Here is a 389,565-nt window from a genome sequence, read left to right as displayed (position 1 = left end):
ATCTTCAATGGTCTCGTGTGCCATTGCTAATTCTTGTTCAAGCATAAAAAAATCCCCATCAACGTTGTTGATGGGGATTATCTGCTAACTGCAAGATCGTTCAAGTCTTCTTAAACGATCGGCATTACACTAAATAGTGAGCCTTTTGATATCTGTTTAACGTAAAACCTCGGTCGAACGGTGCTTACGTTTCAAAGTAATAACTTTAGAAGAATTCAATCGAGTTACGGCCGCTTTTGTCGTCACGTGTTGGCTTCGGCGTATCCGCTTTCTTTTTCGTTTTGTTTTCTTTCTTCTTTTCTTTTTTCTCTTTCTTTGGTTCAGCCGTTGCGCTTAGCATTTCTGCTTTGCTTTTCTTAGATTCTTTCTTCTTAGAATCCTTTTTAGACTGACCTTTCTTCGCCTTGTTCTCTTTTTTAGGCGCTTCTTTCTTTTTCGGCTTTTCTGATTCTTCTTGTACTGGCTGATCACACACCACTACATAGTATTCTTGGTTGAATTCAAAGAAATCGCCATCGTACATTTTACGACGCTTACGCGTTTCTAGCTCACCATTTACCGCTACGTAGCCTTCAGAGATGATGTGCTTAGCTTCACCGCCACCACTCACTAGGTTAGCAATTTTAAACACTTTGTAGAGCTCGATTGGCTGTGATGAAACATCAATACCAATTGCTTCAATTTCAATCTCTTCGCCTTCTTCGCCCAGCTCTTGGCCTTCGTAATCAGCGTCTTCGTAATGTTCTTGGTCCATGGTGACCTCTACCTAAATATGTACTTCTGAAATATTGGGCGCAGTGTAATCTTAAAACAACTAAATGACCATGTTGAATTTATAGCTCAAGCCGAGGAAACGACAAGGCAAAACATGCACCATCCAAGTAACTTTCACCAACAGTGACATGTGCTTGGTGACGGTCACACACCTGTTTAACAATAGCTAACCCTAAACCATGGCCCGTTTTCCCCTTGTTCCTCGCTGCATTAGCGCTGTAAAAAGGATCAAACAAAAAAGGCCAATGCTCCGCTTCAACGCCTTTGCCGTCATCATGAACCTCAATAACAAATTCATTGTCGGTATACCATAACTCAATAACGATCTTAGTATCAGCAAACTTAAACGCATTCCTTACGATGTTATCCACCGCCCGATTGAATAATTTTAGATCGACATAAAAAGAGGCTGGAATTTTTAATGGCACCTTAATGAGATCGAGGGTTGTCTCTTTCTCCCAGATACTAAAACGTTCGTTTAGCCATTCATTAGCATCAATAGGTTGCTTAAGTAACTCAAAACCTCCCCTTTCCAAGCGGGCGTAATACAACAACTCATCGACCATGTCTTCCATTTCTTCGGTATCCGCAAGAATACGAGCTATAGCCTTAGACTGCTGCTTCGTTGGCGCCAAATCACTCAACAACTCAGCTTGCCATTGAATCCGGAATATAGGGGTTCTTAACTCATGTGCTACCGCGTTAGTCAAAGATTTATTACTATTGATTAAATCTCTTATCTTGTCTGCCATGACATTAAAGCTGCGGTTCAACGTCCCCAATTTTATGCTGTTCTTCTCAGATGCTCGCTCTAATAGTTCACCATGAGAAAAAGCCACTGTCGCCATTTCAAGGTTGTTTAATCGGCGCTTTATTCTCCAAACTAAAAACAGGCCACTAAACGCAAAACCAGTTATGGCAAAAACCCAAATAAGCCGGTTTTCAAACTTGATTTGCTTCCTCAGATAAGAATCTTTGTTCTTAGATAACTCATATAACTCATCACTTCCAACCAACCTCAACCAAAGGAAGTATTCGTCATGGTAGTAGACATTTCGGCCTTGTTGCTGAAACGCTTTTCTCACTAATTCTGGAGCGTTATCAAATGGGATGATTCGCAGGTTTTGCCGAGTCTTATTTGCAAAATTTTTTAATAGATTCTGCGTTTCAAGCAAACCTTTTTCGCGGTAAACCACATCAATCAATTCTTGATAAGCTTCTGCTTCATGATCTCGTAATATGTATTCGTAGTCAGTGCTTAACTTGTAAACAATAAAAGCATAGGAATATATACTCACTAAGAAGATGACAGTCAGTCCCACTAGATATTCAAAATAGATACGTCGCATGTTATTTATCAGCTACCGTTACCAACGTTCTGGTACGAACAAGTAGCCTTTGCCTCTTACAGTGATGATCTTTTTAGGTGGGACAGTTATGTCGTTAAGCTTTTTACGTAAGATTACGATTTTGTTATCGATAAAACGATCAATGCCATCGTAATCTACCCCTCTCAATTCTTGAGTAAGAAAATTACGTGATAGCACTTGCTCCGGAGAAGAAGCTAATAACCAAAGCAATTCAAATTCACTCTCCGCTATCGATATGTCTTGTCCAATATGCGTACAAACTTTGGTAACACGATTTAAACTTAACTTACCAAAAACCAACTCATTCTTACTCACTTCAGAACTTACAGAACTTACAGAACTTTCAGGGATACGACGTAAAAGCATCCTCACTCTCGCCAGTAACACTCTTTGACGAATGGGTTTACTAATAAAGTCATCGGCGCCAGTTTCTAAAGCGGCTACATGATCGAAATCATCATCGCTCGCCGTAAGAATCAGTATTTTTCCATTAAACTGACTTCGCACTTGTCGGCAAATAGTCAGTCCATCAACTTCTGGCAACATGAGATCAAGTAGAACAATATCGGGCTGAATAGTTAAAATTTGCTCACACGCTAATGCTCCATCAGAAATAGTGACGACTTCAAAAGATTGGCTTTCAAAGTACTCCTGTAACATCTCTCTTAAGATGGGGTCGTCTTCTACGATCACGAGTTTCGGGTTGGTCATAAATCCTTTTCACCATGCCTTCTGCTAACTTGCGAACTGCTTATTTATCTAAAAATTCAGCACATTCTTTTACATAGCTTCTATTTATAAAAATAACAAAAGTATCTATATAACATATAAATAAAAGGTAATGCAGCTAAAAATAGACCAAAAGCTCTTAATTTTATACTCAAAAAAACCGGCCACCTTAACAAGGTAACCGGTTCTATTTATAAGTTTATTTGAACATTCGTTATTTAATCATCATAAATAGGGAGCTGCTCAAATGCACGGCGGAATGATACGTACTCATTTGAACTCCACAGACGAAGCTCCTCTGGGTCGTAGTCATACACTTCTTTGTGAGATGCATTGAGAGAGCTTGTATTATTCTCAGTAATTTGGTCACCAAAGATCTGCGCCACGTTAAACATATTCTCTAACTCATCGCCTTCAAACTTGCCAATCGCACTGTTTTGTGCCGTTTGTAGGCGAGCTAAAGAGTTACACTTACGCTTCATATGATCTTCATCTGACTCACCATCCACTTTGAAACGCAGACACTTGTCGCCCTCTTCTTCATACTCTTCAAACATACGGTCAAACATAGTCCAACGCGCAAATCCAGTAGTGTCTCGAAGTGCAACCAACGCATCCTTATCACCGATTGCAATAATACGGGCTTCATTGCGATCACGTGTATTTCTAAACACTGACAGAGCATTACGAACACGGTAAGGCAGGCCATTTAGCTTCTCGACTCGAGCCTTTTGATCTTCTTGGTACAGAGCACGTGACGCCACAGCATTGGCGAGCGTATTACGCGAGTTCAAAGAGTAGTTCACGCCTTTCCATGTAAACTTGACGCCATCAGGGTCAGCAGAACTGCTGTTTGCCAAGTTGATATGGATTGAGTCGCTTAAACCCCTCACCGAGTCACTTAAACCATACTCATTTGCACGGTTGTATTTGTTCAGGTTTGCTAGAAGCGTGCCAAAGTAAGGGACTGTTGTATCTTGCGGTGAACCTTCCGTCCAGTATTCAAACGCCTCTTGTCCGCCCATTACAAAGTAACGTTTCATCGGCCATAAGTATGACGGTACAGCTTCGATTGTTTTCGCTAGGCTTGGTTGGTAACGCAAAACCGTTTCAACGTAGTCTCCATTACCATCGACGAAGATCGCTTGACGTGCTTCTGGTCGGCCTGCTAAATCAGACAAATGTGTATATAGCTTCGTTATCTTATCCGATAGGTCAATCAGTGCTAAGCTTGAGTTCTCTGTTGAAATATACGGAGAATCACGACGCACCAACATTTGTGCTGCTAGCAATTTGTCAGGCCACACACCAAGCAAGTCCATGGAGTTAGAGGCTGTTTGATACGGGTTGTTCGCCTTCAAGCTAGCCCAGATATGACCGTCACGAGTCTCCGAACGCATAACAACTTCGTTGCTTTGACCTTTCAACGTTTGAACAAGCTCTTCATCAAAACAGCTCGTTGGAACATCCCGATTTGACGACATACCAGTTTGGTATGTTAACCATAGGTCAGAAAGCGTTGCGAAACGATAACGGTTTGGCACCCCATCAACACCACTTAGCTCTTCCAACTCACATACTTTGTCGGGTGCCGTTAACACGTCAAGGAAGAAGTCTGCAGCCATATTTGCGGCGTTGTAAGTGTCACAAATTGGACGAAGGCCTGCCGACATATTATCAAGTGGTACTGGATTACCACGCCAATCTAGACAGTTATTCTCTGCGATTTCTTCAAAGACTTGTCCTTTATTATTGGTTGTGTCTGCACCGATGTAACGCGCAAATACAAAATCAATTTCACCGACGTTTTCAACAATGTCACGAATTTTCTGGAACTCATTCATACGCATCCAGAAGTACTCATACTGCTTGTACTGCGTAAACCAATCACGACCGTTTCTTCGGTTTGCCGTTTCGTAGCTATCGTAGTAGCGTTGGATACGGAACTCTGTGATTTCAGTGAGAGACGTACCTTCATCAAAGCGAGCACAGTTTAAGCTTGTGTAGGTATGTTCATCGGTACAGAAACGGTAACTCGCAAGTTCTGGGATATCATCTATACCCGCATTAGCGCGAAGGTGTGCAATCACGCCAGTAGGGTAAGCATTGTAATTCTCTGTCAACTCGCGGTCGTACTTAGAAAGAGAGTAAGTTTTACGGAGTTGAGCACCTGTTTTGTCATTAACTGAATCACCAACAAATTCATTGGTTTCTATTTCACGAGCATAAGCAAATTTAAGTGCAGCTTTATCATATTTACCGAACACAAGTAACTCATCAAAAATTGAGGCACCATAGTCCATTATTGAACTGTAAGCAGCGGGTTTTGCTTGGTGACCCAATGTGCTGCGTGCTAACTCTTCTTCTGTGTAAAAATGCGCTTTGTCTGTCGAACCCATGAAGTTATGACGTAAACCTAAGTTGTGGCCTAATTCATGAATCAAAGTCGACTTAAACATATGCTTAGATATCGCTTCACTTGCGAGTTTCTGCTGGTCAAGATCGAGGGCGTTCCACGTTTTCATGGTGTTCTGCTCGTCGTCAGCAAAGAAACCACCATTGGTATAGTCAATACCTGTGATCAAACCTTTAGCTTTGGTACTCAGCCACATTGCATCTTCGCTATAAACATTCTGCTCAGAGAAACGCTTAAGCATATCTTGACGCTTGTAGAAAGTTTGAAGTACCAAATCCTTGTTGTTCACATCAAACTGATGATCAAGGTCAGCCTTTGGAGTTTCATTGACAAATTTTCCATGTCCTACAAACGCCATTTCACCTTCTGTTACAGCAGGAACAAATTGATCTGGCCCACGATCGCTCGCGACCATGTCTGTAAAGGCATCAATGTCAGTTCGAGGCTCAGCAACCGGTGCTGAGCCACCATCTCCAGCATCAACATTCTGTATTTCTTCAGCAACAGGTTCTAGTTTCGAAATTTCCTGACGGTTGTAACGCAATGCTAAATCATCCCAGTAGCGACGAGTCGTGGTACGAATCACACCAAGGTATTGATTGACGTGTGCGTGAATGATCTCACCCGTAAGTGGGTTAGTTGCGGAAGGCCCGTAACCCAACAAACCATTGTCTACAGGGTCTGCAATAAGATTAAACACGTTATAACGAAGGTCACCAGATTGAATACCCGCTTTCGCATCAGTATTTACAATTTTAATTGGCGGCACACCAGTACCTTCAAGTGACTCATTCACCTCTTTCATGGTATCAATCGTCAATTGACGATACGCTTCATTGCCTTCGTCGAAATAGCTGTCACTTAGATAGTAATCAATCGACTCTAGGCTCGGGTTGAAACGGTTGATGTAAGCAAAGCGTGACCCTTGTACATCGCTCTCACCTGTGTGTGTTTTCTTGGCTTTGCTGTCGTTAAAGAAGCCATAGTAAGCACTGTCTTGCCCCTGATAATAAACTGGTTCGTAGTTTGAGCTCGCTAGTTTATCTAGTTTGACTAGCGAATAGAAAAAACGTGTCTTAAATGACAAATTATCCAAATTACCAAATTGGTCAAATTGATACCTGTCTTCTGGATCGGCTGTAAATGTACGTTCAATTTCGACGTTAATTACACCTTCTTCCGGGTTGTACTCATATGAGATAACACGTGGGTCAGCACTCTCAGTTACGTTACTCGCTGTATACCAAGTGCTGAGCGTATCTTTCGATAGCGATTTGATATTTTCGTAGTCAGGGATAAAGTGCGTCGCGTTAGTCCACTCAACGTTTTCATCACTATTGATCTCTTCTTTGTTCGTGCACTCACCATAACCATTTTCGGCACAGCGATACTGACGGAATTCGCCAGGAATTTTCAATACTGGCACCCGGTTGATGTCAGAACCCCAACGACTTGGCTCCAGTGAATCTACTTTATCGCGATCCAATGCTTCAACATAGATACCGTTAGTTTTGTCAAAGCGCAGTTTAACTAGCTTTGGATCGCCTTGGAAAAAGCCACGCTGAGTCATAGCATAGCGAGGAGCTTCACCAGTCGACGGCATGTACATCCAAAGTGATTCCGTATCTAAAGATTGAACAGAAATCTCTTCGGTTGGTTTTTCATAGGTGTCATAGGCACGATCTTCGGCCCCACACCCGCTGAGGATTGCGGCAATACTTGCTGCGATAATTGCGTGTTTAAACATAATTTACCTATATTTATAATTATATTACATTTTTATTTCTAACTATCTAATTTCAATGCGAACGGAGCAATATTAGAATTGATAGTTAATCACTGCGTAATAAGTTGTTTTCTTTAAATCGACTAAATCATTAAGAGGATTTGAACCTCTTTCTGGGTTGTAATAACTAATGCCATTAGTCAATCCAGCAGAAATAGAAATACTCTTAGTTATTTGGTAACCCACCTCTCCCCCATGTAATAGAGTTGGATCAAACGTGTTCCCGCTATAATCCCATGACTGTCTAGGCATTACGAAAATGTTAAAATAGAAGTCTTCTGCAAAAACATAATCAAGAGAAAATTGGCTACTCAATTGGTATTCAATAAGCTGATTACCACCGGCTGTTTTATATTCGTGAAAGTTTTTTCTAAGTAATAACGTATTACTCAATGAAAGCCCTTCAATCCAATTATCGAATGGAGCACTCCACCTGACTTTCAACCTAGTTCCTAACGTTAGATCGTTCCTCCTTGACCATTTAGACGTTGGCAATATTACTCTCACCTCACCACTCAGTGATGAACCATCAGTTGGTTTGAATAGTCCATTGCGCCCCCATGAGATGGACGTATCATTCCAGAACTGTCCCCTAGTCCCATATTCATCACCGTCGGACAAGTGGTAACCTGACGCAACAACTTGGAGTCGAGATTTGTCTGAAAACGAATATCGGACAACGCCAGTTGCAGAAGCCGAACGGTTTGCTAAAGACGCACTGTCTTCATATCCGTTTCGAGAATAGTCAGCACTAATGTATCCAGACCAAGGGTTTTCATTGTTTTTGGACTCCCACTCATCTTGCAAATTATTTGCTAGGGCGAGCGAAGGCGCCACCAGCATGAACGCTGGCAACATAAGTAGTTTATTCATATTTTCCTTCTTGTATTACACTTCCGTATTATATCTACATTTTCTTTTTCCAGCTTTAAGCCTGTTTAGCTAACCTCGTTGTTTTTATTTTATTCCTTTGAGATGGATGCGTTATTGGAATCGACGCCAATAGAGTTTTTGTATATTCTTCTTTTGGGTTTTTATAAACGTCTTCCACACTTCCAAACTCAATTATTTTACCTTTTTTCATTACGACCACATTATCTGAAATGTGCTTAACGACAGAGAGATCATGTGAAATAAAAATAATGGAAAGGTTCATCTCTTTTTGTATTTTTAGTAATAAGTTCAATATCTGTGCTTGCACAGAAACATCTAATGCCGATACTGACTCATCGCAAATCAATAACTTTGGCTTTAATGCTATTGCTCTTGCTATGCCTATACGCTGCCTTTGCCCTCCAGAAAACTCGTGCGGATAACGGGTTACGGCGGAGTGAGGTAATCCGATCTTATCGAGTAGCTCTAAAACCCATTGCTTTCGGTCTTTCTTTGAACCAATCCCATGAATAATAAAAGGTTCTTCAAGTATGCCGCCTACTGTATGCCTCTGATTCAATGATTCTAGAGGATCCTGAAATACAATCTGCATATCTCGACGAAGTGGACGCATTCTTTTTGTACTGTAATGGGTGATGTCTTCGCCTTCGAAAAAGATCTTCCCAGCGGATGGCTCATACAGTTTGAGTAATGTTCTACCAAGCGTACTTTTTCCACAGCCAGACTCTCCAACCAGACCTAACGTCTCACCTTGCTTCACTGAGAATGAAACACCGTCAACAGCCTTGATTACATAACCTTTCTTAAATAGGGTCTTACCTGATAGAAAATGCTGTTTTAGCCCTTCAATTCTAATGACTTCTGACATAATCAATTCCCCTTGTATTCTGGGAATTCATTCAAATCAATTGGGTTGATTTGAATGGTTTGTTTCGGCTCGACATTGAGATCTGGAATTAAGCTCAAGAGTCTTTTTGTATACGGATGTTGTGGGTGATCGAAAAGTTCGAAAATTTCTGCATGCTCAACAATACGTCCGTCATACATCACAGCGACTTCATCGCAAATTTCCGCAACAACACCTAGATCATGAGTGATAAAGATCACTGCCATCCCGGTCTCTTCTTGAAGCTCTCTTATCAGTTCCAAAATTGATGCTTGAACCGTTACATCTAATGCAGTCGTCGGCTCATCGCATATCAAGATGTCAGGCTTACATGCAAGAGCTATTGCAATCATTACCCTTTGTCGCATCCCTCCTGACAGGCTATGAGGGTATTCTTTAAAACGTAGTTTCGGCATTGGAATTTCAACTTTTTCAAGCAAACCAATTGCGTACTCTATCTTTTCAGACTTAGACATCTGGCTATGGTGTAAATCCAGAACCTCGACAATCTGCTTGCCAATTGTCTGAACAGGGTTCAAGGCAGTCATAGGGTCTTGGAAAATGATTGAGATACGGTTCCCACGCATCTTATGCATCTCATGTTCAGGTACCTCTGTAAGGTCTGTATCACGATAAATTATTTTTCCAGCCGTGACCTTTCCATAAGGCTTAGGAAGTAGTCCCATAATAGACATGGAAGTTACGCTCTTCCCACTGCCCGATTCCCCAACCAAACCGAGTGTTTGGCCTGATTTCACGTCAAAGGACACACCTTTCAGTATCTTGACAATGCCTTCATCAGTACTGAACTCTGCTTCTAAGTCACGAACTTTTAGTACAATATTTTGGTTCATTCCACGGTCATCCTTAGAGCTTATATCTGTCATCAATGATGGTGATGGGTGGATATGCTTTACCTTCTTTAGAAGCCAACTGAGTTTCTTCTTTTAGGTCTGTATCAATCCAGAAATTACTGGTATCTAAAATATTAAACATGGCGCCAGTCTTCTTCGTCATTGGGTTCTTTGGGAACTTAATCCAACGCCAGTAGGCATCTCGTGTATAAGGCACCATATAGCCAGGCACAATGACATACGCATCTTTTATTTTTCTTTGGATGTTCTGAGATAGCTGCTGTTTCCTTTCCATATCAAACTCAGAAATAAACGCCTCAATTTTCTGATCTAGCTCTGGTGAACTGAAATTTGTATGATTATTAGTTTGAGGACGGTTGGCATTTGTCGAGTGAAAGTACTCTTTGTAAGCTGGTATCTCCCCTCCGCCCATATTAAGAAAAGCAAGCTGGTGTTTTTTCTCGAGAATAAATTTGAATGCAGCAGAACCATCAACAAGGTTTAAGTTGAGCTCTAGACCAGCTAACTTCGCTTGCTCTTTTAGATAGGCAACTCTTGGTGTCCAAATGTTGTAGCCATATGTAATTTTGAAACTCAAACGAACCCCACTGGCGTTCATACGAATACCATCAGAACCGATACTATCGAAACCTGCAGATTCGAAATAACCAATCGCAAGTTCAGGTCTAAACGGTGGAGCCTCTACACCCTCTAAATCGTATTTACCGTGTCCAAATCCCATAGCATGAGGTTTTCTGGAGTAATCGCCTCGCAACACGTTTTTGATCATGCCATCAAAGTCAGTAGCGTAAGTAATGCCTTTTCGAACATTAATGTTGTTCAGCAGTGGCATGGATGTATTTATCCATAAACCGCCAGCGCCTTGTGGCCTTTGATTGAAGCCCCAGAATTTTTGGATAAAACCATGGCTAAAAGGTTCTGAGCTGGTTTTCTCATGCCACAGTTGAGGCTGTACCATCGCAAACGTGTCTAACTTTCCCTTTTCAAAGTGCTTACGTGCAATATCACTATCACGAATTACCTTGATGCGAAGTTTTTCCACGTTAAATCGGTTTTTATAGTATTTATTGCCGTAACCCCACCAGTTATCACCAACATGTGAAAACGTAATGCTGCGGCCTTTATTTACTTTCGATATGTAATAAGGCGACGTTGTAGGCTCTGACTTGAAGTTATATTTACGAACAAAATTATCATCCATGCCATCCTTATTCCCATCGTTAATATCAACAAAATGATGCTTGGGACGAGGCTGCACTCCGTGACTCGGCATATTGATAAGAGCCATAAGTTCATCGTTACTTTTAGGCTCGGCCATCGTAATACTGATCGTATGGTCATCGAATTTTTCAACGGCCTTGATGCTGTTGCGGAAAAAGTCGTTATACCAAGGATCAATAATGTCTTTCGAACGGTAATACGTCAGCATAAATAGATAGTCGTCAGCCGTTACGCTCTCTCCGTCAGACCATTTCGCATCAGGATTCAGTTTGAAATAAACTGTCTTGTGATCATCCCCAAATGCCCATTCATTCGCCAGTTGAGGGATCCAGCGGTCTGTATTTGGATGTCGTTGCGACAATTTAGGTGTGCCATCCATTAAATAGAAACGAATGCCGGAGTTCGCGTCAGGGCCAACTGAACGCAGTGTTTGTGGAAAGCTAGGCATATAACTGCGTAGTGTGCCTCCGCGCTTAGCTTCATCAGACGCAAATACTGGATCAACCCAGTTACTATGCCATTCCAAATTGTCTGGTGTTTGCTGTGCTTGAGCTAGAAAACTCAACAACAAAGCGAATAGTCCATATCTGTACATCATCACTTCCTAGTGCTTATCTATAAACTGTGTATTTTTTTGGATCAAAGGCTGTTCTTATCGCTTCACCAATGAATGTAACCATAACCAACACACCGACTATTGCGGTCACAACAGAACCAACAATCCATGGGGAATCTAAGTTTGACTTACCTTGCTGAAGAAGCTCCCCCCAGCTAGGGGTAGGTGGAATAAGACCTAAACCTAAATAATCCAATGCGGTAAGAGCTGTAATGTTTGCAGCAATAGTGAAAGGTGCCAAAGTAACGATCATTACCATTGTGTTGGGTAAAATATGGTGAAAGATGATCCTTGCTGTTGATGCTCCTAAAGCCTTTGCTGCTAAGACATACTCTCGGGCCGATTCTCTGTAGGTCATCGTCCGCATATACCAAGTAATACCCATCCACCCAAAAGTCACATTAATCAATACGAAAAGCATAAACGTTGGTTGCGCTATCGAAACCAAAATCATGATCACGTAAAGGAACGGAACCATAGACCAAGTCTCAATGATTCTTTGAACAATCAGATCAAACTTGCCACCAAAGAAACCCATTGCACAGCCCACTGTTACACCAATGCTGTATGCAATGATCATTGTTATCAGAGCAAATCCCATTGCAGTTCTGAATCCGTAAACCAGTCTGGCTAAAATGTCCCGGCCGATCACATCTGTTCCCAAATAGTGTTTTGAGTATGCACTTGGAGCATGTGGTGGATATTCGCCGGAGAAGTCTTGTTCATAAGGATTCCAAGGCACTAAAGGTAGAATCGCAAAGTCGCCATTGTTTTTATCTTTAAGCGCTAATTGAAGCAGTCGATAGTTTGCCTCTCCCGAAGACTCCAAACCAAATGTCTTACCTGAGTAAACATCAGATACAATGGGAAAGTAATATTCCCCCTGATAACGCACCACCAAAGCCTTACTGTTGATCAACGCTTCAGCAAAAAGAGACAGTAACAACATTACAGATAGAATTATCAGCGACCAGTATCCACGCTTTATTTGTTTGAATCGCTTGATCTGCTTTAGCGTCAACGGATTTAATTTAATCATCATCAAGCTCCAAACTTCACTCTAGGATCAACCAATGCAACGCAGACATCAGACAAGATATTGCCAAGCAGCAATATGCAAGCGTTGATTGCGACAATACCCATAACCACGGGGTAATCTCTTTCTACAATTGATTCATAACCAAGCAGGCCTATACCATTGATATCGAAAATGACCTCAATTAAGAAAGAGCCCGTCATAAAGAAAAGAAGAGAGTTGCCAAAGTGGCTAGCGATTGGAATTAAACTATTGCGCAGTGCGTGTTTACGAATCGCCTCTCTGAAAGGCAAACCTTTAGCGATAGCGGTGCGAATGTAATCTGACGATAAGTTTTCCATCAAATTATTCTTCATGGTCATGGTTAACGTCGCAAAGTCACCTATCAGGTAACAAAGCAAAGGTAAGACCGCATGCCACAAAATATCAGTAATTTGCTCTGAGAAAGTATTGAAGTCGTCGAAGTCATCATCAACAAAGCCCCCCATTGGGAACCACTCTAGGTGATAACTGAAAAACGTAATAAGAAGCACGCCGACTACATATCCCGGTAAGGCATAGCCGACAAAAATCATGATTGATGAAACAGAATCAAAAACGCTGCCGTGCTTCATCGCCTTAAAATAACCAAGAGGAATCGAGATAAAATAACTAATGAAAAAGGTAACACCACCATACATAACAGAGACTGGCAGGCGCTCAAAAATCATGTCACTGACAGGTTCGTAGTAGCGTGTCGACTCGCCTAGATCAAAATGAACAAGTCGAACTAACCATTCGAGATACGCTTCCGTTACCGGTTTATCTAATCCATAAAATTTATTTAGATCAGCAAGCTGATCTTCAGACAGAGCTGAGTTTTGGCCAACGAGACTAGACGCGCCACCACCGTCCCCTTGAGGCTGCATATTTGCAAGCATCCTCTCAACAGGGCCCCCAGGGACAAATCGCGTAATCGCGAATATCAAAATCGTAATACCAAGAAACGTAGGTACAACTAAAGAAAAACGTTTCAGTAAATATGCAATCATTCTAACTAGCCAAATTCCATTTAAAGCAATATTTCATCAATTTAATCAATAAAATAAAGTAGTCAAATGGTTACATTTACCTACATTAGCTTACAATTCCATTTAATTTCAACCAGTTCAATTTAAAAACTTTACCCTTTAAAATCATAACCTTAAATTAGATATCAATAATAATTTGGAATTAGAAGGTATCGTTAATATTTGTTTGTAACTTAGAAAGTGAACCGCTTAGACAATTCAAACATGTTTGTAAGCTGCATTGATATGGTGACAAATCGAAATCAAATGCAAAAAATCGCCACTGTGAAACAGAAGCGATTTATTGGTCTAATGAGAGAGGAGCTAATCTATGAGTAATGTACTTAGCTACACACCACCAACATTGGAAAGGCTCACAAGTTGCTTGGTGTAGTCATGCTGCGGATTACCAAACAGAATCTCAGTGTCACCCTTCTCTATTACCTCGCCTGCTTTCATCACAATGGTGTAATGACATAAGGATTTCACGACATTCAAATCATGACTGATAAACAAGTAGGTCAGCCCATATTTTTCTTGAAGTGACTTCAGTAAATCCAGTACTTGAGCTTGGACGGTTCTGTCTAATGACGATGTTGGTTCGTCTAGCAGGATAAACTCTGGTTTAAGGATCAAAGCACGAGCAATCGCAATACGCTGCCTTTGTCCGCCAGAAAATTCGTTGGGGTAACGGTGGCGAGTTTCTGGGTCTAAGTCGACCTCTTTCATTACGTCACAGATGCGTTGGTCGAGTTCAGTGTCATCCAATTTCTGATGAACCAATAAACCCTCACCAATCACCTGAGCAACCGACATTCGAGGGTTCAACGCAGAAAATGGGTCTTGAAATACAACTTGCATACGGCTTCGAAACGGAAGCATCTGTTGGCGGTTTAAGCCTTGGATTTGTTCATCAGCGTAGGTAATTGAACCTTCACTTTGCACCAATTTGAGTATCGCCATACCGGTTGTCGATTTACCAGAGCCGCTTTCGCCAACTAAACCGATTGAGTGCCCTTTCTTCAAAGTGAACTCCATGTCTGTTACGGCTTTGACATGAGAAATGGTTCGCTTGAATAAACCGCCCGTAATCGGGAACCAAACACGAAGTTGATTAACATCGAGCAGAGGTTCACTTTCCGGAGAAACTGGAACGGGCAACCCTTTCGGGTCAGAGTTGATAAGCTTTTGCGTATAAGGGTGAGCTGGCGCATTAAATAGTGTTTGGCAGTCGTTACTTTCAACCAAGCGACCATCTTTCATTACCGCTACTCTGTCAGCAATTTTACGAACAATACTCAAGTCATGGGTGATAAAAAGCATCGCCATACCCAGCTCTTGTTGCAGGTCTTTCAACAAATCCAAAATCTGCGCTTGTACCGATACATCCAAAGCCGTAGTGGGCTCATCGGCAATAAGTAACTCTGGCTCGTTAATCAGTGCCATCGCAATCATCACGCGCTGACGCTCTCCACCTGATAGCTCGTGCGGGTACGCTGATATCTTCTGCTCTGGGTAACGAATACCCACCTTTGAAAGCCACTCTATCGCCAAGGCTTGAGCTTTATTGGTTCGCATACCACGGTGAATAGAGAGAGTTTCAACCAGCTGCTTACCAACTCGGTGAAGTGGGTTAAGCGAAACCATGGGCTCTTGGAAGATCATACCAATGCGGCCACCACGAATCCCACGTAATTGTCTTTCAGAACAACTCAGAATATCGGTGCCAGAGAAGTTAATCTTACCGTTTAAGTAGTGCGACGAGCCTTTAGGCAAAAGTTTTAGAATCGAGTTAGCTGTAACCGATTTACCGGAGCCACTCTCGCCCACCAGCGCGAGCGTTTCACCTTTGTATATTTCTAAAGAGACATCTTGTGTCACTTGTTCTATCGAATCTTTTCGTCCAAAACCGACAGACAATTTATCAATTGTCAGAACTGGAGATGCATTAGCAGCCTCAGCTGTTGACCCTGAAGTAGGAACTGTATTTGAAGTCATAACCTATCCTTACTTCTGTTGATGTGGGTCGAAGGCATCACGTACCGCTTCACCAACGAAGACAAGTAACGTAAGCATCAGTGAAAGCACGACGAAAGCAGAGATGCCAAGCCACGGCGCTTGCAAGTTCGCTTTACCTTGCGCCAACAGTTCACCTAACGAAGGCGAGCCCGCAGGCAAACCAAAGCCTAGGAAATCTAATGAGGTTAACGTGGTGACCGATCCAGAAAGAATGAACGGCATCATGGTTAACGAAGCAACCATCGCATTGGGCAACATATGACGAAGCATAATGCGTTTGTCGTCAACACCCATCGCTTGCGCGGCTCTTACGTAATCAAAGTTTCGACAGCGTAGGAATTCAGCTCGTACTATGCCGACTAAACTCATCCAGCTGAACAACACCATAATTCCGAGCAGCCACCAGAAGTTCGGCTCAATAAAGCTAGACAGAATGATCAGCAAGAATAGGGTCGGCATGCCAGACCAGACTTCAATGAAACGCTGTCCAAACAAGTCGACCCAACCACCGTAGTAACCTTGCGTTGCCCCGACTACGACACCGACCACACTCGATACAATCGTCAAAATAAAACCGAATAGAACCGAAATACGGAACCCATAAATGATACGAGCCAATACATCTCGCCCTTTATCATCGGTTCCTAACCAGTTCACTGAATCAGGCTCCGATGGCACTGCGCCGGAAATGTCGAAGTTTATCGTGTCGTAACTAAACGGAATGATTGGCCACACGATGTAACCGCTGTCTTCAATGAGTTCGATAACATACGGGTCTTTGTAATCCGCTTCGGTTTCAAACTCGCCGCCAAACTCCGTCTCAGCGTACTCATTGATAACAGGCACAAACCACTGATTATCATAAGAAACCAATAATGGCTTATCGTTGGCGATTATCTCAGCAAACAGGCTCAATCCAAACAAAATGGTAAATATCCAAAGGGAGATAAAACCACGCTTATTTGCTTTAAAACGTAACCAACGAGCTTCAGCTAAAGGGTTGTTAAACATTTATTATCAATACCTTTTTATTCGTTCGCCATTAACGCGCTTCAAAATCAATTCGAGGATCAACCCAGGTATAAGTCAGGTCGGAGATAATGCTCAGCACCAAGCCAAGCAAGGTCATGATATAGAGAGAGCTGAACACCACGGGATAATCTCGCTGAATGGTCGATTCAAAGCCAAGCAAACCAATACCTTCTAGTGAAAACATCACTTCAATCAACATAGAACCCGTGAAGAAAATACTAATAAATGCGCTAGGGAAACCGGCAATAATGATCAGCATAGCGTTACGGAAAACGTGCTTGTAGAGAATACTGCTCTCATCCAAACCTTTTGCTCGCGCCGTCACCACATATTGCTTATTGATTTCATCAAGGAAGGAGTTTTTGGTCAGCATGCTGAGTGTTGCAAAGCCACCGATGACCATAGCAAAAATAGGCAAAGCTAAGTGCCAGAAATAGTCGCCAATTTGCTGATACCAGTTGAGTTGGTCGAAGTTACTCGACACGAGCCCACGCAATGGGAACCAACTGAAGTAGTTACCACTCGCGAATAAAATAATCAGAATGATCGCAAATAAGAAGCCCGGAACGGCATAACCAACAATCACCACCGCACTCGACCAAATATCAAACCGAGAACCGTGATGTATCGCCTTCATGATGCCCAAGGGTATCGAGATCACGTAGATGATTAACGTACTCCATAACCCTAAGGAGATGGAAACAGGCAGTCGCTCGATGATCAAATCAATCACGTTGCCGCCCTTAAACAGGCTTTCACCAAAGTTAAAGGTCGCGTAATTTTTCAACATGTCGAAGTAGCGAACATGAATCGGCTTATCAAAACCAAACTGCTTTTTGATCTCTTCAACCACTTCAGGATCAAGCCCGCGCGAGCCTTTATAGCCACTGGCAGACGCTTGGTCACTTTCGCTTAAATCAACTTCTTGTCCACCACCAGAAAAACGCTCCATGATTCCAGAGTTATGCCCTTCTAACTGAGCAACGGCTTGTTCTACCGGACCTCCTGGGGCAATCTGGATGATGAAAAAGTTGATGGTGATGATCGCCCACAGCGTGGGGATCACCAACAATAAACGTCGAAATATATACGCGGCCATGCTAACTAACTCCTAGCGACGTTTTTCAGGAAGCAAAGCCGCCTTCTCTTCTGAAATCCACCATGTATCGATACCTAAATCGTATTTAGGCAATACATCTGGACGCTCAAACTTGTCCCACATTGCTACGCGATATTCACCGACGTGCCATTGCGGGATGTTGTAGAAATTCCACTGCAATACACGGTCAAGTGAACGACCTAACGTAAGCAGCTTTTCAGGATGCTGTTGGTTACGCGCAATTTCTTCTGTTAACGCGTCAACCACTGGATCGATAACACCTGCAGTATTGTAAGTAGAATCAATGTAGTTAGAGTTCCAAACGATCATTAAGTTCGGGCTAGGATAAGGGTTTGCGGAAAATGACGACGAAACCATGTCGAAGTCACGATCACGCAAGCGCTTGATGTACTGAGTGGTATCGATGGTACGGATCTTCATCTCGATACCCATGCGCTTGAGATTCTTTTGAACCGGCGTTGCGATTCGTTCCGTGGTTGGGCTGTAAATCAACAACTCAAATGACATCGTCTTACCGGTCTTTTCGTTGGTCATTACTTTGTCTTTCAGTACCCAACCCGCTTCTTTCAACAATTTGAACGCGGTGCGCATTTGGCTACGAATACGGCCGCTGCCATCGGTGACTGATGGCTGGAATTCTTCAGTAAAAACTCTCGGTGGAATTTGGTCTTTGTATTGAGACAACAACTCAACTTCAGCTTCGCTTGGTAAGCCTTTCGCTTCATAGTCAGTGTTTTGGAAGTAACTACGAGTCCGTTTGTACTGACCATAAAACATGTTCTTGTTCATCCACTCAAAGTCCATCGCGTACGTTAACGCTTCACGAACTTTAGGATCAGAGAACACAGGAGATTGAATATTGAAGACAAAACCTTGAGTCGTTTCAGGCTTCTCATGGTTGATCTCTTCTTTAATGATGTAGCCTTTATCGAAGTTTGCGCCCGTGTAAGAGTTGGCCCAGAACTTAGCCGAGTTCTCGGTTCGAAGATCGAACTCCCCTGCTTTAAACGCTTCCAGCATTACTGTGTCATCGCGATAGTAATCGTACTGCACTTGCTTGAAGTTATTGCGACCCACGTTGACTGGTAGGTCTGCTGCCCAGTAGTTTTCATCTAGGCCGTAGGTCACACTTTGGCCTGATTTGTAGTTGATGATCTTATAGGGACCACTACCGACTGGTGGCTCACTTAAAGGTTCAGACAGCTTTCTGTCTTTCCAGAAATGTTTCGGCAATACACGAGTGCTTTGTGCAAAGCTGAACAGTTTTTCGCGGTTTGGATGGTTCATTTCAATACGAACAACCAAATCAGACACCGCTTTTACTGACTTAATCTCTTTGTAATACACACGATACTGAGGCACACCTTCGTTTGAAAACTTGTCAAAAGTGAAGGCAACATCGTGCGCGGTAATAGGTTCGCCATCTTGGAATTTAGCATTTGGGTTGATGTCGATTTCCATCCAAGTGAAATCACTGGCGTAGCGAACCTTTGAAGCAATCAATGGATAGTACGCATCAATCTCGTCGCTCGGAGAAAACATCAAGGTATCGTAAATCTCTCCGGTATAACTTGCAGCAACGCCGCGGGAACCGAATCGATTAAAGCTATCGTAGGTACCTATACTGCCATAGGTCACTTTGCCCTGCTTTGGCGCATCAGGATTAACGTAATCGAAGTGAGTGAAGTCGGCTGGATATTTTGCTTCACCAAAACCAACCAATTGTGTGGCTTCAATAACGGTGACAGCAGGAGTGGATTGGGTATCAGAAGCGTAAGTAACGGAGGATTGTAAAGCAATAAGCGGCAGCATAACTGCACAGGACTTTAAATTAGACCTGAAAAACTGAGTGCGCTGCGAGGCTTTGCGTCGAAAAACTGTTCCCATTTGACTCTCCCTTCAAATGTCATGAATTCGATATTCAAGTTGATTAATCGGCTTTGAATGCATGCCGTTAAATCAAGTATAGGTTCAAATCTAACATCATGTAATAACTAATAAAACCATCAGCACCCTAACTCTTACCGTTTATTTACAATTAACTCGTCACCACTCGAATTTATTTGATGACGCAAGCTAAAGCTGCGTCACAATAATCTCACTAACGTAACTGACAGAAGCGTCACTGACTTTGATTGGCTTAATTAATCAAACTTAACCCCCAAATAATCAACAAACTATACTTTACTGGAGTATCCTTTCTGCCTAGGTCTAAATGGAATGACACTTTGAATAAACCAAACCACATAACATTCGCAACGTTCAATCTTTTGAACTACCTCGAACCACCGAATGCTTACTATGATTTTGAGAACATCTACAGCTTCGATGAATGGCAGAAGAAACAGCACTGGATGGCTGAAACGATTCGTTCATTAGATTGTGATGTGATTGGCTTTCAAGAGATATTTAGCCCGCAGTCTTTAGAGCAGTTAATGAATCAACTTGGCTACCCTTACTTTGCTGTTGTCGATAGTGCACGCGTTGAGGATGACTACTTATATACCTCACCTGTCGTTTGTATCGCTTCCCGTTACCCGATTGAAAACGTGCAGCCTGTTACGCCAGATTCGAAGTTACTGAAAGCGTTCAACCTTAGTGACAACTTCTCATTCAACCGAACACCTGTTCATGCCACGATTACGTTACCTCATTTAGGTTCAACCGACTGTTATGTTGTGCATTTCAAATCGCAGCGTCCGACGGAGCCAAGAACTGAATCTGTCGATTCGGATAACGCTCAGCAAGGCGCAAAGCCACAAAGTGACACGCTCACTCGCTTCCACCAAGAACAACTTGGCTCTTGGTTATCGAGTGTTCAACGCGGCCTTGAAGCTCAGATGCTGCATCAATACATCACCAATCATCGCTACCAAACCAATCAGCCAGTCGTGTTGATGGGTGACTTTAATAAACCATTATTCCACGATGAGTTTAAAGGGCTGTTGAGTTACGCAATCAACCGAGACGAAAACAGCAAGCATTGGCTTTCCCACTTCCGCTTAAAAGACAGCTGGGATATTTATCATCAATTGCATGAACAAGACTTGCTTGAACAGCGTAAACCAACCCATTACTACGGCGCTTCTGGGTCTGTACTGGATTACATTTTGATGTCGAACGAATTCGATTGTCAGAACTCTTCAAGTTTGATGGAATTGTCTGATTACACAGTGGTCGATCATCACCTCATCAATCCAAGCTTCGAACACGATCAATTCAGTACGGACCATGCCATCGTTGCTGTAACCGCTCATATTCGTGAAGCTTAACTGCCCGATGCAGGTTCGCTTTAAAACAGGCGTCTTACCTAATCCGAACATGTAAAAACGCAAGCTGTAACAGACAGAAAAAAACCGCAGTCAAAAACTGCGGCTTTCCACTTTAGCCAAACGGGTTGAGCCAACCGACGCCCCATTTAGAACCGATTTACCGTTTAGCAAGGTGTTAAACTTAGAATGTGTACATTGCGCCTAAGTAAAAAGAGTCCAGAACAACGGTTTCTTCTGTCTTGTGTCCGTTGTCGTTATCTTCGATGTCAAAAGCATCGGCTTCGTACGCTAGGCGAAAGCTCAACGAAGACATTGTAGGTGGTGTATATTCAACACCAACACCCATACGGATGCCGTCTCCCGTATCATCAAAACCACTTTCTGAAGGGCGAGAGCCGTCTGCGAGCTTCATGTCTAGATCAATAGTCGATAAACCGATAGTACCAAACGGACGAACGCCATTATCAAACGTGTAACCAAGATTAGCCGTTACTGAAAAGATTTGAGGTGTCCAAGTGAAACCATCATTACGACCTGGTGATTTAGCTACAACATCACCAAAGTCCGTGTATTGCGCTTCAATCGCAACGATGCGATTAAATTTGTAACCGGCAATCAAACGATATGTGTTGTCTTCTGCTTCAAAGCTAACGGGTACATTTACAGAATCAAACATGCCACCGTCATCCACACCAGACGTACCGATTGCACCACCTAGGTAGAAACCGCTGTCCGCTGCTATTACGTTGTTTGCTGAAAATACTGACATCATTGCGATGCTTAGAAGAAATTTTTTGTTCATTACGGCTTGACCTTACTTAATGCAAATCAAGATTGTTACGCCTTCCTGTGCTTCACAATCTTGTTAGAGTTATCCGACACCCCGTCGAATTGGCAAGCAGGTTAATCTCACATAAAACAAAAAAATAAATAAAAATATAATCACTTTGTAATCTCATACAACACAATCAGTTATAGCTAAATAACCATTTGAATAATCGACAAATAAAATCCATCTATTTCTTAAAAAAACCTCCCATCAATTTTCAAACCATCCCATTTTTAGATTTTATTCGTGCAGACTTACGCATGCTTACTTTCAACAGTGACGTTATTTTGCATAATCCGCGCGCTTTATCTGCTATCCCAACCCACTCCTCCACAATGAATAATGAGAAAGATCGAAAAACAATGAATAACGAAATCCACTTTGGCGACCTAACTCTTAACGTAGATACTCGAAACATCACGAACAAACAGGGGAACAAGATCTATTTACGTCACCACTTGTTTTCCGTGCTTTGTCTACTGTCGAAAAGCGCCGGACAACCCATCCCTAGAAAAGACATCGTGAACGCATGTTGGGGAAACGAAACGGTGCCGACACAAGCACTAACCAATGTCATTTATTGCTTAAGGAATGTTTTTGTTCGCTTGAGAGCATCTAACATCAAAATTGTTACGATTCCTCGATATGGCTATACGTTGTTCGTCATACCCAATGCAAATGAAGCTGGATATGTAGCGATAGAAACACCCCTTAAAACCTCCCCTATAGAAGCTGTTCAAAATGTTCCGGTGAATAAACTTTAGCTCCCTTTGCCTTAAGTTAACGTTACGTTGCCTTACCTTCTTAATTGCCGATGAAAGTGATTGCGATCACCAAAAAACGCCTCATCGAAACGTTTCGATGATCGTTATCACACTCTAAAACAATCAAACGTGCAAATGATAAATCACACACTATTATCACTATCGAAACGTTTCGATGGCTTTTTCTTGAGTTGTTCTCAACCCATTAAACGTTATTTTTCGATAGGTCGTGATATGAAAAAAAGTACTCTAATAAACTCTGAACTCTCTTACCTAGTGGCGACTCTTGGCCACACAGATGAAATCACGATTTGTGACGCGGGCCTGCCGATTCCAGACCACGTAACTCGTATTGATCTTGCTTTAACTCACGGTGTTCCGAGCTTTCAGCAGACAGTAAAAACCATGCTGGATGAATCTCAAATTGAAGGCGTTGTAATCGCAGAAGAGTTTGCGAAAGTAAGCCCAGAGCACCACGCTGCGCTGATTGATTTGATCAAGACAGAAGAAGCGCGTTGCGGCAAACCGCTTTCGATTACTTACATCACTCATGAAGAATTCAAAGAGCGTACGCATGAAAGCCGCGCGGTTATTCGCACTGGTGAATGCACACCATACGCAAATGTTATTTTCCAAGCTGGCGTAACGTTTTAGCTTAAGCGAAACGCAACGACAGCTCAGTGTCATCACTGAACCAAAAACAATGCATATACAGAACAATCAAATACAACTGGCCCCGAGTAAAGGAACCGACATGACTCAAGCCATTTTAGAACTTAGCTCAATTGAGAAAGCCTTCCCTGGTGTGAAAGCACTGGATAAGGCAAGCCTCAACGTTTACCCAGGACGCGTAATGGCGTTAATGGGTGAAAACGGTGCAGGTAAATCCACGCTTATGAAAGTGCTTACGGGTATCTACCACTTGGACAGCGGCACTATCGCTTACCAAGGAAAACCGGCTGCATTTAAAGGACCGCGTGACTCTCAACAAGCAGGCATTAGTATCATTCACCAAGAACTGAACCTAATTCCTGAGTTAACCATCGCCGAGAACATCTTCTTAGGTCGTGAAATCACGGGCACCATGGGTCGCATCTTGTGGAACGAGATGTACCAAGAAGCCGACAAGCTACTTAAGCGCCTTAACGTGAAACACAGTTCAAAAACACCTTTAGGTCAGCTAAGCCTTGGTGAGCAACAAATGGTAGAGATCGCAAAAGCCCTATCGTTTGAATCTAAGGTCATCATCATGGATGAACCAACTGATGCGCTCACTGATACCGAAACTGAGTCGCTGTTTAAGGTAATTAACGAGCTACGTTCTGAAGGCTGCGGCATTGTTTACATCTCTCACCGCTTGAAAGAGATCTTTGAGATTTGTGACGACATCACCGTGCTGCGTGACGGTAAGTTCATTGGTCAGTGTGAAGTTAAAGACACCGACGAAGATGGCTTAATCGAAATGATGGTTGGCCGTAAGCTAGACGAACAATACCCACGTATCGGGCAGAACCACGGTGAAACCTGTCTTGAAGTGATTGGCCTAACTGGTTCTGGCGTCCATGACGTGAGCTTTACTCTGAAGCGCGGCGAAATCCTGGGTGTATCTGGTCTTATGGGTGCAGGCCGAACTGAACTGATGAAAGTGATTTACGGTGCCCTTCCAAGTGAGCGCGGCGTCATCAACCTAGAAAACAAAACCATTAACCCTGTAAGCCCGAAAGACGGCTTGGCCAATGGCATTGCTTACATCTCTGAAGACCGTAAAGGCGATGGCCTTGTGCTAGGACTTTCAGTGAAAGAAAACATGTCGTTATGTGCACTGGATCTGCTGACTAAGAAAGGTCAAATCCAACATAAAGATGAAGTGATTGCAGTCGATGACTTCATCAAGCTTTTCAACATCAAAACCCCGACTCGCGAACAAATAATTGGCAACCTATCTGGTGGTAACCAACAGAAAGTGGCTATCGCTAAAGGTTTGATGACCAAACCAAAAGTACTGATTCTCGATGAACCCACTCGTGGTGTCGATGTCGGTGCGAAGAAAGAGATTTACCAACTCATTAATAAATTTAAAGCCGACGGCATGAGCATCATTTTGGTCTCGTCTGAAATGCCAGAAGTGTTAGGAATGAGTGACCGCATCATGGTGATGCATGAAGGCCGTGTAAGCGGTGAATTTGATGCTAAAGAAGCAAACCAAGAATTATTACTGGCGTGTGCGGTCGGTAAAAAGATCAACGAGGACGCAGCATGAGTACTAAAACCATGAGCAAAACAACTGAAGATCCAAAGAAAAAACCGTTAATCAGCAAAGAGTGGCTGATTGATCAAAAGTCATTGATTGCTTTGATCTTCCTGATTGTTGTCGTTTCATTCTTAAACCCAAACTTTTTCACCGTCGATAACATCCTCAATATCCTGCGCCAAACTTCGATTAACGCCATTATCGCAGTAGGTATGACACTGGTTATCTTAACCGCGGGTATCGACTTGAGTGTTGGTTCTGTACTTGCGCTTTGTGGTGCTTTCGCAGCCAGCATGATTGGCATGGAAATCCCAGTGATGATCGCAGTGCCAACCGCTCTAGTAGCAGGCGCAGCATTGGGTGCGATCAGTGGCGTGATTATCGCCAAGGGTAAGGTTCAAGCCTTCATCGCAACGCTTGTAACAATGACTCTATTGCGCGGCGTAACCATGGTTTACACCGACGGTCGTCCTATCTTAACTGGCTTTACTGACACTGCAGACGCGTTTGCTTGGTTCGGTACAGGCTACGCAATGGGCATCCCAGTTCCAGTATGGATCATGGCCGTGGTATTCGCTGCAGTATGGTACCTACTTAACCACACACGCTTTGGTCGCTACGTTTACGCACTGGGTGGCAACGAATCAGCAACTCGCCTGTCTGGCATCGACGTAGACAAAGTAAAAATCGGCGTTTACGCAATCTGTGGTCTGTTAGCAGCGGTTGCAGGCATCATCGTGGCATCTCGTTTGTCATCAGCTCAACCTACCGCAGGTATGGGTTATGAATTAGACGCCATCGCAGCAGTAGTTCTTGGTGGCACAAGCTTAGCCGGCGGTCGTGGTCGCATCATGGGCACATTAATTGGTGCTCTGATTATCGGCTTCCTAAACAACGCCCTAAACCTATTAGACGTATCTTCTTACTACCAGATGATTGCAAAAGCAGTGGTTATTCTTCTGGCGGTATTGGTCGACAACAAAAACAAATAAAACCTATTCACACTCTAGGTTAATACAAGTAACACCCTAGTTTAATAAAAGTAACAGTTTGTTTTACCTTAAAATATTAGAATCTATAAATAATGTAACTACGAGCTAGGACTCACCTCCTAGCTCACCCTACACAAAGGACTTACACCATGAAAAAATTAGCGACTCTTATTTCTGCTGCTCTTCTTTCTACAACGGTATCTGTGTCTGCACAGGCGCAAGATACAATGGCAATCGTTCTGTCTACATTGAACAACCCATTCTTCGTAACCATGAAAGATGGCGCAGAAGCTAAAGCGGAAGAGCTAGGCTACAAGCTTATCGTTCTTGATTCTCAAAACGACCCAAGCAAAGAGCTTTCGAACATTGAAGATCTAACCATTCGTGGTGTTAAGGCAATCCTGATTAACCCTACAGATTCAGATGCAGTATCTAACGCAATTCGCATTGCTAACCGTTCAAACATCCCTGTACTAACGCTAGACCGTGGTGCAAGCCGTGGTGACGTAGTGAGCCACATTGCTTCTGATAACGTAATCGGCGGCGAAATGGCAGGCCACTTCATCATGGAAAAAGTGGGCGAAAAAGCGAAAGTAATCCAACTTGAAGGTATCGCTGGTACTTCTGCTGCTCGTGAACGTGGTGAAGGCTTCATGAACGCAGTAAACGGCAGCGACCTAGAGCTTTTAGCAAGCCAACCTGCTGATTTCGACCGTACTAAAGGCCTGAACGTAATGGAAAACTTGCTTGCTGCAAACCCAGACGTACAAGCAGTATTCGCTCAAAACGATGAAATGGCACTAGGTGCACTTCGCGCAGTTCAAGCTTCAGGTAAAGACGTAATGATCGTTGGCTTTGATGGTACTGAAGACGGCATCGCTGCTGTTAACCGTGGTCTACTTGGCGCAACGGTTGCACAACAACCTGACCTAATCGGTTCTTTAGGTGTTGAAATGGCAGACAAAGTACTGAAAGGCGAGACAGTAGACGAGTACGTACCAGTACCTCTAAAAATCATCGCTAAGTAAGCTTGTTTGTTACTAAGTAATTCGTTGAGCGCTAAGTAATTCAGTTTAGCGCTGAGATCTAATTAAGCAGGGAGTCCCCTATCTCCCTGCTCATTAGCTCACTAACTTGCTGACTCAAGAAAAAACAAAAAAACCGACAGTGCATCGCTGTTTCTCATAAGCCGTCTAACAAGGCGAGCAATTTACGTAATGAGAAAGACCCATGCATTTTCAAATACGATATATCATAAGGCTCGTATCATGACTCAACTGATTGTTTTAGGTAGCGTTAACGCTGACCACGTACTGCAAGTTCCTTCGTTCCCTCGTCCGGGTGAAACCTTGATTGGCGGTAACTATCAGGTCATCCCTGGCGGCAAAGGCGCAAACCAAGCGGTGGCCGCAGCGCGATTAAACGCAGACATTGGCTTTATCGCCTGTGTTGGTGACGACCCATTTGGGATCAATATTCGTCAAGACTTCGCCAAAGATGGCATCAACATCGACGGTGTGATCGTTGCAGAAAACACGCCTACTGGCATCGCGATGATCCAAGTCTCAGCAACAGGCGAAAACAGTATTTGTCTTTCTTCGGAAGCCAACAACAAGCTGACTTGCGATCAAATCGAACCGCATCTAGAGAAGATTCGCGGTGCTAAGTACCTGCTGACTCAGCTTGAAACGCCAATTGAAGGCATTGAATACGCAGCAAAAGTAGCAAAAGAGAGCGGCACGCAAGTGATTCTTAACCCGGCACCTGCTCGTCCATTACCGGATTCACTGCTTGCTTGTGTTGATGTGATCACACCCAACGAAACCGAAGCAGAAGTGCTGACGGGCATTACCGTGACGGACAACGCATCTGCTCATCAGGCAGCTTTGGCTCTGCATGCTAAAGGCATCGAAACGGTAATGATCACGCTAGGCGCGAAAGGCGTTTGGGTGAGTCATCGTGGTCAAGGTAATGAAGCTAGCGAAGGTGAATTAATCGCAGGCTTCCGCGTTGAAGCTACGGACACAACCGCTGCTGGTGATACTTTCAATGGCGCATTAGTCACAGGCTTGCTTGAAGACATGCCATTAGAACGCGCGATTAAGTTTGCTCACGCTGCCGCTGCCATTTCAGTGACTCGCTTTGGCGCTCAAACGTCGATTCCAAGCCGTGCTGAAACCGATGCGTTTTTGGCAGAGCAACTGTCTGCTTAGTTGATTTTGACTGTTAATCGGTAACAACAAATAACAAGCATAAGCCCCTGTATTCAGGCAGAATATCGCGCAACGTGGCAAGTTACTCCCACAAGGATTTTTTATGGCAACAATGAAAGACGTCGCTCGGCTAGCAAAGGTTTCTACTTCAACCGTCAGCCATGTGATCAACAAGTCACGTTTTGTCAGTGAAGAGATCGCTGAGCGTGTTAACAGTGCGGCTAAAGAACTCAACTACGCGCCGTCTGCATTGGCTCGCAGCTTGAAAATGAAGCAAACCAAAACCTTGGGCATGCTGGTTACCACCTCTACCAACCCATTCTTTGGTGAAGTAGTGAAAGGTGTTGAACGTCGTTGCTACGAAAAAGGCTACAACCTCATCCTATGCAACACCGAAGGCGATAGCGAACGCATGAAATCCTCTATCGATACCTTGCTGCAAAAGCGTGTCGATGGCTTGATGCTGATGTGTTCTACCCTTGAAGGTCAACATATCGATGTATTCGAGCGCTACCCAGAGTTGCCTGTCGTGGTAATGGACTGGGGTCCAATGCTGTTCGCAAGTGATAAAATCCAAGACAACTCGCATCAAGGTGGCTACATGGCAACCAAACACCTGATAGATAATGGTCACTCGGATATTGGCTGTATTACTGGCCCACTGCATCGCAACCAAGCCTCTTCTCGTTATCAAGGCTATAAACAAGCAATGGAAGAAGCGAATTTAGAGATCAACCCTAAGTGGATTGTTGAATCAAACTTCGAATGTGATGGTGGCTTTGATTCTTACCAAACATTAAAAGCTCGTGGTCAAATGCCTTCGGCCTTGTTCGTCAGTAACGACATGATGGCGATGGGTGTTATTCATGCGGCAGCTCAAGATGGCACATTGATTCCAAATGACCTGTCTATCATTGGCTACGATGACATCCACTTATCTAAGTACATGACACCCGCTTTAAGCACAATCCACCAGCCAAAGCACCGTTTAGGTAAAGCGGCGGTCGATACCCTGTTAAGCCGACTACAAACGCCAGACGCCTACCCGCAAGTCGTTGAACTAGAACCGACTCTTGTAGAGCGAAGCAGCGTAAAAGCGATTTAGGGCTCAACCCGCCCATGATACAGTTGAAAGCTAGCTTATTCGGGCTAGCTTTTTTGTCTTTGAAACATAATAACGCCGCTTAATCGCCCCTAAAATGCCGTTAATATGCGAAACTTACACGCTAAAATATGTATTTACACACTCAGCAACTATTTGCGCACTTGACGACTGATTATCATCTACACTAACAGTGAATAACAACGACATGGAGAGCGCTGTTTTATGATCGCAGGTTGGTTTGACAATATATCCCTACAGAAAAAGCTATTAGTCAGCTTTTTGATTCCTATCGCTTTGATGCTTATCGTGGCTTTTTCTGTCCATGAAAACACCCGAACGGTTGTAAAAGACAATAGTTGGGTTGTACACACACATAAAGCCATCGCTCGGGCTCAAGAACTTCTCAGCTTAACAGTCGACATAGAAACGGCTCAACGTGGTTACTTGATCACGGGTGATCCTGTTTTTTTAGAACCCTACCATTTAGCTCTTGATGTATGGCCTCAAAAACTCCAAACCCTTGCGAATCAAGTGAGTGATAACCCACCTCAAGAAGAACGCCTATATAGAATCGATGATATTCATAAAACATGGCTGAATCAGTCTGGAGAGAAAGAGATCAATCAACGCAGCCTTGTCAATAAAGGCGAAGCTGAAATACAAAGTGTCATCGACCTCACTCAGCAGCAAACCGGAAAAAAATTGATTGATGAGATCCGCCAAGAGATTGCTCAATTCATTGAAATTGAACAACAACTTATTATTCTCAGGGTCGAAAAATCGGAGAGCTCAGCCAATCAAACCAGCTACATATTAATCCTCGGAACACTGTTTTCCGTGTTCATATCACTCCTTGTTGCTACGTGGTCGTCCAAGCGAATTAAACGAAGATTACACACTCTACTTAAAGCAGCGAACCAAGTTGCCGCTGGCCATTTGAAACAAGGCGCTGCGACTCTCGAACTTGGTTCAAAGAACGACAGCCAAGACGAAGTGGCTCTCCTCACACAAAGCTTTCAAAAAATGACAACAAACCTCGTAAAAAATGACAGCGAAATGCGAGAGAAAAATCAGGAGTTAATCGAAGAAAGAACCAAAGCAGAAGCGGCGGTAAGGGCTAAGAGCGAGTTTCTGTCGACTATGAGCCACGAGATTCGAACGCCAATGAATGGAGTACTTGGTATCTCCCAGATCATTGCCAGCCAAACCCAAGAGCCGGAAACAAAAGAGAACATCGATCTCATTCTCGATTCTGGTCACCACTTGATGACGATACTCAACGATATTCTGGACTTCTCAAAAGTCGAAGAAAACAAGCTTGAGCTAGACGTAGCTCCCTTTAACTTTGTTCAAGTCATGCAGCCTGTATGCAGCGCTCTAAAACCCTTAGCCGATGAAAAAGGCATTCGCTTGTTGATCGAAAATAACATACCGAAAAACATCCAACTCGTCGGAGACTGTGCAAGGCTACGTCAAATCATGTTCAACTTGGGCGGCAATGCGACCAAATTCACCAAAGAAGGTCATGTGTCCATTCAAGCTGATCTCAATCGCCCCAACAACCAACTGATTCTCACGGTAACAGACACCGGGGTTGGTATCCCGAAAGATAAGCACGAGCAGGTATTCAATTCGTTCGAACAAGCCGACACTTCCACAACAAGGAAGTTTGGCGGAACAGGGCTTGGCCTCGCAATCGTCAAGAACCTAGTCAACCTCATGAATGGAGAAATCACATTAACCAGTGCTGTTGGGCTTGGTACAAAATTCCAAGTCTCTCTGCCTATCACATGGCAAGAAAGCAAAGCGAAAGACATCGCAACTCATGTAGTCGATGCAGAAACCCTCAGTTATGACTCGTTAAGTATCCTGTTGGTGGAAGATAACCGTATTAATGCCATTGTTGCACAAGGCTTCTGTGAAAAACTCGGCCATCATGTCGATCATGCAGAGAACGGAAAATTGGCGATTGAACGCCTCAAAACCACTCAATATGACCTTATCTTGATGGACAATCATATGCCTGAAATGAACGGGGTCGAAACAACGCATCACATCCGTGAAAAACTGAAACTCGATACCTTGATATTCGCTTACACGGCCGATGTATTCCGTGAAGCGCATGACAACTTTATTCAGGCGGGTGTCGACCATATTCTGACCAAGCCTCTGCAGCAAGAGAGTTTCTTCGATGCCCTACAACAGTTCTCGAGTCGATTACCGAAACAAACCGCAACCGAAGGTTCGAGTGAGAATGAAAATATTGTCGAACTTCATCGTAAGCCTATTGAAACGTTAAGGTTAACGGAAGAAGAGATCAGCCATTCAGAAGTGATACACATACTGAAAGACGATACGGAAGGGTTCAGCTTACTTATCGACTCAACCATTATTGAGTTCGAACAGTCGGTTGACCGCGTCATCGAATACTATTTGGCGAAAGAATTGGAGCCACTTTGTCGTACTCTGCACTCCATTAAAGGCATGTCGCTGAACTTAGGCCTTAACATGCTTTCTAAGCAGGCATTGGAGCTAGAAGTCGAAGCCAAAAATCAACAACTGCCGGATATTGAACGACTGCAAAAGCTGCTCAATCGTCTTATGGTCAATATCCATCAAGCGCAGCGGATGAAAAACGCCCATTCAGTCGAGCATCTGAACCAAATGAACGATCAAGCTTAAGAACGCTTCGTTCCCAAACTAAAACGCAAGGCTTAATCACCTTGCGTTTTTCGATCTTATGTCGCTCTAGTCTTTGTTCTAACGATTTAACGGTCTAACGGTTTAACAGGGCGGTTATTTGCTGGATCTCATCTTCGACATCAATACCATTGTATTGCGGCGCAATCGAGAGATCTTGAATACTCACAGTTTCTACAGATTGCTTGTCGTTAAGCTGAATCATTAACTCCCCTTTGGGTGAGTAGATTCTGCTTCCACCACAATAAGTCGCAGTAAACGCATCAACCACATCCTGTCCAACCCGATTACATGTCACGACATGACACCCCTCTTCTAAAGCTCTCGCTTGAGCAATAGCAAAGCTATGATGACCACCAAAATTCGCGGGATGGAGAATAACGTCGACCGACTGATACGCTCTCATGATCTCCGGGAACCAAATATCAAAGCAAATCGCAACACCAAACTTTAAGCCCTTGAGCTCAAATGTAAGGAGCTCACACCCACGTGAAAAATACTGTTTGTCGAATTTGGTTTGACTGACTTTTCTGTATTTATGAAGTAAACCTGAACCATCAACCACCACGGCGCTATTGTAATATTGGCCGCTATCTTTCTCTGCAATACCAGCAACAATCAAGGTGTGATGCTTCGCTGCCATCTGAGTTAATGAATCAATAGTAGTACTGTCGTTGCAGTCTTCAGCCAGTTCATGAATTTCTTCAGCATCGTTAAAAATATACCCAGTAGTGAACAATTCAGGCAACAGAGTGATATCCCCGATTGTCGATTCCGCTTGCAAAAGATCAGAGACCGACTCGATATTCTTTTGTTTGTTTTTGTATTCAACTTCAAGCTGAATAAAGGTGATACTGACATTATTCAAAATCGAATCCTTGCTAGGTAATACTTCAAACTGTAACGCTTCAAGCTTTAATACTTCAAACTAGAGACTAAGAACGACAGAGTAAGACAACTCCCTATCGCTTTCTTATTAGCACGCCAAAGGTTGAAGCAGGAGCACAGTCCTGTACGTATTTTAAACCTGCCTACGGCGCTAATTTAGGCTCTGGTAAAACCGGAGGCGTGCTGTCCATATAGGTTAAGAAATTCGCCCACACCTCATGCGTGCGCTGCTTGGTTAACCTTGTCTTGCAGGAAAGCGCCATAACCCCTCGAATAGAACCATCACGCCATTGGGTGTAAACAGAGTTACAATGAGCCGACATGTACGCCTGCCAGCTCTCCTGAGCCTTCTTAATTGACGCCACCAGCTCAGCATCATAAGCATTGTGCTCAAAGCTGGCTGCAAGGTATTTATCCAGTTCCGCTTGTGCAGATTCCAACTCAATTGCCGCACACTGATTGATCTCGATGGTATTCATCGCATTCTCGCAATCGATAGCATCATCGGATGCTGATGCTAGCAAAGGTAAACACGTTAATAACACGACCGTTAAAACCTTTTTCATTATTGTTCCCCTAATTCAAAAGCACGTGTATGCGCCCTATTAATGCCAAGTGTTACGAATCTTAACGACATGAGACGCCAATTGTTGATAACTGCGTTTAGGGTTATGACACAAGATGATGAAAGCATATAACCACAGAACAAGAAGCATGGAAAATAAACCTGACTGGAAACCATCTAGGTACAACTCAGGTAGCAAGTCGATTACCTTTTGATAGTTCGCTATTGAAATTGTTGTTTTATTGCTAATCAACTCATACGTTAAGCTTATTGGACCCACGAAAGTCCAAACTAAAAACCAAGATACCCCAGCGACAGGAACTAAGCTCAGTAAAGGCTTAAATTGCTTAACTGGAAAAATGAAATACAAAAGCATAGTCAAATATAGAACGGCTAAAAATAAGCTCCAAGCGTTAACGCTGACTCCAAAAATCCGATAACGCTCATCGACATACATGATTAACACTACCGCCCCCAATACACTAAGCGATAATAATTTTCCCATGTACCTCGTTTTAGAAAATCTAATCAGTACATAACCAATCACAAGAAGGAAACAAGAGATCCAGGCTAAAACCTCAACCTTAGTATCTAAAAAGACAGGTGTTGCTGTATTAGACAAAATAAGGATCGCGTAAGTAGGACCTATCAACAAATAGGCGATCAAAACACGCAGCAACATCCAAATCATATTTTTTATCATTACGCTCAAATCCACTCACTCGCATTATTTCAAAAATTACAGTTTTCAATTTGATGATAAAAAACCGGCAACAATCCGCTTCATCAAAAAACGCAAAAGTACTGAACAAAAAAACGACACACTCAACCTTGGAAGCATATCTAACGTTCTGATTTTTATAGTAAGACGATAAAATACTCTATTTCAATAAATAACACGTGCGCACATTCACACTATTTATGCATTGCCTTGCATCGCTATCATTAAATTTATAAATTAACTTGAATGCTCACCCAAACCGGTAACGCTTCTCCAACTATGGATATCAAGTACCAACATTTTGCCAAGACTTCGTTCTACTTTGCCATTTCTTTCTTTTTTTCTATGGCATTGCTTATCCCTTTTACACCGTCTCACTACCAGAATTTAACGGAAGACACATCGAGGCTTGTCGAAACAAGGCTTGAGAGCATTCAATCAAGGTTTGACCTTTTTCTATCAAGCATCACACCGGACCACACTTGCGACGCGATGGTTAGGCAACTTCGCCAAAACGTTTTTGATGCCGATTGGGTAAAAGAAGCGGCGGTATTCAATAAAGACGATCGTTTTTACTGCTCGACTACCGATGGCGAAGTCTCATTTCGCCTGTACAGCACCATCAGACAAAGACTCCATGACGCCCCGAACTTAACAACCTTGTCGTATTCAAATTCAGCGATCACTCAAGTGCAATCCATCATGCTGATTTTCTCTAACAAGGAAGAAGCGGGAGTGAGCCTGATGATCCCACCACATTTCATCTATGACATTGTAGAAACAAACCTGAGCAAGCACGGAATTCAGGCCAAAGTTGAGGTGATTAAAAAAGATATTCACCCTTCTGATACAGCACCGTCTATTGCCAAAGTACGAATACAATCGAACGCTTACCCGCTGACCATCACGTCATATATTGGCTATCAGTATTATTGGAACTTCCTGTTGAACTATTTATGGTTTGGCTTTCTGATGGCCGGAATCACCACCATTATTATCCTTTCCATCAAACATAAGAAGCAAAGCCAGCGTAGCTTAGAATACTCACTGTCTAGCGCACTCAAAAACAAACACTTACATGTTCACATGCAGCCTATCGTCAACCAAAACACAACTGAAATTGTAGGCTGCGAGTCGCTGCTCAGGTGGAATGACCCTATTGAAGGTAATGTATCCCCTGCTATTTTCATTCCGCTTGCTGAAAGCTTAGGGTTGATTGAGGAGCTCACCTACTTCGTGCTACGCAAAGTATTAGTGACGTTGAAAAGCAATCAAGACGTGTTCGAATCAAAATACATCAGCGTCAACATCAGCCGCAACGTTGTGTCCAACAGTAACTTTTCTAACAAGGTGATCAGCATCTTTAAAAGACACCCTGAGATTCTCAAACAGGTGGTTTTTGAAGTAACCGAAGATGGTGAATGTTCTGATGCCGACATGGTCAAAATCAGAGGCAACCTAACCAAACTATCGAATATGGGCGTAAGAGTCGCGATTGATGATTTTGGTACGGGCTATGCGGGCTTAGACTTTGTGAGACAATTCCCGTTCAGCATTCTCAAAATCGATCGCGTGTTTGTGAAAAACATTTCAGACGAATCAAGCCTTGGTATCCCTTTGCTGGAGTCCATGCTTCTGTTGTCCCGCACCTTAGGTATGCAAGTCATCGTCGAAGGGGTTGAGTACGAATCCCAAGTGAACATCTTGTCTAAACTGGGCGTCGACTATATCCAAGGCTTCTATTTTTATAAGCCGATGCCAATAAGCCTGACGATAAGTTTGCTCAGACAGCAACATATGGCTGCAGATAATGAAGACAAACTCTCATCCACCTCAACGCCAGAATGGGAACAAGTCTAAGCAGACTCATTGATGGCAGCCTGCCTCACAATATTTTTACTTCGAGTTAGGACACTCGAAGCGTTTCCAATGAACATAAGAGCGTAGTTCACGCCCCTAAAATATATGCGTGTTATCTAGATACCACGCATGTATCTGAGAGTGAGCGGTTTCTTTCAATGTTACGCTTCACTGTTTACTCATAATCAAAACATTGCTGTTTGAGCCAATGACCTAACGTTCTAATTTCAAACTGCTTGGCTCTCGAATTTTTGTAGACAAAGTACATATTGTCGCCAGTCGGTAAGTCGTGCATTGGGATACGAACCAAGTTTTGTTGAAGATCTTGGTCATTAAGAAAGTAGTCGTTCAGGAACGCGATACCTTGATGGTATTTCACGGCCTCAGCGGCCAGTACCATGTGGCTGAATTGGCTAATTTTCACATCCTTTGGCAGGCTGAAACCACCGAGTTCACACCACTTAGCCCAGTCTTTCGCCTCACCGCCTTCCTTGAAGATTGAATTTACTGAAAGTAACTGCTGATCCCATAGTGCCTCTGGCAAAGGTTTATCTTCGATTCTCTGCCACACCTTTTGGCTACAAAACGGATATAGCTGCTCTTTATATAAGAAGTCACTAACGTAGTTTTTCTTTGGCGGATTAGCCGTGATAAAGCAGTCGGCAACTTGATCCGAGAACTCTGGCTCATCGGCCACCATACTTAACGTTAAATCGATTTCTGGATGCTGTTGGCGTAAGTTTTCGAGCCGAGGCACCAACCATTTAACGGCCAAAGAACTGTACATTGCAATCCGAATTTTCCCACTTTCACCCTCGCGGATTTGGTAGCTGGCTTGCGCGATATTCTGCAATGAATGAGACACCTCTTCGTAGTAACGCTCTCCTATCGGGGTGAGCGATAAACGCCTTCCCTGACGCACAAACAAGGTTTCACCTAAGTATTCCTCCAGCAAGCGAACCTGATGACTCACTGCACTTTGAGTAACATGAAGCGCTATCGCCGCCTGAGAAAAGCTATTAAAACGAGCGACCGACTCGAAACATTGTATTGCTCTTAAAGGTGGTAATTTCATTATTAGTTAAGCTCATACTAAGTGAATTTTTATCATTATATATGAAACGATTTTATGCATTAAGATTACGCCATCACATTTCTTCATTTTATCTTTAACTCACACTGAACACGCGTCAGTCAATGATAGGAGCTTCATCATGCCTTCAATGTCTGTTGGAATGGCAATGAGTTTACTCATTGTCGGTAATCTAATTGCGGTTTTCTCTGATGCCTTAATTAAAACCTTGGGCGAAGACATTGCTGTGTTTCAATTTGTCTTCTTCAGACAGCTAACTGCCGTGTTAATCCTTCTGCCTTTTTGTTTTGGCGTGAGTAAAAAGAGCTTCACCGATGGGCTGAAATGGCATGCCTTGCGCGCGCATATATGGTTACTGGGTGCAATCTTTATGGTGTTTGCCATCAATGCCATGCCATTGGCCACCGCCAACGCTATTTTCTACGCCGCACCTTTGATGATGCTGCCGTTAGCCTTGGTATTTTTCAAAGAACAACTCAGCCGCTACTCAGTTGCTGCTGGAATATTTGGCTTTATGGGCGTTCTGGTCATCATTCGCCCGACAGAGATCGATTGGGCGGCCATTGCAGCGCTTATAGTAGCGCTAACCATTGCCAGTAATAACTTATTGATCCGCAAACTCCCGAAGCACCAAACCGTGGCACAAACCTTGTTGTTAACCAATTTAGCAGGCGTTCCGGCATCACTTGGACTCGCCATTTGGGAAGGCCGTGAATGGGATTGGTCACCACTCATCACTGCCGCTGGTTCAAGTGGCTTTATCCTCATCTACGCTGCGATATGTGTCGTCACTTACCGATCGGCAGAAAGCAATAAAATCGCCAGTGCTGAATACAGCGGCTTACTCGGTGCGGTGGGAGTTGGGTTGGTCTGGTTTGGTGAAATACCTGATATTGCAATGGCGATTGGCACTGCAATGATCATATTGCCGCTCATCTGGCTGGCTCGAAATGAAAAGAAGCAAAGATAGCGAAACGTATTGATACCAGGCTCTGAATACCAAGCGAAATGAGTAAAATATCACTTCAGACAAGAGCTTTAATTAATATGAACAATGTGAAGCCGTAACGGTAAAAGCTACGGCTTCACATCTTTGTCTCTTGGTCTCTTGGTCTCTTCGAGCAGAACTTAAAGATAAATAGAAAGCGAACAAAGGGATGAGTTAGTCCGCTAATTAGACTAGTTCGTCGCTTTTGAATCTGATGAATTGGCCGCTTTCGTCGCTTCTTCAGCGGTTTTCTTACCAAATACCGTATCCATCATAAAACCAATACGCTTAGATGCATCACCGAACTTGTTCGGGTTAGCCGTATATGGAACTTTAAACTCTACTTCACCTACTCTTTGCCCGTTCTGATAAGCATTGATCTCCGCTTGCTTTAAGAACAACGCTAAGTCCCAACCCCAATGGCCTGCATACTCCAATGTTAGCTTATCAAGATCGTGCTTCGACTTATCTGGTACAACGGTGTAGGTATAATCGTTATCTTGCAGCCACGCTTCCATGGTATTCAAGAACCCTTCACGTGTTTCAGCGTCTTTAACAATAACAACATCCACTTCAGTCTTAGGTTCTGGAATCGCGCTCCCTGTGTAACGAGGGGCTCCACAACCAGCCAAAATTAAAACCGAAAGCGATAATAGTAGGTATTTTTTCACGTTATATATCCATTAACAGTTAACTGCGTGAATGATACCACATCAAAAAAATGACATATTATATAAGCAAAGGTTAATCAGACATTCCTTGTTACATAAGGCACTAAAAAACAACGAAAGAAAATGTGAAGACGATGGGTCTCCTTGGAGGGACATTTAATTCATCGCATCGTTGAGTGCATAAAAGGAATATCATGGAAAAGAAACTTCAAACGAAATTGGCGACGAGCTTACTGCTGCTGAGAGTTGGCATTTTTATCGTCTTTTTGTTCTGGGGCTTAGATAAGATTCTGGTACCAGAGCACGCTACAAAGGTGCTGTCTGGTTTTTACGGCATCGACATCTCCAACAACGCAATAATGGCTATGGGTGTCGCACAGCTCGGCTTTTTAGGCGCGTTCGTTGTAGGCATGTGGAAGAAGTACACTTACGGCGCGATTTTAGTCCTGCACGCAGGTTCAACCTTCGCCTCTTTTGGAAAATACATGGACCCGTTCAATAACCTACTATTCTTCGCCTCTTGGCCAATGCTCGCAGCCTGTATCGCACTCTTCTTACTTCGTGACTACGACACTTATAGCGTTTCCAACTAACACAAAGGGCGCCTGTTGGCGCCCTGTTTGATTAGCTTTCAAGAAAACAATAGACCCAACACCGAAGAAATACCAAGTGTCGGTTTTGACTCATGAAGGCTTGTTATGTTCTTAACTTTACCGCAGTTCCGAAAGCCATGATTTCAGACGAGCCGTCCATTATTGCACTAGTAGAGAACCGAATGCCCACAATTGCGTCAGCACCTAAGTCAGTCGCTTCAGAAACTAAACGTTGAATAGCTGTATCCCTAGCCTCTGAAAGCATTTCCGTATAGCCTTTTAGTTCACCACCAACAAGGCTTTTAAAACCCGCCATAATGTCTCGACCAACATGTTTTGTTTGGACAACATTTCCAGTTACAACACCCAGAATCTCCTCAATCTCACGGTTTGGAACACTTTCTGTCGTAGTAAAAATCATAATTTTTCCTTTAGAAGATAATTAATGACATGGATTCCCCCCTACCGAGGATCTGCCACACTTATGTGGTGCTTATTAGCACCGAACACACCATGTCTACTTGAATTACTGATTAGGTTGTTAATATCGCGCGCTTAATGGCTTCAGCTAGCCCATCAGCGTTTTCCCACGCCATTGAATGTCCAGCATCAGAAACAACGCTGATCGCTATATCGTGGTTACTCAGCTCTTCTGTATCGCGGTCAGGTAAAGATTCGCTACCAAATATATAGGTTCTGTTTACGTTCAGAGAATACAACCTATCACGCCAACTCGGGAGCTGCCCTTCTATCAAGGACACGGCTTGCCTGTGCGTACCTATCGCTGAATTCACGGCTAAACTGGCAGCCCATTGAGTATTTTGGTCATCGATGCTGTGTTGCACTATCTGTGCGTGACCGTGATTCATATATTCAAGCTCGGTGAAGCTCGCAATCTTTTTGCTAAAGAACCCACCGCCAGAATCAAGGTTAGCCTCACTCAACACCAAGGCCTGTAGTTGTGGTTGAACTTTTTCAGCCAACACAACCGACACGGCGCCACCCATGCTGTGACCATAGATAACAAATTTATCCAAACCCAAAGATTGAATAAACGCCTCAAGATAAGCCGCGTGGCTACCGATGGAGTAATCGAAATCCAAAGGTTTATCACTAAACCCAGAACCTAATAAATCAACAAGAATGCGCCGATGAGGAAGTAACCAATCACTGGCCGCAACGGCCGGATAATCAAACGAGGAAGCACAACCAATACCGTGTATAAACACAATAGGCATTTCCGAACCGGGAAGATCATGATACCTGAGTATCGCGTTACTCCCCCTTTACCTTAAACTCTTTCATTTGTTCCTCTGAAACCAACTGAACACGCTAATAAACTTATGCATACTTCACATGCCAAGCGTATCGAATCGCTTGTTATAGATGTGCCAATTAAGCCACTGAAAACACAATACGTTCTTTGCTTTCATCATCTTTCAGCTCAAGTAAAATACGCCCTTCTCGAAAAATGACCGCAGCCACACCTACACGAACTTGATGATTCACTCTTTACTCCTTATGAATGCCTCATTGCCTAGCGCCTAATCGGGACGGTACGGCACTGCGGCCGTACCAACATTTCTAGCTTGACGCTTTACTTCAGGCTGGCTTGAATGATTAACAACTCAATGTCATTTTTTGATGTATTAGCCAAGCCATGGGTACCAAAACGTTTATTTACTATCATGTCTCCCGCAGTCACTTTTGTCTCGACACCTTCAATGATCATCGTGCCTTCACCTTTCAGAATAATATACATTTCTTCATCGTCTCCATGAGAGTGCTCCCCCATAGAACTTCCCGGTGGCATGACAACACGGATGGCAAAATCCCAAGCACCATCAAAGTCTTTACGTCTGAACGCACGATAGATGTCTATCGACCCCTCTCCATCATGACTGCTTTCATCTGTTTCTTTATCGCAAGTATAAAAATTACGTATCATAACTCTCTGTATCTCTCTGACTAGTTTCCGCTATTCTGTTAAACAATAAAACGCTACGGTAAGAAGTAGCACTGCATGGTTGAATGCCACGTGTTTAGAATCACTCTAAGCCGTTGTTAGCACTGTAATCCTGAGTCTTACAGGTTTACCTTTAGCGCGCCTGATGAATCCGCGATTAGGTTTGATGGTCGATTTGGCTAGTCTGGAAAACAATGAATGAGTTCACACTAAAGTCTTCGGTTTTTCTCCGAGGTGTTGAGTGAACCTTAACAGATAACCATCCGGATCTTGGAGAAGAAGCTCACGCTCCCCAGACAACTTTTCACCAATGTCATACCAAGTTTCTTTCATCTCACGAAACAGGGACACTTTGTGGGTTTGGAGACGTTTTACTAGAGGTTCTAAGTCACTTAATTCAATCTGAAAGTTCACACCTCGCCCCAAGGGAGCCTCAAGCTCACCAGTAATCCATCCTTCATCACTGATTTGCTCTAACATCATCTGCACATGCTCTTGTTCGAGATACACAAAATCAGGGGTTTCACGCCTTATGCGAATAGAAAAACCAAGTACATCAACATAAAAGGCAAGCGAGCGCTCAAAGTTGCTAACGGATAGTTCAGGAACCATCGGATTCCAATAATTTTCCATACTTACTTCCTTGTATTAAGGCTCTTGTTGACTCAGTTTTTTCAGAAAGCCTTGCTTAACCTCTGGCCACTCCGAGTCAATAATTGAATACACAACCGTATCTCTTACCGAGCCATCCTTTAAGATTTGATGATTACGCAAGATACCGTCGAGGTTTGCACCAAGCCCTTCAATCGCTCTTCGAGAGACGGCATTCCCAATATGAGTGCGAAACTCGACTGCAATGGCTTCATAGCGCTCAAATATTTGTTTTAGAAGAAGGTATTTACACTCTTTATTTATCAGTGTTCCCCTAGCCACATTTGAATACCAGGTATAACCAATCAAAGCACGTCTATTTGGTCTATCAACGCCATAGTAACGGGTAGTCCCTACTACTTGATTGGTGGTTTTAGCTCGCACGGCATAAGCTATATTACCTAGATGCATTTGAGCGATAGCATCAACAACGTATTGCTCCATTTTTTCTGGGCTCGGTACATTAGCGAACCATAGCTTCCAATGCTCTCCATCTTTCACGGCCTCGATTAATTCAGATACATGCCCCATAGTAAGAGGCTCAAGAGCAACATGCTCACCTTCAATCAGGCTCTGTTCTATCCACATAACTCTCAATTTTCCTTTTATCGCCAACGCGGTGTTAAGTGTTGTATAACGTTTGCCATTTCACCAAAATGCAAGGCGCAGAGCCATCAAGAGCTCGGTGAGAACCGATAACAGAACCAATAGCCCAACAGTGATCATAGTTTCCAATTCTATCGACACCCGACTCATGTAAGGTGCTCAAAACTAGATCTTGTTGCTCAGGCGTACAAAAAATCTCTAGTTTATACATCTAATTTAAACTCCTAAATGCCAAGTATTACGAATCATTTTAACTGCTTGTTATCGCGCTTATCCGTAGTTTTTCTTACACCAATTTTCCCAACTCTTCTCACCCAATTTTTTTCGTGCTTTGGCGATTCTGAACGCATTAACAAGCCCCATAAAGAAACCGAAAATAGCAGATGAAATAAGGTAAGTTTTCCAATGTTCGGGCTCTGAGTGCCAAGTAAACATCCACATCAAAGACCCCCAAATTACCGCCATCGATAATCCATACGTCAAGAATACTTTTTGAAGCGATTGAAACACCAGAGGCGTTTGAGACACGTTAGTATATTTTGACCAAATAAAGGCATTTGGCCTCGTTAGGTCTGCAGGGACACCCTTTTCAATAAGGTGCTGCTGAATGAATTTCGCCTTTTCCATCTTTACCTCACTATGCCTATGCCACTTGAATTCTATGACTATGCGACGATTTATCGAGAAGGGTTGTTCAGTGTTACCCACTAAAGGACTAACTAGATTCAATGTGTGTGGGCTGATTGATACACGTTGTTTTCTATCAACGATCCGGAAAACTCAAAAGTCAGTAAACCTATTCGACTAAAACCTAAATGTTCATAAAAGCCATTCGATTCATTTTCTACCCACGTGTACAGCCAGTATTTATTACCAAACTGATTCTCGATTCCATTCAAAAGCTTTCGACCTATCCCTTTACCTTTGAAAATGTTATCTACATAAAGTTTGTCTACTTCAAAGCCATTGCCAGACGTCTGGTAGTGCGATTCAAGGTTAACCATTACGTAGCCTTGAATAACCTCATTTTCTTCACTTACAAACACACGATATTTAGTGGTATTCAATATTTCAAAGAAGTAGGCTGCCGTGAAAGTAGACAAGGCATACTCAGCGTATTCAGTTTTGACCCCTTCTCTCGCATATGTGTCTAGCCAGACTTTAATGGACAATGCCGCTAATTTTACACAGTCGTCTTTTGTCGCTTCCCTGACCATTTCCTCTCCAAGCACAGCAGTTATTAAACTGAATAATTATGATTTTTATCACTAGAGCATTTCTGTCTAATAATTTAACCATCTCATACTTAGTTAAATAACTCATTTAATAACAGCATCTTACCAATATAACCGTATCATACATGACGAAAAGCAGAAGTATTCCGTATAGCTAAAATTGAATGAAGAAATTATGTGAATGTGTGTATTACTTATCATTTCCCTCATGTACTTCTTCATCCAAACAAAGATTGTTGGCCTAGATCTGTATGAGGCGTGATGGTTAGTAAATTATGGATGACGTGATCGTTGATATAATTTCTACCGGATTTGCAAAAAAAAAACCGACATGATTGTCGGCTTTTCGTTTGGATATAAGCTGTAAATAAAGTACTCAAAATGTTCCCGCTGAAGGTCACCTTTCCTGCTCCCTTTGAACTTCTAGCAGAGAAGCTAACCAACGCTTTGTAAAAACGCCCCAAAAGCTACGTTGAAGTGCAATGGTTTCTCAATGTGGGCATTGTGCGCACAATCGTTAATGATACACATAGAACTGTGCTCAATACCCTTCCACAATACTGATACCTGCTCATCCCATGGATAAGTTTTATCTGAGTCCGCCCATATAATTAATACTGGCATTCTGTATTTAGAGACATAGGGTTCACCATTCCAACTGTTCATTGCGATAAGTCCGTTTAGATAAGACTGAAACGAAACCTTGTCTGCAAGTTGTATCGATTGCTTGAGTACCTGAGGCGCTAATTCATTTTTAAACCAACTAGACACTGCCCTCTGTTTGCTGTCGCCATAGGTAAAAGAGGATGCATTCTTGATACTCTCTTGTAATGGTTCAAACCTACCAGGCAAGTCGCCTTTCGGTCCTGTTCCGTACAAGGTCAAACTGGCGACTTGTTCAGCCCATTTATGCCCAATCTGCTGGGCGACCATTCCTCCCATTGAGTGCCCTATTAGGTGAAAACACTTTATTCCAAGCAGTGCAAGTTGTGACATAACATCTTGAGCCATATCTTGAATCGTCTCAAAAGCTGTCTCATCAGAACGTTCACCAAAGCCTTTCAAACAAACAGGGACTACTTGCATGTTTTTCTCTAAAAAAGGTACTTGAGCACTCCAATATTCTGGGCCACTTAAAAATCCATGGATCATCACCAGTGGTACATTAACTTTCATTCACATTATCCCATAACATTTGGTAGCCACACGGCAAGCTGAGGAAAGATAACCATCAGTACAATCAAAAATATGAGAGCACCAATGAAAGGCAAGCAGCCTTTAATGACATCGACAATAGTCAGACGATCTTTCTCAATAGACTGAATAACATACAAATTCAGGCCAACAGGAGGAGTCAATACAGCGACTTCCATTGTTATTGTGTAAATGACACCGAACCAAATCAAATCAAAGCCTGAAGCTTGAATCAGAGGAAACAAGGTTGGCAGAGTTATGAATGTCATCGAAACAGGCTCTAAGAACATGCCTAAAATAATGTAGAACAAAATAATCAGTGCAAGCGTCGTGTATGGCGATAGTTCCAGAGAAGTAAACAAGCTAGTGAACTCTTGTGGCACTTGATAGTAAGTCATCACAAAACCAAAAAGCACACCAGAAGAAAGTAATAAGCCTAAATAACCCATCGTCTTCATGGTCGCTTTGATTGATTCAAAGAACCCTTTGAGATCCATTCCCCCAACAGTCATAGCAAGTAGCAAGGTAATCACACAAGAGACACCTGCCGCTTCAGTAGGGGTCGCGATTCCCGCATAGATGGAAACTGTAATAATAAGACCGATAACCATCACTGGAATTATCGCGCTCAATGCTAGCCCCCAAGGAATGCTTTCACTGTCATCAGCCCCTGGCACGGATCCTTTTTGTAAGACACTCCACCCTTTAATGATAAGAAAGAAAAAGGAAACCAAAATTAAGCCCGGTACAACGCCCGCAATAAATAGTTGTCCGATAGACTGATCGGTCACTATTCCGTAGAAAAGAAGAATCAAACTTGGCGGGAGCAGAACGCTGAGTGTTCCACCAGCAGCGAGCACCCCACTGGCGAGTTTTTTGTCGTAGCCAAGGTCTAACATTGCTGGAAGCGCGACGCCACCAATGGTCAATGAGCCAACCATACTCGATCCACATACAGCGCCAAAGCCAGCACAAGCACCAACACTCCCGTATGCAGCAGAACCTGTAATTGGCACCTTACTATGCATAAACCAATACAGATTGGGGCCTATGTTGGACCTGCCAATCAATTCCCCTAATAACACAAACAGCGGAACCGATAATAAAACGTAATCTACCCACACACCCCACATTTTAAGTTCGGCTGTAACAAGTGTTGTAGAAAAAGACTGAATTGAAAGAAGAAACGGAACGGATGCGCCCGCCAGTGCAAATGGGATTGGCAAACCCATCACAATGAATAAAATTAGTAGCCCCATCAAGCCGAGACCAACTTCATACCACTCAAGCATATATTATTCTCCAAGCTTTACTTGAGGCACAGAAGTCGTGCCACGAATTGACTCAAGTTTATGTATTATCGAGTCATAGAGTTTTAAAATAGAAACCAAAGATAAATTGAGTAATGAAACAAAAACTCCGGCCCAAAAATAATACTTAGGCCATAACAATATCTCTGAGGCAGCAAGCGACACATAGGACTTAGATAGCCCCTTAAAGGCAGCCAAAGCGAAAAAAACAGAGATAACCATCATCAGTGAGTTGTTCGCAATTTCCAGATAGTCTCTTTTCCCTTTAGAGAGTTGGTCGATAAAAATCGTTACCTTGGGAAAAGCATCTGCCTTAAGTGCGTATGAGAGGCCAACGAACGCTAATGGTACTAACATCAAAGCCGTTGCTTCTGTAACCATCCCATCAGGACTACCTATTACGTATCTCATGAATACGCCATAGGTAATCCAGAAAGCTTGGACAATAACGATTACACCACCGCAATACAGCAGTACATTCGTTGAAATATCCAATGCTTTTCTGAATTTACCTTCCATAGTTTCTGTCCCTAGATTGAGTTCGCAGCAAAGAGGTCTTTCATCTTAACTGAAAGCTCTGTTCCACAATCATTCTTCAGCTCGTTTTCCCAAGATGTGGAAATATCGGAAACTAACTTAAGCTTTTGCTCTGAGGTCAGTTCAAGAACCGTACCGCCTTCTTGTATAGCTTCTGCAATCCGCGCATCTACCCACTTTTCATATTGAGGTTTTAGCCAAGCTTCGGTCTCTTTAGCTGCCTCTAGTAGCGCTTGCTGGTCCGTTTCAGAAAGCGAGTCAAATCGCTCTTTATTCATCATGTACATGATGTTGCCGTAAAATATTCCAGCATCCACCATGTGTGGCATCACATTCCAAAGCTTCCCGGAGCTATAAGTTGCTACGCCCATGTTGATCCCATCAACAACACCGCGCTCCGCAGATTGAAATACTTCTTTAGGAGAAATAAAGACTGGCTTGCCGCCCCAACCTTCAATCATCTTGCTCACTAGTGGCCCAACAGAACGAACTAGCTTGCCGTTTAAGTTGGAAAATTCTTCAACAGAATTGACCTGCTCGTTGAACCACCACTCTTGGTCATAAGAGTAATTAGAGTTCATGAGAGGAACCAAGCCGTTCTGGTTAGCCTCCGGAGTAATGAGATCACGATATTGAGAATCCATGTCTAACTGCCCGCTCAAATCAACCGCTGACGGATATAATGAAGTGGTTCGATAACATGAAAGTCGATTATCAGCGCTGATCCAGCTGATATCTGCAACCCCGCCTTGTACAGCATCAACCCCTTCACTCCATCCGTGTAGCGTGGAGGATGGATAGATTCTGACTTTCAGATTTCCGTTGGATTTTGCTTCTGCTATTTCCGCAAATTTTTTAAACCCTTCATACCTAATGTCCGATTCATTCACATAGGTAGAAAGCCTAATTACTTCTTTGCTCATTGCATTGAAAGACAGTAATCCACCAATAATTAAGCTGGCTAGTTTGATTGATTTTTTCATGTAATCTCCATTTACAACATTTCATTAAATCTTCTTACTATCAGTATTCAGTACTAACAGTCACGGTTAATAGGTAAGGTATGATTGAAAAGTCTCACTCCTATCGATTACTCGTAATTAGGGAAGTCAAAGCTGTCACGATAGCCAAATAACGCTTGAGCGCCTCCGGTATGCACAAAGACAATGTTCTCGCCCTTCTTAAAGTGACCATTTCGAACGAGGTCGATAAGACCCGCGGCCCCTTTGCCCGAATACACTGGATCAAGCAAAATACCTTCAAAACGTGAGAACATGTTGATCGCTTCGATCGTTGAAGGTGCCGGAATCCCATAGCCTTCGCCAACATAGTCACAATTCGCCACTACATCTTCGCGTTTTACTGCGTCTGCCGCGCCCATGTGCTCAGCAGTACGTTGAGCCAATTTGAAGACATTGCCTTCTTGAGTTGGTTTATCAACGCGCACCCCGATACCAAGTACTGGAATTTGACTGTTGGTCATCGCAAAACCGGTGACCAGCCCTGCTTGAGTACCAGCACTCCCCGTAGCGTGTACTACGTGGTCAACCTTCAGGTTTCGGTCATTGCTTTGTTTTAAGATCTCTAATGCACAATCTACATATCCAAGAGCACCAATATGGTTCGAGCCACCGCCCGGTACGATGTAAGGCTTCTTGCCTTGAGCACGCAGTGTCGCTGCCACATCTTCCATCGCAGCGTTCATATCTGTACCGCCTGGGTACTTAGAGAGATGAGCATTGAATAGCTGGTCTAACATAACGTTGCCGTTAAACTTATAATCAGGGTCATGACTTGCCGTACGATCTTCTAGTAAGACGATGCAATCCATATTCAGCTTGGTCGCTATCGCCGCCGTTTGACGCGCATGGTTCGACTGTGTGGCCCCTTGAGTAATGATGGTATCAGCACCTTGTTCAACGGCATCAGCCATCAAAAATTCCAACTTTCTAGTTTTATTACCGCCACCAGCTAGGCCTGTACAATCATCTCTCTTGATCCAGATGTTTGGGCCTCCTAACGCTTCACTCAGATTTTTCATTAGCTCTAAGGGCGTATTCAAGTGGGCAAAATTTAAACGAGGATAACGCGATAAATGCATCTCTCTTCTCCAGTCAATGTTTAGTTAGTGGTTTGTTTAACACTGAATTACATTAGCTCGTGATATCGCTCGAAAGATAATGCTTTTTGCTAACAGGGGTGTTAACTTTTGTTTAACAAAAATATCGACATTCATAATTTTGGACAAGGATTCGCCACATGGATTTGAAGTGGATTGAGGACTTTTTACACCTTTCTCAATACGGAAGTTTTGCAAAAGCAGCCAAAGCAAGAAACATCACTCAACCTGCTTTTGGCCGAAGAATCAAGCTATTAGAAGAATGGGTAGGGACTGACCTTGTTAATAGGAACACTTACCCAGCGACATTCACTAAAGCGGGATTTCGGTTTCTAAAACATGCGAATGACCTCAAACAACAAATAGACTACGCTCGACTAGAAACGGTCAGGGAAGTTAACAATAATGAAACAAAAGTCACATTTCATACTCAGCACTCGCTGTCTGAATATGTCGTTAATAAGATGATTAATGAATACACCGACGCGTTTAAAACGGCCTTAGTTTATGTTAGCCCAAATAACTTACATGATTCAGTGCAAGCATTTATCGACAACCGATCTGATTTTCTTATCGGCTTATCTTTCAAGGGCAGTCGACTTTATGTACCTAATCCAGAAGTCGAATCTGTCACGATCGGGCATGAGTGCCTAATACCAGTTGTTGCCACTAAAAATGATGGTTTAGCCCTCTACAAAGACTGCAAAAACTCAAGCGTCCCTCTGCTCAGTTATCCATCGAATACTTTTTTCGCACAAGTATTAGAAAAACATGGCTCAATAGCTCAAAGCCTTTGTAGTTTTGATATCGTGTACGAAAACGCCGTCACACATTCTCTCAAATCAATGGCGCTATCGGGCCACGGGGTGGCGTGGTTGCCAGAAGGCTTTGTTCAAGAAGAGCTCGAGCAAGGTTTATTGGTGAGGTTTTCAGAAACCATTTCACCAATTAACGCTAAAATAAAACTCTACCGCTTCTCGACTGAAGAAATGACACCTGGAATGGGGAAGTTGTGGCACCACTTCAAAACGACTAACGTTGAAAACAAAAGGCAAAAGAAACTGGTTACTGACCTTGCAAAGCCAATAGATAGCTAACATAAACGCAGCTACTCCTTTCAAGGTAAGAAGATAAAAGATAAGCCGACAAATACGGCTTATCTTTTAACAGGGTCGCCTAACTGGCCAATGTACTCAAAAACTCGGCTTCGAACTCTTCATCGGCTTCTCTTGTTAGGCATTCCACCAGCCATTCGATGCTTTGATGGTCGAGCTTACTGTTCACCACGAAGGCTTGCTTTACGCCAGACTGACCCAGCTTCGCGGAGCCGTAGTTCTTGAATGATTTGTTGCCGTGGTAATGGAGTGATTTGATCGCCTCCGCGTTGGGTTCTGGTAAGGCATCGAGTGTGTTGGCCAGTTGAATCACCAGCTCCATTGGGTTCTTAGATGATGAGATGCGATACAGAAAACCGCCCTCCACTCTTTGGCGTACCCAATAATCAAAGCCACTGCAATCCATCACCTTGTCGCTGACCAGTGCCGCTTCACTGCGATAACCACATGGCTCTACGACAACAGGTGTGTGTTTGAATTCTGGCTGACCAGAGGCTGCATCGGTATGAGGCAAGATCAAGTCACACGGCTTGCTGTCTTTGGCGGTCGGTGCGTTCCAATGAATCGGCATGAAGACTTGTTCACGGCGCATCTCTTTGGTCACTACTAAGCGGGCTTGGCACTCCCCTTGTGCACTGCGCACTTTCACAACTGGATTAATAGTGGCGTGGTTGAAGGCATCTAGCCCAAACTCGTCTAAACCAAGCTCTGCAACCGTATCTGGGTGCATCGCAACAAAGGGTTCTGGTGTGTGTTCACCTAGACCTGCCGCCAAGCCAGTGCGGCTCATGGTGTGCCATTGGTCTCGGATTCGACCGGTGTTCATGATAAGTGGGAATTCAAGGCTGGTATCGGCAATCGGTTTGTCGTGCTCGACTGCAATAAACTGCGCTTTACCAGATTCGGTAAAGAACTCGCCAGTGGTGAACATGCGCTGCTCAATGATCTCTGGTTGATACTCTAATACTGGCCATTGCTGTGGAGTGAGTTCGCCATAGCCTTTCTCATCCAGTTGCGTGAGTCCAATTAAGCACAAGTCTCGCGCTTTGCCTGTTTCATTGTCGAGCGCGGTCATCTCGCAATACTCTTTGAAGATCTCGCCTTCGTGGCGGAACTCAAACTGATCGTTGAATCCCATTTTTTGTGCCACTTCTTTTAATATCCACCAATCGGGTTTGGCTTCCCCTGGGCTTGGTAATACGCGGCGTTGGCGTGAGATTCGGCGTTCAGAGTTGGTCACAGTACCCGACTTCTCACTCCACCCTTGCGCGGGCAGAACCACATCGGCCAAGCGAGTGGTTTCAGTGTCGGCAATGCAGTCCGACACCACCACAAACGGGCACTTCTCTAATGCGGTTTTGATCTTTTCACTGTCAGGCAGGCTCACAACTGGGTTCGTTGCCATGATCCACACCGCTTTGATTTTTCCCTCATTCATCGCATCAAACAGGTCGATCGCTTTTAATCCCGCATGAGTGGCTAGGTTATCGGTCTGCCAAAATTCACTCACCGTTTGGTGTGATCGCGGATCACCAAACTCAAAGTGCGCCGCTAAAGTATTGGCTAGGCCGCCCACCTCACGCCCGCCCATCGCGTTCGGCTGGCCCGTTACAGAAAATGGCCCCATGCCCGGTTTACCGATTTTCCCAGTAGCTAAATGGCAGTTAATAATGGCGTTTACCTTGTCGCACCCTTGTGTCGATTGGTTCACGCCTTGGGAGTAAATGGTCAGCACCTTCTCATTCGATGCAAACAAGCTGTAGAACTGTTTTAGCTGCTGCTCTGTTAACCCTGTTAGCTCAGGAACACTTTTGTCGCCCCAGCCGGATTCGGTATAACGATATTGAGTCGCAGATCGAATCGATTCAGTAAAGCCTTGAGTGTGGTTTTCTATGTAGTCTGCATCTAGCTTGTCGTTATCGTCGAGATAGCCCAATAAACCATTGAACAGCGCCACGTCTGAGCCGGATTCCAATGCCAAGTGAATGTCTGCGATTTCACAGGTGTCGGTATAACGCGGGTCGATGACGATGACTTTCAATGCAGGGTTGGCTTGTTTTGCGGCTCTTAACCTTTGGAAAAGTACCGGGTGACACCAAGCTAGATTTGAGCCAGTAATCACGACTAGATCGGCTTGCTCGAGATCTTCGTAGCAAACCGGTACTGTGTCTGCGCCAAATGCTCGCTTATGCCCGACCACGGTTGAAGCCATGCAAAGGCGAGAGTTACTGTCGATGTTGCCACTGCCGATGAAGCCTTTCATCAGTTTATTGGCAACATAATAGTCTTCGGTAAGCAGCTGACCAGAAACATAGAACGCAACCGAATCGGCCCCAAATTCTTCGATGGTTCGATTGAATTTGTCTGCGACCAACTGAGTGGCACGGTTCCAGTCCAGCTCTTGTTTTTGCTCATTCTGAATATGAGCAGGCTGTGTTAGGCGTCCTAAAGGCGTCACAGTATCACCGAGCGCAATCCCTTTAGTACATAGCTTTCCATAGTTTGATGGATGATCTTTATCACCACGCACTTCTAGTTTTCCTAACGATGTCGGTCTCGCTTCTATTCCACACCCTACACCACAATAAGCACAGGTTGATTTTATCCAGCCACTGTTTGAATCGGTCATCCGTTTCTCGCTCAATTATCCATAATTGTAATAATTCAAACCAAGCAAATAGCACGCCACTTAATACCAGCCGATCAAATTGAAATATTTAATATTAAAAACAATAACTTAACAAAAAATAAAATATCAATACTGAATAGATTTCAACTTAACCAAGATAGAAACTTAATTTTTGCACCATCTTGCAGAAAGTTGCACCACAAACGCTCATTTATATAAATCTAACAAAAATTTCACATACCACCTTAGGGGTAATTACGTGCTACCTTGTATTTATAAGTTACTGATAAATATGCATTAAATTTTATTTAGGCGAGCAACTCGCAATCTGGCACCCTCCTTGCTCCACTAGAAACCAAGACTTAGAAAAAACATTTTTGTTTTTCTTGATGATTATGAATTGAGTGGAATCTCAACCCGGTATTCATCTGCTAACGACTAGAAATTAGATGCTAGTGATGGTGACGCCGAGAATAAGGAATGGATTATGAGCAAGAAGAAAATCGTCGTTGTTGGTAACGGCATGGTTGGACACAAATTTATCGACAACATCCTGCAATCAGACAGTGATGAGTTTGATGTTATTACTTTCAGTGAAGAGCCAAGGTTGGCCTACGACCGTGTTCAGTTGACCGCTTACTTCAAGCGCGGAAATGCTGATGATTTAGCATTAACCAGCGAAGAGTATTACCAAAGCAATGGCGTCAATTACCTTCTCAACGCGAGAGTCGCTCAACTAGATACTGAAAATAAGTGCGTTGTGACTGAATCGGGACATACCGAGAGTTATGACACCTTGATTCTGGCGACCGGTTCATTCCCTTTTGTTCCCCCAATTCCCGGTAACGACCAAGAACACTGCCACGTTTATCGCACTATCGAAGATCTAGACGCCATTGAACTATCTAGCAAAGGCAGCAAATCTGGCGTAGTGATTGGTGGTGGCCTGCTTGGCTTAGAAGCCGCAAACGCAGTCAAAAACCTTGGCTTGGAAACCCATGTAGTGGAATTCGCACCTCGCCTTATGGCCGTTCAATTAGATGACGGTGGCGGTGCCCTACTGCGCAGAAAAATTGAAGACCTTGGCGTGCAAGTTCACACAGAGAAAGCAACCTCTGAGATAGTCGCGGGTGAGAACGCTCGCTACAGAATGAACTTTGCAGACGGCACCCATTTAGAAACCGATATGATCGTGTTCTCTGCGGGTATTCGCCCTCAAGATGCCCTAGCTCGCAGCTCTGATATCGCCATTGGTGAACGTGGCGGCATCGTGATTAATGATCACTGCCAAACTAACATCGACAACGTGTATGCGATTGGTGAGTGTGCGCTTTGGGACAACAAGATCTTCGGCTTAGTCGCCCCCGGTTACTCCATGGCGAAAGTCGCGGCTTCGCATATTGTCTCCGGCGGTACTGACGACGCTGCATTTACTGGCGCTGACATGAGTACCAAGCTCAAATTACTGGGTGTTGATGTGGCCAGTATTGGTGAAGTACACGGCAAGACGGAAGGCGCTCAGTCGTATACCTATAACGATGAAATTGAACAAGTTTATAAGCGCCTGATCATCTCGGCAGACGGCACAAAGATTGTCGGTGCAGTATTGGTCGGTGACGCCGAAGCTTACGGTTCGCTACTGCAAATCAAGCAAAATGACATGCCTCTTCCTGAAAACCCATCAGTGCTAATTTTACCTAACGTGGCCGATGATTCAGGTTCGGCAATGGGCGTTGAAGCTCTGCCTGATAGCGCAGTGATTTGTTCGTGTTTTGATGTGACCAAAGGTGACATTAAAGACGCGGTTTCTGCTGGCTGTACCACGATGGCTGCATTAAAAGAAACCACCAATGCTTCGACAGGTTGTGGCGGTTGTTCTGCCCTTGCTAAACAGGTTCTCGATAGCGAGCTAAGTAACCTAGGTGTGGAAGTCTCTAACGATATCTGTGAGCACTTTGCTTATTCTCGCCAAGAGCTAACTGACATCATCCGCGTCAACAAAATCAAGACCTTCGATGAGCTGTTAGATTCTCACGGAAACGGATTGGGCTGTACCGTGTGTAAACCGGCTGTCGGTTCGATTCTGGCTTCGTACTGGAACGATTACATCCTCGAAGACCAACATATCGAACTGCAAGATACCAATGACATCTACCTCGGCAACATGCAAAAAGACGGCACCTACTCTGTGGTTCCGCGTATTGCTGGCGGTGAAATCACACCCGATAAACTGATTGTGCTTGGTGAAGTCGCTAAAGAGTTCGACCTGTACACCAAGATCACTGGTGGTCAGCGTGTCGACTTGTTTGGCGCGCAACTTAACGAACTGCCAATCATCTGGAAAAAGCTAATCGATGCTGGTTTTGAAACGGGCCATGCTTACGGTAAGTCAGTACGTACCGTGAAATCGTGTGTCGGTAGCACTTGGTGTCGATACGGCGTCGACGACAGTGTTGGCTTAGCGATTCGACTAGAAAACCGCTACAAAGGCTTGCGTTCACCACACAAGATCAAGTTTGCGGTTTCTGGCTGTACTCGTGAATGTGCAGAAGCCCAATCAAAAGACTTTGGCATTATCGCAACCGACAAAGGTTGGAACCTCTATATCTGTGGTAACGGCGGTATGCGCCCTCGCCATGGTGACCTTTTCGCTACCGACCTTGATGAAACCACCCTGCTGCAATACATCGACCGCATTCTGATGTTCTACACACGTACCGCGGATCGCCTACAGCGTACATCGGTATGGATGGAAAACCTTGAAGGCGGCATCGAATACCTCAAACAAGTCGTGATTGAAGACAAGCTCAACGTTGCTGAAGAACTTGAAGCTGACATCGCTCTCAACATCGAAAAATACCAGTGTGAATGGAAAACCACCATCGAAAACCCTGAAAAGATGAAGCGTTTCCAGCACTACATCAACAGCGAAGAAATGGACACTAGCCTGTCATTCATCAAAGAACGAGAGCAGCGTTTTCCTAAGCCGAGCTTGAGCTCTTCTTCAGATTCACAACGAGATGAAATGCTAACCAAGGCTGACCAAATCGAAGTCACGGAAGTTTCGTAAGCCTAATGGATGGTGAGTGAATAAGTAACAACTAAACCCAATATCGATAGTCGACAGCGGCGCAGCCCAAGAAAACTGCTGTCGGCTATCACCCTAATTAAATTGATTATTAGTTTTATGTTTTGACTAGGAGAAAGTCATGGAAAATTGGACAACCGTATGCAACACCCGGGACTTAACCCCAAACGGCGGTATTTGCGCCAAAGTAGACGATAACCAAGTGGCTATTTTTTACTGCAAGCGCAGTGACACGCTTTATGGGCTCTCTAATTACGATCCTGTTGGTAAGGCGAATGTGATGTCACGTGGTATCATTGGTTCATTAAGCGGTGAGCCTTACGTAGCCTCACCCTTATACAAGCAGCATTACCACTTAGAAACTGGCGCGTGCCTTGAACAACCCGATCTCAAGCTCGTGAAATTTGAAGTTCGCAAGCAAGGAGAACAGGTTCAGGTTCTCGCACCGCTTGCTATCGCCAGTTAACTAAACGCCGACACCATCATGTAAACGCTTTATCAGCGTGAGCAATTTCGGCACAGGGTTTAGCCACATGAATGCGTTCGAATTTCGGAAGTAACGCACAAGCTAAAGCCGGGTAATTTTCCAGATTTAAAGGATTTAAACCATGGATAACACAAAATTTTCGCTGCTTTCATTTACGGGTAAGATGAAAACCTTACACCTAAGTTGGATGGCCTTTTTTATCACCTTTGTTGTGTGGTTCAACTTTGCCCCACTACTGCAAATGGTAAAAACGTCGCTTGGTCTTTCTACTGAAGAGATCAAAACACTGCTTATTCTCAACGTTGCATTGACCATTCCGGCGCGTGTCGCCATTGGTATGTTAACCGACCGATACGGCCCAAGATTGGTCTACTCTTCGCTACTCGCTGTCTGTTCTATCCCTTGTTTTATGTTTGCCATGGCAGACTCTTTCATTCAAGCGGCGATTGCTCGTTTCCTACTTGGCTTCATTGGCGCTGGCTTCGTTGTCGGTATTCGTCTTGTGTCTGAGTGGTTCCCACACAATGAACTGGGTACCGCAGAAGGTATTTATGGAGGTTGGGGTAACTTTGGTTCAGCTGCAGCGGCATTTACACTTCCAACTCTGGCTTTAGCATTTGGTGGTGAAGACGGCTGGCGTTATGCGGTCGGTATTACTGGCCTTATGAGCTTAGCGTTCTCGTTTGTGTTCTACAAAAACGTAACGGATACACCAAAAGGTTCTACTTACTTCAAACCAGCTCAAGTAACAGCGATGGAAGTGACATCAAAGGGTGACTTTTTCTTCCTACTTATTATGAAAATCCCAATGTATGCCGCTTTAGCGCTACTGACATGGAAGCTATCACCAACCAACATCAACATGTTATCTGACATGGCGGTTTACTCTGTGTATGCAGGTTTGGTTGCGCTTTACGTGTACGAAGTGTCGCAAGTTTGGAAAGTAAACAAGAACGTATTTAAAGAAGAAGTACCAGAGATTCACCAGTACAAATTCAAGCAAGTTGCAGTACTTAACGTATTGTACTTTGCGACATTTGGTTCTGAACTGGCTGTTGTTTCTATGCTGCCACTGTTCTTCTCTGAAACCTTTGAATTAACGCCGGTTCTTGCGGGTATGGTTGCATCGGCTTATGCCTTTATGAACCTAATGTCTCGCCCAGGTGGTGGTTGGATTTCAGACAAATTCGGTCGTAAACCAACACTGCTTATTCTAACGATTGGCCTTGCTGTGGGTTACTTTGCCATGGGTCAAGTAGACAGTACATGGCCAGTATGGCTAGCGGTTGTTGCTGCAATGGCGTGTTCTTTCTTCGTACAAGCCGGTGAAGGTGCGGTGTTTGCAACAGTACCTCTGATTAAACGTCGTATGACAGGTCAAATTGCAGGTATGACTGGTGCTTACGGTAACGTGGGTGCGGTGGTTTACCTAACTGTGCTTTCATTCGTAAGTTACCAAACCTTCTTCTTAGTGATTGCAGGAACAGCGGTACTAGGCTTCGTAACTCTGATGTTCATGGAAGAGCCTAACGGCCAAATTGCTGAAGTGAATGACGACGGCAGTGTCACGCTGATTAATGTTTCAAATTAGTCTCTGTACTAAGAAGCATTGATATTATTGAATCGGGAGAGGCACCTTAGCGGATACATCAACGCTAGGTGCTTCGTTCAAAGGCTCTACGTTCACTAGGGCTTTTGTTCTTCCTAGGGGGTTCTGTCAAGGAAGCGGGAAGAAGAGCAGTTAAGAAGAAGAAGAACAGTTATGACAATTTCATTCAGCCAAGGGCAAGTCGTCACGCCAGAATCCAATAACCAACTGACTTTGAAGTTTGGTGGTTATTCGAATAAAGGCATACGTGATGAAAACCAAGACGCCATCATTGTAAAGCACCCCAAAACTCGTACTGAGCAAGAGTTGAAAGGCAGTGTCGCCTGCATAGCAGACGGGGCAAGTTGCAGTGAACACGGCCAGAAAGCCAGTCACACCAGCGTGATGCAGTTTATCGACGACTATTACGCCACGCCAAATAGCTGGAGTATTCAGCGCTCAGCACAGAAAGTCTTAACATCCCTCAATTCTTGGCTCTTCAACACGTCTGTTTCTAACATTCATCCTGCACAACAAGTGAACCACAACGCCCTCGTTTCGACGTTCAGCAGCGTGATACTCAAATCGAACACCGCGCATATATTCCACGTTGGCGACAGTCGCATTTACTTACTAAGAGATGGAGAATTACGCCAACTGACACGCGACCACACCCGTAAAAATATGGGGCAGAAGCATTACTTAACACGCGCCTTAGGCATGGACAACCAACTCAACGTTGACTATCAAACCCTGCCAATCAAGAAGAATGACTGTTTTATCCTGACATCGGATGGCGTACACGAGTTTGTCTCCCCTAACACCTTCAAGGAACACATCGATAAACCTGGAGCGGATTTCGAATACGCTGCACAGACCATCTGTAACACTGCTTTAAGCCACAACAGTTCAGACAACGTAAGCTGCTTGATTGTGCAAGTTTGTCATCTACCTAAACCTTCGCTCATTGAATTCCATGAAAAGCTGGCTAAGCGTGCCATCCCACCCGCGTTAAAGCTCGGGCAAAGTATCGACAACTTTATGGTGCTTGAGGTGTTGTATGCAGGCTCTAGAAGCCATGTGTATCGTGTGATGCAGAAAGAGACACAAACCGAGTTCGTGCTGAAAGTCCCTTCCGTCCAATATCATGATAGCCCTTCGCAACTGAGAGCTTTCTTTAATGAACAATGGGCGGGGATCTTGCTAAACAATAAGAAAGTAATGAAGGTCTACCCTACGCCAGAGAACTCGCAATTCTTATATCAAATCTGCGAATGGGTAGAAGGCATCACGCTAAGACAATGGATGTACGACAATCCAAAACCGTCGCTCAATGAAGTACGCGACATACTAGAAAAAATCACACAAGGTATTCGAGTATTACAACGTGCAGATATGGTTCACCGAGATTTAAAGCCCGAGAACATTATGCTTCAACATGATGGTGAGATAAAAATCATCGACCTTGGCGCTGTATTAGTCAGAGGACTTGAAGAAGGAGAGCTCGCAGACAAAGACGACACTCCATTAGGTGCGGTCAATTACATTGCACCCGAGACCATCAAACATAACAGCGCGACCACCAGCTCTGATCTGTTCTCTATCGCTGTGATCGGCTATGAGATGCTAACCGGTGAATTGCCCTACTCTGAAATGACCGCACAATCGCTTAAGCAATCTCGCCACCATCAATGGGAATACCAACCCATCACACAGAAACGAGCGGACTTACCAAGCTGGGTGGATTTGGTGTTACAAAAAGCCTGTGCCGAATCACCAAGCGAACGTCATCAAGTGTTGGGGGATTTTGTGGCAGACCTTTACACACCAAACCAAAGCTTGGTGAAAAGCAAAGCCAAGCAACCTTTGATAAACCGAAACCCAATCCAGTTTTGGAAGGTGTTGGCTTTGTTGCTCGGCATTGTTGCTGCAGTAGAGTTGGGCTTATTGCTTAGTTAAAGTTGATTCTAAGTTCAAGCTAAGTGTCCAAGTTCGAGTTAACTCCAAGCTCAAGCTAAGTGTCCAAGCCTAACCTAGCTTGTGTAAACTAACTGGAATTAGCCTCGTTTTACTAAGCTTCTTGGCACTAATTCAATACCCGCTTGGTAACGCTTAGCGGAAGCATTTAACGCCAAGGCAAAAGCACTATCTGCGATGACTTCAAATTGTTGCGGCAGTGAATGGACTTTAAAAGGTAAGAAATCCAATAAACGGTTATCACCAAAGGTTGCCAGTTTTACTTGATTGATCAGCTCTGGCTTTTCAACCATCACATCCAACACACCCTCTAATAAGGTGTAAGACATAGTCACAATCGCATCAGGAATTGTGCCTTTGGCAATCCAACCCTCAAAAACCTCACGTCCAGATTCTCTATCAAAGTGCTCACCATAACCGACAACCATCGGCTTGTTGTCTGTGAGCCCTGTTTGTTGAGTATGCGCTTTGTTCGCCGCTTCAAAACCTAGCTGACGTTCACGCGAAATGTTCAGATCAGGTAACGCGCCGATTAAACCAACACTGTGAATGCTGTCATCGAGAATCGAATGCGTCAGTTCAAATGCGGCTTCGAAATCTTCACTGATCACGCAAGCAAAGTGCTCATCGTCTAACGGACGGTCAATCGCAATGACAGGTGTACCTGAATTTTGCAGTTTCAAGTAGTACTCGTTGGCGTCTGGCATTGAGCTCGCAACAAGCAAGGCATCGATACGACGACTCACCAAAGCTTCAGCGACTTTACGTTCAGTTTCAGCGTCATCATCAGAGCAACCAATCAAAATCTGATAGCCCACTTTACGGGAGTTCTGCTCTATCAGTTTTGCTAAACGCGCGTAACTGCTGTTTTCCAGATCAGGAATAATCAAACCAAATGAACGGCTATTACCAGCACGCAGCGACGAAGCAGCATGGTCTGGTCGGTAGTTATACTCTTCCACAACCGCCATGACTTTCTGCTGAGTCTTTTCACTGATTCTGTATTTCTGCGCCTTGCCGTTGATGACATAACTGGCCGTGGTTTTCGATACTCCAGCCAATTTAGCAATTTCATCAAGTGTCATATGGGTGACCTGTATTTTGTGCGTAGGATCATATAACCAATGATCTGATCCTCGGATTAGTTGAATTATATGCTGAATCGATTCAGTATAAAAGCTGAAAGGATTCAGCAAAATCTGAAAAGTGACTTCAATCATCCTTTTGAATGGATTGAGCGTCATTTGTTGTGATTCAACTTCTCGTTATTAACGAAACTGAAATTACGACACGCAGCAAAACTATTTTGAAAACCAAAATCGGCTTTGCTGAATTTTTTTACACTGAATGCTGAACCGATTCAGCTAAAGTAAAACAAAGAGCAAAGCAACGAGTAAAGTTCACTAATTCTTGCTCTAGACTGAATCGTAGCGATACACAAATTCTCAAGCGATACGCTAAAGAGGCACCATGCTTAAATTATCAAAATCTGACATCACTCTAGGCCAAACTGCCGAAGACAAATTCAAAGCTATCCAGAACATTGCTGGCGACCTAACCGCGAAAGGTTTAGTTGACTCTGGCTACGTTGAAGGAATGCTGAACCGTGAAAACCAGAACTCTACGTTCCTAGGTAACGGCATCGCGATTCCTCACGGCACCACTGACACTCGTGGCCTAGTGAAAGAGACAGGCGTTGCGGTACACCACTTCCCTGAAGGTATTGATTGGGCAGACGGCAACCGTGTTTACGTAGCAATTGGTATTGCAGCGAAATCTGACGAGCACTTAGGCATTCTTAAGCAGCTAACGAAAGTGCTAGCGGCAGACGGTGTTGAAGAGAAATTAAAGCAAGCGAAATCAGAAGACGAAATCATCGCCCTACTTAACGGCGAAGTTCAACTAGAAGCCGACCTAGACGCTTCTTTAGTTCAGCTACTGTTCCCTGCGAGCGACATGGTTCAAATGTCGGCAGTTGCAGGCGGCCTTCTTAAGAATACAGGTTGTACTGATAACGCATTCGTTGCCGACCTAGTAACGAAAACACCGACTCACCTAGGCCAAGGCCTTTGGTTGTTGGGCAGTGATAAAGGCGTAACTCGCACTGGCGTATCGTTCGTTTCAACAGCAAACCATTGTGAGTACGAAGGCACACCTGTTAAAGCACTTGTTGCATTCGCAGCTTGTAACAGCGCACACCAATCTATTCTGGCAAACCTAAGCAAGATGGTTTTCGAAGGTAAACAGCAACAACTGTTAACCGCTGATGCCGCACAAGTAATTGGCCTTCTAAAAGGTGAAGCGGTTTCTACAGCGTCTCAAGACGATGACAACTGCGCAGTATTCAAAATCAAAAACGCACACGGCCTACACGCTCGTCCGGGCGCAATGCTAGTCGCTGAAGCGAAGAAGTTTGAATCAACAATCCGCGTTTCAAACCTAGATGGCGACGGAAAAGAAGTGAACGCGAAGAGCTTGATGAAAGTAATCGCGCTTGGCGTTAAACACGGCCACCAGCTTCAGTTTGTTGCTGAAGGTGAAGACGCAGCACAAGCACTTGAATCGATTGGCAAAGCTATCGCTTCAGGCCTTGGTGAAGGTTAAGGAATCGATATGTCTGATAAACAAATCAAAGCCGTTACCGTTACGCTAAACCCAGCTCTAGACCTAACTGGCGCTATCGACGCACTTAATGTGGGTTCAGTGAGCCTAGTAAACAAAGGTTCTCTGCATGCTGCTGGCAAAGGCGTAAACGTAGCAAAAGTACTTTCAGAGCTTGGCGCGAAAGTGACCGTAACAGGTTTCCTTGGTCGCAATAACGAAGAAGCGTTCTGCCAACTGTTTGAGCAGATGGGCGCAACTGACCGCTTCATCCGTGTTGATGGCGCAACTCGCATTAACGTGAAATTGGTAGAAAATTCAGGCCAAGTAAGCGACATCAACTTCCCTGGTGTTCCTGTTGATGCTGACGCGATTAAAGCGTTTGAAGAAACCTTATTAGAGCTTGCTGAAACGCACGATTACTTCGTAATTGCAGGCAGCTTGCCACAAGGCATCTCTCCTGAGCTTTGCGCTTCTTGGGTTCAACGCTTACACGATTTAGGTAAGAAGGTGCTATTTGATAGCAGCCGTGACGCACTTAAAGCCGGTATCAATGCGCAACCTTGGTTAATAAAACCAAACGATGAAGAGCTGTCTCAGCTGTTCAACGCTGAACTGACAACACGTGACCAATGCCAACACGCAGGCCAAGCCCTAAGTGAAAAAGGTATTGAAAACATCGTGGTATCACTTGGCGCAGAAGGCGTGATGTGGCTAAACCAAGGCGAATGGCTACATGCTCAACCGCCGCGTATGCAAGTGGTAAGCACGGTAGGCGCAGGTGACACATTGGTTGCTGGCCTATGTTGGGGCCACATGCAACAGATGCCAAAACCAGAACTTATTAAATTCGCAACTGCCCTATCTGCTCTTGCAGTTTCACAGGTAGGCGTGGGCATCACCAGCCAACAAGAGCTGGATTCAGTACTACAAAATATCCAATTACAGTCGCTTAGTGCTCCAACTAGCCAGTTAGACACAAGCAAATAGGACAAAAGGTTTATTATGAATATTACCATTATCACAGCTTGCCCTAGTGGCGTAGCAAACAGCATCATCGCAGCAGGCTTGTTAGAGCAAGCAACAAAAGCACTGGGTTGGAACGCCGCTATTGAATGTCAATCAAGCGTGCTACCTGACTCAACCGTATCGCAAGACACTATCGACAGCAGCGACGTTGTGGTTATCGCAGCCAACACAAACGTTGATAAAGCGCGCTTTGTCGGCAAGAAAGTGTACCAAGCAGCTATCTCGGAATGCACTGCTGATGCAAAAACATTCCTAGAGAAAGCGGTAGCAGAAGCAACGGTACTAGATGCTTCTCAAGTTGAAAGCACTGTTGAAGTGACTGGCACCACTCCAAACTCTTCTACAACAGCAAGCACAGGCAGCAAAAAGATCGTAGCGATTACGGCTTGCCCAACTGGCGTTGCACATACCTTTATGGCCGCTGAAGCGCTTGAAGCAGAAGGCAAACGCCTAGGTCACCAAATTAAAGTGGAAACTCGCGGCTCCGTAGGTGCGAAGAACCAACTGACTGACCAAGAAATCGCAGATGCTGACCTTGTTATCATCGCAGCCGACATTGACGTTCCTCTGGATCGTTTTAACGGCAAAGCGCTATACAAAACAACAACAAGTCCTGCTTTGAAGAAAACAAAGCAAGAAATGGAAAAAGCGTTCGCAGAAGCTAAACCATACCAACACACAGCATCTTCTAATTCAGCGCCTGCTGACGAGAAGAAAGGCGTGTACAAGCACCTAATGACAGGTGTATCGCACATGCTTCCTGTGGTTGTTGCGGGTGGTTTGATCATCGCACTATCTTTCGTATTCGGTATCGAAGCGTTTAAAGAAGAAGGCACGTTAGCAGCAGCATTGATGACTATCGGTGGTGGTTCTGCATTCGCACTGATGATTCCTGTTCTTGCTGGTTTCATTGCATTCTCAATTGCTGACCGTCCGGGTCTGGCTCCAGGTCTAATCGGCGGTATGTTGGCTAGCTCAACGGGCGCTGGTTTCCTAGGTGGTATCGCAGCAGGTTTCATTGCCGGTTACGCAGCGAAATTCATTGCCGACAAGGTTCAACTTCCACAATCCATGGAAGCCCTCAAGCCAATCCTGATCATTCCGTTTATCGCGAGTTTGTTCACTGGTTTGGTGATGGTTTACATCGTCGGTGGCCCTGTTTCTGGCGTGATGAGCGCAATGACAACTTTCCTAAACAACATGGGAACGTCTAACGCGATTCTTCTGGGTGTGATTCTAGGCGCAATGATGTGTTTCGACCTTGGTGGCCCTGTAAACAAAGCCGCTTACACGTTTGGTGTTGGTCTACTAGCTTCGCAAACTTACGCACCAATGGCAGCAATCATGGCAGCAGGTATGGTTCCAGCTCTAGGTATGGGCCTTGCGACTTTCCTAGTGAAAGACAAGTTTGAAGCAGGCGAGCGTGAAGCAGGTAAAGCATCATTCGTTCTTGGCCTATGTTTCATCTCTGAAGGTGCAATCCCATTCGCAGCGAAAGATCCAATGCGTGTTATCCCAGCTTGTATGGCAGGTGGTGCACTAACTGGTGCTCTATCAATGATGTTTGGCGCACAGCTAATGGCTCCACACGGCGGCTTGTTCGTACTACTAATTCCTGGTGCTATCTCTCCAGTGCTTATGTACCTAGTGGCGATTGCAGCAGGTACGGCAGTAACAGGCTTTGGTTACGCAGCTCTTAAAAAGATGAGCAGCGATAAAGTAGAAGCAGAGGCTTAATCCCCCTACTCTGTTTAACGGCTAAACCCTTCGAACAGAAGCTCTTGATAACCGGTTTCTTGGTAAACGGTTCCTTGAAATAAAACAAAGGCTCCTCATTTGAGGAGCCTTTTTATTGGAATTAGCTAGCAAACTGAAACGCTCGGTCTGGTGTTACTTTTCTAATGTCGCTAAAACGGGCAACTGGAATGAAAACGTCACGCCTTCGACATCATCCGTGTCAATCTGACGAATCATCTCTACCAAATAACCTTGCACATCTAACTTCAAACCTTGTTGTTCAACCGCCTTAAACAGAGCTTCTAACGCTGTGCTGTACGCCACATCCGAAACCAGATAAACGTCGCTGCATAAGTAGTAGCCTTCAGGAATGGTCATATCGTAACGGTCTTTCGCGACTTGCCAATTTCCTATTTCAGCGTCGATGTCGTCCCATTTATTATTCATCTGTTTTATTGGTGTGGTGCCCATCAAGTGCGTCGACTTCTGACCATAGATTTCAAATACCGTGTCCCAATCAGGATCTTCCAGTTTAAGCTTTTGCATGCCGCGTTCTGGATACCAAACCAGCTCGATCGGCATAGATTTAACTAGCTCTTTCTCCATCGAAGACTGCACACCTGGATGCGCCAACTTCTGGATGAAGTCTGCCGTTTCCTTAGGCGTCGCGTTGTAGCCCATTTCTCGAATATGTTTTGCAGTAACACCAAGCTCGCGCTTAAGCGCCTTACCTAATGACTGTGACGATGAGTAGCCACAATACTGAGCAATTTCAATCACGCTCCACGGCTCATCATTGATCAAAAAACCCACCGCGATTTGTAATCGAACACGACTCAAGTACTGACCCGGAGTTTCGTTAAACAACTCAGTAAACTGACGATGAAAGTGGTATGGCGAAATCGCGCTCTCTGTTGCGATTTCTTCCCACGTACGACGCTCACCCCACTCTTCATGCATCAAGGTCAATGCATGCGTAAAGCGTTTTTGAAGGTGCTCTGGCAAAGATTCAATCAATGTAATCTCAGGCACCAGTTTAAAAGCTGGTTCTAAATGCAAAGCAGGTTTGTTGTCTTGCGTCATACAATCTTTGGTCTCAGGTACATTGGCTTTAGTCTTACTGTCAGCTAGCTTCACCGAACTGGACAGCTTTATTGAACTGGCTAGCTTGGCTTCACTATCGTCTTTGTCCTTTATAAAATCAATCACGAGCGATCCAAAGTGAGTTCTTCTAATGAATCTTTTTCGCCCGGTTCTTTTTCAATTAGATTTTCAACTAGCGGCGGTTTGCGACAAAACAAACCAAGCAGGACGGGAATCAAAATCAGAGTCACCGCAGTGGCAAACAACTCACCAAACACCAAAGATACTGCCGCTGGTTTCAAGTATTGCGCCTGTTCTGCAGTTTCACTCAATAATGGCAATAACCCACACACAGTGGTAATCGTGGTTAGGAAGATCGCTCTCAATCGGCTGGTACCCGCAATCACTAACGCTTGCTGTAACGGCACCCCTTGGCGGTATTCAGCGTTAAAACGAGTGATCAACACCAACGAGTCGTTAATCACGATGCCCGTCATGGCCATCATGCCGAACATCGAAAGAATGCTGATGGGTAAGTCCATCAAGTAGTGACCAAAAATCGCACCTGCAAAACCAAACGGGATCACTGCCATGATGATCATCGGCTGCCAGTAGGACTTCAAAGGCACCGCCAACAAAATGTAGATCATGATGAGCGTTAGTATCATCGCTGATTTGAAGCCGTTCGACACTTCCCCTATCTCTTCAAATTCGCCGCCTGCTTTTATCGTCACGCTTGGAAACTGTAAGTGCAGAGATTCAATCGTATCTTCGAGTTGCTCACGTGTTTTTTCTGGTGATTGCAGGTCTCGGTTCTGCTTCCAATACAGGTTGATCACTTGTTCTCGGTCACGGCGGTAAACCACTTGTGGCTCTTGCTCATGACGAAACTCAGCAATATCCCCCATCATCACACTTCCACCATTAGGTAACATGATAAGAGCCTGTTGTAGCTGAGCTAAGGTTCTGCGCTCCTCTCTCGGATATTGCAAAAGCACCTTGGTCTCTTGCCCATTTTCTAACAGGCGATGGACTTCTCTTTCGCCAAATGCTTCACCTGCTAGCTGAGCCAGTTTCGCTTGAGTTAACCCAAGCTGCTGACCATATTGATTCAACACTAAGCGCACTTGCGGTAAACCATCCTGACCATCGTCGTAAACATCCGATACGCCTTTCAACGAAGCCAAAGTGTCCGCGAGCTCCTCGCTAACTAGAGAAGCAAGCTCACGATCATTGGAAGAGATCGTTAAGAATGTTCCACCAGCAGGCTCCTCTGCCGCGCTGAACTTAACCGAATAAGCGCCTTCTATTTGGCCTGTGTTTTCTCTCCATCGCTTCAATAATAAATTACCCGGCAATGAGCTTAAGGATTCGTTGGTGAGCTCAGCTGTGACTTCAATTTCGCCATAGCCATCAGACCAAGCGAGTAGGTTCACAACAGGCTTTTCTTGTAATGGGTAATCGTCCATCAAGCCTTTTTCTACCTGTGTCATTGCTTGCTCAACTTGCAACAAAGCTTGGCGCTGTAAAGGCAGTGGTGCGCCATCTTCCAGCTCAATAACCGCGGTGATGTAACGCCCCGGAATTTCAGGAAACAATGCACTGCGAATCGCACCGTTAGACCACATGCCATAAGCCAGTGAGATAACCGCAACAAACCCAAGTAAGGACGCCACTTTGTAGCCAAGTGCAAACTCCAACACTGGCTTGTAGATGTTGAGATTAAACCACTGCAACCCGCCTTGAGCGGCATTCTGAACCTTGGCAAAAATACTGGTAGATGGCTTTTTCACGGAAAGCTGAGCCAAGTGTGACGGCAAGATAAATTTACTTTCGATAAGCGAGAATATCAGCGCAAAGATCACCACTGCTGAAAACCCTGCAAGTACTTTGGCTAGCTCGTTATTAATCCATAACATTGGAGAAAACGCAGCGATGGTTGTGAGTACACCAAACACGGTAGCCACTGATACTGAGTTAACGCCCTGCCAAGCGGCTGTCTTTCCATTTATATTGGAGGGGCCGTTTATATTTGAGAAACCATTGATATTAGAAGAATAGCCGACGTTCCCCGTCCGTTTTTCATGTATCGCTTCACCTACAACAACCGCATCATCCACCAGCACACCGAGTACCAAGATAAAGCCAAATAGAGTGATGTCGTTGATGCTGTAGTTGAACAACTGCATTGCAGCCAACGTTCCAGTCAGCGCAATTGGAATACCCATCGCGACCCAAAAGGCGAGCCTGATTTCCAGAAAGATCCCAAGTAGAACTACAACGATCAATAAGCCTTGCCATGCGTTCTCACTTAGACGAAAGAGTTGTTCTTCAATGTAAGGTGCCATGTCGGCCATGGTACTCAACTCAATATCCGACGGCAAAATCGCGCGCTGGGCATCAAGCGTTTCACTGATGGCTTCACTGACTTTGAGCAGGTTGTCGGTTTGGCTAGTGCTGACCAATAAGGCGATGGCGTTAGAGCCGTTGTTACGCACGATAGAACCACTGTATTGGTAACCACGACTTAACTTGGCGATATCACCCAACAGTATTTTTCCGTTGCTTCCTGAAATCACAACAAGCTGGTTCAACTTCTGTAGATCATCGGCGTATCCGTCACCACGAATCACCATTCGACCTTTGTCACTGATCAGCTCACCGCTACGAGTCTCAAGCGAACGCTGCTCAACGAGCTCTGCGAGATCTTCTAAGCTCAACCCCAACGCTTTCAGTTGGTCAGGATCTGGCTCGATAACCAATTGAGATGTGCGAGTTCCCCAGTTTGATACCTTCGAGATACGAGGGTTCTTCTTCAGCGCTTGTTCAAGTTGCTTGGCGATGGGTTGCAGTTCATCATCGGTTCTCGGCCCTGACACCACCACAAACGCAGCTAAGTTGGTAAATTCGTTACGCACCACTTGCGGCCTTTCTGCTTGCACGGGAAAGCCGTTGATGGCGTTTACTTGATTACGAATGTCGTCCAACAGCTTGTCTAAATCTGTACTGCTGGTTTTACGTACCACGACCCGAGACACGCCAGCACTCGATTGGCTGGTGATCTGTTTGATGCCAGCAATGCCACTGATCGACTCTTCGATTCGTTGAGTCACACTCTCATCAATTTGTTGTGCAGTACCGCCAGGATAAGCCACAGTAATACTGATTGAGGATGGTGCAATTTGTGGAAACGACTCGACACGTAACTGCCCAAACGCCAGCACACCACTGATAACGATCGCCATCATCAACAAATTGGCAGCGACTGGGTTATTAATGAACCATTTTGTCATCCAACTCATTGGTTTGATTCCTTAATCAGTGCTGAATCAGATTTGCCAGCGAGCATGGCTTCAGAATGGGCTTCATTGAATTTAGGCGTGACTTGTTTACCGATTAACATTGAAGAAAGCAGATATTGCACCACGCGACGAGCCTTATCACTGCGATCATTGAAGCGAATATCAAGCTCTTGGCTGCCTTGCCCTACAAGCGTCACCGACTCTTTTCGTAAACGATCTTCTGTGTCTAACGTCCACACATACCCGTCTCGCGTCATCGCGCTCAAAGGTACGCTCACGACGTCACCTTGTAGACCGAGGTTAACCACAGCTTGAACCTGCTGATTAGGGAAAAGCCTAGGCTTGTGTTGGTAAGGATTTTCAACCGATAACACCACTTGCCTTTGACGAGTCACCGAATCGACTTCCGGAGATACGTACCGCACCTTCGCCGGCCATTGATTCCCAGAACGACTCACGACACGAATACTTGGCTTAACCAAGGCAGCTTGTACTTGTTGCCAATGCATTTCAGAGATTGGAAGTTCGATATCAATCGAATCACTGGCGGCTAATTCAAAGGTCACTTGCCCAGCCTCTACCCACTCTCTTGGGCTAATGTGGCGCTTCATAACAACCGCATCAAAAGGCGCGGTGATCACTGACTCTTCCACTAGCTTCTTCGCACTGACATACGCCTGTTTGGCTTGTTGCAGGTTGGCTTTCGCTGCAAGCACTTGGGGTTCTCTGCGCGCAAAGGACGAACTTGTTTTTGGGTTAAGCATTTTTAGAGCGACGGTTTGTTCATGCTGAGCTTGCTTCAATTCCAATTCTGCTTGTTTCAATAAGCTCAACGCCTGAGCCAAGTTCGCATCAACTGCGCTAGTATCTAACCTTGCCAACACATCGCCTTTGTTAACCAAATTCCCCGGTTCAACGCTTTCATCTAGCCATTTTAATTGTGCGCTGCTGGACGCTTTCAACTGCACAGGCCAACGCGCAGCAGTTACACCTAATATCGTTAGCGTCGATTGATGCTGTGATGGTGTCACCTCTAACACTGAAACTGGGGCAAGGACGGCTTCTTTCTTCACTGGCTCGGTAGCTTCAGGTTCCAATTCATCAACAACAACCAACGCGATAAAGATGGCTGCGCAACCGACTAATACAGAAAGTGGCTTTTTAAATTTCATGAGGTATCTCCTTGGTAACCTGTTGAGTGGCGGTGTGATTAAGGCGCTGACTGATTTCAGTGAGACGAGAAAGGGTTTGTAATGTGATTGGTAGCATCACTGCGGTTTCAACAAACTCGAGTGAATAAGTGACGATAGAGAACACTTGACCCGCGGTCGGCTCGATAAGCTGACTCACCATCCATAAGTTGCCGATGACCGCGCTAAACAACACGATAAAAATCAGCCCATAGACAACAGCTTCGGTATCAGACAGCTTGATTTCACACTGTTTTAGGTGCTCAAAGTGCCAACGAAGTGCAGATAAGCGAACACCGCTCAGTAGTTTCACTTGCTGTTCAACTTGATCGTTAAATTGGCCATTGAGTCGTGTAAATGTTCGGTGGAATACGCCGTAAATAACCAGCATCGACAACCCTGCAAACAACATGCAAAGCGCCAACGAGAAGTGAAACGTTGAGAGGATAACCACCGTCGCGACAAGCTGAACTATCGCGGTCATCAAAGTAGGCAAATCATCTTCTAGAAAATCAACCAGCTCACGAGACATGGTTAGCCGAGCGTCTTTGGTCGAAATAGATAAACCGCGTAGGTTACGCTCAACAAGGTTTGCCAGTTTGACGCGAATAGCACCATACACACGGGTATCGTAAAAACGACGAACGACACTGATGATCACCAGTACAAAAAGAATCAGTGCCAACATCATCAAAGGCTGAAAGCTTTGGTTTAATACTCCGTCTATGGCGTAACCAATAAACAGCGGCAGCAGAATAAGCATCACGTTTTCAGCTAATACCATTAACCAAGTCGCAGCGACCTTTAATGGATTAAGCCGAATAATCGTCAGCAGAGAGATGGGATATTTGAATAGCATTATTGAGCCCATAAATGAATATGGCGCCAGTATTACCAATCCGACATGGAAAAAAGTGTCCCAGATTGCTGTATTATCAATTTAGGCAATCGACGGATTCGCTGTTGACCACTAAAAAGCGAGCTCGGTTACCTTTTGTTTACCTCGCCTCCTTTACTGTCCTTGATAAGAAAAATGAACAACAAGGAAAGAGCATGAAATTATTCGCTTCATTACTCACGACAGTCGGTATTACTGGTCTTGTCTGGGGGGTATTACATATTCAACCTGCGATTGCGGATGCATCGACGGAGCAGCCAATCAAAGAGGTATCAACGGTCAAGCCTTCAATAACTAAACCAATCAAGGCAAAGCCACTGGTCACTACAAACACGCAACCTATTGCTTCTCAAGCTACACAAACGACCTATCTACAAGGCTTAAGCAAAACCATTCCTTTAGGAGGCGTTCCAGAGTTATGGGTGGACTTCTACCAGAACCTCGAATCCGATGACGAAGAGATCGCACAACAACAAGTCATCGTAATCTATCAAGACATCAGCTTAGATTTCAGCGAAGCAACAATCACGATTGGCTTCCCGACTCAGGAATCAAGATTAAATAAAAACAAACCCTTAATTAAGATTCCAATCAAAGCCAAAGGCACCCTTCTACTAGGTAAAGGCGAACATACTGAACAGGAACTCGCACAAACTTGGGAAGGTATCGCGATTTTAAAAGAAGTAGATATGGTCATAGAACACCACCAACTCAATCAGCATGGGTTGCCAGATTCTAGCGAGTTATACGTCTATTATAAGAACAACCAGTAAAGGATTTAGTTATGGATTTCACTTTGGATAGCATTGGGAGCTTTCTCTCTCAAACATTCACAGAAACAAGCATCATCCTTACCGAGACTTGGGTCGATGACAACTTTCTACTGCTTGCTCTGGCTCTGTTTATCTTTGAGCTTATCCGCTATGCCTTTAAGAGAAAGCTCAGCTGGAATATGTTGGGAGACAGCGCGACCAACTTAGTCACCTTGTTCTTCCTATTGGTTACCGTTTTCTTTGTCGGGTTAGCTTATGTTGGTGCGTTTGTTTACGCCTACGAGAACTTCAGCCTAACTCAACTGCCAATATCCGGTTGGACAATTCTGGGGTGCTTGATCTTGGCCGATCTCGCGTACTACTGGGAACACAGATTCTTGCACAGCAACGGTTTAGCTTGGGGAACGCACTCTGTTCACCATAGCTCGCCTTACTTTAATATCTCAGTTGCTTACCGCTTTGGGCCTTTAGATTGGTTCTTCCCGTTCTTCTTTCATTTGCCTCTAATTCTGCTGGGTTTCAATCCGTTTGTGGTTCTGATGTGTGAAACCTTTGTTCAACTGTTTCAAACACTGCTGCACACTGAAACCGTTAAACGACTACCCCGCCCTGTTGAAGCGGTGTTTAATACGCCTTCACACCACAGAGTGCATCACGCGACCAACAAGCAGTATCTTGATAAGAACTATGCTGGCATCTTCATTATTTGGGACAAGATGTTCGGCACCTTCGCTAAAGAAGAGGAAGAAGTCAGATACGGCGTGTTCCCTAGAATCAACTCTGTGAACCCATTTAAGGTATATTTCCACGGCTACGTTAAACTGTGCCAACAGTTATGGCACGCGCCAAATTGGAACTACCGACTACAGCTTCTTATTCAGCCGCCTATCTGGGCTTGGAAAAGAGAACGAGAAACAAAGTAAGGACACTTATGAGTATTAACGCCCTGTTGATTGAAGACGACAGCGACTTGGCAGAAGCCATTGCAGACTATATGGAACTCGACGGTTTCGAATTCGATTTTGCTTACAATGGCAGCGCAGGTCTAAATCTCGCTTTAGAGGGGCGTTATGACATCATCTTAACGGACATCAACATGCCTAAAATGGATGGGTTTGATGTCTGCCAATCTCTTAGGAAGCAAGGCGTGACCACTCCAATTCTCATGCTAACGGCAAGAGACACGTTAGAAGACAAGATCGCGGGGTTCGAGGTGGGTTCGGATGACTATCTAGTGAAGCCGTTTGCGATGGAAGAACTCAAAGTACGGTTGATGGCACTAGTGCGCCGCGCTCAAGGCTCCGTGACGTCATTGTCTGTGGCAGACCTCAAACTGGACTTGGACAAGCACCAAGCTGTTAGAGACAGCAAGCTATTGAAACTCTCCCCTGTATGTTGGCGAATGCTCGTGATGTTAGTGCGAAACAGCCCTAACGTGGTGAGTAAAGCCAAGCTTGAAGAAGCATGGGAAGATGAAATGCCAAGTTCGGATAGTATGAAGGCGCACTTGTTTAAACTTCGACAAGTGGTTGATGCGCCCTTTGACTCAAAGCTAATTCACACGGTTCATGGTATTGGTGTTGTCTTGCATGAGGAGCCATCATGAAACGCGCGGACATGAATCGAGTCAGTATCAAGCGTGATATCTACCTCTACTTATTTGGCATCGTCGTATTACTCACAGCCATCTACAGCTTGATGGTTTCACAGAGCTATCACATTGGCCTTAATGAATCGGCAAAATATGGATTCTTGTATGAGTTGGAAGTGGCAGAGCAGCAATACATCGAAACAGGGCAACTGCCAGACTACCAAAACCCGACATTCCAAGCCTTTCTAAGTTATTCAGATCTCCCCACTAAGTTCCAACAAGCTTTTGATTGGAAAGCATTTGATAACGATGCAATTTATGAACACTACGAGCTTTCGTCGAACAGCGAGTCAGGTCAGTACCTCTACGCAGCCAAGCATTCGATATCAGGTAGCGACGAAGCGCTATACATCATTTCTGAATATGATGAAGCGATTTACTTGAATCTATTCGAGCTGAACCCTCCTGATTCCGTTAACCAAATAAACAATGCTTTTATCGCCATAGGTGCCCTTTTACTCTTGGTATTTTTGATCATTCGTCTTCTGATACATCGAGTCACCAAACCGATTATTACGCTATCAAAATGGTCTGAATCTATGGACGTGGACAAGACTGAAGGGCTGACTCAATTTCGCTATAAAGAGATCGATCAGTTAGCTTCGCAACTAGTTAAGAGCGTGCACGGTGAGCGTCAGGCCAATGAGCGTGAGAGCTTTTTCTTAAGAGCTGCGAGCCACGAACTAAGGACACCGATTGCCACTATTTCAGCCAGTGGCGATATGCTGGTTCGGTTGTCTGAAACTATCCCTAACAGTGGCCAACGAGCGGTAGCGCGAATCCAACGTTCGGCCACCAACATGAAAGCCTTGGTAACAACTCTGCTGTGGATGAGCCGCAATAACGAGATAGAAACCAACTATGAACAAATCAAGCTAGAACCTTTGATCGATAACATCATCGAAAGCCAACGTTACCTTCTCAAAAACAAAGAAGTAGAGATCCACACCAAGATCGACCAAGGTGAATACTCCCTTCCCCGTGAGTTAACAGAGGTTGTGCTCACCAACTTGGTCCGAAATGCATTCCAACACGGTGGTAGCGGAGATATCAGAATCACACTGACAGAACATCAGTTTGAGGTAACCAATCGTTTGGAAGATGAAAACCTAGCAAACGACTCTGAACAACAAACCTCTTTTGGTATCGGCCTAGAGCTCATTGATCGCGTTTGTCAGAACCAAGGTTGGCAGTTTACTCATCAAGTTCACAACAATGAGTTCATCGTCAAAGTCATGCTATAGCGATTTTCTAAATGGTTATTGGATGGTGACCAAAAGTTTACCCTTGCTTGGTTATGCTAGTCGCACAATCTAGTTAGGAGTTATTTTATGGGCACTTGGATTTTAGAAACACTGTTATGGGCAGTGGTAACGGTGGCGGTTTGTGTCGCGATTTGGGGGCTGTACTTACCTAATATATTGATCGCATTAGGTGTGTCGGTAGCGGTATCACTGTTACTGGGGAATAGCTGGAGAAGCTAGTTATTTAGGCAAGAAGACAATGAGCAAAACGAGGTGTGCACCGACACACCCGACAGCACCTAAATTACTAAGTTACTAAGTTACTAAGTACAAATATTAGGTACGTACTGTCGGGCGCGAATTAAATTAGCTACTCAGCGTTTCTTCAAAGACACCTAGCTCACGACCAAGCCATGTCGCGCGTACTGTGTGATCCAAAGTTTCTTCACCACCAGTTACCGGGTGAATCAACACCGACATATCACCGCGTTCTTGCTCAAGCCATTCAACAATACCCGATTCTTTGTTCGCAAAGTGAATCTCAAACATTGGCATCTTATGTGGGCCAACCAAACGCTGTATTAATGGGAAAGTCTCTAGCACATCTTTGCGTTCCGATAGAATTTTCTGACGCAGTGTTTCTGCCTGCTCTGCAAAGCGCAGAGGGAAATAGATATGACCGTGGTACATGGCACCATCCTTTAGAATTATGATGTCGCGATTTTATACCTAAACCGCCTTTAATAGCTAAATCTAAATATAATATGCCAGCGCTATCGGTTCTAAACAGAGAAAGCGCCATGGTCTTGTTAACGTCAGGTTCGTTGCCTCCAAGTTAAACCTTAGAGGCCTTTTCCTAACCACAAGCTCGTGTCGAACTATCGGTACAAGTGCTTCTAATCAACTTCATCACAATATTAAACATCACCCCCACCAAAAACAGCGTGATGACAATGCTGGCGCCACTTGGCAAATCGTAATAAGCCGACACCGCTAAGCCCGATAAAATACCGACAGTGCCAATCCCAATACTCGCGATAAAGAAGCGAACGCCTTTATACGCAGCTGCACATAACGCAGGTATCACCAGTAACGCAAACTCCAAATAGATCCCAGTCAGCTTTACGGTGATCGGCATCAATATAGCGAAGATAAGATAAAAACCACTACCCTGCATAAATTCAGGCTTTACGCTAATCAACACCAACATCGCGGTTGTGATTATTGCCAATGGCCAAACGTCATCCCAGGTAGACCACAACAGCTGCCCGTTGAGAATGCCTTGAATAAAATCGGCGCCATGAGGATCTTTGCTGACCAATAGAATCGCTAATGAAGCCGATACCACAAACAAACTTCCTATCATTGGTTCTAAGTGTTGTTTGTAACGCTTTTCCATTAACGCAATTAATCCGCATAGCAACAATGACATGATCCACGGGCCAATCATCTCTGCAAACCAAGAGCCGCTAAACTGTGCATATCGGCTCAACCAATAGTGACTCAAAGCGGCGCCAAGGGCAGCCACTTGCGCGACAGCGAGATCAATAAAGATGATCTGGCGCTTGAGGACTTGCTCCCCAAGCACAATGTTGCCGACTAATGCAATTAATCCACACAATACCGCAGGTGCCAACCAACCATATTCATTCAACATTATGATCTCGTTGATGTGTCTGGGTTAACGAGCGTTCTAAGCAATTCATCAATGACTTGATCGTACATTTGGTCAAGGCTCTGACCTTCTGCAACCGTCAATGGTAGCTGTATCGTAGGCTTGTTGATTTGCTGGTTAAGCCAATTAGCAGGACGTTGGTCTTGGTGTGATGAATACACAATCGCATCAAACGAAGCAGGATCCAACTTGGTCAATGACTGTAAATGTGACGTAGTCGGTGATATCCCAGGCTTAGGTTCTAAATCAGCAATTTGCGCCATATCTAACCAGTCAAAGAGGTAACGATATGTAGCATGATACCCGACCACTTTTTTACCTTGTAACGGCTCTGCTTTCGCTTCCCACTCTGCCAATTTATTACGCCAGTTGGCACGAAACTTCATTCCATTTCGCATGTAGATATGTGCATTGTCAGGATCAAGCAGTTGTAAACGCTTGGTGACCTCTCTCGATATAGGAATCATATATTCAGCAGCAAACTGAACATGTGGGTTTCCGTGAGCATGGATGTCTCCCATGCTTCGATCGACATGGTCATGGGTATCAAGCATACCTACCATATCGCTCGCGTATAACATGGTGGGCGCGCTATCTTGAACCGCAGGATTACCACTGCGTACTTGCAGCATTGGTAACCAGCCTACTTCTAATTCAGACCCTGAACACATTGCCATATCTGCTTGACGCATTTTGGCAATAAGTGATGGTCTTGCTTGAACATAGTGCGGGTCTTGCTTAGCCGTAGTCGCCGAATAGATGTTGGCATCAGGAGCGTGACTATGAACAAGTGCTTGCCATTCAGGCTCACAAACGAAAATATTCAACGCCATTGCAGGCGAAGATACCATTATAGATGAGGATACAATGGCAACACCCGTTGCCATTGTAAGTAGGAGTTTCCTAGAATGCATGAGCACCGTGCGCCCCAAAGGTCATCACATACTGAAGGGTAAATACGTTATCTGTCTCTTTACTTTGGTTTTCAACGCGAGAGTATTGCGCTCTAACTGTACCAAAATGAGATGAATCCCAAGCGATCATTGCATCTGCTTCTTTGTCGTTCATTGCAGTAAAGTGCATGTGGTCACCATGTGCGTGTCCATCATAGCTTTCTGCTTCACCGTAACGCAGGCCAGCAGACCAGCTTGGACTAAATCGGTAGACACCCGAGACATAGTAGCCTGCTAGTGTATCTGGTGATTCTGCGTCATTTTTGAATTTGTCATCGACGATGCCATCTAACAACATGTATTCAGCAGCAAGCGTGAAGTTTTGGTATTTGTAGTTACCGTTTGGAGCCCACTTCCATACAAAGTCAGCACCGTATAAGTTTAAGCCCGTTACCGCCGCTCCGTGGCTATGATCGTGGTCATGGTCATGCCCGTGATCATGCTCTCCAAACTCACGAACTTTACCGTTTTCATTTCGTAAGTAGCTCAAACCAAACTGCCAGCTTGATGACTCTGAAAAGTCGTCACCTAGCTTAAGAGTTGTAGTGTAAACACCAACGTCAGAGCCATCATCAACAGACGACATCTTACTACCACTTAGCGCTTCAACACCGAACTTCACATACAGATCTGTAGGAAGAACGATGTTTGCACGAACACCATCATCGTAATAATGAGAGCCTAAAAACGTACGGTAGGCGGCAGGACGCTCAACAAAGCTATCGGTATGCATATGTTGGTTATTTAGGTAGCCGAAATCAGACAAGAAACGACCACCTCGAATGCTTAAACCGTAAGGCATCGTCAGTGTTTCAATGAAAGCTTCTTCTAATAACAATTCCGTTTCATCATCATGAGTTTCAATTACCGTCGTTAACGACCCATAAAACTTATCATCAATATTCGCGGACATATTAAGTTCAGTATGACCTAGACCGAAACCTTCCTCTCTTTCAGAGTTATTGCGTTGTCCATCTTGATAATAACCATCAAGAACAACACCAATCTGAGGATTCGACAGCGTGTCGGCAAAAACAGGGGAAACGAGAATGCTACCAACCGCTAGAGAAACCAATTTTTCATTCACAACTTTTTCCTTTCTAAGATACATCACCAATTAATTTATTGTTATGTTATAACATTACAATAAATAGTTAATCGTTGAAATGTAACAAAGTATGAAATAACTCTAATAACAGGGCATTAAATAGGGTAAAAGTCATTAGTATTCAATCACATAAACAAAAACAGCAATTGACAAGTGAAAGTGAATAGTAACTGTATTTATCGAAAGACTGATATAAGGAAGGAATGATTCGATGGAACAAAAAACTAGAGTTTGAGTTAACGTTGGCCGCTAAAACAAACTCTAGAGATACTGGTGTCGACTATCGTTTTAAAATCACTACGGGCGTAGCTTTAAAACACGGTCAATGTCTTCTGCAGAATGGCGCTCTGGTACTTGCTCCCACTCTTCGCCAAATGAACGGTTAACCACTCGACCGCGCTGGAAACCTTCGCGCGCTTCTAGTTGCTTCGCCCAGCGAACTACGTTGGCGTAAGACTCAACTTGAAGGAATTCAGCGGCATCATATGTTTTACCTAGTACAAGGTTGCCATACCAAGGCCAAATCGCGATATCTGCGACACTAAGCTCTTCGCCTGCCACATACGTGTTATTCGCTAACTGTTTGTCTAATACATCTAGTTGACGCTTCACTTCCATCGCAAAACGGTTAATTGGGTATTCTTGCTTTTCATCGGCGTAAGCGTAGAAGTGACCAAAGCCACCACCTAGGAATGGTGCAGAGCCTTGCGCCCAGAACAACCAATTTAATGTTTGAGTGCGAGCAGTGCCCTCTTTCGGTAAAAAGTGACCAAACTTTTCGGCCAAGTGCATCAAGATGGATGCCGATTCAAAGACATTCACATCTTCGTCACCAGATTTATCAACAAGTGCTGGTATTTTCGAATTCGGGTTTACACCAACAAAGCCAGAAGAGAACTGATCCGCCTCACCGATGTTGATCAAGTACGCATCATATTCAGCTTCTTTAACACCCGCCGCTAACAACTCTTCCAGCAAGATGGTGACTTTTTGACCGTTAGGTGTGCCAAGGGAATACAATTGAAAAGCATGATCACCAACAAGAAGCTCTTTATCAAAGCGAGCGCCAGATTCAGGACTATTGATATTTGCCCACTTGTTACCACCATCAGTATCGTTAACCCAAACTTTTGGCGGTGTGTATTGTTCTGACATGATATTTCCTTATTAATATAGGGTAGCTTTAACTGATATTAGGTCACGCTCCCTTGGTTAAAACCCCTAAATACAATTTCTTTTCAAACTGTTAAGCATGGCTTATTCCAGAAAGACATAACCTGCTTTATGAGATAGCACACGTAAAAGATAAGTGCTCAATCAAACCTAAGCCCCATATCGGTTAGTACGACACGTGATTTAGTCACGACATTCCTACAGCTTCCAGAAAGCTGTGATAAAATCGGGAGATTACAATTGATAAGGATTTGGCAATGTCTTCAGATTACACAGGCTCGAGTGCAGCGTACGCTCGCCAAGAGAAAGGCTACCGCGAAAAAGCACTGAAACTGTACCCTTGGGTTTGTGGTAAATGTGCACGTGAATTTGTTTACTCAAACTTGAGAGAGCTTACCGTTCACCACGTGGATCACGACCATACAAACAACCCTGAAGATGGCAGCAACTGGGAACTACTGTGCTTGTACTGTCACGATCATGAGCACTCAAAATACACGGATCATGACCGTTACGGTGTTGATGCAAAAGCCCGTTTAGACGACCATCAATCAGCAACGCACAATCCCTTTGCCGATCTAGCGAAGTTGATGAAGAAGTAACACGCGTTAAGACCTGTATTTGCTAGATGATAGCGGCTAGATACTAGATAAATAACAAGAAACCCCAGTATGTCACCATACTGGGGTTTCTTTTATCTGCCTTATAGCTAGAGTTCACTCAAGTTAAGGCCAGATCAAAAAGAGCCTTCCGAAGAAAGCTCTTTTTAGAATTCTGTATTAGGTCTGCAATTATGCAGCCGCTTGCTTGCGAGAGTCTTCTACCTGCTTAGCGCGCTTTTTTAGCGTCAACTTATCGCGGTATGCAAACCAAACGTAAGACACAACCACTAAGAAGAACAGGTATGACAATGAGAAAATAAACGGCGATTGAATGATATCGTTCGAGATACCCCAAGAAACACCGACAACTGTCACTGCAATTTTCGCGAAAAAGCCACACATCAATAACATTAGAGCTAACTGTGGGAAACGCGTGCTACGGAAAGCTAACCAATAGCAACTACCCACTGCCAATGCAGCAATATAGAAGCCAAACAAGAAAGAGTGGATATGGTCAGCTGCCGCTACACCACCAGAAATTGACATCAATAGAATTAAAAACAGTTTCATAATACTCGCCTCGCCATAAGTTGGAAACGCATCCTTTCAAATTTGGAATCTCAGTTTGCGTACTATTTTCCCACTTTTTTTCAACAACACAACCCCTCCAATCGAACAAAATGTAAGCAAAGGTACCGCCAAAAATCAACCGTAACAACTGGTTAACATTTTGTTTTTAATAAAACTCCGTTACTCCTTGTCTCATATGGACAAAGCTCCACTTCGATTTATTTTGTTACACAAAATTAACCTTAGAAAATAATTAAAATAATTCGTAACTCTGTGATATCCGCACGGAATACGTGGCAATTCAGAAATACTTATCGAAGAACACCTTAAAAAATAGGCTCGCCACGCTAAAAAGAACAAAACGGAAAGGTATTAAATACAATTGCAAAACCAATAAAAAACAACTTTTTAACAAGTTTGAGTTTATTTACCAAAAATGGAAAAAGAGATTCCAATCACATTTTTATTGGTTATAATCCGCGCTCTTTTGCGCTGTCTGTTGATAAACGCAAACTAATTTTGAAGAAACAATCACAATAACCCGTCTTTAGTTAAGTGGCTCACCACTAACCAACGACAAAACTGAGAATAAAAATGAGCAAGATTGATAAAGCATCACGTATCCTGCTAGCAGGCTTCTGTATCAACCTTTGTCTTGGCATCCTGTATGCTTGGAGTGTATTTAACAAGGCGCTAGTCACCGAAGCTGGTTGGAGTGCTGCTGAAGCATCTGCACCTTACGCTATTGCAACTATCACATTCTCTGTTTGTCTTCTTGTTGCAGGCATCCTACAAGACCGTATGGGCCCACGTAAGATCCTTATTCTTGGTACAGCGCTTACTGGCCTAGGTATGATTGCTTCTGGTTTCGCTACGACTCCTATGATGCTAAACCTAACGTTTGGTGTGATGACAGGTGCTGGTATCGGCTTTGGCTACGCATGTCTTTCGCCATCAGCAATGAAATGGTTCCATTCTTCTAAGAAAGGTATGGTTAACGGTCTAATCGCTGCAGGTTTTGGTCTTGCTGCTATTTACCTAGCACCACTCACTTCTGCGCTAATCGACAGCATGGGTATCCAAACAAGCTTTATGATTCTTGGTGCCGGCGTACTTGCGATTGCAGTACCTCTAGCAGCAACAATCAACAACCCACCAGCGGATTACACGCCAGCTGAGCCTAAAGTAAAAGCAGGCCAAGCACCTAAAGCAGTTAAGAAGACTGAAGACCTAACGTGGAAAGTAATGCTGAAGACTCCTCAGTTCTACTCTCTATGGATCATGTACGCATTTGCTGCTTCTGTTGGTCTTATGATCATCGGTAACATCACTACGATTGCTAGCGTTCAAGCGAACCTACCAAACGCAGTTTACCTAGCGTCTATCCTTGCTGTGTTCAACTCAGGCGGCCGTGTTGCTGCGGGTATGCTTGCAGATAAAATCGGTGGCGTACGTACTCTACTTCTAGCGTTCATCCTTCAAGGCGCGAACATGGCTCTATTCGCTACGTTCAACTCTGAATTCACGCTAATCATTGGTACGGCTATCGCAGCTGTTGGTTACGGTACGCTTCTAGCAGTATTCCCAACATTGACTGCTGAGTTCTACGGCCTGAAAAACTACGGTACTAACTACGGCGTGCTTTACACGGCATGGGGTATCGGCGGCGCTATCGGTGCAGCGGTTGTTGGTTACTCAATGACAAACGGTGAAGGTTACGGCCTAGCTTACACAATCTCTGCAGCTATGATGGCAGTGTGTATTGTTCTTGCAATCGTCACTAAGCCAATCTCTGAAGCTAAAGTTTCTGAACTAAAAGCATCTCAAGCTTAATTATCAGAAAAGATTGAATTTGTTACTGAAGAGCTTAACCTTAGGGTTAGGCTCTTTTTGTATCAAGCGACGAACCCATTGACGATAGAAACCACTCCTCAGCTCTCCCCTACTTATTATCTCGACAACTTCAATCGACTGATTGAACACGCTCAAACGCTCTATACCGATCTTCTAAGTGACGATGAATGTCGTTGGTTGTCCGCATACAAACGTCTTTCCGTTTCAAGCCAATGCTTAATGGTTCGTTTGCTTTCTCGTAAAGGCCGTTGGTTTCGCAGCGATAAACTCAACTATGTTGAGATTTCTGATTTGAATACCGCACTACAAGAGCTAAGCACCTCAGGCTTTATTGCGTTAAGTCATCCTGCTAAGCAACATCACCTCATCATTAGTGAGGTCGAGATCGGGTTGCACTTACTCACCAAACCAGAGCTGTTGAATGCATTCCCTGCCTTTAAGAGCAACAAAACCGCGAAGAAAGATGAGCTGTTGTTACTGCTTGATCAGCAACCTTTTGATCAATTTCAAAACCTAAACTTCGACTGTATTTACATCGTCGAAGCTCAAGTTATCGATGTTTTGCTGTTACTCTTCTTTGCCAACACCTATCAAGACTTAAGCCAGTTCGTGTTAAGCGACCTTGGGCTCAATACCTTTGAGAACTACCCATTAAGCAAGCAGCGCCGCTTCTTCACTTCAAGAGATCAACTCAATCAATTGCTCCAGATGCGCGATATTCAACGCCAATATTCTGAGGGCGACCGTAAAGACCCAGAGTTTCTTGAACTCCTTTTACAATCGATACCCGCTGAATCGGAACACAGGAGCAGTGCCAGAAAACGATCGCGTTTGATCAATGATATTGCTCGCGATCTTGAAAGGCTTAACCTAAACGACCAAGCTGTCTTTTGGTTCAGGCAATCTACACTTCCACCCTGCAGAGAGCGACTTGCTCGCATCTACGACAAACAAGGTGAGCTTGACTTAATGTGTGACATTGTCACGCAAATCAAAGCTACTCCATCGGATGTGTCAGAATTGGAAGTCGCTATCAAACTTGAAGACAGGCTGTTACGGAAACAGGGGCACAAAGTTTCACGAACCATAAAACCGAGCTGCAAAGAGATAAAACTGGAATTAGACCTCAGCCAAACGCGAGTCGAGCTTGCGGTAAAGCAGCACTTTGAAAGCCAAGGATGGGATGTCTACTTTTCTGAGAACAGTTTTCTATGTGGCTTGTTCGGCTTGGCCTTTTGGGATGTCATTTTCGCAGATGTTGAAGGCGCGTTTATCAACCGTTACCAACATCGACCACTGGATCTGTACCATTCCGATTTTGTAGACAAGCGAGCCGAACAGGTTGAAGCCACGTTTCAAACTATATCCAAGCATGGGCTGAACCACTTACTCTATATTTACGACCAAAAACACGGCATCGCCAATCCATTTGTTCATTGGAACTACTTCCCCAGATCACTCGTCGAGCACAGTATGGAGGCTATTCCCAACGCCTTGATTGTTGATCTTTTCAAAGTGATATTGAGTGATTTAAAGCTATTTAGAACTGGGATGCCGGATTTGATTGCATTCAAGGACAAAGAGTTTCATTGGATTGAAGTCAAAGGCCCTGGCGATAAGCTGCAAGACAACCAATGGCGCTGGATCAAAGAGTTTGAGCGATTGTCTGTCCCTTTCTCTGTTTGTTACGTCAATCAGTAAGCCTTAAGTCGACACTCCAAATTCCAACCTCGGGTGAGTGACTCACCTCGATAAGTAGCTCAGTCCCATCAAGATCTTATCTATAAGATTGTTAGAACATGAGCATTTTCAATCATTTTCGATATAATTAGAGAAAATGCTTAATATATAAATACGTATGAATTTGAAAAAACTCTTCATTTTAGCTTTTGTTAGCGTCTTCTCAGGTTGTGCCGTCTACGCGGGTTTAAACTTCGACGAGCTGTTTGGTAAACAACAAGTTCGCGATCGCCAAGCGCCTATTCTGTCGGCTCAAGCACAGCACTTCATTGATGAAGTGAAGCCCATCATTGATAACCGATGTGTGGTTTGTCACGCTTGCTATGACGCACCTTGCCAGCTCAAAATGTCTTCGGTAGAAGGTATCGACCGAGGTGCGAGCAAGGCACTCGTTTATCAAGGCACCCGTTTAACCGCCTCAGCCCCTACTCGCTTGTTTGAAGATGCTTTAACCACACAAGAGTGGCGCGATGCGGATTTTCATCCAGTCCTCAACGAACGTATGCAGAACTCAACGGCTAACCTCGATGCTGGTCTTGTTTCTCGTATGTTGATCCAGAAAGAGAACCACCCACTTCCAGATCAAACCCAGCTTGAAGGTTTCGACTTTTCAACCGATCGCGACCAACAGTGCCCAACGATTGAAGAGTACGCCCAGTACGAGAGAGATTACCCAACTTGGGGGATGCCTTATGGGATGCCGAACTTAGATAAAACCGAATACGCGACTTTAATGAGTTGGTTGGAAAATGGCGCGTTAATGAACGACCACATTCCGCTGAATGATGCGGAGCAAGAGCTCGTTAATGTCTACGAAAGCTTTCTCAATAAGAGCGACAATAAAAGCCAGCTTTCAGCGCGTTACATCTATGAGCACCTGTTTCTATCGCATGTCTACTTCTCTGATTTGGCGCAACCAACACGTTTTTTCACTGTTGTTCGCTCTGCAACACCACTAGGTGAAGCGGTACAGCGCATCACGACTCGCCGCCCTTATGACGATCCAAAAGTAGACCGTGTTTACTATCGTCTGATTCCAGAGCAAGGCACCATCGTCGACAAAACGCACATGCCTTTCGCACTTAATAAAGAGCGTCTACAAAAGTGGAATACCTGGTTTGTCGACGTCAATTACGCAGTAAAACAACTTCCTAGTTACGACATCGATGTTTCTGCTAACCCAATGACATCATTTGAAGCGCTGCCAGTAAACTCGCGCTTCAACTTCATGTTAGATAACGCGCAAAACACCATCATGGCCTATATCAAAGGTCCGGTGTGTCGTGGTCAACTTGCCTTGAACGTAATTAACGACCGTTTTTGGGTTTTCTTCATCGACCCAGAGAAAGCCGATGTTCCGGAAATTAACGCCTTCTATGCGAGCCAAAAGAAGAACTTAAAGCTGCCTAGCGAGCTGAAAAGTAACACCGTACCTGTGACCAACTGGGTAAGATACGCGAAGCAACAAGCGCGATACCTAAACGCGAAATCAGACTTCACCAACCAATGGTTCGAGAGTGGCGTAAACCTAGACACTAGCATCATTTGGGATGGCGACGGCATCAACCCAAATGCTGCTCTCACCGTCTTTAGGCACTTCGATAGCGCCTCTGTTGTACAAGGGTTAGTTGGCACTCAACCTAAGACTGCGTGGATTCTTGATTATGCTCTTCTAGAGCGTATTCACTATCTTCTCGTTGCAGGCTTCGATGTTTACGGTAACTTTGGCCACCAACTGATTACACGCATGTTCATGGACTTCTTGCGTCTTGAAGGTGAGAGTAACTTCTTAACCCTTCTTCCTAAAGACGTTCGCCACATTGAACACTCTAGCTGGTACCAGAACCAAAGCGCACAACTGAGTGACTACTTGCAGCGAAACATTGCGCCTTTTGATCAGCCGACCAGCGTGGTTTACAAAACAGCCGATCCAAAGCGTGAACTGCTTAATATGATCAAAGATAAGCTCGCACCTGTTCTCGATAATCGCTTTGAGATTGTTGAAACAGGTTTTGGTAGAAAGAACGAAGCACTGCTTAACCAAGTGAATTTGATAAAGGGAGAAGGCCTGCGTCATGTGCCTCAATTAGTGATGATCATGATTGAAGGCAAAAACGGCGAAGAACAGCTGTTCACCATGATTCACAATAATGCGCACAGCAACATTTCAAGCTTGTTTAATGAAGAAGGTAACCGAGATTACGCCAATGATGACCTAACCCTCGTAAGAGGTGTTGTGGGAAGCTACCCTGCGGCTTACCTGTCATTAACCGAGAGCGAGATTCCTGCTCTGGTTAAAGCGCTGCAAAACTTAAACACAGAAGAGGAATACGTGGCGCTGCTAGACAAGTTTGCGGTACGACGCAGTTCTAGCGAGTTCTGGCCATTCAGTGATCGCGTGCATCGTTGGTATCAACAAGACCAACCGATCGAGTTTGGCTTGTTGGATTACAACCGCTTCGAGAACCGTTAGTTTTCACTCATAAAGCATAAAAGCAAAAATCCTCTGTCTTGGCAGAGGATTTTTTGTATATGGGAAAGTATCTTAAGTGCTATTGAGAAGCGACGAGTTCTCTAGATTGAATCCGATGTTTCCGGTTGGTGTAGCTCATCAAAAAACGCACGCGCGGCGGGAGAAAGGGAATCCACAGGTTGCTTCAACACCACATAAAACTGGCTCTTAAGGCTCCATTTCTCAGGCTGAAGCGGAATCAAAGCTTGGTCATAATGGCCACGGTCGATTAAGTGAGACGGTAAAAAACTCAGGTGTGTGCCCGCCAATGTTAAAATCACACCCGACTCGACATGCCAACCATCAAAAGGCTTTACGGAATCGTACTGCTCAATATTCAGTAATCGGAACATCTCGTCTTTGGCATAGCCGCCCATATTGATACGACAGCCATTCAATGAGAAATCCCTGTCCATGATCTTCTCGGCCAGATCTTTGCGCGCATACAGATAACTGTGCTCTTCAAACAGTGGGTATTTATGTTGAAACGCTGATTTTTGATGTGACCCTAGAACCACTATCATCATATCAATCTGATTCTTTGCTAGCTTCTCATTCAACTGGGTGAAATCACCGACATCAACACTCACCTCTACACTGTTACTGCGTTGGTAAAACGTCTCGATCGCTTTGGGAAGTGGGTTATAAGGCAAAGTGACGGTGTTATCCAAACATCCAATTCGCACATGCCCGGAGAGTTCTGTCTGTACACCTCGTAACTTGTAAGCGAAGTCGGTTAAGGTCGATTTTAATTGGTTCGCATATTTATACACTTGCTCACCTTCGTGAGTCAGCTTAAAACCCCTTCTTCCACGTTGGCATAATGTTAATTCCAAGCTTTTTTCCAAGGCAATAAGCTGATTACTCAGCACAGGTTGGCTAATCCCAGTGCTTGCGACGGCCTGATTGATGCCTCCTTGCTCAACAATTTCACAAAAAAGCTCTAATCTTCGCAGGTCTCTTTTATCTAACTTATTGTTTGAATTCACTTTGCCACTCACATTTGTTTTTTATTATGTTTACATCTGATTATATTCATTTATTAACAATAAATACATCAGTATGCTTTATTCACACTTATGGAATAACAATGCATGGATGGCACTATGGCGGCAGAAGCTTACGTGAATAAACCCGAAGCAACACACAGCCACAAAAAGATAGATGACTTCGAATTGGAACCTGTTCCCGAGAAGGCCAAACGATCTTGGTGGGTTATCAGCCTTATTTGGTTGGCTATCGGCATCGATATTTCGGGACTGTTTCTCGGCTCAATTCTAAGCAGCGGTATTGGTTTTGAAGACGCACTGCTTGCCACGTTTATTGGTTCAGGCTTATTGGCGATCATCGCGATGCTGTGTGCCAACATTGGCTTTCAAGCTGGTGTGTCTACCCCGCTGGTGAGCAGCGCGGTATTTGGCCGTAACGGTGGTAAGATTCTTGGTTTCATCAACGGCATCTCATTAGTTGGTTGGTTCGCATTTCAGGCTGACTTCTTCGCTTTCATCATGGTCGATGCACTGGCGAAATACGACATCATAATTTCACACCTCACCGCGCTTATTGGCGGCAGTGTGTTAATGATGATGACGGCTATCTATGGCGTTCGTGCTTTAGGCAAACTCAGTACCTATTCAGTGCCTTTGATGGTGACGCTGATTACCATCGGTTTGTTTATGGCCGCTGATTATCAAGGTGGCGCAGCACCCACCATTGAAGATCCTTTGACACTAGGCCAAGCCATCTCTTTTGTTATGTCTATCTGGATTCTTGCAGCGGTTGCCGCGCCTGATATTGCTCGCTACGCCAAAACACGTCGTGATGCGATTCTAGGAGCGGGTATCGGTTTCCTCGTCGGCAACAGTGCCATTATTCTTATCGCGTTGATCCTGACCAAAATGACAGGCACCGACGACCTAGTAGAAGTCTTCTTCACCCTAGGTTTAGGCATGGCGGCCATTATCGTACTGGTGTTCGCACAGTGGACCACCAACAGTAGCAACCTGACCTCTGGCGGCTTATGCATGTCGATGGTTCTACCGAAGATTCCGCGCCCTGTTCTGGTTGTGATCATGACCGTCGTCGGTATTGGCATTGCTCAGCTCGGCATGGTGAACAAATTTACTGATTTCTTAATGCTCCTCAGCGTAACCATTGCGCCTGCGGCAGGTGTCTACATCGTTCAATATTATGTTTTAGATTCGACAAAAATGAGCTTTGAGAACATCCAGCAAGTTCCAGCTTGGATGTTTAGAGGCTTGGCTTCTTGGGCATTTGGTACTGCATTCAGCGCTTGTACCGCGCCAGAGTTTTTCAACCTGTTTTCGTTCACCAGCATCTCGGCGTTAGACGGCATTCTTGCAGCTGGCGGTATTTACCTCGCCCTAATGAAGCTTTCTCCTTCAAGTGATAAGGAATAGTAGTTGTGATTATTACTGAACAAATGATTGATGATATCGCGCTTGGTGCGACGGTATTAGGTACTGGCGGCGGCGGCGACCCATACAGCGGTGCCTTGATGGCGAAAGTAGCCATTGCAACGGCAAAGCACCCTGTACGCATGATTCCTTTAGAAGACGTGCAAGACGATTGGATGACAGTGCCCTCTTCAATGATTGGCGCCCCAACCGTCGCAGTAGAGAAACTCAATTCGAAAGATCAAATGTTGATTGCTTTCGAAGCCATGGAAAAAGCGCTCGGCACTGAAGCAGCGGCAACGTTTCCTATCGAAGTGGGCGGTTTTAATTCGCTGATCCCAATCCTCGTTGCAGCGCAAAAGAACATCCCTGTGATCGATTGTGATGCGATGGGACGTGCGTTTCCTGAAGCTCAGATGGTGACCTTCTTTCTTGATGGTCTCCCTTCTGCACCAAACACATTGGCCGATGAGCGTGGTAATGTTGTCACGCTTTACCCAATTGACGGTATTTGGTCTGAAAAGTTTGCGAGACTAATTACCGAACAGATGGGCGGCTCTGCAGCAATGTGCGATTACCCAATGAACGGTAAGAACCTAAAACGCAGCGCACTGCCCGCAACACTGACCCAAGCGATGAAAATTGGTGAAGCGATTAGAATGGCGAACGACAACAATCAAAGTGGCACACAGGCCGTATTAGACATTGTCGGCGGTCATACCATCATCAGTGGCAAGATTGTTGATATTCAAAGAGAAACCGATGGCGGCTTCGCAACAGGCGGTGTCGTGATTGAAAAGCTGGCTCAGTTTGAAGATACCGGCGTCGATAACGTGTTTGTGCAGTTCCAAAACGAATTGCTTCTCGCGCACAAAGGCACAAGCCGCGCCGACATGAATCAAGATAACCTTTTGGCATCAACACCGGATCTTATTTCGATCTTGGATCATGAAACCGGCAAGCCAATCACAACCGAACAACTTCGTTACGGGCAGCGCATCGACCTAATTGCCTACCCTTGCGACCCTAAATGGCGCACTGACAAAGGCATCGAAGTCGCGGGCCCGGGTTACTTTGGCTACACAGTCGAGTATCAAACCATTGAACAATTAAAGTCTGCATTGAAGAGGTAATAGCATGACAAACATTACGCTTGATTACTGCCGCCTTGGTATTGACGTAGGTGGCACCAATACCGACGGTGTACTGCTCGACGCAGACTTGAATGTGATTGCCAAAGTAAAAACCGCAACCACACATGACATTTCAACCGGCATTGATAACGCGATTTCTGCGCTATTAAACCAAGCAAACATTGATGGCCAGCAAGTGAAACATGCGATGCTTGGGACGACTCAATGCACCAACGCAATCGTTGAACGAAAAGGCTTAGACAGAGTCGGCATGATTCGCTTAGCGCTTCCAAGTGGTGATAGCGTCCCTCCCCTTTGTGGTTGGAGTGAAGCGTGGCAAAACCTGCTTGGTGAACACTTCTACCAAGCGCACGGCGGCTATGAATACGACGGCCAGTTGATCGCCGACATTCAAGAATCTGAGATCCGCGAGCTTTGCCAGAAAATGAAAGGCCATGTGGATTCCATTGCTATCTGCGGTGTGTTCTCTCCCGTCAACGGCGACCAGGAGCTTCAAGCAGCAGAATGGATTCAACAAGAACTTCCGGGCGTGAACCTATCGTTATCCCATAAAGTGGGCAGCTTAGGGCTTTTAGAGCGTGAAAACGCGACTATCCTCAATGCGGCTCTGCAAGGTACAGCAAAACGATTCGTTGACGGCTTTTGCAGTGCACTCATCAATCATGAAATCCACACCACGCCTTATTTCGGTCAGAACGACGGTACACTGATGTCGCAGCAATTCGCATTGATGTACCCGATTCTCACCGTGGCTTGTGGGCCAACGAATTCGATTCGTGGAGCCAGTCATCTCACCAAGCTAAAAGACGCGATTGTGGTCGATGTGGGCGGTACTACGTCTGATATCGGCGTGCTGACTCACGGTTATCCAAGAGAATCGAGCCTCGCGGTAGAAATCGGCGAAGTAAGAACCAATTTCCGTATGCCTGATATTTTGGCGTTAGCCATTGGTGGTGGTACTAAGGTTCGCTTTGAACAAGAACGCATAGAGCTTGGCCCTGAAAGTGTTGGCCATACCTTAACGCAAACGGCGCGTAGCTTTGGCGGTGATGAACTTACGCTCACCGATATTGCACTCAAAACCGGTCAAATGCAGTGGCAAGCAGAACATCAACTGAGTGATGAGATTGGTGTTTCGGCCGAACAAGCAAGCAAGATTTACCAACAAATGGTAACGGATGTTGAAGAAGGCATCGATAAGATGAAGACCTCTGCAGCGAGTGTACCCGTAATCATGGTTGGTGGCGGCAGTGCCCTATTCCCAGATCATTTTGAAGGTGTAAGCCAAGTGGTTCGCCCTGAGCACTTTGAAGTAGCGAATGCGATTGGTGTTGCGTTGGGTGAAATATCTGGTCAATTCGATAAGATCGTACCGATCGATCCAGCATCACGTGAAGAAACCTTAAAGGGCTTGGAAGAACAATCAAAACAACTGGCGATTGAAGCTGGCGCATGCCGCGATAATGTCGCGATCATAGAACGCAGTGAGATTCCATTAAGCTACCTACAAGGCAATATGGTTCACGTTAAGATCAAAGCTGCAGGACATATCAAGATGATTTAAAACGAATCAACGAAAATTGTATTTAACCAAGTCCTATAACGAAAAAGCAGCCAATTCTTTCATACAAAATGAAGAAATTGGCTGCTTTTTATGTTGTTACTTTTGGTTTCTAGCTCGCGATACGTTTCTGTCACAACCTAAGGTTTGTTTTTATAACTGCTCTTGCAACGCCTTAAGCGACTCTTGAACCAACTTCGACAACTCGCTATCTTTGCCTCGGTATTCACTTAATGGATCGCTGCTCGCCTCTATCACTTGGCAAGCATTGAAAAGTTGCAACAAACCTAAACTGCCCGCGGAACCTTTCAGTTTATGAGCGAGAGATTTCACCTCACGTCCATTGTTCGAATCACTCGCCTCGACCATTTCGCTTAAAGTTACGCGGCTACTCTCTTCAAATAGTCCCACAATCTGCTTCATCTTTTCTAAGCCAAGAATGGACAAGTCACCTTTGATGACATTGGAATCAATCAATTTCACAGGAATCTCTCCTTCGTCTTCAGTTTGCGAAGCCTTGATGGCTAGATCAGAGACGACGCTCGCCATCTGAGATGAGTACAACTCGTTGCCTTTATTACGTTGAGGTTGGTTGTTTTGACTGCATATAGAATCGTTAGGATCAGGTTGTGGCAATAACAAAGCCTTGCCATCAAGCTGTGTCACAATGAGCTGAGAAAGTGCCTCTTTTTCTAGCGGCTTAGGCAAGAAGCCATCAAAGCCAGACGACAAGTAGCTTTCCACTTCCTCGTTAAACACGTGAGCCGATACTGCGATCATTGGTGGTACTTTGCGTGTTACGTTTTCTTCATGCTCATGCTCATGCTGAAGCGCATCGTCTTTGAGCTGTTGAATTAACTCGACGCCATCGCAGTCCGGTAAGTTAATATCCACCAGCGCAATATCAAACTCTTGCTCACTGAATATGACTCTCGCTTCTTGTCCGGTTGTCGCTATCACAACATCGTGGCCTAGGTTATTCAAAAAGCCTTCGGCAACAATACAGTTCACAGGGTTGTCTTCAATCAGAAGTACCTTCGCTCGGATACAAGCTTCAATGACCGTTGCTTTCGTTTCAATTTTCTCACCTACTTCAAGTGGCAGAGAGAACCAAAACTGACTGCCCTCGCCTTCTTCAGAATGAACACCAATATCCCCATTCATTGCCAACATGATGCTTTTACTGATCGCTAATCCAAGCCCTGTGCCACCGGTTTTGTTGCGGCCGCTATCGGTTTGGGTAAAGGCATCAAACAAACACGCCTGTTCACTTGCATCAATACCGACACCGGTATCTGACACTTCAAACATCACTCGATTTTCATCTTCGATATCTAAGCTGATAAAGATATCGACCGAACCACTTTCCGTAAACTTAATCGCGTTACCGACCAAATTATTCAATATTTGACTGATTCGCGTTACGTCACCACGCCAATAGCGTTGCACGTCACTTTCAATATGAAAATCAAAGTTAAGCTTCTTCTCAGCGGCGCGCCCTTCCATTAACTGATAAGTATCTTGAACCATCTGGTAAAGGTCGAAAGAAGCCGCGCGTATTTCTAGGTGTCCCGCTTCTATCTTTGAATAATCCAGTACGTCATTCAAAATCGCGAGTAGATTCTTACCACTGCGGTTAATGATGTCCGCATAGCCTGATTGCAGCGGGTCTAAGCCGGTATCTTTAAGCAATCGAGCCGTACCTAATACGCCATTCATAGGCGTTCGTATTTCATGGCTCATCGTCGCGAGGAAAGCAGACTTGGCACGGCTTGCTTGTTCTGCCGCATTGCGAGCTTTAGCGTGGTTACCCACCTCGACATTCAACTTCTCATTGGTCTTTTGCAGTTGATAGGTTCGGTCTGTGACCAACTCTTCTAAGTGCTCTTTGTGTTCTTCAAGCTCACGTTTTGCCTTAGCTTCGCCAACCGCGACCACTTGTAGTGCTTGCGCGGTGTTTCTGGCGGTGATGATTGCCTCGCCCATATGAGCCAACTCATCATTACCCTTAACCGAGATATCAATATTCAGGCGACCTTGTGCGATAGACATCAAGGCAGATGAGTATTCAGTAAGACGTTTGACAACCGAGATATACACCACTCGCCAAACGATAAATGCGACGATAACCAAACCAATAACCGAAATTACAGACAGCGACCATTGAGCCAGATTCAGCGTGCTCGTCAGCTCATCAACCGCTTTTTTGGTGCTTCGGTTTGAATCATCGACCAGTTGGTTAACGGTTGTATTCAACTGAGAGAACAGCTCCAACGTATTTTGCATCAGAAACTCTGACTTCTTGGTGTTCTCATATTGTTCTAGCGAGATATCGAACACGACCTGGCGTTTTCTCAACTCTTCAAGCAACTGAGACATCTGCGCAGAACGAGTCGGATCTTCTACCGCTTTAACACGGCGCGCCATGATTCTTAGGTTGGATTCGAATTCAGACTGGATTTGATGAATACGTTCAACGTTGGTGACGGTTTGCGTTTCTTCAATTTGATTGAGCATCTTGAACGCCAACAAATGCAATTCGTGCAGACGCTCAGACAAATCAAGATCAACTTCAACAAGTGCGTCTAAGGCTTGGTAGGCTCTATCGGTTTCTTTGGTTTCTAGCAGGTCGTAGATGTGCGTTACGTTAGCAACCGCAATGGTGGCAGTATTCAGCACTTGGGTTCGCGTGAGCTGCTCTAACTCTTCGGCAAGTAAGCGCATCTCTTCAACACGAGACGTCAATTCCTTGCTTAACCAAAGCTTACGTTCGACCGAGACACCCAGTTCAGCCAGTGTGTTAATAACGCTTTGAACATTGTTTTCGAGTTTATTGAGAAGTTGCGAATCAAAACTGTCGACACCAAGCTCTTTGATATGTTGAAGAAGTGCTTCAAGCTGGCCAAACAACACAGTACCAGCCTCTTTTCGTTCGGCCTCGTTTCTCGCATTAGAAAGCGTTTGTACCGACGAAATAATACGGTTACTCAACTCAGAAACTTGACGAGCTTCGATCATGGCAGGAAGCGCTGAATCGACGACGTTTCTTTCCGTTTTTGCTACAAAGCTAAAACCAGAAACACCGATCAATGCAGACAATAGAACCAACAGTGCCATCACTAAGAATGAGGCCAGTAGCTTGCGTCCAATACTCGCTGAGGCTAACAACATAAACTTTAAACCTTAAAACGTTCTTCTTTACCCATGCAGAATACGCTATATTTTGCAGTGTTTCTTATCTAAAACCAATAAAACGGCAATTCATGCTATCTAGACCTTTAGCTTCAAAAATCATTCTCTCACTACTGGCCACAGTAACCTCTGTCGCGAGTGCTAGCGAGCCTTTGAGCCCAATAAAACCTGCCGAAGCCACATCACATAAAGAGAAAATTTGTGCCATTTATCCGCACCTTAAGGATTCTTACTGGTTGTCAGTTAATTACGGCATGGTCTCTGAAGCAGAAAAGCAGCAAGTTGAGCTAAGAGTATTAGAAGCCGGCGGATACCCAAACATTGGTAAGCAAGCGTCACAGCTGGTGCTTTGCACACAATGGGGAGCCGACGCCATTATTTTAGGCACAGTTTCACCCGATGCTTACCATGACAATCTTACGGATTGGGTTGGCTCGACCCCTGTGTTTGCTACTGTGAATGAGTTGACCGTCAATGAAGAACAACAGAAGGTATTGAAAGGCACGGTCGGTGTCGACTGGTATCAAATGGGATTTCAAGTCGGAGAGTTTTTGTCGAAACGACATCCGAAAGGATCAGGCGAAACACCTATCGCCTTGTTACTTGGCCCACAATCAAGTGGCGGTACTAAGCCTGTAGCTCTTGGGTTTTATGATGCAATCAAATCGAGCGATATCAAAATTGCGATAAGCTATTGGGCAGACAACGATAAAGAACTGCAAAGAAACTTGGTACAACAAGTCATCGAGCAGCCGGAGATTCAATATATTGTCGGAAGCGCAGTCGCGATTGAAGCTGCAATAAGTGAGCTGAGAGCAGCCGGTAAAACCAAAGAAATTGGATTAATTTCAAGTTACCTAAGTCACGGAACCTACCGCGGCTTACTTCGTAACAAGGTGCTTTTTGCACCAACAGATAAAATGGTTGAGCAAGGTCGCTTATCGGTAAAACAAGCCACCAGTTACTTACGCGGTCAACCTTATGAAAAACACAGTGCACCCATGATTGAAGCGCTGACACCTGCAACACTCAAAGATCAAATTATCGCCGACTCATTGTCACCTTCTGAGTTTCGTCCGGTATTCAGTGTGAATCCTTAGTGCTATATTGGCTGAAGAACTCAAAACAATAAAAACGAAACAATCATTTAGGGAACATTCATGCAAAAAACGACGCGTACTATGCCAACGCATAAGAATATCGCTTTGGTCGCTCATGACCATTTCAAACCTGAGCTACTTAGATGGGTCACAGAGAACAAAGAAAAACTACAAAAGCACTTCCTTTATGCAACGGGCACAACGGGTTCTCTACTAAGTAAAGAAACGGGCCTAGCAATTAAGAGCATGATCAGCGGCCCAATGGGCGGTGACCAACAACTTGGTGCGCTTATCTCTGAAGGCAAGATCGATATGATGATTTTCTTCTGGGATCCACTGAATGCCGTACCACATGACCCTGATGTAAAAGCACTGCTTCGTATCGCAAGTGTTTGGAACATTCCAGTGGCAACCAACCGTGCTACCGCTAACTTCCTATTTAACTCTTCACTGCTTGAAGAAGAAGTGATCATTGAGATCCCAGACTACGAAGCGTACCTAGCTGAGCGAACTTAATCGCACGTTAAATGAGATCTCTACTGAACAGACTAAAAAGCCTGCATTTTATCGCAGGCTTTTTGTTTACCAGAGTCTTAACTCGCTACTTGTCACTCCATACCGCCATTTCGTTGCCACTTGGCTCTCTAAAGTGGAAACGTCTGCCACCGGGGAAACTAAATATCTCACGATTTACCTCGCCACCAGCATCAATCACATCGCGCTCGGTTTGCTCAAGATCTTCGCTATAGAACACCATCAGCGCTGCGCCGTTATCCGTATTCGACGCCAGATCCGCCAAATAGAACCCACCCATTAAGCCTTTCCCTTCAAAAGCAGAATACTCAGGGCCATAGTCTTCAAAGCTCCAACCAAACACTTGGCTGAAAAACGCCTTAGTTGCAGCGATGTCTTTCGCAGCAAATTCAATGTAGTTAATAGAGCCGTGTTCCATAGCGAATTCCTTCTGCTTTATGCCTTTTTCCTAATGATAATATCTTACGCCCTAATTAGAATAGCTAGCACGCTAATGATAATAGTTTACACCCTAATGAGAATAGGTAGCGGGCTTGAAGATCTAATCTTAGACAATTACGCCAAGTGACATCACTTTTTACGAACGACAGGGTAATCAGAGCCATGCAGTTCTTGTACAAAACCAGAACCATCGCCACTGTGCGTGATCCATACTTTCTCTTTCGCTCGCGTCATTGCCACGTAAAATAAACGACGCTCTTCCGCATAAGGGAACGCATCTGATGATTCAGTCAATGCGCCATCAATATGTAGCTGTTTCTTCTTGGTCGGGAACTGCCCTTCGTCCACACAAAGAATAATGACAAAGTCTGCCTCTTTGCCTTTACTGCCGTGGCAAGTCATGAACTTGATGTCAATGGAGGTAAAGATCTTCTTCCAGTCTTCCAACAACTCTGGCTTGTGGTAATGATTACGTCCAAGTAGCAGCACAGACTTGTTGGCTTTGCCTTTAGATTGGCGGTTCAATTGGTCGAGGATCTTCTCAACTTCTTTGCTTGGCGCACTGTACACCGCCTTCTGCTTCTGTTGTTTGAAGCTGTTCAGTTCTTTCGGAAGCTGAATCGGGTTTTCCTGCACAAAACGATTAGCCACCGCACCTAACTGGTTGTTAAATCGGTAAGTCGTATCTAGGTGATGAATCGTCGAGCTCTCAAAACGATCCTTAAAGCCCGTCGTTAAATCAACATCTGCGCCCGCAAACTGGTAAATCGACTGCCAATCATCACCTACCGCAAAAATAGAAGCTTGGTGTTGAGCTTTCGACTGATTACACAGTGCTTCAACCAAGGCAAGGCGATCTGGCGAGATGTCTTGATACTCATCGATCATGATGAACTTCCAAGGCGAGATAAACTTGCCCTTTTCGACATACTGAGTCGCTCGGCTGATCATGATTGAGAAGTCGATATGATTCTGTTCTTTCAGTTCTTTTTGCCATGCTGTCACGCATGGCCAACACAGTGAAAGCTCGCTGTTGAGACGCGTGTAGTCTCTGTGATCAATCAACTGCTGTTGCACTTCCTTCTTCGATAAACCCGATGCATTCAACTGTTCAAGCTGCTTTTCAAGCCAACCAATCAACTTGAGGTTTGAAACATGGCTACCAAGTTCGTCATCACCTGTTAAATAAGCGATTGGCCATTTAGACAGGTGCTTTTGCCAGCGTTTGAAGTTAGTCGGCGTCATCCAGTGCTTTTTCAACCAATCAATACACCATGCTTGGCGTTGATTGTCATCGAGCGCTAACGGAGAGATAACCACACGTTCAGGTTCAACCTGATTAAGGATCTTTAAACCCAACTGGTGGAAAGTACTCACTTGCACCTTCTCTGCTGATAAACCAATTTTGCTGTTAAGGCGCTGTTTCATCTCTTCCGCTGCTTCGCGACCAAATGCGAGCAATAACAGCTCTTCAGCTTGAGCTTGATGGCTTTGCAGTAAATACGCGACGCGAGCTGTAAGAACACTGGTTTTACCCGAGCCAGCGCCCGCTAAAATAAGGTTGTGATCATCATTCATCAAGACCGCATATTGTTGAGATAAATTGAGTGGTGACGATTCACATTGAGCAAACAATACTTCCCAGTTTTGTCTTTCTGTTTCTAACCACTGCTGATTTCTTTCAGCTTGCTTAATTTCCGTCTCAGACAACCATGGTTGCATTCGAGCAATGCGGTTTGGCATACGCTGCGCTGCTTCTTCTAAAGTCATCGTCATGTTTTCTAAACTTGAGTTAACCATGTCGACCCAAGTCTTAACTTTAGAATGCGCTAGGAAAGCAGGAAGTTGCTCAAGACGTGTCAATTCAGCTTCCCATTGAGGAACGTGTTCAGCCAATTGTTCACATTGTGTATCATGCCACTTCTGATAAGCAGCAACCGATGCGCGTGCAAATTGACGGCATTGTTCCCAAGGTAGGCCCTGTACTAACCAGCTGCGCTGTTTGCCATCTTGTTGATTAGCAAAGAACTGTAACGATCCCCAAAACAATCCGCGTTTTATCGCGATCTTGCCACTCCAAATAGTAAACGGGATTCGTTCTTCACTGCCTACTGAAGATAACAGCAGGCGTGGACCATCAAGTTCGACTTGATGATATTCATTTTGAATAAAAAACTGTGCAGTCTTGTTAGCGCTTAGCTGCATTGGAGTGTGCTCTCTAATTGGGAATATTGAATTTATATCATGATGTTGTGAGAATTAATAATGTCTCACATCTTATCGATGCTTTCATGACCATCTAGGGGCAATTATGGATAAGTATCAAATTCTTGTGCTTGATTTCTGTTAGGATTATGGTTTTAGTGTGTCAAGTGAGCGACTGTGGACTTCTCAGCCAAATTGCGCCTCTATTGGGCGAATAAAACCATAAATTACAGCGTATTAATTCTCATCACTCTACTCGGTGTTGTGGTTCCTGCTTGGTATTATGGACAAAACACACTCATCACACCTTTGATCTTAGGTGTTATTGCTGCGGCTCTTGCTGAAAGTGATGACAGCTTTACCGGGCGTTTGAAAGCACTCACGCTAACCTTTATCTGTTTCGCTGTGGCAGCCTTCTCTATTGAGATTCTGTTCGACACGCCTTGGCTGTTCGCGATAGGGCTTTTCGTTTCAACCTTCTCTTTTATTATACTCGGTGCAATTGGCCCTAAATACGCCAGTATCGCGTTTGGTTCGCTGCTTGTTGCTATCTATACCATGCTCGGTGCCCATGAGAGCACCAACCTTTGGTTTCAACCGCTTCTACTTTTAACCGGCGCCGCTTGGTACTACTTCATGTCGATGATTTGGCAGATTGTCTGGCCGATGCAGCCCGTACAGCAAAACCTAGCGACGGTATTCGATCAAATCGGCAATTACATCGGATCAAAAGCGGAACTGTTCTACCCTGTATCTGACCTTATCCCTCAACCACATCGCATTATTGAAGCTAAGTTAAACGCCAGTACCGTTAATGCACTCAACATGTGTAAAGCAACACTGCTTAACCGATCTAAGCGCGGGCACATTGATGGTCCGAGTGACCGATTCCTAAACACCTATTTCATCGCACAAGACATTCATGAACGCGTGAGCTCTACCCACTACCGCTATCAAGAGCTGGCAAAGCACTTTGAACGCTCTGATGTGTTGTTTCGATTCAAGTATCTACTCGAAGCCCAAGCCACAGCCTGTAAAGAAGTGGCGAGCTCATTGAAAGTCGGAGCTGAATACCAACATGGCGATAAGTCTGTATTAGCACTTGATGAGTTAATGTCTTCGCTTAACCATCTTAACCAACAGAACAAGCCCGAGTGGAAATCACTGCTCAACCAATTGGATTACTTATTCAATAACCTAGCTACGGTCGAAAAGCAGCTCTCGAATATCAGTAACCCGGATGCGGAAAAGTTGGAAGAAGACGTATTGGACGATACCAACCCTCATACTTTGACGGCAATGTGGCACAAGATCAAAGCCAACCTGAATACCGACTCGATGCTGTTTCGTCATGCGATTCGTATGGCAATCACATTGACGCTCGGCTACGGGATCATTCAAGGTTTTGACATAGAGCGTGGCTATTGGATTTTGCTGACGACACTGTTTGTATGCCAGCCAAACTACAGTGCAACACGACAAAAGCTGACGGCTCGTGTCATTGGCACCGTCGCAGGCTTGTTGATTGGCGTACCACTACTGACCTTCTTCCCGTCTCAAGAAAGCCAGTTAGTTTTCATTGTGATCAGTGGCGTGATGTTCTTTGCATTCAGAATCAATAACTACGGATTTGCGACCGGCTTTATAACGCTGCTTGTACTCTTCTGCTTTAACCAATTAGGGGAAGGCTACGCGGTGGTATTGCCAAGACTAGCGGATACCTTTATTGGTTGTGCCCTCGCCGTACTTGCTGTCATTTACGTGTTGCCTGATTGGCAATCAAAGCGATTGCACAAAGTAATGGCAGATGCGCTCGATTCCAATAAGAATTATCTCGCTCAGATCATTGGCCAGTATCGTGTAGGTAAAAAAGACACCCTTAATTACCGCATTGCGCGCCGCAGTGCACACAATAACGATGCCAACCTGACTGCGGCCATCAGTAGCATGCTGGTTGAACCGGGCAAGTACCGCACCTCTGAAGATGAGAGTTTTCGATTCCTAACACTTAATCATGCACTACTCAGTTATATCTCTGCTTTAGGTGCTCACAGAACACGTATCGATGATGAAGCAACACACAAATTGGTGTTAGATGCACACAGAGTAATACACGAACATCTCGACGCTCTAAATGATCAACTCTACTCCCACCAAGAACAGTGTGAAGTAAAAAACGCTTACGACCCTGAACTGGATAAACGTTTGAGTGAATGGCGAGAAGAGGACGAGAGTTCTGTCAGAATGGTTCTACAACAGCTGCATTTGATCTATCGAATGCTTCCAGAATTGCATACCTTAGCGACCAAGTTTGCGGTTAAGGTAAAGATAGATAAGCCGTTTGAAACAGAAGCTTCTTGAGCAACAAACAAAATACTGTAAAAACAAAAAGATACTGCCAACCGCTCACCTTTTGATCATTAAATGTTTTTATACATTGCTCTATCTATACCCCCAATTGGGTAGAGCAATTACTTGCCTACCCTTGCACCACAAGGGATGCGGGGATTTTTACATTGTAAGAATTCTCTGACTTTGATTGACCCAACCATAACTTTGCCTAACATTTCTCGGACAAAAAACGACCACAGAAATTTATAGTTGTCTTAGTTTTAGGAAACTTCAAACTTCATTTAATATTCACTTAATCTTGTTTGATTTCCTGAATCAGTAGGCTATGCTCTATAGAGCATATGGATTTGAACAAAGGTCACATTATGAATACACAGCAATTTGAAGTATTTAAGCAGCAAATACAGCTTCTTAGCCCACAGCAATTGAAAGCACTTCAAGGTGAAATCGACGGCAACCTTGAAACGGACCAGCCTTCTCTGCTGACTGATGAAGAGTTAAACGCACTGAATGACCTGTTTAATTAATAGACAGACGTTACTATTTTAGCTTAAGTTCACCGTTTCACCGTAAATTTCACCTGTACACCATTGCGCTCAAAATATCGTCCGCCTAGACTCATTCAATACGTCAATAAAAGGTTCTGCTATGTCGATATCTGGTATTCAATCTGGTTACGCCATTATTCAGCAGTCAACCAACATGGCTGAAGAAGCCGCAATCGAGCTCAACCAAGCCTCCAAACACTCTCTAGAATCCGATGACGCTTTCCAAACCAGCGATTTCAGCTTTAACCAAATAGAACCTGAACAATCCATTTCGTTTAAAGAAAAAGAACCGGAACCATCTTCATCCTCAACGGATGCACTCATCAAACTGACTCAAAGCGCAAGTTATAACCGCGTTGGTGCGAGTGTGATTGATCGTCAAAACGAAGCCATCGGCAGCCTTCTCGATATCCATATCTAGTTCAATCTCATAGTGAGCATTTTTTGACGAAGTTGTCTTGCTTAGACGAACAAATTGCTGCTAAACCCATACAAACTGTAACTCATTATATCAGGCGCTTGTTTCTGGTTTATTACTCGGTAGAATCAGCGCAAACCAATTTTGCTGCACAAACTTTACTTCATACTATTTATGCCAAAACTAAATCTGCATCGCCGTGACTATGTTTCTATTTTAGGAGGCGACATCTCCGCAGACGCATTAGAAAAAAAGCTTCAGCCTCATTTTGAAAAGCCAGTAAATAAGCTGACTCCTAGCCCCTATCTGACAGAAAAAAATCTAGCACGTCGCTGGACAGCTCTCGACAATTCAGATTCTCAACAAGAGCTCCTCGACCCTCATACACAAAATCAGATCCAAGCTTATGAGAAAAACATTGAGCACTTTATTGGCACCGTTAAAGTCCCTGTGGGAATATCTGGCCCTTTAAGAGTCAATGGCCTATTTGCTACGGGCGATTACCTCGTCCCACTCGCAACCACAGAAGCAGCGCTTGTTGCGTCTTACAATCGTGGTTCTAAGCTGATTACGGCCTGTGGTGGCGCAAGTGCAATGTTACTCAATGAAGGTGTCACACGTACTCCTGGTTTCGCATTCCAAGGATTAGTTGAAGCCGGACAGTTTGTGGCTTGGGCTGTAACTCAGTATGACCAATTTAAAACCTTGGCTGAATCAACAACATCACACGGCAAGCTGACCGACATCAATATCAACATCGAAGGTAACCATGTTTACTTGGTGTTTGAGTTTCTAACCGGGGACGCTTCTGGCCAGAACATGGTGACCATCGCCACCAATGCAGTTTTTGAGTACATCATAGAAAATACGCCGGTTAAGCCCGATCATGCTTTCCTAGATGGCAACTTGTCAGGCGATAAAAAAGCCAATACTCAAACCTTGCGCAGCGTTCGTGGTAAAAAGGTCACAGCCGAGGTTAATATCTCTGCCGAGCTTGTCGCTAAGTACCTCCACACTACACCAGAGAAAATGGTGCAGTTCGGACAAATGACCACAGTCGGTGGTGCTTTGAGCGGCACGATTGGTATTAATGCTCATTATGCAAATGCACTTGCTGCGCTCTACATTGCTTGCGGACAAGACGCAGCCTGCGTCGCTGAATCAGCGATTGGTATGACTCGCATGGAACTCAATAAAGAAGGTGGTTTATACGCGAGCGTAACACTACCTAACTTAATGCTAGGGACTGTTGGCGGTGGTACCGGCTTACCAAGTCAAAAAGCATGTTTGGACTTGCTTGGGCTTCATGGCAACGGTAAATCACAAGCACTCGCTGAAGTTTGTGCTGCATTGTGTTTGGCGGGTGAACTATCGATTGTCGGTGCGTTTTGTGCTGGCCACTTTTCACGAGCGCACCATAAACTAGCTCGTTAATAACCTTTGTCAGATTGGCTTGTTGTTTTGTGTGTTGCGCCAAATATCAAGCCATCCTCAATGTATGAGTCATAAATGGATTACTTACACCTATCTAGAGTGAGCCTTAAGCACCTCACTGCGCTTCATATTATGCTGAACACCCACAGCGTTACTCAAACCTCAGAACAACTTTGTGTAAGCCCTTCGAGTGTGAGCAAAACCTTGTCTCAACTGCGTGACATTCTTAATGACGAACTGTTCTATCGAGATGGCACCAAGCTGATCCCGACGCCATTTGCCTTGCAGGTAGCTCCGACTGTTCACGCGATTCTTTCAAGCATGAACGGACTGCTTCATCAGAAGAGTTTTACCCCTCAAGAATACCAAGGCAGCTTTTCACTTTCGATGCGCGAAAGTACCTTTGAAGTATTCGCATCAAAGCTCAGCAAAATTACCACTGAACTCGCACCAAAAGCCAAACTCAACATCTATTCAAAGCAACAGCTTGGTTTTGATGCTTTGCTCAGCGGTAAGATCAATTTGATCTTATTGCCCCATGATATTTCCCAGCCACCGACCGATAATAAGGAGCTGGTTTGGGAAACGATTCTTCCAGACGAAATGGTTTGTTTGATGGGCGCAGACCACCCTCTTGCTCAGCAAGAACTGACGGTAGAAGGCTACTTAGATTACAAGCACATTGGGATTTTAGATAACGAACTGTCTCAGCCTTACTTTGAGCAAAACTTAGTTCAATGTCATAAGCCAAGAGATATGGCAATATCGGTCGCGGACTTCGGTGCAGCGGCTGTACTGTGTCACCACACGCCTTTCCTGTTCACTTGCTCTAAACAGTGGGCTGAACATGCTAAGCAAGCTCAGGGTTTAGTGAGCAAACCCTTGCCTTTTGATTACGGTAAGGTGGCGTATAGCTTAGTATGGAACAAGCCCAACATGAATGATCAAGCGATCAAGTGGTTGTGTGACCTGTTTTTAGAGGCTTAATATTTTTAGAAGCTTAATATCTTTAGAAACTTAACGTTCTTAGAAGCCTGATTAACCGCCTAAGAAACTTAAAAACTAAGTATAAACTTCAGGGGTTTGCATCGGTCTTTGAACTATGGTGTAGAGCTTATCGTGAAAGATCTGCATCTGTTGTTCGGTGCATTTAGGCCATTTTAGCGCTTCGCCAATCACACCATGATGTTGAAACGCATTCAGCCGAATACGAACATCACTTGGTAGCACCTTCAAGTATCGCCCCACTTGTTCAACTTCATCTTCAAGATCGCTTTTATTCGGAATATGCAGCAACCTAACTTCATGCAGCTTTCCTTTGCCTGCAAGATAATTGATGGTTTCAAACACCCGATGATTTCCTCTGCCCATTAACCATTGATGTGTTTCCGATTGCCATGATTTTAGGTCAATCATCGCGCCATCAAGATAAGGCAACACCTTGTCCCAGCCTTGCTGTGACAACGAGCCATTACTATCAATAAAGCACGTAAGGTGCGCTAGCTGAGGATCACTTTTAATCGCTTGAAATAGCTCAATGATAAACGGCAACTGCATGGTCGCCTCGCCACCTGAGATAGTGATTCCGCTTAAGAAAAATTGGTTATGCCTGACGAGTTCAAGCACCTCAGAGACTGCCATTGTGTTGATTTTCGGGCTCGACTTATGATCGCAGACATCAATACACTGATCGCAATTGGTACAGGCTGCCGGGTCCCAATTCACTTTGCCATCAATCATGCTTAAAGCACTACTTGGACAGCCACTAACGCAATCTCCACAATGGTTACAGTGGTTAATTGTGTGTGGGTTGTGACAAGTAATGCAGTCAAAGTTGCAGCCCTGAAGAAACAGCACCAAGCGGTTTCCCGGGCCGTCAACACAAGAAAAGGTCAGCACACGGCTGACCTTCGCTTGTTTTTCTGTCTTATTATTTTTAACCCTAGCCATTTGAGTTGTTAGATCAGAAATTTTCATAATTCACATTGTTCGTAGTCGAAACGCATCACACACATAACGCACGCACGTTAAAGCTATTCGTATGTCGGCGACATCTCTAAGCTCGCTACACGTGGTTTACGCTCTAATATACCCGTGTTCTTCGCGGCTTCAGCACCTAAGAAGGTGGTATTAGTACGTGAGCCTTGCTCATCGTATTTCGCAATATCAGACAGTTTGACCATGTAACCCGTCACACGAACCAAATCGTTTGATGCAACGTTAGCTGTGAACTCACGGTAACCCGCCTGAATCGCGCCTTTACACAGGTTAAACATCGCTTCAGGATTTGATTTCACTGTTTCGTCGATGGTCAGAATGTCACTGATACCCGAGGTGTAGAACTTATGATGACCCGCGGTAGCACGAACGTAAGAGACAGGATCCGGTTCAGTGCCATAAGGAATACGGACACCCGGAGTCACATCTTCATCTAAACTAATACCGCCTTGAGCGTGCAACAGAGCCTTACCTTCCAGCCCATATTTCACTTCAGAGCTTTCGACGATCTCAGCCAGCTTTTCAGAGATACGGTGACCGAGTTGATTCGCCTGTTCATCGTGGCCATAGCGCCCTGCTTGGCCCTCTTTCTCCATCAAGATGTTGACTGCTTCCGCCATGCCATAAATACCAAACATTGGCGCAAAGCGGTCTTCTTCGATAAGGCCTTCTTTGGTCAGGAAGCCGTCAAAAAAATTAGACTCTTCATGCAAGAAGCGGCTACGTGCGTTCATCAATTCGATCATGATGCCACTGTAATTCGGCAATACTTGTTGTAAGAAATCAGCACTGTCCTCAGACTTCAACGCCACTTGCTTGAGGTTCATACGCACCAAGGTGTTTGAACCGCCCGCTAAAGGCAAAGAGTTATAGCAACTCACAATACCAAAACGCTTGTCGCCGTAAGCCTCGGCGTGCGCTGGATAGTTTGCGATATGTGGTTTACTGCACTCGCAGATATTGCTTGCCGCATGACGAAGTAGATCATCAGGTGTCACAACAGGGTCGTACATAAAGGTTAGGTTTGGTGCGATCTGCTTCAGTTCAGCGTCTACACGCAAAATCGTACGGCACACAATGTTGTCGGTCGGGCCGATATTCACATGCATAAAGGCATCTGGCAGTGTGCGATCCAGCATAATCCAGAACAGCTTAAGTTTTTGATACACCTGCTCATCCGTCAAATCGCCAACAAATGGCATCAGTACATCATCCAACTGACCTAGGTATACCGGAATTGAAGTTACAGACGGAACATGGTGGTAAAGGATGGTAAGCATGTTCAATGCTTCATCGAAATTAGTTGCCGCGCTAAGCTCTAAATACTTTGAGCCTTGATGTAAGTATTTAGAATAGTCTGGAAGTACATAGCGCGGCTTAAATGGTGCATGCCCTTCAAACATGTCACATAGCACACCTTGTTGTAGGGCTTGCTCTACTTCGTTGCTTACCGGCATGTACGGCAAGCTTGCTTCAGCTTCTAAGGCAAGATAACTCGACTTCTGCTTTGGAGACAGGTGGGCATCTGAAATGATATTGCTAAAGCGTTGTTGTTGCTCTGAAAGTTGTGGAGAAGCAGATTGGTGGCTCATGATGAAACCCTTAATATTATTATGGGCTTATTTTATATCTCACTGTTACATTTCCACTAATGAAATGTATGCAAGACTATATTTCCAAAATGGAAATGAGTAATTTATTAATTACCGGAAATTAGCTTATCTATAAACGAAATGGGAAGAAAGAAGCCAGTGTTGGGGTTGATAGTGATAGTGAAGATATTGAAAAGCACTCACTGGCTCGCCTGTTTGAAACACAAACGACTAAAAATAGAAAACCCACATAACTGACCTTAAGATCGTTGATGTGGGTTTCGTTATTTTAGATGAGCATTACCGAGGCTAGCTCTAGGCATACACAGGATTACAGATGAGGAAGCACTTGTTTGCGTCCAACACCCATCAATACCTTTAACTCTCCTTGTGGAGTGTTGATCGAGAACGGCGTTGATACTTCAACCACTGCAAAGCCAGCTGCACTCAATACATTCTCTGAGCGCTGTTGGCTTACACCGTAGTCTTCGCTGTCGTTCTCTAAGTACCAATCCCAGTGTACAAACGTGCCGTCGTTTTCAAGCAGCGTGTAAATCAGACTGACTGTGTCTTGTAGGTTCGGGATAAAACCACACACCGAAGAGGCTACCACTAGGTCAAACTGGTTTCTGAATGCTGGATGCTGCGCTGCAAGCCCGCGCGATAAAAGATCAACAACCGGTTCAACGTTGGGTAACTCTTTCTTATCTAACTCTTCAATCATCCCTTCAGAGATATCAAGTGCGATGATCTCTTTTGCTAAAGGAGATATTTTCTGGCTGAGTAGTCCTGTACCACAACCAAAATCAAGGACACGGGTTCCGTTTAAATCAACGAGCGGTGTTAACTGGTCAAATACGGACTGTGCGAATACTGCGGTCGCGGGATCTTTATCCCAATCAACGGCGTACTCGTCCCATTGTTTCGCCATCATGGCCTCCATCTTTACTTCTTGTAGGTTCGGAACTTCCCCAGAATAAACCAAATTAGTCAATTCGTCATAGAGTTATCATGCAAAGATGGACTATTTCTAAGATAGTCAGCACAATATTCAGATAATATGCACCGACCCACGCTCAATATGGAAATGAAATGAACCTTTCTCAAGTCCAAGCCTTTTGTTCCGTTGCTGATTTAGGATCAGTGTCTGAAGCTGCACGCCAGCTAGAATGCAACCGAACCAAACTCAGCATGTCGATTAAAGCCTTGGAAAAAGAGTTAGATGTCGAGCTGTTCGTACGCAGCGGAAACCACGTTGAACTTTCTGAAGCGGGCAAAGCCATTTACAAAGATTGCGAAGGCTTGTTGGTGACAGCAGCGCGTATTAAACAGACCTGCTTGCATGTTTCAGGTGAATTTAACGCGGAAATTTGGATTGCACGAGATGACTCCCTACCCGATGGAATGTGGCAGGATTTATCTCACGCCTTAAATAACAAGTACCCTTCTACCTCATTCAACTTCGTTCTCGCGTCGAGTGGCGACTTAGCTAACTTGGTTGAAACTCAGCAAGTCGACTTCGCATTTGGCGTCGATTACGAACGTGTCGATGACCCAAGAATTATCTACAATCCACTTGGTAAGATTCGAATGATGTCTGTGTGTAAGAAAGGACATGATCTGAGTGCGATGCGACGAGTATCGGATGAAGTATTGAGAAATTCGATGCAAGCGACCATGGTTTATCTCAATGAGAAGGATAATCCTGAGCTTGAGCCCTTCTCTCGCCGTTATATTGGCTTCTCTAGCTTTGACTTCATGTTGGATACAATTTTGCGTGAAGAGGCGTGGGGCGTAATGCCAGAACCATTGATTCGCCATTTATTGCGTGAACAAGAGCTAGCAGTGATCAAACACACGTACGGCTTAACACAAGAAGACTACTGTATGTTTACCGCGGCAGGTATGGCAGAACACCCTGGTATGAATTGGTTAGCGGATCAGATCAGCGATTACTTGTTTGATTTTTAAAGTGTCAGACAATGTTCTATCTCGACACTTAAAATCATCTAACAAATAGAAAGCCCTCTCTTTAAAAGACCATCACATGATCAACTAAATAGCGTCCGTCTTCTTCAACCAACACCATTTCAGCCACAAACTCGCCTTTCGCAATGGTATACGCTTGCTTCCACACAAAGGCGATAGAATCTGAGCGTCTAAATAGTGCGACCTGCTTTCGTTCAGCAAAAAAGCCATTGCTGTGTTGATAATGGTGACATACCTTTTCTAAATATTCCGGCGTAACAATGTCTTTCATCCTTTGGGTAAAGTCTCGAGAGTGTTGCGCATGATCAACCTTAGTTGAACCGTCCATCAAGTTATCCATGATCGGGTTAGCAATCACCCACAATTCGTTATCACTGATATCGTCAAACTTCATATTGATCCATTCCTTGTCCATTCCAATCCGTGCAGTCTCAGTCTCAGTCTCAGCAGAGTCTAGGAAATCAATGAAACCCTAGCGACTAATGTGTTTTATTAATCATAAACGATCCTATTTCAGTTGCACACCATCCCCAAGAAACACTCAACGTCAATTTTACTGACACCGAAAATTACCAATAAGCGATTGAATAATAACAGCTTGAATATAAAACGAGTTACTAAAATATAAACATCATCAGATAAAGTTTGTAAAGTTAGCTCAATATTAGAACAATGAAGTTATCAAAAACATCTGGAAAATTTTATGTGTGACAGGAAAAGCCAAAACGAAAATCGAGTACTATTGTTCTCAGCCCTTTTAGCATCAGGCTTCGCAGTTGGCGGATTGGTGTTGGGTCTTCTCGTTGGCTCTCTGGTCATAGTATTTGACGGTGTCTATTCTCTTATCAGCTTACTGCTAACTTTATTGTCACTAGCTGCCTCGAAATACATTAATCGCCCATCAGATAGGGAGTTCCCGTTCGGTCGAGCAATCATTGAGCCAATCGTAATCGCGATTAAAGCGATTGTGATTCTGCTTGTGGTCGGTTATTCGCTTTACTCTGCGATTGGTGCTCTGATGACAGGTGGTCGTGAAGTTGATGCTTCTATCGCGACTCTGTTTGGTATTTTCAACGTGTTGGGTTGTGGTTACGCTTGGTGGTACATCGCTAACAAGAGCAAGCGTATTTCTTCAGGTCTGATTCAGGCAGAGTCTAAGCAGTGGCAGATGGATACGCTTTTGAGCGTGGCAGTTACGGCAGGTTTCGTTGTTGCTTGGTTGGTGGCTTACTCTCCGTTTGCTGAATACGCGGTATATGCCGACCCAATGATGATGTTGCTGATGTCTTTCTACTTCATCAAAGTGCCGTTCGACATGTTGCGTGAAGCAATGCGTGAACTACTAATGATGTCGGCAACCAAAGATATTTGTGACGCGGTAGATAAGAATGTTGTCGCGGTAGACAAAGATGCGGACCAAGATTTGGAGCTAATGGGTGTGACTAAAGTTGGTCCTGAATTAAGAATCAATGTTGATATTCATACCAACGACCAACAAGCGATTGCGGTCGATGATATTGAGCGAACGCGCCGCCAGCTTAAGCGACGCCTATCTAAGATGCCTTATGAGCTTCAATTGAATCTCAATGTCGCGAGTTAAGTTTTCCACAGTAAACGAGGACACACCTCACCCGAGAACATAAACTCAGATTAAGAGTGAGATTGAGCCTTTTTAGAAGCCGACGCCTTTGCCGTCAGCTTTTCTCTTGTTACCCACCAGCAAGCGAGTGAACCAACGGTTACCATACAAACGCCCTGCCAAAATGTCATGGTCAATGACAAGCCCAAAATCAACGAAGAGAGTACGGTTGCGAAGATTGGCGTAAAATACGACATGGTTGCAAGAAATACCATATTGCCACCCAGAATTGCCGTATTCCATAGCGCATAGCCTGCGCCCATACAAGCGCCAGCTAACGCTAAATCAATCGCCGCACTCGTTGTCATTACCATGCCTGTTTCATCACTCAATGCGTATTTGATCCACAGAGTGATTGCCGTAGCGATAAAGAAAAGCACAATCGCATTTTGTCCTTTAGCAACGCGCTGGGTGTAGTTGCAGTAAACAGCCCAAATAATCGCACCAAAAAACGCCATAGAATAGGTTTTAGGATTAGTCGCAATGTTGGCAGCAATTTGATCAACAGATAGACCTTGGTCACCACTGATGCTCCAAGCCACACCGAAGAATGCCAAAAAGATACTTGGATAAACCAACCAGTTAATCTTCTTGTCGCTCAGCAACACCGCAAACAACACCGTCAGTGCCGGCCACAGGTAGTTGATTACTGCCATCTCTATCGCTTGATGTCGGCTATTCGCCATTCCCAAAGCCAGAGCCAAGAAGATCTCATAACAAACGAACAAGGCACCGCCAATCAGCAGGTAAGACTTAGAAAAACGTGACAGCTTTGGTAACCCCATAACACAGACCAACAACAGCGCACTCACCGTGTAAAGGCTGGCCGCGCCACCAATTGGACCTAGCTGTTCTGAGACACTACGAGACAGAGCAATCAAACAGCTCCATAATAAAATGGCGATAATACCGTAGCAGCTATAACGATGAGATTTCAGCACGCCTCTTCCTTTATCTGTTTTGATGGTCACTCTATGGTAAAACCAAGTTCAAAATAATTGGCCGAGTACATTTTCGTACTCGGCCATCAACACTTTGTTTACAAAGCATCTATCAATTTTCAAAGCACCAATCAATTAACGAAGCATCAATCAATTAACGAAGCATCAATCAACTTACGAATCTACGAATCATCAATCAATTTGCAAAGCATTGGTCAATTAACGAAATCAACCGATTATGATTGCGTACTCGCTAGTAGCAGTCAGTTGTTAACTATTAACTATTAACTATTAACTATTAACTATTAACTATTAACTATTAACTAAGCCAACAGCAGAGCTTGCAAGTCAGCCAGAGACTTCACTTGATAGTGAGGGTTGATGCCTGCTGGCGTTGCCTTTTCTTGACTGTTTAACCAGCAAGTTTCAATGCCAAAATCGAGTCCGCCTAGAATATCTGAATGTGGGTTATCCCCGACCATCAATATTCTTTGTTTCGATGGCAATCCAACCAGCTTATGCGCATATTCAAAAATCTCGGCATCCGGTTTTGCTACCCCAACCTCTTCAGAAATAATCACGTGATCAAAGTAATCCGTCATTCCTGTGCGCTCTAAACGGATTGACTGCAACTCTGTAAAACCGTTAGTGATGATGCCCATGTTCACTTTGCCTTTTAAAGACTCCACCAACTCTTGTGCACCCGGTAATAAAGAACAGATGTCCGCCATCGCCGTTAAAAATGCACTGTTTAAAGCAGCAGTTGTTGTCTCTAGTTTCTCAGCCCAGCTTTCGAAGCGCGTATGTTTCAGTTGGTCTGCGGTAATGCGACCATCTTGGTAATCGACCCAAAGTGGTAAGTTAACCTTTTGATAAGCCGAATAATCTTGCTCGCTGAAATCCACACCAAAGCGAGAAAACATCAGCTTCATTCCTTGATAAGCATCAAAATGGAACAAGGTTTCATCTGCATCAAAGAATATCCAATCGTACTTCATTTTATTTCCTATTATTCGCGCTGTTGAGCAGTGCATGCACTGTTTTTGTCGTTGTTTTTATCGTTGCCTCAAAGGGCGGAGCATCACTTTACCCTCAATTTTGTGAGCCTGTATATAAATCTAATAATTTATAGAAAACAAGCCACAAGTCATGATGTATCGCAAATTTTGCCACATATTAAACCAATACCATACAAGAAATACACTTAGGTACCGGGAGGTACTATGAAGCACTTTTTACCGTCATCTGTCATGCTCACCCCTTTTCTTGTCAAATACTATGACGAGGAGCCAGAAGACACGCTTGATTCTGAAGAGTCACAAGAACCTCAAATTGAATGCAGTGATGACTCAGATAAAAAGTCGACACAAGCCTAACTAGAGCAGCTTTCAATGAAAAACCTTACTTTTCATTGTTATAGAGCACCATTTTGCTCTTAGTTGAATCAATTTATCACTATCCATTACTGACAAAGAACACAGCCAAAATCCATGAAAACGATTGCTATATGAGCCCTATCACAACGACTAGCCACAAAGTGGTAGTTCGGAATCAAAGTTGTTCCAGATCAATGGTCGACCACTTGAATGCCGACAACATGTAGGAAATTAAAAATCATAATTAACGGAGTTTTCCAATGTCTACTGCATTTTACATCCCTACAATCAACTTCATGGGTACTGGCTGTTTGAAAGATGCTGCTGATAGCATCCAATCTCAAGGATTCAAAAAAGGTCTGATCGTTACGGATAAGATCCTGAATCAAATTGGCGTAGTTAAGCAGGTACAAGATCTTCTTAGCCAACGCGGCGTAGACGCAGTTATATTCGACGGTACTCAACCAAACCCAACCATTACTAACGTGAACGATGGCCTTGAATTACTGACTGACAACAATTGTGATTTTGTTGTTTCTCTAGGTGGCGGTTCTCCACATGACTGTGCAAAAGGTATCGCTCTGGTTGCTTCTAACGGCGGCAAGATTGCTGATTACGAAGGCGTAGACCAATCTGAAAAGCCAATGATGCCATTGATCGCTATCAACACCACGGCTGGTACTGCATCTGAAATGACACGTTTCTGCATCATTACTGACGAAGCTCGTCACATTAAGATGGCTATTGTGGATAAGCACACAACACCACTAATCTCAGTAAACGATCCTGAGTTGATGCTTGCTAAACCTGCATCATTAACTGCTGCAACAGGCATGGACGCGTTAACGCACGCAATCGAAGCTTATGTTTCTATCGCAGCAACGCCAATTACAGACGCTGTAGCAATTAAAGCAATCGAGCTTGTGCAAGCACACCTAAGAACAGCGGTAGCGCACGGCGAAGACATTGAAGCTCGTGAGCAAATGGCTTACGCACAGTTCATGGCGGGTATGGCTTTCAACAACGCTTCACTAGGTTACGTTCACGCAATGGCGCACCAACTAGGCGGTTTCTACGACCTTCCTCACGGTGTATGTAACGCTATCTTGCTTCCACACGTTCAACGCTACAACGCACAAGTTTGTCCTGAGCGTCTGCGTGATGTGGCAAAAGCAATGGGTGTGAATGTTGAAGGTATGACAGCAGAGCAAGGCGCAGAAGCAGCAATCAACGCGATTGTTCAACTTGCAAACGACGTGAACATCCCAACAGGTATCGCGCAACTTGGTGCGAAGCTAGAAGATATCCCAACGCTGTCTGACAATGCACTGAAAGATGCTTGTGGTTTCACTAACCCTAAACAAGCGACACACGAAGAGATTTCAGCAATCTTCGAAGCGGCAATGTAATCTAAATACAAGTCACTTTTTATAGCTAACACAAACGGGCTCAACTCTGAGCCCGTTTTCTCTTTTCTGTCCCATGCCTTTCAAATCTTTTCCTTTTCTACTAGCCACTAAACACTAATCACTAATCACTAATCACTAATCACGAAAAAGTCGCATTGTTGCAATCGCTTAGTTATAGTTAAACTATTGATATATAGAATGACAAACAGGTTCCATTGAGCCGTAAGATAGCTAGCACCTCATTATTAGCATCACTTCTTGCATACTCCGCTCAAGCAGAGGAGCAAAATGAGTGCCACAGTCAGCCGTTAGAAGACGCCCCTGTCGAAAAGGCTTACCATTTCCTGAACAGTAAATTTTGCCAACCCGCTCTGTGGTTTGACAGTTTTTTTGTTGATGACCGCATTACCGAAGATGCCAGAGCTGGCACGTCCGTCCGTTGGTATAACGATTTTATTTACTCGGAAGGTGGCGAGGTCGACTACTCAACAAAACTCAAGGCGCGTCTGCATCTTCCCTTTGTGAGTAAACGCCTAAAGTTGATCTACGAGTCTGTCAGCGATGAAGAGTTCTTGGATTTTTTTCCGAATGATTCAGATGAATTGGACAGTGCGTTAGGTCTGCGTTACGACGCTTATGCCAAAGGTTACAGCAGCTTCAATATTAAGGCGACATTACGACCGCGTATTGAAGCTCGCTATCGTTTTACCTACCCTCTCACAACCGATGTGGTATTCAGACTTACCCAGCGGGTATATCAAGAAAAACAAGAAACTGGCGAGATCACTGACGTCGATTTTGATCTTTCTTTAAGTGATGATTTCTTAGCTCGATGGTCAAGCTTTGCAGGGTACAACGACGATCTCAAAGGTTGGAACTATGGTACGGGATTAACCTTGTATCACTACCTTGCCCAAGACCAAGCACTTCAATATAGCGCTACAATTAATGCAACGGATGAGCCTCATAATCATTACGAATACGCTCAGGTTTCGGTTACCTACCGACAAAACGTATGGAAAGAGTGGCTGTTCTACGAACTCATCCCTCGTTATCAATGGGAACGAGAACCCTATGAGAAACATACCGAAGAAGCCAACATCACCCTTCGGCTTGAAGTCCTGTTCAACAATGTGTAGCTCAATAATGTGTAGCTCTATAATGTTGAGTTCAACAACGTATAGTTCAACAGTATCTAGCTCACCAACGCCTAGTTAGTGTTTGAGATATAAGCATCGAGAGATAAGAACAGAGGCACAAAAAAAGCACATCATGCGATGTGCTTTTTCAGTTCAATCAAGGCGTAGACTGCAACCTTAACCTTTGTAATTTCTTACTCGCGCCGCTTCTGCTTCACGTTTATCGACAACCGTCTTACCGATTGGCGCCAGCGAGATAACCGCGAGCTTAAGGTGTTGAATCGCGAACGGAATACCGATGATGGTAATGAAACACGCCACAGCTGACATGATGTGACCGATTGCTAGCCAGATACCCGCAAATAAGAACCAAATCACGTTACCAATCACGCCTAGCGGGCTCGTACCGATGTCCATTTCATTGGTAAGCTCGTCACGCGAAATCGCTTCCTGACCAAATGGGAAGAATGAGAAGTTACCCATAACAAAACACGCTCTACCCCATGGAATACCAACGATGGTAAGGAATGCGAGCAGTCCGAAGAACCACCAAGCTAGTCCCATAAATACGCCACCGAACAGAAACCAAATGATGTTTCCTATTGTTTTCATTCTGTATTCTCCAAATCTTGTAATACTGTTTATTTCATATGCCGAGTAAGGCAATACTTGTTCTAATAGGTTCATTATTGTTGAACCTTTATGAACCGTTTATGAATCACTTACATTTTATGTGATTGATACACACCACGAAACGCCAAATCCACATAGGGCTCATCGATTTTATTTGATACCATGCTCTTAGATTTTTAGTACCACAAAGCTAAACAGCTACAATAGCTACAACAACTAATTGAAGGCCGAATTTATGAACAACACTGAGCAACCTAAAAAGAAAATGAAAAACTGGGTGCCAATCGTCTTCTTCGGACTTCTCAGCACAGTCCCAGTGTTCATGTTCTTAGTCGACGTGTACATCAACCAGTATATGTAACAGAGCCGGACATCCTAGCTATATAAATGGATATAAGAACCCTTTCCTGTATCCATTTCAGTTCCAATTAGATCAGTTCTTCTTCAGTCAGCTCTTCTGTAATCAACTCAACTCTTCCGTGATTAAATCAGCTCTTCGTTAATCAAATCAGCTCTTCGCTAATAAAATCTAGAATGTCTATCAGCTCATGATCAGGCAAATTTAGTAAGTTATCCCCTACATACCATTCAATCTTACATTGGTTTGGCAACTCACTGATCGCTGGGTTTCCTATCCAAATCTTGTGTTTCTTCGCTATGTTATCTCTCACAATAATGCCGTCTTCATAGCTCACAGGTAAATATAGGTGAAGCATGTTGACCTGCGGTTGCTGCGGATTAACAGTGAACTGAGGATAGTCTAATAAGATTTGGTAGATCTGTTTTGTTCGCTCAAACAGTGATGGCATCAACTCTAATCGCTCATCAAACTGCATTGCAGCTGAAACCACATAAGGCGTTCGGTGATAAACATTGCCGCCTTGACGCTTCATCCACGCAGATGCTTTCGCCACAAAGGCTTTATCACCCAGTAACAGTGAACCACCGAGACCGTTCAGCCCCTTATAAAGCGAAACATAGGCACTATCAAAACCCTTGGCAATTTCGCTGTATGGTTTTTGGTAATACGCGCCGCATTCCCACAAACGCGCACCATCCATATGAAGGTGAATTGATTGTTCTTTGCAGTACTGCTTGATCGCTTCAAGCTCATCCCATTCTGGTAATTGGCCGCCGATTTCACGCATCGGTAATTCATATAGAGCGGCTGCAATCTCATCAGGCCACGCCTTTAAGTCATCAACATTCCAAGTACGAAATACGTTGCCGACTGGAAGTACGTTGAAGCGGTTTTGGAGCTGATACCCTTGGCGTTCATGACGCATAATATGACTCGATTCATGCATCGCCACTACTGGGTTTCTTTTCTCTTGGCACGCAATTTCTAATGCTGTTGGTTGATTCATGGTGCCAGTAATCACAAATACAGCCGCTTCATAACCTAGCAGTTCCGCGACTTTGTTTTCGAAGCTCTCGATAAACTCACCATCGCCGTAGCTATCATGGCTCACATTATGTGCCTCACACCATTCAGCCATCTGAGCGAATGTTTGTGCTGGAGTCGGTTCTAGGTGACCGGAAAGCAACAAATCACATTGTTGACGCAAGTCCATGCTCATAGTTTTTCCTTTATTCATTATCGTTCTATGTAGGGTTATTGGATTATTTACGTTACCCACCAACGGTGACATAAAATGCCCATATTCGCTTTTACTATTCGTGAATAATTAGTTTTACTCAGTCATCGGCGGCTTGTACCGGAAATACTCAAATTGACGGATGTTTTATATAATTAAGTACCTAAAAACACACGCATCTAAATAGATAAGTATGGGCTAATTCGTTGTTGTTCAACCATTCTTCTATTATTGTATATCTATAATTCCAATAAATATTATTCGTTAATGGACAAAGAGGGCTATATGTCGAAAAATCGAGTCTTGGTGCTATTCGCCCACCCTTCTCAGCATCGCTCTGAAGCTAACAAACCCTTATTTGAACAAGCCAAACGCATTAACGGGGTTACCTGTGTCGACCTCTATGCTGAGTACCCAACCTTCAAGATCAATATCGACCGTGAACAGAAACGCCTGTTGGACCATGACATCATCATTTTTCAGTTCCCACTATATTGGTACTCAACACCCGCGATTCTTAAAGAATGGCAAGACCTTGTTCTCGAGTACGGTTTTGCTTATGGCACCGACGGTAATGAACTGCAAGGTAAAAGCTTGTTATGCAGTATCACCGCTGGTGGCAAGAAAGATGCTTATCAAACTGATGGCTATAACCACTTCACCATACGTGAACTGCTTCACCCAATCGAACAAACGGCATCTTTGTGCGGTATGAACTACTTGGCTCCATTGGCTTTGTTTGGTTCACGTACTGCGTTGGAAGAAGGCCGAATTCAAGATCACGTAAACAGCTATAAAACGCTTTTAGAGGCTTTTGTTGCGGGCGAAGTCGACCTTAAAAAGGCAAGCAAGGCTGAAAAGCTAAACCATTACGTTGATGAACTGATGAGCAGAGGTTAAATCATGACAGGATATTTTCTACAAGCATTTATCTATTTGCTTGCCGCAGTCATCGCGGTCCCTATCGCCAAAAGGCTTGGTCTCGGATCTGTGCTTGGTTACCTCATTGCAGGTGTTGTGATTGGCCCAATTATCGGTTTGGTTGGCGAAGAGACGACAACCATTCAACACTTTGCCGAATTCGGCGTAGTGATGATGCTGTTCTTAGTCGGGCTTGAACTTGAGCCTAAGATGCTTTGGGCAATGAGAAACCGTCTTATGGGACTGGGTGGCCTGCAAGTTGGCGGCACTACCGCGATTGTTATGGGTATTGCCCTATACTTCGGGCAGCCTTGGACGATAGCACTCACCATCGGTTTGATCTTCGCACTGTCATCAACCGCGATTGTTCTACAAACATTCAATGAAAAAGGGTTGTCCAAAACTGAAGGGGGCAAGAACGCTTTCTCTGTGCTGCTTTTCCAAGATATTGCCGTCATTCCTATGTTGGCGTTCATTCCTCTATTAGCGTTGCCAGAATTAATTGAAGCTGCACAAAGCGCGGTCGCTTCAGCTTCTGATCACCATGAAGAGTTAAGTCTCGTTGCTGGCCTACCCGGTTGGGCTTATGGCCTTGTGATCACGGCATCTATTGCGATTGTTGTTGTCGGTGGGCACTTCTTGAGTCGTCCACTGTTCCGCTTTGTTGCAAGCTCAGGTCTGCGTGAAATCTTCACTGCAACCGCACTGATGTTGGTAATTGGTATTGCTGCACTAATGAGCCTAGTCGGCCTATCACCGGCTTTGGGTACCTTCCTTGCGGGTGTGGTATTAGCCAACAGTGAATTCCGCCACGAACTTGAGTCTAATATCGACCCGTTTAAAGGGCTACTACTTGGCTTGTTCTTTATTACCGTAGGTGCAGGCATCAACTTTGATGTCCTATTCAACGACTTTGGTTTGATAATTGGCCTCACCCTTGGCGTAATGCTACTCAAAGCCTTGGTGCTATTCACACTGGCTCTGATATTTAAAATCAGAAATAGCGACCGATGGTTGTTTACATTGAGCTTGGCGCAAGCCGGTGAATTCGGTTTTGTCCTACTGAGCTTCTCATCCCAAAACCATGTACTGCCAGCCGATATTGTTCAAACACTGTCGTTGGTTGTTGCACTTTCAATGTTCCTAACACCAGGGTTATTCATTCTATTTGATAAAGTGATACTTCCTCGTTACGAGCAAAAGTCTAACGATCGTGAAGAAGATACCATCGAAGAGAAAGGTACGGTGATCATTGCTGGTATTGGCCGATTCGGTCAGATTGTTAACCGCTTATTGGTATCGAATGACGTCAACACTGTGGTTTTGGATCATCAAGCTAATCAAGTCGACTTGCTACGTTCAATCAACATCAAATCTTACTTTGGTGATGCGACTCGTCATGACTTATTGCATACCGCTGGTATCGAAGAAGCCGCGATGTTGGTTGTGGCTATCGACAACCAAGACTCAAGTGTTGAATTGGTCAAATACGTTAAACACAACTACCCTAAAGTGAAAGTCTTAGCGCGTGCATTCGACCGTGGTCATAGCTACCGCTTAAGAGAAGCGGGTGCAGACTTTGTGGAATCAGAGACCTACCATTCAGCTCTTGAAATGGGTGCAGAAGCCTTGCGTTCTTTGGGTCATCACCCATTCTTTGTTGAACAACAGAAATCGACGTATCAACGTGTTGAAAGCCGTAAGTCTGAAAAGCTCTACCAAGCTTGGTCTGAGGCAGAAGAGAACCCGCGCTACGACAACAACTACCGACAAATCTTCATTCACCTTGAAGAAGCAATGAAAGAAGATATGAAAAAAGACCGTTCAGACAAGCACTCTCGATCTGAACGAGGTTGGACACCGCCACCGAAAGGCTATGCTGATGGCTTTGAGGAAGAAGAGTCCTAAGCAGAACTCTAAATAACGGCGCTAGATAACCATACTAGGCAACCATCAAAAGCGGCTATTTAGGCCGCTTTTTCTTTCATTGCCCCCCTACAAAACGTCAAATGAGCATGAGTAGCGGGTGCTAGAACTCGTAATCCGAAAGATTTATGTGATCTAGCTAAAATTTTTAATTTCTGACCACATGGCAAAAGTGAATTCACTTTTTACATTATTGAAACATTCCAACCTCGCATAAACCACACCATAAACATGGCTATATATGCACTCATTTAAGTCGTTCAATCATCGCCCCAATTCATAGCAACCACCCTCTAAGGCTTGAGTTACATTGCATATATCTAAATACGCTGCACAAGCCCCAACCCAACCATTCACCACGCAAATAAGTATTGCGCCGCATTCACAAATTCAACCCGTTAAAATTAACATAAACATTTCAAAACATGTCTATCGTTACAATTTGTAACGAATAGCGGTTATCGGTATAGTCCTGCAATTCAAAAAGTGAGACCTTTGCGCTCACCTTAAAGGAGATATAATAATGATTACTAATGATGCTGTAATAATGGGCATGTTAGCTGTTATTCTTGGCGGTGTTTTTATCACGGAAAGTAGCCAAAATAGCGCACTGAAAAAATTCTACTCGTTCGTTCCGGGTCTATTGCTCTGTTACTTTGTTCCTTCTCTACTGAACAGTTTAGGCATCATCGACGCATCAAACTCTAAGTTATACTTCGTTGCAAGTCGCTACCTATTACCAAGCGCACTCGTTCTGCTGATCATCTCAGCAGACCTCCGTAAAATCTTTGGCCTTGGTTCAAAAGCCGTCATCATGTTCCTAACCGGTACTGTCGGCATTATCATCGGTGGCCCGCTGGCTATCTTGATCATCGACCAAATTAACCCTGACCTTGTATCTGGCGACGTATGGCGCGGCCTCACAACCGTTGCTGGCTCTTGGATTGGCGGCGGTGCGAACCAAGCAGCAATGAAAGAAGTGTTCGAGGTTGATGACCAACTCTTCTCTGCAATGATTACAGTTGATGTTATCTGTGCAAACATTTGGATGGCCGTGTTACTTATCATGGCAGGTCGTCAGAAGAAGATTGATGCGTGGTTAAAAGCGGATACTTCATCTATTGAAGAGCTAAAAGAAACCGTTTCTAAATACCAAGAAGAGAACGCTCGCCCAACAACCACAACCGATCTCATGAAGATCACGGGGATTGCGTTCGGTCTTACCGGCCTAGCTCACTTTTTCAGTGACCTAATCGCACCTTGGATCTCGACCAACGCTCCAGAGCTTGCGAAATACAGCCTGACATCAGGCTTCTTCTGGTTAATCGTAATGGTGACAACGTTCGCGCTCATCGCTTCATGCTTCAAATCAACACGCAGTCTTGAGCACAGTGGCGCATCAAAAGTAGGTTCAGCGTTCATCTACATCCTAGTTGCAACGATTGGTATGCAAATGGATGTGACGGCTATCTTAGACAACCCAGGCTACTTCTTCATTGGTATCACATGGCTAACTATCCATGCCATTCTAATGATTGTGATGGCGAAGCTTATCCGTGCACCACTGTTCTTCATGGCTGTAGGTAGCCAAGCTAACGTAGGCGGCGCAGCATCGGCTCCTATCGTAGCAGCTGCATTCCACCCAGCATTAGCGCCAGTAGGTATCCTAATGGCAGTATTGGGTTACGCTCTCGGTACATACGGCGCTTACATCTGTGGTCTCATCATGCAGGCTGCTGCGGGTTAATAGAATCGCTTTAATCCAATAACACAAAAGGCTGAACGATGATCGTTCAGCCTTTTTCGTTTCTAAAACTGTATTTCAAATAACGGCTTAATCGAACAAAGACGCCAGCTTATTTTCAACAACTGGGCTGATATTAAAGCTCAACATAAAATCTGGACGCGTTTCTTCGTCTTTCTCAAGGTAATAGTTCGCTTCAATGCCAAACTTCCAAGGACGTCCGTTCAACACAGTAGTCTTGCTTACGCTAATATTCAACGGAATTTCCGCCTGCTCCTTATTCCAGTCATACGAGAATGTCGGCGCAGAGCCTACCGTCCAACCTCCGCCTAATATCTCCACCCAAAAGACTTGTGTCGATGTCTTGTTGGTTCGAGTATCAGAATGGTCGGCTCCGTCTCCAGAAACACCATATAAGTGGTTGGGGAACATGCCTACAACTCGCTCACTACTTGCCTTCCCGACCATAAATTCAGGCCCGATAGCAAATTGATCAGCTGTTAAGTCATTACTGCCCGTTGGCAAAGAAGCAAAGAGACCGAAAGCGACAATAGTCCCGCCCTCCATTTTAGGCGCATAAGCTAAATCAAATGAGATGTCCGTAACGCCAGACTGATCTATATGCTGCGAGCTTGCTGGTGTATCCACATGGAAATCGTTCTGTACATAAGAGATAGCCGGGCGGAAGATCACTTTGTCACCATTATCCATAGGGAATGGCAATGTCGGCTGCAATACGGTTGCGAAAGCATCCCCTCCACCATCGTAACCACCTGAATACTGAAGCTTTAAATTAAGGCTAGCGTAAGCTGTATTTGGGTTTGCAAGTTCCTTTGCGGCCTGTTCTGCCGCTTGATCGCTTTCAGATTTCGAAATGTCGACCTTAGCGCTAGCAAAATTCGGCGTTAATAATAGTCCAGTTATTATCAGTGCAAGTGGCTTACAAGCCATGAGCCCTCTCTTCAATAGTAAAACAATAAGGTGTAACTGCTTATTGAGTATTTTAGAGATTACCGAAAGGGAAAATAGCCATTAAGTGACAGTAGTAGATTTCATGTAATTTGACTTCCCAATAACAGTCACAATTGCACAACCGCCAACTCACAAATAGAACCATATTACACAGAGTTTATTATATTTTTTCTTTTATTACATGAGCTTAGATAATATACATCGTCAAACTACTAATACAGGAGTATTCTTCAAAGGGCGTTTAATTGGAAGAAACGACTCTCAGAAACCATTAAAGACGTAACTCAATAACAACCAAACTTAGCTAGGTAAAACAAATGGAAACAAGTGTAATAGTCACTCTTACTATATTTTTCTTACCATTGATCCTATTGGTGATTTTACATTTAAGAAGTAAGAAAAAGCGTAAAGAGTTTGAAGAACAACTTTCGATAGCTAATCAAAAAATTAGCAACATAGAAAATGAAAAAGACACACTACTAAAAAAGTATGCCCCTGTAATTGATATGGAGTTACACGCTAACCGCCTGCTTGATGAAGCCACCGAAGAAGCTACTTCGATAAGGTTCCAAGCAGAAGGTGTTTTGTCTGAGACTGAAGAGCTGCGTAACGAAACACGTAAAAAGTTAAACGAAGCTAAAGAAAAAGCGGAGATTATCAAAAACGATGCACGCGAAGAATCTGCGAAAGTGCTTAGCTTCGCAGAAGCTCAAGCCAAAGAAATAGCAGGTAATGCGTACGAAGCAAAGGCCAAAGCTGATTCCTACGAAAAGGCGATTCGTGCGATGCGCAATACAATTGACGGCTATAAAGATGACTACATCATCCCAAATCAGTCTGTTCTTGATGACCTCGCAGAAGAGTACAGCTACAAAGAAGCAGGTGAAGAACTCAAAGTATCCCGTAAACGAGTAAAGGCAATGGTAAAAGAAGGTCATGCAGGGGCTTGTGATTATGTTGAAGCTCACCGTAAAACTTATGCAATTCATTTTGCCGTCGATGCTTTCAACGGAAAGGTCGATAGCGCTCTATCTAAAACAAAGCACGACAATTTTGGGAAAATCCAACAAGAAATTATTGATGCTTTTGCCTTGGTAAATCATAACGGTGCTCCATTCAGGAACGCTCGTATCAAACAAGAATACCTAGACGCACGTCTAACCGAGCTCAAATGGGCCGTTGCTGCATTTGAGCTAAGAAAGATCGAAAAAGAAGAACAAGCCGAAATTAAGGCTCAGATTCGCGAAGAAGAACGAGCTATCCGCGAAATGGAAAAGGCACGTAAAGAAGCTGAAAAAGAAGAAAAGATGCTACAAAAAGCTCTAGAAAAAGCGCGATCTGAATTAGGCCAAGCAAGTGAAGAACAGAGAGCTGTATTTGAAGCACAACTTGCAGAATTAGAAAGCAAGCTACAAGAAGCTGAAGAAAAAGGTCAACGTGCGCTATCAATGGCACAGCAAACTCGCCGAGGGCATGTTTACGTTATCAGCAACGTTGGTAGTTTTGGTGAAGAGGTGTTTAAGATTGGTATGACTCGTCGCTTAGAACCAATGGACAGAGTAAAAGAACTTGGTGATGCTTCTGTACCATTCTCATTTGATGTTCATGCAATGATTTATAGTGACGATGCTCCTTCTCTTGAGAAAGAGCTCCACAAGAAGTTCAACGAGCAGTCGGTTAACAAAATTAACCCAAGAAAAGAGTTCTTCAAGACTACAATAGCAGAGGTTAAACAAGCTGTTGAGCAACAAGGATTACATGAAGTTCATTGGACTCTTAAGGCTGAAGCCGCTGAGTTCCGTGAGAGTTTAGCAATTGCGAAAGAACAGCAAGCAGTAGCGTAAAGGTAGCATTTATGAACGGGTAAACGATGACCTACTTCTGCTACGTAAAATACAAAAAAAGGCGACAGTAATAACTGTCGCCTTTCTAATATCTTGTTACTCAGTTAAAGCTTATTCCCAATCAAGAATTACTTTACCTGACATACCAGAGCGCATCATATCGAAGCCTTTCTGGAAGTCGTCCACTTTGTAGTGGTGAGTAATGATTGGTGTTAGATCTAGGCCTGATTGGATTAGTGAAGCCATCTTGTACCAAGTTTCGAACATCTCACGACCGTAGATACCTTTGATAACCAAGCCTTTAAAGATTACTTGGTTCCAGTCTACTGCCATGTCTGATGGTGGAATACCTAGTAGAGAGATCTTACCGCCGTGGTTCATGTTAGTCAGCATGCTGTTGAACGCAGATGGGTTACCAGACATTTCTAGGCCTACATCGAAGCCTTCAGTCATGCCAAGATCAGCCATTACGTCTTCAAGCTTCTCTTCCATTACGTTTACTGCGCGAGTTACACCCATTTGACGAGCAAGGTCTAGGCGGTATTCGTTTACGTCAGTGATTACAACGTGACGAGCACCAACGTGCTTAGCAACAGCAGCAGCCATGATACCGATTGGACCAGCACCAGTGATTAGCACGTCTTCGCCTACTAGGTCGAAAGAAAGCGCTGTGTGTACTGCGTTACCAAACGGGTCAAAGATTGATGCTAGATCGTCAGAGATTTCTGCAGGGATCTTAAATGCGTTGAACGCAGGGATCACAAGGAACTCAGAGAACGCACCAGTGCGGTTTACACCAACACCTGTTGTGTTACGACAAAGGTGAGTACGGCCGCCACGACAGTTACGACAGTGACCACATGTGATGTGACCTTCGCCAGATACGCGGTCGCCGATTTCAAAACCACGAACTTCTTGGCCGATGCCAACAACTTCACCCACGTATTCGTGACCTACTACCATAGGTACTGGGATTGTGTTTTGTGACCACTCATCCCAGTTGTAGATATGTACGTCAGTACCACAAATTGCGGTTTTCTTAATACGGATAAGAAGATCATTATGACCCATTTCAGGTTTTTCAACCTCGGTCATCCAGATGCCTTCTTCAGGCTTAAGCTTAGAAAGTGCTTTAATTTTCATAATGTTATCCAGTTCATCTCGCCTAACTGTAAGGCGAGAATCAAAAATCTATATGTTCTATTGGGTGTTGTTCTATCTAATCAAAGGATGCACAAGGCACCCCTTTAAAATTAGATGATAGCCATGTCTTTACCAACTTGGATGAACGCATCGATTGCGCGATCCAGTTGCTCACGAGAGTGTGCAGCAGACATTTGCGTACGGATACGAGCTTGGCCTTTTGGTACTACAGGGAATGAGAAACCTACTACGTAGATACCTTTCTCTAGTGCGCGCTCTGCGAATTCAGCCGCTACTTTTGCATCACCCAGCATGATTGGGATGATTGCGTGGTCAGCACCACCCATAGTGAAACCAGCTGCTTCCATGCGAGTACGGAAGTGAGCAGAGTTTTCCCATAGTTGAGTTCGTAGGTCGCCAGATTCCGCTAGAAGATCTAGAACGCGAATAGACGCAGATACGATTGCTGGTGCGACAGAGTTAGAGAATAGGTATGGACGAGAGCGCTGACGTAACCAGTCGATCACTTCTTTCTTACCAGAAGTGTAACCGCCTGAAGCGCCACCCATTGCTTTACCAAGCGTACCAGTGATGATGTCGATACGGTCAACAACGTTGTGGAACTCGTGAGTACCCGCGCCGTTTTCACCCATGAAGCCTACTGCGTGAGAGTCATCAACCATAACTAGTGCGCCGTACTTGTCAGCAAGATCACAGATAGCAGGAAGGTTAGCCACTACGCCGTCCATAGAGAACACGCCGTCAGTTACGATTAGTGTGTGACGAGCGCCCGCTTCTTTAGCTGCGATAAGTTGTTGCTCTAGCTCTTCCATGTTGTTGTTCGAGTAACGGAAGCGCATTGCTTTACACAGACGAACACCATCAATGATAGATGCGTGGTTTAGAGCATCAGAAATGATTGCGTCTTCTTTGCCTAGAATCGTTTCGAATAGGCCAGCGTTTGCATCAAAGCAAGATGTGTAAAGGATAGTGTCTTCTTTACCAAGGAACGTAGATAGCTTTTGCTCTAGTTCTTTGTGAGAGTCTTGAGTACCACAGATGAAACGTACTGAAGCCATACCAAAGCCGTGCTGATCCATACCATCTTTAGCTGCTTCGATAAGAGCTGGGTGGTTAGCAAGACCTAAGTAATTGTTTGCACAGAAGTTTAGTACTTCTTCACCAGTCGAGATAGAAACCGCTGCTTTTTGTGCAGAAGTGATAATGCGCTCAGACTTGTAAAGACCTTCTTCTTTAACTTCTTCGATTTGAGTTTGAATCTGTTGGTAAAATGCAGAAGACATTGTCTATTCCTTCCTAATTATTATTCAGCAGCATCGCGCGCCGCATTATGTAGGGGATGTAAACGATTTCAATTCGATCATTTACACTGTAAAACTTATACCCCTATTCTAGTTGAACATCCCCTTCTCGATTATCCCTTTAGTTGGAAAAACATTAATGAATCACAGGCACGAATCGCACTCTAAGCGACACGATTATTTACCAAGCAACTTGAGAACCTTACTATAGCCATCACCAAAGACCGTGATTTTTTCGCCAGCCAACAAAATAAATTTTCTCCAAAAACCACTTCCTTATATAGAATCTGCCGTTAAACTATTGTAATTCACATTATAGTTATCAGCGCTCTCACAACGTCGTAAATTTCTAATATTAGTCCGAGTATGTATGCCAAAAATGATCCCAAACTTTGATCAATTATCTAAGAGTGAGAAAAAGGAGAGTCGTATTAAGCTAATCATGATTAGCTTTCTTTTAGTTTTTACCCTCCTCGTTACCACGGCAATTGGTACTTGGGTAGGAACGAATAAGGTTTTTGAGGTACTTAAACGTATTCATACTACTGGAGAGTTGATATTTTCTTTGGATAGGGCTCGTCTTAACACGTTAGGCTATGTAAGAGATAATAGTGAAAAATATTTAAATGAAGCCTTAAACTATATTGAAAAGGCCAAGGATCTGACATTAGATTTAAATGATCACAATGAAGAAAGAATTCTCGTTCTTATCAGTGAATATAGAGAGAGCTTTTTGGAGTATGTTGCGATAGATAAAGAAAGAAAAGCAATAATAGCCGAGTACGCCGATCGCTCTAATTTGGTAAATAATCACCTAAAGATGGTCCTGAACTTTAACTATGCCTATAGAAACCCTTCCACAATTGAACTGATAAATAGTTTAATCAGTGATAAAACTGCTATAAACAAAAAAATAGTTAGTTCTCTTACTCTTGGCAGAAGGTTAGATACTCAGCAGTTAAATGAAGCTATTGATATTCTGAAAAACATAAAATCCGATTTGAAAGAACTAATACCTCTTATAAAAAACACAGAGAAATCAAACTCTCTCTCAAAACTATCAGAAGACACTGACTTTTACATTGATATCGTTACTAGATTAAACAAGAATAACTATGCCATGATTAAAAACGCTAAAGAAGCAATTCCATCCGTTTTAGAAGCAGAAACAATCATACTTTCTATTCGTGACGAAAGAATTAATAGTGTAAGCGATTTAAAGCTTACTTCTTATCTCATTACGCTACTAACGTTGTTATTTTTCACTGGTATGGTGATGTTAGCATACTTGATTTACCATTCACTAAAGAGTCTAGTAAGGCTTACCCACGAGGCAACACTTGCTAGAGATGAGGCTATATCATCAACAAAAATTAAGTCTCAATTTCTTGCTAATATGAGTCATGAAATCCGAACGCCAATGAACGCGATTATGGGTATGACAGGGCTAGCTTTGAAAACTAACCTAGATGAAAAACAACAAAAGTACATTGAAAGCATTGATATTGCATCTAATCAACTAATCCACATCATTAACGATATTCTTGATACATCAAAGATAGAGTCAGGAAAATTTACTATTGAGTTAAGCCAATTTGACCTAAAGCAACTGTTAAACGATTGTCATAAACTCATGTCAGTTAACGCCCATCACAAAGGGTTGAGTTTAAACTATCAGTGCGATGAAAATGTTCCTAAACTAGTCAAAGGTGACTCATTAAGACTAAACCAAGTTTTACTAAACATTGTAGGTAATGGCATAAAATTTTGTGATAGTGGTTATGTTTCTATCAATGTTAGTTGCCTTGAAAATGACGCTACTAGTGCTCGTGTCTTATTTGAGATTACCGACACTGGTATTGGGATATCCGCTCAAGATCTAGACGATCTTTTTAAGCCTTTCGCTCAAGTAGATAACTCTACTGCTCGGCTATACGGGGGAACAGGACTAGGCTTAATGATAAGCAAACAACTTGTAGAATTAATGGGCGGGAGTTTACACGTTATAAGTACACCTAACAGAGGAAGTACTTTTTCTTTTGATATTCCATTAGGCCTAACTGTGCAAGATGCCGTCAATCACGATTCAAAGATAAAAACCGAATCGCCTAAAATCATTCATCAACTATACGGCAAAAAAATTCTACTTGTTGAAGATAACTATATTAATCAAGAGTTAGTAAAAGAACTATTATTACATATTGTAGATCTCGAAATTTGCGGGAGCGGAGAACAAGCTTTATTGCTTTTACGTTCGAAAGAGTTCGACGGTGTGTTAATGGATTGCCAGCTTCCTTTAATGGACGGGTATCAAACGACATCAGCTATTCGTAATGATCTAAAACTCTCACTCCCTATTATCGCAATGACAGCTAATGTTATGCCTCAAGACAAGCATAAGGCTATCGAATCGGGCATGAATGACCTTATCGCGAAACCTCTAAACACTGAAGACATGTACTCCAAAATGATAACATGGTTTTCTGACAGCAATACCTCACAAGATCCTACACAAGCTCCATCGTCACAGCCTCTAGCTGAAACATCAGAGTTTGATTTACCTGAATGGCTGAAATCCGCTCCACATATTGATCATATATCAGGCTTAAAAGTAAGTGCCGGCAACGTTAACCTTTACCTTAAGTTACTTGATATATTTGCCCACGATTACGAAGGATTTGTGGCAAGAATGGGACATGCCGATGAGATCCACAAATTAAAAGGTACGGCAGGTAACCTAGGGGCAACTCGACTACAACAAGCTTGCGATACTTATGAATACTCTCACAACGAAGATGCTCTCAACGATATAAACTCACAGCTAAGTGCTTTACTTCTACAGATTAGAACTCCTAAAGAACAGGTCGATAAGACATCAACAGAAATTATAAAGGAAGAATCAATGCAACAACTAATTGGACACGTATTGATCGTTGAAGACGATATTGTGAATCAGTTATTACTGAAGAACCAACTTAAAGAGCTGGGACTATCAAGTGATGTTGTTAATGATGGAAATGAGGCCCTATCTCAATTACAAAATCGTAAAGATGGTTATGACTTGATTATAACAGATATTCATATGCCGAACCTTAGCGGCCCTAGCCTCGCTAAGGCTATCAAAGAAGATATCGTAAAGTACGGTTATATCAATATTGTAGGTAGTTCAGGTGATCGCGATTACCAACTTGGTGACTTCCCTAATTTTGATGAGCTAATACTCAAACCTTTTGATGCTCAAACAATTCATAACAAGATCTCAAAATTTCTCATTAGTTCAGATGACGATTCCAGTTTTGATTACCAACAGGAAATTGAAGACAATTTCACTCACTATAGTGCAGAAAATAAGATTGAGATCTATAACGTTATTATTAGTTCTATGACTAAAGACCTGAAGGATTTAGACACCACAGATGACGTTAGAAGTTTGGCTCATAAAATTAAAGGCTCCGCGAATATGTTAGGGATCAGTTCTGTTTCGGAACTTGCACAATCGTTGCAAAATGAAATAGACACAGAGAAGAGTAAAGAAACAATAGAGAGGCTTGAACTCGCTATGACAGCAACAATCAAAGATGTAAAAAACCTTTTAACTAAGGCTCATGTGTGATGGATGAGTTAAGCATCCTCATCGTTGAAGACGATTTGATCCAAAGTACAAGGTTGAAAATTGATTTGAGTTTACTCGGTCATAAGACAACATATGTCGCTAATGATGGATTAGAAGCGTTAAAGCTCATTGAAGCAAAAAAGATCGACTTAATCTTCTGCGATATCAATATGCCTAAGATGGACGGAATCAAATTTCTTCTTCAATTATCAGAAATAGATAATTCTCTTGGTGTTGTTATTGTCACTGCTGTTGAGGACGACATTAGTGAATTAACCGTTAATATCTGTTCTCTATTAAATTTTAAATATCATACGTTGCTAAGAAAATCTGATATCAAGTCAAAACTATTAGAATCAATTGATGGCTTTCACCATCAAATTCAAGAAGAAAAAAATCATCAAACACCACCTCAACTGACTCTGAGTGATGTTAGATGCGCATTTTTAAATAAAAACATTATAAATCACTACCAACCTAAGGTTCTATTTTCAAATAATACACTCGTCGCAGTTGAGGCTCTAGCTAGGGTCAAGCATGAAGATTTAGGTACATTGAGTCCTATATCCTTCATTGAGTGTATGGAAGAAAATGACATGATGGATGAATTGTTCTTTGTCGTACTAAACAATGCTGTAAAAGAAGTTGCCGCTTACCATTATAATATTTCTGTATCTATTAACATGACACAAGGCAACCTAGAAATCCCTAATGTATGTGACCAAATCATAGATGTTTGTGCTCTCCATGACTTTTCACATCATAAGTTAACATTAGAACTCACTGAGTCTCACGCATACCAAAACAATCCAACTGCGCTAGCTACACTAGCAAGATTGCGGATACACGGGTTCAAACTATCAATAGACGATTTTGGGACCGGATATGCCTCATTGGATAAGCTTCTAGATCTACCCTTTACTGAAATGAAGGTCGATAGGCGCTTTATTACCGATTTACCTTCTAAGCCTAAATATCAAGCCTTAGTAAAAATGCTCCTCCAGGTAGCCAACTCTCTTGAGATGAATACCGTTGTAGAAGGTGTTGAGGATATGGCAACTTGGAACATCTTAAAAGAACTCGGCTTTGAACAATGCCAAGGTTATTTTACAGGAGCACCGGTACCACTAGAGAAGCTTCACAACTGTTTGTCAAAGTCAGTAGTTATTTTGGACAATACTTAACGGTTAATCTAGAGCATGTTTCGCAACTCGGCTTTCAGCCAACTCAAAGTTGCGAAGCACATTTAACGTTTCTAATTCTTTTTCGTTATACAATTCTCGACATACCTTAAAGCATGATTTCAATAAGGTTTTCACTTCCCTTGCTCTGAAATTCGAAGGCCAAGCTTGGGTCAAGCACTCGATGATTTGTAAGTTAACTTCTCGAATGTAAGTATTCTTAGACCTTACATCAATCAAACAATCTAAAGCAGCGACAAGCTCTTTTGACTTAATTAAATGAGTAACTTTATCCATATTGGTGTTAACAGCATCAGTTTGCGTTCTATGCTGTTGGGTCAAGGATTTAAGTAACTCAACTTGTGATTTTAACAGCATAGGACTGGAATCACTCTCATCCAATAACACTTTAATTGATCTAATGCATTCACCAAACTCCTTATTAAAGGAAAGTAAGCATAGTAAATAGTTAAAGTGATATTTATTGTAAAATCCTAACACTAAGTCATTTGAATAAATGTGCTTAAGTATCGTAATTGCCTCACTCAACTTACCTTCAAGAATGGATAAATGACACATAATGAGCTCTTGATCAACATCATAACTAGGCTGATAATCATGTTGCTCATCAGTTCGATTATTATTTTTATCCTTAATCAGTGATATCTGCCTAAATTCATTTAATGCTTCTATTTTTAATTTTTTAGGGTCTTCTTCTATTTGGTCTTCATTTATTACTAGGCTATCTTTTTCAATTGAGTCATAAATAAATAGTATACATCGAATGTAATTATAGCGTGACTCTAAGCTGTCTCGATATGTATCAATATTAAGTTCATAATACATCATAAACCTTGCAGCAGCGTTTCTATAATCACCTTGAGAAACACATAGGTTTGCAATAACCAATTCCCTTTCAGGGTTACCAGGAGTCAATTCTGAAATAATAGAAAACTGTTTTATCGCTTTAGGAATATCACCATTATAAATGTCATATTTTGCATTTAACGTCATGGCTTGTGTCGAATTAGGCACCTTTGCTAGCATTTTTTCGACAATAAATTGAGCTCTAGCAAACTCACCCAGTTCTATTAAGCTATCGGCTAAACCCGCATTTGCCCACTCAACATCTTTTTCAACAATAATTGAGTCATAAAGCTCTTTCGCTTCATTAAACATGTTTAACAATGCGTAGAACTCCCCTCTAAATTTTTGTATTAGAAAGTGGTATTGAGGATATTTAAACTCCAGTTCGTCACACAAATTAAGGCCATGAGTATAATCTTTTTGATTTTTAGCTTGGTAAAGCTCATATAATGCCGACTTTCTTGCGAGCGACCTTCTAATCTTGTTAGTAAAATAGACTGAATTAAAAGGCTTTAAAATATATTCATCAGGAGAGAGCTCGATGATAGAGCGAACGATTTTTGATAACGACTCACCAGTTATCACTATAAAACTACTTTTTGGCTTTATGAGACTATAGTGTTGGAGTTCTTCAAAAACTTGCTTGCCATTAAGGCGAGTATAAAAATTATAATCACAAATAATCAGGTCAAAACCCATTTTTTTACAGTGCCAAATTGCAGCTTTAGGATCTTTTGCATGATAAATATTTTTATCATGCAGGCCTAAGCTAATCAACATTCTTCGAATACTCGACAAGATCACCGGGGAGTCATCAACTATTAAAGCTAGTATGTCACTGTAATTTTTCATAAATGGGGGGCTCTCCTATAACGGGGCAAGTGTAACATGGCCAATTTTGTAAATAATCCCTTCAGTTACAAAAAAATGTGATGCGAGCTTTTATTGGCTTAGGATCACACTTTCACACCAACAACATCTAACCAATTGATATAAAAGGAAATAGAATAAAATGTAATAATTACTCCTTATTCATATCAAATCTCAATTTTTCATCTCAAAACGATATAGTGATGAATGCCCGCTTCTCTCAGAATGCGCACCAGCAACGCCGCTATACAAATGAAACACGATGAGAAGAGAAACCAAACACATGACCCTATCAGACCACATCATTCAAGAAGCCTTCGAAAACGACTGGCACACCTGCTTTTATCAGCCAAAGGTTCAGCCTAATGTCGAGAAAGTGACTGGGGTTGAAGCACTATTTCGCCTAGACATTCCAGAAGAAGGGATTTTCTCTCCGGGCGTGTTTATCGATCGTGCGTTTGCATTGGGTTATGAAGAAGAGATCTTTTTTAGTGTGCTTGAGCAATCATTAACAGAGGTAAAATCGCTTTCTGTTCATCTGAACTTAGCCGTGAACATCAGTAATAAAGTACTGGCGAACCCTGATAACGTGCAGAAAGTTCGTGAGTTACTTTGGAATGCGTCTTTCAAGGCAGAACAGCTTACCTTTGAGCTAAGTGAAAATGATCAGTTGGATGAGCAGCTTTGTGAGCAAATTAAGCGCTTTAAGTCTCTGGGCGTCAGAATCTCTATCGACGATTTTGGCATTGGCTATTCAGACATAAATAAGGTGATGGGCCTTAATGTCGATGAAGTAAAGTTCGATAAATCGATTGTGAACAGTATTGAGCCAGCAAGCTCCGACTTGGTTAAGCGCACTCTGGCGTACTGCAAAGAGTCTGGAATCGAAACCGTTGCGGAAGGCGTTGAAGACACAGATACACGTCAACTAATCCATCAGCTAGGTTTTGACAGCTATCAAGGCTTTCTATACTCAAAGCCACTGCCTTTAACTGATCTTAGATTCGTCATGTAGATAGTTGGAGCTCAAGTAACGTTAGCTTAAGACAAACTCGACGCTTTTTTTCTTCTGCTTAAGGTCGTGATATCGAATGTACTTGAAGTAGATATCGTGTTTGTTTTGGATGTTTTGAGAGAACGGATTATTCACTAATTTCTTTATATCAGCCTTGAAAAACGGCATGCCGAGCTTGCTCATGTATGGCTCTAAGTAAAGATCATAGAGGAACTGGGACATTGCAGGATCAAGAGTCGGAAATCGAAATTCAATGCCTGCCAAATTATCTGCCATGTAATCGAAGATCTTGCGTCGAATCACGCTGCTAACCGCGCCAACACTGCAAAGCATCTTACTGAGGCCATCGTAAACCACATGACCAATAATGGCTCCCTCGAACAAGAAGCAAAGCACCTGCATATCGTCTTTTCTCACGCCAAGATACTGAGCAACCTCGATAAAGTCTTTGCCATAAGTTTTGAGGTGCATCCCTTGAATCGACTTAAGCCTTTTCGCAGGAAGCGAACCCATGTTGTATGACTCTACGCTTGTGACCTCATAGTCGTAGCCAATATCGGCATTAGACGGACGTTCCATATTCTTTGTTGCGGCTTTGACTTGCACCATTTCTTCTACCGAAAAATCATAGTCGACCTGAAAGAAACTCGCGATACCAAGGCGACGAACAAAACTAGGCAGCGTCTTTGCCCTTTCCCACTGACTGACCATTACTTGATTAACACCAAAAAATGCTCGATGAGAATTGGAAAGCAATTCTGAAAATTCTTCCTGTGAAATGGAGGCTGATTCACGAAGTCGTTTTAGCTCAATTGGGAAATTGTCTTTATTCATCTGTCACTTACCTAGCTTTTTAACTAGTGTAGTTTACTTATCTCTACTATGACATGATGCATTGGACATAACCTCGTTTAACCAAAACTCCCCCAGAACTTGGTTGGTATTTGTAGGCAGGTCGCTACAGATAAATGTTAAATCTCGTAGGCCCAGCACTCTTGTTGTATGTCGAGCAGCTCCGACTTACCGCTCTCTAGCTGATAGAGGTGGAACTGGCTTAAAGGGGGCGAATACACATGTAACGTAATGAGCGGTTCATCTCCAGCCTGTAGATTCGATATCTGATGGATATCATTATCTTTACTAACGGTCACACTGCCCTCTTGGAAATGAGTCGACTGAGAAGCAAAAATATGACCATTAGCCGCCGTTTCAAACAGGGTTTCCGTTGCTTGCCCATGTAGAACCTTTACGCCACAAGACGTATTCAAATGATCGTGTATTTTACTTCTTTGCCCGTTAAGCCAGCTCAAAATTAAAACTTCACAGTGGTCATTTTTGAAAAGCCTTTGTCGACAGTATGTTTCTTTATCAAAACTCGCCAACGACTTGATCTCTTCTTTACTCAGCTCGATGTTATCCAATATGAACCGAATGGACGCCAGAGACATGGGTTTATTTGCCAGTTGTATTTGGTCCATAAACTCTTGGAAATTAAGCTCATAATCGTTATTAATTAACGCGGCTAACGCGGGAGATTGCGTTGGGGTGATATCAGTACGTTGCAAAATACTTACCTCTGACTATGTTTTTGCTCTTCAGAACTCGAAGTAAAAAGCTCTCTTCGAACGATGAAATATGGCTGATTCGATTCAGCATAAGTTGGGAGGATACTAACACCGTTTAAATTAAATTTAACAAGCAATCACAAGTATTTACATTCATATAACAAAAGCATCTAACAACCAATTTGAAGCAACGGAATCGCCATATTGACTTGAGATGTGAATAACTGAGTAATATGAAATAGGAACAACAAAAAAACGGCTTCCATCACGACTACTATTGCGCGTATCAATTAATGAAATTGATTCACAAATCAGAAGAGATCACTCACAATCAAGGTTATGGCCACCGTTGAAATCAGTCTAACTGGATACTTATGATTAACCCAAAACTCATCGCCCTACTTCCCGATCTCGCCTCGTTTATCTTAGTTGTGAATGAAGGTAGCTTTACCGCCGCCGCAAAACAGCTAGGCGTTACACCTTCAGCGTTGAGTAAATTGATCACACGTTTAGAAAAAGCGCTGTCAGTGAAGCTGTTTGAACGTACCACTCGTACATTGATCATCACGCAAGCAGGCCAGTTGGTATACGATCAAAGCGTGGTCATGATTAATGCAGCGCAACAAGCGGTTGAGCTGTCTACCTCTGACCATACAGAACCTGCAGGCTCTATTACAGTAGCGGCGCCAGAGGCGTTCTTGAACTCAGTGCTACAGCCTTTTGTTGTTCCATTTTTAAATCAGTACCCTGAGATCCAACTTAAGCTAAGAGCGGCTGATGGCGACATCGATATTTTACGTCAAGGCATCGACATTGCGTTTCGCCTTACCGACAAGCCCGATGAAAGTTTGGTTTTAAAAGAGCTAGGCAAGACGAACCTTGTACTTTGTGCAAGCCCTGGCTATTTAGAAGCAAAAGGAATCCCTCACCACCCTACCGAGCTTTCTGAGCACGACTGCTTATACCTTGCAGAAACAGATAAAGACCACATTTGGGACTTTCTGAAAGATGATGAGTTTTACACAGTCCCCGTCAGTGGACGTTACGCTGTGAACCACTCTCAGATGCGATTGAAAGGCGTTAAAGAAGGGCTTGGCGTGGGTATTTTCCATGACTTCGTGATTCAAGATGCATTGGCTGAAGGTTCTGTAGTGCAAGTACTGGAAGATTGGACCATCAAGAGTAATTACCATGGCGCTATCGCGATGCAGTTTGCTCAAACCAAGTACATGCCTGCCCGATTGCGTGTATTCATTGATTATGCGATGGAACACTTGGGTGACAAGCTGGCAGGAGAAATAAACTGATGCTGAAAGGAATACACCACGCCGCCATTATTTGCTCGGACTACGTAGTTTCTAAACGCTTTTATACGGAAGTTTTAAAGCTTGAAGTGATAGCGGAGAATTATCGTGAAGCGCGTCAGTCGTATAAGCTCGACTTAACACTGCCTAATGGCGCTCAAATAGAATTATTCAGCTTCCCTGACGCACCTGAAAGACCAAGCTTTCCGGAAGCTCAAGGGCTGAGACATTTGGCTTTTTGTGTTGATGACGTTCAACATGCCAAAAGCTATTTGGAAGAACAAGGCATTGAAGTCGAACCGATTCGAGTTGATGAATTTACGGGGAAATCATTTACATTTTTCGCAGACCCAGACGGCCTGCCGCTAGAGCTGTATCAGATCTAAAGCTTTATCAAATCTAGAGCTGTATCAAGTCTAAAGCTTTCCTCACAAAAGAATCGCTCATCTGATTAATAAAACGGACTTTCTCAAGTCGAGAAAGCCCGTTTACGTGTCAATTAACTCAATGCTGTCTTGAATTTCTCGACACGTGAGAACAATAGCCAATCCAATAGCATGGCTGTCACGATACTCGCACCAGCCAGTGGAAACAGTACTGAAATAACCACGACCGTCACCAAGCCTGCTTTCCATAAGCCTGCATCACCAAACTTCGGTGGCGTTCCCAGCTTTCTTTGGCCTGAAGGTCTGCGCATCCACCACATTACTCCACCAGTCACCGACACAACGACAAACGCAATGCAGAACAACGCATTTAGAAGCTTGTTGATGATGCTGATGTCACCTTGGTGTAGAGAAATACCGACGGCTAAAGTTTTGGCGAATAAATTGTAATCTTGCCACGTCACCTCTCCTAGAATGCGCCCTGAATATTGGTCAAGGTGAGTCGTACGATCTTGGGTTGGATCGATGATGTCACCGCCCATGGTATTGGCAGCCACAGTGTAAACGCCCGTTTCTGAGCGCGGGAAATTGACTTTATATTGTGTAAAACCAAGAGATTGAGCTTTTGCTATCACATCATCAATCGAGAAATTACTGGCAGATAACACATGCTGAGAATGATCCTCACCCATCTTAGAATGATCATGAGCTTCAGACGCTTCTTCTACTTGGTGGACGTGTTCTGCTGGCTTATCTTGAGACAAAGGCAGTGGAGTTTGCTCTAGGTTCCAAGGCATTTCCTCTTCAGACCCGTGATTTAAAGAAGCATGCGTTTCGTTAGACAGAGGAATGTCGTCCCACATTTGAGCAGGAAAAGTACTCCATGCTTGCACTAGCTTACCTCCCCAAAAACCTGTCCATGATAATCCTGATAGAATAAATAACAGAAGAATGAATGACAGTGTTCCACCGATGTTCGCATGCAGATCACGCATTAAAACACGCGTTCCTGAACCAAATCGAAGCTTAAGAAAACCAGCGCGGCTCGCGTTATCTCTCGGTAACCATAAGTAAATACCACTGATGAGCAACAGAATAGACAAGCTTATTGCGACTTCAATTAGGTAATCACCCCAATCACCAATCAGCAAAGTGCCGTGAATGTCATTCGCCAGCTGGTACAGGCTATCGCTACGCGGGATTTCTCCTACCACTTCGCCAGTGTATTGATTCACCGTGGCGAAAACGGAAGTGCCATCTTCAAGTGATACAGAAAATCGGTTCGCAAGATCAGGGACTTTGCTCGGTACAAACTGTGTCACCGTACCTTGTGGGTATTGATTCTGCACTGCAGTTAACTGTTGTGAAACCTTAATAGGGTCGCCCGATGCAACAATCTCTATGGCTTCGTGGTGGAAAGCCAATTCGATTTCATCATCAAACAGCATCACCAAGCCTGTAATGCTCAGCATTAGCATAAACGGGATAACGAATAGCCCGGCATAGAAGTGCCAACGCCACGTAAGGAAGTAGAGAGTTTTATTGCGGTCTTTGCTTTTTATATTGGTTTTCGAACCGCTTGTTGCACTGCTTGTAGACTGCGAAGTCGCTTGTGCTTTCGCAGAGCTTTGAGATTCATTTCTCAACATTATTATTTCCTTTGACACACGCAAACATACCTTCTGAAAAATCAGAAAGTAATCTGAGCATGTTTAACTTTACTTAATACTTTATTTTTAATTATTTTAGTGGGTTAGGTTTAAGCAATACCAAAGGGAGGGCCGCGCGGGGCTTGCCTCGTGTAGCGTTCGCTTAGAGCCAAAAAAGCGTAGCTGTCTGAGACAATAGAACTCAGTCGAGTTGTTAGTAGTGTAGTTGGAAGTTCGTCTTGGTGAAACGTGGAAAAATGGCTAAAGGGACACGGCTTTCCTTTGTGAGTATTGGGCTCGCCTTCTTCAATTTGAACCAGTTCAAAGCCGTTGACCGTACATAACGACGCCCATACTCCCGCACGATTACCATGAGCATTGATAATAGGCATTAATGTCACTAGCGCCCAGCTTAATGCTGTAGCAAGTAACATGGAGAAGTTGAACGAGGTTCGGCGCATCATTCCTAATCTTTATAAATTTCCCTTATTATGAGGCACTTGTTATATAGGTAAACGTAAAGATTAACATCAGGTTAAAAAATTGAAGCTAACGCACACTCTTTTTAGTTAAAAACTGGTTACAACGAAAGAGCCAAGAAAATGTGGTGAAACTCTACAAAACAGACTGTTTATAAAAAAGACAATAAAAAACGCCGCCTTACACCTTCTTGATAAGAATAATGTAAGGCGGCGTTTTAGAAATCAAATCTTAAGGCTTTGCTCTTTGATACGCTAACAAGCAAACTCTATTGATTAGTAGATTAACCGAAGATCTTGCTCCAAATGCTTGGATTACGCTTCTCGTGATACTCTTCACGAAGGCCATCGATAGTACGAAGCTCTTGCTGTGCAGATTCAAATTCACCTTGGTCTAGCTTCTTCTCAATGCTATCAATCGATGCACTGATCTTTTTGAAACCTTCCATGAAGTGTTCTTCTTTCTCAATTGGGTAAACACCCGTTTTGAGCTCAGCAACTAGCGTGTCGATACGTACGATAGGCTTTTGCATCTCTTCAATGTTTTGAGCTTCTGCCGCTTGTTTGAACGCAAGCTTCATTTCTTGCATGTTTTTCTTAAGGTCAACATTAGCAAAAGCGTTGCCAGACAATAGCGAAGCAGCGATTAAGCCAGATAAAAGGATTGAGCGAGTTTTCATTGTTTCTCCAGGTGAAGCGATGTCTTTGAAGATAGCGCCATCGTTGTTGTGGCACTTCGACTTTATTATTTTCGGCTAGTGTATACAAAAATCCGTCGGGCACAAAAATTGATTGTGTCGAAATGCAAACTAGCTAGCTAACCAATGACTAAAAAGTAAAAAGTAACGGACATTCCATCACTCAAATACCGAAAAATCAGCAATAGATTGGCGGCCACGCAATGCTAAAAATGCCAAAAATTGCTGTGGCGAATGAGTGACCACTTTATTCGAATCCACACCTACTTTATCTAACAATGCAGCGACTAAGTCCAAGCCACCGACATCTACGCAGAAATGCGCATCGCTACCTGTCGTAATAAACGCACCTTTCGCTTTCGCTATTCTTGCGATCTCATAACAGCGGTCAACACTGCCAACTCGGCTATTGCCTTTGAGTGTGGTGTTGTTGATTTCAATCGCAACGTTATGTTCCGCCGCACATTGAATCACAGCTTCAAAATCGAAATTAAAATTAGGGTTTCCTAAGTGACCAAGCGCATCAATTCGGCCGCCTTTAATCACATTCAACAATGCTTCTGTATGGGTAGCGACATCCGATGGGCGAAATACTGGCTCATGAAAACTCGCGATCACCCAATCCAAGTTCTTATCCACACTCGGATGAATGTCGATTTCACCCTGTGTGTTCATGATGTTTGACTCGACACCTCGAATAATTGCGACATCTTCAATAAAACGAGGGAGCACACGCTGGTTACTGAAGAACCAATAGTGTGGCGCGCCCGGCATAGACTCTGAATGGTCGGTCGTACAAAACATAGCTAAACCGTTTTGCTTCGCCGATTTCGCGTTTTCGATCAGCGTGCTGTAAGCATGGCCACTTGCGTATGTGTGGGTGTGGGTATCTACTTTGAGTTCCATAAATCAAGGCCTTAACCGTGTGGTCTAGTCAATCAATTTCAAGTTGGGTTGGTCTAATACAGCTTATTCAAAAATGTCCAACAGACACTTGCTTAATGTGATGCTGAGTGAATCGAAATTATATACTGTTCATCATTCAGTATTGTTAAAATTAATTCAATCGACAATAACCTGATTTCTCCCGCTATTCTTTGCTTTGTAAAGGCGCTTATCAGCAAGCATAAATAGATCATTTGGCGATGTGCTTTTCGTCGGAACGCATTCCGCAACCCCTAGGCTCATCGTTACATGAGAAGCAATGGGTGAGGAACGATGAGGAATCGGTTGACTGTGCAAAACCGTTAAGAATGAATTAAGGCGAGCTCTGCTTTGCTCTATAGATGTGCTTGGCAATATAATGGCAAACTCCTCGCCTCCTATGCGAGCAGCAAGGTCTGACGGACGGTTAAAAACGTGCTTCCATAACTTTGCGACTTGTTTAAGGCAGACATCTCCTTGATGGTGGCCATATGCATCATTATATTGCTTGAAAAAATCAATATCGCCGATCACTAAGGTTAAAGTTTGCCCTTCGCGTTCACATCTAGCCCATTCAGACTCAAACGTTTGATTAAATTTACGTCTATTGGGGAGTGAGGTTAGCTCATCAAAAAGTGCAATCTTTGTGAGATCTTGTTTTTCTCTCTGCAACTGCTCATCACGCAACTCATATTGATACAATGTTGCCAGCAACTCTTTTCGAGGAGCTTTAGTCAAATCCTTTATGGATAGTGGCGAACTAACAAACTTGGCAAAATCTCCCCTAAACAAAAAGTAGAAGATCAGCATTGGGACACTATAGCAGGCCGCAATCAACAACTTACCCAGTATATTTCCGAATATGATAGGAACGATCTGCGGGCTTAGGCCAAAAGCTAAAAGAGGAAACAGTGCTCCATCCAAACAAAGGATAAAAACAAATGCTAGCGTATAGATGAATGCCAACGCTGGTAGATTGGAAAGGAACTTACTCACTTGTGTAAAAATAAACATCAATAACAATATTTCGAGGAGAATCAAAACCCCTCCAAGAACAAGAACTTTCAACGACACGTCAAAGATACTGAAAGGGATAGCAAAAGGGTTCAACACATATTCCGATTCCAGCAACCAAGCCATAAAGTTAAAACCAACAAAAGCAATCAAATCCACAACCACTACTAACCGAAACATGTGTTTAAAAGTGCTAAAATCTCGCTCAATAATAATGAGCATTATGGTGCTCATCATGAATGCACCATAAGCAATATTTCCGCCTGAAATACTTAAAGCTTCGGATAATGGAAAGGAATAAACGGCACCAGCAAGCCCTCCCACTAAAAGCACGATACTAAGATAGTTATAAAATGCAGCTGTACGCACACGGTTTTTTAACGTAGCAAAATACAATGGGAAAATTGAGTATATTCCTACATTGAGAATATATGCTTCTAACGTCATTACTGTTCCTTCTAGGCTCAACACATACAGCACCCAGATAATTTTATAGATGTGCAGAATAATTAATGATATTAACATAATAATGATTAATTAATAAAACGTCCGGAGTGCTTGGTTTTCTAATCAGGAATATTAATAACATTAGATATCTATTGCCCCCATAGAGCCTGTCCAGCATCTTGGAGAGATGCCCTACCAATCACAAGTGGCAATTAGTACTTAAAGATAAGGCTTTATTATCATTTCACTTAGTCATAGGAAGCACAACTTAGTCGTACCGCCGTCTTAATTGCGCCAATTTTTTGCAACCTACCCAAGTTCGTCAATACTTAAACCAGTCTACAAACTGGAGTGTTAGATGAGAAGAAGACGATATCCGCTGAGTATCCACATCACTAGCCTTTTCTTAATTTTGACCACTCTTGTCGGTACCGTACTGATTTCGATAAGTTATCGGCACTCTCAAGAACTGCTTTTAGGCACCGTGCGCGAAGTCAGTAATGAACATCGCGATAAGCTGGAATCGGTATTTAAACAAGCTATTGCCCCAGTCATCACAACCTTAAACGTGATGGCAGTGAGCCCGTTTGTTGCTCATCAAACCTCCTCCGTCGAAAAAGAATCTTGGCTTGCTTCGGTCGATATCATCTTCAAACAAAATACCAATTTAGTCGCTCTGTTCTATGGCTCTGAAGATGGCGATTTCAGAATCTTTCGCCCTCTGAGTTCCATTAAACAGAGAGCCGACAACAACGCTCCCGCCAAAGCGACCATGATGGTCAGCAGCACCAATCTAGATGGTGAAAACTTTATTACCTTTCTCGATGGCGCACACCAAGTGATCAGTACCCGACAAGCCGAGAGTAAGTTCAACCCCACGACTCGACCTTGGTTTCGTAACGCAAAGCCTGACGGCTCAATACAACTCTCTGAGCCCTACCTGTTCTATTTCCTGCAAACCAATGGCATCACGCTTTCTAGACGTTCTTTGGATGGCAAGCATGTCGTTGGTGCCGACTTCACGTTGAAATCTCTCTCTTCCCAGATCAGTGAATTGGCCTACTCTCCACAAACCCGACTCGCTCTGTTCGATCAACATTTCAATCTTCTCGGCCAACATCAACTTGATCTATCGATTCCCAAGCTTACCTCCCAGCCAAACGACACAAGTAAAACTGAGAAAACGAATAACCAAACGACGGGGAAACTCTCTGGCAGTGAGCAAGACCAAAGCTTCTTTAATGTGCCCAAACGTGAACAGATGGAAGCATTGAAAGCATCCGTCATAGCACCACTTATCTCCGACGAGGAGAAATTAAACCTCAACCTAAAAAACGTTGAGTACAACTTAAACACTTGGGCATTAACGCTAACGCCTGTTGAGCTCACTCAGAATGTCACTTTATATTTGGCAGAGGCTACGCCACACAATGAGTTGCTCTCTGATCTTATCTCGATGCGTGACAAGCAAGTCGCCGTCGCGATTGGGATGTTGTTCATCTGCTTCGCTATCGTATGGTTTGTTGCCAATCGCTTGTCTCAGCCGCTTAATACGCTGATGCAACTCACCGACAACATCGCACGATTTGACTTCAGGCGAACTCATTATCCCAAAAGCATGATTCAAGAAGTGGCTAACCTCGCCCACTCAATTGAGCTGATGGAACACACGCTTCATGATCTTATTACGCTACTTCGCGACACGGCAGGTAATCAGGAGTTTTCGATATTAGCCAAAAATATTGCTCATCAAAGCTATTTAATTACCAAAGCAGAAACCATCGTCCTCTTCACTCAATCAAAAGAGAAAGATGTGTTTGATACGGCCGCGAACCTCGCCATTTTGCCCTTTAAGGCCGACATCAATGACTTCATCAAGCACACCCCTTGGTTGCTGTGCCAGCTTAAATCTGGAGAAACAATCCACTTAAACCGAGAAGACAATGTTCTCAACTATTACCAAGATTCGATCTTCAATTCAGATCTGTACCTGTTTCCACTATTAAACCGTGAGAAGTTGTTGGTGGGTATCGTCGCAATTGGCTATGAAAGACCGATTACCAAGATGCAGGCAGACAAGCACGCCTTCTTACGAGAACTGCTCAGTTTTGCGGAAATAGCCAAAGATAACATTGACCAAATGCAGCAACAGAAAGACATGCTTAATGCCTTTATCGAGTTGATTGCATCAGCGATTGATACAAAATCACCTTACACGGGCGGGCACTGCCAACGCGTGCCTGAACTGACCAAATGGCTGACTCAAGCAACCATTGATGATGACCGTTATTACCCGCAATTCTCATTGGATAGTAAGCAGTGGGAAGAGTTAATGCTCGCCGCTTGGCTTCATGACTGCGGCAAGGTAACCACACCCGAGTATGTCGTAGACAAGGCAACAAAACTTGAAACCATTTACGACCGAATCCACGAAGTGCGAATGCGTTTCGAACTGTTAAAACAACAGGCTGAAACCGACTACTGGAAAGCTATAGCGAACGGAGCGCTTCAAGAGGATCAGCTTAAGATCCTCGAACAAAGCTTGTCAGAATTGGATGAAGAATTTGCCTTTGTTGCTGAATGTAACCTTGGTGGAGAGTCGATGACGGACGAACAACTAGAACGCTTAGACCGAATAGCCAAGCGCCAATGGAAACGAACACTCGACGATCAGCTAGGGTTATCTTGGTCTGAAAAAGAGAGATTCAATGAACAACAAGACACGACAGAGAAGAGTGAAGCTGAGCCAGCAAGAAAAGACCAAATACTACCGGTGATGGAACCGCTACTTGCCGATAAGCCTGAGCATAAAATACCGTGGGACAATGGCTTTAGCCCTGCTGATGTATGGCAAGAAGCGTTTGTGCTTAAGCCAGGAGAGGTCAAATACAACCAAGGTGAACTGCACAACTTGAAAGTTCGTCGTGGCACGTTAAACGATGAAGAACGTTTCATGATCAACGATCATATTATTCAAACCTTCACCATGCTTAACAAACTGCCTTATCCGTCTTACCTCCAGAATATTCCGGATATCGCCAGCGGACACCACGAGCGTATCGACGGTAAGGGCTACCCAAGAGGCTTAAGCGAAGACCAATTACCTTTACCGTCCAGAGCGATGGCCATTGCTGATGTCTTTGAAGCGCTCACCTCTAGTGATCGCCCGTATAAGAAAGGCAAACTCCTAAGCGAATCACTCAACATCATGACCGACATGGCCACCAGCGGTCATATCGATCCCAAGCTGTATTTGCTGTTCTTAGAAAACAAAATCTACGACAAATACGCTAAGCGATTCCTAGAGACTAAACAGCGTTGCGAGATTGAACCAAACGAACACATCGACCGAGTAAAAGAGTACATACGCTCATTATTTTAAGTTTGAGCTAACCATTTAGTCTTTAGTCTTTAGGCTATAAGGTCAATGATTAGCTTTTAGCCGCAGAATCCAACACCGCAACGTCCACTACAGTCGCTACAGCCACTGTGACTCGCGGTGTCTGGTTGGCTTTCGCCTTGCTGTGTCTTTTAGCTAGTAGAGTGTTGGTAATGCTCGCCACAACAATTAGGTTAATGCCAATCATCTGCTGAGTAGAAAACACATCATCAAAGAACAACCCCTGCCATAAGGCGCTAAACAGCATGTTAGTAAAAATCAGTGGTGCCAACTGGGAACCGCTGTCTGCAAGCTTATAAGCCTTGGAGCGGAAGATTTGAGTATTGATGGTAAACAGTGCGAGTCCAAATGCACCAAGTCCAATCCAACGCAAGTCATCAAACGACAGCAAAGTCGTTAAAGCTCCATACACACTATCCCCCTTAAGTACATCTGGTACAGCAGAAACAGAAGTAAACACGAGCATAGGTATAACGAGTATTGCTGCGACTAAAAAGGTCCATGCGTTAAGCTCTGCTGGTGTCAGGCTGGTTTTAGATGCTCGGTACAGACTCACTTGCGAGCCAGAGTTAAACACACCCGCTAGAAGTCCAAGCAATAGCGCAGGTCTAAAGAACTCCGAACCAAACTCAAACTGCGACCAATCCCCTGCCATCATCACTACGCCGAAAAATGTAATGGCTAAACATGCGATAGTCGTTGTATGAATCTTGGTTCCGAATATTAATTTTTCTAACAATGGAATAAACAGCGGACCCGTACTGAATAACACTACACCTTCAACCAGCGTTAAGGTTTGTAGTGAAGTAAGGAAACACCACTGACACGCCACCATAAAGATCGCTCGCACCACTAAAGGTTTCCACATATCGAGTGAAGGTTTCGTTATTTTGTAAAACATCAAGAATAAGAATAAGAACAGACTGGGTAACAAAAAACGCACAAAACTGAGTAGCGAGATTGGCATCACTTCAGATAGATACTTGGCCATTAAGCCACTCAAAGACAAACTGAACGTCGACAACAACATGAAAGTCGTCGCCTTGGTAATATCAGACATAATTATCACCTCCTATGACACCTATTTTAGAAGCGTGACGTGATGAAAAATAGCGAGTAATATTAACCATAACTGTAAGGAAAACTTACCAATGAAGAAACTCGTCCCGCTGAAATCCGTTTATGCGTTCATCGCTGTAGCTGAAACAGGCAGCATGACCGACGCCGCTCGCGTGTTGTACGTCAGTCATTCTGCGGTAAGCCAAGCTATCAAATCATTGGAGCAACTGGTCAATAAGCCGCTGTTCCAACGTGTAGGTCGTCGTGTTGTGCTAAATTCCGCAGGTAAGCGATATTATCGTAAAGTCGCGCCAGCACTGGAACAGGTGATAGAAGCGACAGAAGAGCTTGCCAGAACACCTAACGATCACCGCATTACTCTCAACATGGTGAACTCACTCGCGATGCACTGGTGGATCCCTCGAGTCCCCGAATTCCAAGCATTTACTCCCTCACTTGATATCCGTATTTCGACATTAACTGGCCCTTTCGATATCGAGCAGGAAGGGGTCGATGTTGCGCTTGTACATGGCAAGCCCAACGAGTGGGAGCAATATTACAGCGAGAAACTGGGCGACGATGATCTTGTATTGGTGTGCAGCCCTGCACTATTGAAAAACCAAATGGGGTTAAGCGTTGAACAACTTGTGAAACAAAACCCAACCATTGGCGTTTTTAACCTCAGGCGACAACATGACTGGCAAGTCTGGTGCGACAATTACCAAATCCCAATGCCCACATTCCATAGCAATCTAACGTTCGATGTCTCCATTCAAGCGGTTCAAGCTGCAATTCGTTCGTTAGGCGTATTGGTTACGCATCGCTTGTTTGTGAAAGATGACATCAGCCATGGGATGCTAGTGGAGTTGGGCGAACCCGTCGCGAACCCACACCAAGATTTCTATTTTGTTTGCCCAAAAAACAAATTAAAACAAGAAAGTGTGCTAAAACTGAGAACATGGTTAAGACATGAATTCACACGCTCAGAGACAGCACTGAACGATGACATTCAAGAGCAAGACCAAACTATCAATTAATAAGCGAGTGACAGCTCAACAAGCTTACAAGAGGCCATTATGATTATTACCACCACACAATCAGTCGAAGGCAAGCGCATTGTCGATTACAAAGGGGTTATTGCCGGAGAAGCCATTCTAGGGGTGAACGTTTTCAAAGATATGTTTTCAGGAATTCGCGACTTTGTGGGTGGACGTTCTGGCACCTACGAGAAAGAACTGGAAAAAGCACGTAACTACGCGTTCAAAGAGTTAGAACAGAAAGCGATTGAAGCGGGTGCCAACGCGGTGGTAGGTGTCGATATAGATTATGAAGTCTTGGGAACAGGTAATGGCATGTTGATGGTATCAGCGAGCGGCACGGCGGTTGTCGTCGCTTAATCGCTTAATCACTTAATCTATTAAGCTATTGAGCAATCAGGCAGCCTAATGAAAACTCGTTCCAACCCTTTGATGATTAGCCGCCAAAGGGTTAGAACAGTTATAAGCTGATACTTAGCTTGATGTTACTCGTGCAACCTTTTGCCCGGAGAGCATGTCATCAAACGAGGCAACTCTCGCCAAGAATGCACCTTTATTTTCAGGTAAGATAGAACTCGCTAAAGGTAAGTTCGCTTTCATCGAATCCACAGCTCTTCCACGCACCAGTACTTCAAAATGCAAATGCGGCCCGGTTACGCGACCTGTCGTGCCAGACAACGCTATTTTCTGCCCACGCTTAACCTGTTGCCCCTTCTTAACCAAGAATCGGCTCAAATGCAGATAGCGAGTTTTGTAAACACTGTTATGTTCAATCACTATGTATTTCCCTGCATATGGGTGATTACGAATAGCAATAACTCGACCATCACCGGTTGAATAAACTGGCGACCCTACGGGTGTTGCGAAGTCAGTACCATTATGCGGAGATATACGTCCGGTCACTGGGTGCTTACGGTACGGGTTAAATGGCGAAGTAATTCTTCGGAATTGTTTGTCTATTGGGTAGCGATTGAACGCTTGCTCAAGGCTATTACCCTCTCTGTCGTAGAAGCGTCCATCTGGAGCAAGAAACGCGGCCACTTCCTTACCTCGTAACGTAATCGATATGCCTTGGACCTCTGTTTTTCCTGTTAGATGGTCGCCTGTGTATTGCTCATTGACCAACACATTAAACTCATCGCCCGCTCTTAACTGCTTTGAGAAGTTAATCTTGTCTCTTAACGTTCGAGTAATATTGGCTATCTGGGCGGTTGTTAATCCCGCTTTGTATGCTGACGTTGAAAAACTGCCATGAACAGTGCCTTTATAGAGCTTTTCTTTCCATTCGCTAGGCATTTCATGGAATTGGTAATTAAAGCTTCCATCATCATTTTTAGTGAAGACAGCTTGCTCTACGAGACTTTCATGGAAAATCAGCTCTACGAGTTGTTTAGAGTCACTATCCAAAAGCAACTCTAGATGATCGCCAGGTTTTATTGTATCGAGCTTCAAAGACTCAAGATCCGCTTCCATCACTTTTTGAACTGTCTCATAAGGCAGTTTCCATGACGAAAAGATGTTGCTGAGCGTATCTCCAACCTTCACGAAGTAATGAACTTTTACCAACGTTCTTGAGCTTGCCTCTGAATCTGTATATGAGTTTGATGCCCCCTCTTGATGAGTTAATAAGTCTTTATAAGGGGTGACTTGAATTGAGATTTCTTCTGGTGCTTCGGATTGAAAATGGAGCAAAACGGAAAGTGAGAATGCACTGATAGCGATAACGATCAGGCCAATAGGGAGGAACTTCATAAAATACTTAGCGGTTATAACAAGGAACTTGGCAAATGTTATAACATAACAATCAATTCAAAAAAATAAACGTAATGTAAGAAACCGTTCCACAAAAGTTGCCAAAATATGGTGGGCGTGTGAAGCCCACCACCTTATGTGACATTACTCTTCACAAAGCGCTTCAAAACGATCTAAGCCGCGCAGCATTTCAAAGTCTGGTTCTTCAACTAGCAACTCTCTCATTGAACCACTCGCTTCAATAGAACGCTCTAAGTCATCGATAGCCTGACCTTCTGCTCCTAACCTTGCATACGAACAAGCACGTTGATACAAGGCGTGGGCATTTTGGTCATCCACTTCTAACACGCGGTTACATAGGCTCATTGCCCAGTGGTATTCCTGCATATCCATCGCAGCATCCGCTTTATAGGTCAACGCTTCTAAATCACCCGGACGAACCTTCAATATCTCATCGTAAATTTCAATCTTCTGCTCGGCCGTTTGAGCGTTTTGCGCTCTGAGCCATAAATTGTGAATCTCATTGATGATTTCGATTTCTCGGTTGTTCTCTGAGATAATTCTGGTCTTACGCTTAAGATCCCTTTCAAGAACATTGAATTTCTTCTCGTAGTCTTGAGCAATCGAATTAAGTCGCTGGTCAGCCATTTCTTTGGTGGTGTGTTTGAGATCTTTCATTGATTGCCAACCAACCAATGCAATAAGAGAAGCAACACCCGCAATAATGTAGAAGAAATACGTGACCGTGACATTGGCATAGTTCAATGACTTATCGGCGACTGTAAGCTCACGATCGGTCATCTGAATGGTCAAGCGCCTTTCCAGATCTTGCTGTTCCATTCGCAACTGCTTCAGCTCATCTAAGATGTAGCGTTCCATCAATGGTCGGTCTACATACTCTTTCTCTGAGTATTTAACTTCCTCGCTTGCAAAGCTCATGGTCGTGACCAGTGAGAACACTGCAATCAATAGGATTCGAAGCATTTATACATTCCTTATATATTTTATCTTTGTTAACTGTATCTCTTAATCGCAAGACAAGCTAGAAAGTCGGCAATTCTGCCTTCTCCTTATTGGAATTAACACTCTAAAACATCATTGATAATTATAAAACACCTGAAGCAACATCATTAATTTCTAAATTATAAAAATACCGCGTAATACTGTTCTATATAATTAATTCGCGATGCGAATATACCAAGAGTTGATTTATTGCATCGAGATGAATCTTATATTAATAACGATCAGAGCGAGGTTAATTTGAACAATCCACGATACGATTTAATGAGCCGGGTGCTGCACTGGGTCATGGCGTCTGTCATCATCTATGCAACAGTCGCAGGGTATGTGATGCACTATGTCACCAGTCATCCAGAACTGTTTTCTTTTCTGTCAATGCTCAACATGTCATTGGCGACCATTGCGACGCCATTATTCGTGGTTCGTTATGTCTGGAGTCACTTCCGCTCATCGCCAACCATGCCACTGTCTGTACCTGAAGGGCAAAAATGCATTGCTAAACTTGCTCACTCCCTGATGTATCTAGTGATGTTTATGGTTTTCAGCACGGGTTACTTGATGCTAAAAGAACCTTATTCGTTATTCTGGTTGGTGAGCGTGAACAACCCAATTACCGACCCTGCAATCAACGGCTTCTTTTTCTATTTACATCGTGCCAGTTGTATTGCCCTAGCCTGTTTAGTTGTTCTTCATGTTTGTGCTGCACTTAAACACCACTTTGTCTCTAGGAACTATGTATTGAAGATGATGCTTTAAATTTTGGAGGGATATTTAAAGTAATATCAGCGATGTTCTCAGTATTCGTGGTAATCATCTGCTTTAAAAAATACAGCATGGTTTACACAAACAAAAAAGCCATAGCATGTTCGCTATGGCTTTCTTATTTCAATTTGATTACTTGGTTTGAGTATCAATCATCACTTGCCAGTATTCGCACTTGGCCAAGAACTCTTTTAAATAAAGCTCTGGGTTCGCTAGCTTCTCACCGCCTTTAACATCAGCCCCAGTCACACGCCAAAAGCCACGAGTTACCAAGTTTCGGTGATAAATAAAATCGCTGATTTCATTTATTTTTAAAGGAAGTTGCTCACCAAACGTCTGTTCGTATAGGCTCAGCGTAGAGGCTTGCTCACTTGGCTTTTCCCTTAAAAAGGTATCCAAATCCAAACCTAACGACTGCTGCTGTTGTTCCTTTGGCAGTGCTTTAGCTAATTTAGAGATAACACTGAACAGAGCCAACTCAACTTTTTGAGACGCTAATAACGATGCACCTAAAAGCGCATGTTCATTGGAAATGTGTTGCTCTGTTGATGAAACGGTTGCTGTTGTCACTGTGTTAACCTCAAATAATCATAACGGGTGTTACTGAACTGGATAGAGTCTTTTCACTAAGCTGAATCTTATTCTTGTCATTAAGAAGAATCTTACAGTTAAGCTGAGTCTTGTAGCTAAGCAAAGTCTTACAGTTAAGCAGAATCTTTTAGCAGAGCACGGTCAGCATCAATAATGGTGAAGCCCGATGCATCTTTATTCTTTTCGACTTGCACTAAACCTTTAAAACCAATCTGCGACAACTTCTTCGCAAGGTGATCCGGTGCTGTTTCAAAAACAACATTCATAAAAGGTAAAGACTCAGCATCAACAAAACCATGCTCGTTAAACAGTTCCATTGCTTGAGATAAATGGTCTGAGTCGGTTAATTCGATAATTTCTACAATTTCTTCCAACAACATCTTCGATTCCATATTCGCCAGAAAGTGACTGACACAAGCACTTACGTTTTGCTCGCATACATCCCGATGCCCGAAGACACCCCTTTAGTAGTAGGGAGATCATAACATATTAATAATCGAAAAATATGTTTAATTTCCCTAACCTATTGGGAATATTAGAAAACAATAGAAACTGGAGAAGCATAGACAAGACCAGTTCGTCTCATCGAAAGCAACAGCCTGATTTGAGGCAATCAGGCTACCGTAACTTGAGAATCGCCCGTTTCGACAATCGACTCTTGTAACAAGCCAGCATAAATTCCATTGTGTGCGACTAGCTGTTGATGATTACCTTGCTCAACAATTTTACCCTGTTCCAATACCAGAATCGTATCCGAGTGACGTACTGTACTCAAACGGTGTGCAATCGCAATCACGGTTTTTTCCTTAAACAGACGCTGCATCGCTTTTTGGATGAGGTCTTCGGTGATTGAATCTACCGAGCTGGTCGCCTCATCAAGCATCATCAGTTGTCCACCTTGTGCAACCGCTCTAGCAAACGAAATAAGCTGCGTTTGCCCTACCGACAAATTGGATCCGTTCTTTTCCAAGTGGAAGTCATAACCTTGTGGCAATTGTTCAATAAACTTATCGGCATAAACATAGCGCGCTGCCTGCTCAACCTCAGTTCTAGATAAATGCGATTTACCCAGCGCGATATTGAATTGGATTGTCTCTTCAAATAAGTGCACGTCTTGCATCATCATTGAGAACAAATGAGCAGAGTCTTCACTAGAGATCTGCGACAGCTCTATTCCATTCAGTAGAATGCTGCCTTCATAGTCTTGGTAGGTTTTAGAGATTAGACGCAGAATCGTCGACTTGCCCGACCCCGTAGAACCGACAAGCGCGATTTGATGCCCTTTCTCCAATACAAACGAGACATTCTTTAGAACGTAGGGAGAGTCGTTTTTGTAACGGAAGCTCACGTTCTTAAACTCAAGGCTCACAAACTGTTCGAGCTGTTTCTCAACCTTGTTAGATGGCAGCAGGTTGCGCCCTTCCTCTTCAGTCGGCTCAACAAACAGCTCTTCAATATGGTCAAACGCTGCAAATGAACTCTGAATCGAAGCTATTTGGGAGGTAAAGTCTCGAATAGGTACAAACACTTTTTCTAAGGTGTTGATGAACGCAATTAGCACACCCAAGGTGAGTGCCCCTTCTATCACTTGCTCAGAGCCATACCAGATCATAATTGCGATGGTGATTGAGGTGATGCCTGAGATAAATGAGAACAAAATCGCATCGTATTTATTGATCTTCTTCTGCGCTCTTAAAAACTCATCGGTATAGCCTTGGTAGCGTTGTTCGACTTGCTCTTCCGCTCGATACATCTGAACGGTTTTCATACCAAATAGTACTTCCTGTAAAAAGCCAATACCGCGAGCGAGCGAAGAACGAGTCACCTTATACAAAGCACGAAGTCGGTTTCTCACATACACCGTCAAATACATCACTGGCGGCATAATGATCAATACAATCATCGTTAACTGCCAATCAATGAAGAACATCATCACCAACAGAGCAATGGTATTGATGCTGTCTTTAACTAGACCTACAACCGACTGAACAAATGTCTCGCCGATGGTTTCCAAATCACTGGTTAATCGTGAAAGCGTTACACCAATCGGTGTGTTATCAAAATAGCTGCGCGGCAGTTTGAGCACGCGAGCAAACAACACTGAGCGCATGTCAGTTATCGTGTATTGCCCGGTTTTACGCAGGTTGTACGAATAGGTGGTATCCACCACATAGCTCGCCACCAGCACGGCAACGAGATAGAAGACATACTCGAGCAGTCCATCCATATCCCCATGGCTCAGGTGAACATCAATCACTTGAATGATCAGCCAAGGGAACAACAAGCTCGTGATGACAGAGAGAGGAAGCATAGCGATGCCCAGAATCGCAGAGCGTTTGTATTTCTTAGCAAACTTAAAAAAGTGCTTGAGGTACTTGAGATCAACACCTTTTAACATGCTGCTGCCTCCGTTTCATTCTGCTGTAACTGCCATGTATCGTAATAGTAATCACACGTTTTCAATAACGTTGCATGGTCGCCCTTCGCGATCACCTTACCTTCGTTCAACACGATGATTTCATCCATATATTCAAGGGCATTAACACGGTGTGAAACCACAAGTACTGATTGATTTTCCAAGCGCTTAAACAAGCCTTCCAAAATCTTACGTTCTGTTTCATAGTCGACGGCCGATAGAACGTTATCCATGATGATCAGATCGGTGGGTTGTAATAAAGCACGAGCAATACTTAAACGCTGCTTCTGGCCACCAGACAACATGATCCCTTTCTCACCGACTAAGGTTTGGTCACCATGCTCAAAACGAGTAACGTCACTCGCCAACTGGCTGAGATCCAGCACTTCATCAACCTGACTCTTTGCCAAGTCAGTATCTAAGCTGCCAAAGCGGATATTGTCCTCGACGGTTGCTGAAAACAGGAAAGGGTCTTGAGTCACGGTTTTCACGTAACGGCGCAAGTCACTGCGTGAGAAGCTAGTGATATCCCTTTCGCCAAGGAAAACCGAACTTTCTGGTACATCCAAGTGATGGTTCAAGCAGTTCACTAATGTCGTTTTACCCGCTCCGATTCCACCTAGCACACCCACTTTCTTACCGGCAGGAATATCAAAGCTGATGTCATCAAGAATCACACGCTCTTCACCCGAATAGCTGAAGCTGAGGTTGCGAACGGAAAACGTTTTTCCCCTTAGCGATTCAACATCTAACTCCGTGAGCTTATCTTCATCAAGCTCGGGAACTTTGGCATTAAGAATAGTCTGTGCACTCTGAATACCTACCATGCCACGCTGATAAATGGTCGCGATTCTACCGAGTTGCATCAAAGGCATAGCGAGTAAAACAGAATAAGTCAGGAAAGCGGTTATTTCGCCCAAAGTAAGCTCTTGCCGCATTAGCATAAAGCCACCAAGTCCCAGAATGATGATTTTCATCAGGTCATTGGCGTAGTCGAGTACCGGCATAAAGAAGACTTGAATACGTGTGATTTTAAGGCGGCACTCAAGCAATAACTGGTTAAGATTTTCAGTTTCGGCTTTCACCCAAGGTGACATCAGTTGGCTCTTAATCAAATCAATCCCAGACAGGTAACTCATTAGCTGAGCAGACAAGTTTTGTAGACGTTTCATGTGCTCTAAATGCAGTGTTTTCATACGCTTGAAGCCCACACGGAAAATCACAAAAGCGATTGAGATAGGAATAATCGAGTACAGTGTGAGTTCTGGTGAGATACGCCACATGTAAAGAGGTGTCAACGACAACGCAAGCAACGCATTGAAGAACTGCAAGAAGCCGACACCAAACAGCAGTCGGATACCACTGAGGTCATTATTGATAATCGAGATCAGTCGACCTGAAGCAAAACGTTCATGAAAGCTGCTTGGTAAGCGATTCAGCTTTTGTAGAAGTGTACTTTTGAGCGCTGCTTCTGTAATTCGCCCCGGATTAAGCGCATAGATACGAGACAGAATTCTCACCACCACCATGGCGACAGACATGCCGACTACAATCCAAACATAGCTTTGCAGCTGCTGATGGCCAGTTGAAGAAGCATCATCAATCAGATCTATCGCCAATTGGATATAGCGTGGTATTTCAACTTGAAGCCAATTTACGAGAAAAATGAAAACTATCGCCAACAAATAAGAAGTGCGATTCATACGCAAATAGTGGGCAATAAACTGTCTTTTATTCATGGAATTCTTTCTTTGAGGACGGGTTCGCGGCTGTACCATGGATTCATCGGGAGCTTGGTACATTCTCAGGTTTAAAGGTACACCAAAAAGACATAGTTGACAATATCAACCAAATTTATATTTTAATCGTTCCGTTGTTTTTCAAAGCTACAAAAAGAAAATTTGCCGCCAAAATGGCGGCAAATATTTTAGGTTTGTTAAATGATGAGATTTAAAGGACGACGTCTACCTGCCCATTGTTGATGTCCACTAAACGCTTTACTTCACTTCCCATTGCTGATGGATACCATACTTCTACCCAAACCTTATCAACATGATTTGGAAGAAGCAGTGTTGTTGAAAAATCAATATCCTCATTGATCGGCGTTCTCAACACTTGTGAGGTGTAATCGACAACATCTCCATTAAAATCAGTGTAGATGCTCATAAAGCCTCGGGAGCTCTGCGAACTTCCGACATCTACATTGACAACAACCTCTCTTTCAGTAGAGAAATCAAAACCTTCCGGAACTACTAACTCTATCGATTTCTGTGCTTGTTGTGCCGCAGAAGAGCTTGGAGCTGAAGCACTACTGCTACCACCACCTCCCCCGCCACCACAAGCTGAAAGGAAGACAAGAGACACGCTACTCAGCATTAGTTTGATTGTTTTCATAAATCCTCCTTGATTAGTCTTCTGTTGACCAAGTTTTGTCTGAAGTCGGGTTTTGGTACCAGGTTGGTTTCGCTGAACCTCCTGAGGTCGCCCATTCGGCAAAATCAGGATATGCCTCACTGATATCAATGTACTCTGCTGGGTGATTCCAAGGAGATGATATTAATATTCCCCAAGGCATATTTTGCGTAGTTCGATAATACTTATTGCTCGACGGGTCAGAGTCATCCTGCGCAATTCCGTAGAAGTCACTGACTAACGTACCGCGAGTTGTCGGTGGGAAATCGGCTGTATGAATCTCTAAGTCTTTACCCGGAGAACTAGTGAAGCTATCACCATGATACTGACCTTCACCCGGCCCAAAGATGAATGGGTCAAAACCACTCAATGGCATCAATGAACTCACAGTCGGCTCGCTTCCAGAAGCAAACGGTAGTGAAATACTAAACGTCATATTATCTGCTTCCAGCGACATGCTACAAGATGGGTTAGTACGGTGGAACATACACTCGGCATTAATGGGCAGATCGTTTCTTAAATTTAGAGATGCAACAACGACAACGTCTCCTCCTGGCGATGCAACCGCTTTGTCCTCACCAGTAAATGGTGAAATATTAACGCGAGTCGCCCCATTTTTTTGTACTCGAGCAGTTTGCAGATCAACATCTGACTCATCGAATCCATTGAGCTTCCAACCTAAACCATTGCCGTAAGAAGCTCCATAAGCCATGACAGTGCCAGTAATATCCATTCGAAGAACGGCATCGTCTTTACTTAAGATGGTGGTTCGGTAGTAAACAACGACATCATTTAAGTCAAAGTCGCCCACTTCTGGCCAATTATCTTCAAAGGCCGCAGTGTAGTAATTAGAGTGTTGGATCGTGGTCCCTGGGTCGGTTACATTGAAAACGTAATCCTCAACCTCCCCATCACCGACATAGCCATCGCTAGGAATGTTTGGGCTACTAGCCAAGCGGAATCGAGTTTGTACAGTACCAACGACTGCACCGTCGCCGACACGAATAGGAACAACTTGGCTTCCATCGACAACAGAATGATTTTTCAGTATTTGCTCGTCATCATCGAAAACACCATTCATGTCCCAGTCAGCCCAAGCCTGTAGGTAGCCGCTACCGACTACGTTGACATTGATTAAGCTGTCTAATCCAATTTCTAGATTGGACAACAAGGTAATTCCATCGTCGTCGTTCCCGCCAATATCCAAGTCGTCGCCATTGGATGCTGCACCAGGTTGTCCGCCGGTATCAGCATCAATGCTAGCCCCTAAATAAAGCGTTGACGAAATCGCATGTTCAGCACCATTACTCGCTTGTAACGTGCCGTAACTATCAGGCGCATCACCAAAATCAGATTCGTCTGAGCTTTCGATGGGAGTTGTAAAACCGGATAACTCCCAGTTACCATCAAATGCAGAGAATATAGGGTTCGGTCCAGTACTCGTGGTAACCGTTTCAAACTGAAGTGTGACGATAGAAGTGTTTTTGTAGGTGAATTTAACCGCCCCTGAAGTGTCTGTTTCAGAGTAGTTTGTACCAGGACCCGTGAATAAGACTGAAGTCCCATCGGTACTCTCTTCTGCCGTCAAACTTGCACTCGCACTACCAAGTTGATAGCTGAAAAAACCTTCACTTTTAAAGACTCGTACTTGTTCAGACTGTGAGGGTTCTCCATCGATGTCATAACCAATCATGTCAAACTCAGGAATAGTATAAGGTACTGAGAAGGTTCCGGAGAGACCATCCGTACCATCATAAAATTCAAAGGTATAGATTAAGCCTGCCGATCCCGCAGAATTAGTTTGGTAAAGAAAACCAATATCTCCTGAAGGCTGCGTTGCGCCAACTTTGTAGTTGGGAGCATGAAACAAAAATGTCGCATCACCAAACACATTACTAGACACTTTGGCATCTATTGTTTTTCCATCATGTGTTCCGACATTCAGAAAATGCATTGACACCCCATCGTACGTCGGTCCCGCCCAGCTGCTACTCCCATTAGTTGGCTCTATATGGTTTGAAAAGTCCAAATCCACCGTCGTTGCATAAATAGGGACACTGACTACTGCCGTCATAAGATAAATAACTTGCTTGTATTTCATAGTAAACCTCGACTTCTTCTTCGCATGAGCGATTTCCTTGAAAAGTGTGTGAACTCTGAACGACGGTTAAACAAAAGTTTTCCACATCCCAAACTCGTAACTAAGCAAAAGTAGTGGTTTGTTATTTTGGTGTCGATAAAGCGAGCTGCTTAGTCAATGAAGCAAGAGGAAGGCCAAGTTTTCAATTAAGCAAAGCATGAATTTAAGATGATGAAATTAAAGGTAATTTTATTTATTTTCATTTTAAATCTAGAGCTCGTTCTCGATATATTCAAAATAAGAATCAAATTGCTTAAGTGTTACGTCAATTTAAAAACCACCGACTTTAACTACGATTTATACCTATATAGGAAAGTCAAAAGACGAGCACTACATCCACTTCAAACAAAGTGGTTGATGTCAGATACAAAAACCGCCTAAAAGCACAGGACTCTTAGGCGGTTAATAATTAGCAAGTTTAAAAAATAGAAGCTTGATAAGGAAAAAGTTATTGCTGCTTACAGCATCTCTTTGGCAATCAAATGCAGTAAGAAGGTTTCACGCTCAATACTCATGCCCTTTTTCGGGCTCTCGGCCATGGTCTTTTCATTATGGGCAATCGCTTCATGGATATTCATCCAAACTGGTTTCATCCCATTTTTCACTTCATAATCTTCGTAAGCCGTTTCACCAAGCTCACGATCGATCTTGCATGAGTAGCAGTAAGAGATCATGTGCATCATATCTGCGTCGTCTTTATACCAAGGACGAAACTCTTCAAAAATACCGAACGGCTTGATGCTATGAATGTTCTTTGCACCGGTTTCTTCTTCGAGTTCACGAACCATACCAGCAATCACATCTTCACCTTCATCCAAACCACCACCAGGAATGGTGTAATCGTGATAACGCTCGGTGTACAGCATCAGAATGTTTTCACCGTCTAAGACAATTGCACGGGCAGCATTACGCTTGTATACCGTTTTATTGTCTAGATGATCGATATCAGGGTGGATGGTGGTTTTTAGGTGTCTCATGATTCTGACTGCTCTACTGAATTTGGCGGCATCATATCATAATCATCAATAGATTCGAGGTTCTCCGTCCCCCACTAGAACACATACCCTCTGCTTTTGATCGCTGTTCGCCCACGGCTATCGAGTCAAAACAACCATCAAGTAGCGCCTTATTGACGGAGGCCGTTCCTGCAATAACATCAGCTATGTCAGCTTGATCAAACACTCAAAAAGCACTTAAAAATAGCGAAATATCAACCTATTTCAATATCTTGACCAAATTAGGACAACCTTTTCTGAAATCTAAAATATACTAATTTCATAGAGCTTCTCATTTGGTTCTGTAGAACTTAACGCATTCGATTGTAGAGTTATCACGTAGGAGATAGACATGAAGAAAATTGGTTTGATGGCTGTATTTGCCGTTGTGTTGGGCGGTTGTGCAAACGACTATGCAGAATATAGCGAAGGCCAACGTGTTTCAGTCGCTAACCCAGCCGCGGTTTATTGTGTTCAACAAGATGGTGAATTAGAAACCGTAACTGAAAACAATCAACGCACCACTTATTGCGTGTTTGATAACGGTGAACGTATCGAGCAATGGGAATACTACCGCAACAACCATGAGCAAAAAGAAGAAAGCTCAACTGCGACATCGTGAACTGATGACGTCGCACCTGTAAACGACGTTATTCTGTCACGAATCCCACCTAATCAAATCACATAACATTACGTAGACTGACCGCTACCAAGCGGCAGTTTACCGTACCCCCACACCAATTGAACAGTGTTTTATTTATGACATTACCCTGACATAGCCCTAACCGAGGCCGATAGAATGCCTGCCTGTTACAAACATTTACAAGTAGTGTTGATTATGAAAATACAAACAAAATCGAAAGAACAAAGTCATATGTCATTTGAGATACCAGAGTTCAATCTATCTCAATCGACCTCTGAGGTAATCTACAAACGCTGTCAAACAGCACTGGTGGTTTTAGCGATTGGTATAATAGTCAACCTTGCAATCCGCATTGATTTCGTTTTCTTGAATGGGAAAATCGGTGAAAATTCAGTCACTGAAATGCTACAGCAATTTCTTTTGATCGTCTCCTCTGGTGCATTTGCTTACCTCGCTAAAAAGCGCCCTGAGGTAAAGCACGCCGCTATGTTAATCAGCGCGTTTTTTGCCGTAATGTTCATCCGAGAACTAGACCATTGGTTTGACATGATTACTCACGGTGCTTGGGTATATCCCGCAATTCTCACAGCCGGGAGTGCAATTTTTTATGCACTTAAAAATGGTAAACAAACTATCGAACAACTGGCGCTTATTTTAGCTTCACCGCACATGAACCTTCTGGTTACTGGTGTAATGCTTCTGCTTGTTTTCTCTCGTTTATTTGGCATGGGAAGTTTTTGGCATGGCGTAATGGGCGAGCATTACATAAGAAATGTAAAGACTATCGCAGAAGAAGGCACTGAACTTTTGGCTTACTGCCTGATTGCGTTTGCGAGCTTAAAGACCGTTATTGGCATCACGAGAAAGAAATAAACATCTATCGCCACCAGCGATGTGTGTGATCCGATTCTGGGTCTAAATAACGATTCAATAAAGTCAGGTTAGTATCTAGTAGAGCTAGGTATTCCCTGACTTTTTTTATATCGGCACCCACGGAAGTCTGCTGGATACAGCCCTCCAATACTGGGAGTAAGCTGTCGACGATGTCAAAATGAGGTGCCCCCTTTACTAACGCCTTTACAGCTATCAGTGACTCCAACGACAGTCTTTCAGGCTCCCCCCTAACTAACTCCAAATCTCGCTTGAATGTGCCCGCAGAAACACCTTCAAGATAAACTCGATAGGTTGTCAGCACATCCATCCACAAAAACAATTGCCCTTGAGTATTTTGATGAGGATATGGCACAGCAACATGAGCTTCTAGCTGAGGACCGATTTGTAGTTCCACCCCAAGTGCTGAGCACTTCTCGACCAAAACCTTAAGCAAGCCTTGTTCGTCCATTAGTGATTGGATCTCGAAAATACGTTGTAAATGGTAGTCATTCGAAACGAACGTCACCTTCACACTCTGCCCGCGGGTAAACAGTCCACTTTCAATCATCTTTGAAGCTAAGTTCTGAATGTTCTCAACCGTATTTGTCGAATTCTGCTCAAGCAAAATCGCCCCCAAGGAAAACGGATATTCTCGCTGGCTTTCCAGAATTCGAAAATACTGGTGCATTGCATCCGCTTCAGAGGTGGTTTGACCTTTTGTCACCCCACCACAAAATGCAACACCCGTTTTCTGAATAGACTCTTCTGCCAAAGGCCCCGCCAGATACTCCACCAAAGCATCAACTCGACTGATGCCTTCATCAGTCAATTTATTCCCATTAAGTCGCTTACCTAGCACAATAAGGAGGTGATTAATGCTCATTTTATGTTCAAGTCTCGTTTTAGTGATTAGATGGAGTGAATTATGTATACAATAGTTCTTAACAAAAGTATTTTTAAATTCCTAAATGTAGCTCGCAATAATGCTCACTATTGATAGCAACATCTTAAGGTACACAAGAATCAACGTGCAGCTATATAAAGCAAAAATAGCACGGTCTTGTATTTCATCGAACTACACGCTTGTTAACATTAATCTCATTGAAAGAATACGCTCACTCAAAGAAGTGAGGTTAACAAAAGATATACTTTAACCAGAGTTCGTTCATCGAACCGTCTTCACAGGAAGTTACTATGCTGTCTATTTTTGATATCTACAAAATTGGGGTTGGCCCGTCCAGCTCCCACACAAATGGACCAATGATCGCTGGGTTTAACTTTACCCAAAAAATTGATGCTCAGCTTAAGCAAGTGAAGCGTATTCAAATCGACTTATATGGCTCGTTATCATTGACGGGTATTGGTCACCACACAGACAGAGCAACTTTGTTAGGTTTGCTCGGTAATCGCCCCGACACTATTAAGATTACCAGTGCTAACCAAGCAATGCGTAAAGCGATTGAAGATAAATCTCTACTGGTTAGCGGTAACCATGAAATTCACTTCGATGTAGAAAGCGACTTACTCTTCCATAAAACTAATCTTCCGCTTCATGAAAATGGCATGACCATCTCTGCCTTTGACGCGAGCGGTAGTCTTCTAGATATGGAAACGTACTACTCAATTGGTGGTGGCTTTATCGCAACCGCTGATGAGCTACAAAACGGCAAGCAAGAAGCAGAAACACAAGTTGAGTTCCCTTTTTCTTCTGCCGACCAACTACTTGAATTGTCAGAGCAGCAAGGGCTTAGCCTTGGTGGCTTAATCCTGCGCAATGAAGTGTCTTTTCAAGATATGGATGTAATTGACCAAAAAGCCGACCAAATCTGGAAGGTGATGTCTTTGTGTATGCAGCGTGGCTTTGATACTGAAGGTATTCTTGATGGCGGACTAGAAGTCACCCGTCGAGCGCCAGCTCTTTTGAAAAAGTTGGAAGCGAACGCTTCGATTGAAAATGATCCAATGGAGATCATGGATTGGATTAACCTGTTTGCCTTTGCTGTAAGCGAAGAAAACGCAGCGGGTGGCCAAGTGGTAACATCTCCAACCAATGGTGCGGCTGGCGTTATTCCTGCGGTATTAATGTACTACCATCGTTTCATTAAAGAGCTAGACACCAAGCAGTTGAAAGACTTCTTGGCAGTCTCTGGCGCTATCGGCATCCTATACAAAACCAATGCTTCAATTTCTGGTGCAGAAGTAGGTTGTCAGGGTGAGGTCGGCGTATCTTCATCAATGGCTGCTGCTGGCTTAACCGCTTTGCGCGGTGGCAGCAACGAGCAAATCTGTATCGCAGCTGAAATCGCAATGGAGCACTCTCTGGGCATGACATGCGATCCGATCGGCGGGCTTGTTCAGGTGCCATGTATCGAACGTAACGCCATGGGGGCAATGAAAGCCATCAACGCATCACGTATGGCTCTAAAACGCACCAGCAAGTGTCTTATCTCGTTAGACAAGGTTATCGCAACCATGTACCAAACAGGTAAAGACATGAACAAGAAATACCGTGAAACGTCTTTAGGTGGTTTAGCGGTGATCCACATGGCGCCACCGTGTGAATAGCTAGATGCGGTGACCAATTAAATGCGGTGACCAGTTAGATGCGGTGACCAGTTAAATGCGGTGACTAGCTAGATGCGATGAATAGTCGAGATACAGAGAATAGTTGAAACGCAATACATCGTTGACACGCACCACGAGAAACCGTCTCACTCAGAACCGTTATTGTAAACTTAGTTTTCGATATCCAAACAAAAGCCAGCCACCAAGCTGGCTTTTTTATTGGCTAAAATCCAACAGCCAATTGAAAGTGATACTCACTTGAACATTTTACAAGATGACCAATGCTAACTTTTCCTTTATCCGTTCATTACTTAACCACAAATGAAGGTGGTTAAATTTCTCACAGTTATGCATCCATTATCAAAATCTAACATTGCAAATTTCATTCATGAGAAATATCAATGCACTCATAAGAAAAGGTATATCGAGTAAAGTTCTGTTTGGGATGCATGTTTCATTTTATGTATTGCTAGTGATGGTATTATAATTAGGTTATTACACTACATCTTAATACTAATGTGAGAATAAAATAATGTGGAATAGATTAAACAAATCAATGATGTTCTGCCAAATGATGTTTGGACTTTCGTTCTATGGCGTCATGGTGATCTTGACTCGTTTCTTCCTTGAAGATCTTAACTACAATGAAGCCGACACAATGATGGTTGTTGGTGCTTTCTCTGCAATCGGACCGCTATTTGCTATTGCAGGTGGCTTCATCGCCGACAAATTTTTAGGCGCATACCGATCGTTGACCATTGCCTTTCTAGGGTTCGCAAGTGGTTATGCTCTACTGGTACTCGGTGCCGCGGCGACCAATGTTCCAATGGCATTATGTGGTATTGCTTTAGCGAGTTATGCGCGTGGTTTGATGTCCCCTTCTTACCCAAGTCTTTACAAACGCACGTTCAAAACTCAGGAAGATTTCGAAAACTGCTACCCTATCAACTACTCAGTCAACAATATTGGTGCGCTTTTAGGCCAGTACTTGTTCCCGATGCTAGTGCTTGTTGTTGGTTTCCACGGTGGCTTCCTTCTTTCAGCTGCTCTAGCAGGTGCCGCACTTCTGATGATGCTCTTTGTTCGCAAAGGCCTTGTTGGAGCAAGTGCTGAAATCGACCAAAAACCAGTAAGTACTAAACATTGGGCTGCATTCCTTGGCCTTTCTGCTGCAATGATTGGTTTGGTATTCTTCATGTTTTCTAACATGGATATCGGCCAGAACATCGTATACGCAATTGGTGGTGCAGCGATCATCTACTTTGTCTCTTTGATGATGAAATCGAAGAAGTCAGACATGCTGAAAATGGGCACGATCTTAATCATCACATTCCTGACGACATGTTTCTTCGTGTACTACGGTCAAATGATGACATCGATGACAATGGTTGCAATCAACACAATGCGTGGCGATCTATTCGGTTTCATCCCTGTAGCACCTGAAGCGTCGATGGCAATGAACCCACTTTGGTGTATGGTTGCAGGCCCTATCATTACGGGCATCTTCTCTAAACTAGAAAAGAAAAACATTCATTTCTCTACCGCAACCAAAGTAGGTTTCTCTTTCATTCTGACGGCGATCGCTTTCGGTATCTTAACGATGGCAGTAACAACCGTTGGTGAAGATATTCTGATTCGCCCTGAAGTGTTCCTAGCAATCCACTTCTTCCTAGCATTTGGTGAGGTTATTGTTGGTTCTATGGTTGTTGCATTCATTCTGTCTGTTGCACCTAAGCACATCGAGAACTTCTCAGTAAGCTTATTCTCTGTCGCAATCGCACTATCAGGCATTGTTGGTGCTGTATTCTCAACGTCTATTGCACTTGAGAAAGGCCAAGAGATCACACAAGAGATCGTTCAAACGGTTTACGGTGATTACTTCCAACTATTAACTATCCTAGCGGTAGTAATGGTTGGTATCGCAATGGCTGCATCGTTCATTATTCGTAAGATGCTAGAAGCAGCGAAAGCCGCTGATGAAACGATTGAACTAGAGCAAGCAAACAGCTAGTAACACTCTTATTCAACAAGCTCGTTCATCAAGCCCTTTAGTTTTCTAAAGGGCTTTTTTTCGATATGGATATCAAGATAAATAGATGTCAGGATTAGTAGGTAACTAGATGGAGGTTCAGGTTACGTTGCGCTGTGTAAATAAAAGTAAATGATAACCATTAGTATTGAGTGTTTTCCTGTTCAGGATTATGATGTGAAAATCAAAATCTAAGAGAGCCTTATATGAGCAAGCCTAGCCCTATCACATTAACCGTTACTCAAACCTCAACCATTACACCGAATATGCAGCGTATAACGCTTAGCGGTGAAGGATTAAGTAAGTACCCAACCGAATGTGCCGGCGGCTACATCAAGCTTTTGTTCTCGCCACTCGGCACCACAGATTTAAGCCAACTGAACGAAGGTGAGCGCCCAACCATGCGCACTTACACCATTCGTCAATACAACCCAGTAGAAAAGTGGATTGAGGTTGATTTCGTTCGTCACATCACCACAGACCTGCAATGTGGCTTTGCTGCAAGATGGGCAATGAACGCAGAAGTAGGTGACACAGTTTCAGTGGCAGGCCCTGGATTAATTCAAGGGCTGAATCTAAAATCGGATTGGTTCTTCTTGGTGGCAGATATGACGTCGCTACCTGCGCTCTCTGCCAAAGTAAAAACACTTCCGGAACACGCAGCAGGTCACGCTGTCATTCAGATCAATTCAGCAGCAGACAAGCAAACACTTGAAGTACCTCAAGGTATAAAAGTCACTTGGCTGATTGAAGATGAAACCTCAGAATCACTTTCACAAACCGTGCGTAACACCGAATGGTTAGAAGGGCAGGTTTCAGTATGGACAGCGTGTGAGTTTGAAAGCATGCGCGAGCTGAGACAATACTTCCGAAACGAAAAAGAAGTCGCGAAAGAGAACATCTACATCAGTAGTTATTGGAAGCGTGGCGTCACTGAAGATGGCCACAAAGTGTTGAAGCAACAAGATGCTCAAGCTTTAGCAGGTTAAGTCTGCTATACCAATCACAGTAAGTAAGTGAACAGAAATAGCGCAGAAAAAAAGCTTGAGAACAAGGCTGAATTTTTCGATAAGTAGTTATTCTACAATCAAAAATTCTAACGAAGTTATCAAGTTTTTTAACAAGCTAGGGTGACCAGTTATTTGCTACGATTGGTATTACTACATACATCTTTTTGCTAGACAAATAGAAAACGCCCTTAGCGAAGTTCATCTCGTTAAGGGCGTCTTAGTTTGAATCCGATGAAAATCAAAGTCGAAGTGTAAGATTAGATACTCTCACCCACTTCAATCTCATAACCAAGATCCAGCTTTGCCACCCATTCATTGTTACCTTGCAAACGCGCTACAACTTGCTCTGCAGCGACTTTACCGATCTGCTCCCTAGGTGTTACTACAGTCGCTAAACGCGGCGTCATCGCCACGGTGATGTCGTGTCCGTGGAAGCCTGCAATCGCCATCTGCTCTGGTACCTGAATACCACGTCGTACACACTCGTAAAAAGCACCAATGGCCAAATCATCGTTAGTACAAAAAATGCCATTCACTTCAGGGTGCTTCTCAAGTAATTCACCAATCAGCTTTGCACCAAGAGTAAACGAGGAAGCGTCTTCCGTTTGCAGCGTTACTGGCGTTTTGTCGGCTTCTTGCATCGCATGCTCATAGCCTGCCATTTTCAAGCGAGTACGTTCATCCATACGTGCCGCTAAGTAAGCGATATTGGTACGCCCTCGGTCGAGCATGGTTTTAGTCATCGATCTTGCCGCTTCGAAGTTATCAAAGCCGACGGCTTGTTCAATTCTTGGCGATACCGAATCCATAATCTCAATCACTGGGATAGAAACAGTCTGCAGCATCTTACGCGCTCTATCAGTGTGCACGTTTTCTGAAAGGATAATCGCATCAACGTTGTAAGAAAGTAGCGAAGCGATGCTCTGCTCTTCCAGTTCTGCGCTATAGCCATAGTGGGCAATCATGGTTTGGTAACCCGCAGGCGCGGTGACTTGCTCAATACCACGAATAACTTCAGCAAAAACTTGGTTAGTTAACGAGGGGACCAAAACACCAATCGCATTGCTTTTTGCGTTGGAAAGAATGTCTGGTGCGCGGTTAGGGATATAACCTAGCTCGTCTACTGCATCGCTGATCTTATCTCGCAGTGCTTCTGATACTTGAGAAGAATCTCTCAGGCAGCGACTGACGGTCATTTTGGTGACACCAACTAGGTTGGCAACATCTTGTAATGTGGGACGTTTTTTCTTATTCGACATAATTAGTAATTATTATTTTTGAGTTATGTTACTGGTAACAGTGTATCCGACTGACGTGGAATTTGAAGCCTAATTTAGTAAAATGTTGATACAGCGTCAAAATTACAAACGCCCTCTTGTTGAGGGCGTTATTGATTGTTTAAGCGTTTACTTTTACTTCAGTTCTCGGAGACTGACTCCAAGTGACATGGAATTTTTCGGCTTCCTCTCTATCGACTCGCGAATAGGTATGAGAACCAAAATAGTCACGTTGCGCTTGCAATAGATTCGCTGGTAACACTTCACAGCGCAGAGAATCAAAGTAGCTTAATGCAGAACTGATCCCCGGCATCGGCACACCATACAAAGCGGAGTTAGCAACGGCGATACGCCAAGCAAGCTCACGCTCTTCCACTTGTTTGATGAAAACCTCGTCAAACAACAGGTTCGCCAGCTCACCATTTTGTTGATAAGCCGATGTAATACCTTGTAAGAATGCTGCACGAATAATACAACCTGCTCGCCAGATCTTAGCTATTTGAGTGAAATCGAGATTCCACCCCTCTTTGTCTGACGCTGTCTTTAATAAATCAAAGCCTTGTGCATAAACAGACAGTTTGGCGCAATACAAAGCATCATGAAGCTCAGAAATAACCTCTGTTTTATCCAACTGACTCGCATCGGCAACATTGCCTTTTAGCAGTTTGCTCCCTTGAATACGTTGTGATTTTTGACCGCTCATCGCACGTGCATAAACCGCTTGAGCAATGGTTGGGGTTGGACACCCTTCTTGAAGGCTGTTAACTGCTGTCCACAATCCCGTGCCTTTCTGCCCTGCTTTATCAAGTACAACATCAACAAATGCTTTACCCGTAGCCAAATCTTCTTGTTGAAGAATGTCGGCACTGATTTCCATTAAGTAGCTATTAAGTACACCGTTGTTCCACTGTTCGAAAACTTGGCCAATCTCTTGAGCTGGCATTTCAAGTACATCACGCATGAAATGGTACACTTCGCAAATAAGCTGCATGTCGGCATATTCAATACCATTGTGTACCATTTTCACATAGTGCCCTGTACCAGAAGGACCAACATACGCAGCGCATGCTTCACCCGCTTCAAACTGACCAACCGGTAGCCCATTAGCATCCACTTTTGCAGCAATCGCTTCCCACATCGGTTTCACATATTGCCAAGCTGATTGGTCGCCACTCGCCATCAGCGCAGGGCCAACACGAGCGCCTTCTTCACCACCAGAAACGGCGGTGCTAAAGAAGCGCAGTTTGCCTTTGTAGCTCACTTCGCGTGCCTCGGTATCTGTCCATAAGCTGTTACCTGTATCGATAACAATGTCGTCATTTTCTAAGCCAGCATCAAGCAAGCTATTCACGACGATATCGACAGGTTTTCCAGCAGGAACCGACAAAGCGATTACACGCGGCTTCGCGAGCCCTTGCAGCACATGCTCAAGGCTAGTCCCTTGTGTGAACTGACCTTTACCAGTAAACGATTCATTAAGCAGCTTTGCTTCTGCACTAGCGCGATCAATATTGTCTGTATTCAAGTCAAAGCCAGCAACGTTAAAGCCGTTATCCAATAGGTTGAGCGCAAGGCTTTTGCCCATAACGCCTAAACCAATCATCGCGATGTCATTTTTTATCTGAGTCATGGTTTAACCTATCTGCTTAATTTGTTTGAGTGCACTTTCTACGACTTGCTCAACATCTTGCGATATATCGACAAATAGCGCTTCATCTAGCTCAGGTTCAACCAAGGTTGCGAATTGGCTTTTCAACATTTCTTGGCCATTAAAGTAATGGTTTTCACGAGCTTTATGGCGATTCCAAATCGTATCGAAACTGCCCTGAAGGTATATAATCACTAAGTCTTCATTGTCCTCTCGCAGAATCTCGCGGTATTGAGGTTTCAATGCAGAGCATGCAATCACAGCACTTGGCTGCTCAATGTATTGCTTGTTGAGTGTTTCTAGCCATCCTTGACGATCTTCGTCAGTCAGCGGAATACCTTGACGCATTTTTTCTACATTGCTTTGCGGATGGAAGTCATCGCCATCAAAGAATTGAAGCTCTAAAGCCTGTGCGATACGGCTACCAATTAGGCTTTTTCCGCATCCAGATACGCCCATCACGAGTATTTTTTTGCTTTTCATAAGGCAAGCCTTCCCTAAGCCCCAACCAAAACAGGGGCTGACAATCGAATCTAATAGTTAAACTTGTGTTGCTGATGATCGGTTCCTGAACATTAGATTCGCTCTGGAACCTTTGCTGTTATTGCCACCAAAGCGCGAGCTGAGGGAAGATAATAACCAGTGCCAACACCAATACTTGAAGTGCAATGAACGGCAGTAGTGAAGAGAAAATCTCACCTAAGCTGATGTCTTTTGGTGCTACCGATTTCAGGTAGAAGGCCGCGGGACCAAACGGTGGTGACAAGAACGACACCTGCATGTTTAGACAGAACACAACGCCGAACCATACTGGGTCGAACCCAAGGCCAGTGATGATTGGTACGAAGATTGGCATTGTTAGAAGTGCCACACCTACCCAGTCAAGGAACATGCCTAGAACCAGTAAGATAGCCATCATGATTAATAGCGTTACTGTCGCGTTACCGCCACTGAGCGCAAGGATGGTTTCTTCAACAAAATCAATACCGCCCATCAGGTTGTAAATACCAACCAATGCACTAGCACCGATACCAATCCACATGATCATGCCGCAGGTACGCATAGTTGCGATGGCACTCTCTTTCAACATGCTGAAATTCAACTCACCACGGATAAGAGCACTGATCATGATACCAACCACACCCAAAGCCGAAGCTTCTGTTACTGAAGCGATACCCGTGTAGATACTACCTAGAACTGTTGCTACAGAAAGCAGTGGGAAGAACAGAGCCTTGAAGTAGCTTGGCTGATTTGCGATATCTTCTTCTGTCTCATCATCACTAGGAAGAGGAGCCAGAGAAGGATTCAGCTTACAGCGAATCAATACGTAGCCGATGTAACAGCCCGCAAGGATAAACGCTGGCAAGAAAGACGCTTTGAACAGGTCTCCAATCGATACACTCGCTGTCATACCGTAAATGATAAGTACGATACTCGGTGGAAGCATAGTGCCTAGTGCGCCACCTGCACAGGTTGTACCGATAGCAAGCTTACGGTCATAACCTAAACGAAGCATTTGTGGCAGTGCGAGAATACCCAGTAGTACCGTTTCACCACCGATAACGCCTGACATCGAAGCCAATAGAACCGCGACTAATAAGGTTTGTACTGCCACACCACCACGAACCTTACGACCGACAGATTTCATTGCATCAAACAAATCGCGAGCAATGCCCGAACGGTCTAGTAAAGCGGCCATCAATACAAACATCGGTACCGCGAGGAACACATAACCAGAAGCAAAACTGTAGGTACGGCTTGCGATCAAAGGCAGGGCATCAGGACCAAACCAACATAGAGTGAAGAAAATTGCGACAAAGCCTGTTACGAACGCTAGCTGCATACCGGTCAGTAGCAAGCCAATCATCATAACCAGCATGAGCAAGCTGCCCCATGCGATACCAATAGAAGATAAATCAAACATCGTCATTCTTCCTTAGACCCATCAACTCTTGGATTAGGTGCAATACAAACTGGACAACAAGAACACACAAAACGACAAAAATCAGGCCTTTCAGCAGCGCAGGATAAGGCGCGTTTAACACTGAACCTGATGTTTCAAGGCGGAATTCACCCCATGGTGCAAACCACGCTTCTTCCGCAGTGAAGTAAGCTGCATAAGCGAGCATGCCTGCAAAGGCCAAACCCACAATGTGGTGAACAAGATTAAGATATTTACGTGCTTGGTTAGACACTGAATCGTAGATAAGAACCACACGTACATGCTTATTTGCAGCAAACGCGTAGATGCCACCAATAATGAATAAAGAACCACCGATGAAAGAAGCTGTTTCATGTACCCATGTGGTCGGGGCATCGAATGCGTAACGCATCACAACTTCATAAAATGAAATCAATACAGTAAAGATAAAAAACCAGCTCACGAGATTACTGAACTTTATAACAAAACGATCAAGCGCATTTCTTGGTTGCTCGTCGTTTTCAGCTGGGGCATGGGGAGTTTTGTCTGTCATGGGCCAAATTTCCTGGGAGAATACGGGAGAGCAATGCCCTCCCCCGTCAGTAAACTAAGTTTAAATTACAGTAAGCCGTTTTCTTCTAGGAACACAGTCACTGAGGTGTAAACTTTCCCTGCGTTATCAGAACGCTCTGCAAATACTTTCCATTGGCCTTTCGCGATTTCACGGAACTTCTTACGCTCTTCTTGAGACCAATCATGGATAGTGATTTCTGGGTTCGCTTGAGCTTCTTTCAGTGCCGCTTGGTCAGCCATTTTCAGCTGAGTCGTCATGTCGTAAGAGAAGTCACGCACTGATGTTTGCAGCATTGTTTGTAGATCAGCTGGCATCTTGTCCCATTTCTTCTGAGAAATAGAGATATCGATAAGCGGTAGTGAATGGAAACCCGGTTGAACTGGGTGTGTTGCAATGTCGTTCATGCCCGCTTTTTGGTTGGTAGAGAATACCGTGTAGTCCGCTGCATCAATTACGCCTTTGCTTAGGCCAGTAAATACTTCAGAACCTGGCAGGTTTACTGGAGTCGCACCCGCGGCTGCAAATACTTGTTGTACTAGGCCTTCAGGCGCACGCAGTTTAAGACCTTTAAGATCCGCTACACCGTCGATTGGCTTTTTAGAAATGAATGATTCAACGCCGGTTGTTGAAGCACCAACGAACTGAACACCGTAAGGCTTGTACAGTTCAGTCATTAGCTCATTACCACCTCCGTAGTTCATGTACTGAAGCAGCTGTGTTGTGTCTGACCATGCACCAACCATGTTACCGATAAGACCAAAAGCTGGATCTTTACCAGAGAAGTAACCTGTTGCTGTGATGTGACCATCTAGGATGCCCATTTTGATCGCGCCTAGCGTTTCTGTGTGCTTAACCACAGCACCAACAGGAAGTAGATCGATATCGATACGTCCGTTAGACATCGTTTCTACGCGCTCGGCCCACTTCTGCTGAACCTTGAAGTTCAAATCACCAGATGGATCTGAAGATTGAATCTTAAGTTTAAAGTCTGCAGCCATTGCTGAAGTAGCAAATAGACCAGTGAGGGAAGCGGCAATCAGCGTTTTAGTCAGAGCTTTCATTTGGGTATCCTTATGAGTTTCACAGAGTCCGGCTTGTTATTATATGTTACCGGTAACGTTGAGATGGATGTTACCGGTAACTTTACAACCTTGTCTATGAGAAGGATCACATCTTTAACATTAGTAAAACGTTTGCTATCAATAAGAAAAATGTGACTAAAAAGTCACATTATAGGTTGGAGGTAGGATTTAATTTCTTTTTAAGTCAGTGAGATAACTAAACCTGCAATGATAAAAACGACGCCTACACCGCGAGTGGCGTGCCACTTTTCCTTTAAAAAGTAGATCCCCATCACTACGCCGAAGATGATACTTACTTGCCTTAGAGCGACAACCAAGCTGACATTTTCAGTCATGGTCATCGCAAACAGCACCAAGCCATAAGTCGAAGCCATCATGATGCCAGCAAGTGTTGCTCTTTTACGCAATAACCAAGCATTATGAAATTCGATTTTTTGATTCGACACGAGCAACCACAGGCTCAGTGGAATCACAATCACCCAAAACTGAATGCCCAGATAGAAGATCGCTGTGTGCTTGTTAGTTATAACTGGTGTGCTCAAAGGATCGAGTAACAGAAGCGCTTCTTTATCAATAATGGAATACCCCGTGGTACCGATGGCGGCGATTAACGCCCACAGTACGCCAAGATTCAGGTAGGCCTTGAGCCTTAATTCAGAAAACTGCTTAAGCGGGACAAACAAACAACCTAATGTGATCAGTGCAAAACCAAGCCATTGATTAAGCGACAACTCATATCCAATCAACACCGTGCCTAAACCCACCATCAACACGGGCAGTGCTCTTGCCATTGGGTAAATCACGCCGATATCAGCCTGTTTATAGGCTGCGCCCAAGCCGATCAAATAGATGATTTGGCAAATCCCGCTCAAGAAAACCAGTTGCCAAAACGGAAGTAAGATATTTGATAGCCCTACACTGTGAACATACCAGATCAAGTAAGGCGTCAATATCGCGGCAGCGGCAAAGCCAGAGGCTAAGAAGAAAGACGAGCCCGAGCCTTGATTAGATTTACCTAGAACATTCCAACCCGCATGAAGCAGAGCCGAAATGATCACGATGACAATGGCAGAGAATTCCATTTCATTCCTAAATTATTGATGAATTAGCACAACGGCTGACAACAGGTGATAAAAAAGGCCTCCGAATAAGAGACCTTTGAGCGTTTCAATTGGGCAATCCTGCATAATTGCAGGTATGCCAACGTTATAACGTATGACTAGCGCTCTAGCTGTGCGATCGACTCAATGCTGATCGCGTCATGACGCCAATATTCAATATCGCAATCAATCAAATCACCGTCTTGATTGTAATTAACACGCTCAACCACCATAGCCGAAGAACCCGAAGTCGCACGCAGTGCTTGCGCTGTTTCGCCCAGCAATGATGTTGTGCTCACACGATAACGTATCTTCTGATACACCACGCCAAAGTGCTCTCGGTATATGTCCGTCAACGATTTAGACAAGTCATAATCAAGCAAATTAGGGAACAACTCTGGTCGAATGTAGTTGGTCACATACACAACGGGCCTGTCTTCAAGATAACGAACTCTGTCTACTCGATAAACATCCGAAAAAGGTTGCAGCTCAAGAAGCCTAGTTGCTTCCTTGGTTGCTAACATGCCTTTCGCCGCCACCAACTCTGTTTTTGGCTTACGATTCTGCGACAAAGCCATATTGGTGAAGTTCAGTGTTTGTGTTGGATCGTAGCGCAGTGGCGCTGGAGAGATAAACCAACCACGTCGGTCTTCTCGATAAATTCGTCCTTCCGCTTCAAGTGAAGACAAGGCTTCACGTAACGTAACTCGTGTTGTATCAAACGATTCAGCCAGTTTGCGCTCCGCAGGCAGCTTCTGTCGTGGTGTTAACATCCCCGACTCTATCTGCTCTACGATGACATCTTTGATTTTTACGTACTGCACTTCATTTCCTTTTATTCTTGTTCTTGTCGTCAGCCACTCCTTGGCCAACTGCAATATAAAATAGTTCGTTAGCGTTTACGCCAAGCCTGGGTGCGCTTCTCGAATAACTTGTTGATTAACATATGAATCAACTTCGCGCTCGCTGCCGATATCATGATCATCACCGCCATGGCAGCTGCTGCACCCGTTTGTCCCGCATCATCCATATTCAGTACTGAAACTGACGCAGGTATCGTATCGGTAGAATACAAGAATACTACCGCAGATGTCGTGGTAAGTGCATTAATAAACAGGTATGTCGCAATATCTAAAATCGCAGGCAAACAAACCGGCACCGTCACTTTAAAGAACAGCTTGTATTGCGGTAGGTTAACCGAAGCCGCCGTCGCTTCTATTTCCTCAGGCAGCTGTTTTAATGCGGTTAACGCTGTCATGTGGCCGACTGTGTAGTAGTGAACCACCGTATTAATCACCAAGAACGCCATCGTGCCATACAAGAAGTTGAGTGGGTTACTCAAATCATTAAAGTAGAAGATATAGCCCAAACCCAACACCATACCCGGAACGGCCATCGGTACCACACTGAGCATCTGCATTGCTTGACGAACAGGACCAAATGCTCTGCCCTTCTCAATGCAGTACGCGCCTAAGAAAATCAATACGGTACCGATGATCGCAGTCCAAGCACCGAGGGTTAAAGAGTTGAAAAATGGCGTCCAACCATAAGTACTCATCTCTGCGAAGTTATAGTTATTTAGCGTTAGCGTTTTATTCCAAGGCCAGAAAGTGACCATAGATCCGTATATCGCCATGCCTAGCACGATAACAACAGCCGCTGAAATTACGGTGCAATAGAGTAAACACACGCCATCACGTAGAGTGTTTGGCTCTGGTTGATAAGCGACGGAGCGAGTATCAAACAAGCTCTTCTGCTTCTTTTGAACCCAGCGGTCAACGGTAAACGCAAGCAACGCAGGCAATAGCAATAGGATGCTAGTCACCGCGCCCATAGAGAAATTCTGTTGCCCTACTACCTGCTTAAAGATATCGGTAGACAGAACGTTGTAGCTACCACCGATCACCTTTGGCACACCAAAATCACAAACCACCAGCGTAAACACAACGATCAAGGTACTTATCAAGCCGTATTTTGCCGCAGGTAACGTCACCATGAAGAAGGTTTTTAGCGATGAAGTATTGAGTGCACGTGCCGCCTCATAAAGACGAGCGTCAGAGGTTCTCAATGAAGTAGTTAAAATCATTAAGGCGTGTGGAAACGTCCAGAATATCAGGCCCAGTGAGATACCAATCAAGCCATAAACCGAGTTGCCACCCAAGACTTCTTTAGCGATACCTTGGTTACCAAATAAGAAGATCAAACTAATCGCTGGAAGCAATGAAGGAGCCAGAATAGGCGCTGAACCTAGCACTTGAAAAAGCCCCTTAAAAGGCATGCATGAACGAGTCAAAGCATAGGCATAGCCAAACGCTAATACTCCCACGACAACGGTCACTAACAACCCAAGCGTGAACGTATTGCCTACCGACTGCCACAGGCTTTGAGAAGCAAAATACGTTGCGAAATTCTGTAATCCTACAAATTCTCCGTCTGCATTCTGAACGCTTTTTTTCAACATTGCCCACAGTGGCATCAGGATAAACAGCGTCATGAACACAGACAAAAAGGCCAACAGCCCAAATAGGATTACGTTGTCTTTACTTAATCGAGCAAGAAAAGGCTGTACTCGTCGTTGAATTAACAGCTTAGATTGCATCATTTGAGTCGATTCCATGATTATTTACGCCGCCTCGTCTTTCATCACTTGCAGGCTTTCCGATGGGTAAGCTCTCAGGCCTTCTTGGTCAAACGCCACATAACGAATATCACTGCGACGCAGCTTCAATCGGTTGAACTCTTTGACTGATACATCGACGATGATCTCTTTCGCCGTTGAGTCATGTTGCAATTGACACTCAACACGATAAAACGCCCCTAAGAATTCGCTTGATACGATTCTCACTGGCAAGGATTCACTAAAACGATCAACAAACTGGATTTGCTCTGGACGAACGGCAATATCGAAAACATCACCAAGTTTTGGCGTGAGGTTATCTAAACCCGGCAACGGTAACATCGACTCAGCAATACGTATCTTGCCTTGCGCTGCGACAGAAGCTTGAATGAAGTTCATGCTGCCAACAAACTCAGCCACAAAACGACTGACGGGTTTTTGGTAGATATCTTGTGGGGCACCTACTTGCTCAATGACACCATGGTTCATCACCACAATTCGGTCTGCCATCGTTAGGGCTTCATCTTGGTCGTGCGTCACCATGATAGTGGTGATACCCAACTTGCGTTGCAGTTGGCAGATCTCGTCACGCAGATGTGTTCTTACCTTCGCATCCAACGCAGACAGCGGTTCATCGAGTAGCAACAAGCCTGGAGACAACGCTAATGCGCGAGCCAGAGCAACACGCTGCTGTTGTCCACCAGATAGCTGATTTGGGAATTTCTGACCAGACGTTGGTAAGCCGATAGTCTCTAACCAAGACTCAACCGTCTCAAGGGCTTCTTTGGTCGACATGCCTTGGTTTTTTAGACCAATCGCAATGTTTTCTTCCACAGTGAGATTTGGAAACAAAGCGTAAGATTGGAACACGATGCCAAAGTCGCGCTTTTCTGGTGGCAAGAAGGTCGTATCATTACCGTTCTGCTCAATAGAACCTGAAGTTGGCAAGTCTAGACCTGCAATCGCACGTAATAAGGTGGTTTTTCCACAGCCGGACGGGCCAAGAAAACAGACGAACTCGCCTTTATCTATCGATAGGGAGATGTCTTTTAACGCTGTAAATTGGCCAAATTGCTTTACAACGTTTTCAATATTTAAATAAGTTTGGTTGCTCATACTACAGCACTCTCTATATGGTATATACCAAATTTAAACTGAGAATATTGCAGTTGAGTGACAAATTTATAGAAGCTAAATGACAGTTATATTGCAGATATAATAAGCATTAAAAATTGCTATTTGTTCAGCATTGAAAGTTAGTTCAACGTTGAAAGCCCTCAGTGACTTGCCCATAAATCACTGAGAGCCTAAATGTAAACTTCTAATTTAAACGCTAGATTAATCTATGATTCAACCTTGTCGGCTTTGCCCGCCGCACCTGCGAGTTTGGATAACTGTTTATCTAGCCACAATGGCGTGTCACCCGAATCTTCCGCGTTCTCTTTTCTTCGTACCGCATCACGCACCATCATCGCACCTACCCAACGAAATGGCTCTGGCGGGAAGTGTCCTAACGGGCCTTTAGTTAAACCACTTCGTGTCCAAGCATTATCGATATCGAGTACCATTGCTGACAAAATTTTTCCGCCCATACGGGTTTGAGCAACGCCATTACCCGAGTAACCAAGCCCATAATAAATGTTGCTTTGGCCTTTTAGATTACCGAAAAATGGCAATCCAGTCACCGAACGATCTGAGCCGCCAGACCAGTTGTAATCGAATTCACTTTGTTCCAATTTAGGGAACAGTTTTTGGAACGACTGATTGAGAATCGGCAGGTAGTTAGTGGTTTGGTTAAACATGCTTTCAACTTGATTGGCAAACGAGAACTTATTACCGCCTTTACCCAACATGAGTCGTCCGTCCTGGGTATCTCGGTAGTAGTGGACAAAGATACGCGAATCCACCACCGCCGCCCCTTTCTCTGGGCCAAATTGCTTGAGCTTTTCAGGAATAGGCTTGGTCACCACCATATCGGAAGAGACAACCACAATGCTGCGTTTGAACTCTTTAAAGTGATCGAGCATCCACGCATTGAGCGCTAAGATCACTTTATCGGAAGTTATCGTCCCACCCTCAGTTTGGACGCGAACTGGTGAGCCGTAATCAAGAGAAGTCATCTCTGTATTTTCGTAAATTTCGACACCCAATTCGATCGCAACTCGGCGTAAGCCTCTCGCCAATAACGCTGGCTGCACACTACCCGCAGCTTCTGAGTAGTAACCCTCAATGTGGCGATCAGATCCCGCTTTATCAGCCAAAGAATTGTCGCACTTCTTCCAGCTATTGATACCCTGCTTAACCAGCTCATTAACAACAGGCTCCATTCCACCCTTTTGCGCTTCATTGGTCGCCGTGTAGTAAGTACCGCTTCGATATAGATGCGCGTCAATCTTGTGTTCGTTACAGAAGGCTTCAATCTCGTATATAACCTTTTCCGATTCCTTAACCAACCATTTCGCTTGTTCTTTTCCATAGAGCTTTTTCAGCGTCAGATACTTAGTTGACCACGTCAGCATGCAACCGCCGTTCGCACCAGAAGCACCGCTCCCACATAGGCCTTTTTCAATCACGACAACATGTTTTTCGGGTTGCTGTTGTTTGATTAAAATCGCCGTCCATAAACCCGTATAGCCACCGCCAACAATGGCGATATCACAGTTGACGTCTTTTTGGAGCGGCTTAGCCGAATCTAACCCCGCATTGATGTTGCCAAACTCTTGTTCCAACGCTTGCTTGAACCAATATGAGTAGTGCTTTGTCATTTGTTGTACCTTACTTAAAACCTAAAGGCGTAAAACTAAAAAAGGAAGACCGAAGCCTTCCTTTACTGATCTCTAACTTCTAATGAACTAAATAGTTAAATAGTTAAATAGTTAAATAGTTAAGTAACTGAATAGGTCGTCAGATTAAGATTTTGGCTCTGATTTAGCGTCAAACTTGTCAGACCATGTTTTAAGAACCTCGGCACGTTCACTGCCCATGCGAGCGAAGTCCATTTTTGCCATGTTCTTTTCTACATTAGGGAAGTTCTCTGCTTTGCCTGTCACATCTTCGTGACCAACAACTGGGTACATTTCGATGTAAAGCTCGTTTGCCGCTTTAGAAATAGACCAATCGATAACACGTTTTGCTGCATCAGAAGGCTTAACAAGGCCTACCGCTTCAGATTCCCAGCCGATGCCTTCAGGCGTAATAACTGAAAGTGGAGCGCCTTGAGTTTTCAGCTTAGCGCCACGGCTCGCCATAGAAATACCGATAGCGACTTCACCCATACCGGCTTGAACACATGGCTTCGAACCTGAGTGCGTGTAGTGAGCAATATTTTGGTCTAGCTTCTGCATGTAGTTCCAACCTTGGTCTTCACCCATGTTTTGTAACCAAGCCGAAACCTGCATGTAGCCCGTACCAGAAGACGCAGGGTTTGGCATAGCAATATGGCCCTTGTAGATAGGCTTCGTTAGGTCATCCCAAGACTTAGGTGCCGGTAGGTTCAATTGCTTAGCCACCACTTCGTTAAAGCAAACTGCATTGAAGAATGCATCATTACCGTACCAAGCTTGAGTAGACTGTGGGTCGTTAAGGTTAGCGCGTAATGCTTCTACACCTTGAGGCGTATAAGGTTTCAGGATGCCCTCTTCTTTAAGCAGTGCCATTGAAGAACCAGCAAGTCCCCAAACTACCTCTGCACGCGGGTTGTTTTTTTCGGCCAATAATTTTGCCGTCATGATCCCAGTGGAATCACGTACCCACTTGATGTTGATGTCTGGGTTTTCACTTTCAAATGCGTTCTTGTATTTCGCTAAAATGTCAGTTTCAAAAGCGGTGTAAACCGTCACTTCCTGTGCTGCATAAGCATTACCAGCTAATAGAGTAACTAATGCTGCAAGTGATCCTTTCATAAAACGGTTTTTCATCATTTTCTCCAGTCAGGCCCGATGCCAAGGTTAGAAGTTAGAAGCTCCATCTAGAGGCTTCTATATCCATAAATTCATTTAGGTTGTTAACACACACCTTTCATTGGTATGTACCAGATTTCAAGTATTAAGCTAACTGGCTTTTATGACGATTAAATGAACAAAAAATGGCAATTTAAAGATAGGAAAATTTCTCAACAAAAGTGACAAATTTGAATATTAAGCTTTTGTGAAAATAACGTTTGGGCTATTTACGACCGTTTAAATTGGTTGTTAAAGTAACCGTAAATATTGGTATAGTCCAAAACGCAGATAACGAGAATTGAACATGAGAAACGAATACCTACTACTGACACCGGGTCCTCTATCTACTTCTGAAACCGTTCGCCAAGCGATGCTAAAAGATTGGTGTACTTGGGATGATGAATACAACAAAGACGTTGTTGAAGTGATTCGTAGCAAGCTAGTGACTTTAGCGACTAAGCAAACGGGTTATACAAGCGTACTAATGCAAGGTAGCGGCACCGCTTCAGTTGAAGCAGCAATCGGTAGCGTTATCTCAAAAAGCGGCAAGCTTCTTGTTGTTGACAACGGTGCGTATGGTGCTCGTATTGCTCAAATCTCAGAATACTTAAACATTCCATGCCATGTCGTTTCCCCAGGTGAAACATCACAGCCTGACTTGAACGAAATGGAGACGGCATTGGCTATGGATTCAGACATTACTCACGTTGCGATTGTGCACTGTGAGACCACTACGGGTATGTTGAATCCAATCGAAGACATCGCCAAATTGGCAAAACAGCACAACAAAACCGTCATTCTAGATGCGATGTCGAGTTTTGGTGGCATCCCTATGGATATAGCTGAGTTAGGTATCGATTACATGATCAGCTCGGCAAACAAGTGTATTCAAGGTGTACCTGGATTCGGCTTTGTTATTGCGAAGCAATCGGAACTGGAAAAATGCAAAGGCCAAGCTCGTTCATTAAGCCTTGACCTGTTTGACCAATGGCACTGCATGGAAAGCAACCATGGTAAATGGCGCTTCACCTCTCCAACTCATACAGTGCGTGCTTTCTACCAAGCTCTACTTGAATTGGAGCAAGAAGGTGGCATCGAAGCTCGTCATAATCGCTACCAAACCAACCAAACCACATTGGTTGCAGGTATGCGCTCTCTTGGCTTTGAGCCACTGCTTAATGATGATCTTCATTCACCGATCATTACCTCTTTCTATTCTCCAACTCATAGCGATTACCAATTCAAGGAATTCTATGATCGTTTGAAAGAACAAGGTTTTGTGATTTACCCCGGTAAGGTTTCAAACGCAGACTGCTTCCGAATCGGTAACATCGGTGAAGTGTATCCGTCAGACATTGAAGCTCTCATTGGCGCGGTGAAAAACGCTATGTACTGGGACATCAAATAATGACGACGATCAATCAAGAGCCTATTCTAAAGGCCACACACTTTCGAAGCGAAGGCGATGTGAACACCACGCCAGCACGCGAAAAATGGAACGAATCGCTAAACGATGATGCGACTCAAGTAATGTTAAAGCGTGATGCTGACGTGTTTCTTCATCAAGCCATGTCAACGCCTTGCCTAGACACACTTGAAGCCGCAGAAGGCATCTACATTCAAGATACGACTGGCAAGAAGTACATGGACTTTCACGGTAACAACGTTCATCAGTTGGGTTATGGTCACCCACACATCATTAATAAAGTGACTCAGCAAATGGCGTCATTGCCGTTTTCACCGCGTCGCTTTACCAATGAAACTGCGGTTCAGTGCGCTGAAAAGCTGACACAGATCTGTGGTGGTGACTTGAATCGTGTGTTGTTTGCTCCAGGTGGCACATCGGTGATTGGTATGGCACTCAAACTGGCTCGACATGTCACCAACAACTTCAAAGTCGTTTCATTGTGGGATTCCTTCCATGGCGCGTCACTCGATGCAATTTCAGTAGGTGGCGAAGCGTGTTTCCGCGAGGGTATGGGGCCGTTAATGGCTGGCGTAGAACGTATTCCACCAGCAGTCTCTTATCGTGGTGCTTTTCCGCTTAGAGACTCTTTTTCGCCTCGCGATAGTTTTCCGTTAAGTGAGAGTAGCGCAGGCGGTGAAAGTGAGACCTCATGTGATGTGCATTATGCGGATTACCTAGAGTACGTGATTGAAAAAGAAGGCGGTATTGGAGCCTTCATTGCAGAAGCGGTTCGTAACACAGACGTTCAAGTACCAAGTAAGGCTTATTGGAAGCGCATTCGTGAGATCTGTGACAAACACAACGTCATATTGATCATTGACGACATCCCAAATGGCATGGGTCGTAGCGGCGAATGGTTTACTCACCAAGCGTTTGATATCGAACCTGACATCCTATGTATCGGTAAAGGTTTTGGCGGCGGCTTAGTACCAATCGCAGCCATAATCACAAAAGACAAATACAACACGGCAGCGCAAGTATCTCTTGGTCACTACACCCACGAAAAAAGCCCAATTGGTTGCGCGGCAGCACTCGCCACCATGGAAGTGATTGAGCAAGAAAACCTACTTGAAAAAGTACAAGCGGACAGCGCATTCGTGCGTGGACAGCTGCTTCAAATGAAAGAGAAGTACCCAGTCATTGGTGACGTTCGCGGCATCGGCCTGCTCTGGGGGGTGGAGTTGGTCACTGACCACATCACCAAAACCCGAGCTTTCGATGAAGCAGAAGCCGTGCTTTACCAATGTCTAAACGATGGCCTGAGCTTTAAGGTATCACAAGGTAATGTGATTCAGTTGAGCCCACCATTGATCATCAGTCGCAGCGAACTAGAAGTCGCTCTGGCTGTATTCGAAAAAGCGATAGCAAAAGTCTGCAAAGACTTTGAGTACCTTTAAACCACCTTTTAAAGCATGTCTTGAAGCAATAATTTCAAGCAATTAATAACCTAAAAAATCATTCGTCCCCCAGTACTTTTGAACTGGCAGTGACACAAAAATAGGACATTATTATGAACACAACATCACCTATCCAAGCGGTTATCTTTGACTGGGCTGGCACTATCGTTGATTTTGGATCGTTTGCTCCAACCAGCATTTTCGTTGAAGCATTCAGACAAGGTTTCGACTTTGATATCGACTTAGCAGAAGCGCGTGAACCTATGGGGATCGGCAAATGGGACCACATCCAAGCAGTTGGTCGAATTCCTGCTGTTGACGCTCGTTGGAAGGCTCAGTTCGGACTCTCGATGACCAGTGAAGACGTTGACGCGATCTACGCGGCATTCATGCCTCTTCAAAAAGCGAAAGTAGCCGATCACGCAGCACCTATTTTGAATGCGATAGAAGTGGTCAATAACCTAAAAGAGAAGAACGTGAAGATCGGATCTTGTTCAGGTTACCCACGTGAAGTGATGGATGTTTTAATTCCTGCTGCTGCAGATTACGGTTACCGACCAGATAACGTGGTAGCGACCGATGACTTACCTCAAGGTGGTCGCCCTGCTCCATTTATGGCACTGAAAAACGTAATCGACCTAGGTGTAACTAGCGTTGCTGCGTGTGTAAAAGTAGACGACGCAGCACCGGGGATCGATGAAGGTCACAACGCAGGGATGTGGACAGTTGGACTTGTATTATCGGGGAACGAAGCAGGCTTAACGTATCAAGAATATTTAGATGCAGACGAGACAACACTTGCGGCTGCACGTGAAAAAGCAAGCGTTAAGCTAAACAAATCAAATCCGCACTACCTGATCGATACCATTGCAGACCTACCAGGCGTCATTGCAGATATTGAACAGCGTTTACTGGCAGGAGAGCGCCCATAAGCAAAAGCGAGATGTTCACGTGATATAAAGTACGTGAAAAACATCTCTAATCGCTTTAATTCAAACCCCTACCCAATCATGTATTCATTCGAGTTATACATATTGGGTGGGGATTTTTGCTTTATAAGCATGATAAAGCGCAAGTTTTTTACTTATTACCCGTAGGGCCACTGGTAAATAGACGAGGTTAGGCTATAGCTTAGATATAAGCATTCCAACAAATGATAAAATCAACAATTAAAACATCTTAAATATATAATATTTAACAATTTCATTGACTCTAATACGCAATCAGATTAACAATATAAGTAGCAAGAAAGAAATAGGTTCACCTGAACCAACACCTTGATTTACTTATTATAAGCAGTGTCGTAACCCAATAAGTGATCGTTTTACTGGTAAGTTCAGATAACAATAATAGCTAATCCAAGGATAAGATTATGAAAAGACTGTCAAAAATCATGTGTGCTGTTGTTGCCGCTTCAGGCCTAGCAGCAGCGCCTTCTATTGCTGCAACCACTTATGTAGGTGCAAAAGTGGGTATAGGCTGGCTAGACAGCGCATGTGTAGCCGGTGCTAAATGTGATGATGATGCAATTGGTGCAGGCATCTACTCTGGTTACAATTTTAATGACAAATTTGGTATTGAGCTAAGCTCAGACTTCCTTGGCGACTACAAGACAAGCTTTTCAAAAAACGGTACAACAGCTGCGTTCAGCGACCCACTAATCGCAATCTCGCTAACTCCAATGTACCGTCTAGCAGTACAACAAGAGTTTGATGTATTCTTCAAAGCGGGCCCGGCATACATTTCACACGGTGGCGAAGATGACGTTGTTCTTTCTGCTGGCATCGGTCTAGAGAAGCAGCTTTCTTCTGATTGGGCATTGCGTGTTGAATACCAATATTTTGATGATTTCGACGACAACTACGTTCAAGACCTGAACTCGAACCTACTATCAGTTGGTGTTAGCTACAACTTCGGTACTGGCAACACAACAGCATCAGCGGCGGCTGCAACAGCTTCTGCAGTAGCAGTGACTCAAGCGCCATCTGAGCCAATCACAGAGCCTGCAGTTGTTGTTGAAGAGAAAACGACTGTCGTTGTAACTAAAGCGCAAACAGAGAGCTACTCTCAAGAAATGTTCGCGACTAACAGTACTGAACTGTCTACAGATGGCAAAATTGCATTAATGCCATTAGTTGAAGTACTTAAAGCTCACCCTCAATCAACAGTTGATGTTGTTGGTCACACAGACTCAACAGGCGCAGCTGAATACAACATGATGATCTCTAAGAAGCGTGCAGCAGCTGTAGCGGCATACATCGAAGAGCAAGGCATTGAAGCAGACCGAATTACAGCGTCAGGTGAAGGCGAAGAGAATCCAATCGCATCAAACGATACAGCAGAAGGCCGTGCTCAAAACCGTCGTGTTGACGCAACGATCCCTGGCTTTGAATACCAAGAAGAAGTCAAAGTTGAAGAAGTTGTCGTAGAAGCTACTGAATAATAGCACTCTACCTTAGTTAAAATAATAAGGGCGGAGCACTTTAAAGTGCTCCGCCCTTTTCTTTGTCTGGCTATGCCTAAAAACCGTAAGCGATAAGCCGTAAGCCGTAAGCCGTAAGCCGTAAGCCGTAAGCCGTAAAGATTAGCCTAACGCCAAGCTGTACAATCAGAGACTAGACGATTTCCCAACTATGAGTCATCTCTACGCCAGCACCCAACATTAGACATACAGAACAGTACTTTTCTAATGAATCCGCACAGACTTTAGCAACCTGATCAGGATCAAGGTTGTCTCCAGACACTTCAAAGTGAATATTAATCACAGTAAAGATTTTCGGCGCTGTTTCACGACGTTTGGTTTCAAGCTTTGCATTACAACCAGTGATGCTTTGACCCGCAGATTTCAAACCGTCCACTACATCAACAGAGCTACAACCACCAGCGGCCATGAGCACCATCTCCATAGGGCTTGGCGCTGTAGCACCGCCGCTTCCATCCATAACAATAGAATGGCCTGATTGAGAGTGACCTAGGAATTTAAAGCCTTCGACCCATTTAACTTCTGCTTGCATGTTGTTCCTTAGATGTACGAAAACGTCATCATTATTTGGTGTACCAATCGTAGTAAATAACTGGTCATCCTAGCTTGTTAAAAATCTCGATAACTTCGTTAGAATTTTTGATTGTAGAATAACTACTTATCGGAAAATTCCGCCTTGTTCTCGAGTTTTTTTCCTGCGCTATTTATGATCACTTACTTACTGTGATTGGTATTATTTTATATCAATGCCTACACCCTACTACTGGCGGCATTTATGAGCAAGATTTTCTATTTGAGATATTTTTTCATGAATAGTGTAATTTTTTCCATCTAAAACCTGTCTCTATTCGTACATTCAAAATCGAATGAGAAAAACGTCAAGATGAGGTATCTATGAATAAATTATCTAAAATATTGGTATCACTCGTGGTTGCACTACCACTGATTTCGCTGTTTGTAAGCCAGACTGGCACTGCCAATACAATGGATAAAACGGCTAATTCAGGTAAAACTGAAATCGCGACACTGGCTGGTGGTTGTTTTTGGTGTACAGAATCCGATCTAGAAAAACTGACAGGCGTGACAGACGTTATCTCTGGGTATTCTGGTGGTGAATCAGAAAACCCAACCTACAAACAAGTTTCATCGGGTAAATCTGGCCACATCGAAGTAATCAATGTGACCTATAACCCTGATGTGGTCAGCTATGAACAGGTGCTTGACCAATTCTTCCAACACATCGACCCAACCGACGACAAAGGCTCTTTCGTAGATAGAGGTCCACAATATCGACCTGCTATTTTCTATCATAACCAAGAACAGAAAGACGTCGCTCAAAACTTCATGATGGAGATCGACAAAGCTCAGATCTTTGGTGAACCACTAAAAACAGAACTGATTAAGTTTGAAAAATTCTGGCCAGCAGAAGATTACCACCAAGATTATTACAAGAAGAGCAAAGTTCGTTATAACTACTACCGCTACGCTTCTGGTCGTGATCAGTACCTAGATAAAGTCTTCGGCGATGATAGAAAAGAAAACCCGCAAACGATCCGTCAGATCATCAATGGTAAGAATGCGACAGCCAATGCTAAGACATACAGCAAGCCGTCTGATGCAGAGATCAAAGCTTCTCTAACTTCACTGCAATACGATGTCACACAAGACGACGCAACAGAGCGCCCGTTTGACAACAAATACTGGGATAACAAGCAAGAAGGTATTTACGTCGATATCGTGACTGGTGAGCCATTGTTCTCTTCAAAAGACAAATACAAATCAGGTACAGGTTGGCCGAGCTTTACACAGCCAATCAGCGAGGCTTATGTCGTAACGACTACAGACTACAAGCTGCTTTACCCGAGAACAGAGGTTCGCAGTAAATTTGGTGACTCTCACCTAGGACATGTATTTAAAGATGGTCCAAAGCCAACAGGTTTACGCTACTGCATGAACTCAGCCGCAATGCGCTTTATTCCAGCGGATAAACTGGCAGACGAAGGCTACGAAGAATATGTGGGATTATTCGAGGGCTAAGAATTCAGAAACTGACTATAAACCTCTGAACCTCTAAAAAACAAAGCCAGCATATTCGCTGGCTTTGTTTTTCTAACGCACTAACAAGAAGGGTTAACCTTAGCCTGTTAACCTTATTAACCCGTTAACACCGTATCTTCTGGGTATTTCAACAACGAAGGCTCAGGGCGAGCTAACATGTAAGCCAAAGTCAAAGGTCCGATTCGTCCAATCACCATCACGACAATCATGATGTATTTCCCCGGTTCAGTTAAGTTTGCGGTTAACCCAGCTGTTAAACCAACCGTTGCAAATGCTGAAATCACCTCAAACATGACTCGATCAAACGCTGCCTTTTCAGTAAGCATTAACAAAAACATCGCGGTGGTTAATAACGCCCCACTTACCACAATAATGGCCAATGACTTTGTTACCGCTTGCCAGGTCACAGTGCGCTTAAACATCACCACGTGCTTTTTCTGACGGAGGAACGTCCACGTTGCGACAAAGGCTACTGCAAAGGTCGAAACCTTAATACCACCACCTGTTGAGGTAGAACCTGCACCAATCAACATCAGTACAATCATTACCAGCAACGCAGGCTGTGTGTACTGAGACAAATCCACACTATTAAAGCCAGCAGTACGAGCACTCGCTGACTGGAAAAATGCCGCCAGCCATTGCCCTTGTGTCGACAAGCCCTCCATCGTCGCTGAGTTATTTCTCTCCAATAACCAAAACATCACCGTGCCCACCAACAATAACGTCGGTGTCGCCGTTAGCATAATCTTGGTGTGTAAGTGCAGATGTTGGAAGCCTTTCCGCCAGTTAGTCGACAGGTCGCCCACGACAGTAAAACCTAATCCGCCGAAAATGAACAAGCCTGCTAAGGTAAAGATCACCAGTGGATCGTCAACAAAGCTCACCATACTGTCTGAGAACAACGCAAACCCTGCGTTATTGAATGCGGAAATCGCGTGAAATAACGCGTAAAAGCTCCCTGTTGCCCATCCCATTTCAGGAACCCAACGAAAACAGAGCAATACGAAACCTATAAATTCCGCCACCAATGCAAAAATGATGATCTTCTTCACTAACTTCCTGAGGTTAATCTTACGATCTTGCCCCAATGCTTCTTTCGCTAATGCTTGCTGTTTCAAACTTAGCCGAACACCAAACATATAGAGCAGCACCGCAGAAAGGGTCATCTGCCCTAACCCGCCGACTTGCATCAAGAACATCAGTAAGATTTTGCCAGCCAAGGTGAAATGCTGACCGGTATCAACAACACCTAAGCCTGTCACACTGATCGCCGACGTGGCGGTAAACAGTGCATCCGTAAAGCTTAGACCTGTCACTGAGAACACGGGTAGCGTCAACAATATTGCAGACGGGATAAGTACGCCTAAGAAGCTCGTAAGGATAATCTTAGGTTCAGAGCCTTTACGTGGCTTTTTATCACTCTTAAGCGTGTAGAAAGTACCTTTTCGTTTTAACGAATTCATACTGTTACCTTATTTCCGATTGCCAGTTACCAATTGCGTAGCTTTCTAGATAAGGTCTCTTTCGGCCCAGCGATGATCACCACATCCCCAATTTCTAAACTCACATCCAGTTCAGGTGCTTTAGTTAGGTTCGGGCCTCGCTTGAAACCAAGTACCTCAACACCATTTTCTTTGCACAGCTTAAGGTCACCAAGTTTCTTACCCAAAAAATTAGAACCAATAACAATTTCCGTCATCGCTAAACCGCTGCCAAGGTCGATAAACTCAAGAACGCGTCTATCCAACATTTTACGCGCAACGCGAATACCCATGTCTCGCTCGGGCATGATGATATGATCGGCACCAATCTTAGAAAGGATCTTGCCGTGAAACTTATCGTTCGCCTTCACCCAAACGGCTTTTGCGCCTGATTCTTTTACCACTAGCGTCGTTAGAATACTGGAGTTAACATCAGAGCCAATCGACACCATCACCATATCGTAATCGTCCAGCCTTAGTTCTTTAACTGTCTCTTCGCTCGTACAGTTCGCAACAATCGCTTGTGAAACAAAATTGGCCGCTTCTTTCACTCGCTCTTCATCAATATCGACAGCGAGCACCTGCGCCCCTGAACTTTGTAGCTCTTTGCATACAGATAACCCAAAACGCCCTAAGCCGATAACTGCATATTGTTTGTCACTCATTTATTACTCCACTTACAAAGCTAGGTAGCATCGAAAACAAATAACAAAATTGTCTTCATACAAAAAAACGACTATATATCCATATAGAGATACAATTGTCAGCTAATCGATTGATTTATAAAGGTAGAGAACAAAAGTGATTTCTGCTAATTTCTAACCCATAATTTCTGCGGCAGTACACACAATGAATGAATTCATAACCCAAGTACAAACCTACATCAACCAGAGCCATAGCGATTGGGCAAATAGCGTCCTGTTCATCACTATTGCGAGCTTTTTCGCTTGGGTCGCTTGGCGAATTGTCCATAATCGCCTAGAAATCTTGGTCAAAAAAACCCAATTCCATTGGGATGACCTACTGCTAGAGGCCTTAAAAACACCTGTCAGTACGTTGCTTTGGTGCTGGCCTGCTACCGTGTCTGTTGGCTTGATTCTTCAAGACCAGTTTGGTAATGAAATCAACTGGCTAAGAACACTCAAACACATACTGATCATATCTACGTTTGTTTGGTTTACGCTGCGAATGATCAGTAACTCTGAAGAGTATGTCTTAGAGCAGAAAACCAGAGACGAAACCACAGTACAAGCTATCGCGAAAGTGGCTCGACTGTTCTTTATGGTGATGGGCGGCTTAACCATCATGCAGGCGTTTGGGCTGAGCCTATCGGGTTTGCTTACCTTTGGTGGTGTCGGTGGTTTAATCGTCGGTTTAGCCGCTAAAGATCTACTGTCGAACTTCTTCGGTGGCATGATGATTTACTTCGACCGCCCTTTTAAAGTCGGTGATTGGATACGCTCTCCCGATCGTCAAATCGAAGGTACTGTCGAACGCATTGGCTGGCGCATGACGATTATCCGCACTTTTGATAAGCGTCCTTTGTACGTTCCAAATTCGGTGTTCAGTAGTATTGTGGTAGAGAACCCATCGAGAATGTTGAATCGTAGAATCAATGAAACTTTTGGTCTTCGTTATCAAGATGCAGACAAATTGGCGCTCATTGTTGATGATGTAAGAACCATGCTCGAGACCCACCCAGATATTGATGCCAAACAAACGTTGATCGTTAACTTTGACAAATTTGGGCCATCAACACTGAACTTCTTTATCTACACCTTCACAAAAACGGTCAACTGGATCAGGTACCACAAGGTGAAGCAAGACGTTCTGTTACAGGTTCTGGCGATTATTCATAAACACAATGCAGACATCGCGTTCCCAACACAGACACTCAAGATTGACCCTCAAGACTTTTCTAATGTTCAAGGTCATAACAGCGTTCAAAGCCTAGGTGATAATCAGAATGTTAGCGATCCCAAAGATATGTTGAACTCCCCTACGGAAGGTCATCGATAGTCAACATCCTTCTTGGTTATCGATAAATAATAAGCGTGAAGCGTGGTAATATGATGGCAGTATTCTAATGCACACAATTACCACTCTATGATTTTACCTGTCATCCTAGCTGGCGGCTCTGGAAGCCGCCTCTGGCCACTGTCTCGAGAGCTCTATCCTAAGCAATTCCTGAATATTGCTGGCGAACAGTCGATGCTTCAGCAAACACTTCAACGCCTGCAAGGTATCGACGCACACCTAACGGATAGCAGCTGCGATGCGCCATTCATTATCTGTAATGAAGAGCATCGTTTTATCGCTGCTGAACAAATTCGCTCAGCTAACGTCCTGCACAGTGGCATTTTGTTAGAACCTGTCGGTAGAAATACTGCGCCAGCCATCGCACTTGCAGCCTTGCAAGCTTTGACCAAGTCTCATGACACTAAAGGAGAAGCGGCTGACCCAATCTTATTAGTGCTTGCTGCCGACCATCACATAGCTAAAACCTCTGAATTCCAACAATCGATTAACCGTGGTGTTGATTACGCAAAACAAGGCAAACTGGTGACATTCGGTATAACCCCAAATGCTCCAGAGACTGGCTATGGCTACATCAAACAAGGGCAACCTCTTATCTCTAGCCTACAACTAGAAACCAACACTACAGACCAACCAACCCATTATGCTTACGACATTGAGTGCTTTGTAGAAAAGCCCGATAAAGCAACCGCAGAAGCATACATCCGCTCAGAACAGTACCTATGGAACAGTGGCATGTTCATGTTTAAGGCATCACGCTATCTTGAAGAACTCGCCGAACACCACCCCGAGATATTAGCGGCTTGTAAACTCGCTCTTGCAAAGCAAAATACCGACCTCGACTTTATCCGTATCGACGCTGAAGCATTCAAAAGCAGCCCAAGCGATTCCATCGATTATGCCGTGATGGAGAAAACCTCGCACGCAGCTGTGATCCCGATGGATGTTGGTTGGAATGATATTGGTTCGTGGTCTGCTATCTGGGATGTCAGTGATAAGGATGAGCACAACAACGTCATTGAGGGCGATGTGTTAACCGTCAACTCTCAACACAACTACATTCATGCGGAGAATAAGCTTGTCGCGACGGTAGGCGTCGAAAACCTCATTATTGTCGAAACAAAAGATGCAATATTGGTTGCAAACAAAGACAAAGTTCAGGGTGTTAAGTCAATTGTTAACCAGCTGAATCAGGCTGGTCGAACGGAGCATGTCCATCATCGCGAGGTCTTTAGGCCTTGGGGTAAATACGATGTGATTGATTTAGGAAAGCGAGACAAAGTTAAGCGTATCACCGTAAAAGCGGGTCATCAGCTTTCACTTCAGATGCATCATCATAGAGCGGAACATTGGGTAGTAGTAGCTGGCACTGCGAAAGTGACCAACGATGAGAAAACCTATCTCGTCAAAGAAGATCAATCGACTTACATCCCTTTAGGTCACATCCACTGCCTAGAGAACCCTGGCGAGACACCTCTTGAAATGATTGAAGTTCAAACCGGCAGCCATTTAAGTGAAGACGATATCATTCGATATCAAGACAGCTATGGGCGAGATGTTCGAAGCGAACAAGCTTCGTCGTCTCAGGAACAAAAAATCGAAATAGAAGCGGCGACAATCAAATGAAACCAACATTAGATCTTCGCTGCTTTAAGAACAACGACATTCGCGGCATCATTGGTAGCCAAATCAATGAGCCGTTTGCCTATCTGCTTGGAAAGGCGTTTGGTGAATATCTCCTGCTAGGAAATGCCAAGACTCCAAGTGCATGGCCTCCAGTCGTTATTGGTCGAGATAACCGTGAAACGTCTTTGTCACTGCAAGAAGCCATTACTGCAGGCTTAATCGAATCCGGGATAAGCGTCATTGATCTTGGGATGACTGGCACTGAAGAAGTCTACTTTGCGACTCGTCACCTAAAAGCGATTGGCGGAATACAAATCACAGCCAGCCATAACCCAATCAATTACAACGGAATGAAACTGGTCGGTGCTGACGCTAGTCCCATCAGTAAAAACAGTGGTTTAGATAAAATCAAACGGCGCATTAAAGAACTGTATCAAGAGCTGAACGCCGATTTATCTGTCAGTCATGTACAGCCAAATAACTCAGCCATATCGACCAGTATTCTCGTCCCTTATATAGACCACCTACTCTCCTACATAACACCTTCTAAACTTTCACCAATGAAGATTGTGGTTAACGCAGGAAACGGCGTTGCAGGACATGTCATTGATGCTTTAGAGAAGAAATTTAACGAACTCAGTGCCTCTATCACCTTCATCAAGGTTCACCATACTTCTGACGGAAATTTCCCTAATGGTATTCCCAATCCATTGATTATAGAAAACCAAATAGCGACTCGAAATGCTGTGCTAGAACATTCGGCCGATCTAGGGATTGCGTGGGATGGTGATTTTGACCGCTGCTTTTTCTTTGATGAAAAAGGCAATTATATTGAGGGTTACTATATTGTCGGGTTGCTCGCTGAAGCATTTTTGTTAAAAGAGTCTAACGCCACAGTGTTGCACGATATGCGTATGACATGGAACACGATTGAAGTCGCCAATAAGCTTGGTGGGAAGGCTGTTGCAGTCAAAGCTGGGCATGCGCTCATCAAAGAGAAGATGCGAGAATTAAACGCTGTGTACGGTGGTGAAATGAGTGCGCACCATTATTTCCGTGATTTTGGGTATTGCGATTCAGGAATGATTCCTTGGCTGCTTGTTATCGAACTGATGTCGAAAACTCAACAATCTCTTCACCAATTGACCAATTCGAGTATGGATAGATTTCCCTCTTCAGGAGAGATCAATCGTAGGGTTTCAGACCCAGAACAAGTCATGGCTTATGTGTTGTCGCACTATCAAGTTGATGCCGTTGAGATCGATCACACAGACGGGCTCAGCATGAATATGGGCACATGGCGCTTCAACTTAAGAAAGTCCAATACAGAGCCGTTGATACGCCTCAACGTGGAAACCAAGCAAGATAGAACTTTACTGTCACTTAAAGTCGACGAGTTACTATCTTTTCTCATTTAAGAGTACAAGGCACTTTCCGTTTACAACTAAGAACCACAAAAAAGCCCTTACTAGCGATTGCTAATAAGGGCTTTGAATTTTCAGTAGCTTAGTTGCTGGCTGTAATTAGTCTATTTGTTGCGACGAGCTTCAACAGCGTCTGCCAACTGGCGAAGTACTGTTTCAGTATCTGCCCAACCAATACATGCATCAGTAACAGATTGGCCGTAAGTTGCAGCTTTACCATCAACAAGATCTTGGCGACCTTCAACAAGGTGAGATTCAATCATCACACCAAAGATAGCTTTGTCGCCACCAGAGATTTGAGCACTAACGTCATCAGATACATTCATTTGACGCTTAAACTGCTTAGAGCTGTTTGCGTGGCTGAAGTCAATCATTACCTTTTGTGGAAGGCCTGACGCAGCTAGTTCTTCTTTGATTTTACCTACATGCTCAGCGCTGTAGTTTGGCTCTTTACCGCCACGTAAAATGATATGACAGTCAGGGTTACCCACTGTTTCAATAATTGCTGAGTGTCCGTACTTAGTCACAGATAAGAAGTGGTGCGAAGCACTTGCCGAACGAATAGCGTCTGTTGCGATCTTGATGTTGCCATCAGTACCATTCTTAAAGCCAACTGGGCAAGATAAGCCAGAAGCCAATTCACGGTGAACTTGAGATTCCGTAGTACGTGCGCCGATTGCACCCCAGCTGATTAAGTCAGCAACGTATTGAGGCGTGATCATATCTAGGAATTCACTTGCCGTCGGCATTCCCATATCAGTTAGGTCAAGCAGTAGCTTACGTCCAAGACGAAGACCATCATTTAGCTTGAACGTGTCGTTCATGTACGGGTCATTGATTAGACCTTTCCAACCAACGGTTGTACGTGGCTTTTCAAAGTAAACACGCATTACGATTTCAAGGTTATCGCCAAGTTCGTCGCGTAGCACTTTCAAACGTTTACCATACTCAAGAGCAGCTTCTGTATCATGAATAGAACATGGGCCAACAATAACAAGCAAGCGGTCGTCGCTTTCTTCTAAAATATTGTGGATCGCTTTGCGGCTTTCAAAGGTTGTAGAAGAAGCAACTTCTGTCGCTGGAAACTTTTCTAAAACAGCAACAGGTGGTAATAACTCTTTTACTTTGTTAATTCTTACATCATCAGTCTGGAACATTGCTTACTTCTTCCTTTTTTCTATCCTTGAGCTGAATGTACGTTGTCTCACGTAACTTTCTATCAGCACTAATCTTCTTGTTCCCTGTAACTTAACTAGTAAAAACTCTAGTTTCAATCACTAATTGAAAATAAACGCAATTTTTTTTGTGTTTTATATTAGAAACACCCTGTATAGTATTATTTACACACTATCGATTGCGTAATTTCAAGGAAGACAAGAGCTGCTATTCTTCAAGCTTCAGCATACATGTAGCATTGTGTAGCACTTGAAAACAAAAAAAGCTCACGTGATTAACGCAAGCTCTCTATTCAACTACATTCTTTTCAATGGTTTGACAACGCTATCAAGCCCTTCAATTTTCAGAGCAAGGCACAGTTTTAATAAGTCACCTAGCTCACCAGAGGGGAACCCTTTTTTGTCGAACCACAGCAAATATTCTTCAGGCAAGTCAATCAACGTACGACCAGCGTATTTACCAAATGGCATTTGCATTCTAGCAAGTTTAATCAGGTTCTCTTTCTCTAGCATTACAGGCTCTTTCTAAGCATCATCAATATTCTGTAGAGTATCACCTAAACGTTCAACCCAATAGTTGATCGCATCTTTGGCATCATCTAGCGAATCAATCATAGTTGAAAAGTCTTTGTTGCCTGCTTCTCGGTCGATCACAACAGAGTCATAGTCGTCTAACTTGGATTTCAATCGCTGCGCATCACGTAGCCCAATCCTTGCCCAAACTAAGTCAACACCTCCGTCAGGGCCTGGCTGAAAATCTTCATAACTGGTGAATTTAGTTGCGGTTTTAATTGGGCCGCCTGCACAACCAAACAAGAAGATGCTGGTTGCAACAAGCAAAAAGACTTTTAGAGGTTTCATGACGCACTTAGTTAAAATTAAGGAATTTAATTGAGTAAGTCATACCTTATATGAAAAGTTTGTAGAAAAGGGGAGTTAAAACTCAGAGCTAGCTTTAAAATTAATCATGCTGAACGGTGTGTGCATACTCTACGATTACCTGATTTCCTTCGATATAAGCATTTTGGATCTCACCATCAACGCTCATTCTACTTTTTAGGTAGACCACTTTAGGCCCTGACTCATTGCCTTCTTTAAGTGAAGGAAAAACATTCCTAGGCTCTAAATGAAGTAAACGACAAAAGTGACTAACGAAAGACATCGTTAATGGCGTCTCGCCTCTTAGCACTCTAGAGAAATCAAGCTGGTTCATTCCAAGCTTTTTTGAAAACTCCATCTGCGTAATACGCATTCTCGATTTTTGTGACATCCACGTTTGATATAACGCGTCTCTATCTAGTTCTGTGAATTCCATACCGACTCCTTTATATAATTCATACCAATCAATTGTCCGGCTTTTCATACATAGCATGTCAGGGTTTGGTTAGTGGAAACCAAAGGTTTGGTTTTGATATGTGCGCAATTGTCGTGCAGAACAAAACATCACAATCGAAAAGCATTCACAAAAGCGATTAGAGCAAATACTTTCTTCATTTATATCAATAATTTATACGTTAGCGAACTAAACATATAGCAAGTTAATTTGTATTAAGAATTAAAAGTTCGAGATTGGCATTCCACATTTCAATCTATTGATTCGCATTTATAAAACTGGTTGGCTACATTTCGCTTGCTCAAACGCACTTCTGGCAAACTATTTGAAAGAATAGGACGCAAAGCCACCGGTCTGTCGACAATTATTCTGTCTATGATAGCGGGGCCGCCACTTAATAGGATTTAAGTGTCAATGCATGCTGGAGTGTTCTCTTTTTTGTCGGCCAAATACAGTAAGGACAAATAATGAAACAACTCCCAAAAAAATCGCTCATCGCACTATCACTACTTAGCGTAAGTGGAGCAAGCTTCGGTCACGGTTATGTTTCGGCATACAATAATGGCGTTGCTGAGAGTCGTGTCGCCCTATGTAAGTTCCCAGCGAGTGATACACAACAAAAAAACACCAACTGTGGTGGTATCCAATATGAGCCACAAAGTGTGGAAGGCCCTGAAGGCTTCCCTGAAGTCGGCCCTGCAGATGGAAAAATTGCCAGCGCGCAATCATCTTTAGCGGCAGCGCTTGACGAGCAGACAGCCGATCGCTGGGTTAAACGCCCTATCAAATCTGGTTCTCAATACTTCGAGTGGACGTTCACTGCTAATCACAAGACTCACGACTGGAAATACTACATTACTCAACCAGACTGGAACCCAAACCAGCCTTTGGCACGCAGCTCTTTTGACTTAACGCCATTCTGTGTTGTTGAAGGAAATGGAGAACAACCACCGATGCAAGTCAGCCACTTGTGTAATGTGCCAGAACGCGAAGGTTATCAAGTGATCCTTGCGGTATGGGATGTGGGTGATACTGCAATGGCTTTCTACAACGTTATCGATGTGAAGTTTGATGGCGACGGCCCTATCATCCCGGATTGGGATCAAGGCGGTCAAATCAACCCAACACAAGACCTGAATGTTGGTGATGCTGTTTATACTCGCGTATTCGACCAATCCGGTGAGAACGCTTCATACAGCACTGAGCTTGTGATTGAAAGTTCTGAGCAAGGCAAAGCCAATAACTGGTCTTACGCTCTTTCTTCTCAAATCAATCAAGAGCAGACGCAAATCAAAGCAGGTCAATTGAACGACCAAGGCGATTTTGCGCCAGTATACGGCACGAACCCTGTTTATCTAAAAGCAGGTTCTGGCTTTAACAGTGTGGAAATCGGCTACAAGATTGATACTCCAGAACCAGAGCATGAGCTAGAAGTAACAGGTCTAGAGTCAGAGTACATTATCGATGAGAGCCAACCTACTCAGCTTGACCTTACGCTAGCGGCAACAGGCGATATCCAAGCCGAGCTTACCGTGTACAACCATCACCGTGAAGCACTTGCATCTCAGAAATCAGACCTAACAGACGGACAAGTTGAAGATATTCAACTGACTCTTTCTAAGTCAGAAGCTGGTCACCACATGCTTGTGGTTGTGACCAAAGATGACCAAGGTAACTTAGTTGATCAGAACACGCTTGATTTCCACCTTATGGACGAGCAAACGCCGCCACCAGCGGGCGACTACGACTTCGTTTTCCCAGAAAGCATTGAATATTACACTGCAGGAACAAAGGTTCTAAGCAGTGATGGTGGCGTTTATCAGTGTAAAGAGTTCCCATACTCTGGCTACTGTGTTCAATGGGCTCCAACAGCAACTCAGTACGAACCAGGTGTCGGTTCACACTGGCAAGATGCATGGAACAAAGTGGACTAATTGTTAGCGAGTTACTTACTTTCAAGTATGTGAGCTTGTGTAATTAGCCAAACAAAAACGGATGCCCAGAGCATCCGTTTTCTTATTCAGCAACAGCAGAAATGCGGTTATCAAAGTAGATAGTGGTCTGCCAACAGAGCCACAAACAAGATCATGAGATGATAGATAGAGAACTTAAAGGTCTTCATCGCCATATTAGGCTCATCACGATATTTCAGAACCCACGCGTGATAGACAAACCCACCGTTGAGCACCAAAGACGCGCTCAGATATATCCAACTGCTCATGCCAACTAATACTGGTAACACACACACGATGCTTAACAGCAAGGTATAGAGCAAAATTGAAGTCTTGGTGTATTCGATTCCGTGGGTCACGGGCAACATGGGAATATTGACCTTGGCATATTCGTCACGACGATGAATTGCCAACGCCCAGAAATGAGGAGGTGTCCAAATAAAGATGATCATCACCAACAACCAAGCATTTGAGTGCAATTCATTGGTAACCGCCGTCCAGCCCAATAGCGGAGGCATTGCACCAGCGATCCCTGCTATCACAATGTTTTGCGGCGTCGCTCGTTTTAAGTACATGGTATAAATCACTGCGTAACCCAATAAGCTTGCAAAGGTTAACCAAGCGGTGAGTTGATTGACCCACACCATTAACGTGGCAAAGCCAAGTAAGCCGATACCCGCTGCAAAGCTGAACACACGCACACTACTCAGTTCACCGGATGGTAAAGGGCGTCGATTTGTTCGAGTCATTTGCCCATCGATCTTTTTATCGATCAAGTGGTTGAATGCAGCCGCCGAACCTGCCATCAGCCCTATCCCAATCATCCCGAACACAGTTTGCTGTAAAGGTAATCCATTAGGCACAGCCAAACACATTCCAACCAATGCCGTTAGCAACATCAAAGCCACCACTTTAGGCTTGGTCAGCGTTAAATAAATTTTCCAAGTGGCTTTGTTTTTTATAGCAATTTCGTTACTTAAAGCTATGTCATTGTTGACTGCTATCTTATGAGTTAAGGCTGCGTCTTGAGCCACCACTTCATACTGTGTTGACGTTCTACTGACCATGATTACCTCCTTGTAATACACTGTTTTTCACCAAGCTCTCACTCGGTTTGTGTTGCCACACGACAAAATTGGTTACAACCATGCTGATGAGCAACATCGCTGCGACTAGGTTATGCAAAACCGCGACTGAGATTGGCAGATGAAACCATACATTACTGATCCCAAGGCTGATTTGAGTAAACAAGACTATTACGACAATCACGCTCAGCTTTTGGTGAGGCGCTTGGCCAAACTTCCATAACTGGTACACGATCATCAGCACCGTTAACGTAGCCACAATAGCCCCGAACCTGTGCATGACATGGATGGTAAGTCTTGCGGGATATTCCAACACTCCAAACTCATAGTTATCATGACCGTGTTGAGCAAAATCGAAGGCATTCTTGAAATCTAAATAGCTCATCCAGTTACCTTCACAAATCGGTAATTGAGTACACACCAAAGCGGCATAGTTTGACGATGTCCAGCCACCGAGCAGTATCTGCCCGATTACAATGAGTAATCCGAATAGTGCCGAGACTTTAAGTGGTGAAGAATAGGTAGCCTCACCAAAACGGCTTTGGAATTGAGACAAACGACAGTAGAGCAGACACAACAGTGACAGCAACGTGAAGCCCCCCATCAAATGCGCCATAACCACAACGGGCATCAACTTGAGAGTCACCGTCCACATTCCAAGCAAAGCCTGAAATATCACGGTTGCAGAGATAAGTAACGGAAGACCAGCAGCTGTTATATTCTTTTTAATACACCAAGCAACAACGACAAAGATAAGCAGCCCTAATGTTCCTGCAAAGTAGCGATGGATCATCTCTATCCAAGCTTTGTCTGCTTCGAGAGCTCGTTCTGGAAATTGTAGATTGGCTTGATTAACGGCTTGGGTATTCGAGGGAACGGTGATCTTTCCATAGCACCCAGGCCAGTCAGGACAGCCGAGGCCAGCATCAGACAAACGGGTATAAGCGCCGAGCACAATCACGGTAAGGGTTAACAAGATAGTTAATCTCATCATGTGCATGATTAAATCAGGGGCTTTATTCTGCATCGTTTATCTCCCTATACTTATTCCCTTTTCGCTAACAACACTCAGCATTAACGCAATCTGCTAAAGCTCATCAACTCAAGCTTATCAACTTAAGCTGATTAACTACCCAACTCGTGACAGCTTAAGCAGCTTTCTTAGATCATGAATCATGCCTTTAGATTGGCTGACTAGCTGCGAAGGATCAGAAACACTTTTGTATTCCATAACCAATTGCCCGAGTGGGTCAATTATGACAATGGAAGCGGGTGCAAACTCAGTACTTAATTGATCACCACCTGCTAACAAAGATAAATCAGGCTTGTTGAGCGAACCCGACAACGAGTTACCTTCTGAGACGAAAACAACGGCGGTCACTCGCTCTTTGTTTTTCCCTAGCGCCAAGTAACTTTGATTCAAATAATGGAGTTGTTGTTCGCATAAGCTTTCACACTCTGTGGGAGCGATATAACCCACAACCCAACCCTCTCCTGCCATGGGTACCGTTACGCCGAAATCCGCTAGCGTGACTCTTGGTTCTACCAATTCGCCTGAGTTAGTGACACCTGATGTATACCAATTCTGATCCAACACTGTTTTGGCGATAATGGCTGGCAAAGCGAAAATTAAAACGAGTCCGATTAATACCAAGCGTCCTTTAGTACGACTGCTTCTGAGCTCAGCCATGTTTGCCTCGGTACTTTCCCTGTTCACTTGTGCTTGAGACTTATCCATCGTTGTTCTCCGTGATAGGTGTCGCTTTTAGGTACCGATAGCCAATTAACAACATCAAAAACAAAAGTACCGCTGCCATTACAAACCATTGAAATGAGTAACCGAAGTGCTTCTCAGATTTCATTGCCGTCGGTCGCCATAACAACTCATAAGGCCACGATTCTAAGCCTTGCGGTTGGAAGACAAAGGGTAAAACGGCTTGTCCTGTGTACTCTGATAACGCTGTTATGTTGATGTTTTGAATTCTTTTAGGCGTTGTGTTTTCTAAACCCAACTCATGACTTAGAGGATTCACTGAACGAGTGTACAAACGCCCTGACATATTGGTTGGTAGTGTTGTGTTTCCTAGTTGTGGAAGCTCTCTTCTGTCATTACTTGCCGCAACGAACCCCAGATCGATCAATAACTGCTTTTCAGCCACTAAGGAATTGTTTTCATCTTTAAAGCGAACCTCACCCAACATGTAAATCACATAGCCTACCGTTCCTTGGTTAATCTGGTTGTCTAACAAAACCACTAAACCACTGGGTGTTTCCAGCTCCACGTCAACTCTCAAACCATTTAAAGACGGCAGTTTAGATGAGCCTTGCGCTTGTGTACGCGAGCCCTTCCATTCAGAGATAACCGCATCCAATGACCTAGACGATTGCTGCGCTCTTTCTGATAGTTGCTGTTCATAGCGTAATTTCTCGTTACCTCGATCTAACTGCCACAAACCCAACTTGATTAAAATGCCGACTGAAACCACAGTTAAAACAACCGCTATCCAAAAACCTTTACTGCGGAACTTGTGTTCATCATCAATCAATCGGTTTGGAGTTATCACTATGGCGTCATCTACCTTTGTGTTGTTGTTTAAAATTGTATTGGTCGCTTTGCTGTTTTTTATCGCTTTCAATTTGATGAAAGGTCTAATCCAAATCGCCTCAGGTAAACACAATGGCAAAAGACTGAGTCACTTCTTGGGTCGTCGAGTCATGTGGTCAGCCGTTGTCGTGCTACTGTTGTTACTGGCTTTAGGATCAGGAGTGATAACTCCCAACCCTCGCCCTTATTAATCCCCTATAGGCTCAACCGCTAAAGCACATAAACAAACACAAACAGCCCTAACCAAACCACATCAACAAAGTGCCAATACCAACTGCCCGCTTGGAACGCAAAGTGGTCTTTCGGAGTGAAATGGTCTTTCGCAACTCTTGCCAGTAACACAATCAAAAAAATCGTTCCCAAACAGACATGCAAACCATGGAATCCGGTCAATAAGAAGAAGGTATTGCCATAGATACCGGATTGAAGTGTCAGTCCCATCTCTTGATAAGCATGAAGGTACTCTTCAACTTGGAAGAACAGGAAGAAGCCAGCCAGAACAATGGTTATCTCTAGCCACACGATCAAAGCCATACGCTTGTTTTGTTCAAGACTGATATGTGCCATGTGCAGCGTCACAGAGGAAAGCAGCAGGATAATGGTGTTCTTAAGCGGGATACCTTGCCAAGGCATGGCTTGTGTCGTTACGCCATCAGGGGTAGTCGTTAATGGCCATATCGATTGGAACATCGGCCACAATACTTCATGGGTCATTTCATTATTACCCGCACCACCAATCCAAGGCACAGAAATCATACGAGCATAGAAAAGCGCGCCAAAGAAAGCGCCGAAGAACATAATTTCGGAGAAAATAAACCAACTCATTCCTTGTCTAAAAGAACGAGATATCTGCTCAGAATAGAGACCACTTAATGATTCTGTGATCACATTGCTTAACCAACCTGCGAGCATGTAAAGCAGCACAGCAAACCCGACTAACAACACCGCTTTGCCAAATACACCACCGGCTGCGTCGGTGCCCATATTTTGCACCGTCAAGCCAGCACCAACCGCGACCAAAAACAGTGCTACGGCACCCACCAATGGCCAGTGGCTTTGATGTGGAACGAAATAAACTTCCTTTTTAGAACTCATCGCTCAACTCCTTATGTTTATACTGGTTCTGTAAATCCCTAGTTACTTGCGAGTGTGCTCGCTTTTGGTGAGCCCGATTGTAGTGTGTTCAATGTTGATGTGCTCACTTCAGGCTTACTTGCCTCTCCACTCACCTGACTCGTAATGTTAAACAGCGCATAAGAGAGCGTAAGCGTATGTATCGATTCTGGAATATCGGGCTCGATGTAAAATATCAACCCCATTTCAGCGGTCTTGTACCCGTCCAATGGCTGCTGATTAAAACAAAAGCATTCCATCTTATTGAAGTAAGTTGCCCCCATACCTGGAGAAACCGATGGTACGGCTTGGCCAACCAATGAGGCTCCAGAGAGGTTTTTGGCAATGTAGTTAGTTTGAACCACCTCACCAGGATGAACCTCTAACACTCGAACCTCAGGCGCAAACTGCCATGGCATATCTGGCTTGATGTGGGACATGAATTCAACTCGAACCGTACGAGAGTAGTCAGGCTGCATTCCCTGAGGTTGAACTGCGGAAACGGTATTGGTTTTACCATTGATCCCTAAAGCCTCACACATCACATCGTAGAGCGGCACCAAAGCGAAACCGAAGCCAAACATCGCAACTACACTCAACACCAAGTAGCCCGTCAGCTTTTTAGTCGATCGCTTATTAGACAGGCGCTTTGGTTGCTTTTTATCTTGATTGGGATCGCTTTGCTTATCACTCATAGCTCATCCCTCTAATCCACTTTAGGTGGATGAGTAAAGGTGTGGTGAGGCGCAGGGCTTGGTACTGTCCACTCAAGTCCTTCAGCTCTGTCCCAAGGCTTGCTTGGTGCAGGCTCTCCGCCTCTTACGCACTTAATCGCTAGCCATAAGAAAATCAGCTGAGACAACCCAAAGGCAAAACCACCAATCGACACCACTTGGTTAACGTCGGCGAACTGAATCGCGTAATCAGGAATACGACGCGGCATGCCCGCTAGTCCTAAAAAGTGCATCGGGAAGAACAGTACATTGACTGAAATTACCGACGTCCAGAAATGCCACAGACTGAGCTTGTGGTCGTACATATGCCCAGTCCATTTCGGCAGCCAGTAATAGGCGGCGGCCATAATTGAGAACACAGCACCTGTCACCAGAACATAGTGGAAATGAGCCACAACAAAGTAGGTATCGTGGTATTGGAAATCAGCTGGCACGATAGCGAGCATCAATCCAGATAAACCACCAATCGTAAACAGAACAATGAAGGCAATCGCAAACAGCATTGGCGTCTCAAAGGTCAAAGCACCCCGCCACATGGTTGCCACCCAGTTGAAGACTTTCACACCGGTCGGCACAGCGATCAGCATGGTGCAATACATGAAGAACAATTCTGCAAATACTGGCATACCCGTGGTGAACATGTGGTGCGCCCAAACCAAGAATGACAGCAATGCGATACTACAGGTCGCATAAACCATAGAGTGATAACCAAACAGGCGCTTACCACTGAATGCAGGGATAATGGCTGAGACAATACCAAAAGACGGCAAGATCATGATGTACACTTCGGGGTGCCCAAAGAACCAGAATATGTGCTGGAACATCACCGGGTCCCCACCACCTGCGGCATCAAAGAAGCTAGTCCCAAAATATTTGTCGGTCAGCACCATGGTCACCGCCCCCGCGAGCACGGGCATCACTGCTATCAGCAAGAAAGCGGTAATTAACCAAGTCCATACGAACATCGGTAGCTTGAACCAAGTCATGCCCGGCGCGCGCATATTAACAATGGTTACGATCACGTTAATCGCCCCCATGATCGAGCTGATCCCCATAATATGAACTGAGAATACGAATAGCGCGGTACTGTCTGGGCCATAAGTTGTCGAAAGTGGCGCGTAGAAGGTCCAACCAAAACTTGGGCCGCCTCCCTCAGTAAACAAAGATCCGATCAAGATTAGAAAAGCAAAAGGCAGAATCCAGAAGCTGAGGTTGTTCATTCTCGGTAACGCCATATCTGGAGCACCGATCATCATCGGGATCATCCAGTTAGCCAAGCCCGTAAATGCTGGCATCACGGCACCGAATACCATGATCAAGCCGTGGACAGTGGTCATCTGATTAAAAAAATCTGGCTCAACAAGTTGCAACCCGGGTTGGAATAGCTCAGCACGGATCACCATAGCCATGGCACCACCCGTTAAGAACATCGCAAAGCTGAACCACAGATAAAGTGTACCGATGTCTTTATGATTGGTTGAGTAAAGCCAACGAGCCCAGCCTTTAGGTGCTGCATGTAAGTCGTGATCGTCAACAGGCAAATCATCATTGCCCAGCGTACCTTCCGCAGAATGGCTCAGAACTTGGTCTTCTGCAGGAGCCGATTTCACCGGCTTATTGATTGGTGAACTCATAACTGCTCCTTAGCATCGTTTTGTGCTTGATCCGTTGAGCCTTGCGTTTCGTCCGTTGAACCTTGTTCGTCAGCTGCTTGGCCTCCGCCTTCTTGCTTGGCTTTATAAGCGTTCACATCTGAAGCCTGAACAATATCGCCGGTATCATTACCCCAAGCGTTTCGCTGGTAGGTCACTACCGCTGCGATCTCTTTCTCGGTTAACTGATTATCAAACGCCTGCATCGCCGTTCCCCCACGACCATAAACAATGGTGTCGATATGAACACCCACATCGCCAAGCGCAATAGGGCTTCCTTTGATGGCAGGAAATGCTCCAGGGATACCTTCGCCATTCACTTGGTGACAAACTGCACAACGAGTTTTATATACCTCTTCGCCAATAGTATTGAGCTCTGCCAAAGAAAGTGACGCATCTAATGCATCTTGCGCGGCTTGTTGTGCGGTTATCGCCAATTCTTTCTGGTCCGCTAACCATGTATCAAACTCGTTTTCCTCCATAGCCTGTACCACTATCGGCATGAAGCCATGAGCACGACCACATAACTCAGCACACTGGCCTCGATAAACACCGGGCTCATCTATCTTTGTCCAAGCTTCATTGATAAAGCCCGGAATGGTATCTTTCTTAACGGCAAATGCTGGCACCCACCATGAATGAATAACATCATCGGAAGTCATCAAAAAGCGGACTTTACGATTGATAGGCAGTACAAGCGGCTTATCAACCTCTAGCAGGTAATGCGCGCCTTTCACTTCAATGCCTTCAATCTCTTTATCGCTGGTCGCTAAAAGGCTGAAAAACTCAACATCTTCGCCAAAGTAGCTGTAGTGCCACTTCCATTGCGAGCCTGTAATTTTGATAGTGAGTTCTGATTGAGAGGTGTCTTCCATCGCAATCAAAGTCTTGGTCGCAGGTATGGCCATAGCGATGAGGATAATAATAGGAATGATGGTCCAAAGGATTTCGACTTTCGTACTTTCGTGAAAATGAGCAGCAACCGCCCCCTTCGACTTTCGGTGTCTCAAAATTGAATAAAACATCACACCAAAAACAACAAAAGCAATCGCACAGCAGATGTAGAAGATCAGCATATGAAGTTCGTGTACCTTACCGCTGATCTCAGTGACACCTTGAGTCATGTTGTATTCAGTGCTGGCATGCACCAAAGGCGATACCAAAACCACAACAAAACTTTTCAAAAGCCACCCTAGCCTAACCAGTAATCTTTTCAAAAGATCTCTCCTTATCCTTCCTAATTGGATACTTGCGACCTAAATGTCGTTGCGAGCTGTGTTTCGTTGCGAGCTGAACAACATTCATTGTTATCCCAGCTGCAAATGAAAGGCTGAATCTCAATCTACAACTCACATGGAACTAGCCTGTAAACGGGCTGCTGACCTCATATCAACCTAAGATCTAATACGGCTCATAAGCGTTGGAAGTTTCCATGAAAGATTCAAAAACGGCGAATTTGTTAAATTTTGTTATATTTATGTAAAAGGCTAGTTAGTGATATCCAATTGTTCAAGGTAAGTTTACTTATTAAACAGTCAATTATTGAGAGTGGCTTAATCCACGTGCCCTCGCCGTTATAAATTATTTTATATTGAGTTTTACGATTGCTTTCATGGAAATGATAATCAATATCACTTAAATTAGATCAACAGTAAGTCATACCGACATTAAAAGGTTTAGTGATTATGCAAGATGCAATGAACTGGTTAGCGAGAGACCCAGACCCAAGAACTCGTGAAGAGCTTCAACACCTCATTGATGAGGGAATGCACGACGAACTAGAAGACCGCTTTATTCAACGATTAGAATTCGGAACCGCAGGGTTAAGAGGCAAAGTAGGATGCGGTCCAAATAGAATGAATCGCTTGGTGATACAAGAAACGGCAACGGGCCTTGGCCATTACTTGATTGAACATGTCGCCAATGCCTCGATTCGTGGCGTCGTTGTGGGTTATGACGGGCGTTTAGATTCAAAGCAATTCGCAATTGATACGGCTTCTGTGCTCACCGCTTTGGGCATTAAGGTGTACCTAACCTCCGATGTCGCTGCAACACCTATCGTTGCTTTTGGTATTGAGCATTTCAACGCGGCTGCCGCTGTTGTTGTTACGGCGAGCCACAACCCGCCGGAATACAATGGGTTCAAAGTATACTGGGAGAATGGCGCTCAAATCATTCCCCCTCACGATGCAGGTATTGCCGGCGAAATCGATATCGCATCGACCAAGCCGATCCCTTTAATGAGCCTAAGTGATGCCGAAACACAAGGTAAACTAGTGTGGTTAACTGAGGGTTATTATCAAACGTACCGTGCTGCTATTAATCAAAGTCCGTACGTGAATAACGCTCTTGAATCGGCGAATACCACCATCACCTACACAGCAATGCATGGGGTGGGTGCAAAAATGGCGGAAGATCTTCTTCACGATGCTGGATTTCACAAAGTCTTCAGTGTGGCCGAACAAAGAGAGCCTGATGGCAACTTCCCAACCGTGAACTTCCCGAATCCAGAAGAAAAAGGGGCAATGGATCTCGTGGTTAACTTAGCAAAAAGTGTTGATGCCGACATTGCTTGCGCCAATGATCCAGATGCAGACCGATTTGCCGTTGCGGTTAGAACCGACGATACAGCTAGAACTGACGATGCTTCCTATAAAATGCTAACGGGCGATCAAGTCGGTGTGCTATTCGCGCATTATTTACTCTCAAAGCCGCATACCAAAAATCAGCTAGTTGGTAACAGCATCGTCTCTTCAACTCTGCTTGAAAAAGTGGCTCAATCCCACGGTGCGACTTACTTCCAAACGCTAACGGGCTTTAAATGGTTGGCGAATATTGGGATGCAGTTGGAGGATGAGCAGAATGAGTTCTTGTTCGCCTATGAAGAAGCGTTAGGCTACACAATTGGTACCCAAGTACGAGATAAAGATGGGCTGTCTGCTATCGTCGTGTTTGCTCAATTGGTTGAAGAGTTGAAATCTCAAGGTCGAACGGTTTGGGATCTTCTCGCTCAGATTTCATTTGAACATGGTGTTCATACCAACGCGCAGCGAAGCATTGCTCTTGACCCGGATTCACCGTCGATTGGTTCTAAACTCAGAGCGGCACAACCTAAAGCAATAAACGGTGTTGCTATCTCGGTGATTGAAGATCTGCAGTCTTCTTTACGCTTCGTCATTGGTGGCAATACTGAAGCGATTAACCTGCCTTCAAGTGATGTTCTCATCTATCACCTAGAAGATGGCACACGCATTATCGTCCGACCTTCAGGCACAGAACCAAAAGTGAAAGTCTATTATGAGACGGTAACAAAGTTCGAAGGAACAGAAACATACGAAGACACTCGCCTACGCGGTGAAGAAGACATGAGTAAACTGATTGAACAGCATCAACAAGAGTTGAACTCATAGCAGTTAACATGTTCAGCATGTAACGGTTAAATATAAAAAATGGACGCTCGAAGCGTCCATTTTTGTCTCAGCGGCTAGCCGCGAGAAGATATCTGATTTGATTCGTCTACGAAGTAAAGAAAGAAGACAACATCCAGATAGCCAACACGATGAAGACTCCGCCCATCACTTTCTGTTGATAGGTACGAAACTTAGCATTTTCTACCAGAGACTTACCAATCGTACCCACTAAAGCCACCAGCAAAAAGTTGAACGTTAAACCGAGAACATTCAGCAATAAGCCCAGAACAAGCATCTGCTCACCAGAAGTCGCTTCAATATTCGTCGACACAAACTGTGGTAAGAACATCACAAAGAAAACCAACGCTTTAGGGTTAAGCAGGTTACTAATCAATGCTCGTTGATAGTAGGCTTTTGCAGCAAAGTTGTCGCTTAACTCAGGCGCATTGCCCTGCTCTGTTCGAAGACAATCCCACCCCATTTTTAATAAGTAGGTACCGCCTAACAAATGAAGGGCTTTTAAAGCCACTGGACTCATCGCAATCAATGCTGAAACACCCATTGCTGCTAATACTGTCAGGATAATTCCAGAAGTCGCGTTACCCAAACTTGCAAACACACCAACCTTGCGGCCATAGCTCATACTTGAGCTCGCGATGAGTAACATATCAGGGCCAGGTAAAAGGAGAAGTGCAACAACGGCAGTCAGGTAAACAGGTAGGATGGTTAAATCGATCATGGGTTTCAGTATTGATAAAAACGGAGGCGGATTTTATATCAATTACCAACACCCTTCCAGATGCAATTGGTTGTAGGATGGTAAAATATTCGAATTAAATACCATCAACGAACAATAAAGTGAATTTATTAACCAAATAGAAAAGACTACTTAACTTGCTACCCACTCGATCTCAATCAATGTCGTTTCACCACACTTTAGGCGGCCAAGGAAGATATCACCTCGATGGACCTCACCAACACCTTTTGGGGTACCTGTCATTACGACATCGCCATCAAGCAAAGTCGTGTAAGAAGAGAGCTCTTCTAGGATAGTTTGTGGAGAATACAGCATCTGCTCAACGTGACCCTTTTGAACGCGGACACAGTTAATAAATAGTTCTAGGTTTAAGTCAGAGAGATCAAAATTATCAACGGGAACAAAGCGACTAAAGACAGCGGAACCATCAAAGGCTTTGGCACGCTCCCAAGGTAAACCTTTGGCTTTTAAACTGCTTTGCAACTCACGCTTAGTAAGATCTAAACCGAATCCCACAGCAGAGTATTCACCTTTTTCAACAATAAAACAGATTTCTGCTTCGTAGTGCAGCGCTTCTTGATGAAAAGAAGACAGAGAGGAAGTAACGCTGGTGCTTGGCTTATTGAAAACCACCATAGAGTCAGGGATCGCATTGTTAAGTTCTTCAATGTGATCGACATAGTTACGCCCAACACACAGTACTTTTGTTGGGGTTGCTGTTCGTTTCGAATTCATCAATTGTTTCTGATCTACAACGCTGCTCATAGTTTATCCCTGAACTATTTTTAGAGAGCAGAGTTTAGCGCATCATAAAATGAGAGTCTTCGACAAGATGATTACCGATCTCTAAATTCTGATCTTGAGCTCAATTCATTGATTTGAATACTTTTAGGTAAATATCGGTGTATATCTCGACCTACCCTCCAGAAATAGAGTCATCGGCTTACATAAATTAGAGAAAATGAAACTAAAGTAGGCAGTTAAATTTGAAGAGCATTAAAACGAAAGAAGCCCTCTCAAACCAAAAGGCTTGAGAGGGCTTAGCATGGTGTCTAGGACAGTATCCGAAAAGGTAAATTTAAGGAGTAAACACTATGCTAAATAAGTCTTCGACTTATAGGTAGTAACGAGCACCAAGTAGCCACTGGTCATCAGCTTTTTCTTTGTACACGCCAGAACCTTGTAGGTCGAACTGGTAGCCAGCAAAGCCTACGAACTGAGATGTGAAGTTGTATTCAGCTTGTAGAGCAGTTGTAGCAAATACTGTTTCGCTCATCTTGTCATCTTCTACAGCTTCGTAGTTAACGCTTAGGTTAAGGCTGTTAGCTAGTGCGTAAGATGCTAAAAATTCGTAACCTGTAGACTCTGAAATAACGCCAAACTTACCATTATTCATGTAGTTGTTCGCTGCGTATACAGCTGCAACGTAAAGACCTTCAGAACCGTATGAACCGTAAGTTGCACTTAGTACATTAGAATCAGCAGTCTTTGAATCAGTACCAACATTAGCACCAGTACCGAAAGTAACGTCACCAGTATTGTAAGCGTAGTTCACAGAGAAGTTAGCGATATCGTAGTTCAAAGCGATTTGACCGCGGTTACCGTACTTATTCTCTGAAGCAACTTTGTTGTATTCTTCGTCAGAAACCTTGCGACCTTGCCATGCAACGCCAATTGCTAGAGAGCCAGCGTTACCAAAATCCATAGCGTTAGCGTAGCTCACCATCTCTTCACCACGACCAGTACCTAGGTTACCGTGATCTTCGTAGATGAAGTCATTCGCGAATGCGATTGGCATATCTGCTACGCCAGCAACGTTGTAGTAAGGTGCCCATTGAGTACCTACTGCAGCACGACCGTAATCGTCGTGAGAAACACCAACGTAACCAAGACGAGTTGTGAATGACTGATCACCACCGTCTAGCATGTTTAGCGCCCATTCACCTTTAGCATCAGCAGTAAAGCCGTTACCAAGTTCATGAGTTGCACCGAAGTTGATACGTGGAGAAACAGATTCTACACCGATGTCATCGCTGTTTTGACGGTCATCGCTGTTTACGTCACCAACTGCAACAGAAACGTGGCCGCCAACTGAGAATGTTGTGCCGTCTTCGTTGTAAAGTTCTACAGCAACTGCCTGTGTACCAAATACTGCACCAGAAATTGCTAGCGCTAAAAGTTTCTTATTCATTGTCATATCCATTATGTAACTGGGTGAGTTATTCACTAACAACCTCGTGCTTACGGAGAAGTTGTTACCTGCATTTAACAAGTAGGCAAACACTAATATACGAATGACAAAAAAGTTGCATTAAAATATATAAAATAAAAAAAATCGCACTATAAGAAGCAAAAAATAATTTTAAAACAACAAGATAAGCAGATAATTACTGGTAATATTTTTTATCTTTTTAGACAAAAGCTTCGGCTATTTTTGATTTTATAGTCGACAAATAAGCATTAAAAATCAAATCGAGAAATCACTCATCAGACCATCGAGAGATACACCCTCGACACTGAAACATTTTGTAACATGATGAAGTGAGTTGAAATATTTAGCTTTGTGAAACAATTCTCGATTTAAGCTAGAAAAAATTGCTCAATTAAAATTTCACTAGAGAAAACACAAAAAAAGGGCAACCAATCAGCGACTGGTTGCCCTTAATAACTCATCACTGGACTCTTATTTGAAGCAAACCTCAGCCCAACGAGCTAAACCTGAGGTTACTGAACCGAAGTAGTTACCGCTCACGATCGGTACGTTCGGCAATGCTTGTTGTACGGCTTCACGAAGTATAGGTGAACGAGCTGAACCACCCGTCATGTAAATTACGTCTGGCTTTTTCTGGCCTTGTTGCATGGCTTCTTTAACCAACTCAATCATCTTAGACTTTGGCGATTCAATAGCTTCCACCATCTGCTCAACGGAAATGTCCACTTCGACCAATTCAGAAGCAACATTCACCGCAGCACGATATTGAGAAGATTCTGCTAGTGCAATCTTGGCTTCTTCAGCTCTGCGTACAATGCTATAGCCTAGAGTGTCATGATAAACCCTCATCAAACGCTCTAGCTTTTGAGGGTCTGAAGCTTCTTTACGAAGTAACTTCAAGGCCGCTAGGTTTTCGCGAGAATAGAAGTTCTTTTGAGCTTCGACATTATTGATTGCAATTGGATTCCAGAATTGAGTCAGCGGCATATCGATACCCGAAATGCCTTTGCTGCCCATACCGAAAGGTGACATCAGCTGCTTGAAGGCAAGGTAGATATCAAGGTCATTACCCCCTACCCTTTGCCCGCTGTGAGCTAACAAGCTCTGGGTTCGGTCCGCTTTACCCGACCAAGTTGGCCCCATTTCTAACAATGAGCAATCGGTGGTACCACCGCCAATATCCACAACCAATACCGTTTGGTTTTCAGTCAGGGTACTTTCGTAATCAAGGCCTGCGGCTACTGGTTCAAATTGAAAAGCGATATCAAGGAAGCCTGCACGCTTAGCTGCGCGTGAGAGTATGTCTTCAGCTTGTCGGTTTGCTTCTTCACCACCTCGACCGTGGAAGTTAATTGGTCGACCGATAACAGCTTGTTTGATCTGCTCTTGAGTCGTGAGTTCTGCTTGGTGTTTAATATTTGCCATCATGGCGCACACTAAATCTTCGAAGAAACTCACCTGAACATCATGCAACCCACTTGCGCCAAGAAAAGACTTAGGGGATTTTACGTAATAAACATCGCGAGGGTCTTCTAAGTAAAGATCCAACGCCGCCTGACCAAACGCCATATCTTCTGGCACCAAATCAATACTCTCTTCTCGATTCAAAGCAATAGCACGTCGTAACACTTGCTCACCAACCGCATCACTCGGTTTGATATTCAAATGGCGAAATAGATGCTCAGAAACACTTTCACGAGTAGGCGCAAACACGGTTGAGGGAATATAGTGGTTGTTACCTTCTAGCGGTAACAGGCTTGGTTTTCCATCAACCATTGCCGCGACAGAACAGTTCGCTGTTCCATAATCAAATCCAATAAACATAATATCCCCCACTCAACAAAAGGGGCGAGATGCTACATGAAAAGCCTAAAAATTACGAGGTCATTTCTAAATTTAACTGAGTAATTTCTTAGCCTAACGGCTCTTAATAGGCAAACAAATATGCTACATTTCAGCCCAAATGAATCACAGGTTAGATAAATGAAAACACCTTGCCGAGCGGCTTGTAAAAATAATGGCGGAATGTGCAGTGGCTGCTTTCGAACAATGGATGAAATTATAGGCTGGAAAGGCTTATCTGAAGAAGAGCAAACGTCGGTTATGGATAATCTTACTGGTGTTAGTTCGACTCACCAATGTCCGCAATGTAATGAGCCAGCTCAATGCGATATCAGTGCGGGCAAAGAGACGTGTTGGTGTTTTGAACTAGAAAAGCGTGATACTAGCGATATTCCAAAAGCTGGAGTATGTCTGTGCCGTAAATGCTTGTCTGAACTGCCTATTCAGTAGGTTACCTGTACAGTAGTTTAGAACCTATTCTGCAGGTTACGTACCGGTTCAACATAGACAAAAAAGCGAGAGATTGCTTCTCGCTTCAAAATACTGAGATTTATTTGGTTAGTGCCTACTTCGTTTTTGCAACCAGCGCAGGCTGAGAAAACTGTATACCGTTCCAACCATGAACCATGAAGTTACGAATATTTTGATGGTCCGTGTTCTCTGGAAAACCTAGCACGTCGTTACGATAAAATTGACCAAAACAAGCAAGTGTTTGCTCCGCAGATAAACCTTGCTCTAAACCAAAAGCAAAAATCTTACACGAACCATTATTCTGCCCTGCGGTATTCACCACTTCACCATTGCGAAATTCACTCTCCGCAAAAACATAGTGAGCTTCGATCACTTGCATTGTATTTTCAAATTGCACGCTTTCTGGGGTTTCAGCCAGAGTATTTAATAAGGTTTCCAGTTCCATTTACTATTTCTCCATCAAGTATATATCTGTCAGCAGTGTATCTTGTTTTACGACAAGAGTAAGCCGTTGTTTACTTGGGACAGCGATTCACTTTTTGAACGAATACTGCAAATTACCTCAATGAAACTAATGACATAGTTTTATCAGGACGTTATATTATTTTATCAGACGATTAACATTGTTCAGTAACGAATATGCATAAAGATAAAAACTTAGAACTGTTTAGATACCTCAAACCCGGTACAAAAACAGCAGGTGTATTAGAATTTGGCCCAGACGACTCGATCCAGATCACTACACTCTATATCGGACACAAAGAAGAACAATACCTTGTCCTTGAGCTGTCACAAAAAGCGACAGAAGCACTGACGCTCAGAAAACTCATCAACGTGGATATTATTGTTCGTGCCATCACCGACACCGAACTTGGACACATTGTCGCGTTTAAAACCAACGTACTGGCTCATATCACCTCGCCAGCACACCTTATTTTTCTTCGTCCGCCTTCAAGCTTTGCGACCAAGCCTATCCGTGAACACGAAAGATATAAGGTACGGCTCAGCTGTGAAGTAACCTTTGATACTTTGTCATTAGATGCCACTCTGGTCGATTTTTCAGTCTCAGGCTGTGGCGTCTATATTACCCAGCAATCCGATATCGATGTCGGTTGGAAGATACAAGTAAACTCTGTCTTAAGTGAGTACTTAGATAGCGAACAGGTCTACAACGTAGTGAGCAAAAAAAGACAAGGCCAAGGTTGGCTATTAGGCATTCAGTTCCCTGAACACCTAGATATGAGTGACGAGTTAAAAACGCTGCTGTTGGAGCAAGCCTTTGTTGCCGGCTTTGTATAAATGCGTGTTCAAGTAAAGTTTATTCACAACACTTGTTTTATCGCACTTTCAAAGGTTTAGATCAGTAGTTCGTTACATCCCAATGTGCGTTTTTAAAATGAACAAATGCTTGGTGTAGCGACTCTTCTTTAATGGGTTTTACAATCACGTAATTAGCCCCAGCAGCCATAAAGCTGTCTCTTGTCGACGCTTGAGCATCCGCGGTACACGCATAAATCGGGGCTGTAACGCCAATATCGTTCCTAAGTTGCTGAGTAGTTTCAACGCCACCAAGATTGGGAAGTTGGTTATCCATCAAAATAAGATCATAGGTTGTCGCCTTAGCCATTTCTAGCGCTTCTAAGCCATCTTTTGCCCAAGTAACTACCATGCCATATTTTTTACAGAAAGCCTGCGCAATAAAGGCGTTGGTGTGATTGTCTTCCACCAGCAATACGTTCAAAGATCGACTAAACAACGCCTCTGGTTCGATATCGGCTTGTTGCTTCATGTCCAATAGCGGCTTAGAGTGCACTTCCACTGGAATTTCTATAATGAACTCCGAACCTTGGTTTATCTCACTGCGGACTTGAATGTCCCCTTCTAGCATATCGACCAGATTTTTTACAATCGTTAGGCCCAACCCTGTCCCACCATATTCACGAGTCGTGGTTTCTTCTGCTTGAACAAAGGGTTCAAATACAGCGTCAATCTTGCTTTCATCAATACCAATACCGGTATCTTTCACTCGAACGATCAAACTCGCATGGTCTGAGTTAAAGATACTTTCGAGTTCAAAACTAACGGAAATACCGCCTTGGTGAGTGAATTTAAGAGCGTTACTCACCAAGTTAAACATGATTTGATTCAAGCGCACTTGGTCGGTGTTTATTTCAATGTCATCAGCCAAGTGATTCACAATAGTAAATGCGATCGATTTATCGCCACAAAGCGGACGATAGATACTGTCTAATGTATTAACCAGTTCCCCTAAGCGGAAGTCTTTCTTTTGAATATTGAACTGCCCCTGCTCTATCTTTGAGAAGTCCAAGATATCGTTAAGTACCGCCAGCAAATGTTCCGCACTATTACAAAGTACATCCACCTGTTCACGGTTATCTTCACTGTGTATAGAGCGCTTTAGCAACTGAGAAACACCAAGAATACCGTTAAGCGGTGTACGAATCTCATGGCTCATCTTTGCGAGGAAATCTGCCCGCACATTCGCAAGGTGCTCAGCTTCTTCTCTTGCTCGATCAGCCTGCCTCTCGGCTTCAATGAGCTTAGTAATGTCTTGGCCTTGTACCACGACACCGGTAATGCCATGTTCCACACGAATAGCAGACATGTTCCAGCGAAACACCTTTTCACCAATGGGAACGTTAATGCCCGTCAGCTTTGAACCTTGAACCACCATATGAATATTCGGTAGCATGCGATGCTCAAACTCTTGAGCCACTGCTCCGTAGTTATCATCGGCGTCAAATAACGCCATACGAGCAGCAGGGTTCATCTGAATTAAGTCACCTTTATCTGACCAAACCAAGATAGGTGAATGAGCAAAGTTAAAGAGATCTTGGAACTTTTGGTTCTGTTCAGATAAACGTTCAAAAGTGTCCTCAAGGGTGCAACCAATATGATGAAACTCGAAAATGTTGGAGCCATCGAACTTGTTGTACTCTTCGCCGTCACTTGCTGAGCGGGTAAAGTCCATCAACTTATCGAGTTCAGCCGCCACCTTTCTTTGAATCCAAGCTCGCGCAAAGAAAGACATCAATATGATCACCACAATCACAACAATGATCGCACGCTCATAGTTCTCTTCTAACGCAATGAAGTTAGTGTTCTTTTGGACAGCTCGAATGGTAAGGGGCGTTTCAACGGCATTGATCTTAATGGTCGCGATGGTGACGAAATGACGAGGCAGTTGCTCGTACATTTTGTAGTTGAGGATGTCCGTTATTGTGTAACTTTCATCGCCACTGAATGTCGACGTAACCGGTGTTCCGTGCGCTTCGATAACAATATTTTCGCAGTTGCTGCCCTTCTGAATAGACTCAGCCAGAGAGAAATTGTTATCAAGTACGATCGCGATATAGAGCTGGCCAAGAACCTCACCTGTTTTGTTATCCACAATAGGGGTTCGGCGAGCCAACAAATGACGCTTACCAATATCGGTTATCACTTTAATGAAATGCCAGTTACTACTAAATGAAACCTCATCAGAGATATGTTTTAAGTTGGACGAGTCCAATCCATAAAACTGACCGTTGCCATCTTCCCAGGCCAAACCGTCATGAGTAGAAACAAAGCGAAGATCCGGCGCATGATCCGGTTCTCTTTGGTCAACACCAAAAAAGAAATAACTCAGAGCCTCTTCATTGTGGGTATCAAAATACGCTCTGAGTGTTTCACTGTGTGAGCTACTGTCTTGATGGATTTGCAGCACCGACAAACGGTAATCAAACATATTTTGGATCAAGCTAGAGGTTTGCTGGACCGTTCGATTCGTCTCTTGCTTTACGATATTACTGCTGGTTTCATAATTATGAATAAGTACGCCAAGTGCCATCACGCCTATCACTAAAATAATGATACGCGTAATGAGTTTAGCTAAGGTGTTCCTAGGTGTACTGGCGTAGCTTTTCTTCATTATTGACCTGAGTACCTAAATGCTCGCTGCTTAAGTTCTGAAATACGTTCTGGTGAATCATCTTTGGTCACAACTTCAAACTCACCAGAGTAAACCGTAGGAACTTCCAATCCGGCTAGGTCCCACTTGATCGCCTCTGCCATAGCGATACCGGTATCGTCATTCATACGCATGACTGTGACATCTAAATCGCCCTTTGCAATGGCTTCCAGTTCAGCGGATCCGCCTCCCCAGCCATTAACTAAGATATCTCGACCAGATTCACGAATGGCTTCCGCAGCGCCCAGAGCGACATCGGTTGCACATGCATAGATAAAGTCTAGGTCCTTATCGTTCGCAATGCTGATTTTAGCCGCTTGGTAACCACTCTCTTTGTCTGATTTCGTGTAAAATGAAGACTTAAGATCAAAGTTCGTATCGGTGTTCACATCATGGATAAAGGTATCTCCACGAGCATCACTGATATAGCCCTCTGAGCGATATAACACAGAATATTTGCTGTCTGGTTTGCTCACTTCTTTAAAGTAATTCGCCAATTTTAAACTGCCTGTCGCATGATCAAACCCGACATACATGAACGGCTGTCTATCAGCCCAAGCACGCACTGGTGTTGTGATATTTTGCAGAATGAGTTTGGTGTCAGTAGAGCTCAACACGTGCTCAATAAACTTGCGGTGGCGCGTCGTGTCTAATGTAAAAATCAAGTAGTCCGTTTTGTTCTCTATCGCTTCTTGCAATGAAATACTTGTTTGCGTGAGATCGGCATTAACCCGGGTAAACACCTGATTTATTTGATAGTTGATTCTCAACTTATCGAGGCGTTTCTCAAAAGCTTGAATGTTACGAACCCAGTAGTCGGAGATCTGTTGACCCGGATACACCACTGAGATCGTAATAGGCTCATTCTGAGCTCGTCTCAATGGCACAGGGTGATTTTGCACAGCTTCGACCATTTTATCGGTCAGTGCTTTTTGCTCTGGAAACTTGGAAAGATAATCTTGGTATTCCCAGTACCCATTGAGGACATGAGTACCATGGGAGAGAGCGGACGCAGAAAATACGGCAAGTCCAAACAACATCAGTAAACGTTTCATATTTTTCTCGTTTTATATGAGCTACTTTGGCTCATTTTTTAACCTAGCATGACACCATCTCTTTGTATGGCTGAAAGATATTATGTAGGACAACGATGATAAATGATAGCGTCTAACACTAATTAGAACGACATTCTAAATGAGCAATATGTTAATTTGGAATGGAGATTAAGAACAACGAGTTCAATGATGATTTAAGCCCATTCACAAAAAGAGTAATTACCGTTAAAATTCATGAGCTTACATTGATTTATTATAGTCCATTACATTATTAATATTTAATCAATAACAAACATTTTAGCTATGAATTATGAGACTTCGATATATTGAATTCTGTCTTGTTGCCACTCAATAATTAGTTTGAGTGATACCAATTTTTCTTTGCGAGATTTTGGTAGTTGTTTGATCGCGTATTCAGTTTTCAACGCCTCACTTTTTGATCCAACACCAAAACTCCAAACTAGCTTAAGTGGGCCTTTACCTTTTAACGCTTTGGCACCTTTACCCGTTTGATGTTGTTCAAATCGACGCTCTAAATTATTCGTCACGCCACAATAAAGGGCATTGTGACGATTGCGGATTAAGTACACGACCCAATCCGCATTTTTATCAGACTCAGACATCTAAAGCAGTGATTCAACCAGAGCCTTAAGCTCTGCCACTTCTTCACGTAGGCTTGCGACTTCTGATTCAAGCTCTTCAAACTTTTCGCTTGTCGCAGAGGGTGCAACCGCACTTACCGATGCCGTCGCAAACGCTTCAACATCCACTTCACCACTCAATAAGTGCTGGTAGCGTGATTCACGTTTACCCGCTTCACGTGGTAGCTTCACGACTAAAGCACCCGCTTCTCTTACGGCTAATTTATCGAGTGTCGCTTCAACCTCTTTCACATCACTAAAATTAGCAAGACGACCAGTACGAGTGCGCAGTTCGCCAGGAGTTTGCGCCCCGCGAAGCAGCATACAGCAGATGATTGCGCGCTCTTGCTCTGTAAATTGCAAATCCCCAAATTCAGTATTACAGAAACGATGCTGATACTTATTAACACGGCTATTGAAGCTGCTCTCATCACTCACCATGCGGCGAGCTATCAAACCATCAACCGCATCTAAAACGTCCGACTCAGACAGAGAGAGAACTGGCTCACGGTTACTCTTTTGGTTACATGCAGTCGTTAAGCTGTTTAACGTTAACGGGTAATGATCCGGGGTAGTGACTTCTTTCTCGATCAAGCAACCGATAATTCTCGCTTCAATTGGGGAAAGTACTGTGTTCATCGTTTTTCCTTTTTATTATTTTGATAATTCCATCTCAACATTTAACAATGCAGCCAGTAATGGCTAATGCTCAGACAAAATCGGTACTCGTTTCTTTCTGCCTTGTTCATCAATCATTATGATCTTAGAACGATTTAGCTCTATTTCCACGACTTCCAAATAAGTACGTTCTTGTACATACGCATCACGAAGCTTGTTTTGCTCTGCCGAAGGTTCAGTGACATCGTCGCCCAAATCTTCTGTTTCCAGTTGTTGTTGATTCATTTCACATTTCGTATCAATGCCGTGTCTATACTGGATACTAACTTGAACAGTTAGATAAAAACAATCGCACTTTAGCGAGAGTGCCGAATAATTATACAACCTTACTTTTGCTTTGATCTAAAGACTGTTACAACACTAACTGATGTGCTTTAATCAGAACCAGACAACGTATTTGACGATTAGGAAAAGGAATCTATGAGCAGCGTATTTGAAATTGTTAACCAAGCACGACGTAAGAACAAACTTAAGCGTGAACTTTTAGACAACGAAAAGAAAGTTCGCGACAACCGCAAGCGTGTCGACCTTCTTGATAACCTACTTGATTACATCAAGCCAGAGATGACTCACGACGAGATCTTAGGCATTATCAAAAACATGAAAGCTGACTACGAAGACCGCGTTGATGATCACATCATCAAGAGTGCAGAGATCTCTAAAGCTCGTCGCGACATCAGCCGCCGCATTCGTGAACTAACAGAAGAAGACAAGCAAACTCAAGGTAAGAAGTAATCTAACCTCGCTAATTTACTTGTAACAATGTTAGTAACCCACTCTTAGTAGTGGGTTTTTTTGTACCTAAACTCCAGCGTCTATACTTAAGCATCTAGACCTAAGCATCTAAACCTAACCGTCTAGACTTAAGCGTACCTAAGCAAAATGAATGAAACTCAACAGCAGTATCAAACTAAATAACGAGTGAACGTAAGCAACGGAGTGACCTATGTACGCAAGTATTCTGATTACCTTGGCGTTATCAACGACACAACCTTACCCTGAAAAATTTGAGAAACTTTATACCGAAGAAACCGAAATCACTTATGACGATCTCGTGGTCGATGTTCATGGCTACAAGGTTCCGACCCGATCAGCATTTCGAGGTTGGATGCTCCTTAACCACGCCCAAGATCAAGTCAAAGCGATCGGTCAACAGCTCAAAGACAACGGCATCACTCAGAGCATGCCTCTGCATTTAGTCTTGTTGCAAGGCACGGATTGGGCAATGAGTAATACGACCCTGTTCACCCTTCCCAATAAGAAACATGTGCCAAACATGATCAATACCCTTAAGTACATACAACAATATATTGAGCCTGAAATTGGCGTTGTTATCCCTGTGTCCGGAGAGCGAACCAATATTTACAATCAACAAGCTGGCGGCGCACTGCGAAGTAAACACTTGGAATTCTGCGCCTTAGACTTAGTGCCTGCGAATGATATTACTCGCGAAGATCTACACGTGAAACTTAAAAAGATTCATGCTGAATTTGGGCAAAAAAATAACGTTGGGCTGGGGTTGTATTCTGGTGTTCGATTCCACATCGATACTTGCGGATTCAGACAGTGGTAACTACTCGATAGAGTCATAAGGACATGATAATTATTGATGTCATTATGACTCAAATGATTATCGTGACACTTTAACTAACTGATTTAATGATTAAAATAAACTGGAACGCTAATTGCTATTGATAACAAGTATCATAATTATTAATAGCAATTAGGAATTCAATATGAAGACGATGACTCAACGCTTTCAAACGCTACTTTCTGTTTCAAACTTCAGTCTAGCAACCACCGCCTTGCTTATGCTACTCAGTATTATTGTTGCTTATCCGATGGCCGATCACTTCTCACTGCCAATTCAAATTGTCGCACACATCAGCACGATCTTAGTGGCTGCATTACTAAAGATTAGTTATGTCGGTCGCTGCCTTGCGCAATACAACCTTGGGTTAGAAGTTCGCTAAATCGCACAGTGCTAGCCTTGATAATGAGCCAGTTAGACAATATCAAGGCTACTGAACAGGTCATACAGTTGGTGGGATTTATAAGGTTTCGGCAAATAGGCATTCATGCCTGCTTCAAAGCAATCTTTGATGTCTTCTTCCAAAACACTGGCGGTTAAAGCAATGATAGGTAATGGTGCGGCTTGTTGGTCAGTCTCCCACTGTCGAATCGCACGGGTCGCCGTTATACCATCCATAACAGGCATCATGCAGTCCATTAAGATGGCATCAAACTGAGCGCCTTGAGTGATGACATCCACCGCTTCTTGGCCATTACTGGCAATCAAATATTCATAACCCGCTTGCTCAAGGAAGAAGCTCGCTATCTTCTGATTCATTAGGTTATCTTCAACAATCAGAATACGTCGATTCAGAGAGCGAACCTCTTCATCTTTTGCTTCCACCGTCGGCGCTTGTTCTTCACCAACATCAAGCGATTGTAAGCTGTTTAAGAATCGTCGACCCAAGAATGGCAATGTATGAGTTGAGTGAACCGTTTCTGTGATTAGATTGGTTTTAAAGAGATGATGCTGACACACGATAACGCGAGCCAAAGGGTATAACGCCTTCAGCGTCGCAAGATCTTTATCCATGGAGTGATGCAGCGTATGACAATAAAGTATGAAGTCACTTTCTTTCAGGTTTTCATCAAGATCCGAAATGGATGACACAACATTAGGTCGAACATTTAAGCGTTCACACTCTTTGACCAGTTGATCTAGATAGTTAAAAGAATTCGAGATAATAGTCGCACGGCTTAGGTTGTCGAAGGTTTGAACATGAGTTTCGACAGTGTCGACATACAAACAAAAAGTGAACGTTGAGCCCTCTCCTTTCACTGAACGCGCGGTAATGTAACCCCCCATCAAATCAACAAGCTGTCGGCAAATCGCAAGGCCTAACCCTGTCCCACCGAATTGGCGAGTAATGCTGCCATCTTCTTGAGTGAAAGGTTCAAATATGGACTCTAGCTTCTCTGGCTCAATCCCAATTCCAGTATCAGACACACTGCATTCCAGCTTGCCTCTACCCAAAGACATAGGTGTGTATGCAATGTCCGTCGTAATCGTGCCCTTTGACGTAAACTTGATGGCGTTAGACAGCAAATTGGTCAGCACCTGCCTTACACGGTACTCATCGAAAAACAGCTGCGGTGGGGTTTGGGAATCGATATTGATGTCGAGTTCGATATCCTTACTTATCGCTTTGGATAAAATCACACTGACTGAGTCGTAAACCGCCTCTCTCAGATCAGCATTGTGTGGCGATAGCATTAAGTTGCCCGACTCGATTTTGGACAGGTCAAGAATGTCATTAAGCAGAACCAGTAATGAGTGAGAAGACGATTCGATGTCTCCTAACACTTCTTGTTGATTCGCGCTCAGTTGGCTTTGAGATAAGATCTCAGCCATCCCAATAATCCCGTTGAGTGGTGTACGTATCTCATGGGACATATTGGCTAAAAATGCGCTCTTGGCCTTGTTAGCCGAAATTGCATCTTCCTTTGCTTCTACTAACTCTTTGTTATGTTGATAGTTGCGCTCCATCACTCGATTCAAAGTTTCAGTGAACTCGGCAAGTTCATCGTTGCCTTGAATATGAATGACCTTGGGCTTGCCGTAGCTATCGGCGCATTCAGACACCCCTTTCAAAATAATCGATAGGTTTCGATTTAAGCGAATAGATGTCGCTACACCAAGCCATAACAACACACCTGACACGACAAGAATAAGCAATGTCATAACCAAGGTTTGCCTTTTTTGCAGCGCTATATTTTTGGTCAGATCAAACTGTAATTGCTTAGTGTAAGCACCCACTGCCTTTGAAATCGCTAACTTCTTTCGCTCTAAACCTTCCACATGTTCATATATTTCAGGCGACGAGAAGTCACCTTTGAGGATTCGAGCTGTAAAACGGTTTTGAAATTCATCTTTAGAAAACGTACTTAATAGCTTCCCAATTTCAGGCGAACGGCTTCCAGAACGGAAAAACGTATCTAATAACTGCTGCTGCCTTTCTAAAGCACCAACATAACTCAATAAATATTGATCTATCAGCTCTGGAGAACGATACAAGCGGTAGCTCAACCACGCTTCTCGCTGAGTCCAAAACACGTAGTGAGTAAGATTAATAAACATCGCGTCAGCTTGACTGATCTTTTCGTCCACGATGTTAATGCGATACTCAGATAGCTCCATTAACACGCCTTTTAGCAAATCGAAGGCCTGCTCTGTCAGTTGCGTGTTGTTGTCAGTAATCTGTGTTGCGTCGCTGTTCATACTGGAGGTTACGCGAGCAAGTTTCGCTAACACACTCTTAAGCTCAACCAACTGTGGTTCAACAGTCCAATTGCTGTCGAACTGTTGAAGCTGTTTCTCGTACTGAGCGAGTCTAGCTAAATCAGCTTGCAGCTTTAAAAGCAGCAGCTCTTTCTCTGGAGAGTCATTAGACAGAACCAACCATCGATAAGCATCGCTGGAAACGGTATTAAAAGATTGAAGCGCTTCAACCTTAATACGAGTTGTTTCAAGGTGATTCATCTTCTTATCGTTCTTGAGCACTTCATTGACTGTAAAACCAAACATGATGAATACAGAAACCGTGGAAAGAAATATAAGACGCCATCTAATTGACATGTTTATCATTTTTATAACGACTCCCTTCCCGAAAGTAATTTTACCTAGCCCAAGTTAAGAATAGGACATTAACAGGACTTATTGATCAAATTGGATATGAACAAACGATACTCTGAGCCCAGAACGGTAAATTATGATCAACTTACCTCCATGTTTAGGCTTTAAAGGGGGGCTGTTACTTAAACAGATAGAGTTAAAACAAATATGCTTTAAACAAGTGTGCTTTAAACACGCGAGCTCTAGACACAAGATGTTTAAACAGGAGGAGTATAGATGAGAGAGCTGTAAACAAACGAGGTATGAACAAGTGAAGTTTAACGAAGCAAGCTTTATCCAGTTATTATCACTCGCATAATAAGCAAACGGCCACGCTTCTCGGCTCCACAAGGTTGGGAGTAATGACTCTATAAACCAACAAACACCGAAGTTAAGTGAAATTTGTGAGATCCAATCGTTTGCGTCATGCACTTTTCGCACTCGAATTCGACGTATTTAAAGGTCGAACAAGAAAACGCATTAATCACCTTATTTGTCGTTTACTGTTTACGTGTAACTTGAGCTAACGATCACATCTTTAATGATCACTATGACTTTTATTACATATAATATTTTGATTTGAGTATTTTTTGGCGAAAAATAAGTGCTACAGATTGTTAAAGTCAATAGTCTTTATCGACACTAAAAACTTGATTTATGGCTAATATAAAGCCAACTTACAGATAATTTGTCTGCATTTATTTTTCCTAGCAGAATAACCCGTCGTACCTTACAATCCTGCCACATAAAAATTACAAGTTGCACACAAGGCATATCAAGCACATTTAAGTGGCAATAAAGACCACAGCCTGATGCCTCAAATCCCCTATGCTGATTGGCTTCCCTACAACCGCCATGAATGCAGAAACTTAACGTGAAAGGTCCCGAGTAAAGATGAGTCCCGAAAAGCACCTCCTAGACTGGCAAACTAGTCAAACTATTGCTGAATCCATCGCTCCAACTTTAGGTCAGTTATACCGTCAAAAAGGCGTAGAAGTTATCCTCTTCGGTAAGACCCTGGTTAACGCGACAACTATCGACATCATCAAAGCTCACCGTATCGCAAAACGTTACACTGGTTCTCCTCTTACAGCAGAACAGACTCAACCAATCATTCAACACCTTCTCTCTATGGACTTGTCTCCATGTCGTATTGATGTTGGTCGCCTTGCCCATGCATTCTGGCAAGATCGCGAAGACACTCACGGATTGGATGATTTTCTACAAACTGCACTTGTAGAATCGCTTCAAGGCGATGCAATGACAGAACCTCGTGACGTTGTATTGTACGGTTTTGGTCGTATTGGCCGACTGCTAACTCGTCTATTGATCGAGAAAAGTGGCCCAGGTTACCCACTTCGTTTACGTGCAATCGTTGTACGTGGTGGCAAAGACGGCGACCTAGAAAAGCGTGCTAGCCTACTTCGTCGTGACTCTGTTCACGGCCAGTTCAACGGCAGCATCGTAGTTGACCAAGAACGTAAAGCAATCATCGTTAACGGCAACTTCATTCAAGTTATCTACGCAAACAAGCCAGAAGAAGTAGATTACACGACTTACGGTATTGAAAATGCACTTGTGGTTGATAACACAGGTGTATGGCGTGACGCTGAAGGCCTAAGCCAACACGTTGCGTGTAACGGTGCGAAGAAAGTACTACTGACTGCGCCAGGCAAAGGCGACATCAAGAACGTCGTATTTGGTGTGAACGAGAATGTCATTCAACCAGAAGACACGATCATCTCTGCTGCAAGCTGTACGACAAACGCAATCACGCCAGTATTGAAAGCGGTTCACGACAAATTCGGCGTACTGTCTGGTCACATTGAAACGGTTCACTCATTTACCAATGACCAAAACCTAATCGATAACTTCCACTCAGGCGATCGTCGTGGTCGTGCTGCATCATTGAACATGGTACTGACATCGACTGGTGCTGCTAAAGCGGTATCAAAAGCGATGCCAGAAATGGAAGGTAAGCTAACAGGTAATGCGATTCGCGTACCTACGCCAAATGTTTCAATGGCAGTAGCAAACCTAAACCTTGAGAAAGGCACAAACAAAGAAGAATTGAACGAGTACCTGCGTGAAATGGCGCTGTCTTCTTCTCTGTCTGCACAAATTGATTACACAGATTCGACTGAGATTGTATCGACGGACTTGGTTGGCTCTCGCCACCCTGGTGTGGTTGACGGTGTTGCGACTATCGCACAAGACAACCGTGCTGTTCTGTACATTTGGTATGACAACGAGTTTGGCTACAGCTGTCAGGTTGTTCACTGTATGGAACAGATGATGGGTGTGCGCTACAAGACTTACCCTGAAGTATAAACTGCTTAGAGCCTGTAAATTGCTTAGATTCTATTACTTCCTTAGATTCTATAAACAGTTTTAGGTAACCAGCTCCACAACATAATAATTATATCTGCGAGGTCTGTAATGGGCTTTGCAACCCTTCTTGTTTTACTCCCCCGTATAAACAGGAAGGTTGCCACTTAGATCTGCTCTCTCTATCTGATCTAAGTGGCCTTTTTACATCTGGCAAGCTAACTTTTATCGCTATGACAAGAACTTTATCCTCGTCACTCTTGGAAAGCTTCCCTTCACGTCTGTTACAACTCAATCTCAACATCTGACTGAATCGCACTCGAACACGCGAGTACATAACCTTGCTCAATCTGTTCTGGCGTCAAAGTCTCTTGGCTGCTTGACTCCACCGAACCTTTGGTTACTTTACACTTACACGAACCACAAATCCCACTACGACAAGCGATGATAATTGGAACGCCTGCTTTTTCTAATGAATCAGCCAATGGTGTGCCCGCTTCCGCTTCTACTTCTGCGCCAAATGCAGGAACAAATACCTTAACGGCACCATTTGAATCTGCAGATGCTTCTGCTTGTAGTTCTTCTGAAGCAGTATTGCCATTGGCTAGTGAATTATTACTTTGAGTCGCGGGAGTAAAACTTTCTTGGTAGAAGTTATCCATGTTGAACTCAAGTTCTTTCAGGTAGTTCTCTATGTCTTGCATAAAGCTAACCGGCCCACACAAGTAAACGGTTCTGTCTAAGATGTCTGGGCTGAGTGTTACTAACCAACTCTTGTCTAGACGACCTTGGGGAGCAGTTGTTCCTTCACTGTCTTTCAGAAGCAACTTAAGGTTAAAGTGAGCGTGTGTCTCATCGAGTTGGTTGAGCTCTTCAAAGTAGATAGTCTCGCGTCGATTACGTGCCATGTGAACAAAATCGATTTCAACATCACTGCCTTGAGCCAACCAATACTTCGCCATCGCCATCACAGGAGTGATACCGCAACCCGCGCTCACTAACGTTACTTTTTTTGTCGCCGTTGGCATGCAATCAATACAGTTAAACGCACCTGCTGGCTTCAATACAGAAACCTCATCACCTTCATCAAGTTCATCAACAATAAAGTTCGAAACCAAACCACCTTCCACACGCTTTACCGTCAGCTTCAGGCGGTTATCTTCAGGACAAGACGCTACAGAATAGGCACGGTAATCCGTTTTCGCCGGCATATCCAAACCCAGAGTAATAAATTGCCCTGGCTTAAAGTTGAAATGTAAGTCTTGTGGAACGCTGCCAAGCTCAAAGCTGACCGTATCTGGCGTCTCATGCCATTTCTTTAAACACACTAAATTGATTGAATCGCTATCCGACCATGCATACATAGTTCGTGTACCTTGCTAGTGACTAGATGATTAAATGACTAAAGATTTAAATCGAAAAAGCCCCGCCGTTGTCTGTTTTAGAAAAACGTCACAACAACGGGGCTTAGAGTTGGCTTAAATTAAGCCGCTAAGATTGTTTTAAGATCTTGCTCTGGCGTTGAGATAGAACGCATATCGAACTCGTCTTGCATAATCTTTAGTAGATTTTCTGTAAGGAAAGCTGGCGCTGTTGGGCCCGTGTAAATACCTTTCACACCAAGAGCGAACAGGGTAAGCAGGATAACGATCGCTTTTTGCTCGAACCAAGATAGAACTAGCGTTAACGGAAGTTCGTTGATACCACAATCAAACTCTTGAGACAGTGCGATAGCAAGCTGAATCGCTGAGTAAGCATCGTTACATTGGCCAACATCTAACAGACGTGGGATACCGTTAATGTCGCCGAATTGGTTTTTGTTGAAACGGAATTTACCACATGCAAGTGTCAGGATTACTGAATCTTCTGGCGCTTGAGCTGTGAAGTCTGTGTAGTAGCTACGTTCAGATTTGTCACCGTCACAACCACCGACTAGGAAGAAGTGTTTGATGTTGCCTTCTTTTACTTGCTCGATAACAGCCGGAGCCGCTTCCATCAGTGCGTTACGACCAAAACCGACAGTGATCATTTGCTCGATCTCGTCGTGTTTGAAGCCTTCTTGCGCAAGAGCACAATCGATTACTGCGCTGAAATCGTCGCCTTCAAGGTGATCAACACCCGGCCAGCCTACGATGCTACGTGTAAATAGACGGTCTGCGTAAGAACCTACATCAGGGTTAAGCAGGCAGTTAGATGTCATTACGATGGCACCAGGGAAGTTAGCGAATTCTTTTTGCTGGTTCTGCCAAGCGCTGCCGTAGTTACCCGCAAGGTGTGGGTACTTGTTCAGTTCAGGGTAACCGTGTGCAGGTAGCATCTCACCGTTAGTGTAAACGTTGATGCCCTTGCCTTCAGTTTGTTGAAGGATCTTTTCTAGATCATGTAAGTCGTGACCAGAAACAAGAATACAGTGGCCTTTCTTAGTCTTCACGTTCACGGTTGTTGGTTGAGGGTGACCAAATGTATCTGTCTCACCTTTATCCAGCATTTCCATGACTTTGTAGTTCATCAAGCCAATCTGCATAGACGTATCTAGCAGTTGTTTTAGGTCAGATGGGTCAGTACCTAAGAAAGCCATGATTTCGTGGTATTCAGCAAAAATAGCATTGTCAGTTTGACCAAGAACACGCGCGTGCTCCATGTAGGCTGCCGCACCTTTTAGACCGTATAGGCAAAGAAGGCGAAGACCAATCACATCTTCATGTTGAGAGTCGTGACCGCGGTTTACCGCAGCTTGAGGGGCAAGCGCCAATAGCTCTGAAGAATCTGTAGGAAGATCGAATTGCGCAGCAGCCGAAAGTGCTGGGATTTCAAAACCGATCAACGTAGCAGCCGCACGTACCTGTTGCTCTAAACGCTGCTTAAACTCGTGAGATTGTTGTGCGAACTCGATAATACGAGCAGGGTCGAAGTTAACGTTAGTCAGTGTTGCGAAGAACGCTTTTGGTGCCCATTCGTCAATTTCAGTATCAATAACATCGCAAGCGCGGCCTAAATTGGCCCAGAAAGAAACACCTTGAAGAGAATGCACCAACACGTCTTGAAGGTCGGATACTTCCGATGTTTTACCACACATACCTTGTGCGAAAGAACAGCCTTTTACGGTTGGGGTTTGAATTGTTTGTTCACATTGAATACAGAACATAAGGGCTCCAGTAATATTTTAGTTAACTGTAAGTACTTTGCTTACAGTGACTTATTCCAAACCCTATAGAGCATCAACCGTGCCAACTTTTAACTCATTGATTTTATTAACCTTATCTTTATCCCCTTATTTTAGTGCGTGATTATGACTACATATAAACTCTCTATCCACACACACCTGTGTCATAGTGACTCTCTAGAATTATTTGGTGGTGTTCATGTTTCGTTCAGAATAGAAGCGATATAGTAACAACATAGAAAAAGAGGAATGAATATGAAAAATATATTAGTTACGATTGTTGCGTTGTTTACTGGCCTATTGGCGTTATTCACTAGCTTGATCCTTGCTATTCCTTTAGCTATTGCAGCTTTAATCACTGGCAAACGCATTCAGAATCAAATGAAGAAACAGGGTTTCGCAGCTCACATGAACACACGTCAATCATCAACCAGTGATGCCGGTGTTATTGAAGGTGAATACGAAGACCTTTCAAGCAAAAAGTAACCTAAACTTTAGTTTCAGATATAGTGAAAGCACAACAGAGACAACATTAAAAAATGCATAGAAATACCATTCTAACGCTGCTCGCCTTAACGACTTTAAGTCTCGTTGGTTGTTCCAACGAGACAACTATACCCGCTTACGAAACATCTCCAGACTTGCCTAGCTATCAGCAAGACAACTTTGATGCCTACGTCAATGACACCCAAGATTGGCTGCTGAAAAACCGCGTGTTCATGACAAAAGACAAGCAGCTTGAGATTCAACTGAACTCCCCGACTGAATACAAACCTACCGAACCTAACGGCAAGGCAGTGTTATTGGTCCATGGATTAGGTGATTCACCCTATTCGTTTAAAGACATCGCTACCCATTTGGCCGAACAAGGTTATTTGGTAAGAACGGTTTTACTTCCTGGTCACGGCAGTCGTGTGGGTGACCTAATGCAACCGAGCTTAGAAGATTGGCAAGGTGTGGTCGCTCACCATACCAAGTTACTTGAGCAAGAGTATGATTCTGTTTGGCTTGGCGGCTATTCAACAGGCGCAAATCTCGTCACTTCGCAAGCGATGAACGATCCAAAGATCTCCGGATTACTGCTGTTCTCTCCTGCGTTTCAACCAAGCTCGTCTGCCGTTCAATACGCAGGGCTCGCAAGCTACTTTTTCACTTGGGCTGATCAAGATCCTGAAGACAACGTGTTGCGTTACAACTCATTGCCAATGAACGGTGCCTCGGTTTACTACGAGACATCAGAAGTCGTTCGTGATGACTTACAAGATAAACACTTCGACAAGCCCGTATTTATTATGATGAGTGAAGGCGACAGCGTGATTGACACCAGTTTCGTTCAACAAGCGTTTACTGAATCGATGCCCAACCCAAACAATGTCTTGATCTGGCAAGGTGAGACGACACTCGATGATCCGCGAGCGGTTCAGTACAGCATGAAACTCCCGGAGCAACGCATCTCGAACGGTTCTCACATGGGTTTACTGTTCTCGCCAAGCAATCCGTATTACGGAATCAATGGTAGCGAGAAGATCTGCTCCAATGGTCAAGAGGAAGGTTTTGAAGAACAGTGCAACGCGACAAGTGAAGTTTGGTACTCAGCATGGGGATATCGTGAAGATGGAAAAAACCATGCACGTTTGACCTATAACCCTTACTTTGCTGACTCAATGAAAGAATTAGACTCGGTTCTAAACTCAGCAGGCTAACTTCTTTTAGCGGTTAACTGTTAGCGTTTAGCGTTTAGCGTTTAGATAAGTACAAACAGAAACGGCTCACAAGATAATCTCTTGTGAGCCGTTTTAGATTTTAAGGTCTAGTGATAACTAAATCATCCACACCACACGCACAGCAAGTAGAATCAACACCACACCTGACAATCGGTCAATCAACTGCGCTTTCGAACGTATACGTTCAACAATCAAAGGGCTAGACAGCACCAAGGTGATAAATGTGTACCATAAACCGTCTACAAGTAGCGGCGTTGATACGATAATCACTTGATTGGTCAGTTCATTACCTAACGCAACAAATTGGCTAAACAGAGCGATGAAGAACAGCGCGATTTTTGGGCTCAAGATAGAGATCAAGAAAGCCTCGCGAGCAGACTGCATGTAACTCATCTGCTCACCCGCTTCCAATTTCGCGGCAACACCACCTTTCGAACGCAACGCATTCACGCCGAGATAAAGCAGATACGCTGCACCCGCTAAACTAATGGCTTTGAACAACATGGGTGATTGCTCAAGTACAACGGCTAAACCAACAATGGTTGCGAACGCATAAATACCGATGCCTACGGCGTGAGACCAAGCCGCGATAAGCCCGTTCATACGGCCACCAGCCAGACTGTGTTTTGCAATCATCGCCAAGCTTGGGCCCGGAGACATTGCACCCAACAAGCAAATCGCTAATAAAGAAAACCAAATTGTTACTGTCATCATTCCATTCCTAGTAAAACAAAGCGCCCAGCGGAACGCTCTTTGCTTAATACTTAATACTTAATACTTAGCACTTAGCACTTAGCACTTAGCACTTAGCACTTAGCACTTAGCACTTACCATAATTCGCAGAAGGTATTATTTGAAATCAAAGATTATAATTACACCTATGATTTAAAATCATACTGATATTGTAACTCGACTTCTGCATAGCTTGGAATGCCTTTTCTCTCGCCCATTTGTGGGCAGAGTCGTTGTCATACTTGGGGTGCCACATTAACCAATAGGTGTGCATTTCCGTATCAAATGGCAAAGGAAAATAGGCAGTATCGAGGTGCCGACCTAGGTTATAGGCGATATGTTCAGGCACTATCATCAGATAGTCGTCTTGCATTAATACGGTTCCAGCGGATGAAAAGAACGGAACCTGCAGAGCCACTCTTCGTTTAAGCCCTTTTTTCTTCAATGCTATGTCCGCGTAGCTGTCTTTATCTCCGCCACCTGTCACTTTGATGTGAGAGTAGCTGACAATATCTTCTGCACTCAAAGCCGCTTGTTGAGCCAATGGGTGCGACTTGCGCATTAAACACACCGATTTATCTTCACCAAGCTTAATGCTTGATACATGTTCTGGCTTTGTGGGAAACATACTGGAAGCCAAATGAATACCCGACTCGTTCAGAGCTTCAAGGTAGTTTGGCTGCCACAAACGGAAGGCCAAATTAATGTTCGGGGCTTCGGCGGACACCTCTGCAACAATAACAGGAAGAATATACTGAGCCACATAGTCACTCGAAGACAATACCAGTTCACCCTGCCAGTCTTTCGGTTCAAAGGGTTTATCGTCTAAAAGGTGGTCGAACTCTCCAAGCAAGTCATCGAGTTTACCTTTGAGCAACAAAGCACGGTTAGTCGGAACCAGTTTGTTACCATCACGAACCAACAAAGGATCGCCACATAGATCTCTAAGCTGAGCCAGTTGACGGCTCACCGCCGACTGCGTGATGTGCAAACGCTGAGCTGTTCGACTGACATGACACTCTTCAAGAAGCACATGCAGAGAGCGCAGTAGGTTTAAGTTGATATTGCCTAACATGAATGCACCGTCGCATTCTGTTTGTTGAAAAACTCCGTCAAGACAGTATGAGTCATGAGGTGTCGAAGCTCTGGGTAGCTTTGCAGCTGGTCGCGGATTTGGTTCAAACGCTCCATGCTTTCCACTTCAACGTAAAGCATCATGTCAGTCTCACCGCTAATAGAGTGGCACCATTGCACCTCATCAATACTCTGGATTCGTGTCGCGTAAGACTCACAACTATGGTCACTGCTCGACATGTCGAACTTCAACGAGATGTAAGCGCACACATTCTTCGTTTGGTTAGGCTCTGTCACTTGAGCACAATAACCCGTAATCACTTTGTCGCTTTCCAGTTTCTTGATTCTGGCATTCACCGCCGAACGCGAAAGACTGACATCTCGGGCGATATCGCTCACTGAGCATCGTGCATTGGTTTTGAGAATATCCAAAATTTGGCGATCAAATTTATCCATGCTTCTGATTCTTTCCATTTATTGTTCTATTTATAACGCCTAATTTGACACAACTTTCCTACTTATAACAGCCATTATGACAGCCGACACTTTCACGTTTAATCAAATTAATTCCGTTAAATTGACGGTGTCTTAAGACGTTTCGCTAGCTGTATTATTGATGTCGACAATGTATGCTCTCATTCATAGCATCACCCAAACATCAGAAAACAGGCACAAGAAGGCCGATATGATAAGCCAATAGCTAGGAGAGCGAATGACACAACTCAAACAAGAAATCACGCTTATTTCAGGAATCGGACAACTCTCGACGACCTTGCTAGGCACTGGATTATTTATGATCCCTGCCATCGCAGCAGGCATTGCAGGACAGTTGTCACTACTCGCGTGGTTAATCCTGTTTATCGCCATTTGCCCGATTGCACTAACCTTCGCAGCATTAGGGAAGCGCTACCCCAATGCAGGAGGCACGGCCTATTTTGTGCGTCAGGCATTCAGTGAGCGATTAGAAACCAGCGTGGCTTGGTTGTTTGTGAGTGTTATTCCTGTCGGTATTCCGGCTGCGATTGCATTGGCTGGAGGTTTTGCACAACAACTGTTACCAGCGCCACTCGACACGCCACTTGGCGCTCAGTCCTTTACCGTCGCTCTGCTTATTGCTGTCAATTTGATGGGCAGTAAGTCTTCTGGTCGCTTGCAAACGGTGATTGCCTTATCGATTTTTGCCTTGGTTAGCGCCTTTGTTTGGAAAGCCGAAATCACAGCAGCTGACATCGCAGTTCCGACCATGACGTCCGATTCGATGTGGTCGATTGGCGCAGCCTTAGCGGTGATGTTTTGGTGCTTTGTCGGGATAGAAGCCTTTGCTCACATGGGAGAAGAATTTAAAAATCCACAGCGTGACTTTCCCATAGCAATCATTGCAGGGTGTTTCGTTGCGGGCATAGTGTACTGGGCTTGCTCGGTGGTTATTATCAAGCTAGGCGCTTATGGTTCACCTGAATTTGATGCAGCATCCATCCCGTGGGTAACAGAACAACTGTTTGGTAATGGCTTCAAAACCGTCATCAGTGTGCTGGGTTTCTTTGCTTGTTTTGCTAGCCTAAACCTTTACACACAAAGCTTGTCTCGCATGATATGGGCTCAAGCTCGCCAGCACACTCCTATCAGTAAAATGGCGCAGCTTAATAGCCGTGGTGTACCACTTTACCCAACCTTAGCAATTGGCTTTGTCGCGCTTATCTCTTGTGTGATTGGTGAGTTGTCTAATCTCGATCTCGAATTCTTTCTTAAACTAGCCAACGGTATTTTCGTTCTGGTTTATCTGCTTGCGATGTTAGCGGCTTGCCGATTACTGACTGGCGCATCGAGATACACCGCCATGCTCTCACTGGTCATCTGTACCTTGGTGTTTATCTGTTTAAGCTGGTCGATGCTCTATGCCGTCACTATTTTTGTGACATTGTCACTCCCTTGGCGTAAATGGCTAGGTAAAAGTAAACCCACCGTTTCTGTCGACAAGCTATAACTCGATTAATGATGAATCGACAAATTGTAAGCAAGCCCAACCAATATTACTGATAAAAAAGCCGAGCAATCTGTTTGATCTTCGGCTTTATCTCAGCCAAACGGATATTTCCAAACCCCAACACCGCCCCATTCCAATCACGAGCATCACTTGATCCATATTCATAAAAGTCAAAAGGACGAATGATGATATTTTCAAGCTCTGCTCTACGGCTCCACTCATGTTCAGATATGCCTTGATACCACTTTACGGTCACGTGTAGCCCTGCCGCTTGGCTAATCACTTCAAGATCACCGTTAAACTCGCTTTCAATCGCTTCTATCATGGCTTCATGCTTGAGTTTGTATGAACGACGCATCTTTCTAATATGACGCAATAAATCGCCTTCGCGAACAAAATCCGCCAAAGCTTCTTGTGTATGAGACGCCGTGTCTCCCGTGAGCGCGTCTTTAATCTCAAGACACTTCGCCACTAGACTTTCTGGCACGACTAAATAACCTAATCGCAGGCCATTGAACATCACCTTACTCAGAGAGCCGACATAGATGATGCGATCATCGAACCCTAACTTACCCGCCAAACCTTGCATGCTGGTATAAGGGCGATGAGCAAACTGGAACTCACTGTCGTAGTCATCTTCAATGATCCATGACTGATGCTTGTTAGCCCAATCGATCAACTTGAGGCGTTGCTCAGTGTTGAGGGTCGTGCCCATTGGGTATTGATTACTCGGCGTGACATAGAGAGCTTTAGCATTACTGGACAACACTTTTTCAATATCTAACCCAACCTTTTCACGCACACTCACACCGTCTAGCTCTAGCCTCAATAGATCGATAATTTTATGCACTTGTCGATAGCCGGGCTCTTCCACAAGGATTTTGTCGCCCATCGCTAACGTCGCCATTAATCCGATTGAGATGGCTTGCTGCGCACCTGCGGTGATGATGATTCGGTCGGCACTGCAATGAACGGAACGACTGCTTGCAAGGTACCCGCTCAATGCTTCTCTCAAGGCTAAGCTTCCCTGAACCTCTTGATTGCCCGCAATGTTCTGACGTGTAGAGTGGCGTTGCAGCAACCTCTGCCATTTCGCAAAAGGGAACGCATCTAAGTCAGGAACTCCGGGGGCAAAACTGCGGTTAATGTCGTTAGGTGTCGCTATGTTTGCAGTCGGTTGACTGACCGTTTGTTTAACCTTCGCATCCTGAACACACTTCGGTTGAGACAAACTTAGAAAGTGTTCTGGTTGTTCAACTGAGACATAAAACCCTGAGCCTTGCTTACTCTCGATATAGCCTTCAGTAACCAGTTGTTCGTACGCATAAATCACCGTATTTCGACTCACCGATAACTCAACGGCCAACTTGCGTGTTGAAGGTAACTTACTGCCCTTACTCCATAAATCGTGAACGATCTTCTCTCTGATCGCGTGAAACAAAGCGGTTTGGCGCGTGTCGTGTTGTTCGTCTAACTGTAGATCACCGACATCAATAGGCTGCATAACTGGATCCAAATAGTGTTTAAAAGTGGCTCTATTTAATAGACCAGTTAATCGCTACATTAATCAAAAGGCAATGATTAAGGAGCGATTATGTTATCTAACACGAAAAGAACCACGATTAAAAAAGGGGCTCATAAAGCCGTATTTGAACAAGAGAAACTTCATCAAATCATAGATGAGAGCTTAATCGCACACATTGCATTGCAAGGCGAACAAGGGCCAATGGTTATCCCGATGCTCGCGTGGCGAGTCGATGACATGGTTTACATTCATGGGGCCAAAAACAGTCGCTTATTGAGAGATCTAAAAAAGGGAGATCCAACCTGCTTAACGTTCACTTTGTTCGATGGTTGGGTGTTGGCTCGTTCGGCATTTCATCACAGCGCGCATTATCGTTCTGCTGTGATATTGGGGTCATTTTCAGTCATCGATGACAATCAAGAAAAGGATCGCTTGTTGAATATCTTTATTGAGCAAATCGCGCCGGGCAGAACCGATGAAGTGAGGCTCAGTAATGAGAAAGAGCTCACCGCAACCGAGCTATTGGCGATACCTTTAACGGAAGCCTCCGTGAAGATTGGTAAACATGGCGTGAATGATGATAAGACTGATATGGATATCCCAGTATGGGCTGGCGTATTACCTTATCGAACGGTCGTAGGGCCTTTAGAAACGGTTCCAGAGCAAGAAGGCATCATTGAAACACCAGATTACCAACAAGCCTATGGTGAGCGCTGGTATCAGAATTGATACACAAAGATGGTCAACTTAATAAAATTGTATACAATCTGAATTACAAAAATTTAACATGACAAAATAATGTAATCAGACGATGAGAACGAATAAGGATATTCAACCATTTCAAGGCTTGCTCAATGGCATTGGGCAAGTCTATTTCACACCGTCTGTTATGACGTCGCTCCTGCTATTACTTGCCATTTCTATTGAGTCACTTGCACTGGCTTTTCTTACTTTGCTTGGCGCCAGTTGCAGCTATGCATTAGCCTTCTGTTGCTATATCTACACCAACACCAACACCAACACCAACACCAACACCAACACCAACACCAACAAGGCAGCTTACGATATTGATAGTGGTATGTATGCGTTAAATGGGGCTTTAATTGGTTTATTTATCGGTAACTTTTTTGGTGTCACACCATTATTGGTTCTAGTGACTGTGTTAGGCGCAGTACTCACAGTCCCGATTGCCAACATTGTATTCAGATTTAAAAAATATCGCGGTTACACTAGCGCCTTTATCCTCACTTCTTGGCTGATTTATGCTATCCAATCAACCTTGGATCTATCGGCATTTTCTCCATCCAACTCCGCATTGATACCAATAATCAGTTTTGAGGCAAACTCGTGGTTCAACCTGCCGCCAGTAGTGATCCCATGGTTAAAAGGGATAAGCCAAGTCAGCTTCATCGAAAATGCGTTGTCGGGGCTAGTTATCTTGGTTGCCATCGCACTCAACAATATCAAGCATGCCATTTGGATTATGCTCGCAGTAATAATTAGCACCGTATTTAGCGGTTTGATTGGCGCTTCTAGCGAACTGGTAGCGCAAGGTCTTTACGGGTACAACGCCATTCTTGCCACTTTAGCACTTGTGCTCTATCCGCGAATCCCTTGGCCGTTAACCCTATTAGGCATGCTATTAAGCTGTGTAATCACACTTGGTTTTCATGAACTGTCACTACTACCACTCACCGCCCCTTTCATTTTGAGCACTTGGGTCGTGGTTTACTTATCTGGCCTAACGCAAGAACCGAAGGCCAGTTAGGCAACATAGTCACAGTCCGGTTTTTAAGCGCTCCACATATTGCTTGGGCGTCAAGCCTCGATGTTTCTTAAACATCCGATTAAAGCTCGCGACGTTGGTATAACCTAACCTCGTCGCCACTTCTTCCACTGGCACTGAATACAACAATAGCTCCACCGCCACGTTACTTAACGCGTATCCCATGATGGTAGAAAAGTTAACACCCAATTTGTGTAATCGTCGTTGGAACTGCTGTTCTGATAAACCGAGTAGACTGGAAACTTTATGTAGCGTTGGCAGGCCGAAATGGCGACTATAATTGATCATCTCATAAGTCACTTTATGCTCATCCTCGGCGTCGGGCATGTTGAGGTAATTGTCTAAGTCATGGAAGTTCATCGCCAAACTCATCTTGCCGACAGACGGTGATTGGTTGATCGACAACCTCAAGTGGCTCGGTATCCAAATCTCAGTCCGTGGTTGGCCCCACTGAATATTGCACCCAAAGTACTCCTGATAAAGTTGAGTATTTTCGCGATAACCAGCGATAGATACGGCTGCGGGGGTAAAATCGTCTCCCAAGTATCGTCTCAATATCTTCATCATAAAGATGGCGACTCGAATCGAGTCATGAACTTTACCAGTCTCAGAATACGCAGGGTTGTCGTAACACCACTTGATGAGTTTACCGACTTGAGCGCCATAGAGAAAAGCACCAGACTGCAAACAGTGCAGGCCAATGTTAACTCGACGAATAGAAGAAGCCAGATCGTGTCCAGAGAAAAACCAGTTCGAGAGAGGACCTAGCCTTTCAATATCCACCCTATCAGCAAGCTTCAAGATAATATCAGAATCGCCTGTTTGCTGTTCAAGCAAGCCATACCATTTGTCCACTTCGCCAACGGGAATAAGGCTCATCGGGTTGTTAAATACCGACTTGGGGATACCTAATTGCTCTACATTCACGAACTTATTGGTCGTTGCGTGTTGGTAAAGACCTAGAATTCCCAATGCTCTTAAGAAGTTACAATTGTTCATTAGCTACCATACTTAGAAGTCACTATTACTGATCAAATCATATTGGCATCATTATTAAAGTAATTGGTAAATTTTCAACTTCTAAATCTGATATCAATCACACTCTGTGCTCAATTTAACCTAGGGTTTATCAATGAGTTTAGTGAGTGTCCCATTTGTCGGCACCGGCGCCGATACCGCTCTACACGTTGTAGCAGGCGTTGTATTGATCGCAACTATCGCTGCTGCATGTTACGGGTTCTGGCGTGTGCATGAATTACCAATCAATAAAGCTCACAGCAAAGAGCACCAACAACTCGGTTTGATCACCGCATTAACTTGGATTGGTTTTATCTGGCACTGGGTATGGGTACTCGCCGTCATCTTGGCCTTTGTTGATATGGAAAAAGCCATCATCAATCTGAGAGACACCTGGAAAGCGCCGCCAAAATCTGATGTACCGCCGGAACAAAATGATAAAAATGAGGAGAACCCAGTATGTTAGAAGGTTTAGCGATTTGGGCACTGTTCATTTATTTACTGAGACTGGTCGGTATGCCTTGGAATAAAGGCACCAAAGCGTTTGCTTACTTAGGTGGTACATCTTGGTTGATGTTCGTATGGGTTGGGTTAATCAACTTTACTCCGATGGACCTATCTGGAGGATCGGTTGTTCAGTCTCCACATATTCAATTACGCCCGGACTCAACTGCGGTCACAGGAAAAACCACAAAGGTTCACATCAGCCCAAACCAAGATGTGGTTGAAGGGCAACTTCTTTACGAAATTGATGACACTAAATATGTGATTGCGAGAGACAAAGCAGGCGTTCAACTTGAGTCAACAAAAGTCGCTTTAGATACCGCTCGCCAAGAAGTCAGCATTGCTAAAATTAGCTATCAGTCGGCGCTAGAAGACATCAAAACATCTATTGCACAGATAGAGTCAGCAAAGACCGATCTAGTGTTGCAATCTAAGACCCTTGACCGTTACCAGAAACAAAACAGTGTTGTAGAACATACGATTACAGAAACTGACATCGACCAACAAACAGCAAAGGTAGACTTAGCGACGTATAACGTTACGACATTGGAATCTCAGCTTAGCAAGAAAGAAGTCGATGCCGAGAATGCGAAATTAAACATCCACAAGGCTGAAACCAATGTAAGCAAGAAGCAGACTGAGGTCGATTCAGCAAAAGCAACATTGGCACAAGCACAATGGGACTTGAACAGTACCAAAGTCACGGCACCGACTGACGGCTTTGTAACGAACTTTATCCTTCGTGAGGGTCAACGCGTTTCAATGATGCCTCGTATCCAGATGTATACCGAAGAGAAGTACGTATTGATGCGAGTCAATCACCAAGCGATTCGCAATGTTAAGGTGGGTCAACCAGCAGAATTTTCGACGGCGGTATACCCGGGAAAAATATTCTCTGCAACCGTAGAGGGCATTGTTGAAGCGACGGGTGAGGCACAAGCTAGCTTATTAGGTATTGATGAACAGGTTCGCGTTACCACAGGCAGAAACCTCCAAAACAAACACCACTTTGTCCGCTTAAAAATTGACGAAACGGAAGGTTACGATATTCCTGTAGGCTCCGTTGGACTAGCTTGGGTAAGCGGTGAGAAGCCGATTGGCTTTATGGGCTTCCTAGACGTAATACGTGGGATTATCATTCGAATGAAATCTCAGTTGTACTTCTTTTACTCAATCTAACTTAAGTAACAAGTCAATCAATACAAAGCCAGTATGCCCTTAAAGCATGCTGGCTTTTTTTGGGGAAGAACAAAGACGAGTTAGTACTAGCTGTCGGCATAAAATACAAAATAGTTCTTATTACGTAACTTAGACAATCCATCCGCATTTTGCATAATGCATTTTCGTTTTGCGAAATTATAATTTCAAAACGCGAAAAACCAGCTTAAATACGCACCAAATTGCTATAAAACACTCATTTTACGTCGTCTTAAAAGTTGGCACACTAACTGCACTGTATACATTGACCCTTCTTAAGCCGAGGGTCACCTAGCCAACTGACGTTGTTAGTGAACCTTTGTTGTTCACGATATATATAGGCCAATTGCGAATATTGCGATTGGCCATTTTTTTGCCTGTCATTTAAGAAACATCGCCCGCCCAATATACAGACACCCATTCATAAATATAATAATCAACATTCATAGCCAACTATGAACAACAGATACCTGATGCGTTATAGAAAACGTTTTCTATTTATTTTAATTAAAAAAATACAAAACATAACCTTATGTTTTATATTGTTTTTAGTTCAATAACTGATTCCATACCGCTTTTATTGACAAAATTAGCATTGACTACGTGATTTATATCACCATAATGCGCACGTTTGCCTGCAATACGGCGACCGTTAAATTTAATTTTGATCATTTGCGGAGGTAAAAAATGGCTGCTGATAATAACTACAGTCTTGGGCCGGTTCCTACATCGGCTAGGAAAGGAGTCGCTTCACTCACCATGGTAATGCTTGGACTCACTTTCTTCTCTGCAAGTATGTGGACAGGTGGTTCACTCGGGACAGGTCTTTCATTCAACGATTTCTTCCTCGCCGTTCTCATCGGTAACCTAATCCTCGGTATTTACACTTCTTTTCTTGGCTACATCGGCTCATCTACTGGCCTCTCTACTCACCTCCTTGCTCGTTTCTCTTTCGGTACTAAAGGCTCATGGCTTCCTTCTGCTCTACTTGGTGGTACACAAGTCGGTTGGTTTGGTGTGGGCGTTGCCATGTTTGCGATTCCGGTACAAAAAGCCACGGGCATTGATACCAACACCTTGATTGTTGTATCAGGCTTGTTGATGACAGGTACGGTGTACTTCGGTATTAAAGCACTCATGGTGCTTTCAGCGATTGCGGTTCCTGCGATTGCGATTCTAGGTGGTTACTCAGTATTGACCGCGGTAGACAGTGTTGGTGGCATAGAGCAACTGCAACTGATTAAGCCTGAAACACCAATGGACTTCTCAATGGCGTTAGCAATGGTTGTCGGTTCATTCGTGAGTGCGGGTACGTTAACTGCCGATTTCGTTCGCTTTGGTAAAAAGCCAGCGAGCGCAGTGTTAATTACCATGGTCGCATTCTTCATCGGTAACTCACTGATGTTTATCTTTGGCGCGGCAGGTGCAGCAGCGACGGGTCTCTCTGACATTTCAGATGTGATGATTGCGCAAGGACTACTTCTTCCAGCCATCATCGTTCTAGGCTTGAACATCTGGACAACCAATGAAAACGCACTTTATGCGTCAGGTCTTGGTTTATCTAACATCACAGGTCGCTCAAGTACTACAATGTCTATCATTAACGGTATCGTAGGTACGATTTTCGCGCTTTGGTTGTACAACAACTTCGTCGGCTGGTTAACCTTCCTTTCTCTGGCAATTCCACCCATTGGTGGCGTAATCATCGCCGACTTCTTTGCGAACCGTAAACGTTACAAAGATTTTGCAAAAGCAGAGTTCCAAACCGTTAACTGGGCTGGCATTATCGCGGTAGCAACAGGCGTAGCCGCTGGTCACTTCCTTCCGGGCATCGTTCCTTTAAATGCCGTGTTTGGTGGTGCAATCAGTTACCTCGTGCTTAACCCTCTATTGAATAAAAACGCTCTGAAATCTCAGGCCGCTTAAGGACACACTATGACAACCTTATTAATCAAGAACGCGAAGCTTCAAGACCAAGACGGCTTGAAACAAATCCTGATTGAAAATGGTCAATTTTCTCGCATTCTCGATAATGACGCACCAATCAATCATCAAGGTGACATCCTTGATGCTGAAGGTGGCATTGCAGTTTCTCCTTTCTGTGAACCGCATATTCACCTAGATACTACGCAAACGGCTGGCGAACCTAACTGGAACATCTCTGGTACTTTGTTTGAAGGTATTGAGCGTTGGGCTGAGCGTAAAGAATTGTTATCAATTGAAGACGTAAAGTCTCGTGCGAAACAAACACTGAAATGGCAGATTGCTAACGGTGTTCAACACGTGCGTACTCACGTTGATGTATCAGATCCGACGTTGGTTGCATTACGAGCGATGGTTGAAGTTCGTGAAGAGATGAAAGAGTGGGTCGACATCCAGATCGTTGCATTCCCTCAGGAAGGCATTCTTTCATACCCTAACGGCAAAGAATTGCTTGAAGAAGCTGTGAAGATCGGCGCTGACGTTATTGGTGCTATCCCTCACTTCGAATTCACTCGTGAGTACGGTATTGAATCTCTGCACTATGCGTTCGAGCTTGCACGCAAGTACGACTGCTTGATCGACGTTCACTGTGATGAAATCGATGATGAGCAATCTCGCTTCGTTGAAACACTGGCAGCCCTTGCTCATAAATTCGACATGGGTGATAAGGTAACGGCAAGCCATACTACAGCAATGGGTTCTTACAATGGTGCTTACGCATCTCGCCTATTCCGTCTATTAAAGATGTCTGGCATTAACTTCGTGGCAAACCCGTTAGTGAACATCCACTTACAAGGCCGTTTCGACGACTACCCGAAACGTCGTGGTGTGACTCGTGTTAAAGAGATGCTAGCGGCTAATATCAATGTGTGTTTCGGCCATGATGATGTGTTTGACCCATGGTACCCGCTAGGTACAGCGAATATGCTTCAAGTTCTGCACATGGGACTGCACGTAACACAAGTTATGGGCTACGACCAAATCAACACCTCTCTTGATTTAATCAGCAAGAACTCAGCTCGCACATTGAACATCCAAGACAACTACGGTATTGAGGAAGGTAAGCCAGGAAGCCTGCTAATTCTTCCTGCTGACGATGGCTTTGATGCCGTGCGCCGCCAAGTACCAGTGCAGTACTCTATCCGCCACGGCAAGGTAATCGCAGAGACTCAACCAGCGAAAACAAAAATTAATTTAGATAAAACTGAAGATATCAACTTCAAACGATAATATCGTCTATACTAATGATGAAAGGGAGGCTTAGGCTTCCTTTTTACTTTGTCATGGCGTGTGATTTTATAAAACTATCAGCTATTTCAGGTGGTTTTGTTAACGAGCACAACATGACAAAAAAACTCGCTGATTTCTCAATCAATGAGTGTACAACCGGAAAGACTGTGTTAACATGCACTCGCTCTGTTAGCCGGAGTTATTTAAGTTAGATGAATAGTAAAAAATGACATGTAAAATCGTTACCCGTTTTTGTAAGTAGTTTTTCCTTATTTCTTAGCAACATTAAATAATTCAATTATCAGCGCATTGCAGTAATGCAATCAACAATTTAGAAAATTTATGAATAAGGGACAAATTATGTCTAACACAAATACTGGCACTGTAAAATGGTTTAACGAAGAGAAAGGTTTCGGTTTCATTTCTCAAGACAACGGCGGTGCTGACGTATTCGTACACTTCCGTGCAATCGCTTCAGAAGGTTTCAAAACTCTGAAAGAAGGCCAAAAGGTTTCTTTCGAAGTTGAAAACGGTCAAAAAGGCCTACAAGCAGCAAACGTTGTTGCTCAATAATTAGCTTTTAGCTAAAAAGAATTTTAAAGCGCTGATTTTTATCGGCGCTTTTTTGTATCTGCTCATAAATATTTTCATCCTTTCCCTCTCTCGATTCAAATTTCTGGGTCACTTCTTCAATCGAGTTGCTTCTCCAATCGATTCTGAGATCACAGTGCTCTCCCGAACTAAGGTTTTAATACAAAACTCAACTTATGTTCCATAGTGAATAACCAAAAATATGGTTAAAGAACAATCCATTAGACACCATTTATGAATACGCAATCGATATTCATAATAAAAATGAGTTATTTATCCAATCCTCATCTATTAATCATATAATTTTTAAAGCAAAGACCTGCGAAATCCGCTAACCTTGTCCACAAGTGGCTTGAGTTAGTTTGGTATCTGCAGTAAAAATAATGAAAAAAGACGAATTCCAGAAATCCACCGCTAATCTAAAAAAAGCGGTACCTCTTATGATGAAGAACAGAGTGTCTACCACACCTGCAAATTACGCACTTTGGTATACCTATGTCGATAATGCTATCCCACAGCTAACTAAAGACATGGATGGTGTTTTAGAACACTACGGCATTTGTCCTCCAGCCGTTGGTGAGCAGCTTTACAACAATTACGTTGCGAGCAAATCTGAAACCAATATCAACGATCTTCGCGCTAACCTAGAACTGTTAGTTTCTGAAGTTTCGAATTCGATGAATGATACCCTCACCGATACCTCAGCTTTCTCCGATATGATCGATCAAAGCTTCGAGGATTTGGCTCGTGTTGATAATGAAAGTTTATCGATCGACGAAGTCATGTCGTTGGTTCGTCAGTTGGTTTCTGAGTCTCGTCATATTCGTCACTCTACTCAGTTTCTGAATTCTCAGCTGCACTCTGCTACATCAGAAATTTCCAAGCTTAAAACCCAACTTGTAGAAGTGCAGAAAGATGCGCTCTTTGACAGTACAACGACACTCTATAACCGTCGCTCTTTCGACCGTGATATAGAAACCTTGTGTGAAGCAAAAGAATCTTTGTGTTTGATTCTTCTCGACATCGATCATTTTAAAAATTTCAATGACACCTATGGCCACTTGTTTGGCGATATGGTTCTTAAAGGGATAGCTCGCAAGCTGAAGTTAAGTTGCCGTGAAGGTATTTCTGCGTATCGGTTTGGTGGTGAAGAGTTCGCACTCATCGTGCCAAACAAGTCTTTACGTATTGCTCGTCAGCTCGCTGATACTAATCGACGCTCTCTAGAAAAGCTGTCTATTAAAGATCGTCGCAGTGGTCAACAAGTCGGCAGTATCACCGCATCGTTTGGTGTCGCTGAACTTGAGCCCGGTGAGTCGGCGCAATCACTGATCGAACGAGCTGATAAGCTACTTTACGAAGCGAAATCACTTGGCCGCAACCGAGTCATGCCTCTTTAAGGTTTCACCGCTGGTTCTGCTCAATGAGAACCCGTGAACGCGAATTGATATACATTTAAAAAACAACAAAAAGCCCCAAAGACTAACTAGTACGTTAATCTTTGGGGCTTTTTTGTTGGCTATGTGTATCGGCTTAGTACTTATTGGGTTCAACCCCTTCAGCGTTCCAAACCTTGTTTCATACGACTAAAGTTGGTAGCAGTAATTCAGGCAGTAATCTTCACCACTCTTCGCTCTGAACTCTTTATCTTCGCTGCATGCCTTTGGTTTGCCCTTTGCATCACCTTGAATCAAACTGATCCAGTGGCGCATTGCTGCAATGGTCTCTTCGCGCATTGTGGTCGTTGATTCCACTGACGATTGACCGAACGTAGTGCATGATTCTAACTGAATATCATCGATCTCTACCAATTCAATACACCCCGTCCCTTTATGACATCCAAACATCACTTCTAAGTGACTGCCACTGCCATCTCGGAACAAGATAGAGTCTGGGTCATTCTTCTCACCCATGTACGCTACAAACTGTTTAGGGTGCTTTAGGCCGCTGTGCTGACCATCTTTAAAGTAAGCCATGATATGGCGGTAATCCACTACGTAGCTGGTTACGTCTTGATGTGAACCATTCTCTAATGGGAACAGTCGATCAAGCAGCTGTTTTGCTTTCACTTGCTTCTCTGTTTGCTGGTTGGCACTGATTGTCTCCACGGCAAAGACAGCTTCAGCGATAAATGGTTTTGATTGTTTTTGGATTTCTGTTTTATCGAATGTAAGCATATTCATAGTCTTTCCCTCTTGACTAGCCCGGTGATAACCACCGATTTCTACAGCAAAAATGTGCCCTAGAGCAATTATTCCAAACTAACGTTTAACTTATTTGTCATTTTGTGAATTGCTTAGTTTGTAGATTAGCGCTTTTTTACATACAATTTCACAACAAAAATTTTACAATGTGAATTTTACAAATATGGCCTTGTCAAAAAGTTTAGTTCGTCAGTCTCATTTCCTAGGTACGAAAATACGTAACCTAAGAAAACGTAACCATTTAACGATGGAAGATCTGTCTGCGCGTTGTATTCGAATCAACCCAGAATACGCACCTTCCGTTTCTTACCTTTCAATGATTGAACGTGGAAAGCGTGTGCCAAGCATCGACATGCTGGAAGTGATTGCGCAGGTTTTTCAGAAGACCCCAACGTGGTTCCTCGACGACGAATCAGAACAACAAGCCATTGCACCTGACAAAGGGAATCGTGGTGGGATAAGTGGCATGGCACTCGAGCCTAGCTTTCTTTTCTCCAACGACATCCTGCAGATTGCGATTCCTGAAATGCTGTCACAAACGGGGATCTCTGGCCGTCAGTTTGCTCACCTCTTGATTAGGGCACACCAAGAAAGCAACCAGAACCACTTCCCTGACCTTGAGCGCGCCGCAGAAGAGGTTGGCCTAAAACGTCTTAACCTGAGCGTAGAAGACCTTATAGACATCGCTAGAACCCTTGGTATTAACATCCGCTGGGTTACGCGCACGCCGCAGGACGTGGTTGATGAGCTAGGAATCAATGCCAAGCAACTGGTTACTTCATTCTTTGAGCCTCCCGGTACGATCTTTTTAAACGAAATTCTCAAAGAGTACCCCACTCGTCTGAAATACGATCTCTCGGTTTATATCGGCCATTGCATTCTGCATAGCAAAGAAGGGTTAAAGAGTGTGTTGTCGGTCGGTAACAACAACACATGGGATGACAACCAGATTTCAGGCTCTTCACAGCTGAACTCTCAAGACATTCTGCAAGCGTGGCGAGACTTTGAATCCAGTTTCTTTGCAGGAGCACTTCTGTGCCCTAAAGTCCCGTTTAGACAGCTGCTTGACCGCACAGGTTACGAAATAGACGTTCATAAGAGAGCGGGGGTTTCCCCCTCTGTTGCGATGCGTAGAATGACGGTAGTATCGCCCTACCCTCACTGGCACTACTTTGATGCTTATGGGCCGGGGAAACTCAAGGCGGTATACCGCGGGAACGGGATTCCACTGCCTTGGGGGAATATGAGAACGGTCGCCGACCCATGTCAACATTGGGCAGTGTTCCGTCGATTATCAGAACCTCGGGCGGGTAGCTCAGCTCAGATCTCCATTTTAAATGTAGGAGATGAGCCAAGAATCTATTGCTGTGAATCCATCAATATGACGGATCCTGCGGGTAACAATCGTGTGTTGTGTGCTGGTATAGACTTAAACCCAGCGATTGATGCTCAAGGCGGTAATTCAAGAGATATTGCAGAGCAGCTTAAGGCTTCATGCGTCAACAATGGTGGCTCTGTGGTAATCCCACGTAACATCAAGAAAGATCTCACGACAATAGCCAAGATTCTAAATATAAATTGGATTGAACGTGGGATTGAGACAGAGGCTAGGCTTATCTGCTCCAGAGGTGGAGAGTGCCCTCGCCAACCAAGCTGTTACTCGAAGTGTGGTGAGTAAAAAAGTAAAACCAACAAGTAGAACTCAAAATTCAGGCAAAAAAAAACCGACCACAATAAAGGTGATTGGTTATATATTTTGTGTGAACAATATGGGTTCACTAACAACGTCAGTTGGCTAGGTGACCCTCGGCTTAAGAAGGGTCACCATTACTAATGCAGCATACGTGCCAACTTTTAAAGCACGTATTTACTAAGCATCTGAACACGTATTGGCCGTAAATCCCTGCTTGTTTTGCAAACTGGAATTGCAAATTGCAAAGATCCACAAAAACGCTAGTGATTATGTTGTTATTAATAAATCATTAACGAATCATTACCTTTCCTCTCAATAGCGTATTTCTTCTTGATTCAGTCGTTTTTACGGCCAAGAAATCACTTCTAATTCCCCAAATAATACCCATAAAAAAACGCGAACATTGAAATTCAATATTCGCGCTTATTCGAGTTAAATTGCAGAAATTCGCTAATAAACGAGAACCTTCTTAAAAAGTAATTCTCGTTGCTGAACCGCTACAAAGCTACCTTATCAACCTTTTGGTCTACCAAAGAGCTACTATTTCTGAGGTGCAGGCTTAGAGCGGCTTCTAGATGGTGAAGGCTTGTTACCTGTAGGCTTATTACCTGCTGGTTTGCTCGAGCCATTACCGCCACCGAAACCAGACTTCTTAGGTTTACCTGCACCAGTTGGCTTACCAGAACTATTCGTAGAAGGCTTGTTTGCCGCATTACCACGCTTATAGTTACTGCCATTATTTCTTAAAGATTTATCATCACCCGCAACTGTTGAGTTGCTGTCAGAAGCTTTGTTGCCTGAGTTAGGCTTGTTCGCATTAGGCTTACGTTTAGGAGCAGAACCTGAACCAGAAACATGACGCTTGTTCTTACCTGCTGGTTTGTGCCCGCGAGCATTCTCACCAGAACGTTGACCATCAGAGTGTTCACGCGTCTTTTTCGGCTTCTTAGGCTTAATCGGGCGCGAATCCAAACGAGATTCTGGCAACTTGTTTACAGGTGCAAAACCTTCAATTTCACGGCGCTCAAGCACTTGCTGAATAAGGCGCTCGATACCAAACAGTTCACCCACTTCATCAGCACAAACCAATGAAATTGCTTTACCCACTTCACCAGCACGGCCAGTACGACCAATACGGTGAACGTAATCTTCTGATACGTTTGGAAGGTCGAAATTCACTACTTGAGGCAGTTGCGGAATATCGATACCACGCGCTGCGATATCAGTCGCCACTAATACTCGGACTTTACCCGTTTTGAAGTTCTCTAGGGCTTTAGTACGCGCGCCTTGGCTCTTGTTGCCATGAATAGGCGCCGCTGAGATGCCTTGCTCGTCAAGGAAGTGTGAAAGCTTGTTTGCGCCATGTTTCGTTTTGCTAAACACAAGCACTTGTCGCCAATCATTATCTTTGATGAGCTTCGCTAGCATTGCGCTTTTTTTCTTTTTATCTACTGGGTAGATGCTTTGCTCAACGGTTGGTGCCGTTGAGTTCGCAGGGCTTACCGAGATTTCAACTGGGTTGTTTACTAAGCCTTTCGCCAAGCCACGAATATCATCAGAGAACGTCGCTGAGAACAGTAGGTTTTGGCGCTTCTTAGGTAGAAAAGCCAAGATCTTACGGATATCGCGAATGAAGCCCATGTCTAGCATGCGGTCAGCTTCATCTAGCACTAGAATTTCTAGTTGATCAAAACGCACAGCATTTTGGTTGTATAGGTCAAGTAGACGACCCGGTGTTGCTACCAGTACATCACTACCTTTACGCAGTTTTTGCATCTGAGGGTTAATTTTCACACCACCAAACACCACCGTAGAAGTAAGAGGTAAGTTAATACCGTACTTCACTACGCTGCCATTCACTTGCGCAGCAAGCTCACGGGTTGGTGTTAGCACTAGCGCACGTACTTGGTTCTGACGTACGCGAGGGCCTTTTGACAGCATTTCAAGAATAGGTAGCGTGAAGCCTGCAGTTTTACCTGTACCTGTTTGAGCAGCGGCCATAACATCTTTGCCCGTTAGGACAGCTGGTACGGCTTTCTCTTGTATTGGTGATGGCTTATCGTAACCTTGTGCTTCAATAGCTTTAAGGATCGGTTCAGAAAGGCCCAGGGAGGTAAAACTCATAGATTATTTTCTCAGTTGAATAACATTTAGTATGAGCAACGCGCAGAAAGAAGTCGTTGCTACAGCTTTCGCTCATCAATTGGATTGATAAGGAGCAAAGCGCGGTATTCTGAGGCTTTTCCCTACATTCAGCAACTAAATTCTAATCACAGCTCCAATTCAACCTACATAACTTGCCGCTTCTGTTCGTACATTTTTTCATCAGCCGCTTTCAAGAGTGCATCGACATCATCGTAGTTATTGTTATGAATAACCCAACCAACACTGATTCGAAGATAAATTGAGTGAGTCTCGTAGATCACTGGTGTCGTACATATCACCTTACGAAGTTTAGCCACAATCGACGATACATGTTGATCATCGATGATGCGTGGCAATAAAACTAAGAACTCATCGCCTCCTATCCTTGCCACGATGTCTGAACCGCGCAACTCACTCTTTATACGCTTGGCACATTCAACTAACACCTGATCGCCGGCCGCATGACCAAACGTGTCGTTGATCGCTTTAAACCCATCCAGATCGATATTGACAACCGCAAAGGTTCTCGCTCTCTGCTTTTGAGTGGTTTTAAATGCCTGCTTGAGGCTATACATGAAGTATCGACGATTCGGTAACATCGTGAGCTCATCATGCATAGAACGGCTATCAGCAATTAGATACAGGCGATAAATAGTCATAAAGGCAATCGCTAGCACTAACATTATGGAGTAGCCCACCAGCCTTACCGCTTGAACTCGATACCAAGGCACGTCCATCAATACATGCTCACTACCGGAGAGAGCAAGGTACCAACCACCGTAAGGAAAGCTCACCTGCTCGGTGGCAAACGCATTATCGAACACATCCTGGGTGCTATAAAAAACAGGGCCATCTTTACCCGAACTGTTGGCACCGCGAATTGCGAGTTCGTACTTGTTCTCGATTTTCCCAATTCCGACATCTTCAAACAGCTCATCTAAGCCAATAACAGCACTGGATACACCCCAATAGTCTTGATTAAAAGGTGGGTCTCGAAAGATCGGAGTTCGCGTAATGAGGGCTTGACCACCTTGAAACAATTCAAAAGGCCCAGCAATAAAAGTGTTACCGAGATTACGGGCTATCTCAACAGACTCCCATTGGTTGGGATAATCGCGATAATTAATACCAAGAATCTGCTCATTGCCTTCCATAGGGTAAACAAAGTTTAGAATGTCGTCTTTGGCGAGCCCAATAAGTCGAATATGGAAGCCATCTTGAATGATATTCTCAGCAATCTTGTCCCAATTCTTCACCTCACCATCAGGGTTGATGGTCACTAAGGTCGAGAAATTGTTGAGGATATACATATCTGACACGATCGCGGCTTCGATCCGAGAACGAATAATGGATAATTGTTTTTTTCCCTCAGAATACGATTCATTTTTAAGAAAAGTTAATTGCTTGGCGTGAAAGAACTCAATCGCGCTCACTATCGCAAGGAAAAAAAGAAAAGACACAACCTTAGCAGACCACTGCTTGCTAGAACCACTTGGCATTTACGAACCTCTAACACTTTTGTTCTATATACTGCCTTATAACGGCTCATTTCTGGCTTATTGCTCCAGTATGCCGCTAAGTCACTAAAAATCTATACTAACGTCTACTATCTATCAAATATTGTGCCATTCATCACTTCAGGTCTGTTGGTTATACTAATTGCTTAATCAAAAAGGGTTAGTGAACCTTATAAAGCTTACATTGTATTGACTCAAACCTTACATTAATGGATTCATCGATGTTATTTTACATAGACTATTAATCAGCTTGGTACCTCACGACATGAAGCTAAAAACGATTACACTGTGCACATTACTATCGGCCTCAGTTACGGTCGCTGTTCACGCACAAGAGAACGCTCTGGCGACAAATGTACCGAGTATTCAAACCCAAGCAGATTCTCTCAACTCTCATGAACAATCTTTCAAACAATCCGCAGACCTCATTCGTACGACCTACGAAAGCCAGCTTTACACTCTGCCTGCATTCAAAGAAGGTCATTACGGGCTGCGCATGTATCGCCAAACATTAGACGATAAGTATTCTGCTGCGGTCTGGAGTGACATGGCACGAGTGGCAAGTAAGCTCAGCACCCTGTCTAATGACGTTCATACAATGGAACAAATCGTACTCTACTCAGAGAAGCGTGTTGCTTCTTATGTTGGCGATAACGATGAGCGCAGTGTTCGACGTTACAACATCACCAAGCACATGCCAGAATACCTTTATCTTGGTGTTGACCTCCTAGGCTCTATGGCTCGTGCTAATGAATACGGTTTAGAGCACAAGAACGATGCTAAGCTGCGCGAAATCATTCGTCGCTATGACTTCTCACGATACGTGACCAACGAAGACATGGTGAAAGCTTGGGCGGCTCAACTCGCCAATCAAGTCTACTGGCTGCGCCAATTAGGTGAACAAGATGTCGTTGATGAGTTCGTCGACACCTTCAAAAAAGCGTATCCAGACGATGAAGATAAGAAGCTTTCAAGTCAGCAATTTGGCAACAAACTCTACGGCATGACACACGTCATCTTTGGCGATTCCGAGTACTATCAGCATCAAGTGAGCGAGCAAGATCATCAATGGATCTACGATTACTTCAGAAAAAACATCGATACGATTCTGCTGCGTGCGAAAGAAGATGTGATTGCTGAGGTTGGATTAACCTTCTTACTGGCAGGTTTAGAAGATGACCCAGTTGTCGAGAAAACTCGGCTCTCGATTCAAGCTTCTATCGATAAGAAACAAGGCATGATCCCTTCTATCACTGGTGATTTTGATCTTGAGTATGGTGAACACCGCAACGTGCTAGCAATCATGCTACTCGATTGGCAGCAAGTGAATGAAGCGCCGACCTATGAAGGCAACCCTAAGGTGTTTAGTAACATCCCTTACGGACTCATTAAAAACCAACCACCGAAGAACTAGCAGCATACCTAGCCTAGTTTGGTCATAGAACCCAAAAAGCCGCATACCTTTCAAGGCCTGCGGCTTTTTTAATTCTTTCCACACCATCACTTCGCTCTGGCTCAGGTTTAGGTTTAGGAGCAGACCTTGTTCATCACTATCGTGAAATCCCCTTCTGCGTAGCCCTCTATTAAGGAGACATCATCACATAGGGTTTTACAGAAACGATAGACACCTTGAGGGTGATAACTCATCAAGGTATTACGTGAAGGATATTGGCTTGAGTTGAGAAGATTAAAAATCACCGTCTGATTCGCCAATTCATACATACGAGTAATCATGTTTGTCAGATAGTCAGAATCACGAGAGATGTAGTTCAGTGAACCACTGGCGATAACAATGTCATGCGCCTCAAGGTTCATTTTGCTCATGTCTCCCGACAAAAACTGACAACGATCTTCTGTGTAATTCTGCTTAGCCTTTTTTAGAAAGCCTGCATGTTGGTCAACACCGGTGTAAGATTGAATTCGATAGATGCTGTCGAGCAGTTCAAACAACTCGCCATAGCCACAACCCAAATCTAAAACACGCTTCTTTTCGAAATCAGCCGAGCGAGCGATCACTTCAAAGCGACACAATTGACTCTCTTCACTAGTCCAACCGAGAGCTTTGGCCTTGTCGCCATTCGAGCGGTTAGTCTGTTTTCGGTGATACCAATACACCTTAAAACGATCACGCCAGTGCATTACGAGAAATCCACCCACACTTCACGGCCACCAGCCAGCTCTTGGTTATGGTACTGCCATTGATATTGCGCAAGCAGCTTTTCGGTGAGCTCTAACCCTAGACCAAAGCCCAAATGATTGTCTTCTACCGTGCCATCAGTGTTGTTGTTAACAATGGTGACTTTTGAACCCACTTGAACGATATCCACGGTACCGCTTCCTGTGTGCTGGAAAGCATTGCGAATCAAGTTGGTCAGCACGATTCGGGTTAGTCCAGCTGGTAACTGGCATTGTGTGTCGTCCCTTTCAATATTCACAACCACCGCCTTTCCATTCAATAGATAGGTTAAATCGTGGGTAATCTGTTGCGACAGTTCGCCAAGATGTACGTTTTCCAAAGGCAGGTCTTTGTCTTGTTGTCGGGTGAGCCACAACAAAGTTTCTGTCAGGTCTGTCATGGTGAAACCCGCGCGCTTAATTCGGTCTATCACTTCAAGCTGCTTTTCTGGGCTCTTACCCTTTTGAATCAGCTTCTCTAGCAGTTCACTGTTGGTTCTTGTGACAGCAATAGGGGTACGTAATTCGTGGCTCGCGTAACCCAAAAATTTCTGCTCTCGTTCTAAGCTGTTTTGAACCGAACTCAAACTATCACGAATGATGTGAGCCAAGGTGTTCAGTTCACTGAAGTGAAAATCTGGTGTCGGTTCATTGAGGTTATCTTTATCTAACGATTTGGCCCAGTTCTTTAGCTGCTCAACAGGCGATGCCACCTTACGTAACACCAAAACCAAGATAACGAAAAATAATACAATCGCACCCAATGCGGTCAATAAAATCATCACAAAGTGCGGAAGCCCGTCATCTTTCATAAATTGATCATGCCTTTGCGTAAACACCGCAGAAACATAACGAACCTCATCACCTTTCATTACCTTCATGGCGAAATAGCCTTTCTCGGGAGGTGAGAATATAGATTTGCCAATGATCATTTTGGTCATGCGGTTGAATTGCAGTTCGTTCTGGTTAAGGTTGTTCTGAATACCTTGTGGCAAGTCGCTCCATTGGGTCGCCACCGTAAATTCTTGATTGGTCATAGGCTTGCCCGGCTTCACCGCATCTTGTTGCGCCTGGGCAATCATAGAGCCACGCATAGCGATATCCATCCCAGAGACAAAGTAATTTACGCTCAATGCAGAAAGAACCAGAATCGTCGTCACACCAGTGACCAGAATCGCCAATAAGACGTAGATCCTTAAACTTGGTCTGATCTTCATTCTTGTCGTAACTCCTTAATCGCAAAACCTTTGCCCGCAATAGTATGCAGTAGCTTATTGTCTTGTTCTGCATCCACTTGTTTACGTAAATTAAAGATGTGTACTTTCAAACTGTTACTATCTGGTTGGTCGTCGCCCCACACGCCCTGCATGATCGTCTCTCGTGAAACAGGATTAGGGCTAGATCGCATCAAAACTTCTAAAATTTTGAGCGCAGTTGGGGAAAGCTTGAGAGGTGAGTTCGCACGATAAGCTTGATGCTGTTTAAGGTCAATCTCGAGATCGCTCACCGATAAGCGGCTAACCTGACCACTGCGCCGCTTTGCCAATACTTGAGCTCGAACAATCAACTCTTCCATCGCAAATGGTTTGATCAAGTAGTCATCGGCACCTTTTGAAAAGCCTGTCAGCTTATCATCAAGCGTATCACGTGCGGTCAGCATCAAAACGGGGGTATCAATACCCTGCACTCTGAGATTCTCACACACCTGCAAGCCGTTCATTTTGGGCAAGTTGAGATCGAGAATTACTGCGTCATAGCGATTAGTTTCTATGAGATTGAGTCCAACTAAACCATTCGCTGCATGATCACACTGGATATCTTCTAAATCGAGGTAATCGATCACAGCAGTGGCCAAATCGAGGTCGTCTTCAACCAAAAGCAATTGAAGCTTATCTGTGAGTTTATTAGTGACGGATTCTGCCATCATGACGACCTCTATTTTAGTTATATCGTGGCTGGTAATGCGCGGTTCTGTAACGCCTTAGTCTATTGAGCCTTGACTGCTAATGAACCTAAACAGATGATGCTGAGACTAACTCAGCATCCACCCGTTAGATATCATCATCAGCTTAGCCATTGTTAAGCCGTTTGTTCAACGCCTTTGACTCGATTTGTGACTTTAAGAATCAGAGACTTAATTTCACACTGGATCATTAACAATGCTGGCGTCAGAATCAATGTAATAAACGTCGCAAACAAAATGCCGTAACCTAACGCCGCCGCTGCTGGGATCAGGAATTGAGCCTGCAGAGACGTTTCACTTAATAGTGGCGTCAAACCTGCGAACGTGGTGACCGATGTGAGTAACACGGCTCTTAGTCGACCAGAACACGCTTCAACAATCGCATCGTGAACCGACTTGCCCTGCTCTTTGATAAGCTCGTTAAAACGAGAAACCAACAACAAACTGTCATTCACTACCACACCGCTCAACGCTAGAATACCGTTTAGCGATAGGATACTGATTGTTAAGTCATTCCACCAGTGCCCTAAGATTGCCCCAACAATACCAAATGGAATCGCTGTCATAATAATCACAGGCTGAATGTAAGACTTCAGCGGGATAGCAAGCAGCGTGTAGATAGCAATCATGGCGAGTACAAACATGCTCATCATTGAACTCGCGGTTTCTTCTTGCTCTTCCGTTTCGCCAGCAAAGTCGACCGTTAGCCCCGGATATAGCGCTTCTAAATCGGGTACTAATGTGTCTTGCAACTGATGAACAAGCTCTGCAGGTGCAACCACGTCTTTGTCTAATACAGCGCTGATGTACACCGCACGTTGGCTATCAATGCGCGTGATCTCTGATACTTGGTAATCAGAATATACTTTAGCGACTGTGCTCAAAGGCACCACGGTACCGTCGTTGGTCCTCACGCTCGATTGTTTGATATCCGCAATGGTTTGACGATCCGATTCAGGATAACGAACACGGACTTTCACCTCATCTTTACCACGTTGGAACTGCTGAACAATGTCACCACCAAACGCTTGTAGTACTTGTTGCGAAAGGCTTGCCGTATCAAACCCCAACGCGCGACCTTGTTGTGTTAATTCGAAACGATACTGAGGCTCACCCAGATCCAAGTTATGATCAATGCCACTCACACCGTCAATCGCTTGAAGCTTAGTTAAGAACTCATTGCCCGCCGCCGAAACAGATTCTTCGTTCCACGCTTTCAATTCTACTTTGAAGTTGTCGACCATCTCCATTTTAGACAAGATCTTGAGCTTCTTAACCCCTTCCATCTGGCCCACAGTCTCTTGCCAAGCATCTGCAAACTCGTTCGATGTGTAGACACTGTCGCTATCTAATTCAATTTTAACTTGGCCAGAATCATCAGCATCGGCGATAACCTGAAGGCTCAGCAGTTCCGATGCTTCATCTTGAGCACCGTATTGCGCTCTCAGAGTTTCATCTGTTTGTGTTGCCGCCGCTTCAAGCACTAGCAAGTTCTGTTGTGTTTGACCAAAGCTCGCGTCGTTTTGCATCGACATGTCAGCAGTCACGGTGTCGCCCGGCATATCAGGGAAGAATGCCACACGTACCGCCCCAGTCATTGGCAGCCCCGCCACCAAGATAAGCAGTGACAAGAAAACCATCACCACGGCGTAACGCAGTTTCAGCGCCCATTCAATCACAGGACAATAGATGCGCTTATTAAACCAACCTAGCCCAGTATCGGCAGCATGTTGAACACGAGCCCAAAGCCCCTTTTTGTCGCTGCGCTTGGTATTAATGTGTGCGAGGTGCGATGGCAGGATGAACTTAGACTCAACCAAAGACAGCAACAAACAGATAGTCACAACCGTACCGAACTGAGCGTAAATCTGCCCCATTTTACCTTCAACGTTAGCTAGCGCTAAGAAGGCAACAACCGTCGTCAACACACCAAATATGGTCGGTGATGCCACCTTCATAGTGCCTCGAATGGTACTGCCGATCGAGTCGCCTTCTTCCTTGCGGGTGGAGTAGATACTTTCACCGACCACCACGGCATCATCGACCACTATCCCGAGCGCCATAATGAAACCAAAGGTGGTCATCTCATTGATGGTTAGCCCCATAAAGGTGTCTGTCATGAAGAACATGGTGCCAAAGAATACAAACGGTAAGCCCGCGGCTACCCAGAAAGCGACACGCACGTTTAGAAATACCGCTAACACGATGAATACCAAAGCGATACCGGTGAGCGCGTTATTCACCAACAGGCTCAAGCGATCTTTGATCATGGTGCTTTTGTCGTACCAAGTTTCAATCTCGACATCATTAGGCAGCATGTTGCTGTTTTCCCAGCGCTCCACCACTTGTTGAGCCTGTTCAACGATGCTGACGACGTCTCCATATTCATCCATCACGATCTGAATCGCCATCGCATTCTGTTGGTTGTAACGAGAAAGCATGAAGGTGTCATCGGCAAACATGTCTTCAACGTTAGCAATGTCACCCAATGTAATTTGAGTGCCATCAGTGGTCGTCATCACCGGAATCGCGTTGAAATCTTGCAGTTCGTACGCCTGTTCAGATACCTTCAAACGAACCGTTTTTTCACCATTGCGAAGGCTGGTCGAGATAGCTGCAGAAGATTCCGCATTGATCGCTTCAGAAACGTCAGTCAGTGTTAATCCATAAGCTTGGAGCTTGTTCTCATCAACCTCAACCGAGATCATAGGATCGGCTTTGGCTTTGATTTCCAAATCACGAATCGCCGATTGGCTCAGTAAGTCCGACTTAAGTTGCTCGGCTAAACTCTGCAGCGTTGCTCGGTCTGCGTCACCATAGAGCTGCACCCATAAAGCATGATCTTGCATGCGAGCCTTATCAATCACAGGATTGTCAGCGCCTGCAGGCAGGTTATTGATCGCATCAACCTTAGTTTTAACGTCGGTTAACAGGGTATCAAGGTCATAGGTGCTCGTTTTCTCAATCGAAACGTGGCTTCCGTTCGCATCAGAAGTAGATGTAATACGCTTAATGCCCGGTACGGTTTCTAACGCATCTTCAATCTTAATCGCAAGGCCTTCTTCCGCCTGAACAGGGTCACCACTGTCATAAGTCACTGAAACAGTGACAACATCGGGTTCTAGGCTCGGGAATGCTTCTTTACGTAACGTGTTAAGCGACAACACACCAATGATGATCACGCCCACTAACAATAAGTTCGCTGCCACAGAGTTGTTAGCAAACCACGCGATTACGCCAGTATGTGACTTACTCGACGTCTGGTTACTGTGCACTTGGTGATCACAGCGCGCTTGGTTATTAGGTTTCAGCTCGTTAGACATAACTAACCCTCCGCCTTAGCCAGCACAACCATGCCTGATTTAAAGCTGCTTAATGGACGCTTGACCACTTGCACACTGTCACGATTTGATTCTGTAAGGCTATTTAGCTCGGTAGAGTTGCTCAGTTTGGTTGGGTCGATGTAAATCAAACCGCCCTTTTCAAACTCAACATTCGCGTTTGATTTAGAAAGCAGACCGTTGTCGTCTACAAACCACAGGTCACCCTGCTGCGAAAGTGCTGAGGCTGGAAGCTCCCATAATTGGTTTAATTGCTTACCCGAGATCGTTGCTTGTACGAATGTACCTGGATAAAGATCTTTCTCTTGATCCAAAGGGTTATCGACTTTCACTATCAATGAGCGCTGACGTGTGTCTTGTTGTAAGTGCTGCTCAACTCGCTCGACATAACCTTGCCACTGGTATTGACCATCAGAACTCGACAGAGTCACTGGCCACGGCTGCTCTTTCAATTGCGAGTTATCGCTGTTTGGTAAGCTCAACCATTGGCTTTCAGACAAAGGAACAGAAACCTCAACCTCATCAACGCTGTATAACGTGGCTATCTGAGCGCCCGTTTGTGCGTAGCTTCCCGGTTGAACATCACGGCTCACGACCAACGAATCAAAAGGGGCAACCAAGGTTGTTTTTTCGAGGTCTTGCTCAGCCTTCACCAATTCAAGCTTGGCGTTCTCTAAGGCAGCGGTTACTTGTGCCAGTTGTGGTTCACGCAACACCAAAGGTGAATCCGGCTCGCCAGACAAACCAGAGCGTTGCCACTCAGACTTAGCTTGTTCGCCTTGTCTCTGTTCTTCCAATAAATCCAATTGAGCTTGAGCCACATTCGCCTTGGCTTGGGTTACCGCTTGTTGATAGTTGGTAGAGTCGATATTGGCGATCACGTCACCTTGGCCAATCACTTGCCCGGTTTCGAACTGCGAGCTGATTGCTTCTACTCGGCCACTAACTTCTGTTGAAAACATCAACTCATAGCGCGACTTCGCTTCTCCGTAGCCCACCACTTCCGCTTGGTAGTCTCCGAGAGTGGCAAGTACGACAGACACTTGCTGTTGTTGCGAGACTGCTAAGGTGGTCGTTTCAACAGACTTAGTTCCAACAGACTTAGTTTCAACAACCATGACTTGAGACTCTGAAACCGTTAATTCATTCGTCTTTTGAGGAGTAAGCTCTGTTTGTGAACCGTTGTAAGCGAGGGCAGCAAAAATGCTTGAACCCGCAACAAGGGTGATTGCAATTGTGATGGTGTTCAGTTTCATGAAGATACTCCTAAGCCCAGAGCTAGGCCTAAATCAATTCGGTTTACGAGACGGTTATAAATGGTTTGTGTTAGCTGCGCTTCAAGGTCATAGGTTTGTTGCTGAACAGTAAGTAGATCAAAAATGTCGACCAAACCCTGACGGTATTTCTCTTCATAGCTGGTGAAGCTGCGTTGTGCGCTCACCAAGGCGTTCGTTAGGTGTTGCTGTTGAAGCGTTAATGACGACTCTTGACCCATTGCGTTTTCCACTTCATTCACCGCATTCAACAGAGTTTCTTGGTAAGCCCAGTAGCTGGTTTCTGTGGTTAGATCTGCAATCTCAGCCTGTGCTTTCAGCTTGCCACCCTGGAACAGTGGTGCCGACACTTGACCAAGCGCACTCCACAAAGGCCCAGTCAACAAGGCTTCACTCGGAGATTCCGCCATATCAGTTAGGCTTGCAGATAAACTGATCGAAGGCAGCATCGCTTTATATGCAGCATCAGCACGCAGTGTTTCTGCTTCAATATTGAAGAAAGCCGCTTGAAGATCCGGACGCCCTGCCAGATCTTGCGTCGGCATATTGTCTAGCGGGTTAATGATGGTTGGGAATGAACCGAGTTCAGCAAGAGTCGCCTCATTAGAATCCCCACTCCACTGCCCCGTTAACAAAACTAACGCGCGTCGACTTTGTGCCAGTTGCTCTTGGTAATCGGCCAAAGTTGCTTGAGTCGATGCGCTGCTCGTTTTGGCGTTATCTAGCTCTTCAAGGCTACCTAGCCCTGTGCGATAACGTTCTAAAACCAGCTCTTCGTTATTTTCTAGAATCACCAAGCGCTGCGTTTCAATATCAACAAGCTGCTGCTTCAAACTGATATCAAGCCAACCTCTCATCACACTCGCGACCAAAAGATCTTGAGCGCCCTGAAGGTTAGCCTGAGACGTCGCAATATCTTTTAACGCGGCGTTGTTTGTGTCTGCTAATTTCTGCCATAAGTCCAACTCCCAACCGACCGTGACATCCGTGGTGTAGGTTTCAGTGGTGCTTGAGCCGTTAGTGCCTTCGTCAGCTTGACCAGAAAAACTCGCATCGACGGTTGGTAAGCGGTCGCCAGACGTCACACCTTGCTGTGCATAGGCAATTTTGAGTGCTGTGATACTTTGTTGAAGGCTTGGACTGTTCTGCAGAGCGCGCTCGATATAGAGATCGAGCTCCGGCGCATTCACTAAATCGGTGAGTTGTAGATTCTCTGTATCTAACTCTTGTTCATTAGAAGCATGCGGGTTCAAAGCCTGTTCTTCAGAGGTTTGTTGAATCAGCTCTGTGAGTAAGCTTTGCTGTGTCTGGCTAGTGCTTTGCTCTGCTAACGAAACAAAGTCAGCCTGACTGGTTGTCGTGCAACCGATCAACCCGATTAGAGCAAGTGAAATAAGGGAATGTTTTAAAGGAAGATTCAATTTCATCTTCTTGTCTCCTGTAAGAATGGAGACAAGATAACGAGCGGGAGGTTAAGGGAGGGTTAAGGCGAACGTTAACCCTAAAAGAAAATGCAAAAAGTGTACGTTTAAACTTCTGTTTTATGCTTCTGACTTGCTAGAAAAGAGCCCACCGATCTTATAACCAATCGCATAGCAAACCACTGCAATAGTCACAAACACCAATGCCGAGAAGAAGTACGCCACCGATGCGGCTACACCAGTGCCCCATACGATGCTGAAGACTAAACCGTGGTAAGCCTCTTGCGGCCACTGAGAGATAGGGAACTGAGTACCACCAGCAATAAGATAAACCATCGCAAACAAGCCAATGAAGGCGGTGATAAGACCGATGAGAACGCGCATATTCATGGGAAGACCCTTGATTAATTGGATTTGGTTGCTTTTGTTCTGGTGAAAACCGATTGTTCTTAATCGAAACCGAACGATATTAATCGCAACCTAATGATATTCAAGTATATCGGATAAAAGGAGCTTGCTCTATTACTCTTCCGAGTGAGCCTAACACACTACAGAACAATGAGAAGTGGTGGCTAGAACCTTAATCAACCTAACGAGCAGGCACAAAAAAGCGGATACCCTTCTTACGTAAACTCCGTAAGTAAGATACCCGCTTTTACTAAATTTAAGCGCTTTTATTGAATCTAGCTACTTTAACTTAATCTAGCTTAAAGCAGGATGAAGATACCCGCTAAACATGCACTCATTAGGTTTGCTAACGTACCAGCCGCTACCGCTTTCAAACCTAAGTTTGCCACTTCTGCACGACGCTCTGGTGCCATAACACCAATCGAACCTAATTGAATCGCGATAGAACCAATGTTGGCAAAACCACACAATGCAAAAGTCACAATGACTTGGCTATGTTCAGACAGCAGAGCTTTGTTCTCAACGAAGTCGATGAAAGCAACAAACTCGTTCATTACGATCTTCTGACCGATGTAAGAACCTGCCATTAATACTTCATCACTCGGGATACCAATTAACCATGCAAGAGGCGAGAATAGGTAACCGAAGATAGCTTGCAGGGTAATGCCCGCAAAACCGAACATTTCGCCTAGACTTTCTAAACCCGTGTTCACCATTGCAATCACACTCACGAATGCAACCAACATAGTGCCGACAGCAACCGCCACCTTCATACCGTTCATTGCGCCACTTGCCAATGCATCGATCACGTTGCTTTGGTCAGCTTTATCTAGCTCAATGTGGTCGTAGTCACTCGGAGTACTACGCTCAGGAACAATGATCTTCGCCATCAATAGGCTGCCCGGAGCCGCCATGAAGCTTGCTGCAATAAGGTATTTAAGCTCAACACCTAATCCTGCATAGCCACCCAGCACACTGCCGGCCACTGACGCCATGCCGCCCGCCATTACAGCAAACAGTTCAGAACGAGTCATAGACTTTAAAAAGGGACGAATAAGAAGAGGAGACTCACCCTGAGAAAGGAAGATATTACCTGTTGCAACTAGAGATTCAGCTTTACTGGTACCCAGCAGTTTTTGCACCGCTCCACCAAGAACTTGAATCACTTTCTGCATAACGCCCAAATAATAGAGCGCAGAGATCAAAGCACTGAAGAAGATAATGATTGGAAGTACGCGAATCGCGAAAATGAAACCTTCAGTAGCCAGATCACCAAATAGGAAAGCGATACCAACGTCTGCAAAACCAAGCAAACTCGAAACGCCATTGCTTAGGCTTGTTAACGCCAATTGTCCCCAAGGGAAATACAACACCAAAGCAGCGAAGCCGATTTGAAGTAATAGTGCACGAGAGACCGTTTTCCAGTTAATCGAAGAGCGGCTCTCAGATAACAGACATGCGCAAGCAATCAGTGCAATAACACCGACAAGACCAAATAGTATATTCATAATGTGTCCTAGTAATCCTTAAAGAGTGAACATGAGCCAAACGAATGACATCAAAGGAATAGGACAAAGAACCGCAAGCAAAACGCTACGCGATGAAGGAGCTAACAACGTTAGCGACTGTAACAACGAGTTGTTCATGTAAAAATCACCTTATACAAGCAGTGGAACGTAGCTGGTCCGGTCCGTGGGGTCATTCACATATCCATGTGACGGCTTGTATTGGCTAAGCACCGGCTTAAAACCGGAAAAGAAGTATAAACAGTTAAGTGAGACTTTCATCACATTTTTTTGACGCAAACGATCGCGCGGTCAAGGATTAAACAAAACGCTGTGTTTATCGTCATTTGTGTGCATAAAAACTGTAAACAACCTGTAGAAGTTGAATTTGTAATGTTAAGCCTTTAAACGTACGAGCGTAATCACTCGGTTAATTCTGTGTGATTCTTACTACTTTTCTGTGCTCTGCCTCATTTCCCGATACTTCAAGATTCATCTTAAGTTTAGATGCGTATATACTTTGTATGATCTCACCAAATAATTATCTATAAAATACTAATAGAGCTGATTAGATATAACAGCCATCGAGACTAAGAGAGGAAACACTTGAAGAAAATGGAAGCTCCGCACGACATGAACAATGGAGCTAAATTCAAAACAAATAGACATGGCTATGTGACAGTAGTTGAATATTATAATACCTATACTGTTATTGTCGCGTTTGAAAACACCGGAAATATCCGCGCTATCAGTGCGGCGAAATTACGTACAGGTCAGTTAACTGATCGCTCTGTCGCACCTGAATCAATTATGATTGGTGAAAAGGTTGAATCCGTTAAACATGGAATATTGACCATTACCCAAGTTGAATCTGAAAATATTGTGGTACTAACCAATACTAATAACGAAGAAATTCGAATGTTATTGCCCGCTGTACAAAAAATGAAAGATAAGGTCGAAGATGTTGAGAATGATAAAACTGAGGCTCCAAAACCAACCTCTCTCAGTCAATTAACAAAAAGAAATAAAAAGACCAAAGACGTCAATAGTATGCTTAAGAAAATGCTTACCGATTACGGTCGATACGATTAGTTATCTATTTTATTTCACAGATCCTCTAAATATTTGTCTTCCGAAAAATAAATACATTTACTCCTGCCTTTCTCAATTAGATACGTTGCATATTCGAGTGAAAAGTTAAATTTGATCAAAGTCTCACTCTGGATCTTTAACATAAATTAACGAGATCTCCATCACAATCTCATTTTAGCTTTGTGATGGAGATCTTATTGAAATCTGAATATTTCCATTATTATGCTCTCACACAATAAGAGAACGCAGTTTCTCAACCCCTAAAATCCAATTGAGACAAATATTATGAAAAAGATTCTTGTAGTTTGCGGTAACGGCCTTGGTACTTCACTAATGATGGAAATGGCAGTGAAAGAAGTGGCTAAAAAAATCGGTTTCGAAGCAGAGATTGATCACGAAGATCTATCTTCTGCAGCATCAAGCAATGCGGATATTTGGGTCGCGGCAACAGACGTTGCTAACCAACTGAAAGACGGTGGAAAAGAGAACATCATCAGCCTTAAAAATATTTTTGACAAAGCATCAATCGAAGAACAACTAAAAACTTTCATGTAAGGTCAAAATTATGCAAAACTTTTTCGAATTCATGCTCGGCTTATTAAAAGAGCCAGCAATCATGGTAGGCTTAATTGCTTTCATTGGCCTTGTTGCACAAAAAGCTGATATTTCTACTATTCTAAAAGGCACAATTAAAACCGTAATGGGTTTCCTAATTTTAGGTTTTGGTGCTGGCGCTCTTGTTGGCGCACTAAATAACTTCTCAGTTGTATTTACTGAAGCATTCGGCGTAAGTGGTGTTATTCCAAATAACGAAGCAATTGTTGCATTAGCACAAGAAGCATTCGGTTATGAAATGGCTCTAATTATGTTCTTCGCATTCGTTGTGAATATTTTATTGGCTCGTATTACTCCTTTAAAATATATTTTCTTAACGGGTCACCACACAATGTTCATGTCTATGCTAGTAGCGGTAATTCTGTCTACAGCAAACATTGAAGGCACTGCTCTAGTCGCAATCGGCTCTATCATTGTCGGTACATTAATGGTTGTGATGCCAGCACTAGGCCAAAAGTACACTGAAAAAGTAATGGGTACTGATCAACTGGCTATCGGTCACTTCTCGACACTGTCTTACATCGTGTCTGGCTTCATTGGTAGCAAATTCGGTGACACATCAAAATCAACAGAAGACATCCAAGTTCCTAAAAGCTTAATGTTCCTGCGTGATACGCCAGTAGCCGTAGCAACAACAATGGCAATCTTCTTCATGCTTGCGTCTATTATTGCGGGCGGCGAGTTTGTAGAAACAGTATCAAGCGGTCAAAACTGGGTTGTGTTTACCTTCATGCAATCTCTAATCTTTGCCGGTGGTGTTTACATCGTATTGCAAGGTGTGAAGATGCTAATTGCTGAAATCGTTCCTGCCTTTAAAGGTATTTCTGACAAGCTAGTACCGGGCGCAAAACCTGCTCTAGATTGCCCAATGGTATTCCCTGTAGCGCCAAACGCGGTACTTATCGGTTTCCTTTGTTCTTTTGCTGCTGGTCTACTAGCAATGGCAGTACAAGGTGCACTTGGTTGGACAATCATTGTAGCGGGCGTGGTTCCACACTTCTTCGTAGGTGGTGCGGCAGGCGTTTACGGTAACGCAACCGGCGGTTTACGTGGCGCAATTCTAGGTTCATTCACGCAAGGCCTATGTATCTCTTTCCTACCGATGCTGCTACTTCCTGTACTGGGTGGCCTGGGTCTTGAAGCAACAACGTTTGCTGACTTTGACTTCGGTGTTGTTGGCCTGATTCTAGGGTGGATTGTTTCATGAGCCTATTCGATTTAATCGGTGACCAAGGCGTTATCATCAACTCTGAAGAGAACTTAACGGTTGATGCTGCGATTGATTTAACCTGTTCAACACTGCTAGCAAGCAACAAAATTGAAGCAAGCTATGTTGAAGCTATCAAACAAAAGCACAAGGACATTGGCGCGTACTATGTTCTAGCACCAAAGATTGCGATGCCTCATGCTCGTCCTGAAGATGGTGTGAACGAAGCATCTCTGCAAGTGACGGTGTTCAAGAAGGGTGTTGATTTAGAGTCGGAAGACAACGGTGACGTTTACCTTTCAATCACTCTGGCAGCGATGGACTCAGATAGCCATATCCATACTATTATGGCGCTATCAGAGTTGTTCCAAAATGATGATGACATTGATGCCATTATCGCAGCGGAAACAGAGCAAGAGATCATCGAGATCTTAAAACGATACTAGCTTTAATTTTTAGGCCTTAACCTTTAGTTCCTACTGATGTTTATCTCCTGAAAGCCCCCATTAAAAAAGCGATAGCCGAGGCTATCGCTTTTCTATTTCTGGTGATTGGTCATTTCTCATCGAGTATGAGTGAAGGCATCACACTTCGAAACCATTCACTAGCGTTAAAACGCGTACATTCTTTTATCAGTTGATAACTCGAAACAGTACTGTGCGTGTTTTTCAAGACATTCAAACACTTCTCTATCCAACTTATAGTTTTCAACATGGTCTCTCAAAATAGCCATCGTCTGTTCTAACGTCATACCAGCACGATAAGGACGTGATTGAGATAATGCTTGGAATACATCTACCACAGCGACGATCCGACTCGGTTGATCCAGCTCTTCCGCCGTTTTACCCATTGGGTAACCTGATCCATCTAACCTTTCATGATGATTGGATGCCCATTGGCATACCTGAGGAGAACTAAACAGCTCTTGCAGTGCGAATCGAGTATCCGTTGCGTGGCGTTTAATGCAGCAATACTCCTCTTCGGTCAGCAAATCTGGCTTATGAAGAATGTCATTAGGTGTTTGCAGTTTACCGATGTCATGAACTAGACCCGCTAGGTAGAGTTTACGCTGAGTGGTGTATGAATAACCCAACTGCTTGGCGAGATATTCAGAAAGCTGCCCGACCTTCAACGAGTGCTTAAAAGTAAACGAACTTTTGGTATCAACAACATTGGCGATAAACTCGGCAAAGGCCACCGTCTCGTCCAGAGACATTTGTTGAGAGAAGAATGGCACAGGCTCAAAGTTATCCCTCATGTTCTCGATGTAAGGGATTTCCATCGAGAACCAAAAATCATCCAGATCGACCAACTCACACATATGTTGGACAAGGTTGGTTTCAAACATCTCATCCGCTTGTTCTGTCAAACGTTCAATGATGCTCGCTTTTCCATCTGGTGTCAGGTTTCCATAACGATCAGAAGAAGTGATGCCGTATAGATAATCGACTCTGTCGGCAAGCATCACGATCGCAGCCAACTCTTTTTCTAACTCGCTGATATGAATAGCCTTTAACTCAACCCACGGGGTATGATGATAAAGAACCGGCTTAGCGAATATAGAAAGAACTGGGCACTCTTTTAAGATTTGGTAGCCCTTTTGACAATGGTGATAGCTCGAGTCGGGCACAAACCCAGAAGTTAAGCTGAGCTGCTCATCAATTTGCGATACGCCACAGTCGTGAATTAACCCCAATGAAAACGCAAGTTGCGCCTGCTCTTCTTCCCATCCGACACTCAGTGCACATCGATACGCGATATAACCGACCCTCTGTCCATGGTTTTTGCTTTCGAAACCGACGTTATCAAGCGCCTTAGCAATACCAAATAGAGCCTTTCTCAGGTCTACGGTTACCTCTTGGCAATGTTGAATCATTATTTAAGCCTAGCATTTTTATAGTTTTTATATATTTAGGCTGCTAATACTAATGCATAGCTAATGATTATATACACAACTATTGTAAGGTTTAATGAGTTTCGTGATAGAACTAACGTATCACGAAAAATCCGTGCTACAAGTGGTTGCATATTGAAAATCATGCGACATTATAGTCTGCCGACCAAAAATCACTAAATCATCAGCCAAAAGAAAAGGAAAGACATGTTTAAAACGATTATCGATAATGAACTATCCATCGCATTGGTTGAAGAGAGTTTCGCTTCTCACTATGCGGAAATCTCACAAAGTCAGAATGAGTATCTAAGCCGATGGCTTGTGTGGCCACCACATTGTAAAACCGAGCAAGACTTTAGGATCTTCATCCAGCGCTCGCTACACGATTATGCGGAAGGCCAAAGCATGACATGTGCGATTGTGTATAAAGATAATATCATCGGTAACTGTAGCTTCAACACCATTGACCACAACAAACAGAAAGTCACGATAGGCTACTGGCTGTCTGAATCATACCAAGGTAAAGGGATAGTCACCCGTGTGGTCGAAAAACTGATTGATATTGCTTTCAATGAGTTAGATATGGAAAAGATTGAAATATCAGCTGCCACTGAGAACATGAGCAGCCGTAAAGTTTGTGAGCGCTTACATTTCACGTTAGAAGGTATTATAACTCGTAACGAGAACTTGAATGGCCGCATCGTAGACCACGCTATTTATGGACTTCATCGCTCTATGCTCTAAGCTCTAAGCTCTAAGCCTAAGCCTAAGCCTAAGCAGTCACTATTATGTAAATGAGCATACTAAAAAGCCACGGTATTCAACCGTGGCTTTGTTATTTTACGAACCTAGAACCTAAGTAACTCTCAGAGCGCCCAGTTATACGGTCTTAGGAATCACGATACTGAACTTGGCTCCACCACGGTTGCTGTCGTCAATTTTGATATCCCAAGAAAGCTTTTTAGCCGCTGAAATCGCAATCGCGAGGCCTAAACCCAAACCACCGGTGGTTGAGCTTCTGCTAGAATCCAAGCGAGAAAACGGAAGGAATACTTCGTCACGCCTATCTTCTGGAATTCCAGAACCATTATCTTCAATGAGAACCAGCCAATTTTCTGAGTTCTCATCCAGAGTCATCCATACTTTGTCTTGCGTGTAATTGCCTGCATTCTTAAGAATGTTATCAAACACCAAACGCGCCATCGAGCAGTCGCATTTAATGGCGCAATCTTGCGTTACATTTGATTCGAAGGTCACGTTATCCAGTTCGGAGTAACGAATCCGGTCTAAACAATATTCAAGTAAGTTCGCTCTTACTTTTACCAGTTCAAAGAAAGAGTTATCCATGACATTCAATTTCGACAGCATGATAATTTCTGAGGTGAGCTCGTTGATATCCTCAATGTAGGTATCAATATCATCGAAAAGAACCTGCTGCTTCTCGGGGGCTCCCCTTCTCAAAATATCGGTCGCCAGCTGAATACGACTCAAAGGAGTACGTACCTCATGAGGGATAGCTTGCGCAAAGATATGGCTTTGTTTTACTTTGCTCTCTATCTCTTCAGCCATGAAGTTAAAGCTTCTGGCCAAATCAGAAACGGGATGGATGTCGTCCAAGTCAGATCGAGTACTGAGCTTCCCCTTACCAAATTGCTTTTGCTTCTCAACCAATAGCTCTATTCTTTCTTGAAAACGTCTTACAGGTAAGTAAACACTTGCGCCAATCGCCACAATAACGGCCAGTAACAGCCCTAACAAAAAGTGCCTTTCTGAATCCTCATACCATTCAATCTCAGGAGAGAAGAAGTCCCCTACCTCACTGAACGCAAAGCTAGATTCTGAATTTGGCAACTGAAACACCGCCGAATAGAGATTGTTGTCACTGAGGTATATCGGCACACCGTTCAAAGTCGTATATAACTCACATCGTTTGCAAGGTGCCTCTCCCGACCAATTTTTCAACAGGCGTAAATTGAAGATATAGAATTGTTGGTAGCCTGTTCTATCGAGCTCTTTGTATAGCGAGTTTTCCTGGTGGTGTTGGCGAACATACTGCTCCGCAAAGTAAATGCCATCGTTAAGGAACGTTTTGATCTCATCACGTCGCATGTGCCCTTCACCAAGGTTCAAAAACAAGAATATCGTTGCCGACATCCCAGTCACAATCCCAAGGTATAAACGAGCAAACATCGAAACCGAGCGAAGTTTCGTAGCAATAAACTTACGCAACCAACATGTACCCCTTATTTCGAACCGTACGGATCAACTGCTTGTCTTTTGCGTGAATACGTAACTTCCGGCGTAAACCAGACACTCGCATATCAATCGAGCGGTCGTTAAACGAATAGTCAATTCCTCGAAACAACTGACAGCACTGGTCTCGAGTCACGACCTGACAGATGTTATTCACAAGAAGGTTTAAGATTTCAAACTCGGCAGAAGTAAGCTTAAGATTTTGCCCATACAGAGTGGCACTTTGAGCAATATTGTTGATCACAATATCGCATTGCTTTTCAGCCGTCTTTTCCGGCGCGATAGCAATAGGAGCAGCTCGACGTAATAACGCTTCAATTCGCGCCAACAAGGCATGGCCACGAATAGGCTTTGCAACGTAATCATCCGCGCCAAACTTAAATAAGCTTACCTCACTCATTTCATCGGCAGAGGCGGTCAACACTAAAATTATTCCATTGTAAAACTCTCGAGCCTGACGGCAAATTTGAGCGCCACTCATGCCTGGAAGCATCAAGTCCAACAGCACTAAATCAGGTTCAATACTGCGGATCGCTTCAAGTGCTAAATTCCCTTCATGAACAACGCTAACATCGTAGCCTTCAGCTTCTAGATAAAGCGTAGTTAAACGAGCTATCTCTTGGTCATCTTCGACAATGAGCACTTTGGTTTTCGACATTACTATCACCAGTATTTATTAAAAGCGAGGGCAGTATATATACTGCTCATATATCATCAATGTTGTGATTCGAGCCTCACTTTTACCGTACGCAAAACATTGTAATCACTTTTGTACATACACGTTTACAAAACGCAGTGCTTAACCACCAGTACTCCTTGGTTTAAGAAGGTTGGCCATCAATAACTCGATATTCACGGTGTTTTAATTGCCTATACAACGCTTACGTTTGCTTTATTTTCTTACTCACACTTACATTTAAGGCATTTACAAAACCCAATCAAATCAACCCTCCAAATAGTAATGACTTGGCGGTTAATATCACTGACAAATGACATATTTAGAGGTTTAAAATCCGACTCTAGCGTTCGACAGTCGAAGGAAATCGATTACGTTACCCATCAGCCAGTGTTTTACATTTCCAGGGCCTCGGCAGGCGCTATTAAGCAATATCTTCTTCAAGTAATATTCATGAAATTGATAACTCGATCCAGCATTTGCTAATCACCACTACCTCACAGGGTCCACTTTAAGATGAACAAACCGCTTTCACTGTTACTGACCAGCACCGCTTTATTTTCGACGCAGTTATTAGCTGATAGCAATAAACAAGAAATAGTGAATCCGATTCAAGCGCAGGTAAATTCTTGGATAAACATTCAGGTCGCGCCAAAAATAACATTAGTCAAAAGATGGCCTTCAACTGTGAGTTCTATAGCGCACTCATTTCTGTAGCACCTTTTTCTTCTTCAACACGGCTTTTTAACGACTGTTGAAGACCAGAATTCAATTTGATAAGCGCCTACTGAATGCATGATCTCGGTAGGCACTGTTCGACCAACACATCAGTTCACCGAGTTCAATATGATGACCAATTATCAACCTTTCGAGCATCTCAAGTGTCCTATTTGGATATATGACATTGATAATAAAAGAATAACTTGGGCAAATAGTAACGCCCTCCCCCTCTGGGAGTCTGAGTCGATGTTTGAGCTGACATCACGTGACTTTAGTGTCGAGATGTCAAAAGCGATAGAAGCAACACTGGAAGAATACCAAAGACAATTTCTACGTAACGAAAGCATCAAAACATGGTGGAACTTCACGCCAAACTACATTTCTAAACGTGCATTATGCCTATTTTCTGGGATCCCATTGCCCGACGGTCGAACTGGAATGTTGGTACAAGTCATTGCCGAAGAAGGCAGCCTAAAGCACGACTTAGCTTGCTCTGATGGCGCAAATCTATCCCTTCTATTTGATAACTCAGGAAACGTAGTGAGTGCTAACTCCGCATTCTTTCAAAACTATGGCTCACCGTTTAGTACTCTATCCGACTTCGTTTCAAGTGAAGAGACAGCAGCACAATGGTTGTTTGCTGCGCGTAAAGGCCGCGAGATTTTAGAAGAAGTCAGCTGCGAAATAGATAACAAAACCCATCATTTTGACGTTCAAGGAAAATGGCTATTTGATAAAAGCGAGCTTCTGTTAAACCTCACCTGTACAACTAAACAAAAAGAGAAACTGATCAAAGCCAGATACAACGCTGAGCACGACTGTTTAACTGAGCTTTATAATCGCCGTGGGATCACCAACCTTCTAGAAACCAGTATTGCCTATCGCTCGCCCTTTGAGTTGATGTTTGTCGACCTTGATGGCTTCAAATTGGTCAATGATACTTATGGACACAGTGTCGGTGACCAACTACTTAAGCAGGTTGGCGAACGTCTTAAACACCTCGTCGACGAGACGTGCATGATCGGTCGATTTGGTGGCGACGAATTCATTGTGATTGCCCACGCCTGTCGAAATCACAATATCCCGCTGCTCTGCTCGCGTATTATTGAAGCCTTGAACAAGAGTTTCCACATCAGAGGGATTGGCACCTTGTCTGTTGGTTGCAGCATCGGTACTGCTCATTTCCCTGATAATGCCGTCGATCAAGAGTCACTGCTCAAGCAAGCGGGTATGGCGATGCATATGGCCAAAGCAAATGGACGAAATCGATTTCAAACTTTTACACCTTGCTTAGCACAAACCCTTCACCGCAAGGTAGAGATCCGTCATCGACTCACGCATGCCTTAGAGAACGACGACCTCAATCTTCATTACCAACCGATAATGAACACTAACAGCGACAAGGTGAAAGGGTTTGAAGCCTTACTTCGATGGTCGGACGAAGAACTTGGTGACATCGCTCCTGACGAATTTATTACCTTAGCGGAGGAAAGTGGGCAAATAGTTCCTCTCGGAAAATGGGTGCTCAATTCCGCACTCAAACAGTTATCGATGTGGCAACGAGAGTTTGATCATGAGTTGATGATGAGCATCAATATCTCGAGCATTCAGATGCACGCTACCTTTGCCGAACAGCTATCGGCAATGCTGAACTTCTACAATATCCAGCCTCAAAGCGTTGCCCTTGAAATCACCGAGTCTTCCATGATCTTCAAGCATGGCGAAGTCAGACAAGCATTAAGTGATATATCAAAATTGGGCGTAGAACTTCACCTTGACGACTTTGGTACAGGATACTCCTCACTCTCAATGTTGCATGACTTGCCAATTAGTACCGTTAAACTCGATAAAAGTTTTGTCCATGGCTCGCACAAAGGGAGCAAAGCAATAGTCCAAGCCACCCATGCCATCTGCGACAAACTGGGGCTAAAAGTAGTTGCTGAAGGCGTCGAGACCGAAATGCAAAAAGCGTTCTTGATCGATTGTGGATACCAGTATCTTCAAGGGTTCTTGTTTAGTAAGCCCATCCCGTCAAATGAAGTCGAAAGACAATTTTTAACGGGTCGATTAATAGACATTTAAAAACTTATTTATCAATAAGTTAGATCTTTTGAACACTACTTAGTCCAGAGAGTGATACCCGCATCAACGCTTACGTATGCTTACATTGCGGCCAACAACGATAAGCCGAAGTTAAAGCATTGTTTATTATGCAATTATTGAGAAAAATCAACCTGTAAGCCATATAACAGATATACCTACCTTCTGTAATGGCTTTGGTATTTAGATTACCCTCATGCAGCCCCTCAATCAGATCAAATAATCGGTAAATATGAGAAGACAAAACGGCTTCACTCTCTTAGAACTTATCATCGCTGTCTTAATTTTGGCTATCCTTTCTGCCACGGCTATGGTCAAGTTCTTAAACGTTCAAGGAAGCGCACGTGCGAGTAAAATAAACGACGTAGCGGGTAACCTACGTACCGGTATCGATATGATCTACGCCAAGTCTGCGATTGCTGGCGTTGAGGGAGAGTGCAACTATGTAGAAAAAACGGAAATTGAAACCTACTACGTCTGTCATGGCTACCCAATAGCTTATGTGGATTCACTAAGAAGGCTGCTCAATATCGACAGAACAGAGCTTCACGTGATCAACAAAGAAGTCGATCCTGGCAGCAATGCCGAAAGAGTAGCTGCTATCTCTTTTGACGCAGATAGCTACACCTATTCACCTGAAGGTGACTTTTGTCAGGTGCTCTATCAACCAGAAAAAGAACCTCAAATCGTCGTACTTGATGGCGCATGTTAAATACTCAACGATTTTACTCATTCAGAAGTTAGAGCTAAACCATCGAGACAGCTCTTTGAATATCATGTGGTTACGATAAATTTGTTCAAAAATAATACGAATAGGGTTAAGTTGTTGCTACTTACATCTTTAAGTGCTGTTTACGTTATAACATGAACTTAATTCATATCTCATTTTTTATAATTGGACTGTAAAGATCTACATAGGTGCATGTCTGATATATATCAACAGTGTTTTGATTAAACATCTTTCATAAATAGATAGGTATAAATATATAAGTAAAAATAGCACCCTCGTGCTATCTAAAACTTCCCAACTAAACGTTTAATTATTTAATAAGACGTAAGAATACAAATAAAGCAAACTCAAAATACAATATTATCAATGCCATCATCTAGCCATATAATTCAATTACTAAAATCATGTCTCAATTAAATTATATTAACATTACATAAGTTGACATAATCTAAGTTTATCCTGAAAAATTCTGATAAATCTCACACATCAATAAACCGAATGAATACCATCAAAAGCTACATTAGAAACCTCTAAATCCAGTAGCTAAACCTTCCACATAGAAGCGGTGAAATGGATAAATACCAAAACAAATGGATAAATCCCCTTTACCCCTTGTAAATCATTGGCTTTCATTTATAAATTCAACTTTTGGATGAACATCTCCATAACCTTTCATTCAAGCCCAAATTCTGCGATTAGTATCAACATCTTAAGAGAAAATGGTGACATTTTGGTTATATTATTTGGAAAGGACTCTTAGGTTGAATGAAAATCCCAGCCAATACACATCAATCACATAAATATAATAACTGTCGCTTAGGAGTTGAGCCATGCACTGTTCTTTCAATATAAACAACAATAATGAGAGCTTGCAACTGATCTACAATGAAGAAAAAATATACATCAAGAACAATAGCAATAAGATATCAGAGGAAAGTCTTAATAGTAAAGAGAGTTTTGTATTCAAATACCTTATTGAGCACTCATCAATATCTAACCCTCAATCTGCACGAGATGTTGAAGAGTCTTTTAAATTACATTTTGATGAAGAGTTTAGTTTGTATGCATTAAAAAACATCATCGCCTCAATAAGAAAGAAGTATCGAAACTTATGTAAAAAAGCAAAGGTAGATAATAATAGCGAGCTTATCTCTAACCTTTATAAGGTGGGTTACTTCATCGATCTCGATAAGAGCTCTACAAACTGCGTCGCACCAAAGTACGACATCAATCAATTCAAGCCCAGTCAGATAGAAATGTTGAAAATGATGTTCAACACCTATCATAGAGAACTGATTAAGGCTCTGATAACCGTGTTCACCATCTCTTCATTTTTCCTCTTCGTTGTCTACTTTTTCCAAATCCTTTATACGACGAAGATTGCAGATGAATACAGCGAAAACACCAAACATATTGTTGAAGAAATCATGCTCTATGGGTGCGATAACCAAGGGGCTGTGCACTCATTAAGGCATTCGCTCAACCTTGATTCTGTCATCATGACTACGTCTTATGGTTCATGTTATATATCCAAAACACGCTCGAAAATGGTAGACCTTGATCAAGTTGATGACTTTTACGATAGTGCCGATTTCGCTTATTCACGTTTCGCAGACACAAAGCATGACATTGACCTTACAGTGCGTATTTCTACGCGCTCTATTGAAGCTCGATACAAAAACTCACTATTGCCTCTGTTAGTCGACTCGGTCTCGATCCAGAAAAATGGTTATTACATTCTGAACCTTGGTGAAGAAAGTAAAGCTATCTATCAAACACCACTGCCAACCGGCGCAACCATTACCTTTTACAGTGACGATATTGTCGTACTGTGGACTGCGCTTTCTCTGATTCTCGCCACACTGCTTTATCGCTCCTATATTCTGGGCTTTATGATCTATCTGTTTCGTTGGAAACACATCTCCTTTGAAGAAGAGCCCATCATCAACACCGAAGACAACAGCGTCCTGTATTACGAGTTGCTATCTCGTGTGCGTAACGTTGGCGTTTTAAGCTTCATCAACACCATGAGACGCACCAATTTACTCACCTTTCACACTATCTTGCTCATCGAGACGGTCAGAAAAGCCAAATTACACAACAGCCATGAGATCTATGGTGTCAACGTGTGTCCGAGCGCTTTGGTGGGGTCGAACTTCGCAAAGCTCAGAGAGCATTTGGCCGCGATGGAAGCGAATGAATTTGTCGTCGAGATTACTGAATATTCGAATATTGGCTATGGATGTGAGGTTATCGATAACATTAAGGATATCAAAAAGCTTGGTATCACTATCGCTCTGGATGACTTTGGTACGGGCAATAACAACATCGAAATCATCAATGTAATCTCTCCGACCTATCTAAAACTGGATCGTTGCTTTGTTAAGGATATCGAGTCAGGAGAGCACCATCAGGGTGTATTGCTTAATATCTCTGAGATTGGACGCTTATCAAATATCACGATGATTTATGAAGGTGTCGAGACGCGCAGGCAGCAATATATCTTGTGTCAGCTAGGCTACAACTTACATCAAGGCTATCTGTATAGCCGGCCTAATGACTCAGAGGAGCAATAAGCCCTGCCTAATAGAAATCTTGATGAGCAACCATTTCCTATTCAAATAATCATCGCTCATACAGCTGCTTGAAAGCCCACAAGGAAGTAGGCTTCAAGTACCCTCCCCGCCAAACATGCTTTATCCAACTATAAAAATATCCGATCCATTTTCATAAAACCCTTGCCAATTCGTATAAAAAGGTTAGTGTTATACACATGTATATCACCATGCAGTTTTAATTATGACCGAATGGAAAGACGACCAACCGATCTTTAGGCAACTTGCCGCAAAGATCAGTGACCAAATTCTTCAAGGTGTTTGGTTAGAGCAACAAGCATTACCCTCTGTGCGTGCGGTTGCTGCCGATCTCAAGATCAACCACCTTACTGTCATGAAAAGCTATCAGTTACTGGTGGATGAAGACTTGGTAGAGAAAAAACGCGGCCAAGGCATGTATGTGGCCGAAGGGGCACTTCAAAAATTGAAAGAGTCTGCACACCAATCATTCATCAACACACAGATCCCAGCCATCGCTGAGACGCTAGGCATCATTGATATGAGTGTCGAAGAACTCGTGAAACAGCTAGCACAACATATAAAGGACAAGTCATGAGTACGTTACTTTCCGTGAAAAACGTAACCAAAACCTATTCAAATCAAGTGGGTGTCGAAAACATCAGCTTTGAGTTAAAGCCAGGGCAAGTACTTGGTCTGCTTGGCCACAATGGCGCGGGTAAATCGACTCTGATCAAATCACTGCTTGGTGGACACAACTATCAAGGTGAGATTGAAGTAAACGGCTACCACCCTATCCACCAGCACGCAGAGCTCATGCAGCACTTGTCGTACATCTCAGATGTTAACGTGTTACCAGAGTGGATGACGGTTAAACAACTGCTTCGATACACACAAGGTGTGCACCCTAGCTTCAACAAGCAAAAAGCAGAACAGACGTTAAGCAGCACCAATATTAAGTTGTCTTCTACTATCAAGCAGCTTTCTAAAGGGATGAAAGTACAACTTCACCTTGCGATCATCATCGCGACTGACACTCAAGTGTTGATCTTAGATGAGCCTACACTGGGCTTAGATTTGCTGTACCGCGATACTTTTTATCGCCACCTACTAGAATGGTTCCACGACGGCGAACGCGCCATGATCATTGCAAGCCATGAGGTTTCAGAAATTGAACACCTATTAACGGATGTACTGATTTTGAAGCAAGGTCATTGTGTACTGCAAAAAAGCATGGAAGACATCGAGAGCGACTATTTCATTATTGAAGTCGCAAACAACCATTCAAGCGAGATTCAGAAACTCAACCCACTGACCTCACAATCAGGGCTAGGCACTACTAAGTGGTTATTGGAAGGTCAATACAAAGCGCAGGTTGAATCACTGGGTAACATCTATAACGTTGGTCTCGCAGATCTATTCCTTGCAACACAGATGGAGAAGGCATAATGCATCCAAGTTTTTACATGCTAGAAAAAGAACTCATCGAGCACAAAGTTAACACTCGATTACCTCTGTTTGTCGCGTTATGTGGTTTCTTACTGTTCGTTGGTCTGTTCTTTAATGGCGCAGCACAACATGAGTTTTTTTTTGAAATGCAAGTGAACGGTGACGTGAGCGACATCCACAGAGAGTTCGCACAAGATCTCAACTCAGTGATCTACTTTGGCGCGGGCCTTATTTCACTGATCCTGTCGACGCTATATATCCCTAAAACGCTGCGTAAAGAACGCCAAGAAGGCAGTTCGATGTTTTGGAGAAGTATGCCGGTATCTAACGCAATGACTCACGGCGTGAAGCTAGGATTCGGTTTAGTGGTTATTCCGGCTATCTGTGCATTGTTAGTGCTGTTCGCAGATTTTCTATTCTGGATATTGAACGTCTCAAGTGAACAACAATTGGCGCTATTGGTTGAGCAGCAATCTTTGTTTTATGTGCTGAGCAACTGGGTCGTGTTTTTTGGACGAATGATGTTAGTTGCACTGGTTTTATTGCCACTGGCAACCGTCACTCTAGCGATTTCGCAGCTGGTAAACTCTCCATTGCTTGTCATTTTCATCTCAAGCTATGCGATTAAGTTCCTCTCTGTCGCCGTGTTTGGGTTCTATGGCATCAATGACTTCCTATCTCTCATCGCGTCATTGCCAATGAATGTGCTCATAGCAAGCAACCCATTAAGTGCGATTGCAGAAGCGCCGATTTTATCTCTAGGTATTTACGCACTGATCGGTGTTGGTGGCTATCTGCTGAGCCTAAAGCTGAACCGAACCGATGATGTCAGTTTGAAGACGCTCTTCCAACGTTAACGCATTCGCTCCTGACGTTGGTGTTATCTCTCCCGAGCAGGTAACCACATCAGATATCAAAATCTAAATCAAAGCTTCTGAGAAATCGGGAGCTTTTTTTGATCACGACTTTGCGAATACAGAGATGGGTAACAAGAACAAAGGGACAGAGGGGTTTTAGTTAGGAGTAACAGAGTGAAGCAACAAGAGAATCTAAGAGGAGGTATTAATGAGCTGACATTGAATGCATTGTTGTTAATGCCTGTCAGCTCTTTGGAGGATGATTTCTTTAGTCGCCGACCAGATGAAGGTCCTTGAGAGTGCTAATGAAATCGATTTGTAGCGTTTTACATTTGATTAAGCTTTTCAGCTTTTTTTATCTTAAAGCTTTACGATTTAAAGCTTATTTCTTTGAAGCTTCTTTCGCTGTGTCTTTCCAGTATTGGATGCGAACGCGATGAAGCTGTGCTCTTCTCATTTTTTTCATAAGGGATATTTCCTTTTCTTTAACTGCTCTTCATGAGCTATTTTTATTGCCAACCATTCGAATCTAACGGTGTTTGATGTCCAGATCAATGATACAAATCACAAAATTTATAGAGTTTTGAGTACCATTTACATCAAAGTATGACCTAGCTATCAACTATGGCTCAATTCAATCCTATGAGCCGCTCTTCAAAATTAAGGTTAGTTCTCTCAGATGACAAATTCATTTCAGTATCAATACAGTTCAATGATACTAATTTAATAGACCGGACCAACGCGGATTTAGTTCCAACGTCTTATTTTTTATTGCTCACATCGCCTCTAAAGTTACACTGTAACCAATGATGTATTCAATGTGAACAATTAATCGCCACATTAGCCTATACGTCACAACATCAAAATGGGATTATGTTTGTAACGGATAGAGCTTTTTATAGAAAAAAGCCGTAGTGGACAAAATTAAATGGACGTAATTATGAGTAAAGTAATTCTGCAAGGGCATATTCTCGTGCCAGACAACGACCTAAAAGCCGTCACACAAGCCTTGGTTGTACACAAAGAACTGACACTGGAAGAACCTGGTTGTATCGTGTTTCGAGTCAGTCAAAGCACGCTTCAACCTACTCGCTTTGAAGTGTATGAAGAATTCACTAGCCGAGAAGCATTCGAAGCGCACCAACAGCGAGTAAAAGCGTCTGAATGGGGTGAAACCTCCAAGAACGTGACACGTCATTACCAAGTCACCGATGTTCCGACATCATAATGATACATCCGCTAGCCAACAGTATCATCACGTTGATCAAACAAGATCCCTTACGAATGCAGGTTTTAGACTGTGTCGCTCAGTTGGATTTACCGCAGTGTTATGTCGCTGCGGGCTTTGTGAGAAACCTCGTTTGGGATCACCTGCATGGTTATGCCTCCCCGACTCCACTCAATGATATTGATGTGATCTACTTTGATCCCATTGATACCTCTTACGAATCGGATCTTCGATACGAGGCTCAGCTTAAACAACGGTTACCTGAATTGAATTGGCAAGTTCGCAATCAAGCCAACATGCACACCAGAAATGGGGATGAGTCTTACCAAAGCTCATTGGATGCGATGAGTTACTGGCCAGAGAAAGAGACCGCAGTGGCCGTAAAGCAAAGCCTCAATGGAGACATCGAGTGTATTTCGTCTTTTGGTTTAGAGAGTTTGTTTGATTTGCAAATCACGCCCAACCCAAAGCGTAACCGAGATATCTTTGATCAAAGAGTACAATCCAAAAACTGGCTGACCCAGTGGTCCAAGTTAACGATTAGTCACAGTTAACTAGCTTTCGAATTCAAAGCTAAAACCATTGACTAAAAGCCCAATCAGATCGAACATGCCCCCACTTGTTAGCTTATTAATTTATTAGCTTAGTAACTAATCAACTCATCAACCGCGCGCGACCACTAACTGGTGCGCTCTCTCGTCATACTGAGTAACGACCATGAACCAACAATACATGCAGCAAGCTCTTGAAGCTTCGCGCCAAGCCCTACCCGATTGCCAACCAAACCCGCCAGTAGGCTGCGTTTTGGTAAAGAACGATAAGGTGGTGTCTGTTGGGTACACGCAAAAAGTCGGCGGAAACCACGCCGAGGTTGAAGCACTCAATAGCTATGACGGCGGATTGGACGGAGAAATGGAAGGGGTTACCGCTTACGTAACTTTAGAGCCATGTTCATTTGTTGGCAGAACACCCGCTTGCGCTAATACATTGGTTAAAGCCGGTGTAAAACACGTAGTGGTGGCGATGCTAGACCCTGACCCTCGCAATAATGGCCGTGGTGTTGCGATCCTTGAATCGCACGGCGTGAAGGTGGATGTGGGGTTATGCCAAGCGCAAGTGAGTGCTTTTCTAACCCCATATCTTGGTAAATCTTAGCTCTTAAACAGCCAACGCTAGCTCAATTTGACTCGGTAAAGCGGATTGACTGGCTTATCGACAAAATACGACCAGATATGATCGTAGACCGCATGTTGATTAGGGAATGGCGCTAACGCTTTTGCCTCTTCTAAATTGCACCAGCAGTACTCCGTATGCTCGTCATTCAGTTCAATCGCTTGGTTGGGCGGGCATAGTACTGCAAAGACAGGGATTAGCTGAATCACATTCACGTGCGCCTCGTAAAACTGCTCCAGAAACTGCGCGTTATACAAAGCTTCCACTTTAATTTGCGTCTCTTCTTCAAACTCGCGCACGATAGCCTGCCAGCCTGTTTCACCCGCTTCAATCGAGCCCGCGACATGGCACCAAAACTCGCCCTTCACACGCTTCATTAGTAGCATTTTCATTTGTCCGTCGATCTCTGAAATAGCGACACCGGATACAATCGAAGTATTGAGTGGAATCATCACGTTACCTTAGGTTGAATAAGAGGGCGGCAAGGCTACCACCCTTCACTTGTTAAGTTACCTTCTCTGATTAGAAACGAGAAGTCACTCATCAATTCATGAAGTTCAAGCCATAACTCATGGGTTCAGTGTTAACCATCTCGCTTAGCTATCCTGTAATAGAACCATTTCTTATTTGAGGCGTATTTCGATAAAGAGTAGAATCGCCGCCTCGTACTGTGTTTAAAGCCTTTAAACATACACAGTAGACTCACAACCATTTATCACCACGATATAAGTAGTAAGACGACAATATGCACTCATCCAAACCAACGCACGACTCAGAAAACAGCCACACACCTGAGCATTGCTTCACTCGCTTTCTACAGCCGATCGAGTCATATTCGTTGCCTGAGCGTTTCACCTTCCCGTTCTATTATGAACCACACGCACTGTGTGAAATCGCTTCTCATCAGCTTCAACAATATCTAGAAACTCAAACCGACTGGCAGCATGACTTCGGGCTAGATTCTGACGCTGGTCGCGGAAAAATGTTTGGTGTGTTATTGGTGAAAAGCCCTGAAGGTGAATTGGGTTACTTCTCTGCTTTCTCTGGAAAAATCGCAGACCAAAACCTACTGCCCCATTTTGTGCCACCCGTATTCGACATGTTGAGCAGCGACAGCTTTTTCCATCAAGACACAGCCGACATGATGGCTGTGAATGCGAAATTTAAAGCGCTGCAAGCAAACGCTGATTACCTTGAACTGTGCGAGCAACTGGCACAACAAAAAGCACAAGCTGAACAAGAGATTGAAGCGCAACGTTTATTAATTATAGAAGGCCGAAAAACACGTAAAGAACAACGTGAACAAGGCAAAGAAAACCTTGATGAGCAAGCCTTCGAACAGCTAAATAACGAGCTTAACAAGGCCAGTGTTGCTGACAAGAACCAGCAGAAGTACCTAAAGCTCAACTGGGAACAGACCCTGCAAGTGTTGCAGGCTAAAGTTGATATTTTCACGACTCAACTGGCTGAATTAAAAGAGCAAAGAGCACACCTTTCTCATCAACTTCAACACAAGTTGTTTTCACAATACGCTTTCCAAAACGCGGAAGGAAACGTTGAAGACCTTAACCAGATCTTTGAAAACACGCCAAACAAGATACCACCAGCGGGTTCTGGCGAATGCGCTGCGCCTAAATTGCTGCAATACGCGTACTTGAACGGTTACACGCCACTGGCATTAGCTGAATTTTGGTGGGGTCGCTCTCCAAAGTCGGAGATCCGTAAGCACAAGAAATACTACGCTTCTTGTCAGAGTAAATGTGTGCCGATTTTAGGTCATATGATGAAAGGCCTTGAAGTCGATCCCAACCCATTGCTAGAGAACCCAGCAGAAGGCAAAGACCTCGATATCCTGTTCCAAGACGATCACATCGTTGTGGTACACAAACCAGCAGGTTTTCTATCCGTACCGGGTAAAACCATCAAAGATTCGGCTTACACTCGTGTTCAAGAAATGCACCAAGATGTTGAAGGGCCATTTGTTATCCACCGTTTGGATATGGCGACCTCTGGCATTCTGATATTTGCTTTAACACGACGTGCGAACAAAAGCTTACAGAAGCAGTTCATTACTCGTGAAGTTGAGAAGCGATATGTCGCAATGATTGAAGGTGTGCTAGACCATGATGAAGGCTATATTCGACTGCCATTGCGTGGCGACTTGTATGACCGCCCTCGTCAGATTGTTTGCTTCGAACACGGCAAGCCTGCAGAAACCAAATGGGAAGTGATTGAGCGAAATGAGCAAACCACTAAGGTTTACCTGCACCCTAAAACAGGCCGTACACACCAGTTACGTGTTCACTGTTCACACCAAGAAGGGCTTAACATGCCTATCGTGGGTGATGGCCTATATGGAAATAAAGCCGACCGACTGCACCTACACGCAGAAAGACTTGCACTGCACCACCCAGTCACCAAAGAGTGGATGGAGTTCCAGTTCGACGCTGAATTCTAAAATCTCTCATTAGCACAGAGCTTTAAAAAAGGAGTCACACCGCTTGTGGCTCCTACCTCTTTTGGGTATATCTCCACGCTTATTGCACTACATCAAGATTCACTTTGTTGTGAAGAGTAGCATGCCCACCTTCTTCTCTCCTTGAGGCCTTTGATATGTCATCAGCTGCTTTGAATATACAACCCAACACAACTACGTCTTCCGTGATTACTTCGCAAGCACTAAGCTTGAAACCACTCACAGACAAAAAGCCAGACCTAAATTCAGCAATGCTGAGCCTAATTGAAGAAGTTAAAAACGAACTCCCACTTTACGAATCAGAGACGTTTATCTGTGGGCCAAAAGGAAACTGTTCGGGTTGCTCTAAAAAGCTACTAGAAATGGTCGACAGTGAGTTGATGTACTGGGAGCACAGTATTTCAATTGGCCAAGGCCCCAACTTCGAAGAACTGCGCCGTTTTGGTAAGCTATGCAGTAGCGTTAGACGCGGTTTAGAGCGTAACGGTTTAGTCGAAAAGCGCCCAAAGAAAAGATAACAAGCCAAGCCGATAACCACTACAATGTGTCGTTGGCGATTACAAGCTACCCTGCTACTAACTGATTGAACTCGTTAGCTATAAAAGTAATAATGTTTTGTAATACAATTCAGTACGCAGACCGACTTGATAGGTTCGAACTCATAGAGATAAGTTCATCGATACTTTCACCATATTCTTGAACGACTCTATCCTTCTTGTCTGACGTGCCTTAGTCTTCTGTATATCAATATCACATCAATTAGAAACCTATCTTGGACAACGGAGAGCCACCTTGAAGAGACCACAACCAGTACTGGGAAAGACCGGTATGCTATTTTTTCTCGTCATAATAAGTGCTTTCCCTCCATTGACCATCGACCTTTACTTACCTGCGCTTCCGCAGATGGTCGAGGTGTTTAATACTGACCGATCCATGGTCAACCTAACCCTGAGCAGCTACTTCGTTACTTACGCCATCGGTCTTTTGTTCTGGGGGCCGCTCAGCGAAAAATTTGGTCGTAAGCCGATCCTATTAATTGGATTAGCGGGTTATATGGTCGCGAGCATATTGTGTGCGATGACCAATAGCATCGAACAGTTAATTGGCGCTCGTGTATTCCAAGCCTTTGCTGGCAGTGCTATCACCGTTATCGCTACCGCCATTGTCAAAGATCTTTACGACGGCCGAGAACGTGAAAAGATCATGGCGACTATCATGTCACTGGTGATCATCGCACCAATGGTTGCGCCTGTATTTGGTGCCTTTCTACTGAAAATTGCGTCTTGGCGAATGATGTTTGTCACCCTCGCCATTTTTGGTGCATTTGCGTCAGTATTAGCTTGCTGCTACCGAGAAACACTCGAAAACAAATACCAAGGTTCTATATTCCGCTCATGGGGAAGAATGGGCGTGGTCATGAAAAACCGCTCGTTCGTCAAGCTGCTGGTCATTTTCTCTATCATACCGATGGCGTTGATGGGCTTTCTTGCGGCGGGTTCTTATATCTACATCGATCACTTTGGATTGACCGAACAACAGTTTAGTTACGCGTTCGCATTCAATGCATTGTGCGCCTCATTTGGTCCAACAATTTACATGAAGTTGTCCTACCGAATGCCGGTTCAAAAGGTCATCTCAGGATGTTTTGCTTTATTAGCGCTTGCGGGAATCTTCACCCTAACTATTGGCGACCTGTCCCCTTGGTTCTTCATGTTCATCGCAGCACCAGCGACACTGATGGCGATCATCATGCGAGTACCGGGCACCAACTTGATGTTGAACCAACAAGATCATGACACGGGCTCTGCCGTCGCACTGATACAGTTCTTCAGCATGATTTGTGGCTCGCTTGGCATGGTGTTGGTTTCAATACGCCCAGAGTCACTGATTGAAAACCTAGGCTTTATTCAATTATCCGTCGGTACGCTAGGCGGCCTGATGTGGCTAATGGTCAGAAACAAAGAGTTCGTGACTAATAAGTTGAATTAAGCCCCTCCAAAATAGCTAAATTTGTACTCAAACACGATTTAGGGCGTCCTCGATCGTGTTTGAGGTCTCGCCCTCACTGGCTTTAGCGCATATTGGCTCCAATCACCTCAATTGGAGTTAAACCATGAAATGGATACATTTACTGTTCACATCCCTACTTTTCCTTTGTGCTCCATCCATCGCTTCCGGTGTCGGATTCACTCAAGTCACCTTAACTGACAATCCTAATCGCCCGCTAAACACTGCCATTTGGTATCCCACACAAGATGTATCAGACACAACCTTGATTGGCGATAACCCAGCCTTCGTCGGTACGCAAGTCATCAAAGATGCTGAGATTCAATCAGGCACTTTTCCAGTAGTACTTCTATCACACGGCTACCGAGGAAACTGGCGAAACCAAAACTGGTTGGCGACCGAACTTGCGAGTCGTGGCTACATCGTAGCGGCCACTGACCATCCGGGAACCACCTCTTTCGACCAATCTCCAGAGCAAGCCGCCAAGTGGTGGGAAAGGCCGCGAGATATCACTCGAACCATCGATTACCTGTTAAGCGAAGTTCAATGGAAGCAAACTGTTAACGCCAACAATATCGCTGCAATCGGACACTCGTTAGGAGGCTGGACAGTGATGCAATTGGCAGGAGCGAAAATAGATAGAGCGACCTTTGAAGCCGAGTGTCTTATATACCCTAACCCGCGTACCTGTGGGCTGTCTGATGAATTAGGGCTATCACAAGCCCAACCCTCAGAACCAAGCAATAAAAACCTTTCAGACCCTCGAATTCAACGTGTAGTTAGCCTTGATCTGGGGCTTGCTCGCAGTTTCTCAGTCGGCAACTTAAATGACATTACAGTGCCAACCTTAATATTGGCGGCTGGGATTGATATTGGGGACCTACCTCAAGCATTAGAGTCTGGCTACATTGCTGAGCACATGCCTCTTAATTTAAGACGTTATAAGGTCTATGAAAGCGCTACCCATTTCAGCTTCATTCAAAGCTGCAAACCTGGGGCAGTACCGATGCTTGAAGAAGAAGTGCCAGGCGATGGCATTATTTGTAAAGATGGCGTTGGTACATCACGCGACCAGCTACATCAATTGATCTTAAACGACATCATTAGCTTTCTGAATTGATAAACTGAAAAGTAAACACACTCAATCTAACACTTGCGGCGAACTTCGATACTCACTCGGAGTTTGCCCAGTTATCCTTGAAAACTCGCGATTGAAATTGGACTTGGTCTGAAAGCCTGAACTAAGGAAGATGTCAGTTATCGCTTCATCACTTTGCATCAGGAGAGTCTTAGCGTGCTCAATTCGATAGGCGTTAATCACCTTTGAAATGTTCTGGTGGTGAGTTTGATTAACCGCAGACGATATTTTTCGAGCTGGGATACCTAGCTTTCTCGCCACTCGATTCAGGGACAAATCTGGATCTTTGAACACCTGATAATCCTTCATTAACGCATCAAACTTAGCGACGATCTGCGTGACTTCTTCATCCACTTTTAAGCTTGTCGACGATGCCGCAGATACATCAATTGCTTCAGGATAATGGTTTGACGTTGTCAGTTCACTCTGCTGTTGGTTTTGTTCCTGAATTGGTGCCGTGCTAGTACTCACAACGACTACAGCCCCAACAATTGCGGGAATAAGAACTAGGTAACCAATAGACAGAATTAAGTCGGTGTGTTGTGCGTTAAGCAGCAAAATATCATACGACATAATGCTATCCACGAGAGCCGAAAACAGTAAGGCGATACCTGCCGTACGCTCAGCATACAAAACATTCGATACATCACTCAGCCTGACGTGCTCTGGGAAGTTAAACGATGATTTCAACAACAAGCAGCCATAGCTGAGATATAGCGAGATCAACAATAGATCAATCGTTCCATCCCAAATATACGAATAAGAAAAGGAGCCAACCAGAACAACGACTGGGCCTAAGCAATGCAAAAGAGACAAAGGTTTACTTCGATGAGCTCCCGCAAAGCAGAGCCACGCAGCCACCGGTACACTTGCCCCTAGAACCGGTTGTAAGAAACGGAACAGTGCAATATCAAACGTCCAACGTAGCCCAACGACAGTAATCATAAATGCACACAACATGACAAACCAAAATGGTTTTTGACTTGTTTGTGGATAACGATATCGAAGAAAAACGGCCGTGATAAATAACAACAGAGCAGCAACAAATGGCAAGGGAATAGCGAGCATCAAAATTCCATTTATGTTCGAGAAAAGATCATTTCAATATCACGTCACATATTCAGTAAGTGAACCATTGAATCAGTGCGAGTGATAAGTATTGAATATCAATCTATGGTAAATCATTCCTCAGAAAGAAATCTAGAACGAAATCTTGATGGTGTTAACCCGATGATTTTCATAAAGACCTTACGGAAGCTGTTCACGTCCTCATAACCAACTAGGTAGCTAATCTGCTCAACCGGCTTATGGGAGCTTTCCAATAACTCACATGCACTTTGAACACGCACATGTTGGATATAATTGATAGGCGTAAAACTGGTCGCCTTGGTAAATTGACGAATAAAGGTTCTTCGTGTCATGAAGGCTTCTTCTGCCAATTGATCAAGCGACAAAGGGAGATGATGATGCTTCTGAATAAAACGCTGCACCGATACAATCTTGTCATTGCCGTGAGCAAAGTTCGGCACAAAACTCTGATAGTAACGTTGCTCTCTCAACCCCGTATCAAGCACCAAATATTTACCTAGATTACGAGTGTTGGTCGGCGTTGTGTATTTGGTCAGGATAAACAAAGCGAGATCCATCCACGACATCAAACCACCAGCGGTCATCACATCCGCATCATCAATCAAGATTTTGTCGATATCGACTGCGATCTGTGGGTAAAGCTCCGTAAACTTCTGCTGCGCTTGCCAGTGCGTGGTCACGGTTCGCCCTTCTAACAAACCTGTTTTTGCCAAAATGAACACGCCTGCACAAGCTGAGCAAAGTATCGCCCCCCTTTGGTGAGACTCAATCAGGTACTCAAGAAAGGTGTCACTCGGCTCTAGATAGTAACAACCATCTAAATTCGGTGGGAGTATAATGATATCGGCGTTCGACACGCTAACACTGTCATGTGCTTGGATCTGAACGTTGAATTGAGTCTTCTCAGCCGAAGGTTCAAGAGAATTTGCCATCTGCAGAAACTCTTTCACGCCAAACACTGCACTTTGCAGAGAGCCTGGGTAGTCGATGATTTCGACCACAACTGATTTTGTCACTATTGCCATAGAGTCTGTCATTTTTGACGTGCGATAAAAACTACAGAGTATTCATAATACCCCTACACCGCAACACACTAAATACACTAAATACACTAAATACACTAAATACACTAAATACAAAGGTATAGAATATGAAGAACACTGCACTACTACTTATCGACTTTCAAAATGACTATTTCCCTTCATACGAAGGTGCAAAATGGTCGCTGTCTGAAACAGAGAAAGCAGCCGAAAAAGGTGCACAGTTATTATCCGCTTTCAGAGACAAGCAACTTCCTGTGGTTCATGTACGTCATGAGTTTCCGACGAATGATGCTCCGTTCTTCTTGCCAGAATCAGACGGTGCTCAAATCCACAGCAGCGTGACTCCGCTAGAAGGCGAACCTGTTATCGTAAAGCATCAAATCAATAGCTTTAGGGACACCGAACTGAACAAAGTGCTAAAAGATCAAGGCATTGAGAAACTGATCATCGTTGGCGCAATGAGCCACATGTGTATCGATGCTGTGACTCGAGCGGCTACCGATTTAGGCTATGAATGCCACGTAGCGCATGATGCTTGCACTACCTTAGACATGGAATTCAACGGTATTAAGGTTCCAGCTGCGCATGTCCATGCCGCATTCATGGCAGCACTGAGCTTTGGCTACTGCAATGTCGCGACAGCCAGCGAACTTGAAAGCCAACTTTAGTCAGAATCAAAACCGTCTACATGGGCGGTTTTGTCTATATTCAAATCAGAATTAGCTTCCAAACAATTCTTTCAGGCGCAAAAAAGGCCCCTTTCGGAGCCTTCTTATTAGAGTCTGAGATCACTCAACTTGGACAATTGCTACTAAGCTTGAGCCACTTGACGCGCTGGGTGTTTGATAAACACAGCGACTACAGCCACGATTGCAAGAGCAAAACAGTAGTACGAGTTGGCTACAATATCCAAAGGCGATAGGTTAAATACCGAACCTAATAGCAATACCTGCGCACCGTAAGGCAATACGCCTTGAATCACACAAGAGAAGATATCCAACAAGCTTGCAGAACGACGTGGAGACACATTGTTCTCTTCCGCCAATTGGCGAGCCACACTACCAGACACAATAATCGCTACCGTGTTGTTTGCCGTACATAGGTTCACCATAGACACCAAGCCAGCAATACCTAGCTCACTCGCACGACCATTCGCTTGCTTAGAGTGTGAAGAGCCAAATGCACGAATTACACCACTTACTAAGTTAGTCAGGAATGCCAATCCACCTTGACGACGCATGAGCTCACTCAAACCGCCAATCAGCATCGACAATAAGAAAATCTCCTGCATGTTGCCGAAGCCTGCGTAGATGTCTTGAGCGTAATCAGTCATACCGTAGTTCTCAACAGAACCTAGGCTCACGCCACCCGCCAGTAAGATACCAATCGTCAACACAACGAACACGTTCATGCCCGATACCGCAAGGATTAGGATGGTGATGTACGGCAGCACTTTCAGCCACTCGATTGGACCAGTTTCAGGTACCTGAGTCGCTGTGCTGTTGAAAGCAAAGATAACAATTGCGATAAGTGCAGCCGGCAGTGCAATGCGGATGTTCTCTTTAAACTTGTCTCTCATCTCACAGCCTTGCGAGCGTGTCGCGGCAATCGTGGTATCAGAGATGATAGAAAGGTTGTCACCAAACATCGCGCCACTTAAAACAACACCAGCCGTCAGTGGAATGCTCATGCCAGCTGAGTCAGCAATACCTAGCGCAACAGGGGCAACCGCAGCGATAGTACCCATCGACGTACCCATTGCTGTCGCGATGAAAGCTGAAATTAGGAAGATACCCGGTAGAATCATACTTGTCGGAATCGCCGATAGACCAAGGTTTACCGTCGCATCAACGCCGCCAGACGCTTTAGCTACAGCCGCAAAAGCACCCGCCAATAGGTAGATCATACACATTGCGATAATATCTTTGTGACCGACTCCACCTAAGAACTGTTCGATAGCACGGTTCAATTTATCTTTGCTTAGCAACAACGCTAGCATCACCGCAGGCAAAGCCGCAATCGGAGCTGGGAGCTGATAGAAAGCAAAATCGACGCCTTGTAACGACAAGTACGTACCTACGCCAATAAACAACGATAGGAACACGATCAGAGGGATAAGCGCAACTGCCGAAGGGGCAATTACCGCATTAGAATTTTTTGAATTGGACATGGAACATCAACGCAATAGAACAGGAAGGTGAGCAGACTAATGTCACACTTAGGGCTTGTCAACGTCTAGACGTCTAAACACCCAAATTAATGCAAAGTAATAGGCACGCCATTGAACATAAAAAAAGCCGCGCTATAAAAGCGCGGCACCTTGGGCTCGGTTAAAGGGGGTTTCTTTTTTTAGTATTTTACATTCTCTGTTTTTGTTATTGGGTTGCTTCTCTATCCCTGCGCTTTCAGTTTTAGACGCATAGCATGCAGTACTGGCTCAGTGTAACCACTAGGCTGAGCACAGCCTTCGAATACCAACTGACACGCTGCTGAAAATGCGATGCTGTTTTCAAAGTCAGGTGCCATATTACGGTAGCTCGGGTCGCCAGCGTTTTGCTCATCCACCACTGCGGCCATGCGCTTCATGGTTTTCATTACTTGGGCTTCATTACAAATCCCATGACGTAACCAGTTCGCAATGTGTTGGCTCGAAATACGCAGCGTAGCGCGGTCTTCCATCAAACCTACATCGTTAATATCTGGCACCTTAGAACACCCGACGCCTTGGTCAATCCAACGCACTACGTAACCAAGAATACCTTGCGTATTGTTGTCCAATTCGTTTTGGATATCTTGAGCTGTCAGCTTTTGATTACCTAATAGCGGAATAGTCAGAATATCATCAACGTTCGCTCTCACTCGCTCACGAAGCTCTTTCTGGCGGCTTGGTACACTCACCTTGTGATAGTGCAAGGCATGCAAAGTCGCGGCAGTTGGAGAAGGAACCCAAGCAGTATTTGCGCCCGCTTGAGGATGTCCGATTTTCGCGTCCATCATCTTCGCCATATTGTCTGGCTCTGGCCACATACCTTTACCAATCTGGGCTTTACCTTGCAGGCCACAAGCTAAGCCAAGATCAACGTTCTGATCTTCGTATGCGCCAATCCAAGTCATGGTTTTCAGCTGTGTTTTAGGAGCGAATGGTCCCGCTTCCATACTGGTGTGAATCTCATCACCCGTTCGGTCTAAGAAACCTGTATTGATGAACACAACACGATCTTTAGCCGCTCGAATACATTCTTTAAGGTTAACCGAAGTACGACGCTCTTCGTCCATGATGCCGACTTTGATCGTGAATCGATCTAGCCCTAATGCATCTTCAATGCGGCCAAACAGCTCATTGGTGAACGCGACTTCTTCAGGACCATGCATCTTAGGTTTTACAATATTGATACTGTTCGCGGTCGAGTTTTGGTAAGCACTGTTCCCTTTTAAATCGTGCATTGCGATTAACGAGGTGACCATGCCATCCATAATGCCTTCAGGGACTTCATTGCCTTGAGCATCAATAATGGCAGGGTTGGTCATTAGGTGGCCCACATTGCGTATGAACAACATACTGCGACCTTTCAGCGAGATCTCGCCGCCCGTCACGCTGGTGTATTGGCGATCTGGATTAAGGTTACGAACGATGGTTTTGCCGTTTTTCTCTAGCGACTCTTGTAGGTCACCTTTCATCAAGCCTAACCAGTTGCGGTAAGCCAATGCTTTGTCTTCACCATCAACCGCAGCTACCGAGTCTTCGCAATCCATAATGGTGGTGAGAGCCGATTCCACCAGCACATCTTTAATACCAGCCACATCAACGCTGCCAATTGGCGCGCTCGGGTCAATTTGAATTTCGATATGGAGATTATTGTGTTTAAGCAGAATGCTTGAAGGGGCACTCGCATCACCTTGATAACCAATGAACTGGTTGCGATCAATCAGAGTGACTTCTTCGCCATTGTCTAAGGTCGCTGTTAGTGTATTACCAATGCTGACGTTGCTGATGCTGTATTTGGTGACGTCTTTATGAGAGACACCGTTTAACGGTGCAGCGTCATCAAGGAAACCTCGAGCGTAGCTCACCACTTTAGCACCACGTACCGGGTTAAAGCTTCCGCCCTTTTCCGCGCCGTCACTTTCACTGATGACATCGGTTCCGTAGAGCGCATCGTATAAACTGCCCCAACGTGCGTTGGCCGCGTTAAGTGCAAAACGTGCATTCATAATAGGTACAACAAGCTGCGGACCCGCTTGTGTTGCAATTTCAGGCTCAACGCTGGCAGTCGTTACTTGAAAGTCATCACCCTCAGGAACTAGGTAGCCAATCTGCCGTAAGAACTGTTTGTACTCGGCCGCATCTAGCGTTTGTCCTGCACGCTCTTGGTGCCAAACGTCAATTTGATGTTGAAGATCTTCACGCTTGATAAGCAGTGCGCGGTTCTTGGGAGCCAAGTCTTCAAGGATAGTTGCAAATGATTGCCAAAAGTCTTCAGCGACAATGCCTGTTCCAGGAATGACCTGCTCATTAATTAATTGGTAGAGGGTGCTATCAATGTTCAAGCTTCCCTGTTGAATACGACTGCTCATAAAATCTCTCTCAAGCTAACTGATGACTACTCATTAAATCTACGTAACTGGCTTAAATTCACGTTACTAGCTCAAATTTACGTTACTAGATTAAACTTACGCAACGGACATAAATTTAGCTAATTTATGCCAGTTATACTGGATATTCACAAAAAAAATACCCTACAAACTGTGTTATTCCGTAACGCCACTCTCGATTTCATTAGCGACACTTTTAATCAAGCGACGCATCCACTGATGGTCAGGATTGGTTTGCAACAATGGACTCCATGCCATCTTCACCTCAAAGGGTTCAATCGCAAATGGCGCAGGCTTGATCAACAATCTAGGGTTATTACGCTGCAGTTGAGCCGCTTTGGTTGGAATGGTCAGGATCAGATTCTTTTGTTGTGCGAAGAGAATCGCCGATAAGTAGTGTCGAGTAAACACCGTGATATTGCGCGTTTTACCAATGCGCATTAATGCTTCATCTATCCAACCGAGCTTTTGCGCTTCGCTTGGGTTGATCCCAACTCCGGTTCCCATTCCGGTCTTACTTACCCAGATATGTTGCGCCTTTAGATAAGACAAAATATCGAAGTTGTCGGCTATTGGGTTGTCACAACTAAATAGACAAGAAAACCCGTCGTGCCAAAGGCTCATCTGATGGAACGACTGTGGAATATCGTCAAAACGGTTGATGATAATATCAACAGTGCCTTGCTCTACATCCTGATAACTCACGTCACTTGGCGTCATGATATCCAGTCGTATTTTCGGCGCGATCTCGCTTAACCTTTTCAGAAGGGGTTGAATAATGGTCGACTCAGCATAGTCACTTGCCATGATACGAAACACGCGTTCACTGTCTTCTGCATTAAATTCCGTGGTCGGCTGCAGTGTCTTCTCTACATTAACCAAGATGTTTCGAATCAGTGGTTGCAACTTATGTGCTCGTTCGGTCGGTATCATCCCTTCACTGGTTCTCACCAATAGCGGATCTTCAAACAGATCACGCAATCGGCGTAGGCCATTACTCATGGCTGGCTGAGTAATACCCAGTTGATTTGCTGCACGCGTTACGTTTCTTTCACGTAGCAACATGTCTAAATACACAAGTAAATTAAGGTCTACACGAGCAATATTCATAAGAAAAATACCGAACATAATAACTATAAATTAACAAAATTATCACATACATGGTTATTCTTTGTCCATGGTTAGATTTAATCCAAATCAAATGACCTCGCCAAATTGGCCAACATGTCCACGTGAAACTAAGGAATAGTTATGTCGCAAATTACACAAGATATCGAAAAGATTGAAGTTGCAAAAAGCGCTGCTGGTGCTCCATGGGATGCAATTAACCCTGAATCTGCAGCCCGTATGCGAGCTCAAAACAAATTCAAAACAGGTCTGGATATTGCTCAATACACGGCAGATATTATGCGTGCAGACATGGCGGCTTACGACGAAGATAGCTCTCAATACACTCAGTCTCTGGGTTGCTGGCATGGTTTCATCGGCCAACAAAAGCTGATTTCGATTAAGAAGCACTTTGATGGCAAGACAGACCGTCGTTACCTATACCTTTCAGGTTGGATGGTCGCGGCACTTCGCTCTGATTTTGGTCCTCTTCCAGATCAATCAATGCATGAGAAAACCTCGGTTGCAGGCCTAGTAGAAGAGCTATACACCTTCCTACGCCAAGCAGATGCTCGTGAGTTAGGTGGTTTGTTCCGTCAGCTAGACGCGGCACGTGAAGCTGGCGATGTGAATCTACAAGACCGAATCCAAGACAAAATCGACAACCACGTAACACACGTAGTGCCAATCATTGCTGATATCGATGCTGGTTTCGGTAACGCAGAAGCGACTTACCTAATGGCTAAGCAGATGATTGAAGCGGGCGCATGTTGTCTACAAATCGAAAACCAAGTAGCCGATGAGAAGCAATGTGGTCACCAAGACGGCAAAGTAACGGTTCCTCATGCTGACTTCCACGCAAAACTTCGCGCACTTCGTTACGCTTTCCTTGAACTAGGCATCGACAACGGCGTTATTGTTGCTCGTACCGATTCACAAGGTGCTGGTCTAACAAAAGAAATCGCAGTGGTGAAAGAACCTGGCGACCAAGGTGATATCTACAACTCATACCTAGATGTTGAAGAGATCGATGTTGCTGATATGGCTGAAGGTGATGTTTGCTTCAACCGTGACGGCAAGCTAGTTCGTCCTAAGCGTTTGCCTTCAGGCTTATACCAATTCCGCGAAGGTACAGGTGAAGACCGCTGTGTATTCGACTGTATTGAAGCAATCAACGCAGGTGCTGACCTTCTTTGGATTGAGACTGAGAAACCACACATTGGTCAAATCAAAGAGATGATGGATGGCGTACGTGAAGTTCACCCTAACGCTAAACTGGTATACAACAACTCTCCATCATTCAACTGGACGCTAAACTTCCGTCAGCAAGCATACGATGCACTGGCAGCAGCAGGTAAAGACGTATCAGCATACGACCGTGCAAGCCTAATGAGTGCGGAATACGACGAAACGGAACTGTCTGCAAGCGCTGACGAGAAGATTCGCACATTCCAAGCCGATGCATCACGTGAAGCGGGTATTTTCCACCACTTGATTACACTACCTACATACCACACTGCAGCGCTGTCTACTGACAACCTTGCGAAAGAGTACTTCGGTGACCAAGGCATGTTGGGTTACGTTGCGAATGTTCAACGTAAAGAAATCCGCCAAGGCATTGCATGTGTTAAACACCAAAACATGTCTGGTTCAGACATGGGTGATGACCACAAAGAGTACTTTGCTGGTGAGAATGCACTAAAAGCAGCAGGTGAAGCGAATACATCGAATCAATTTGATTAATCGCTAGCACTTTTGATTAGTCGCTAACACTTTTGATTAATCGCTAAGACTAAAGCCTCCCCCGCCCTTCTCTCTTACTTAGGTAAGATCCGGGGGAAGGCTTTGAGATAAAGCTACTACTGCCAGCTTTATCTCAAAGCCTCAGATTTGTGTTCCACACCACGGTTAACCGAACAACTTCTGTTTAAGCTAACTGTATCCATATTTGTTCAGATTCCTATTTGTTGAGATTCTTATTTTTTGAGAGTGCCTATGACTTCAATTCCGACACACCTACAAGATGCAAAAACACTGTTATCAGAAAATGGTTTCGCAACGGGTGATACTTGGTATCACGGCACATCTTCAGCTTTACTCGCGTCTATTCAAGGTCAAGGGCTTAAGCGCTCTGGAGACAAAGCGCTCAACGAGGCCGCTTCAAAAACCATGGCAACGATTGGCAATAACTACACAGAATCCGTTGAACCCGTCTTCTTAACTCAGAGTAAAGAACTGGCGTATTACTGGGCTCAGCAAACCATTCGCGAGCGCAGCACTCGTTTTGAGGGTGAAGAGCAACCTATCGTGTTAGCCGTCAATCTATCTGACAAACAACAAGCAAAAGTCAGACCGGATGTAGGCGCAATGAGCCTGTTGATGATGAGTGTTGGCGAGCAATTCATGACTCACTTGACTGAGATCTATCAAGAGAACAACATCGCAGGCCCCGACATCGAGCTTCGCTCAGCCGATCGTATGGACTATCTGAATAAACTTGGGATGGCCTACATTGATGAAGACATCAGCCGAGCTTGTGTTCAAGAGTTATCGGAACCCGCATTGGCAAACTAGTAACGTTTAAAAACGCCTCTAAGTAGAATAAAAATGGCTCCTAATTAGGAGCCATTTTTTATGTGCGAAGTTATTTACATGCTAGTTAATCAATAGACCAGTTAATTTATGGACCAGTTGATCTATGGACACAGACGACCTTGCTGTGCAGGTTGCGTCATTTCAATGTCACCTTGTAGCGAGCGATACACAACGGTATTCCACACTTCACCATTATCCATTTCAAACTCGATAGCATAGTTCAAACCCGCGACAACCTGAGTTCGAACACTCAAGATCTGTTTGAGCTTAGCAGAGGTGTTCATTTGGCCAAGAACGACGTCTAACACTTGCTTAGCTTGTGGTGTGATATCACTTTGCGACCAACCACCCGTCAGATTTTTAGTGCTACAAATCGGATTCGTATTCTCTTGTGATTGAACTGGAACCTCAGATTTCTGACTGCATCCTGCTAACACAGCGACACTAAACAAGGTTGCTACTCCAAGTAATGATGTTAATCGTACTTTCTTCATAAATTCTCTCTACCTCTGTCATTCACGAGGCGTTACCCACAATGATGTTTCATATGCAGACAAGCTTAAACCTCGAATGTCATCACTTCATCAGAAATTATGCTGTAACGATCCCCTAAACACAGAACACTGTCAGAAAAACAAAGCCGAGCACTCATGCTCAGCTTTTTATCTCAATGGCTTAAATATCATTGATGATAAAAAGTCATTGAGGTTAGTGTCTTAATGAAAGTACACCAACATCTCGACATCATCTCCTTGTTGTTCAGCACTAAGTAAGAAATGCACATAGCCTTCTTCTGTTACAGGGATTTGTAGGTACTCATTGCTACCACGGTAATCAGACGCATAGTCATGTTGCCCTGCCGTTGGCCAATATGAGTGACTGGCGAACAGATCAACGTTGCCTCGATTTGGTTGCTCAGTATTCTTATCGTTCAACCACACTCGAACCTCTTGAACGCCCTGTGGTACATAGACTGCTGCATAACGTCGTTGGTGCACAGTCAATACTTGAGCCTGACCGGATTCCAATACTACAGGCGTTAAATCATCTTGTTCTTGTGTTGGTGGTGTTGGCGTTTCTGTTTCTAGCGAAGCCAACAGTGCCACATCATTGAAATCGGTACGCCCCGCAATACTCATGTAGTAGCGTCCCGGTTTGATATAACCTGATGCCTCTGGTTCAAACGCCACATGCTCATTGCTGCCGTTACCATATTGGCTGAATTCAAAATCATAGTAATGCGCCTGTTTGTTGTAACTCACGTAGAGGTCAGCATCACCTTGGCTTTGTCCTAGAACATGACCTTCAATAGAAATCTCGAAATGCTTGGTGTTTTCTGGCACATCAACATAAAACAACTGCTCGCTATACGCCTCTCCGCTCAACACCACGCTTTGGTTCGCGACAAGCACAGTGAACGTCTCGGTGGGACCAGTCGGCTCTCCTGGGTTCGGATCCGGGTTTGGTATTTCAGGCTCGGTTGAGACAGATTCTAACCAACGCTCAAACTCACCATTGTATTGTTGCCCAAGGACTTTCACTTGCTGCGCCCATTCGGCAAACTGACCAGAACGAGACAATGCCAATAAGCTTTCCACTTCTTGCGGGTGTTCTTCCATCATAAAGCGCACCGCTAAGTAACCCCATCGGTAGATACGATTGGAATCGTGGGAGTAAGTGGTCGCAAACACATCCGACAGACTCATTTTTCCACTAGCAATCAAATTAATCGCGGCATCGTAGCCTTGCTGGTAATGCATGAACTCTGCAAAACCTTCTAGCCACCACACCACATAACCATGAGCCAAATTGTCACTAAAGGAACCATACTGGTTAAAGCGCGCATCGAGATAGTGAGTATATTCATGCTCTAAATTGAGAATAGAAAGGTCATCGCCATTGGCGTAACGGTAAGCAACGAAACGTGCCACGTTACCCACTTCAGCAGGGTTTCCTTCTAAATACTGACCGCCGTTATCGGTGGTGTTTCCAAACAAGAATGCAGAGTAATCGGTGTAGCTGCCTTTACTGCCAAATACCGCCACTTCAACGCGGTTGTTGTTATCGTTGGCGACAGGTTGTTGGCCCGTATTCGCCACTTGATGAAACTGTGCTTCTTTGGCCGCCAACACATCACACGCTTCAATGGCTTGTGACGCACTCAAGTCTTGAGATCGGATAATGGCAGGCCCTTGGCATTCATGACGATTAGGTAGAACACGCATCGCTAAATCACGTTTTGCTTGCTCAAGATCCAATCCGTTTAAGCCTTCAGGAGCGTAATACCCCATCATCTCAACCGCAGCTAACCAAAGTTTGTCGTGCTCACTGCCAAGCGGGTTTTGTGCCATCACTTGCTGCATAACTCGCAACGCTTTGTCTTTAGTTTCTTTGTTTGGGCTTGCAAGCAAGCGACCTGTTTCACGGACTGCGTTATAAACAAGAAAGCCGGCATCAGTATCCAGTGCCCATGAGTTATCACGAGCGAACGCTGCAAGTGTATCGATATGCTGAGTATGACTCGCCATATAATCGTAAAAATTATCTCTAGCCGCGTGACCAGCCATTGCTCGAAACAGATTGTTTAGCCCGTCGACCCATTGTGAGTCTTGCGCGGTCTCTCTATTGAAGTGACTCAGTGCCGCAAGTTGTGCATCCATTGTGAGTGGCAGTTGCTTTACGTTATCAACCATTAGCGTCAGGCTTTTCATTGCTCCAACTTGTTCACGACCTTGGTCTAGCGCATTAGGATTGGTAAGGAAGGCAATGGTTGACTGAGCAAACCGCTGGCTCAACGCTTCACTGAAGTCTTGTGCTTGCGCGTTATAGCGAACGTAATAAGCCGCACGAACAAACTCACCAAGGTTTTCTAGCCTGCGAGCTTGTTCAGGTTCGCCTCGATAACGGGAAATTTCTAGGTTCAGCGTAAATTGAATGCGGCTTAAGCTCGCTTCGTTGTAGATATTGTTCAATGAACTTTCATCTGCCGAGAACCAAGCGCTATAACAAGCGTTGTCTGCTGCTGAAACTGAAGAAGCGAGATCAGATGCCTGTTGAAGATCAGCAACATCACATTGATTATCGGCAAAAGAAAAACTAGAAACACTGGCGATCATGCAAGCAAGCGCCAAACGATGACGTGGGAATAAACGGGGATGAGACATACGACACTCATTAGTTAATTATATATTTAGGGTCGCCGTTATATTCCTTACAACTAACAAGGTGAATTTACTTGCATATGATTTATGAGGTTGGTTCAAAAAATAGATATTTTACGTTATTTTATAAATTCAAAAGTTTATGCTCAACTTAACTACGACTTGGATTAAAAATGGAAGAATCTAGCATAAGCTATTGATAATAATATATTTTAATTCATCTTGAATTGATTTAGATATGACAAGCCTATGTTGTTAAGGGGCCGTGCAAGTAGTAGAATCTCGCCCGATTATGCAACTTATCCCTCAAGTAATAGGCTCAAGTAAAGTTACGGCAGACTCGCTCCAAGTAACATGACTCAAAAAAAATACTAAAAAAATTTGTGTCCTGTAGACAGTGCAGATCGAATAAAAATAATTATATAAACCTAGGCTAGGTTCGGTTAATCAAATGAAAATAACGTCGTCTTTAGGCTCACTGTTGGCTAGCAGTCTGTCTATCGAAATAAAACAGCGAGCTCTGATAGAGCTCGTCATCAGTACCTATCAGCCACAAGAGCGCACTGCTCTTTTCCAAAGCGTGACAGAATATCGTAGAAGCCAATTAGAATTGCTTTTCCCTGAGCATCAAAACAAAAGCTATTCGGTATTATTTGAGGTGATGGACTACCGCGATCTGATTCAGCGCTATCCAAACACACTATCTGCAGAGGTTGCTCTTCTCGAGCAGGCTGTAGGCCAGTGCTACATGCATTGGTTAGATTTTTGGTGCGAATGTGAAATTGCCGCAATCAAAGCAAAATCACCATTGAACACTAAGTCCCCTTCTTCTGTTGATCTGCCCATTAAAGATAGTGCCTACTACGGTGCAATCGTTGAACACATCGAAGATGCTCAACTTGTAGTGCAAACGCCCTGTCACCCACAAGGAATGTCAATCAGCGATGCCATTGCTTTAAGCAATCTTGAGGTGTTCATCAAGGGCGAGAAATGGTTTGAGATGCTGCCTTTATTACACCTCTCCCAGGCAGGTAAGCATTTTATTCTACTCAAACATCCAGTTGATGAAGCCTTTCCGACACTGGTTTCCTCTGCGCTGATTCAAGGTTGGTCAAAGAGTGATACGTGGTTAAGTTACGCGCCCCCGTTCAGCAATGAGCAATGGGACTACTGTTTACCTAATCACGGTTACGACGAACTGGCGAAGCTACAACTTTTCACACCGCCTACACTGTCAAAGTGTTACTCTCTGCCAGAATTTGACCAGCAATTCCAGTTACAATTGTCGGCTAAACACGCCCTATGTGAAGTACTGCGTCTGACAGTCAGTGGCAAGACTCAACAAAAGCTCTATTTCCTCTATCTTGCTCAAAAAGAGCTGATGAGTGTATTACATCAAATTGGGTATAAGATCGGCTTCACCATTATCGAGCAACCTTTCATGCTTCAGTTTTATCAAACTATTGAACCCAATGCGTACTTCCACTCAGGGTATTGCGAATTAAATGACGACGGCACAACAATTTATCGCGGGTTCTGGAATTTCGAGATGATGGTAAAAGCATTCAATGACGTCGATTTTCGCAGCTACAAAAGCGCAGTGCGTGAGAGCAGAAAGCTAAGCTCACTAGAAAAATTGAGTTCTGCGGAAAAAACGATCTCAGCAAAAATGATCTCAGGAAATAAAGCAAGGGCGGTATTAAAACCGAGTTCGGTAAGAAAGGATGAACATGTTTGATTTCGGCCTAGAAGCGATCATCTATGCAAAAGCAATCACGCTGCTTGCAACCGTGGCTGTGGTTGTTATGTGGTTGCTCTATTATTGCTACCGCCTAAAACAAAAGAACGAAGTCATTGCGGGGACACACCATGCCCCGTACATCGCCTATTCGATCTGTATTGTTGCGTGGATCAGCAGCAACGCCTACTTCCATACCGATTTATTGCCAGAACTTGGGGCCTCGGCCGCTGTGTTCGCGGCAAAGTTTGCCAACCTCGCCTCTTTCTTTGCGTTTGCCTTTGCCTATTACTTCTCGTGTAAACTCGCAGTCGAACAACGTAATGGTAAGGTTCATGCGTGGCAGCAAGCCATTTTTGTCACACTGACTGTCTACTCCTTCTTTATCAATTTAAGTCCGGGGTTAACCGTTGAACATGTCACGATTGCTGGCCCAAGCCAGTTCGTGATCGAGTTTGGCACACACACACCGTACTTCTTTATCGGGATGATCAGCTTCGTTGTCCTGACGCTATTCAACCTCGTGGCCATGCGCGCCAACAGCAGCAAGCTTACCTTAGCCAAAACCAACTACATGATCGCGGGCATCTTAGTGTTCATGCTGTCTACTGCGACAATCCATCTAGGTATGACCTACTTCTTGCGTGACTTCTCACTCACTTGGCTGCCACCAGCCTTGTCGATCAGTGAGATGTTGTTCGTTGGCTATGCTCTACTGACCTCTCGCTTCTATAGCGTGAAATACCTTGCGTACATGAGCTTAAATACGTTGTTGGTGTGTGCAATTTTGGTGATACCTTTTGGCGCGATATTTATCCCACTGACAGACGATAACCAATGGCTCATTGCTATCCCGATCTGCGCGGTTATCGGCATCACTTGGCATTTACTCTACAAACGTGTAAGCGACTACGCCTCCTTCTTTATCTATGGAAACAAGAAAACGCCAGTACAACAGATCCTCGCGCTAGAAGAGGATTTCAAGCTATCAATTGATGATGCAATGCGTCGTTTGGGTAGCCTACTGCAAATTCCAGAAGATAAGCTACGTCTAGTGAACAGCAACTACAACGAAACCTTCTACGAAGATTATCTGTCTACTAACAAGTCCGTTTTAGTGTTCGATGAGTTGTCTCAGGAGCTTGATTACACCGCACCAGCCAAGCGCTCAATCAAAGCCCTGTATGACAAGATGAGCTCCAACGATACCGCTTTGGTGATGCCTCTGTTTGGTCAGGGGAAATCGGTCACGCACTTGTTAGTATCGTCACACAAGAGCAACGATCAGATGTTCTCTAACGAAGAGATCTCTGCCCTGCAAACCTTGTTAACTCGAGTACAAAGCACTATCGAAGCCGATAGACGCATCCGCCAAAGCCGTGCCCTTGCTAACTCAATCGCTCATGAAATGCGTAACCCACTGGCTCAAGTGCAATTGCAATTTGAACTATTAAAACAGCACATTGATAATCAAGCACCAGCGAAACAGATCCTACTTGATATTGAGAACGGCCAAGCTGCGATTCAACGTGGTCGACAGCTGATTGATATCATCTTGCGAGAAGTCAGTGATAGCTCACCCGAGCATGGACCAATCACCATGACCTCTATCCACAAAGCCGTGGATCAAGCCGTCAGCCATTATGGCTTTGAGAACGAGAAGATCATTGAGCGAATTCGTTTACCACAACATGCTGATTTTGTGGCAAAACTGAATGAAACCCTATTCAACTTCGTTATTTTCAACCTGATACGTAACGCGATCTACTACTTTGATTCTTATCCAGACAGCCAAATTGAGATCAGCACCAAAACAGGGGCTTACGAGAACGTCCTCACATTCCGTGATACCGGCCCCGGCATTGACGAAGCCATCGTTCATAAGATCTTTGATGACTTCTTCTCTTACCAAAAAAGCGGTGGTAGTGGTTTAGGTTTGGGCTACTGCCAACGTGTGATGCGTTCATTTGGTGGCAAAGTTGAATGCCATTCCAAACTTGGTGAGTTTACTGAGTTCCACCTGTACTTCCCTGTTGTGCCCAATGCACCCAAAGCAGATGCGCTTCGTACTCCCTACTTCAATGATTGGAAAAGTAATCAAACCGCAACTGAAAACAAAACCAACGTAGACGCTAAGCCAGGCAACCAAGCGGCAACGCAAAATTCAGAACCAACAAGCACGCTAACCCCAGGGAATCATTTGGCTCCAACCGTACTGATCGTCGATGATAAAGAAGTACAACGCACGCTTGTTCAAATGTACTTGAGTCGACTTGGCGTCAATAGCTTGCAAGCCAAAAACGGTGAGAATGCCGTCGAACTGTTCAAAACACACAAGGTCGATTTGATCTTAATGGACGTACAAATGCCGATAATGAATGGTTTTGACGCCAGCCAAATTATCAAGGCACGCTCTCCTCAAACGCCAATCATTGCTTTGTCTGGGGAATCGGGACAACACGAGTTAGATATGATCAGCAAACTGATGGATGGTCGCCTAGAGAAGCCAACCTCTTTGAAGGCACTGCAGCACGTGCTGGACAACTGGCTAGAGAAAGGCTGGGCGTCAAACGCTTCTAAAGAAACAGAAAGTGAATAACTGGCTACGGACGGTTAAGCTAATCAATAGTTAATAGTTAATAGTTAATAGTTAATAGTTAATAGTTAATAGTTAATAAAAAATGCCCTCAAGAGATGTATTGAGGGCATTTTTTTGGTCAATTCATTGAATCAATAAAAACAATCACAGTTAAAGCTTACTGATGGTTGGCTTCAACCATCGCCGTTTCGATCAAATCCAGTAACCATTTGTATTTGGCAGAGTGTTGGTTTTTCTTATGAAGATAGGCAAATACCTCCATTTTCTCTGCATCTTCTTCTAATCCTTCAATCACAATCGAGCGCAATACTCCCTTGTGTTGTTCGATCACCGGAGGCATGCAGGGTGCGATCATATTGGAATGCTTAATCGTTTCTATTAACCCAACAACTGACGTCGTTCGAAGCGCCATATTAATCGATTTACCTTGGCTTAAAACTTCTTCTTCCAATCGCGAGTGTTTGTTTTGATCGAAGTAAGCAAGGTCTACATGCGCAAATGGAAAGGACAACAAATCATCGATCTGTGCTACATCCTCTTTAAAAGGATGGTCGACTCTTACTGCCAATACAAATTTTAGGGTCACGAGAGGCACGGCAATGATCTCGGCGGGCAGGTTTTCAGCTTCAAAGTGAATAACAAAATCAATCTCATCACTCTTAAGTCTTTCCAGTGAATCTTGGGAGCTAGTATGACTAATCAACCTCGAAAGTGGACTTTCATCTGAGAGTTGATGAAACAGAGAGGGTGTTAACCAAGGCAAAAGATGCGGGTTCGCCTCTATCTTAAAATCTTCGCTTAGTTCGGCAGGAGTAAACTGCTTACCCTCTTCTATCGCCGTGACCAACCCGTCCAATAATGGAAAAACACGTCGATACAGTTCATCAGAATAAGGCGTCGGGAGAAACTGCTTATTGGACAAAACAAATAGCTCTTCACCTAACGATTCCTTAAGCTTTTTGACGCTTTGGCTTACCGCTGGTGTCGAGACAAACAGCTTTTCGGCTGCTTTGCGCAAGCTTTTTTCCTGATACACCACCACAAACACTTTCAATAAGTTCAAATCGACATTATTCAGTTTCATACCTAGACCATAAACTATTACTTAACGAATGGTTAAGTTTATATAAATTAACTTAACGATGTCCACTTTGTATAGTTACCTCACCTTCACGCAGTACACGGATGTAGTGAGATAAATTTATGAGGCATCTATGTTATTACAACGTTCAATCCTTTCTCTAACTCCTTTGTTTCTGGCAAGTGTCGCGTTCGCGGAAGAAGCCGAAATTCAAGATATGTCAGATCCGTTAGCCGTCTATACACAAGGTGGTTTCGGTTACACAGACAAAGGCTTAAACCTGAAAATCGGGCAAACCTATGACACTGGTAGCGATACGACCATGGGTATGAATGTCTTCGAAGTCAAAGGCATCGCTGGTGAAGCCATTGGTTGGAATAACCGAGGCGCAGATGACAGTATCGATTCGATTCGTTTCAGAAACTTCGGCGTAGACTTAACCAATGGTCGAGGCACACAAGTCGATATGTCTTGGGGTTTCGATAGTAATCAAGGTAGTGCGTCATACAGCTTTATACAGGCTCTTCCACAAATGGGCATGTTTAATTTCTATCCGCTTGCGGGTGTCGGTATTGCTGCAGGTGAAGAGTTGGTAGAAGGCTCTGGAGGCAACCTCGACGCGGATCAACTTCGTGATCGCTACAACATGCACGGTACTTTTTACGTGGCGGGTATGTACGCAAAAATGCAACTTACCGACAAGATTTGGTTGAACTATAACCCTATGTATTTAGGCACGATGTCTGGTTCATCAACGTTCAAAGATTATGGGTTCGAGGGCAGTGATTCTGTACTCGCACATGAGTTTGCTGCGAGCTACCAGATTAACCCAAGGGCGAACGTTCGTTATTTTGCAAACTGGACAGAAAACACCAGTATCGAAGACGGTGATCACCGCATCGAATTTAACTATCAGTTTTAAGCAGTCACTTTCTGCTTGGATGAGCTCTTTCAGTTTGAACCAATGATTTCGGTTCGACGAGCCATTCCCGTTTTGACGAATAATTTTGAGTTTTTGAGGACACATTATGAATATGATATCTAAAGCCTTTGTTGGTAGTTTCACTTGCCCATTACGCTCAGCTGCCATGCTAGTTTCTGTAACAGCCTTGTTTTCAGCCACAGCGATAGCAGGCAACGGTGATGCGACAGAAACGATCCAAACGCGAGCAGGTGACTTTACTTTCGAAACCGACTTTCTTCATGGCATTCCAACACAAGAAAGCTCAGCAAAACTGTTTGAACTGATGGACTATCAACGCGCGTCACAAGCTTACATTTGGTCCGTGCCTTTGGTGTCAAACTACGCATGGAAACAAGCCTATGCCGACATGGGTGCAGAGGATGGTCAAATTACTTATGTTGAGTCTCATGAATCTAAGCTAGGAGGCTTAACTTACAACACCTCTACGCCTTACGCGATTACTTGGTTTAACGTAGAGAAAGAGCCCGTTGTTATAGAAATTCCCACAAATGAACTGCGTGGCGCGGTACACACAATGTGGCAAATCGGTATTTCACAGATGACCGAACCGGGTGTCTACGTGGTAAAAGCGAAAGGTTCTGAAACGCCTAGCAACTTGCCAAAAGGCGCAAAAGGCGCAAAAGTATTTGAGTCTGATACCAATAATGTTTTCTTGGGTGTTCGCTTAATGGCTAAGTCAGATCAGCAACGTATGAAAGACTTAGAAGCATTAAAAATTACTGACCTTAACGGCAAGCCGCTCAGTAGCAAAGGCGTGAACTTCCCTGAACGTGGTGACGATGCTAAGCACCCACGTGGTATGGCATTTTGGGAAACGTTGAATGAAGCGATCCAAGCCGAACCGGTGGCAGAGCGCGATCGTATGATGCACGACATGTTACGCCCATTAGGTATTGAAAAAGGCAAAGCATTTACTCCATCAGCTCAGCAGCGTGACATCTTAGAACAAGCTGTAATCATGGGTGAAGCTATGGTCAAAAACATCGATTTCAACAAAACAGAACGTCTACCACATGCGGCTTACGGTAAAGAAGGGAATTCGTGGGAAGTCGCAACGGCTTCAACACCAAACCAAGACCGTCACTATGGTATGGATCTCGATGGACGTGCAGCTTGGTTTTATGAAGCCGTCACTAACGACATCGCAATGCATGGATTTGAGAGCGGCGGTTGGGGACAGATCTACCTAGACAACTACCGTGACGACAATGGCAAAGGGCTAAATGGCAGTAACCACTATACTTTGACGCTAGATGGAGATGTAAATTTCGCCGATTTGTTCTGGACAATTACTGTCTACAACGTAGAGAACCGCGCCATCATCGACAACGATATTGAACGTGCCGACGTGGGTTCAAACATCGAAGGAACGGTCAAAGACGCACAAGGTAATTACACCTTCCACTTCTCGCCAACTAAGCCAGCAGGTGTGAATGAAGCGAATTGGGTGCAAACTCGAGAAGACGAAAACTGGTTTGTTTACTTCCGCGCATACTCACCAAGTAAAGCATTTGTAGAGCAGCAGCCTGAAACCTTGTTGCCTAACTTTAAGCGTGTGGACTGATCGTCTAGAGCGAATCACGTATGACTTGTTCACGCCAAAAATAACTATCAGGTTCAAAGAACAAAACAAAAGAGGAGCCTCAGGGCTCCTCTTTCTCTTTTCTATCTTCACTAATAACCGGGTAAGACCTTGATAGGTTTAATCTAAAAGTGAACGAACGTAGTCTGCAATGTCTGAGTCTTGGCAATGATCAAACAAGCATTGTTGGAAACGCTCACTGCCAACCGCTGTTTTCACGAGCTCTTGGTCGATTGCTCTTAGAGAATCAATAAAGTTATCTTTTACCACCGCCGCTTTCACTTCATTCAAAATTGCTGCGTTACGTTGCTGTGGTTCTGCACGTTCTAGTGGATACCCATTACCACGCTCGCCTGTAAACGCTTTTTCAAAGATATAACGAATGTTGAGTTCACCTGCCCAGCCAAAGCCTTTAGCAAAAGCGAGAGCGAGAGCATTACCGTTATTTATTTGGTTAAACAAGAAAGCATCTGATGGCTCTAGGCAGTAACCACAAACCACACCCGGATGCAGGTTCAATGACATCAAAGCACCTTGCCCTGTTCCACATCCCGTCACAACAAAGTCCACAGCCTTTGAGTTGATGAGAATACTCGCCATGATACCTAAGTGGATATACGTTAAGTGGTGATCATTCTCGTCGGTCATACCTAGATTAAAAACATCATGACCAATGCCACCCGCCACTGACTCTAGCTCAGCTGCAACCATGGCATTTTTACCTGCCTGACTGTTTTCCATCATTAGTGCGATTTTCATTTATGTTCTCCTGCAAGATTGCTGCAAATTTAAAATTCTTAACCGTGTTTGTTACAAGGTCAGTTAACGAGCTAACCAACCACCGTCAACAGCAATGGTATAGCCGTTAATGTAATCCGATGCTGATGAGGCTAAGAACACACAAGGACCTGCGATATCTTGCGGTTTACCCCAACGTTCAGCCGGAATACGCTCAAGAATCGCTTGATTGCGCACAGCATCTTCACGCAGAGCTTGAGTATTGTTCGTTTCCATATAACCGGGTGCTATCGCATTCACATTGATATTGTCGCGCGCCCATTCGTTCGCCATCGCACGTGTCATTCCCATCACTGCGCTCTTTGAAGCCGTATAAGAAGGCACGCGAATACCACCTTGGAATGACAGCATAGATGCAATGTTAATGATTTTTCCGCCAGTACCTTGCGCCTTAAACTGCTTTGCAACAGCCTGAGACATAAAGAACACAGTCTTGGTGTTCACGTTCATTACGTCATCCCAATCTTGCTCTGAGAACTCAATAGCATCTTGGCGGCGAATAATTCCTGCATTGTTCACGAGAATGTCGACTTGGCAAAACTCAGCCAAAGTGCGCTCTATAACCCCTGGAATGCACGCTTGATCGAGAAGATCAGCACTCACGTTTAAGAACGAATGACCTGCCGCACTCATTTTCTCAATAGTCTCTTCAGGTTCTGTTCGGTTAACACCGACAACTTTACAACCAGCTTCCGCTAGGCCTAATGCAATACCTTGCCCAAGCCCCGTGTTGCAGCCAGTCACTATCGCTACTTTACCTTCCAGACTGAATGACTCTAAGATCATGCTCGCTTCCTCAATTACATTGGATTCATTGCGTATCATTACCACCAACAATTAAATCATACAATAAGATGTAAATGCGAGAGCGACGTTGTAGAAGTTCGATCTTGCACCAAAATCAGTCAAGCAAGTTGAAACGAGCACCACAAACTAAATGAATGGGGGAAGTGATTTGAAGAAGAGAAACCTATAACCCACTATGAACCATGAACTCGAAGATCACCTAAATCAGATATTTTAGGGATTTGGCAACAATTCCATGATTTAAAAGAGTAAAAGGGTTATACATAATGATGTGTTATCTAAATTACTGAAATTATCATGACGCTCAAAGAGATCCTTAACATTCCCAATGTCCGCTACTTCTTAATGTTTCGAAGCAGCTACTTTGCGCGTTTTTACTACCCTATATTCACCCTACTTTATTTAGATTACGGGCTAACTCTTTCTCAATTCGCGATGCTCAACGTAGTATGGGCAGCCACCATTGTGCTTGCTGAAGTACCGTCGGGCGCGTTCGCTGATACCTTAGGTCGCAAGAAACTGGTGGTGCTGTCTTCGATTGTGATGTTTGTTGAGATCGCGATGATAGCGCTAGTACCAACCGGAAACCCCGACTTGGTATTCATGGTCTTTCTAATTAACCGGATTCTCAGTGGCTTAGCGATGGCACTGGCCAGCGGCGCCGACGAGGCATTGGCTTACGACACTTTAAAGGAACAAGGCAATGAAGAGTTGTGGCCGCGAGTGCTGCAAATCCAGCTTCGTGTCGCCTCAACCGTCGGTATCTTTGTCACATTGATTGGTGCGGCGATGTACGATGTGAACTTCATGGCGAACATCTTTGATTTCCTTGGACTAGCCGAGCCAGAAAGCACTAAAGATCTGATGCGTATTCCTGTGTTCGCCACCCTATTTGTCGCGATGATCGCTATCTATGCCGCGATTAATATGCGCGAAGAGAAAAAGCTGATGCCAAGTGACCAAACCAAATTGGCAACCACCATCTCAAGTCTTAAATTGACGATCGATGCGGGTAAATGGGTATTTGCTACACCTTACGTACTGTTCATCTTGCTCTACTACAGCCTATTCGAACACACCTCACGCATGTTCCTAACCATGAACAGCCAATACTATCTGGCCATTGATATTCCTATTATCTACTTTGGTTTTATTGGTGCGGGTATCAGCTTGCTTAAGATTATATTGGCAGGGCAAAGCCGAAGATTAGCAGAGAGCATTGAGCCTAAAACCTTCATTTTGGTCATGGGTTTAGCAAGCATGGCGACTTATTACTGGATCAGTTTAGGTTGGTCGATTTACGGAGTCATTCCGGCACTGGTATTAATCTTTATCATCATGACGATTAACATTTTCATCAGCTACCACCTGAATAAAAAAACCGAATCACACAACAGAGCCACGGTTCTCAGCTTTAAAGGGCTGATGTTTAACCTCGGATACGGCCTGATCGGTATCTTGTACGCTTACTACTATAAGTTGGTGTCTCAGGGCTACACCGAACAAGAAATAGAGCAGAATCTTGCCTTCTTGGCCTCACTGTCTTCGTTTTTCTATTACTTCACCTTACTGTTCATTTCGATCAGTGCGATGTTCTATTTCAAAAATAAGAAACAGCTGATCTTCTGAAGAAAGCATCGAACTGTTGAAGAGATCTCTACTGCCGAATAGAGAATAAAGGTGAGTCTCTGGCTATAAACGGATCATGACGCTTCTTATCATGTAATTTTTTGTTAGTATCACCATCAAATTACATAACACATGGACGCGTCATGTCTTTTAGTTGGATAGCCTTTACTCTTCTCGCAGCCTTCAGCCAATCTTGGCGCAATGCCTTTCAAAGCAAGTTAAGTGGCACCATGAGTGTTGCTGGTGTGACGCTGGCGCGTTTTATCTGGGCAGGCCCAATCGCCTTAATTTATCTGTGCGCCCTCTATCAATGGAAGCCAGTATCCACACCTGATTTTTCGGGTGAGTTTGTTTTCTACATTATTGCAGCAGCCATTATGCAGATCCTCGCGACGGGTTTAATGGTGATGTTATTTAAGCTCGAAAACTATGCGATAGGAGCAGGCTTAGCCAAGTGTGAAGCCCCCGTATCTGCTGTATTATCCGTATTGTTTTTTGGTACTGCTTTGACACTAACAGGTTGGGTCGGCGTGCTTATTGGCACGTTAGGCGTACTAATCATGAGTAGTTCTTCTGGTTGGCGAAGTTTGTCTCCGAAAGTATTTTTGTTAGGTATGACGTGTAGTACCGCTTTTGCTTTAACGTCTCTTTGGGTACGTGAAGCAAGTTTGAGCATAGGGTTGCCCTTCCCTCATAGCGCCGCATGGGTGCTGTTCCTCGTCATTTCCCTTCAGACAGTGATTATCTGTACGTATCTCTTTTTCAGAGAACGCGACACGCTGCGCCTGATATTCAAGAAATCTAAACTGGTCGTCATGACTAGCCTAGCGAGTGTTATCGGTTCTCTGGGTTGGTTTAGCGCAATGTCACTTCAAGCCGTTCCGTACGTAAAGACGCTTGGGCAAGTCGAAGTGATCTTCATGGTGTTGATATCCTATTTCTGGTTGGGGCAAAGCATCGCGCGCAAAGACATTCTTGCGCTCATCTTGCTTTCTATCGCAGCGGTCTTGGTGATGTGGCAGTAAGTTGAACGTCATCATGCTTGGGTGTTGGCAAATAAGAACGGGCAAATCATGCCAAGCAAAACATTCATCCGCCGTATAATTTTTACGGTGGCATAAAATGATAAGAACGACCTCCAGATAATTTTTATAGTGCACGTATCAGCTATTAGTATTCCCTCTTACCCAATAGGATACAGCACAATGAAAACACTCGCTCAAATCGCACTAGCAACAATCATTTTTACAACTTCCATGATGGCATTCGCTGAACCCGTAACTACAAACCAAGCCAAGTCAGAAACGGCAACCATAACGGTGAAACATGAAGCAATGACCGTGACGCTAACAGATAAGCATTTTACGTCTGCAGAAGAATCTGAAGCCACTCCTCCTCAGAAGTTAACGCAAAGCCAAAAAACAGACTCAGCGCCACAGCCAACAATATAATGGCCGTGTCAAAACAGTGGACCGCATCAAACTAACGCTTAGAGATCTGTCATCATCAAGCAGTGGCGAGTTGGTTAATATGACTAGGACAAATTGAAGTCATATTGCGACCGTTTGTTTTCGCTTGATATAACGCTTTGTCGGCTCGGCTAATAAACCCATTCCAACTCTCATGCGGATGAAGCTGAGCAACACCAAAACTCGATGTCAAAAACATCTCATGTTCTTGTACTGCTGATACCTCTGAAATAGACAATCGTAACTTGCAGGCAATAACCTGAGCTTGTTGAAAATCGACATTAGGCAATAAAATCATTATCTCGTCTCCGCCAAAACGAAACGCACTGGCTTTGGGCGATGTTTTTATCGCACTTTGAACCATTTCAGCAAAAGACTTGATCACGAGGTCACCTACAATGTGTCCGTGTTGGTCATTGATCGACTTAAAATTATCAATATCCATCATAATGGCACTGACAGGCGCAGTCTCCGCCTGCTTCATGATAACTGGAACCATCTCATCTAATGCTCTGCGGTTTCCCAGTACCGTTAGAGGATCGCTGTAGGAGAGCTCGTGAATAGAACTAAGCAACCTTGCGTTAATCAGCCAAAGCATTGTAAAGCTCATCGACACAATAAGAACGATGCTCACTAAAAAGGCAAGTTGATGAATGAGAGTGGCCGCCATGAAATCCTGGAGCTCAGCGGAAAATAGTGTCACCACGACTCGAAAAACCATAAACCCGCCATATATCGTAAATGACAAGGCCATCATCCGAATACCTAGAGTCAAGTCATCACGCAGGCCCTTTAATACCGCAAAGGCAGTGCAAAGAGTCACAAAAGCCAGATATAAACTAATGAGGATAATTCGAGCCTTTATGGAAGGCTCATAGAACGTGAAGTAAATAAAACATGGCAAAAGAGCCAACATCATTAGACTACTGAGGTAGGTGCATTTGAGAGAGTATTCTCGAAACAGACATAAGCTATACAAGGCGAGATGAAAACCAAGCGCAATGACCATATTGGCACCAATAACGGTGATCCAATCAGGGAACTCCCCTCTTAGGCTCAACATCAACGGCCCAGTTCCGATAACAAATATTGAAATGGAAAAGATTGAAAGCCCTTTAATTGGCTGTTGAGTGAATTGAAATAACAATAAGCCAATACAGTAAATGAAAGAGAACAAAATAATAATAAAATTAAGTGTTCTCATATCCAGCGAAAAACCATCCATGATTTTCTATCTTCCATACGCAAACCAAATCACAACATGGTTAATAATCATACAAACCAAAGAAACATTCACTATATGAATCTTTGTATTTTATAAAATAAGGGATAGATCACATATGCAGAGATTCTTGTCGCATGAGTCCATGATCTGAATAGGCATGTAAAACTCGCCCACACATGGCTCCATAGCATCACGGAATCTACAGGCTTCTGCACTCGTTGCTTGGTTGAATGACGACTGTCTGGCATTATGCGCCCAAGAAGCCTGTGGTTATTGCACAGCAAAGAATGAACGAAGGTAATCAGTGGTAGAAAACAGCCAACAATTAAGTGACCGTTACGACGAACATGGTTACTTTGTTATCAGAAATTATTTCGATGAAGCTCAAATTGCATCGCTTAGAAAAGTCGTGCTGAAATTCCATGAATCATGGAAAGCAGACAACGAAGAATTCTATAAAGAAGAAGCATTTAACTCGTCTTTAATTACGGGAAGCGAATATTTGCTCACCGACGATAGAAGCGTGCTTTTCGACTTCATCAGCTCGAAACAAGTGATGAACGTGGTTGATGCGGTGATTCCGAACAAACCGGCATTCATGAATACACAGCTGTTCTTCAACCCAGTAAATCCGCAACAAAAAGACTTCTGGCATCGTGACTGTCAATACGACTACGACGTTGATGACCAAATGAAAGTCATCATGGAAACCCAGGTATTGCATCTGCGAGTGCCCATTTTTGATGAGCCAGGTATGGAACTTATCCCTGGCACACACAAGCGTTGGGACAACGAAGAAGAGTACAATGTTCGCCAAGAAGAAAACGGCAAAGTGAGCAGCGATGACATCTCTGGTGGTAAGCAGATACCATTAGCCGCCGGTGACTTATTGGTTTTTTCAGCGGATATGATCCACCGAGGCCGATATGGCTTGGATCGTTTGGCTTTGGATATTTTGATCTTTGATTCGGCGGCAGACTATGTCGACTACGTTGATGATGACTGTTTACCAACACCAGCCATGTTGAGCAATATTACCGATCCAAGATTGTTTATGAACACGCTGCATTTGAAATCGATGTTGTGCTCGTAAACGATTAAAACAGTTACATCAAAAGTCACATGACTTGAAAATAATAACAAATATGTTCACATTTATTTCATAGCGCTCGCAATAAGATAGCTTCATATTCAATATTCGAGATAAGCAATATGAAAAAATTGATTACTAGCATGTCACTACTTACAGCACTTGTTTCGGGTGCTGCTTTAGCCGAAGTGAATGGTGAAGATTTTAACGAATTCCCTAAGCAAGATGCGGCTCACTGTTTTGGTTGGGCTGCAGGCTTAGATAAAGACCAAGATTACGCTAAGTTTATTGTCGAGCTATCGAAAGATCGCACAGTGAGTGTCAAAGAAGATCCTTATATAATGGAAGAGTTCGGCACTGCAATGGGTTATTCAGAAGCGATGTTAGAATTTGCTGGGAAAGAAGCTGCGGATGCTAAATATAAACTAGTCTGCGATCCAATCAAACAAAGCTATGGCTTTTGATCGCGGGGTTTCACCGCTACGTCAAAGACTTGATGCAAAGGCTCCACATGGAGCCTTTAAAGTGTACTGACTCAGTCAGGGATTCCGAATAGTAAAACTTATTTATGAACCTTCGCGATTTTCATTCCATGTATCCAGAACAAATTTTAATTGAACCATGCAAAAACTCGTTCTTTCAAGCTCGCATTCTTTCTCCAAATCCAATACAAGCCTTCCTCTAGCTCTTCAACGCTCATACGACTGGGCTGATAAACCGGATGGCTACCATCGTACTTGGACCAATCTTTAGTAAGAAGTCGCCCTTCACGCTCTAGCTGATTAAAAGACTCCGAACCGGGAAACGGAATCATGTAGTGTGGGATCACCTTATCAACCTTGATATCTTCGACGAACTTCTGCGTTTGTTTGAAGATAGAAGTGTCATGTTCATCAAAACCGAACAAAAAATCTCCCCATACTTCAATACCATGAGATCTTATCTCAGCGATGTACTCTTTCATTTTAGATGGTTTCACAAAGCCTTTTTTCTGAGCCTTTAAAGCCTCTTCAGATGGCGTTTCTATGCCTAATAATACAGCTTTGAACCCTGACTTCACCGCAGCACTAAGCAATTCGGTGTCACGAGCAATCAAGACTGTCGTTTCCCCATAGAAGCTCATGTTAAGCGGCTCAATGGCTTTAAATAGTGCCAAAGCATATTCACGGTCATGAGTGAGATTGTCGGAGTGTAACTCAACCCACTCAATACCTAATGTCTTGAGATCCGCTAACTCGCTGACGATATTTTCGATTGGCCTTTTCTGAAACTTATCAAAGAACCTTGGCACTAAACAGAAGTTACATTTAAATGGGCAACCTCTTGTCACAACTACTGACCATGTATAATTGTACGCTTCAGGATTGATGATATTTGTTGGGTATGGATTGAGCATACTGAGATCGACAGGCTCGGAGCTTTCATAAATAGGCTGTAGCGAACCAAACTCTGCGTCACGTAGTAACTGAACCCAGTAGTTCTCAACTTCTCCCATCGCCAAACAATCCGCATATACTGCCGCTTCTGAAGGGTTAAACTGAGTATGTAACCCCCCGAGTATGACTGTTTTGCCTTTTTTCTTATATTTAGAAGCTAGCTCGTAAGCCCGATAAGCATCTGGAGTCGACATAAATATCACCACCAAATCAGCATCATTATAAAGGTCGGCTTTTTCACCTATGGTCTCATCAACCATATCTAACTTGTACCACTTTGGTGTCGCAGCAGCGGCGGCAAAGATGTTTTGTGGAGGTCCCCCCGTAGAGGCTTTGTATTTTGAGTAATCGCTGCCAGCAGACGCTTTAATTAAATAGATTTTCATAACGTATCCTAATTATTAAATTTTGCTTTGCTACAAAGAGCTAAAAAACTCAAAGACTCTATTGTCCATATAGAAATATACCCCTCCCATCACAAACCAACTGATGATGATTAAGGTAAACAAAACTGGATGTTCTTTTAGCTCAATACGTTCAACAAAGAAGGCTTCTTTTGCGCGAAGATTTTCCCATCCCCAAAACCAGCAAAATAGCCCCCAAATCAGAAGTAGATCAAACTTAAGAGCAAACAAGGCCATGGTCAGAGCCAGCAATGTTTTCCACTTAGACATTACTTCAGGCACGTTCATCTTTATTAACTCCTAGTTATTAAACTAGGAATCATTGTAGATAGGTGTTGGTCAACTTTTGGTTAACTAATTTCAATTTGAACAATCGATTGCCAACAACATCGATGTTGAGCAATATTACCGACCCAAGATTGTTTATGAACACGCTACACTTAAAATCAATGCAGTACTCATAACCCATAAAGGTATCCGAACTATGACTGACACTAAGCAAAATACCCGAATTAGCCAGTTCCGTTTCGGTCAGCCAAAAGAATCTCTCAAGTTAGAACATGTCGCTTTAGGGGCACTAGACAAAGATAAAGTTCGCGTACACATTGAAGCCACTAACATCAACCCTAGTGATCTGTTGTCGATTTATGGTGTGGGCCAATACAAACATAGCCACCAGCCGCCGAGAGTACCGGGATTTGAAGCGGTAGGAAGGGTTATAGAATCCAGCAATGCTGAGTTTGCAGTAAACCAGCGTGTGCTTGTGGCAACCAGTGGAACATGGCAGAACTATGTCGATGTATCACCAGATGATCTGTTCCAAATTCCTCAGCATCTAGAAAATGGTTACGCCTGTCAGTTGTACATTAATGCGCTAACCGCATGGGTGCTAACGACAGAGGTAACCAAGTTGAACCAAGAAGATGTGTTGATCATCAACGCTGGCAGTTCAGCCATAGGTAAGATCTTTTCGCAATTATCAGTATCACTCGGCTTCAAAATCATTATCGTTACATCACAACCGAAACGATACCCAACTACCACCAACTGGATATTAGATGCGAACGCTGATCTAGTTTCTCAAATTAAGGCGTTAGACTTGCCTATGCCAACCGTTGCCTTTGATGCGATTGGCGGCTCACCCGGAACCGATCTTATCCACACCCTTGGCAACAACGGGCGCTTTATCAACTATGGGACGCTGTCGTTGGATTTTTACGAGCCACGCTTCTTTGAGTACGCGAAAAGCCAACACATCGATTTCAGCACCTTCTTCTTACGTTATTGGGAAGAAGCGGAAGGTAAAGATGTTCGCCGTGAAAAGTTCACGACTATGCTAGATCACTTCATCACAAACGATATTCAGCTCGACGTTGACCGCTATCTGCCATTCGATGAAGTGCAAACCGCGATTGATCTCATTGAATCGAAAACCACACGCCTAGAGGGCAAGATCGTCTTACTGCCTGTGTAGTTTGGTGGAATTGAGCACACACTATTTACGCCAAACAAGATACAGAACGAATAACCCGCCAAGCGCTGCTGTCACAATACCTACTGGCAGTTCTTGTGGCGCTAATATGGTTCGGCTAATCACATCCCCAAACAGTAAAAGAACCGCGCCCCATAAGGCAACCAAAGGCAGAGCTCGCTTGTGAGTGACACCTGAAAATGGTCGTACTAAGTGGGGTACCATCAAGCCAATAAAGCCGACCACTCCGGTCATCGATACAATCGACGCTGTGCAAAACGCACAACAGAGAAAAATCTCGCTTTGTAGGCGGTGTACGTTGATCCCCAGTGAGCTTGTCGTCTGTTCACTCACCAACAAAGTATCGAGCTCCCGGTAACGCTTGAAAATTAACGCAATCAGACATAACACTCCCGCCAAGGCAAAAATCAAATTATCCCAACGTGCGAGCCCTAAGCCTCCCATCGTCCAGAACAAAATCGAACTCGCCGCTCTCTGGTCGCCTGAATAGATCAAAAAACTCGTGATGGCGCCGAATAGAAATGAGATCGCCAAACCACACAAGATCAAGTTGTCATTGCCCTTTTTCTTCTGCATCGAAAACAGAATCAGAACAGCGGTCGCCGACACAATACCACCCGAGAATGCAGCCAGTGGCAGTGACCAAACACCCAGAGCGTCTCCCACTTTGGTGATCACCAACACCGCACCAGCAGACGCGCCAGATGACAAGCCAAACAGAAACGGATCCGCCAGATCATTTCGTGTCGAGGTTTGAAGCAACGCTCCAACCATCGCCAGCCCTGCACCCGCGATAACCGCTAACAATGCTCTAGGTAACCTTAGATCGATCAGTATTCGACTGGTCATATCCGGCGTTGGATCAGTGAAAGAGCTCAGCCCTACAATCACTTCCTTAAAAGACAAAGGGACTGAGCCAAATTGTAAACTCATCATGAAGGCGAGCAGCATGGCAGTGATACCTGTTAGCCATGCTGCTCGATATTTATCAAATAAAATCAAAGGACTACTACTCTTATCAATAACAAGCTTTCATATAACAACCTTCCCGATCACTCAGAAACGAACGCCTCTGCAAGTTTCTCAATAGCATCGATATTGTCAGGCCCAGGAGTGAGTTGCTCATAACGCAGTTTGACATAACGACCAGAAGTGACCGCATTGGTGTATTTCATCAACGGATGGGCTTCTAGGAAACGTTGCAACGAATCGGCACCACTTGCCGATTGGTAATCCAGAAGAATAATCACATCTGGGTTTTCACGAGCGACATTCTCCCAAGATGTTCTTGCCCAGCTTGCTTCCATGTTGCCAGTGATATTTTGGCCACCAGCAGCTTCAATCATTGCGTTTGGCATTCCGTACTTACCGGCGGTGAAAGGCTTATCTTCACCCGAATCAAACAGGAACACTTTTGGACTCGGCTTACCTGATGCTTTCTGCTTTTCTGCTACTTTTTCAACTCTCTCTTTCCAGCTGCTTACCAAAGCCTCGGCTTCTGCTTGCTTGTCGAAAATAACGCCTAGCTTTTGCATGTCGCCATAAAGCAGATCCATTGTCGCACCTTCTTTTTGGTCTTGGGTATGAATGCAACTCTCAGAGAGCACTAAGGTATCAATCCCATATGGCTTCAGTGTTTGAGGCGTCACTTCACCGCCCACTTTCATTCCGTAATTCCAGCCAGCGAAAAAGAAGTCAGCATCAGCAGCAATCAATGTTTCTAATGAAGGATACTTCGGTGCGAGCTCAGGAATGTCACCTAAACGTTCTTCAAACGAACTCGACATCTTGTACCACCCAGTAATGCCCGTAACGCCCACCATCTCCTTTTGAAGACCAAGAGCAAACGCCATCTCGGTCATATTGATGTCGTGTACAACCACACGCGAGGGCCGCTTTTCAATGGTCAGTGGGCTCCCACAGTTATCAACCGTCACTGGGTATTGAGTGCTTGTCGCATGCGCAAAAGAGAAAGGTAAAAGAAACAAAAGACTGGAAATTACAGGCCACTTCATTGGGCTGCTCCTATTAAAGAGTGATTAGAGAGAGTTAAGTGAGTTGAGTAAGTTGATGCAGCTTCAAAATGATGGATGGTGCTGCATAGATTAGGATGATTGAACGTGAGAACGCGCAATCCAAAAACAGGGATCATGTATCGGTCTTGCATCACGGTATCTGGGGCTGAGAACGCCACCATCTTTTGGTGTGACATCAACAAGACTTTGTCGGCGAATGGCGCTACCAAAGGTAAATCGTGCAGCACCACGACAGACGCAATGCCACGTTGTTTAATTAGGCTCAGAAGTTCAAGACGAGCGAGAGGATCAAGGTGGTTTGTAGGCTCATCTAAGAGTAAAAGCCTCGGCTCTTGTGCGAAGGCGCGAGCAATACTTGCACGTTGCTGTTCACCACCGGATAGCTCACCAAAGCACCGCTGGCTTTTGTGAACAAGACCAACATCTTGCATCGCCTGCTGAACCGCTCGTTTGTGCTCTTTTGCACTACAACAAAACGTATGAGGAGTGCGGCCTAAGCCAACATACTCAGCAACGCTCAAACGAGGATCAACATGCTCATGCTGAGTAACCACCGCGACATGCTTGGCTATCTGCTGCCGCTCAAGGCTTCCAAGTGCAATGCCAGACAACATCAACTCACCCGCGACGGTTTTGTATTCGCCTGTAATGCCTTTCAGCAAACTGGACTTTCCACTTCCATTAGGCCCAATGATGGCAACGCATTCACCGTCGTTCACATCAAATGTCACGTCGGAGACGGCTCTCCAGTTAGCCAAGCCATTAGCGCAGAGCCCGCGCACAGACAATACAGGTTTATTCAATTTCCCACCGAACATCCAAAAATAGCATTTATTGTTATGTTATAACATAACAATAAATTAAAGGCATAGTTAATAATAGAAATATTAAGACCGCGCTAAGAAGCATTGGAAATGGCAGGACAACCCAATCACCTTGAACAAAGACAGAAGTACTTACGAAAATTGATTCACTGAGAAAGTTTGATTCAAGGAATTGAGTATTGAGAACGCAGTAAAGAGTTGTAATGCGTTTCTCCATAACTTAAGTGGTTACGAGATGGTCATGAATCACATTTATTTGAAACATCAGTAAGTTATATCACTATAAATATGACACTGATCACCCATAAGGTAATCTCGATTCTATATGGTAGCGTCATACTTAAAACCACGATGCGAACATACTGATGAAAAGACACATACTATCAAGCGCCATCCTACTCTCTCTAGCCTTTCCCACCTTTGCAGCTGATGGCGACATACACGATGTCACGATACTGGGTACTTCAGATATTCATGGTCATTTTATGGCGTGGGATTACGCGGCAGATAAACTCAATACTCGTGGTAGTTTGAGTCAAATCGCGACCAAAGTTGGTGAGATCCGCAAAGAGCAATCTAACATTATCCTTGTCGATGCTGGCGACACCATCCAAGGCAACTTCGTAGAAACCTTCAAAGACGAGCCTGTTGATCCAATGATGCTTGGCTTTAATCACATGAAATACGATGTATGGGTTTTAGGTAACCACGAATTCGACTTTGGCCTTAAAACGCTCAACAGAGCCGTTACCCAATTTAAAGGGCAGTCTCTCGGCGGCAACATCAAGAACAAAAACGGAAATCCATTCTTACCGGGTTACACCATTCTAGAACGCGGTGGCATTAAGATCGGCGTGATCGGAATGGATACCCCAATGACGGAGGTCTTTGCGCAAGGCACCAACCGTTTAGAAGGCGTCACTTTCACTAACCCAACCTTGGAAGTGAAAAAAATCGTCAAAGAGATTGATGATCAAGTGGATGCCATCATATTGGTTGCCCATATGGGGATTGAAAACGAGAATGACATTGCTGACACCGGTGTCACCGACATTGCCAATGCAAACCCAGAGCTTGATGCCATCGTCGCTGGTCACATGCACACTCGCATTGATAAAGCCGTTGTGAATGGCGTTATCATTACTGAACCCGACAAATATGGCCGCGCCTTATCTCGTATTGATCTTCAATTTGAAGAACGCGATGGCACATTCACTCTCGTCAACAAAGACAGTTTCACCTATAAAATTAAAGGTATCGACTCTGATGAAAATATGGACGAGCTATACCAGCCTTATCACAAACAACTCAGAGAAATGGCGAATCGACCTGTCGCTCAGCTTACCGGCGTTGATTTAGTCCCAGAAAACGAAATCCGCGGCATCCCTCAAGTCCACGTTCAAGACACAGGCATCAGTGCGCTATACCAAGAAGCGAGCTTCTTCTATGCACCCAAAGCCAATGTCATCGCACTTCAAATAGACAACGACAATGCAGAGCTCGATGTTGGCCCAATCAAAGCCAAAGACATCGCGTACAACTACCAATACGCAGGTGGCGAAATCACTGTCTACCAGATGACAGGCAAAGAGTTAAGAACCTACATGGAATGGTCTGCGGGCTACTTCAACTCAGTACAACCTGGCGATGTAACCTACAGCTTTAACCCTGAGCGCAGAGCTTCAAAATACTCAACCAATGACTTCTTTGCGGGCGTGACTTATACCATCGACCTCACTCAGCCTGCAGGTACACGCATCACCAACCTCGCGTTTGCTGATGGCACACCGGTTACTGATCAAACAGAGATCCGTATTGGTATGAATAGCTATCGAATGGGTCATCTAACCAAGAAAGGCGGCGTGCTAGAAGGTGAATCATTCCCTGTACTCTTTGATACGGAAGCAGAGTATGGAGAAGAAGCAGGCACGATTCGTAACATGACTATCAAGTATCTTAAAGAAGAAAAGAACGGCCAGTATGAGGGTAAGCCTCAACAACGATGGGCACTTTCTGGTTTAGAGAGTCGTTACAATGAACAGCGAGAGATCGTAAAGTCATTGATTAATGATGAAACTATATCAATCCCGACCAGTGACGATGGCCGCTACACAAACATCGCTTCTATCAACGTAAAAGAACTGATGTTCAAATCTGACGAAGCCAAACAAACAGCCATAACCACACGCGAAAAGAAACTGGCGCAGGCGACTGAGCAAGAGAGTAAGCAAATCAAACGCGAAATCACTCTGATCAAAGCGCTCAATTAAGCCTGACCTCAAACCAATAACGACTTAACGACGCTTAGAGCGTGGTTAGGTCGTTGTCGTTCCCATCTTCCAACATTACATCTGTACTGAGTAAAACGGTTGATATTGGTGAATGAGCTGCAAAGGCCAACTCATAGTTGGACATTAGTGAGTTAGAAACTTTGCTCTAGCTCAGGTGGCTCGGATTAAGAAAAGTATTTATACTTAAGTAGGCTAAGGTTAATCCGCAGTCGTCATTGGCACCTAAATCTACTGTATTGGCTCAAGCGGTCAAAATATTTGTTTCTTGGAACGCTGAATAACGTTTAGCTACTAACTTCTTAATCCTAGAATAGCCTCTGAAAGTATCGACAATCAACGTCTCCGCGACTCCATTTTTTATCAGCTCTTTCTGAATGTAAGTAAACATGTTAACGAATATAATAATATCGCTAGATAGCATTGCTTGGCTACTTTGATACGGTATACGAAGTATAGCGATATTGGCTCTAACATCATCAATTGTCATCAAGGAGCCTTTGCGCCATCTATCAAATCTTTTTTTAATTGCTTTCAAGTCAGGATCAACGTGGCTCAGTTCATGAACATTTGACATCCTGACTGCTAGATCGGGATCTTTTAACTGAGCTGTGATTACATCTCGATAGAGTTCAGTCCACTTTATGTCCGCTTTAACATACTTTTCACTAGCCCAGCCTTTCTTCACATTGCTCAACATAACACCTGAAGACAAAACAAGACTCGACTCTGTTTTTGCATCAAGAGTAGGTAAACATTTACTTAGAATCGAATAATCTTTAGTAATGAAGTGCTCTTCAAGGAACAGCTCATACAAAGCTGCCCAATACATAACCATATGAATGATATACTGAGTATTTTGGCTAGTAGTTGCATTGGTTAATGGCCAGTCGTCAACCAGAAGCCATTCACGTAGATAACCAGACAAAGCCGTTAAATCATCACTCCCATAGTTTTGCTTTATAAAGCAGTACTCTACTTCGGTATGAGCTATCAAAAATCCCCAGTAATTAGCAAGTTCATCTTGGGGATCTAAGTTTATTCTAAAGCCTCTCACCAATTGCTTGACCTGAAACCAAGCACCAAGGTGCTTAGGGTCTTTGTCCTTGATTTCATTTTGAATATCTTGCAAAAACTCATTTCCAAAGTAATCCGCAAACATCTGGAGATTACAATCACCAGCTCTAAACTTTCTGAAAAACTGATGATCATGGGTAATATTTGAGTCATTCCTCAACCCCCTCGCCACTTTCACCAAAAGATCTGAATTGGAAGAAATAATATTACTTGACGTTAAGGTCAATTTTGGAAGCTGATTAAACATCAGACCTGCGTTTGAAGCTGGATCATACATATTTCAGTGGATTGTCCCTTTTCTTGTCCTGTTGGTGAGCCAGAATCACCACATCAAGTCAAACTATTATGCGAGAACTACAGTGGAAAATAGCATGGAAGATACGATTATTACAGCCTCACAAGCATTAAGCTTGTTAAGCAAAGCACGCTGTGTTGAGGATTGCTTTTTCGATTCAAGCACCAAGTATAAAAACTTGTACTCATGGCCTTCAAAATTTATTAATTCCAAAAAAATATTAAAGGTTTTTACATGTAAAAAGATTGACCATACTAAGTCGTTCTCAGTAAGAGCATACCCTTTACCCTATGACTCTTATCGAAACCTGAAAGATATTAACTTTAAAGAGATCAGCCAGATAAAGATAGCTCGCACCTTGATTCAAGTGCTTTTATTGGTAGAACGCTCAAATTCGATTATTGAAGTAACAGCAAGTTGGGACTTTGCGAAAGCTCCCCTAAGAGTCTTTCCTACTTGTTTCAACGATACAATCGAACTTAAAAAATTCGCACAGTATCGAGATTCAATGTTGGTTTTTAAATGCAGAGGTTATAAATATGACATCAAACTACCAGCATACTCATACAAAGCATTACTTGAAGCTATCAGTGGTATCAGGTCACAAAAAATTAAAATCAAAGACCGCTGTAACTTTGTTGGCGTTGGTACAGACAATAAAGGAAGAAGCAACAGGTATATCGTTCATAGGAATGATTCAAAACACCTTAAGAAGGTCATAAAACATACCCTAATTTCTGTTGACAAGCTTGTAGGTCAATATAAATGGGGTCAGACACTAAAGTCCACAGGTCAGGAGTTTCACTCTAAGAAACAAATTTAACGGTAATGTTTCTAACTGATTCAGTATGTTGAGGTGCAACTCAGCACAATAGTTAGGAAGATCGCAAAGTGTTTGTAGGAATAGCCTCAGCTCTTACCTAGTGCAAAGCATGTACGTTAGATTTTATAACTAATTTTAAAAGTGGCTGAAACTCGGAATGGGGCAGAAACAAGCTAGCAAAACAGCACTAACCCTCACCACTTTCATAAATAAAACGTTTAATAATTTGAGCCATGATTTATCTCACTTAAACGTTGCCACGAACCATTTGACGAAAAATTCAAAGCCTCCTCGGTGACTCATAGCTCCCACTAACATCCGTATTCCTCCTCACACTGATCTATTTCCCTCTTTTCGAAGTACAAGTTATTAATAATTCGATGTAAATCGCTTTCTTTTTCAAATTGTTGTCTACAGTTTTATAGAGCTTGTCGCTTCAATAATTGCCACAAGTAACGACACCTTTTGATGGTAAGTTTTGGTTATAAGGAAAGGAAATGGAAAGCCCAATTGTCACACTCACACATGCCAGAAAAAGCTTTGTTGATGGTAAAGATACCCATCACGTGCTGGACAATGTCGATTTCGCTTTGGCGACAGGGGCAAGCGTGGCTTTGACAGGGGCGAGTGGCAGTGGAAAGAGTACTTTACTCAACCTAATCGCGGGCTTTGAACCTCTATCCGGTGGAGAATTGTGGCTTGATGGCGAGAACACATCAAATTGGAAAGATCCACAATGGAGCCGATTTCGTCATCAAAAATTGGGCGTTATCTTTCAACAGTTCAACTTATTGACCCCACTCAACGTAAAACAAAACATCGCCTTCCCTCTTCATTTAAATCAACAGAAATGGAGCGACTGGTGCGATTATTTAGTTGATGCATTGGGCATCAGTGAGCTACTCGAAAGACACGTATCCGCACTCTCTGGCGGTCAGCAACAACGGGTGGCAATAGCGCGTGCGCTTGCCCATAAACCCAAACTACTGCTTGCCGATGAACCCACAGGCAACCTCGACCACAAAGCAGGCATTGAGGTAATGAAGCTGCTGAGTGAAATCACTACACAAGGCAACACTGCCGTGCTTTTGGTTACGCACAGCCCAGAATGCGCCAGCTTTATGCAGACAAAATTGGTGTTAGATGATGGTTGTTTAAGGAACGCCGATCTAACCCCAAGAGCGGCAGCGTTGTGAGTAATCCAATGAAGCAAACTGGTTTCGCTCAGAACCAGCTCACCCATACCAAACTGACTCTGAACCTATTCGCGGCACACTATCGCCAATCGCCACTGCAAGCCGCAGCGATTCTGATCGGCATTGTGTTAGCGGTCACCTTGTTTGTCGCAGTGCAAGCCATCAACCTCAATGCCAAGCGCAGTTATGCAGAATCGACCGAGCAACTTAGCGCTCAAGCGCATAACCTTATCATTCCACCGGCAGGGCAAAACTATTTGCCAGAATCGCTCTACTTCAGCTTAAGACAAAGTGGACTAAGCGCAGCGCTGCCTGTTATAGAAGGGCGAGTAAGAGACGAGCAAGGTCGACGCTGGTCAGTTCAAGGCAGTGAGCTAATCGCCGCCCTCACTTCAAGAGCTCGCCACGCTCGCATCGACGAAAAAAGCAATACTCAAGCCAAAGAGCCAAACATTTCCCTGTTCGACAATGCCTTACCTTTGCCGCAACTCTTAGCGGGTGAACCCATTGTGATGATGAGCCAATCTCAGCACCAGAGTTTGGACGAAGTGGACACGCTCACTTTGGATGAAGTACTCACCAAGGTTGTGGTACTGCCAGATGAATGGCAACTGGGTAGCCGAATGTTGATGGACATTGGATTCGCTCAGCAACTGCTTAACAAGCAAGGGCAACTGAGCTATATCGCTATTTTTGACACCAAGAGCGACACGAACAGCAATACTCAGGATAAGTGGCGAAGCCTTATCGGCAAACAGGGACAATGGATTTCCAACAACCAAAGCACGGATCTCGGTTCAATTACCGATAGCTTTCACCTCAACCTCACCGCCATGAGTTTGTTGGCGTTTTTGGTTGGCCTGTTCATCGCTTACAATGGCGTGAAGTACAGTTTGCTAAAACGTAATCGGCTGTTGGTGCAAATTCAACAAGCTGGGATTGCGCCAAGCATCGTATTTTCAGCTCTGCTAGTCGAGCTGGTTCTTTTAGTCACAATGGGCGCGTCGCTTGGTTTCATTCTCGGCATTCAACTCAGCCATTGGCTACACCCAACCGTCGCGATAACGCTTGAACAACTTTATGGTGCAACACTGCTTCCCGGCACATGGCAGTGGCAATGGTTAGTGCAGGCACTGCTACTCACGCTGGCCGCAACGCTTGTCGCGTGTTGGCAGCACTTTAAACAGCGCGTGCGACAACCCCTCTCTTCCCATGGCGGTTTCTATCAAGCGCCGGAAGCGTCTAACGAAAATCAGCTGTTTGTTATAGGGTCAGTATTAACCATTGTCGCGTTAGCAGGGTTATGGCTGAGCGAACATCATCGCTTCACCATGGCATGGCTCGGTGTGTTAGTGGTGTCGATTCCTTTGTATTTGCCCAAAACACTCAGCGTGCTAGCGAACTGGAGCGAAAAACGCACCCAATCGGGGTTAATACAATATCTGTTTGCTGAGCTGCGTGAACTTATCTCCCCTCTCTCCCTTGCCATGATGGCATTGCTTCTCGCCGTCACCGCCAATGTAGGAATGAATACCTTAGTCGGCAGCTTTGAATCCACGTTAAAGCAATGGCTTGAACAGCGCTTACACGCAGACATTTACGTTAGCCCTGCCCAAGGTGAAATCGCGAATGTCGAACGTGCGTTAGAGCAGTTTGAAAATGTTGAAACCGTTTATAAGCAATACTACGTCGATGATAACTTGCAGGGCTTACCGACTTTGCTCGGTACCAAAGACAAAGACACACTTGAGCAAACCATGGTGTTCCAATCCTACCGTGATGACTTCTGGACGCGCTTTTACCAAGGTGAGTTCGTGGCAATCAGCGAACCTACGGCGGTGAAGCTCGGCTTGTCCCTTGGAAGCCAACTCAAGCTCGACGCGATCCAAGACAAAACACTCATCGTCGGGGCGATTTTCCATGATTACGGCTCACCGAATGGCGAAGTGTTGCTTGCACCTAATTTATGGCTCGAAAGCGGATTTACTGACTTACCCACCAGCTTGGGAATCAAAGTTTCTGGCGACCCACAAGTGGTGTACGAACAGCTACGCCAACAACTCAATCTGCACCCAAGTCAGCTTTACGATCAAGCACAGATCAAATCGATCGCTTTAGATATCTTCTCACAAACCTTTGCTATCACTCGGGCGCTTAATGGCGTCACTTTAATGGTGGCGGTGATAGGGTTGTTCTGCGCCTGTTTCATGTTGCTCGATGCACGCAAAGCCGCTATTGCAAGGTTGTACGCGCTCGGTGTTAGTCAGCGAAAATTGATGGCGATGGTGGTCGGGCAAATCGTAGTTCTGGTCGCCTTCACTCTGGTTATCGCTTTACCACTCGGCGCTATGGTCGGTTATGTGTTGACGGACATCGTTACCCTGCGCGCCTTTGGTTGGAGTTTAAATTATATGTGGAATTGGAGTGATGCACTCAGCATCGCAGCCATCACCATTTTAGTGGCGGTGATTGCGACCTTGATTCCACTGTGGCGTTTGGTCAGTAAACCCGTGGTATCCAGTTTGCAAAGCGAAGTGTTGTGATGAATCGAGCAATAAGCGTTTTTGTTCTCACGCTTGCCGTCTTGTTTCTTTTAGGATGCGAGGAGTCCACTCAACCATCAGCTCAAAATATGGGTTCGATACTCGGTACTGAAACACAAACCGAGAATGAAACGGCAATCGATCAAGCGCAATTTTCTCCGGTAGTAAAAGGTATCGACATCACTTTCCCTGCCGACCATCAAGCACACCCTGATTTTCGTCATGAATGGTGGTATTTAACCGCAAACTTAATTGATGAAGAAGGCAATGCGTTAGGCCTGCAGTGGACACAGTTCCGCTTCGCCTCTGCCCCACAAGAAAACGACAATCAAGCCAAGCAGCCTAAGAAAACCACGTGGCAAAGCCAGCAAATCTACATGGCGCACAGTGCTGTCACCACTAAAGACAAACACTATGCCGATGAAAAATGGTCACGTGACCAAGCAGAACTGGCAGGCGTCGATGCTTCCCCATTACGTGTCTACCTTGATGATTGGCAATGGAACTCTTCAAGCGATGATCTATTCCCCGCAACCTTGAACGCTAATTCTGAACAGTTTGGCTACTCGCTTAAGTTAACCAGCAACGCGCCTTATCAAAAACAAGGCGAACAAGGCTACAGCACTAAAAATAGCGATGGCAAAGTGGCTTCCTACTACTACAGCCAACCATTCATTAATGTATCGGGCGAGGTAACTATTGATGGAGTAACCCATCTGGTTTCTGGCAAAGGTTGGATAGACAGAGAATGGAGCTCTCAGTTTTTACTCGACTCGCAACAAGGTTGGGATTGGTTTGCGCTGAGGCTGAGTGATGAAACCAGCTTGGTGGTATTTCAACTTCGAAACTCAACAACAGGCAAAGCCAATTATTCCCATGCAAGGTTGATGAATCAAGATGGCTCCGGCATCACGATTAAGCAGCAAGACATCAGCTTAACAGCCATCATGCAAACGGAAATCGATGGACGTGACTACCCAACAGAGTGGCAAGTTTCGATTCCAACTCAACAAATCGAACTGACCGTCTCGGCACTCAATCCAAATGCCAAAATGCCGCTGTCGGTTCCCTATTGGGAGGGGCCAATCATAATTAAAGGTTCGCATTCTGGATCTGGCTATATGGAGTTGACTGGGTATTAAGTCGTGTATTAATAAAGGTGGAATCTGACAACAAATACATCGCGATAACCATCAACTAAACCACTTTTAACCAAAGCCTCTACCACGGAGGCTTTTTGCCATTCATCATGTTCTATTTATCTAAACGCTTGTTACAAAATATCTAATTTAACCAAACATTGAGCTCCCCTAAAATACCAATCATATGATTAGGGGAGATAGAACATGATTAGCTCAGTACACAATGACGAACTCAACAGATACATAGAAAGACTAGACTTAAACCTTACAAAGGCTCAGGTTCGTGAACTTGGTTGGCAGCAAGGTAATGAAGAGGTAGGAAAAGAAAAGACAGTATTAGGCTCGTGGTTTTTCTTTTCTTTCTTTGGCTTATGTACGTCTACATGTCTTGCGCTGCTGATGTATATCTCATGAAGATAAACAAAACAATGACCACGTATAACCAGCATGGAACGTTCAATTGGTTCGAGGTCGATGGAGAAACGTACATACTGTTCAAGGTCGGCAGCAACAGTGCTCTATTGAACCAACATTATGAGGATGTCACCGAACAACAGGGCGAAATATATGGGCTATTAGGGGCGATTCCATAAGCTCATACTGCACGTATTCACTTATAGTGTATCTATTCACTTATGTTCTCTCTACTCACTAATTAGCGAAAACATCCGTTCTTTTGGCAACAAGATCGAGCTACAACAAACGGTTCTTATACTGTTCTGGCGTTTGGTTCGCGTAACGTTTGAACATGGTGATAAATGGGCTTGCTTGGTTATAGCCCAATGTAAGAGCGACCTCTTTGACCGATTGGCCGTTTCTTAACAAGTCCATCGAGTACAGATAGCGGACACGCAATCGCCACTCGGTAAAGCTCATACCGAGCTCCGTCTGGCAGTGGCGAGAAAGAGTTCTTTCCGTGGTGTGAACACGTTCAGCCCAATCTTTCAGTGTCACTTCGTCGGTTGGGTTTTCTTCAACAGAAGCCAATATAGGCGCGAGGTACTTATTGTCGGTCGAAGGCAAGAAGTGGTGTTCAACCTCACGCTGCGCAAGTTGGTCAAGCAGTACCTGAACGAGCCTTTGGTCTTGCTCTGTTTCCGCAACATTTATCCCACGATCGCGAAAATCATCGATGATAGAAGACACAATCGGCGTGATCTTTATAAGGCTGGTTTTATCTGGCAGGTGTTGCGTGAGTTCTGGGGCGATATTTAGCGAGCAGTAGTCCAAAGGCTTACGGTTATAACTGCAATGCATCACCCCGGCTGGTACCCAAATCGCTAAATGTGGCGGCGCTAGAAATCGGGTGCTTTCCGCTTCCATCTCTAATATACCGCCACTGATCAATTGAACCTGTCCCCATGAGTGGCTATGAACTCGGGTTTCAGTGTTCGAAAGAAACGCTTCAAAATTCATAAATACGTTGGATGGTGCCTTATCAATTGATAAGGATGGGTGAAGGTTTCTGGAGTGTTTTTTCAAACTTGTCTTCCTATCGCGCCTGATGTCTTTCTAAAGATACTTGTAAGTATAACGACCTGTCAAACTAGCCGCATCAACTCATTTGCGACGGAATTCACATGCATTATCTCTTACCATTTTTTACAGTCTGTATCTGGGGCGCCAATGCAATCGTCAACAAGCTTGCTGCAAGCACCATAGAACCTAGCGCGATGAGTTTTTACCGCTGGTTTTTTGCGATGTTAATTCTCACGCCTTTCTGCATTCGCCCAGTGATGAAGCAGTGGGCTGTTATTAAGCCTAACCTATCTAAATTAGCGTTCCTCGGCTTTTTAGGCATGGTGTTGAACCAATCTCTAGGTTACTACGCGGGCTTAACCACAACCGCTTCCAACATGGCCTTGATCACGTCTTTAGTCCCGTTGATCAGTGTGTTTCTAAGCGTTCCTTTGTTGCACAAGTCGATTTCTAGTTTGAGTATTGTGGGTGGTGTGTTGTCACTGTCAGGCTTAGCTCTTATGTTAGGTAAAGGCGACCCTTTGTTCTTCATGCATCAAGAATTGACTCAAGGCGATGGCTATATGCTAATTGCAGCCTTTGTTTATGCTTCTTACTGTGTGTTATTGAAACGCTGGAAAATGCCAATCAGTAGCTGGGTGGTGATTTACATTCAGGGTCTGTTTGCTGTCGCGATGCTTACGCCACTTTGGCTTACCAGCGAACAGCTATTACCACCGCAACAAGCGATCCCATTGATAGCTTACGCCGCAGTTGCCGCTTCAATTTTAGCGCCTTGGATGTGGGTGAAGGCGATTGACACCATTGGTGCTGACTCAAGCGCGATGTTCATGAACTTGCTTCCGGTTGTTGCGATCGTATTAGCCGCGACATGGCTTGGCGAAGAGATTAACCAGTTCCACATCATTGGTGGTGTGATGGTGATTTCCGGTGTCATCCTTGCTCAAATCAAAAGAAAACCAAGGCTTGAGGCACCTCTCCCTCAACAAAGCTAAACGCATTACCCACGCTCACATTAGGGTAAATATTCAAACTCACTTTTCTTACAGTGCCTACTTCCGAAGTAGGCACTGTTGTTTTATTCACAAGCCTTTCAAATGCTTTTAATACGCGTTCATTGTGGTTGCAACATGTTACCGACTCAGGTTTAATGTATTAAGTACTGTTTAAGTTGTAAAAGGAATTACAATGACTCAACCAACGCTCCCTGTGATCATCTCGTCCCTGCTTGCTTTGTCATCTGCTTCAAGTTTTTCTGCCACTGTTCCTGCTGATGTGCCATTAGCTGAAGAACTATTAGCTGAGGAACAACATTTTGTACGTGGTAATGGCGCAGAGCCCAACACACTAGACCCTAGCTTCGTAAATTCAGGCATGCCCGGTGACATTATCGTCAATGATATGTTTGAAGGCTTCGTGATTGAGAACAGTGACGGGCAGATCATCCCAGGGCAAGCCAAAGAGTGGTCTATCAGCAAAGACGGCAAAACCGTGACGTTTGTATTGAAAGATAACCTCAAGTGGTCGAATGGTGAGCCAGTCACAGCATCCGATTTTGTCTTTGGCTGGCAGCGCGCTGTGTCTCCTAAAACAGGTAACAACACGGGTTTTGTTTTTTCGACGGCTAACATCGTGAACGCTAGCGAGATTCTATCAGGAGACAAAAATCCCTCTGAGCTTGGCATCAAAGCATTAGATGAGCACACGGTTGAGATTTCACTTTCAAAACCTACGCCCTACTTTATGAGTTTAATGAGCATCAAGACCTTTTTCCCTCTACCCGCTAAGTTGGTTCAAGAGAAAGGCGACCAATGGACTCGCGCAGAAAATATCGCGACCAACGGTGCTTACACTTTGAGCAAATGGGTACCCAACGAATACGTTGAAGTCGAGAGAAACCCAAACTATTGGGATGACACATCGACAGTCATCAACAAGGTGACCTATTTAGGCTTATCGTCTCAAAATGCTGAGCTGATTCGTTACCAAGCTGGTGAAATTGATATGACCAATCGCGTTCAGCTTGAGTACTACCAGAAATTAATCCAAGAAAGCCCTGAACAGATCAAAGCGCAAGCTCTACTGGGTTCTTACGTTTATTCATTCAATACACGTCAAGCACCGTTTGATGACGTAAGAGTACGCCAAGCACTGAGCATGGCCGTCAATCGTGAGATTCTGGTCGAGAAAGTTACAGGTCAAGGTGAGCCAGAAGCATACAGCGTGACGCCGAATAATATTCCTGACTACACAGCGCCTTTGTCCGAATTCAATTCTTTAGACAGCACGCAGCGTTTAACAAAAGCCAAAACACTACTTGCTGACGCTGGATACAACGAGAGCAACCCACTCAGATTCACACTGACTTATAACACCAGTGAGAATCACAAAAAGATAGCTATAGCAATTGCATCGATGTGGAAGCCGCTGGGTGTGAAGGTAGAATTGGAAAACATGGAGTGGAAAGCGTATGTTGCGGCAAAAGGCGCTGGTGACTATCAAGTTGCACGCTCATGGGCATTTGGTGACTACCCAGAGCCTTCTGCACTGTTAGAGGCCTTCACTTGTGATCACTCAGCAAATGAGAGTGGCTACTGCAATCCCGATTACGATGAGCTCTTACAGCAAGCGAGTAAAACGGAAGATCAGTCTAAACGCTTTACTTTATACCAGCAGGCTGAATCGCTACTTAACGAATCTGCAGCAGTTATGCCTTTATATCATTACAATCACACCCGATTAGTGCGAAATACTCTCAAAGGCTTCCCTAACAATAATCCGAAAGGAAATATCTACGCGAAGGATCTATACTTTATTCAAGAGTAAAAATGAGCTGAATAACAAATACTTTTAACTACCACTTTAGTGGTAAAAAGACTAAAATAATTTAACTAAACCAGATAAACAGCGGTTAGTTGGCTAAAACAAAATAAGGTACCGCAATGAGTACCAAACGGCTTAGAAACACCTAGCATTACGCTAGGTGTTTTTTTTGCAATCTGCCTTTCTAGCTGTCAGCTCAACATTTATTGGTTCTTAGTCAATGTGGCTAGGCACTTGCTCAATCTTGCTTCATCCGCGTTAGCCACTCGCCTCTACCGCCTTTAAACATCAATATTCATCCGTTCGTCACCCGTTTTAAAAAATAGTCTTAATCGTGAGAAACACCGCTTTAATTTATGTCATCTTAAGTATATTGTTATTAGCAAGTAACAAGCATGTTATACAGCACAATAATAATGAAGGAAGATAGATGAGCAGTAACAATAACCGACCAGATGGTAAACGAGACGTTACTCTGCGTTTTTTAGCTGAACCTGGGGATGTGAACTTTGGTGGTAAAGTTCATGGTGGTGCAGCAATGAAGTGGATCGATTTAGCAGCCTACGCTTGTTCTGCTGGGTGGAGTGGTAAATATTGTATTACCGCTTACGCAGGGGGGATTCGATTCGTAGCTCCGATCCATGTTGGCAACCTTGTAGAGGTAAGTGCGAAGGTCATCTATACCGGTTCATCTTCTATGCACATCGCTATCGACGTTCAAGCCAGCGACCCTAAAGAACTCAACAACCGCCTAACGACTCACTGTATCGTTATTATGGTCGCTGTTGATGAAAATGGTAACCCGACTAAGGTGCCAGAGTGGGTGCCAGAAACACCAGAAGACATCGAATTAAGAGATTCGGCTATTCGCCTAATGAACATGCGAAAACAGATCGGTGAAGAGATGGAAGCACACGTTAAGTACCTTAAGTAAACTTTACCAACCACGCTACGCTACAAAACCATATTACAATGCCAAGCACCTGCTTGGCATTGGTTGATCTAATACCCTCGATCTTTGCAAGCAAAGCCTCAGTAGATCTAATACGACCTATGAGAGCGTGATGCCCAGCCAAAGGTTGAAATGAATCGGCACTTGTTCGCGGATTTATTTTGACTGTAATAAAGTCGTCATTTTGCTCTGTTTAAATACCGCCAATCATAATGGATGTATTTGAATTTCCTGGAGCCACTCTTGAGCGTCACACGTCCCACTCTTAGCGAATCTACATTGAACAATTTAAAGGCGGTTGAGTACCAATGGGTTAGAACTTTGTACGTCGAAGGCTACGACAGCAACGAAATTAACCACTACATCCAAACTTGTTTTGGTGGTGACCAGACGTTTGCGGATCTATTTCGCCGTGTGGCACTCGATCAAGAAAGCATCTATGTTCTGTTGCAGCATCTTGGCTGTGCTCCTTCTAGTAGAGAATTCTAACCTCAACATCCGATTCCCCCTTATCTTTGAATCGAAAGATACTTCCAAGCAAACCAATAACTACGAGTGATAGCTATTCACGATGCATCAACAGTAGCCTGCCGTTATAGACATTTTCTGTGCAATCAGGCTAATCGTTGCATACAAATCATTGAAGTATCACGCATTGAAATATTAGCAATATATCAATAGAGCAACTGCCCCTTATACTGAGTGTCTGATTTGTGAGACTCGTTCATGTCTTCCTGTAAAAGGAATGAGGCAGGAGAGATTCGGGAGAGAAGTGACTCGAAACTTTAATGGCTAAAGCAGCTATGAGCACAAAAACTGACAGGTAAAACGAACATCCGGACAAAGTAAAAAGCAAAAAGTAGCAGGCATAAAAAAACCCAAGTAAATACCTGGGTTAGAGTTACAAAAACCACTAATCATTAATAGCGTAAGGAACCTGATTAGTAGCCAGCTATGCGTAACCTGAGGGTTATTTTTATTACTGATCGGCGGCCAAACCAAATGATGTAATAAAAATGCCAATACAGAGCGACCTATAAGGTCGCTCTTTGTCTTTCTTATAGGGTACAGCTTATCCTTTTACACCACCTGCCGTCAAACCGCCAACTAACCAACGTTGAGCAAGTAAGAACACGATAGTAATCGGAAGTGCTGAAAGTACAGCCGCTGCCGCAAAGTCACCCCATAGGTAGTTCTGAGGATATAGGTATTGCTGCATACCTACCGCTAGCGTGTAAGAGTTCACATCGGTTAGCAGGATAGATGCTACAGGCACTTCACCTACTGTTGCGATGAACGAAAGAATAAACACAACCGCTAGAATTGGCACAGACAGTGGTAATAGAACCAATCTGAATGCTTGCCAAGGCGTTGCACCATCCAGTGCAGCAGCCTCTTCCAACGAGTTATCAATCGTTTCAAAGTAACCTTTAATCGTCCAAACGTGCAGTGCGATACCGCCTAAGTACGAGAAGATTAGACCACCGTGCGTGTTCAAGCCTAAGAACGGGATGTATTGACCAAGCTTGTCGAACAGCGCGTAAATAGCGACTAGAGCCAGTACTGCTGGGAACATTTGGAAAATCATCATCGCTTTCAGGATAGTTTCTTTACCTTTGAAGCGCATACGAGCAAATGCATAAGCCGATGTTGTAGACAATGCCACAATAAGAAGCGACGTCACACCCGCGACTTTAATTGAATTCCATAACCACGTTAGTACTGGGAATGGAGGTGGTGTCACCGAGCCGTCAGCATTCGTTACCGACATACCAAGAGCCAGTTTCCAGTGCTCCAGTGATGGGTTATCGGGAATCAAGCTACCTGTTGCGAAGTTACCTTCACGGAACGAGATAGCGATGATCATCAGTAGTGGGAAGATAATCATTGCCAAGAAGCACCACAACACTGCATGCGTTGCCCACACTCGGTATTTAAGGCCTTTACCTTGTACCATAGCCATTGTCGTGCTCCTTAATCTTGAGACAGTTTAGTGAAACGAAGGTTTAGTAACGCAAGTCCACCAACCAATAGGAAAATAAGCGTTGCGATTGCACTTGCTAGACCAAAGTCTTGACCGCCGCCGCCTTCGAATGCGATTCGGTAGGTGTAGCTTACAAGCAAGTCTGTGTAACCCGCTGGCTCTGAGGTGCCAATCATGTTCGGGCCACCGTTCGTCAATAGTTGAATCATTACAAAGTTATTGAAGTTAAAGGCAAACGCTGCAATCAATAGCGGTGTAAGCGGCTTAATCATCAATGGGAATGTAATACGCTTGAAGTTATCAAGGAAGTTCGCACCATCAATCGCTGACGCTTCGTACAAATCATCAGGAATCGCTTTTAGTAGACCCATACATAGAATCATCATGTAAGGGAAACCTAGCCACGTGTTAACCATCAACACCATGGTTTTGGCAAGAATTGGGTCAGAGAACCAGTTCGGGCTTAAGCCGAAGATATTCTCAAGCACCATGTTGATCTCACCAAAGCTCTGGTTGAATAGACCTTTAAAGATAAGAATCGATATGAATGCTGGTACTGCGTAAGGCAGAATCAGTAGAACACGATAGATTGAACGACCTTTTAGCTCTTCCCATTGCACGATATTCGCAAGTACAAGCCCGATAACAAGTGTGAACGCTACAGTACATACCGAGAAGATCACCGTCCAAATAAAGATGCTGATGAATGGTTCTTTAATACCATCATCTTTCCAAACACGTTCAAAGTTATGTGTACCAATATTAACCACAAAGCCCGGGGAGATTGTGTTACCAGTAAACTCACCATTGGCATCAACAGGTTGATAGAAACCCTCTTCCATGTTTGGCTTGAGAACTTCACCCGTTTCATTGTTGATTAACGTTTGTTCATCGTCTTGTAGCGTGTAAAGCGGAGCAACAGAAGCAAACTTACGTAAGCCACTCATGCGGATGTCGTCACCGTTAGGCAGATGGAAATCAACCGCATTAATCGCAGAGCGGTTTTGGATGATCGCTTTGATCTTCTCTTTCTCACCTTGTGCAGACTCAATTGCAGATAGGTCCATCTCTGTTGCACTCATATCTTCAAATGAAAATACGTCTGTTGCTAACAGCTGGTCGCCATCTTTAACAACGATCTGGTGACCGTCATCAGTCTTGTACAAAGTAAATGGGTAGCTCTCACCGCTTTGGAATGAGCGATCTAAAAGAACGGTTTGAGTACGCTCTAGAGACAGTTGGTTTTTTGCGCTGTAGTTAGTGAACGCAAGCCCGACGGTATAAGCCAATGGAAAAAGAATGAACAAGATCATTCCGGCAATACCCGGATAAATATAACGGTGGGCGTAAGTTTTCTTACTGCCAAAAATGTAAAGTGCCAAAGCCGTTAAAATCACAGTAAGCAACGCAAAAGCGAGCTCACCGCGTGAATACATTAGAATTGTAGCGTAGCCGTTAATTAAGCCAACACTACCAAGCAACCCCCATTTGATGAAGACGCTTTTACTGCCTAAAAGGCTTGATGGTGCTGGGATAGCATCTGTACCTTGAACTGACTGCATAGAGGAACCTGCTAGCGATATAGATAAAAAATAGAAAAGTAAGGAGAGGTTACCCTCTCCTTAAAAGGTAGTGCTTGGTTGTTACTTAGTCATACGACCTTCAGCAGCTTTTAGTGCTTGGTCTACTGTTTGACGGCCGTCAACTACGTTACCGATCGCTTCTTCCATGCTGTACCAGAACGTTGTGAACTGAGGAATGTTAGGCATGATTTCACCATTCATCGCGTTGTCCATTGTTGCTGCAATGCGAGTGTCGCTGTCTAGTTGACGTTGGAAAGAGTTAAGAGCAACAGCGCCTAGTGGCTTGTCGTCATTCAGGCTCTTCATACCTTCATCAGTTAGTAGGTAGTTTTCCATGAACTCAACAGCTAGGTCGCGGTTTGGAGAAGCAGAGCTGATACCACCAGCCCATACACCAACGAAAGGCTTAGACGCTTTACCGTTGAACTTAGGTAAAGTTGCTACGCCGTAATCGATGCCAGCTTTCTTGATGTTTTCCCAACCCCAAGGGCCGTTGATTGTCATTGCAACGTTACCCGCAACAAATTCAGACTCAGCAACTGAGTAATCCATGTCTGCAGAGATAACTTTGTCTTGTACCATCTTCTCGATGAAACCTAGAGACTTCTGAACACCTTCAGTCGCTACGCCCGCATCTTTAATGTCGTAACCTTCTGCAGTCTGTTTGAATGCGTAACCGCCGTCAGCTGCAAGTAGAGGCCATGTGAAGTAAGCGCCGCCACGTAGAGGCCACATGATCGCTTTTTTGCCATCTTTTTTAAGTTCAGCATCAAGTGCTGGGATTTCTTCCCAAGACTTAGGTGGGTTAGGAACAAGCGCTTTGTTATAAATTAGAGAAACTGACTCAACCGCTACTGGGTAAGCGATTGTTTTACCTTCGTATGAAACAGCGTCCCATGCGAAGTCTACGATACCTTCTTTAATTTCTTTAGAAGGTTTGATATCAACAAGAAGCCCCGCTTCTGCATAGCCGCCAAAACGGTCGTGTGCGTAGAAGATCATGTCTGGGCCATCGCCAGCCGCTGCAACTTGAGAGAACTTCTCTTCTAGTTTGTCAGGGAAAGCCACTGTTACTTTAACACCAGTGTCTTCTTCGAAGCGTTTACCTACTTCAGCCATGCCTTCATAAGCTTTGTCACCACCTACCCAGATTGTTAGTTGTCCTTCTTCGATAGCAGCATTTGCACCAAAAGAACCCAGAGCAACTAATGTTCCTAGAGCTACAGCGCTTAGAGCGTTTTTCATGTGAATATCCTTTTTATATTTATACGTAGGGCACATCTACCAAGACGAGCCAGTTTTCAGGGCTTATGATCTGAGAAAATAGACTCTAACTCATCATCCTAGCCACTACGCCCTAGCTATTATGGCTTAATTTCGTGATCGCCATCCGGTCAGATTAGAGACTGAAATCACAAAATCCATACTCATCGTGATCAACATCACCGTTATGGGGTGGATTTATTTGAACTGGATCGCCAATTATTAATAACCCCATTTATCGACTCCTCCCCTACTACTCCCCCTCGTTAAATTTTCATTGGGAGGATGTACCATTGCGCCAATTCACCGAAACTGCATTCATCCAAGAGTGGATAGTAAGAACCCTTTACCAGCGAATGTCGTGTGTAACCGCACTGTTCATTTAGTTGGCTTCACTGCCCGCTGTTGTCTTTATTAAGCATCGAGCTAAATCTGTGATTGAATCACGGGGGAGATTTAGCTGGATGTGGGGGAAATAGGCACCAGTTTGGCTATGACGGGTGGGCTTGGTTAAAGAATCCAAGTCTCACCCACTTTTTTCTTACTCATTCAATACTTACCAATTCCTACAGTTACTGCTGACCCAAAAATTTCTTATAATGATAAGCAGTAAAACTTAAAATTTGATCGATCGAGGACTAGCTAGATGGCGAGTGTCACGTTAAAAAACGTTTATAAATCATATGGTGATGTACAGATTTCTAAGGACGTAACCTTAGATATCAACGAAGGTGAGTTCGTAGTATTCGTTGGACCATCAGGTTGTGGTAAATCGACGCTATTACGCTGTATCGCAGGTCTAGAGGACATTACGTCTGGTGATTTGTACATTGGCGACCAACGCATGAATGACGTTGAGCCTTCAAAGCGTGGCGTAGGTATGGTATTCCAATCTTACGCGCTTTACCCTCACCTTAACCTTTACGACAACATGTCTTTCGGCCTGAAACTAGCGAACGCTAGCAAAGCTGAAATTGATAAGCGTGTTGAACATGCTGCAGAAATCCTTCAGCTTGGTCACCTTCTTGAGCGTCAGCCTAAAGCCCTATCTGGTGGTCAACGTCAACGTGTTGCTATTGGTCGTACTCTGGTTTCTCAACCAAACGTATTCTTACTTGATGAGCCTCTATCTAACCTAGATGCTGCGTTGCGTGTTCAAATGCGTTCGCAAATCACTAAACTACAACGTCAACTTGGATGCACCATGATCTACGTTACCCACGACCAAGTGGAAGCGATGACAATGGCCGATAAGATTGTTGTTCTTGATGGCGGTTATGTTTCTCAAGTGGGTAAACCTCTTGATCTTTACCACTACCCTAAAAACCGTTTCGTGGCAGGCTTTATTGGCTCGCCGAAGATGAACTTTATGTCGGTTCACATCGAGCAAGCTGAAGCAGAACGCGTACAAGTTCAACTTTCTAACGGTATGACTTTCTGGATCCCAGTTGATGGTACGACTGTCAATGCTGGTGACCGTATGTCTCTAGGTGTTCGTCCTGAACACTTGCTGTCTGCTGAAACAGGTGATGCGACGATTGAAGCTGAAGTGATGATGGTCGAGAAACTAGGTAACGAAACTCAGGTTTACCTAAACCTCGAAAGTGCTGATGCTGACGTTATTTATCGCCAACCAGACACGTTGACGATTGAGTCTGGTGACAAGTTAGCGATTGGTATTCCTGCGCACCGTTGTCACTTGTTCCATAGCGATGGTCGCGCATGTCGTCGCTTGTACAAAGAGTACGGCACCGACTAATCGGTTCGCCTTTTTAAGATATAACTTGCCCATATCGAATCCCTCTTACCAAGTAAGAGGGATTTTTTTGTTTAAAGGCGCCAACTACTTTCGCTTTGATGGTTTAATTTTGCGCACCGCTCAGTTAGTTTTTTCGAGCGGCAATAAAAAAGGCCTAGCGGATGCTAGACCTTTAATTGTTTGAGCTAAAAAGCCACCCTATCTAAACGATATAGGTTTGCCCTGCAGAAACTTAGTGGATTGGCGTATCACTTGTTTTGTTGAACTGGCCAAAATGTTTTTCTAACACTTCTGGTGTTAGTTTGCCTTCCGCTTCTAGTCGCTTAAATTCAGCAACGATCGCTTTTTGCTCTTCAATTGATGGCAGTTTTACTTCTGGCTCATCGCCCATCTCTTGAGTCATCTGCTCTAGTTCTTTTTCAAAATCGCTCATGATACTTACCTAAATATTAAACCTAATCAGATTTTACTCATTTACGCTCTGTGATGCTAGAGCGATTAAGTGCAAAGCCCGAAACCAGATCAAGCTAAGGCCAGTTAGAAGAAAACAACCCCGTAAATAAAAAGAGCTGGATTCACGATTAAATGAATCCAGCTCTTCGTCTATGTCTCTTTCTAAGCCATGCTACAGCTTAAAGGAATTAAAGCTTAAAGAGATTACAGCTTAAACGAGCCAACCATCTTATCTAGGCGAGAAGAAAGGTCGCGAAGCTCTTGGCTCGCTTCAGCAAGCTGCTCAGCGGTACCCGTCGTCACTTCATTGATTGCGTTAATCTCTTCAATGTTCTGGTTGATGGTGTGAACTACGGTTGATTGCTCTTCCGTTGCCGTTGCGACTTGCGTGTTACGATCGGTGATGTCGACGATGCGGTCTGAAATGCCACCCAGTACATCTACGGCTTCATCCGATGCAGCTACACCTTCAAGGGTAATAACTTTACCTGTACTCATTGCTGCTACTGCATCTTTAGCATCGCTTTGCAGTTGGTTGATCATCTTCTGAATCTCTTCCGTTGAGTCTGCCGTGCGACTTGCTAGATTTCGTACTTCATCGGCTACCACGGCAAAGCCACGGCCTTGCTCACCGGCACGCGCTGCTTCAATCGCTGCGTTCAATGCAAGTAAATTGGTTTGCTCTGAAATATCACGAATAACTCCCAGAATAGAACCAATGTCTTGAGTTGTAGAAGCCAGTTGCTCTACTACCTGACCCGTGCTTTCGATATCTTGCGCTAAACGGCTGATCGCATCTTTTGCCTTATTCACCACAGAACGACCCACTTCCGTATTACCTGACGCTTGTGTTGCCGTTTCTGCTGCCGTTGCCGCGTTCGATGCAATCTCGCTGATGGTCATGCCCATTTGGTTAATGGCAGCCACCACTTGAAGGGTTTGGTCACGTTGCTCTTGACTGTTGTCGTGGGTGATGTGTGCTTTGTTAGAAACACTCTCTGCTGCCACTTGAAGCGCTTGGCTTGTCGAACACACCTCTTTCATCGACTCATGAATCTTTTCAATGAATCCATTGAAGCCCTTTGAAAGCTGTGCAATTTCATCGTTGCCCTTCACTTCGATACGTTGCGCCAGATCGCCATCACCTTCGCCAAGGTCACCGAATCGCTTAGCCAGAAGTTTAATAGGTTGAGTAATGCTGTTCGCCAGTACTACGCCCATTAGGATAAATACTAATGCCACAACCGCAGTCATGATCAGCATCTTTTGCGCTGTCGCATCTAGCTCTGCAAACACTTCACCTGTTGGTACGACACCAATAACAAACCAGTCCATAGAAGACACATACAAGCTCGCCACAAACAGCTCTTGGCCCTGGCTTTCAGTGGTAATCAGGTTAAAGCCCGACTTGTTCAATAGTTGGCTTGATTGAGGACCGTAAAGTTGTTGAAGTGATGAATCACTGCGAGAACGCTCACGGTGAATTTGAACATCACCTTGGCTATCGGTTAAGAATACGAAGCCTGTATTTTCAATCTTAAAGCCATTGAGTAGGTTAACCATGTCATCCATCGATTTTGATAGACCAGACATCGCCAAACCAGAAGGCTGCTGATAGTTAGCAAACATCTTCACTTCGCCATTCGCTTCTTGGAACATGCTCACCATGGTCGGCTGTCCAGATTGCGTAAAGCCAAAGAACCAACCGTCTTGTTGTTGGTTTAGCTGGCGTAAGAAACCATCTTGGTTCCAGTAGTAAGCTGTTTGACGGTTCGCTACCGAGGCATCGTTCAACTGATATTGGTTGCGAACATTGTTCAGTTGTCTAACCAGCTTATTCTCTAGCGCGGCATCGCGCTCGGTCGATTCGATAGCATCAGAAATGAATTCATTTGAAGCAATTTGCTCCGCAGCTAACAATAACTGAGAGACTTCACGGTCAATTTCACCATTGATTCGCTCCAACATACCGGGAAGCTCAATATCAACCAAACGGTGACTCAATACATCTCTTGCTTGCTGTTGTGCCATCGCGCCGACAATCACTGTCGATGCAAGAACCGCAAAGGTAATTCCAAGTACAACTTTTTGTTTGATACTCAGAGAGTTAGTTTTAAACATATTTGGACCTTTAAAAGAATCGCTCGTTATTGGTATACCCTGAACAGGACTTTTTTAGTGCACTCCAACAAGCAATGCACAATCTGAGTGATGTATCGGCCAAAAACAGTAAAACTAGAGACTTTTCTCTCAAAAAAGCTGCAAATATGATGTAACAATCAAAACCATTCAGATTGAATATGAATTAACTGAGCAAATATCGTACTGTCGAGAATCGATTTTAGCTCTCAGCCCTGATATCTAACCGAACTCAAACAACGACCTCCCCCCGAGCTTTTGTATATAAAAACCAATTGATATGGTAATAATCACACCCTAACGATGTTTTTAGCTAAACACTTGTAAATCTTTCCAATTTTGAAAAAATAAATTCCGCAAATGTACTGGAACTTTTTCCTATTAATAAGTGACCAATACTCAAAATAAGAATCAAATGGCCCCCAGAGAGTCCAAAAATGCATAAAAATAACTTCGAAATCCTTCAAAACTACTTAGAGTCTCAAATCATTGGTCAGCAAGAGCTCGTTAAGCAACTGATGATCGCCTTATTGGCAGATGGTCATATTCTTGTTGAAGGGCCTCCAGGGTTGGCAAAAACCCGCGCCGTAAAGTCGCTGGCTGACTGTGTCGAGGGAGATTTTCATCGTATTCAATTTACCCCCGATCTATTGCCTGCCGACCTAACTGGTACCGATATTTTCCGTCCAGAAACCGGAGAGTTCACCTTCCAATCTGGTCCGATTTTCAACTCGCTTATTTTAGCGGATGAGATCAACCGTGCTCCAGCGAAAGTACAAGCGGCGATGTTAGAAGCGATGGCTGAGAAACAGGTGACCGCAGGTCGAAAAACCTATGCCCTACCTGATCTGTTTTTGGTAATGGCAACGCAAAACCCAATTGAGCAAGAAGGCACTTACCCGCTGCCAGAAGCTCAATTAGACCGTTTCTTGCTGCATTTAGAAGTGGCTTATCCAGACATGGAAAGTGAGCTGGAGATCTTGCGCCTAAACAGAGGCGAAGCTCAAGGCAATCAACCTGTTCAACCAGAGCCTATTTCTCAACAAACTATCTTCGAAGCTCGCCAAGAAGTGCTCAACATTCACATGGCAGACACCATTGAGCAGTACATAATCAGACTAGTAATGGCGACTCGCCAACCTAAGCAATATAGCGACCAGCTTGATCAATGGTTAGACATGGGTGTTAGCCCGCGTGCAACCATTGCCCTAGACAGATGTGCCCGCGCTCACGCTTGGCTTGCTGGCCGCGATTATGTTACTCCACAAGATGTTCAAGCGATGGCATTCCCTGTATTGCGCCACCGCCTGCTTCGCAGCTACCACGCACAAGCTGAAGGGGTCACTGCAAACCAAGTGATCGCACACCTTATCTCGTTGGTTGGTAGCGCATAGGGCTACGCGCATGAATAATCAATTACCTAACCATAGTGACGGTGTCACGTTGAATCTAGACGAACTGCTGCAATACAAAGCGCAGTCTGTTCGCTGGTTGCCTCCAGCCAAGAGCCTGTGGTCGCAACTAAACGGGCAACACGACAGCAATCGTAAAGGTCGCGGCATGAATTTCTCTGAGGTTCGTCAATATCAGGCGGGTGACGATATCCGCAGCATTGATTGGCGCGTCACGGCGAGAACAGGCAAAGCACACACCAAACTGTTTTCTGAAGAAAGAGAACAGCCTGTGATTTTGTTCTTAGATCTGTCGAGCAGTATGATTTTCGGCTCAACCTTGTTGCTTAAATCGGTTCAACTCGCGCACTTTGCCAGCCAACTTTGCTGGTTAACCGTCGCTCAAAAAGACCGTATTGGCGCAGTGATCGATACTGGCCAAGAGATCATTGAGATTAAACCCAGTGCTAACAACCATGCTCCGCTGCGTATTTTGCAAAAAGTCATAGAAATCAATAACGCAGCGCTGACCAACCAAGACAATCACAACGACACAACCTTAGAGCATGGATTGAAGTCTCTTCATCAGCTTTGCCCAAAAGGAAGCGATATCATTATGCTCAGTGATTTTGTCCGTTATAACGAAAGTAATTACTCACTTATCAATCAAATACGTCGACACAATCGAGTTCGCTTGGTGCATTTTTACGACCCGTTGGAGCAAGGTGTTACTGCATTCAAAGGTTCAAAACAGATCACCGACGGCAATAAAACCCAATGGTTTAACTTTTCATCCAGTAAGGAAAAGGAAAAGCTGAGTCATGCATTCGATCTGAAACAACAACAGCTTATGCAAATGAGCCTTTCTTTGGCGATCCCATACAGTTCATTGTCTTGTGCGCAATCGTTAATGAGCCAAGTATCAGGAGTTCAGTCATGAATCAACCTCTCGACTTGAGCCCTATTATTACGCCAAGCGCACCGTCATGGTGGCCTTTGGCATGGGGTTGGTGGTTAATCATTATCACGGCCATTGTTCTGATCGCCTTAGTATTTTTCATTGTAAACAAAAGACAAAAGAACCAATACGCGAAGAACGAAGCACTTGCTTGCTTTCGTGATAGTCAGCCTTCAAATACCTTGTCTCCGAGTGCAGCTCAAGACATCGTTCGTCAGGCTGCACTGAGCTATTTTCCACGCGACAAAGTGGCAGGCTTATCTGGTGATGATTGGTTGGCGTTCTTAGATGCGCAATTGGCGAAGCCGTTGTTCGCCGCAAAACAATCGCAATGGCAACAAGCGCTCTACCAAGATACAGCCTTAATGAGCGACGAACAGAAAAAGGCTCAACAGCAATTGGTTAATGACTGCGAAACCTGGCTTCGTAAAGCCCTTCCTCCAAAGCGAGGTCGTTATGACTAATCTTTTAAGCTTTGACTTACTAAACTCTATGTTTCCAAGCTGGGGCTTACTAAATATCGAGTTTGTTTGGTGGTGGATGTTTTTCCTCGCGCCATTGCCAATCCTTGTTTACTTGTTCTCGCCAAGGTCAGAATCAAGCAGTGCCCTAAGGCTTCCATTTCTACCAGAAAACAGCAATACCAAAACGCCGAGCAGTCGCTTACCCAAGGCGTTGTCGGTCATCATCTGGCTTTTATTGGTAACGGCCATGGCACGCCCAGTTTGGTACGGTGAACCAGTTGAGTTTCAGCCAAAACACCGTGATTTGATGTTAGTTGTCGACCTCTCCGGCTCGATGAGCCAAGAGGACATGCAATTCAATGGTGAATACATCGACCGCTTATCTGCGGTAAAACATGTATTGAGTGACTTTATTGAGCGACGCAAAGGTGACCGAGTCGGATTAGTGCTATTTGCTGATCACGCCTACTTGCAGACGCCACTGACGTTAGACAGAGACACGCTGTCACAGCAACTCAATCAGGCTGTGCTAAAGCTGATTGGTACTCAAACTGCGATCGGTGATGGTATTGGCCTTGCCACCAAAACCTTTGTCGACAGCGACGCTCCTCAGCGTGTAATGATTCTACTCAGTGACGGCAGTAATACTGCGGGCGTATTAGATCCACTTGAAGCGGCGGATATTGCTAAGAAGTACAACGCGACGATTTACACCGTGGGTGTCGGTGCGGGTGAAATGATGGTCAAAGAGTTCTTCATGACTCGTAAGGTCAATACTGCTCAAGACTTGGATGAACGTACTCTAATGGAAATAGCCAAACGCACTGGCGGTCAGTACTTCCGAGCGCGAGACAGCAAAGAGCTGGCAACGATTTACGACACCATCAACCAATTAGAACCCGTGACGAACGCCACTAAGATCTGGCGACCACAACAAGAGTGGTTTGTCTGGCCACTGTCGGCGGCAATGTTCTTCGCATTTATGCTGTTAGCCATTAGGAGAAACAATGTCTAACTTTACTTTTATCTACCCATATTGGTTCTTGGCTCTTGCCGTACTGCCCGCAATTTGGTGGCTGAGCAAGAGACGATCCAAGCAAGGATTATTGGCGTCACACATCGCCCGTTATTTGGCACCTGAATCGAGCAAGCCATCGAAAAACCGCAGCACTTATTTCGGTATTTGGTGGTTAGTCGGTGTCATCGCATTGGCCGGTCCAAGCTTTGAAAAAAATGAACAGCCAAGCTTTGAAAAAACGCAGGCACGAGTTGTGATCATGGATATGTCGATGTCTATGTATGCCACTGACATTAAGCCAAACCGTTTAACACAGGTGCGATACAAGGCTCTGGATCTGCTTTCGTTATGGAAAGAAGGCCTAACGGGAATGGTGGCCTACGCAGGTGATGCTTACACCATCAGTCCGCTAACGTCTGACATCAACACCATCAAGAACTTAGTTCCTAACCTTTCTCCGGATATCATGCCCTTCCAAGGCGGTGATGCTGCGTCAGCAGTCAAACTCGCCATTGAGATGATGACTCGAGCCCATATCTATCAAGGAGACCTGGTACTGATTGGCGATGATATCGATGATCAAGAGAAGAAAGAGATCGACTCGCTACTCTCTGGCAGCAATTGGACATTATCAGTCTTGGCTGTAGGCACGGAAAGTGGCGCGCCAATCTCTCTACCAAGTGGGTCGATGCTGCAAACAGATTCAGGGCAAACCGTGGTGGCAAAAACTAACTTAGACAATATGCGCGACCTGACTCGTCGCTCTGGTGGCACATTCACTGAATTGCAATTTGATAACTCAGACGTTGAACACATCGCAAATTACCTCGACCGAGTTGCGACAACATCAGAAGTGACTAAAACCAATAACTCGCTCAACACCAGAGTAAACAACGGTTTCTGGTTATTGCCGTTTCTGTTACTTCCTGCTCTTGGGCTATTCCGAAAAGGGGGCATTTGGTGTGGCCTAGCTGTGCTTGTCTCATTCAGCCAACCGAATACTGCGTTTGCGAGCCCTTGGAAAACCGATGACCAAGTAGGTTATCAGTTGTATCAAGATGAGGACTTTCAACAAGCCGCAGAGCAATTCGAGCAGCAAGAATGGAAAGGCATTGCGCAATACAAAGCCGGTGATTTCGAAGCGGCCGAACAGACGCTAAAAGGTCTTTCTAGCGAAGATGCTCGCTACAACCTCGCCAATGCACAAGCAAAGCAAGGCAAGTACGACCAAGCAATAAAAGAGTATCAACGTATTCTCGAAAGCGACCCTGAACATGCTTATGCGAAGAAGAATCTAGAGATTGTCGAACAGGCTCAGAAGCAACAGCAACAGCAACAGCAACAGCAACAGCAACAGCAACAGCAACAGCAACAGCAACAGCAACAGCAACAGCAACAGCAACAGCAACAGCAAGACGATTCTGAGCCCAAAGACCAAAATGAACAAGACCAGCAAGACCAGCAAGGTCAGCAAGGTCAGCAAGGTCAGCAAAATGATTCTTCGCAAAGCTCGCAGGATCAACAACAAAGCTCAGCTGACAAGGGGAAGTCGCAAGATCAAAGCAACAAACAAGATCAAAATGAAAGCCAATCTCAGAATACTGACCAAAGCCAAGCTGATAGCCGCCCTGATTCCAAGGCGGATGAAAAAAACGACAAGCAAGCTGAGCAACAAAACAAAGCGGGTCAAAAAGATAAGCCGTCACAAGACAAAGATGACTCAGCGCCTCAGACAGCTCAAGCTCAAAAGGCTGCGAAGAAAGACAGTGATAACAGCGCTCAACAAGCCGCAGCACAAGTATCAGGTCAACCCATGTCGAGCGATCCTGATATGCGAAAACTTGAGCAAGTAGAAAGCGCTCGTGATCCGAGCCAACTGCTTAAAGCGCAAATGATTTTACAAGCACGACAAAAAAGTGCTCCTAACAACCAAAACAAAAAGTGGTAACCATGCGATTTTTAAACAAGCCATTTTTATCAATGCTACTGACACTGCTAATCGGTGTTTTCTCGTCACATTCTGTATTCGCAGCGACCGCTGTTGCGAGCGTTTCCCAAAACAGTGTGACCAAAGATGAAGTCTTCCTACTTAGAGTGGCGACCAATGAAAAAGTATCGTCCGGTGCTTTAGACCTAACCCCTCTTCAGAAGGATTTCTACGTCAGTACCCCAAGATTTGGGTCGTCGATGCGAATCGTCAATGGCAGCCGCACCGTGTCTAGCGAATGGAATATTACCCTTGCCCCACTTCGATTAGGCCGATTAGATATTCCTAGCTTTGATATTGAAGGCGCAAAAACCCAACCGATCACCATCAACGTTGCGGTTAATAAAGCCGCTCCAAAGCAGAGTGATATGGCCGAGTTTCAACTTAATCTGAGTAAAGATTCGCTGTACCCTCAAGAGGTCGCAGAGCTTGATGTAAAACTCATTATTAAGGCTGATCCTAGAAGACTGCAAGATCCTAAAATCGTGCCACCAAGCTCAGCGCAATTAGACGTGGAACCGATTGGAGAGTCTAAGCAATTTCAAGATGTTATCAATGGACAAGAGGTCACCGTTGTTCAGCAATCTTTCCATATATCGTCACAACAAGCAGGACAATTTCAGCTTCAAGGGCCAAAGTTAACCGGTGCTGTTGTTTACTCAACCAACAACTCAAGCACAACGCGCCTTTTCCAGCTCGACACGCCTGTTGAAACCTTAGATGTAACAGTGAATCCTGTACCAAAAGGCTATCAAGGTGAGTGGTTACCAACATCGAACTTCAAGTTGATTCAGAAATGGTCAGATAGCCAAGGCAACGAGCTGACAGGTAGCAATACTTTAGGTGGCGACAAGCAGAATATTGAGATGGAAGCCGGTGATTCGTTAACTCGTACCATCACAATGACAGCCAGCAACTTGACCCAACACCAGTTACCAAAACTGAACATCACCTACCCTAAATCGGTGCGCGTGTATGAAGAGAAACCGCAATTTGGCACTACCCAATCCGGTAATGCTATCGTTGTTTATAAGCAGGTTCTCATCCCTAAGGAATCTGGAAGCATCTCCCTGCCTGGTGTTTCTCAAACTTGGTTTAACACCGATTCGCAATCACAAAAAACCAGTAAGGCTCTTGGTCTTGAGTTGTCGGTTCAGGCGAGTGATCGCGTAACCTCAAGCACGCCGCCTCCTGTTATTGAAACACCAACTCAGCAAGCCAGCCCGACAATTGTTACCGTTGAAAACTCAGGAATGTGGCCTTATCTAACGGCGCTGTTTGCTGCGTTATGGTTAATCAGCTCGGCTCTTGCTTTCTACTTCTGGTCACGCCGCGGTACAGCAATAAAACCAAAGCAAAAAGATGAACGTCAATCAGATACAGCCGAAGCGCTTATTGAAGCTCTAAAAGCAAAAGATGGCGTGATGACCAGAACCTTGTTTGAGCAATGGAAAGTAGAAAATTCAGACTTGAGTGATGAGACGTTAGAAACAATCGAAGTTGAGCTCACCAAGCTAAATCAGAGTCTCTACGCTGAAGCTGGTTCACCAAGTCAGTCATGGGATCCAGCTCTAGCAATCAAAGCGGTTAAGAAACCAAAACGCATCTCGAACAAAACACACAAGAGCACATTAGAAAGGCTTTAATTAACCAGCGTTCTAAGTAAGCAGAAAGCTAGTTAAACAGAAAATCTAAGTAAACAAAAAAGAACGAAGCCGTGATGACCACATTGTGATCATCACGGCTTCAATCGTTTTGAGATCAGAAAAAATAAACGCCAAACTAAATCAATGGCGTCGCGACCTTTGTTCGCTTTAGAGCAGAGACAATTCGATTTCGCCCTGAATCTTTGGCTTGATACAAGGCTTTGTCTGCCTTGCCATACAGTAGATCGAAATCGAATTGATGTTGGTCTGAGGTTATCGACGCATAACCGACAGATGCGGTTAAATACTGGCTGGTGCTGCTTTCACAATGAAGGATCTTCGCCTCTTCAATGCATTTTCTGATCGACTCTGCACGCTGTTTAGTTTCAGAGTGATGAGTGCCGATCATCAACAACATAAACTCTTCACCACCAATACGGCAGAAGGTTTCTTTATCGCCATGAACATGAGCATTAAGTATCTTGCCTATAGTGCGCAGAGCAGCGTCACCTTCCGTATGCCCGTAAACCGTGTTGTACAAACCAAAGTGATCAAGGTCAACAAGAATGAGTCCAAACGTGACTTCGTGCTCTGTGGCAAATGCCCCTTGATCATCACAATTGAGATCATCTAAAACCTGCGACAACATACGACGATTTCCAAGGCGTGTCAGAGGGTCAAGCTTAGAGATGATATCCAACTGCTCATTGGCTCGTTCAAGCTCTTGAGTGCGCTTACTGACCTCTTGCTCTAGCGTCTCATTAAGCTTTTTGAGCTCCTCTTGCGCCATAGTTCTCTGTAGCACCTCAGCTAAACTCGAAGCGAAGATACGTATCACTTCACGCAGTTGTGAGGTTAAAGGGCTGCGAGTTAGCAAATTATCCGCGGCAATAAACGCAATCGGCTCACCCGTATTGGTGGTGAGCATTGTCATTGCCGTCCAACCGACACCCACAATATTGAAATCGTGATAGATAGGCACCGATTCTTCAAAGGCAACTTGATTAGGGCAAGCGCGAGCTGCGGCTACAATGTCACGCTCCACCAGCTCTGAGCGATAATAAGATTCATCGACGATGTCGCCTTTTATGTCCGTGCCCCACGTGCCTTGCATGTAACTGCAATGTTTATCGGTGAGGAAAACGGCCAGTCGGTCGATGCCTAAATGCTGAATCGCAAAGCTAACCGCCGATTTACAGACTTCGCTTACGCTATCGCAACGAGACAGTTCCACCATACTTGAGTGCAACATGCGGATGTTCTGTTCTTGCCGTTTGCGGATGTAGATCTGAGAAAGCAGAGAGCCAAAGGATTCAAGCATCTGCTTTTGATAATTAGTGATGGGTGAACGGTGAATGTAATTGTCCATTGCGATCCAACCGACGGGTTTATCCCCTTCACGTAAGATCAACATGCCATTCCAACCTTGCCCTACGACCTTGCCTTCGGTGTATAGCGGCGCTTTCTCAATAATAACTAGGTTAATGTGATTGTCAGACAACGCCTCAATGTATTCGGCTTCAAGTTGATGTAAATCGTACTGAGTATGATGCTCGCTGTTAGTTTTTCCCCGCTCATCGGTGCCGTAAGTGCCACTAAAGCAGCGCTTTTTCATATCGAGTAACATGAAGATCGCACGGTCAAAGCCTAGACGGTCGCGCACTGCCTCAACAGAAGCCTTATACAAAGCATCCAAAGAGTCAGGATTAGAAAGCTCTAACGCGACCTGATGGACTAGTTTCATGTTCTCAACAAATAGCTCTCGCAGCTTAATTTCATCAAGGTACTGCGCTTCACGTGTGTCTCTGTGTTTGATCTCAAGTGCCGCGTTCTTTTCCGCACGAATACACTGCCAGCGAGCTGCGGCTAGTTGAAGGACATCAAGATCTTGGTCGAACGTTTGGTTGATCTGCTGAGCATTGCAATTTTGAACAATTAAATAAGTTCTGCAGGCAGGCGCGTTGTCTAGCATCATGATGAACGACTCACCACCCAGCACCTCCATGTGTTCCCACTTACAAGTATTGATAGACATCGGAAGCACACCATCTGCGGTATCAAACTGGGAAACCCAAGGCCAAAAGGTTGAGGGATACTTGTCGAGGGAGGTTAGCTCACCGCAACAAAACAAGGGTAACGAATCGCCTTCTGGTGTTGGCTCGGCAAATACTCCGATCCCTTTTGGGGCAAGTACCTCAACAAGGTAACCAAAAAGAGATTCTGCCAACAGACGGTGGTCGCGAGTAGCAGATATTTGTTTTGCAAAGGCTTTAACAGGCACAGCTTCCGTCCATTGGCTAATGAGATTGAAGCAAAAATACCGAAGCCTTGATATGCAATCAATGTAACTAAAAATGAGATGTTAAGCGGGTCGCAATTTCACTTTTTACATTATCACAAGCATGAGAAGGACGACAAAAATGGGATTTCCTGCCCAAAATTTCATCGACATTGATACTTTTTTAGCGACATAAAAAAGCCCCACATTAGAGTGGGGCAAAACTTCCATCGCTTATAGTTATAGTGATAATTCTGTCGATCTATTCGATTATCTAACCTGCGTTTCAGTTAGCGTGCTGTCCTTTAAAAAAACTAAAACAGCACTGAGTTAATCGAATTAACCAAAGTCACCGTTTACGTAACCTTTAGTACGATCATCTTTTGGTTCGCTGAAGATAACACTCGTTTCGTTGTGCTCTACAAGCTCTCCCATTAGGAAGAAAGCCGTGCGGTCTGAGATACGACGCGCTTGCTGCATTGAGTGCGTTACGATAACGATAGTGAAGTCTTTCTTCAGATCTTCCATCAATTCTTCAATCTTGTGTGTCGCGATTGGATCAAGTGCCGATGTAGGCTCATCCATCAAGATTACATCCGGTTCCATTGCAATCGTACGAGCGATACATAGACGCTGTTGCTGACCACCAGACAAACCAAATGCGTGCGCTTTAAGACGGTCTTTCACTTCATCCCAAAGTGCCGCACTACGTAGTGAACTTTCGACTACTTCATCAATGTGTTTCTTGTCTTTGATACCTTGAGCGCGTAAGCCGTAAGCTACATTCTCGTAGATGCTCATTGGGAATGGGTTTGGCTTTTGGAATACCATGCCGACACGAATACGTAGGTCAGCCACATCAATATTGCCGTAGATGTTTGTGCCATCCATATCCAGCTTACCTTTGATAGTAACGCCTTCAATTAGGTCATTCATACGGTTCAAACAACGCAGCAGCGTCGATTTGCCACAACCAGATGGGCCAATCAGAGCCGTTACCTGACGTGTTGGAATTGGCAGGTTGATAGATTTAAGCGCTTGGTTGTCGCCGTAAAACAGATCTAGGTTCTCAATATCAAATTTGTTCATATTCGTAATCTCTAAATTCTTAAATTCGTGTCTAACTTGATGCTTTCTTTATCACGGTGGCTCTCTTTATTGTTGAGCCAGCTAATGAGCTTAGTAAGTTGCCGTGTTGAAGCGTCTCGCAATCAGTTTTGTAACCATGTTGATCAAGAGAACCAATACGATTAGGACTGTCGCCGTGCCGTAGGCTTGGTTCCACTCATCGATAGTAAATAGCTCTGTTGTCAGCTTATATAGGTGAACCGTTAGTGTACGGCCAGAATCGAATACCGACTCAGGAACACGTGCCACCATACCTGCTGTTAAAAATACAGGTGCTGATTCGCCAATTACACGACCAATACTAAGAATGACCGAAGTTAAGATACCTGGCATTGCGCTTGGTAAGATCAAACGCCAGATAGTGTAGATTTTTGAAGCGCCAAGGCCGTATGAACCTTCACGATAAGTTTGTGGTACTGACATCAATGCTTCTTCTGTAGTACGAATGATTACAGGAAGAATCAGGATACTTAGTGTTAGTGCACCCGACAGAATCGAGAAGCCAAGACCAAGAATCGAAACAAAGAAGGTCATACCGAACAGACCAAAGATAATCGATGGAATACCCGCTAAAGATTCTGTACAGAAACGAATCACTTTAACCAGTTTACTGCCCACTTTTGCGTATTCGGTTAGGTATATTGCCGTCATAATGCCGAGTGGCGCCGCCACTGCAATCGATGCGATTACCATGTAGATCGTGGCAATGATCATTGGGAAAATACCACGTTCTTCACCGGTTCGAGTGTAGTCGTCGGTGATGAAGTTCCAGTCTACGTATTGCAGGCCATTCGATAGGATGTACCAAATGATCCAGAATAAGAAACCAACGGTGACTGCTGCTGCTGCCCAGATAAAGCCTTTCAAGACATTATCTTTCATTTGACGTGCTTGTTTTAGTTTTACGCGATCCATATTACTTATCCTCGCCTACTTCGTTTTTTCACGATTAAGATAAAGCAGAGCACCATTCAACATCATGATGAATACCAGAAGCACAACGCCGGTTGCGTACAGTGCACTCGCGTGAATACCACTTGCGTAAGACATTTCAATAGCAATATTTGCGGTTAGCGTACGAGCCGAATCCAAAATACCTTCTGGCATTGCTGGCGCATTACCCATCACCATGATGATTGCCATCGTTTCACCCAGTGCACGACCGATACCCAGAATCACACCAGTCATAATGCCTGAACGTGCAGCAGGAACGAGTAACTTAAAAATCGTGTAGATTTTCGAAGCACCCAGTGCAAGTGAACCTTCTTTGTACGTACGAGGTACAGCGCGGATCGAAGTTTCAGAAACCGTAATAACGGTAGGAAGAATCATGATACCCAGAACAATGATACCCGCGAAGATAGTGTTACCCGCTGGTACTTGGAAGATGTTCTGAATCATAGGAACGATGATTACTAGACCAAAGAAGCCGTAAACTACCGACGGGATACCCGCTAGAAGCTCAACTGCTGGTCGAATAATATCGGCAAGACGCTTAGGAGCAATCTCAGCAATAAAAATAGCGGTTAATACACCGACGGGGACACCAACAACTACAGCGCCAAGTGTCGAGACAATCGATGCAACAATCATGGTTGCAACGCCGAATAGAGCTGGCGGTAACCAGTCCACACCCAGAACGATGCCAGAAACACCAGCCTCTTGGAATGCAGGGATACTCTCTGCAACGATAAAGTAAGCGATAACGGCTAGTGATACGATGCCGATTACAGCACTCGATAAGAACAAGCCGTGGAAGATTCTTTCTCTCCAGTCGATGCGCTTCTTAGCACGTAGACTTGGCTTGTTGATTTGAGTCGCTTCAGTATTCATAAGCTTTTCACTATTTGCGATGGTCATATATAAAATCTCAAACTTTGTGGCTCAACAAGAGCTCGAAATAGACAAAGTTGAAAGAAAAGGCTCAGCCTAAGTTAGGCTGAGCAATAATTAAGTGTTGGTCAGTTAAGATTAGTTAACTGTGATGTAGCCTTTCTTGTCAGCGATAGCTTGAGCTTCATCTGCAACCATCCAATCTAGGAATTGTTGAGTTTCAGCTGTTGGAGCGCCGGCTTTGTAAAGAACTAGGAAAGGACGAGCAACTTTGTAAGAACCGTTCTTTACGTTCTCAACTGATGCTGCTGCGCCGTCGATAGTTAGAGCTTGAACTGTGTTATCTACAGTACCAAGAGAGATGAAGCCGATAGCGTATGGGTTGCTTGCTACAGAAACTTTAAGTGCGCCGTTACCGTTTGCAACTTGTGCACGTTGAGAGATAGCCGATACTTTCTTGTCGCCAATCTTCTTCTTAAGTTTCATGATGTCTTCGAATGCACCACGTGTACCAGATGCAGTATCACGAGTGATTGCTACGATTGGCTTGTCAGCACCACCAACATCTTTCCAGTTAGTGATGTCGCCTTTGTAGATTGAAGTGATTTGCTCAGCTGTAAGAGCAGATACTTCGTTATTTGGGTTAACAACAACTGCGATACCGTCACGAGCGATAACGAGCTCTTTCAGGTCAGCTGTTTTCTCTTCTTCTTTTAGGTCACGAGAAGAGATACCAAGGTCAGCACTTCCATTTTTTGCTGCTTTGATGCCTGCAGAAGAACCTGGTGCTTGAATTTCGATGAACACTGGTTCGCCTTTATTCATGTAGGTTTCTGCAAAAACTTCAACCAGTGGAGAAGCACTGTTAGAGCCAACTACAGAGATAGTTTCTTTAGCTGAAGCTGTATTCACTGTTAGAGCGCCTAGTAGTGCGATTGCACCGATAACTGTCTTTTTCATCACAAATTTCCTTTAGTGGCGTTATTGCCGTAATGTTTTGCTTGAACGAGGCCTACTTTAGAATCCGAATGTGACAGTTGTGTTTCACTTAATTGAAGCCTATATGACAACTACAATTTATTTTCTTGTTTTCCCCCTACCAAATAGCCTTGAAGTAATAAATTGGCCTCATTCATAGGCGCTGAATATTCATTCCAACCTATTTAAGCCAAACCGTTCAATATCTCGCCCACTGTCATTACCTAATACCGCACAAGGTTCCTCGTCAAATAACCCTATCTTAAAAATGGCTAAAGCCTTGTTTGTACGATAAATAATCAGAATTTATGAAATATCTATCGCATATATAAAAATAGCATCTATTACTGATTGAATTGTCATTCTCAATAGTTAGAATCACTGGTTAATAATAATAATAACAATTGCTTCTGCTCATTTACTTATTCAAAGAAGGACAATACATGCGCCAACTTCTCAGTGGCTTATCAATCAAAATACAAATTCTGATTCCAGTACTCTTTTCCGTCGTACTACTTTTGACGGGTGTCATTATCGGTGGTGACAAACTGGAAAATGCTTTTAAAGATGTATCAACAGCAACAGATCAGCTGATTCTACATAAAGAAGAACTTAGCGAGATCGTCGACAACAGCTACGATATGCGCATCAAGGCGATCTATAGCTTATTTAATCCTGACGACGTCAAAACGCTTGTCGAAACGCTAAATCAAAAACGTGACCAAAATACTCGTCTACTGAACTCGCTTGATACCGTACCAGGCATGCAAGATGAAGTAGCCGCAATGAGCAAAGCGATGAATCACTATGTCGACTTTTCTCGCACCACCATGCTTCCTCTATTAAGAGCGAAACACGGCGATGCATCACTCTCATCAGATTTTGATAACCGCTACCAGGTTGCAATCGACCAATACCGTCACGCGGGTAATGAAATGGTGCAAGCAATCAACACGCTTTCTAAAAAGCTCAACTTACTTGCCACCCAAGAAGTCGACACCAATGGCCAACAGCACACCAGCACACTCAATACCGCGACTATTGCGCTGTTAGTGATTCTTTCAATCGCATTAGTCATCAGTTGGACGCTTGCTGGCATCATTGTTAAGCCGCTTAGCAATATCCAAGAAACCATGCGCGAAGTAGCAAAAGGTAACCTGCTAGTAAAAGCCGAAGAACATGGTGACAACGAAATATCTCGCCTTGCCCAAGACGTAAACAAATCTGTTGAGCAATTGCGTGACACGGTAAGCTCACTGTCTCGAATCAGTATTGAAGTAGCGTCTGCGTCTACAGAACTGGCGGCAGTAATGACGCAATCAAGTGCTAACTCTGATCAAGAGAAGCAAGAGGTTGAACAGGTTGCTTCTGCTGTAAATCAACTTGAGAGCACAGCATCACACGTCAACGAGAATGCAGTACAAGCCGACTCAGCTTCCAAGCAAGCCGACGAAATGGCAACACACAGCATGAGCTTGTTTAACGAGAGCAACCAAGCTAATGAGCAAATGGCGATTCAGCTGAGCGAAGCGGCAAACGTTGTAGGCACGTTAAAAGAGCACTCCGAGCAGATTGGTAAGGTAATTGAAGTAATTCAAAGCATCTCTGAACAAACTAACCTTCTTGCACTTAATGCAGCAATCGAAGCCGCACGAGCAGGGGAAAGTGGCCGTGGTTTCGCCGTTGTTGCCGATGAAGTTCGAATGCTGGCGGCACGTACCCAAGATTCAACCAAAGAGATCCAAGCAATTATCGAAGGCTTGCAGGTTCAATCGGGTAACGCCAATGAAAGTATGAGCAGTTCACTGTCTATGTTAGAGCACAACCAAACGCTCTCAGGCGAGGTGAGCGCAGCCCTTTCTGGTATTGCTAACTCAGTAACCGACATGACAGAAATCAATACTCAAGTCGCCTCTGCCGCAGAAGAGCAAAGCCAAGTGACTGCAGACATCAACCGCAATATCTCCAACATATACAGCCTAGTAAGCCAAAACGTAACCGGCATTACCCAAGCTGCAGCAGCAAGCCACGAGCTATCTAACTTAGCCGAGCAGCAAAAGCAGCAGTTGGACTACTTTAAGGTATAGGGTTTAAGGTGTAGGCTTCAAGGTCTAAGGTCTAAGGTCTAAGACTTAAGTTAAGACCTATATACCAGAATCTAAAAGGCCGTGGAAAACCACGGCCTTTTTATTTACGCATTAAGAACTAAATCATTCTGCAACTAATAAGACGCTAAATTTATATTGTGCGGCGTTGTACTGGTAAACCTCACCATTAATCGAATCAAACGTCATAACACTTTGTCCGTTACCTGCTGAGGTCGAACTCCAAACATAAGCTTCTAAGTCACCTGTTTCAAAGTTAAACGTGTCACCGAAAGCTTTTGCACTAAGTGCAGGTGAGTGGCAAGCCACTTCTTTTAAAGAAATAAGTTCTTTAATGTTTGGCATGCGCCATTGATCAACACCACCAAATTGGTGTAATTGGTGATTCCCATTAGCGTCATTGATTGACTCAACCATGGTCAATGCACTCTGCCATAAGAAAGTTTCCCCATCACCGGTACAAGATAGCGATGACTTATCCCACGTCTTACCTAGCTGGCAACGCATCCAAGTTAACCCTGTGAGTTGGTCAGTAATAGTACCGTTATCATTGGTAACATAGCGAGTGTTAGATGCTGTTCTTCCTAGGTCTAAGCTACATTCTTGAGCAAAGGCACCTGCCGAAAATAAACTAATTAAAGCGACGGTTAGTATGTTTTTCATTGCTATTTACCTTGTAGTGAAACCAAACGAGCAGGGAATTGGTAAGAATCGTAATTATCTGAAGAATCAACATCACCAGAGTAAATCTCTAGCGCACTGATATAACCTCTGTCGCCACCAAGAGTGCCGATTTCGTTGTAATAGAAGCCCCCATCAACGGTAGTATTACTGTACTGATTATAAATAATGGATTGATTCCATACCGACCCTATATAGCTTGTGTAGTCGATCCCAGCCGTTTGGTGGGGGAAGTACTTATAAGTTAAACCGTAAGCCTTACCATCCGAGTTGGTTTCTGTCTCACCAAAGTCGAGTAGATTATAAAATTCATGAAATGTTGGTAAACGCCAGTCAGATTTTCCACATAAGTTAATTGAGTTAATGTGCTCCACGTAATCTTGGGTCGTACAAACTTCATCGCCTTTGGTCTTACACGTCGCTAGATCAACATCCTGATCGTAAGGCGTTACTACTCCAGGTAGTTCAAGGGCTAATAGGCGGTCTTTGTGTTGAATCGAGGTTTCATCGTCAGTTTTAGATTCCCAAATTAAGCCACTTCGCTCATCAAGGACACAAGACCACTGAGCCGCATCATCAGCCAGAGTTTGACCATTATCATCCAACTTAGTGAATTTAAAACCATTACCCGACTGTGCATTTTTCTCTGTTGTATCAAAACCAAATTCAGCATCTTGACCAGGAAAGCTGTCTGGGCGATCTGCAACATCTTGAGTATCATCAGTATCGGAGAAGTATAGAGTTGCACCCGTATCATTCAGCGCCGTCGCTGCCTTCATATCGCCAGCAATAACGTTTGAGAATTCCGTAATTTCATCATTCGTTAAGACACCGCCTACGAAATCAGTGGTGCTTTTATCAAACTTATCACTAAGCTGTGCCAACATATAAGCACGGTATGTTTTATCAAAAACTTTAACCGAAGAAACCACATTTTGCTCTAAACTCGCCAGCTCAGAGTCAGATAGGTGATCTTGAATATCACCGGCAATAGTAATGCCTTTAGCCGCCAGTTGCGCTTTGAGTTTACTGTTCGCATTCTTTACGGTGTAACCATCTAAAACATACCCAGCAAGCAATGAACTAATACCATTAATTTCATTACCTGATGTTTTTTGTAGACCTGGAGCTGCGATGTAAGATAAAGAAGTCTGTACACCATCTGCGTTGCTAACGGCTACACCCGTATCCAACTCCACTAATAGCGGTAGTGAAAGCATCGACTTTTGAGTGCTAGTTAAACTAAATTCACCATTTGTATTTGCCGTCGTGGTTGGTTCACCGCTGTCACACGTCAAACTTTCATTCAAGTCAGAACAAACTTTACTTTTTAGTGCTACATTCTGAGCAGTAATTTTACCTGCAACGGTATAAGTTGGATCTGAAGTCTCGGAACCGCCCGAACCTCCACAGCCCGCAAGAGCCAAAGACATGGCTAAAATAGTCAATTGTGGTTTCATAGAGTTATCTTCTTGTTGTGTTTTTAAAGAACATTGTGTTTGTAAGGAACGCTTTATTAATTAACGGCTTTGCGTTTTCTAAAAAGTTCATCAGACATAACGAACTTTTTGAATTAAGTGAACGACCAAGTGTCAGCAGCAACATAAAAGCAATAGCAAGCGGAGAGCTTCCACCGCCCGAGCTACTGCTAGAGGAAGCCTTTGCACCGACATCACCACAGTCGTATTCCGAAATAGTGCCAACAGCCCAGCGGTTTAGCAGCCCTAACTCACCCATAACATAATCACCAATCTCTAAACGCCAAGTGCCATTACTCGGTTCATCAGCAAACGCGTTAAGCACAGCGTCATGTCTAAAGGTAAAGAAGCTATTAAAGCCATTAGAACGGGTTGCTTGGTGCTTCAGTAAATCAACACGAGTGCCTCGTGGAGAAATTAATGTCACGGTTAAATCGGCAAGCCTTGGGTGTTCAATATCAAGGTAGACACCAAATTGGTCACCAACCGATTGAACCGCATCATTCAGAGTGAAGTTAAATGTTTTGAAACCTATTATTGATTGGTTAGAAGCACTCAACTTACTGTCTGGTAAAGGACTGTTCACTTCTTTCAATGAAGCACTCAGATTAGGGAGCCCATAAATGAGGTCTATTTGATGTTGCCAATTCAACTTTTTTAAAGCTGCGTCATATTGGTAATCTAACGATGTCGTCATGTTGATTGCTGAACCACAAACTTGACCAGTTGGTAAAGCCGTTTCGATAGAAAGCTGATTGCTAAGCTTACTTGCAAAGGGTTTAGTTAACCCCGCCACTTCAATCTCACCTTCAATGTCCGCTAGCCTTGAGGTTGGGTACAAGCCGACATTCAATAACTTTTCTGGATGAACATATCGGGAAGCAATTTCAACGCTAAATGGCTCAATAATTAAATTATGAACGGCAAATTTTTCCTTCAACACCTCGGCGTAGCGGCGTTCTGGGTACAATTCTTGGGCGACAAAAATGGCATTTTCCGCTAGATCATGCATTTTCAATCCGCGTCCTAATCCATACATAGACTCTAAAACTATGGTGTCGAATTCTTGGAAGCCAACTTGGCCGTACAATTCAACAGAACTTTTTAATGCTTGGAATAAGGGCGTAGACCATAGTTCATCACCCAGCTCTCCAGCCACACTTTCGTGAGGTCTATATTCAGCATGTTGAAAATATCGCGCTCTTTGGTTCCATAAACTGCGGGTAGTATTACGGACACCAAAATACCCATCCCAGTTAAAGACGGTATCGATTTCAAACTCTTGCCCTTGAGTTTGTGCATTTTCAAACTGAGTACGGAAACTAAAGGTACCAGCCCAATAATCACCAAAACCTTCTCCTATTGCACCAGTGTGTCCATAAGCCCAATCCTTAACGATTTGGTAATGAATCCCATGGCCAAGCTCATGAATAATGACATCAGCATCTAAGGCATCAGGGGATCCACCAGCAATGCCAAACAACGCCGCTTTGGGTCCGTAATAGTAAGTAGAGTTATCCGCCGATAAACCTCTGCCATCAAACTCTAAAGGTCCATCAAATAGAGAAAAACCTAATTGGTTCAGGTAACTTAATGACTGGTCAAGATGTGCAAACGCCATCACTTGAGCAAATCTATTATCTTGCCAATCGACCTGCTTCAGCTCAGCTAGACTTACGAATGTCGTCACTCCTTCTGCAGGAAGAAAGCTCTGACCATCTCGGTTTGTTATTTCACCGGTCTCGTGATTCACCGTCACTAAAGCTACAGCATCCACTTGAGACACTCTGCTATTGGTCAGATAAATGCCACCGCTGTGGCTAAGCACCTCAACATCCTTGGAAATGTATTGAGGAGGATGTGGGTATTCACTGATATCTGTTAGCAAGGTTTCAGGCGGCGCACTTCTATCCATCGTTCTTAAATCAGGACTGAAGATGCTTAGCTCTGCTTGCACAACCTGTCCAGAAACTAGAGCTGGCGGTCTTTGTGCTTCCAACTGACGAGGAGCTTCAAGCTCAGCTGCAGTTGTTGGCTGCCCATTTCTGATAACCGTGTCTTCAAGACTTTTGAAAACACGTGATACTTGATGATCATTATCAGTCGTTAACACCACAGTTCTTTGCTGCTGATAGACACCATTTTCAAATACATCAAAATTGTAATGATGACCAAGCTTAGACTGGTTTGAATAGCGAAATTGCAAACTACCCACACTAGGATAGGCTTGTTCTAAGTAAGTTTGAGCTTCCTGTTGATTGGCAACTAACGTATTACCTTGAGGGTAATCCCACTGCGCCGCAACACTCGGTAGTGAAGCCAATAAAATGGCGACACATAAAGGTGATTTGATCATACTGAGCCCTTAAAACACATACTTAGCGTTAACAGTGAAATAACGACCCGGCTCTGTTGAATACAGTTTTTGGCTGTCAATGATGCCGGCAACATCTTGATAGCGAACGTATTCTTTATCGAACAGGTTAATGACGTTCGCACTAAGACTTAAACCAAAGTCCCACGCATAGCTCATTCCCATATCAACACTCGCCCAACCAGCAGTCGTCGCACACTCGACAGCAAGACCTATATCGGTTTCGCATTCCGGCACTTTATCCATCGCCTGTGCCCAACTCACCATCGTATAAGCAGAGAATGCTTGGTTGTCATAAGTAAGCTCTGCACTACCTTCCCACGGTGTTAAGGTACGGATTTTATCTCCGTTACCATCTTCACCATCCACAATACCTAATTGAGTACTGGCCCCCCAATTTTCTGTAAATTGATGTGCAATCGAAGCCTCAATACCATATGTCTCGACTCCATTAATATTCTGAAACTGCTTAAAGTAGTTACCTGTATCCGTGTCAGGGTCGGACGTCACTTGTTTCACACCAATAAAATTTTCAAACTTTTGATAGAACACCGCAGTGTAGAATTGAGTACGACCATTATCGTACTTACTGCCTATTTCAAAGGTGTCACTGGTTTCCGCTTCTAAATCCATATTCGGAATAATTTGGAAAGGCGTGATGGGTACAAAATCATGATTTTGAAAACCGTAAATTTTGTCGTAAGTTGGCGCTCTAAAACCGTGGTTATATGAAATATATGAGTTCAAAGAATCGGTGATTTGATAACCTATAGACAAGCTAGGTGATAGCTCTGTGCTGTTTTTATCTTCAACGGTGTAACCATTGATAGTATTTCCTGACGCAGGAGTCAGGCGATGTAAATCGACACGAGCCCCAGCAGTGACGGTCCAACGGTCAATTTCAATCACATCACGTACATAACCAGCAAATACATAAGCTCGCGCAGAGGCGAACGGTTTTGCATCTTTATTGTTCAAACCGTTCCAATCTAAGGTTGTTGCGCTACTTGGACGTTCGTAAAACGTTGTGTCAAAACTCAAACCATATGAGATAGTATGGTTCACATTTTTTTGTGTAAAAGAACTAATAAAATCTGCATCAGCACCGATCACTTCATCGGTAAAATGGCGATCGTCGATCAAGCGACGCTGCACCGTAATATTATTTTGCTCTTGTGATATCAATGCATTAACATTTTCATCAGCAACTGTACTACGCAAATAAACTTTTGTGTCTAGCTCTTCAAACCAAGAATCGATAGGGAAATATTCTGCCCCAACATAAACGGTAAATGACTCAGTGTATGCTTGCTGATCGAAATCATCCGTTTTCCACTCGCCGTCTTTCTGAATCTTAGCAATACCTTCTTGTCTACTTAGGTTTTCTTTATAATATTCAACGTTACCCTTCAGCATCAGAGCATCGCTTGCCCAATAATTCAGCGTGTAAGCACCACTAATCCCATCGATAGAGCGGTTATATAAATCTTCATTGTAGTTGCGCGTTTCTCCCCCATCCCAATAAGCAAGGCTAATTAGGCTTTCTACATTTCCTGAACGGAATGCAAGGTTAGTGGCGCCTTTATATTTATTACTAATGCCCGTATAGGTTCCTGAAACATCGCTATAAAAGTCGCTATCTTTTAAGTAGTCCCCAGGCTGCATCGATTTAACAACCACAACACCACCAATAGCACCGGAGCCGTAAACTGAAGAGCTTGCCCCTTTGATAACCTCAATGCTTTTCACATTCGACATATCAAATGAGTTTCTTCCAACCTTGTCATTCAGATCTTCTGCGCCAAAGCCATCCGACGACTTAACCCCATCTTTTACAATAGCAATTCGATTGCCCGACATACCACGAATCGTAATATTCTGAGCGCGACCAGCTCCCCCAGAAACACTGACTCCAGGCTCGCTCTTTATTGCGTCATAAAGCTCCGTTGCGCCTTTTCTTTCTAGATCTTCACCAGTAATCACGGCAACTGAGCCCGCGACTTCAGATAATGGTTGCTCTATTTTATTGGCTGTTACAATCACTTCTTCAAAGTGATAAACCTCAGATTCAGCGTGCACGAGGTTGGCAGCAAGTACACTCAGTACTGCCGCTGATAGGGGGGAAAGCTTCATTTACTGCTCCGCTTTAATGTCTTTCAGGGTAAGTGATAAAAGAAATGCGTACTCAAACGCTTGTTGCGATTGGGACTGTCGCCTGTCTGTCGAGTGTCCTTGAGTAAAATTTGTCGATAATAGGTAAGGGCCGCTTCCAGTCGTAAGTTCACTGAGTTTTGCGTAATACTTAGCCCCTTCCCAATAAGGTGCGCGGCGGTCATTCAGGCCAACCTGAATCAATATTGGTGGGTAGTTTTGCTCGCTAAGATTCAGATAAGGGTCATATTGCTGCATTACCTTCAATTCATCGGCGATATTTGGGTTGCCCCACTCACCGTACTGCTGAGCCGTTAAAGGTAATGCAGAATCAGACATGCTGTTCACAACGTCGACAAAGGGCACTTTAAGGACAGCACCATCAAACAAGTCAGGAGCCTGATTTAAAGCTGCAGCAACAAGAGTGCCACCAGCACTTCCACCCATCGCATAAATAGGGCGCTTACCGAGATTGTATGCAGTCAAATCACGAGCAGCGGCGATGAAATCCAAGATGGCATTTTCTTTTTTAATTCCCTTACCTGCTTGATACCAAGCGTCACCATAGAAGCCACCACCTCGAACATGTGCAATCGCATAAATTACACCCTCATCAAGTAGGCTAATGATTTGGGACATAAAGTAGGGCTTCATCGTCATGCCATAAGCACCGTATCCATACAAAAACACTGGAGAGGTCTTAGTCAATTTGTCTTTGCGATAAGCCAGTGTGACTGGAATCGTTACCCCACCAGAATTCACCATAACTTGCTCGGTTTGATACGCTGATTGTTGGTATTGAGGGTAATAGTCTTGAGAGAAGCCTTCTCGTTGTAAAGTATCAGTATTCAACCGGTCCCACTTCGCTGGCTGAGTCAAAGACATACTGCGAATATGTAATTTGTTACTCTGGTAGTCGCCCACTTGGCTTACCCAAGCAACTTGGCCTGCGTCAGCCAATAACTGGCTTGAGCGATAGCGATTGTCATTATCGAAGAAGTGCAAAGATTGAGACGCGCCAATCTGACTCACAACAACAGCGCCAGACTCAAACAAATAGAAGTTACTGATTCTAGATTCGTCCGTTGGTTCAAAAACCGTTCGCCAAAGGTTGATATGTGTAGCCTGAGTAAGTGGTGCAGAGTAAAAAGCAAAATCATTGCGCTCGTGATTACTGTTGGCAAACAACATAGAACCCGCAACATCAACGTAGTATTCCACTCCCGCTTTGCGTGGTAAAAGTGGTTCAGAAACTTCGCCGCTATCAAGGTTTAACAAACGTTGCTCGCTCGAGTTTTCACTGTTTGCCTGAACCACAGCAAATTGCGTATCACTAGAAAGGTAATACGAAAGCAACCAAGCGGAATCCACCTCTTCCGTTAATTGAATCGGCTTTGACTCATTTAAGAAGTATTTTGTTAGCGCATATGGTCTCGAAGTTTGTTGTTCAAGTTGAATCAAATACAGGGATTGACCGTCTTTCGACCACGCCAGCGAACTGTCTACATTTTGAGCTACTGATGTGACTTGCTGAGTTTTAAGATCAACAACACTCACTCGATACTGTTCAGTGCCCGTAATATCTTCTGCTATCGCGAGCTTGGTTTTAGTTGAGTCGAGTGCCCAATCACCTAACTGATAGTAATCATGCTCGGCAGAACGAGCATCAATGTTAAGCAACTCGGTCAAATCCTCACTCCCAACTAATCGGGACAACAAGGCTCTTTTGCCTTTGTGATTTAGGATCGCATACTCGTAACCACCGATTTCCTGCCATGGTTTATCGGCGCGTTCAGGGCGATTGTCTTGCCATTTCTGTTGTAGGGATTCACTCAGAGATCGAATACGTTCTTGATATAACTGAGTTTTATCATTCTGTTGATTAAGATAATTGAGTACTTTACTTGCACTACGAGAATCATCTCTGAGCCAAGAGAACTGATCAGATGCGCTAACCGCTCCCGTCAGTAAGAGCGCAAAAGCTAACAACACACACGCTTTCATAAATACAACAAATCCATACGCTAATTTAATAAATTTCGCGTATACTGCACCTAAACGATAATGAGATCAATTATCATTTACATAATTATGTGAGATTAATCACGAGATGGGCATCAATTAATGATGGATTACTATTGTAATCATGGAAGGAATTTATATTTAGATAAGCCTGATAAATCAGTCGATAGTGTTTAGTTCAATCAGAAAATTGACCATTTACAGAATAAGCAAACGTTTACTAAGTTTGTGAAGCGACTATCTCCACTAAGGCAATTTTGAAAATTTGGCTAACGTCGTTAGCTCAGCAAACCTTACTGACCGTTCTCAGCAGCTCTGATTCTTTCAATCGCTTCTACCCTTCTCAGCTGCTGTGGCTGAAAATGAGCTTCTCTAAGCTGGGAGATCGTCTCTTTTTGTTCAATTTCTGAGAGTGCTGAGTCATTCAAAATGTCATTTCGTTCAACAAAGTATATTTCTAAAGCTCCTTCAAAGCTCTCTCTTTGTTGATCAAGCGCTTCGAGCCGCTGTGTCGCTTCTTCGCCGACCAGCTCATTTCTCTTCAAGTATTTGCCTTGTTCATCTAGACCTTCTGAACTGGATAGCTGTGGGAGTAATACCTGATTTTGATGGCTCGTTTGAACGTAATCTGGCTGTTCAGATAGATAAGACTCAAGCCTTTGCTGATATTCCGGCTCGTCTAGCCCTTCTTGTTTCAGAAGTAACTTTTCTAAAGCGATTTCCCTCATTCTGTTGTCATGGGTAAATAGAATACTTATCTCGCTCTCACTGAAAAATTGAGATTGGAGATCGAGCAGAGCTTGATTCAGTGCACGTAAGTCATCAGCGGAAATGGATGTGGTGTCGAATTGCACGTCCAATGATGTCAGTGCCGACTTGTACTCAAGATACTTGGCAAACAGTGCTTCATCGACAATCGTAGCTTGTGATTGCTCGTGGTGTTTTGCCACATTGTCACGAATATCTTCAAGGGTTAATTCGGTATTGCCTGACACGAAATATTCCATCATGTCTTTGGCTGATGCATTATCGATTTCGGTATCTTGTTGAGAGGTAACCTTTAGTGAGGAGGCGTTCTGTTGTTTGTTGTTTAAATTTAGATTGTCTGTTTGTTCGGGCAAAAAGGTTACATATAAAAAGACCGCCGCTGTGCTCATCAGGGCTATCGTAGTTATCGACAAAATGGCGGTCTTTTTCATTATATTTTCCTTATGATCTTAACTTTTGGGCAGTGCGACCTACAGGCCAGCCAACTTCAATCGATTCGCGTGTTGGCGATATAGCGTCACGGGATCGGTCTCAAAGAGATGATGGATGCCCAACAACCCATTAATCTCGTCTAGGTGATTCATTTTGTAATCATCACCAATCACTTTGCCCAAATGCGCGCTGCATGCTCCCACTAAACCATCATTAGGTTCATTGAATGCTAAGCCAAGGATTGTCATCGCTCCGTCGGTAGGATCGAGAAGATTGGTGAAAGTGGAGGATCCTGTCCATGAATAATAATAAACACCGTTATTGGCTTGCCATTCACCATCGCCACACGCAGACGTCGGAACGCCTTCAGGGTAAAACTGATTGAATGCAAGCGAACCTTCGGTGGTCAACGCTTCAAGGGAAGCAAGGCCATCTTGATCAAGATCCGTTCCGCCAGATAATAGGTTGATAAGCGTAGTCAATCCACCAGCCAACTTAACCGCAATACCTTCCGCGGCTGAGCCTTCTGATACGGTTCCACGCACGAGGTCGGCGACTTTCGAGCCTTTATGAACACCACCAATGCTCGTCACCGAAGCAACCAAATCAGGACGTACTGATGCCACATAGCGCGCTGTTGGTCCGCCGTGGCTGTGACCAACTAGGTTCACCTTACTTGCCCCTGTCGCGGCTAACAGTGTTTCAACTTGAGCCAACAATTGCTCGCCACGCACTTCAGAGCTGTTGGTCGCTGATACTTGCGCTACATAGACGCTCGCACCATCTTTGGTTAGGGATTCAGGTACGCCATAGAAGTAATCGACACCCGCTAATGTATCGAAACCAAACAGACCATGTACCAACATAATGGGGTATTTCGTTTGTGTGTATCCACTGACCTCTAATGCCGATGCGCTTGTTCCGGCATAAGCGCCAAAACTGGATAGACAGGCTATCGTCCAAATTAATATCTTTTTCAATGCTCTTTCCTTAAACAGATTAGACCTCTGATGAGTAAAAGAACCGTAGTTGATGATTTTATAAAACAGAAAATAGCAACTTGATATTTGTGATGTTGAACTTGAATTAAACAGTTGTGATGAACATTAGAAAAATAGAATCAGACCAGACACCGAACCACAATAAGCTATTGATTAAATTAACATTTAACAAAAAAACCATGAAACTATAACTTCAATTATCTTGACCAAATAAAAACCAACATTCACAAAACAATTTATCTCGTTTAGATCTGCGGCGACAAACTGGCAAGTCATAGCCCACTAAAATCGAATATTAATGATAAATCCCTCGCTTCGACTTGATTGTTTTTCAACCAGAAAGTCGTTGGAAATTTGATACTTATACCAATTATGAAACGCCAACAACCTGAATGTATTGACGAGAATTATTGATTCTAGATATAGGTCGTACCAGTTATTTACTTATCCAGTTATCAACAAGCAAGAGGCAACAAACAATAGGCAACAAGCAACAACGTTTTGTTTGGCTCACTAAATACAAAAGAGAATACAGTGATGAAAAATACGGCTTTAATACTCGCGTTAACCATACCATTTGGGGCTTATGCTGCTGATGACTCCATACCGACACCAGAATCGATGACATCCGCACAAGTGCTCAGCACACAAGGTTCTGAGACCTATTCTTATGTTCGATGTTGGTATCGAACTGATGCATCGCACGACTCTGCAGCCACCGACTGGAAGTGGGCGAAAAAAGAAAACGGCGACGATTACACGATCAACGGATATTGGTGGTCTTCTGTTTCTTTCAAGAACATGTTCTACAGTAATACCCCACAGTCTGAAATCAAACAACGTTGCGAACAGACTCTCGGCATCCAGCATGACGCAGCTGACATTACCTACTTTGCCGCAGACAACCGCTTCTCTTACAATCACTCCATCTGGACCAACGATAACGCTGTGCAAGCCAATACCATTAATCGCATTGTCACTTTTGGTGATAGCCTCTCTGACACTGGGAACCTATTTAATGGCTCTCAATGGGTTTTCCCAAATGCAAACTCATGGTTTCTAGGGCACTTTTCAAACGGTTTGGTTTGGACCGAATATTTAGCAAAAGCCAAAGACGTTCCTCTATATAACTGGGCCGTCGGTGGCGCAGCAGGTACCAATCAATACGTGGCACTGACTGGCGTCTATGATCAAGTCACCTCTTACCTAACTTACATGAAAGTCGCTAAAAACTACCGCCCAGAAAATTCACTATTTACTCTAGAATTTGGCCTCAATGACTTTATGAATTACGACCGAGAAGTCGCTGATGTGAAAGCTGATTTCAGTAGCGCTTTAATCCGATTAACGGAATCTGGTGCGAGTAATATTCTACTGTTTACATTGCCCGATGCGACCAAAGCGCCGCAATTCAAATACTCGACTGAGCAAGAGATCATTAAAGTTCGTGGCAAGATCTTAGAGTTCAACCAATTCATCAAGGCGCAGGCCGAGTATTACCAAAGCCACGGGAAAAACGTGGTGTTGTTCGATGCAAGTGCATTGTTCGCCAGCATTACCGATGACCCAAAACAACATGGCTTTCGAAACGCGAGTGACGCCTGTCTTGATATCAATAGAAGCTCAGCAGCAGACTACTTACGAAGCCATAGCTTGACTAATGATTGCGCAACCTATGGTTCAGACAGCTATGTATTCTGGGGCGTGACACACCCAACTACAGCGACTCATAAATACATTGCCGATCATATTTTGGCGTACTCGTTCTCTACCTTTGATTTCTAACGAGGAAACCTCGTCGAGTATCATCAAATACCGTCTGTAAGTACCAGAAGCTAAGGGCTTACACGAAGTACAGGTATAAAAAAACCGCCATCATCGGCGGTTTTTTATTTGCATCAACCTTTCAAAGCTAAGCTTTTAGGTCACGCAAGTTGATTACTCGTCGTCCACTTTTGGTGCGACTTTCTTCTTAGGGATAAACACGGTATCACCCACAGCCACATTTTGGTGGAAGCTCTTATCACGCTTAACCGGTTTCTTCGGCGTTTTCTTAACTTGGGTGCTGGTCTTCTTCTTCGCAGGTCCGCCTTTAGCAAAAGCAGGTTTACGAGGCTTAATACCTTTGAATTTACCTTTTAGACCTTCAAGCACAGAGAAAGTAAGATCTTGTTGAAGGTAAAGCTCAACACGCTTAAAGCTGTCCCAGTCTTTTGGACCAACCAAAGAGATTGCATCACCTTTGTTACCCGCACGACCAGTACGACCAACACGGTGCACGTACTCTTCTGTATGCTTAGGCATATCAAAGTTGATAACGTGGCTTACGTTTGGAATATCGATACCACGCGAAGCAACATCGGTTGTTACCAAGATCTTGTAAACCGCACGCTCAAATTGACTCATGATCGCGTTACGTTGCGTTTGGTTTAGGTTGCCACTCAATGCAACGGCTTTAAGCTTCTTCTCGTTTAACTTATCCGTTAAACGATCAGTATCGGCACGAGTTGCAGTGAAGATCATCACCTGACGGTATTCAGCTTCTTCAATCACACGATCCAAGATCGCTTCTTTGTGATCGAGATGGTCACACAGGTAGAACTTCTGAGTGATATCAAGGTGCTGCTCGTTAGAAACACCAACAGAGATACGCTTAGGTGCGTCTAACATTTCATTTGCAATGCCATTCACTTCCGCGTGATCAAGCGTCGCAGAGAACATCAACGTTTGACGACGACGGTGCTTAGCTGCATTCGCAATGCGACGCAATTCAGGTGCGAAACCTAAATCCAGCATACGGTCAGCTTCATCAAGAATTAGCGTTTCAACACCATCTAAAAACAGTGAGCGGTGCTCAAGGTGATCGGCCAGACGACCTGGAGTCGCAACAATAAAACGAGGGTACTTACGCAGGGCTTTAACTTGGTCGTTAAAGTTTTCACCACCCAAGATAAGTGTGGCTTCGTAAGACAGACCGCCAAGCATGCTACGCAGCTCGCCGTAAACTTGTTTTGCTAGCTCACGAGTAGGAGCCAAAATTACACCACGAGGATCTTTAGCAGAAAACGCTTTTGTTTTTAATGCTTTATGTATCATCGGCAACACAAACGCCAATGTTTTACCTGATCCCGTTTTTGATGAAGCCAATAGATCCTTACCAGCAATAGCAACAGGGATCGCTTTTGATTGGATCTCTGTCGCTTTCTTGAAGTCGTAATGTTTTAAGTTCTTCAGTAAGCGGTTATCTAAGCCTAAATCTTTAAAGTGCAAAGGACTCTCCAGTCATGATGGTATTGAATAAAATTAATTTAACATGACATGATACCGCGAAAGTACTTTATAAGGATAGAGATCACAGTAAATTTATCCTTTTATCTGATGTTAACTAGAATATTGTATGCGTTGCTAACAAAGGGACCACTCTCCAAAGTAGTATCAAAACGACCTCGAAACCCCTCATCTCAGAAATGAGACAGAACGTGATGCTTAGCTAATTACCTCAAAAATTTAGCAATTTCTTTAGTTATTGTTTTTGCAGTTAAAAAATTAGTCGCTACAATCATTAATGAAGCGACTATATGATAAAGAATGTATAGCGCATCTTTTGATGATAAATAAGCAAGGAGTTCTTATGAATAAGACGTTAATCGCAGCTGCAGCCTCAGTATTTATTTTAGCTGGTTGTTCTTCAGAACCTGAAGAAGCAGCAGTATCAGAAATGGACCAACTAACTAACCAAGTTGCTGAGCTAAGCAGCGAAGTAGAAGCACTTAAGAGTGACAAAGCGGCTGCTGAAATGAAAGCTCAAGAAGCATCAGCTGCGGCTATGGCAGCAAAAGAAGAAGCGGATCGTGCTAACGACCGTATCGATAACATTGCTGAGTCTTACACTAAGTAATTGAGATAGAAACTCAATGAAGCTGTAGATTTCAAAAGACGTATATACATGCAGTAAATTGAAAACACCACCTCTTTCGAGGTGGTGTTTTTTTATTGAGGGGAAAGAAAAAGAAGGCTATTGGGCTTTACTCACAACCGATCAAATTAGAACTCAATCACAGGCGGTGCAATTTCAACAGGCACACCATTTTGAGCAAAGATGACTGCTTTGGCTTTTGAATTAGGAAGATCAGCGTCTTCAAGCCACCATTTTAGTTCAACAGGGATTTGCAGTAATTTCTTAGAGCCATCACTTCGCGTCAAAGGTTCGTGAGCTTCAACAAATACACTTCTATCTGGCTCCAAAGACACCTTAATAGGCTCATCGATTATTGTGACTTGTTCACCACGATTAACCTGTTCAAAAAGCCACTCGATATCTTTAGGTTCCATACGGATACACCCAGAACTGACTCTCAAACCTATCCCGAAATCCTTATTAGTACCATGTATCAAATAATCACCAGCACCATAAGCAAGTCGCAATGCATATTCACCTAAAGGATTTTCAGGCCCAGCGGGAACCACTCTTGGTAGCTCAATCCCTTTTTCTAAGTACTCTTTGCGAATTGAGCTTGGAGGAGTCCAGGTCGGGTTAGGTCTTTTTTGGCTGATCTTAGTGATCATCTCGGGAGTATCACGCCCTACTCGACCAATACCGACAGGGAAAACATGCACCTGATTTTTCTCAGGCTCAAAGTAGTACAACCTCAACTCGGCAAGGTTAATCACAATGCCTTTTCTCGGAGTATCCGGCAGAATCAAACGGCTAGGAATGCTTAACACATAGCCTTCAGCAGGAAGAAAAGGATCGACCCCTTTGTTTGCCGCCATTAAAGAGAGAAAGCCAATATCGTATTGCTTTGCAATGATCGCCAAGGTTTCACCCGCCGCAACTTCGTGTTGCTGTATTCTGCCCACGATACGGCTTTCTGTTGGTGGCAACTCAAAAGTTGCAGCAGACACCCACGACGAAGTCATCGCGCCAGCAAGCAAAATGATTACCCGAGCAAGTAAAGTTGTTCTCACAGCAAACAAAGTCGTTCTAATCGTAATCAATGTGGACTTAACAGCAATCAATGTGGATTTAACAGCGACCAACGCTAGCTTATGTAACCTTGTTTTCGTCTGTAACTGTGTTTTCATCGAGTGCGAAGGCGTCGAGTTAGCGCAATACGACATACAATTCCTTGGTTTGTCTCTTTATCAAAGTTTAGATTATCGCTGATCAAACGTCTCTACAACGTATTGTTGCCTCCAATACAATATGCAACAGATTTAGATTTCGAGCTTTATCTTTAAATATCGTGCAATTTACCCATACAAAATCGATTGCCTTTACGCTTTCAACATATTTGGTTATCAATATTAATAAAACTATAATGGCAAAGCGGTTTTGTGACTAAAGTCTCATGGAGCCTCGTTTTAACTCGCTAATATTGCCTCAACAAAACGAATTCAATTCAACAGAATCGGTAATTGATTAAATCCTGTTCCTATCATTACCGTTTAAACTTTGGAGAACGACCATGGCTACACCTCATATTAATGCTCAAGCTGGTGATTTCGCAGAAACAGTACTTATGCCGGGCGACCCGCTTCGCGCAAAATACATTGCAGAAACATTCCTTGATGACGTGAAGCAAGTTTGTGACGTTCGCAACATGTTTGGTTACACAGGCACTTACAAAGGTAAGAAAGTTTCTGTAATGGGCCACGGTATGGGTATCCCATCATGCTGCATCTACGTACACGAGCTTATCGCTGAATACGGCGTGAAAAACGTTATTCGCGTAGGTAGCTGTGGTGCGGTACGTGACGACGTTAAACTAATGGACGTTGTTATCGGTATGGGTGCTTCTACAGACTCAAAAGTAAACCGCATTCGTTTCAACAACCACGACTTCGCTGCAATCGCTGATTTCGGTCTTCTAGAAGAAGCTGTAAACCAAGCACGTGCACAAGAAGTTCCAGTTAAAGTTGGTAACGTATTCTCTGCAGACCTTTTCTACACTCCAGAAGCTGACCTTTTCGAGAAAATGGAAAAGCTAGGCATCCTTGGTGTTGATATGGAAGCGGCTGGTATCTACGGTGTTGCTGCGGATCTTGGTGCTAAAGCACTAACCATCCTAACAGTGTCTGACCACATCATCCGTGGTGAGAAATTAAGCTCTGAAGATCGTCAAAAATCTTTCAACGACATGATGAAAGTTGCTCTAGAGACTGCAATCAACATCTAACGACTTGAATAAGATACATTGAAAAGCGTTACCCCGCAGCCAAGCTTACTTGGCTGCTCAAATAATCCCGAGGGGGAGATCGTGTCTAACGACAAGCTGCCAAAAGATGCGGATGGTTTGCAACTCAACTTTTGTAAAACATTGGCGTGTGACAACTTTGGCTTGAGCGATGCAAAACGGTATGTTTTGCAACACGCAAACCCTAAGCGTCCGGCGATGGTTTGTCGTGAATGTGGAGCTTTCCCCCCCTTACTTAACAATCGTGAAGTGTTAAGCGAACTTCATCGCCTAAGACAACTTCACAGCGATGGCCTTCCTGCTTGCCGCAATGATGATTGCGATAACTTTGGCCTATCGGTTCACACCCACAAACATCTTTATCATGCCTTCGGTTACAGCGGTGACAGGCAGCGTTATCGATGCAAAGACTGCCAATCAACCTTCGTTGACAAGTGGTCTGGATCCAATAAAAAACTTCAGTTTCAAGAGAACCTCATGGGCTTGTTGTTCATGGGCTATTCCGTACGTGAAATCTGCAGAAAACTAGAGATCAACCCAAAGACTTTCTATGATCATGTTGACCACATCGCGAGCCGTTGCCGTCGTAAATTAGCGATGATCGATGCACGATGGGTTAATCATGCCAAAGATTATCAATTCGCTTCTCACTATCAACGTCTACAACCGCAAAGCAACAATGGTGTGGTTTGGATAGCAACGGGTGAGGCGCATTCTGGCTATATCCTTTGCCAACACGTCAACTATTCTCAAAATGAAGAGCCTTCAGGGAATGTTGATCACAATCCTTACGATGACGTTGCGCGTTTTGTATCCAAAGATCACTCATCAGAAGCGAACCTCGAACAACCTCAGCCATCTGACAAGTTGAAAGAGCGTATTGAACAGCAGTACCAAGTGATTTTAGCGAGAGGTAACGTTGAGGATCCTATGGGTAACCTCACCACATTTAGCTACCCTTCGAAAGGCGCGCTGATTCGACCGCCTTATACCTCTTATGCTCACTTCCTACATGTGCTTGATATGTGTAATGAAGATAAGCATGTCGCTATCTATATGCCACAAGATCCATTACTAAGATCTGCCGCTTTAAGTGTATGTTTGCCGCGCATTCAGAGTCAAAATATTGACCTTATGTATGTAGAGGAAGATCCCGGCTGGCAAGACGATCAAAGTTTCGAAAAGATCGACATCGTTCACATGAGTTGGTGGCGCGATCGTTGGGCTATCGCAAATCAAGGTGATAACCAGAAAGGTATTTGCTACCTAACGGGTAACAATCCAGAACCAAAACAGTGGTTTAACACTGCCTCAATTCAGCAAACCAAGTTCTATCAACAACGCTTCCAGCTGTTATTTGATAGCTTCATCAATGAGCCCAGACGTAAGCTTCGTCCTGGCGGCATTCTTCCATTACTCGACATATTTAGAGCTTGGCACAATCTGTGCTACCAAGATAAGCAAGGGCTCACGGCAGCGCAGCGCTTAGGTGTAGCAGAGCAGCCATTGACCCTAAAGCAACTACTTTCATAGAAACAGACCTCTAGATAATTATTCGGGAACTCATTGATTTTAAAGCAACAACATGAGGTAACACCCATAATTGGAAAAGATACATGTTCCTTTAAGGCCCTAAGAAAGATAATTGGTGCTTATCTCAAATCACACTCTTATAATGATTGTGTTATCAATATGTTCGATAATTATGGATCTAACTCTTGGACAAAAATCAGTACCTTCTTGAAACAGAACTAGAACAACTCAAAACTCGTGTCGACTCTGAGCCATCGGTGATCCTAGAGATTGCTCAACAGTGCCTAGTCCGATCGGAGCAAGTTCTGTTTGAAGAGGGTGCTATCCAGTCGTTAATGTTAATGGCAAGGTGTAGCTGGAACCTGATGGATTACCAAAAAGGTTTGAAGTACATCAAGGAAGCCTACAAGCGCCAAAACCGATTAGATACCGACCTTTTCCTCCCTGAAATCCTCCATTTACACGCGCTCCAGTACTGGGGACAAGCCAAATATTACTCCGCCCAACAGTTCTGGATCAATGCCTTAGAGCAATCTGCACTGGTTGATGAAGTCGAGATTCAAATTGAATGTCTCATTGGACTTGGCAACATCTGGCGAATGACTCATGAATATAAGCTTGCACGTTCTACCCACCAGCTTGCCGTTAAAGTGGCTAACAACAGCCGCATTGGTTGGCTAGAGGGCAAAGCAAGAATACTGCTCGCTTGGGATTACTACCTGCTTAACAACTATGTTGAAATGCTGTCGGTACTCGACGGTGCAGAAGAAGCGTTAAAAGAGCATAAAGATAACACTTGGCATGCCGAAGTATGGGACTTTCGAGGCCTTGCTCTGCTTGGGCTTGAACGCCTAGATGATGCAGAGCGCGCGACAGCCAAAGCGCACAATCTAGCCGTAGAACACAACCTCGTTTGGATGAAAGCGCACTCTTACATCAGTCGAGCTCGATTGGAGCTCCTGAGAAAAAGACCAGAACATGCGGCAGAATTGCTGAAACTCGCTGAACACTCTGCAAATGAATTCGATAATGGTGAGTTGCTTAGCCAGATTTGTTACCAACAATCCTTGGTTGCAGAAGAAAACCAAGATTTCAAAGCTGCGTTGGTCGCCTTTAAAAAGTACCGTCAATATTCCATCGGTATGCTTAAAGAGCAAACTAATCGTGTCGGTTTAGACAAAGCGCGCAGTTCAAAACGCCAGCTTGAACAGAGAGCACGAAAGCTGATTAATCGTATTCGTGGCCAGCATGAGTACGATCCTGAAAAGCACCTCTCTTATGTCGTTTCTGAAACCTTTTGGTGGGAGAAGCTGGTCCTCTTTAAGACAGAACTTAAGCGCTCGAACCACAGCATCATTATGTTCCATCATGTCGATACCGATTACTTAGATGTCTGTACCGAGATTGCTCATACCTTGTGTAATCAAAACGACTTCATCGCTAGGCTGAGTTCAGAGCGTGTTGCTATGATGCTTTCAGAGAAAGGCGAAGCCGCAGAACAAACCTTCCAAACTCTCAGCACCATGCTAGAAATATATCCATGGCATAGAAAAGGATTAAAAGGTTCGAGACCTACCGTCAGCCTCAATGATATTTTGACGTTCCCGTTCACTCTTGAACAATTAGAAGAAGACGATGCTGAGGTAATAGAATAATGGAAACCCTATTACGCAAGATCACAGATGCTGGTTTAGACCCTTCATCGGTATCGGGTGAAGAAGCGATCATATTCTGGAACCACATTCGCCAGCACGTTTCGACCACGCAAACTGAGCAAGCGCACTGCTATATCATCAGCTCTGAGTACCGTGCCGAGTTACAACAAAATCAAACCAGTATCGAAGAACTCAGGCTGGCACTCGACCTACTCCACCTTCCTGTTGATATCGAAGACATTCTCACAGTAAAGACCAGCCTAAGCGACCGCTTGGTTGAAATTGGTGATTACACATCGGCACTGAATGAATTCGTCAGCTCATCGACAATTGCGGTTGAACACGGCCATATCGATGAATATGTATTGGCTATCTTAGGCATGGGGAACCTGTGTGATGCCTATGGTGATCACAACAGAGCTCTTCGCTATTACCAAAAAATCAGCAGTATAGACCACGCGATAAGCAGTCGCTCACTTCGCCTCAAATTCAAGCTGCATATGGTAGCAAGCCTACTTCTGCTCAACCGCATTACCGCGGCCAGCGATTTACTGAATGAGTGCGAAGAATTAAGTATTCTAGTGAGTGACAAGTTGCTCACAGCTCAAATATTGCTCTACCAAGCGAAAGTGCTTCGTGCTAAGAAAAAATACCATGAAGCCTTACGTTGCCTATCAAAAGTTCAATACCCAGCCAACAGCACTCAAGCAAGCTGGCTCGCAACCATGACTCGTCTCGAGTTAGCACATTGCCTAAGTGCAACCGGAAAGCAAGACTATGCGAGCATGATTTTGTCGAGCACAGACAAACGTGTAAAAGCCTACTCATCGCCAGTGCTTGCGAAGCGTTTCTATGACTCTTTGAGTGACGTATGTATGAATCAGGGCCGTTTTCAAGAAGCTCTAAGCTATGAGAAAAAAGGTTACCGAATTGAAACGGATCTGATGA

At 44.0% G+C, this 389,565-nt stretch carries 326 protein-coding genes and 1 riboswitch (1 of these 327 cut by a window edge); of the genes, 149 read left to right on the top strand and 177 right to left on the bottom strand.

The features are described from left to right. Positions 1 to 205 precede the first annotated feature (205 nt). The 14 genes from L3V36_RS07305 to L3V36_RS07240 form a co-directional block, all read right to left on the bottom strand. A complete protein-coding gene (locus L3V36_RS07305; protein WP_102446717.1) occupies positions 206 to 754 on the bottom strand; it encodes an RNA-binding S4 domain-containing protein in 549 nt (182 codons plus the stop codon). 79 nt (positions 755 to 833) lie between these two features. After that, complete coding sequence (locus L3V36_RS07300; protein ID WP_102446718.1) at positions 834 to 2,123, bottom strand: ATP-binding protein; 1,290 nt, start codon at positions 2,121 to 2,123, stop codon at positions 834 to 836. Positions 2,124 to 2,141: 18 nt separating this feature from the next. Continuing rightward, on the bottom strand, positions 2,142 to 2,855 hold the full coding sequence (locus L3V36_RS07295) for a response regulator (RefSeq protein ID WP_017094580.1): 714 nt from the start codon (positions 2,853 to 2,855) through the stop codon (positions 2,142 to 2,144). Between the two features lie 236 nt (positions 2,856 to 3,091). Beyond that, positions 3,092 to 7,036 carry a zinc-dependent metalloprotease gene (locus tag L3V36_RS07290; RefSeq protein ID WP_102446720.1) on the bottom strand — a complete coding sequence of 1,315 codons (3,945 nt, stop codon included), beginning with the start codon at positions 7,034 to 7,036 and terminating at the stop codon, positions 3,092 to 3,094. Between the two features lie 72 nt (positions 7,037 to 7,108). Then, on the bottom strand, positions 7,109 to 7,948 hold the full coding sequence (locus L3V36_RS07285) for a hypothetical protein (RefSeq protein ID WP_017089911.1): 840 nt from the start codon (positions 7,946 to 7,948) through the stop codon (positions 7,109 to 7,111). A gap of 55 nt (positions 7,949 to 8,003) precedes the next feature. After that, positions 8,004 to 8,837 carry an ATP-binding cassette domain-containing protein gene (locus tag L3V36_RS07280; protein ID WP_102446721.1) on the bottom strand — a complete coding sequence of 278 codons (834 nt, stop codon included), beginning with the start codon at positions 8,835 to 8,837 and terminating at the stop codon, positions 8,004 to 8,006. Positions 8,838 to 8,839: 2 nt separating this feature from the next. After that, positions 8,840 to 9,709 (bottom strand): ABC transporter ATP-binding protein, encoded by an 870-nt coding sequence (locus L3V36_RS07275; RefSeq protein WP_171310623.1) that lies wholly within the window; start codon positions 9,707 to 9,709, stop codon positions 8,840 to 8,842. Between the two features lie 13 nt (positions 9,710 to 9,722). After that, the gene (locus L3V36_RS07270; protein ID WP_102444883.1) at positions 9,723 to 11,546 is read right to left on the bottom strand and encodes an extracellular solute-binding protein; all 1,824 of its coding nucleotides are present in this window, start codon (positions 11,544 to 11,546) and stop codon (positions 9,723 to 9,725) included. 16 nt (positions 11,547 to 11,562) lie between these two features. Further along, a complete protein-coding gene (locus L3V36_RS07265; RefSeq protein ID WP_029405077.1) occupies positions 11,563 to 12,606 on the bottom strand; it encodes an ABC transporter permease subunit in 1,044 nt (347 codons plus the stop codon). 2 nt (positions 12,607 to 12,608) lie between these two features. Next, positions 12,609 to 13,634, bottom strand: a complete 1,026-nt coding sequence (locus L3V36_RS07260) for an ABC transporter permease subunit (protein ID WP_102446722.1) — start codon at positions 13,632 to 13,634, stop codon at positions 12,609 to 12,611. Positions 13,635 to 14,000: 366 nt separating this feature from the next. After that, complete coding sequence (gene yejF, locus L3V36_RS07255) at positions 14,001 to 15,650, bottom strand: microcin C ABC transporter ATP-binding protein YejF (RefSeq protein WP_102446723.1); 1,650 nt, start codon at positions 15,648 to 15,650, stop codon at positions 14,001 to 14,003. A 9-nt stretch (positions 15,651 to 15,659) separates the two neighbouring features. Further along, the gene (locus tag L3V36_RS07250) at positions 15,660 to 16,682 is read right to left on the bottom strand and encodes an ABC transporter permease (RefSeq protein ID WP_004730360.1); all 1,023 of its coding nucleotides are present in this window, start codon (positions 16,680 to 16,682) and stop codon (positions 15,660 to 15,662) included. A 31-nt stretch (positions 16,683 to 16,713) separates the two neighbouring features. Further along, positions 16,714 to 17,802 (bottom strand): microcin C ABC transporter permease YejB, encoded by a 1,089-nt coding sequence (locus tag L3V36_RS07245; protein WP_004730359.1) that lies wholly within the window; start codon positions 17,800 to 17,802, stop codon positions 16,714 to 16,716. A gap of 12 nt (positions 17,803 to 17,814) precedes the next feature. Continuing rightward, complete coding sequence (locus tag L3V36_RS07240) at positions 17,815 to 19,710, bottom strand: extracellular solute-binding protein (protein ID WP_102446724.1); 1,896 nt, start codon at positions 19,708 to 19,710, stop codon at positions 17,815 to 17,817. A gap of 341 nt (positions 19,711 to 20,051) precedes the next feature. Here L3V36_RS07240 and L3V36_RS07235 point away from each other — a divergent pair, with 341 nt between their 5' ends. Further along, positions 20,052 to 21,095 carry an endonuclease/exonuclease/phosphatase family protein gene (locus L3V36_RS07235; RefSeq protein WP_102446725.1) on the top strand — a complete coding sequence of 348 codons (1,044 nt, stop codon included), beginning with the start codon at positions 20,052 to 20,054 and terminating at the stop codon, positions 21,093 to 21,095. Positions 21,096 to 21,276: 181 nt separating this feature from the next. Here L3V36_RS07235 and L3V36_RS07230 read toward each other — a convergent pair whose 3' ends face one another. Next, positions 21,277 to 21,897, bottom strand: a complete 621-nt coding sequence (locus L3V36_RS07230; RefSeq protein WP_102446726.1) for a porin family protein — start codon at positions 21,895 to 21,897, stop codon at positions 21,277 to 21,279. Positions 21,898 to 22,286: 389 nt separating this feature from the next. Between L3V36_RS07230 and L3V36_RS07225 the strand changes: the two genes are divergently transcribed. The 8 genes from L3V36_RS07225 (at position 22,287) to L3V36_RS07190 (ending at position 31,931) form a co-directional block, all read left to right on the top strand. After that, positions 22,287 to 22,688, top strand: a complete 402-nt coding sequence (locus L3V36_RS07225) for a winged helix-turn-helix domain-containing protein (protein ID WP_102446727.1) — start codon at positions 22,287 to 22,289, stop codon at positions 22,686 to 22,688. 234 nt (positions 22,689 to 22,922) lie between these two features. Beyond that, on the top strand, positions 22,923 to 23,342 hold the full coding sequence (gene rbsD / locus L3V36_RS07220) for a D-ribose pyranase (protein ID WP_029222043.1): 420 nt from the start codon (positions 22,923 to 22,925) through the stop codon (positions 23,340 to 23,342). Between the two features lie 100 nt (positions 23,343 to 23,442). Continuing rightward, a complete protein-coding gene (gene rbsA / locus L3V36_RS07215) occupies positions 23,443 to 24,948 on the top strand; it encodes a ribose ABC transporter ATP-binding protein RbsA (RefSeq protein ID WP_102446728.1) in 1,506 nt (501 codons plus the stop codon). Next, positions 24,945 to 25,931: a ribose ABC transporter permease gene (gene rbsC / locus L3V36_RS07210; protein WP_208774748.1), complete on the top strand. Its 987-nt coding sequence runs from the start codon at positions 24,945 to 24,947 to the stop codon at positions 25,929 to 25,931. Before rbsA ends, rbsC begins: the two co-directional genes overlap by 4 nt. A 149-nt stretch (positions 25,932 to 26,080) precedes the next feature. Continuing rightward, positions 26,081 to 26,959: a ribose ABC transporter substrate-binding protein RbsB gene (gene rbsB, locus L3V36_RS07205; RefSeq protein ID WP_009844904.1), complete on the top strand. Its 879-nt coding sequence runs from the start codon at positions 26,081 to 26,083 to the stop codon at positions 26,957 to 26,959. 240 nt (positions 26,960 to 27,199) lie between these two features. Next, entirely contained in the window at positions 27,200 to 28,144 is a 945-nt protein-coding gene (gene rbsK, locus L3V36_RS07200) for a ribokinase (protein ID WP_208774746.1), read from the top strand. A gap of 103 nt (positions 28,145 to 28,247) precedes the next feature. After that, positions 28,248 to 29,249, top strand: coding sequence for a substrate-binding domain-containing protein (locus L3V36_RS07195; RefSeq protein WP_102571038.1), 1,002 nt, complete (start codon positions 28,248 to 28,250; stop codon positions 29,247 to 29,249). 222 nt (positions 29,250 to 29,471) lie between these two features. Further along, a complete protein-coding gene (locus L3V36_RS07190; protein ID WP_208774744.1) occupies positions 29,472 to 31,931 on the top strand; it encodes a CHASE3 domain-containing protein in 2,460 nt (819 codons plus the stop codon). A 94-nt stretch (positions 31,932 to 32,025) separates the two neighbouring features. On the opposite strand, the gene L3V36_RS07185 is transcribed toward L3V36_RS07190, so the two are convergent. The 3 genes from L3V36_RS07185 to L3V36_RS07175 form a co-directional block, all read right to left on the bottom strand. After that, positions 32,026 to 32,817, bottom strand: a complete 792-nt coding sequence (locus tag L3V36_RS07185; RefSeq protein ID WP_102576163.1) for a carbon-nitrogen hydrolase family protein — start codon at positions 32,815 to 32,817, stop codon at positions 32,026 to 32,028. Between the two features lie 163 nt (positions 32,818 to 32,980). Then, entirely contained in the window at positions 32,981 to 33,403 is a 423-nt protein-coding gene (locus L3V36_RS07180) for a lysozyme inhibitor LprI family protein (protein ID WP_102576162.1), read from the bottom strand. A gap of 39 nt (positions 33,404 to 33,442) precedes the next feature. After that, positions 33,443 to 34,090, bottom strand: coding sequence for a hypothetical protein (locus L3V36_RS07175; protein ID WP_029405036.1), 648 nt, complete (start codon positions 34,088 to 34,090; stop codon positions 33,443 to 33,445). A 312-nt stretch (positions 34,091 to 34,402) separates the two neighbouring features. Between L3V36_RS07175 and L3V36_RS07170 the strand changes: the two genes are divergently transcribed. Beyond that, positions 34,403 to 35,983 (top strand): EAL domain-containing protein, encoded by a 1,581-nt coding sequence (locus tag L3V36_RS07170; RefSeq protein ID WP_208774759.1) that lies wholly within the window; start codon positions 34,403 to 34,405, stop codon positions 35,981 to 35,983. Positions 35,984 to 36,158: 175 nt separating this feature from the next. Here the strand turns inward: L3V36_RS07170 and L3V36_RS07165 are convergent, their stop codons facing one another. Continuing rightward, positions 36,159 to 37,058: a LysR family transcriptional regulator gene (locus tag L3V36_RS07165; protein ID WP_017092010.1), complete on the bottom strand. Its 900-nt coding sequence runs from the start codon at positions 37,056 to 37,058 to the stop codon at positions 36,159 to 36,161. Between the two features lie 139 nt (positions 37,059 to 37,197). Here L3V36_RS07165 and L3V36_RS07160 point away from each other — a divergent pair, with 139 nt between their 5' ends. Beyond that, entirely contained in the window at positions 37,198 to 38,046 is an 849-nt protein-coding gene (locus L3V36_RS07160; protein WP_017094592.1) for a DMT family transporter, read from the top strand. Between the two features lie 209 nt (positions 38,047 to 38,255). On the opposite strand, the gene L3V36_RS07155 is transcribed toward L3V36_RS07160, so the two are convergent. Continuing rightward, complete coding sequence (locus L3V36_RS07155; RefSeq protein WP_208774742.1) at positions 38,256 to 38,735, bottom strand: Sbal_3080 family lipoprotein; 480 nt, start codon at positions 38,733 to 38,735, stop codon at positions 38,256 to 38,258. Between the two features lie 194 nt (positions 38,736 to 38,929). Here L3V36_RS07155 and L3V36_RS07150 point away from each other — a divergent pair, with 194 nt between their 5' ends. After that, the gene (locus L3V36_RS07150) at positions 38,930 to 39,328 is read left to right on the top strand and encodes a hypothetical protein (protein WP_102512426.1); all 399 of its coding nucleotides are present in this window, start codon (positions 38,930 to 38,932) and stop codon (positions 39,326 to 39,328) included. Positions 39,329 to 39,431: 103 nt separating this feature from the next. On the opposite strand, the gene L3V36_RS07145 is transcribed toward L3V36_RS07150, so the two are convergent. The 13 genes from L3V36_RS07145 to L3V36_RS07085 form a co-directional block, all read right to left on the bottom strand. Beyond that, positions 39,432 to 39,749, bottom strand: a complete 318-nt coding sequence (locus tag L3V36_RS07145) for a heavy metal-binding domain-containing protein (RefSeq protein ID WP_017082406.1) — start codon at positions 39,747 to 39,749, stop codon at positions 39,432 to 39,434. A 112-nt stretch (positions 39,750 to 39,861) separates the two neighbouring features. Next, positions 39,862 to 40,566, bottom strand: coding sequence for an alpha/beta hydrolase (locus L3V36_RS07140; RefSeq protein WP_237296627.1), 705 nt, complete (start codon positions 40,564 to 40,566; stop codon positions 39,862 to 39,864). A gap of 359 nt (positions 40,567 to 40,925) precedes the next feature. Then, on the bottom strand, positions 40,926 to 41,276 hold the full coding sequence (locus L3V36_RS07135; RefSeq protein ID WP_102446735.1) for a cupin domain-containing protein: 351 nt from the start codon (positions 41,274 to 41,276) through the stop codon (positions 40,926 to 40,928). 222 nt (positions 41,277 to 41,498) lie between these two features. Continuing rightward, complete coding sequence (locus L3V36_RS07130; RefSeq protein WP_102446736.1) at positions 41,499 to 41,927, bottom strand: VOC family protein; 429 nt, start codon at positions 41,925 to 41,927, stop codon at positions 41,499 to 41,501. Positions 41,928 to 41,942: 15 nt separating this feature from the next. Beyond that, on the bottom strand, positions 41,943 to 42,533 hold the full coding sequence (locus tag L3V36_RS07125; RefSeq protein ID WP_065681367.1) for a GNAT family protein: 591 nt from the start codon (positions 42,531 to 42,533) through the stop codon (positions 41,943 to 41,945). A gap of 34 nt (positions 42,534 to 42,567) precedes the next feature. Then, the gene (locus L3V36_RS07120; protein WP_133152259.1) at positions 42,568 to 42,762 is read right to left on the bottom strand and encodes a hypothetical protein; all 195 of its coding nucleotides are present in this window, start codon (positions 42,760 to 42,762) and stop codon (positions 42,568 to 42,570) included. Between the two features lie 59 nt (positions 42,763 to 42,821). Further along, entirely contained in the window at positions 42,822 to 43,178 is a 357-nt protein-coding gene (locus tag L3V36_RS07115; protein WP_102446737.1) for a DUF6404 family protein, read from the bottom strand. Positions 43,179 to 43,276: 98 nt separating this feature from the next. Then, entirely contained in the window at positions 43,277 to 43,768 is a 492-nt protein-coding gene (locus L3V36_RS07110; protein ID WP_102446738.1) for a GNAT family N-acetyltransferase, read from the bottom strand. A gap of 453 nt (positions 43,769 to 44,221) precedes the next feature. Further along, a complete protein-coding gene (locus L3V36_RS07105; RefSeq protein WP_237296626.1) occupies positions 44,222 to 44,962 on the bottom strand; it encodes an alpha/beta hydrolase in 741 nt (246 codons plus the stop codon). Positions 44,963 to 44,967: 5 nt separating this feature from the next. Beyond that, entirely contained in the window at positions 44,968 to 46,272 is a 1,305-nt protein-coding gene (locus L3V36_RS07100; protein ID WP_065105463.1) for a TRAP transporter large permease, read from the bottom strand. A 3-nt stretch (positions 46,273 to 46,275) separates the two neighbouring features. After that, complete coding sequence (locus L3V36_RS07095) at positions 46,276 to 46,809, bottom strand: TRAP transporter small permease subunit (RefSeq protein WP_102286261.1); 534 nt, start codon at positions 46,807 to 46,809, stop codon at positions 46,276 to 46,278. Between the two features lie 11 nt (positions 46,810 to 46,820). Beyond that, positions 46,821 to 47,810, bottom strand: coding sequence for a TRAP transporter substrate-binding protein DctP (gene dctP / locus L3V36_RS07090; protein ID WP_208774740.1), 990 nt, complete (start codon positions 47,808 to 47,810; stop codon positions 46,821 to 46,823). Between the two features lie 107 nt (positions 47,811 to 47,917). Further along, positions 47,918 to 48,928: a D-cysteine desulfhydrase gene (locus L3V36_RS07085; RefSeq protein ID WP_102442423.1), complete on the bottom strand. Its 1,011-nt coding sequence runs from the start codon at positions 48,926 to 48,928 to the stop codon at positions 47,918 to 47,920. A 158-nt stretch (positions 48,929 to 49,086) separates the two neighbouring features. Here L3V36_RS07085 and L3V36_RS07080 point away from each other — a divergent pair, with 158 nt between their 5' ends. Next, positions 49,087 to 50,043 carry a LysR family transcriptional regulator gene (locus tag L3V36_RS07080; RefSeq protein WP_102442424.1) on the top strand — a complete coding sequence of 319 codons (957 nt, stop codon included), beginning with the start codon at positions 49,087 to 49,089 and terminating at the stop codon, positions 50,041 to 50,043. Between the two features lie 79 nt (positions 50,044 to 50,122). Here L3V36_RS07080 and L3V36_RS07075 read toward each other — a convergent pair whose 3' ends face one another. Continuing rightward, on the bottom strand, positions 50,123 to 52,705 hold the full coding sequence (locus tag L3V36_RS07075; RefSeq protein ID WP_102446740.1) for a nitrate reductase: 2,583 nt from the start codon (positions 52,703 to 52,705) through the stop codon (positions 50,123 to 50,125). A gap of 472 nt (positions 52,706 to 53,177) precedes the next feature. Between L3V36_RS07075 and nirB the strand changes: the two genes are divergently transcribed. The 4 genes from nirB to L3V36_RS07055 all read left to right on the top strand — a co-directional run bounded on the left by nirB (position 53,178) and on the right by L3V36_RS07055 (position 59,812). Then, complete coding sequence (nirB, locus tag L3V36_RS07070; protein ID WP_076648524.1) at positions 53,178 to 55,760, top strand: nitrite reductase large subunit NirB; 2,583 nt, start codon at positions 53,178 to 53,180, stop codon at positions 55,758 to 55,760. 139 nt (positions 55,761 to 55,899) lie between these two features. Beyond that, positions 55,900 to 56,244, top strand: coding sequence for a nitrite reductase small subunit NirD (gene nirD, locus L3V36_RS07065; protein WP_004730303.1), 345 nt, complete (start codon positions 55,900 to 55,902; stop codon positions 56,242 to 56,244). Between the two features lie 142 nt (positions 56,245 to 56,386). Next, positions 56,387 to 57,856, top strand: a complete 1,470-nt coding sequence (locus L3V36_RS07060; RefSeq protein WP_102446741.1) for a NarK family nitrate/nitrite MFS transporter — start codon at positions 56,387 to 56,389, stop codon at positions 57,854 to 57,856. Between the two features lie 171 nt (positions 57,857 to 58,027). Next, positions 58,028 to 59,812, top strand: coding sequence for a bifunctional protein-serine/threonine kinase/phosphatase (locus L3V36_RS07055; protein WP_102446742.1), 1,785 nt, complete (start codon positions 58,028 to 58,030; stop codon positions 59,810 to 59,812). 98 nt (positions 59,813 to 59,910) lie between these two features. Here L3V36_RS07055 and cra read toward each other — a convergent pair whose 3' ends face one another. Continuing rightward, a complete protein-coding gene (gene cra / locus L3V36_RS07050) occupies positions 59,911 to 60,915 on the bottom strand; it encodes a catabolite repressor/activator (protein ID WP_102446743.1) in 1,005 nt (334 codons plus the stop codon). Positions 60,916 to 61,300: 385 nt separating this feature from the next. On the opposite strand from cra, the gene fruB reads away from it, so the two are divergent. The 3 genes from fruB to fruA are packed head-to-tail and all read left to right on the top strand — an operon-like array spanning position 61,301 to position 65,197. Next, positions 61,301 to 62,434 carry a fused PTS fructose transporter subunit IIA/HPr protein gene (fruB, locus tag L3V36_RS07045; protein ID WP_017094927.1) on the top strand — a complete coding sequence of 378 codons (1,134 nt, stop codon included), beginning with the start codon at positions 61,301 to 61,303 and terminating at the stop codon, positions 62,432 to 62,434. 9 nt (positions 62,435 to 62,443) lie between these two features. Next, entirely contained in the window at positions 62,444 to 63,421 is a 978-nt protein-coding gene (gene pfkB, locus L3V36_RS07040; protein ID WP_017090852.1) for a 1-phosphofructokinase, read from the top strand. A 15-nt stretch (positions 63,422 to 63,436) separates the two neighbouring features. Further along, positions 63,437 to 65,197, top strand: a complete 1,761-nt coding sequence (fruA, locus tag L3V36_RS07035) for a PTS fructose transporter subunit IIBC (RefSeq protein WP_102446744.1) — start codon at positions 63,437 to 63,439, stop codon at positions 65,195 to 65,197. Between the two features lie 153 nt (positions 65,198 to 65,350). Here the strand turns inward: fruA and L3V36_RS07030 are convergent, their stop codons facing one another. From L3V36_RS07030 to L3V36_RS07015, 4 genes are read right to left on the bottom strand one after another with little or no spacing between them, the layout of a single operon-like run. Continuing rightward, positions 65,351 to 66,406 carry an AraC family transcriptional regulator gene (locus L3V36_RS07030; protein ID WP_102446745.1) on the bottom strand — a complete coding sequence of 352 codons (1,056 nt, stop codon included), beginning with the start codon at positions 66,404 to 66,406 and terminating at the stop codon, positions 65,351 to 65,353. Continuing rightward, entirely contained in the window at positions 66,403 to 69,582 is a 3,180-nt protein-coding gene (locus tag L3V36_RS07025; RefSeq protein ID WP_102446746.1) for an efflux RND transporter permease subunit, read from the bottom strand. Before L3V36_RS07025 ends, L3V36_RS07030 begins: the two co-directional genes overlap by 4 nt. Beyond that, positions 69,579 to 70,754: an efflux RND transporter periplasmic adaptor subunit gene (locus tag L3V36_RS07020; protein ID WP_102446747.1), complete on the bottom strand. Its 1,176-nt coding sequence runs from the start codon at positions 70,752 to 70,754 to the stop codon at positions 69,579 to 69,581. Before L3V36_RS07020 ends, L3V36_RS07025 begins: the two co-directional genes overlap by 4 nt. Further along, positions 70,744 to 71,631, bottom strand: coding sequence for an ABC transporter six-transmembrane domain-containing protein (locus L3V36_RS07015; RefSeq protein ID WP_102446748.1), 888 nt, complete (start codon positions 71,629 to 71,631; stop codon positions 70,744 to 70,746). The genes L3V36_RS07020 and L3V36_RS07015 overlap by 11 nt, the downstream gene beginning before the upstream one ends. Positions 71,632 to 71,825: 194 nt before the next feature. On the opposite strand from L3V36_RS07015, the gene L3V36_RS07010 reads away from it, so the two are divergent. The 5 genes from L3V36_RS07010 to L3V36_RS06990 all read left to right on the top strand — a co-directional run bounded on the left by L3V36_RS07010 (position 71,826) and on the right by L3V36_RS06990 (position 75,578). Further along, positions 71,826 to 72,443 carry a hypothetical protein gene (locus tag L3V36_RS07010; protein WP_208774739.1) on the top strand — a complete coding sequence of 206 codons (618 nt, stop codon included), beginning with the start codon at positions 71,826 to 71,828 and terminating at the stop codon, positions 72,441 to 72,443. An 11-nt stretch (positions 72,444 to 72,454) separates the two neighbouring features. Continuing rightward, positions 72,455 to 73,366 (top strand): sterol desaturase family protein, encoded by a 912-nt coding sequence (locus L3V36_RS07005; protein ID WP_102446750.1) that lies wholly within the window; start codon positions 72,455 to 72,457, stop codon positions 73,364 to 73,366. Positions 73,367 to 73,374: 8 nt separating this feature from the next. Further along, positions 73,375 to 74,049: a response regulator transcription factor gene (locus L3V36_RS07000; RefSeq protein WP_208774738.1), complete on the top strand. Its 675-nt coding sequence runs from the start codon at positions 73,375 to 73,377 to the stop codon at positions 74,047 to 74,049. Beyond that, entirely contained in the window at positions 74,046 to 75,338 is a 1,293-nt protein-coding gene (locus tag L3V36_RS06995) for a sensor histidine kinase (protein WP_208774736.1), read from the top strand. Before L3V36_RS07000 ends, L3V36_RS06995 begins: the two co-directional genes overlap by 4 nt. Positions 75,339 to 75,425: 87 nt before the next feature. Beyond that, positions 75,426 to 75,578 (top strand): hypothetical protein, encoded by a 153-nt coding sequence (locus L3V36_RS06990; RefSeq protein ID WP_009844874.1) that lies wholly within the window; start codon positions 75,426 to 75,428, stop codon positions 75,576 to 75,578. A gap of 126 nt (positions 75,579 to 75,704) precedes the next feature. Here the strand turns inward: L3V36_RS06990 and L3V36_RS06985 are convergent, their stop codons facing one another. The 5 genes from L3V36_RS06985 to yghU all read right to left on the bottom strand — a co-directional run bounded on the left by L3V36_RS06985 (position 75,705) and on the right by yghU (position 80,229). Beyond that, positions 75,705 to 76,028: a DOPA 4,5-dioxygenase family protein gene (locus tag L3V36_RS06985; RefSeq protein ID WP_017085490.1), complete on the bottom strand. Its 324-nt coding sequence runs from the start codon at positions 76,026 to 76,028 to the stop codon at positions 75,705 to 75,707. Between the two features lie 166 nt (positions 76,029 to 76,194). After that, positions 76,195 to 76,992, bottom strand: coding sequence for a metal ABC transporter permease (locus tag L3V36_RS06980; protein ID WP_198594774.1), 798 nt, complete (start codon positions 76,990 to 76,992; stop codon positions 76,195 to 76,197). Positions 76,993 to 76,994: 2 nt separating this feature from the next. Continuing rightward, positions 76,995 to 77,900: a zinc ABC transporter substrate-binding protein gene (locus L3V36_RS06975; protein ID WP_102446754.1), complete on the bottom strand. Its 906-nt coding sequence runs from the start codon at positions 77,898 to 77,900 to the stop codon at positions 76,995 to 76,997. Positions 77,901 to 77,916: 16 nt separating this feature from the next. After that, positions 77,917 to 79,053 (bottom strand): hypothetical protein, encoded by a 1,137-nt coding sequence (locus L3V36_RS06970; RefSeq protein WP_102446755.1) that lies wholly within the window; start codon positions 79,051 to 79,053, stop codon positions 77,917 to 77,919. Between the two features lie 318 nt (positions 79,054 to 79,371). Beyond that, entirely contained in the window at positions 79,372 to 80,229 is an 858-nt protein-coding gene (gene yghU / locus L3V36_RS06965; protein ID WP_102446756.1) for a glutathione-dependent disulfide-bond oxidoreductase, read from the bottom strand. Positions 80,230 to 80,504: 275 nt separating this feature from the next. Here yghU and L3V36_RS06960 point away from each other — a divergent pair, with 275 nt between their 5' ends. Next, positions 80,505 to 80,849, top strand: a complete 345-nt coding sequence (locus L3V36_RS06960; RefSeq protein WP_004730279.1) for a YajD family HNH nuclease — start codon at positions 80,505 to 80,507, stop codon at positions 80,847 to 80,849. A gap of 189 nt (positions 80,850 to 81,038) precedes the next feature. On the opposite strand, the gene L3V36_RS06955 is transcribed toward L3V36_RS06960, so the two are convergent. Beyond that, positions 81,039 to 81,419, bottom strand: a complete 381-nt coding sequence (locus L3V36_RS06955) for a hypothetical protein (RefSeq protein ID WP_004730275.1) — start codon at positions 81,417 to 81,419, stop codon at positions 81,039 to 81,041. Positions 81,420 to 82,013: 594 nt separating this feature from the next. Here L3V36_RS06955 and L3V36_RS06950 point away from each other — a divergent pair. The 3 genes from L3V36_RS06950 (at position 82,014) to L3V36_RS06940 (ending at position 87,486) form a co-directional block, all read left to right on the top strand. Continuing rightward, positions 82,014 to 83,252 carry an OFA family MFS transporter gene (locus L3V36_RS06950; protein ID WP_017079765.1) on the top strand — a complete coding sequence of 413 codons (1,239 nt, stop codon included), beginning with the start codon at positions 82,014 to 82,016 and terminating at the stop codon, positions 83,250 to 83,252. A gap of 57 nt (positions 83,253 to 83,309) precedes the next feature. Continuing rightward, complete coding sequence (locus L3V36_RS06945; protein ID WP_208774734.1) at positions 83,310 to 84,974, top strand: VRR-NUC domain-containing protein; 1,665 nt, start codon at positions 83,310 to 83,312, stop codon at positions 84,972 to 84,974. Between the two features lie 157 nt (positions 84,975 to 85,131). Then, positions 85,132 to 87,486 (top strand): fatty acid cis/trans isomerase, encoded by a 2,355-nt coding sequence (locus L3V36_RS06940; RefSeq protein WP_017094942.1) that lies wholly within the window; start codon positions 85,132 to 85,134, stop codon positions 87,484 to 87,486. Positions 87,487 to 87,587: 101 nt separating this feature from the next. On the opposite strand, the gene L3V36_RS06935 is transcribed toward L3V36_RS06940, so the two are convergent. Beyond that, positions 87,588 to 88,526, bottom strand: coding sequence for a LysR family transcriptional regulator (locus tag L3V36_RS06935; protein WP_017085486.1), 939 nt, complete (start codon positions 88,524 to 88,526; stop codon positions 87,588 to 87,590). 93 nt (positions 88,527 to 88,619) lie between these two features. Here L3V36_RS06935 and L3V36_RS06930 point away from each other — a divergent pair, with 93 nt between their 5' ends. The 3 genes from L3V36_RS06930 to L3V36_RS06920 are packed head-to-tail and all read left to right on the top strand — an operon-like array spanning position 88,620 to position 92,660. Then, complete coding sequence (locus L3V36_RS06930) at positions 88,620 to 89,945, top strand: cytosine permease (protein WP_208774732.1); 1,326 nt, start codon at positions 88,620 to 88,622, stop codon at positions 89,943 to 89,945. 5 nt (positions 89,946 to 89,950) lie between these two features. Further along, positions 89,951 to 91,075, top strand: coding sequence for a DUF917 domain-containing protein (locus L3V36_RS06925; RefSeq protein ID WP_208774731.1), 1,125 nt, complete (start codon positions 89,951 to 89,953; stop codon positions 91,073 to 91,075). 4 nt (positions 91,076 to 91,079) lie between these two features. Next, positions 91,080 to 92,660, top strand: a complete 1,581-nt coding sequence (locus L3V36_RS06920; protein ID WP_102576142.1) for a hydantoinase/oxoprolinase family protein — start codon at positions 91,080 to 91,082, stop codon at positions 92,658 to 92,660. 150 nt (positions 92,661 to 92,810) lie between these two features. Here L3V36_RS06920 and torS read toward each other — a convergent pair whose 3' ends face one another. Further along, positions 92,811 to 95,828: a TMAO reductase system sensor histidine kinase/response regulator TorS gene (gene torS / locus L3V36_RS06915; protein WP_102576141.1), complete on the bottom strand. Its 3,018-nt coding sequence runs from the start codon at positions 95,826 to 95,828 to the stop codon at positions 92,811 to 92,813. 64 nt (positions 95,829 to 95,892) lie between these two features. Continuing rightward, positions 95,893 to 96,057, bottom strand: a complete 165-nt coding sequence (locus tag L3V36_RS06910) for a hypothetical protein (RefSeq protein ID WP_231903598.1) — start codon at positions 96,055 to 96,057, stop codon at positions 95,893 to 95,895. On the opposite strand from L3V36_RS06910, the gene torT reads away from it, so the two are divergent. Both torT and L3V36_RS06900 read left to right on the top strand, forming a co-directional pair. After that, positions 96,002 to 96,949: a TMAO reductase system periplasmic protein TorT gene (torT, locus tag L3V36_RS06905; protein ID WP_237296621.1), complete on the top strand. Its 948-nt coding sequence runs from the start codon at positions 96,002 to 96,004 to the stop codon at positions 96,947 to 96,949. The genes L3V36_RS06910 and torT overlap by 56 nt on opposite strands. 60 nt (positions 96,950 to 97,009) lie before the next feature. Continuing rightward, positions 97,010 to 97,465: a methylglyoxal synthase gene (locus L3V36_RS06900; RefSeq protein ID WP_004730260.1), complete on the top strand. Its 456-nt coding sequence runs from the start codon at positions 97,010 to 97,012 to the stop codon at positions 97,463 to 97,465. Positions 97,466 to 97,550: 85 nt separating this feature from the next. Here L3V36_RS06900 and L3V36_RS06895 read toward each other — a convergent pair whose 3' ends face one another. Continuing rightward, positions 97,551 to 97,901, bottom strand: coding sequence for a VOC family protein (locus L3V36_RS06895; RefSeq protein WP_017082527.1), 351 nt, complete (start codon positions 97,899 to 97,901; stop codon positions 97,551 to 97,553). A gap of 152 nt (positions 97,902 to 98,053) precedes the next feature. Next, on the bottom strand, positions 98,054 to 100,129 hold the full coding sequence (gene helD / locus L3V36_RS06890; protein WP_102456753.1) for a DNA helicase IV: 2,076 nt from the start codon (positions 100,127 to 100,129) through the stop codon (positions 98,054 to 98,056). A 177-nt stretch (positions 100,130 to 100,306) separates the two neighbouring features. On the opposite strand from helD, the gene yccS reads away from it, so the two are divergent. The 5 genes from yccS (at position 100,307) to L3V36_RS06865 (ending at position 105,868) form a co-directional block, all read left to right on the top strand. Continuing rightward, positions 100,307 to 102,490 carry a YccS family putative transporter gene (yccS, locus tag L3V36_RS06885; protein WP_004730255.1) on the top strand — a complete coding sequence of 728 codons (2,184 nt, stop codon included), beginning with the start codon at positions 100,307 to 100,309 and terminating at the stop codon, positions 102,488 to 102,490. A gap of 332 nt (positions 102,491 to 102,822) precedes the next feature. Continuing rightward, the gene (locus tag L3V36_RS06880; RefSeq protein WP_004730253.1) at positions 102,823 to 103,008 is read left to right on the top strand and encodes a hypothetical protein; all 186 of its coding nucleotides are present in this window, start codon (positions 102,823 to 102,825) and stop codon (positions 103,006 to 103,008) included. 121 nt (positions 103,009 to 103,129) lie between these two features. Beyond that, a complete protein-coding gene (locus L3V36_RS06875) occupies positions 103,130 to 103,450 on the top strand; it encodes a hypothetical protein (protein WP_004730251.1) in 321 nt (106 codons plus the stop codon). A 171-nt stretch (positions 103,451 to 103,621) separates the two neighbouring features. Continuing rightward, the gene (locus L3V36_RS06870) at positions 103,622 to 104,881 is read left to right on the top strand and encodes a hydroxymethylglutaryl-CoA reductase (protein WP_102456754.1); all 1,260 of its coding nucleotides are present in this window, start codon (positions 103,622 to 103,624) and stop codon (positions 104,879 to 104,881) included. Positions 104,882 to 104,956: 75 nt separating this feature from the next. Beyond that, positions 104,957 to 105,868 carry a LysR family transcriptional regulator gene (locus L3V36_RS06865; RefSeq protein ID WP_029405117.1) on the top strand — a complete coding sequence of 304 codons (912 nt, stop codon included), beginning with the start codon at positions 104,957 to 104,959 and terminating at the stop codon, positions 105,866 to 105,868. 75 nt (positions 105,869 to 105,943) lie between these two features. Here L3V36_RS06865 and L3V36_RS06860 read toward each other — a convergent pair whose 3' ends face one another. The 3 genes from L3V36_RS06860 to L3V36_RS06850 form a co-directional block, all read right to left on the bottom strand. After that, on the bottom strand, positions 105,944 to 106,858 hold the full coding sequence (locus tag L3V36_RS06860; protein WP_102463210.1) for a YjjW family glycine radical enzyme activase: 915 nt from the start codon (positions 106,856 to 106,858) through the stop codon (positions 105,944 to 105,946). A 56-nt stretch (positions 106,859 to 106,914) separates the two neighbouring features. After that, on the bottom strand, positions 106,915 to 108,471 hold the full coding sequence (locus tag L3V36_RS06855; protein WP_208774729.1) for a YjjI family glycine radical enzyme: 1,557 nt from the start codon (positions 108,469 to 108,471) through the stop codon (positions 106,915 to 106,917). A gap of 331 nt (positions 108,472 to 108,802) precedes the next feature. Continuing rightward, a complete protein-coding gene (locus tag L3V36_RS06850) occupies positions 108,803 to 109,402 on the bottom strand; it encodes a methyltransferase (RefSeq protein ID WP_004730240.1) in 600 nt (199 codons plus the stop codon). Between the two features lie 161 nt (positions 109,403 to 109,563). Here L3V36_RS06850 and L3V36_RS06845 point away from each other — a divergent pair, with 161 nt between their 5' ends. Then, entirely contained in the window at positions 109,564 to 110,442 is an 879-nt protein-coding gene (locus L3V36_RS06845; protein WP_004730238.1) for a LysR family transcriptional regulator, read from the top strand. A 61-nt stretch (positions 110,443 to 110,503) separates the two neighbouring features. Here the strand turns inward: L3V36_RS06845 and L3V36_RS06840 are convergent, their stop codons facing one another. After that, complete coding sequence (locus tag L3V36_RS06840; RefSeq protein ID WP_017094953.1) at positions 110,504 to 110,854, bottom strand: hypothetical protein; 351 nt, start codon at positions 110,852 to 110,854, stop codon at positions 110,504 to 110,506. A 309-nt stretch (positions 110,855 to 111,163) separates the two neighbouring features. Here L3V36_RS06840 and L3V36_RS06835 point away from each other — a divergent pair, with 309 nt between their 5' ends. Then, positions 111,164 to 112,060 (top strand): cation diffusion facilitator family transporter, encoded by an 897-nt coding sequence (locus L3V36_RS06835; RefSeq protein ID WP_017094954.1) that lies wholly within the window; start codon positions 111,164 to 111,166, stop codon positions 112,058 to 112,060. A 50-nt stretch (positions 112,061 to 112,110) separates the two neighbouring features. Here L3V36_RS06835 and yddG read toward each other — a convergent pair whose 3' ends face one another. Together yddG and yjjG are read right to left on the bottom strand one after the other, a co-directional pair. Continuing rightward, the gene (gene yddG / locus L3V36_RS06830; RefSeq protein ID WP_017094955.1) at positions 112,111 to 113,040 is read right to left on the bottom strand and encodes an aromatic amino acid DMT transporter YddG; all 930 of its coding nucleotides are present in this window, start codon (positions 113,038 to 113,040) and stop codon (positions 112,111 to 112,113) included. 323 nt (positions 113,041 to 113,363) lie between these two features. Continuing rightward, on the bottom strand, positions 113,364 to 114,038 hold the full coding sequence (gene yjjG / locus L3V36_RS06825; protein ID WP_004730231.1) for a pyrimidine 5'-nucleotidase: 675 nt from the start codon (positions 114,036 to 114,038) through the stop codon (positions 113,364 to 113,366). 225 nt (positions 114,039 to 114,263) lie between these two features. Here yjjG and L3V36_RS06820 point away from each other — a divergent pair, with 225 nt between their 5' ends. The 3 genes from L3V36_RS06820 to L3V36_RS06810 all read left to right on the top strand — a co-directional run bounded on the left by L3V36_RS06820 (position 114,264) and on the right by L3V36_RS06810 (position 116,964). After that, positions 114,264 to 114,416 (top strand): hypothetical protein, encoded by a 153-nt coding sequence (locus tag L3V36_RS06820; protein WP_004730229.1) that lies wholly within the window; start codon positions 114,264 to 114,266, stop codon positions 114,414 to 114,416. 260 nt (positions 114,417 to 114,676) lie between these two features. Continuing rightward, a complete protein-coding gene (gene yiaY, locus L3V36_RS06815; RefSeq protein WP_004730228.1) occupies positions 114,677 to 115,825 on the top strand; it encodes an L-threonine dehydrogenase in 1,149 nt (382 codons plus the stop codon). 215 nt (positions 115,826 to 116,040) lie between these two features. Then, a complete protein-coding gene (locus L3V36_RS06810; protein ID WP_076646044.1) occupies positions 116,041 to 116,964 on the top strand; it encodes a hypothetical protein in 924 nt (307 codons plus the stop codon). Between the two features lie 177 nt (positions 116,965 to 117,141). Here the strand turns inward: L3V36_RS06810 and L3V36_RS06805 are convergent, their stop codons facing one another. Further along, the gene (locus L3V36_RS06805) at positions 117,142 to 117,576 is read right to left on the bottom strand and encodes a YccF domain-containing protein (RefSeq protein ID WP_004730224.1); all 435 of its coding nucleotides are present in this window, start codon (positions 117,574 to 117,576) and stop codon (positions 117,142 to 117,144) included. Between the two features lie 256 nt (positions 117,577 to 117,832). On the opposite strand from L3V36_RS06805, the gene L3V36_RS23865 reads away from it, so the two are divergent. Beyond that, entirely contained in the window at positions 117,833 to 117,958 is a 126-nt protein-coding gene (locus tag L3V36_RS23865) for a hypothetical protein (RefSeq protein WP_017060906.1), read from the top strand. A 142-nt stretch (positions 117,959 to 118,100) separates the two neighbouring features. Here the strand turns inward: L3V36_RS23865 and L3V36_RS06800 are convergent, their stop codons facing one another. Further along, on the bottom strand, positions 118,101 to 119,177 hold the full coding sequence (locus L3V36_RS06800; protein WP_004730223.1) for a beta-eliminating lyase-related protein: 1,077 nt from the start codon (positions 119,175 to 119,177) through the stop codon (positions 118,101 to 118,103). 303 nt (positions 119,178 to 119,480) lie between these two features. Between L3V36_RS06800 and L3V36_RS06795 the strand changes: the two genes are divergently transcribed. The 3 genes from L3V36_RS06795 (at position 119,481) to L3V36_RS06785 (ending at position 123,789) form a co-directional block, all read left to right on the top strand. Next, the gene (locus tag L3V36_RS06795; protein ID WP_017060908.1) at positions 119,481 to 120,095 is read left to right on the top strand and encodes an NAD(P)H-dependent oxidoreductase; all 615 of its coding nucleotides are present in this window, start codon (positions 119,481 to 119,483) and stop codon (positions 120,093 to 120,095) included. Between the two features lie 3 nt (positions 120,096 to 120,098). Next, complete coding sequence (locus L3V36_RS06790) at positions 120,099 to 122,024, top strand: monovalent cation:proton antiporter-2 (CPA2) family protein (protein WP_208774727.1); 1,926 nt, start codon at positions 120,099 to 120,101, stop codon at positions 122,022 to 122,024. Positions 122,025 to 122,565: 541 nt separating this feature from the next. Next, on the top strand, positions 122,566 to 123,789 hold the full coding sequence (locus tag L3V36_RS06785) for a DUF819 family protein (protein WP_208774725.1): 1,224 nt from the start codon (positions 122,566 to 122,568) through the stop codon (positions 123,787 to 123,789). Positions 123,790 to 123,876: 87 nt separating this feature from the next. Here L3V36_RS06785 and L3V36_RS06780 read toward each other — a convergent pair whose 3' ends face one another. Continuing rightward, the gene (locus L3V36_RS06780; protein ID WP_208774724.1) at positions 123,877 to 124,737 is read right to left on the bottom strand and encodes a transporter; all 861 of its coding nucleotides are present in this window, start codon (positions 124,735 to 124,737) and stop codon (positions 123,877 to 123,879) included. A gap of 338 nt (positions 124,738 to 125,075) precedes the next feature. Here L3V36_RS06780 and L3V36_RS06775 point away from each other — a divergent pair, with 338 nt between their 5' ends. Next, entirely contained in the window at positions 125,076 to 126,602 is a 1,527-nt protein-coding gene (locus L3V36_RS06775; RefSeq protein ID WP_102446774.1) for a DUF4041 domain-containing protein, read from the top strand. 111 nt (positions 126,603 to 126,713) lie between these two features. On the opposite strand, the gene tdh is transcribed toward L3V36_RS06775, so the two are convergent. Together tdh and L3V36_RS06765 are read right to left on the bottom strand one after the other, a co-directional pair. After that, positions 126,714 to 127,745 (bottom strand): L-threonine 3-dehydrogenase, encoded by a 1,032-nt coding sequence (tdh, locus tag L3V36_RS06770; protein ID WP_004730216.1) that lies wholly within the window; start codon positions 127,743 to 127,745, stop codon positions 126,714 to 126,716. 110 nt (positions 127,746 to 127,855) lie between these two features. Next, positions 127,856 to 129,049: a glycine C-acetyltransferase gene (locus L3V36_RS06765; protein ID WP_017059545.1), complete on the bottom strand. Its 1,194-nt coding sequence runs from the start codon at positions 129,047 to 129,049 to the stop codon at positions 127,856 to 127,858. A 388-nt stretch (positions 129,050 to 129,437) separates the two neighbouring features. Here L3V36_RS06765 and L3V36_RS06760 point away from each other — a divergent pair, with 388 nt between their 5' ends. After that, the gene (locus tag L3V36_RS06760; RefSeq protein ID WP_102446775.1) at positions 129,438 to 132,680 is read left to right on the top strand and encodes a response regulator; all 3,243 of its coding nucleotides are present in this window, start codon (positions 129,438 to 129,440) and stop codon (positions 132,678 to 132,680) included. After that, entirely contained in the window at positions 132,680 to 133,864 is a 1,185-nt protein-coding gene (locus L3V36_RS06755) for an EAL domain-containing response regulator (protein WP_102446776.1), read from the top strand. The genes L3V36_RS06760 and L3V36_RS06755 overlap by 1 nt, the downstream gene beginning before the upstream one ends. A 3-nt stretch (positions 133,865 to 133,867) precedes the next feature. On the opposite strand, the gene L3V36_RS06750 is transcribed toward L3V36_RS06755, so the two are convergent. Further along, entirely contained in the window at positions 133,868 to 135,580 is a 1,713-nt protein-coding gene (locus L3V36_RS06750) for a response regulator (protein WP_065682381.1), read from the bottom strand. Between the two features lie 280 nt (positions 135,581 to 135,860). On the opposite strand from L3V36_RS06750, the gene L3V36_RS06745 reads away from it, so the two are divergent. Beyond that, positions 135,861 to 136,613: an EAL domain-containing protein gene (locus tag L3V36_RS06745; RefSeq protein ID WP_102446777.1), complete on the top strand. Its 753-nt coding sequence runs from the start codon at positions 135,861 to 135,863 to the stop codon at positions 136,611 to 136,613. 21 nt (positions 136,614 to 136,634) lie between these two features. Here the strand turns inward: L3V36_RS06745 and L3V36_RS06740 are convergent, their stop codons facing one another. Next, the gene (locus tag L3V36_RS06740; RefSeq protein ID WP_208774722.1) at positions 136,635 to 137,447 is read right to left on the bottom strand and encodes a helix-turn-helix transcriptional regulator; all 813 of its coding nucleotides are present in this window, start codon (positions 137,445 to 137,447) and stop codon (positions 136,635 to 136,637) included. 137 nt (positions 137,448 to 137,584) lie between these two features. After that, on the bottom strand, positions 137,585 to 138,178 hold the full coding sequence (locus L3V36_RS06735; protein WP_017079740.1) for a cysteine dioxygenase family protein: 594 nt from the start codon (positions 138,176 to 138,178) through the stop codon (positions 137,585 to 137,587). Between the two features lie 374 nt (positions 138,179 to 138,552). Here L3V36_RS06735 and L3V36_RS06730 point away from each other — a divergent pair, with 374 nt between their 5' ends. Together L3V36_RS06730 and L3V36_RS06725 are read left to right on the top strand one after the other, a co-directional pair. Further along, positions 138,553 to 139,485, top strand: coding sequence for a LysR family transcriptional regulator (locus L3V36_RS06730; RefSeq protein ID WP_017087992.1), 933 nt, complete (start codon positions 138,553 to 138,555; stop codon positions 139,483 to 139,485). Further along, positions 139,485 to 139,868, top strand: coding sequence for a VOC family protein (locus tag L3V36_RS06725; RefSeq protein ID WP_017087993.1), 384 nt, complete (start codon positions 139,485 to 139,487; stop codon positions 139,866 to 139,868). Before L3V36_RS06730 ends, L3V36_RS06725 begins: the two co-directional genes overlap by 1 nt. A gap of 113 nt (positions 139,869 to 139,981) precedes the next feature. Here the strand turns inward: L3V36_RS06725 and L3V36_RS06720 are convergent, their stop codons facing one another. The 5 genes from L3V36_RS06720 to L3V36_RS06700 all read right to left on the bottom strand — a co-directional run bounded on the left by L3V36_RS06720 (position 139,982) and on the right by L3V36_RS06700 (position 145,079). Next, the gene (locus L3V36_RS06720; protein ID WP_208774720.1) at positions 139,982 to 141,517 is read right to left on the bottom strand and encodes a PepSY domain-containing protein; all 1,536 of its coding nucleotides are present in this window, start codon (positions 141,515 to 141,517) and stop codon (positions 139,982 to 139,984) included. A gap of 110 nt (positions 141,518 to 141,627) precedes the next feature. Then, positions 141,628 to 141,978, bottom strand: a complete 351-nt coding sequence (locus tag L3V36_RS06715; protein ID WP_208774758.1) for a hypothetical protein — start codon at positions 141,976 to 141,978, stop codon at positions 141,628 to 141,630. 302 nt (positions 141,979 to 142,280) lie between these two features. Beyond that, positions 142,281 to 142,676, bottom strand: coding sequence for a cytochrome b562 (locus L3V36_RS06710; protein WP_004730193.1), 396 nt, complete (start codon positions 142,674 to 142,676; stop codon positions 142,281 to 142,283). 177 nt (positions 142,677 to 142,853) lie between these two features. Further along, positions 142,854 to 143,600, bottom strand: coding sequence for a phosphatase (locus tag L3V36_RS06705; RefSeq protein ID WP_208774718.1), 747 nt, complete (start codon positions 143,598 to 143,600; stop codon positions 142,854 to 142,856). A 156-nt stretch (positions 143,601 to 143,756) separates the two neighbouring features. After that, positions 143,757 to 145,079 carry a GGDEF domain-containing protein gene (locus L3V36_RS06700; RefSeq protein ID WP_017094971.1) on the bottom strand — a complete coding sequence of 441 codons (1,323 nt, stop codon included), beginning with the start codon at positions 145,077 to 145,079 and terminating at the stop codon, positions 143,757 to 143,759. A 358-nt stretch (positions 145,080 to 145,437) separates the two neighbouring features. Here L3V36_RS06700 and L3V36_RS06695 point away from each other — a divergent pair, with 358 nt between their 5' ends. Continuing rightward, entirely contained in the window at positions 145,438 to 148,461 is a 3,024-nt protein-coding gene (locus L3V36_RS06695; protein WP_208774716.1) for an HD domain-containing phosphohydrolase, read from the top strand. A gap of 49 nt (positions 148,462 to 148,510) precedes the next feature. On the opposite strand, the gene L3V36_RS06690 is transcribed toward L3V36_RS06695, so the two are convergent. Continuing rightward, positions 148,511 to 149,539: an EamA family transporter gene (locus L3V36_RS06690; RefSeq protein ID WP_208774713.1), complete on the bottom strand. Its 1,029-nt coding sequence runs from the start codon at positions 149,537 to 149,539 to the stop codon at positions 148,511 to 148,513. 91 nt (positions 149,540 to 149,630) lie between these two features. Between L3V36_RS06690 and L3V36_RS06685 the strand changes: the two genes are divergently transcribed. Together L3V36_RS06685 and L3V36_RS06680 are read left to right on the top strand one after the other, a co-directional pair. Continuing rightward, the gene (locus L3V36_RS06685) at positions 149,631 to 150,575 is read left to right on the top strand and encodes a LysR substrate-binding domain-containing protein (RefSeq protein ID WP_102452778.1); all 945 of its coding nucleotides are present in this window, start codon (positions 149,631 to 149,633) and stop codon (positions 150,573 to 150,575) included. A 39-nt stretch (positions 150,576 to 150,614) separates the two neighbouring features. Further along, positions 150,615 to 150,935 carry a heavy metal-binding domain-containing protein gene (locus tag L3V36_RS06680; RefSeq protein ID WP_004730185.1) on the top strand — a complete coding sequence of 107 codons (321 nt, stop codon included), beginning with the start codon at positions 150,615 to 150,617 and terminating at the stop codon, positions 150,933 to 150,935. A gap of 114 nt (positions 150,936 to 151,049) precedes the next feature. On the opposite strand, the gene L3V36_RS06675 is transcribed toward L3V36_RS06680, so the two are convergent. Further along, the gene (locus tag L3V36_RS06675) at positions 151,050 to 152,327 is read right to left on the bottom strand and encodes a peptidoglycan DD-metalloendopeptidase family protein (RefSeq protein ID WP_017094975.1); all 1,278 of its coding nucleotides are present in this window, start codon (positions 152,325 to 152,327) and stop codon (positions 151,050 to 151,052) included. 144 nt (positions 152,328 to 152,471) lie between these two features. Then, positions 152,472 to 153,311 (bottom strand): alkyl sulfatase dimerization domain-containing protein, encoded by an 840-nt coding sequence (locus tag L3V36_RS06670; RefSeq protein ID WP_208774712.1) that lies wholly within the window; start codon positions 153,309 to 153,311, stop codon positions 152,472 to 152,474. 300 nt (positions 153,312 to 153,611) lie between these two features. Between L3V36_RS06670 and L3V36_RS06665 the strand changes: the two genes are divergently transcribed. After that, positions 153,612 to 154,103, top strand: a complete 492-nt coding sequence (locus tag L3V36_RS06665; protein ID WP_208774756.1) for a cytochrome b/b6 domain-containing protein — start codon at positions 153,612 to 153,614, stop codon at positions 154,101 to 154,103. 138 nt (positions 154,104 to 154,241) lie between these two features. Here L3V36_RS06665 and L3V36_RS06660 read toward each other — a convergent pair whose 3' ends face one another. From L3V36_RS06660 to L3V36_RS06630, 7 genes are all read right to left on the bottom strand, one after another. Next, the gene (locus L3V36_RS06660) at positions 154,242 to 154,679 is read right to left on the bottom strand and encodes a hypothetical protein (RefSeq protein ID WP_017094977.1); all 438 of its coding nucleotides are present in this window, start codon (positions 154,677 to 154,679) and stop codon (positions 154,242 to 154,244) included. A gap of 134 nt (positions 154,680 to 154,813) precedes the next feature. After that, on the bottom strand, positions 154,814 to 155,080 hold the full coding sequence (locus L3V36_RS06655) for a hypothetical protein (RefSeq protein WP_017094978.1): 267 nt from the start codon (positions 155,078 to 155,080) through the stop codon (positions 154,814 to 154,816). Positions 155,081 to 155,313: 233 nt separating this feature from the next. Continuing rightward, complete coding sequence (locus L3V36_RS06650; protein ID WP_208774710.1) at positions 155,314 to 157,098, bottom strand: ABC transporter ATP-binding protein; 1,785 nt, start codon at positions 157,096 to 157,098, stop codon at positions 155,314 to 155,316. Then, positions 157,092 to 158,855 carry an ABC transporter ATP-binding protein gene (locus tag L3V36_RS06645; RefSeq protein ID WP_208774708.1) on the bottom strand — a complete coding sequence of 588 codons (1,764 nt, stop codon included), beginning with the start codon at positions 158,853 to 158,855 and terminating at the stop codon, positions 157,092 to 157,094. The genes L3V36_RS06650 and L3V36_RS06645 overlap by 7 nt, the downstream gene beginning before the upstream one ends. Positions 158,856 to 159,066: 211 nt before the next feature. Continuing rightward, the gene (locus tag L3V36_RS06640; RefSeq protein WP_017094981.1) at positions 159,067 to 159,510 is read right to left on the bottom strand and encodes a hypothetical protein; all 444 of its coding nucleotides are present in this window, start codon (positions 159,508 to 159,510) and stop codon (positions 159,067 to 159,069) included. A gap of 13 nt (positions 159,511 to 159,523) precedes the next feature. After that, positions 159,524 to 161,629, bottom strand: coding sequence for an LruC domain-containing protein (locus L3V36_RS06635; protein ID WP_065682368.1), 2,106 nt, complete (start codon positions 161,627 to 161,629; stop codon positions 159,524 to 159,526). 497 nt (positions 161,630 to 162,126) lie between these two features. Next, positions 162,127 to 162,645 carry an NUDIX hydrolase gene (locus L3V36_RS06630; RefSeq protein ID WP_017094984.1) on the bottom strand — a complete coding sequence of 173 codons (519 nt, stop codon included), beginning with the start codon at positions 162,643 to 162,645 and terminating at the stop codon, positions 162,127 to 162,129. Between the two features lie 370 nt (positions 162,646 to 163,015). On the opposite strand from L3V36_RS06630, the gene L3V36_RS06625 reads away from it, so the two are divergent. Both L3V36_RS06625 and L3V36_RS06620 read left to right on the top strand, forming a co-directional pair. Continuing rightward, positions 163,016 to 163,285 carry a DUF333 domain-containing protein gene (locus tag L3V36_RS06625; protein WP_017094985.1) on the top strand — a complete coding sequence of 90 codons (270 nt, stop codon included), beginning with the start codon at positions 163,016 to 163,018 and terminating at the stop codon, positions 163,283 to 163,285. Positions 163,286 to 163,501: 216 nt separating this feature from the next. After that, positions 163,502 to 164,179, top strand: coding sequence for a hypothetical protein (locus tag L3V36_RS06620; protein ID WP_029406448.1), 678 nt, complete (start codon positions 163,502 to 163,504; stop codon positions 164,177 to 164,179). A gap of 4 nt (positions 164,180 to 164,183) precedes the next feature. Here L3V36_RS06620 and L3V36_RS06615 read toward each other — a convergent pair whose 3' ends face one another. Then, positions 164,184 to 165,062 (bottom strand): YdcF family protein, encoded by an 879-nt coding sequence (locus L3V36_RS06615; RefSeq protein ID WP_065682337.1) that lies wholly within the window; start codon positions 165,060 to 165,062, stop codon positions 164,184 to 164,186. 311 nt (positions 165,063 to 165,373) lie between these two features. Here L3V36_RS06615 and L3V36_RS06610 point away from each other — a divergent pair, with 311 nt between their 5' ends. The 3 genes from L3V36_RS06610 to L3V36_RS06600 all read left to right on the top strand — a co-directional run bounded on the left by L3V36_RS06610 (position 165,374) and on the right by L3V36_RS06600 (position 169,762). Continuing rightward, positions 165,374 to 166,744, top strand: a complete 1,371-nt coding sequence (locus tag L3V36_RS06610) for an L-serine ammonia-lyase (protein ID WP_004730160.1) — start codon at positions 165,374 to 165,376, stop codon at positions 166,742 to 166,744. 532 nt (positions 166,745 to 167,276) lie between these two features. Further along, positions 167,277 to 168,755, top strand: coding sequence for a peptide MFS transporter (locus L3V36_RS06605; protein WP_208774706.1), 1,479 nt, complete (start codon positions 167,277 to 167,279; stop codon positions 168,753 to 168,755). A gap of 224 nt (positions 168,756 to 168,979) precedes the next feature. Further along, positions 168,980 to 169,762: a siderophore-interacting protein gene (locus L3V36_RS06600; protein WP_208774704.1), complete on the top strand. Its 783-nt coding sequence runs from the start codon at positions 168,980 to 168,982 to the stop codon at positions 169,760 to 169,762. A 278-nt stretch (positions 169,763 to 170,040) separates the two neighbouring features. On the opposite strand, the gene gntR is transcribed toward L3V36_RS06600, so the two are convergent. The 12 genes from gntR to L3V36_RS06540 all read right to left on the bottom strand — a co-directional run bounded on the left by gntR (position 170,041) and on the right by L3V36_RS06540 (position 183,922). Next, positions 170,041 to 171,042: a gluconate operon transcriptional repressor GntR gene (gene gntR, locus L3V36_RS06595; RefSeq protein WP_208774702.1), complete on the bottom strand. Its 1,002-nt coding sequence runs from the start codon at positions 171,040 to 171,042 to the stop codon at positions 170,041 to 170,043. A gap of 139 nt (positions 171,043 to 171,181) precedes the next feature. Beyond that, positions 171,182 to 172,690, bottom strand: coding sequence for an NADP-dependent phosphogluconate dehydrogenase (gene gndA, locus L3V36_RS06590; protein WP_208774700.1), 1,509 nt, complete (start codon positions 172,688 to 172,690; stop codon positions 171,182 to 171,184). A gap of 3 nt (positions 172,691 to 172,693) precedes the next feature. Further along, positions 172,694 to 173,191 (bottom strand): gluconokinase, encoded by a 498-nt coding sequence (locus L3V36_RS06585; RefSeq protein ID WP_208774698.1) that lies wholly within the window; start codon positions 173,189 to 173,191, stop codon positions 172,694 to 172,696. Positions 173,192 to 173,309: 118 nt separating this feature from the next. Beyond that, positions 173,310 to 174,632: a TRAP transporter large permease subunit gene (locus L3V36_RS06580; protein ID WP_017059512.1), complete on the bottom strand. Its 1,323-nt coding sequence runs from the start codon at positions 174,630 to 174,632 to the stop codon at positions 173,310 to 173,312. Next, positions 174,625 to 175,182, bottom strand: a complete 558-nt coding sequence (locus L3V36_RS06575) for a TRAP transporter small permease subunit (protein ID WP_017079674.1) — start codon at positions 175,180 to 175,182, stop codon at positions 174,625 to 174,627. Before L3V36_RS06575 ends, L3V36_RS06580 begins: the two co-directional genes overlap by 8 nt. Before the next feature lie 65 nt (positions 175,183 to 175,247). After that, positions 175,248 to 176,264 carry a TRAP transporter substrate-binding protein gene (locus L3V36_RS06570; RefSeq protein ID WP_009845626.1) on the bottom strand — a complete coding sequence of 339 codons (1,017 nt, stop codon included), beginning with the start codon at positions 176,262 to 176,264 and terminating at the stop codon, positions 175,248 to 175,250. 200 nt (positions 176,265 to 176,464) lie between these two features. Beyond that, a complete protein-coding gene (locus L3V36_RS06565) occupies positions 176,465 to 177,367 on the bottom strand; it encodes an EamA family transporter (RefSeq protein ID WP_208774696.1) in 903 nt (300 codons plus the stop codon). Positions 177,368 to 177,504: 137 nt separating this feature from the next. Then, positions 177,505 to 178,209, bottom strand: a complete 705-nt coding sequence (gene phnR / locus L3V36_RS06560; protein WP_102446795.1) for a phosphonate utilization transcriptional regulator PhnR — start codon at positions 178,207 to 178,209, stop codon at positions 177,505 to 177,507. A 68-nt stretch (positions 178,210 to 178,277) separates the two neighbouring features. Further along, entirely contained in the window at positions 178,278 to 180,002 is a 1,725-nt protein-coding gene (locus L3V36_RS06555; RefSeq protein WP_102446796.1) for a putative 2-aminoethylphosphonate ABC transporter permease subunit, read from the bottom strand. 6 nt (positions 180,003 to 180,008) lie between these two features. Continuing rightward, on the bottom strand, positions 180,009 to 181,118 hold the full coding sequence (locus L3V36_RS06550; protein WP_102446797.1) for a putative 2-aminoethylphosphonate ABC transporter ATP-binding protein: 1,110 nt from the start codon (positions 181,116 to 181,118) through the stop codon (positions 180,009 to 180,011). A gap of 227 nt (positions 181,119 to 181,345) precedes the next feature. After that, a complete protein-coding gene (locus L3V36_RS06545) occupies positions 181,346 to 182,767 on the bottom strand; it encodes an FAD-dependent oxidoreductase (protein ID WP_102446798.1) in 1,422 nt (473 codons plus the stop codon). Positions 182,768 to 182,911: 144 nt separating this feature from the next. Continuing rightward, entirely contained in the window at positions 182,912 to 183,922 is a 1,011-nt protein-coding gene (locus L3V36_RS06540; RefSeq protein WP_102446799.1) for a putative 2-aminoethylphosphonate ABC transporter substrate-binding protein, read from the bottom strand. 325 nt (positions 183,923 to 184,247) lie between these two features. On the opposite strand from L3V36_RS06540, the gene phnW reads away from it, so the two are divergent. From phnW to L3V36_RS06520, 4 genes are all read left to right on the top strand, one after another. Further along, positions 184,248 to 185,351: a 2-aminoethylphosphonate--pyruvate transaminase gene (phnW, locus tag L3V36_RS06535; RefSeq protein ID WP_076645189.1), complete on the top strand. Its 1,104-nt coding sequence runs from the start codon at positions 184,248 to 184,250 to the stop codon at positions 185,349 to 185,351. Continuing rightward, positions 185,351 to 186,808 carry an aspartate aminotransferase family protein gene (locus L3V36_RS06530; protein WP_102446800.1) on the top strand — a complete coding sequence of 486 codons (1,458 nt, stop codon included), beginning with the start codon at positions 185,351 to 185,353 and terminating at the stop codon, positions 186,806 to 186,808. Before phnW ends, L3V36_RS06530 begins: the two co-directional genes overlap by 1 nt. 113 nt (positions 186,809 to 186,921) lie before the next feature. Continuing rightward, the gene (gene phnX / locus L3V36_RS06525; protein ID WP_065677257.1) at positions 186,922 to 187,740 is read left to right on the top strand and encodes a phosphonoacetaldehyde hydrolase; all 819 of its coding nucleotides are present in this window, start codon (positions 186,922 to 186,924) and stop codon (positions 187,738 to 187,740) included. Between the two features lie 440 nt (positions 187,741 to 188,180). Next, positions 188,181 to 189,251, top strand: a complete 1,071-nt coding sequence (locus tag L3V36_RS06520) for an OmpA family protein (protein WP_017095002.1) — start codon at positions 188,181 to 188,183, stop codon at positions 189,249 to 189,251. A gap of 172 nt (positions 189,252 to 189,423) precedes the next feature. Here the strand turns inward: L3V36_RS06520 and L3V36_RS06515 are convergent, their stop codons facing one another. Further along, positions 189,424 to 189,822, bottom strand: a complete 399-nt coding sequence (locus tag L3V36_RS06515) for an OsmC family protein (protein ID WP_065677256.1) — start codon at positions 189,820 to 189,822, stop codon at positions 189,424 to 189,426. A gap of 362 nt (positions 189,823 to 190,184) precedes the next feature. Between L3V36_RS06515 and msrB the strand changes: the two genes are divergently transcribed. Beyond that, positions 190,185 to 191,327 (top strand): peptide-methionine (R)-S-oxide reductase MsrB, encoded by a 1,143-nt coding sequence (gene msrB / locus L3V36_RS06510; RefSeq protein WP_102446801.1) that lies wholly within the window; start codon positions 190,185 to 190,187, stop codon positions 191,325 to 191,327. A gap of 116 nt (positions 191,328 to 191,443) precedes the next feature. Here msrB and L3V36_RS06505 read toward each other — a convergent pair whose 3' ends face one another. Together L3V36_RS06505 and L3V36_RS06500 are read right to left on the bottom strand one after the other, a co-directional pair. Beyond that, positions 191,444 to 192,811 carry a TrkH family potassium uptake protein gene (locus L3V36_RS06505; protein WP_102446802.1) on the bottom strand — a complete coding sequence of 456 codons (1,368 nt, stop codon included), beginning with the start codon at positions 192,809 to 192,811 and terminating at the stop codon, positions 191,444 to 191,446. A 26-nt stretch (positions 192,812 to 192,837) separates the two neighbouring features. After that, on the bottom strand, positions 192,838 to 193,494 hold the full coding sequence (locus tag L3V36_RS06500; RefSeq protein ID WP_017079662.1) for a TrkA family potassium uptake protein: 657 nt from the start codon (positions 193,492 to 193,494) through the stop codon (positions 192,838 to 192,840). A gap of 184 nt (positions 193,495 to 193,678) precedes the next feature. Here L3V36_RS06500 and L3V36_RS06495 point away from each other — a divergent pair, with 184 nt between their 5' ends. From L3V36_RS06495 to L3V36_RS06485, 3 genes are all read left to right on the top strand, one after another. Further along, the gene (locus L3V36_RS06495; RefSeq protein WP_061023261.1) at positions 193,679 to 194,848 is read left to right on the top strand and encodes a mechanosensitive ion channel family protein; all 1,170 of its coding nucleotides are present in this window, start codon (positions 193,679 to 193,681) and stop codon (positions 194,846 to 194,848) included. A gap of 87 nt (positions 194,849 to 194,935) precedes the next feature. After that, complete coding sequence (locus tag L3V36_RS06490; RefSeq protein ID WP_208774694.1) at positions 194,936 to 196,492, top strand: mannose-1-phosphate guanylyltransferase/mannose-6-phosphate isomerase; 1,557 nt, start codon at positions 194,936 to 194,938, stop codon at positions 196,490 to 196,492. Then, positions 196,489 to 197,910: a phosphomannomutase CpsG gene (locus L3V36_RS06485; RefSeq protein ID WP_102446804.1), complete on the top strand. Its 1,422-nt coding sequence runs from the start codon at positions 196,489 to 196,491 to the stop codon at positions 197,908 to 197,910. The genes L3V36_RS06490 and L3V36_RS06485 overlap by 4 nt, the downstream gene beginning before the upstream one ends. 110 nt (positions 197,911 to 198,020) lie before the next feature. Here the strand turns inward: L3V36_RS06485 and aroG are convergent, their stop codons facing one another. From aroG to L3V36_RS06465, 4 genes are all read right to left on the bottom strand, one after another. After that, the gene (gene aroG / locus L3V36_RS06480; RefSeq protein WP_004730106.1) at positions 198,021 to 199,073 is read right to left on the bottom strand and encodes a 3-deoxy-7-phosphoheptulonate synthase AroG; all 1,053 of its coding nucleotides are present in this window, start codon (positions 199,071 to 199,073) and stop codon (positions 198,021 to 198,023) included. Positions 199,074 to 199,388: 315 nt separating this feature from the next. Further along, complete coding sequence (locus L3V36_RS06475) at positions 199,389 to 199,604, bottom strand: DUF3820 family protein (protein WP_004730103.1); 216 nt, start codon at positions 199,602 to 199,604, stop codon at positions 199,389 to 199,391. 12 nt (positions 199,605 to 199,616) lie between these two features. After that, on the bottom strand, positions 199,617 to 199,952 hold the full coding sequence (locus tag L3V36_RS06470) for a hypothetical protein (protein ID WP_102446805.1): 336 nt from the start codon (positions 199,950 to 199,952) through the stop codon (positions 199,617 to 199,619). Positions 199,953 to 200,052: 100 nt separating this feature from the next. Further along, positions 200,053 to 200,406 carry a hypothetical protein gene (locus L3V36_RS06465; RefSeq protein ID WP_017066796.1) on the bottom strand — a complete coding sequence of 118 codons (354 nt, stop codon included), beginning with the start codon at positions 200,404 to 200,406 and terminating at the stop codon, positions 200,053 to 200,055. Positions 200,407 to 200,729: 323 nt separating this feature from the next. Next, positions 200,730 to 200,819: riboswitch (cyclic di-GMP riboswitch) on the top strand. Positions 200,820 to 200,891: 72 nt separating this feature from the next. On the opposite strand from L3V36_RS06465, the gene gbpA reads away from it, so the two are divergent. Beyond that, on the top strand, positions 200,892 to 202,358 hold the full coding sequence (gene gbpA, locus L3V36_RS06460) for an N-acetylglucosamine-binding protein GbpA (protein ID WP_102446806.1): 1,467 nt from the start codon (positions 200,892 to 200,894) through the stop codon (positions 202,356 to 202,358). 110 nt (positions 202,359 to 202,468) lie between these two features. Here the strand turns inward: gbpA and cyoE are convergent, their stop codons facing one another. From cyoE to L3V36_RS06440, 4 genes are all read right to left on the bottom strand, one after another. Next, entirely contained in the window at positions 202,469 to 203,443 is a 975-nt protein-coding gene (cyoE, locus tag L3V36_RS06455) for a heme o synthase (protein ID WP_009845656.1), read from the bottom strand. Further along, positions 203,433 to 204,488, bottom strand: a complete 1,056-nt coding sequence (locus L3V36_RS06450; protein WP_208774692.1) for a COX15/CtaA family protein — start codon at positions 204,486 to 204,488, stop codon at positions 203,433 to 203,435. The genes cyoE and L3V36_RS06450 overlap by 11 nt, the downstream gene beginning before the upstream one ends. Positions 204,489 to 204,590: 102 nt before the next feature. Then, a complete protein-coding gene (locus L3V36_RS06445; RefSeq protein WP_208774690.1) occupies positions 204,591 to 205,199 on the bottom strand; it encodes a hypothetical protein in 609 nt (202 codons plus the stop codon). Next, a complete protein-coding gene (locus L3V36_RS06440) occupies positions 205,192 to 206,139 on the bottom strand; it encodes an SURF1 family protein (protein ID WP_346656342.1) in 948 nt (315 codons plus the stop codon). The genes L3V36_RS06445 and L3V36_RS06440 overlap by 8 nt, the downstream gene beginning before the upstream one ends. Here L3V36_RS06440 and L3V36_RS06435 point away from each other — a divergent pair. After that, entirely contained in the window at positions 206,027 to 206,257 is a 231-nt protein-coding gene (locus L3V36_RS06435; protein ID WP_029203703.1) for a DUF2909 family protein, read from the top strand. The genes L3V36_RS06440 and L3V36_RS06435 overlap by 113 nt on opposite strands. 19 nt (positions 206,258 to 206,276) lie before the next feature. Here L3V36_RS06435 and L3V36_RS06430 read toward each other — a convergent pair whose 3' ends face one another. Genes L3V36_RS06430 through coxB form a run of 4 tightly spaced genes read right to left on the bottom strand, consistent with a single transcriptional unit; the run spans position 206,277 to position 210,782 of the window. Then, on the bottom strand, positions 206,277 to 207,161 hold the full coding sequence (locus L3V36_RS06430; protein WP_208774686.1) for a cytochrome c oxidase subunit 3: 885 nt from the start codon (positions 207,159 to 207,161) through the stop codon (positions 206,277 to 206,279). Positions 207,162 to 207,199: 38 nt separating this feature from the next. Further along, positions 207,200 to 207,874 carry a cytochrome c oxidase assembly protein gene (locus L3V36_RS06425; RefSeq protein ID WP_208774684.1) on the bottom strand — a complete coding sequence of 225 codons (675 nt, stop codon included), beginning with the start codon at positions 207,872 to 207,874 and terminating at the stop codon, positions 207,200 to 207,202. Positions 207,875 to 207,885: 11 nt separating this feature from the next. Then, entirely contained in the window at positions 207,886 to 209,547 is a 1,662-nt protein-coding gene (ctaD, locus tag L3V36_RS06420) for a cytochrome c oxidase subunit I (protein ID WP_208774682.1), read from the bottom strand. Next, the gene (gene coxB, locus L3V36_RS06415; protein WP_208774681.1) at positions 209,544 to 210,782 is read right to left on the bottom strand and encodes a cytochrome c oxidase subunit II; all 1,239 of its coding nucleotides are present in this window, start codon (positions 210,780 to 210,782) and stop codon (positions 209,544 to 209,546) included. Before coxB ends, ctaD begins: the two co-directional genes overlap by 4 nt. A gap of 468 nt (positions 210,783 to 211,250) precedes the next feature. On the opposite strand from coxB, the gene L3V36_RS06410 reads away from it, so the two are divergent. Continuing rightward, positions 211,251 to 212,975 carry a phospho-sugar mutase gene (locus L3V36_RS06410; RefSeq protein ID WP_208774679.1) on the top strand — a complete coding sequence of 575 codons (1,725 nt, stop codon included), beginning with the start codon at positions 211,251 to 211,253 and terminating at the stop codon, positions 212,973 to 212,975. Between the two features lie 106 nt (positions 212,976 to 213,081). Here L3V36_RS06410 and L3V36_RS06405 read toward each other — a convergent pair whose 3' ends face one another. The 4 genes from L3V36_RS06405 to yegD form a co-directional block, all read right to left on the bottom strand. After that, the gene (locus tag L3V36_RS06405) at positions 213,082 to 213,714 is read right to left on the bottom strand and encodes a LysE family translocator (protein ID WP_102446815.1); all 633 of its coding nucleotides are present in this window, start codon (positions 213,712 to 213,714) and stop codon (positions 213,082 to 213,084) included. A gap of 150 nt (positions 213,715 to 213,864) precedes the next feature. Further along, a complete protein-coding gene (locus L3V36_RS06400; RefSeq protein WP_004730071.1) occupies positions 213,865 to 214,497 on the bottom strand; it encodes a fumarylacetoacetate hydrolase family protein in 633 nt (210 codons plus the stop codon). Positions 214,498 to 214,846: 349 nt separating this feature from the next. After that, positions 214,847 to 215,923 carry a porin gene (locus L3V36_RS06395; protein ID WP_102446817.1) on the bottom strand — a complete coding sequence of 359 codons (1,077 nt, stop codon included), beginning with the start codon at positions 215,921 to 215,923 and terminating at the stop codon, positions 214,847 to 214,849. Positions 215,924 to 216,415: 492 nt separating this feature from the next. Then, on the bottom strand, positions 216,416 to 217,768 hold the full coding sequence (gene yegD / locus L3V36_RS06390) for a molecular chaperone (protein WP_208774677.1): 1,353 nt from the start codon (positions 217,766 to 217,768) through the stop codon (positions 216,416 to 216,418). Positions 217,769 to 217,927: 159 nt separating this feature from the next. Between yegD and L3V36_RS06385 the strand changes: the two genes are divergently transcribed. Further along, positions 217,928 to 218,236 (top strand): DUF1289 domain-containing protein, encoded by a 309-nt coding sequence (locus tag L3V36_RS06385; RefSeq protein ID WP_017079638.1) that lies wholly within the window; start codon positions 217,928 to 217,930, stop codon positions 218,234 to 218,236. 115 nt (positions 218,237 to 218,351) lie between these two features. Here L3V36_RS06385 and L3V36_RS06380 read toward each other — a convergent pair whose 3' ends face one another. Further along, a complete protein-coding gene (locus L3V36_RS06380) occupies positions 218,352 to 218,702 on the bottom strand; it encodes a HopJ type III effector protein (RefSeq protein WP_208774676.1) in 351 nt (116 codons plus the stop codon). Positions 218,703 to 218,896: 194 nt separating this feature from the next. Between L3V36_RS06380 and L3V36_RS06375 the strand changes: the two genes are divergently transcribed. Next, positions 218,897 to 219,556 (top strand): PilZ domain-containing protein, encoded by a 660-nt coding sequence (locus L3V36_RS06375; protein ID WP_102491108.1) that lies wholly within the window; start codon positions 218,897 to 218,899, stop codon positions 219,554 to 219,556. Positions 219,557 to 219,617: 61 nt separating this feature from the next. Here L3V36_RS06375 and luxQ read toward each other — a convergent pair whose 3' ends face one another. The 5 genes from luxQ to L3V36_RS06350 all read right to left on the bottom strand — a co-directional run bounded on the left by luxQ (position 219,618) and on the right by L3V36_RS06350 (position 224,826). Next, on the bottom strand, positions 219,618 to 222,188 hold the full coding sequence (luxQ, locus tag L3V36_RS06370) for a quorum-sensing autoinducer 2 sensor kinase/phosphatase LuxQ (RefSeq protein WP_065682312.1): 2,571 nt from the start codon (positions 222,186 to 222,188) through the stop codon (positions 219,618 to 219,620). Next, positions 222,188 to 223,282 carry an autoinducer 2-binding periplasmic protein LuxP gene (locus tag L3V36_RS06365; protein WP_004730058.1) on the bottom strand — a complete coding sequence of 365 codons (1,095 nt, stop codon included), beginning with the start codon at positions 223,280 to 223,282 and terminating at the stop codon, positions 222,188 to 222,190. The genes luxQ and L3V36_RS06365 overlap by 1 nt, the downstream gene beginning before the upstream one ends. A gap of 308 nt (positions 223,283 to 223,590) precedes the next feature. Further along, positions 223,591 to 223,905 carry a GIY-YIG nuclease family protein gene (locus tag L3V36_RS06360; protein WP_004730056.1) on the bottom strand — a complete coding sequence of 105 codons (315 nt, stop codon included), beginning with the start codon at positions 223,903 to 223,905 and terminating at the stop codon, positions 223,591 to 223,593. Next, positions 223,906 to 224,562 (bottom strand): YceH family protein, encoded by a 657-nt coding sequence (locus L3V36_RS06355; protein ID WP_017094684.1) that lies wholly within the window; start codon positions 224,560 to 224,562, stop codon positions 223,906 to 223,908. It abuts the gene before it with no gap. A 63-nt stretch (positions 224,563 to 224,625) separates the two neighbouring features. Then, positions 224,626 to 224,826, bottom strand: a complete 201-nt coding sequence (locus tag L3V36_RS06350) for a hypothetical protein (RefSeq protein WP_004730052.1) — start codon at positions 224,824 to 224,826, stop codon at positions 224,626 to 224,628. Between the two features lie 195 nt (positions 224,827 to 225,021). On the opposite strand from L3V36_RS06350, the gene L3V36_RS06345 reads away from it, so the two are divergent. The 3 genes from L3V36_RS06345 to L3V36_RS06335 all read left to right on the top strand — a co-directional run bounded on the left by L3V36_RS06345 (position 225,022) and on the right by L3V36_RS06335 (position 226,574). Next, complete coding sequence (locus tag L3V36_RS06345) at positions 225,022 to 225,336, top strand: DUF496 family protein (RefSeq protein WP_004730049.1); 315 nt, start codon at positions 225,022 to 225,024, stop codon at positions 225,334 to 225,336. Positions 225,337 to 225,547: 211 nt separating this feature from the next. Then, positions 225,548 to 226,174, top strand: a complete 627-nt coding sequence (locus tag L3V36_RS06340) for a D-Ala-D-Ala carboxypeptidase family metallohydrolase (protein WP_065205875.1) — start codon at positions 225,548 to 225,550, stop codon at positions 226,172 to 226,174. 163 nt (positions 226,175 to 226,337) lie between these two features. Next, positions 226,338 to 226,574 carry a hypothetical protein gene (locus L3V36_RS06335; RefSeq protein WP_004730045.1) on the top strand — a complete coding sequence of 79 codons (237 nt, stop codon included), beginning with the start codon at positions 226,338 to 226,340 and terminating at the stop codon, positions 226,572 to 226,574. Positions 226,575 to 226,606: 32 nt separating this feature from the next. Here L3V36_RS06335 and L3V36_RS06330 read toward each other — a convergent pair whose 3' ends face one another. Then, on the bottom strand, positions 226,607 to 229,198 hold the full coding sequence (locus L3V36_RS06330; RefSeq protein ID WP_108091607.1) for an ATP-binding protein: 2,592 nt from the start codon (positions 229,196 to 229,198) through the stop codon (positions 226,607 to 226,609). 981 nt (positions 229,199 to 230,179) lie between these two features. Between L3V36_RS06330 and L3V36_RS06325 the strand changes: the two genes are divergently transcribed. Further along, the gene (locus tag L3V36_RS06325) at positions 230,180 to 231,616 is read left to right on the top strand and encodes a glyceraldehyde-3-phosphate dehydrogenase (protein ID WP_004730041.1); all 1,437 of its coding nucleotides are present in this window, start codon (positions 230,180 to 230,182) and stop codon (positions 231,614 to 231,616) included. 281 nt (positions 231,617 to 231,897) lie between these two features. On the opposite strand, the gene L3V36_RS06320 is transcribed toward L3V36_RS06325, so the two are convergent. Next, positions 231,898 to 232,977 carry a hybrid-cluster NAD(P)-dependent oxidoreductase gene (locus L3V36_RS06320; protein WP_208774674.1) on the bottom strand — a complete coding sequence of 360 codons (1,080 nt, stop codon included), beginning with the start codon at positions 232,975 to 232,977 and terminating at the stop codon, positions 231,898 to 231,900. Positions 232,978 to 233,096: 119 nt separating this feature from the next. Continuing rightward, complete coding sequence (hcp, locus tag L3V36_RS06315; protein WP_004730037.1) at positions 233,097 to 234,758, bottom strand: hydroxylamine reductase; 1,662 nt, start codon at positions 234,756 to 234,758, stop codon at positions 233,097 to 233,099. A gap of 273 nt (positions 234,759 to 235,031) precedes the next feature. Between hcp and L3V36_RS06310 the strand changes: the two genes are divergently transcribed. Both L3V36_RS06310 and L3V36_RS06305 read left to right on the top strand, forming a co-directional pair. Continuing rightward, entirely contained in the window at positions 235,032 to 235,262 is a 231-nt protein-coding gene (locus tag L3V36_RS06310; RefSeq protein WP_004730036.1) for a hypothetical protein, read from the top strand. Positions 235,263 to 235,315: 53 nt separating this feature from the next. Further along, entirely contained in the window at positions 235,316 to 236,479 is a 1,164-nt protein-coding gene (locus tag L3V36_RS06305; RefSeq protein ID WP_102501521.1) for an alpha/beta fold hydrolase, read from the top strand. 117 nt (positions 236,480 to 236,596) lie between these two features. Here the strand turns inward: L3V36_RS06305 and L3V36_RS06300 are convergent, their stop codons facing one another. From L3V36_RS06300 to L3V36_RS06290, 3 genes are all read right to left on the bottom strand, one after another. Beyond that, positions 236,597 to 237,211, bottom strand: a complete 615-nt coding sequence (locus tag L3V36_RS06300) for a LysE family translocator (RefSeq protein ID WP_029221972.1) — start codon at positions 237,209 to 237,211, stop codon at positions 236,597 to 236,599. Positions 237,212 to 237,359: 148 nt separating this feature from the next. Continuing rightward, complete coding sequence (locus L3V36_RS06295; RefSeq protein WP_208774672.1) at positions 237,360 to 238,307, bottom strand: LysR family transcriptional regulator; 948 nt, start codon at positions 238,305 to 238,307, stop codon at positions 237,360 to 237,362. After that, the gene (locus tag L3V36_RS06290; RefSeq protein WP_102446826.1) at positions 238,301 to 238,762 is read right to left on the bottom strand and encodes an Lrp/AsnC family transcriptional regulator; all 462 of its coding nucleotides are present in this window, start codon (positions 238,760 to 238,762) and stop codon (positions 238,301 to 238,303) included. Before L3V36_RS06290 ends, L3V36_RS06295 begins: the two co-directional genes overlap by 7 nt. Positions 238,763 to 239,018: 256 nt before the next feature. Between L3V36_RS06290 and yjeH the strand changes: the two genes are divergently transcribed. After that, positions 239,019 to 240,290, top strand: coding sequence for an L-methionine/branched-chain amino acid transporter (gene yjeH / locus L3V36_RS06285; RefSeq protein WP_102446827.1), 1,272 nt, complete (start codon positions 239,019 to 239,021; stop codon positions 240,288 to 240,290). 46 nt (positions 240,291 to 240,336) lie between these two features. Here the strand turns inward: yjeH and L3V36_RS06280 are convergent, their stop codons facing one another. Then, positions 240,337 to 241,794, bottom strand: a complete 1,458-nt coding sequence (locus L3V36_RS06280) for a PLP-dependent aminotransferase family protein (protein WP_102446828.1) — start codon at positions 241,792 to 241,794, stop codon at positions 240,337 to 240,339. A gap of 90 nt (positions 241,795 to 241,884) precedes the next feature. Between L3V36_RS06280 and L3V36_RS06275 the strand changes: the two genes are divergently transcribed. Next, positions 241,885 to 242,544, top strand: coding sequence for a pyridoxamine 5'-phosphate oxidase family protein (locus tag L3V36_RS06275; RefSeq protein WP_065682306.1), 660 nt, complete (start codon positions 241,885 to 241,887; stop codon positions 242,542 to 242,544). An 82-nt stretch (positions 242,545 to 242,626) separates the two neighbouring features. Next, positions 242,627 to 243,583, top strand: a complete 957-nt coding sequence (locus L3V36_RS06270) for an urea transporter (RefSeq protein WP_102446829.1) — start codon at positions 242,627 to 242,629, stop codon at positions 243,581 to 243,583. Between the two features lie 9 nt (positions 243,584 to 243,592). Here L3V36_RS06270 and L3V36_RS06265 read toward each other — a convergent pair whose 3' ends face one another. Next, positions 243,593 to 244,600, bottom strand: coding sequence for an AraC family transcriptional regulator (locus L3V36_RS06265; protein WP_017079622.1), 1,008 nt, complete (start codon positions 244,598 to 244,600; stop codon positions 243,593 to 243,595). 133 nt (positions 244,601 to 244,733) lie between these two features. Here L3V36_RS06265 and L3V36_RS06260 point away from each other — a divergent pair, with 133 nt between their 5' ends. The 6 genes from L3V36_RS06260 (at position 244,734) to L3V36_RS06235 (ending at position 251,523) form a co-directional block, all read left to right on the top strand. After that, positions 244,734 to 245,084 carry an MFS transporter gene (locus L3V36_RS06260; protein WP_017082491.1) on the top strand — a complete coding sequence of 117 codons (351 nt, stop codon included), beginning with the start codon at positions 244,734 to 244,736 and terminating at the stop codon, positions 245,082 to 245,084. Beyond that, complete coding sequence (locus L3V36_RS06255; protein ID WP_017082492.1) at positions 245,078 to 246,301, top strand: HlyD family secretion protein; 1,224 nt, start codon at positions 245,078 to 245,080, stop codon at positions 246,299 to 246,301. The genes L3V36_RS06260 and L3V36_RS06255 overlap by 7 nt, the downstream gene beginning before the upstream one ends. Positions 246,302 to 247,006: 705 nt before the next feature. Beyond that, on the top strand, positions 247,007 to 248,245 hold the full coding sequence (gene codB, locus L3V36_RS06250) for a cytosine permease (protein ID WP_065682303.1): 1,239 nt from the start codon (positions 247,007 to 247,009) through the stop codon (positions 248,243 to 248,245). Positions 248,246 to 248,254: 9 nt separating this feature from the next. Next, complete coding sequence (locus L3V36_RS06245) at positions 248,255 to 249,532, top strand: cytosine deaminase (protein WP_017079618.1); 1,278 nt, start codon at positions 248,255 to 248,257, stop codon at positions 249,530 to 249,532. A 360-nt stretch (positions 249,533 to 249,892) separates the two neighbouring features. After that, a complete protein-coding gene (locus tag L3V36_RS06240) occupies positions 249,893 to 250,105 on the top strand; it encodes a cold-shock protein (RefSeq protein ID WP_004730009.1) in 213 nt (70 codons plus the stop codon). 401 nt (positions 250,106 to 250,506) lie between these two features. Beyond that, positions 250,507 to 251,523, top strand: coding sequence for a GGDEF domain-containing protein (locus L3V36_RS06235; protein WP_004730002.1), 1,017 nt, complete (start codon positions 250,507 to 250,509; stop codon positions 251,521 to 251,523). A 186-nt stretch (positions 251,524 to 251,709) separates the two neighbouring features. On the opposite strand, the gene L3V36_RS06230 is transcribed toward L3V36_RS06235, so the two are convergent. Further along, positions 251,710 to 252,306, bottom strand: a complete 597-nt coding sequence (locus tag L3V36_RS06230) for a malate synthase (protein ID WP_017085411.1) — start codon at positions 252,304 to 252,306, stop codon at positions 251,710 to 251,712. Between the two features lie 169 nt (positions 252,307 to 252,475). Between L3V36_RS06230 and L3V36_RS06225 the strand changes: the two genes are divergently transcribed. Further along, positions 252,476 to 254,005, top strand: coding sequence for a DUF3612 domain-containing protein (locus L3V36_RS06225; protein ID WP_017079615.1), 1,530 nt, complete (start codon positions 252,476 to 252,478; stop codon positions 254,003 to 254,005). A 555-nt stretch (positions 254,006 to 254,560) separates the two neighbouring features. Here the strand turns inward: L3V36_RS06225 and L3V36_RS06220 are convergent. Together L3V36_RS06220 and L3V36_RS06215 are read right to left on the bottom strand one after the other, a co-directional pair. After that, the gene (locus tag L3V36_RS06220) at positions 254,561 to 256,144 is read right to left on the bottom strand and encodes a DEAD/DEAH box helicase (protein ID WP_102446832.1); all 1,584 of its coding nucleotides are present in this window, start codon (positions 256,142 to 256,144) and stop codon (positions 254,561 to 254,563) included. A gap of 164 nt (positions 256,145 to 256,308) precedes the next feature. Then, positions 256,309 to 257,664: a diguanylate cyclase gene (locus tag L3V36_RS06215; protein ID WP_208774669.1), complete on the bottom strand. Its 1,356-nt coding sequence runs from the start codon at positions 257,662 to 257,664 to the stop codon at positions 256,309 to 256,311. Positions 257,665 to 257,947: 283 nt separating this feature from the next. Between L3V36_RS06215 and L3V36_RS06210 the strand changes: the two genes are divergently transcribed. Beyond that, positions 257,948 to 259,096, top strand: a complete 1,149-nt coding sequence (locus L3V36_RS06210) for a DUF3541 domain-containing protein (protein ID WP_102446834.1) — start codon at positions 257,948 to 257,950, stop codon at positions 259,094 to 259,096. Between the two features lie 113 nt (positions 259,097 to 259,209). On the opposite strand, the gene L3V36_RS06205 is transcribed toward L3V36_RS06210, so the two are convergent. The 8 genes from L3V36_RS06205 to L3V36_RS06170 all read right to left on the bottom strand — a co-directional run bounded on the left by L3V36_RS06205 (position 259,210) and on the right by L3V36_RS06170 (position 269,772). Continuing rightward, the gene (locus tag L3V36_RS06205) at positions 259,210 to 259,821 is read right to left on the bottom strand and encodes a class I SAM-dependent methyltransferase (RefSeq protein ID WP_208774667.1); all 612 of its coding nucleotides are present in this window, start codon (positions 259,819 to 259,821) and stop codon (positions 259,210 to 259,212) included. After that, positions 259,821 to 261,074, bottom strand: a complete 1,254-nt coding sequence (locus L3V36_RS06200; protein WP_208774665.1) for a HAMP domain-containing sensor histidine kinase — start codon at positions 261,072 to 261,074, stop codon at positions 259,821 to 259,823. Before L3V36_RS06200 ends, L3V36_RS06205 begins: the two co-directional genes overlap by 1 nt. Next, complete coding sequence (locus L3V36_RS06195; RefSeq protein WP_108156697.1) at positions 261,071 to 261,781, bottom strand: response regulator transcription factor; 711 nt, start codon at positions 261,779 to 261,781, stop codon at positions 261,071 to 261,073. The genes L3V36_RS06200 and L3V36_RS06195 overlap by 4 nt, the downstream gene beginning before the upstream one ends. A gap of 155 nt (positions 261,782 to 261,936) precedes the next feature. Further along, positions 261,937 to 265,143, bottom strand: coding sequence for an efflux RND transporter permease subunit (locus L3V36_RS06190; protein ID WP_208774662.1), 3,207 nt, complete (start codon positions 265,141 to 265,143; stop codon positions 261,937 to 261,939). 2 nt (positions 265,144 to 265,145) lie between these two features. Further along, a complete protein-coding gene (locus tag L3V36_RS06185; RefSeq protein WP_208774660.1) occupies positions 265,146 to 266,417 on the bottom strand; it encodes an efflux RND transporter periplasmic adaptor subunit in 1,272 nt (423 codons plus the stop codon). Then, positions 266,414 to 267,862, bottom strand: a complete 1,449-nt coding sequence (locus L3V36_RS06180) for a TolC family protein (RefSeq protein WP_208774658.1) — start codon at positions 267,860 to 267,862, stop codon at positions 266,414 to 266,416. The genes L3V36_RS06185 and L3V36_RS06180 overlap by 4 nt, the downstream gene beginning before the upstream one ends. Positions 267,863 to 267,976: 114 nt before the next feature. Next, a complete protein-coding gene (locus tag L3V36_RS06175) occupies positions 267,977 to 268,246 on the bottom strand; it encodes a hypothetical protein (RefSeq protein ID WP_065205837.1) in 270 nt (89 codons plus the stop codon). 317 nt (positions 268,247 to 268,563) lie between these two features. Next, on the bottom strand, positions 268,564 to 269,772 hold the full coding sequence (locus L3V36_RS06170; protein ID WP_004729974.1) for a NupC/NupG family nucleoside CNT transporter: 1,209 nt from the start codon (positions 269,770 to 269,772) through the stop codon (positions 268,564 to 268,566). A 612-nt stretch (positions 269,773 to 270,384) separates the two neighbouring features. On the opposite strand from L3V36_RS06170, the gene L3V36_RS06165 reads away from it, so the two are divergent. From L3V36_RS06165 to L3V36_RS06150, 4 genes are all read left to right on the top strand, one after another. Continuing rightward, positions 270,385 to 270,861 carry a hypothetical protein gene (locus L3V36_RS06165; RefSeq protein ID WP_004729970.1) on the top strand — a complete coding sequence of 159 codons (477 nt, stop codon included), beginning with the start codon at positions 270,385 to 270,387 and terminating at the stop codon, positions 270,859 to 270,861. Between the two features lie 285 nt (positions 270,862 to 271,146). Next, positions 271,147 to 271,416 (top strand): PTS sugar transporter subunit IIB, encoded by a 270-nt coding sequence (locus L3V36_RS06160; RefSeq protein WP_004729968.1) that lies wholly within the window; start codon positions 271,147 to 271,149, stop codon positions 271,414 to 271,416. 10 nt (positions 271,417 to 271,426) lie between these two features. Beyond that, a complete protein-coding gene (locus L3V36_RS06155; RefSeq protein ID WP_004729966.1) occupies positions 271,427 to 272,683 on the top strand; it encodes a PTS ascorbate transporter subunit IIC in 1,257 nt (418 codons plus the stop codon). Next, positions 272,680 to 273,129, top strand: coding sequence for a PTS sugar transporter subunit IIA (locus tag L3V36_RS06150; RefSeq protein WP_004729965.1), 450 nt, complete (start codon positions 272,680 to 272,682; stop codon positions 273,127 to 273,129). The genes L3V36_RS06155 and L3V36_RS06150 overlap by 4 nt, the downstream gene beginning before the upstream one ends. Positions 273,130 to 273,293: 164 nt before the next feature. On the opposite strand, the gene L3V36_RS06145 is transcribed toward L3V36_RS06150, so the two are convergent. Then, a complete protein-coding gene (locus L3V36_RS06145; RefSeq protein WP_017079603.1) occupies positions 273,294 to 274,559 on the bottom strand; it encodes an HD-GYP domain-containing protein in 1,266 nt (421 codons plus the stop codon). A gap of 225 nt (positions 274,560 to 274,784) precedes the next feature. On the opposite strand from L3V36_RS06145, the gene L3V36_RS06140 reads away from it, so the two are divergent. Continuing rightward, on the top strand, positions 274,785 to 275,321 hold the full coding sequence (locus L3V36_RS06140; protein ID WP_102446841.1) for a GNAT family protein: 537 nt from the start codon (positions 274,785 to 274,787) through the stop codon (positions 275,319 to 275,321). A gap of 135 nt (positions 275,322 to 275,456) precedes the next feature. Here L3V36_RS06140 and L3V36_RS06135 read toward each other — a convergent pair whose 3' ends face one another. Beyond that, the gene (locus L3V36_RS06135) at positions 275,457 to 276,806 is read right to left on the bottom strand and encodes a HAMP domain-containing sensor histidine kinase (protein WP_102446842.1); all 1,350 of its coding nucleotides are present in this window, start codon (positions 276,804 to 276,806) and stop codon (positions 275,457 to 275,459) included. Then, positions 276,799 to 277,488: a response regulator transcription factor gene (locus L3V36_RS06130; RefSeq protein ID WP_004729957.1), complete on the bottom strand. Its 690-nt coding sequence runs from the start codon at positions 277,486 to 277,488 to the stop codon at positions 276,799 to 276,801. Before L3V36_RS06130 ends, L3V36_RS06135 begins: the two co-directional genes overlap by 8 nt. A gap of 813 nt (positions 277,489 to 278,301) precedes the next feature. Here L3V36_RS06130 and L3V36_RS06125 point away from each other — a divergent pair. The 9 genes from L3V36_RS06125 to L3V36_RS06085 all read left to right on the top strand — a co-directional run bounded on the left by L3V36_RS06125 (position 278,302) and on the right by L3V36_RS06085 (position 288,318). Further along, the gene (locus L3V36_RS06125; protein ID WP_208774656.1) at positions 278,302 to 280,308 is read left to right on the top strand and encodes an EAL domain-containing protein; all 2,007 of its coding nucleotides are present in this window, start codon (positions 278,302 to 278,304) and stop codon (positions 280,306 to 280,308) included. A 250-nt stretch (positions 280,309 to 280,558) separates the two neighbouring features. Beyond that, positions 280,559 to 281,038, top strand: coding sequence for a type II secretion system protein (locus L3V36_RS06120; RefSeq protein ID WP_102555887.1), 480 nt, complete (start codon positions 280,559 to 280,561; stop codon positions 281,036 to 281,038). 848 nt (positions 281,039 to 281,886) lie between these two features. Beyond that, a complete protein-coding gene (locus tag L3V36_RS06115) occupies positions 281,887 to 283,632 on the top strand; it encodes an EAL domain-containing protein (RefSeq protein ID WP_102446844.1) in 1,746 nt (581 codons plus the stop codon). Positions 283,633 to 283,855: 223 nt separating this feature from the next. After that, entirely contained in the window at positions 283,856 to 284,227 is a 372-nt protein-coding gene (locus L3V36_RS06110) for a GntR family transcriptional regulator (protein WP_004729948.1), read from the top strand. Further along, positions 284,224 to 285,078, top strand: a complete 855-nt coding sequence (locus L3V36_RS06105; RefSeq protein WP_017079596.1) for an ABC transporter ATP-binding protein — start codon at positions 284,224 to 284,226, stop codon at positions 285,076 to 285,078. Before L3V36_RS06110 ends, L3V36_RS06105 begins: the two co-directional genes overlap by 4 nt. Next, positions 285,078 to 285,935 (top strand): hypothetical protein, encoded by an 858-nt coding sequence (locus L3V36_RS06100; protein WP_017083226.1) that lies wholly within the window; start codon positions 285,078 to 285,080, stop codon positions 285,933 to 285,935. The genes L3V36_RS06105 and L3V36_RS06100 overlap by 1 nt, the downstream gene beginning before the upstream one ends. A gap of 940 nt (positions 285,936 to 286,875) precedes the next feature. Beyond that, positions 286,876 to 287,163, top strand: coding sequence for an antibiotic biosynthesis monooxygenase (locus L3V36_RS06095; RefSeq protein ID WP_102446845.1), 288 nt, complete (start codon positions 286,876 to 286,878; stop codon positions 287,161 to 287,163). Continuing rightward, entirely contained in the window at positions 287,163 to 287,717 is a 555-nt protein-coding gene (locus tag L3V36_RS06090; RefSeq protein ID WP_102446846.1) for a nucleotidyltransferase family protein, read from the top strand. The genes L3V36_RS06095 and L3V36_RS06090 overlap by 1 nt, the downstream gene beginning before the upstream one ends. 163 nt (positions 287,718 to 287,880) lie before the next feature. Beyond that, positions 287,881 to 288,318: a bifunctional diaminohydroxyphosphoribosylaminopyrimidine deaminase/5-amino-6-(5-phosphoribosylamino)uracil reductase RibD gene (locus tag L3V36_RS06085; protein WP_102446847.1), complete on the top strand. Its 438-nt coding sequence runs from the start codon at positions 287,881 to 287,883 to the stop codon at positions 288,316 to 288,318. Between the two features lie 17 nt (positions 288,319 to 288,335). Here the strand turns inward: L3V36_RS06085 and L3V36_RS06080 are convergent, their stop codons facing one another. After that, positions 288,336 to 288,788, bottom strand: coding sequence for an NUDIX domain-containing protein (locus L3V36_RS06080; RefSeq protein ID WP_102446848.1), 453 nt, complete (start codon positions 288,786 to 288,788; stop codon positions 288,336 to 288,338). A 293-nt stretch (positions 288,789 to 289,081) separates the two neighbouring features. On the opposite strand from L3V36_RS06080, the gene L3V36_RS06075 reads away from it, so the two are divergent. From L3V36_RS06075 to L3V36_RS06060, 4 genes are all read left to right on the top strand, one after another. Continuing rightward, positions 289,082 to 290,794 (top strand): RluA family pseudouridine synthase, encoded by a 1,713-nt coding sequence (locus L3V36_RS06075; RefSeq protein WP_208774654.1) that lies wholly within the window; start codon positions 289,082 to 289,084, stop codon positions 290,792 to 290,794. A 155-nt stretch (positions 290,795 to 290,949) separates the two neighbouring features. After that, on the top strand, positions 290,950 to 291,330 hold the full coding sequence (locus tag L3V36_RS06070; protein ID WP_017088689.1) for a hypothetical protein: 381 nt from the start codon (positions 290,950 to 290,952) through the stop codon (positions 291,328 to 291,330). Between the two features lie 310 nt (positions 291,331 to 291,640). After that, on the top strand, positions 291,641 to 292,801 hold the full coding sequence (locus L3V36_RS06065; RefSeq protein ID WP_065682284.1) for a multidrug effflux MFS transporter: 1,161 nt from the start codon (positions 291,641 to 291,643) through the stop codon (positions 292,799 to 292,801). A 124-nt stretch (positions 292,802 to 292,925) separates the two neighbouring features. Next, positions 292,926 to 293,939, top strand: a complete 1,014-nt coding sequence (locus L3V36_RS06060; RefSeq protein WP_017088691.1) for an alpha/beta fold hydrolase — start codon at positions 292,926 to 292,928, stop codon at positions 293,937 to 293,939. 21 nt (positions 293,940 to 293,960) lie between these two features. Here L3V36_RS06060 and L3V36_RS06055 read toward each other — a convergent pair whose 3' ends face one another. Together L3V36_RS06055 and L3V36_RS06050 are read right to left on the bottom strand one after the other, a co-directional pair. Continuing rightward, positions 293,961 to 295,028 (bottom strand): AraC family transcriptional regulator, encoded by a 1,068-nt coding sequence (locus L3V36_RS06055; protein WP_102504206.1) that lies wholly within the window; start codon positions 295,026 to 295,028, stop codon positions 293,961 to 293,963. Between the two features lie 110 nt (positions 295,029 to 295,138). Next, on the bottom strand, positions 295,139 to 296,071 hold the full coding sequence (locus L3V36_RS06050; RefSeq protein ID WP_061023154.1) for a helix-turn-helix domain-containing protein: 933 nt from the start codon (positions 296,069 to 296,071) through the stop codon (positions 295,139 to 295,141). 125 nt (positions 296,072 to 296,196) lie between these two features. Between L3V36_RS06050 and L3V36_RS06045 the strand changes: the two genes are divergently transcribed. Continuing rightward, positions 296,197 to 296,757, top strand: a complete 561-nt coding sequence (locus L3V36_RS06045; protein ID WP_102450148.1) for a cysteine hydrolase family protein — start codon at positions 296,197 to 296,199, stop codon at positions 296,755 to 296,757. A 143-nt stretch (positions 296,758 to 296,900) separates the two neighbouring features. Here the strand turns inward: L3V36_RS06045 and L3V36_RS06040 are convergent, their stop codons facing one another. From L3V36_RS06040 to L3V36_RS06030, 3 genes are all read right to left on the bottom strand, one after another. Then, positions 296,901 to 298,259 (bottom strand): Na+/H+ antiporter NhaC family protein, encoded by a 1,359-nt coding sequence (locus tag L3V36_RS06040; protein ID WP_017094718.1) that lies wholly within the window; start codon positions 298,257 to 298,259, stop codon positions 296,901 to 296,903. A gap of 221 nt (positions 298,260 to 298,480) precedes the next feature. Further along, a complete protein-coding gene (locus L3V36_RS06035) occupies positions 298,481 to 300,664 on the bottom strand; it encodes a malate synthase G (RefSeq protein ID WP_208774652.1) in 2,184 nt (727 codons plus the stop codon). A 174-nt stretch (positions 300,665 to 300,838) separates the two neighbouring features. After that, positions 300,839 to 301,792: a LysR family transcriptional regulator gene (locus L3V36_RS06030; protein WP_017077357.1), complete on the bottom strand. Its 954-nt coding sequence runs from the start codon at positions 301,790 to 301,792 to the stop codon at positions 300,839 to 300,841. Positions 301,793 to 301,933: 141 nt separating this feature from the next. Between L3V36_RS06030 and L3V36_RS06025 the strand changes: the two genes are divergently transcribed. Together L3V36_RS06025 and L3V36_RS06020 are read left to right on the top strand one after the other, a co-directional pair. Then, positions 301,934 to 303,532, top strand: a complete 1,599-nt coding sequence (locus tag L3V36_RS06025; RefSeq protein WP_061022113.1) for an isocitrate lyase — start codon at positions 301,934 to 301,936, stop codon at positions 303,530 to 303,532. 252 nt (positions 303,533 to 303,784) lie between these two features. Continuing rightward, positions 303,785 to 304,363 carry a hypothetical protein gene (locus L3V36_RS06020; RefSeq protein ID WP_102442136.1) on the top strand — a complete coding sequence of 193 codons (579 nt, stop codon included), beginning with the start codon at positions 303,785 to 303,787 and terminating at the stop codon, positions 304,361 to 304,363. Positions 304,364 to 304,485: 122 nt separating this feature from the next. On the opposite strand, the gene L3V36_RS06015 is transcribed toward L3V36_RS06020, so the two are convergent. Next, positions 304,486 to 304,878, bottom strand: a complete 393-nt coding sequence (locus L3V36_RS06015; RefSeq protein WP_102446856.1) for a cystatin domain-containing protein — start codon at positions 304,876 to 304,878, stop codon at positions 304,486 to 304,488. Positions 304,879 to 305,100: 222 nt separating this feature from the next. Next, positions 305,101 to 307,548, bottom strand: a complete 2,448-nt coding sequence (locus tag L3V36_RS06010) for a M9 family metallopeptidase (protein ID WP_102446857.1) — start codon at positions 307,546 to 307,548, stop codon at positions 305,101 to 305,103. Between the two features lie 448 nt (positions 307,549 to 307,996). On the opposite strand from L3V36_RS06010, the gene L3V36_RS06005 reads away from it, so the two are divergent. Both L3V36_RS06005 and L3V36_RS06000 read left to right on the top strand, forming a co-directional pair. After that, complete coding sequence (locus L3V36_RS06005; RefSeq protein WP_208774650.1) at positions 307,997 to 309,283, top strand: acyl-homoserine-lactone synthase; 1,287 nt, start codon at positions 307,997 to 307,999, stop codon at positions 309,281 to 309,283. Next, positions 309,276 to 311,882 carry a hybrid sensor histidine kinase/response regulator gene (locus L3V36_RS06000; RefSeq protein ID WP_208774648.1) on the top strand — a complete coding sequence of 869 codons (2,607 nt, stop codon included), beginning with the start codon at positions 309,276 to 309,278 and terminating at the stop codon, positions 311,880 to 311,882. The genes L3V36_RS06005 and L3V36_RS06000 overlap by 8 nt, the downstream gene beginning before the upstream one ends. Positions 311,883 to 312,039: 157 nt before the next feature. On the opposite strand, the gene L3V36_RS05995 is transcribed toward L3V36_RS06000, so the two are convergent. Then, positions 312,040 to 312,966: a LysR family transcriptional regulator gene (locus tag L3V36_RS05995; RefSeq protein WP_004731949.1), complete on the bottom strand. Its 927-nt coding sequence runs from the start codon at positions 312,964 to 312,966 to the stop codon at positions 312,040 to 312,042. 130 nt (positions 312,967 to 313,096) lie between these two features. Here L3V36_RS05995 and L3V36_RS05990 point away from each other — a divergent pair, with 130 nt between their 5' ends. Together L3V36_RS05990 and L3V36_RS05985 are read left to right on the top strand one after the other, a co-directional pair. Then, on the top strand, positions 313,097 to 313,885 hold the full coding sequence (locus L3V36_RS05990; protein ID WP_102575139.1) for a hypothetical protein: 789 nt from the start codon (positions 313,097 to 313,099) through the stop codon (positions 313,883 to 313,885). Between the two features lie 106 nt (positions 313,886 to 313,991). Then, positions 313,992 to 315,512 (top strand): DUF1214 domain-containing protein, encoded by a 1,521-nt coding sequence (locus L3V36_RS05985; protein WP_102575138.1) that lies wholly within the window; start codon positions 313,992 to 313,994, stop codon positions 315,510 to 315,512. 138 nt (positions 315,513 to 315,650) lie between these two features. Here L3V36_RS05985 and L3V36_RS05980 read toward each other — a convergent pair whose 3' ends face one another. Both L3V36_RS05980 and kduD read right to left on the bottom strand, forming a co-directional pair. Next, positions 315,651 to 316,289 (bottom strand): RpiB/LacA/LacB family sugar-phosphate isomerase, encoded by a 639-nt coding sequence (locus L3V36_RS05980; protein WP_208774647.1) that lies wholly within the window; start codon positions 316,287 to 316,289, stop codon positions 315,651 to 315,653. 63 nt (positions 316,290 to 316,352) lie between these two features. Beyond that, positions 316,353 to 317,114 carry a 2-dehydro-3-deoxy-D-gluconate 5-dehydrogenase KduD gene (gene kduD / locus L3V36_RS05975; protein ID WP_102446859.1) on the bottom strand — a complete coding sequence of 254 codons (762 nt, stop codon included), beginning with the start codon at positions 317,112 to 317,114 and terminating at the stop codon, positions 316,353 to 316,355. Between the two features lie 318 nt (positions 317,115 to 317,432). Here kduD and L3V36_RS05970 point away from each other — a divergent pair, with 318 nt between their 5' ends. The 3 genes from L3V36_RS05970 to L3V36_RS05960 all read left to right on the top strand — a co-directional run bounded on the left by L3V36_RS05970 (position 317,433) and on the right by L3V36_RS05960 (position 320,215). Further along, positions 317,433 to 318,764 carry an MFS transporter gene (locus L3V36_RS05970; RefSeq protein WP_208774645.1) on the top strand — a complete coding sequence of 444 codons (1,332 nt, stop codon included), beginning with the start codon at positions 317,433 to 317,435 and terminating at the stop codon, positions 318,762 to 318,764. A gap of 143 nt (positions 318,765 to 318,907) precedes the next feature. Next, positions 318,908 to 319,789 (top strand): DMT family transporter, encoded by an 882-nt coding sequence (locus L3V36_RS05965; RefSeq protein WP_102446861.1) that lies wholly within the window; start codon positions 318,908 to 318,910, stop codon positions 319,787 to 319,789. A 180-nt stretch (positions 319,790 to 319,969) separates the two neighbouring features. Further along, the gene (locus L3V36_RS05960) at positions 319,970 to 320,215 is read left to right on the top strand and encodes a hypothetical protein (RefSeq protein WP_004731965.1); all 246 of its coding nucleotides are present in this window, start codon (positions 319,970 to 319,972) and stop codon (positions 320,213 to 320,215) included. A 55-nt stretch (positions 320,216 to 320,270) separates the two neighbouring features. Here L3V36_RS05960 and L3V36_RS05955 read toward each other — a convergent pair whose 3' ends face one another. Continuing rightward, positions 320,271 to 321,458 (bottom strand): GGDEF domain-containing protein, encoded by a 1,188-nt coding sequence (locus tag L3V36_RS05955; RefSeq protein ID WP_102446862.1) that lies wholly within the window; start codon positions 321,456 to 321,458, stop codon positions 320,271 to 320,273. A 304-nt stretch (positions 321,459 to 321,762) separates the two neighbouring features. On the opposite strand from L3V36_RS05955, the gene L3V36_RS05950 reads away from it, so the two are divergent. Beyond that, positions 321,763 to 322,551 (top strand): phytanoyl-CoA dioxygenase family protein, encoded by a 789-nt coding sequence (locus L3V36_RS05950; protein WP_102446863.1) that lies wholly within the window; start codon positions 321,763 to 321,765, stop codon positions 322,549 to 322,551. 119 nt (positions 322,552 to 322,670) lie between these two features. Continuing rightward, positions 322,671 to 323,012 (top strand): hypothetical protein, encoded by a 342-nt coding sequence (locus L3V36_RS05945; RefSeq protein WP_017081414.1) that lies wholly within the window; start codon positions 322,671 to 322,673, stop codon positions 323,010 to 323,012. Positions 323,013 to 323,158: 146 nt separating this feature from the next. On the opposite strand, the gene L3V36_RS05940 is transcribed toward L3V36_RS05945, so the two are convergent. Further along, positions 323,159 to 324,370 carry a radical SAM protein gene (locus L3V36_RS05940; protein WP_076649392.1) on the bottom strand — a complete coding sequence of 404 codons (1,212 nt, stop codon included), beginning with the start codon at positions 324,368 to 324,370 and terminating at the stop codon, positions 323,159 to 323,161. A gap of 30 nt (positions 324,371 to 324,400) precedes the next feature. Next, positions 324,401 to 324,676, bottom strand: a complete 276-nt coding sequence (locus L3V36_RS05935; RefSeq protein WP_076649390.1) for a hypothetical protein — start codon at positions 324,674 to 324,676, stop codon at positions 324,401 to 324,403. A gap of 196 nt (positions 324,677 to 324,872) precedes the next feature. Between L3V36_RS05935 and L3V36_RS05930 the strand changes: the two genes are divergently transcribed. After that, positions 324,873 to 325,862, top strand: a complete 990-nt coding sequence (locus tag L3V36_RS05930) for a zinc-dependent alcohol dehydrogenase family protein (RefSeq protein ID WP_102446864.1) — start codon at positions 324,873 to 324,875, stop codon at positions 325,860 to 325,862. A gap of 21 nt (positions 325,863 to 325,883) precedes the next feature. Here the strand turns inward: L3V36_RS05930 and L3V36_RS05925 are convergent, their stop codons facing one another. The 3 genes from L3V36_RS05925 to L3V36_RS05915 all read right to left on the bottom strand — a co-directional run bounded on the left by L3V36_RS05925 (position 325,884) and on the right by L3V36_RS05915 (position 328,734). Further along, positions 325,884 to 326,831 carry an iron ABC transporter permease gene (locus L3V36_RS05925; RefSeq protein ID WP_017081412.1) on the bottom strand — a complete coding sequence of 316 codons (948 nt, stop codon included), beginning with the start codon at positions 326,829 to 326,831 and terminating at the stop codon, positions 325,884 to 325,886. A 101-nt stretch (positions 326,832 to 326,932) separates the two neighbouring features. Then, the gene (locus tag L3V36_RS05920) at positions 326,933 to 327,895 is read right to left on the bottom strand and encodes an ABC transporter substrate-binding protein (protein ID WP_102446865.1); all 963 of its coding nucleotides are present in this window, start codon (positions 327,893 to 327,895) and stop codon (positions 326,933 to 326,935) included. Then, complete coding sequence (locus L3V36_RS05915) at positions 327,892 to 328,734, bottom strand: ABC transporter ATP-binding protein (protein ID WP_208774643.1); 843 nt, start codon at positions 328,732 to 328,734, stop codon at positions 327,892 to 327,894. The genes L3V36_RS05920 and L3V36_RS05915 overlap by 4 nt, the downstream gene beginning before the upstream one ends. Before the next feature lie 371 nt (positions 328,735 to 329,105). Here L3V36_RS05915 and L3V36_RS05910 point away from each other — a divergent pair, with 371 nt between their 5' ends. After that, positions 329,106 to 331,010, top strand: a complete 1,905-nt coding sequence (locus tag L3V36_RS05910) for a bifunctional UDP-sugar hydrolase/5'-nucleotidase (protein ID WP_102446866.1) — start codon at positions 329,106 to 329,108, stop codon at positions 331,008 to 331,010. 262 nt (positions 331,011 to 331,272) lie between these two features. Here L3V36_RS05910 and L3V36_RS05905 read toward each other — a convergent pair whose 3' ends face one another. Next, positions 331,273 to 332,382 carry a hypothetical protein gene (locus L3V36_RS05905; RefSeq protein WP_102446867.1) on the bottom strand — a complete coding sequence of 370 codons (1,110 nt, stop codon included), beginning with the start codon at positions 332,380 to 332,382 and terminating at the stop codon, positions 331,273 to 331,275. Positions 332,383 to 332,476: 94 nt separating this feature from the next. On the opposite strand from L3V36_RS05905, the gene L3V36_RS05900 reads away from it, so the two are divergent. The 6 genes from L3V36_RS05900 (at position 332,477) to L3V36_RS05875 (ending at position 338,697) form a co-directional block, all read left to right on the top strand. Then, complete coding sequence (locus L3V36_RS05900; protein ID WP_208774642.1) at positions 332,477 to 333,223, top strand: hypothetical protein; 747 nt, start codon at positions 332,477 to 332,479, stop codon at positions 333,221 to 333,223. A 497-nt stretch (positions 333,224 to 333,720) separates the two neighbouring features. Next, positions 333,721 to 334,419, top strand: coding sequence for an ABC transporter ATP-binding protein (locus L3V36_RS05895; protein WP_102446869.1), 699 nt, complete (start codon positions 333,721 to 333,723; stop codon positions 334,417 to 334,419). A gap of 8 nt (positions 334,420 to 334,427) precedes the next feature. After that, a complete protein-coding gene (locus L3V36_RS05890; RefSeq protein ID WP_208774640.1) occupies positions 334,428 to 336,962 on the top strand; it encodes an ABC transporter permease in 2,535 nt (844 codons plus the stop codon). Then, positions 336,962 to 338,104, top strand: coding sequence for a lipocalin-like domain-containing protein (locus tag L3V36_RS05885; RefSeq protein ID WP_102446870.1), 1,143 nt, complete (start codon positions 336,962 to 336,964; stop codon positions 338,102 to 338,104). The genes L3V36_RS05890 and L3V36_RS05885 overlap by 1 nt, the downstream gene beginning before the upstream one ends. Positions 338,105 to 338,308: 204 nt before the next feature. Then, positions 338,309 to 338,518, top strand: coding sequence for a hypothetical protein (locus tag L3V36_RS05880; protein WP_004731997.1), 210 nt, complete (start codon positions 338,309 to 338,311; stop codon positions 338,516 to 338,518). Then, positions 338,515 to 338,697 (top strand): hypothetical protein, encoded by a 183-nt coding sequence (locus L3V36_RS05875; RefSeq protein WP_017079799.1) that lies wholly within the window; start codon positions 338,515 to 338,517, stop codon positions 338,695 to 338,697. The genes L3V36_RS05880 and L3V36_RS05875 overlap by 4 nt, the downstream gene beginning before the upstream one ends. A 100-nt stretch (positions 338,698 to 338,797) precedes the next feature. On the opposite strand, the gene L3V36_RS05870 is transcribed toward L3V36_RS05875, so the two are convergent. Then, the gene (locus L3V36_RS05870; protein WP_012600208.1) at positions 338,798 to 339,586 is read right to left on the bottom strand and encodes a helix-turn-helix transcriptional regulator; all 789 of its coding nucleotides are present in this window, start codon (positions 339,584 to 339,586) and stop codon (positions 338,798 to 338,800) included. Between the two features lie 98 nt (positions 339,587 to 339,684). Between L3V36_RS05870 and L3V36_RS05865 the strand changes: the two genes are divergently transcribed. From L3V36_RS05865 to L3V36_RS05850, 4 genes are all read left to right on the top strand, one after another. Beyond that, positions 339,685 to 340,578, top strand: a complete 894-nt coding sequence (locus L3V36_RS05865; protein WP_004732002.1) for a DMT family transporter — start codon at positions 339,685 to 339,687, stop codon at positions 340,576 to 340,578. 193 nt (positions 340,579 to 340,771) lie between these two features. Beyond that, complete coding sequence (locus L3V36_RS05860) at positions 340,772 to 342,409, top strand: peptide ABC transporter substrate-binding protein (RefSeq protein ID WP_102446871.1); 1,638 nt, start codon at positions 340,772 to 340,774, stop codon at positions 342,407 to 342,409. Between the two features lie 427 nt (positions 342,410 to 342,836). Continuing rightward, entirely contained in the window at positions 342,837 to 343,340 is a 504-nt protein-coding gene (locus L3V36_RS05855) for an acyl-CoA thioesterase (protein WP_004732005.1), read from the top strand. Positions 343,341 to 343,574: 234 nt separating this feature from the next. After that, complete coding sequence (locus L3V36_RS05850) at positions 343,575 to 343,847, top strand: hypothetical protein (RefSeq protein ID WP_017079795.1); 273 nt, start codon at positions 343,575 to 343,577, stop codon at positions 343,845 to 343,847. Positions 343,848 to 344,430: 583 nt separating this feature from the next. On the opposite strand, the gene malG is transcribed toward L3V36_RS05850, so the two are convergent. From malG to malE, 3 genes are all read right to left on the bottom strand, one after another. Further along, entirely contained in the window at positions 344,431 to 345,321 is an 891-nt protein-coding gene (malG, locus tag L3V36_RS05845) for a maltose ABC transporter permease MalG (protein WP_017081399.1), read from the bottom strand. A gap of 11 nt (positions 345,322 to 345,332) precedes the next feature. After that, positions 345,333 to 346,904 (bottom strand): maltose ABC transporter permease MalF, encoded by a 1,572-nt coding sequence (gene malF / locus L3V36_RS05840; protein ID WP_017079792.1) that lies wholly within the window; start codon positions 346,902 to 346,904, stop codon positions 345,333 to 345,335. An 81-nt stretch (positions 346,905 to 346,985) separates the two neighbouring features. Continuing rightward, complete coding sequence (gene malE / locus L3V36_RS05835) at positions 346,986 to 348,170, bottom strand: maltose/maltodextrin ABC transporter substrate-binding protein MalE (protein ID WP_102446872.1); 1,185 nt, start codon at positions 348,168 to 348,170, stop codon at positions 346,986 to 346,988. A gap of 664 nt (positions 348,171 to 348,834) precedes the next feature. On the opposite strand from malE, the gene malK reads away from it, so the two are divergent. Further along, positions 348,835 to 349,947: a maltose/maltodextrin ABC transporter ATP-binding protein MalK gene (gene malK / locus L3V36_RS05830; protein WP_017094621.1), complete on the top strand. Its 1,113-nt coding sequence runs from the start codon at positions 348,835 to 348,837 to the stop codon at positions 349,945 to 349,947. A gap of 232 nt (positions 349,948 to 350,179) precedes the next feature. Here malK and L3V36_RS05825 read toward each other — a convergent pair whose 3' ends face one another. Then, a complete protein-coding gene (locus L3V36_RS05825) occupies positions 350,180 to 350,380 on the bottom strand; it encodes a hypothetical protein (RefSeq protein ID WP_004732016.1) in 201 nt (66 codons plus the stop codon). 224 nt (positions 350,381 to 350,604) lie between these two features. Beyond that, positions 350,605 to 352,521, bottom strand: coding sequence for a methyl-accepting chemotaxis protein (locus tag L3V36_RS05820; protein WP_102499711.1), 1,917 nt, complete (start codon positions 352,519 to 352,521; stop codon positions 350,605 to 350,607). 455 nt (positions 352,522 to 352,976) lie between these two features. On the opposite strand from L3V36_RS05820, the gene L3V36_RS05815 reads away from it, so the two are divergent. Genes L3V36_RS05815 through L3V36_RS05790 form a run of 6 tightly spaced genes read left to right on the top strand, consistent with a single transcriptional unit; the run spans position 352,977 to position 360,003 of the window. Beyond that, positions 352,977 to 353,933 carry a MoxR family ATPase gene (locus L3V36_RS05815; RefSeq protein ID WP_017084836.1) on the top strand — a complete coding sequence of 319 codons (957 nt, stop codon included), beginning with the start codon at positions 352,977 to 352,979 and terminating at the stop codon, positions 353,931 to 353,933. 10 nt (positions 353,934 to 353,943) lie between these two features. Beyond that, entirely contained in the window at positions 353,944 to 354,870 is a 927-nt protein-coding gene (locus tag L3V36_RS05810; RefSeq protein WP_208774638.1) for a DUF58 domain-containing protein, read from the top strand. Continuing rightward, a complete protein-coding gene (locus tag L3V36_RS05805; protein WP_208774636.1) occupies positions 354,867 to 355,352 on the top strand; it encodes a DUF4381 domain-containing protein in 486 nt (161 codons plus the stop codon). The genes L3V36_RS05810 and L3V36_RS05805 overlap by 4 nt, the downstream gene beginning before the upstream one ends. Continuing rightward, positions 355,345 to 356,367, top strand: a complete 1,023-nt coding sequence (locus tag L3V36_RS05800; RefSeq protein WP_208774634.1) for a VWA domain-containing protein — start codon at positions 355,345 to 355,347, stop codon at positions 356,365 to 356,367. Before L3V36_RS05805 ends, L3V36_RS05800 begins: the two co-directional genes overlap by 8 nt. Further along, on the top strand, positions 356,360 to 358,318 hold the full coding sequence (locus L3V36_RS05795; RefSeq protein WP_237296618.1) for a VWA domain-containing protein: 1,959 nt from the start codon (positions 356,360 to 356,362) through the stop codon (positions 358,316 to 358,318). Before L3V36_RS05800 ends, L3V36_RS05795 begins: the two co-directional genes overlap by 8 nt. A 2-nt stretch (positions 358,319 to 358,320) precedes the next feature. After that, entirely contained in the window at positions 358,321 to 360,003 is a 1,683-nt protein-coding gene (locus L3V36_RS05790; protein WP_208774630.1) for a BatD family protein, read from the top strand. 136 nt (positions 360,004 to 360,139) lie between these two features. Here the strand turns inward: L3V36_RS05790 and L3V36_RS05785 are convergent, their stop codons facing one another. The 5 genes from L3V36_RS05785 to L3V36_RS05765 all read right to left on the bottom strand — a co-directional run bounded on the left by L3V36_RS05785 (position 360,140) and on the right by L3V36_RS05765 (position 366,202). Beyond that, a complete protein-coding gene (locus tag L3V36_RS05785; protein ID WP_108091651.1) occupies positions 360,140 to 362,284 on the bottom strand; it encodes a GGDEF domain-containing protein in 2,145 nt (714 codons plus the stop codon). Positions 362,285 to 362,620: 336 nt separating this feature from the next. Next, complete coding sequence (gene pstB, locus L3V36_RS05780) at positions 362,621 to 363,370, bottom strand: phosphate ABC transporter ATP-binding protein PstB (protein WP_004732036.1); 750 nt, start codon at positions 363,368 to 363,370, stop codon at positions 362,621 to 362,623. 90 nt (positions 363,371 to 363,460) lie between these two features. After that, positions 363,461 to 364,324, bottom strand: coding sequence for a phosphate ABC transporter permease PstA (pstA, locus tag L3V36_RS05775; protein WP_004732038.1), 864 nt, complete (start codon positions 364,322 to 364,324; stop codon positions 363,461 to 363,463). Positions 364,325 to 364,339: 15 nt separating this feature from the next. Then, positions 364,340 to 365,269 carry a phosphate ABC transporter permease subunit PstC gene (gene pstC / locus L3V36_RS05770; protein WP_004732040.1) on the bottom strand — a complete coding sequence of 310 codons (930 nt, stop codon included), beginning with the start codon at positions 365,267 to 365,269 and terminating at the stop codon, positions 364,340 to 364,342. Between the two features lie 111 nt (positions 365,270 to 365,380). Then, positions 365,381 to 366,202, bottom strand: a complete 822-nt coding sequence (locus L3V36_RS05765) for a phosphate ABC transporter substrate-binding protein (RefSeq protein WP_004732042.1) — start codon at positions 366,200 to 366,202, stop codon at positions 365,381 to 365,383. Positions 366,203 to 366,663: 461 nt separating this feature from the next. Between L3V36_RS05765 and L3V36_RS05760 the strand changes: the two genes are divergently transcribed. Further along, positions 366,664 to 368,307, top strand: coding sequence for a methyl-accepting chemotaxis protein (locus L3V36_RS05760; RefSeq protein WP_208774629.1), 1,644 nt, complete (start codon positions 366,664 to 366,666; stop codon positions 368,305 to 368,307). A gap of 123 nt (positions 368,308 to 368,430) precedes the next feature. Here L3V36_RS05760 and L3V36_RS05755 read toward each other — a convergent pair whose 3' ends face one another. The 7 genes from L3V36_RS05755 to L3V36_RS05725 all read right to left on the bottom strand — a co-directional run bounded on the left by L3V36_RS05755 (position 368,431) and on the right by L3V36_RS05725 (position 379,211). Continuing rightward, positions 368,431 to 368,988 (bottom strand): DUF1566 domain-containing protein, encoded by a 558-nt coding sequence (locus L3V36_RS05755; protein WP_102446877.1) that lies wholly within the window; start codon positions 368,986 to 368,988, stop codon positions 368,431 to 368,433. Between the two features lie 2 nt (positions 368,989 to 368,990). Next, a complete protein-coding gene (locus L3V36_RS05750; protein WP_208774627.1) occupies positions 368,991 to 370,466 on the bottom strand; it encodes a DUF1566 domain-containing protein in 1,476 nt (491 codons plus the stop codon). A gap of 4 nt (positions 370,467 to 370,470) precedes the next feature. After that, positions 370,471 to 372,840 carry a proprotein convertase P-domain-containing protein gene (locus L3V36_RS05745; protein WP_208774625.1) on the bottom strand — a complete coding sequence of 790 codons (2,370 nt, stop codon included), beginning with the start codon at positions 372,838 to 372,840 and terminating at the stop codon, positions 370,471 to 370,473. Positions 372,841 to 372,849: 9 nt separating this feature from the next. Beyond that, entirely contained in the window at positions 372,850 to 374,991 is a 2,142-nt protein-coding gene (locus tag L3V36_RS05740; protein WP_208774624.1) for a TonB-dependent hemoglobin/transferrin/lactoferrin family receptor, read from the bottom strand. Beyond that, positions 374,992 to 377,013: a prolyl oligopeptidase family serine peptidase gene (locus L3V36_RS05735; RefSeq protein WP_208774622.1), complete on the bottom strand. Its 2,022-nt coding sequence runs from the start codon at positions 377,011 to 377,013 to the stop codon at positions 374,992 to 374,994. Between the two features lie 311 nt (positions 377,014 to 377,324). Beyond that, positions 377,325 to 378,230, bottom strand: a complete 906-nt coding sequence (locus tag L3V36_RS05730) for a lipase secretion chaperone (RefSeq protein WP_102446882.1) — start codon at positions 378,228 to 378,230, stop codon at positions 377,325 to 377,327. Between the two features lie 39 nt (positions 378,231 to 378,269). Next, positions 378,270 to 379,211, bottom strand: a complete 942-nt coding sequence (locus L3V36_RS05725) for a triacylglycerol lipase (protein WP_065682256.1) — start codon at positions 379,209 to 379,211, stop codon at positions 378,270 to 378,272. A 558-nt stretch (positions 379,212 to 379,769) separates the two neighbouring features. Here L3V36_RS05725 and L3V36_RS05720 point away from each other — a divergent pair. Next, positions 379,770 to 381,017 carry an SGNH/GDSL hydrolase family protein gene (locus tag L3V36_RS05720; RefSeq protein ID WP_208774754.1) on the top strand — a complete coding sequence of 416 codons (1,248 nt, stop codon included), beginning with the start codon at positions 379,770 to 379,772 and terminating at the stop codon, positions 381,015 to 381,017. 153 nt (positions 381,018 to 381,170) lie between these two features. Here the strand turns inward: L3V36_RS05720 and L3V36_RS05715 are convergent, their stop codons facing one another. Next, entirely contained in the window at positions 381,171 to 382,502 is a 1,332-nt protein-coding gene (locus tag L3V36_RS05715; protein WP_004732064.1) for a DEAD/DEAH box helicase, read from the bottom strand. A 361-nt stretch (positions 382,503 to 382,863) separates the two neighbouring features. Between L3V36_RS05715 and L3V36_RS05710 the strand changes: the two genes are divergently transcribed. Then, a complete protein-coding gene (locus tag L3V36_RS05710) occupies positions 382,864 to 383,130 on the top strand; it encodes an Lpp/OprI family alanine-zipper lipoprotein (RefSeq protein ID WP_004732066.1) in 267 nt (88 codons plus the stop codon). A 146-nt stretch (positions 383,131 to 383,276) separates the two neighbouring features. Here the strand turns inward: L3V36_RS05710 and L3V36_RS05705 are convergent, their stop codons facing one another. Next, the gene (locus L3V36_RS05705; protein WP_102446885.1) at positions 383,277 to 384,353 is read right to left on the bottom strand and encodes a L,D-transpeptidase family protein; all 1,077 of its coding nucleotides are present in this window, start codon (positions 384,351 to 384,353) and stop codon (positions 383,277 to 383,279) included. A gap of 347 nt (positions 384,354 to 384,700) precedes the next feature. Between L3V36_RS05705 and deoD the strand changes: the two genes are divergently transcribed. The 4 genes from deoD to L3V36_RS05685 form a co-directional block, all read left to right on the top strand. Then, positions 384,701 to 385,411, top strand: a complete 711-nt coding sequence (deoD, locus tag L3V36_RS05700; protein WP_004732072.1) for a purine-nucleoside phosphorylase — start codon at positions 384,701 to 384,703, stop codon at positions 385,409 to 385,411. Between the two features lie 81 nt (positions 385,412 to 385,492). Then, positions 385,493 to 386,962 (top strand): lactate dehydrogenase, encoded by a 1,470-nt coding sequence (locus L3V36_RS05695; protein ID WP_029222154.1) that lies wholly within the window; start codon positions 385,493 to 385,495, stop codon positions 386,960 to 386,962. Positions 386,963 to 387,147: 185 nt separating this feature from the next. Continuing rightward, positions 387,148 to 388,617: a hypothetical protein gene (locus tag L3V36_RS05690; protein WP_017090319.1), complete on the top strand. Its 1,470-nt coding sequence runs from the start codon at positions 387,148 to 387,150 to the stop codon at positions 388,615 to 388,617. Continuing rightward, positions 388,617 to 389,565, top strand: the 5' portion of a protein-coding gene (locus L3V36_RS05685) for a GGDEF domain-containing protein (RefSeq protein WP_017094635.1). 632 nt of this gene lie beyond the right edge of the window; the window shows 949 of its 1,581 coding nt (coding positions 1-949); it begins with the start codon at positions 388,617 to 388,619; its stop codon lies beyond the right edge, outside the window. Before L3V36_RS05690 ends, L3V36_RS05685 begins: the two co-directional genes overlap by 1 nt.

The organism is Vibrio sp. G-C-1 (assembly GCF_021728015.1).
Classification (GTDB): domain Bacteria; phylum Pseudomonadota; class Gammaproteobacteria; order Enterobacterales; family Vibrionaceae; genus Vibrio; species Vibrio splendidus.
This window is presented reverse-complemented; position numbering and strand designations above follow the sequence as displayed.

Coding starts and splice junctions, on each gene's coding strand:
- L3V36_RS07305 (WP_102446717.1), bottom strand. CDS start 754: ATGGACCAAGAACATTACGAAGACGCTGATTACGAAGGCCAAGAGCTG.
- L3V36_RS07300 (WP_102446718.1), bottom strand. CDS start 2,123: ATGCGACGTATCTATTTTGAATATCTAGTGGGACTGACTGTCATCTTC.
- L3V36_RS07295 (WP_017094580.1), bottom strand. CDS start 2,855: ATGACCAACCCGAAACTCGTGATCGTAGAAGACGACCCCATCTTAAGA.
- L3V36_RS07290 (WP_102446720.1), bottom strand. CDS start 7,036: ATGTTTAAACACGCAATTATCGCAGCAAGTATTGCCGCAATCCTCAGC.
- L3V36_RS07285 (WP_017089911.1), bottom strand. CDS start 7,948: ATGAATAAACTACTTATGTTGCCAGCGTTCATGCTGGTGGCGCCTTCG.
- L3V36_RS07280 (WP_102446721.1), bottom strand. CDS start 8,837: ATGTCAGAAGTCATTAGAATTGAAGGGCTAAAACAGCATTTTCTATCA.
- L3V36_RS07275 (WP_171310623.1), bottom strand. CDS start 9,709: ATGAACCAAAATATTGTACTAAAAGTTCGTGACTTAGAAGCAGAGTTC.
- L3V36_RS07270 (WP_102444883.1), bottom strand. CDS start 11,546: ATGTACAGATATGGACTATTCGCTTTGTTGTTGAGTTTTCTAGCTCAA.
- L3V36_RS07265 (WP_029405077.1), bottom strand. CDS start 12,606: ATGATTAAATTAAATCCGTTGACGCTAAAGCAGATCAAGCGATTCAAA.
- L3V36_RS07260 (WP_102446722.1), bottom strand. CDS start 13,634: ATGATTGCATATTTACTGAAACGTTTTTCTTTAGTTGTACCTACGTTT.
- yejF (WP_102446723.1), bottom strand. CDS start 15,650: ATGACTTCAAATACAGTTCCTACTTCAGGGTCAACAGCTGAGGCTGCT.
- L3V36_RS07250 (WP_004730360.1), bottom strand. CDS start 16,682: ATGTTTAACAACCCTTTAGCTGAAGCTCGTTGGTTACGTTTTAAAGCA.
- L3V36_RS07245 (WP_004730359.1), bottom strand. CDS start 17,802: ATGGCCGCGTATATATTTCGACGTTTATTGTTGGTGATCCCCACGCTG.
- L3V36_RS07240 (WP_102446724.1), bottom strand. CDS start 19,710: ATGGGAACAGTTTTTCGACGCAAAGCCTCGCAGCGCACTCAGTTTTTC.
- L3V36_RS07230 (WP_102446726.1), bottom strand. CDS start 21,897: ATGAACAAAAAATTTCTTCTAAGCATCGCAATGATGTCAGTATTTTCA.
- L3V36_RS07225 (WP_102446727.1), top strand. CDS start 22,287: ATGAATAACGAAATCCACTTTGGCGACCTAACTCTTAACGTAGATACT.
- rbsD (WP_029222043.1), top strand. CDS start 22,923: ATGAAAAAAAGTACTCTAATAAACTCTGAACTCTCTTACCTAGTGGCG.
- rbsA (WP_102446728.1), top strand. CDS start 23,443: ATGACTCAAGCCATTTTAGAACTTAGCTCAATTGAGAAAGCCTTCCCT.
- rbsC (WP_208774748.1), top strand. CDS start 24,945: ATGAGTACTAAAACCATGAGCAAAACAACTGAAGATCCAAAGAAAAAA.
- rbsB (WP_009844904.1), top strand. CDS start 26,081: ATGAAAAAATTAGCGACTCTTATTTCTGCTGCTCTTCTTTCTACAACG.
- rbsK (WP_208774746.1), top strand. CDS start 27,200: ATGACTCAACTGATTGTTTTAGGTAGCGTTAACGCTGACCACGTACTG.
- L3V36_RS07195 (WP_102571038.1), top strand. CDS start 28,248: ATGGCAACAATGAAAGACGTCGCTCGGCTAGCAAAGGTTTCTACTTCA.
- L3V36_RS07190 (WP_208774744.1), top strand. CDS start 29,472: ATGATCGCAGGTTGGTTTGACAATATATCCCTACAGAAAAAGCTATTA.
- L3V36_RS07180 (WP_102576162.1), bottom strand. CDS start 33,403: ATGAAAAAGGTTTTAACGGTCGTGTTATTAACGTGTTTACCTTTGCTA.
- L3V36_RS07170 (WP_208774759.1), top strand. CDS start 34,403: ATGGATATCAAGTACCAACATTTTGCCAAGACTTCGTTCTACTTTGCC.
- L3V36_RS07165 (WP_017092010.1), bottom strand. CDS start 37,058: ATGAAATTACCACCTTTAAGAGCAATACAATGTTTCGAGTCGGTCGCT.
- L3V36_RS07160 (WP_017094592.1), top strand. CDS start 37,198: ATGCCTTCAATGTCTGTTGGAATGGCAATGAGTTTACTCATTGTCGGT.
- L3V36_RS07150 (WP_102512426.1), top strand. CDS start 38,930: ATGGAAAAGAAACTTCAAACGAAATTGGCGACGAGCTTACTGCTGCTG.
- L3V36_RS07145 (WP_017082406.1), bottom strand. CDS start 39,749: ATGATTTTTACTACGACAGAAAGTGTTCCAAACCGTGAGATTGAGGAG.
- L3V36_RS07140 (WP_237296627.1), bottom strand. CDS start 40,566: ATGCCTATTGTGTTTATACACGGTATTGGTTGTGCTTCCTCGTTTGAT.
- L3V36_RS07135 (WP_102446735.1), bottom strand. CDS start 41,276: ATGATACGTAATTTTTATACTTGCGATAAAGAAACAGATGAAAGCAGT.
- L3V36_RS07130 (WP_102446736.1), bottom strand. CDS start 41,927: ATGGAAAATTATTGGAATCCGATGGTTCCTGAACTATCCGTTAGCAAC.
- L3V36_RS07125 (WP_065681367.1), bottom strand. CDS start 42,533: ATGTGGATAGAACAGAGCCTGATTGAAGGTGAGCATGTTGCTCTTGAG.
- L3V36_RS07120 (WP_133152259.1), bottom strand. CDS start 42,762: ATGTATAAACTAGAGATTTTTTGTACGCCTGAGCAACAAGATCTAGTT.
- L3V36_RS07115 (WP_102446737.1), bottom strand. CDS start 43,178: ATGGAAAAGGCGAAATTCATTCAGCAGCACCTTATTGAAAAGGGTGTC.
- L3V36_RS07110 (WP_102446738.1), bottom strand. CDS start 43,768: ATGGTCAGGGAAGCGACAAAAGACGACTGTGTAAAATTAGCGGCATTG.
- L3V36_RS07105 (WP_237296626.1), bottom strand. CDS start 44,962: ATGAAAGTTAATGTACCACTGGTGATGATCCATGGATTTTTAAGTGGC.
- L3V36_RS07100 (WP_065105463.1), bottom strand. CDS start 46,272: ATGCTTGAGTGGTATGAAGTTGGTCTCGGCTTGATGGGGCTACTAATT.
- L3V36_RS07095 (WP_102286261.1), bottom strand. CDS start 46,809: ATGGAAGGTAAATTCAGAAAAGCATTGGATATTTCAACGAATGTACTG.
- dctP (WP_208774740.1), bottom strand. CDS start 47,810: ATGAAAAAATCAATCAAACTAGCCAGCTTAATTATTGGTGGATTACTG.
- L3V36_RS07085 (WP_102442423.1), bottom strand. CDS start 48,928: ATGCATTTATCGCGTTATCCTCGTTTAAATTTTGCCCACTTGAATACG.
- L3V36_RS07080 (WP_102442424.1), top strand. CDS start 49,087: ATGGATTTGAAGTGGATTGAGGACTTTTTACACCTTTCTCAATACGGA.
- nirB (WP_076648524.1), top strand. CDS start 53,178: ATGAGCAAGAAGAAAATCGTCGTTGTTGGTAACGGCATGGTTGGACAC.
- nirD (WP_004730303.1), top strand. CDS start 55,900: ATGGAAAATTGGACAACCGTATGCAACACCCGGGACTTAACCCCAAAC.
- L3V36_RS07060 (WP_102446741.1), top strand. CDS start 56,387: ATGGATAACACAAAATTTTCGCTGCTTTCATTTACGGGTAAGATGAAA.
- L3V36_RS07055 (WP_102446742.1), top strand. CDS start 58,028: ATGACAATTTCATTCAGCCAAGGGCAAGTCGTCACGCCAGAATCCAAT.
- cra (WP_102446743.1), bottom strand. CDS start 60,915: ATGACACTTGATGAAATTGCTAAATTGGCTGGAGTATCGAAAACCACG.
- fruB (WP_017094927.1), top strand. CDS start 61,301: ATGCTTAAATTATCAAAATCTGACATCACTCTAGGCCAAACTGCCGAA.
- pfkB (WP_017090852.1), top strand. CDS start 62,444: ATGTCTGATAAACAAATCAAAGCCGTTACCGTTACGCTAAACCCAGCT.
- fruA (WP_102446744.1), top strand. CDS start 63,437: ATGAATATTACCATTATCACAGCTTGCCCTAGTGGCGTAGCAAACAGC.
- L3V36_RS07025 (WP_102446746.1), bottom strand. CDS start 69,582: ATGAGTTGGATGACAAAATGGTTCATTAATAACCCAGTCGCTGCCAAT.
- L3V36_RS07020 (WP_102446747.1), bottom strand. CDS start 70,754: ATGAAATTTAAAAAGCCACTTTCTGTATTAGTCGGTTGCGCAGCCATC.
- L3V36_RS07015 (WP_102446748.1), bottom strand. CDS start 71,631: ATGCTATTCAAATATCCCATCTCTCTGCTGACGATTATTCGGCTTAAT.
- L3V36_RS07010 (WP_208774739.1), top strand. CDS start 71,826: ATGAAATTATTCGCTTCATTACTCACGACAGTCGGTATTACTGGTCTT.
- L3V36_RS07005 (WP_102446750.1), top strand. CDS start 72,455: ATGGATTTCACTTTGGATAGCATTGGGAGCTTTCTCTCTCAAACATTC.
- L3V36_RS07000 (WP_208774738.1), top strand. CDS start 73,375: ATGAGTATTAACGCCCTGTTGATTGAAGACGACAGCGACTTGGCAGAA.
- L3V36_RS06995 (WP_208774736.1), top strand. CDS start 74,046: ATGAAACGCGCGGACATGAATCGAGTCAGTATCAAGCGTGATATCTAC.
- L3V36_RS06990 (WP_009844874.1), top strand. CDS start 75,426: ATGGGCACTTGGATTTTAGAAACACTGTTATGGGCAGTGGTAACGGTG.
- L3V36_RS06985 (WP_017085490.1), bottom strand. CDS start 76,028: ATGTACCACGGTCATATCTATTTCCCTCTGCGCTTTGCAGAGCAGGCA.
- L3V36_RS06975 (WP_102446754.1), bottom strand. CDS start 77,900: ATGGCAACGGGTGTTGCCATTGTATCCTCATCTATAATGGTATCTTCG.
- yghU (WP_102446756.1), bottom strand. CDS start 80,229: ATGTCAGAACAATACACACCGCCAAAAGTTTGGGTTAACGATACTGAT.
- L3V36_RS06960 (WP_004730279.1), top strand. CDS start 80,505: ATGTCTTCAGATTACACAGGCTCGAGTGCAGCGTACGCTCGCCAAGAG.
- L3V36_RS06955 (WP_004730275.1), bottom strand. CDS start 81,419: ATGAAACTGTTTTTAATTCTATTGATGTCAATTTCTGGTGGTGTAGCG.
- L3V36_RS06950 (WP_017079765.1), top strand. CDS start 82,014: ATGAGCAAGATTGATAAAGCATCACGTATCCTGCTAGCAGGCTTCTGT.
- L3V36_RS06940 (WP_017094942.1), top strand. CDS start 85,132: ATGAATTTGAAAAAACTCTTCATTTTAGCTTTTGTTAGCGTCTTCTCA.
- L3V36_RS06930 (WP_208774732.1), top strand. CDS start 88,620: ATGGATGGCACTATGGCGGCAGAAGCTTACGTGAATAAACCCGAAGCA.
- L3V36_RS06920 (WP_102576142.1), top strand. CDS start 91,080: ATGACAAACATTACGCTTGATTACTGCCGCCTTGGTATTGACGTAGGT.
- torS (WP_102576141.1), bottom strand. CDS start 95,828: ATGTTGTTAGCCTCAGCGAGTATTGGACGCAAGCTACTGGCCTCATTC.
- L3V36_RS06910 (WP_231903598.1), bottom strand. CDS start 96,057: ATGGCACAAATTTTCTCTTTATGTGATGTGGCTTCGGCAGGTTTTATT.
- L3V36_RS06900 (WP_004730260.1), top strand. CDS start 97,010: ATGCAAAAAACGACGCGTACTATGCCAACGCATAAGAATATCGCTTTG.
- L3V36_RS06895 (WP_017082527.1), bottom strand. CDS start 97,901: ATGGAACACGGCTCTATTAACTACATTGAATTTGCTGCGAAAGACATC.
- helD (WP_102456753.1), bottom strand. CDS start 100,129: ATGCAGCTAAGCGCTAACAAGACTGCACAGTTTTTTATTCAAAATGAA.
- L3V36_RS06880 (WP_004730253.1), top strand. CDS start 102,823: ATGGATTTGAACAAAGGTCACATTATGAATACACAGCAATTTGAAGTA.
- L3V36_RS06875 (WP_004730251.1), top strand. CDS start 103,130: ATGTCGATATCTGGTATTCAATCTGGTTACGCCATTATTCAGCAGTCA.
- L3V36_RS06870 (WP_102456754.1), top strand. CDS start 103,622: ATGCCAAAACTAAATCTGCATCGCCGTGACTATGTTTCTATTTTAGGA.
- L3V36_RS06865 (WP_029405117.1), top strand. CDS start 104,957: ATGGATTACTTACACCTATCTAGAGTGAGCCTTAAGCACCTCACTGCG.
- L3V36_RS06860 (WP_102463210.1), bottom strand. CDS start 106,858: ATGAAAATTTCTGATCTAACAACTCAAATGGCTAGGGTTAAAAATAAT.
- L3V36_RS06855 (WP_208774729.1), bottom strand. CDS start 108,471: ATGAGCCACCAATCTGCTTCTCCACAACTTTCAGAGCAACAACAACGC.
- L3V36_RS06850 (WP_004730240.1), bottom strand. CDS start 109,402: ATGGCGAAACAATGGGACGAGTACGCCGTTGATTGGGATAAAGATCCC.
- L3V36_RS06845 (WP_004730238.1), top strand. CDS start 109,564: ATGAACCTTTCTCAAGTCCAAGCCTTTTGTTCCGTTGCTGATTTAGGA.
- L3V36_RS06840 (WP_017094953.1), bottom strand. CDS start 110,854: ATGAAGTTTGACGATATCAGTGATAACGAATTGTGGGTGATTGCTAAC.
- L3V36_RS06835 (WP_017094954.1), top strand. CDS start 111,164: ATGTGTGACAGGAAAAGCCAAAACGAAAATCGAGTACTATTGTTCTCA.
- yjjG (WP_004730231.1), bottom strand. CDS start 114,038: ATGAAGTACGATTGGATATTCTTTGATGCAGATGAAACCTTGTTCCAT.
- L3V36_RS06820 (WP_004730229.1), top strand. CDS start 114,264: ATGAAGCACTTTTTACCGTCATCTGTCATGCTCACCCCTTTTCTTGTC.
- yiaY (WP_004730228.1), top strand. CDS start 114,677: ATGTCTACTGCATTTTACATCCCTACAATCAACTTCATGGGTACTGGC.
- L3V36_RS06805 (WP_004730224.1), bottom strand. CDS start 117,576: ATGAAAACAATAGGAAACATCATTTGGTTTCTGTTCGGTGGCGTATTT.
- L3V36_RS23865 (WP_017060906.1), top strand. CDS start 117,833: ATGAACAACACTGAGCAACCTAAAAAGAAAATGAAAAACTGGGTGCCA.
- L3V36_RS06800 (WP_004730223.1), bottom strand. CDS start 119,177: ATGAGCATGGACTTGCGTCAACAATGTGATTTGTTGCTTTCCGGTCAC.
- L3V36_RS06795 (WP_017060908.1), top strand. CDS start 119,481: ATGTCGAAAAATCGAGTCTTGGTGCTATTCGCCCACCCTTCTCAGCAT.
- L3V36_RS06790 (WP_208774727.1), top strand. CDS start 120,099: ATGACAGGATATTTTCTACAAGCATTTATCTATTTGCTTGCCGCAGTC.
- L3V36_RS06785 (WP_208774725.1), top strand. CDS start 122,566: ATGATTACTAATGATGCTGTAATAATGGGCATGTTAGCTGTTATTCTT.
- L3V36_RS06780 (WP_208774724.1), bottom strand. CDS start 124,737: ATGGCTTGTAAGCCACTTGCACTGATAATAACTGGACTATTATTAACG.
- L3V36_RS06775 (WP_102446774.1), top strand. CDS start 125,076: ATGGAAACAAGTGTAATAGTCACTCTTACTATATTTTTCTTACCATTG.
- tdh (WP_004730216.1), bottom strand. CDS start 127,745: ATGAAAATTAAAGCACTTTCTAAGCTTAAGCCTGAAGAAGGCATCTGG.
- L3V36_RS06765 (WP_017059545.1), bottom strand. CDS start 129,049: ATGTCTTCTGCATTTTACCAACAGATTCAAACTCAAATCGAAGAAGTT.
- L3V36_RS06760 (WP_102446775.1), top strand. CDS start 129,438: ATGCCAAAAATGATCCCAAACTTTGATCAATTATCTAAGAGTGAGAAA.
- L3V36_RS06755 (WP_102446776.1), top strand. CDS start 132,680: ATGGATGAGTTAAGCATCCTCATCGTTGAAGACGATTTGATCCAAAGT.
- L3V36_RS06750 (WP_065682381.1), bottom strand. CDS start 135,580: ATGAAAAATTACAGTGACATACTAGCTTTAATAGTTGATGACTCCCCG.
- L3V36_RS06745 (WP_102446777.1), top strand. CDS start 135,861: ATGAGAAGAGAAACCAAACACATGACCCTATCAGACCACATCATTCAA.
- L3V36_RS06740 (WP_208774722.1), bottom strand. CDS start 137,447: ATGAATAAAGACAATTTCCCAATTGAGCTAAAACGACTTCGTGAATCA.
- L3V36_RS06730 (WP_017087992.1), top strand. CDS start 138,553: ATGATTAACCCAAAACTCATCGCCCTACTTCCCGATCTCGCCTCGTTT.
- L3V36_RS06725 (WP_017087993.1), top strand. CDS start 139,485: ATGCTGAAAGGAATACACCACGCCGCCATTATTTGCTCGGACTACGTA.
- L3V36_RS06720 (WP_208774720.1), bottom strand. CDS start 141,517: ATGTTGAGAAATGAATCTCAAAGCTCTGCGAAAGCACAAGCGACTTCG.
- L3V36_RS06715 (WP_208774758.1), bottom strand. CDS start 141,978: ATGCGCCGAACCTCGTTCAACTTCTCCATGTTACTTGCTACAGCATTA.
- L3V36_RS06710 (WP_004730193.1), bottom strand. CDS start 142,676: ATGAAAACTCGCTCAATCCTTTTATCTGGCTTAATCGCTGCTTCGCTA.
- L3V36_RS06705 (WP_208774718.1), bottom strand. CDS start 143,600: ATGGAACTCAAAGTAGATACCCACACCCACACATACGCAAGTGGCCAT.
- L3V36_RS06700 (WP_017094971.1), bottom strand. CDS start 145,079: ATGACGTTAGAAGCATATATTCTCAATGTAGGAATATACTCAATTTTC.
- L3V36_RS06695 (WP_208774716.1), top strand. CDS start 145,438: ATGAGAAGAAGACGATATCCGCTGAGTATCCACATCACTAGCCTTTTC.
- L3V36_RS06690 (WP_208774713.1), bottom strand. CDS start 149,539: ATGTCTGATATTACCAAGGCGACGACTTTCATGTTGTTGTCGACGTTC.
- L3V36_RS06685 (WP_102452778.1), top strand. CDS start 149,631: ATGAAGAAACTCGTCCCGCTGAAATCCGTTTATGCGTTCATCGCTGTA.
- L3V36_RS06680 (WP_004730185.1), top strand. CDS start 150,615: ATGATTATTACCACCACACAATCAGTCGAAGGCAAGCGCATTGTCGAT.
- L3V36_RS06675 (WP_017094975.1), bottom strand. CDS start 152,327: ATGAAGTTCCTCCCTATTGGCCTGATCGTTATCGCTATCAGTGCATTC.
- L3V36_RS06670 (WP_208774712.1), bottom strand. CDS start 153,311: ATGCTTCGAATCCTATTGATTGCAGTGTTCTCACTGGTCACGACCATG.
- L3V36_RS06665 (WP_208774756.1), top strand. CDS start 153,612: ATGAGCCGGGTGCTGCACTGGGTCATGGCGTCTGTCATCATCTATGCA.
- L3V36_RS06655 (WP_017094978.1), bottom strand. CDS start 155,080: ATGTTGTTGGAAGAAATTGTAGAAATTATCGAATTAACCGACTCAGAC.
- L3V36_RS06650 (WP_208774710.1), bottom strand. CDS start 157,098: ATGTTAAAAGGTGTTGATCTCAAGTACCTCAAGCACTTTTTTAAGTTT.
- L3V36_RS06645 (WP_208774708.1), bottom strand. CDS start 158,855: ATGAATAAAAGACAGTTTATTGCCCACTATTTGCGTATGAATCGCACT.
- L3V36_RS06640 (WP_017094981.1), bottom strand. CDS start 159,510: ATGAAAACAATCAAACTAATGCTGAGTAGCGTGTCTCTTGTCTTCCTT.
- L3V36_RS06635 (WP_065682368.1), bottom strand. CDS start 161,629: ATGAAATACAAGCAAGTTATTTATCTTATGACGGCAGTAGTCAGTGTC.
- L3V36_RS06630 (WP_017094984.1), bottom strand. CDS start 162,645: ATGAGACACCTAAAAACCACCATCCACCCTGATATCGATCATCTAGAC.
- L3V36_RS06625 (WP_017094985.1), top strand. CDS start 163,016: ATGAAGAAAATTGGTTTGATGGCTGTATTTGCCGTTGTGTTGGGCGGT.
- L3V36_RS06620 (WP_029406448.1), top strand. CDS start 163,502: ATGAAAATACAAACAAAATCGAAAGAACAAAGTCATATGTCATTTGAG.
- L3V36_RS06615 (WP_065682337.1), bottom strand. CDS start 165,062: ATGAGCATTAATCACCTCCTTATTGTGCTAGGTAAGCGACTTAATGGG.
- L3V36_RS06610 (WP_004730160.1), top strand. CDS start 165,374: ATGCTGTCTATTTTTGATATCTACAAAATTGGGGTTGGCCCGTCCAGC.
- L3V36_RS06605 (WP_208774706.1), top strand. CDS start 167,277: ATGTGGAATAGATTAAACAAATCAATGATGTTCTGCCAAATGATGTTT.
- L3V36_RS06600 (WP_208774704.1), top strand. CDS start 168,980: ATGAGCAAGCCTAGCCCTATCACATTAACCGTTACTCAAACCTCAACC.
- gntR (WP_208774702.1), bottom strand. CDS start 171,042: ATGTCGAATAAGAAAAAACGTCCCACATTACAAGATGTTGCCAACCTA.
- gndA (WP_208774700.1), bottom strand. CDS start 172,690: ATGACTCAGATAAAAAATGACATCGCGATGATTGGTTTAGGCGTTATG.
- L3V36_RS06585 (WP_208774698.1), bottom strand. CDS start 173,191: ATGAAAAGCAAAAAAATACTCGTGATGGGCGTATCTGGATGCGGAAAA.
- L3V36_RS06580 (WP_017059512.1), bottom strand. CDS start 174,632: ATGTTTGATTTATCTTCTATTGGTATCGCATGGGGCAGCTTGCTCATG.
- L3V36_RS06575 (WP_017079674.1), bottom strand. CDS start 175,182: ATGACAGACAAAACTCCCCATGCCCCAGCTGAAAACGACGAGCAACCA.
- L3V36_RS06570 (WP_009845626.1), bottom strand. CDS start 176,264: ATGAAAGCTCTGACTAAAACGCTGATTGCCGCTTCCCTCACTGGTCTA.
- L3V36_RS06565 (WP_208774696.1), bottom strand. CDS start 177,367: ATGGAATTCTCTGCCATTGTCATCGTGATCATTTCGGCTCTGCTTCAT.
- L3V36_RS06555 (WP_102446796.1), bottom strand. CDS start 180,002: ATGGAATCGACTCAAATGATGCAATCTAAGCTGTTAATTCAACGACGA.
- L3V36_RS06550 (WP_102446797.1), bottom strand. CDS start 181,118: ATGAGCAACCAAACTTATTTAAATATTGAAAACGTTGTAAAGCAATTT.
- L3V36_RS06545 (WP_102446798.1), bottom strand. CDS start 182,767: ATGACAAAGCACTACTCATATTGGTTCAAGCAAGCGTTGGAACAAGAG.
- L3V36_RS06540 (WP_102446799.1), bottom strand. CDS start 183,922: ATGATGAAAAACCGTTTTATGAAAGGATCACTTGCAGCATTAGTTACT.
- phnW (WP_076645189.1), top strand. CDS start 184,248: ATGAGAAACGAATACCTACTACTGACACCGGGTCCTCTATCTACTTCT.
- L3V36_RS06530 (WP_102446800.1), top strand. CDS start 185,351: ATGACGACGATCAATCAAGAGCCTATTCTAAAGGCCACACACTTTCGA.
- phnX (WP_065677257.1), top strand. CDS start 186,922: ATGAACACAACATCACCTATCCAAGCGGTTATCTTTGACTGGGCTGGC.
- L3V36_RS06520 (WP_017095002.1), top strand. CDS start 188,181: ATGAAAAGACTGTCAAAAATCATGTGTGCTGTTGTTGCCGCTTCAGGC.
- L3V36_RS06515 (WP_065677256.1), bottom strand. CDS start 189,822: ATGCAAGCAGAAGTTAAATGGGTCGAAGGCTTTAAATTCCTAGGTCAC.
- msrB (WP_102446801.1), top strand. CDS start 190,185: ATGAATAAATTATCTAAAATATTGGTATCACTCGTGGTTGCACTACCA.
- L3V36_RS06505 (WP_102446802.1), bottom strand. CDS start 192,811: ATGAATTCGTTAAAACGAAAAGGTACTTTCTACACGCTTAAGAGTGAT.
- L3V36_RS06500 (WP_017079662.1), bottom strand. CDS start 193,494: ATGAGTGACAAACAATATGCAGTTATCGGCTTAGGGCGTTTTGGGTTA.
- L3V36_RS06495 (WP_061023261.1), top strand. CDS start 193,679: ATGAATGAATTCATAACCCAAGTACAAACCTACATCAACCAGAGCCAT.
- L3V36_RS06490 (WP_208774694.1), top strand. CDS start 194,936: ATGATTTTACCTGTCATCCTAGCTGGCGGCTCTGGAAGCCGCCTCTGG.
- L3V36_RS06485 (WP_102446804.1), top strand. CDS start 196,489: ATGAAACCAACATTAGATCTTCGCTGCTTTAAGAACAACGACATTCGC.
- aroG (WP_004730106.1), bottom strand. CDS start 199,073: ATGTTCCAGACTGATGATGTAAGAATTAACAAAGTAAAAGAGTTATTA.
- L3V36_RS06475 (WP_004730103.1), bottom strand. CDS start 199,604: ATGCTAGAGAAAGAGAACCTGATTAAACTTGCTAGAATGCAAATGCCA.
- L3V36_RS06470 (WP_102446805.1), bottom strand. CDS start 199,952: ATGAAACCTCTAAAAGTCTTTTTGCTTGTTGCAACCAGCATCTTCTTG.
- L3V36_RS06465 (WP_017066796.1), bottom strand. CDS start 200,406: ATGGAATTCACAGAACTAGATAGAGACGCGTTATATCAAACGTGGATG.
- gbpA (WP_102446806.1), top strand. CDS start 200,892: ATGAAACAACTCCCAAAAAAATCGCTCATCGCACTATCACTACTTAGC.
- cyoE (WP_009845656.1), bottom strand. CDS start 203,443: ATGGTCAGTAGAACGTCAACACAGTATGAAGTGGTGGCTCAAGACGCA.
- L3V36_RS06450 (WP_208774692.1), bottom strand. CDS start 204,488: ATGCAGAATAAAGCCCCTGATTTAATCATGCACATGATGAGATTAACT.
- L3V36_RS06445 (WP_208774690.1), bottom strand. CDS start 205,199: ATGGATAAGTCTCAAGCACAAGTGAACAGGGAAAGTACCGAGGCAAAC.
- L3V36_RS06435 (WP_029203703.1), top strand. CDS start 206,027: ATGGCGTCATCTACCTTTGTGTTGTTGTTTAAAATTGTATTGGTCGCT.
- L3V36_RS06430 (WP_208774686.1), bottom strand. CDS start 207,161: ATGAGTTCTAAAAAGGAAGTTTATTTCGTTCCACATCAAAGCCACTGG.
- L3V36_RS06425 (WP_208774684.1), bottom strand. CDS start 207,874: ATGAGTGATAAGCAAAGCGATCCCAATCAAGATAAAAAGCAACCAAAG.
- ctaD (WP_208774682.1), bottom strand. CDS start 209,547: ATGAGTTCACCAATCAATAAGCCGGTGAAATCGGCTCCTGCAGAAGAC.
- L3V36_RS06410 (WP_208774679.1), top strand. CDS start 211,251: ATGCAAGATGCAATGAACTGGTTAGCGAGAGACCCAGACCCAAGAACT.
- L3V36_RS06405 (WP_102446815.1), bottom strand. CDS start 213,714: ATGATCGATTTAACCATCCTACCTGTTTACCTGACTGCCGTTGTTGCA.
- L3V36_RS06400 (WP_004730071.1), bottom strand. CDS start 214,497: ATGAGCAGCGTTGTAGATCAGAAACAATTGATGAATTCGAAACGAACA.
- L3V36_RS06395 (WP_102446817.1), bottom strand. CDS start 215,923: ATGAATAAGAAACTTTTAGCGCTAGCAATTTCTGGTGCAGTATTTGGT.
- yegD (WP_208774677.1), bottom strand. CDS start 217,768: ATGTTTATTGGATTTGATTATGGAACAGCGAACTGTTCTGTCGCGGCA.
- L3V36_RS06385 (WP_017079638.1), top strand. CDS start 217,928: ATGAAAACACCTTGCCGAGCGGCTTGTAAAAATAATGGCGGAATGTGC.
- L3V36_RS06380 (WP_208774676.1), bottom strand. CDS start 218,702: ATGGAACTGGAAACCTTATTAAATACTCTGGCTGAAACCCCAGAAAGC.
- L3V36_RS06375 (WP_102491108.1), top strand. CDS start 218,897: ATGCATAAAGATAAAAACTTAGAACTGTTTAGATACCTCAAACCCGGT.
- luxQ (WP_065682312.1), bottom strand. CDS start 222,188: ATGAAGAAAAGCTACGCCAGTACACCTAGGAACACCTTAGCTAAACTC.
- L3V36_RS06365 (WP_004730058.1), bottom strand. CDS start 223,282: ATGAAACGTTTACTGATGTTGTTTGGACTTGCCGTATTTTCTGCGTCC.
- L3V36_RS06360 (WP_004730056.1), bottom strand. CDS start 223,905: ATGTCTGAGTCTGATAAAAATGCGGATTGGGTCGTGTACTTAATCCGC.
- L3V36_RS06355 (WP_017094684.1), bottom strand. CDS start 224,562: ATGAACACAGTACTTTCCCCAATTGAAGCGAGAATTATCGGTTGCTTG.
- L3V36_RS06350 (WP_004730052.1), bottom strand. CDS start 224,826: ATGAATCAACAACAACTGGAAACAGAAGATTTGGGCGACGATGTCACT.
- L3V36_RS06345 (WP_004730049.1), top strand. CDS start 225,022: ATGAGCAGCGTATTTGAAATTGTTAACCAAGCACGACGTAAGAACAAA.
- L3V36_RS06340 (WP_065205875.1), top strand. CDS start 225,548: ATGTACGCAAGTATTCTGATTACCTTGGCGTTATCAACGACACAACCT.
- L3V36_RS06335 (WP_004730045.1), top strand. CDS start 226,338: ATGAAGACGATGACTCAACGCTTTCAAACGCTACTTTCTGTTTCAAAC.
- L3V36_RS06330 (WP_108091607.1), bottom strand. CDS start 229,198: ATGTTTGGTTTTACAGTCAATGAAGTGCTCAAGAACGATAAGAAGATG.
- L3V36_RS06325 (WP_004730041.1), top strand. CDS start 230,180: ATGAGTCCCGAAAAGCACCTCCTAGACTGGCAAACTAGTCAAACTATT.
- L3V36_RS06320 (WP_208774674.1), bottom strand. CDS start 232,977: ATGTATGCATGGTCGGATAGCGATTCAATCAATTTAGTGTGTTTAAAG.
- hcp (WP_004730037.1), bottom strand. CDS start 234,758: ATGTTCTGTATTCAATGTGAACAAACAATTCAAACCCCAACCGTAAAA.
- L3V36_RS06310 (WP_004730036.1), top strand. CDS start 235,032: ATGAAAAATATATTAGTTACGATTGTTGCGTTGTTTACTGGCCTATTG.
- L3V36_RS06305 (WP_102501521.1), top strand. CDS start 235,316: ATGCATAGAAATACCATTCTAACGCTGCTCGCCTTAACGACTTTAAGT.
- L3V36_RS06300 (WP_029221972.1), bottom strand. CDS start 237,211: ATGACAGTAACAATTTGGTTTTCTTTATTAGCGATTTGCTTGTTGGGT.
- L3V36_RS06295 (WP_208774672.1), bottom strand. CDS start 238,307: ATGTTAGGCAATATCAACTTAAACCTACTGCGCTCTCTGCATGTGCTT.
- L3V36_RS06290 (WP_102446826.1), bottom strand. CDS start 238,762: ATGGATAAATTTGATCGCCAAATTTTGGATATTCTCAAAACCAATGCA.
- yjeH (WP_102446827.1), top strand. CDS start 239,019: ATGACACAACTCAAACAAGAAATCACGCTTATTTCAGGAATCGGACAA.
- L3V36_RS06280 (WP_102446828.1), bottom strand. CDS start 241,794: ATGCAGCCTATTGATGTCGGTGATCTACAGTTAGACGAACAACACGAC.
- L3V36_RS06275 (WP_065682306.1), top strand. CDS start 241,885: ATGTTATCTAACACGAAAAGAACCACGATTAAAAAAGGGGCTCATAAA.
- L3V36_RS06270 (WP_102446829.1), top strand. CDS start 242,627: ATGAGAACGAATAAGGATATTCAACCATTTCAAGGCTTGCTCAATGGC.
- L3V36_RS06265 (WP_017079622.1), bottom strand. CDS start 244,600: ATGAACAATTGTAACTTCTTAAGAGCATTGGGAATTCTAGGTCTTTAC.
- L3V36_RS06260 (WP_017082491.1), top strand. CDS start 244,734: ATGAGTTTAGTGAGTGTCCCATTTGTCGGCACCGGCGCCGATACCGCT.
- L3V36_RS06255 (WP_017082492.1), top strand. CDS start 245,078: ATGTTAGAAGGTTTAGCGATTTGGGCACTGTTCATTTATTTACTGAGA.
- codB (WP_065682303.1), top strand. CDS start 247,007: ATGGCTGCTGATAATAACTACAGTCTTGGGCCGGTTCCTACATCGGCT.
- L3V36_RS06245 (WP_017079618.1), top strand. CDS start 248,255: ATGACAACCTTATTAATCAAGAACGCGAAGCTTCAAGACCAAGACGGC.
- L3V36_RS06240 (WP_004730009.1), top strand. CDS start 249,893: ATGTCTAACACAAATACTGGCACTGTAAAATGGTTTAACGAAGAGAAA.
- L3V36_RS06235 (WP_004730002.1), top strand. CDS start 250,507: ATGAAAAAAGACGAATTCCAGAAATCCACCGCTAATCTAAAAAAAGCG.
- L3V36_RS06230 (WP_017085411.1), bottom strand. CDS start 252,306: ATGAATATGCTTACATTCGATAAAACAGAAATCCAAAAACAATCAAAA.
- L3V36_RS06220 (WP_102446832.1), bottom strand. CDS start 256,144: ATGAGTTTTACCTCCCTGGGCCTTTCTGAACCGATCCTTAAAGCTATT.
- L3V36_RS06215 (WP_208774669.1), bottom strand. CDS start 257,664: ATGCCAAGTGGTTCTAGCAAGCAGTGGTCTGCTAAGGTTGTGTCTTTT.
- L3V36_RS06210 (WP_102446834.1), top strand. CDS start 257,948: ATGAAGCTAAAAACGATTACACTGTGCACATTACTATCGGCCTCAGTT.
- L3V36_RS06205 (WP_208774667.1), bottom strand. CDS start 259,821: ATGCACTGGCGTGATCGTTTTAAGGTGTATTGGTATCACCGAAAACAG.
- L3V36_RS06200 (WP_208774665.1), bottom strand. CDS start 261,074: ATGAAGATCAGACCAAGTTTAAGGATCTACGTCTTATTGGCGATTCTG.
- L3V36_RS06195 (WP_108156697.1), bottom strand. CDS start 261,781: ATGGCAGAATCCGTCACTAATAAACTCACAGATAAGCTTCAATTGCTT.
- L3V36_RS06190 (WP_208774662.1), bottom strand. CDS start 265,143: ATGTCTAACGAGCTGAAACCTAATAACCAAGCGCGCTGTGATCACCAA.
- L3V36_RS06185 (WP_208774660.1), bottom strand. CDS start 266,417: ATGAAACTGAACACCATCACAATTGCAATCACCCTTGTTGCGGGTTCA.
- L3V36_RS06180 (WP_208774658.1), bottom strand. CDS start 267,862: ATGAAATTGAATCTTCCTTTAAAACATTCCCTTATTTCACTTGCTCTA.
- L3V36_RS06175 (WP_065205837.1), bottom strand. CDS start 268,246: ATGAATATGCGCGTTCTCATCGGTCTTATCACCGCCTTCATTGGCTTG.
- L3V36_RS06170 (WP_004729974.1), bottom strand. CDS start 269,772: ATGAATATACTATTTGGTCTTGTCGGTGTTATTGCACTGATTGCTTGC.
- L3V36_RS06165 (WP_004729970.1), top strand. CDS start 270,385: ATGGAAGCTCCGCACGACATGAACAATGGAGCTAAATTCAAAACAAAT.
- L3V36_RS06160 (WP_004729968.1), top strand. CDS start 271,147: ATGAAAAAGATTCTTGTAGTTTGCGGTAACGGCCTTGGTACTTCACTA.
- L3V36_RS06155 (WP_004729966.1), top strand. CDS start 271,427: ATGCAAAACTTTTTCGAATTCATGCTCGGCTTATTAAAAGAGCCAGCA.
- L3V36_RS06150 (WP_004729965.1), top strand. CDS start 272,680: ATGAGCCTATTCGATTTAATCGGTGACCAAGGCGTTATCATCAACTCT.
- L3V36_RS06145 (WP_017079603.1), bottom strand. CDS start 274,559: ATGATTCAACATTGCCAAGAGGTAACCGTAGACCTGAGAAAGGCTCTA.
- L3V36_RS06140 (WP_102446841.1), top strand. CDS start 274,785: ATGTTTAAAACGATTATCGATAATGAACTATCCATCGCATTGGTTGAA.
- L3V36_RS06130 (WP_004729957.1), bottom strand. CDS start 277,488: ATGTCGAAAACCAAAGTGCTCATTGTCGAAGATGACCAAGAGATAGCT.
- L3V36_RS06125 (WP_208774656.1), top strand. CDS start 278,302: ATGATCTCGGTAGGCACTGTTCGACCAACACATCAGTTCACCGAGTTC.
- L3V36_RS06120 (WP_102555887.1), top strand. CDS start 280,559: ATGAGAAGACAAAACGGCTTCACTCTCTTAGAACTTATCATCGCTGTC.
- L3V36_RS06115 (WP_102446844.1), top strand. CDS start 281,887: ATGCACTGTTCTTTCAATATAAACAACAATAATGAGAGCTTGCAACTG.
- L3V36_RS06110 (WP_004729948.1), top strand. CDS start 283,856: ATGACCGAATGGAAAGACGACCAACCGATCTTTAGGCAACTTGCCGCA.
- L3V36_RS06105 (WP_017079596.1), top strand. CDS start 284,224: ATGAGTACGTTACTTTCCGTGAAAAACGTAACCAAAACCTATTCAAAT.
- L3V36_RS06100 (WP_017083226.1), top strand. CDS start 285,078: ATGCATCCAAGTTTTTACATGCTAGAAAAAGAACTCATCGAGCACAAA.
- L3V36_RS06095 (WP_102446845.1), top strand. CDS start 286,876: ATGAGTAAAGTAATTCTGCAAGGGCATATTCTCGTGCCAGACAACGAC.
- L3V36_RS06090 (WP_102446846.1), top strand. CDS start 287,163: ATGATACATCCGCTAGCCAACAGTATCATCACGTTGATCAAACAAGAT.
- L3V36_RS06085 (WP_102446847.1), top strand. CDS start 287,881: ATGAACCAACAATACATGCAGCAAGCTCTTGAAGCTTCGCGCCAAGCC.
- L3V36_RS06080 (WP_102446848.1), bottom strand. CDS start 288,788: ATGATTCCACTCAATACTTCGATTGTATCCGGTGTCGCTATTTCAGAG.
- L3V36_RS06075 (WP_208774654.1), top strand. CDS start 289,082: ATGCACTCATCCAAACCAACGCACGACTCAGAAAACAGCCACACACCT.
- L3V36_RS06070 (WP_017088689.1), top strand. CDS start 290,950: ATGTCATCAGCTGCTTTGAATATACAACCCAACACAACTACGTCTTCC.
- L3V36_RS06065 (WP_065682284.1), top strand. CDS start 291,641: ATGCTATTTTTTCTCGTCATAATAAGTGCTTTCCCTCCATTGACCATC.
- L3V36_RS06060 (WP_017088691.1), top strand. CDS start 292,926: ATGAAATGGATACATTTACTGTTCACATCCCTACTTTTCCTTTGTGCT.
- L3V36_RS06050 (WP_061023154.1), bottom strand. CDS start 296,071: ATGGCAATAGTGACAAAATCAGTTGTGGTCGAAATCATCGACTACCCA.
- L3V36_RS06045 (WP_102450148.1), top strand. CDS start 296,197: ATGAAGAACACTGCACTACTACTTATCGACTTTCAAAATGACTATTTC.
- L3V36_RS06040 (WP_017094718.1), bottom strand. CDS start 298,259: ATGTCCAATTCAAAAAATTCTAATGCGGTAATTGCCCCTTCGGCAGTT.
- L3V36_RS06035 (WP_208774652.1), bottom strand. CDS start 300,664: ATGAGCAGTCGTATTCAACAGGGAAGCTTGAACATTGATAGCACCCTC.
- L3V36_RS06030 (WP_017077357.1), bottom strand. CDS start 301,792: ATGAATATTGCTCGTGTAGACCTTAATTTACTTGTGTATTTAGACATG.
- L3V36_RS06025 (WP_061022113.1), top strand. CDS start 301,934: ATGTCGCAAATTACACAAGATATCGAAAAGATTGAAGTTGCAAAAAGC.
- L3V36_RS06020 (WP_102442136.1), top strand. CDS start 303,785: ATGACTTCAATTCCGACACACCTACAAGATGCAAAAACACTGTTATCA.
- L3V36_RS06015 (WP_102446856.1), bottom strand. CDS start 304,878: ATGAAGAAAGTACGATTAACATCATTACTTGGAGTAGCAACCTTGTTT.
- L3V36_RS06010 (WP_102446857.1), bottom strand. CDS start 307,548: ATGTCTCATCCCCGTTTATTCCCACGTCATCGTTTGGCGCTTGCTTGC.
- L3V36_RS06005 (WP_208774650.1), top strand. CDS start 307,997: ATGAAAATAACGTCGTCTTTAGGCTCACTGTTGGCTAGCAGTCTGTCT.
- L3V36_RS06000 (WP_208774648.1), top strand. CDS start 309,276: ATGTTTGATTTCGGCCTAGAAGCGATCATCTATGCAAAAGCAATCACG.
- L3V36_RS05995 (WP_004731949.1), bottom strand. CDS start 312,966: ATGAAACTGAATAATGTCGATTTGAACTTATTGAAAGTGTTTGTGGTG.
- L3V36_RS05990 (WP_102575139.1), top strand. CDS start 313,097: ATGTTATTACAACGTTCAATCCTTTCTCTAACTCCTTTGTTTCTGGCA.
- L3V36_RS05985 (WP_102575138.1), top strand. CDS start 313,992: ATGAATATGATATCTAAAGCCTTTGTTGGTAGTTTCACTTGCCCATTA.
- L3V36_RS05980 (WP_208774647.1), bottom strand. CDS start 316,289: ATGAAAATCGCACTAATGATGGAAAACAGTCAGGCAGGTAAAAATGCC.
- kduD (WP_102446859.1), bottom strand. CDS start 317,114: ATGATCTTAGAGTCATTCAGTCTGGAAGGTAAAGTAGCGATAGTGACT.
- L3V36_RS05970 (WP_208774645.1), top strand. CDS start 317,433: ATGACGCTCAAAGAGATCCTTAACATTCCCAATGTCCGCTACTTCTTA.
- L3V36_RS05965 (WP_102446861.1), top strand. CDS start 318,908: ATGTCTTTTAGTTGGATAGCCTTTACTCTTCTCGCAGCCTTCAGCCAA.
- L3V36_RS05960 (WP_004731965.1), top strand. CDS start 319,970: ATGAAAACACTCGCTCAAATCGCACTAGCAACAATCATTTTTACAACT.
- L3V36_RS05955 (WP_102446862.1), bottom strand. CDS start 321,458: ATGGATGGTTTTTCGCTGGATATGAGAACACTTAATTTTATTATTATT.
- L3V36_RS05945 (WP_017081414.1), top strand. CDS start 322,671: ATGAAAAAATTGATTACTAGCATGTCACTACTTACAGCACTTGTTTCG.
- L3V36_RS05940 (WP_076649392.1), bottom strand. CDS start 324,370: ATGAAAATCTATTTAATTAAAGCGTCTGCTGGCAGCGATTACTCAAAA.
- L3V36_RS05935 (WP_076649390.1), bottom strand. CDS start 324,676: ATGAACGTGCCTGAAGTAATGTCTAAGTGGAAAACATTGCTGGCTCTG.
- L3V36_RS05930 (WP_102446864.1), top strand. CDS start 324,873: ATGACTGACACTAAGCAAAATACCCGAATTAGCCAGTTCCGTTTCGGT.
- L3V36_RS05925 (WP_017081412.1), bottom strand. CDS start 326,831: ATGCTGCTCGCCTTCATGATGAGTTTACAATTTGGCTCAGTCCCTTTG.
- L3V36_RS05920 (WP_102446865.1), bottom strand. CDS start 327,895: ATGAAGTGGCCTGTAATTTCCAGTCTTTTGTTTCTTTTACCTTTCTCT.
- L3V36_RS05915 (WP_208774643.1), bottom strand. CDS start 328,734: ATGTTCGGTGGGAAATTGAATAAACCTGTATTGTCTGTGCGCGGGCTC.
- L3V36_RS05910 (WP_102446866.1), top strand. CDS start 329,106: ATGAAAAGACACATACTATCAAGCGCCATCCTACTCTCTCTAGCCTTT.
- L3V36_RS05905 (WP_102446867.1), bottom strand. CDS start 332,382: ATGTATGATCCAGCTTCAAACGCAGGTCTGATGTTTAATCAGCTTCCA.
- L3V36_RS05900 (WP_208774642.1), top strand. CDS start 332,477: ATGGAAGATACGATTATTACAGCCTCACAAGCATTAAGCTTGTTAAGC.
- L3V36_RS05895 (WP_102446869.1), top strand. CDS start 333,721: ATGGAAAGCCCAATTGTCACACTCACACATGCCAGAAAAAGCTTTGTT.
- L3V36_RS05890 (WP_208774640.1), top strand. CDS start 334,428: ATGAAGCAAACTGGTTTCGCTCAGAACCAGCTCACCCATACCAAACTG.
- L3V36_RS05885 (WP_102446870.1), top strand. CDS start 336,962: ATGAATCGAGCAATAAGCGTTTTTGTTCTCACGCTTGCCGTCTTGTTT.
- L3V36_RS05880 (WP_004731997.1), top strand. CDS start 338,309: ATGATTAGCTCAGTACACAATGACGAACTCAACAGATACATAGAAAGA.
- L3V36_RS05875 (WP_017079799.1), top strand. CDS start 338,515: ATGAAGATAAACAAAACAATGACCACGTATAACCAGCATGGAACGTTC.
- L3V36_RS05865 (WP_004732002.1), top strand. CDS start 339,685: ATGCATTATCTCTTACCATTTTTTACAGTCTGTATCTGGGGCGCCAAT.
- L3V36_RS05860 (WP_102446871.1), top strand. CDS start 340,772: ATGACTCAACCAACGCTCCCTGTGATCATCTCGTCCCTGCTTGCTTTG.
- L3V36_RS05855 (WP_004732005.1), top strand. CDS start 342,837: ATGAGCAGTAACAATAACCGACCAGATGGTAAACGAGACGTTACTCTG.
- L3V36_RS05850 (WP_017079795.1), top strand. CDS start 343,575: ATGTATTTGAATTTCCTGGAGCCACTCTTGAGCGTCACACGTCCCACT.
- malG (WP_017081399.1), bottom strand. CDS start 345,321: ATGGCTATGGTACAAGGTAAAGGCCTTAAATACCGAGTGTGGGCAACG.
- malF (WP_017079792.1), bottom strand. CDS start 346,904: ATGCAGTCAGTTCAAGGTACAGATGCTATCCCAGCACCATCAAGCCTT.
- malE (WP_102446872.1), bottom strand. CDS start 348,170: ATGAAAAACGCTCTAAGCGCTGTAGCTCTAGGAACATTAGTTGCTCTG.
- malK (WP_017094621.1), top strand. CDS start 348,835: ATGGCGAGTGTCACGTTAAAAAACGTTTATAAATCATATGGTGATGTA.
- L3V36_RS05825 (WP_004732016.1), bottom strand. CDS start 350,380: ATGAGCGATTTTGAAAAAGAACTAGAGCAGATGACTCAAGAGATGGGC.
- L3V36_RS05820 (WP_102499711.1), bottom strand. CDS start 352,521: ATGTTTAAAACTAACTCTCTGAGTATCAAACAAAAAGTTGTACTTGGA.
- L3V36_RS05815 (WP_017084836.1), top strand. CDS start 352,977: ATGCATAAAAATAACTTCGAAATCCTTCAAAACTACTTAGAGTCTCAA.
- L3V36_RS05810 (WP_208774638.1), top strand. CDS start 353,944: ATGAATAATCAATTACCTAACCATAGTGACGGTGTCACGTTGAATCTA.
- L3V36_RS05805 (WP_208774636.1), top strand. CDS start 354,867: ATGAATCAACCTCTCGACTTGAGCCCTATTATTACGCCAAGCGCACCG.
- L3V36_RS05800 (WP_208774634.1), top strand. CDS start 355,345: ATGACTAATCTTTTAAGCTTTGACTTACTAAACTCTATGTTTCCAAGC.
- L3V36_RS05795 (WP_237296618.1), top strand. CDS start 356,360: ATGTCTAACTTTACTTTTATCTACCCATATTGGTTCTTGGCTCTTGCC.
- L3V36_RS05790 (WP_208774630.1), top strand. CDS start 358,321: ATGCGATTTTTAAACAAGCCATTTTTATCAATGCTACTGACACTGCTA.
- pstB (WP_004732036.1), bottom strand. CDS start 363,370: ATGAACAAATTTGATATTGAGAACCTAGATCTGTTTTACGGCGACAAC.
- pstA (WP_004732038.1), bottom strand. CDS start 364,324: ATGGATCGCGTAAAACTAAAACAAGCACGTCAAATGAAAGATAATGTC.
- pstC (WP_004732040.1), bottom strand. CDS start 365,269: ATGACCATCGCAAATAGTGAAAAGCTTATGAATACTGAAGCGACTCAA.
- L3V36_RS05765 (WP_004732042.1), bottom strand. CDS start 366,202: ATGAAAAAGACAGTTATCGGTGCAATCGCACTACTAGGCGCTCTAACA.
- L3V36_RS05760 (WP_208774629.1), top strand. CDS start 366,664: ATGCGCCAACTTCTCAGTGGCTTATCAATCAAAATACAAATTCTGATT.
- L3V36_RS05755 (WP_102446877.1), bottom strand. CDS start 368,988: ATGAAAAACATACTAACCGTCGCTTTAATTAGTTTATTTTCGGCAGGT.
- L3V36_RS05750 (WP_208774627.1), bottom strand. CDS start 370,466: ATGAAACCACAATTGACTATTTTAGCCATGTCTTTGGCTCTTGCGGGC.
- L3V36_RS05745 (WP_208774625.1), bottom strand. CDS start 372,840: ATGATCAAATCACCTTTATGTGTCGCCATTTTATTGGCTTCACTACCG.
- L3V36_RS05740 (WP_208774624.1), bottom strand. CDS start 374,991: ATGAAGCTTTCCCCCCTATCAGCGGCAGTACTGAGTGTACTTGCTGCC.
- L3V36_RS05735 (WP_208774622.1), bottom strand. CDS start 377,013: ATGAAAGCGTGTGTGTTGTTAGCTTTTGCGCTCTTACTGACGGGAGCG.
- L3V36_RS05730 (WP_102446882.1), bottom strand. CDS start 378,230: ATGAAAAAGACCGCCATTTTGTCGATAACTACGATAGCCCTGATGAGC.
- L3V36_RS05720 (WP_208774754.1), top strand. CDS start 379,770: ATGAAAAATACGGCTTTAATACTCGCGTTAACCATACCATTTGGGGCT.
- L3V36_RS05710 (WP_004732066.1), top strand. CDS start 382,864: ATGAATAAGACGTTAATCGCAGCTGCAGCCTCAGTATTTATTTTAGCT.
- L3V36_RS05705 (WP_102446885.1), bottom strand. CDS start 384,353: ATGTCGTATTGCGCTAACTCGACGCCTTCGCACTCGATGAAAACACAG.
- deoD (WP_004732072.1), top strand. CDS start 384,701: ATGGCTACACCTCATATTAATGCTCAAGCTGGTGATTTCGCAGAAACA.